At 46.3% G+C, this 461,373-nt stretch carries 418 protein-coding genes, 4 tRNA genes and 4 pseudogenes (1 of these 426 running past the window's edge); 191 read left to right on the top strand and 235 right to left on the bottom strand.

The features are described from left to right. Positions 1–4: 4 nt before the first annotated feature. Together ACT6NV_RS04050 and ACT6NV_RS04055 are read right to left on the bottom strand one after the other, a co-directional pair. Positions 5–382, bottom strand: coding sequence for a response regulator transcription factor (locus ACT6NV_RS04050; RefSeq protein WP_445385984.1), 378 nt, complete (start codon positions 380–382; stop codon positions 5–7). A 33-nt stretch (positions 383–415) separates the two neighbouring features. Then, positions 416–4,780: a response regulator gene (locus tag ACT6NV_RS04055; RefSeq protein WP_445385985.1), complete on the bottom strand. Its 4,365-nt coding sequence runs from the start codon at positions 4,778–4,780 to the stop codon at positions 416–418. Between the two features lie 138 nt (positions 4,781–4,918). Here ACT6NV_RS04055 and ACT6NV_RS04060 point away from each other — a divergent pair, with 138 nt between their 5' ends. The 4 genes from ACT6NV_RS04060 to ACT6NV_RS04075 all read left to right on the top strand — a co-directional run bounded on the left by ACT6NV_RS04060 (position 4,919) and on the right by ACT6NV_RS04075 (position 9,407). Then, positions 4,919–6,310, top strand: a complete 1,392-nt coding sequence (locus ACT6NV_RS04060; protein ID WP_445385986.1) for a dipeptidase — start codon at positions 4,919–4,921, stop codon at positions 6,308–6,310. Positions 6,311–6,395: 85 nt separating this feature from the next. Beyond that, positions 6,396–6,761 (top strand): BlaI/MecI/CopY family transcriptional regulator, encoded by a 366-nt coding sequence (locus tag ACT6NV_RS04065; RefSeq protein WP_445385987.1) that lies wholly within the window; start codon positions 6,396–6,398, stop codon positions 6,759–6,761. A gap of 2 nt (positions 6,762–6,763) precedes the next feature. Continuing rightward, complete coding sequence (locus tag ACT6NV_RS04070; protein ID WP_445385988.1) at positions 6,764–8,206, top strand: M56 family metallopeptidase; 1,443 nt, start codon at positions 6,764–6,766, stop codon at positions 8,204–8,206. A 97-nt stretch (positions 8,207–8,303) separates the two neighbouring features. Then, complete coding sequence (locus ACT6NV_RS04075) at positions 8,304–9,407, top strand: DUF4407 domain-containing protein (protein WP_445385989.1); 1,104 nt, start codon at positions 8,304–8,306, stop codon at positions 9,405–9,407. 114 nt (positions 9,408–9,521) lie between these two features. Here the strand turns inward: ACT6NV_RS04075 and ACT6NV_RS04080 are convergent, their stop codons facing one another. From ACT6NV_RS04080 to ACT6NV_RS04115, 8 genes are all read right to left on the bottom strand, one after another. Then, positions 9,522–11,306, bottom strand: a complete 1,785-nt coding sequence (locus ACT6NV_RS04080; protein ID WP_445385990.1) for a MutS-related protein — start codon at positions 11,304–11,306, stop codon at positions 9,522–9,524. After that, a complete protein-coding gene (locus ACT6NV_RS04085; protein ID WP_445386666.1) occupies positions 11,303–11,662 on the bottom strand; it encodes an MmcQ/YjbR family DNA-binding protein in 360 nt (119 codons plus the stop codon). Before ACT6NV_RS04085 ends, ACT6NV_RS04080 begins: the two co-directional genes overlap by 4 nt. A gap of 1 nt (position 11,663) precedes the next feature. Continuing rightward, entirely contained in the window at positions 11,664–12,083 is a 420-nt protein-coding gene (locus ACT6NV_RS04090) for a Dabb family protein (RefSeq protein WP_445385991.1), read from the bottom strand. After that, positions 12,080–12,724, bottom strand: a complete 645-nt coding sequence (locus ACT6NV_RS04095; RefSeq protein WP_445385992.1) for a DUF4230 domain-containing protein — start codon at positions 12,722–12,724, stop codon at positions 12,080–12,082. Before ACT6NV_RS04095 ends, ACT6NV_RS04090 begins: the two co-directional genes overlap by 4 nt. Before the next feature lie 115 nt (positions 12,725–12,839). Next, the gene (locus ACT6NV_RS04100; protein ID WP_445385993.1) at positions 12,840–13,601 is read right to left on the bottom strand and encodes a cyclase family protein; all 762 of its coding nucleotides are present in this window, start codon (positions 13,599–13,601) and stop codon (positions 12,840–12,842) included. Positions 13,602–13,604: 3 nt separating this feature from the next. Beyond that, positions 13,605–14,738, bottom strand: a complete 1,134-nt coding sequence (gene hemW / locus ACT6NV_RS04105) for a radical SAM family heme chaperone HemW (protein WP_445385994.1) — start codon at positions 14,736–14,738, stop codon at positions 13,605–13,607. A gap of 56 nt (positions 14,739–14,794) precedes the next feature. Then, positions 14,795–15,361, bottom strand: coding sequence for a crossover junction endodeoxyribonuclease RuvC (gene ruvC / locus ACT6NV_RS04110; RefSeq protein ID WP_445385995.1), 567 nt, complete (start codon positions 15,359–15,361; stop codon positions 14,795–14,797). After that, positions 15,354–15,842 carry a hypothetical protein gene (locus tag ACT6NV_RS04115; RefSeq protein ID WP_445385996.1) on the bottom strand — a complete coding sequence of 163 codons (489 nt, stop codon included), beginning with the start codon at positions 15,840–15,842 and terminating at the stop codon, positions 15,354–15,356. Before ACT6NV_RS04115 ends, ruvC begins: the two co-directional genes overlap by 8 nt. 218 nt (positions 15,843–16,060) lie before the next feature. On the opposite strand from ACT6NV_RS04115, the gene ACT6NV_RS04120 reads away from it, so the two are divergent. Beyond that, a complete protein-coding gene (locus ACT6NV_RS04120; RefSeq protein ID WP_445385997.1) occupies positions 16,061–16,576 on the top strand; it encodes a DUF456 domain-containing protein in 516 nt (171 codons plus the stop codon). Position 16,577: 1 nt separating this feature from the next. Here ACT6NV_RS04120 and ACT6NV_RS04125 read toward each other — a convergent pair whose 3' ends face one another. Then, positions 16,578–17,129 carry a nitroreductase family protein gene (locus ACT6NV_RS04125; RefSeq protein WP_445385998.1) on the bottom strand — a complete coding sequence of 184 codons (552 nt, stop codon included), beginning with the start codon at positions 17,127–17,129 and terminating at the stop codon, positions 16,578–16,580. Positions 17,130–17,158: 29 nt separating this feature from the next. Continuing rightward, the gene (locus ACT6NV_RS04130) at positions 17,159–18,058 is read right to left on the bottom strand and encodes a LysR substrate-binding domain-containing protein (protein WP_445385999.1); all 900 of its coding nucleotides are present in this window, start codon (positions 18,056–18,058) and stop codon (positions 17,159–17,161) included. A gap of 80 nt (positions 18,059–18,138) precedes the next feature. Between ACT6NV_RS04130 and hutH the strand changes: the two genes are divergently transcribed. The 4 genes from hutH to hutG are packed head-to-tail and all read left to right on the top strand — an operon-like array spanning position 18,139 to position 24,001. After that, a complete protein-coding gene (hutH, locus tag ACT6NV_RS04135) occupies positions 18,139–19,719 on the top strand; it encodes a histidine ammonia-lyase (RefSeq protein WP_445386000.1) in 1,581 nt (526 codons plus the stop codon). Between the two features lie 8 nt (positions 19,720–19,727). Beyond that, a complete protein-coding gene (gene hutI / locus ACT6NV_RS04140; RefSeq protein WP_445386001.1) occupies positions 19,728–21,005 on the top strand; it encodes an imidazolonepropionase in 1,278 nt (425 codons plus the stop codon). A 4-nt stretch (positions 21,006–21,009) separates the two neighbouring features. Next, positions 21,010–23,031 carry a urocanate hydratase gene (locus ACT6NV_RS04145; RefSeq protein WP_445386002.1) on the top strand — a complete coding sequence of 674 codons (2,022 nt, stop codon included), beginning with the start codon at positions 21,010–21,012 and terminating at the stop codon, positions 23,029–23,031. 10 nt (positions 23,032–23,041) lie between these two features. Next, on the top strand, positions 23,042–24,001 hold the full coding sequence (hutG, locus tag ACT6NV_RS04150; protein WP_445386003.1) for a formimidoylglutamase: 960 nt from the start codon (positions 23,042–23,044) through the stop codon (positions 23,999–24,001). Between the two features lie 4 nt (positions 24,002–24,005). Here hutG and ACT6NV_RS04155 read toward each other — a convergent pair whose 3' ends face one another. Both ACT6NV_RS04155 and ACT6NV_RS04160 read right to left on the bottom strand, forming a co-directional pair. Then, a complete protein-coding gene (locus tag ACT6NV_RS04155) occupies positions 24,006–25,163 on the bottom strand; it encodes a homogentisate 1,2-dioxygenase (RefSeq protein WP_445386004.1) in 1,158 nt (385 codons plus the stop codon). Between the two features lie 238 nt (positions 25,164–25,401). Beyond that, positions 25,402–26,703 carry an NAD(P)/FAD-dependent oxidoreductase gene (locus ACT6NV_RS04160; RefSeq protein ID WP_445386005.1) on the bottom strand — a complete coding sequence of 434 codons (1,302 nt, stop codon included), beginning with the start codon at positions 26,701–26,703 and terminating at the stop codon, positions 25,402–25,404. Between the two features lie 210 nt (positions 26,704–26,913). Here ACT6NV_RS04160 and ACT6NV_RS04165 point away from each other — a divergent pair, with 210 nt between their 5' ends. After that, on the top strand, positions 26,914–28,080 hold the full coding sequence (locus ACT6NV_RS04165; RefSeq protein WP_445386006.1) for a hypothetical protein: 1,167 nt from the start codon (positions 26,914–26,916) through the stop codon (positions 28,078–28,080). A gap of 69 nt (positions 28,081–28,149) precedes the next feature. After that, the gene (locus ACT6NV_RS04170; RefSeq protein ID WP_445386007.1) at positions 28,150–28,380 is read left to right on the top strand and encodes a hypothetical protein; all 231 of its coding nucleotides are present in this window, start codon (positions 28,150–28,152) and stop codon (positions 28,378–28,380) included. A gap of 6 nt (positions 28,381–28,386) precedes the next feature. Here the strand turns inward: ACT6NV_RS04170 and ACT6NV_RS04175 are convergent, their stop codons facing one another. Both ACT6NV_RS04175 and ACT6NV_RS04180 read right to left on the bottom strand, forming a co-directional pair. After that, the gene (locus tag ACT6NV_RS04175; RefSeq protein WP_445386008.1) at positions 28,387–29,238 is read right to left on the bottom strand and encodes a universal stress protein; all 852 of its coding nucleotides are present in this window, start codon (positions 29,236–29,238) and stop codon (positions 28,387–28,389) included. Positions 29,239–29,352: 114 nt separating this feature from the next. Beyond that, positions 29,353–30,042, bottom strand: coding sequence for a Crp/Fnr family transcriptional regulator (locus ACT6NV_RS04180; RefSeq protein WP_445386009.1), 690 nt, complete (start codon positions 30,040–30,042; stop codon positions 29,353–29,355). A gap of 136 nt (positions 30,043–30,178) precedes the next feature. Between ACT6NV_RS04180 and ACT6NV_RS04185 the strand changes: the two genes are divergently transcribed. The 10 genes from ACT6NV_RS04185 (at position 30,179) to ACT6NV_RS04230 (ending at position 41,695) form a co-directional block, all read left to right on the top strand. Next, positions 30,179–32,560 (top strand): heavy metal translocating P-type ATPase, encoded by a 2,382-nt coding sequence (locus ACT6NV_RS04185; RefSeq protein WP_445386010.1) that lies wholly within the window; start codon positions 30,179–30,181, stop codon positions 32,558–32,560. Between the two features lie 74 nt (positions 32,561–32,634). After that, positions 32,635–32,829: a cbb3-type cytochrome oxidase assembly protein CcoS gene (gene ccoS / locus ACT6NV_RS04190; protein WP_445386011.1), complete on the top strand. Its 195-nt coding sequence runs from the start codon at positions 32,635–32,637 to the stop codon at positions 32,827–32,829. 11 nt (positions 32,830–32,840) lie between these two features. Further along, on the top strand, positions 32,841–35,039 hold the full coding sequence (gene ccoN / locus ACT6NV_RS04195; RefSeq protein ID WP_445386012.1) for a cytochrome-c oxidase, cbb3-type subunit I: 2,199 nt from the start codon (positions 32,841–32,843) through the stop codon (positions 35,037–35,039). Between the two features lie 6 nt (positions 35,040–35,045). After that, positions 35,046–35,237 carry a CcoQ/FixQ family Cbb3-type cytochrome c oxidase assembly chaperone gene (locus ACT6NV_RS04200; protein ID WP_445386013.1) on the top strand — a complete coding sequence of 64 codons (192 nt, stop codon included), beginning with the start codon at positions 35,046–35,048 and terminating at the stop codon, positions 35,235–35,237. Further along, the gene (locus tag ACT6NV_RS04205; RefSeq protein ID WP_445386014.1) at positions 35,234–36,205 is read left to right on the top strand and encodes a cbb3-type cytochrome c oxidase N-terminal domain-containing protein; all 972 of its coding nucleotides are present in this window, start codon (positions 35,234–35,236) and stop codon (positions 36,203–36,205) included. Before ACT6NV_RS04200 ends, ACT6NV_RS04205 begins: the two co-directional genes overlap by 4 nt. Before the next feature lie 31 nt (positions 36,206–36,236). Next, on the top strand, positions 36,237–37,655 hold the full coding sequence (ccoG, locus tag ACT6NV_RS04210) for a cytochrome c oxidase accessory protein CcoG (protein WP_445386015.1): 1,419 nt from the start codon (positions 36,237–36,239) through the stop codon (positions 37,653–37,655). A gap of 5 nt (positions 37,656–37,660) precedes the next feature. After that, the gene (locus tag ACT6NV_RS04215) at positions 37,661–38,107 is read left to right on the top strand and encodes a FixH family protein (RefSeq protein WP_445386016.1); all 447 of its coding nucleotides are present in this window, start codon (positions 37,661–37,663) and stop codon (positions 38,105–38,107) included. A 39-nt stretch (positions 38,108–38,146) separates the two neighbouring features. Further along, positions 38,147–38,851 carry a sulfite exporter TauE/SafE family protein gene (locus ACT6NV_RS04220; RefSeq protein ID WP_445386017.1) on the top strand — a complete coding sequence of 235 codons (705 nt, stop codon included), beginning with the start codon at positions 38,147–38,149 and terminating at the stop codon, positions 38,849–38,851. Between the two features lie 39 nt (positions 38,852–38,890). After that, positions 38,891–40,363: a vanadium-dependent haloperoxidase gene (locus ACT6NV_RS04225; RefSeq protein ID WP_445386018.1), complete on the top strand. Its 1,473-nt coding sequence runs from the start codon at positions 38,891–38,893 to the stop codon at positions 40,361–40,363. 60 nt (positions 40,364–40,423) lie between these two features. Next, complete coding sequence (locus tag ACT6NV_RS04230; RefSeq protein WP_445386019.1) at positions 40,424–41,695, top strand: acetyl-CoA hydrolase/transferase family protein; 1,272 nt, start codon at positions 40,424–40,426, stop codon at positions 41,693–41,695. Between the two features lie 93 nt (positions 41,696–41,788). Here the strand turns inward: ACT6NV_RS04230 and ACT6NV_RS04235 are convergent, their stop codons facing one another. From ACT6NV_RS04235 to ACT6NV_RS04245, 3 genes are all read right to left on the bottom strand, one after another. Next, positions 41,789–42,610 (bottom strand): universal stress protein, encoded by an 822-nt coding sequence (locus ACT6NV_RS04235; protein WP_445386020.1) that lies wholly within the window; start codon positions 42,608–42,610, stop codon positions 41,789–41,791. Between the two features lie 15 nt (positions 42,611–42,625). Continuing rightward, positions 42,626–43,984 carry an oxygen-independent coproporphyrinogen III oxidase gene (gene hemN, locus ACT6NV_RS04240; RefSeq protein WP_445386021.1) on the bottom strand — a complete coding sequence of 453 codons (1,359 nt, stop codon included), beginning with the start codon at positions 43,982–43,984 and terminating at the stop codon, positions 42,626–42,628. Positions 43,985–44,071: 87 nt separating this feature from the next. Next, complete coding sequence (locus ACT6NV_RS04245; protein WP_445386022.1) at positions 44,072–45,430, bottom strand: Gfo/Idh/MocA family protein; 1,359 nt, start codon at positions 45,428–45,430, stop codon at positions 44,072–44,074. A 102-nt stretch (positions 45,431–45,532) separates the two neighbouring features. On the opposite strand from ACT6NV_RS04245, the gene ACT6NV_RS04250 reads away from it, so the two are divergent. Further along, positions 45,533–46,414: a nucleotidyltransferase family protein gene (locus tag ACT6NV_RS04250; protein ID WP_445386023.1), complete on the top strand. Its 882-nt coding sequence runs from the start codon at positions 45,533–45,535 to the stop codon at positions 46,412–46,414. A gap of 9 nt (positions 46,415–46,423) precedes the next feature. Then, positions 46,424–47,470, top strand: coding sequence for a phosphotransferase enzyme family protein (locus ACT6NV_RS04255; protein WP_445386024.1), 1,047 nt, complete (start codon positions 46,424–46,426; stop codon positions 47,468–47,470). A gap of 5 nt (positions 47,471–47,475) precedes the next feature. On the opposite strand, the gene ACT6NV_RS04260 is transcribed toward ACT6NV_RS04255, so the two are convergent. Next, entirely contained in the window at positions 47,476–48,654 is a 1,179-nt protein-coding gene (locus tag ACT6NV_RS04260) for an acyl-CoA dehydrogenase family protein (protein WP_445386025.1), read from the bottom strand. Between the two features lie 104 nt (positions 48,655–48,758). Continuing rightward, complete coding sequence (locus ACT6NV_RS04265) at positions 48,759–49,847, bottom strand: aromatic ring-hydroxylating oxygenase subunit alpha (protein WP_445386026.1); 1,089 nt, start codon at positions 49,845–49,847, stop codon at positions 48,759–48,761. A gap of 60 nt (positions 49,848–49,907) precedes the next feature. On the opposite strand from ACT6NV_RS04265, the gene ACT6NV_RS04270 reads away from it, so the two are divergent. Both ACT6NV_RS04270 and ACT6NV_RS04275 read left to right on the top strand, forming a co-directional pair. Next, a complete protein-coding gene (locus tag ACT6NV_RS04270; protein ID WP_445386027.1) occupies positions 49,908–51,227 on the top strand; it encodes an amino acid permease in 1,320 nt (439 codons plus the stop codon). After that, the gene (locus ACT6NV_RS04275; RefSeq protein ID WP_445386028.1) at positions 51,224–52,111 is read left to right on the top strand and encodes a dimethylarginine dimethylaminohydrolase family protein; all 888 of its coding nucleotides are present in this window, start codon (positions 51,224–51,226) and stop codon (positions 52,109–52,111) included. The genes ACT6NV_RS04270 and ACT6NV_RS04275 overlap by 4 nt, the downstream gene beginning before the upstream one ends. A gap of 2 nt (positions 52,112–52,113) precedes the next feature. On the opposite strand, the gene ACT6NV_RS04280 is transcribed toward ACT6NV_RS04275, so the two are convergent. Genes ACT6NV_RS04280 through ACT6NV_RS04290 form a run of 3 tightly spaced genes read right to left on the bottom strand, consistent with a single transcriptional unit; the run spans position 52,114 to position 54,024 of the window. Beyond that, on the bottom strand, positions 52,114–52,827 hold the full coding sequence (locus ACT6NV_RS04280; RefSeq protein ID WP_445386029.1) for a tRNA1(Val) (adenine(37)-N6)-methyltransferase: 714 nt from the start codon (positions 52,825–52,827) through the stop codon (positions 52,114–52,116). Positions 52,828–52,865: 38 nt separating this feature from the next. Beyond that, on the bottom strand, positions 52,866–53,390 hold the full coding sequence (rimM, locus tag ACT6NV_RS04285) for a ribosome maturation factor RimM (RefSeq protein ID WP_445386030.1): 525 nt from the start codon (positions 53,388–53,390) through the stop codon (positions 52,866–52,868). A gap of 4 nt (positions 53,391–53,394) precedes the next feature. Further along, positions 53,395–54,024, bottom strand: coding sequence for a 30S ribosomal protein S16 (locus tag ACT6NV_RS04290; RefSeq protein ID WP_445386031.1), 630 nt, complete (start codon positions 54,022–54,024; stop codon positions 53,395–53,397). Positions 54,025–54,393: 369 nt separating this feature from the next. Between ACT6NV_RS04290 and ACT6NV_RS04295 the strand changes: the two genes are divergently transcribed. The 5 genes from ACT6NV_RS04295 to ACT6NV_RS04315 all read left to right on the top strand — a co-directional run bounded on the left by ACT6NV_RS04295 (position 54,394) and on the right by ACT6NV_RS04315 (position 61,050). Further along, positions 54,394–54,849: a ferritin-like domain-containing protein gene (locus tag ACT6NV_RS04295; protein ID WP_445386032.1), complete on the top strand. Its 456-nt coding sequence runs from the start codon at positions 54,394–54,396 to the stop codon at positions 54,847–54,849. 132 nt (positions 54,850–54,981) lie between these two features. Further along, positions 54,982–59,340, top strand: coding sequence for a DNA polymerase III subunit alpha (gene dnaE / locus ACT6NV_RS04300; protein ID WP_445386033.1), 4,359 nt, complete (start codon positions 54,982–54,984; stop codon positions 59,338–59,340). Between the two features lie 172 nt (positions 59,341–59,512). Further along, on the top strand, positions 59,513–59,830 hold the full coding sequence (trxA, locus tag ACT6NV_RS04305) for a thioredoxin (RefSeq protein ID WP_445383246.1): 318 nt from the start codon (positions 59,513–59,515) through the stop codon (positions 59,828–59,830). Between the two features lie 83 nt (positions 59,831–59,913). After that, on the top strand, positions 59,914–60,843 hold the full coding sequence (locus ACT6NV_RS04310; RefSeq protein ID WP_445386034.1) for a DUF58 domain-containing protein: 930 nt from the start codon (positions 59,914–59,916) through the stop codon (positions 60,841–60,843). 133 nt (positions 60,844–60,976) lie between these two features. Next, positions 60,977–61,050 (top strand) — tRNA-Asp (locus tag ACT6NV_RS04315). A gap of 448 nt (positions 61,051–61,498) precedes the next feature. On the opposite strand, the gene ACT6NV_RS04320 is transcribed toward ACT6NV_RS04315, so the two are convergent. Together ACT6NV_RS04320 and ACT6NV_RS04325 are read right to left on the bottom strand one after the other, a co-directional pair. Continuing rightward, entirely contained in the window at positions 61,499–64,756 is a 3,258-nt protein-coding gene (locus ACT6NV_RS04320; RefSeq protein ID WP_445386035.1) for a VPS10 domain-containing protein, read from the bottom strand. 417 nt (positions 64,757–65,173) lie between these two features. Continuing rightward, complete coding sequence (locus tag ACT6NV_RS04325; RefSeq protein WP_445386036.1) at positions 65,174–65,545, bottom strand: hypothetical protein; 372 nt, start codon at positions 65,543–65,545, stop codon at positions 65,174–65,176. A gap of 330 nt (positions 65,546–65,875) precedes the next feature. Between ACT6NV_RS04325 and ACT6NV_RS04330 the strand changes: the two genes are divergently transcribed. Further along, on the top strand, positions 65,876–66,268 hold the full coding sequence (locus ACT6NV_RS04330; RefSeq protein WP_445386037.1) for a hypothetical protein: 393 nt from the start codon (positions 65,876–65,878) through the stop codon (positions 66,266–66,268). Between the two features lie 207 nt (positions 66,269–66,475). Then, on the top strand, positions 66,476–67,096 hold the full coding sequence (locus ACT6NV_RS04335; RefSeq protein WP_445386038.1) for a hypothetical protein: 621 nt from the start codon (positions 66,476–66,478) through the stop codon (positions 67,094–67,096). A 72-nt stretch (positions 67,097–67,168) separates the two neighbouring features. Here ACT6NV_RS04335 and ACT6NV_RS04340 read toward each other — a convergent pair whose 3' ends face one another. The 7 genes from ACT6NV_RS04340 to ggt (ACT6NV_RS04370) form a co-directional block, all read right to left on the bottom strand. Next, positions 67,169–67,690, bottom strand: a complete 522-nt coding sequence (locus ACT6NV_RS04340; RefSeq protein WP_445386039.1) for a hypothetical protein — start codon at positions 67,688–67,690, stop codon at positions 67,169–67,171. 181 nt (positions 67,691–67,871) lie between these two features. Then, complete coding sequence (locus tag ACT6NV_RS04345; RefSeq protein ID WP_445386040.1) at positions 67,872–68,711, bottom strand: TlpA family protein disulfide reductase; 840 nt, start codon at positions 68,709–68,711, stop codon at positions 67,872–67,874. 76 nt (positions 68,712–68,787) lie between these two features. Next, a complete protein-coding gene (locus ACT6NV_RS04350; RefSeq protein WP_445386041.1) occupies positions 68,788–69,840 on the bottom strand; it encodes a helix-turn-helix domain-containing protein in 1,053 nt (350 codons plus the stop codon). Between the two features lie 60 nt (positions 69,841–69,900). After that, entirely contained in the window at positions 69,901–70,437 is a 537-nt protein-coding gene (locus ACT6NV_RS04355) for a hypothetical protein (RefSeq protein ID WP_445386042.1), read from the bottom strand. Between the two features lie 83 nt (positions 70,438–70,520). Next, the gene (locus tag ACT6NV_RS04360; RefSeq protein WP_445386043.1) at positions 70,521–72,341 is read right to left on the bottom strand and encodes a hypothetical protein; all 1,821 of its coding nucleotides are present in this window, start codon (positions 72,339–72,341) and stop codon (positions 70,521–70,523) included. Positions 72,342–72,399: 58 nt separating this feature from the next. Further along, positions 72,400–74,223 (bottom strand): hypothetical protein, encoded by a 1,824-nt coding sequence (locus tag ACT6NV_RS04365; protein WP_445386044.1) that lies wholly within the window; start codon positions 74,221–74,223, stop codon positions 72,400–72,402. Positions 74,224–74,313: 90 nt separating this feature from the next. Next, positions 74,314–76,011 (bottom strand): gamma-glutamyltransferase, encoded by a 1,698-nt coding sequence (gene ggt, locus ACT6NV_RS04370; protein WP_445386045.1) that lies wholly within the window; start codon positions 76,009–76,011, stop codon positions 74,314–74,316. Positions 76,012–76,124: 113 nt separating this feature from the next. Between ggt (ACT6NV_RS04370) and ACT6NV_RS04375 the strand changes: the two genes are divergently transcribed. After that, entirely contained in the window at positions 76,125–76,871 is a 747-nt protein-coding gene (locus ACT6NV_RS04375) for an NIPSNAP family protein (protein ID WP_445386046.1), read from the top strand. 1 nt (position 76,872) lies between these two features. Here the strand turns inward: ACT6NV_RS04375 and ACT6NV_RS04380 are convergent, their stop codons facing one another. Both ACT6NV_RS04380 and ACT6NV_RS04385 read right to left on the bottom strand, forming a co-directional pair. Beyond that, positions 76,873–77,199 carry a TerB family tellurite resistance protein gene (locus tag ACT6NV_RS04380; RefSeq protein WP_445386047.1) on the bottom strand — a complete coding sequence of 109 codons (327 nt, stop codon included), beginning with the start codon at positions 77,197–77,199 and terminating at the stop codon, positions 76,873–76,875. A gap of 38 nt (positions 77,200–77,237) precedes the next feature. Continuing rightward, positions 77,238–77,615, bottom strand: coding sequence for a DoxX family protein (locus tag ACT6NV_RS04385; protein WP_445386048.1), 378 nt, complete (start codon positions 77,613–77,615; stop codon positions 77,238–77,240). 127 nt (positions 77,616–77,742) lie between these two features. Between ACT6NV_RS04385 and ACT6NV_RS04390 the strand changes: the two genes are divergently transcribed. Then, positions 77,743–78,114 (top strand): DUF2237 family protein, encoded by a 372-nt coding sequence (locus tag ACT6NV_RS04390; RefSeq protein WP_445386049.1) that lies wholly within the window; start codon positions 77,743–77,745, stop codon positions 78,112–78,114. Positions 78,115–78,122: 8 nt separating this feature from the next. On the opposite strand, the gene upp is transcribed toward ACT6NV_RS04390, so the two are convergent. The 7 genes from upp to ACT6NV_RS04425 all read right to left on the bottom strand — a co-directional run bounded on the left by upp (position 78,123) and on the right by ACT6NV_RS04425 (position 85,399). Further along, positions 78,123–78,776, bottom strand: coding sequence for a uracil phosphoribosyltransferase (gene upp / locus ACT6NV_RS04395; protein ID WP_445386050.1), 654 nt, complete (start codon positions 78,774–78,776; stop codon positions 78,123–78,125). Positions 78,777–78,840: 64 nt separating this feature from the next. Then, a complete protein-coding gene (locus ACT6NV_RS04400; protein WP_445386051.1) occupies positions 78,841–79,170 on the bottom strand; it encodes a TerB family tellurite resistance protein in 330 nt (109 codons plus the stop codon). A gap of 94 nt (positions 79,171–79,264) precedes the next feature. After that, positions 79,265–82,327, bottom strand: coding sequence for a DNA polymerase III subunit alpha (locus ACT6NV_RS04405; protein WP_445386052.1), 3,063 nt, complete (start codon positions 82,325–82,327; stop codon positions 79,265–79,267). A 61-nt stretch (positions 82,328–82,388) separates the two neighbouring features. Next, positions 82,389–83,603 (bottom strand): DNA polymerase IV, encoded by a 1,215-nt coding sequence (gene dinB, locus ACT6NV_RS04410; protein ID WP_445386053.1) that lies wholly within the window; start codon positions 83,601–83,603, stop codon positions 82,389–82,391. A gap of 271 nt (positions 83,604–83,874) precedes the next feature. After that, entirely contained in the window at positions 83,875–84,045 is a 171-nt protein-coding gene (locus ACT6NV_RS04415; RefSeq protein ID WP_445386054.1) for a DUF6747 family protein, read from the bottom strand. A gap of 172 nt (positions 84,046–84,217) precedes the next feature. Beyond that, positions 84,218–84,838 (bottom strand): class I SAM-dependent methyltransferase, encoded by a 621-nt coding sequence (locus ACT6NV_RS04420; protein WP_445386055.1) that lies wholly within the window; start codon positions 84,836–84,838, stop codon positions 84,218–84,220. Between the two features lie 30 nt (positions 84,839–84,868). Then, entirely contained in the window at positions 84,869–85,399 is a 531-nt protein-coding gene (locus ACT6NV_RS04425) for a YybH family protein (protein WP_445386056.1), read from the bottom strand. 728 nt (positions 85,400–86,127) lie between these two features. Between ACT6NV_RS04425 and ACT6NV_RS04430 the strand changes: the two genes are divergently transcribed. Further along, the gene (locus ACT6NV_RS04430; RefSeq protein WP_445386057.1) at positions 86,128–86,517 is read left to right on the top strand and encodes a hypothetical protein; all 390 of its coding nucleotides are present in this window, start codon (positions 86,128–86,130) and stop codon (positions 86,515–86,517) included. Positions 86,518–86,567: 50 nt separating this feature from the next. Here ACT6NV_RS04430 and ACT6NV_RS04435 read toward each other — a convergent pair whose 3' ends face one another. After that, entirely contained in the window at positions 86,568–86,939 is a 372-nt protein-coding gene (locus ACT6NV_RS04435; RefSeq protein WP_445386058.1) for a hypothetical protein, read from the bottom strand. A gap of 178 nt (positions 86,940–87,117) precedes the next feature. Between ACT6NV_RS04435 and ACT6NV_RS04440 the strand changes: the two genes are divergently transcribed. Next, the gene (locus tag ACT6NV_RS04440; protein ID WP_445386059.1) at positions 87,118–87,378 is read left to right on the top strand and encodes a hypothetical protein; all 261 of its coding nucleotides are present in this window, start codon (positions 87,118–87,120) and stop codon (positions 87,376–87,378) included. Between the two features lie 37 nt (positions 87,379–87,415). On the opposite strand, the gene ACT6NV_RS04445 is transcribed toward ACT6NV_RS04440, so the two are convergent. Further along, a tRNA-Leu gene (locus tag ACT6NV_RS04445) sits at positions 87,416–87,499 on the bottom strand. 198 nt (positions 87,500–87,697) lie between these two features. On the opposite strand from ACT6NV_RS04445, the gene ACT6NV_RS04450 reads away from it, so the two are divergent. The 3 genes from ACT6NV_RS04450 (at position 87,698) to pth (ending at position 90,031) form a co-directional block, all read left to right on the top strand. Continuing rightward, a complete protein-coding gene (locus tag ACT6NV_RS04450; RefSeq protein WP_445383273.1) occupies positions 87,698–88,639 on the top strand; it encodes a ribose-phosphate pyrophosphokinase in 942 nt (313 codons plus the stop codon). A gap of 21 nt (positions 88,640–88,660) precedes the next feature. After that, positions 88,661–89,320 (top strand): 50S ribosomal protein L25/general stress protein Ctc, encoded by a 660-nt coding sequence (locus tag ACT6NV_RS04455; RefSeq protein ID WP_445386060.1) that lies wholly within the window; start codon positions 88,661–88,663, stop codon positions 89,318–89,320. Positions 89,321–89,401: 81 nt separating this feature from the next. Next, the gene (pth, locus tag ACT6NV_RS04460) at positions 89,402–90,031 is read left to right on the top strand and encodes an aminoacyl-tRNA hydrolase (protein WP_445386061.1); all 630 of its coding nucleotides are present in this window, start codon (positions 89,402–89,404) and stop codon (positions 90,029–90,031) included. A gap of 8 nt (positions 90,032–90,039) precedes the next feature. Here pth and ACT6NV_RS04465 read toward each other — a convergent pair whose 3' ends face one another. Continuing rightward, complete coding sequence (locus tag ACT6NV_RS04465) at positions 90,040–93,822, bottom strand: reprolysin-like metallopeptidase (RefSeq protein WP_445386062.1); 3,783 nt, start codon at positions 93,820–93,822, stop codon at positions 90,040–90,042. Positions 93,823–93,873: 51 nt separating this feature from the next. Between ACT6NV_RS04465 and ACT6NV_RS04470 the strand changes: the two genes are divergently transcribed. From ACT6NV_RS04470 to ACT6NV_RS04550, 17 genes are all read left to right on the top strand, one after another. Next, positions 93,874–94,803, top strand: a complete 930-nt coding sequence (locus ACT6NV_RS04470; protein ID WP_445386063.1) for a bifunctional riboflavin kinase/FAD synthetase — start codon at positions 93,874–93,876, stop codon at positions 94,801–94,803. Next, on the top strand, positions 94,803–96,125 hold the full coding sequence (locus tag ACT6NV_RS04475) for an HTTM domain-containing protein (protein WP_445386064.1): 1,323 nt from the start codon (positions 94,803–94,805) through the stop codon (positions 96,123–96,125). The genes ACT6NV_RS04470 and ACT6NV_RS04475 overlap by 1 nt, the downstream gene beginning before the upstream one ends. A 92-nt stretch (positions 96,126–96,217) precedes the next feature. After that, on the top strand, positions 96,218–97,489 hold the full coding sequence (gene serS, locus ACT6NV_RS04480) for a serine--tRNA ligase (RefSeq protein WP_445386065.1): 1,272 nt from the start codon (positions 96,218–96,220) through the stop codon (positions 97,487–97,489). A gap of 66 nt (positions 97,490–97,555) precedes the next feature. After that, positions 97,556–99,340: a tetratricopeptide repeat protein gene (locus tag ACT6NV_RS04485; protein ID WP_445386066.1), complete on the top strand. Its 1,785-nt coding sequence runs from the start codon at positions 97,556–97,558 to the stop codon at positions 99,338–99,340. Between the two features lie 21 nt (positions 99,341–99,361). Beyond that, complete coding sequence (locus ACT6NV_RS04490; protein ID WP_445386067.1) at positions 99,362–99,673, top strand: DUF4286 family protein; 312 nt, start codon at positions 99,362–99,364, stop codon at positions 99,671–99,673. Continuing rightward, on the top strand, positions 99,670–99,993 hold the full coding sequence (locus ACT6NV_RS04495) for a gamma-glutamylcyclotransferase family protein (RefSeq protein WP_445386068.1): 324 nt from the start codon (positions 99,670–99,672) through the stop codon (positions 99,991–99,993). Before ACT6NV_RS04490 ends, ACT6NV_RS04495 begins: the two co-directional genes overlap by 4 nt. A 6-nt stretch (positions 99,994–99,999) precedes the next feature. Beyond that, positions 100,000–100,863 carry a 16S rRNA (adenine(1518)-N(6)/adenine(1519)-N(6))-dimethyltransferase RsmA gene (gene rsmA / locus ACT6NV_RS04500; protein WP_445386069.1) on the top strand — a complete coding sequence of 288 codons (864 nt, stop codon included), beginning with the start codon at positions 100,000–100,002 and terminating at the stop codon, positions 100,861–100,863. Continuing rightward, positions 100,850–102,202, top strand: a complete 1,353-nt coding sequence (gene mgtE / locus ACT6NV_RS04505; RefSeq protein WP_445386070.1) for a magnesium transporter — start codon at positions 100,850–100,852, stop codon at positions 102,200–102,202. The genes rsmA and mgtE overlap by 14 nt, the downstream gene beginning before the upstream one ends. Before the next feature lie 110 nt (positions 102,203–102,312). Continuing rightward, positions 102,313–102,678 (top strand): cupin domain-containing protein, encoded by a 366-nt coding sequence (locus tag ACT6NV_RS04510; RefSeq protein WP_445386071.1) that lies wholly within the window; start codon positions 102,313–102,315, stop codon positions 102,676–102,678. Positions 102,679–102,684: 6 nt separating this feature from the next. After that, positions 102,685–103,623, top strand: a complete 939-nt coding sequence (locus ACT6NV_RS04515; RefSeq protein WP_445386072.1) for a 2-hydroxyacid dehydrogenase — start codon at positions 102,685–102,687, stop codon at positions 103,621–103,623. Positions 103,624–103,691: 68 nt separating this feature from the next. Then, positions 103,692–104,162, top strand: coding sequence for a DUF1801 domain-containing protein (locus ACT6NV_RS04520; RefSeq protein WP_445386073.1), 471 nt, complete (start codon positions 103,692–103,694; stop codon positions 104,160–104,162). Further along, positions 104,147–104,536, top strand: coding sequence for a VOC family protein (locus tag ACT6NV_RS04525; protein ID WP_445386667.1), 390 nt, complete (start codon positions 104,147–104,149; stop codon positions 104,534–104,536). Before ACT6NV_RS04520 ends, ACT6NV_RS04525 begins: the two co-directional genes overlap by 16 nt. A 48-nt stretch (positions 104,537–104,584) precedes the next feature. After that, positions 104,585–105,019 carry an NINE protein gene (locus ACT6NV_RS04530; RefSeq protein WP_445386074.1) on the top strand — a complete coding sequence of 145 codons (435 nt, stop codon included), beginning with the start codon at positions 104,585–104,587 and terminating at the stop codon, positions 105,017–105,019. A gap of 77 nt (positions 105,020–105,096) precedes the next feature. Then, positions 105,097–105,423, top strand: a complete 327-nt coding sequence (locus ACT6NV_RS04535; protein WP_445386075.1) for an ArsR/SmtB family transcription factor — start codon at positions 105,097–105,099, stop codon at positions 105,421–105,423. A gap of 10 nt (positions 105,424–105,433) precedes the next feature. Beyond that, positions 105,434–105,919, top strand: a complete 486-nt coding sequence (locus tag ACT6NV_RS04540) for a DUF6428 family protein (protein ID WP_445386076.1) — start codon at positions 105,434–105,436, stop codon at positions 105,917–105,919. A 10-nt stretch (positions 105,920–105,929) separates the two neighbouring features. Then, positions 105,930–106,421, top strand: coding sequence for a GNAT family N-acetyltransferase (locus tag ACT6NV_RS04545; RefSeq protein ID WP_445386077.1), 492 nt, complete (start codon positions 105,930–105,932; stop codon positions 106,419–106,421). A gap of 14 nt (positions 106,422–106,435) precedes the next feature. Further along, positions 106,436–106,861 carry an arsenate reductase ArsC gene (locus ACT6NV_RS04550; RefSeq protein ID WP_445386078.1) on the top strand — a complete coding sequence of 142 codons (426 nt, stop codon included), beginning with the start codon at positions 106,436–106,438 and terminating at the stop codon, positions 106,859–106,861. Here ACT6NV_RS04550 and ACT6NV_RS04555 read toward each other — a convergent pair. The 3 genes from ACT6NV_RS04555 to ACT6NV_RS04565 all read right to left on the bottom strand — a co-directional run bounded on the left by ACT6NV_RS04555 (position 106,850) and on the right by ACT6NV_RS04565 (position 110,481). After that, a complete protein-coding gene (locus tag ACT6NV_RS04555) occupies positions 106,850–108,667 on the bottom strand; it encodes a GNAT family N-acyltransferase (RefSeq protein WP_445386079.1) in 1,818 nt (605 codons plus the stop codon). The genes ACT6NV_RS04550 and ACT6NV_RS04555 overlap by 12 nt on opposite strands. An 88-nt stretch (positions 108,668–108,755) precedes the next feature. Then, positions 108,756–110,006, bottom strand: a complete 1,251-nt coding sequence (locus ACT6NV_RS04560; protein ID WP_445386080.1) for an aspartate kinase — start codon at positions 110,004–110,006, stop codon at positions 108,756–108,758. Further along, entirely contained in the window at positions 109,993–110,481 is a 489-nt protein-coding gene (locus ACT6NV_RS04565; RefSeq protein WP_445386081.1) for a GNAT family N-acetyltransferase, read from the bottom strand. The genes ACT6NV_RS04560 and ACT6NV_RS04565 overlap by 14 nt, the downstream gene beginning before the upstream one ends. 114 nt (positions 110,482–110,595) lie before the next feature. Here ACT6NV_RS04565 and fbp point away from each other — a divergent pair, with 114 nt between their 5' ends. Next, complete coding sequence (gene fbp / locus ACT6NV_RS04570) at positions 110,596–111,603, top strand: class 1 fructose-bisphosphatase (RefSeq protein WP_445386082.1); 1,008 nt, start codon at positions 110,596–110,598, stop codon at positions 111,601–111,603. A gap of 1 nt (position 111,604) precedes the next feature. Here fbp and ACT6NV_RS04575 read toward each other — a convergent pair whose 3' ends face one another. After that, positions 111,605–112,033, bottom strand: a complete 429-nt coding sequence (locus ACT6NV_RS04575; RefSeq protein ID WP_445386083.1) for a TerB family tellurite resistance protein — start codon at positions 112,031–112,033, stop codon at positions 111,605–111,607. Between the two features lie 155 nt (positions 112,034–112,188). Between ACT6NV_RS04575 and ACT6NV_RS04580 the strand changes: the two genes are divergently transcribed. The 5 genes from ACT6NV_RS04580 (at position 112,189) to mfd (ending at position 121,458) form a co-directional block, all read left to right on the top strand. Then, complete coding sequence (locus tag ACT6NV_RS04580; protein ID WP_445386084.1) at positions 112,189–113,214, top strand: ligase-associated DNA damage response exonuclease; 1,026 nt, start codon at positions 112,189–112,191, stop codon at positions 113,212–113,214. Then, positions 113,211–114,824, top strand: coding sequence for an ATP-dependent DNA ligase (locus ACT6NV_RS04585; RefSeq protein WP_445386085.1), 1,614 nt, complete (start codon positions 113,211–113,213; stop codon positions 114,822–114,824). Before ACT6NV_RS04580 ends, ACT6NV_RS04585 begins: the two co-directional genes overlap by 4 nt. Beyond that, complete coding sequence (locus ACT6NV_RS04590; protein ID WP_445386086.1) at positions 114,824–117,319, top strand: ligase-associated DNA damage response DEXH box helicase; 2,496 nt, start codon at positions 114,824–114,826, stop codon at positions 117,317–117,319. Before ACT6NV_RS04585 ends, ACT6NV_RS04590 begins: the two co-directional genes overlap by 1 nt. 50 nt (positions 117,320–117,369) lie before the next feature. Beyond that, complete coding sequence (gene pdeM, locus ACT6NV_RS04595; protein WP_445386087.1) at positions 117,370–118,008, top strand: ligase-associated DNA damage response endonuclease PdeM; 639 nt, start codon at positions 117,370–117,372, stop codon at positions 118,006–118,008. 72 nt (positions 118,009–118,080) lie between these two features. Then, entirely contained in the window at positions 118,081–121,458 is a 3,378-nt protein-coding gene (gene mfd / locus ACT6NV_RS04600) for a transcription-repair coupling factor (protein WP_445386088.1), read from the top strand. A gap of 18 nt (positions 121,459–121,476) precedes the next feature. On the opposite strand, the gene ACT6NV_RS04605 is transcribed toward mfd, so the two are convergent. Continuing rightward, positions 121,477–122,136: an aspartate kinase gene (locus ACT6NV_RS04605; protein ID WP_445386089.1), complete on the bottom strand. Its 660-nt coding sequence runs from the start codon at positions 122,134–122,136 to the stop codon at positions 121,477–121,479. A 50-nt stretch (positions 122,137–122,186) separates the two neighbouring features. Then, complete coding sequence (locus ACT6NV_RS04610; protein ID WP_445386090.1) at positions 122,187–122,552, bottom strand: YraN family protein; 366 nt, start codon at positions 122,550–122,552, stop codon at positions 122,187–122,189. A 189-nt stretch (positions 122,553–122,741) separates the two neighbouring features. On the opposite strand from ACT6NV_RS04610, the gene ACT6NV_RS04615 reads away from it, so the two are divergent. The 5 genes from ACT6NV_RS04615 (at position 122,742) to ACT6NV_RS04635 (ending at position 129,742) form a co-directional block, all read left to right on the top strand. Beyond that, the gene (locus ACT6NV_RS04615) at positions 122,742–124,250 is read left to right on the top strand and encodes a DUF1800 domain-containing protein (RefSeq protein ID WP_445386091.1); all 1,509 of its coding nucleotides are present in this window, start codon (positions 122,742–122,744) and stop codon (positions 124,248–124,250) included. Positions 124,251–124,260: 10 nt separating this feature from the next. Further along, positions 124,261–125,958, top strand: coding sequence for a DUF1501 domain-containing protein (locus tag ACT6NV_RS04620; protein ID WP_445386092.1), 1,698 nt, complete (start codon positions 124,261–124,263; stop codon positions 125,956–125,958). Between the two features lie 145 nt (positions 125,959–126,103). After that, positions 126,104–128,182 carry a methionine--tRNA ligase gene (gene metG / locus ACT6NV_RS04625; protein WP_445386093.1) on the top strand — a complete coding sequence of 693 codons (2,079 nt, stop codon included), beginning with the start codon at positions 126,104–126,106 and terminating at the stop codon, positions 128,180–128,182. Positions 128,183–128,238: 56 nt separating this feature from the next. After that, on the top strand, positions 128,239–129,141 hold the full coding sequence (locus ACT6NV_RS04630; protein WP_445386094.1) for a histone deacetylase family protein: 903 nt from the start codon (positions 128,239–128,241) through the stop codon (positions 129,139–129,141). Between the two features lie 82 nt (positions 129,142–129,223). Further along, positions 129,224–129,742 (top strand): ferritin, encoded by a 519-nt coding sequence (locus ACT6NV_RS04635; RefSeq protein ID WP_445386095.1) that lies wholly within the window; start codon positions 129,224–129,226, stop codon positions 129,740–129,742. 333 nt (positions 129,743–130,075) lie between these two features. Here the strand turns inward: ACT6NV_RS04635 and ACT6NV_RS04640 are convergent, their stop codons facing one another. Further along, complete coding sequence (locus tag ACT6NV_RS04640; protein WP_445386096.1) at positions 130,076–130,513, bottom strand: hypothetical protein; 438 nt, start codon at positions 130,511–130,513, stop codon at positions 130,076–130,078. A 116-nt stretch (positions 130,514–130,629) separates the two neighbouring features. Then, positions 130,630–130,962 carry a single-stranded DNA-binding protein gene (locus tag ACT6NV_RS04645; RefSeq protein WP_445386097.1) on the bottom strand — a complete coding sequence of 111 codons (333 nt, stop codon included), beginning with the start codon at positions 130,960–130,962 and terminating at the stop codon, positions 130,630–130,632. Between the two features lie 200 nt (positions 130,963–131,162). Between ACT6NV_RS04645 and ACT6NV_RS04650 the strand changes: the two genes are divergently transcribed. Then, a complete protein-coding gene (locus ACT6NV_RS04650) occupies positions 131,163–134,303 on the top strand; it encodes a VPS10 domain-containing protein (protein WP_445386098.1) in 3,141 nt (1,046 codons plus the stop codon). Positions 134,304–134,434: 131 nt separating this feature from the next. Next, complete coding sequence (locus ACT6NV_RS04655) at positions 134,435–134,836, top strand: hypothetical protein (protein ID WP_445386099.1); 402 nt, start codon at positions 134,435–134,437, stop codon at positions 134,834–134,836. Here ACT6NV_RS04655 and ACT6NV_RS04660 read toward each other — a convergent pair. Next, positions 134,814–135,284, bottom strand: a complete 471-nt coding sequence (locus tag ACT6NV_RS04660; protein WP_445386100.1) for a CBS domain-containing protein — start codon at positions 135,282–135,284, stop codon at positions 134,814–134,816. The genes ACT6NV_RS04655 and ACT6NV_RS04660 overlap by 23 nt on opposite strands. A 123-nt stretch (positions 135,285–135,407) precedes the next feature. Between ACT6NV_RS04660 and ACT6NV_RS04665 the strand changes: the two genes are divergently transcribed. From ACT6NV_RS04665 to ACT6NV_RS04675, 3 genes are all read left to right on the top strand, one after another. Then, positions 135,408–137,693, top strand: a complete 2,286-nt coding sequence (locus ACT6NV_RS04665; RefSeq protein ID WP_445386101.1) for a M28 family peptidase — start codon at positions 135,408–135,410, stop codon at positions 137,691–137,693. After that, positions 137,686–138,507 (top strand): SDR family NAD(P)-dependent oxidoreductase, encoded by an 822-nt coding sequence (locus ACT6NV_RS04670; protein WP_445386102.1) that lies wholly within the window; start codon positions 137,686–137,688, stop codon positions 138,505–138,507. Before ACT6NV_RS04665 ends, ACT6NV_RS04670 begins: the two co-directional genes overlap by 8 nt. 127 nt (positions 138,508–138,634) lie before the next feature. Further along, positions 138,635–139,339, top strand: coding sequence for a hypothetical protein (locus ACT6NV_RS04675; protein ID WP_445386103.1), 705 nt, complete (start codon positions 138,635–138,637; stop codon positions 139,337–139,339). 14 nt (positions 139,340–139,353) lie between these two features. Here ACT6NV_RS04675 and ACT6NV_RS04680 read toward each other — a convergent pair whose 3' ends face one another. From ACT6NV_RS04680 to ACT6NV_RS04690, 3 genes are read right to left on the bottom strand one after another with little or no spacing between them, the layout of a single operon-like run. Continuing rightward, entirely contained in the window at positions 139,354–140,940 is a 1,587-nt protein-coding gene (locus ACT6NV_RS04680; RefSeq protein WP_445386104.1) for a trehalase family glycosidase, read from the bottom strand. A 19-nt stretch (positions 140,941–140,959) separates the two neighbouring features. Next, positions 140,960–141,463 (bottom strand): nuclear transport factor 2 family protein, encoded by a 504-nt coding sequence (locus ACT6NV_RS04685; protein ID WP_445386105.1) that lies wholly within the window; start codon positions 141,461–141,463, stop codon positions 140,960–140,962. Next, entirely contained in the window at positions 141,456–141,947 is a 492-nt protein-coding gene (locus tag ACT6NV_RS04690) for a hypothetical protein (RefSeq protein WP_445386106.1), read from the bottom strand. Before ACT6NV_RS04690 ends, ACT6NV_RS04685 begins: the two co-directional genes overlap by 8 nt. Before the next feature lie 65 nt (positions 141,948–142,012). On the opposite strand from ACT6NV_RS04690, the gene ACT6NV_RS04695 reads away from it, so the two are divergent. Beyond that, positions 142,013–142,966: an NAD-dependent epimerase/dehydratase family protein gene (locus ACT6NV_RS04695; protein WP_445386107.1), complete on the top strand. Its 954-nt coding sequence runs from the start codon at positions 142,013–142,015 to the stop codon at positions 142,964–142,966. A 12-nt stretch (positions 142,967–142,978) separates the two neighbouring features. Here the strand turns inward: ACT6NV_RS04695 and rimK are convergent, their stop codons facing one another. Genes rimK through ACT6NV_RS04725 form a run of 6 tightly spaced genes read right to left on the bottom strand, consistent with a single transcriptional unit; the run spans position 142,979 to position 148,527 of the window. Then, positions 142,979–144,352 carry a 30S ribosomal protein S6--L-glutamate ligase gene (gene rimK, locus ACT6NV_RS04700; RefSeq protein WP_445386108.1) on the bottom strand — a complete coding sequence of 458 codons (1,374 nt, stop codon included), beginning with the start codon at positions 144,350–144,352 and terminating at the stop codon, positions 142,979–142,981. A gap of 55 nt (positions 144,353–144,407) precedes the next feature. Continuing rightward, positions 144,408–144,827, bottom strand: coding sequence for a VOC family protein (locus tag ACT6NV_RS04705; RefSeq protein WP_445386109.1), 420 nt, complete (start codon positions 144,825–144,827; stop codon positions 144,408–144,410). 15 nt (positions 144,828–144,842) lie between these two features. Continuing rightward, positions 144,843–145,151, bottom strand: coding sequence for a hypothetical protein (locus ACT6NV_RS04710; protein WP_445386110.1), 309 nt, complete (start codon positions 145,149–145,151; stop codon positions 144,843–144,845). Between the two features lie 2 nt (positions 145,152–145,153). Beyond that, a complete protein-coding gene (locus ACT6NV_RS04715) occupies positions 145,154–146,128 on the bottom strand; it encodes a deoxyhypusine synthase family protein (protein ID WP_445386111.1) in 975 nt (324 codons plus the stop codon). Next, the gene (gene speB / locus ACT6NV_RS04720) at positions 146,118–147,062 is read right to left on the bottom strand and encodes an agmatinase (RefSeq protein ID WP_445386112.1); all 945 of its coding nucleotides are present in this window, start codon (positions 147,060–147,062) and stop codon (positions 146,118–146,120) included. Before speB ends, ACT6NV_RS04715 begins: the two co-directional genes overlap by 11 nt. A 49-nt stretch (positions 147,063–147,111) precedes the next feature. Next, a complete protein-coding gene (locus ACT6NV_RS04725) occupies positions 147,112–148,527 on the bottom strand; it encodes an arginine decarboxylase (protein WP_445386113.1) in 1,416 nt (471 codons plus the stop codon). Positions 148,528–148,938: 411 nt separating this feature from the next. Here ACT6NV_RS04725 and ACT6NV_RS04730 point away from each other — a divergent pair, with 411 nt between their 5' ends. Then, positions 148,939–149,649 (top strand): hypothetical protein, encoded by a 711-nt coding sequence (locus ACT6NV_RS04730; RefSeq protein ID WP_445386114.1) that lies wholly within the window; start codon positions 148,939–148,941, stop codon positions 149,647–149,649. 24 nt (positions 149,650–149,673) lie between these two features. Here the strand turns inward: ACT6NV_RS04730 and moaC are convergent, their stop codons facing one another. Beyond that, the gene (gene moaC / locus ACT6NV_RS04735; RefSeq protein WP_445386115.1) at positions 149,674–150,111 is read right to left on the bottom strand and encodes a cyclic pyranopterin monophosphate synthase MoaC; all 438 of its coding nucleotides are present in this window, start codon (positions 150,109–150,111) and stop codon (positions 149,674–149,676) included. A gap of 2 nt (positions 150,112–150,113) precedes the next feature. Further along, positions 150,114–150,554, bottom strand: a complete 441-nt coding sequence (locus ACT6NV_RS04740; protein WP_445386116.1) for a molybdenum cofactor biosynthesis protein MoaE — start codon at positions 150,552–150,554, stop codon at positions 150,114–150,116. A gap of 134 nt (positions 150,555–150,688) precedes the next feature. On the opposite strand from ACT6NV_RS04740, the gene ACT6NV_RS04745 reads away from it, so the two are divergent. The 6 genes from ACT6NV_RS04745 to ACT6NV_RS04770 all read left to right on the top strand — a co-directional run bounded on the left by ACT6NV_RS04745 (position 150,689) and on the right by ACT6NV_RS04770 (position 152,924). Next, positions 150,689–150,973 (top strand): GIY-YIG nuclease family protein, encoded by a 285-nt coding sequence (locus ACT6NV_RS04745; protein WP_445386117.1) that lies wholly within the window; start codon positions 150,689–150,691, stop codon positions 150,971–150,973. Positions 150,974–151,134: 161 nt separating this feature from the next. Further along, entirely contained in the window at positions 151,135–151,419 is a 285-nt protein-coding gene (locus ACT6NV_RS04750) for a GIY-YIG nuclease family protein (RefSeq protein WP_445386117.1), read from the top strand. Between the two features lie 161 nt (positions 151,420–151,580). Beyond that, on the top strand, positions 151,581–151,865 hold the full coding sequence (locus ACT6NV_RS04755) for a GIY-YIG nuclease family protein (RefSeq protein ID WP_445386118.1): 285 nt from the start codon (positions 151,581–151,583) through the stop codon (positions 151,863–151,865). A gap of 161 nt (positions 151,866–152,026) precedes the next feature. Continuing rightward, positions 152,027–152,218: a GIY-YIG nuclease family protein gene (locus ACT6NV_RS04760; protein WP_445386119.1), complete on the top strand. Its 192-nt coding sequence runs from the start codon at positions 152,027–152,029 to the stop codon at positions 152,216–152,218. Between the two features lie 254 nt (positions 152,219–152,472). Further along, positions 152,473–152,757 carry a GIY-YIG nuclease family protein gene (locus tag ACT6NV_RS04765; RefSeq protein ID WP_445386118.1) on the top strand — a complete coding sequence of 95 codons (285 nt, stop codon included), beginning with the start codon at positions 152,473–152,475 and terminating at the stop codon, positions 152,755–152,757. A 95-nt stretch (positions 152,758–152,852) separates the two neighbouring features. Beyond that, positions 152,853–152,924, top strand: a tRNA-Arg gene (locus ACT6NV_RS04770). 525 nt (positions 152,925–153,449) lie between these two features. Here the strand turns inward: ACT6NV_RS04770 and ACT6NV_RS04775 are convergent. The 9 genes from ACT6NV_RS04775 to ACT6NV_RS04815 all read right to left on the bottom strand — a co-directional run bounded on the left by ACT6NV_RS04775 (position 153,450) and on the right by ACT6NV_RS04815 (position 160,048). Then, entirely contained in the window at positions 153,450–155,711 is a 2,262-nt protein-coding gene (locus tag ACT6NV_RS04775; protein WP_445386120.1) for a molybdopterin cofactor-binding domain-containing protein, read from the bottom strand. A gap of 21 nt (positions 155,712–155,732) precedes the next feature. Further along, a complete protein-coding gene (locus ACT6NV_RS04780; protein ID WP_445386121.1) occupies positions 155,733–156,194 on the bottom strand; it encodes a (2Fe-2S)-binding protein in 462 nt (153 codons plus the stop codon). Between the two features lie 74 nt (positions 156,195–156,268). Continuing rightward, positions 156,269–156,736: a cupin domain-containing protein gene (locus ACT6NV_RS04785; RefSeq protein ID WP_445386122.1), complete on the bottom strand. Its 468-nt coding sequence runs from the start codon at positions 156,734–156,736 to the stop codon at positions 156,269–156,271. Between the two features lie 22 nt (positions 156,737–156,758). Further along, entirely contained in the window at positions 156,759–157,508 is a 750-nt protein-coding gene (locus ACT6NV_RS04790; RefSeq protein WP_445386123.1) for a carboxymuconolactone decarboxylase family protein, read from the bottom strand. A 9-nt stretch (positions 157,509–157,517) separates the two neighbouring features. Next, entirely contained in the window at positions 157,518–157,964 is a 447-nt protein-coding gene (locus ACT6NV_RS04795; protein ID WP_445386124.1) for a nuclear transport factor 2 family protein, read from the bottom strand. A gap of 10 nt (positions 157,965–157,974) precedes the next feature. Further along, positions 157,975–158,427, bottom strand: a complete 453-nt coding sequence (locus ACT6NV_RS04800; protein ID WP_445386125.1) for a nuclear transport factor 2 family protein — start codon at positions 158,425–158,427, stop codon at positions 157,975–157,977. Positions 158,428–158,758: 331 nt separating this feature from the next. Next, complete coding sequence (locus ACT6NV_RS04805) at positions 158,759–159,331, bottom strand: RidA family protein (protein ID WP_445386126.1); 573 nt, start codon at positions 159,329–159,331, stop codon at positions 158,759–158,761. Between the two features lie 102 nt (positions 159,332–159,433). Further along, the gene (locus ACT6NV_RS04810) at positions 159,434–159,637 is read right to left on the bottom strand and encodes a helix-turn-helix transcriptional regulator (RefSeq protein ID WP_445386127.1); all 204 of its coding nucleotides are present in this window, start codon (positions 159,635–159,637) and stop codon (positions 159,434–159,436) included. A 12-nt stretch (positions 159,638–159,649) separates the two neighbouring features. Continuing rightward, positions 159,650–160,048, bottom strand: coding sequence for a hypothetical protein (locus tag ACT6NV_RS04815; RefSeq protein WP_445386128.1), 399 nt, complete (start codon positions 160,046–160,048; stop codon positions 159,650–159,652). Between the two features lie 315 nt (positions 160,049–160,363). On the opposite strand from ACT6NV_RS04815, the gene ACT6NV_RS04820 reads away from it, so the two are divergent. The 4 genes from ACT6NV_RS04820 to ACT6NV_RS04835 are packed head-to-tail and all read left to right on the top strand — an operon-like array spanning position 160,364 to position 163,324. Continuing rightward, positions 160,364–160,813, top strand: a complete 450-nt coding sequence (locus ACT6NV_RS04820) for a thioredoxin family protein (RefSeq protein WP_445386129.1) — start codon at positions 160,364–160,366, stop codon at positions 160,811–160,813. Further along, a complete protein-coding gene (locus ACT6NV_RS04825; RefSeq protein ID WP_445386130.1) occupies positions 160,810–161,790 on the top strand; it encodes an FAD:protein FMN transferase in 981 nt (326 codons plus the stop codon). The genes ACT6NV_RS04820 and ACT6NV_RS04825 overlap by 4 nt, the downstream gene beginning before the upstream one ends. Next, entirely contained in the window at positions 161,787–162,002 is a 216-nt protein-coding gene (locus ACT6NV_RS04830) for a DUF4266 domain-containing protein (protein WP_445386131.1), read from the top strand. The genes ACT6NV_RS04825 and ACT6NV_RS04830 overlap by 4 nt, the downstream gene beginning before the upstream one ends. Then, on the top strand, positions 161,987–163,324 hold the full coding sequence (locus tag ACT6NV_RS04835) for a DUF3570 domain-containing protein (protein WP_445386132.1): 1,338 nt from the start codon (positions 161,987–161,989) through the stop codon (positions 163,322–163,324). Before ACT6NV_RS04830 ends, ACT6NV_RS04835 begins: the two co-directional genes overlap by 16 nt. 57 nt (positions 163,325–163,381) lie before the next feature. On the opposite strand, the gene ACT6NV_RS04840 is transcribed toward ACT6NV_RS04835, so the two are convergent. Beyond that, entirely contained in the window at positions 163,382–164,017 is a 636-nt protein-coding gene (locus tag ACT6NV_RS04840) for a hypothetical protein (RefSeq protein WP_445386133.1), read from the bottom strand. A 96-nt stretch (positions 164,018–164,113) separates the two neighbouring features. Beyond that, positions 164,114–167,242 carry a VPS10 domain-containing protein gene (locus ACT6NV_RS04845; protein WP_445386134.1) on the bottom strand — a complete coding sequence of 1,043 codons (3,129 nt, stop codon included), beginning with the start codon at positions 167,240–167,242 and terminating at the stop codon, positions 164,114–164,116. Positions 167,243–167,315: 73 nt separating this feature from the next. On the opposite strand from ACT6NV_RS04845, the gene ACT6NV_RS04850 reads away from it, so the two are divergent. After that, a complete protein-coding gene (locus ACT6NV_RS04850; RefSeq protein WP_445386135.1) occupies positions 167,316–168,821 on the top strand; it encodes a serine hydrolase in 1,506 nt (501 codons plus the stop codon). A 16-nt stretch (positions 168,822–168,837) separates the two neighbouring features. Here the strand turns inward: ACT6NV_RS04850 and ACT6NV_RS04855 are convergent, their stop codons facing one another. Together ACT6NV_RS04855 and ACT6NV_RS04860 are read right to left on the bottom strand one after the other, a co-directional pair. Further along, positions 168,838–169,776: a 3-keto-disaccharide hydrolase gene (locus ACT6NV_RS04855; protein WP_445386136.1), complete on the bottom strand. Its 939-nt coding sequence runs from the start codon at positions 169,774–169,776 to the stop codon at positions 168,838–168,840. A gap of 57 nt (positions 169,777–169,833) precedes the next feature. Beyond that, positions 169,834–170,529, bottom strand: a complete 696-nt coding sequence (locus ACT6NV_RS04860) for a hypothetical protein (RefSeq protein ID WP_445386137.1) — start codon at positions 170,527–170,529, stop codon at positions 169,834–169,836. A gap of 87 nt (positions 170,530–170,616) precedes the next feature. Here ACT6NV_RS04860 and ACT6NV_RS04865 point away from each other — a divergent pair, with 87 nt between their 5' ends. Then, a complete protein-coding gene (locus ACT6NV_RS04865) occupies positions 170,617–171,681 on the top strand; it encodes a hypothetical protein (protein WP_445386138.1) in 1,065 nt (354 codons plus the stop codon). A 12-nt stretch (positions 171,682–171,693) separates the two neighbouring features. On the opposite strand, the gene pafA is transcribed toward ACT6NV_RS04865, so the two are convergent. Next, the gene (pafA, locus tag ACT6NV_RS04870) at positions 171,694–173,373 is read right to left on the bottom strand and encodes an alkaline phosphatase PafA (protein WP_445386139.1); all 1,680 of its coding nucleotides are present in this window, start codon (positions 173,371–173,373) and stop codon (positions 171,694–171,696) included. 179 nt (positions 173,374–173,552) lie between these two features. Between pafA and ACT6NV_RS04875 the strand changes: the two genes are divergently transcribed. The 3 genes from ACT6NV_RS04875 (at position 173,553) to ACT6NV_RS04885 (ending at position 175,107) form a co-directional block, all read left to right on the top strand. Further along, positions 173,553–174,050, top strand: a complete 498-nt coding sequence (locus tag ACT6NV_RS04875; RefSeq protein ID WP_445386140.1) for a GNAT family N-acetyltransferase — start codon at positions 173,553–173,555, stop codon at positions 174,048–174,050. 106 nt (positions 174,051–174,156) lie between these two features. Continuing rightward, a complete protein-coding gene (locus ACT6NV_RS04880; protein WP_445386141.1) occupies positions 174,157–174,336 on the top strand; it encodes a hypothetical protein in 180 nt (59 codons plus the stop codon). A 57-nt stretch (positions 174,337–174,393) separates the two neighbouring features. Then, the gene (locus tag ACT6NV_RS04885; protein ID WP_445386142.1) at positions 174,394–175,107 is read left to right on the top strand and encodes a DUF6090 family protein; all 714 of its coding nucleotides are present in this window, start codon (positions 174,394–174,396) and stop codon (positions 175,105–175,107) included. Between the two features lie 9 nt (positions 175,108–175,116). Here ACT6NV_RS04885 and ACT6NV_RS04890 read toward each other — a convergent pair whose 3' ends face one another. From ACT6NV_RS04890 to ACT6NV_RS04905, 4 genes are all read right to left on the bottom strand, one after another. Next, positions 175,117–176,754 (bottom strand): amidohydrolase, encoded by a 1,638-nt coding sequence (locus ACT6NV_RS04890; RefSeq protein ID WP_445386143.1) that lies wholly within the window; start codon positions 176,752–176,754, stop codon positions 175,117–175,119. A gap of 212 nt (positions 176,755–176,966) precedes the next feature. Then, entirely contained in the window at positions 176,967–179,354 is a 2,388-nt protein-coding gene (locus ACT6NV_RS04895) for a penicillin acylase family protein (RefSeq protein ID WP_445386144.1), read from the bottom strand. A gap of 61 nt (positions 179,355–179,415) precedes the next feature. Then, on the bottom strand, positions 179,416–180,249 hold the full coding sequence (locus ACT6NV_RS04900; RefSeq protein WP_445386145.1) for an MBL fold metallo-hydrolase: 834 nt from the start codon (positions 180,247–180,249) through the stop codon (positions 179,416–179,418). After that, the gene (locus tag ACT6NV_RS04905) at positions 180,246–180,644 is read right to left on the bottom strand and encodes a PAS domain-containing protein (protein ID WP_445386146.1); all 399 of its coding nucleotides are present in this window, start codon (positions 180,642–180,644) and stop codon (positions 180,246–180,248) included. Before ACT6NV_RS04905 ends, ACT6NV_RS04900 begins: the two co-directional genes overlap by 4 nt. Before the next feature lie 283 nt (positions 180,645–180,927). On the opposite strand from ACT6NV_RS04905, the gene ACT6NV_RS04910 reads away from it, so the two are divergent. Beyond that, positions 180,928–181,275 carry a hypothetical protein gene (locus ACT6NV_RS04910; protein ID WP_445386147.1) on the top strand — a complete coding sequence of 116 codons (348 nt, stop codon included), beginning with the start codon at positions 180,928–180,930 and terminating at the stop codon, positions 181,273–181,275. 21 nt (positions 181,276–181,296) lie between these two features. On the opposite strand, the gene ACT6NV_RS04915 is transcribed toward ACT6NV_RS04910, so the two are convergent. Then, entirely contained in the window at positions 181,297–182,154 is an 858-nt protein-coding gene (locus tag ACT6NV_RS04915; protein ID WP_445386148.1) for an aminotransferase class IV, read from the bottom strand. A gap of 532 nt (positions 182,155–182,686) precedes the next feature. On the opposite strand from ACT6NV_RS04915, the gene ACT6NV_RS04920 reads away from it, so the two are divergent. From ACT6NV_RS04920 to ACT6NV_RS04940, 5 genes are all read left to right on the top strand, one after another. After that, on the top strand, positions 182,687–182,998 hold the full coding sequence (locus ACT6NV_RS04920) for a hypothetical protein (protein ID WP_445386149.1): 312 nt from the start codon (positions 182,687–182,689) through the stop codon (positions 182,996–182,998). Between the two features lie 98 nt (positions 182,999–183,096). Beyond that, a complete protein-coding gene (locus ACT6NV_RS04925) occupies positions 183,097–183,306 on the top strand; it encodes a hypothetical protein (RefSeq protein WP_445386150.1) in 210 nt (69 codons plus the stop codon). After that, positions 183,303–183,584 (top strand): hypothetical protein, encoded by a 282-nt coding sequence (locus tag ACT6NV_RS04930; RefSeq protein WP_445386151.1) that lies wholly within the window; start codon positions 183,303–183,305, stop codon positions 183,582–183,584. Before ACT6NV_RS04925 ends, ACT6NV_RS04930 begins: the two co-directional genes overlap by 4 nt. A gap of 21 nt (positions 183,585–183,605) precedes the next feature. Further along, a complete protein-coding gene (locus ACT6NV_RS04935) occupies positions 183,606–185,093 on the top strand; it encodes a proton-conducting transporter transmembrane domain-containing protein (protein ID WP_445386152.1) in 1,488 nt (495 codons plus the stop codon). Then, positions 185,090–187,486: a DUF2309 domain-containing protein gene (locus ACT6NV_RS04940; RefSeq protein ID WP_445386153.1), complete on the top strand. Its 2,397-nt coding sequence runs from the start codon at positions 185,090–185,092 to the stop codon at positions 187,484–187,486. Before ACT6NV_RS04935 ends, ACT6NV_RS04940 begins: the two co-directional genes overlap by 4 nt. Before the next feature lie 149 nt (positions 187,487–187,635). Here the strand turns inward: ACT6NV_RS04940 and ACT6NV_RS04945 are convergent, their stop codons facing one another. Together ACT6NV_RS04945 and ACT6NV_RS04950 are read right to left on the bottom strand one after the other, a co-directional pair. After that, on the bottom strand, positions 187,636–188,526 hold the full coding sequence (locus tag ACT6NV_RS04945) for a glycoside hydrolase family 16 protein (RefSeq protein ID WP_445386154.1): 891 nt from the start codon (positions 188,524–188,526) through the stop codon (positions 187,636–187,638). 148 nt (positions 188,527–188,674) lie between these two features. Beyond that, positions 188,675–191,926 carry a WD40/YVTN/BNR-like repeat-containing protein gene (locus tag ACT6NV_RS04950; protein WP_445386155.1) on the bottom strand — a complete coding sequence of 1,084 codons (3,252 nt, stop codon included), beginning with the start codon at positions 191,924–191,926 and terminating at the stop codon, positions 188,675–188,677. A 137-nt stretch (positions 191,927–192,063) separates the two neighbouring features. Between ACT6NV_RS04950 and ACT6NV_RS04955 the strand changes: the two genes are divergently transcribed. Then, on the top strand, positions 192,064–194,295 hold the full coding sequence (locus ACT6NV_RS04955; RefSeq protein ID WP_445386156.1) for a hypothetical protein: 2,232 nt from the start codon (positions 192,064–192,066) through the stop codon (positions 194,293–194,295). Between the two features lie 204 nt (positions 194,296–194,499). Here ACT6NV_RS04955 and ACT6NV_RS04960 read toward each other — a convergent pair whose 3' ends face one another. The 5 genes from ACT6NV_RS04960 to ACT6NV_RS04980 form a co-directional block, all read right to left on the bottom strand. After that, on the bottom strand, positions 194,500–195,210 hold the full coding sequence (locus tag ACT6NV_RS04960) for a 6-phosphogluconolactonase (protein ID WP_445386157.1): 711 nt from the start codon (positions 195,208–195,210) through the stop codon (positions 194,500–194,502). Next, positions 195,207–195,758 (bottom strand): gluconate 2-dehydrogenase subunit 3 family protein, encoded by a 552-nt coding sequence (locus tag ACT6NV_RS04965; RefSeq protein WP_445386158.1) that lies wholly within the window; start codon positions 195,756–195,758, stop codon positions 195,207–195,209. Before ACT6NV_RS04965 ends, ACT6NV_RS04960 begins: the two co-directional genes overlap by 4 nt. A 4-nt stretch (positions 195,759–195,762) precedes the next feature. Continuing rightward, positions 195,763–196,839, bottom strand: a complete 1,077-nt coding sequence (locus tag ACT6NV_RS04970; protein ID WP_445386159.1) for a Gfo/Idh/MocA family protein — start codon at positions 196,837–196,839, stop codon at positions 195,763–195,765. Positions 196,840–196,850: 11 nt separating this feature from the next. Further along, the gene (locus tag ACT6NV_RS04975; protein WP_445386160.1) at positions 196,851–198,545 is read right to left on the bottom strand and encodes a GMC oxidoreductase; all 1,695 of its coding nucleotides are present in this window, start codon (positions 198,543–198,545) and stop codon (positions 196,851–196,853) included. A 64-nt stretch (positions 198,546–198,609) separates the two neighbouring features. Then, on the bottom strand, positions 198,610–199,083 hold the full coding sequence (locus ACT6NV_RS04980; RefSeq protein WP_445386161.1) for a cupin domain-containing protein: 474 nt from the start codon (positions 199,081–199,083) through the stop codon (positions 198,610–198,612). Positions 199,084–199,322: 239 nt separating this feature from the next. Here ACT6NV_RS04980 and ACT6NV_RS04985 point away from each other — a divergent pair, with 239 nt between their 5' ends. The 4 genes from ACT6NV_RS04985 (at position 199,323) to ACT6NV_RS05000 (ending at position 203,678) form a co-directional block, all read left to right on the top strand. Next, positions 199,323–199,736: a hypothetical protein gene (locus ACT6NV_RS04985; RefSeq protein WP_445386162.1), complete on the top strand. Its 414-nt coding sequence runs from the start codon at positions 199,323–199,325 to the stop codon at positions 199,734–199,736. 124 nt (positions 199,737–199,860) lie between these two features. Continuing rightward, a complete protein-coding gene (locus ACT6NV_RS04990) occupies positions 199,861–200,988 on the top strand; it encodes a hypothetical protein (protein ID WP_445386163.1) in 1,128 nt (375 codons plus the stop codon). Positions 200,989–201,370: 382 nt separating this feature from the next. Continuing rightward, positions 201,371–202,072 (top strand): hypothetical protein, encoded by a 702-nt coding sequence (locus ACT6NV_RS04995; protein WP_445386164.1) that lies wholly within the window; start codon positions 201,371–201,373, stop codon positions 202,070–202,072. A 160-nt stretch (positions 202,073–202,232) separates the two neighbouring features. Then, positions 202,233–203,678 (top strand): S41 family peptidase, encoded by a 1,446-nt coding sequence (locus tag ACT6NV_RS05000; RefSeq protein WP_445386165.1) that lies wholly within the window; start codon positions 202,233–202,235, stop codon positions 203,676–203,678. Between the two features lie 348 nt (positions 203,679–204,026). Here ACT6NV_RS05000 and ACT6NV_RS05005 read toward each other — a convergent pair whose 3' ends face one another. The 4 genes from ACT6NV_RS05005 to rseP form a co-directional block, all read right to left on the bottom strand. Continuing rightward, a complete protein-coding gene (locus ACT6NV_RS05005) occupies positions 204,027–204,308 on the bottom strand; it encodes a GIY-YIG nuclease family protein (RefSeq protein ID WP_445386668.1) in 282 nt (93 codons plus the stop codon). A 138-nt stretch (positions 204,309–204,446) separates the two neighbouring features. Then, positions 204,447–204,523 (bottom strand) — tRNA-Asn (locus ACT6NV_RS05010). 150 nt (positions 204,524–204,673) lie between these two features. Further along, positions 204,674–205,534: a DUF4382 domain-containing protein gene (locus ACT6NV_RS05015; protein WP_445386166.1), complete on the bottom strand. Its 861-nt coding sequence runs from the start codon at positions 205,532–205,534 to the stop codon at positions 204,674–204,676. Positions 205,535–205,703: 169 nt separating this feature from the next. Next, positions 205,704–207,047: an RIP metalloprotease RseP gene (gene rseP, locus ACT6NV_RS05020; protein WP_445386167.1), complete on the bottom strand. Its 1,344-nt coding sequence runs from the start codon at positions 207,045–207,047 to the stop codon at positions 205,704–205,706. Between the two features lie 167 nt (positions 207,048–207,214). On the opposite strand from rseP, the gene ACT6NV_RS05025 reads away from it, so the two are divergent. The 3 genes from ACT6NV_RS05025 (at position 207,215) to feoB (ending at position 210,426) form a co-directional block, all read left to right on the top strand. After that, a complete protein-coding gene (locus tag ACT6NV_RS05025) occupies positions 207,215–207,889 on the top strand; it encodes an SCO family protein (protein WP_445386168.1) in 675 nt (224 codons plus the stop codon). A 96-nt stretch (positions 207,890–207,985) separates the two neighbouring features. Next, on the top strand, positions 207,986–208,219 hold the full coding sequence (locus ACT6NV_RS05030; RefSeq protein WP_445386169.1) for a FeoA family protein: 234 nt from the start codon (positions 207,986–207,988) through the stop codon (positions 208,217–208,219). Then, entirely contained in the window at positions 208,216–210,426 is a 2,211-nt protein-coding gene (gene feoB / locus ACT6NV_RS05035) for a ferrous iron transport protein B (protein WP_445386170.1), read from the top strand. Before ACT6NV_RS05030 ends, feoB begins: the two co-directional genes overlap by 4 nt. A gap of 149 nt (positions 210,427–210,575) precedes the next feature. Here the strand turns inward: feoB and ACT6NV_RS05040 are convergent, their stop codons facing one another. Then, complete coding sequence (locus ACT6NV_RS05040; protein ID WP_445386171.1) at positions 210,576–210,968, bottom strand: DUF423 domain-containing protein; 393 nt, start codon at positions 210,966–210,968, stop codon at positions 210,576–210,578. Positions 210,969–211,076: 108 nt separating this feature from the next. On the opposite strand from ACT6NV_RS05040, the gene ACT6NV_RS05045 reads away from it, so the two are divergent. Together ACT6NV_RS05045 and ACT6NV_RS05050 are read left to right on the top strand one after the other, a co-directional pair. Then, positions 211,077–211,490, top strand: a complete 414-nt coding sequence (locus tag ACT6NV_RS05045) for a hypothetical protein (protein ID WP_445386172.1) — start codon at positions 211,077–211,079, stop codon at positions 211,488–211,490. A gap of 92 nt (positions 211,491–211,582) precedes the next feature. Continuing rightward, entirely contained in the window at positions 211,583–214,846 is a 3,264-nt protein-coding gene (locus tag ACT6NV_RS05050) for a S41 family peptidase (protein WP_445386173.1), read from the top strand. 9 nt (positions 214,847–214,855) lie between these two features. Here the strand turns inward: ACT6NV_RS05050 and ACT6NV_RS05055 are convergent, their stop codons facing one another. From ACT6NV_RS05055 to ACT6NV_RS05065, 3 genes and pseudogenes are all read right to left on the bottom strand, one after another. Continuing rightward, a complete protein-coding gene (locus tag ACT6NV_RS05055) occupies positions 214,856–215,269 on the bottom strand; it encodes a DUF2141 domain-containing protein (RefSeq protein WP_445386174.1) in 414 nt (137 codons plus the stop codon). A gap of 84 nt (positions 215,270–215,353) precedes the next feature. Continuing rightward, complete coding sequence (locus tag ACT6NV_RS05060) at positions 215,354–215,782, bottom strand: hypothetical protein (RefSeq protein WP_445386175.1); 429 nt, start codon at positions 215,780–215,782, stop codon at positions 215,354–215,356. Beyond that, positions 215,779–216,024: pseudogene (locus ACT6NV_RS05065) on the bottom strand (alpha/beta hydrolase family protein); the annotation flags it as partial. The gene ACT6NV_RS05060 and the pseudogene ACT6NV_RS05065, both read right to left, overlap by 4 nt. A gap of 176 nt (positions 216,025–216,200) precedes the next feature. Between ACT6NV_RS05065 and ACT6NV_RS05070 the strand changes: the two are divergent. Then, positions 216,201–216,713 carry a DinB family protein gene (locus ACT6NV_RS05070; RefSeq protein ID WP_445386176.1) on the top strand — a complete coding sequence of 171 codons (513 nt, stop codon included), beginning with the start codon at positions 216,201–216,203 and terminating at the stop codon, positions 216,711–216,713. Between the two features lie 42 nt (positions 216,714–216,755). Here ACT6NV_RS05070 and ACT6NV_RS05075 read toward each other — a convergent pair whose 3' ends face one another. Then, positions 216,756–217,577, bottom strand: coding sequence for a ZIP family metal transporter (locus ACT6NV_RS05075; RefSeq protein ID WP_445386177.1), 822 nt, complete (start codon positions 217,575–217,577; stop codon positions 216,756–216,758). Further along, positions 217,574–218,236: a metal-dependent transcriptional regulator gene (locus ACT6NV_RS05080; protein WP_445386178.1), complete on the bottom strand. Its 663-nt coding sequence runs from the start codon at positions 218,234–218,236 to the stop codon at positions 217,574–217,576. The genes ACT6NV_RS05075 and ACT6NV_RS05080 overlap by 4 nt, the downstream gene beginning before the upstream one ends. A 163-nt stretch (positions 218,237–218,399) precedes the next feature. Between ACT6NV_RS05080 and ACT6NV_RS05085 the strand changes: the two genes are divergently transcribed. After that, positions 218,400–220,607, top strand: coding sequence for a TonB-dependent receptor (locus ACT6NV_RS05085; RefSeq protein ID WP_445386179.1), 2,208 nt, complete (start codon positions 218,400–218,402; stop codon positions 220,605–220,607). 52 nt (positions 220,608–220,659) lie between these two features. Beyond that, positions 220,660–221,811 carry a lycopene cyclase family protein gene (locus ACT6NV_RS05090; protein ID WP_445386180.1) on the top strand — a complete coding sequence of 384 codons (1,152 nt, stop codon included), beginning with the start codon at positions 220,660–220,662 and terminating at the stop codon, positions 221,809–221,811. Here the strand turns inward: ACT6NV_RS05090 and ACT6NV_RS05095 are convergent. Beyond that, entirely contained in the window at positions 221,795–222,787 is a 993-nt protein-coding gene (locus ACT6NV_RS05095) for a polyprenyl synthetase family protein (protein WP_445386181.1), read from the bottom strand. The two genes, ACT6NV_RS05090 and ACT6NV_RS05095, sit on opposite strands and share 17 nt — an antisense overlap. 126 nt (positions 222,788–222,913) lie before the next feature. On the opposite strand from ACT6NV_RS05095, the gene ACT6NV_RS05100 reads away from it, so the two are divergent. From ACT6NV_RS05100 to ACT6NV_RS05135, 8 genes are all read left to right on the top strand, one after another. Continuing rightward, entirely contained in the window at positions 222,914–223,519 is a 606-nt protein-coding gene (locus ACT6NV_RS05100; RefSeq protein ID WP_445386182.1) for a TetR/AcrR family transcriptional regulator, read from the top strand. Next, the gene (locus ACT6NV_RS05105) at positions 223,520–224,875 is read left to right on the top strand and encodes a TolC family protein (RefSeq protein WP_445386183.1); all 1,356 of its coding nucleotides are present in this window, start codon (positions 223,520–223,522) and stop codon (positions 224,873–224,875) included. It begins immediately after the preceding gene. Positions 224,876–224,897: 22 nt separating this feature from the next. Continuing rightward, positions 224,898–226,076: an efflux RND transporter periplasmic adaptor subunit gene (locus tag ACT6NV_RS05110; RefSeq protein WP_445386184.1), complete on the top strand. Its 1,179-nt coding sequence runs from the start codon at positions 224,898–224,900 to the stop codon at positions 226,074–226,076. Next, positions 226,073–229,579 carry an efflux RND transporter permease subunit gene (locus ACT6NV_RS05115; RefSeq protein ID WP_445386185.1) on the top strand — a complete coding sequence of 1,169 codons (3,507 nt, stop codon included), beginning with the start codon at positions 226,073–226,075 and terminating at the stop codon, positions 229,577–229,579. The genes ACT6NV_RS05110 and ACT6NV_RS05115 overlap by 4 nt, the downstream gene beginning before the upstream one ends. Before the next feature lie 100 nt (positions 229,580–229,679). Further along, positions 229,680–231,431: an aspartate--tRNA ligase gene (gene aspS, locus ACT6NV_RS05120; RefSeq protein ID WP_445386186.1), complete on the top strand. Its 1,752-nt coding sequence runs from the start codon at positions 229,680–229,682 to the stop codon at positions 231,429–231,431. Between the two features lie 59 nt (positions 231,432–231,490). Then, entirely contained in the window at positions 231,491–233,275 is a 1,785-nt protein-coding gene (locus tag ACT6NV_RS05125; RefSeq protein ID WP_445386187.1) for a chloride channel protein, read from the top strand. Between the two features lies 1 nt (position 233,276). Then, positions 233,277–233,537 carry a hypothetical protein gene (locus ACT6NV_RS05130; protein WP_445386188.1) on the top strand — a complete coding sequence of 87 codons (261 nt, stop codon included), beginning with the start codon at positions 233,277–233,279 and terminating at the stop codon, positions 233,535–233,537. Between the two features lie 91 nt (positions 233,538–233,628). Further along, the gene (locus ACT6NV_RS05135) at positions 233,629–233,823 is read left to right on the top strand and encodes a cold-shock protein (RefSeq protein ID WP_445383395.1); all 195 of its coding nucleotides are present in this window, start codon (positions 233,629–233,631) and stop codon (positions 233,821–233,823) included. 53 nt (positions 233,824–233,876) lie between these two features. On the opposite strand, the gene ACT6NV_RS05140 is transcribed toward ACT6NV_RS05135, so the two are convergent. After that, a complete protein-coding gene (locus tag ACT6NV_RS05140; RefSeq protein WP_445386189.1) occupies positions 233,877–234,326 on the bottom strand; it encodes a nucleoside deaminase in 450 nt (149 codons plus the stop codon). Positions 234,327–234,401: 75 nt separating this feature from the next. Between ACT6NV_RS05140 and ACT6NV_RS05145 the strand changes: the two genes are divergently transcribed. Next, entirely contained in the window at positions 234,402–236,186 is a 1,785-nt protein-coding gene (locus ACT6NV_RS05145; protein ID WP_445386190.1) for a 1-deoxy-D-xylulose-5-phosphate synthase, read from the top strand. After that, positions 236,167–237,273 carry a DUF3078 domain-containing protein gene (locus ACT6NV_RS05150; RefSeq protein WP_445386191.1) on the top strand — a complete coding sequence of 369 codons (1,107 nt, stop codon included), beginning with the start codon at positions 236,167–236,169 and terminating at the stop codon, positions 237,271–237,273. The genes ACT6NV_RS05145 and ACT6NV_RS05150 overlap by 20 nt, the downstream gene beginning before the upstream one ends. Here ACT6NV_RS05150 and dgt read toward each other — a convergent pair whose 3' ends face one another. Then, complete coding sequence (dgt, locus tag ACT6NV_RS05155) at positions 237,274–238,620, bottom strand: dGTP triphosphohydrolase (RefSeq protein ID WP_445386669.1); 1,347 nt, start codon at positions 238,618–238,620, stop codon at positions 237,274–237,276. 190 nt (positions 238,621–238,810) lie between these two features. Here dgt and ACT6NV_RS05160 point away from each other — a divergent pair, with 190 nt between their 5' ends. After that, on the top strand, positions 238,811–240,016 hold the full coding sequence (locus ACT6NV_RS05160; protein WP_445386192.1) for a porin: 1,206 nt from the start codon (positions 238,811–238,813) through the stop codon (positions 240,014–240,016). 78 nt (positions 240,017–240,094) lie between these two features. After that, positions 240,095–242,389, top strand: a complete 2,295-nt coding sequence (locus ACT6NV_RS05165; protein ID WP_445386193.1) for an anion permease — start codon at positions 240,095–240,097, stop codon at positions 242,387–242,389. A 14-nt stretch (positions 242,390–242,403) separates the two neighbouring features. Here the strand turns inward: ACT6NV_RS05165 and ACT6NV_RS05170 are convergent, their stop codons facing one another. Next, positions 242,404–244,188: a Na/Pi cotransporter family protein gene (locus ACT6NV_RS05170; protein ID WP_445386194.1), complete on the bottom strand. Its 1,785-nt coding sequence runs from the start codon at positions 244,186–244,188 to the stop codon at positions 242,404–242,406. 222 nt (positions 244,189–244,410) lie between these two features. Between ACT6NV_RS05170 and ACT6NV_RS05175 the strand changes: the two genes are divergently transcribed. Then, complete coding sequence (locus ACT6NV_RS05175; protein WP_445386195.1) at positions 244,411–244,692, top strand: hypothetical protein; 282 nt, start codon at positions 244,411–244,413, stop codon at positions 244,690–244,692. 50 nt (positions 244,693–244,742) lie between these two features. Here ACT6NV_RS05175 and ACT6NV_RS05180 read toward each other — a convergent pair whose 3' ends face one another. Then, a complete protein-coding gene (locus ACT6NV_RS05180) occupies positions 244,743–246,098 on the bottom strand; it encodes a transglutaminase-like domain-containing protein (protein WP_445386196.1) in 1,356 nt (451 codons plus the stop codon). Positions 246,099–246,198: 100 nt separating this feature from the next. On the opposite strand from ACT6NV_RS05180, the gene ACT6NV_RS05185 reads away from it, so the two are divergent. Beyond that, complete coding sequence (locus ACT6NV_RS05185; protein ID WP_445386197.1) at positions 246,199–246,933, top strand: DUF6503 family protein; 735 nt, start codon at positions 246,199–246,201, stop codon at positions 246,931–246,933. A 3-nt stretch (positions 246,934–246,936) separates the two neighbouring features. On the opposite strand, the gene ACT6NV_RS05190 is transcribed toward ACT6NV_RS05185, so the two are convergent. Further along, a complete protein-coding gene (locus ACT6NV_RS05190) occupies positions 246,937–249,414 on the bottom strand; it encodes a zinc-dependent metalloprotease (RefSeq protein WP_445386198.1) in 2,478 nt (825 codons plus the stop codon). 298 nt (positions 249,415–249,712) lie between these two features. Between ACT6NV_RS05190 and ACT6NV_RS05195 the strand changes: the two genes are divergently transcribed. Continuing rightward, positions 249,713–250,123: a hypothetical protein gene (locus ACT6NV_RS05195; RefSeq protein WP_445386199.1), complete on the top strand. Its 411-nt coding sequence runs from the start codon at positions 249,713–249,715 to the stop codon at positions 250,121–250,123. A gap of 2 nt (positions 250,124–250,125) precedes the next feature. Here the strand turns inward: ACT6NV_RS05195 and nadD are convergent, their stop codons facing one another. From nadD to ACT6NV_RS05225, 6 genes are all read right to left on the bottom strand, one after another. After that, positions 250,126–250,710 (bottom strand): nicotinate (nicotinamide) nucleotide adenylyltransferase, encoded by a 585-nt coding sequence (gene nadD, locus ACT6NV_RS05200; RefSeq protein ID WP_445386200.1) that lies wholly within the window; start codon positions 250,708–250,710, stop codon positions 250,126–250,128. Positions 250,711–250,737: 27 nt separating this feature from the next. Then, a complete protein-coding gene (gene gmk / locus ACT6NV_RS05205) occupies positions 250,738–251,340 on the bottom strand; it encodes a guanylate kinase (protein WP_445386201.1) in 603 nt (200 codons plus the stop codon). After that, positions 251,341–252,198, bottom strand: a complete 858-nt coding sequence (locus tag ACT6NV_RS05210; protein ID WP_445386202.1) for a YicC/YloC family endoribonuclease — start codon at positions 252,196–252,198, stop codon at positions 251,341–251,343. A 118-nt stretch (positions 252,199–252,316) separates the two neighbouring features. Next, positions 252,317–253,123, bottom strand: coding sequence for a 3-keto-disaccharide hydrolase (locus ACT6NV_RS05215; protein ID WP_445386203.1), 807 nt, complete (start codon positions 253,121–253,123; stop codon positions 252,317–252,319). A gap of 1 nt (position 253,124) precedes the next feature. Next, positions 253,125–253,883 (bottom strand): 3-keto-disaccharide hydrolase, encoded by a 759-nt coding sequence (locus ACT6NV_RS05220; RefSeq protein WP_445386204.1) that lies wholly within the window; start codon positions 253,881–253,883, stop codon positions 253,125–253,127. 4 nt (positions 253,884–253,887) lie between these two features. Further along, the gene (locus tag ACT6NV_RS05225; protein ID WP_445386205.1) at positions 253,888–254,940 is read right to left on the bottom strand and encodes a sugar phosphate isomerase/epimerase family protein; all 1,053 of its coding nucleotides are present in this window, start codon (positions 254,938–254,940) and stop codon (positions 253,888–253,890) included. A 228-nt stretch (positions 254,941–255,168) separates the two neighbouring features. Here ACT6NV_RS05225 and ACT6NV_RS05230 point away from each other — a divergent pair, with 228 nt between their 5' ends. Together ACT6NV_RS05230 and ACT6NV_RS05235 are read left to right on the top strand one after the other, a co-directional pair. Beyond that, positions 255,169–256,869: a GMC oxidoreductase gene (locus ACT6NV_RS05230; protein ID WP_445386670.1), complete on the top strand. Its 1,701-nt coding sequence runs from the start codon at positions 255,169–255,171 to the stop codon at positions 256,867–256,869. A 14-nt stretch (positions 256,870–256,883) separates the two neighbouring features. Then, positions 256,884–257,348 carry an ASCH domain-containing protein gene (locus ACT6NV_RS05235; RefSeq protein WP_445386206.1) on the top strand — a complete coding sequence of 155 codons (465 nt, stop codon included), beginning with the start codon at positions 256,884–256,886 and terminating at the stop codon, positions 257,346–257,348. A gap of 3 nt (positions 257,349–257,351) precedes the next feature. Here ACT6NV_RS05235 and ACT6NV_RS05240 read toward each other — a convergent pair whose 3' ends face one another. The 4 genes from ACT6NV_RS05240 to ACT6NV_RS05255 form a co-directional block, all read right to left on the bottom strand. Continuing rightward, positions 257,352–258,488, bottom strand: coding sequence for a Gfo/Idh/MocA family protein (locus ACT6NV_RS05240; protein WP_445386207.1), 1,137 nt, complete (start codon positions 258,486–258,488; stop codon positions 257,352–257,354). An 11-nt stretch (positions 258,489–258,499) separates the two neighbouring features. Then, positions 258,500–259,729 (bottom strand): nucleoside permease, encoded by a 1,230-nt coding sequence (locus tag ACT6NV_RS05245; RefSeq protein WP_445386208.1) that lies wholly within the window; start codon positions 259,727–259,729, stop codon positions 258,500–258,502. 13 nt (positions 259,730–259,742) lie between these two features. Then, the gene (locus ACT6NV_RS05250) at positions 259,743–260,111 is read right to left on the bottom strand and encodes a DinB family protein (RefSeq protein ID WP_445386209.1); all 369 of its coding nucleotides are present in this window, start codon (positions 260,109–260,111) and stop codon (positions 259,743–259,745) included. A gap of 90 nt (positions 260,112–260,201) precedes the next feature. Further along, the gene (locus tag ACT6NV_RS05255; protein ID WP_445386210.1) at positions 260,202–261,200 is read right to left on the bottom strand and encodes a sugar phosphate isomerase/epimerase family protein; all 999 of its coding nucleotides are present in this window, start codon (positions 261,198–261,200) and stop codon (positions 260,202–260,204) included. A gap of 203 nt (positions 261,201–261,403) precedes the next feature. Between ACT6NV_RS05255 and ACT6NV_RS05260 the strand changes: the two genes are divergently transcribed. Genes ACT6NV_RS05260 through ACT6NV_RS05270 form a run of 3 tightly spaced genes read left to right on the top strand, consistent with a single transcriptional unit; the run spans position 261,404 to position 264,691 of the window. Then, positions 261,404–263,116 carry a GMC oxidoreductase gene (locus ACT6NV_RS05260; protein WP_445386211.1) on the top strand — a complete coding sequence of 571 codons (1,713 nt, stop codon included), beginning with the start codon at positions 261,404–261,406 and terminating at the stop codon, positions 263,114–263,116. Further along, the gene (locus ACT6NV_RS05265) at positions 263,116–263,772 is read left to right on the top strand and encodes a gluconate 2-dehydrogenase subunit 3 family protein (protein WP_445386212.1); all 657 of its coding nucleotides are present in this window, start codon (positions 263,116–263,118) and stop codon (positions 263,770–263,772) included. The genes ACT6NV_RS05260 and ACT6NV_RS05265 overlap by 1 nt, the downstream gene beginning before the upstream one ends. A 10-nt stretch (positions 263,773–263,782) precedes the next feature. Then, positions 263,783–264,691 carry a hydroxypyruvate isomerase family protein gene (locus ACT6NV_RS05270; protein WP_445386213.1) on the top strand — a complete coding sequence of 303 codons (909 nt, stop codon included), beginning with the start codon at positions 263,783–263,785 and terminating at the stop codon, positions 264,689–264,691. 321 nt (positions 264,692–265,012) lie between these two features. Here the strand turns inward: ACT6NV_RS05270 and ACT6NV_RS05275 are convergent, their stop codons facing one another. The 4 genes from ACT6NV_RS05275 to ACT6NV_RS05290 all read right to left on the bottom strand — a co-directional run bounded on the left by ACT6NV_RS05275 (position 265,013) and on the right by ACT6NV_RS05290 (position 269,862). Next, positions 265,013–267,487: a ribonucleoside-diphosphate reductase subunit alpha gene (locus ACT6NV_RS05275; RefSeq protein ID WP_445386214.1), complete on the bottom strand. Its 2,475-nt coding sequence runs from the start codon at positions 267,485–267,487 to the stop codon at positions 265,013–265,015. 115 nt (positions 267,488–267,602) lie between these two features. Then, positions 267,603–268,589: a ribonucleotide-diphosphate reductase subunit beta gene (locus tag ACT6NV_RS05280; RefSeq protein ID WP_445386215.1), complete on the bottom strand. Its 987-nt coding sequence runs from the start codon at positions 268,587–268,589 to the stop codon at positions 267,603–267,605. A gap of 500 nt (positions 268,590–269,089) precedes the next feature. Next, positions 269,090–269,665, bottom strand: a complete 576-nt coding sequence (locus ACT6NV_RS05285) for a hypothetical protein (protein WP_445386216.1) — start codon at positions 269,663–269,665, stop codon at positions 269,090–269,092. After that, complete coding sequence (locus ACT6NV_RS05290; RefSeq protein ID WP_445386217.1) at positions 269,662–269,862, bottom strand: hypothetical protein; 201 nt, start codon at positions 269,860–269,862, stop codon at positions 269,662–269,664. The genes ACT6NV_RS05285 and ACT6NV_RS05290 overlap by 4 nt, the downstream gene beginning before the upstream one ends. Before the next feature lie 264 nt (positions 269,863–270,126). Here ACT6NV_RS05290 and ACT6NV_RS05295 point away from each other — a divergent pair, with 264 nt between their 5' ends. Together ACT6NV_RS05295 and ACT6NV_RS05300 are read left to right on the top strand one after the other, a co-directional pair. Continuing rightward, entirely contained in the window at positions 270,127–270,861 is a 735-nt protein-coding gene (locus ACT6NV_RS05295) for a LytR/AlgR family response regulator transcription factor (protein ID WP_445386218.1), read from the top strand. A gap of 12 nt (positions 270,862–270,873) precedes the next feature. Further along, positions 270,874–272,802, top strand: a complete 1,929-nt coding sequence (locus tag ACT6NV_RS05300; protein WP_445386219.1) for a tetratricopeptide repeat-containing sensor histidine kinase — start codon at positions 270,874–270,876, stop codon at positions 272,800–272,802. Here ACT6NV_RS05300 and ACT6NV_RS05305 read toward each other — a convergent pair. After that, the gene (locus ACT6NV_RS05305) at positions 272,799–273,371 is read right to left on the bottom strand and encodes a DUF3109 family protein (protein WP_445386220.1); all 573 of its coding nucleotides are present in this window, start codon (positions 273,369–273,371) and stop codon (positions 272,799–272,801) included. The two genes, ACT6NV_RS05300 and ACT6NV_RS05305, sit on opposite strands and share 4 nt — an antisense overlap. 120 nt (positions 273,372–273,491) lie before the next feature. Between ACT6NV_RS05305 and ACT6NV_RS05310 the strand changes: the two genes are divergently transcribed. Together ACT6NV_RS05310 and ACT6NV_RS05315 are read left to right on the top strand one after the other, a co-directional pair. Beyond that, complete coding sequence (locus tag ACT6NV_RS05310; RefSeq protein ID WP_445386221.1) at positions 273,492–274,064, top strand: MarC family protein; 573 nt, start codon at positions 273,492–273,494, stop codon at positions 274,062–274,064. A 34-nt stretch (positions 274,065–274,098) separates the two neighbouring features. After that, positions 274,099–274,302 carry a hypothetical protein gene (locus ACT6NV_RS05315; protein ID WP_445386222.1) on the top strand — a complete coding sequence of 68 codons (204 nt, stop codon included), beginning with the start codon at positions 274,099–274,101 and terminating at the stop codon, positions 274,300–274,302. Positions 274,303–274,316: 14 nt separating this feature from the next. On the opposite strand, the gene ACT6NV_RS05320 is transcribed toward ACT6NV_RS05315, so the two are convergent. The 4 genes from ACT6NV_RS05320 to ACT6NV_RS05335 form a co-directional block, all read right to left on the bottom strand. Further along, on the bottom strand, positions 274,317–275,924 hold the full coding sequence (locus tag ACT6NV_RS05320; protein ID WP_445386223.1) for a S41 family peptidase: 1,608 nt from the start codon (positions 275,922–275,924) through the stop codon (positions 274,317–274,319). Between the two features lies 1 nt (position 275,925). Then, positions 275,926–276,378: a deoxycytidylate deaminase gene (locus ACT6NV_RS05325; protein WP_445386224.1), complete on the bottom strand. Its 453-nt coding sequence runs from the start codon at positions 276,376–276,378 to the stop codon at positions 275,926–275,928. A gap of 105 nt (positions 276,379–276,483) precedes the next feature. Then, entirely contained in the window at positions 276,484–277,068 is a 585-nt protein-coding gene (locus ACT6NV_RS05330; protein WP_445386225.1) for a HupE/UreJ family protein, read from the bottom strand. A 10-nt stretch (positions 277,069–277,078) separates the two neighbouring features. After that, positions 277,079–277,804 carry a TerB family tellurite resistance protein gene (locus ACT6NV_RS05335; RefSeq protein WP_445386226.1) on the bottom strand — a complete coding sequence of 242 codons (726 nt, stop codon included), beginning with the start codon at positions 277,802–277,804 and terminating at the stop codon, positions 277,079–277,081. A 124-nt stretch (positions 277,805–277,928) separates the two neighbouring features. Between ACT6NV_RS05335 and ACT6NV_RS05340 the strand changes: the two genes are divergently transcribed. The 4 genes from ACT6NV_RS05340 (at position 277,929) to ACT6NV_RS05355 (ending at position 281,301) form a co-directional block, all read left to right on the top strand. Beyond that, complete coding sequence (locus ACT6NV_RS05340) at positions 277,929–278,342, top strand: BrxA/BrxB family bacilliredoxin (protein WP_445386227.1); 414 nt, start codon at positions 277,929–277,931, stop codon at positions 278,340–278,342. Between the two features lie 62 nt (positions 278,343–278,404). Continuing rightward, a complete protein-coding gene (locus ACT6NV_RS05345) occupies positions 278,405–279,145 on the top strand; it encodes a lysophospholipid acyltransferase family protein (protein ID WP_445386228.1) in 741 nt (246 codons plus the stop codon). Next, positions 279,142–279,801 carry an HD domain-containing protein gene (locus ACT6NV_RS05350; protein ID WP_445386229.1) on the top strand — a complete coding sequence of 220 codons (660 nt, stop codon included), beginning with the start codon at positions 279,142–279,144 and terminating at the stop codon, positions 279,799–279,801. Before ACT6NV_RS05345 ends, ACT6NV_RS05350 begins: the two co-directional genes overlap by 4 nt. A gap of 81 nt (positions 279,802–279,882) precedes the next feature. Then, positions 279,883–281,301: a Gfo/Idh/MocA family protein gene (locus ACT6NV_RS05355; protein ID WP_445386230.1), complete on the top strand. Its 1,419-nt coding sequence runs from the start codon at positions 279,883–279,885 to the stop codon at positions 281,299–281,301. Here the strand turns inward: ACT6NV_RS05355 and ACT6NV_RS05360 are convergent. The 6 genes from ACT6NV_RS05360 to brnQ all read right to left on the bottom strand — a co-directional run bounded on the left by ACT6NV_RS05360 (position 281,294) and on the right by brnQ (position 288,206). Then, positions 281,294–282,370 (bottom strand): PA0069 family radical SAM protein, encoded by a 1,077-nt coding sequence (locus ACT6NV_RS05360; RefSeq protein WP_445386231.1) that lies wholly within the window; start codon positions 282,368–282,370, stop codon positions 281,294–281,296. The two genes, ACT6NV_RS05355 and ACT6NV_RS05360, sit on opposite strands and share 8 nt — an antisense overlap. Positions 282,371–282,420: 50 nt before the next feature. Next, positions 282,421–283,971, bottom strand: coding sequence for a hypothetical protein (locus ACT6NV_RS05365; protein WP_445386232.1), 1,551 nt, complete (start codon positions 283,969–283,971; stop codon positions 282,421–282,423). 18 nt (positions 283,972–283,989) lie between these two features. Continuing rightward, positions 283,990–284,772, bottom strand: a complete 783-nt coding sequence (locus ACT6NV_RS05370; RefSeq protein ID WP_445386233.1) for an enoyl-CoA hydratase/isomerase family protein — start codon at positions 284,770–284,772, stop codon at positions 283,990–283,992. Between the two features lie 6 nt (positions 284,773–284,778). After that, a complete protein-coding gene (locus tag ACT6NV_RS05375; protein ID WP_445386671.1) occupies positions 284,779–286,194 on the bottom strand; it encodes a sensor histidine kinase in 1,416 nt (471 codons plus the stop codon). A gap of 132 nt (positions 286,195–286,326) precedes the next feature. After that, positions 286,327–286,866 (bottom strand): CopD family protein, encoded by a 540-nt coding sequence (locus ACT6NV_RS05380; protein WP_445386234.1) that lies wholly within the window; start codon positions 286,864–286,866, stop codon positions 286,327–286,329. A 56-nt stretch (positions 286,867–286,922) separates the two neighbouring features. Continuing rightward, entirely contained in the window at positions 286,923–288,206 is a 1,284-nt protein-coding gene (gene brnQ, locus ACT6NV_RS05385) for a branched-chain amino acid transport system II carrier protein (RefSeq protein WP_445386235.1), read from the bottom strand. 235 nt (positions 288,207–288,441) lie between these two features. Between brnQ and ACT6NV_RS05390 the strand changes: the two genes are divergently transcribed. Continuing rightward, positions 288,442–288,663 carry a hypothetical protein gene (locus ACT6NV_RS05390; protein WP_445383446.1) on the top strand — a complete coding sequence of 74 codons (222 nt, stop codon included), beginning with the start codon at positions 288,442–288,444 and terminating at the stop codon, positions 288,661–288,663. Here the strand turns inward: ACT6NV_RS05390 and thiL are convergent, their stop codons facing one another. Next, complete coding sequence (gene thiL / locus ACT6NV_RS05395; protein ID WP_445386236.1) at positions 288,664–289,713, bottom strand: thiamine-phosphate kinase; 1,050 nt, start codon at positions 289,711–289,713, stop codon at positions 288,664–288,666. 57 nt (positions 289,714–289,770) lie between these two features. On the opposite strand from thiL, the gene ACT6NV_RS05400 reads away from it, so the two are divergent. The 10 genes from ACT6NV_RS05400 to ACT6NV_RS05445 all read left to right on the top strand — a co-directional run bounded on the left by ACT6NV_RS05400 (position 289,771) and on the right by ACT6NV_RS05445 (position 298,856). Beyond that, positions 289,771–291,033, top strand: coding sequence for a choice-of-anchor B family protein (locus tag ACT6NV_RS05400; RefSeq protein WP_445386237.1), 1,263 nt, complete (start codon positions 289,771–289,773; stop codon positions 291,031–291,033). Positions 291,034–291,166: 133 nt separating this feature from the next. Beyond that, a complete protein-coding gene (locus ACT6NV_RS05405; RefSeq protein WP_445386238.1) occupies positions 291,167–291,496 on the top strand; it encodes a HesB/IscA family protein in 330 nt (109 codons plus the stop codon). A gap of 64 nt (positions 291,497–291,560) precedes the next feature. Continuing rightward, positions 291,561–293,006, top strand: coding sequence for a Fe-S cluster assembly protein SufB (gene sufB, locus ACT6NV_RS05410; RefSeq protein WP_445386239.1), 1,446 nt, complete (start codon positions 291,561–291,563; stop codon positions 293,004–293,006). Between the two features lie 51 nt (positions 293,007–293,057). Then, a complete protein-coding gene (gene sufC / locus ACT6NV_RS05415; protein ID WP_445386240.1) occupies positions 293,058–293,810 on the top strand; it encodes a Fe-S cluster assembly ATPase SufC in 753 nt (250 codons plus the stop codon). A 35-nt stretch (positions 293,811–293,845) separates the two neighbouring features. Beyond that, positions 293,846–295,162, top strand: a complete 1,317-nt coding sequence (sufD, locus tag ACT6NV_RS05420) for a Fe-S cluster assembly protein SufD (RefSeq protein WP_445386241.1) — start codon at positions 293,846–293,848, stop codon at positions 295,160–295,162. Between the two features lie 77 nt (positions 295,163–295,239). Beyond that, positions 295,240–296,466 (top strand): aminotransferase class V-fold PLP-dependent enzyme, encoded by a 1,227-nt coding sequence (locus tag ACT6NV_RS05425; protein ID WP_445386242.1) that lies wholly within the window; start codon positions 295,240–295,242, stop codon positions 296,464–296,466. A gap of 113 nt (positions 296,467–296,579) precedes the next feature. Further along, positions 296,580–297,005 (top strand): SufE family protein, encoded by a 426-nt coding sequence (locus ACT6NV_RS05430; protein ID WP_445386243.1) that lies wholly within the window; start codon positions 296,580–296,582, stop codon positions 297,003–297,005. A 10-nt stretch (positions 297,006–297,015) separates the two neighbouring features. After that, the gene (locus ACT6NV_RS05435) at positions 297,016–297,345 is read left to right on the top strand and encodes an iron-sulfur cluster assembly protein (RefSeq protein WP_445386244.1); all 330 of its coding nucleotides are present in this window, start codon (positions 297,016–297,018) and stop codon (positions 297,343–297,345) included. 11 nt (positions 297,346–297,356) lie between these two features. Beyond that, positions 297,357–297,860 (top strand): DUF2480 family protein, encoded by a 504-nt coding sequence (locus ACT6NV_RS05440; RefSeq protein ID WP_445386245.1) that lies wholly within the window; start codon positions 297,357–297,359, stop codon positions 297,858–297,860. A gap of 69 nt (positions 297,861–297,929) precedes the next feature. Further along, entirely contained in the window at positions 297,930–298,856 is a 927-nt protein-coding gene (locus ACT6NV_RS05445) for a DUF3078 domain-containing protein (RefSeq protein ID WP_445386246.1), read from the top strand. 239 nt (positions 298,857–299,095) lie between these two features. On the opposite strand, the gene hflX is transcribed toward ACT6NV_RS05445, so the two are convergent. The 9 genes and pseudogenes from hflX to ACT6NV_RS05490 form a co-directional block, all read right to left on the bottom strand. After that, positions 299,096–300,319, bottom strand: a complete 1,224-nt coding sequence (hflX, locus tag ACT6NV_RS05450) for a GTPase HflX (RefSeq protein WP_445386247.1) — start codon at positions 300,317–300,319, stop codon at positions 299,096–299,098. A 282-nt stretch (positions 300,320–300,601) separates the two neighbouring features. Then, positions 300,602–302,122 (bottom strand): toxin-antitoxin system YwqK family antitoxin, encoded by a 1,521-nt coding sequence (locus ACT6NV_RS05455; protein ID WP_445386248.1) that lies wholly within the window; start codon positions 302,120–302,122, stop codon positions 300,602–300,604. A gap of 374 nt (positions 302,123–302,496) precedes the next feature. Next, positions 302,497–303,432, bottom strand: coding sequence for a hypothetical protein (locus ACT6NV_RS05460; protein ID WP_445386249.1), 936 nt, complete (start codon positions 303,430–303,432; stop codon positions 302,497–302,499). Positions 303,433–303,553: 121 nt separating this feature from the next. Continuing rightward, positions 303,554–304,750 carry a hypothetical protein gene (locus ACT6NV_RS05465; protein ID WP_445386250.1) on the bottom strand — a complete coding sequence of 399 codons (1,197 nt, stop codon included), beginning with the start codon at positions 304,748–304,750 and terminating at the stop codon, positions 303,554–303,556. A 239-nt stretch (positions 304,751–304,989) separates the two neighbouring features. Continuing rightward, positions 304,990–306,189 carry a M23 family metallopeptidase gene (locus tag ACT6NV_RS05470; protein WP_445386251.1) on the bottom strand — a complete coding sequence of 400 codons (1,200 nt, stop codon included), beginning with the start codon at positions 306,187–306,189 and terminating at the stop codon, positions 304,990–304,992. 101 nt (positions 306,190–306,290) lie between these two features. After that, positions 306,291–306,496: pseudogene (locus ACT6NV_RS05475) on the bottom strand (3'-5' exonuclease); the annotation flags it as partial. 23 nt (positions 306,497–306,519) lie between these two features. Next, a complete protein-coding gene (locus ACT6NV_RS05480; protein ID WP_445386252.1) occupies positions 306,520–307,977 on the bottom strand; it encodes a serine hydrolase domain-containing protein in 1,458 nt (485 codons plus the stop codon). 13 nt (positions 307,978–307,990) lie between these two features. Next, a complete protein-coding gene (locus ACT6NV_RS05485) occupies positions 307,991–309,715 on the bottom strand; it encodes a hypothetical protein (protein WP_445386253.1) in 1,725 nt (574 codons plus the stop codon). A gap of 94 nt (positions 309,716–309,809) precedes the next feature. Beyond that, the gene (locus ACT6NV_RS05490; protein WP_445386254.1) at positions 309,810–310,910 is read right to left on the bottom strand and encodes a S41 family peptidase; all 1,101 of its coding nucleotides are present in this window, start codon (positions 310,908–310,910) and stop codon (positions 309,810–309,812) included. Between the two features lie 248 nt (positions 310,911–311,158). On the opposite strand from ACT6NV_RS05490, the gene ACT6NV_RS05495 reads away from it, so the two are divergent. After that, positions 311,159–311,374: a hypothetical protein gene (locus ACT6NV_RS05495; RefSeq protein WP_445386255.1), complete on the top strand. Its 216-nt coding sequence runs from the start codon at positions 311,159–311,161 to the stop codon at positions 311,372–311,374. A gap of 123 nt (positions 311,375–311,497) precedes the next feature. On the opposite strand, the pseudogene ACT6NV_RS05500 reads toward ACT6NV_RS05495, so the two are convergent. The 13 genes and pseudogenes from ACT6NV_RS05500 to hemA form a co-directional block, all read right to left on the bottom strand. After that, positions 311,498–311,704: pseudogene (locus tag ACT6NV_RS05500) on the bottom strand (3'-5' exonuclease); the annotation flags it as partial. A 129-nt stretch (positions 311,705–311,833) separates the two neighbouring features. Next, the gene (locus ACT6NV_RS05505; RefSeq protein ID WP_445386256.1) at positions 311,834–312,901 is read right to left on the bottom strand and encodes a hypothetical protein; all 1,068 of its coding nucleotides are present in this window, start codon (positions 312,899–312,901) and stop codon (positions 311,834–311,836) included. A gap of 80 nt (positions 312,902–312,981) precedes the next feature. Next, positions 312,982–313,695, bottom strand: coding sequence for a 3'-5' exonuclease (locus tag ACT6NV_RS05510; protein ID WP_445386257.1), 714 nt, complete (start codon positions 313,693–313,695; stop codon positions 312,982–312,984). A gap of 254 nt (positions 313,696–313,949) precedes the next feature. Continuing rightward, positions 313,950–314,420 carry a methylated-DNA--[protein]-cysteine S-methyltransferase gene (locus ACT6NV_RS05515; protein ID WP_445386672.1) on the bottom strand — a complete coding sequence of 157 codons (471 nt, stop codon included), beginning with the start codon at positions 314,418–314,420 and terminating at the stop codon, positions 313,950–313,952. A gap of 1 nt (position 314,421) precedes the next feature. Next, positions 314,422–315,522 (bottom strand): CNNM domain-containing protein, encoded by a 1,101-nt coding sequence (locus ACT6NV_RS05520; protein ID WP_445386258.1) that lies wholly within the window; start codon positions 315,520–315,522, stop codon positions 314,422–314,424. Positions 315,523–315,569: 47 nt separating this feature from the next. After that, on the bottom strand, positions 315,570–316,559 hold the full coding sequence (hemB, locus tag ACT6NV_RS05525) for a porphobilinogen synthase (RefSeq protein WP_445386259.1): 990 nt from the start codon (positions 316,557–316,559) through the stop codon (positions 315,570–315,572). Between the two features lie 10 nt (positions 316,560–316,569). Next, positions 316,570–317,364 carry a PhzF family phenazine biosynthesis protein gene (locus tag ACT6NV_RS05530; RefSeq protein ID WP_445386260.1) on the bottom strand — a complete coding sequence of 265 codons (795 nt, stop codon included), beginning with the start codon at positions 317,362–317,364 and terminating at the stop codon, positions 316,570–316,572. A 6-nt stretch (positions 317,365–317,370) separates the two neighbouring features. After that, entirely contained in the window at positions 317,371–318,333 is a 963-nt protein-coding gene (locus ACT6NV_RS05535; RefSeq protein ID WP_445386261.1) for a DUF4421 family protein, read from the bottom strand. Further along, a complete protein-coding gene (hemF, locus tag ACT6NV_RS05540) occupies positions 318,324–319,226 on the bottom strand; it encodes an oxygen-dependent coproporphyrinogen oxidase (RefSeq protein WP_445386262.1) in 903 nt (300 codons plus the stop codon). The genes ACT6NV_RS05535 and hemF overlap by 10 nt, the downstream gene beginning before the upstream one ends. Continuing rightward, positions 319,216–320,253, bottom strand: a complete 1,038-nt coding sequence (gene hemE / locus ACT6NV_RS05545; RefSeq protein ID WP_445386263.1) for a uroporphyrinogen decarboxylase — start codon at positions 320,251–320,253, stop codon at positions 319,216–319,218. Before hemE ends, hemF begins: the two co-directional genes overlap by 11 nt. Beyond that, positions 320,246–320,923 (bottom strand): uroporphyrinogen-III synthase, encoded by a 678-nt coding sequence (locus ACT6NV_RS05550; protein WP_445386264.1) that lies wholly within the window; start codon positions 320,921–320,923, stop codon positions 320,246–320,248. Before ACT6NV_RS05550 ends, hemE begins: the two co-directional genes overlap by 8 nt. After that, positions 320,920–321,834, bottom strand: a complete 915-nt coding sequence (hemC, locus tag ACT6NV_RS05555; protein ID WP_445386265.1) for a hydroxymethylbilane synthase — start codon at positions 321,832–321,834, stop codon at positions 320,920–320,922. The genes ACT6NV_RS05550 and hemC overlap by 4 nt, the downstream gene beginning before the upstream one ends. Next, the gene (hemA, locus tag ACT6NV_RS05560; RefSeq protein WP_445386266.1) at positions 321,831–323,087 is read right to left on the bottom strand and encodes a glutamyl-tRNA reductase; all 1,257 of its coding nucleotides are present in this window, start codon (positions 323,085–323,087) and stop codon (positions 321,831–321,833) included. The genes hemC and hemA overlap by 4 nt, the downstream gene beginning before the upstream one ends. A gap of 202 nt (positions 323,088–323,289) precedes the next feature. Here hemA and ACT6NV_RS05565 point away from each other — a divergent pair, with 202 nt between their 5' ends. Both ACT6NV_RS05565 and ACT6NV_RS05570 read left to right on the top strand, forming a co-directional pair. Continuing rightward, on the top strand, positions 323,290–324,183 hold the full coding sequence (locus ACT6NV_RS05565) for a helix-turn-helix transcriptional regulator (protein WP_445386267.1): 894 nt from the start codon (positions 323,290–323,292) through the stop codon (positions 324,181–324,183). Positions 324,184–324,219: 36 nt separating this feature from the next. Further along, on the top strand, positions 324,220–324,975 hold the full coding sequence (locus tag ACT6NV_RS05570) for a ThuA domain-containing protein (protein ID WP_445386268.1): 756 nt from the start codon (positions 324,220–324,222) through the stop codon (positions 324,973–324,975). 18 nt (positions 324,976–324,993) lie between these two features. Here the strand turns inward: ACT6NV_RS05570 and ACT6NV_RS05575 are convergent, their stop codons facing one another. After that, positions 324,994–325,857, bottom strand: a complete 864-nt coding sequence (locus ACT6NV_RS05575; RefSeq protein WP_445386269.1) for an N-acetylmuramoyl-L-alanine amidase-like domain-containing protein — start codon at positions 325,855–325,857, stop codon at positions 324,994–324,996. After that, the gene (locus tag ACT6NV_RS05580) at positions 325,854–326,942 is read right to left on the bottom strand and encodes a mechanosensitive ion channel family protein (protein WP_445386270.1); all 1,089 of its coding nucleotides are present in this window, start codon (positions 326,940–326,942) and stop codon (positions 325,854–325,856) included. Before ACT6NV_RS05580 ends, ACT6NV_RS05575 begins: the two co-directional genes overlap by 4 nt. A gap of 181 nt (positions 326,943–327,123) precedes the next feature. Between ACT6NV_RS05580 and hemH the strand changes: the two genes are divergently transcribed. The 3 genes from hemH to ACT6NV_RS05595 all read left to right on the top strand — a co-directional run bounded on the left by hemH (position 327,124) and on the right by ACT6NV_RS05595 (position 331,373). Further along, entirely contained in the window at positions 327,124–328,167 is a 1,044-nt protein-coding gene (hemH, locus tag ACT6NV_RS05585) for a ferrochelatase (protein WP_445386271.1), read from the top strand. Between the two features lie 38 nt (positions 328,168–328,205). Continuing rightward, positions 328,206–329,897, top strand: coding sequence for a gamma-glutamyltransferase (gene ggt, locus ACT6NV_RS05590; protein ID WP_445386272.1), 1,692 nt, complete (start codon positions 328,206–328,208; stop codon positions 329,895–329,897). Positions 329,898–329,987: 90 nt separating this feature from the next. Then, positions 329,988–331,373 (top strand): MATE family efflux transporter, encoded by a 1,386-nt coding sequence (locus ACT6NV_RS05595; RefSeq protein ID WP_445386273.1) that lies wholly within the window; start codon positions 329,988–329,990, stop codon positions 331,371–331,373. A gap of 62 nt (positions 331,374–331,435) precedes the next feature. On the opposite strand, the gene ACT6NV_RS05600 is transcribed toward ACT6NV_RS05595, so the two are convergent. Continuing rightward, positions 331,436–332,104, bottom strand: coding sequence for a carboxypeptidase-like regulatory domain-containing protein (locus ACT6NV_RS05600; protein WP_445386274.1), 669 nt, complete (start codon positions 332,102–332,104; stop codon positions 331,436–331,438). A gap of 155 nt (positions 332,105–332,259) precedes the next feature. On the opposite strand from ACT6NV_RS05600, the gene ACT6NV_RS05605 reads away from it, so the two are divergent. Then, entirely contained in the window at positions 332,260–332,823 is a 564-nt protein-coding gene (locus ACT6NV_RS05605; RefSeq protein WP_445386275.1) for a TlpA family protein disulfide reductase, read from the top strand. Between the two features lie 27 nt (positions 332,824–332,850). Here the strand turns inward: ACT6NV_RS05605 and ACT6NV_RS05610 are convergent, their stop codons facing one another. The 5 genes from ACT6NV_RS05610 to ACT6NV_RS05630 form a co-directional block, all read right to left on the bottom strand. After that, complete coding sequence (locus tag ACT6NV_RS05610; protein WP_445386276.1) at positions 332,851–333,597, bottom strand: ion transporter; 747 nt, start codon at positions 333,595–333,597, stop codon at positions 332,851–332,853. 66 nt (positions 333,598–333,663) lie between these two features. After that, entirely contained in the window at positions 333,664–335,088 is a 1,425-nt protein-coding gene (locus ACT6NV_RS05615) for a Gfo/Idh/MocA family protein (protein ID WP_445386277.1), read from the bottom strand. 7 nt (positions 335,089–335,095) lie between these two features. Then, positions 335,096–336,217 (bottom strand): DmpA family aminopeptidase, encoded by a 1,122-nt coding sequence (locus tag ACT6NV_RS05620; RefSeq protein WP_445386278.1) that lies wholly within the window; start codon positions 336,215–336,217, stop codon positions 335,096–335,098. Positions 336,218–336,356: 139 nt separating this feature from the next. After that, on the bottom strand, positions 336,357–336,728 hold the full coding sequence (locus ACT6NV_RS05625) for a hypothetical protein (RefSeq protein ID WP_445386279.1): 372 nt from the start codon (positions 336,726–336,728) through the stop codon (positions 336,357–336,359). 8 nt (positions 336,729–336,736) lie between these two features. After that, positions 336,737–337,165 (bottom strand): RidA family protein, encoded by a 429-nt coding sequence (locus ACT6NV_RS05630; protein ID WP_445386280.1) that lies wholly within the window; start codon positions 337,163–337,165, stop codon positions 336,737–336,739. Between the two features lie 437 nt (positions 337,166–337,602). Between ACT6NV_RS05630 and ACT6NV_RS05635 the strand changes: the two genes are divergently transcribed. Continuing rightward, entirely contained in the window at positions 337,603–340,737 is a 3,135-nt protein-coding gene (locus tag ACT6NV_RS05635; RefSeq protein WP_445386281.1) for a WD40/YVTN/BNR-like repeat-containing protein, read from the top strand. Positions 340,738–340,827: 90 nt separating this feature from the next. On the opposite strand, the gene ACT6NV_RS05640 is transcribed toward ACT6NV_RS05635, so the two are convergent. Further along, positions 340,828–342,120, bottom strand: coding sequence for an aminopeptidase P family protein (locus ACT6NV_RS05640; RefSeq protein WP_445386282.1), 1,293 nt, complete (start codon positions 342,118–342,120; stop codon positions 340,828–340,830). A gap of 293 nt (positions 342,121–342,413) precedes the next feature. Here ACT6NV_RS05640 and ACT6NV_RS05645 point away from each other — a divergent pair, with 293 nt between their 5' ends. The 7 genes from ACT6NV_RS05645 to ACT6NV_RS05675 all read left to right on the top strand — a co-directional run bounded on the left by ACT6NV_RS05645 (position 342,414) and on the right by ACT6NV_RS05675 (position 351,214). Next, positions 342,414–345,260 (top strand): VPS10 domain-containing protein, encoded by a 2,847-nt coding sequence (locus ACT6NV_RS05645; RefSeq protein WP_445386283.1) that lies wholly within the window; start codon positions 342,414–342,416, stop codon positions 345,258–345,260. Between the two features lie 2 nt (positions 345,261–345,262). Then, positions 345,263–345,655, top strand: a complete 393-nt coding sequence (locus ACT6NV_RS05650) for a DUF2721 domain-containing protein (protein WP_445383490.1) — start codon at positions 345,263–345,265, stop codon at positions 345,653–345,655. A gap of 143 nt (positions 345,656–345,798) precedes the next feature. Then, positions 345,799–346,467 (top strand): succinate dehydrogenase cytochrome b subunit, encoded by a 669-nt coding sequence (locus ACT6NV_RS05655; RefSeq protein ID WP_445386284.1) that lies wholly within the window; start codon positions 345,799–345,801, stop codon positions 346,465–346,467. Between the two features lie 2 nt (positions 346,468–346,469). Next, on the top strand, positions 346,470–348,473 hold the full coding sequence (locus ACT6NV_RS05660; RefSeq protein WP_445386285.1) for a fumarate reductase/succinate dehydrogenase flavoprotein subunit: 2,004 nt from the start codon (positions 346,470–346,472) through the stop codon (positions 348,471–348,473). 57 nt (positions 348,474–348,530) lie between these two features. Further along, entirely contained in the window at positions 348,531–349,277 is a 747-nt protein-coding gene (locus ACT6NV_RS05665; RefSeq protein WP_445386286.1) for a succinate dehydrogenase/fumarate reductase iron-sulfur subunit, read from the top strand. Positions 349,278–349,438: 161 nt separating this feature from the next. Continuing rightward, entirely contained in the window at positions 349,439–349,984 is a 546-nt protein-coding gene (locus ACT6NV_RS05670) for a type 1 glutamine amidotransferase domain-containing protein (RefSeq protein ID WP_445386287.1), read from the top strand. Positions 349,985–349,999: 15 nt separating this feature from the next. Beyond that, positions 350,000–351,214: a methionine aminotransferase gene (locus tag ACT6NV_RS05675; protein ID WP_445386288.1), complete on the top strand. Its 1,215-nt coding sequence runs from the start codon at positions 350,000–350,002 to the stop codon at positions 351,212–351,214. Here ACT6NV_RS05675 and ACT6NV_RS05680 read toward each other — a convergent pair. From ACT6NV_RS05680 to trhO, 8 genes are all read right to left on the bottom strand, one after another. Beyond that, a complete protein-coding gene (locus ACT6NV_RS05680) occupies positions 351,211–352,368 on the bottom strand; it encodes a serine hydrolase domain-containing protein (protein WP_445386289.1) in 1,158 nt (385 codons plus the stop codon). The genes ACT6NV_RS05675 and ACT6NV_RS05680 overlap by 4 nt on opposite strands. A gap of 10 nt (positions 352,369–352,378) precedes the next feature. Continuing rightward, entirely contained in the window at positions 352,379–352,924 is a 546-nt protein-coding gene (locus tag ACT6NV_RS05685; RefSeq protein WP_445386290.1) for a GNAT family N-acetyltransferase, read from the bottom strand. 347 nt (positions 352,925–353,271) lie between these two features. Then, a complete protein-coding gene (locus ACT6NV_RS05690) occupies positions 353,272–353,925 on the bottom strand; it encodes a CoA transferase subunit B (protein WP_445386291.1) in 654 nt (217 codons plus the stop codon). A gap of 2 nt (positions 353,926–353,927) precedes the next feature. Then, positions 353,928–354,626, bottom strand: coding sequence for a CoA transferase subunit A (locus ACT6NV_RS05695; protein ID WP_445386292.1), 699 nt, complete (start codon positions 354,624–354,626; stop codon positions 353,928–353,930). A gap of 42 nt (positions 354,627–354,668) precedes the next feature. Then, a complete protein-coding gene (locus tag ACT6NV_RS05700) occupies positions 354,669–357,011 on the bottom strand; it encodes a penicillin-binding protein 1A (protein ID WP_445386293.1) in 2,343 nt (780 codons plus the stop codon). A gap of 7 nt (positions 357,012–357,018) precedes the next feature. Beyond that, positions 357,019–357,501: a gliding motility lipoprotein GldH gene (locus tag ACT6NV_RS05705; protein WP_445386294.1), complete on the bottom strand. Its 483-nt coding sequence runs from the start codon at positions 357,499–357,501 to the stop codon at positions 357,019–357,021. Then, positions 357,494–358,651: a PSP1 domain-containing protein gene (locus tag ACT6NV_RS05710; protein WP_445386295.1), complete on the bottom strand. Its 1,158-nt coding sequence runs from the start codon at positions 358,649–358,651 to the stop codon at positions 357,494–357,496. The genes ACT6NV_RS05705 and ACT6NV_RS05710 overlap by 8 nt, the downstream gene beginning before the upstream one ends. A 153-nt stretch (positions 358,652–358,804) precedes the next feature. Continuing rightward, the gene (trhO, locus tag ACT6NV_RS05715; RefSeq protein WP_445386296.1) at positions 358,805–359,857 is read right to left on the bottom strand and encodes an oxygen-dependent tRNA uridine(34) hydroxylase TrhO; all 1,053 of its coding nucleotides are present in this window, start codon (positions 359,855–359,857) and stop codon (positions 358,805–358,807) included. 292 nt (positions 359,858–360,149) lie between these two features. Between trhO and recA the strand changes: the two genes are divergently transcribed. The 4 genes from recA (at position 360,150) to ACT6NV_RS05735 (ending at position 363,690) form a co-directional block, all read left to right on the top strand. After that, positions 360,150–361,154 carry a recombinase RecA gene (gene recA, locus ACT6NV_RS05720; RefSeq protein ID WP_445386297.1) on the top strand — a complete coding sequence of 335 codons (1,005 nt, stop codon included), beginning with the start codon at positions 360,150–360,152 and terminating at the stop codon, positions 361,152–361,154. A gap of 90 nt (positions 361,155–361,244) precedes the next feature. Next, positions 361,245–361,667, top strand: a complete 423-nt coding sequence (locus ACT6NV_RS05725) for a hypothetical protein (protein ID WP_445386298.1) — start codon at positions 361,245–361,247, stop codon at positions 361,665–361,667. Between the two features lie 36 nt (positions 361,668–361,703). Continuing rightward, positions 361,704–362,237, top strand: a complete 534-nt coding sequence (locus ACT6NV_RS05730) for an RNA polymerase sigma factor (RefSeq protein ID WP_445386299.1) — start codon at positions 361,704–361,706, stop codon at positions 362,235–362,237. A gap of 10 nt (positions 362,238–362,247) precedes the next feature. Next, on the top strand, positions 362,248–363,690 hold the full coding sequence (locus ACT6NV_RS05735; RefSeq protein ID WP_445386300.1) for an outer membrane beta-barrel protein: 1,443 nt from the start codon (positions 362,248–362,250) through the stop codon (positions 363,688–363,690). A gap of 26 nt (positions 363,691–363,716) precedes the next feature. On the opposite strand, the gene ACT6NV_RS05740 is transcribed toward ACT6NV_RS05735, so the two are convergent. Next, positions 363,717–364,463, bottom strand: a complete 747-nt coding sequence (locus ACT6NV_RS05740; protein ID WP_445386301.1) for a lysophospholipid acyltransferase family protein — start codon at positions 364,461–364,463, stop codon at positions 363,717–363,719. 77 nt (positions 364,464–364,540) lie between these two features. Here ACT6NV_RS05740 and trpS point away from each other — a divergent pair, with 77 nt between their 5' ends. Then, on the top strand, positions 364,541–365,509 hold the full coding sequence (gene trpS, locus ACT6NV_RS05745) for a tryptophan--tRNA ligase (RefSeq protein ID WP_445386302.1): 969 nt from the start codon (positions 364,541–364,543) through the stop codon (positions 365,507–365,509). A 19-nt stretch (positions 365,510–365,528) separates the two neighbouring features. On the opposite strand, the gene dprA is transcribed toward trpS, so the two are convergent. Continuing rightward, positions 365,529–366,635 (bottom strand): DNA-processing protein DprA, encoded by a 1,107-nt coding sequence (gene dprA, locus ACT6NV_RS05750; protein ID WP_445386303.1) that lies wholly within the window; start codon positions 366,633–366,635, stop codon positions 365,529–365,531. Positions 366,636–366,729: 94 nt separating this feature from the next. On the opposite strand from dprA, the gene ACT6NV_RS05755 reads away from it, so the two are divergent. Next, a complete protein-coding gene (locus ACT6NV_RS05755; RefSeq protein WP_445386304.1) occupies positions 366,730–367,674 on the top strand; it encodes an HU domain-containing protein in 945 nt (314 codons plus the stop codon). 70 nt (positions 367,675–367,744) lie between these two features. Beyond that, entirely contained in the window at positions 367,745–368,263 is a 519-nt protein-coding gene (locus ACT6NV_RS05760; protein ID WP_445386305.1) for an acyl-CoA thioesterase, read from the top strand. Between the two features lie 62 nt (positions 368,264–368,325). Here the strand turns inward: ACT6NV_RS05760 and ACT6NV_RS05765 are convergent, their stop codons facing one another. The 18 genes from ACT6NV_RS05765 to ACT6NV_RS05850 all read right to left on the bottom strand — a co-directional run bounded on the left by ACT6NV_RS05765 (position 368,326) and on the right by ACT6NV_RS05850 (position 385,025). After that, complete coding sequence (locus tag ACT6NV_RS05765; RefSeq protein ID WP_445386306.1) at positions 368,326–369,549, bottom strand: murein hydrolase activator EnvC family protein; 1,224 nt, start codon at positions 369,547–369,549, stop codon at positions 368,326–368,328. Positions 369,550–369,557: 8 nt separating this feature from the next. Next, positions 369,558–370,337, bottom strand: a complete 780-nt coding sequence (locus ACT6NV_RS05770; protein ID WP_445386307.1) for a DUF4292 domain-containing protein — start codon at positions 370,335–370,337, stop codon at positions 369,558–369,560. Continuing rightward, entirely contained in the window at positions 370,334–371,260 is a 927-nt protein-coding gene (locus ACT6NV_RS05775) for a tetratricopeptide repeat protein (protein WP_445386308.1), read from the bottom strand. Before ACT6NV_RS05775 ends, ACT6NV_RS05770 begins: the two co-directional genes overlap by 4 nt. A 16-nt stretch (positions 371,261–371,276) precedes the next feature. Further along, positions 371,277–371,711, bottom strand: a complete 435-nt coding sequence (gene dut, locus ACT6NV_RS05780) for a dUTP diphosphatase (RefSeq protein WP_445386309.1) — start codon at positions 371,709–371,711, stop codon at positions 371,277–371,279. After that, positions 371,708–373,168: a lipopolysaccharide biosynthesis protein gene (locus ACT6NV_RS05785; protein WP_445386310.1), complete on the bottom strand. Its 1,461-nt coding sequence runs from the start codon at positions 373,166–373,168 to the stop codon at positions 371,708–371,710. Before ACT6NV_RS05785 ends, dut begins: the two co-directional genes overlap by 4 nt. Positions 373,169–373,224: 56 nt before the next feature. Further along, positions 373,225–373,740, bottom strand: a complete 516-nt coding sequence (locus ACT6NV_RS05790) for a hypothetical protein (protein WP_445386311.1) — start codon at positions 373,738–373,740, stop codon at positions 373,225–373,227. Between the two features lie 167 nt (positions 373,741–373,907). After that, entirely contained in the window at positions 373,908–374,768 is an 861-nt protein-coding gene (gene atpG / locus ACT6NV_RS05795) for an ATP synthase F1 subunit gamma (protein WP_445386312.1), read from the bottom strand. A 62-nt stretch (positions 374,769–374,830) separates the two neighbouring features. Next, complete coding sequence (gene atpA, locus ACT6NV_RS05800) at positions 374,831–376,411, bottom strand: F0F1 ATP synthase subunit alpha (protein ID WP_445386313.1); 1,581 nt, start codon at positions 376,409–376,411, stop codon at positions 374,831–374,833. A gap of 47 nt (positions 376,412–376,458) precedes the next feature. Next, positions 376,459–376,995 carry an ATP synthase F1 subunit delta gene (gene atpH, locus ACT6NV_RS05805; protein WP_445386314.1) on the bottom strand — a complete coding sequence of 179 codons (537 nt, stop codon included), beginning with the start codon at positions 376,993–376,995 and terminating at the stop codon, positions 376,459–376,461. Positions 376,996–376,999: 4 nt separating this feature from the next. Beyond that, the gene (locus ACT6NV_RS05810) at positions 377,000–377,500 is read right to left on the bottom strand and encodes a F0F1 ATP synthase subunit B (protein ID WP_445386315.1); all 501 of its coding nucleotides are present in this window, start codon (positions 377,498–377,500) and stop codon (positions 377,000–377,002) included. A gap of 83 nt (positions 377,501–377,583) precedes the next feature. Then, a complete protein-coding gene (atpE, locus tag ACT6NV_RS05815; protein WP_015753297.1) occupies positions 377,584–377,775 on the bottom strand; it encodes an ATP synthase F0 subunit C in 192 nt (63 codons plus the stop codon). Between the two features lie 31 nt (positions 377,776–377,806). Then, complete coding sequence (atpB, locus tag ACT6NV_RS05820; protein ID WP_445386316.1) at positions 377,807–378,937, bottom strand: F0F1 ATP synthase subunit A; 1,131 nt, start codon at positions 378,935–378,937, stop codon at positions 377,807–377,809. 106 nt (positions 378,938–379,043) lie between these two features. Next, positions 379,044–379,448: a DUF6168 family protein gene (locus ACT6NV_RS05825; protein ID WP_445386317.1), complete on the bottom strand. Its 405-nt coding sequence runs from the start codon at positions 379,446–379,448 to the stop codon at positions 379,044–379,046. After that, entirely contained in the window at positions 379,448–379,678 is a 231-nt protein-coding gene (locus ACT6NV_RS05830) for an AtpZ/AtpI family protein (RefSeq protein ID WP_445386318.1), read from the bottom strand. The genes ACT6NV_RS05825 and ACT6NV_RS05830 overlap by 1 nt, the downstream gene beginning before the upstream one ends. Further along, positions 379,662–380,123, bottom strand: a complete 462-nt coding sequence (locus ACT6NV_RS05835; RefSeq protein ID WP_445386319.1) for a bactofilin family protein — start codon at positions 380,121–380,123, stop codon at positions 379,662–379,664. The genes ACT6NV_RS05830 and ACT6NV_RS05835 overlap by 17 nt, the downstream gene beginning before the upstream one ends. Before the next feature lie 5 nt (positions 380,124–380,128). Beyond that, on the bottom strand, positions 380,129–382,684 hold the full coding sequence (gene porW / locus ACT6NV_RS05840) for a type IX secretion system periplasmic lipoprotein PorW/SprE (RefSeq protein WP_445386320.1): 2,556 nt from the start codon (positions 382,682–382,684) through the stop codon (positions 380,129–380,131). 158 nt (positions 382,685–382,842) lie between these two features. After that, complete coding sequence (locus ACT6NV_RS05845; protein ID WP_445386321.1) at positions 382,843–383,538, bottom strand: ABC transporter ATP-binding protein; 696 nt, start codon at positions 383,536–383,538, stop codon at positions 382,843–382,845. A gap of 14 nt (positions 383,539–383,552) precedes the next feature. After that, a complete protein-coding gene (locus ACT6NV_RS05850; protein ID WP_445386322.1) occupies positions 383,553–385,025 on the bottom strand; it encodes a DUF5687 family protein in 1,473 nt (490 codons plus the stop codon). Positions 385,026–385,155: 130 nt separating this feature from the next. Here ACT6NV_RS05850 and ACT6NV_RS05855 point away from each other — a divergent pair, with 130 nt between their 5' ends. Next, positions 385,156–386,205 carry a 2Fe-2S iron-sulfur cluster-binding protein gene (locus ACT6NV_RS05855; protein WP_445386323.1) on the top strand — a complete coding sequence of 350 codons (1,050 nt, stop codon included), beginning with the start codon at positions 385,156–385,158 and terminating at the stop codon, positions 386,203–386,205. A gap of 9 nt (positions 386,206–386,214) precedes the next feature. Here ACT6NV_RS05855 and ACT6NV_RS05860 read toward each other — a convergent pair whose 3' ends face one another. Further along, positions 386,215–386,988: a patatin-like phospholipase family protein gene (locus ACT6NV_RS05860; protein ID WP_445386324.1), complete on the bottom strand. Its 774-nt coding sequence runs from the start codon at positions 386,986–386,988 to the stop codon at positions 386,215–386,217. Positions 386,989–387,384: 396 nt separating this feature from the next. On the opposite strand from ACT6NV_RS05860, the gene ACT6NV_RS05865 reads away from it, so the two are divergent. From ACT6NV_RS05865 to ACT6NV_RS05900, 8 genes and pseudogenes are all read left to right on the top strand, one after another. Then, positions 387,385–388,080 (top strand): TIGR04282 family arsenosugar biosynthesis glycosyltransferase, encoded by a 696-nt coding sequence (locus ACT6NV_RS05865; protein WP_445386325.1) that lies wholly within the window; start codon positions 387,385–387,387, stop codon positions 388,078–388,080. Between the two features lie 48 nt (positions 388,081–388,128). Next, on the top strand, positions 388,129–391,332 hold the full coding sequence (locus ACT6NV_RS05870) for a SusC/RagA family TonB-linked outer membrane protein (protein ID WP_445386326.1): 3,204 nt from the start codon (positions 388,129–388,131) through the stop codon (positions 391,330–391,332). A gap of 10 nt (positions 391,333–391,342) precedes the next feature. Then, complete coding sequence (locus ACT6NV_RS05875) at positions 391,343–392,827, top strand: SusD/RagB family nutrient-binding outer membrane lipoprotein (RefSeq protein ID WP_445386327.1); 1,485 nt, start codon at positions 391,343–391,345, stop codon at positions 392,825–392,827. 3 nt (positions 392,828–392,830) lie between these two features. Further along, on the top strand, positions 392,831–394,171 hold the full coding sequence (locus ACT6NV_RS05880) for a sodium:solute symporter (RefSeq protein WP_445386328.1): 1,341 nt from the start codon (positions 392,831–392,833) through the stop codon (positions 394,169–394,171). Next, positions 394,153–394,785 (top strand): annotated as a pseudogene (locus ACT6NV_RS05885) (metallophosphoesterase family protein); the annotation flags it as partial. The gene ACT6NV_RS05880 and the pseudogene ACT6NV_RS05885, both read left to right, overlap by 19 nt. 243 nt (positions 394,786–395,028) lie before the next feature. Further along, positions 395,029–395,364, top strand: coding sequence for an arsenosugar biosynthesis-associated peroxidase-like protein (locus tag ACT6NV_RS05890; RefSeq protein WP_445386673.1), 336 nt, complete (start codon positions 395,029–395,031; stop codon positions 395,362–395,364). Positions 395,365–395,414: 50 nt separating this feature from the next. Then, positions 395,415–396,470, top strand: a complete 1,056-nt coding sequence (gene arsS / locus ACT6NV_RS05895) for an arsenosugar biosynthesis radical SAM (seleno)protein ArsS (protein WP_445386329.1) — start codon at positions 395,415–395,417, stop codon at positions 396,468–396,470. Positions 396,471–396,696: 226 nt separating this feature from the next. Beyond that, positions 396,697–397,311, top strand: a complete 615-nt coding sequence (locus tag ACT6NV_RS05900) for a TetR/AcrR family transcriptional regulator (protein WP_445386330.1) — start codon at positions 396,697–396,699, stop codon at positions 397,309–397,311. Between the two features lie 2 nt (positions 397,312–397,313). Here the strand turns inward: ACT6NV_RS05900 and ACT6NV_RS05905 are convergent, their stop codons facing one another. The 3 genes from ACT6NV_RS05905 to ACT6NV_RS05915 are packed head-to-tail and all read right to left on the bottom strand — an operon-like array spanning position 397,314 to position 399,919. After that, positions 397,314–398,363 (bottom strand): glycosyltransferase family 9 protein, encoded by a 1,050-nt coding sequence (locus ACT6NV_RS05905; RefSeq protein ID WP_445386331.1) that lies wholly within the window; start codon positions 398,361–398,363, stop codon positions 397,314–397,316. Continuing rightward, positions 398,347–398,952: a DUF4254 domain-containing protein gene (locus tag ACT6NV_RS05910; RefSeq protein ID WP_445386332.1), complete on the bottom strand. Its 606-nt coding sequence runs from the start codon at positions 398,950–398,952 to the stop codon at positions 398,347–398,349. The genes ACT6NV_RS05905 and ACT6NV_RS05910 overlap by 17 nt, the downstream gene beginning before the upstream one ends. A gap of 28 nt (positions 398,953–398,980) precedes the next feature. Beyond that, the gene (locus ACT6NV_RS05915; protein ID WP_445386333.1) at positions 398,981–399,919 is read right to left on the bottom strand and encodes a DUF6427 family protein; all 939 of its coding nucleotides are present in this window, start codon (positions 399,917–399,919) and stop codon (positions 398,981–398,983) included. A 39-nt stretch (positions 399,920–399,958) separates the two neighbouring features. Here ACT6NV_RS05915 and ACT6NV_RS05920 point away from each other — a divergent pair, with 39 nt between their 5' ends. After that, entirely contained in the window at positions 399,959–400,180 is a 222-nt protein-coding gene (locus tag ACT6NV_RS05920; RefSeq protein WP_445386334.1) for a DUF6341 family protein, read from the top strand. Positions 400,181–400,217: 37 nt separating this feature from the next. Here ACT6NV_RS05920 and purD read toward each other — a convergent pair whose 3' ends face one another. The 27 genes from purD to ACT6NV_RS06055 form a co-directional block, all read right to left on the bottom strand. Further along, positions 400,218–401,492 carry a phosphoribosylamine--glycine ligase gene (purD, locus tag ACT6NV_RS05925; RefSeq protein WP_445386335.1) on the bottom strand — a complete coding sequence of 425 codons (1,275 nt, stop codon included), beginning with the start codon at positions 401,490–401,492 and terminating at the stop codon, positions 400,218–400,220. Positions 401,493–401,557: 65 nt separating this feature from the next. After that, complete coding sequence (locus tag ACT6NV_RS05930; protein WP_445386336.1) at positions 401,558–402,547, bottom strand: UDP-glucuronic acid decarboxylase family protein; 990 nt, start codon at positions 402,545–402,547, stop codon at positions 401,558–401,560. Positions 402,548–402,554: 7 nt separating this feature from the next. After that, a complete protein-coding gene (locus ACT6NV_RS05935) occupies positions 402,555–403,871 on the bottom strand; it encodes a UDP-glucose dehydrogenase family protein (protein WP_445386337.1) in 1,317 nt (438 codons plus the stop codon). A 114-nt stretch (positions 403,872–403,985) separates the two neighbouring features. Continuing rightward, positions 403,986–405,338, bottom strand: a complete 1,353-nt coding sequence (locus tag ACT6NV_RS05940) for an exopolysaccharide biosynthesis polyprenyl glycosylphosphotransferase (protein ID WP_445386338.1) — start codon at positions 405,336–405,338, stop codon at positions 403,986–403,988. A gap of 52 nt (positions 405,339–405,390) precedes the next feature. After that, a complete protein-coding gene (locus tag ACT6NV_RS05945) occupies positions 405,391–406,503 on the bottom strand; it encodes a glycosyltransferase (protein ID WP_445386339.1) in 1,113 nt (370 codons plus the stop codon). 53 nt (positions 406,504–406,556) lie between these two features. Next, positions 406,557–407,825 carry a lipopolysaccharide biosynthesis protein gene (locus ACT6NV_RS05950; protein ID WP_445386340.1) on the bottom strand — a complete coding sequence of 423 codons (1,269 nt, stop codon included), beginning with the start codon at positions 407,823–407,825 and terminating at the stop codon, positions 406,557–406,559. A 71-nt stretch (positions 407,826–407,896) separates the two neighbouring features. Then, the gene (locus tag ACT6NV_RS05955; RefSeq protein ID WP_445386341.1) at positions 407,897–408,676 is read right to left on the bottom strand and encodes an O-antigen ligase family protein; all 780 of its coding nucleotides are present in this window, start codon (positions 408,674–408,676) and stop codon (positions 407,897–407,899) included. Positions 408,677–409,103: 427 nt separating this feature from the next. Further along, entirely contained in the window at positions 409,104–410,135 is a 1,032-nt protein-coding gene (locus tag ACT6NV_RS05960) for a hypothetical protein (RefSeq protein WP_445386342.1), read from the bottom strand. Further along, positions 410,132–411,463, bottom strand: a complete 1,332-nt coding sequence (locus ACT6NV_RS05965) for a hypothetical protein (RefSeq protein WP_445386343.1) — start codon at positions 411,461–411,463, stop codon at positions 410,132–410,134. The genes ACT6NV_RS05960 and ACT6NV_RS05965 overlap by 4 nt, the downstream gene beginning before the upstream one ends. Continuing rightward, positions 411,463–412,140, bottom strand: a complete 678-nt coding sequence (locus ACT6NV_RS05970) for an acyltransferase (protein ID WP_445386344.1) — start codon at positions 412,138–412,140, stop codon at positions 411,463–411,465. Before ACT6NV_RS05970 ends, ACT6NV_RS05965 begins: the two co-directional genes overlap by 1 nt. Before the next feature lie 62 nt (positions 412,141–412,202). Further along, complete coding sequence (locus tag ACT6NV_RS05975; protein ID WP_445386345.1) at positions 412,203–413,390, bottom strand: capsular polysaccharide export protein, LipB/KpsS family; 1,188 nt, start codon at positions 413,388–413,390, stop codon at positions 412,203–412,205. Between the two features lie 139 nt (positions 413,391–413,529). Continuing rightward, complete coding sequence (gene pseI, locus ACT6NV_RS05980) at positions 413,530–414,570, bottom strand: pseudaminic acid synthase (RefSeq protein WP_445386346.1); 1,041 nt, start codon at positions 414,568–414,570, stop codon at positions 413,530–413,532. Beyond that, positions 414,571–415,569, bottom strand: coding sequence for a GNAT family N-acetyltransferase (locus tag ACT6NV_RS05985; protein ID WP_445386347.1), 999 nt, complete (start codon positions 415,567–415,569; stop codon positions 414,571–414,573). It lies immediately after the preceding gene. 6 nt (positions 415,570–415,575) lie between these two features. Next, a complete protein-coding gene (locus ACT6NV_RS05990) occupies positions 415,576–416,886 on the bottom strand; it encodes an aminotransferase class III-fold pyridoxal phosphate-dependent enzyme (RefSeq protein WP_445386348.1) in 1,311 nt (436 codons plus the stop codon). Further along, positions 416,876–417,640 (bottom strand): cytidylyltransferase domain-containing protein, encoded by a 765-nt coding sequence (locus ACT6NV_RS05995; protein WP_445386674.1) that lies wholly within the window; start codon positions 417,638–417,640, stop codon positions 416,876–416,878. The genes ACT6NV_RS05990 and ACT6NV_RS05995 overlap by 11 nt, the downstream gene beginning before the upstream one ends. Further along, complete coding sequence (locus tag ACT6NV_RS06000; RefSeq protein ID WP_445386349.1) at positions 417,637–418,524, bottom strand: aldo/keto reductase; 888 nt, start codon at positions 418,522–418,524, stop codon at positions 417,637–417,639. Before ACT6NV_RS06000 ends, ACT6NV_RS05995 begins: the two co-directional genes overlap by 4 nt. Beyond that, entirely contained in the window at positions 418,517–419,038 is a 522-nt protein-coding gene (locus ACT6NV_RS06005; RefSeq protein WP_445386350.1) for a GNAT family N-acetyltransferase, read from the bottom strand. Before ACT6NV_RS06005 ends, ACT6NV_RS06000 begins: the two co-directional genes overlap by 8 nt. Continuing rightward, positions 419,016–420,212, bottom strand: coding sequence for a UDP-4-amino-4,6-dideoxy-N-acetyl-beta-L-altrosamine transaminase (pseC, locus tag ACT6NV_RS06010; protein ID WP_445386351.1), 1,197 nt, complete (start codon positions 420,210–420,212; stop codon positions 419,016–419,018). The genes ACT6NV_RS06005 and pseC overlap by 23 nt, the downstream gene beginning before the upstream one ends. Beyond that, positions 420,209–421,228, bottom strand: a complete 1,020-nt coding sequence (gene pseB, locus ACT6NV_RS06015; protein ID WP_445386352.1) for a UDP-N-acetylglucosamine 4,6-dehydratase (inverting) — start codon at positions 421,226–421,228, stop codon at positions 420,209–420,211. Before pseB ends, pseC begins: the two co-directional genes overlap by 4 nt. After that, entirely contained in the window at positions 421,229–422,011 is a 783-nt protein-coding gene (gene rfbD / locus ACT6NV_RS06020; protein ID WP_445386353.1) for a dTDP-4-dehydrorhamnose reductase, read from the bottom strand. After that, positions 422,008–422,514: a dTDP-4-dehydrorhamnose 3,5-epimerase gene (gene rfbC / locus ACT6NV_RS06025; RefSeq protein ID WP_445386675.1), complete on the bottom strand. Its 507-nt coding sequence runs from the start codon at positions 422,512–422,514 to the stop codon at positions 422,008–422,010. Before rfbC ends, rfbD begins: the two co-directional genes overlap by 4 nt. Before the next feature lie 49 nt (positions 422,515–422,563). Next, complete coding sequence (rfbA, locus tag ACT6NV_RS06030; protein ID WP_445386354.1) at positions 422,564–423,430, bottom strand: glucose-1-phosphate thymidylyltransferase RfbA; 867 nt, start codon at positions 423,428–423,430, stop codon at positions 422,564–422,566. Next, on the bottom strand, positions 423,430–424,437 hold the full coding sequence (rfbB, locus tag ACT6NV_RS06035; RefSeq protein ID WP_445386355.1) for a dTDP-glucose 4,6-dehydratase: 1,008 nt from the start codon (positions 424,435–424,437) through the stop codon (positions 423,430–423,432). Before rfbB ends, rfbA begins: the two co-directional genes overlap by 1 nt. After that, a complete protein-coding gene (locus ACT6NV_RS06040) occupies positions 424,434–425,435 on the bottom strand; it encodes a hypothetical protein (RefSeq protein WP_445386356.1) in 1,002 nt (333 codons plus the stop codon). Before ACT6NV_RS06040 ends, rfbB begins: the two co-directional genes overlap by 4 nt. A gap of 4 nt (positions 425,436–425,439) precedes the next feature. Next, positions 425,440–427,107 (bottom strand): DUF6909 family protein, encoded by a 1,668-nt coding sequence (locus ACT6NV_RS06045; RefSeq protein WP_445386357.1) that lies wholly within the window; start codon positions 427,105–427,107, stop codon positions 425,440–425,442. A gap of 96 nt (positions 427,108–427,203) precedes the next feature. Further along, the gene (locus ACT6NV_RS06050) at positions 427,204–428,700 is read right to left on the bottom strand and encodes a GH3 auxin-responsive promoter family protein (RefSeq protein WP_445386358.1); all 1,497 of its coding nucleotides are present in this window, start codon (positions 428,698–428,700) and stop codon (positions 427,204–427,206) included. A 5-nt stretch (positions 428,701–428,705) separates the two neighbouring features. Then, a complete protein-coding gene (locus ACT6NV_RS06055) occupies positions 428,706–429,575 on the bottom strand; it encodes a M23 family metallopeptidase (protein WP_445386359.1) in 870 nt (289 codons plus the stop codon). A gap of 196 nt (positions 429,576–429,771) precedes the next feature. Here ACT6NV_RS06055 and ACT6NV_RS06060 point away from each other — a divergent pair, with 196 nt between their 5' ends. The 4 genes from ACT6NV_RS06060 (at position 429,772) to ACT6NV_RS06075 (ending at position 433,413) form a co-directional block, all read left to right on the top strand. Continuing rightward, positions 429,772–429,954 carry a twin-arginine translocase TatA/TatE family subunit gene (locus ACT6NV_RS06060; protein ID WP_445383564.1) on the top strand — a complete coding sequence of 61 codons (183 nt, stop codon included), beginning with the start codon at positions 429,772–429,774 and terminating at the stop codon, positions 429,952–429,954. A 265-nt stretch (positions 429,955–430,219) separates the two neighbouring features. Beyond that, positions 430,220–432,727: an OmpA family protein gene (locus ACT6NV_RS06065; RefSeq protein WP_445386360.1), complete on the top strand. Its 2,508-nt coding sequence runs from the start codon at positions 430,220–430,222 to the stop codon at positions 432,725–432,727. 158 nt (positions 432,728–432,885) lie between these two features. Beyond that, positions 432,886–433,056, top strand: coding sequence for a DUF6747 family protein (locus ACT6NV_RS06070; protein ID WP_445386361.1), 171 nt, complete (start codon positions 432,886–432,888; stop codon positions 433,054–433,056). 186 nt (positions 433,057–433,242) lie between these two features. Continuing rightward, entirely contained in the window at positions 433,243–433,413 is a 171-nt protein-coding gene (locus ACT6NV_RS06075) for a DUF6747 family protein (protein WP_445383567.1), read from the top strand. 74 nt (positions 433,414–433,487) lie between these two features. Here the strand turns inward: ACT6NV_RS06075 and ACT6NV_RS06080 are convergent, their stop codons facing one another. The 3 genes from ACT6NV_RS06080 to ACT6NV_RS06090 all read right to left on the bottom strand — a co-directional run bounded on the left by ACT6NV_RS06080 (position 433,488) and on the right by ACT6NV_RS06090 (position 437,354). Next, the gene (locus ACT6NV_RS06080; RefSeq protein WP_445386362.1) at positions 433,488–434,468 is read right to left on the bottom strand and encodes a DUF4837 family protein; all 981 of its coding nucleotides are present in this window, start codon (positions 434,466–434,468) and stop codon (positions 433,488–433,490) included. A 10-nt stretch (positions 434,469–434,478) separates the two neighbouring features. Continuing rightward, entirely contained in the window at positions 434,479–436,050 is a 1,572-nt protein-coding gene (locus ACT6NV_RS06085) for a LysM peptidoglycan-binding domain-containing protein (RefSeq protein WP_445386363.1), read from the bottom strand. A gap of 110 nt (positions 436,051–436,160) precedes the next feature. Next, entirely contained in the window at positions 436,161–437,354 is a 1,194-nt protein-coding gene (locus tag ACT6NV_RS06090) for a phosphoglycerate kinase (protein WP_445386364.1), read from the bottom strand. A gap of 111 nt (positions 437,355–437,465) precedes the next feature. Here ACT6NV_RS06090 and ACT6NV_RS06095 point away from each other — a divergent pair, with 111 nt between their 5' ends. Beyond that, positions 437,466–438,617: a DNA polymerase III subunit gene (locus tag ACT6NV_RS06095; protein WP_445386365.1), complete on the top strand. Its 1,152-nt coding sequence runs from the start codon at positions 437,466–437,468 to the stop codon at positions 438,615–438,617. A gap of 13 nt (positions 438,618–438,630) precedes the next feature. Beyond that, entirely contained in the window at positions 438,631–439,029 is a 399-nt protein-coding gene (locus ACT6NV_RS06100) for a DoxX family protein (RefSeq protein WP_445386366.1), read from the top strand. A gap of 53 nt (positions 439,030–439,082) precedes the next feature. Here ACT6NV_RS06100 and ACT6NV_RS06105 read toward each other — a convergent pair whose 3' ends face one another. The 5 genes from ACT6NV_RS06105 to ACT6NV_RS06125 form a co-directional block, all read right to left on the bottom strand. Continuing rightward, entirely contained in the window at positions 439,083–439,589 is a 507-nt protein-coding gene (locus tag ACT6NV_RS06105) for an OmpH family outer membrane protein (protein WP_445386367.1), read from the bottom strand. A gap of 234 nt (positions 439,590–439,823) precedes the next feature. Further along, positions 439,824–440,666 (bottom strand): class I SAM-dependent methyltransferase, encoded by an 843-nt coding sequence (locus tag ACT6NV_RS06110; RefSeq protein ID WP_445386368.1) that lies wholly within the window; start codon positions 440,664–440,666, stop codon positions 439,824–439,826. Positions 440,667–440,722: 56 nt separating this feature from the next. Beyond that, entirely contained in the window at positions 440,723–442,591 is a 1,869-nt protein-coding gene (gene mnmG, locus ACT6NV_RS06115) for a tRNA uridine-5-carboxymethylaminomethyl(34) synthesis enzyme MnmG (protein WP_445386369.1), read from the bottom strand. 2 nt (positions 442,592–442,593) lie between these two features. Further along, positions 442,594–443,010 carry an rRNA maturation RNase YbeY gene (ybeY, locus tag ACT6NV_RS06120; protein WP_445386370.1) on the bottom strand — a complete coding sequence of 139 codons (417 nt, stop codon included), beginning with the start codon at positions 443,008–443,010 and terminating at the stop codon, positions 442,594–442,596. Next, positions 443,003–446,416 carry a hypothetical protein gene (locus ACT6NV_RS06125; RefSeq protein ID WP_445386371.1) on the bottom strand — a complete coding sequence of 1,138 codons (3,414 nt, stop codon included), beginning with the start codon at positions 446,414–446,416 and terminating at the stop codon, positions 443,003–443,005. Before ACT6NV_RS06125 ends, ybeY begins: the two co-directional genes overlap by 8 nt. A gap of 72 nt (positions 446,417–446,488) precedes the next feature. On the opposite strand from ACT6NV_RS06125, the gene ACT6NV_RS06130 reads away from it, so the two are divergent. The 3 genes from ACT6NV_RS06130 (at position 446,489) to ACT6NV_RS06140 (ending at position 450,121) form a co-directional block, all read left to right on the top strand. Further along, positions 446,489–447,532: an alkane 1-monooxygenase gene (locus tag ACT6NV_RS06130; protein ID WP_445386372.1), complete on the top strand. Its 1,044-nt coding sequence runs from the start codon at positions 446,489–446,491 to the stop codon at positions 447,530–447,532. 55 nt (positions 447,533–447,587) lie between these two features. Next, positions 447,588–449,099, top strand: a complete 1,512-nt coding sequence (gene gltX, locus ACT6NV_RS06135; RefSeq protein WP_445386373.1) for a glutamate--tRNA ligase — start codon at positions 447,588–447,590, stop codon at positions 449,097–449,099. A gap of 89 nt (positions 449,100–449,188) precedes the next feature. Next, positions 449,189–450,121 (top strand): SPFH domain-containing protein, encoded by a 933-nt coding sequence (locus ACT6NV_RS06140; protein ID WP_445386374.1) that lies wholly within the window; start codon positions 449,189–449,191, stop codon positions 450,119–450,121. A gap of 46 nt (positions 450,122–450,167) precedes the next feature. On the opposite strand, the gene ACT6NV_RS06145 is transcribed toward ACT6NV_RS06140, so the two are convergent. The 4 genes from ACT6NV_RS06145 to ACT6NV_RS06160 all read right to left on the bottom strand — a co-directional run bounded on the left by ACT6NV_RS06145 (position 450,168) and on the right by ACT6NV_RS06160 (position 453,088). Further along, positions 450,168–450,389: a hypothetical protein gene (locus ACT6NV_RS06145; RefSeq protein WP_445386375.1), complete on the bottom strand. Its 222-nt coding sequence runs from the start codon at positions 450,387–450,389 to the stop codon at positions 450,168–450,170. Then, a complete protein-coding gene (locus tag ACT6NV_RS06150) occupies positions 450,389–450,736 on the bottom strand; it encodes a hypothetical protein (protein WP_445386376.1) in 348 nt (115 codons plus the stop codon). The genes ACT6NV_RS06145 and ACT6NV_RS06150 overlap by 1 nt, the downstream gene beginning before the upstream one ends. Before the next feature lie 3 nt (positions 450,737–450,739). Continuing rightward, positions 450,740–451,069, bottom strand: coding sequence for a YtxH domain-containing protein (locus ACT6NV_RS06155; RefSeq protein WP_445386377.1), 330 nt, complete (start codon positions 451,067–451,069; stop codon positions 450,740–450,742). Between the two features lie 330 nt (positions 451,070–451,399). Continuing rightward, entirely contained in the window at positions 451,400–453,088 is a 1,689-nt protein-coding gene (locus ACT6NV_RS06160) for a glutamine--tRNA ligase/YqeY domain fusion protein (protein ID WP_445386378.1), read from the bottom strand. A gap of 278 nt (positions 453,089–453,366) precedes the next feature. Between ACT6NV_RS06160 and ACT6NV_RS06165 the strand changes: the two genes are divergently transcribed. The 3 genes in view from ACT6NV_RS06165 to ACT6NV_RS06175 are tightly spaced (at most 8 nt apart) and all read left to right on the top strand, a layout consistent with a single transcriptional unit that may run on beyond the window. Beyond that, entirely contained in the window at positions 453,367–455,619 is a 2,253-nt protein-coding gene (locus tag ACT6NV_RS06165) for a T9SS type B sorting domain-containing protein (protein ID WP_445386379.1), read from the top strand. Between the two features lie 8 nt (positions 455,620–455,627). Further along, the gene (locus ACT6NV_RS06170; protein WP_445386380.1) at positions 455,628–457,862 is read left to right on the top strand and encodes a PorP/SprF family type IX secretion system membrane protein; all 2,235 of its coding nucleotides are present in this window, start codon (positions 455,628–455,630) and stop codon (positions 457,860–457,862) included. Beyond that, positions 457,863–461,373, top strand: the 5' end (the start) of a protein-coding gene (locus ACT6NV_RS06175) for a T9SS type B sorting domain-containing protein (RefSeq protein WP_445386381.1). 9,965 nt of this gene lie beyond the right edge of the window; only the first 3,511 of its 13,476 coding nucleotides appear in the window; the start codon lies at positions 457,863–457,865; its stop codon lies beyond the right edge, outside the window. It abuts the gene before it with no gap.

The following is a 461,373-nucleotide window of genomic DNA, read 5'->3' on the forward strand; positions in this document are numbered from 1 at the left end:
GGTCTTATCCTCTTAAAACAGATTCAGCAACGGATAACATTTCATCCGGGTCAAAGGGTTTGGTCATGTATTTGTCCGCCCCCATCTCAAGACCTTTTTGCCGATCTACCTCTTGTCCCTTGGCAGTTAATAAAACAATATAAATATCAGACAGGTTCAGCTCCTTTTTTACCTTCTGGCAAACCTGCATCCCGTTCATTTTTGGCATCATTACATCCAGGAATACGAGGTTGGGCCGCTCCTTCTGGATCAGGTTGAGGGCATCTTCCCCATTTTCAGCAAAGAGCAGTTCAACCCCTTCGTCTTCCAGGTCTTCCAGGGTTTGTTCGATCAGCATCCTGATATGGGCTTCATCATCTACAATTAGCAATTTTTTATCCATGTTATTTTCTAAGGTTTTTAAATGAATACAAGGCTACTGATAAACAAAAAACATCACATTTTCCATCCCCTTCTGGAATTTGAGTTCCTTGATGGATTTGTCTCCGTTTTCGTGCAGGGAGTTGAGCATAATAATATCCGGTTTGATTTCAGATGCAGTTTCCAGCAATTTGTCCGGATTGGCTTCAACCACCTTGTATCCCCGTGCTGTAAGCACGTCTGTTAGCGATTTAACCGTTGAGGCGTCTTCGTCCACTACCAATACCCTTTTTTTGGATACTCCCTGCTCCAATAGTTCGTCAACTTCGTGAAAGAGCTTTTCTGTATCGATGGGCTTGGTCAGGTAGCGGTCTACCCCTATCTTCAGTCCCCGTTCCTTGTCCTGAACAATGGAGAGGATTATGATGGGAATATCCATGGTAGCCGGGTCGTTTTTCAATACGGCTGCTACGTCAAAACCATTGATTTCGGGCATCATCACATCCAGGATAATGAGGTCGGGTTTGCTCACCCGAACCATGTCAAGGGCGGCCTTCCCGTCCGCTGCCTCCTTCACGTTGTATCCTGCATCCGATAGTTCCTGCCGCAGCAGGGAACGGATAGGCGTATCATCATCAACCACCAGGATAGTCGGGACATCCTCCAGGGTTTTTTTCGAACTGTGCTTGATCTGTTTTTTAAGGCTCTTCAGGATGCGTTCCAATTGAATGGGTTGCTCATTGCTTTCACCCAGTGTCGGCACAGAGAAAAAGAAGGTGCTGCCAACATTCAATTCACTGTTCATCCAGATAATCCCACCGTGATGCTCTATAATTTCCCTGCAAATGGGAAGTCCCAGACCTGTACCCTGAGGCTTGTCGGTTAAGGTATCCCCGGCCTGCCGGAACCGTTCGAATACCTTGTGCTTGTCTGCTTCGGAGATACCTATCCCTGTATCCTGAACCTCCACGATGATTTGCCCCTTATCCTGGTATGCCTCAATGGTAACTGTCCCCTTCTCCGTGAACTTGACGGCATTGGAGAGGAGGTTGATAACCACCTGAATCAGTTTATCCTCATCCCCGCTGATCAGGGGCAGGTCTTTCGGTATTTTTTTCTTTAATGCCAGCTTCTTATTCTCAAACAGGGAAGAGGTGGCCGAAATAGCCCTGCTCAGGACATCCTGTATAAAAATGGGTTTCATGTTCCAGTCCATCCGTCCGGATTCGATCTTGGCCAGATCCAGAACATCATTTATCAGGCTGGTGAGCCGCTCCCCTTCAGAGACCACTACCTCCAGGTTTTCGCTTACCTGTTTCATGGTCTTCTTGATCTTCTGATCGTCAACGCTAACTGCCGGGAAAATTTTGTCTTCCAACCGTTTGCGGATAATTTTGGCAAAGCCCAGCACAGAAGTTAGAGGGGTTCGCAACTCATGGCTTACCGTTGACAAGAATGCACTTTTTGCCTCGTTGGCATCTTCTGCCCTGGCCTTGGCTTCTTTGGCTTCTTCATAGAGCTCCGCATTGTGCAGAGCAACCCCCACATTTATGGCGATAGTGCCCAGCAAGTTCTTATCCTCTTCATTGAAGCGTCCTTCTTGGGTCATACTCTGTACACTTAGGACGCCAATAATATCATCCTCAACAGAAATGGGAACCCCCAGGTAGGAAACTGCCTGTTTACCGGTTTGTTTTAAGCCGTATTTATCATATTCTGCTACAATATCCTTGTCTTTATTAATCAGTAACGGTTCCCCTGTCTGGATAATACGGGAAGTAAGCCCTTCCCCTAATTTCATGGGGGGCATATTATCCCCGTCCTGATAGGGAAAATTGATAATATTTGTTTCCTTGTCCAGAATGGCCAGGTAGGTAATGTCTGATTTGAATACTTCCTTCATCTTGTCTCCCACCAACTCTATTAGTTTGTTGAGCTCCAGCTTGTCGTTCAGTGCCTGGCTGACGGAATTCACCGTAGCCAGTTCGTTCAATCTCTGTTGTACTTCACTTGTACGGAGCTCCACTTTATCTTCCAGCATCTTGCGCTGGGCGATCAGCAGCCCGGTCCGGACTTTAACCACAAAATAGACGATGGCCATAAACAACAACAGGTAGAGCATATAGGCCCACCAGGTGCGGTACCAGGGGTAACTGATGGAAAAGGGAACGGAAACCGCTTCAGACACTTCCCCGTAAATGTTTCTCGCTTTTACGCTGAATGTATAGGATCCGGGAGGGAGGTTAATGTATTCACGTGAAGTTTGCAGAGTCCAATCAGACCAATCAGAATCAAAACCAGAGAGCCTTGTGCTGTACTGTATATTCTTCTGTCCTATAAATAGTGGAGCTGCGTATCCAAAGTTGACGGAATTCAAATCATAGTGGAAATCCAGGTTTTCAGGAACACCAATATTACCCCCGTAAACAAGAGAATCCCCGGCTATGGCGATACTTCTGATATCTGTATGGAAGGCTGGGATGGTCGGAGTTTCCAGATTCCCTTCGTATCGGATAGCTCCATCTGGCCCTGAGAACCAAATTACGCGAGAACCATCCGGTTTCGGGTCTTCTGGATAGATTGTAAAGATTTGGAAGTTCTGTAATTCCTTAAAAGTATCCGTATTGGTAACCTGCCACTCCCCATCGATTTTCTCGGCTACCAAGATTCCGGTGCCTGCATTGAATAGCATTTTTCCGTCTGAGGTGATTATAGGACGTGAACCAGGCCGGTCCCAGTCCTGATAGGCATCAAAAAAGACCTTCTTTTTCTCAAATCGATCGGTTTCCGCATTGTAGGTGTAATTTTCTTCTACATCTCCTGCAAAAACATATAGCTCGTTGTCCAGATAATTAAATCCAATCCCAGAATCTGGCAAGCCTTGTTCTTTACTGTAAACCTTATATTCTGAAGCGTCTAGATCTAGTTTACCATCAATATAGGCCGGTATCAACTTAACAATTGTACCTTTTTCCGGCGAGTTTATCCAGAAATATCCTTCAGGAGTCTCTTCTATCAGACTATTGTTGGAAGTAAATTTGGTAGTAGACGATTCCTCTACGAACTGATTGACCTTTTCATTAAAGTAAAAGCTTCGAATCCCCTGTTGGTGCTCCACTATGATGCGATTGGGGTCTGCTTTGGATTGACTTATGAACCGGGCCCTGAAATCATAGTTGATGTTCGGGCGAACCATCTCTACAGTAGTCCCTTTTATTTCAAATAATCCTACCCCATTGGTGCTGGCATAGAGCCGGTCCCTGAACTCAAAGAAATTCCCTACCTGCCCGAGGGTACCAGCGATAAACTTAACCCGTTGTTCTGTTTCGTCCAGGTAGGCCAGGCCATTATTAGTAGCAAAATAGACCCTTCCCTGAAAGCGATAGGTGCCAAAAACGACGGTGTTTAAGCCCATATTCGCATCTATGGAAGTAAAGGTAGAATTCAGGTTTACACTGGAAATACCATTAAAAAGGCACATCCAGAGGACCCCTCTGGAATCTACATAGGTGTAGTCCACACTACCGTCCTGCAAGCCGTTTTCAGGGGTATACTTTTGAATGAGCTTCCCATTCCTGTCGATAAGAAATGCTCCCCTGCTAAAGGTATTTATCACGTATCTCCCATCATCCAGGGCCACCCCGGGAAGGTAAATAACCCCTTCAATAACCTCGTCTATTTCTGTTTTAAAAGGGGTGTAGGTTTCTCCATCAAAGATGAAGAACCCCTGGGTACGCGTTCCTATCATGATCTTATCATCATAGGGGAGAAGGGTGTAGATGCGTTCGCCTGCAAAATTCTCACCCCCTGGCACCAACTCAAAGGTGTCTTCCTCTGTTAAATAGCACAGGCCTTTGTTCCATATCCTTAAATAATATACACCGTGAACGATAGCGCCCACGTGGTACCCTTCTTCTGAAGGGATGACTTTCATGGTTTCCCCGTCCCAGCAATATAATTTAAACTCAGTTCGAAAAATGACCCGCCCATTGTAAAAATCGATTTCCCATACGTCGGCAAAAGATCTGTGCTCTTCCGGGATTTTGTCCACCAGGGAAATAAATTGTATTTCTCCTATTTCATTTGGAGTAAAATATCCGATTTCCCCCTGACCACCTACGTAGATTGTCCCTTTATCATCCCTGACCATACTCCTGCTGGGGCCATTTATATCTATGTTCCTCCAGTTTACCCCGTCAAATTGCATAGGACCATTCTGGTTGGCAAAGTACATGATCCCATTATCGTCTTCCAGCGCCCACCAATTTACAGGAGCTGCCTGATAATCCTGGTATTTGTAATTCGTGATAAGGGGCCTTCCAACCTGCTCCTGAGCATGTAAGGTGTAAAAGGAAAATATGAAGGCAAAAGTCAGGGTATAGAGAACCCCTGAAGGAATTCGAGTTACTTTGGTTTGCATGTTGGTTGGCATTAAGGGGCCTGGGGAGTCAGCCGGATGCTTCTAAAATACAAAAAAAGCAACACACCCGGCGGATTTGTTTTAATACCCGCTGAAATAGTTCTTTTTTGTATGTTTGATTTCTGCAAAACTTTATTCATGGACGACATACAGGCGTATCTATCTGAACACAAAGACCGGTTAATCAATGAGCTTATAAATCTTCTTAAAATTCCCTCCGTAAGTGCAGACCCGGCTTTTTCCCAGGATGTGCTGGATACCGCAGACGCCGTTTACAAGGCATTGGCAGACGCCGGTTGCGATAAGGTTGAGATATGTGAAACCGAAGGGTACCCTATAGTCTATGGTGAAAAAATAAAAGACCCCTCTCTCCCGACCGTATTGGTCTATGGACATTACGACGTGCAGCCACCGGACCCGCTGGACCTTTGGAACTCCCCTCCTTTTGAGCCTGTTATTCAGCAGACGGAAATCCATCCGGAAGGAGCAATTTTTGCCAGGGGTGCCTCTGATGATAAAGGCCAGATGTACATGCATATAAAAGCCTTTGAGTTTATGGTGCGCCAGGACCAGCTTCCCTGCAACGTTAAATTTATGATAGAAGGAGAGGAAGAAGTGGGAAGCAACAGCCTGGTTGAGTTCGTCAAGTCCAATCGGGAAAAGTTATCCAACGATATAATCCTTATTTCGGATACGGGAATGATTTCAAACGAGATCCCGTCTATTACTACAGGGTTGCGTGGGCTGAGTTATGTGGAGGTTACGGTTACAGGGCCTAATAGGGATTTGCATTCGGGATTATACGGTGGGGCGGTAGCCAACCCCATAAATATTCTGGCCAAAATGATTGCCTCCCTGCACGATGAAAACAACCACATTACCATCCCTGGTTTTTACGATAAAGTCATTGAACTCAGCGACAAAGAAAGAAAGCTGATGGCTGAAGCCCCTTTTGATCTGGAGGCCTACAAGAAATCTTTGGATATAGATGCCGTACATGGCGAAAAAGGCTACGTTACCAACGAGCGAAACGCCATCCGCCCTACCCTGGATGTAAATGGAATCTGGGGAGGATATACCGGGGAAGGAGCAAAAACAGTGATCCCTTCCCAGGCACATGCCAAGATTTCCATGCGACTGGTCCCCAACCAGGACTGGAAGGAAATAACAGAGTTATTCTGCAAACATTTTGAACAGATCGCCCCGGAAGGCGTTCGGGTAAGCGTAAGGCCGCACCATGGCGGGCAGGGGTACGTCACCCCCATTGACCATATCGGTTATAAGGCAGCCAGTGAAGCCTACGAAAAAACTTTCGGAAAAACCCCTGTACCCCAGCGCAGTGGAGGCAGTATTCCTATAGTATCCCTTTTTGAGAATGAACTGAACAGCAAAACCATTCTGATGGGCTTTGGTCTGGATAGTGACGCCATCCATTCACCCAATGAACATTTCGGGGTATGGAATTACCTCAAGGGCATAGAAACCATCCCTTATTTCTATAAATACTTTACGGCCCTGAAAAAATCCTGAGGCTGAGAAGTTATAATTTTCATTCTACACTTGTAGTTTTTAAAATTTTATTCTATGTTTGTAGAATATATTCTAATTCTGTAGAATGAAACTATCCAAAGCAGAAGAGGCACTTATGAACTTGTTGTGGGACCAAAAAAAAGCCTTCCTCAAGGATCTTATTGATGCTCATCCGGAACCCAAACCAGCCAGCACTACAGTGGCCACACTGTTAAAGCGTATGACGGACAAGGGATATGTGGCCTACAAAACTTTTGGGAGATCCCGGCAGTATTATCCGCTGGTCCCCAAAAAGGACTACTTTTCGCGCCAACTGAACCGGCTCATTAAAAATTTTTTTAATGACAGCAGCACACAGTTTGCCTCTTTCTTTACCCGGGAGACCAATTTGAATAAACAGCAACTGGAAGAGTTAAAGGCCCTGATTGAGGAAGAAATACAAAAGAAATAAGTATGTGGGAGTATCTTTTTAAAAGCACAGCCTGCCTGTTGGCCTTCTACCTGTTCTTTCAGTATATACTGGAACAGCAACAATGCCATACTTTTAAGAGGTTCTATTTGCTCGGCACTTTGGTCTTTTCTTTGCTGATTCCGCTGCTCACCCTGCCGGAGATTGTTTCCCTATCCGAAATTACCCCCACAGGCTTGGGGCAGGTGACCGTTTATGCATCGGAAGCTAATGTAGAATCTGAATCAGGCTACCTGCAGCTTACACAATGGAAGATGCCGCTTTACCTGGCTGGTTTTTTAATATTCCTTTTTCTTTTCATCTATAACCTCTTCAGACTTCTGCAAAACATTTGGCTCCACCCGAAGGAGGTGCAAAAGAACCACACCAAAGTATTGCTTTCCGAACCCCTGATCCCACACAGTTTCTTCAGGTATATCTTTCTGGATCGCAACGAAGTCAGGGAAAACAAAATACCCGATGAAGTAATCCTGCACGAAGAACAGCACATCCTTCAATATCACAGTATCGACATTTTAGTACTGGAACTATTCAAAACCATCCTTTGGTTCAACCCGCTTCTTTGGTTATACCTGCGAAAAATTAGGCTCAATCACGAATTCCTGGCAGACCGGGCCGTTATTCAGAAAGGCACTCCCGTCGGCCGTTATCAACAAAGCCTCCTGCATTTTTCAAGTCCAAAAAACCAACCGGCATTTGCACATGCCATCAATTATTCATCAATCAAAAAACGAATGGAAATCATGAAAACAACAAAAACAAAAAAACCGTACTCCTGGCGAACTTTTCTTTTGCTGCCCCTGTCTCTCCTGTTATTGTACAGTTTTAGCGGGAGAAATACCCGAATTGAACAGACAGCTGGAACCGATGAACTGAAAAGCGCTTTGGAAATTACTTCAGGGCATCAGGTTAAGCCCGGGAATACCCTGCAGGATGGAGCCAGCAAAGCCCAAATTCAGGAATACAACAAACTGGCCCGCAAATACAATGAGATGCCGGAGGACGAAATGGTAATTGATAAACGCGAAGTGGAACGGATGTATGAACTGTACAATATTATGAGCCAGCCGCAGCGAAAAAAGGCAGAACCCTTCCCAACGCTACCTCCTCCTCCACCTGCGCCAGAACGAGCTTTAAAACCCTCACGAACGCCAGCTCCACCCGCGCCCCCTGCGGGAATTGCACCTCCCAGGCCCCCTAAACCGGAACACCCGGATGTGGAAAGCAAACACAGGCGCACTCCTCCCCCGCCGCCACCGAACCCGGTTGAGCATATCAAAGAGCTAATTGAAGCCGGTGCCGTTTTCTATTACCAGGGGGAGGAGATATCTGACAAGGCCGCTTTAAAATTAGTACAGTCCGATAAATTGCAATCCATAAAGGTTGATCAAAAGGGATTGGGTGCACCCAAAGTAGTACTTGAGTAAATGCAAACACTCCCCTAAACTTAAAATTCTTTCGAAATTTAAGTAACAAAAACCACAAGGCTGCGTTCTAATAGGTACATCATCAAAGAACACTATTATGATACGCAGCTTTTTTATCCTCTGTTCCGGGGCGGACAGGGCGATCCTGGATTCCTGCTCTGAAGGGGAAAAAAATAAATATGCCGGGATTGGCGCCACAGTCTTTTTTACCGCAGTAATGGCCTTTATCGCCAGTGGTTATGCCCTTTACACCGTTTTTGACAATGTTTGGCTGGCTTTGCTTTTTGGCCTGGTCTGGGGCTTGTTGATCTTTAATCTTGACCGCTTTATTGTCTCGACCATGCGAAAACGGGACAATTTCTGGAAAGAGCTTTTACAGGCCAGCCCCAGGATTGTTCTGGCCCTGATCATTGCAGTAGTAATCTCAAAACCCCTGGAACTCAAAATCTTTGAAAAGGAAATCAATCAGGTCCTGCTGGAACAAAAAAATGAAATGACCCTGGCGAACCAGGATCAAATTGCTTTACAATTCACACCTGAAATTGCGGAAAAGCAGGCCGAAATAGACGGCCTGAAAAGAGAGATTACAGAGAAAGAGGCAGAAACCAATGCTTTGTATAGTACCTACATTGCTGAGGCCGAAGGGCGTGAGGGAACCTTGCTGATTGGAAAGGGGCCCGTTTATAAGGAAAAGAGGGAGAAACACGATGCTTCTTTATCCGAACTACAAGCTTTGCGCGAACAGAATATTGCGAAAATTGCCGCTGTAGAGACTGAAATAGCTGCCCTGGAAAGGGGCTATGAAGATGCTGTAAAGAATTCACAACCCATTATAGATGGTTTTGACGGGCTAATGGCCCGCATCAATGCACTGGGGGAACTGGCCTGGTTTCCCAGCTTTTTTATCTTTCTTTTGTTCCTGGCCATTGAAACCGCGCCTATCCTGGTAAAACTCATGAGCCCGAAAGGCCCTTATGATTTGAAACTACAGGATGAAGAGACCACTATTGCCGAATGGGTCACTCAAAAGGTAGATCAGCGAAAGCGCATTACGGAAACAGATCGCATCCTGAACGAAAAAATATATGGGGAAATAGCCGAAGAGGAAGCGGTATATGCCTACAAAAAACAAAAGGCAGAAGAATTGTTGCGCTTACAGGCAGATCGTTTTCAGCAAGCTCAGATAAAGGGTATTTCATAAAACCGTATTTTCTATGGGGCGCCCCCTAAACCCACTATTACTAAAATACCGTTCCAAACTGCAACAAGCAAGCACAGACCCTTGCCACCTTGCGGGAAAACCGGCTTAAACCATTCAGGTTTTATCGTCGGAAATAATCCCCATTTTCTGCAAGAGATAGGAGGCGTTCATATTGGTACAAATTCCCTGTTGCAAACGGTAATCAAAAAAGAGTTCGCCCTCCCGGATCTGCACATCAAAGAAGTAGTTTTCCACCTGCGGCATTTCATCAGCCAACTCGCATAAGCTAAGGTCATGCGTTGCAATTACCCCAACAGCCTTCAGTTTGAGAAGGCGTTTGACAAATTGCCTGGAACCAGCAGCTTTATCCTTGCTGTTGGTGCCCTTGAGGATTTCGTCCAGGATCACAAAATAAGGCCTGCCTTCCAGAGCCTGCACTATTTGCTTCAACCTTTTGAGTTCAGCAAAAAAGTAGGACTCACTTCTGCTGAGTGAGTCGGTTGTCCGCATGGAACTGAGTAGCGGGATTGGCTTGTAAGCCATAGAAGCAGCACATACCGGAAGCCCGGTATTCGCCATTACCAGGGCCAGCCCCAGGGTCCTTAAAAAAGTACTTTTCCCGGCCATGTTTGCCCCGGTGATGATATAAAATGTCTCCTGCCCGATATTGAGATCATTGGCTACCCTGGAAGCCTCAGGCAGCAATGGATGGGCCAATCCTTCAACCTTCAGAGCCAACCCGTTTTCGTTTGGAACCGGAAAAGAAAAGCCGGGATGGTTGTAGGCAAAATTTGCCAGACTGTTCCAGGCATCAAAAGAGGAGAGACTGCTTAACCAGACAGGCACTTGTTTTCCATAATTCCCGATCCATTTCTCGATGGCACCTACCTGCCGTAAATCCCAAAGGAAAAAGCCATTGCCAATAACCGCAACCAGGAGGTTGTTTCGTTGGTCAAGGGCCGTAAGGAGCCGGTCAAATTCTCTTAAGATTTGTGAAACCTTATTTTTATCATACAGCATCTTTTGCTGTTCTTCTACAAGGAGTGCAGACTTGTATTCCATAGATTCCACAAGGGCAACCAGCCGCTTTAGCTGCAGGAAGGTATTCTGGATTTTTGCCGTTTGATCGGAGAGCCGTTGAATCCTTTTCAAATAGGGAAGATTTAGCAGTAGTCCGCCAAAAAAAAGCAGCACAAGCCACCAATACGAGATGAACCCAAACAGGAGCAGTATTGAAACCAGGATGGATGCGCTACTGTATATCAGAGGAAGCCAGCGGATCCTGCGCGGGATAAAGGCCTCATATCCTTCAAACCATTCGGTTATGGCGGTAAAGGGTATTTCAGATTTGAGCAACCGGGAAGTAACCGTGTATTCCTGCCGCCATTCCATTTGCCCTGCGAGTTCCTGTATGGCAGCCTGTTTCCGGGATATTTGTGTGATATCATTCGATGTAAGGCGCCGGGCTAATTCTTTCCTACCCGATTCCAGGCCCGTCCGGTTGATGTATTGAAAAAAGGAACCCTTCCCGAAAAGATCGAGGTCATCACTATATCCATGGGTAATATCCCGAAATTCCTTTCCCTCGGGCAAGTGGTAGAAATTGCCTTGCAGGACCTGCAGTTCTGTTTCATTCAGGTCTATCAAATGCCTGGTTTTATCCCATTCGTATTTTAATTCCTGATGCCGGGAGACCAGGAACAGAAAGAGGGCGAAAAGGACAACCGCTCCCAACAGAAATACCTGTGACTCAGCAAAGGCATAATACAGGCATCCGGCCATAAACCCAAATACCAGCAGCCGCATCAGGGAAGAGAGTTGTAATCGCCTTTTTTGAAGGCTTAAGGACAGCCCCAGGTTCGATATCCTTTTTTGGTAGGTAGCTTCGGGGGAATTCACTGGAGTTCACTGAGGGTTTGCTGTACCTTCTTGGGCAGGGAAGCCACAATCAATTCGTAGGAATGGTCGGTCAGTTCCAGCAAAAGTTTTGCCGGGATTTGTTCCATAAAAATGGTGTTCCAGTGTTGCTTGTTTAAATGATAGCCCGGAATGACCCGGCCGTCAAACTGCTCACGCAGCTCAATAGCCCTTTCCGGATCGCATTTTAAACTGACCTTTGGGGGAATGGCATCCAGGGAGGCCAGGGCAAACATCTTGTTCATGACTTTAAAAACCAAAGTGACCTCATCAAAAGGAAAGCTCTCCGTAACGCCCTTTTTTGATAAACAATACCCCCTGAATTCATCAATATGCATACTATTCGGGTGATTTTTCCAGTCCTGTGGCATCATAGACCACTACTTTTTTCCATAGCGGACCGGCTTCTTTTATAAATTTTAAATGTACTTCCTCCTGCTGATAGGCCTCCTGGTCTTCTGCCGATTCAAAACTCAGGATAAGGGCATAGGTAAAAGAATCATCCACCACCTCACGGCTTGCCTTTGGAGGGGTTCCTATAAATCGGGTGCGGGCATATCTGGATTCGGACAGAAAATCCCACAGGGCTTTCTCAAACCTGGCCCGGTCATCCGGCTTATCCGGGTGATGCAGCCAGAAATAAACAGTGTGCGAAAAAGCAGGGTTGAACTCCAGAAGCGCTTTATTTTCCTGTGCCGTTAACCCCTGGGCAGCAACCATAAGGAATACTAGCAGGATGGTAGTGAAAAGTCTTTTCATTCCGGTTTTTCTTTGGATTTTGTTTTATCGATTTTCAGCTGATGCTGCTCAAGAGTAAGCGCATCGTAATTCAATTTCCAGCCGATGGTTTCGACTATTTTTTCAATGAGCAATACCGCTTCCATGGCTTCCTTGCGCGCACTTTCCATCAGTCCGCTTTCCGGGATTTTATCCCGTATATGGGATTTCGCCTCCTTGTTGAGGCTGGTCATATCCTCAGGGGTAAAGGCATTAAAGAGGCCGTTTTTAATATCGTAGAATTCCAGCTCTGGCTCTATAGAGAGTATTTCGGGTTCCGGAAAATGGGTAAGGAAAATCGTCTTGCGTTCCGTGTCCGAACTGATTTGAAGTTTTTTAAAATCATAGCCGATATGTGCCCGGGCATTGATCACAATCAGGGCTTTCTTTTTGCTGCTGAATAATTTCATGAAGTGATCCCGCCTGTTCTCGTAGCGGTAGATTTCGGCAAAATCCCCCTCAACAGAAATCAGCTTGCAAACTGCACGGATTTTCTCGAGCAAAACGGTAGATTGGTGGGTAGTGATCTCACGAGACCGTTTACGGGTAAAAAAGCTATAGATCCAGTACATAAGTACAGCCCCGGCCAGCAACCCCAGAAAAAGTTCCAATATATCCATCATTACAGGTCCTCTCTTATTGTTTCAACTTATATTTTTTATTTCACCATTAAACCGACCATAAGACTAGCTTAACCCCTGCTTATCTACCCCTTAATTCTTTATGCCCCTAAATTCGTCATTTTTGCCTGATTGGGAACAAAACAGGCCTGCTGGGGCAGGCGTCGTTCTCAAAGGCCGCCATTTGCAGGTTTAGCAAATACAGTCCATCCTCAACTGAGTCGGGCACAAATACCAATTCGGTTATGGTTGCCTGTAGCCTCGGGGTATCGGGAAGTCCCCAAAATGCCTTGTGTGCCGCAAGGGCACCCCCATCCTGCTCCCGGTCAACAGAAGGAAGGTCTATCAGTAAATGTTCAACCCCGCGTTCCCGGATCCAGGCAGCGGCGTCCGCTTCCAGATAAGGGGGGTTACTCCCGGAATAATTAAGGGATTTCTTTGCAGGGCTGTTGGGAAGCGTCCTTATAATCAGTGCCACCACACCTTCATATTTTGCAAACGACTCCAGCTGTTTGCGACTGACCAGGCGGTCGGCCTCCCGTTCTTCTGGTTCCACACTTATCAGTGCGGCCACCATCAGGGGGGGAGGTGGAACGGCATAAACAGATTCCGATGTTTCCCGTATATGCCCCAGACATTCTGTATGCGTGGTATGCGCATGCGGGTTAAAGGCAATATCGTTAAAATTTACCGCTGCCCCCTGGCGGATGCTGCCTGTAAAATCACCTTCGCTGTGGGGTTCAATCCGCGGCGGACCAGCCCCCCAGGCATTCAGGCCCTCCCTCCCATTCCGAACGGGGATTGAAAGGTCAACCCCAGAAGACAGATCTGCCAGGTATTCAGTCTTCTGATACGTAAAAGAAAGGATCTCCGGGCTCATTTTTTATTTTAAATTAACCATAAATAAATCACTTGCAATGCCATCAGCCAGGAATTTACCTTTACGGGTGGTGTAAAGGCTTTTCCCGTCCATAAACAACAGGTGTTCATCCAGATATTGCTGTGCCTGTTTCATCATGTAGGCTTTATAGGTAGGGCCAAATGAATCCTGTATCTGCTGCAGGGAGACGCCCCACTGCGTACGCAACCCCATCATAACCAGCTCATTGTAACGGTCTCTTTGGCTGAGGGTTTCAATTTCACGAAGCGGCTTGCCCACAGCGATCGCCTTGGTATACCGGATATTGTTCGAAATATTCCACATCCTTCTCTGCCCGTCAAAGGAATGGGCCGACGGGCCTATCCCCAGATACGGCTTGCCTTTCCAGTATGCCGTATTGTTTCTCGAGAAAAATCCCGGTTTTCCAAAATTACTGATCTCATAATGCTGGAACCCTTCTGATTCGAGGGCAGACACTAACATTTGAAAAGACGCCTCGCAAAAAGCTTCATCCACATCAGGGCTAATCCCTTTGTCGATAAAGGACTTTAGGGCCGTACCCGGTTCCACGGTCAGGGCATAGGAGGAAATATGTGGCGGATTAAATTCCAGGGCCTGCTTCAGGTTTGCCTCCCAAATATCCAAATTACTGCCCGGGACACCATAGATCAAATCCAGGGAATAATTGGGGAAATGCTGCTGTATCCCTTCCAGGGATTCCAGAGCCTCTTTGGCTGTATGGGCCCGGTTCATCCAGCGGAGCTCCTTTTCATCAAAGCTTTGCACTCCAATACTGAGCCGGTTAATCGGGCTGGCTGCCAATTGTTTTATAATATCGGGTTTGAGGTCGTCCGGATTGGCTTCCAGGGTAATTTCCGGCTCCGGAACTACCTTAAAAATTCTGGATATCAGCTCAATAAAATCTTCTATTTCCCGAACTGACAAAAGAGAGGGGGTACCCCCGCCAAAATAGATGGTTTCAACCGTTTGCTGCCATCCGGCCTCTTTTTGCATTTGCAATTCCTGTTTCATGGCCCCGAGAAGCGGCCCGCGATGTTTCAGGGAGGTCGAAAAATGAAAGTCGCAATAATGACAGGCCTGCCTGCAAAATGGAATATGGAGATAAATGCCGCTCATATGGTTTCATCCTGAAGTGGGGTCCGTTGGACTAAGAGGATGATGGAATTTACAAATTACTTTTTCATCCGCTCCTCATTCTGCCGGACAAAGGCCTCCCAGCCCGTATATTTTTTTCCGATAGTGGGATTCCCCTGATTGTAAAAATGGCATACGGCTGCGGCCAGGCCGTCTGTGCTGTCCAGGTTTTTTGGCAGTGTTTTTAAGCCCAAAACCGACTGCAGCATCCGGGCAACCTGTTCTTTGCTGGCGTTGCCATTACCCGTAATGGCCATCTTTATCTTTTTCGGCAAATATTCCGTGATGGGAACCTGCCGTGACAGGCCTGCAGCCATGGCTACCCCCTGTGCCCTCCCCAGCTTGAGCATAGACTGAACATTTTTTCCATAAAAGGGAGCTTCAATAGCTATTTCATCGGGGTGATAGGTGTCTATCAGCTCCAGGGTGCGGTCAAAAATGAGTTTTAATTTTGTGAATGGGTCTTCGTATTTGCGCAGCAGCAATTCGTTCATCTGAACAAATTCCATCTGCTTGCCACAAACGCTGATAATACCAAATCCCATAATGGTTGTACCGGGATCGATTCCTAAAATAATCTGCTCATTGGGCTGTTGCTTATTCATCTGTTCGTATCACTAAAGGAATTCTGAATTGGGTAGCTACCGGAATCCCCCTCTTGAGTGCCGGTTGTAATCTGGGAAGACTTTTCAGGCTCCTTGATACGATCCCCTCAAACTCCGGATTTTCATTTCGGATGGCTGCATTTTCTTCCATTTCGAGAATCGTAATAGTCCCCTGGTTGTCGATAAGAAAATCAATAAACAGGGTGTCTTTGAGTGACTGCTCGGTTTGGAATTCAAAATCTTGCAGGGTCATGGAAAAATGCATGAGCAGTGTCCTTTCAAAACATTGCCGTTGCTCTTCTTTTGAAACGCTTTCATCACAGGCTTCGAATAAAGGAAACTGATCTACCTCATTCCAGTTGATGGAAGCCAGTTCTTCATCGACCAGTTTCTGGGTCCGCTTCTCACGGGAAGGCAACCACTGGCATCCGCAGAGCAAAAATATCAATGCTAGTATAAGGGTCCCGGACCTGCTGTACATGTTTAAAGCTAATCGGCGGGAAATTACAATTTTTTTGAGGAACAACAGCGGATACCCAAAGTCAAAAAGTCATCGCGATCTGCTGTATTCTGTTGTGATTCCCGTATTGTAGGAAAGGATCAAATCAGTACGATTTAATTTGATTTTCAACAACCTTATATGGTTAGCAGCAATGTAACATTTTAACTACCTTTCTGACCAATTTGTAAAAACAATCCATGGATATTCTTTTGTTGCTGATAGGACTGGCCTGCATGCTGGTAGGGATCCTCGGAAGTTTTCTCCCCGTCCTGCCCGGCCCACCAATCAGCTGGCTGGGCCTGCTTTTCCTTTTCCTTACCAGGGGCGTTCCAAATGACTGGTGGCTGCTCGGTATCACCGCGGTGGTCGCCGTAGTGGTCGTAGCCCTGGATTATTGGATCCCGGCCCTGGGCACCCGAAAATTCGGGGGAAGCCGGGCAGGGATGCTGGGTACCATAATTGGGCTGCTCGTGGCCATTGTCTTTCCCGTTTTGGGTCTTGTTGGGGTCATTATCTGGCCTTTCATTGGGGCACTGGCAGGCGAAATCATCAATAAGTCTGACCGAAAAACGGCACTGAAGGCAGCTTTCGGTTCATTTTTGGGCTTCCTTACCGGAACCTTCCTGAAGTTTATGGTCAGTATTGTCTATTTCGGGATTTTTATACTAAAGGTATGGGACCACAAAGCCACCCTCTTTCCCTATTTTGAATAATCTAAACCCAGCTGATTTTTTCTGAAACAGCACCCCTTTCCCGCGGGGTTAATGCTCCGTCGTAATACCCCATATAAAAGAACCCCAGGCAACGCTCTCCTTCCGCCATTTCAAAAAACTCATCCATATAACGGATCAGTCCGGGAGAACTCCAGTACGCTCCTATTCCAAGGGAATGGGATGTGAGCCACATGTTCTGTACCGCCATAGCCGTTGCCGCTATTTCTTCCCATTCCGGGATCCGCTCTTCTGGGTCCCGCTGCATGCAGATGGCTATGATGGCCCCGGCTTTAGTCGGGTTTTTCTCCAGTTTCCTGATTTTGATATTTTTCGGACGCTGCTCCGTTTGCAGATATTTTTCCTTGAGGAACTGCCCCAGGCGATGTTGGGATTCTCCCTGCAGTACCTTAAAACGCCAGGGTTCCGTTTTTCGGTGGGTAGGTGCCCAGTTGGCCGCTTCAAGCACCTCCAGAAGGATTTCCCTCGGGATGGGTTTTGGAATATATTGATCGGGATAGACCGATCGCCGGGTTTTGATAATATCTGAAATCATATTGCTTATTTTTTTTTCAAAACTACAATTTAAGGTGCCTGCTGTGAAACTTTTAACTGCTCAATGCAATGGTCCAGCACAGGGCTGGAGTGTTCTTTTTTCCAGACCGCAGAAAGTACGGCCCGCTGCGGAATATTACAGAGTTCCAGACAGCGTACGGCCAGCCTAAAGCCCTGGCTGAGAGAGGTAGGGACAATGGCAATACCCAGTTTATTCGCCACCAGTTTAAAGATGGTATGGGCATGAACCGATTTATGGGACACCTCCGGTTGAAAACCGGCATCCTCGCAGATGCTCAATACCGTCTGGTAGTAATCAGGACTATAGGCCGGGCTGAAAAAAATAAAGGGCTCCTCGCGGAACTGCCCGATAGATTTAAAATTTTCTTCCCGGACCGGATGGTCTTCAGGCACCACAATAGAAAAGGTTTCACGAACCACCGGATACAGTTCCAAAGCAGGCGGTACACCCGAAAGGCGCACAAAACCAAGATCCAGTCGTTCTTCAAGAAGCCCCCTTATCTGTGCTCGATTGGACAATTCCTCCAGGCTTGTATGTATTTCCGGATACCGATCCCGTAACTCCAGCAACAAATCCGGGATCACTTTTTGCATGGCCGACCCCAGGAAACCGATTCGGATCTCCCCTGCCAGGCCCTGTCCAATCCGGCCGGTCTGACGGAAAATATATTCCAGGCGGTTCATGTGCGGGCCCAGTTGTTCATAAAAGTACTTGCCGGCAGGTGTGAGCTGTACTTTTCTTCTATCCCGGTCAAAAAGCGAGGTCTCCAATTCACCCTCCAGTTGCTGGATTTGCCGGCTCAGGCCCGGCTGAGAAATATAAAGCGATTCCGCAGCCCGGTGAAAATTGAGTTCCCGGGCCACTGCCATAAAATACCGGAGGTGCCGGAGTTCGATTTGATAATTCATAGTTATCAGTTTATGATATAAATAATATCAATACTTATCAAACATAATATGTATTTTTAATTCTGACAAGCGCCTTTTCAATGACAACCAAAACCAACGTTTTTGCCTTTGGGGAAGACAGGCTTACGGCCGGTATTGCACTGGGCCTGGCCCGGAAAAAAATACAGGGGGTCCTCACCGAACAAACCCGGAAAAAAGTGGCTAAAAGTGAGGCCATTGTACACAACATCGTTCGGGAACGAAAACCCGTGTACGGGATCAATACCGGCTTTGGCCCCTTGTGCACCACCCGAATAAGTACAGCCGATACGAACCTATTACAGCTTAATATTCTAAAAAGCCACAGCGTGGGAGTGGGTGATCCGATTCCTGAGGAAATCGCCAAATTGATGCTTATCCTGAAATTACAGTCGCTGGCCAAAGGATATTCCGGCATAGCTGAAAAAACACTGGACCGTATTTTATGGCATATAGAGGAGGATGCCATTCCCTGTGTACCCGAAAAAGGATCTGTAGGAGCCTCGGGAGACCTGGCTCCCCTGGCGCATTTATTCCTTCCGCTGATTGGTGAAGGGCAGGTGTTTGTAAAGGGAAAACGCATCCCCGCCTCCCTGCTTCTGGAAGAACACGGGCTAAAACCCCTTCCGCTTGGCCCTAAGGAAGGCCTCGCCCTGATAAACGGTACGCAATTCATAGCAGCACATGCAGTTGCAGTATTGGAAAAAATGCACTCCTGCCTGGCACAGGCAGATATTATCGGGGCCATGATGATAGAGGGTCTTCAGGGTTCGGTAAAACCTTTTCAGGAAGAATTACATAACCTCCGGCCCTTTAAAGGATGCCTGCACGTGGCGGAGCGCGTTCGACGATTGCTCAGGGGGTCCGAAATCCTGGAAGACCATATAGACTGCGAGCGGGTTCAGGACCCGTATTCCCTACGCTGTATTCCACAGGTACACGGGGCCTCGCGAAATGCCTGGCTACACCTCAAGGAATTGCTGGAGATAGAATTGAACGCCGTCACGGACAATCCGGTCATTATTGATGATGAGCTTACGATCAGTGGCGGAAATTTCCACGGACAACCCCTTGCCATGGCCCTGGATTACGCCTGCCTGGCCAGCTCGGAGATCGGGAATATATCAGACCGCAGGATCTACCTGGCCCTGGAAGGAAACAACACCGGCCTTCCCAAATTATTGATGAAAGATACGGGGCTCAATTCGGGCTATATGATGCTGCAATACACCTCGGCTGCCCTGGCCAGCGAAAATAAAAGTCTCTGCTTTCCCGCCAGTGCAGACAGTATTCCCACTTCCATGGGGCAGGAAGACCATGTAAGCATGGGTTCCATCAGTGGCCGCAAGGCGTTACAGGTACTTGAAAATATCGAAAAAATCCTGGCAATAGAGCTGCTGACCGCTGCCCAGGCCTTTGAATTCAGGAAACCCCTCAAATCGGGTTGGTTCCTGGAAGAAGCCCATCAACTGGTTCGGTCCAGGGTTTCCTTTGCCGCTGCAGACCGAGTCTTCTCTGAAGATATAGAAAAGGGGATTGAACTGATTCGTTCCCGGATGCTTATCCATATGCTGAACGATCTGTCCGAACAGGAAAAACTAAGCCTGCAAACCCCTTATAACCAAATTTTTGAACAATTCTGAGCCCTAAAATGCAGACACAACCGGATACATCAGAGAACAATTATTCCCTTCTGGGCCCTTTTAGTCAGTTGCTTCCCATGAGCGGCCTGGAACTAAGGGGGCCGGTTGCTGACCAGTCTTTGCAACCCATCTCAGATGCAGGAATTCTTATTAAAGGCAACAGAATTGAAGCAGTAGCAAATTTCAGCAGCCTTCAAATTAAGGCAAAGGACGCAAAGGCCCGTATATACAGCATACAGCAACCGGCCGTGTGCCTTCCAGGTTTTATAGACTCCCATACCCATAGCTGTTTTGCAGGGAGCCGGGCTTCGGACTACGCCCTTCGCAATAGCGGGAGCAGTTATCAGGAAATAGCAGCGGCGGGCGGCGGGATATGGGATACTGTTACCCAAACCCGGAAGGTGTCGGAAATGTTTCTGGCGAACCGGCTGGCATCCCAATGCGATCGCTTTCTCCACAGGGGCATCACCACCTTAGAAGTAAAAAGCGGATATGGGTTATCTACGGCGGAGGAATTGAAAATGCTTCGGGCAATCAACAGCATAGATAAAACCCATGCCGCAGACCTTATACCTACCTGCCTGGCTGCGCATACGCTGCCACGGGATTTTAAGGGAAACAGCACGGCCTATCTCCGGAATATCCTGGAGGAACTGCTCCCCCAAATCCTGGATGAAAAGTTAAGTACCCGGCTGGATGCCTTTGTGGAAGCAGGTGCTTTTGGGCCGGAGGATATTATCCCCTACTTCAAAAAGGCGAAATCCATGGGGTTTTCGCTAACGGTTCATGCAGATCAATTCACGGTTGGGGGAAGCCGGGTTGCCATTGAATGTGGTGCCCTCAGTGCTGACCACCTGGAAGCGAGCGGGCCGGATGAAATTAAGGCCCTGGCACGATCGAATGTTATCGCTACCGCCCTGCCCGGGGCCACCCTTGGCCTGGGTTGCGGCTTTACCCCTGCAAGGGCGCTACTGGACGCAGGGGCCTGCCTGGCTATTGCCAGCGATTTTAATCCCGGATCGGCTCCTATGGGGGATCTGCTTACTCAGGCTTCCCTGCTGGGTGCTTTTGAAAAAATCACCAATGCAGAAGTCTTGTCAGGGATTACCTTCAGAGCAGCGGCAGCCCTCAATTTAAAGGACCGGGGCAAAATCATGCCGGGCCTGCTTGCAGATCTGGTAATCTTCCCCACAGAAAACTTCAATGAAATCCTGTACCAACAGGGCCAAATGCAACCGATAGCGGTTTGGAAAAGCGGACAGCTGGTATTTTCAAAAGACAATTAACGGTATGAAAACTAAGACAAGTACAAAAGCATTCAAAGAGGCTATCCTGCAAGGGATACCTTCCGAATTACCCCCTTTCCGGGAACGAAATCCTGAATACTCGCATGCCCCAAACCGAAAGGATATCCTGAGCCCGGCAGAAAAGAGACTGGCCGTACGCAATGCCCTGCGATATTTCCCCCCTGCATGGCATCCCGAACTGGCCCTGGAATTTAAAGCTGAGTTGGAACAATATGGCAGGATTTATATGTATCGGTTTAAGCCCTCTTATGGGATATACGCCAGGAAAATTTCAGATTACCCTGCTAAAAATACGACTGCTGCTGCCATTATGCTGATGATACAGAATAACCTGGACCCCAAGGTTGCGCAGCACCCGGAGGAACTCATCACCTACGGCGGGAATGGGGCCGTTTTTCAGAATTGGGCTCAGTACCTGCTTACCATGAAGTACCTTTCTGAGATGAGCGAATCCCAGACGCTTCATGTGTATTCCGGGCACCCTATGGGACTCTTCCCCTCTTCTGCTGCTGCCCCGCGGGTGGTGGTTACCAATGGGATGATGATCCCCAACTACTCCAAACCGGACGACTGGGAAAAATTCAATGCCCTGGGAGTAACCCAGTACGGGCAAATGACCGCTGGTTCGTACATGTACATCGGGCCTCAGGGTATCGTCCACGGAACAACCATAACCGTGCTGAATGCCTTTCGAAAAGTGCTGGGACCGGATCAATCCCCGGAAGGAAAAGTATTTGTTACCTCCGGCCTTGGTGGGATGAGTGGTGCCCAGCCCAAGGCCGGAAATATTGCAGGCTGTATCACCCTCTGCGCAGAGGTTAACCCTATGGCTGCCCGAAAAAGGCACGAACAGGGATGGGTAGATGAATTGTACGACTCTCTGGATGCGCTTGTAGAACGGACCCGATCGGCCATTGCAGACAAAGAAATTGTTTCCCTTGCCTATATTGGGAACGTGGTGGAGCTGTGGGAGCGATTGGATCTGGAAGCGATACAGGTAAGCCTGGGAAGTGACCAGACTTCGCTTCACAATCCGTGGGCAGGTGGGTATTACCCTGCTGGCCTGACCTATGATGAAGCTAACGAATTAATGCGGGAAGACCCCAAAGCGTTCAGGGAAGCCGTCAGGGTTTCTCTCAAAAGACAGGTTGCAGCTATAAACCGGCATGCAGCAAAAGGCATGTACTTCTTTGACTACGGGAATGCCTTTTTACTGGAAGCCTCCCGGGCCGGGGCTGCAGTAATGGCAGCTGACGGGATAGCGTTTCGTTACCCCTCATATGTGCAGGACATATTGGGGCCATTATGTTTTGATTATGGCTTTGGCCCTTTTCGCTGGGTCTGTTCTTCAGGGAAAAAGGAAGACCTCGATATCACAGACCAACTGGCCTTACAGGTAATGCAGGAGCAGTTGCGGGAAGCTCCTGCCTGGATTCGGCAACAGCTCATGGATAATATCAAATGGATTTCGGAAGCTGCAGACAACGAATTGGTTGTGGGCTCCCAGGCGCGCATCCTATATGCCGATGCCTTTGGACGTATTGCCATTGCAAAGGCATTTAACAGGGCAATAGCTAGCGGGAAAATCTCCGAACCTGTAATCCTGGGCCGTGACCATCACGATGTTAGCGGAACAGACAGTCCTTTCCGGGAGACCAGTAATATATTTGACGGGAGTCGTTTTACAGCAGACATGGCTATCCACAATGTCATTGGCGACAGCTTCCGTGGTGCCAGCTGGGTTTCCATTCACAATGGGGGCGGTGTTGGTTGGGGGGAAGTAATCAACGGAGGGTTCGGACTGGTCCTCGATGGCTCAGATCAGGCCGAAGCCCGACTGCAAAACATGCTGTTTTACGATGTAAACAACGGTATTGCCCGCAGGAGCTGGGCAAGGAATGCTGAGGCCATGCAGGCTCTTAAAACAGAAATGCAAAGAAGTCCGGGATTAAAAGTTTCTCTCCCGGAATTGGTAGACGAAGCGGTCTTAAAAGATTTGTTTTAGCCAGTAGCTTATGAAAAAATATTATCAGAAACCGGACCCTGGGGCCTGGCAGGGCCGCCCCTCCGATAACCGGGCGTACTTACATGAAAGGATAGGGCTGTTAGACCTGTCGGAACCAGCAGTGCCAAAAGCAGCTTCCCGGGAAACAGCTTTGATCGGCTATGCCTGCGAGGCGGGCATCAAAAGGAACATGGGTCGTATTGGGGCCGCTAAAGGACCACTGGCCTTGCGAACCGCCCTGGGGAAAATGCCCTGGCCCGGAAAGGAAGAAGGACAATTATGGGATGCCGGAAATATTCACTGTCCGGATGCCAATATGGAGGGGGCTCAGGAATGCTTTAGCATGTATGTAACACAACTGTTGCAGAATGGATATTTCCCGCTTGGGATAGGAGGAGGACATGATATTGCCTATGCGCACTACAGGGGCATACGGGACTTTTTGGGAAAGGATATAAAATTGGGGGTGGTCAATTTTGATGCGCACCTGGACCTTCGCCTGCCCACAGAACGGGGGCATTCCGGCAGCCCTTTTTATCAGATCGCGGAATTGTGCAGGGAACAGGATACGGCATTCCATTATGCCTGTGTAGGCCTGAGGGATGATGCAAACCCCGAAGAGTTGTGGGATCGCGCAAAAGCTTATGGTGTGCTTTGCCTTAAGCGAGAATTGATGGAAGAAACACACAAAGCAGAGAGCCTGCAGCACCTAATGGCCTTTGCAGACAAAGTGGATAAAATATATCTGAGTATCGATCTGGATGGCTTTTCGTCGGCATTCGCCCCGGGGGTCAGTGCGGCCTCCCCTATGGGATTCAGTCCGGCAAACTTCCTTCCATTTTATGAGATGCTGCTACGTTCCGGCAAGGTAATCAGTATGGACCTGGCCGAGCTCAGCCCAAGGCTGGACAGGGATGCCCAGACGGCTACCCTTGCTGCCAGTTTATGCCACAGGGCCCTTCAGTATTAAGGACTTATTCCAACCAGGATTGATAGTATTTGCCGTCGTCCAGCTTTAAGGCAGCCTGAGTAAGCTGCAGGGGCTTGAAGGTATCCACCATCACAGCCAGTTCTTCAGTGCCTTTTTTACCGATACTGGCCTCATAGGTGCCCGGATGCGGGCCGTGGGGAATACCTGCCGGGTGCAGGGAAATGTATCCCTGGTCGATATTTTTCCGACTCATAAAATCCCCGTCCACATAATACAGGACCTCATCGGAATCTATATTTGAGTGGTTATAGGGAGCGGGAATGGCCTCCGGGTGGTAGTCGTAAAGACGCGGACAGAAAGAACAAACCACAAAGGCCGAAGTTTCAAAGGTCTGATGCACAGGTGGTGGTTGATGGACCCTTCCGGTAATGGGTTCAAAATCGTGTATGGAAAACCCATACGGGTAATTATATCCGTCCCATCCGACCACATCAAAGGGATGTGTGGCATATATCAACTGGTGTAACTGCCCTTGTTTCTTGACCTTGATCAGAAATTCTCCTTTTTCATCATGGGTCTGGAGGTTTTGCGGCAATTTGAAATCCCGCTCGCAGAAAGGGGAATGCTCCAGGTGCTGTCCAAACCAGTTGCGATAACGCTTGGGGGTATAGATGGGATGATAGGATTCCGTAATAAAGAGGCGATTGTCCTCGCCGTCAAAGTGTATCTGATAGATCATACCCCTCGGGATCAGCAAATAATCCCCGTATTCAAATGGGATTTCGCCCATAAAGGTTTTCAAAACGCCGGATCCCTTATGAATGAACAACAACTCATCGGCATCGGCATTCTTATAGAAATAATCGGTTTGTGAAGCCGAGGGAGCCGCCAGGGCCAGGTGCACATCCGAATTGAACAGGATAACCGTCCGGCTTTCCAGAAAGTCCTTTTTTGAAGGAAGTTCAAGGCCCTTTAGCAGGCGGGATTTAATGTTGTATTCCACTGCTGCCCGGGGGGCAATATCCAGTGTTTTTTCGATTTGCTTTACCTGAGTGGGTCTGTGCAAATGGTACATAAGCGAAGACATTCCGTCAAAGCCAATAGTCCCGAACAGTTGTTCATAATGCAGGCTTCCGTCCTCTTTTCGGAAAGTTGTATGTCGTTTGTGGGGGATTTTACCGAGCCGGTGATATAGTGGCATAATTTAATTCCTTTTATGGGCCTTAAATTTACGATTTTTTAAGGCTTAAAAGAAATTCTAAAAGAGGGTTAAAGTGCAATTTGAAAATTGATCAGGAGAAGCGAAAGGGGCCTTAACAAAAAAAGCCTTCCTTAACGGAAAGCCTTTCATTGGAAGCGGCAAACTTGCTGCCGCCGACCGATATCCCCTGTAATCAGGGAATACAACACAACACGACAAAGATAAGAAAGCTTTTGAATTATTCCGTGATTTCCCCTTCCTTTTCAACTTTCGAGGGAAACGGCCTGACGATCAGCCGGGTCGCCTTGTCGTAATTGATATAATTATATGCCCAGTTAAAAAACACCACTACCCGGTTGCGGAAACCGACCAGCGACATCAGATGGACAAACATCCAGATAAACCAGGCCATGGCCCCTCCGAAACTCAGCCAGGGCAGGTCTACTACGGCCTTATTCCTCCCAATGGTGGCCATATTCCCCTTGTTTTTGTACTCAAAGGGCTGAAGTTGCTTTCCGGCGAGAAGCCGTTTAAAATTCTTTGCCAGCAATTCCCCCTGCTGAATGGCAGGTTGCGCCATTTGCGGGTGTCCGTCAGGATACTTTTCCGTACGCATCAGTGCAATATCCCCGATTGCAAAAATATGATCAAAACCCTGCACACGGTTATATCGATCTACCTCAAGGCGTCCCGTTCGTTTATCCGTAACCTCCTTCGCAAAGCCATCAACAAGTGCCCCGGTCACTCCGGCCGCCCAGATACAATTGGCTGTTCTGAGCACCATCCCGTCTTCGGTTTCTAAAAACTCCCCGTCATAGCTGCGTACCATGCTGTTCAAAATAATTTTAACCCCCAGTTTTTCAAGAAAAGAATGGGCCTTTTCAGAAGCGTTATCACTCATGGGAGGCAATACCTGATGGGAACCTTCAAAGAGGTATATCTCCATGCCAGAAACATCCAGGTGCCGGTAATCCCTCGGAAAAACATGCCGCTTTAGTTCTGCAAAGGCACCCGCCAGTTCCACCCCGGTTGGTCCGGCCCCGATAATGCAGAAAGTCATCAGGCCCTTTCTGAGCTCAGGATCGTCCACATAGTCCGCTTTTTCAAGATTTTGTAGCACCAGACTCCGGATATTGAGTGCCTGCGGAATAGTCTTCATAGGCATGGCATTTTTTTGTATCTCGGCGTTACCGAAGAAATTTGTCCTGGTCCCGGTAGCGAGGATCAGGTAATCAAAAGTGAAATCCCCTTTGTCGGTATGGATTTTCCGGGACGCAGTATCCACAGAAGAGACCTCTGCCCATCGGAAATAAAACTGAGGCAGCCGTTTTAAAATTTTCCTGATGGGATAGGCTATGCTGTCAGGCTCCAGGCCTCCGGTGGATACCTGGTAAAGCAAAGGTTGAAAATTATGGTAGTTGTGTCGGTCTACCATTACTATTTGTGCCCTTAGCCCGCTGAGCCTTTTTGCCAGGGAGATTCCGGCAAAACCCCCTCCAATAATTACAATTCTGGGTTCCTGGGTCTTGGGTAAATTCATAAAGCTGCTTTATTCCAAAAATAAGCATAGTATAACCGTTTATCGAGAAAAGCCGCAGTTATCAGCTTTTGGATCACTTCTGTGAATAGCCAAAAATGCCGATAAGTGGAAAATGAACTGTTCGTTGTCCTTCAAAGAGGTATTTGATCCTTAGTATTTGAAGACTTTGCGGATGCAGTCTAATTTGTAATCCCAAATCGACCTTAAATTATGCGAATTAAACACTTGTGTTATGCCCTGACTGTATTGTTGGTACTCTCCTGTAACGAAGAGCCTACTTCAGAAGAGCTTTATTCAGACAAAACCGTGCCTGAAGTTTCCCTTTTTGAAGAATCCATTGATCTGGATCCGGGGACACAGGCTTACAACTGGTTAAAAAGCATGCAGCATTCCAATGGACTTGTGGAAAGTGCCTATAATACCAATTTTGTTTCCCTTTACGATAACGCACTGGCCGCCCTTGCGTTCATGGAAATGGGGGACTTATCAAGGGCGAAAAATATTCTGGACTATTTCAAGGCCGTACAGCCTTCAGAATTTGCTTCCAGTGGAGGAGGGTTCTACCAGTTCAGGGACACTGAGGGCAACAATGCTTCCAGAGTTTGGCTGGGAGACAATGCCTGGTTGCTCATTGCCCTGCGGCATTATAAGCAGGTAAGCGGTAGCCAGGAATACAACGATATGATTACTACGCTGGATAGCTGGATTAGAACCCTGCAAACAGAAGATGGTGCACTGTCGGGGGGTATAAACGAAGACGGTTCTGAAATTCCTAAAGTAACCGAAGGTATACTGACGGCATTTACAGCAGTAGAAGGCTTTGACGCTTTTCACCAGGGTATTTTGACATTTCTGCAGACCCATCGCTGGGATACACAACAGGCCATTCTGAAAACCCATAGCTATGAGGCCCCTTATGCTCATGCCATGGACCTGCATTCCCTGCCTGCAATGATATTTAAGGCCGATGCCAGCCTGTTTCTGGATTCGGCCGACCGTTTCTTTACCGTGCAACAGCATACGGTAAACCAACTTACCCTGGGCGGATTCTGTTTTGATGAAGACCTGGATGTGGTTTGGCTGGAAGGAACGGCTCAAATGGCACTGGCCTATAAATATTCCGGAAAGACTGATGCTTACGAAATGGCTATAGGGGAATTGGAAAAGTCCTTTGTCTCCAAACAGGATGGTTCCGGTTTGCAAGGGCTTCCCTATACCGCAAACCATGGTACAAACTTTGGAGCTACCCCTCTATGGGACCATGCAGACGAAAAAGGGGCCGTTTCCTCAACTGCCTGGTACCTGTTTGCAAAATCGGGATTCAACCCGCTGCAACTTTCAAACCCGGGAGCTCCGGATTCATTCCTTGTGCAATAAGCGGGAGTTTATTATTCCTTTAACAATACTTCAGGGCACATCTTTTTATATTCAGTCAAAAAGATGCTTATGAAAATCTCTGCAATGGCATGGATTGGTATTACAACCAGCCTGCTTGTACTGCTTGCCATGGGAGCAGCGCTAAACCTCAGATTCAGCTGGATCTTCTTTGGAACCCTTATTGGCCAGGCCCTGATATTGGTAATGGTTTATAAGGTATTAAAGGACAATTACACTACCGATAAAACTTTTGAGGATTTCTATGAAGACCGGCCTGTCCCCAGAGAAAATTATCGGTAATAAGGCTTAGTCTTTTGAAGGTTGCATTACCAGGAAGGGTATCTCAACGTGAAAAGCCATCCTTTTCACAACCGGTTCCCGGACCCAGTCACTGATAAGGCTGTGTTCGTTACGGATCATCATCAGAAAACCGATATCCAGCTCCTTTATATAATCTGCAATAGTACTGGCTTTTCCTTCTGAAAAGGTAACCCAATCCGAACAGGGTTGCAGTGATTCTGCCTCCATCAGCAACTGTCTTCTGTTATAATGTTGTTTTCCGCTGAGCGCACTGAGTTCCCCGATGTGCATTATGTGCAATTCTGCGCTGAGTTGTTCTGTAAAAAACCGGAGTGTTTTCAGTTGTATATCGGAATACGAACTGGAATAATCAGTAATGAGACCAAGCCTGATCCCTTTCCTGAACTTCGCCTCTCTGGGAATAATCAGTACCGGGATGTCCGATGCCGTTCTGAGGATACGAATAGTATTGCTACCCAGAAACAATTCCCTGAGGCCACTTGCACCGGTAGTACCGCTAATCAGCAAATCAATATTTTTCAGACAGATCTGCTCTCTTACTTCTTCCGTTAAAAGGTTAAAGGACGAAATACTTGAAAACTCATGCTTGCTTTCAGGGTATCTCATGCGGATATCCTGAACCAAATTGGCAAGTCCCTTTTCTGATTCGAGCTGAGCCCTGTCTGCATCCTGGTCGCTGCCCTGGGCAAGTGCCATCACCCGGCTGTGAATAAAATCCGGGGTATATGTATTTAGAAAATAAAATAACGCCGGTTGCTTATCAAAAATATTCAGGCCGTATTCCACAGCGTTTGTGGCGGTCTCTGAAAAATCAGTGGGTATCAGTATCCGATTCATGCCAAACCTGTTCTTTAAAGTGTTAAAGGTAGAAGCGGGAACCGGCCTAAAGTATGATATCGATCAGGTTTTAAATTGAATTGGGAAGATTGTTGCGGAAAGAAAATTTACAGTTCAAAAACCGTCTACAAGGTCCTGAAGTTTACGCTCTTCCAGAAGCAACATGCGTTTGCCGGAAGTTTTTATAAGCCCCTTTTTACGGAACTCCGAGAGTATTCGGATACAGGACTCGGTAGCCGTCCCCACCACATTAGCGATATCTTCCCTGGACAACACCAGGGCGAGGTACCCTTCCGAATCCGTGCCGAAATTGTGTTTTAAATACAGCAGCGCTTCGGCGATGCGCTGCTTAACGTTTTTCTGGGACATGTTTACAATAACATCGTCTGCCTCCCTGAGGTCATGGGCCATATGCCGCAAAACTTCATAGGTAAAGTCCGGGTTTTTGTGCAGTGTAGTTACTATGGCCTCTTTTGGAATAAAACAAACTTCCATGTCGTTCACGGCAATGGCACTGAGATTGGAGGACTCTTCTGCCACCACCGATCGCTGGCCCAGTACTTCTCCTTTTGAGGCCAATTTTACGATCTGATCTTTGCCCGTAGCGCTTAGTTTTGAGAGTTTGGAAACCCCTCCCCTTACGCAATAAACACCTCCGAGTTTCTCCCCTTCTTCGAAGATTACCTCGCCCTTTTTGACTATTTTGCTTGTTTTGGAATCGGAAACAGATTTGAGTTCTTCCTTGCTCATTGCCCTTAGGGCATTGAATTTCCGAACGATACAGTTCTCACAGCGATTGTCCATAAACCTTGTAATCTATACCCTAAATGTAGCTAAAATCCGGCTCTTTTGAAAACTGATATTAATCATCTTTTGCCTACCTTGATTATTTCATCTTTGAACCAATTTTAAATCTACCTGACTGAACAGCCCTCAGCCTATGCCAGAAAAGGAACATTCCTGTTTTCATTGCGGAGATCCCTGCAGAGACACCCACCTGATCTTTGAAGAGAAAAACTTCTGTTGCCGGGGGTGTAAAACGGTTTATCAGCTCTTTCAGCAGAATGACCTGGGGTATTATTACGAAATGGAGGCAGCAGCCGGGAACAGTCCTAAGGGGGCCGGAAGAAAATACGATTTCCTGGAAGACAGCCAGATTTCTGAACGATTGCTGGATTTTCACGATGGAAGCCACAAGGTGGTAAATCTTTCTATTCCGGGGATTCACTGTAGTTCCTGTATTTGGATATTGGAAAATCTACAAAAACTGAACCCGGGTATAATCAGCAGTCAGGTAGATTTCCCGCAAAAAAAAGCCCGCATCCACTTTGACGGAGACTGTATCAGCTTAAAAGAACTGGTAAACCTGCTTGTCGCCATCGGATATGAACCTTCCATAACCCTGGAAGACTACGGCGGCAAAAAACCGACCTCTAACCGCAGACTGATCTATCAGCTGGGTATTGCCGGATTTGCCTTCGGGAATATAATGTTCCTGTCCTTTCCCGAGTATTTTGAAAGCGGGGAATATTGGCTGGAACAGTACAAAGGGCTTTTTCGCTGGATCATGTTTGCCTTTTCCCTGCCGGTAGTGTTTTACTCCGCCTCGGGATATTTTACAGCGGCCTTTAAAGGGTTGCGCTCCGGTATTCTGAATATTGATGTCCCCATAGCGCTGGGGATCATAACACTTTTTCTGCGCTCTACCCTGGAAATCGCCTTCGATTGGGGAAGTGGATTTTTTGACAGCCTGAGCGGGCTGGTATTCTTTCTATTGCTCGGGAGGTTTTTTCAGCAAAAAACATACTCCTATCTCTCCTTTGAACGGGACTATACCTCTTACTTCCCCATCGCTGTGACACGCCTGAACGGTGATGGAACAGAGCAAAGCAACCCGGTTCATGAAGTTGTTAAGGGAGATAGGCTTCTAATTCGAAACGGCGACCTTATTCCTGTAGATTCCGTCCTGCTTAAAGGAAAAGGTGAAATTGATTACAGCTTTGTTAGCGGGGAAGCGCGTCCTGTTTTTAAAGCTACCGGAGACAAACTCTTTGCGGGGGGAAAACAACTCGGGGCTACCCTGGAAATTGAAGTGTTAAAGCCCGTATCTCAAAGTTATCTGACAGAACTGTGGAGTGATTCGGCCTTTTCCAAAAACACAGACACCCCTTTCCGGAACCTTACAGATCGCATCGGCAAACGGTTTACCTGGGTAGTGCTCAGTATCGCATTTACCTCCGGGGCCTTCTGGCTGTGGTATGATCCTTCCCTGGCAATGAACGTCTTTACAGCTGTATTGATTATTGCCTGCCCCTGCGCCATTGCCCTGGCAGCCCCTTTTACTTTGGGGAACCTGCTGCGGATTTTTGGTAAAAAAGGGTTCTATGTCAAAGACACGGAAACCCTTGAAAGAATGGCCCAAATCAACACCATAATTTTTGACAAAACAGGAACCCTTACCACCCGAAGCGAAAACAGCATCCGATACAATGGGGTAGAACTCACCCAAAAAGAAGCAGCTCTTCTGAAGAATACTTTGCGCGCATCGGGTCATCCCCTGAGCCAGATGTTGTATAAGCAACTGGCAGTATACAATATAGTACCCCTGGACCGTTTTGAGGAACACCTAGGCGAAGGCCTGGAAGGCCGCATCGCGGAAGACAGTATCCGAATTGGTTCCAGGGATTTTGTGGGGGCTGAAACCACCTCAGAAGCCTTGGGCACGGAGGTACATATAAGTACCAACGACTCTTATAAAGGTTGTTTCAGTATCCAGAATAAATATCGCAAAGGGATGGGAGCCTTGTTGTCTGAACTCGCTGATGACTATTCCCTGGCCTTGCTATCAGGGGATAATACCGCGGAAAAAGAAGCCCTGGAAGAGGTTTTGCCTCCGCTTACTCCCATGTATTTCAACCAGCGGCCCAAAGAAAAATTACAATTCGTCAAATCCCTGCAACAGGAAGGCAAAGAAGTCCTGATGGTAGGGGACGGTCTGAACGATGCGGGGGCCCTGGCTCAAAGCCAGGTGGGAATCGCCGTTACAGAAGAATCGAACTTATTTACACCTGCCTGCGATGCCATCCTGGACAGCAGAAGCTTTGCTGATCTTGGAAGTTTCCTGAAAATAAGCAACCGGGCCATGGGGGTCATCCGCCTGAGCTTTGCGCTTTCCCTGCTGTATAATCTCGTAGGGCTTTACTTTGCCATTACCGGACAACTGGAGCCCGTAATTGCTGCCATTTTAATGCCCCTCAGTTCCATCAGTATTGTAGCCTTCACCACCCTTGCCAGCACCTGGATTGGCAGGAAGTTAAAATAAACGCCAAAGCATGATAATTATCATGTTTTCGGCGCTAGCCGGCCATTAGTTTTACACCTAAATTCTGCTTGGGTATGAGCGTGATTTATATGTTGCTGGCTATTAGCATCTTAGTAGCCCTTATTTTTTTTGCAGCCTTTATTTTTTCGGTCAGGAATGGTCAGTATGACGATTCCTACACTCCTTCCGTCCGCATGCTTTTTGAGGACGAAGTAAAATCCCCTGCCTCACAGCAAGAAGAAAATAACCCGCAAAAACCATCCAATTAAATACGCTTTTTATGGAAGTTCAACAATTTCACTACGACAATAAAATCGTTCAGAAATTCCTCTATGCGACCATGCTATGGGGGATTGTTGGCATGCTGGTAGGGCTACTGCTGGCATTTATGTTTTTATTTCCCAACCTGACAGACGGAATCTCCTGGCTGAGTTTCGGTCGCCTCAGGCCGCTGCATACCAACGCGGTGATTTTTGCCTTTGTGGGAAATGCCATGTTTGCAGGGGTCTACTACTCCACCCAAAGGTTACTCAAAGCACGCATGTTCAGCGATGCGCTGAGCAATTTTAACTTCTGGGGCTGGCAGGCCATAATTGTTGCTGCAGCCATTACGCTGCCACTGGGGTACACTACCTCAAAAGAATACGCGGAACTCGAATGGCCCATTGACCTTGCTATTGCGGTGGTTTGGGTAGCCTTCGGTTGGAATTTTATAGGAACCCTGCTCAGGCGGAGGCAACGCCATCTTTATGTGGCGATCTGGTTTTATCTGGCTACCATCATTACGGTGGCCGTCCTGCATATATTCAACAGCCTGGAACTTCCGGTGGGGGCCCTAAAGAGTTATTCGGTCTATGCCGGGGTACAGGATGCCCTGGTACAATGGTGGTACGGCCACAACGCGGTAGCCTTTTTCCTGACTACTCCTTTCCTGGGGCTGATGTATTATTACGTCCCCAAGGCAGCCAACCGGCCTATTTATTCCTACCGACTGTCTATTGTGCATTTCTGGTCGCTCATCTTTATTTACATCTGGGCAGGGCCTCACCACCTGTTGTATTCCGCACTTCCGGACTGGGCCCAGAACCTTGGAGTGGCCTTCTCTGTAATGTTGATTGCGCCTTCCTGGGGAGGGATGATAAACGGATTGTTGACGCTGAGGGGTGCCTGGGATAAAGTGCGCACCAGTCCCGTATTGAAATTCATGGTAGTTGCCATTACGGGCTACGGGATGGCCACTTTTGAAGGCCCCATGTTATCCCTTAAAAATATTAACGCCATTGCGCATTTCAGTGACTGGATCATTGCCCACGTACATGTGGGGGCACTGGCCTGGAACGGCTTCCTGACCTTTGGTATGATTTACTGGCTGGTTCCAAAAATGTTCAAAACCCGCCTGCATTCTACCCCACTGGCAAATTTCCACTTCTGGATCGGGACCCTCGGGATTGTGCTTTATGCGCTGCCCATGTATGTGGCCGGGTTTACACAGGCGCTAATGTGGAAAGACTTCAATCCGGATGGAACCCTGGTATATGGGAATTTCCTTGAAACCGTGAACGAAATCATGCCGATGTACTGGATGCGGGCCATTGGCGGAAGTTTGTACCTGATCGGGATGTTTGTGATGCTTTACAACATTGTTGCAACCATCCGCTCGGGTAGCCGTGTGGAGGATGATCTGGCGGAAGCCCCTGCCCTAACCCGTGTATCGCGCCACAGAACGGCCGGGGAAACCTATCACACCTGGTTGGAAAGAAAGCCGATTCAACTGACCCTTCTGGCTACCGTTGCCATATTAATCGGAGGGATCATTCAAATTGTCCCTACCATCCTGGTAAAATCCAACATCCCCACCATAACCAGTGTAAAACCCTATACCCCGCTTGAACTGGAAGGAAGAGACCTCTATATACGGGAAGGCTGCGTTAGTTGCCATTCCCAGATGGTTCGCCCATTCCGCTCGGAAGTAGAGCGATACGGTGAGTATGCCAAGGCAGGGGAATTTGTTTACGACCACCCCTTCCTCTGGGGAAGCAAGCGGACAGGGCCTGACCTGTTGCGCGTAGGTGGTAAGTATTCTGACAACTGGCACCTCAACCATATGTACGACCCTCAAAGTACTTCTTCCGGTTCCATCATGCCGGCCTATCAGTGGCTCATCCGCGATGAACACGACAGAAGCAAGACGGAAGCAAAAATGCGGGCTATGGTGAGCCTTGGGGTTCCCTACACTGAAGAAGACATTGCAGGGGCCGCAGCTTCTATGGATGCCCAGGCCACACAAATAGAAGAGAATCTCTACAGCGATCCAGATTTTGCAAAATCTTACGAAGCCGATAAGCAATACGCCTCGGAAAACGGACTCCCTTTTGTTGAGATGCGCGACCGGGAAATTGTAGCGCTCATTGCCTACCTGCAAAGGCTGGGAACAGATATTAAAATTGAACAACCTGAAACGGCTGCAACTCAAAACTGACAGACCATGCTAAAATTTGTAAAAAGCCATATGGAGACTATAGACGGGATAGCGACCTATCCTATGATCTCCCTGCTGATCTTCTTTTTGTTTTTTAGTGCCCTTTTCTGGTGGGTTTTTACCACCTCAAAAGAGCGTATCCGGGAGATGAGCGAAATGCCCTTAGATGACCAACAACCAAAAGCTTCAGAAAAATGAGAAATTCAACACCTTGGTGGATTCGGGTTCCGCTGCTTTTCTTTACAATATTCGCCCTGATGGAATACTTTATTGATTCCGGGGAGAAACCCGCATTTATAGAATACCCCATGACAGGCTATTTCCTGTTACTCATTTTGCTGTTGCTCATTGCCATAGAATTGATCCTGAAATCAATAGAGCAGGTAATGTTCCAGACACTCTCCAAGGAAGCCCAGGAACGTTATCTCAACGCTTCCGAAGAAGGCAGGGGATGGGTCTGGGGAAAAAGGATGTATCAAAAACTCCTGGGGTCCAAACCAGTGGAAGAAGAATCGGAAATTATCCTGGACCACAATTACGATGGGATCCGGGAGCTGGACAACAAATTACCCCCCTGGTGGGTCTACCTGTTTTATGTCACCATAATCTTTGGAGTAGTTTACCTGGCCCGTTTCCACGTGTTCGGGGATTACACCCAGGATGAGGAATTTGAAATGGAAATTGCCGAGGCCCGCCTGGCCATTGAAGAGTATAAGAAAAATGCCAAAGACCTGGTTGATGTCAATACGGTTACATTACTGACGGAAGCGGCCGACCTACAGGCAGGCGAGAACCTCTTCGTCACCAATTGTGCTGTTTGCCACAAAGTTGACGGCGGAGGCGGAATTGGTCCCAACCTGACGGATGACTACTGGATCCTGGGCGGGGGAATCCGCAACGTATTCAATACCATCTCGGAAGGCGGTCGCGCCGGGAAGGGGATGGTAGCCTGGAAAACGAATCTGAAACCGGCAGAGATGGCCCAGGTGGCAAGTTATGTGCTAACCCTGCACGGCACCAATCCTGTGGATGCCAAGGATCCGGAAGGAGAAATCTGGATGGACCCCAATGCCCCTGTAGATTCGGTGTCTGTGGAAATACGGGATTCGACTGCCGTAGAAATCATTATGGAGACCGATACTCCTGACCCTTTGCAGGAAGAATAGGGTACGGCTGACAGGCATTTAAATGAAGAGGATGGAAGAGGAACAAGAAAATTTCAGGGATTCCATTGGTACCATTGATGAAGAAGGTAAAAGGGCCTGGGTTTTTCCCAAAAAGCCCAGTGGTCCTTTTTACAAGTACCGAAAATGGGTGAGCTATTTCTTGTTGCTATTCCTGTTTAGTGCTCCTTTTATTAAGATTGATGGCAACCAGTTCCTGATGTTCAATGTCCTGGAGCGCCGGTTTAATATTTTCGGCCAACCCTTCTGGCCGCAGGATTTTCACCTGTTTGTGATTTCCATGATCATAGGGGTAATTTTTGTAGCCCTTTTTACCGTTGCCTTCGGACGGATTTTCTGTGGCTGGATGTGCCCGCAGACCATTTTTATGGAAATGGTTTTTCGCAGGATAGAATACTGGATAGATGGAGACAGGGGCGCACAGATGCGACTTGCCCGGCAAGCCTGGGATGGAGAAAAAATACGAAAAAGGGTTTTGAAATGGGTGATTTTCTTCCTGATCTCTTTTGTGATCGCCAATATTTTTCTGGCATACCTCATCGGGAGCGATCAGTTACTGGAATACGTAAAAGAAGGGCCTGGCAGCCATGGGGGAACCCTTACCGCCCTGCTCATATTTACTGCTGTCTTTTACTTTGTCTTTGCCTGGTTCCGGGAACAGGTTTGTATCATTGCCTGTCCGTATGGCCGCATGCAGGGGGTCTTGCTAGACAATAAATCCGTTGTGGTGGCTTACGACCATAAAAGGGGTGAAAGTGAAAACGGTCGCAAGAAATTTCGCAAGAATGAAGACAGAGCAGCCCTTGGATATGGGGATTGTATCGATTGTTTCCAGTGTGTACACGTCTGCCCCACAGGAATTGACATTCGGAACGGGACACAACTGGAATGTGTGAATTGTACGGCCTGTATAGATGAATGCAATACCATTATGGAAAAAGTAGGCCTTCCCAAAGGCCTTATCCGCTATGCAAGCGAAGATAACATTGTAAAAAAGGCAAAATTTTCATTTACCCCCCGCCTGAAAGGATATTCAGCGGTACTGGGCATCCTTGTATGTGTTTTAGTGGGAATGCTGTTTTTAAGAAATGACCTGGAAGCGAATGTGCTGCGCCTGCCCGGGCAACTTTATGAACATAAGGAAAACAACATTATCAGCAACGTTTACACTTATAAGCTGATCAATAAAACCACCCATCCGGTTACGGACATACACTTTAAATTATTATCGCATCCCGGGACCATCATCTTTGTAAAAGGCGATGGTTTTACGGTACCAGCACAGGAATTAAACGAGGGAACACTCTTTATTGAAATTAACAATGCTGCCCTGAACGGGGATAAGGACCAACTTAAAATTGGGGTCTACAGCGGGGAAGAACTAATAGAAACAACCCGGGCACGTTTTCTGGCGCCCCGGAATTATAACTGATAACGATGAAAATAAACTGGGGAACTGCAATTGTTTTAGTATTTATAGGATTTATAGGGTTTATAGGCTATTTCGTGGTTATTGCAAATACTACTGAAAGGACCAATCACGACCTTGTTACTGAAGATTACTATCAAAAAGAGCTGGGCTATCAGACCGATCTCGATGCCTCCCGTAATCTGAATGAGCTCAATAGCAATATGCGGGTCCAAATACGTCCGGAAGGGCTATTAATTGAGTTTCCGGAATCTATGCTAGAAGAAAAAATAAAAGGAACAGTGTCCCTATACAGGCCATCCAGTAAACAGTTGGATTTTGACGAGCCCATTCGTCTGTCCGACTCTCAAATGCTCATACCCAGGAGTCGTTTGGTGGATGGCCGCTGGGACATTAGAATATTCTGGGAATATGAGGAAGTTCCCTACCTGTACAGAAAGCGTATGGTACTTTGAAATAAGTTTATTTAAAATGAACCAAATACGTAAATAGCTGTGATAAGCACCGCCCTGATACTCGGATTGATGGGTAGCCTGCACTGCATTGGAATGTGCGGCCCTATTGCCTTTATGTTGCCGCTGGACCGGAGTAATTCCTGGAAACAATGGGGGCAGCTGGGTCTCTACCATGTGGGGAGGTTGCTGGCTTATGGCCTGATAGGCCTCATTTTCGGCCTTATCGGCAGAGGCCTGTACCTTTTTGGGTTTCAGCAAAAAATTTCCATTGCAATGGGGGTCATCATGATTGTAGCAGTTTTGTTCCCTGCCCGGATCAGCCGAAAATGGCGGGTGCTGCAGCCACTGTACAGGGTCCTGGGAAAATTGCAGGCAGCCCTGGGGAAACGTTTGAAAGAAAACAGTGCAGATGCTTTCCTGAGTATTGGATTCTTAAACGGATTTTTGCCCTGTGGTCTGGTTTATATTGCCTTGATTGGCGCAATGGCTATGGCTACCGCCGGCTCAGGTACTTTCTATATGATGGCCTTTGGCCTGGGGACTATACCCCTGATGAGTGCCATGGCATTGCTGGGGAAAATGGCCAAAGGCAAATGGCTGGGGCGCATCCGGAATTGGATACCCGTTTTTGTGGTAATTCTGGGAATTCTATTTATCCTGAGGGGTATGGGCCTTGGAATTCCATATATTTCCCCAAGGGATCCCTCAATGATGACCGCTACGCAGATAGAATGTCATCCATAATTTTTAAATTTGGCCGTTTTACAAACAACCTATAACAAGATGAAGAAGATAGTATGCCTGTCCATTAGTATCCTGGTACTGATAACTGCCTGCAAATCAGAAAAAGGGAATGCCGACGCGGCTCCTGAACCCACCGGGACTGAAAATATAGCCTATAAATGGGGGGAGATGGCCCTGGAAGCCACTGCCCTGGACACCGAACGTTTTAAACCCAGACCCACCATAACCTCCCGTTATCTGGGACTTATCTTTACAGCGGTTTTTGATGCCTGGTCGCGCTACGATGAAAATGCCATTCCCGTGTATCTCAAGGGTGTAGACCGCCGTCCGAGTGAGGAACACAATCTGAAAAACAAAGAAATCGCCATTAGCTATGCGGCTCTGAGGGCTATGAATGAATATTACTATACAGACCAGGCCCTGTTTGAAGAATTTATGCGATCCCTTGGCCTGGATCCAGATGATAAAAGCCTGGACCCCACTACCCCGGCCGGAATTGGAAACCTGGCCGCGCAAGCGGTTATTGAAGCCCGGAAAAACGACGGTGCCAACCAGTATGGTGAGGAGGCCGGTTCAAATGGGGAAGCGTATTTTGATTATACAGGGTACACCCCTGTTAATAACCCGGATGAAAACGTAGACATCAATCGTTGGCAACCCAAATACTTCTCTGACGGCAAAGGGGGAAAATACGCCCCCGGCTGCCTTACCCCTTACTGGCAACTGGTAACCCCCATCAGTCTGGATTCTGCCAGCCAGTTCCGTCCGGGGCCACCGCCAATGGTAGGTTCCGAGCAATTGGAAAAAGAAGTCCGGGAGGTTATAGAAATTCAGGCCAATCTGACGGATAAAGAGAAAGCCCTTGTGGAATTCATGCGGGATGGGCCAAAATCTGTTCAGCAGGCCGGGCACTGGCTGAAATTTGCACAGGATGTTTCCCGAAGAGATGAGCATACCCTGGACCAGGACGTCAAAATGTATTTTCTGAACCAGGTAACCGCCATGGATGCTTTTATCGCCTCCTGGGAATCCAAGATGTATTACGATTTTGCACGGCCCTATGCCCTGGTCCATGATTATTTTCAGGGTGAACTGATCAAAGCCTGGGGAGGCCCCGGGAAAGGTGTAATTGAAATGCAGGGAGAACAATGGAGGCCCTATTCCCCTGAAGAATTCCTCTGTCCGCCCTTCCCTTCATATGTCTCCGGCCATAGTACCATTAGCGGGGCCTGTTCGGAGGCCCTGAGGCTATTTACCGGGGATGACCATTTCGGGGAAACGGTTAAACTAGTGCCCGGAAGCCTTACTGAAACGGATCCGGCCAATTACGGGGACACTGTAGTACTGGAATTTCCAACCTTTACCCAGACAGCCGAAATGGCGGGAATTTCCCGGGTGATGGGAGGCTATCATATTCAGGCCGATAACGTGGCAGGGCTTCAACTGGGCAGGGATGTTGCCCAAAAGGCCTGGGAATTTTACCAGAAACACCTGGGAACAAGCGAACTTTAAAGCTCTAAAAGGCTGCAGGACAGTCTCCGCCCTTATGCTTAACTTCTAATTAAAAACCGGATGAAACTCGTTTCTCTAGAACAAGCTGCTTCTGTTGTAAAAAGTGGTGACCGTGTATTCGTACAGGGTGCAGCGATGACCCCCAATACGCTTATCAACGCCATTTGCGAAAATTACAGGGAGTTGAGCAATGTGGAAATCATTTCCATTCATACGGATGGCCCGGTCAATTTTGCAATCCCCCCCTATAACAAAGCCTTTAAAATCAATTCCTGTTTTGTGGGCTCCAATGTGCGTAAAGCAGTCAACACCAATCAGGGGGATTATATCCCGATTTTCCTTTCTGAGATCCATCAGTTGTTCAGGCGTAAATTGCTGCCCCTGGACGTGGCGGTTGTGCAGGTTTCCCCACCGGATAAACACGGATATTGCTCCCTTGGAGTATCTGTAGATATAACCCTGCCGGCTGTACAGCACGCTAAAAAAGTGATTGCCCAGCTCAATCCACTAGTACCCAGGACCCACGGGGATGGCATCATCCACATGAGCCACATTGATTCTTTCGTGGAAATCTCAGAACCTATTCACAGCTATCCCGAAGGTAAGATTTCTGAAGTAGAACACAGTATCGGGAAAAACGTTGCCGGGCTCATAGAAGACGGGGCGACCCTGCAAATGGGGATTGGCAATATCCCCAATGCCGTATTGAAAAATCTGGGGAATCATAGGCGATTGGGGGTTCATACCGAGATGTTTTCAGATGGAATCCTGCCACTAGTCAAATCAGGGGTGATAACCGGTGAAAACAAGGCTATTGATGCTTATAAAATTGTGAGTTGTTTTGCAGCCGGATCACAAAAGCTATATGATTTTATTGACGAAAACCCCCAGCTGAGTTTCAAAGATGCCAGTTACACAAACGATACGGCCAATATCCGTAAAAACCCGAAAGTTACGGCCATCAACAGTGCCATCGAGATAGATCTTACCGGGCAGGTTTGTGCAGATACCATTGGGAGCTACCAGTATTCTGGGGTTGGAGGGCAGATGGATTTTATCCGGGGGGCCTCCCTGTCTGAAGGCGGGAAACCTATAATTGCATTGAGTTCCGTAACCAATAAGGGAATATCCAAAATTTCCCCTTTCCTGAAGAACGGAGCCGGGGTTACCACTACCCGGGCACACGTGCACCACGTCGTTACCGAGTACGGGGTGGTTAACCTGTTTGGGAAAAACTTGCAGCAACGCGCCAAAGCCCTAATCTCCATTTCGCATCCGGATCATCGGGAAAGTCTCGAAAGGGCCGCCTTTGATCGCTTTGGCAGGGTATGAAAATACCGCTAACCTTACTACATTGTCCCTTATAGCTCAAAAAGAAAAGGGGCCCCGAACACGAGTACCCCCTTTACTAAACAGCAACTTTGTCTATATTTTAAAAGTCATCACAGGGATAGGCGAATGATTTGTGATATCCTCTCCTATGCTCCCCATAAAGAAATGTGAAATTCCCTTACGGCCATGGGTGGGAATCCCAATCAGGTCTGCCCCTATTTTTTCACTGTAATTCAGGACACCGCGTTCTACACTGTAATCATTGTAAATATCCACTTCCATTCCCGACACAGTCTGATTCAGGAAATTCGAGATTTTCTGATAGGCATCGGAAGTGCTCATAAAGTGATCCCCGGGAGTATTGATGTAAACTGCTTTGAAGCTGGCTCCCAGCTTTTCTGCAAATGCTTTGGCCCTCTGGAAAGCAGGAACATTCTCATCCTTGAAATCGCAGGCGAATACAAAAGTATTCACTTTAAAATCTGGTAATTCCTTTTTTACAACCAGTACAGGAATATCCGAGTTCCGCACTACTTTTTCGGCATTGGAGCCGATAAATATCTCCTGCAACCCGTCCGTTCCGTGCGAGCCCATTACAATTAAATCTGCCTTGTGCTTTTCAGCTACCTCATTCACTTCGGCAAATACCTTGTAGTGTTTTATTACAGGGGTTATTGAAATCCCCTTGAGGTATTTTTTATCAAGGAAGTCTCCAAGCCGCTTTTCTGCAGCTTTCAGCAAAAATACGGTCTGTTCAGGATGATAGGCCTCAGAAGAAGAAATCATGGCATAATTCAGTTCCAGCATATGCAGAACAATGATATCAGACTTGTGTTTGGCAGCAAGGGATGCCGCGGTTTTGAGAGCGTATTCAGATTGCTCGGAAAAATCGACAGGAACGATAATAGTTTTCATGGGTTCGGGATTAAGTTAAACGGTCATTGAAAATAACCTATTTTCCGGGGCTTTATTGTGTAACCGCAGGTCAAAAGCCATACAAATATTACGGATATACAAGCGTCCGGTATCCGTTACGGTCAGGCGATCTGCCTTTAACTCAACAAGGCCATCCCTCTCGGGTTCTTTAAGTCTTTCCTTTATTTCTGTTTCCCTGAAGGCTGGCAAGCCTTTCCCCCACCGGGTTTCAAAACCACACATCAGTTCCAGCACGTGTTTACGCACTACAAGGTCTTCTTCCGTAAGCAAATGACCCTTGTGTAAAGGGAAGATTCCACAGGAAATCAGGTGCTCGTATTCTTCTATACTCTTAACATTCTGTGCAAAGCCATACCAGCTATCACTGATACTGGAAACCCCCAGACCAATCATCAGGCGGGTATTGGAAACGGTATAACCCATAAAATTGCGGTGAAGTGTCCCAGCGGTTCGGGCCCTGGACAACCCGTCGGATGGCAGGGCATAATGGTCCATGCCTATAGCGGCGTATCCTGCACGGGTAAGGGTTCGTTTCCCAAGCTCAAATTGCTTTTGTTTTGTTGCCGGATCCGGAAGGTCGCTTTTCTTATACCCCCTCTGACCATTTCCTTTTAGCCAGGGTACATGTGCATAACTGTAAAAGGCGATACGGTCTGGCATTATATCCATAGTCTTCCGGAGGGTTTCTCCTATATGGGCTGTTGTTTGCAAGGGCAACCCGTAAATGATGTCATGGCCCACAGAGGTAAATCCCACTTCGCGTGCCATACGGGTCACCTCGCTGACTTGTTTGAAGGTCTGAACCCGATTGATGGCTCGTTGCACGGCCTCATTGTAATCCTGTATCCCAAAAGACACTCTTCGGAAACCCTCTTCATATAGTACCTGCAGGTGTTCCAGTGTGGTATTACCCGGATGGCCTTCAAAGCTGAATTCCCAGTCCTGACTTCTGTCTGCATAACGGAAGATCCCCCTGATCAGCATCCGGAGGTTTTCCGGGGAAAAGAAAGTTGGCGTTCCGCCGCCCAGATGCAATTCCCTGATTACCGGACGGGAACCAAATAACTCCCGGTAGAGTTCCCATTCCTTCAGGAGAGCCTTGATATAAGGACGCTCCACGCTGTGCCTTTTAGTAATCCGCTTGTGACAACCGCAAAAAGTACACATGCTTTCACAAAAGGGCAGGTGGATATAAAGGCTGATTCCCTTATCAGAATTGGTTTCCGTAAAAATTCTCCGAACCGTTTTCTTCCAGGTTTTCCCGGAAAATCCGGTTTTGTCCCAGTAGGGAACCGTAGGATAACTGGTATACCTGGGGCCTGGAACATTGTACTTCTGCACCAAATCACACATAGCTGTTGCTGTTTTTAACAAAGCTATTGTAATGACCTGTGACAGAATATGATAAAAATCAGCTTCGAGCGAGGGTCCGAAGAGGGATCAAAAGCTGTCCTTCATCCAATCATAGGGTTTTCGGTTAATCCAGGAACCTTTGGTAAAATCCGGGAAGGGCTGGGGTGCTCCTTTGGCGGCTATAGATCGCTCTGATAATGGAGTAACCGCACTCCATGCTGCCGCATCATAAACATCTATAGGGGGTGCAAGGTTCCCCTTGGCCGATTCCACAAAGGCATTAAGCACGAAAAAGTCCATTCCCCCGTGCCCGGAACCCGAAGCATAATTGCCGAATTTCTTCCAAAGGGGGTGATCGTATCGATCCAGCCAGGCAGAAGCCTCGTCCCACTGATGCGGCTGGGAAGCCCCCTCAATATATATGCGGTTTCCGTCTACCTCCCATAAGCCGTTAGCACCCTGTACCCGGAACCCGAGGGAATATGGCCGGGGCAAGTTGCAGTCATGGGTTATAATAATGGTTTCACCACGAGCTGTTTCCAGGGTAGTGGTGATCACGTCTCCCTGTTTGAACTTGAGGGAGGCATTGGGGTGATCTTCACCCCCGACCTTGACGATATGGTTGTGCAGGCCTATCCCCTTGCTGGCATGGGAAGTAAGGCTCATAAAACGATTCCCGCGATTGATGTCTGCCATAACGGCCACGGGTCCCAGGCCGTGGGTAGGATAAACATCCGCATTTCTTTTCAGGGAGTGCTGGGTTCGCCATCGGGCCTCTGAAATGGCCTTTTCCCCGAATTCCACCCCGCCGCCGTAAGCTTGTTTTCCATTGTTGAATTTGACCTCCCTGAGGTCGTGCTGATAGCCGCATCTGAAGTGAACCAATTCTCCGAAAATCCCTTTACGGACCATATGCAAAACGGCCAGGATGTCCCTCCTGTAATTAACGTTTTCGAGCAGCATCAGATGGGTCCCCGTAGCCTCGTGTGTCTGCACCAGGTCCCAGCACTCCTGAAGGGTGGTTGCAGCAGATACCTCCAGCCCTGCATACTTGCCGGCCTTCATCGCATCTACCGCCATTGGGGTGTGCCAGAGCCAGGGGGTGGATATTACCACTGCCTGCAGAGATTCCATACTAAGCAAATCCCTGTAAGAATGGGAATGCTCGCCAAAAGTAACCGGACGTTCCCTGCCGGCTTCAGCGACCATCTTCAGGCAAAGATCGAGGCGATCCGGGTCAATATCGCAAAGTGCGTGTATTTCCACATCTTCCCGTTGCAGGAGGTTTTTCAAATGATTGGTTCCCCTGAGCCCCAGGCCGACAAGGCCTATCTTGAGTTTACCTTCCTCTCCGGGCCTGGTAAGTGAATAGGCACCGGAGGGAACTAATCCCAGGGCGGTTGCAGCAAGGGTTGATTTTGTAATAAAAGACCTTCTGGTTTCCATTTTAAAGTACTGTATGTTCTTCCCGGAAAGGTATGAAATATTGGCATTTAGCCTTTATTTCAAACCGAAAACCTTATTTTAGCGAGCCAAAAACAGTAGCGTATGACCTTACTATTAATGGCGGCGGGAAGAGGAAGCCGTTATGGAAAACTGAAACAATTTGACGATCTGGGACCCAATGGAGAGTTCCTGATGGAATTCTCAATATATGATGCTATCAAAAATGGTTTCAACCATATAGTTGTAATTACCCAAAAAGACAATGTGGCCTTCCTGAGGGACTATCTCCGGGAGCGGCTGCCTGAGAGTGTTTCCCTGGATGTACTTGCCCAGGAACTCACAGACCTGCCTGCCGGAACACAGTTTGCCGGAGAACGGCCCAAGCCCTGGGGTACAGCCCATGCGGTCTGGACTGCCCGCAAGGTGATCACCAATCCATTTGCAGTAATCAATGCAGATGATTACTACGGACAAAATGCCTACGAACGGGCAGGAAAGTTTATAAAAAAGAATGAGGAAGGAAATTTCGGATTGGTTGCCTATACGCTCCAAGATACACTTTCCCCATATGGTTCGGTTTCCCGAGGGGTTTGCAGCCAGGATGGGAAACAGTTGAAATCAGTAGACGAACGCCTGGAAATAGCTGCCGGAGAGGATGGCATCCGCGATGCAGACAGCGGCATGGAATTCAGCGGGAAAGAACTGGTAAGCATGAATTTCTGGGTGTGCAGCCCTGATATCTTCCCTCAGATCGAAAAGGATTTCAGGGAATTCCTGACAACGGCTGAAGACGCTTCCAAAGGGGAAATATACCTGCCTTTTGTGATACAGGATATGCTGCAAAGCGGAAAGACTTCTGTGGAGGTAATCCCTTCGAATAGTCAATGGTTTGGGGTGACCTATGCCGAGGATAAGGATACAGCCATGCAGGCTTTAAAAGACCTTAGTGCAGCCGGAAAATACCCGGCTCCACTGTGGAAATAAGAATGACCCATGGCAATATCGGGCCCGGAGCCGGCGCTTAAAGCTTTTGGAATTTCCTCCACAAAGTTTCATGTACAGTTGCTGGAACAGGGGCTTATCAACGACACTTACAAGGTGCTCCTGCCGGAAGGAAACGGGCTTATAGTGCAGCGAATAAACCCCGGGGTATTCAGTAATGCCCTCCCCCTGATGCAAAATATCGCAAGGGTACTCCCAAAACTGACTGGGCCTGATTATACTGAATTAAAATTGCTTAGCGGGACAGATGGAAATCCATGGTTTGTGGATACAGGGGGCAGCTATTGGCGGGCTTTTAACTACATCCCGGGCAGCAGTACTTTCCAACAGTCCTCAGATAAGGCAATTGCGAGGGAAAGTGGCCGAATTATCGGACAATTCCACCAGTTGGTTTCAGATATCCCTTTAAAAGACATACACATTACCCTGCCAGACTTCCACAATTTAAACACCCGGATGGAACAGCTGCAAGCTTCCCTTTCTGCAGCCAAGCCGGAAAGACTCGCAGATTCGCTTAAATGGCGCGAACTGGCAGGAAGACTTTCCCGTTCCTGTGAGGCCATCCCCTTTGACGAATTGCCGTTAAGGCTTTGCCATAACGACACCAAACTCTCGAATATCCTTTTCGATTCAGCATCCGGAAAAGCGCTTTGCCTGATCGATCTGGATACGCTGATGCCCGGTTACCTGCTCTACGATTTCGGGGATGCCGGCAGGTGCCTGGTACTTGGGCCTGAAACAACCCCTATGGGCCAAAACGAGGCGTCTTTTGATCTGGGTTTATTCGAGGCTTTTTATAAGGGATTAATCCAATCAGGATTGGAGTTGAGTACTGTAGAGCGCCAAACCCTGCCCTGGGGCCTCGTACTGATGCCCCTGCTTCACGGGGTGCGGGCCTTAACAGATTATCTGCAGAATGACCAGTATTATAAAACCGATTTACCCGGCGAAAACCTCAGGCGTGCTGCACGGCTTTTACAGCATTCCGAAGCCTCCCGAAAAAAACTGCCGCAACTGTGGGCAATCTGCGAAAAATAAAGTTATTATTTAAAAGCGCTAAAGCCGGTGATATCGTGTCCGGTGATCAATAAATGAATATCGTGGGTTCCTTCATAGGTAATGACGGATTCCAGGTTCATCATATGGCGCATGATACTGTATTCACCAGTAATCCCCATGCCTCCCAAAACCTGACGGGCCTCCCTGGCAATTTTGATAGCCATTTCCACATTGTTGCGCTTGGCCATGGAAATCTGGGCTGTGGTTGCCCTGCCCTCATTTTTTAGCTGCCCCAGTCTGAATGCAAGCAACTGGGCCTTGGTGATTTCCGTGATCATCTCCGCCAGCTTTTTCTGTTGCAGCTGGGTAGCTGCAATAGGCTTATCGAACTGGATTCGCTCCTTGGCATAGCGAAGGGCCGTATCATAACAGTCCATTGCCGCTCCAATAGCGCCCCAGGCAATCCCGTAACGGGCCGAATCCAGGCACCCCAGTGGGGCTCCCAGCCCCGTTTTGCCCTCCAGCAGGTTTTCCTTGGGCACTTTTACATTGTCAAAGATCAGTTCCCCAGTGGCAGATGCCCGCAAAGACCATTTGTTGTGCGTTTCGGGTGTACTGAAGCCTTCCATTCCCCTTTCTACTATCAACCCGTGTATCCGTCCGGCTTCATTTTTGGCCCAGACAACGGCTATGTCCGCAAAAGGGGCATTGGATATCCAGAGTTTTGCTCCGTTAAGCAGGTAATGGTCTCCTTTGTCCTTAAAGTTTGTCACCATGCCTCCGGGGTTGGAGCCGTAATCCGGCTCAGTAAGTCCGAAACAGCCCATCATTTCCCCTGTAGCCAGCTTTGGCAGGTATTTTTGACGTTGTGCTTCATTCCCGTAAGTATAAATCGGATACATCACCAGGGAAGACTGTACAGATGCAGTAGAGCGCACCCCGCTGTCTCCCCTTTCAATTTCCTGCATGATAAGCCCATAGCTGATCTGATCCAGTCCGGCACCTCCGTATTCTGCCGGGATATAAGGCCCAAAGGCACCTATTTCTGCCAGGCCCGAGAGGATTTGCTCCGGGAACTCGGCTTTCTGGGCATATTCCTCAATAATGGGAGAAACATCGCGCTTTACCCAGGAGCGGGCAGCGTCCCGAACCAGTTTATGTTCATCGCTTAAAAGATCGTCTAAAAGGTAGTAATCGGGTGCTTCAAAAAGATCGGGTTTCATGCCTGAGAATTTTGTCCAAAGGTACTTAAAGCAGTATAACAAACCAATACGGGCAGACTACTTTCTAGGGATAAAAAAAGGCAATAACACCTCATCCATGGCCATCAATCCCGGCTCATAAAAGCTGCCAGGAGGGAGTGGAAATGATGCACCCCGGCTTCCCGGCTCGGGGAGAAGCGCCCGCGCTTATAGTAACGGGACAACAAGCCTTTTTGAACGCCTTCCACCACTGCTTCATCTTCCATTTCAACTGTATGTAAACCGTGGCCGGCACCTTTCCCCAATTTCGAGGCGTCGTAAACGTAACTCCTGAAACTGACCTTTGTTTTCTGTGGCCCCAATGGCTGTACCCAGTTAAAGGAAAGCCCCCAGGGGTAAAAATTAAACATCATATTGGGGAACACCCAGAAATAATAGGCTGCAACATCTTTACCTGAATCGATATGCCCGGCAGGCAAATTAAATACAGCTTCATTTCCCTCGGCGTATCCAATTTGCAGGTTGTGGTGTTTTCCGATTACGGTTTCGTAATTGCCATAATCCAGTACAGCGTTCAAGTCGTTGTGCACAAACGGGATATGGAAGCCCTCAAGGAAATTATCGCAATAAAGTGCCCAGTGAGCCTCAATAAAATAGTCCTTGTTAAGCGTTTTATCGAGTTTGAATTCTTCCTGCTTTAAAAAGCCTACGCGTTGGTCAAACGCATCCAGGATTTCATTAAAATCAAAGGCGGGTTCCAGGCCTGCAAAACTCAGGGGCCCCCAGCTGGCAATGGGAAATTTATACAAGTCATCACAAGGGGATGGAAAATCCCGGGCCTCCTTAAACTCCGGCATAAATTCAAAGGCTCCGTTCAGCGAAAAGCGCCTGCCGTGGTAGCCGCAAGTCAATTTTTTTGTTTTTTTAGCCTGGGTGAGCAGCAGGTTGCCCCTGTGCGTACATACATTGCTAAGGCAATTCAGGCTTCCTTTTTCATCCCGTGTCAATAAAAAGGGTTCATCCAGGAACCCGGGAAGCATTACCAGGGGAATGGCATTTGGACCCTCCAGCGGCAGTTCGGAATCGATCCACTGCCATGATTTATAGAAGACCTTGTCCTTCAGGGATTCAAAAAGAGACGGATCCCGGTAAAAGGAAGCCGGAAGGGTGGATGCCCGTTCAATTTTAGGATCGATATGAAATTTATGGGCCAAGCGTGCAGCTTATTTGTATTTTTAAAAATATGGATTTCTTTTTGATAACCGATGCGGAATATGAAAAGCACTAACCACAGTTCCAAAATGGGCTTGTGGATGAGTACTTCCCTGGTGGTGGGGAATATGATCGGAGCCGGTATTTTTTTGATGCCTTCTGCCCTGGCGGCCTTTGGAGGCATAAGTGTTGTAGGATGGTTGGTTTCTTCTGCCGGAGCCCTGCTGCTGGCAAAAGTGTTCAGCAGGCTCAGCAGGATGGTGGCCGGTTCAAAAGGGGGACCCTATGCCTTCGCCAGAAAAGGTTTTGGAGATTATATCGGGTTTATGGTTGCATGGGGATACTGGATTTCCATTTGGGTGGCCCTTGCCACTATCGCCGTAACTTTTGTAAGTGCCATCAGTGTCTTCTTTCCTGGCCTGAAGGAAAACGCATTACTGGCTGCGGGAACCGCGCTTGCTGCCATATGGCTGCTTACCTGGGTTAATTCCAGGGGCGTACGGGCATCAGGGAAAATGCAGGTGGTCACCACCGCCCTCAAAATACTTCCCGTCCTGGCGATCATATTAGGAGGTATTTTCTTTTTTCAACCGGAAAACTTCATCCCTTTTAATGCCAGCGGAGACTCTTCCATTATGGCCATTGCCGCAACGGGTACCATGACGCTCTACGCATTCCTGGGTTTGGAAAGTGCGACGGTACCTGCCAATAAAGTACAGAATCCCGAAAAGACGATCCCGAAAGCCACCATGACCGGGACCCTTGTCACTACCCTGTTGTATGTGCTGAGCACAGTGGCCATTATGGGAATGATCCCCATGGCCGAGTTATCGGAGTCTACCGCCCCCTTCTCGGATGCCATGAAAATAATGAGTGGGGAAATCGGAGAAGAAATCATCGCCGCAGGGGTAGCGGTTGCAACCTTTGGGGCGCTCAACGGATGGATACTGATTATTAGCCAGGTATCAGAGGCTACGGCTAATGACGGGCTATTCCCCGGAATTTTTAAAAAAGAAAATAAATACGGGGTGCCGGTTTGGGGTCTGATTGTGGGAAGTGGCCTGGCCTCCCTTCTATTGCTGATGAATTATTCGGAAAGCCTGGTGGAGCAGTTTAAGTTTACCATCCTGCTCTCAACCACCTGCTGCCTGGTTCCCTATCTGTTTTCCGCAGCTGCCTATGTGATCCTCTCCCTACAGAAATCGTTGAAATTAAAGGAGCAGGTTTCCGTAGTTATATTGGGCAGCCTGACTTTTGGTTTTGCCTTATGGGCAATTTTCGGGGCGGGAGAACAATCCGTTTTCTGGGGCTTTTTCTTTTTGATGCTTGGCACCCCCGTTTTTGTCTGGATGAAATGGAAAAACAAAAACCCTGAATTGTGAAAGAGAATAACATAACGGCCCACTCTGAATATCTGCCGCTGGAATCAGTATTTATAACACCTGTGTCCGGGGCCTTTGAAGGCAAGGCCAAAATTACTTCCGAATGGAGAAGCCTGAATTATATTTCAGAGCCGGACCTGCAGGAGGCCACTCAAGAATATAAAACATTTGAAGATCTCCTGGCCCAATGGGTGCCGAATATACATTATTTCCCCCCGGGCGCAGGTCTCAGCATGGATGCCATCTACTGCAGGGATGCCTCCATAGCCACCGATGCCGGGATGATTTTATGTAATATGGGTAAAGCTGCCCGGCAGAAAGAGCCAGACATGCAGGCCCGCATGTTTCAAACGGAAGGGATTCCCATTCTTGGGAAAATTGAGGCACCAGGCACCCTTGAAGGAGGAGATGTGGCCTGGCTGGACCAGCATACCCTTGCCGTGGGAAGGAGTTACCGTACCAATGCAGAAGGGATTAAGCAGCTCAGGACACTGCTGGCGCCTCTGGGAGTACAGGTAGTTGTTGCTGAGCTACCCCACTTCAGGGGACCATCGGATGTTTTTCACCTGATGTCCATCTTAAGCCCTCTGGACAAAGACCTCGCCCTGGTCTATTCCCCGCTAATGCCCATTTCATTCCGGGAAGGCCTTATAAAAAGGGGGTATACATTAATTGAAGTCCCGGAAAGCGAATTCGACAGCCTGGGTTGCAATGTACTGGCCGTGGCCCCTCGGGTTTGTATTATGGCTAAGGGAAACCCCCTTACGGAAGCGGCCCTGAAAAAAGCCGGTTGTCAGGTCCACACCTATAAGGGAACTGAAATCAGCCTGAAAGGAGGTGGCGGGCCTACCTGCCTGACACGACCCCTTAAAAGGCAGGTTTAAACTTACATATTCAGGTAAAACTCCGAGGTCAGCCGGATGTATTCAGCACTGTACTGATGCCTGCTGATTTCAATGGTCAGTTCCGTTTCCACCAGAGGCTGCTGCCGGAAAGAAAGGCAGATCAAAGATCGTTTCAAGGGTGCAGCTGCATGACCCCTGACCCGGGTAATCCGGTTTGCAAAAAGACCTGCTTGCTTTCCCAGCTCCAGAAATTTTTCCTCCTCCCGAAAAGGAATTATTACCGAAAACAGCCCCGCTGGGGCCAGTAAAACCTTTATTCCCTCCAGGAGGTTCTCAAATGGCAAGGAACTGCTCCGGCGGGCCAGGTCACGTGAAGGGTCTCCGGTAGAGGTATCTTCGCTAAAGAAAGGGGGGTTGGATACAATGAGGTCATATTTCTGGTCCGGTTCCGATACCAGTTCATCCAGGGAGGCATGAAAGCAGAAAAGCCGGTCGCTCCAGGGAGAGGCTTCAAAATTCTCCACACATTGCTCAAAAGCCTGTTCCTGGATTTCAATGGCATCGATTATTTCCGCTTCAGATCGCTGGGCAAGCATCAGGGCAATCACGCCTGTTCCCGCCCCGATGTCCAGGATACTTCCGGGACCTGATTCCAGTGGGGTCCAGGCGCCTAAAAGCACTCCGTCGGAACCAATTTTCATGGCGGTACGGTCCTGGGCTACCGAGAACTGTTTAAAATGAAAAGGCTTGTCCAAACCTTGGATAATTAAGAGTGTTTCTTCTTTAGATAATGCTAAAGGTAAAGGTCAATCAGGCCTTCGGGTGTTTGGATATAAATGATGCGGGCTTCCCGGTCTACTTTGCTGATAAAATCATCCGTGATAGGGATCAATAACTCCTTCCCCTTTTTTTCAGCGATAAAGAGGGCCTGCGCTCCCTGATCATTCACTCCTTTGATAACACCCACATCACCGTGTTGTTTATCACTCAGGGTAAAACCAATCACCTCGTGATAATAGAATTTATTTCCACTGAGTTTCGGCAAAAATTTCAGAGGCAGATATAGCTCAGACCCCATTAAACGGTCGGCAGCTGCTTCATCACTGACGTCTTCGAGGGAAACCCTGAGGAGGTTAGATTTGTGAAGGGCAGACCTGAGAATAAAAAAAGGAACCAGTGTATTTCCCATTGAAATAAACACTGATTCCAGTTTTTCGTATAATTCGGGTTGATCCGTATCCAGCTTGATAAGCAGATCCCCTTTAAAACCATGCTTTGAGACGATCTTACCGAGGTAAAAACAGTCCTCCTTTCGCACGGGCTTATTCTTTTTTGTCGCCTTCTGCTGCAGGCTCTTCAGTTGCCTCGGCTTCAGGTGCTTCAGCTTCAGGAGTTGCTTCTTCAGCTGCTACTTCTTCTGTCGCTTCCGGAGCTGCTTCAGCTGCTGCTTCCCCTTCAGCAGGTTCTACCGCGGCTTCGGTTTCTTCTTCAGCCGGGGCAGCTGCTTCGGCTGCAGCCTGAGCACGTTTCTCATTAGCTTCTTTTTCAGCTTCAAGGGCTTTGGCCTTTGCTTCTGCTTTTGCTTTTTCAAGACTTTCAGCCTTGGTCATTACTTTTTGCTCCTTGGCATCCACCCACTCGGCAAATTTCTTTTCTGCCTGCTCTTCGGTAAGGGCGCCTTTGCGGACTCCTGCTTTAAGGTGATGTTTCAGCAATACGCCTTTGTAGGATAAAATCCTGCGGGCAGTCTCGGTAGGTTGTGCTCCGTTATCCAGCCATTGAACTGACCCATCTATATTCAGGTCTATGGTAGCAGGGTTTGTGTTTGGGTTGTAGGTTCCCAGTTTTTCAAGGTAACGCCCGTCCCTTTTTGAACGCACATCTGCTGCTACAATCCAATAGAATGGCTTCCCCTTTTTTCCGTGTCTCTGTAATCTGATTTTTACTGGCATTTCACATTAATTTAAGTGGGGTGCCCGACCCCGGTTATTAATTCTTGTTACAGCAATCAAAAGCTGTTTTGCCCTAGCGTTCTGCCTAAAGCGGGTGCAAATATAAGATGTTTTTCATTAAGCCTTATCGTTTTAGGTAAAAATTCATGTAATTTTTGCTTTCTGATCTGTCTGTAAAAAAATGAAGCGGTACGCCTTAATCCATTATGGTTTTTTCCCGCCGGGCATGACCTTTTAACATTATCAGCTCTATTCGTTAAGATTGAGTTAAAGGCGTCTAATTATTTGATTTTCAATATTTTAATAGTTATATTATAGTTGCGTTATCGAAGGACGATAAGCGAATAATCTTAAAATGAAGACTGAACAATGAGATACACGGAAAAGATTTCAAACAAATTAAACGAATTACTCGAACTAACATACGATGCAGAGAAGGGATATAAATTGGCTGCCGCAAAGGTAGACTCCCCAACAGTACGTAACTTCCTCAACGATAGAGTAAAACAGCGATACACCTTTGGACACGAACTGAAGGCAGAAATTCAGGAATTTGGACAACTGCCGGACAAAGGCGGAAGTGTTAAAGGAGACCTGCACAGAATCTGGATGAATTTAACCGAGACGCTGAGCAGCAATGGAACAGAAAAAATGCTGAAAGAAGTTGAGCGGGGCGAAAAAGCCAGTCTCGAAGCCTATAATGAGATATTGAACGATTCAGACATGGTATTACCACCGTCTACCGAACAAATCCTCATCAGACAGCGAGACGCCATTCAGGCAGCCCTGAACACATCCATTATGTATGAAGAATTAGTATCCTAATTCAGATGCATTTTGAAGAAAATCCGGACTTTGCGTCCGGATTTTTTTTTGGTTAATAACTCCTAAAAACTCCCTTTTTATAGTCGCAGGCTATACTGTATTTTTAACCCTGCTTTAGACCGATCGGATACTATGTACTTTATTTTTGATACTGAAACCACAGGATTACCCAAAAGGTGGGATGCCCCCGTAAGCGATACGGATAATTGGCCGAGATGCGTACAAATTGCCTGGCAGCTCCATGACGAAATGGGGCAGCTCATTGAACAGTTTGATGCGCTGGTACAGCCTGAAGGTTTCAATATCCCTTACGATGCCGAGCAAATCCACGGAATTTCCACAGAGCTTGCCAGCGAGCGTGGTTTACCCTTATCGGAGGTTCTGGAAAAATTCAGCCTTGCGCTGGAAAAGACTAAATTCCTGGTCGGGCAGAATGTTGGTTTCGACATCAATATAATGGGTGCCGAGTTCCTTAGAGCAGGCCTGGAAAACCCACTGGAAGCCTTCCCGGTTCTCGATACCTGTACCGAAACGACTGCTGAACTCTGCCAACTTCCCGGAGGGCGGGGTGGAAAGTTCAAACTCCCAACGCTTACAGAACTGCACCAGCACCTCTTCGGGGAGGCTTTTAAGGAAGCACACAACGCTACAGCCGATGTGGAATCTACTGCCCGTTGCTTCCTGGAGCTGATTCGTCAAAAGCAATTTTCTGCAGCTGAACTGCAGACAACCGCCGATTATTTTAACCGTTTTAAGGAAGCCAACCCGCAGGTCATCCAACCCGTGGGCCTGAAGCATACCAACCTCAAGAAATTATCGGGCAAGCTGGCCTCGGAGAACCAGGACACAGATGCCGGCCTGAGCAAGGCGGAGATTATAGAAAATGAGAAAACCCTGGAGAGAGCCGTTTTCGTCCACCTGCACAATCATTCACAGTTCTCCGTTTTGCAGTCTACCATCAAGGTAAAAGACCTGGTCGCTGCAGCTGCCAAATACAGTATGCCAGCCGTTGCGCTTACCGATCACGCGAATATGATGGGCGCCTTTCATTTCGTGCGCGAGATTAAGGCCCATAACCAAAAAGTCAGGGAGTCTGAACAGCCGGAAGGGCAGGAAATCATCCCCATCCTGGGGTGCGAATTCTTCGTTTGCGAAGACCGGCACAATAAATCCGTTAAGGATTACGGCTATCAGGTGGTGATGCTGGCCAAAAACAAGAACGGCTACCACAATCTGGCCAAGATGTCCTCAATTGCCTACACGGAAGGGTTTTATTATGTGCCGCGTATAGACCGGGAAGTAGTGGAAAAATACAAGGATGATATCATTGTCCTCAGCGGGAACCTGTATGGGGAAATCCCTTCAAAAATCTTAAACGTAGGAGAACGGCAGGCCGAAGAAGCCCTGCTGTGGTGGAAGGAGGTCTTCGGACCGGACTTCTATATCGAAATCATGCGCCATGGGCAGGAAGATGAAGACCGAGCAAACCAGGTGCTGGTAGCCCTGGCTCAAAAGCATGGGGTTTCACTTGTGGCCACCAATAATACCTACTACTGCGAGAAGGAAGATGCCGAAGCGCATGACATCCTGCTTTGCGTGAAAGACGGGGAAAAACAAGCCACCCCCATAGGCAGGGGAAGGGGTTATCGCTATGGTCTTCCCAATGAAGAGTATTACTTCAAATCGCCTGAGGCCATGAAGGAGCAATTCCGGGACCTGCCGGAAAGCATCCTCTCGATTCAGGAAATTATTGACAAGATTACCCCCTTTGACCTGGCACGGGAAGTATTGCTACCCAAATTTGAGATCCCGGATACCTTCAAACAACAGGAAGATCTGGCAGACGGTGGAAAACGAGGGGAAAATGCCTACCTGCGGCATATCACCTATCAGGGTGCTGAAAAACGCTATGGGGAACTCACTGATGCCATCCGCGAACGTATCGATTTTGAGCTGGAGACCATCGAAAATTCCGGATATCCCGGTTATTTCCTGATCGTGGAAGACTTTATACGGGAAGCCCGCAATATGGGGGTATCCGTAGGCCCCGGCAGGGGTTCGGCAGCCGGTTCGGTGGTGGCCTATTGCCTGGGGATTACCAATATTGACCCGCTGAAGTACGATTTGCTTTTTGAGCGCTTCCTGAATCCGGACAGGGTATCCATGCCGGATATCGACATAGACTTTGACGATGAAGGGCGGTCCAAGGTAATGGATTACGTCATACAGAAATACGGGGCCAACCAGGTGGCACAGATTATCACCTACGGGACCATGGCGGCCAAGTCTTCCATCCGTGATACGGCCCGGGTACTGGACCTGCCGCTGAATGATGCGGACCGCATCGCCAAGCTGATCCCCAATATGTCCAAACTGGGCAAAATCTTCGGAGTCCCGGAGGCTGATCTGAAAAAGAAGTTTCGCTCCGACGAACTGGAAAAGGTCAACAACCTGCTCAATATTTCTGAAGGGGATGACCTGGAAGCCCAGACCGTCAATATGGCAAGGGTTCTGGAAGGTTCCCTGAGGAATACCGGAATACATGCCTGTGGGGTCATCATAACCCCGGACGATATTACCAACTTCGTCCCGGTAGCCACCGCCAAGGATTCCGAACTGTATGTTACCCAGTTCGACAACTCTGTGGTTGAGAGTGCCGGCCTGCTTAAAATGGACTTCCTGGGCCTCAAAACCCTGACCCTGATCAAGGATACCGTTAAAATCGTCAAAGCCCGGCAGGGGATTGAATTGATCCCGGATGAATTTCCGCTGGACGATGAAAAAACCTATGAATTGTTCCAGAGGGGAGACACTGTGGGGATTTTCCAGTACGAATCCCCCGGAATGCAAAAACACCTCAAGGACTTAAAACCCACAGTCTTTGACGACCTCATCGCCATGAACGCCCTCTACCGCCCGGGCCCAATGGAGTACATCCCCAGCTTTATTGCCCGAAAACACGGGCAGGAAGAGATTACCTATGACCTGCCTGAAATGGAGGAAAACCTGCAGGAGACCTACGGAATTACCGTATATCAGGAGCAGGTGATGTTGCTATCCCAGAAGCTGGCAGGTTTCTCCAAAGGTGAGGCAGATGTCCTTAGAAAGGCCATGGGGAAAAAGATTTTTGCCCTGCTGGAGAAATTAAAACCGAAATTCCTGAACGGGGGCGAAGAAAAAGGCCATCCCCGGGAAGTGCTGGAGAAAATCTGGAAAGACTGGGAAGCCTTTGCCTCTTATGCTTTTAATAAGAGTCACTCTACCTGCTATGCCTACATCGCCTACCAAACCGCTTTCTTAAAAGCACACTATCCGGCAGAATATATGGCAGCCGTCCTTTCCAATAATATGAACGACATTAAGCAGGTAACCTTCTTTATGGAAGAATGCCGCAGGATGGGGCTGGATGTGCTGGGCCCGGATGTCAATGAATCCTATTACAAGTTTGCCGTCAACAAAGAGAACCAGATCCGCTTTGGAATGGGCGCTATCAAGGGTGTTGGAAAATCTGCAGTGGAAACTATTGTTGAGAACCGGAAAGCCGACGGCCCCTACTCCTCTATCTTTGAACTGGCCAAGCGGATTGATTTGCGGGCTGCCAACAAGAAAGCCTTTGAAAACCTGGCCCTGGCCGGGGGTTTCGATTCGCTGTGTGAAGCGCACCGGGCCCAGTTTTTCGATGCCGGCAATGATAGTATTACCTTCCTGGAAAAAGTAATCCGCTTCGGAGCCCGCTTCCAGGAGAGTGAAAACTCCTCTCAGGTAAGTCTGTTCGGGGCCAATAGTGAAGTACAGATCGCAGAACCGGAAATTCCGCCTTGTGAACCCTGGGGCACCATGGAAACCCTAAAAAGGGAAAAGGAAGTAGTGGGCATCTATATCTCAGGCCATCCGCTGGATGATTTCAAAACAGAAATCAAATCCTTCTGCAATGCCGAGGTACACGCCTTTAACGAATTGGAAAGTTACCTGAACCGGGAACTTGCGGTAGCGGGGGTTATCACTGACGTTCAGCATCGGATCTCCAAAAACGGCAAGGGCTGGGCAGCTTTTACGGTTGAAGATTATTCAGACAGCTTTGAATTCAGGATCTTCGGGGAAGAATACCTGAAATACCGTCATTTCCTGACCATTAACGCCTTTGTTTATATGAAGGTATTTATCCGGGAAGGCTGGGTTAACCGGGAAAGCGGCAAAAAAGGAGATCCCAGGATGCAATTCAACCAGGTGATGCTGTTGCAGGATGTAATGGAGGCCTTTGCCAAAAAACTGACCATTCAGCTGGATATTTCACAGTTGCATGAAAAACGCATTACAGCCCTGAAAGACACCCTTCGTTCCTTTAAAGGCAAACAACCCCTTAATTTTATCGTATATGAGATGGAGGAGGCTATAAAGGTAAACCTGAGCAGCCGCAAACAGAAAGTACACATCAGCTCAGAGCTGCTGGATATCCTGAAAAAACAGGAAATCCATTACAAGCTGAACTAATGGCTGAAAAGCGGCTCATCATTTGGCTAAGACAAGCGGCTCATCATTTAGCTAAGACACTGAATTACATATAAATTATACTGATACATACATAGGGAAAACGAATCTTTGTCCCGTAAGGAATCCGGCAAATAATTGACTAACTTTGCACTAATTATAATCAATAATAATCATGGCACTAGAAATAACAGATGCTACTTTTGACGAGGTAGTCTTAAAAAGCGATAAACCAGTAGTTGTTGACTTTTGGGCGGCCTGGTGTGGCCCCTGCCGTATGGTAGGCCCAATCATTGACGAATTGAGCCAGGAATACGACGGGAAAGCCGTTGTAGGAAAGGTTGATGTGGATTCCAATCAGGAATACGCAGCCAAATACGGAGTGCGAAACATTCCTACGGTTCTCGTCTTTAAAGGAGGAGAAATCGTAAACCGACAGGTTGGCGTTAGCCCAAAACAAGTTTATTCTGAAGCTATAGAAGCTGCCCTCTAAGCGCACTATTAAATATTTATTAAAACCCGGTCACATGGCCGGGTTTTTGTTTTCAGGGAAGCTCACTTTTGTATCTTTAGAAAATGGATCTGCAATCAGAACTGTATAAGGCCCCCTTATTTGAAAACCTCTCCCTTTTAGCGGCGCAGGTTGTTGAGGGGTATATCAGTGGGATTCACAAAAGTCCTTTTCACGGCTACTCGGCCGAATTTGCAGAACATAAGATTTACAATACCGGTGAAAGCACCAAGCATATAGACTGGAAGCTGTTTGCCAAAACCGATAAATTGTACACCAAACGCTACGAGGAGGAAACCAACCTCAGATGCCACCTCATCCTGGACAGTTCCTCTTCCATGTATTACCCACCCCAAAAAAATCTGGACCTCAACCACCTGCATAAAATGGGCTTTGCGGTCCTGGCTTCGGCCGCACTTATGCAGCTGCTTAAAAAGCAACGGGATGCCATTGGGCTCAGTGTTTTTTCGGACAGCTATAAATATTACGCCCCCGAAAAAGGAAGTGAACGGCATTACCAGATGCTACTGGCAGCCCTCAGCGAGTTGGGCAGCCAGCAACCGCTTAAACAGCAAACGGAATTGCACGCCCACCTGCACCTGATTGCCGAGAAACTGAAAAGGCGCAGCCTGGTGGTCCTGTTTACAGACATGTTTCAGGAGGCCGTGGATGAGGAGCGGCTATTTGAGGCCCTGCGCCACCTGAAATACAACAAGCATGAAGTGGTACTCTTCCACCTGAGCGACAAGGCCACCGAACTGGACTTTGATTTCGAGAACAGTCCCCGCCGTTTTATGGATGTGGAAACCGGCAAACATATAGACCTGTACCCGGAAAGTGTGCGGGAAAAGTACCAAAGTACCCTGGAGGATTACCTGCAGTCTATCCGACTGGTTTGCGCCAAATACAATATTAAATACCAGGCTGTGGACATTGCCCAACCCTTTGCCCGCGTGTTCAACACCTTTCTGGTAGAACGGCAGCGCTTTGCCTGATCCCTCCAGCTATTTTTATTTTTTTTGTTTGCCGGATTCAAATAGTGGCTTATATTTGCACACGCTTTACAAAAGGCGTTGAACAAGATTTGAATCTGACTGTTGTCAGAGTCTTCTAAAAGATAAAATCATTGGTCTGGTAGTTCAGTTGGTTAGAATACCTGCCTGTCACGCAGGGGGTCGCGGGTTCGAGTCCCGTCCAGACCGCAGAGAAGCAGAGCCCTTCACACGTTAGTGTGAGGGGCTTTTTCATTTCGGAGCACTTGAGCTTGCTCAAAAGTGCGGAGAAATGGAAAAGTACCACCGGCTGCGAAGCAGGCGGAAGGGCTCGGGCACCAGGGTCAAATTCCAAGCACCAAATTTCAAATTCCAAAAAAGACTGAAAGATTCTACTTCTCTGCAGGACCACCCCTTGGGCCCTTTTCGAGGCGAAGCCGAGAAAAGAATCCCGTCTATTTCAGTATTCAGTTCGCAGTGGCAATTGGCAGTACTACTATTGTCTTATGTTCTAGGACAGCTACCGGCTGCGAAGCAGGCGGAAGGGCTCGGGCATGCTTCCCTGCAGGGCCCCACCTTGGGCCGATTTCCGAACAGCGTGAGGAAATCAATCCCATCCTCATTTCCTACCAGATGTACTAATATGAAGGTCTACATTTTAATGTACAATTATTCGGTTAGGCGTGTAGGGAGCCCCGGCATTTTCCAATTCCTTTTGAAAACCGCTAAGGTCATCAGTTACTAAACTTCTGAGTTGTATTCTCAAAGGCTCAAATAATTCCCGGACTATCTTTAGGCTCTCCAGATTGGTTGTGGTTATTTCTGAAGTGGAGAAAAACATAGCGTATTGAATATTAGCTAAACGAGCAGCCACCGACATAGGCCGATCTATATCTAATTGTGCGGCAACCTTATCTCCGTTAATACCTTCGTTGATACTATTCAGTTTTTCTTGAATGGTCAAATATTTCAATATAAGCCCTTTTTGGTCCATAGGGGTGCGATCTATAGCCTTTTTGATATACCTCATCTCGTCATATACATCTTTGAGAATATTTTGGGCCCCATTTACCAATCTGGCCATTTCTAACACTTCTTGCTGAATGGTTGCAAGCTTATCGCGATCTGCAGCTGGCAGGACCGTATTTCTGAGCGATTTTACATCAAATGAAATGGGATCAGATAGTTCCGTGAATACTCCATCTACAAATTTTGACATACTCACTGTATAAGCCCCGGGCGGCACCAAAGTTCCAGTATCAGGTCCTGAGAACGGATTATAGAATGAAGGAGGTGTAAGCCTTATTGGATCGGTAGATGGTGTTCGTAAATCCCATTTCAGCCTGCTAACACCTTTCTTTGGTTCTGTAGTGAGTTTTCGTACAACCTCCCCTTTGCTGTTTTTTATAGTGAATAGCAAATACGGATCTTCTTCACTTTGTTCGTCTTTTAACTCCGCATATGATGGGTAAGGATCATCATTTGTTTTCTTTTCACGTTCCAATCGTTGATCCCTTTTTGATTTGATCTCCTCTTTCAGGAAATATGTTATTATTGCCTCCGATCCAAGATTTTCGCCCAGATAATAATCATCCCCCTGAAAAGACTTACCCGGTAGTCCAAGGGGATATCTGTACTCAAACAATAAGGCATCCCGTATTGGCAGAAGTTCAGCATCTTTGTTTTCCAGGGTCCTTAACTGCCTCAAACTCGTGTAGTCATCAAGGATATAAAAACCTCTTCCAAAAGTACCCAGTACCAGGTCTTCTTCCCTTTCCTGAATAGCTATATCTCGTACTGCAATAGTTGGAAGACCAGCTTTAATTTGGATCCAACTTCCCCCACCATTTAATGAAAAATAAAAACCAAACTCTGTGCCGGCAAAAATTAGATTGGGATCAACATGATCTTCTTCCAGAGCATACACTGATCCCCGGAGGGGTAAATTACTGCTAATATTAGTCCAGGTCCTGCCTTTATCGGTGCTCTTGTAGATATATGGTTTGAAGTCGCCATACTTGTGATGGTTAAAAGAAGCGTAAACTACATTTTCGCTATGTCTGGAAGCTAAAACCTCGTTCACGTAGGTAAAAGCTGGAACACCTTTTACTTCTTGAGCTTTCCTCCAGTTTTTGCCGCCGTCTTCCGTAACCTGAATTAAACCGTCATCTGTACCAACGTATAATAAATCCTGATTCACTGGTGATTCTGAAAAAGCTACAATTGTACCATAGGGTGATGTAGAACTGTTCTTGGCTACGGCATCTGTACTCCACAATCGACCCATGACTTTTAGTTCATTGCGGTTTATCTGTGCGGTCAAATCATCACTGATCACTTCCCAGCTATTCCCACGGTCGTCACTTCTGAAAACTTTGTTGGCGGCAAAATAAATCCTTCCGGATTTATGGGCACTGACTTGCAATGGGGCATCCCAATTCCACCTATAGGCATTCTCATTTTTTCCGGGCTGGGGTTGAATACCCAATTCCTCACCACTGAGTTTGTCATAGCGAACCAGGTACCCATATTGTGATTGAGCATAGACAATATTAGGATTATTCGGATCAATTGCAGACTCGAAACCATCACCGCCATGGGTAATGAACCATTCAGAATTAGCAATACCATTCCCACTGGTTGTCCTGGAGGGCCCGCCCATACTAAAGTTATCCTGGGTTCCCCCATAAATAAAATAAAAGGGTTCCGCATTATCGACAGCTACCTTATAAAACTGGGTGATGGGCAGGTTGGCCTTGAATTGCCAGGTAGCGGCCGAGTCAAAAGTTTCATAAATTCCGCCATCGCAACCTGCAAGCAAATGATCAGTGTCTAAAGGGTCTATCCATAGGCAATGATTGTCGACATGTTTGAAATCTTCACCCAGATTTTTAAATGTTTTTCCCCCATCCCTGGAAACCTGCATCCAGGTATCCATTGCATAAATCACTTTTTCATCCTGGGGATCCACTACAATTTCCTGGTAGTAATTACCGGAAGAATTGTAATCCCCTTGTTTTACCCATGATGCGCCACCATTGGTAGAACGGTAAAAACCACCTTTATTGCGGGCTGCCTCTACGATGGCGTATAACGTTTCAGAATTCGATGGAGCAATTGCCAAACCTATCCGGCCAAGATCTACATCCGGCAAGCCCTTATTAACTTTAGTCCAACTATCCCCTCCATCTGTTGATTTGTAAATTCCAGACTGAGGACCACCACCCAAATAAGTAAAAACATGTCGCCTCCTTTGAAAGGCAGATGCATAGAGGATATCTGGATTACTCGGATCCATCACTACCTCATTAATACCGGTATTCTCGTCTATCGTGAGTACCGCCTTCCAAGTCTTGCCGCTATCGGTAGATTTATATAAGCCCCGATCGCCTCCACTACTCCATAGCGGACCAATTGCAGCAACGTAAATAATATCCGAATTTTCCGGATGAACAATGATATTTCCAATATGTTCGCTTTCGTTTAAGCCCATGTTTTGCCAACTCAACCCTCCGTCAATTGACTTGTAAACACCATCTCCATAAGCAACACTGCGTTGATTGTTATTTTCGCCAGAACCTACCCAGATAGTATTGCTATTGTTAGGGTCCATAGTAACACATCCAATTGAATAACTTTTTTGGCTGTCGAATATCGGTAAATAGGTGGTTCCCGAATTACTTGTTTTCCATACGCCACCCGAGGATGTCGCCACATAATACTCCTTTGGATTATTTGGATTTACAGCAAAATCAGAGATCCTTCCTGAAGTAATCGCCGGACCTACGCTCCGGAACTTAAGCCCACTTAAATCAAGACCCCCTTTTTCCACATCCGGCTGCACAGCTATGCTTCGTTGAGAATGTAATGAGAGGCTAACAAGTAATGATAAGGCTAGTATTAATAAGTTTTTCATAATGAGCAGGTTTCTCAAGTTTAGTTTAACCAACCTACTAATTATTCACAAGTAATAGAAATCAATCCCATGAAATATTTTACTCAAAAAAAATGGAAAAAGATCCATGATTATAATAGTTAGCCAGGCCTTGTCATTTGCAGGACCACCCCTTTGGCCCTTTTCGAGGCGAAGCCGAGAAAAGAATCCCGTCTATTTCAGTATTCAGTTCGCAGTGGCAATTGGCAGTACTACTATTGTCTTATGTTCTAGGACAGCTACCGGCTGCGAAGCAGACGGAAGGGCTCGGGCACGCTTCTCTGCAGGCCCCAACTTAGGCAGATACAGGCCGCATTAAAAAGATTATCCTTTTACGGGACTGTTAGTGTTGCTTATAACTTTCAGGGATAACTATTCATTTTGGATGTAATAGAAACATTAGTATGTCCTCAGTCGAATTACAATTTCTTTGGATAAATCCAGTCCCTCTAAAAATGATGTGCTGTTCATATAATTATCCCTGAATACCGTAAAACTTTGAGCGATTGACATATCTGATTCGGATAAGGATAACCTTATTTTTCCTGCTGCATCAGTAGTCCCCGAGGTCAGTACATTAGTACAGAAATAAGGATTATTGCAGACCTGGACCAATGCATTTGCTAAGGGATCATTGGAATCAGCGTCTATCACCAGAATATTAAGTTCGGTTCTTTGCGTATCGGAATCATCAGAAGAGCATGCCGTAATACTATAAAGTATCAGGGCAGGTAGTGCAAAGAGTATCAAATAATGACGGATCGATTTCATATTTGCGAGGTTTTAGTTGTTAGAAGGGTCTGAATTCGGATCAATTCCGCTTCACCCCTTAAAACAAATTTGTGCAACATTAAATACACAGGAGTCCGAAAAGATGCTTTGAGCAATAATCCGGATAGAATCCATTCTTTAATATCGCAGAAAAATCAGGCACAAGCGGGGAATTCCAGAAAACAATAAATAGGTCCGAAGATGTTTCCCAGGCTGTAAAACCATCCGAAGGTTAAATTCCTAAACCTGTCCCAATTCCCACTCCACGCAAGATTCCGGATATTCATAAAAGCCCCTGGGTTTAAATTGTCTTCAGATAAATCCAGCACTATGAAAAATAAACGAACCTACCACACCTCCCTCACCTTCTTACTGACCTTTTTAATCCTGTTTCAAAGCTGTACCGTATACAAAAAACAACCTGTTACCCTGGAAGAGGCCTCACAGGCAAAGACAAAAGCCAAAGTTAAAATGGCAGACGGGAGCGTCTCAAAATATTACTACATCGGACAAAGTCAGGGAGCTTATCATGGGGTCAAACCAAAAGAGATAGGTTCTAAAAAAATGATCAAAGAGGAATTGGCTCCAAATGAAGTCCTATCAGTGAGAATAAAAAACAAAAAAGCTTCAAACTGGTTTTCTCTGGGTGCTGCTGGCTTGCTTTCTGCCGGGGCACTGACTTTGCTGTATTCTTGGGCAAACACATTAGACTACACAGATTGACTTTATTATCATTAATTGGCCTATAGATATAGAAAGCCAAAAAAATAGGTGTCCAAAAGTAGATTTCACAAGCCGCTAAAACCTGTATGACATACATCATTGACAGTACACTATAATGGCAGTATATTTTCCCGCCTTAAGCACAGGCGTGGAATCCATATTCCCGAACAGCTACCTTCCTCCTTTATAATCATTTAAACTAAAAACATGAAAACCCTTTTAAAACTGATCCTTGGGATGGGGGTACTTGCCTTATTTGCGGACTGCCAGACTCCCGATGATAACGAAGCCTATGATGCCGTTTACCTAAAAAACAAAACAAATAATATTAGACATTCGGGTGAAATGCGAACCCTTGGATTCAACGTAACCCTTTATGGAACCTATGAGTACCAGGGACCTGATGAATCCGGCGACAAATGCGGCCTTTTTGAAGACACCGGTTTAATACTGGTCCGAAACACAGGGGTGGGCAACGGCACCCATTTTAAAAAGGTGAGCTCCTATTTTGAGTTTTGCGTCCGTCCTGTAGCAGGCGGTGGGGGAACCTACCCCGAAGGTTATATGGAAGCATATTTTGAAGATGAGGACGGGGACCTGCTTTACCTGGAGGTTGCCGGACAGGTTTTCCCGGGACGTTTGCCGGGAATGCCCAGCTTTGCGCTCTCATACTTTAAAGACCCTTTTACCATTACAGGCGGAACAGGAAAATTCGAAGGAGCCAGCGGAGGCGGTTTTACCAATGATTACAATTATATAGCAAAAGACGGAATGGTTCACACCAGCCACCATTGGCAGGGGAAGATAACTATGAGAAAAGGAAAATAAACTGAACCTCCGAAAAGCGAAAAAGCCTTCTGATAAACAGAAGGCTTTTTTGATTTATCCGGTCCGGAGTCTTCAGTAACTCAACCATCCGTTTCCAGTATTGGTGTAAACAGCTGTAAAAGGTCCGGTAAAGGTGGTGGTAATACGCTCGTAGAGTTCCCCCCTCAGGTTTTCAAATCGGCCGGTGCCGCCTTCGTATGAATACAAGGCCCATTCCCCGTTTTCATCTACACCATTATCGACCAGGTAGAAGTACAGTTCATCCCCGTTGGCTGCAATTTGCTTTCCGCTGGCATAGTTTGTGTCCGTAAAATTGGTACACCACACCAGGCTTACCTGGAAGTTGCCCAAATGCGAGGCCTGTCCGCTGCCATTAACCGTAAGCTGCATCAGGCCGGGACAATCATCCGTGTCCTGGGAAAGGCTCAATATCCCCTCCCCTCTTAATTTAAAGGGCCGCTGAACATCATTGGTGGATTTTTCATTTACCCCGGCTTTCAAGGTAGTGGATTCCAGGGTAGAATCCAGTTCTTCCGGGCTGCACCCGATCAGCAGGCCAGCCATTGCTAGCAATAGAAAAATCAAACGTTTCATATCGATATATTTTTTAAATGGTTATTCGAAAATGAAATCGGGGGCTTTCGGTAAGTGTAGGGCAAATACTACTGCGTGGCAATGATTTGGGTCAGACAGTGATTACTTAAATCATATAAAACCGGAATTAGATGCAAAATACTGAATTACGCATACCATTAAAGGGATAATGGCGATCCCATTACTTCAATTCATTAATCGTTCGGGTAAGGCTTTCAACAAAGCGCGTTTCCGCCGGATTGTACCCTACGTGCTGCAATCGGATGCGTTGCTCTTTATCTATAACCAGCAGGGTAGGCAGGCCCAGGTGGGCCATTTCCAGGGTTTTAAAGATTTCGCTGTCGTGGTCATAGGCAAAGTTGAAGGTATACTCATTCTTGTCTATAAAGGCCTGGAATTTCTCCGGGGTATCGCCTCCCTGGTCGGCATTTATTACAAAAAATTCAACCTCTTCCCCAAACTCCTTCTGAATCTTGTCCAGCTCCCTGAGTTCCAAAATACAGGGCTTGCACCAGGTGCCAAAAAAATCCAGGATAACTACCTTTCCCTCCAGGCTGCTGATAGCTGTCTGCGCCCCGTCCATATGCCGGATAGTAAACTCCGGCAAGGCCTCATAACGCTCTTTTACCAGCATATCCTCCAGGTTTCGGGGGATTAATTCCAGCGCCAGTACCAGCATCATGATAAGCAATGCCGCCAGCCCGGCAAGAGCCTTACGTTTGTATGGAGCAAACAGCAACCCAATCCATGTTGCCGCCATATAAATGGGGATAAAATACCAGAGTTGCGGTAGCTGCTCCAATACGAGGAGCACAAAAAACAGTCCGTAAAAAACAGTTATGATGAGTACTTTAAGCCCATTGTAAAGCGTTCCGGAGGTATTGAAATATCCGGCTGCAAAAAACAGGGCGGCTCCTATAAAGAGCAGTAGCTGAAAATTCATGGTGAGCTGCCACATCACCAGGACCAGCAGCAGTGCAACCACAATTCCCGAGGCAATAGGTTTCCAAAACTTTTTCATATCTGTACGGTATTGATTATACACTGCAAATATGTGATCTCATAAATTGGAAACGGTATGGCTACCGGTAGTAAGACTACATTTTTTTGCCCTTTCGATACTGCACAGGGGTAAGTCCGGTGTCTTTTTTAAAAAGGGAATAAAAGGTAGCTTTATTGGAAAAACCGGAATCGTACATGATTTCCTTGATGGAATGGTCTGTTGTATTCAGGTAGTTTTTGGCCAGCTCCAGGCGGTAACCATTTATAAAAGCGTAGTAATTCTTATTAAAATGCCTGTTGATTACATGCGAAAGGTTCCGGTTGGAAATCCCCAGCTTATCGGATATTTCCTGAAGGGTGATATCGTAGTCCAGATAGGGTTTTTCCGTATCCATAAAGCGGGTTAGTTGCCCCAGGTATTCCTCAAACTGCTCCTCGGGTATGTTGTATTCCCCAACAGCAGAAGGCTCTGTATGCTCCTCCCCGAACCCTTTAAATTGCCGGACCTGTTGCAAGCCGAGGTAGTAGAAACAGTGGATCAGGATCAGGGTAAACCCAAAGATGATAAGGATAATTATGTCGGTATTCATAAAGGCCTGGATATAACTTTCCAGCAAGGTGATACCCAGGATCCCCAGCTGCAGGTACAGGATGCCTTCCAGCCAGAACAGGCTGATCCGGTAAAAAGAGGATACGTTGTTGAGCAGCCGCTTTCGATAACCGTAAATATGTTTCAGGGACAGCAAGAGGTACCCGATAAAATGCAGGGATATGACGAGCCCGGTCAGGGCCACCGACCCGGACAGCAGGCGGGATCCTGCAAGGATCAGCACCAATACCACCAAAGAGGGGATAAAATGCAGGCTCATCTTTTGAAACCCCAGGGTACGGTATATGAGGCTTTTGGTATAGGCCAGATACAAGGGCCCGTACACCAGCCCGAAAAAAGGGCCCAGGAATACCGTATCCAGATATCCGTATTGCTGCAAGAGCATATATCCGAAATGCAGGATGATGACCCCGCAAATACCCATAAGGATCTTCAGGAAGAGCGGCTTGGCGTTTTTATTGAACAGCAGGGAAAGGATAAATACCACAGACTGGTAGATAATCAGCAGGCCCAGGATTTCATTGATCTCAAAAGACATATTCCTTATTTAATAATGGCAGCAACACTAAAGAACCAAATTCAATAGTCGTATTGCTGGCTATTCCCCTTTGGCATCCAACGTATTGTCAATCATCCACCCCATGATCCACCAGCGGCTCCCATCGTAAAATAATGTGATGTTATTCACCCCCCTTTCAAAAGCTTCTCCCTCCGGGGTCCTGGAGATCTCTTTATGGCTCCAGACCTGGGCCATGTTGCCTTTGCGCTTTACCTCTCTGCTGGTTTCGCGCTCCCAGAACCCCTCGGTACGGGGTTTGTTATCCCCGTGGAATTCTTCAAGGTTCATTACTTTTACCCTTGGATGGCCTTCTTTATCCATATAGGAGATGGCTACCCAGGCGTCCGGGTGGTGCAGGCTCTTGTCCTTGGCGGTATTCACCACCGTACCGGCAGGTCCTGATACAACCTCATAATACGCCTTCATGATCCCGTCAATGGTGGCCACGTCTTCCGGTTGCTGGGCTGTAATGGCAAGGACATTAATAAGCGAGATTATCCCAAACAGCAAGCTGTTTCTTTGGATGCGAGTAAGCCGTCTGAAAGGGCAGCGAAAGAAAGTCAAAATATAGTTCATATAATAAGTTGCAGATAACATAGACTTAAATTGCTGATATATACAGGTTATTCTAAAGATATGTTTTTACGGTGTAAATGTGTTCAATTCAACAACTGCGAAATCAGGGCAACACTGAATATAGTCAGCATAAACCACCCGATAAACCCCTGTATAATGGCCAGATACCGGGGGATGCCTTTGATGGGGATCTCCCCGAAACCAAGGGTGGTAAAAGCGTTTACTGAGAGCATAAGAGCGTTAAGCGCCTTGATGAATAGGTCATAGATAATAGCCACAATAAACGCCCCTGTAATCAGGATGGATTTCCAGATTCGTTTAGAGGGCGGCAGGTCCTTCCAGCGACCTTTCACCACATCAAACTGCCGGAGAAATTTGGCCGAAAGCTTGGTCCCTGAAATACCCCACTTATAAATTGTTAGTGCTGTGCTTGTAAAGAACTTGGGTACTTCCTGATTTGAATCGGCTATTAGATTTTTGAACTCCTCATACTGCATTAATTCCTCCTGCTTGTTCTCCATATATACCTCGTGCATACCCGCTTCTTTTCGAAGGTATTTAAAGAAAAAGGTATATCTGTTTATAAGGCGCTTACGGCCCTGTGTGTCCCACGAATTGGGGAAGAAAACATAGAAAAGGGCGAAAATTAGGATGACGTAAATGGAGTAGATGATGGCTTTTGCTGGCCTTGTCCCGTAATCTGAGAATAATTTTAAAAATTGGTTGGTTTTTAGAGCAAAATAGGTGTCAAACCCCGGGTTCTCAGAATAAAGGTTTTCTAATCGTCTTGTCTCTAAATCCTTCAGGTCCACATAAACCCCATTTGCATTTTCAAAATCTGAAATTTCCCTGTAATGGTTGCGTAGCTTGCTCCTTAAGGCTAATTCCTTCTTATACAAAAAGTCTTCAGTGTACCTCAGGGAATCAAGATATTTGTCAAGAGTTATCCCACTTTGTATATCTACTGTTGGTCTGGCTGCGCTCCAAGCTGCCCCACTTATTAGCCTGTCCTGAAATTGATTCCAACCGATAAAATGTTCTTCATTTAGTTCCCCTATAAATATTCGAACGGGTAATCCAAAGTTATTCTCCGCAAAGGAAAGCCTATTGGATCCAATAGTCTCTGTGAGTATTAGTTGGCAAAAAGCTCTTGGAATATCATTACTTGAAAAAAAGCTTGCTTGGTTTTCGTTCGAAAAAAAATAAAAGGGGTATGCCCCGTCAATTTTATTGCCAACAAATTCAACGGCGTATATTCTCCTGCCGACAACGGTAAGCCCATATTCAGTACCATAGATGTTTAACGCTTCATTTTTATAGTTGAATTGACAGTCATTTATCAAAAGCCAAATTCTCGAGAATTCCTGTAAATTAACCGAAAATGTGCTCTTTCCGTTAAAAACACTTTTTTGGAAAAAGACCCATTTCATCTTGTTTGCATCAATCTCATCCGGTTGCTGAGATATACTGTTTGTTTGCAAATCAAAGTTTTTCCAGAAAGTGCAATTCCAAAAAACAGCATTTGTACACTCCTTTAGTTCAACCTCATTATAGAAATCAATGTTTCTTAGAATCCCCTCAAAGGTATCTCCATTATTAGATTGAGATTTTTTAAACTGAACATTGTTAAGCAGAATCCTTTTATTGATGGAAATTCTATTTGAATTTCGAGCTTTATCCTCATCAAGGCCCCAAAAAACACTTTGAGGAATAGAGTGCAGTGAATCCGTTTCCGGATTGTATATAATAGAGGCATTCTCCAAGACAAAAACCGAATCAGTCTCCGCCTCAATCATCTCAAATAGTTCGCTATAGGAGTATTCCTTAAGGGTGGTTTCTTTTTCTTGGGCAAATGCCAGGCCTAAAGCAAAAAGGAAAGCAAGTATGAAAGCCCAGGTTTTCAATTTAAGAAGGTTAGTTGCCTCTTAAAGATATGAAATCCTGAATTTTAGGGGATGACAATCAATTCAACAACTGAGAAATCAGGGCAACACTGAATATAGTCAGCATAAACCACCCGATAAACCCCTGTATAATGGCCAGATACCGGGGGATGCCTTTGATGGGGATCTCACCAAAGCCAAGGGTGGTAAAAGCGTTTACTGAGAGCATAAGAGCGTTAAGCGCCTTGATGAATAGGTCATAGATAATAGCCACAATAAACGCCCCTGTAATCAGGATAGATTTCCAGATTCGTTTTGATGGAGGCAGGTCAGACCAACGGCCTTTTACTACATCAAACTGCCGGAGAAATTTGGCTGAAAGGTTCGTTCCTGAAATTCCCCACTTGTATATTGTTAGTGCTGTTCGTGTAAAGAACTTGGGTACTTCCTGATTTGAATCGGCAATGATATTTTTAAACTCCTCATACTGCTTTAAATCCTGTTTCTTGTTCTCTAAATACACCTCGTGAATACCTGCGTCTTTTCTTAGGTACTTGAAGAAGAATGTATAACGGTCAATGAGTCGTTTCCGGCCCTGTGTGTCCCAGGAATTGGGGAAGAACACATAGAACAAGGCAAATATGAGAATGACGTAAATTGAATAGATTATGGCCTTGGCAGGTCTTGTGCCGTAATCAGAAAAGAGTTTTAGAAATTGATTGGTCTTATGCGTAAAGAAGGTATCAAAATTTGGGTTTTGTCGATATAGATAGCCAAGACGTTTGGTCTCCAAATCTTTTAATTCAACATACACCGCATTAGAGAGGGGGATATTCAGACTATTCCTATAATACCTATAAAGCATACTACGGGTTTTGACCTCATCAGCAAAAATGGTCTCATCAATAATTCTTACTGAGTGTGCATATTCATCAAGGTTGAATTTGAATTGGGAATAGTCATAAATTCCATCGAAAAATTCAGGTCGAAAGGAAAGCAGCTTACCTTCGAATTGTGTCCAATTTATGATAAAGTTATCCCGGATTTCCTCGATACGAAGATTGACATAATTACCAAATACATTATCTTTTATTAACAAGGTCCGGGCTTCCTCTAAATCCCCAAACTCCATTTGAACATAGGAATCAGTTAATACCCGGTTCTCTCCAAAGGCAACAAAACTATTACCTGTTGAAAGAAATTTCAGCCACGTTTTACCAACTATTTTATTTGCTATGAAAGCCAATCTCTGTATATCTAATCCAGATAAGGATACTCCATATTGATCGATATACCGATCCCCCAGATTGAATACATTAAAGAAAGAATTGAAGTATATGGACGAAAAATTGGAGGGATTGAGTTCAATTAGTGTCTTGTCATTGAAATTATTAAAAAACAAATCAATATAGCTAGGGCGACCAGCCTCTTTTGTTTGCCGTACATCCAACACAAAATCATCATTGAATACGCATTTTTGGAAGGATACATCTTTGATGTCGATTAACCAGACTTTATTATTGAACTTGACGTTCCTGATTATACCTCCCATAAATCTGCCGGCCCCATTTCCTTGTCTCCGGCTTTGAAAGTCAACATTTTTAAAGAACAATGCCACATCGATGACTCGAGTGATTTCTGAGGAGTCATTTCCATAAGTAATAACCTCACCTTTACTGTCTAAATTCTTCGGTACTGGATCACCTAACTCTCCTCGAAAAAGGGTGTCTAATTCAATATCTGGGCTGATTATTGCATTTTCTAACTTAAAGACAGAATCAGTCTCCGCCTCAATCATTTCAAACAGTTCCGTGTAGGAGTATTCCTTGTAGGTGGTTTCTTCCTGAGCGAATGTCAGGCCAATGGCAAACAGGAAAGCAAGTATGAAAGCCCGGGTTTTCAATGGCAACAGGTTGGTTGTCCTTTTAAAGATAGGAAATCTGGTGGTTTGGGGCCATATAAAACCAAGTGGATCGTCCTTTAGGTCGCTGACCTAATACCCTGCCGCCTGCCCATCCTTACGGGATTCAGAAGCCCCGGTATACACCCTGTTCTCAAGGTCTACTCCAATGGCCTGATAGCCGCCGTAGATCCCTACCCGGGTTCCGATACGATGGCCTTTCTTTCGCAATTCACGGACCGTTTTATAATCAAAGCCACTTTCCAGGTTGAGGGTCCCCCCATTGGTCATTACAGAACCCGTAGGCTGGGAGCTGCCGCTGTGCCGCATCCGGGGGGCATCCCCCGCTTCCTGCAGGTTCATCCCGAAGTCGACAATATTCACTACAATCTGCGCATGCCCCTGGGGTTGCACGGCTCCCCCCATCAGCCCGAAGCTTGTATGGGGTTTCCCGTCTTTGGTAATAAAAGCTGGAATAATGGTATGGAAAGGACGCTTGCCCGGCTGCAGGGCGTTGGCGTGGTTCCGATCCTGTACATTGAACATCTGCCCGCGGTTTTGTAGCACAAAGCCCAGGCCGTCGGGCACCATCCCGGAGGCGAATTCCGAATAGATACTCTGGATCAGGGAGACCATATTCCCATCCTTATCGGCAACCGTAAGGTAAGTGGTGTTGCCCGTTTCAATTTCCAGGTCCCCGGCTGGGTAGGTGTCTGCGGCCTTGCTCATATCAATCAATTTTCTCCGTTCGGAAGCGTACCCATCCGAGAGCAGGTCCGAAATAGGGATCTTATTAAAAGCAGGGTCGGCATAGAATTTTGCCCGGTCTTCATAGGCCAGTTTTTTGGCCTCGGTAAGCACATGCAGGTACTCTGCGCTCCCAAAACCCATGGATGCTATATCATAACCCTCCAGGATATTGAGTATCTGCAGGGCCGCGGTCCCCTGCCCGTTAGGGGGCAGCTCCCAGATATCATAGCCTCGATAGTTTATACTCAATGGCTCTACCCAGTTGGAGGTATGGCCGGCCATATCTTCATAGGAAAGAAACCCTCCATGGGCTTTCATATAGGAATCAATGGTTTTTGCGATATCACCCTTATAAAAGGCATCCCGGCCTCCTTTTGCGATTTTATCATAAGTGTTTGCCAGGTCCGGGTTTTTAAAGACCTCCCCTTTTCGCGGAATATAGCCTTCTGGCATATAGGTCTTTTTAAATCCGGGCTGGTCCTGAACATACTCATAATTACTCACCATTTCGTAGGCGATAACCTCCGAGACCGGAAAACCTTCCCGTCCGTATTGGATGGCCGGCTGTAACAGCTCTTTCATGGGTAATTTCCCAAATTTTTCATGAAGGGCAAACCAGCCGTCCACGCAACCGGGAACCGTTACGGGCAGTGGGCCCGTAAAGGGCACGTATTTCATCCCCTGCTCCATAAAATAATCGATGTTCAGGGACTGGGGTGCCCTTCCGCTTCCGTTGAAACCGTATAGTTTCCCCTCTTTTGCATCCCAGACAATCGCAAAGATATCCCCGCCAATTCCGCAGCTGGCCGGTTCCACCAGGCCCAGTACGGCATTAGCCGCTATTGCCGCATCCATGGCGCTGCCCCCTTTTTTAAGGATGTCCAGAGCAGCCTGGGTAGCCAGCGGTTGGCTGGTGGCAGCCATCCCTTTACGGGCCAGGATTTCCGAACGGGTGGTGAAGGTTTCTCCCGTTAGCCGGTCTTGGGCAATCGAAGAGAATGTAAAGAATAAAAGGCTTGCTAGGAATACTAATTTTTTCATTTGGGTACGGATTAGACCATTAAATCTAGCTAAAAAAATACAGATGCATGATTGCTGAAATGCGTAATCAAAAATCCGTATCTTATTACTGATAACCAATCCATAGAGACCAGATGAAAAAGCTGCAAATCCTGATACTATTTTTTTGTTGTTTCATTTCCCAGGCCTATACACAGGCTGAAATTTATGAGTTACGCGAATATGAATTTGAATTTTTTCGGCCCACAGAAGTGTTTTACAACTATTTGGAAAAGGCACTCATTCCGGCCCTGAACCGGCAGGGAAGCGCACATATTGGCGTATTTGAGGAAACAGGAGAAGCCCTTCCTAAAAAAATATATGTCCTCATCCCCTATGCTGATATGCAGGCCTTTGAACAGGCGCCATTAAAATTAGCAAATGATGCCACCTTTCAGGAGGCTGCCGAAAGCTACTGGACTGCCCCTCCGGAAAGCATCCCCTATAAAAGCATTACCACTTCTCTGATGCGGGCGGCTAGTGGTTTCCCCAGGCTTATGAAACCGGCAGAAGATTCCGAATTATTTGAACTGCGCATTTATGAAAGCCATAATGAAGATGCACTGAGGCGGAAGGTAAAAATGTTCAATGACCACGAGTTTGACATCTTTGAAGAAGTTGGGTTAAACACCGTCTTTTTTGGGGAAAATATCGCCGGGCCCAGGATGCCCTGCCTCACCTATTTACTGGCCTTTAAAGATAAGGCAGCCCATGCGCAGGCCTGGTCCAGGTTTGGCCCCCACCCGGAATGGCAACGGATTACCAAGCTGGCAGAATACCAGGATGCAATGAATGATATTACACGCGTTTTCCTGAAGCCGATGGCCTTTTCCCAGTTATGATTTAAATCCGGATATCAATTCCCGCTGCGGTGAACAGCCGATAGATAAATTGAATTTCAACCTCATCTACCTTGCCATCTGCATTGGCCGCCTCGTTTAGTAAGCGGGCCAGGGTTTGCTTCTGAGGGTCCGGCATGGTTTTCAAAACCGCAATAGCCTCTGCCGGTTCACAGTCCCTTGCTGCCTGCAGGAGCTCTTCATCAAAACCCATTACCTTGGCCAGTTTATCCATGTATTTGACCTCACCTGAGGTAACCTTATTGTCGATCCGAAAAACTTCATCTACAGCTTTGATGACAGCGAGTTTTTCTATGAGATTAAATTCCATTAAGACTTTCCTTTAAATCTGTTCAGACTACAAAAATACTAAATAGTACCGGTCGCTTCAAGCCAAATAAGGGCAGAAAGCAATAGAAAAATAAAAGCTGGAAGCGATTTTTTAAGGGGGTCTTTGACCCGGAAATGCATCCAAACGGCGCCAAACATCAAAAACCCCATCCCGGCTGAAGCCGGGATGGTCAGGAAAGGGACATAAATTGATACCATCAGGGAGATGGCGCAAATCAGTTTCAGGGCTCCAACCATATACATCATGGCTTCAGAAAGGCCATAGGCGGCAAATTCTTCCTTCATGGAGGTGGCATTGCCCCCACGCCATGCGGTGGGCCGGTTAAAGCGGATCAGCCAAACATTGACAATACTTATAAATATGATGATTTTTGCTGCCAGTATTAAATATTCCATAACACACTTTTTTTCTTAATATAGGATTCTCCCTTCGGGATTGCAAATGAGGGTTGTGCCCTGCTATTCTTGATCCGTTACTGAATCTGCAGAGCAGTCGGGAAGGATTAATTTGTATTTTCACACTATGAAACCTGAGAAAAACGTGCTGGGCGGTACCTTGCAGTCCTGTTGCACAGATCCGCTAACCGGCTTTTACAGGGATGGCTTCTGCAGGACAGGGCCTGCTGATACGGGCACCCACGTGGTCTGCGCAATCATGACGGAAAGCTTTCTGAAATTTACCCGCTCCCGCGGAAATGACCTGAGCAGCCCGATGCCCTATTTTAATTTTCCGGGGCTCAAACCGGGAGATAAATGGTGCCTCTGTGCTTCCCGTTGGAAAGAAGCGTATTTGCAGGGAGTTGCACCGGCCGTTGTGCTGGAGGCAACCCACAAAAATGTGCTGGATTTCGTGGAATTCGAATGGCTGCTGGAACACAAGCACAGCGAAGATTAAGAACCAGGTCAGAGTTTTAATCCGTATGCCAAATCTCCGGCATCGCCCAATCCCGGAATTATATAACCCCGCGCATCCAGTATTTCATCAATGGCTGCAATCCAGAGTTGGGTTTGTTCCGGGAAAACACGGCTTACCCGTTCTACCCCGGCTTGTGAACCTATAACTGAAATAATATGGATCTGGGCTGGCTCCCCGTGGGCACTAAGTGCCTTCAAAACGTTTTCAAGCGTTTTCCCGGTTGCCAGCATGGGGTCGGTCAGGACCAATGTTTTCCCATCTAATGCGGGAGCTGCAAAATATTTAACGATCACTTCAAAATCATCAGAGCCTTCTTCATGCCTGCGATAGGCAGAGATAAAAGCATTTTCAGCCCCGTCAAAATAATTAAGCATCCCCTGGTGTAAGGGGAGGCCTGCCCGAAGCACCGAACATAGTACCAGAGGGTTATCGGGTACTGCCATAGCTTTGGTTCCAAAAGGCGTTTTTACTTCACGAATGCTGTAGTGGAGCGTCTTGCTGAGTTCATAAGAAAGGATTTCCCCTATACGTTCAATATTTCGCCTGAACCGCATGGAATCTTTCTGAATCCCGACATCCCTCAATTCATAAATGAACTGGTTTAAAACGGATTGCTGTTTGCCTATATGGTGAATTTGCATAAACCTTTGTAGTAGTCCTGCCCCTTTCCCAAAGGATATTGGGCAGAAATGGGGTAATAATTAATCAGAGGTAATCCAGTTCAACCCCAATATCTGAGAGGATCCTGTATATGAGCTTGATTTCCTGCTCTGCTACTTTCCCATCTGCATTGGCCGCCTCATTGAGAAGACGGGCCAGGGCATGTTTCTTAGGCTCCGGCATGGCCCGCAGTATGGCCATGGCTTCAGCAGCATCCGTTTCACGGGCTTCCGGGATCATGTCCATCTTAAATTTCAGGACACTGGACAATTGTTGAATAAAAAAGACCTCCCCCTCATAAACACGGTTGTCAATTGTGAGTACTTCATCTATGGCCTTGATGATGGCCAGCTTTTCTGCCAAATTGTAATCCACCTTGTAATTCTTTTAATGTTTCGATTCAATCTCTGAATGGGGAACGCAAGTTAAATTTACGAAATAAGTCCTAGCCACGGCCATGGATTGTTTCTTAAATCTTATCATCGGGATCCTTGGCATCTTTCTTTGCTTCGTTGTATCCAACCGGGTCGGAAGCCATTTTGCGCTGCTGCAACAAGCGGGTGCCTGTTTTCATATCTGCATAACGCGGATCCGGGATGTAATCCTGCTTTTCCATTTTCAAAACCTCAATACTCAGGAACCCGAATTCACTCACCACCTTCCCGTAGAAACGGTAAATCCCCTTTCCGCGGAAGCGGTACTTTGCGGCCACCGGAGGAAAATGGACCGTATCAAACACCTCTCCGTAGCGGTCTATAAGCGTGGCAAAATGCATGCGGTCCCCTTTATGCGTTTTGGTGTTTTTGACAGTAACGAGGTAACCATAAATATCGATGCAACGGCCCAGAAACTCCCGGAGGTGTTTGCTTCCATGGGTGTTGGCTGCCGGGCGGGCAAGTAATTCAAAAGGACTGCAAAGGCAGAACCCCAGCAGTTCCAATTGGGTAAATGCCGTTTCCAGGCGCGTGGCATGCAAGCGGGGAATACTGTATTTGCGGTGCTGCGGCGGGAACAACCTGGGGTGTTCCGGCAATTTCTCCCCGGAAAGCAGCATATGTGCCTGCCAGAGCAGGTTGTGTTTCTCCTTCCCGGTACTGCGGAAAGCATCAATACGGATCAGGATACTGATCTGTTCGATGGAAATAGGAACCCGGTCCAGGAAATCCTCCAGGCTGTGATATCTCCCGTGGGCATCCCGCTCTTTTACAATACGGTCCATGACCCGGGCCTCCAGTTCCTTCAGGTACATAAACCCCAGATATATATCCCTGCCTTCTATACGGGTCTGCACCACAGAATGGTTGATACAGGGTTCGTGAATTACGGCCCCCAGCATCCGGGCCTCATGCACATAGGTTTCGGGGCGGTAAAACCCGCCCCCGTTATTGAGTACGGCCACCATATATTCCAGGGGGTAATAGGCCCTTAAAAAAAGGCTCTGATAGCTTTCCACTGCATAAGAAGCAGAATGCCCCTTGGCAAAGGCATAGCCCGCAAAACTCGCTACCTGTTTCCATATATCCGAAATCAGAGATTCTGCGTACCCCTTCTTGCGGCAGTTATCCACAAAGGCCTTCTTTACCCTTTCAAATTCGTCCCGGGAACGGTATTTCCCGCTCATCCCCCGCCTGAGTACATCGGCTTCCCCCAGGCTGAGGCCTGCAAAATAATGTGCCACCTTTATCACGTCTTCCTGGTAGACCATCACTCCGTAGGTATCCGGCATAATATCCAGCAAGACCGGATGGGCCATGGCAGCCCGCTCCGGGTCGCGGTGCCTGAGAATGTATTCGCGCATCATCCCGCTTTGGGCTACCCCCGGTCGGATAATGGAACTGGCAGCAACCAGGCCCAGATAATTGTCTACCTCCAGCTTGCGCAACAGCATCCGCATGGCAGGGGATTCCACATAGAAACACCCCATGCACTGGGCGGTTTTGATAAGGTTGTTGATCACAGGGTCTTCCTTGATCCGGCGGATATCGTGTATATCGATCCCTTCAAAGGCCTCCGGCTGATTGAAGCGCACGATTTCCAGGGCTTCCTTGATCTTTGCCAGACCGCGCTGGCCCAGGATGTCGAATTTAAAAAGCCCCACATCCTCGGCGATCACCATATCAAACTGGGTGGTGGCAAACCCTTTTGGGGGGAGGTGGGTAGCTGAAAAATAATGCAGGGGCTTTTCGCTGATCAGGATACCCCCGGCATGTACGCTCAGGTAATTGGGCATACCCCGGATCAGTTCCCCGTAGCGGAGCACCAGGCGGGCTACCTCATCCAGGCGGGAAGACTCGTATTGCCCTTCGCATAACTGGTCTATTTCAGCCTTGGGCAAACCGAAAACCTTCCCCAGTTCCCGGATAATGCCCCTGTCTTTAAAGGTCACGTAGGTGCCCAGCAGGGCCACGTTTTCAAAGCGCTCAAAAATATAACGGGTAACCGCTTCCCGGTCCCTCCAGGAAAAGTCGATATCAAAATCCGGGGGGTTTGCACGAAAAAGGTTGATAAAGCGCTCAAAATACAGGTCGAGTTCTATAGGATCCACGTCCGTAATACGAAGCAGGTAGGCCACAATGCTGTTCGCCCCGCTACCGCGCCCCACATAGAAAAACCCCCTGCGGCGTGCCTCGCTTACAATGTCCCAGTTAATCAGGAAGTAGGCCACAAACTCTTTTTTCCTGATCAGGTCCAGCTCTTTTTCCAGGCGCTTGTATATCTCGGGGCCGGGCTTGGCGTAACGATAGGGCAGCCCTTCCCGGCAAAGTTGTTCCAGCAGTTGTTCATCCTCCTCGCGGCTCCCGGTATAGGTGCTCAGGTTCTGCGGTTTCCGGTCTTCTGAAAAATCAAAAAAAATATGGCAGCCATCCATCAGGGCCTGGGTATTTTCCAGGATAAAAGAGAATTCGGAAAAGGCCTTTGCCAGGTTTTCGATGGGGTACATCATCTCATCGGGCGGGGCCTGTTCGGACTCCGGCAGCTTGCTGAGCAGCACATTCTTATCGATGGCCCGAAGCAGGCGATGAGCGTTAAAATCGCGCTTGTTGCGAAAACTCACCGGCTGCAGCACCACCAGCCGGTCTTTGTACTCCCTGAGACGGGAAAAGGGCAGCCGCCGCAAATCGCGCAGGGAAACCCCTATGAATTCCCCCGGCCTGAAATCCTTCAGTTCATTCAGCAGCACCTTCTCAAAGGGATATATTACAAAGGCATTCTGAAAAGCAGGGGCCCGTTCGGGAATAGGAAGCTTCTGGTGCAAATGTTCCGAGAGGAAGCGGTTCAGTTCATAATAGCCTTCATTGTTGCGGGCGATCCCCACAAAGCAGGGATCTATCCCGTTGCGGAAATCAATCCCCAGGATGGGACTGATATCAAACTCCTTTGCCCTGCGCACAAAATTCAGGGCAGCCGAAGTATTGTTGATATCGGTGAGGGCCAGGCACCGCAGCCCGTTTTCCCGTGCCAGGGAAAGCAGGTCGGCCTCGGAAAAGGTCCCGTAGCGGAGGCTGTAGTATGTGTGACAATTTATGTACATAAATAAATTCCAAGCACCAAATTCCATCCCGATAATTATCGGGATGGAATTTGGGATTTGATTACTGTTTACGATGAGCCAGCACCGTGGGGGGCTGGCCGTTAAAAGGGTTTTGCATGCGCCCGATGGTCCGGGCGCCCATGCCGGAAGCCCGGATCACGCTCTTGTCTCCATAGCGTTCCCGGATCCGGTCCATGGCCGCGTAGAGGTTGAGGGCTTCCTCGGTATCCTCGAAAAGGTTGATCTGGTAATTCCCGGGGACCAGGTGGCTGAACCGTACCCCGATCAGCCGTACCAGCAGCCGCCTGTCGTATAATTTTTTAAACAATTCCAGCACCTGCGGGATCAGTTTGTGATCTGCACTGGTATAGGGGATGCGAAGCTGTTTGGAATAGGTGTTGAAATCGGAATAGCGGATTTTGACCGTTACACAGGCCGTGAGCTTGCCCCCGCGCCTGAGCTGGAAGGCCAGGTTTTCGGTCATCGCAATGAGGATGCCCTTAAGGCGGTGCACATCTATGGTATCCCGGTCAAAAGTGCGCTCGGTAGAGATCGATTTACGCTCGCAAAAGGGCACCACCGGACTGTTGTCTATGCCATTGGCCCGTTTCCAGATAAGCGCCCCATTAGCCCCCAGTACCCGTTGGAGCAGGTCTATCGGCATTTCCTGCAGGGTGCGTATCTGCCGCAGCCCCAGGTTGCGCAAGGTCTGGTAGGTCTTATCCCCCACCATGGGGATTTTCTTTATCGACAGCGGGGCCAGAAACTCTTTTTCGTACCCAAAATCAATTTTGAGCTGGCTGTTGGGCTTGGCTTCCCCCGTAGCTACTTTGGAAACCACCTTGTTTACCGAAAGCCCGAAGGAAATAGGCAGCCCTGCCTCCCGGATAATTCGCTGCCGCAGCTCCGAGGCATAGCGATAACAGCCAAAAAAGCGGTCCATCCCGGAGAGGTCTGCATAAAATTCATCTATACTGGATTTTTCAAACAGCGGCACCTGCTCTTTGATGATTTCCGTAACCTCGTCGGAATGCTTGCTGTAAGTCCCTGCATTGCCGCGGATAACCACTGCTTCAGGGCAAAGTTCCCGGGCCATTTTCATCGGCATCCCGGAATGCACCCCATACCCCCGGGTTTCATAACTGCAGGCAGCTACCACCCCGCGGTCACTGAGGCCACCTACCAGTATGGGTTTTCGGTACAGCCGGCTGTCCAGCTTGCGTTCCACCGAAACGAAGAAGGTATCCAGATCGAGATGGAGTATGGTTTTTTGCATCTGTTACATCAAAAAGAGGGAAGCTAATTTATGGATTATTTCCTATTTTATGGAATTTTTCCCAATAGAAAATTTGTTAATTTAATTGGTGGGAAAAAACAATCCATATCACCAAAAATTTTAAGCTTCGAATCCTTTTAAGATGTAACTATGCCAGGTTAAAACAATTGAAGTTTATGCTAACCCTATGCATCCTCACTCCTGCGGATTTTTTGTTAAAAATCAATTCCCTTGATTCAATTGAAGATCTCAGGACTACGGTTTTATGGACTTAATCAAATACAAAGCCTGTGGCCATTCGATATACCAGTGCATACAAGGCTATAAAGAAGAGCGCAAAACAAAACCAGCTGAATACCTTTAATGAGTTCTTAACAAGGTAGTTTCCAAGATTCCGGAAAGCTTCGAAATAAATTTCCTTAAGTAGTAATGTAGTTTTCATAACGGTAACTTTTACTACTTGGAATGCAGAAGCTGTGCCAGGTTTAGAATAAGGTGTGAAATTCAGACGAAATGCAGGTTTTTTCCGACAAAAAGGATATTTTTTAAGGCTTAACCTGATAAATTACCTGTGCTGATTAATAAAAACGTATCCTGGAAAACCGGATTTTTGGTTAATCGCCAACCCTGCTGAAACAGCAAAAAGTAAAATCCTGCTTCCCGCCAGAGGGGGTCTGATGTGCGATATTTCTGCAATCTATGGGCTCAAAGGTTGCTTTAAATCGCATTTTCATGGCTTCTATGGAATACTGGGTTATGGGCAGCCCGCTGCACTTTTCAGGTCCCTTTTCAGAAAAGGTCCCTAAAATAAAGTATCCATCTTCAGAAACTGTCCGGCTAACCAAGGCAACATACTGCTCAATTTCAGGCGGGGCCGTAAGAAAGTGGAAAGCTGCCCGGTCGTGCCAGAGTCCATAGCTGCGTTCTGGTTTAAAATCCCGGATATCCGATTCAATCCAATGTACAGCTGAAGCACTTTCGCCCAGGCGGGATTTAGCCCGTTTGATGGCCTGTGCGGACACATCCAAAACGGTTATGTCCAAATACCCCAAATCCAGTAAATGGTCGGCCAGCAGGCTGTCTCCCCCACCTATATCAATTACAGGCGTATCTTTTGGGAGCTCCAAAGTGGCGATCAGGTCCAGGGAATGCCGGGGTACCGGCTGGTACCAGCTTACCGAATCCAGGGGTTTGGTCTGGTAAATATGTTCCCAGTGTTCCTTGGTGGCATCCATATTAAGCGGCTCTATTAGAGGGGTATCTTCCTATTCTGAAGGGGCTTCCATCCCTTCCTGCGGAACCAGGGCAACGTAATCCCACTGAATTACCCAGGTAGAATCCTTCCGTTTCCAATAGACCATATAGTCTCCCGTAAGCTGGAATGAAGGCATAGGGCTGGTTTCGTTAGCGGTAAAGGTCTGCACACCACGGCCCCGCTCAACGGCCATGTGGCCATCCAGGGCAAGGTCCAGCACTTCCAGTTGCAAATCCCACTCCCCCATGGCAGCGGCTGCCTTCTGGCTTTCAACCCAGGCTTGCCTGCCTAAAACAGGAGGTTGTCCCGAAATATACTGTACCAGGTCTTCAGCAAAGTATTGGCCAGCTTCCTCATACGCTCCGGCTTTCATCAGGGCCGTAACCTTGTTATTAATTTCCTCTATTTCACTTCGGACTGCCTGTACCTTTTCTTCCGGGGAAGGCGAGGCTGCTTCCATTGTGGTATCGGAAGCGGAATTGTCTTTACAGGCCTGCAGAACCATTAAAGCCAAAAATAAACTGAAGATAATCCTGTTCATAACGATATTGTTTAGGTTATAACAGAAAGATACGATTTTCCCGCAATGTATTTACAGGTACAGTTTTAAAGAGATGCGAGGCATACAGTACCGGAATCCCTGAGCTTTCGATCAAAAAAGTAAAGAGACGAGAGTCTTCTGATTATGATCTGAAGAAAAGCAACAGCCCCATTGTGAGCAAATAGGCTATCAAAATAAGCACAACAATAATTTCAATCCTGCCATGAAATTTTTCAAAAAAGTCACTTACTTTTTTCTTTATGGAACTCATGTGTTTATTCGATTTGGGTATGCAGCCCCCTCCGATACTATTTTATTTCCATTTCCGGTATATCCTGGATACCTCCAAAAAGGTGCATGTTGCACGGTCTTACTATTTTGAATAGCATCAACAAGAAGTTGCGACATAGGGGACATTTACAACCCTAAAATTAGGCTGAAGGTTTTTCCTACATTTTAAATATCGATGAGCGACTTTTCTTACCCTATCAAATGAAGCAGTCGTGCATTTAGTCGATGAAGTCCTTTGTTTAGTGGAATTGGAGAAGATTCATCTTATTCGGTAAAACGATCGTAATGATCGACTTGAGTAATCCATAAGTTCTATTGAACTCCAATTATTCATTTTCCTGACACTTTAAAGATTTCGTCCCAAATCTTGCCCATAGCACAATACGGGACAGCATATTTTACAAAAAAGAGGAATTTAGGTTCAAAACCTATCAGATATGAAATCTTTATTCAGATTAGTTCTGTTAATCTTATTACTCTGCAACTGCTCCAAAGAAGATGTGGAACCCGTCAGTTCCTTTAGCGGCATCCTGCTGAACAGCTCCAATAACCAGCCTATTGCCGATGGGGTGGTTACAATTATTGGCTATGAAGACACCAGTTTCTTTGACGGGGACCGGCAGCGCTTCAGCACGGCCTCCATTACCAATGCCTCCGGTGCTTTTGACTTTGACGCAACAATCCCCAATACGGTTGATTATCTTGTCATTCGGGTTAAAATTCCGGGGGATTTTTTTACAACTACGGAGTGTAGCCCGGTGAGCTGCTCCGGATTGAAGCCCGGTAAGAATTATAAGGGGTTGACACTGAGGGTTAGTATTAATTAGGAAAAACCACAAAAAGAAATGCTGAGGTAGAAGGTGGACAATTATGTGGGTCAGGGCATAGCGTTCGGAAGGACTACAATTGCCAATATTGTTCCAACCGCCAAGACACCAATCAACACATATAAAACCCAATCTGGCATAGTTTTACCCTTTATTAGTACATCTGTAACCTCCTCTGAATTGATAGGAAATTTTACATCCTCTCCCGGATTGTCTTTTACTCCATAGAATTGTCCATTTTCATAGACTATGTATTTGTATTTGTAGGTATCATCATTAGTTGTGATGATCTTGACCGCTTTTTCTTGCTGTTCGGCTTGTTGAAGGGTAACAGGAGTTTTGTAAGTAGAACAACCTTGCATTAGGATTAGTCCTGACAGGAACAAGGCGATAATCTTTAGACTTTTCTTTAGCTTTCTCATGACCTAAAGATTTTCAATAAAGGTATTGTTGAGATGCAAAGTGGGCAATGATACAGGTCAGCACTTTTTAAAGCTACGGACAATAGATGATCTATTCATTCAACATAATACGGATGGTAAATATCCGAGTAGCTTATGTTGCTTTTTGCAGACTTAAATTTTGTTGAAAAGAAGGAGATTGAAGGTGAAAGTAATAATCAAAACTTGCCGGGAATGCTTTCCTGTCGGCAAGCTTCCCTTCAAGCTCGCGCAAGAAAACCGAAAAAAAACACGCTTCGGTCGCTCTACAAAAGAAAGCGAGCTCAATATGGGGGAGAGTCTTCTCAAAACTCGCCGGGAATGCTTTCCTGACGGCAAGCTTCCCTTCGAGCTCGCGCAAGAAAACCACAAAAGGAAGCACTTCGTTCGCTTCAAAAAAAGAAGCGAGCTTCCTTTTTGAAGCTCGCTCATACTTCCACTCTTTTGTGGTTTATCCGTACCTCGGGTGGGAATCGAACCCACACGGTATTGCTACCACTGGATTTTGAATCCAGCGCGTCTACCAATTCCGCCACCGAGGCGTACGCCTTCTCGGTCTGCGTCTACCTCCCGATAACTATCGGGACCGCCACCGAGGCAAAAGGGTTCGCAAAACTATAAAATATTTTTGATCGGGCATTCAAATTCCATTTAAATATACTTTAGCAACTCAAATAAATGTGTAAATTTGCACCTCCTTTTAAAAGAGGGACTTAGCCCAATTATTTAAAGTTGCTGTAATGTCGTATACGGTACCGGAACCCAAGATTTTTGCCTGCACTCAGAGTAAGGCGCTAGGCGAGCGAATTGCCAAGGCCTATGGGGCAGATTTGGGGAAGGTTATTTTTTCCCGCTACAGTGACGGGGAATTTCAGCCCTCTTACGAAGAATCTATTCGCGGGGCCCGTATTTTCGTAATTGGGTCCACACATCCCGGCCCGGAAAACCTGATGGAAATGCTGTTGATGCTGGATGCTGCGAAAAGGGCCTCGGCCCGGCACATCACCGCAGTGATGCCCTATTTCGGATGGGCTCGCCAGGACCGCAAAGACAAACCCAGGGTGCCTATCGCTGCCAAATTGGTAGCCAAGATGCTGGAGGCTGCAGGAGCTACCCGAATTGTGACGATGGACCTGCACGCAGACCAGATACAGGGCTTCTTTGAAAAACCGGTAGACCATTTATTTGCCTCTACCCTTTTCCTGCCCTACCTCAAAAGCCTTGGGCTGGATAATTTAACGATTGCCTCTCCCGACATGGGGGGCTCTAAAAGGGCTTATGCTTATTCCAAAGCCCTGGAAAGCGATGTGGTGATTTGCTATAAGCAGCGGGCTAAGGCCAATGTTATTTCCCATATGGAACTCATCGGGGACGTTCAGGACAAGAATGTTGTACTGGTAGACGATATGGTGGATACGGCAGGAACGCTTACCAAAGCGGCAGACCTGATGATGGAGCGCGGCGCCAAGAGCGTGAGGGCGATCACCACCCATGGGCTGCTTTCGGGTAATGCCTATGAACGCATAGAGAAATCAAAGCTGGAGGAGCTGATCATTACAGACTCCATCCCAATCGAAATAAAAAGCGAGAAGGTAAAGGTATTGAGCTGTGCCGATTTATTCGCAGATGTAATGCACCGGGTACATCACAATACTTCCATCTCTTCAAAATTTTTAATGTAGCATATTAATTAAACTCAGATAATGAAATCAATTACAATCCAAGGATCACAAAGAGAAAGCGTGGGCAAGGCATCGACCAAGGCCCTACGTAATGCTGGAAAGGTCCCTTGCGTGGTATACGGGGGGGAGAAACCATTGCACTTTTCAGCCGATGAAATCTCATTCAAAGATTTAGTGTACACTCCCAATGCCCACACCGTGGTAATTGAGATGGACAAGGGCGAGAAGATCAGCGCCATCATGCAGGATATTCAATTTCATCCGGTTACGGATGCCATCCTGCACGTAGACTTCTACCAGCTCTTCCCAGACAAGGAAGTGACCCTGAAAATTCCGGTTCGCCTGCTCGGGAATTCCCCGGGGGTTCGAAACGGGGGACGTCTGTTGTTCAGAAAACGCAAACTGGTTATCCGCGCTTTGCCGGACAACCTGCCCGACTTCTTCAATGTGGATATTTCCAAATTGAAAATCGGCGATAACATTTCTGTTGGGACTTTAAAAAGCGATAAATTCGCCATCCTTCACCCAGACTCCACTGTAGTGGTTCAGGTTAAGACTGCTCGTACGGCTATTCTGGTTGAGGAAGATGAAGACGCAGAAGGTGTTGAAGGAGAAGAAGGAGCTGCTGAAGGAGCTGAAGCCGCTGCTTCTGAAGAACCAGCCTCTGAAGCTGCAGAATAAGCAATAGATAAGTATTCATTAAGGCACCCTTATCTCCCAAAGGCGATAAGGGTGCTTTTTGTATTTTAGAATAGTCGTAGCATGTGGTCGTGGTTTCAAAGACTTTTTAAGCAAACAGATTCTGAAGCAGAAGCAATACCCCCTATGAAAAAATATTTGATCGCAGGCCTGGGAAATATCGGGCCCGAATACGCCAAAACCCGCCATAACATTGGTTTTAAGGTCCTGGATGCCTTTGCAGAGAGCAGGGTGTTTACTTTTGAAAGCAAACGCCTGGGCGATCTCGGAAATGTCAGGATCAAAGGTCGCAGCATCTATTGTTTAAAGCCTTCCACCTATATGAACCGCAGCGGTAAAGCGGTGCAGTACTGGATGGAGAAAGAAAACATCCCGCTGGAAAACCTGTTGATCATAACCGATGACCTCAACCTCCCATTTGGTACGCTGCGCCTGAAAACCAAAGGAAGTGACGGGGGGCACAACGGGCTTAAAGACATTCAACAGGTCCTTGGGACCACAGCTTATGCCCGCTTTCGTTTTGGTATCGGTGACGAATTCAGCAAGGGAAGGCAGGTAGATTATGTCCTGGGGGAGTGGGATGAAACAGAATCGGAAAAACTGCCCGAACGGCTAGACCGGTCGGTTGCACTTCTGGAATCCTTTGTACTTGCAGGACCCAAAATAACTATGAATCAGTATAACGGCACCTGATTAGGCAATTATCTTTTTAGGATTTTCAGCACCCGTTTTTGGTTCCCGTTTTCCACCTGTACAAAATAGAGGCCGGTAGGTAGTCCCCCGAGGGAAATTTGCACCGTATTTCCGGAAGGCTGTAAATCCCGCATCAGCAGCAGGGCCCCGGCCGTATCAAAGACTTTGATATCCACCTGGGTATCTGCCCGGGTAATGAATATTCCCAGCACATCCGTTACCGGGTTTTCAAGGGCAGAAATTTTGCTTCCGGTCAGGAAGGTAGCCTGGAATGTCCCCCGGCAGACGGGGATGCCTTCTACTTCCAGGGTATTGATCCCGTCGGGCAGCTGCAGGGTTACAGCCGGCCCACTGACGATTTGTTCCTGACCGTTCAAACGGATCAGATAGCTGTCCGAGCCACTCAGGGACAGCTCTACCGTTTTACTGTCAGGGCTTTGTAAGGCCGTTACCTCAAAAAATGCAGGCGGCTGTATCACTACATCCACACAGTACTCCTCGTAAACAATGCTGCCATCCGTTCCATCAATACACAGCTGATAAGTGCCAGGGGCCAGGGCCAGTTGTTCGAAAACAGAGGTAAAGGTTTCATCAACATTTGTTCCCGGACCCAGGATGCGAATGTTGTAATCCAGCGGTTCACTGGCCTGCACCAAAATAGTCCCGTCATTAGCCCCCGTACAGGTTTCCGCCGTAGTACTAATCTCAAACTGATCGGGGGCAAAGCGATAGACCGGGCAACCATCGGCATCCACTTCCGTGCCCGGAGGGGTTCCGAGGCACAGATCATCTCCATCGTCAAAAACCCCGTCCCCGTCCGCATCCGGGCGGAAGGCGCCTTCAACGCATAATTGCAGCGAGAAACCATTTAACTGCCCTCCGTCTGCCGGAATCGTATCATCTATGCGCAGCGTCCAGGTTCCCAGGCTGGATTCTCCTCTAAAAGAATCAAGGGAGCCCAGGGGCCTTACGGTTCCGGATATAGCCGGGTTGTTTGCACATACAAATGGGGCAGCCCCCTGCTCAAAGGTGGCATTAATGTCGTTAGCCTGTCCGCAGGAATTGGCTATAAGGGTCACCTCGGTTCCGGATGGGGAAATAAGTGTAATGACCAGATCTGAAAGGAAACTGTGTGCCAGGTCCATGTCCAGGCTTACCGATGTTACAGGCAGGTCATCTATAAAGGTGACGGTGGATTCAACAGTAGGGGTCCCACTGGCGGATATCGTAAGGGGTAACCCCTGGGCTGCAAGGGTCCGGCATTCCGTACTGATCGTCCTGAAGGTAAAGGCACTGCCAAAGGCGCCCTCCCCGCAGGAATTGATGGCCTTAAGCCTCCAGAAATAGTCAGTATCGGGTTGGAGGGTTTGCGGACTATAGGAGGTACCATACACCACCTGATCCGCCACTATATTGGAAAAGGCCGCATCCGTTGCCAATTGCAGCTCATATGCATCCGCATTATCACTGGCCTGCCAGCTGAATGCCGGGCGCAGCCCTACATCCAGGGAATTGTCGGCCGGAGCGGTCAGGACCACATCCGAAAAACTTCCGGAGCTGATCTGCAGTTCCAGCGGAATATCTGCCGAAATACTACCATTTGTACCGTTCACAGTAAACGGATAGAGCCCGGGCGGTAATGCTGCCGTATTGGAAATAGTAAGACTTATCACGGTTCCGTTGGCCTGTACCGTATTGTTAGAAAAAGTGGCAGAGAGTCCTGCAGGAAGCCCTTCAGTACTAAGGGTTACTTCCTCATTGAAACCCCCAAAAGTATTAAACGTAAGGCTGTACTGCGCATTGTCGGGTTGGCATACCGATTGGCCTAACTCCTGAAAATCCAACACAAAGGCTTGCTCTTCAATTGTAAAGTTGGTGGCATTCACGGCAAAAAATATCTGGTCCCTCGCCTTTACCATAAAGCGGCCCTGAGTGCTTGCACCCGCCGGCACCTGAACCGTTGCCGTCCCATTGTTCGGAAGCCCTGCGGCCCGGAGGGTTGAAAAATCAAGACCCCCGTCATCCGAATAGTATATATCAACCTGTTGCGCATTTACAGGGGCATCTGTGGTTCCGGCAACATCCCAGCTGATCGTTTGTACGCTCCCTGCCGCATAGGTTTGCGGGCTGGCCTGTGAGAGGACTGTGAAGGGTCCCCGGTCTGCCTCCACACTTACCCGCACCAAATCAGAGACTACCTGACCGCCACCTACGGCATTATCCCTTACTGTAAGAGCAAAGTTCAGGTCCCGGGCAATGGTTGAAACGGTTTCCCAGGCCGAATTAATAGGGGGGTCTTCCTGGGTCAGGTTCCCGCCGGCAACCCTTTCCAGCCTGGGAAAATATCTGCCGGGTGTCAACTCGGGTGGCAGTGACCTGAAATTAGCACCACTGGGGTTTTCCGGCCCGAAGGAGGCGGTGGTTACCAGGCCGTCGTCTACCTGTTCCCATGCATAGGTCAGCACATCTGAAGGATCGGGGTCAGAAACCAGCCCTTCCAGGACAAATGCCGTTCCCTGCGGGATATGGTAGTCGGGTAAAGGAGTGATTTGTGGGGGTGAATTGGAAAGGGGAACCTCCGTTGCACAGCTCGTGCCCGCTATATACTGGAAAATTTGCGAAATGCTGTAATAGTGGAAATAATCATCTCCTGCGGGCTGTACATTGTTCCCCTGGGCAATCCCGGCATATCCCATAATGGTTGTGCCGCTTGCAGGTTCAGCCTGTACCCCTGTTCCTTCCGAATCAAAAGACCAGGTGTGGTTTGCCCCGAATTGATGCCCCATTTCGTGGGCCACAAAATCCAGGTCAAAACGGTCTCCCTGAGGAGACGGGGTTGCCGCAAAAGCGGAGCCTTTACGGTTATCCTGGCACACCGCCCCCACAAATCCGGCATTCCCGGCTTCGCTTCCCTGATGGAATAGGTGGCCAATATCGTATTGGGCGCTACCGATAACGGTGTTCAGAGTAGTCTGTACCTCGGCACTGAAATTCCCCCCAAAGGGGTCGCTGGCCGGATCGGTATAGATAACCTGGTCGTTATTGGCAACTAATTCCAGGTTTATGGCCAAATCCCTTTCAAATACTTCATTAATGCGGGTCAGGGTGGCTGCGATGGCCGCCAGGGCATCCGGAACCGTACCTCCGTGGAATTGAGTGTATTCGCCTGTGGTGGCAACTGCCAGTCGGTACCGGCGCAGGGTTTGGTCATCAGCTAATTTGGCGGTAAAGAAGTCAGGGGAAGATTTTTCCAGTAAAGGCAAGGTCTCGCATTTCCAGCTTTCCATCTGCATTTCGAGATCTTCCCTTTTGAAAAGTATATACTTGTCAGGTTGCGTACCGGACTTTTCTATAAAAGCGGCACTGTTGCTTCCCACCTTGTGTATGATCCCCTGAAATCCTTTATGGGTCAGGCTGAAACGTATCCGGTGCTCAGAACCTTCTATCTCCCTTCCGACATATGATCGGATGCCCGGGTATTTCTCCTGCAGCGCCGGGGCCAGGACGGAACGTTCCTCAATTTGGTAGCGCTTCAGGGTCCCGGAGGCGTCCGGGAAGGATAATACAATACTGGCCTGCCCCTGTTGCAATGGTTTCAGGGCAGCCTCCAGCCGCTCAGCTCGCATCATAAAGGCCTGCCCGCCCGTATTCCTGACTTTTTCGCCGGAAAGGGTCAGTTCTCCTGAAGCCCGGTCTGCCCGTTGCCAGATCCCCTGCAAATCCTGTGACGTTCCATAAAAGCAGGCAAAGAATAGGGGAATTGATAAAACAAGACGTAATTTTGTCTTCATCAAAGGAGATTTCCTTGGCTAAAAGTAAGCCTTTTTTATTATTTTGAGTCTGTGATAACCATCAAGGGCCTGCCCAATTACGACATAAAAACCCCTGCCGTGGTGACCATTGGCACCTTTGACGGGGTGCACATCGGGCACCGCATTATCCTGAATCGCCTGATTGCAGATGCGCGCTCCCATGGAATGCAGGCTACCTTACTTACCTTTTTCCCGCATCCACGGATGGTGCTTCAAAAAGACAGCAACCTCAAACTACTCAACTCTATTGAGGAAAAATCAGATATCCTCAGGGAAATAGGATTGGACTGCCTGGTGATCCACCCCTTTACCCGTTCCTTTTCCAGGCTTACGGCCACCCAGTTCGTGAGAGACAAGCTGGTAGGGGTGCTGCATGCAAAAAAAGTAATTATCGGCTATGACCATCGCTTTGGGAGAAACCGTAATGCCAACATACAGGACTTGCAGGCCTTTGGCAACCTGCTCGACTTTTCAGTAGAAGAGATCCCCGTCCAGGAAATCGATGAAGTTTCGGTAAGTTCCACCAAAATAAGAAAGGCGCTGGAAACCGGCGACCTGCAAACGGCTAACGAGTACCTTGGGTATTCCTATATGCTCTCAGGCACGGTAATCCGGGGAAAGGGGCTTGGAAAACAGCTCGGTTTTCCCACTGCCAACCTGCAGATAGCAGCAGATTATAAGCTGATTCCGGCTGGGGGCGTTTATCTTGTTTCAACAAGTGTTGATGGAAAAACCGTATACGGGATGATGAATATTGGCAGCAACCCTACAGTTGACGGGACCGGACAACATATAGAAATCCATTTTTTTGATTTTGATAAAAACCTCTACGGCCAAGCCCTTCGGGTATCCCTCCTGGACCGCCTGAGGGATGAGCAAAAATTTGAATCTGTAGAAGCCCTCAAGGCCCAATTGGAGAAGGACAGGCTGCAGTCTTTGGAATTAATTGCAAAACGCTGATGTCCGGGCCGCTCTTCAAACGAGTGGATAACAGCCCTCTTGTTCTCTTCAGGGTTTTTTTTGGAATCTTACTCTCCATTGAGTGTTTCGGGGCCATCTTAACGGGCTGGGTTAGCAGGACCCTGGTATTACCCGATTTTACTTTTACTTTTATCGGCTTTGAATGGCTGCAGCCCCTGGTAGGGCCGCAAATGTTTATGTACTATGCGCTTATGGGGCTATTAGGGGTATTTATTGCCCTTGGTTTCCGGTACCGCCTGAGCATCATCCTCTTTACCTTGCTCTGGACCGGCTCGTATTTGCTACAAAAAACCGCTTATAACAACCATTATTACCTGCTGGTACTCCTTTGCGCCTTTATGTGTTTTTTACCTGCTGAACGCGCTTTTTCCCTGGACAGTAAATATAAACCTTCCCTTAAATCCAACAGTATGTACGCCTGGGTACGATGGGTCTTTATCGCACAGTTATTCATTGTATACACCTACGCAGCCATTGCAAAGATGTACACAGACTGGATGGACCTTAGCTTTATATCGCTGCTGATGGAATCCAAGGCAGGATATCCCCTGATCGGCGCATTTTTACAGCGCCCGGATGTGCACCTGGGCATCGCCTGGTTTGGCCTGGGTTTTGACCTGTTCATCGTACCCCTTTTGCTCTGGAAACCCAGCAGGGGAATAGCCCTGGGGCTATCCTTTTTCTTCCACCTGTTTAACTCCATAGTCTTTCAGATCGGGATTTTCCCATACCTTTCGCTTGTCCTGATCGTCTTTTTCTATCCGCCCGAAACTATCCGCAGCAGGTTTTTCCCCAAGCGAAATCCCGAAGTAGCTACTGAGGTTGCCAAAAACCCTCACAGGCAGTGGCTGCTCATCGGCCTGGGCTGCTATTTCCTGATACAGCTTGCGCTTCCGCTCCGCCACCATTTTATAGCGGGGGATGTGCTTTGGACAGAGGAAGGACATAGGATGAGCTGGAGAATGATGCTGCGCAGCCGGACCGGCAGGATTCAGTTCCGGGTTGTAAACAAGCAAAACGGCCGTCAGCAAAGGGTTAATTTGCGGGAATACCTCAGTGAAAAACAGATCGGCAAGGTAGCGGCCTATCCGGATTTTATCTGGCAATTTGCCCAACACCTGAAAAAAGAATACAGCAATAAGGGTGAGGATATTGCCGTTTATGCCGAAAGCCAGGTTCGGATAAACCGCAGGCCATATGCCCCCTTTATCGACCCCACTACCGACCTGGCAGCCGAGCCCTGGGACCCCTTCAGGCATCATAGCTGGATCCTTCCGGAGGCCAACCGTAAAAAAGAGTAAGCGCCTGCCCATAAAAGGCTATAGGGATCGTTTGCAGACTATGGCAGGTTCAACAAATTAACATTAAATTTGCGCTTCAATTCGAGACCGATATGTTGCCACTACAATTCCTTCGTGAAAAGACGGATATAATCGCTTCAGCGATGAAGAAAAGAGGAATAGATGCAGATTCCATGATTCAGGAAATCCTGGATCTGGATGCGGAAAGAAGGAGCTTGCAGGCGCGGCTGGACAGTGCCCTTGCGGAATCCAACAGCCTGTCAAAGGAAATAGGGGCCCTGTATAAATCAGGCAAGGCTGAAGAGGCCAATCTTCTGAAACAGCAGTCTGCAGATCTGAAAGAAGCTTCCAAAGGCCTGTCTGATTCACTGAACCAGGCAGCGGAAGCCCTGCAACAGGCACTGTATCAACTCCCCAATGTCCCTCATGAATCGGTTCCTGCCGGACAAACAGAGGAGGATAACGAAGTGATTCTTGAAGCAGGTGACGTTCCTGAGCTCTCCGGCGAAGCGCTACCACACTGGGAACTGGCCGGGAAATTTGACCTGATCGATTTTGAGTTGGGCGTAAAAATTACGGGTGCAGGATTTCCGGTTTATAAAGGAAAAGGCGCCCGGTTGCAACGCGCATTGATCAGCTATTTTCTGGATTACAATACGCAGGCGGGATACACCGAAGTGCAGGTACCTCACATGGTCAATGAAGCCTCCGGTCTGGGTACCGGACAACTACCGGACAAAGAAGGGCAAATGTACCATGTAGGAGAAGATAACCTGTATCTTATTCCCACGGCTGAGGTACCCGTTACCAACCTCTTCAGGGATGTAATCCTGAATAATGCCGATCTCCCCCTTAAGTATACGGCTTACACCCCTTGTTTCAGAAGAGAGGCGGGGAGTTACGGAGCTCATGTGCGCGGCCTCAATCGGCTGCACCAGTTTGACAAAGTGGAAATTGTGCGGGTAGAGCAACCACAAAATTCATATAAGGCCCTGGAAGGAATGGTAGCCCATGTAAAAAGGTTGCTGGAATCACTGAAACTGCCTTTTCGCATCCTCAGGCTCTGCGGGGGAGACCTTGGCTTTACTTCGGCCCTTACTTACGATTTTGAAGTTTATTCCACTGCTCAGCAGCGCTGGTTGGAGGTAAGTTCCGTTTCAAACTTTGAAGCCTTTCAGGCCAACCGCCTGAAACTGCGCTACAGGGATGCAGACAACAAACCACAATTGGCACATACGCTCAATGGCAGTGCCCTGGCACTTCCCCGGATTCTGGCTGCCATCCTGGAAAACTATCAGGATACCGATGGGATTGGCATCCCGGAAGTATTGGTTCCTTATACCGGTTTTGACCGCATTTCCTGAGCAGGCTTATCATCTCCTTAACGCCGGGGTGTATTTCTAGTTTGTATCTTTGGAAAAAGTGCCGATATGAAAAAAATCCTGATCCTCCTCCTGTGCCTTTCCATGGGTGGCCTTTTTGGTCAGGAAGATTTCCTGGCTAAGCGTTATTATGAAGACGGCGAATTTGAAAAAGCCGTTGTCTTCTACGAGAAACTGGTCAGCGAAGATCCGCGCCGTACGGATTATTCCGAAAAACTCATCAGCTGTTACCAACAACTGCAAGAGTACGATAAAGCCATTTCCTACCTGAAGGCCCGTATTGAATCGGGAATGGCTTACCCCACGCTGCTTATAGACATGGGTTACACCTACCGCCTGCAGCAGCAGCCGGAGACGGCGGAAATATGGTACGAGGAAGCCTTGGGCACCATCGAACAGAATCCTAATTTCGGCTATGGTATCGGATTTAAGTTTCAGAGGTATACCCTGCTCGAATATGCCCTGAAGGCATATAAGCGGGCCATGGAACTGAATCCCGACCTGGACTTTAATTTCCAGATTGCGCGGATATACGGCGAGCAGGGACGTATTGAAGAAATGTTCGAGGCTTATATGGTGCAACTGGAGCAACGTCCGGCTGCCAAATCCAATATCTACCGGGTACTGGAAGGGTTCGTTTCAACAGATGCCCTGGCTGAAAACAATCAGTTGCTGCGAAAGATTTTACTGACTCGCGCCCAGCGCAAACCCGACCCCGTATGGAATGAATTGTTAAGCTGGCTCTTTATCCAACAAGAACAGTACGCAAGTGCCCTTAATCAGGAAAAAGCTATTTACAGGCGCTCTGAAGGCAAAGGCCTGGAGCGGATCATAAACCTGGGGCGGCTTGCTGAAGATGCCAGAGACCTGGCAGCCGCCCGTGCCGCTTTCGAATACATCCGAAAAGAAAGTTCGGACCCGGTAAGCCGGCTCAATGCGGAGCTGCACCTTATTGACATAGGCCTGTTGGAAGATCCGTCCGGCTTTCTGCCATCAGCAGAAAAAGCCTATGAAGACCTGATGGAAAACTACGGCTACCAGGGAAATACCCTGCAATTGCAGGTAAGCTTCGCCAACTTCCTGACCTTCCGCCTGGGGGAAGCTGAGCGCGCTGTGGCCATTTTAAAAAAGAGCCTGGAACTTCCGGTTTCCAATTATACGGAAGGGTACCTTAAATTAAACCTGGGCGATATCCTTGTCTTCAGCCGGCGTTTTAATGAAGCACTGATCTTATTTTCACAGGTTCAGAAACTCCTGAAAAATGATGTGATGGGGCAGCAGGCCCGATATAAGGTAGCCCAGACCAGTTTTTACAAAGGAGATTTTGACTGGGCCCTTACCCAATTAAAGGTGCTTCGCAATTCTACTTCCCAGTTAATCGCCAATGACGCCATGCAATTGAGCCTGTTGATTTCCGATAACTCGGTGGAAGACTCTACGCGCACGGCCCTGAAAAAATTCGCCTGGGCAGACCTGCTGGCCTATCAGCAGAAAAACGAGGAAGCCCTGGAATCCCTGGAGGAGCTTTTACAACAACACAAAGGAGAAAAAATTGAAGATGATGCCCTTTTAATGCAGGCCGAACTGCTCACCGCAAAAGGGGAATTTTCCAAAGCGGCGCTCAGTTACCGTAAGATCATTGAGTTCTACGGGCAGGGTATTCTGGCAGACGATGCTCATTTTGGGCTGGCTGAATTATACCGGACAAAACTGGAGGAACCTGCAAAAGCAATGGAACATTACCAGCAAATCATTTTTCAGTACCAGGACAGTTATTTTTTCCCGGATGCACGGAAAAAATTCCGGCAGTTGCGGGGCGATCCGGTTAATTAGACCCCTAAAGACAAATACCGAATGTACATTTATAACGTAACCATCAACATTGATCCTTCCATTCAGCATAGCTGGCTGGAATGGATGCAAAACACCCATATCCCGGATATGCTGGCAACCGGAAAATTCAGCCAGGCGAAAATTTGCAGGGTACTGGTGGAAGAAGAAACCGGGGGCATTACCTATGCCGTTCAGTACCAGGCCCCGGACAGGGATACCCTCCAACGCTATTATCAGGAAGACGCGGCCCGTCTGCGCAAGGATTCAATGGAACGTTTTGGGGATAAGTGCGTAGCTTTCCGAACCGAACTGGAAATCATCAGCCAGCATTGAAAAAAGAAGACCGGGAGCACTTATTCGCCTATGGAACGCTGTGCGATCCGCATGTACAAGTATACGTATTCGGGCGTACCCTTAGCGGGAATACCGATACCCTGACAGGATATTCTTTAAGGGAAAAGGCTGTTTTGAATCGGTACCCGGCCATTTGGGAAGGACAGGCCGGATCAGAAGTCCCCGGAATGCGCTACAGCCTCTCGGCCATCGAATTGAAAAAAGCAGATGCCTACGAAACCAGTTTGTATTTCCGAAGAGAAATAGAGCTGGCTTCCGGTAAAAAAGCATGGGTATATTTACCCACTAACAACCAATAAGTGCGTATGAGTTCCCGTAAAAAGTCGCGATCGAAATCTTTCCATAAGGGGACAACCCACTCTCAGACGGGGGTAGCCGCCAAAAAACACCTGGGTCAGCATTTTTTAAAGGACCCGCAAGTGGCTTATAAGATTGCCAATACCTTAAAAAAACCTGAGATCAGCAGGGTCCTTGAAATAGGACCGGGTACAGGGGTACTTACCCGCTTCCTGATGGAGCGGCCCTTTGAGATTATCGCCGTGGAACTGGACAGGGAATCGGTCCGGTACCTGCGGGAGGTATTTCCACTGGAAGTGCAGGAACAAAAACACCCGCAAGCCCGCTTGGAAATACTGGAGGCCGATTTTTTATCTCTTGACCTCAGGGCCTTATTCCAGGGGCAGGAATTCGCGATCACCGGGAACTTTCCCTATAATATCTCTACCCAAATTGTTTTCCGCCTCCTGGAATTTCGCGATCGTATTCCGGAATTCAGCGGGATGTTCCAAAAAGAGGTAGCCGAAAGGATCTGTTCAAGTGGCGGCAGTAAGGTATACGGTATCCTTTCCGTCTTGGTACAGGCGTATTATGAGGCCGAATATCTCTTTACGGTTCCCCCTGAGGTCTTTGACCCCCCGCCTAAAGTTGAATCCGGGGTGATCCGGCTGCTTAGAAAGCAGCAAACCATTGCGGGCTGCGATGAACAACTATTTTTTAAGGTGGTTAAGGCCGCATTCAACCAAAGGCGCAAAACCTTGCGCAACAGTCTAAAAAGCTTGCAGCTTTCTGATAATCTCCGAGAAGATACTATCTTTGAGCGGCGCCCCGAACAGCTTACGGTTTCGGACTTTATAGCGCTTACAAAGAAAATCCAGGATGACACCCTTTAAACTTACAGAGGAACTTCTTGCCGAGATAGAACATCTGATAGAAAACCGTCAGAATGCCTCCTTACGGGAAATGATGGAGGACGTCCATTACGCGGATGTAGCCGAAATCATCAATGAACTTAATGAAGATGAGGCAACCTTTCTGATCAAGTTACTGGACAGCGAGAAAACCTCCGATGTATTGACGGAACTGGATGAGGATGTTCGGGAAGCTATCCTGGGCAATCTCTCCTCAAAGGAAATAGCCGGGGAGCTTGAAGAACTGGATACAGATGATGCGGCCGACATTGTTGCGGAATTGCCCAAGGAAATTATACAGGAAGTCATCTCGGAAATCTCCGACCGGGATCACGCCCGGGATATTGTAGACCTGCTCCGCTATGACGAGAATTCTGCCGGGGGGTTAATGGCTAAAGAACTCGTAAAAGTTAACGAAAACTGGACGGTACTGACCTGTGTAAAGGAAATGCGGCAGCAGGCCGAAAATGTTACCCGGGTGCATTCTATCTATGTGGTGGATGACGCGGGTTTGCTGAAAGGAAGGCTGTCCCTGAAAGATTTACTGACCGCCTCCACCAAATCCCCTATTAAAGATGTGTATATCGCAAAAGTGGATGCGGTTAACGTCAATGAGAAACCGGAGGAGGTGGCTAAAATTATGTCTAAGTATGACCTGGAGGCGATTCCCGTTGTAGACGAGATCGGGCGCCTGGTGGGCAGGATTACCATTGACGATATTGTGGATGTGATCCGTGAAGAAGCGGACAAGGATTATCAGCTGGCGGCCGGTATTTCGCAGGATGTTGAAGCAGACGACAGTATCTGGGATCTAACCCGTGCCCGCTTGCCCTGGTTGTTCCTGGGGCTGATAGGCGGAGTTGGGGCTGCAGGAATCATGGGAGGTTTTGAATCCATGATCAGCCAGCACGCCATCTTATTCTTTTTTACGCCCCTGATTGCGGCCATGGCCGGGAACGTAGGGGTGCAATCAAGCGCGATAATAGTACAGGGGCTTGCCAACGACGACCTGAAAGGCAGCATCGGAAACCGCCTGTTTAAAGAAATGTTGCTGGCAGCGCTGAACGGCTTTATCCTTTCTGTGGTTTTGCTATTTTTCACCTGGAGTTGGAAAGGTAGCCTGTCTACGGCCCTTGCTATTTCAATATCCCTGATAACCGTTATAATCGTTGCCGGAATTATAGGCACCTTTATCCCATTATTCCTGCATAAGCGCGGCATAGACCCGGCCATTGCCACAGGACCTTTTATAACCACCAGCAACGATATCTTTGGAATCCTGATCTACTTCTGGATTGCCAAATTGATTCTGGGTATCTGAGATAGCAATTACTGAAAAGTCCTGTAAACTTCCTTATCTTGTTCTTTCAGAATGTTCTATAGAACAGGAGATTTTCTCTTCTATCCTGGTATAACGAAAACGACCAAATCATGAAGCCGATCAATCTTAGCGAAAAACTATCCCGGTTTAAGGACCATTGGCACCCCCGGCAAATTGCAGTGGTTGATCAAATGCAGGTATTGCTGGCAAAGCTCAGCGGTTCCTTTGTGTGGCATCAGCACCAGGACCAGGATGAATTATTCCAGGTAATCAGGGGAACCCTCTATATGGAATTCAGGGACCGCACGGAAACGGTACGGGAAGGGGAGATCATTGTGGTGCCAAAAGGGGTCGAGCACCGGCCCCGAACCGAGGAGGGGAAGGAAGTGCATGTTTTGCTCTTTGAACATCAACAAACGGAACATACCGGAGGGGTTTCCCACCCTGTAACACAAACTCATTATCCAAAAATATAAAGCAGTATGAAGGTGCTCCATCTGGATCCCAATCACCCTTTGCTCCTTGAAGGCCTGGAAGCTTTGGGCTATGAAAACCATACGGATTATAGCAGTCCTGCCGACGCAGTTCTCGCTAAAATCGATCAGTACGATGGGCTTATACTAAGAAGTCGCATCCCAGTAGACAAGACCTTCCTGGAGAAAGCCACCCGATTGAAATTTATCGGGCGGGTAGGAGCCGGCCTGGAAAATATAGATGTATCCTACGCAAAAAGTAAGGGAGTGTTCCTGGCAGCAGCCCCGGAAGGTAACCGAAATGCTGTGGGCGAACACAGCCTTGGGATGCTATTATGCCTTTTCAACAAGTTGCATACGGCAGACCGGGAAGTTAGACAGGGCATCTGGCAACGGGAGGCCAACCGTGGAGTAGAACTGGACGGGAAGACAGTGGGGATTATCGGGTATGGAAATATGGGGAAGGCCTTTGCCCGAAAACTGCGCGGGTTTGAGGTTGAGGTAATATGTTATGATATTGTTGGAGGTGTGGGAGATGAAAACGCAAGGCAGGTGGGTATTATGGAATTCCAGCAACGTTCAGACGTGGTGAGCCTGCACGTTCCAGAGACCCCGCTTACTATCGGAATGGTCAATACCGGCTTTTTGGAGGCCTTTCATAAACCCATCTGGATACTGAATACTGCCAGGGGGAAATGCATTAAAACAGCAGACCTGGTCCAGGCACTCAAGGGTGGCAAAGTCCTGGGGGCCGGATTGGATGTCCTGGAATATGAAAAATCATCATTTGAGTCCCTGTTTAAGGAAGCTTCACTACCCGAGGCCTTTAGGTATCTGACGGAAGCCCCCAATGTTTTGCTCAGCCCGCATGTTGCCGGCTGGACCATTGAGAGTAAGGAAAAACTGGCACAAACAATTTTAGACAAAATAAAGCGGCATTTTTCGTAAATTTAAGGTACGTCCGTTCCTAGGGAATAAAGGCAACCCAAATGGGTATCAAATAAAAGCCGTTTGCCATGCAGTACAAAGCCAATACTCCTGAAGAATATATAGACCAGATTCCTGAAGAACGTAAAACTCCGATACAGGAGCTGCGAAAAAGAATCCGGAAAAACCTTCCAGAGGGTTTTGAGGAAACAATCAGTTACGGAATGATCGGATATGTGGTCCCGCACGCTACCTTCCCTGAGGGCTATCACTGCGACCCTAGCCTTCCCCTGCCCTTTATGCACCTGGCTTCTCAAAAGAATTATATCAGTCTGTACCATTCCGGGGTTTACGCAAGTAAGGAGCTGCTGGAGTGGTTTACAAAGGCGTATAAAGAACAAACGGGCCGAAAACCGGATATGGGGAAAAGCTGTATCCGTTTTAAAAGGCCTGATCAAATCCCTTACGAGCTAATAGGGGAACTTTGTACCAAAATCAGTGTGCAGGAATATATCGATATGTATAAGAATAACACAGGGAAATCATTAAAAAGCGCGTAACCGGATTAGGCGGATTCTTCTTTAAGTGCCAGGATCCCGATAGAGTAAAGAAATGGTATAAGACCCATTTGGGTATTCCCACGGATGCCTATGGCTGGACCTTCAGGTGGAAGGATGCACAGGGGAACGATTGTAGTACCCAATGGAGCCCCTTTAAGGAGGACACGACCTATTTCAATCCGAGTTCCAAGCCCTTTATGATGAATTTCAGAGTAGAGAACCTGGAAGAACTGCTGCAGGTGTTAAAAAAAGAAGGGGTACAGGTTATTGGTGAAATGGAGAGCTATGATTATGGCAAATTCGGATGGATTCTGGACCCGGAAGGCAATAAAATTGAGCTTTGGGAACCCATTGATGCTGCATTTCAGGAATAGGGATTATTTTTCTAAATTGTAAAATACAAACAACCATATTTAACAGTCATGTCGGAAGAAACGGGTAATAGCGAAAAAAAGGAGGGCAAGGGCTTCGAAAAAGCCAAAGAAAAGGCCCGGGAAATGGGAGAAGAAGCCAAGGAAGCTGCCGGAGAGTTCCGGGAGGAAGCCAAGAAAACTGCCGAAGAATTTAAAGAGGGTTTTAAACAGGCCAGTGGGGAAAATAAAAAAATTCTGGCTGGGATACTGGCCATTGTCGTTGGCTGGGCCGGCATTCACAAGTTTGTGCTGGGTTATCAGAAAGAAGGAATTATTATGCTTGTGATTTCTGTAATTGGTTTTGTGCTCAGTTGTATCGGTATAGGCATATTTTTGGTATGGGCCACCGGACTGATAGGGCTTATAGAAGGTATAATATACCTTACTAAATCGGACGAGGATTTCTACAACACCTATCAGGTGGGCCGTAAGCCCTGGTTTTAGAGCAAAAGCCGGAAATTTTTGTTCCCGGCTTTTTTAATTCCCTTTATTATCGTAATATTGCGATATATAATTAAACAATGGGCGTATCCAAAACACAATTATTCAATACCCAGCAGAACGAACTGGCTGTGGTAGCGAAGGTACTGGCACATCCGGCAAGGGTGGCCATCCTGCAATATATAAGCCAGCAGGATGCCTGTATCTGCAGTGACCTGGTTGAGGAAACCGGCCTGGCACAGGCCACTATTTCCCAACATCTGGCCGAAATAAAGAAAATTGGTCTTTTAAAAGGCAACTTCCAGGGAAAAAACCTCTGTTATTGCATTGATAAAGACCGATGGATAGCCCTTCAGAACCTTTTTACCAATTTTTTTACCCGTATAGGGAAACAGTGTTATACCTAATTATTTTTATATGCAAACAGCAGATTTTATTCAATTACTCGAAACGTACCCAAAAAGAAACTTAAGCTTTGAATATGCCCCCGGTAAATATGTACGGGCAGACTACCATGTCACCGAAGTCAAGAACGTCCTTATAGAAGCCACGGATTGCGGAGGCCGACAGGATTCCTGGAAAGAAACCGTAGTGCAGTTGTGGGCGAACCCTGAAGGGGAAGAACCAAACCACCGCCTTACCTCGTCCAAGGTCCTGGATATTCTGAAGCGCGTAAGCAGCCTGCAGCCGCTGATGAAAAACACCCCGGTCAAAATCGAATATGGAGACAGAGATTTCCATACAGCACAGCTCAACATTACCGGGCACAGGCTGGAGAATAATCACCTGATAGTTAGTCTGGGTGTTGAGCACACCACCTGCAAGGCTAAGGACCGCTGTGGCATTCCTGAGGTAGTCGGAAACAATGCCCAGGAATGTGCCCCTGGATCGGGTTGTTGTTAAGATTGTCCCCATGGAAATTCGCAGCATGACTTCTGAGGACTGGCCGGCAGTCAGGCGTATTTATGCAGAAGGCCTCAGCACGGGCATGGCCACTTTTGAAACGGAGGTTCCCGAATACGACAACTGGGACAGAAGCCACCTGCAACTGTGCCGCCTTGTAGCCCTGAAGGGAAATGAGGTGTGCGGATGGGCCGCCCTGTCGCCTGTATCAGGTCGTTGCGTTTATGGTGGGGTAGCCGAAGTCAGTATTTATATCGGGCAGAAGTTCCGCGGGCAGGGTGTGGGACAAAAATTGCTGCACCACCTGATACAGGAAAGCGAGGCAGCCGGGTTCTGGACCCTTCAATCCGGTATATTTCCCGAAAACCTCCCCAGCATCCGCCTGCATGAAAAGGCCGGATTCAGGTTACTGGGCACGCGCGAAAAAGTTGGGCGATACAAAGGGGCCTGGAAGGATAACGTGGTATATGAGAGACGCAGTAAAGTGGTTGGTATTAACTAAATATAGCATAGAAAATGAAAAACGTACTCGTACTTTGCACGGGGAATTCCTGCCGTAGTCAGATGGCACACGGCTACCTGCAGGCACTTCAACCGAAACCCCTGGCCAAAATATACAGCGCCGGGATAGAAACGCATGGCCTGAATCCGGAAGCAGTGGCCATCATGAAGGAAGACGGGATTGATATCTCGGGCCATACTTCCAACCATGTGGATGAATACGCCGGCATCCCCTGGGATTTTATCATTACCGTCTGCGATCACGCAAAGGAAAACTGTCCCTTTATCCCCGCCGATGGAGCTGAAAGACTACATCATAACTTTTCGGATCCTTCAAAATTGAAAGGCAGCCCCGAAGCGCGGCATACGGCTTTTGAAAATACCCGTAATGAGATACGTGATTATTGCAGGAAGTTTATCGCTGAGAAATTAGCGGGATAGGTTGCTGTTACCTTCGCTGAGTTTGCGTTCCAGTTCCGCCTGAAATTCTTCCATCACCGGCTTAACAGTGCTTTCCGGCAGGTCTGCAATTTTAATATACATCAGACCGTCTACAGAATTATTGAAAAGCGGGTCTACATTAAAAGCAACCACCTTGGCGTTCTGCTTAATGTATTTCTTAATAAGTACCGGTAAGCGCAGACTTCCTGGCTCTACCTCTTCTATGAGTTTGTCAAACTTGTTGAGGTCTGCCTCGGTTTCGTCAAAGACAAATTCCTTATCCGCATCTTTAAGCTTTACCTTAAATTCCTTTTTCGGCCTTATGTATTGGGCCACATAAGGGTCCCAGTAATTGGATTTCATGAATTCAATCATCAGGGATTTGGAGAAATTGGAAAACTGATTGCTGATACTCACCCCCCCGATCAGATATTTATGTTCCGGGTAACGAAGGGTGGTGTGTACGATTCCCTTCCACAACAAAAACAAAGGCATGGGCTTCTGCTGGTATTCTTTGATGATGTACGCCCGGCCCATTTCAATAGACTTTTTCATCATCCCGTACAGTTCCGGTTCAAAGCGAAACAGGTCCTGCAAATAGAACCCGTCAATACCGTATTCCGAAAATATTTCAGATCCCATCCCCATACGGTAGGCCCCCACTATTTGTTTATCCTGGTCATCCCAAAGAAAGAGATGATGGTAGTACTCGTCAAAACGATCCAGATCTATGGCATTATTGGTTCCTTCTCCAATCGCCCTGAAGGTGGTCTCGCGTTGCCTCCCGATCTCTTGCAGGATAAAGGGCATGTCCTTTTTCTGGGCGAGAAATACCTCATAATTTTTACTTTGCAATAAGCGACAATCCTTTTCCCGTAATTTCTCAATCTCGCCTTCAATTACCTCGGTTCGCACTGCCGTCGCAATTCGTTTAGGGGGCTTGGGAATTTTCAGGGTTCCCGGAAGCTGGTCAATTAACCGTTCTTTTTCATAGGCGTTCGCCAGGATATACGTCTTCCTTCTGAGCAGATCTGTAAAATCTTCCAGAGATTCATGTTCTTTCTGTACCTGTACACTAATGGGTTGCCCAATGCGTACCTTAATGCTCCTGTTACGCTGGCTGGTAAGCTCCGAGGGTAGTTTAGCGGTCCGGAATACCTCATTCATACGGGAGAGATAGTAGAACATCCGGCTGTTGCGTGCGTGAAAATAAATGGGGACTACCGGTACCTCTGCCTTTCGGATCAGTTTAAGTGCCGCTTCTTCCCAGGGCTTATCTACTATCAGTTTTCCGTCTTTGTAAGTAGAAACCTCCCCGGCTGGAAATATCCCAAGGGGGCGACCCTCCCGGAGGTGTTCCATCGCCCGCTTGAATCCGGCAACCGAACTTTTGGCGTCCTTGTGGTTTTCAAATGGGTTTACAGGCATTATAAATGGAGCCAGCGGGGCAATCCGCTGTAGCAGGAAATTTGCAATGATCTTGTAATCGGGTCGCTCCTTCAACAAAAGCTTAAGCAGCAGCACCCCGTCGATACCACCCAGCGGATGGTTGCTTATCGTAATATAAGCCCCCTCCTTTGGCAGGCGCTTAAAATCCTCTTCGGGAATTTCAAAATCAATTTCGTAATGGTCTATGATCTCATCGAGGAAGGCTGTTCCGGAAAGCCCTTTGTGTTTGCGGTAAAATCGGTTGATACTGCTGATACGGGTAAGATGCATCAAAAGCCAGCCAAAAAAAGTGCCCATGAACCCATATTTGTCCAGATGAATTGCTTTGGCTACTTCTTTGGCAGTAACTAATCCCATTTAAATCAGTTTTGGTTAGGGTGCGGGTAAAGATAAAAAATTGACCTGTGGCAGGGTTGGTTTTTTGATTTTTCAACGAAAATTCGCCCTATTTCACCACCAGCTGCACTGTTTCCCGCCCTCTTTGCTCCAGAATAACCTGCTTCCCTTCAAGCAGGGATTCGATGGCCTCTGTGTTGAAGTGCCTGATAGTATAAAGGGAGACCCCTTCCTGATAAACCACTTTGAACCGTCCTTTTAATTGTTGCAATAAATCGTGCAGCCGGCCAAAACGATTGTCCACGCAAACCGAAAAACTAATGGCGGAGTTCTGAATCAGGTCTACCTTCATTTTATGGTCGTGCAATAATTTGAAGAGGTCACTGATATTGTCTTCCACTATAAAGGAAAAATCCAGGGAAGAGAGTTTCATCAGTACCTGGTCCTTTTTTACAATAAAACAGGGCACTTCCGGTTCAATCCCTTTTCCTTTGCCTACAACGGTCCCGGCATCCCCCGGCCTGATAAAAGACTTTACATGCAATGGGATTTCCTTGCGTTGCAAGGGTTGAAGGGTTTTAGGGTGAATAACAGAGGCCCCGTAAAAAGCCAGCTCTATGGCTTCGCGATAAGAAATGCGATTCAGGAGACTTGCCTGTCCGAAATAACGGGGGTCCGCATTAAGGACCCCGGGAACATCTTTCCAGATGGTTACCGATTTTGCATTCATACAATAGGCTACAATGGCAGCCGTGTAATCCGAACCCTCCCGGCCCAGGGTAGTGGAAAAGTTATTGTCGTCACTCCCTATAAAGCCCTGGGTAATGAATAATTCATCCCTTCCGTCAATGGCAGCAATAGCTTCCTGTGTCTTTTCCCATAAAACCTTTACATCCCTGTAATTGGAATCCGTTTTGATGTAATGACGGATATCCAGCCAGGTGTTTTTAAAACCATTTTCATTTAAAAAGGCACTCACTATTACGCTGGAGAGTAATTCCCCATAGCAGACCACCTGATCGTATACAAAATTGTATTTAGGAGATTTATTCCAGGCCAAAAAACCCCTGACTTCTTCAAAAAGTTCCTTTACCCGGCTATAAACCGGATGGGTTTGCGCAGGAAATATTTTATGCAGAATCTCCATATGGAAGCTTTCAACAGCCGCCAGGGCTGCAGACAGGGATTTCTTATCCTTAAAATAAGCATCCACTACCTCTTCCATGGCATTGGTGGTCTTTCCCATGGCAGAGACGACCAGAAAGGTGCGCTCGGTACCTGTTTCCTGCAAAACCTTAAGGACATTCTTTACCCCCTCTGCATCCTTTACGGAGGCCCCTCCAAATTTATATACTCTCATAAGTGTCCAAATACGTATTAATCCCCTTTTGATCCAATTGCACTACATCCCAGTCCCTCATCACACGGGCTCCACGTGCCTTGTAAAATTCGATTGCTGGTTCATTCCAATCCAGGACCTCCCAGCTAACCCTCCGGGCCCCTTGCTCCCTTGCATACCGAACCACCCGGGTCAGCAATCTGCCCCCCAAACCTTTGCCGCGAGCCTCCGCTGTTACGATCAGGTCTTCCAGGTGGATAACAAGGCCTTTCCAGGTAGAGTAGCGAGGGTAACACAGGGCCATCCCAAGAACTTCTTCATCTTTGCAGGCCACAAAGCATTGAAATTTTGGGTTTTTCCCAAAACCGTCTGCTTTTAGATCTGCCACCTTAATTTCAACGGCCTGAGGTTCTTTTTCATAGACAGCCAATTCACAGATGAGCTGATGCACCTGGTCCATGTCTGTTTCACGAGCGGGTCGAATGATATATTCCATAATTGTTACAAATAAAACACAAAGTTAAATATCTTCAAAAGAAGCCTGGAACGAAAACGATGTAGTTTCACAAAATAAGCGATATTTGTGCTCTGTAACGCAACCTAAGCTTTAATGCAGAGAAAAAATAAAACCCTGGGGGAGTTTATCATTGAGAACCAGGCCGAGTTCCAGTACTCTTCAGGGGAATTATCAAAACTGATCAACGCCATTCGTCTGGCTGCAAAGGTAGTCAACCACGAGGTAAACAAGGCCGGACTCATCGACATACTTGGCGCTGCCGGAGATGTGAATATACAGGGTGAAAACCAGCAGAAACTGGATGTTCTGGCCAATGAAAAATTTATACAAACCCTAAAGAACAGGGAAATTGTCTGCGGAATTGCCTCTGAGGAGGAGGAAGACTTTATCAGTATCAACAGCCAGGACGAAAAACATCAGAACAAGTATGTTGTCCTGATTGATCCGCTGGATGGCTCATCCAATATTGATGTAAATGTATCTGTTGGAACCATTTTTTCGATTTACCGAAGGATAACTCCTATCGGCAGCCCGGTTACCCTGGATGATTTCCTGCAGCCAGGGGTAAACCAGGTGGCGGCCGGCTACATTATCTACGGCACCTCCACCATGCTGGTATACACAACCGGACACGGTGTAAACGGGTTTACCCTGAACCCCGCCATTGGTACTTTTTACCTCTCCCATCCCGAAATGCAATTTCCCCCGATGGGTAAAATCTATTCCGTAAATGAAGGAAATTACATCCACTTCCCTCAGGGGGTGAAAGACTATATAAAATATTGTCAGATGGAAGAAGGAGACCGTCCCTACACCTCCCGCTACATCGGCTCCCTGGTATCGGATTTTCACCGAAATATGATCAAAGGCGGGATTTACATTTATCCCAAAAGCAGTGTTGCTTCCAATGGAAAACTCCGGTTGTTATATGAATGCAACCCCATGGCGTTTCTTGCGGAGCAGGCAGGTGGAAAGGCCTCCAATGGCTATGAAAGAATTCTGGAGATACAACCAACCGAACTGCACCAGCGGGTTCCCTTTTTCTGTGGCAGCAGGCTAATGGTTGAAAAGGCAGAATCGTTTATGGAGCAGTACCGTTAGGCTATTTTCGATTGTCCATCAGGTACATATACTCCTCAAAGGCAATATTGCCGGTGAATATGGCAATGGAACTTTTAATTACCTTTTTGGCTACAGCAGGTGAAAAACCGATTGCCAGCGCATATTTCATGACCAGGTCAATTTCCTCCTGATCGATACTGTGGTCCGCAAAAATAATTCGGAAGAAATCGTATAATCGCTCATAACGCTTCTCAACTTCAAAGGGAGCTTCTATAGGATATTTGTTATCCTTTTTCATCACTTCCTTGTACTCTGCATCCGAAATATCTAGTTTGGAGCGAAAACGGGCGATAACTTCACTTTCCGGGGGGTTGATTTCCCCATCAACCGCAGCCAGGGATGCCAGGGCGGCAAAATGCGCCAGATTACGTCGCTTCTCAGAGTGATTATAAAGATCTAAAATGGGCATGATTTGGTTTTATTTTACACTACAAAGATACCGTTTTGGATAATTTTTAAACCAAGAAGAATAAGAATATTTTGTAGTTGCTTTCCAGCTGCGCAAACCTTAACAAGCGTTAAAAACAACTGGTAAAAACGAATATTCCGTAAATTCACGCTGCTATGAAAAACCCGCTTCTGGAATTTACAAAAAAAGGTATTTATTGTGCAGCGGCAGATGTGTACCTGGACCCCTGGAAACCTGTTGATAAGGCTCTTATATCTCACGGTCATGCAGACCACAGCCGCTGGGGTCACAAAAAATATATTACCCACAGGCTAAATGTTCCCATAGTAAAGCACCGGCTGGGAGCCATTGAGATCGATGGCAGGGAATGGGGAGAGTCCTTCAGGATCAACGGAGTGGAATTCAGTTTTCATCCGGCCGGTCATATTGTGGGCTCGTCACAGATACGTGTGGCCCATAAAGGCGAGGTATGGGTATTCTCAGGAGATTATAAAACCGAAAATGATGGTATAGCAACACCTTACGAAGCGGTAAAATGCCATACGTTTATTACGGAATGCACCTTTGGGCTGCCTGCCTTTAAATGGAAGCCGCAGAATGAAGTGATGCGGGAAATCAATAACTGGTGGGCTGAAAACCGACAGGCAGGCATAACCTCAGTCTTATTTGCCTATTCCCTTGGGAAAGCCCAGCGACTGCTTTCCATGCTGGACACCGATATCGGGACCATTTATACACATGGGGCCATTGAAAAAATGACTTCGGTTATCCGGGATTTGCTCCCTCTGCCGCCCACCGAGCAAATCCTTCCGGAAACGGACCGAAAGGCTATCCGGGGAAATCTGGTTTTGGCGCCCCCCAGTGCCCACGGCAGTCCCTGGATCCGAAAACTGGTCCCCTACCAAACGGCTTCCGCCAGCGGGTGGATGACCTTCCGGGGTGCCCGGAGGAGAAGGGCTATAGACAAGGGCTTTGTACTGAGCGACCACTGTGACTGGAGCGGTCTGCTGGAAAGCATCCGGGCAACAGTGGCAGAGAAAGTGATTTGTACCCATGGGTATTCGGATATTTTTGCCCGCTATTTGCGGGAAGAGGGATATGATGCCCGTACAGAAGAGACTCAATACGAGGGCGAACTGGCCGAATTAAACTCAAAAGAAGGAAAGGAGGAAGACACTTGAAAGCATTTGCCGAACTGATCAAAACCCTGGATGCCACCAATAGGACCAACACAAAAGTTGCCGCCCTGAGTAATTATTTTAAAGATGCCCCGGATCCTGATAAGGTCTGGACCATCGCCATCCTGTCACACAGGCGACCTTCACGAGCGGTAAATACCACCTTATTGCGGCAGTGGGCCTCTGAGCTGGCCGCAATCCCGCTGTGGTTGTTTGAAGAAAGTTATCACATTGTGGGAGACCTTGCAGAGACCATAGCCCTGGTCATCCCTGAGCAGCATAATAAACCTTCCTTCGAAAAGCCCCTGAGCGTTGTGATGGAAGAACTCATTGCGCTGAAACCGCTGAAGGAACAGCAAAAAAAAGACTATTTATTGGAGCTGTGGCCGCAGTTGGATTATTATGAACGCTTTGTTTTTACAAAATTCATAACCGGTGGGTTCCGTATCGGGATCAGTCAGAAACTGATGACCCGGGCCCTTGCCCAGGCCACAGGCCTGGATGAGGATGTGCTGGCGTATAAGCTGATGGGGAACTGGAATCCGGCCGAGATCAGCTTCGAGGATCTGGTTCTGAAGCAAAAACAGGCAGATTTCCTCTCCAAGCCTTACCCTTTCTACCTGGCCTATGCCCTGGAAGAAGAAGCAACAGCACTTGGCAGTCCGGAAGACTGGTTTATGGAACACAAATGGGATGGCATCCGGGCCCAGCTCATCATTCGCAACAACACCCTTTTTGTCTGGAGCCGGGGGGAAGAACTGGTAACGGATTCCTATCCGGAATTTCAGGCTTTAACAGAAATTCTCCCTGACGGAACCGTCCTGGACGGGGAAATTCTCCCTTATCCGGATGGCCGGATCGGAAGTTTTAACGACCTCCAAAAAAGGCTGGGGCGCAAAACCATCTCTAAAACCCTGCTCCAAAAAATCCCGGTAATCTTAAAGGCATATGACCTGCTGGAATGGCAGGGGGATGATATCAGGACCCGCCCTTTCCAATGGAGACGAAAGCAATTAGATACGCTGGTCGGACCCTGCGCAGAGATTCCTGACATCCCTTTGCAGTTATCCCCCGTACTTGAGATTGAATCCTGGGAGCAGGCCGCAAAAGAAAGGGACCGTTCCAGGGAAGTCCGCTCCGAAGGACTAATGCTTAAACAGCGGTCTTCGCCCTATCGGGTTGGTCGAAAAAAAGGAGATTGGTGGAAGTGGAAAGTGGATCCCTTTACCATTGATGCCGTCCTGACCTATGCCATGAGGGGGCATGGCCGCCGCAGCAACCTCTTTACAGATTACACTTTCGCCCTATGGGACCGAAATGAAGCAGGAAGCCCTGAGCTGGTGACCTTTGCCAAGGCGTATTCCGGCCTAAGCGATGCGGAATTCCGCAAACTGGATGCGTGGATCCGGAAAAATACCCTGGAACGATTCGGGCCGGTGCGCTCGGTTACCCCCTACCATGTTTTTGAAATTGCTTTTGAGGGGATTGCCCGTTCCAAAAGGCATAAAAGCGGTGTCGCCACCCGCTTCCCGCGTATCTTGCGCTGGAGGACAGACAAGAAAATTGAAGATGCCAACAGCCTGGAAGAACTGAAAATGCTGATCCCTGACTGATGAAAGCCAAATCACAAACTAACGAAGCCCTTATCGGCCTTGCACAGGATTGGTTTGCCAGGCAAGGCTGGGCGCCCTTCCCTTTTCAGGAAAAAACCTGGAAAGCCTTTTTGGCAGGACAGCACGGCCTGCTGAATGCACCTACAGGCAGTGGAAAAACATATGCCCTTTGGTTCCCCATCCTCTTACAATACATAAAGGATAACCCGGAATATAAACAACGGCACAAAAAAGGCCTTAAGGCGGTTTGGATTACCCCGCTCAGGGCACTTTCACAGGAAATCTATCAATCCGCAGAGCGCATCACCCGCGATCTGGAAATACCTTTTTCCGTGGGAATCCGCACCGGGGATACCTCAACAGCTGAGAGGAGCCGGCAGCGGAAAACCATGCCAGACCTGCTGATCACCACTCCGGAAAGCCTTCAATTATTGCTGGCCACAAAGGGCTACAAAGACATCTTCAAGGGTTGTTATGCCATCGTAGTGGATGAGTGGCATGAACTTTTAGGCAGCAAACGGGGCGTGCAGATGGAACTGGCCCTGTCCCGGCTTAAATCTATCAGTGAAGGCTTGCGGATCTGGGGTATCTCCGCCACCATCGGTAACCTGGAACAGGCACGGCAGGTTCTGCTGGGCCCGGAATCAGCTGCGCTTGAAAACTCCACCCTGATCAGGGCAAGCATTAAAAAAAAGCTCACCGTTCGGAGTATCATCCCTGAAAAAATGGAAACCTTTCCCTGGCGGGGACATCTGGGACTCCACCTGCTCGATGCGGTTATCCCGATCATCCGGGAAAGCAAGACCACTTTGCTCTTTACCAATACGCGCAGCCAATGTGAAATCTGGTTCCAAAAAATTTTGGAACGCTATCCCGAATTTGCCGGGGAAATAGCGATGCACCATGGCAGTATCGAAAAGGAAACCCGCTTGTGGGTAGAACAGGCCATCCGCAACGAGAGCCTCAAGGCAGTGGTCTGTACCTCCAGTTTAGACCTGGGTGTAGATTTTGCTCCGGTGGAAACAGTGGTACAGATCGGAGGCCCCAAGGGCGTGGCCCGATTTATGCAGCGGGCCGGGCGAAGCGGTCACCGGCCGGGGAAAGAAAGCCTGATTTATTTTTTACCAACCCACGCCATAGAACTGATCGAAGCAGCAGCACTGCAGAATGCGGTTCGCAATGAGGCAGTTGAAGACCGTATCCCCTACCTCAACAGTTTTGATGTTCTGGTGCAGTATCTTACTACCCTTGCCGTATCGGATGGTTTTTATCCGGATGAGATTTTCAGGGAAGTTCAGCAAACTTTTTGCTATCAGGCGCTCTACAAAGAACAGTGGGAATGGCTGTTGAAATTTCTGGTGCTGGGGAGCCAGAGCCTTAGTAGTTACGACGAATACAAAAAGGTTGAGGTTCTGGATAACGGGCTGTTTAAGGTCACCAACCGGGGGGTCGCCATGCGGCACCGGTTTCAGATTGGCACCATTGTAGGGGATGCAAACCTGAGTGTCCGCTACCAGAAGGGTGGTTATATAGGGTCTATTGAAGAGTGGTTTATTTCAAAATTGCAGCAGGGGGATGTTTTTACCTTTGCGGGGCGAAACCTGGAATTTATCCGGATCCGGGACATGCAGGTGCTGGTTCGCAAATCCAGTAAAAAAACCTCCAAGGTTCCCAGCTGGATGGGCGGACGGCTTACCTTATCTGCACAGATGTCTCAATTGCTGCGGGAAGAATTGTACTCCGCCAGCCTGCCGGATACCCAACAGGCCATTGAGATCCGTTCCCTTGCCCCACTATTTAAAAGGCAGCGGCTGGAGAGCATTGTTCCTCAGCCCGGGGAATTCCTTATTGAAACCTTTAAAACACGGGAAGGATATCACACTATTTTTTATCCTTTTGAAGGCCGGTTTGTACACGAAGCCATGGCCAGCTTGCTGAGCTATCGGATTAGTCTTTTGTCTCCCATTACTTTTTCCCTGGCCTATAACGATTATGGTTTTGAGCTGCTTTCGGATCAGCAACCGGACATGCAGATGATTCTGGATAACAATTTATTCACCACTGATTACCTGGTAGAAGACCTGGAAAAAAGCTTGAATGCCACCGAGATGGCCAGACGCAAGTTCCGGGATATTGCCGTGATCAGCGGCCTTGTTTTTACGGGATATCCCAAGAAGGGAATAAAGATGAAGCACCTGCAGAGTAACTCACAATTGTTATTCGAAGTTTTCAGGGATTACGAACCAGACCACCTGCTCTTCCAGCAGGCCTTTACCGAGACCTTTGAGCATCAACTGGAGGAGGGACGCCTGCGGCAGGCCGTGGAGCGGATAGACCATCAGCAAATTCGCTGGATGCAATGTGAAAAGCCAACCCCTTTCTCCTTTCCCATCATAACGGACCGGCTCCGGGAAAAACTCTCCAGCGAGAAACTGGCCGACCGGATCCGGAAAATGACCCAGGTACTCACCCGGGGGCGAAGGCGGAAAAAATAAGACTGTTAGAGTCTTTTATTCAATTCGTTTGAATTGGTACTTTTACATCTATGGTATACCCGGTAAACATAAACGGAGAAGCCATGGAATTGCATCCATGGGGAGCTTTGTTTTGGAAAGACCAAAACCTGCTGGTGATCAGTGACGTACATCTCGGAAAAATAATGCACTTCAGAAAATATGGAGCGGCGGTTCCACAGGCGGCCATATATGAGAATTTTAAACGCCTGGATGCGTTGTATGAGTCCTTCCAGCCCGGGACTATTTGTTTTCTGGGGGACCTCTTTCACTCCCACATCAATAAAGAATGGGAACTGTTTGAACAGTGGGTACACAATTGCCCTGCCGCATTAGAACTGATAGTGGGCAACCACGACATTATTTCCCCGCTCAGGTATGAGGCCCTGGGTGTGCGTCTGTACGAAGAATTGCAAAGAGGACCTTTTACCTTTACCCATCATCCCACAGACTCCCCCGCTGGTTTTAATATTTCAGGGCATATCCATCCGGCAGTCAGACTGGGGGGCAATGGAAGGCAACGTCTCAGGCTTTCCTGCTTTTTCCTGCGTCAAAACCAGCTCATCCTGCCCGCCTTCGGAAATTTTACAGGTTCACATGTGCTGGAACTCACTGCTACAGATCGCGCTTTTGCCCTTGCCGAAGAAGAAGTGATCCCCGTCAGCTATTAGAAAAAGTCATTAAATACCATTGAAAATTGCTCGGGCGCTCGCTGAGCCCTATTTTTGCACAAAAATTTTGCCTTGAGTATTGCACTCATCCGGGAGACTATTTCACAGGTTCCAAAGTTTGGAAATCTGCAGGAAGTTATTGCCCAAAAAGGAACAGTGGCAGCATTAAACGGACTCTCCGGATCCTCCCTTTCCTTTGTGATTTCCGAAAGTTTTAAAAGGGCTGAACGCCCCTTTTTGTTATTGCTTGAAGACAAAGAAGAAGCTGCCTATTACCTGAACGACCTGGAAGAATTGCTCGGGGACAAGGATGTGCTTTTTTACCCCGGAAGCTACCGCCGCCCTTATGAAATAGAAGAAACCGACAATGCCAATGTACTGCTGCGGGCAGAAGTGCTGAACCGTATCAACTCCCGAAAAAAACCGGCCTTAATCGTTAGCTATCCGGATGCGGTATTTGAAAAGGTGGTTACCCGCAAGGAACTGGAAAAAAACACCCTGAAACTCAAAACCGGGGATGCCATATCCCTTGATTTCCTTAATGAAGTCCTTTTTGAATATCATTTCAGACGGGTAGATTTTGTGACCGAACCAGGAGAGTTTTCAGTGCGGGGCGGGATAGTGGATGTCTTCTCCTTCTCCCACGATGAACCGTATCGCATTGAATTTTTCGGGGATGAGGTTGACAGTATACGAACCTTTGATGTAGAGACACAGCTGTCTCTGGAAAAGGGAAAGAAAATTTCCATTATCCCGAATGTGGCCAATAAAGTGGTTCACGAATCGCGGGAGAGCTTTCTGAAATACATCTCAGAAAACACCGTGGTCTTTCTGAAGCATCCGGACCTTAGTTATCGCCTTCTGGATCAGCTTTTCCAAAAGGCAGAAGAGGCCTTTGCCAAACTACCGAAGGAGCTCTCACATGCCACCCCGGAAAAACTCTTCATGAATGCTGCACAGTTCCAGGCAGATTTAGCTCCCTTTACAAGGGTAATGCTGGAAAACCGTTCAGAGGATGCGCTTATCGAGGCACATTTGCAATTTGAGGTCAAACCCCAGCCGGCTTTTAACAAACGCTTTGAATACCTGCTGGAGACACTGGCAGAAAACCACAAAAAAGGCCTTCGTAACTTCTTGTTTTGTTCCTCACAGCAACAGGCACAACGGTTTCACGACATCTTTGACGAAATAGGTAAAAGCGTCCCTTACACCACCATTGTGATGCCCCTGTATCAGGGATTCCAGTCAGAAGAACTGGGCCTTTGCTGCTATACCGACCACCAGATCTTTGAACGCTACCACCGCTTCCACCTGAAGAATGGATATGCCAAAAAGCAGGCGATCACCCTGAAAGAGCTCAATAAACTGGAGATAGGGGATTATGTGACCCATATTGACCACGGCATCGGCAAATTCGGGGGGCTGCAGAAAATTGAAGTGGAAGGAAAAAAGCAGGAGGCTATCAAGCTGATTTACGGGGACCGTGACATCCTCTATGTCAGTATCCATTCCCTTCATAAAATTGCCAAGTATAACGGAAAGGACGGGGCCGTTCCAAAAATTTACAAGCTGGGGTCCGCAGCCTGGAAGAAACTCAAGCAGAAAACCAAGTCACGTGTCAAGAAAATTGCCTTTGACCTGATTCAGGTCTATGCCAAAAGGCGACTGCAAAAAGGATTTCAATACGCACCGGACAGTTACCTGCAACACGAACTGGAAGCCTCTTTCCTCTACGAAGATACCCCGGACCAGAGCGCTTCCACGGAGGCCGTTAAGACAGATATGGAAAGTGAGCGCCCCATGGACCGGCTCATTTGCGGCGATGTGGGCTTTGGAAAAACAGAAGTAGCGATACGTGCAGCATTCAAAGCTGTGGACAACGGCAAACAGGTTGCCATACTGGTACCTACCACCATCCTGGCCTTCCAGCATTTCCGGACCTTTACCGAACGTCTGAAGGAAATGCCGGTTAACGTAGACTACCTGAACCGCTTTCGTACAGCTAAGGAGCGTAAAACGGTACTCGAAGGCCTGGCCAGCGGAACACTTGATATCGTTATCGGCACCCATCAGCTGGTAAATAAACAAGTCGTATTTAAAGACCTGGGACTGCTGGTTGTGGACGAAGAACAAAAATTCGGGGTGGGGGTAAAAGATAAACTCAAAGCCCTGAAAGAAAATGTGGATGTGCTGACCCTTACGGCCACCCCTATCCCCAGGACGCTGCAATTCAGCCTGATGGCGGCCCGGGATTTATCTGTGATCAATACCCCTCCTCCCAATCGGTACCCTATTGAAAGTGAAGTTATCCGGTTTAACGAAGCCAGTATACGAGATGCCATCCATTATGAAATCCAAAGGGGCGGGCAGGTGTTTTTTGTACACAACCGCATCGAAAATATCAAAGAGGTAGCAGGGATGCTGCAACGACTGGTCCCGGATGCCCGGATCGGCATCGGGCACGGGCAGATGGAAGGCCGCAAGCTGGAGCAGCTAATGCTGGCCTTTATGAAAGGAGAATTTGATGTTTTGGTGTCTACCACTATCATTGAAAGCGGCCTGGATGTGCCCAATGCGAATACCATCCTGATTAACAATGCAAATAATTTCGGCCTGAGCGACCTGCACCAAATGCGGGGGCGGGTAGGACGCAGCAATAAAAAAGCCTTTTGCTATTTTATCACCCCACCCTATGATGTAATGACACCAGAGGCGCGCAAAAGGATTCAGGCCCTGGAGCAATTTACCGAACTGGGCAGCGGGTTTAATATTGCCATGAAAGACCTTGAGATTCGGGGTGCTGGAGACCTCCTGGGCGGCGAGCAGAGTGGCTTCATCAATGAAATAGGCTTTGAAACCTACCAGAAAATACTGGCGGAGGCCATAGAGGAATTGAAGGATAACGAATTCAGGGACCTCTATAAGGATCAGGAAGCTGAGGATAAGAAATACGTAAAAGATACCCAGATAGACACTGATTTTGAGCTGCTTTTCCCGGATACCTATATCAATAGTATTTCCGAACGCCTGTCTTTGTATACACAGTTGAATGAACTGAAGTCTGAGGATGAACTGGAAGAATTCGAGCGGCAGTTAAAGGACCGTTTCGGGCCACTCCCGGAGCCGGCTGAAGACCTGCTGAAGTCCGTTCAGCTCAAGTGGATGGCTGCAGCCATAGGGCTGGAAAAAGTGGTGATGAAACAGGGCAAATTTATAGGTTACTTTATTTCGGATCAGCAATCCCCCTTCTACCAGTCGGCACGATTTAAAAAGGTCCTGCAGTTTGTCCAGCTGCATCCCGGGAAGCTGCGGCTGAAAGAAAAACAAACCCGGAACGGGCTCAGGCTTTTGCTCACCTTAGAAGGTGTGACCACTATAGAAAAAGCACAAAGGGCTGTAACTCCATTATACGGGGAACTGATTCCCGTAACTGAGCCTACCGAAACTTAAAGAGGCTTTAAAACATACTTAAAGGGACTTTAAGTCCTTGATAACTGTAAAAGCCGTATCTACCTGTGATTCATCCACCAGGATAGTAAACTCATTTGTAGTGGAGATAACTTCATATAGTACAATACCCTCCCAGGCCAGTCGCTGAAAAATAAAATAGTAGATTCCGGGTACAGAGACATTCTCAGCCGGGAGTTTAACGGTTATAGAAGCCAGGTTCTCGGCTTTCTGCGTTAGCCGTTCCCCGCTAAATTGTTTTTCAATAAGTGAATCCAGACTGTTGCTGACCACAATATTCAATTCATTCACCCCCCTGGAGGAAGTATAAAAAATGTCCGTATGCCTGTTGATTTCTTCCAGTAAACGGGTTTGCTTTTCCAGGATGCTATCGGAAACCAGGAAGGTGAAATCGGTAAGGGAGGACCTTACCGTAATCTCACCTATGTTTTTCAACACCTTAACTATCCTGTGGGTAGCGCGAAATTCAAGGTCATCCGAAAGCCTTTTGAGCGCCATTACGATGGCGCCGTTACGAACTTCCTTCCCCAAATGCGATTCAATCTCAGGTTTGATCCGGCGCGACAGGGAAGTCAGGTTGATAATCCCCTGAGCCAAAGCTGTTTGCAAGAAAGGTTTCTTTTTTATGTAGCCTTCCACTACGGAAGATATAGTCTTCATCTTTTTAATTTGAGTCAAAATTAACAAGTTGTTATATATAAAACAAATTATTAAAAAAAGTAGAAGGCATCCTTTATATGATGGATCTGATGGCCCGTAGCCCTCAAAACCACCTGTACAATATCGAAACGGATTTCAATATCGTAGTTGTTTTCCAATGCGAAATGATCAGCCGCTGCAATGAGCCGTCTGATTTTGTTTGCTGTAATGCTACCGGAAAGGTCTTCGTAAAACCCTCCGGTACGGGTTTTTACTTCCAAAATGACCAAAAATCCTTCCCCAAGGGCAATAACATCAATCTCGGCCTTTCTGTAACGATAATTCCGGACCAGGATAGCATATCCCTTTTTTTGGAGATATGCCACTGCCAGCGCTTCTCCTTTGTTGCCCAACGCAGTTGTGGAATCGGCAGTCATGGTATGGGTAATTGTGAAAATTTTAGGTAATTCATCGAAAAAAAGGGGCGTTCCCCGCAAATTTTAATCAAAGACTGTAATTTAATCTGCAGTACGACGAAAAATCTTTCAATACCATACTAAGTGGTTTGTTAGTGCGTTAAGAATTTGCCCCTAAACACATGAACGTTCTTAAAGCCTACAACAACTATGGAGTACTTCGTGAATTGTAATACGGCGCCATTGTCGCTGTATACCACCCCCTTAGATCGAACGAGGGTGGAACATCTATACCGGCGCCTGGGGTTCAGCGCATCAGTAGCCACTGTTAATCAGGGAATCGGACAGAGTGCCAATGCCCTGGTAGACAGTATTATTAACCAGGCCTTAGCCCTTCCACCCCTGGCAGCACCTGCCTGGGCAGACTGGAACCGCGACAATTACCCTGCAGACGATGATGCCGCAAGGCAACTGGCACGGACCCAAAGGGACACCTGGAGACTAGACTATACCCGGGAAATGCTTTCCAATAACCTCAGGGACCGCCTGAGTTTTTTCTGGAGCAACCACTTTGTAACTGAACTGGATGTATATGAAAGCCCCGGCTTCCTTTATTATTATATCAATTGTCTGCAACGCAACGCCCTGGGTAATTTCCGGACGTTTGTAAGCGAAATAGGCCTTACAAACGCCATGTTATTTTATCTGGACGGGGCCTACAACAACGGAAATAATCCAAACGAGAATTATGCCCGCGAACTCTATGAGCTCTTTACCCTCGGCGAAGGAAACGGTTATACCGAAGAGGATATCATTGAAACGGCAAAGGCCCTGAGCGGCTACACAGAACGCGGGGATGTCCGGTGGACCCCGGTAACTTTTGACGCTACGACCTTCGATGCCGGACCCAAGACCATCCTGGGGCAAACCGGGAACTGGGGATACAACGATGTCCACAATATTCTCTTCCAGCAGCGGCCCAATGAGATAGCACAATTTATTTGCAAGAAACTCTACCAGTTTTTTGTCCACCCGGATGCAGATGACGATGCAGGGAACGCTCAGACAATCATTTCGGGAATGGCCAGCACCTTCATTGCGAATAATTTTGAAATCGCACCGGTTTTATCCCAGCTCTTCAAGAGCCAGCACTTTTTTGACGATGACGCCATAGGGGTGATCATCAAGAGTCCATTTGATATCTACCTAAATTTTATTAATGAAACGAACTTTACTTTTGACGATACAAACTTATCATTTGCCATAGAGTCGTCCCGACTGCTGGGTCAGGAATTATTCGACCCGGTAGATGTGGCAGGTTGGCAACGAGACCGCAGCTGGATCAATACGAATTTTATGATTGGCCGCTGGCTTACCAGCGAGGTGATGATACAGGGATCCTTTGCCGATAACGCGGAACAATTCCGAACCCTGGCCATGGATGCTGTTGGGCCTGCAGAAAGCAGCACCAGCAATCCGGAGACTGTTGTTCGGGCCCTGGTGGACAAATTTTTGCCTAAAGGATTGCTTACAGCCCAGGATTTCGAAAATGCCATGGATGTATTCAAAATTGAGGATATACCCGAGAATTATTACGGCTCTGATTATATAGCCGGTGGTTTGGGGTTATGGATCCTATCCATCAGCCCGGAAGTACCACAGCAGGTATTCCTCCTCTTAATGCATCTCTCCCGTCAACCTGAGTTTCAATTAAAATAAACCTACGACTATGTGCAACAATCATATACACTTCCCCAAAAATACTTCTGAGGCTCACGACCAGGAACATAAGTTCTGGAGCCGGCGCTCTTTTTTACAGGCCCTTGGTATAGCAGGGTCCGGTTCCATGATGCTGGGCAGCAATATGCTTACAGCCTCTGCCCCATCACCGCTTACGGCGGCAATTGCAAATGCCCCCAGCGATGGTATCCTTATCCTGATCCGCCTCTCGGGTGGAAACGACGGGCTCAGTACTGTTATCCCAATTGAACAATACGATACCTATGCCAATGCCAGGCCCAACATTTATATTCCGGAGAGTAAGGTTTTGAAACTTACGGATGAGTTCGGGATTCCATCTTACATGCAGTCCCTTGAGGAAATGTGGGGGGAAGGCGCCTTTAAGGCCGTCCATGGGGTCGGATACGAAAACCAAAGCCTTTCCCATTTTACAGGCTCTGACATCTATGCCAATACCGATTTAACCACTACCGGTTTCAGCGGTTTGAATACCGGATGGATGGGCCGATATTTTGAAAATATTTATCCGGATTACCTGGTCAACCCGCCGGCAGCCCCGGCAGCCATCCAGATCGGTAACTTCGGGAACCTGATATTCCAGGGAGAAGAAACCAATTACGCCTTTGTAACCTCCAATATCAACCAGCTGGAAGAAATAGCTGAAACAGGGCAGCAATACAGTCTGGACCCTCTGCTTTTTGATGGTTGTATGTATGGAGACCAGGTGAAATTCCTCAGAGGCGTTGCCAATACAACTTACGAATACTCCGGGCTGATTCATGAAGCATATGAGCGCGGGCAGAACCAGGTTGAGTACCAGGATAATGGCTTCGCCAGGCAACTGGCGTTGCTGGCAAGACTCATCAAGGGAAATCTGGGCACCAAGGTATACATGATCTCCATGGGAGGTTTTGATACCCATGGAAACCAGCCCCTGGCACACGAAAGGCTGATGACCAACCTTTCTGTGGCCGTAAAGGATTTCTACGATGACCTGAACTTTACCCAGCAGGACAATAAAGTACTGAGCATGACCTTCTCCGAGTTCGGAAGGCGAATCTTTGAAAACGGTTCAAACGGAACAGATCACGGAAAGGCCGCACCCACCCTGTTCTTCGGATCCGGACTGGAAGGCAGTGCCTTTGTGGGGGAACATCCTTCTCTGGAAGACCCCAACAGCCGCGGAAACCTGGAATATACCATGGATTTCAGGGACCTTTATGCAACTGTTCTGGCGGAATGGCTTTGTGTCCCTATCCCCCTGGTAGAACAACACCTGCTCGGTCACCCATATAATCCGGTAAACCTCGGGTTTAATTGTAGCGGAGCCGATTTCCCTGATATTGCCTACAGTGATGATCCGCCTACCCCACCGACCTATCCGGACGATCCGAACGCGGCTCCTCCAACTCAGGAAGAACTGGACGCCATTGTACACAGGCCTTTTTACCCCACTGAGGAAAATCCGTTTATACATGTGGAGCTTCCTTTCAGCGGTCATGTGGATATAACCCTTTTCAATATTCTGGGACAAAAGGTTGCTACCCTTTATAACGAAATGATGTTTGAAGGTAGCCTGGATCTGGATGTACGTGCACGCGTACCCAGACATCTTGCAACCGGAAAATACATCTACAGGATTGATGTACAGGACCGAAGGCTGGCCAAGTCTATCATGGTTTCCTGACCCCAATACCTTAAGATTAATGCCCTCGGACGCTGGACGCCCCGGATATTCTTATCTGTCCAGTGTCCCGAGGGCTTTTCTTTTTTAAACCTGCTTGTAGGCCACCTGTAAAATTGGTTATTTTTGTGGCTTAATAAAGCAACTTATGTCTGCAGCCCGGCGCCCTTACCAGAGAACCACTATTACAGCAGCCCTGCCCTACACCAATGGCCCTATCCATATAGGGCATCTGGCGGGGGTTTATGTTCCAGCGGATATATACAGCCGGTACCTTAGGCTTAAGGGAGAAGAAGTTTTGTTTATCTGCGGGAGTGATGAGCACGGAGTGGCCATCCCCATGAAGGCGAAGAAGGAAGGGGTCAGCCCAAAAGAACTGATCGACAAGTACCACGGGATCATCAAAAAGTCTTTTGAGCAATTCGGGATCGCTTTTGACAATTACTCCAGGACTTCTGCGCAGATTCACCACCAAACAGCGGCTGAATTTTTTACCAAACTCTACAAGCAGGGAGATTTTATAGAAGAAGTAACCGAACAGTTGTTCGATCCTGAGGCCGGGCAATTCCTGGCCGACCGTTTTGTTGTGGGGACCTGCCCGAGATGCAGCCATGAAGAAGCCTACGGTGACCAGTGTGAGAATTGCGGGTCTTCCCTGAACGCTACCGATCTGATCGGGCCGCGCTCAGTCATTAGCGGGGCAACGCCGGTTTTGAAAAAAACAAAACACTGGTTCCTGCCACTGGATCGCTATGAAGATTTTCTGCGGAAATGGATACTGGAAGGCCATAAAGAAGATTGGAAACCCAATGTTTACGGGCAATGTAAATCATGGATTGATGAGGGACTGAAACCGAGGGCGGTAACCCGTGACCTGGACTGGGGGATTCCGGTCCCGCTGGAAGATGCCGAAGGCAAAGTCCTTTATGTTTGGTTTGATGCACCCATTGGGTATATCTCCTCTACCAAAGAATGGGCAGCCCGGGAAGGAAAGGACTGGGAGCCTTACTGGAAGGATAAAGACACTCGCCTGTTGCATTTTATTGGGAAGGACAATATTGTTTTTCATTGTATTATTTTCCCTTCCATGCTCAAGGCCCACGGGGATTTTGTCCTGCCCGAAAACGTCCCTGCCAATGAATTCCTCAACCTGGAAGGCCAGAAACTATCCACCTCCAAAAACTGGGCGGTATGGCTACACGAATACCTGGAAGATTTTCCCGATATGCAGGATGTGCTGCGCTATACTTTAACGGCCAACGCCCCGGAAACCAAAGACAACGACTTTACCTGGAAAGACTTTCAGGCCCGCAACAACAATGAGCTGGTTGCTATATTCGGGAATTTTATAAACCGTGTGGGCGTGCTTTCACAAAAATATCTCAAAGGAGAAATCCCAAGTGTTAGTGTGTTGACAGAATCTGACCAAAATACACTTAAAGAACTAAGGGAGTATCCCGCCCGTATATCTGATTGTCTGGACCGTTTTCGATTTCGGGAGGGATCACAGGAGCTGATGAACCTGGCCCGCCTGGGGAACAAATACCTGGCAGAAGAAGAACCCTGGAAAGTCATCAAAGAAGATGCGGAGCGCGCCGGCATTATTTTACGTGTTGCCCTGGAGGTCGCAACTGGCCTGGCCATACTTTGCGATCCCTTTCTACCATTTACGGCCACAAAGCTCAAATCACTCCTGAACTTCGAACAACTCGGGAGCGTACCCGACTGGGCAGCGGTGGCAAAAGATGAATATTTACTTCCGGAAGGCCACCTCCTGGGAGAAACCAGCCTGCTTTTCCGTAAGATAGAAGATGCCGAGATTCAGAAGCAGCTAGAGAAACTGGAAGCGACCAAAAAACAAAACGAAATGGAAAATACAACTGTAGCACCCCAAAAGGAAACGATCAGTTACGAGGATTTTTCCAAGATGGACCTGAGGGTAGGAACCATCCTGGAAGCCGAAAAAATGCCCAAAACCAAAAAATTGATGGTGATGAAAGTAGCCACCGGCCTGGATGAGCGCACCATCGTTTCTGGTATAGCAGAGCACTTCAGCCCCGAAGAACTGATTGGGAAGCAAGTCACCGTGCTTGTAAACCTCGCCCCCCGGCCACTCAGGGGTGTAGAAAGCCAGGGGATGATCCTTTTGGCAGAAAATGCCGAAGGAAAACTGATTTTTGTAGGCCCGGAGCAGGCGGGAACAGAAAATGGAGCCATCATTTCCTGATAAACCCTAAATTCTAAAAACCCGGTGTCCAAACAGAAAAACAGATTCGGGATCACATGTTAAAAATAGCCTACCACCCTATTTATAAACACCCCCTTCCGGAAGGACACCGCTTTCCCATGCAAAAGTACGAGCTGCTGCCCCAACAACTTTTATATGAAGGCAGCTGTAAGGAGGACAATTTTTTTGAACCGGGCCTGCCGGAGGATGCGGATATCCTGAGAGCACATACCGCGGCTTATTACTCGGACCTCAGGGCGGGAAGCATCCCGGCGCGGGCTATGCGAAAGGTAGGGTTTCCATGGAGTGAAGCTTTGGTACTGCGCGAACGTATCATTGCCGCGGGCACCATACGGGCGTGCCATTTTGCTCTGGATTACGGCGTATCTATGAATATAGCCGGGGGTACCCACCACGCCTATTCTGACCGGGGGGAGGCTTTTTGCATGCTGAATGACCAGGCCATTGCCGCACATTACCTTCTTGCAAAGGGTCTGGCTCGTAGAATCCTGATTTTGGATCTGGATGTGCACCAGGGTAACGGTACCGCAGAGATTTTCAAAAATATTCCGGAAGTATTTACATTTTCCATGCACGGGAAGGCCAATTACCCATTTAAAAAGGAAATTTCGGATCGCGATATTCCTTTGGAAAAGGGCACAACAGATGGTCCTTATTTGAAAATACTGCAGGAACAGCTGCGTGAATTGCTGGAATTACAGCAACCTGATTTTGTTTTTTTCCTCTCCGGGGTCGATGTTTTGCAAACCGATAAGCTGGGTACGCTTGGTTTAACCCCTGAAGGCTGCCGGCAGCGGGATATTATGGTTTTTGAATGGTGCTACAATCACGGTTTACCCGTAGTTTGCAGTATGGGGGGCGGCTACTCCCCTCAATTAAGCACCATTGTTGATGCCCATGCAAACACTTTCAGGATCGCAGGACAGGTCTTTTTCTAATTTTATCATGTCTGACAAAAAAGCCTTAGGTTTCAGCTTGAAATTCAGAAGCCTTATTTGTAACTTTATTTGAAAATATTATATGCTTACCAAAAAAGTTGAAAAAGCCCTTAACGACCAAATTCGTGTGGAAGCAGAATCTTCCCAGGTATATCTTTCCATGGCTTCCTGGGCGGAAGTAAAAGGACTGGAAGGTATTGCCCAATTTATGTACAAGCATTCCGATGAGGAGCGCATGCATATGCTAAAATTGATAAAGTATGTGAATGAACGGGGCGGGCATGCCATTGTTACGGACCTCAGTGCTCCAAAGACGGAATACGGCAGCTTTCAAAAACTCTTCCAGGAATTATACGAACATGAAATATTTGTTTCCAACCAGATAAATGAACTGGTACATGTAACCCTGCAGGAGAAAGATTACGCCACCCATAATTTCCTGCAATGGTACGTAGCAGAACAAATAGAGGAAGAAGCCCTGGCCCGCACCATTCTGGATAAGATAAAGCTGATTGGAAATGACAAGGGGGGATTATACCTCTTTGACAGGGACGTGCAACAGATTACGGTTGACAGTGCCGCTTCTGATACCGGGGCTTAAAATGTTAAATCTTATTTAGATTAATTAAAAATTAATTTTGTTGCTTATTTTTGTTTTGGAGATAAGCAGCCATGGGAAAGAAAAAACCAAAAAAACCTTCCAAACAACTCAAGATCCGGAACAAGAGGATTGAAAAACTCCTTGAAAAGGATTGCAACCTGCAGAATTGCAAATCCAAATGTTGCAAAAAATTCAAGAAGTGTGAGAGTCGTCGTTGTAAAAAGTGCCCCTGTACAGACCTTTTACAACTCCTCGAAAAAAACGCAACGCTTCAAAAAGTGGCCTGAACCTCCAAGTCCGTATTCTTCATTTTATAATTTCTGTCCCTGAGCTTTAATTCGGCAGATTGCTCCCCAATGCCAGCAATCTGAATTCGGCCGAAGAATTTTCAAATCCCTGCCCTAATTTATCGGCATCAGTACCAAACTGAAGATAGAAGGATGCCTGCAAATAATAATAGTCTCCATGTTCACAGGCAGCATTGCACCGGAGTTGGTGAGCTGAATAGGCTTTCCCTTTAGCCGAGAGGTATATCTTGTAAGCTGCAGGTCGTTTGGCATAGAGTTCGCTCTCATAGCTTCGCTGATCTCTCCAGAAATCCAGTTCTTCGGTTTCCCCGCCAAACTTAATTTGCTGTTCGTAAAGCGCATCGTTCTGACCCTGATTATCAAAGAAGTAGAAATCGTTCCGTTGTGAAAGCAATTGTTGGCCATAAGCCTGATTCAAGCCTAACCCGAAAACCAACAGCCAAAGTAAACAGCGGCTCAACATCGCTAAGGAACTTTTCAATTCTGGGAGAAAATACTCATCTATAAGGTACAAACTCCCGTACCAATGGCATAAAAAAAGGGGCTATCCGCCCCTTTTATCGATAAATGGCCGTGCCGTTATTTTCCAAGCATCAGCAATTCGGTACATTTAACCTCCGTAACGTATTTACGCTGCCCTTCGGCAGTATCATAACTCCGGTGTATCAGTTTGCCTTCAATAGCCACTTCTTTGCCTTTTCCGAGATAATTCTCTACAATTTCGGCTGTTTTACCCCAGGCTACCACCTGATGCCACTGGGTATCTGTCACCTTCTCCCCTTTCGCATTTCTGTACGTTTCATTGGTTGCAATTGAAAATTTTGCCATTTTATTCCCTCCATCCAGATTCAATACCTCCGGGTCCTGACCTAAATTTCCAATTAGTTGTACTTTGTTTCTGAGTGCATTCATTTTTCGTTTATTTGATGTTAACTGTTCTTTTATGCGGTTTTCATCCGTCCTCCAAACTTATTGGGTTGTCAGGTAAATACCCGGTTCATAAATGTTTAGTTTCGGATCTAATTAATTAGAAACGGATAATCCTTATTTTTTTCGAATGCTTATCTTTAGTAACTCCCTTGTAAACACAAACCAACACTAAAAACTTAAAAATGAAATACTGGATATTATTCGCTCTTGCCTGCCTTACAGCAGCCCCAGCTTCAAATGCTCAGAGAAGAAAACAAAAACAAAACCCTGAGAGGATAAGCGATTCGCTTTATAATTCCCTTCAATGGCGTAATATAGGTCCTTTCCGTGGCGGAAGGAGTGTGGCCGTTACCGGAGTAGTATCCCAACCAGGCACTTACTATATGGGGAGTACCGGCGGGGGTATCTGGAAGACAACAGATGACGGGATCCAATGGAAAAATGTATCCGATGGTTTTCTTAAAACAGGCACAGTAGGAGCCCTGGATGTTTCTGAAAGCAATCCGAACATTGTACTGGCCGGAATGGGCGAACACGCGGCCCGTGGGGTGATGACTTCCATGGGAGACGGGGTATACGTTTCCAGGGATGCCGGAAAAAGCTGGGAGCACCTTGGCCTTGAAGAGAGCCGGCACATTTCAGACGTAATCATTCACCCTTCGGATACTGAAACCTTTTTTGTGGCCGTACAGGGTGCCCAATACGGACCCAGTGCAGAAAGGGGTGTCTATAAAAGCACGGATGGTGGCAAGAGCTGGGAGAAGGTACTTTTCGTCAATAATACCACAGGGGCGTCCTCCCTGAGTATTGACCCAACCAACCCCCTGGTTTTGTACGCAGCCATGTGGGAGCATCAGCGTTATCCCTGGACCATGAAATCTGGAGGAGAACATTCCGGTTTATATCGGTCAGCGGATGGAGGAAACAGCTGGACCAAACTAAAATCGGGCCTCCCGGAAGCCTTTGGAAAAGCGGGGATCTCTGCCTCTGCAGCCCGACCCGATCTGGTTTATGCCGTATTGGAAGCCGAAGGCGAGAAAGCCGGGGTATACCGATCGGATGATGGGGGTAAAAACTGGCGGCAGGTTAATAAGGACCGCATCAACGTTGCCCGCTCCTGGTATTACATGGAAATCTTTGCAGATCCAGTAGATCCGGAACGGGTATATGTGCTGAATGCCCCGGTTACCCGATCAATTGACGGAGGGAAAACCTTTCAGCCTGTTCCCACCCCCCACGGGGACAACCACGATCTTTGGATAAACCCGAAGGACAACCAAAAAATGATCAATGCCAACGACGGGGGAGCCAATATTTCAAATAATGCAGGGGCAAGCTGGAGCAGCCAGCAAAATCAGCCAACCGCACAATTTTACAGGGTTATTACCGATAATCAGTTTCCTTACATGGTATATGGCGGACAGCAGGATAATTCGGCCATCGCCATAGCTAGCCGTACCAATGATATGGGAATAGACTGGAAAGACTGGTATTCCGTTGCGGGATGCGAAAGTGCCTATCTGGCCTTTGACCCGGATAATCCTGAAGTGGTTTACGGGGGTTGTTACCAGGGGATAATCGAAAAATGGGTGCGTGCATCCAGGGAAGGCAAGCCCATTAAAGAATACCCGGAATTATCTTTGGGCAACGCCCCTGAAGATTTCAAATTCCGTTACAACTGGAATGCCCCTATTATTTCCGACCCCCATGACCGCTCGGTAATTTATCACGCCGGAAACGTCGTTTTTAAATCGGCTGACGGCGGCCAGAGCTGGGATATCATCAGCCCGGACCTCACGCGAAACGAAACGGAGAAGCAAGGCCCGGGCGGGCAACCTTTTACCAATGAAGCCGCAGGGGGCGAAAACTACAATACCCTCATGTATCTGGTAGCCTCGCCACATGAAAAAGGCGTTTTGTGGGCGGGGTCAGATGACGGGCTGCTTCACCTGACACGCAATGGCGGAGCTAATTGGGAGGATGTAACCCCCTCTGGAATGCCACAGGGAATTGTTAACAGCATAGAAGTTTCACCCCATGATCCGGGAACAGCCTATATTACCCTGATGCGCTATAAATTCATGGACCTTAATTCCTATGTATACAAAACAACGGATTACGGAAAGTCCTGGACCCGCATTGTAAACGGTCTGAATGATCCGCATGGCTTTGCACGGGTAGTGAGGGAGGATCCGGTTCGAAAAGGCCTGCTGTATGCAGGAACGGAAACCGGCCTCTATATTTCACTTGACGGGGGAGGTTTCTGGCAACGCTTCCAGCGCAATTTGCCTGTTGTGCCTATAAACGACCTTACATTCCGCAATAATGACCTGGTTGCGGCAACCGCAGGGCGGTCTTTCTGGATTCTGGATGACCTGGCCCCTTTACAGCAAACTCCTGCGAATTTCACTGAAGTCAGGTTACTGAAACCTTCGGACACCTATCTCTTCGAAGGAGGGTATTCAGACAAACCCTTACCTTCCCTTGGGACCAACCCAAAATCAGGGGTTATCCTGGATTACTATCTGCCGGAGGCATCAGATTCAACAGAAATAACCCTGGAAATTTCAGATGGCACTAAAATCATCAGGAGCCTGAGCAGTAAAGGCCCGGAAACATTTAAATCCTGGCCGGGAGGACCGTCTAAACCCGAGGTTTTACCAGCGAAAAGGGGGTTCAACAGGTTTACCTGGGATTTCAGGAGAAATAGCCTTCCGGCAGTGGATGGGGTATTCGTTTACGGAGACTACAGTGGTTCCAGGGTTGCCCCGGGGAACTATACGGCAAAGCTGAAAATAGACAGCCTGGAGAGTAGTGTCTCTTTTACTATCCTTCCGAATCCAAAAATCAAGGCAGAAGCTGCTGCGTACAGGGAACAGCAACAGGCCCTGGACCAGATCGGGGATGCTATCAGGGATATGCACCTGGCGGTTAACCAACTCCGTTCCGTTAAAAAACAGCTGCAGGCATATGAATCCCTGCTGAAGGATAATGACAAGGCCACTCCCCTGATTGAACAAGGAAAAGAATTGCTGGACCGCATTACCAAATGGGAAGAGCAGCTGATCCAGCCCAAGCAGAAAACATTCCAGGATGTCATAAATTTCAACAACCAACTCAACGCCGAATTGATGTACCTGAAAGGTTTTATTGATGTGGCAGAGCCGGAACTGACACAGGGAGCAAAAGACCGCCTGAAGGACCTAACCGAAGCCTGGGGCCGATTTGCCAGGGAAAGGGATGCCATTGTCAATGAGGGAATGCAGGCTTATAATACGCTATACCAGGAGCTCGGCCTTCCGGCCCTTATCATTAAAGATTAGGGGGTAGGCAACTGAAATGATTTTTCGGGCCGGCAGGTTTACTTTGAACAAAAGCGCTGCCGGCCTTTTTATATTCCATTCTTTGGCTTATATATTCCGGTAGCCAATGTACTGTACAAAATCATTTGAGCATGCACAAAGCCTGTCTGGAATGCGCTGAAAAGCTGGTAGGAAGATCAGACAAGAAATTCTGCTGTGATTCTTGCAGAAATACATTTAACAATCGAAGGAACCGTGAGAAAAACCGCGTACTTCTCAAAACCAACAACCGCCTGAGAAGGAACTACCGCCTCCTAAAAAAGCTGCTAAAGCATCGGGAGGATGGGTTGATATCCAGAGAAGTCCTGCTCGATATTGGTTTTGAATTCGGCTCGGTTACCCGGCTGTACACCAATGCGAAAGGAATTAAAACGTACTTCCTGTACGACATAGGTTATTACCCCGTAGACGAATGCCATATCCGGCTTATACCTCCTGTTAAGAGCCCAAAAAAAGAAACAGAAATAGTTTTTACTTCCAGTTATGTGAATTGAGTTTAAGGGCAGCTATTACAATATCCTTGCGGCTTATCTGCCCGATAAGCAAACCGTCTTTCATAACCGGTAAGCGACGTCGGTGGCTTTTATGAAAAACCCCGGCTGCATCGAAAATACTCATATCGTGTGGAATGGTCTCCACTTTTTTGGTCATGAAACGCTCAACACTTTTATCGAGAATAGGCTGGTTAAAATACCGGCTTTCCGAGATCTGTTTCATACAATCCGCCTCTGAGACGATTCCAACCAGAAAACCGTTGTCGTCAAGAACCGGACCTCCTGAGATGCGATTCTTTGCAAAGGATTCCATAACCTCCAGGATGGATTGTTCAGGACTGAATGTAATCAGCTTCTTGGTCATATAATCGCTAACCAGAATAGGGGCATCGTATTCTTTTTTGGATGCTTCTTTGGCCCTCCGGCCCATAAAGCTTTTAATACCCATAATGTTGTTGTTTTTAGAAAGGTTAATCTTAAATATAGCACTTTTTTAAGAACTTTTTAAATTAATAACCGCCTCCCGGCCGGATGGTTATATTTTCATACTTTTAAAAAAGACTTAAAGCCAATGAAACCAATCACTGCAGCCACCTGCCTGTTACTTTTATGCCTGATTACTTTCTGGGCCTTTGAGGGTGCTATGCCCGGATATCAGGCCGATTTTGATTCTAATCCGGAAAACTTCTCAACAGACCGGGCCCTGAAACAGGTGGAGACCCTCTCAGAACAGCCGCATGCCGTAGGCTTTCCCGAGCACCGTACCGTTCGCGAATATCTTGTTAAAACGCTGGAAAGCTTGGGCCTGGAGGTAAGGCTTCAGACGGGCTATACTGCCGGGGACTGGGGTAATTTTAGCCGGGCAACCAATATTATGGCCCGTATTCCGGGCAGTGAAGGGGGTGATGCCCTTGTGTTATTATCGCATTATGACAGCAACCCGCATTCCTCCTTTGGAGCAAGTGATGCAGGGAGTGGAGTGGCAACCATACTCGAGGGGTTACGGGCATTCCTGCAGCGACAGGAAACCCATAAAAATGATCTGATTATTCTCTTTACCGATGCGGAAGAATTAGGGCTGAACGGGGCCGATATCTTTGTAAACCAGCATCCCTGGATAGAAGATGTAAGGCTCGTATTGAATTTTGAAGCCAGGGGAAGCGGTGGGCCGGCCTATATGCTTATTGAGACCAACCGCGGAAACGAGAACCTGATCAAAGGCTTTGAGGCAGCAATGCCAGATTACCCCGTTGCGAATTCCCTTGCTTACAGCATTTATAAAATGCTGCCTAATGACACAGACCTTACCGTTTTCAGGGAAGATGCGGACATTGAGGGTTTCAATTTTGCTTTTATAGACGATCACTTTGACTACCATACAGCGCTGGACATTGCTGACCGGTTGGACCGCAATACCCTGGCCCATCAGGGAAGTTATCTGATGCCCTTGCTCACCTATTTTGCCGACGCCGAACTGGGTGGACTTAAAAGCCTGAATGACAGGGTTTATTTTAACGTACCCTTTTTCAAACTGCTTTCCTATCCTTATGAATGGATCTGGCCGATGTTTTTGCTGGCTCTTGTATTTTTTGCAGTCCTCCTGATCACTGGTTTCAGAGGTGGGCAACTGAGAATTAAAGGTGTACTGACGGGCTTTCTTCCGGCCCTGTTCTGCCTGTTGCTAAATACCTTGGCTGTATACTATGCCTGGCCGATCCTGAAATATCTCTATCCTGGATATGCAGATATGCTCCATGGATTTACCTATAATGGATATCTGTATATCGCAGCCATAAGCAGTCTGGCTGTGGGGAGTTGCTTCTGGGTCTACTCCTATTATAAACATGTCCGGACAACTGACCTTTTAATTGCCCCTGCCCTGCTTTGGCTTGTTTTGTGCGGACTTCTCAATGCCTATCTCCCCGGAGCGGCCTTTTTCCTGATTCCGGTTTACGCCTTGTTGATATCCTTGTTTATCCACTTAAGACAGGACTCCCCAAACCCATTTATACTTGCTGCGCTTTCGGTCCCGGCCCTCTGGATCTTTGCTCCTTTTGTAAAAATGTTCCCGGTAGGCCTTGGCCTGAAAATGATTCTTGCCAGCGGTGTCCTGTGCGTACTTATTTTCCTGTTATTGCTTCCTATTCTCCTTGAATTCCCGAAAAAGAAACAACTGGCTGGCCTGGGTATCAGCTTATTCCTTATTTGCATGCTGGGAGCCCATTTCAGCAGTGATTATACGAAAGAACAACCGAAGCCCAGCAGTTTATTGTACGTTCTGGATGCCGATAAACAGGAAGCCCTTTGGGCAACCTATGAAAAGAAACCCGCCTCCTGGACGCAGGCTTTTCTGGGTTCGGACCCTGTTGTACCCGAAAAGCTGAAAGAGCAAACATTGAGCAGTAAGTACAGCACCGGCTTTTCCTTTGTCCGCAAGGCTTCGGTAAAAGAAGTACCTCCTCCGGAAGTTACAGTTTTGCTGGATACCATCTCGGAGAAGCAACGGCAGCTTCTGTTGCGCATCAGCCCGCAACGAGATGTAAACCGACTGGAGATATTTACCAATGAGATAAAATTTAACAAGGCGGTGGTCAACGGGATACCGCTCTCGGAATATTACCTGAAAAACCGGCGCAGATCCAAGCTTTTGACCCATTATATAAGTGATAACGACTCTACGGAACTCCAGTTATTTTTTCCTGCTGACGAACCTTTGGAACTGACCTTATACGAAGCCTCAAATGACTTACTATCCAACCCCCTGTTCACGGTTCCCCCGAGGCCGGAAACAGAAATCCCTATGCCCTTTGTACTGAACGATGCGGTATTGGTCACCAAAAAAATTCGCTTTGAATAAGACCATAGGTGTGATGGGATGTGGTTGGTTGGGACTCCCGCTGGCCGAAGGATTGCTGGATAAGGGTTTCCTGGTCAAAGGCAGTACCACCTCAGAGGAAAAATTACAGATCCTAGGGGAAGCCGGTATTCAGCCATTCTACCTGAAGGCTGATACCTCAGGGACAGAAGGTGACCTAACAGGGTTTCTCAAAGGGCTGTATTGCCTTATTCTAAACTTCCCTCCCGGACTGCGGAGCGGTCCTTCCGGAAGCTACCTCAGCAAACTCAGTTATTTAATAAAAGCGTTTGAGCATGCAGAGCTGCCAAGGCTTATTTATGTAAGCAGTACAGCAGTTTATGGAAATGCACAGGGGCTTATATCTGAAAAGGATCCCGCCATCCCGGAGGACGCTAAAGGCAGAGAGCTTCTGGAAGCAGAAAAGCTGTTGCTCAAACTCAAAAGCACCCATACTCAGGTTGTGCGTTTGGGCGGGCTTATTGGTGGTGAGCGGCATCCTGCAAACCAACTATCCGGGAAAAAGATGCCGTCAGGGGGGAATGATGCTATTAACCTGATCCACAGGAGCGATGCCATCCTTGCCATACTGTCCTTAATGGAACAACCCTTTGAAGCATCCCTTTTTAACGTGGTTAGCCCGGAGCATCCGCGCAAACGGGATTACTACGCATCAGAAGCCATTAAAAGAGGTCTGAAACCACCCGTGTATCAGGATACGCCAGGGCCCGTCAGTGGAAAAATCATCAACAGCGCAATCTTCCAGGCCGCCGGGATACATTTTACCAAAAGCCTGTATTCAGACAAATCCTTGTAAAAACAAAACCCTCAACTTCTTTACTAAAGCCCCTCCCACGGGCCTGCTCGCCCCATCTTTTAAGAAAAGGAATGCCCTGAGAACCAAAAAAATAATGTAGTTTTGCGCACTAAAATATTTTGGGGAAATGAAAAAAATATTGATTTTGATGCTAGGGCTGGCCACTTTATCCCTTCAGGGACAAAGCGGTGATGAGACCTTAAAAAAACATTACGAATCTTACTACAGACAAATGCGTTTACAAGGGGATATGCGCGGGGTCATCAATGCGCTCACCCATCTGAACGTCCTGGACCCTTCAGTGCAGCGAAGGGATACCCTGGCTTATGTCTACGCAAACAATAATATGCATATGCAGGCCCTCAATACCATTGGGATTGAGAAAAATACAAATGATTCGGATTTGGCTGTTCAGGTAAAGGCGATTTCCCTTAAATCGCTAAATCAGCCGAAAAGGGCCCTGGAACAATTTATGGCTTTATACGAGCGAAATCGCAACCCTTACCTGGCCTACGAAGTAGCAGACCTGAAAATTCAGGTAGGCGATAATGAAGGAGCCATGGCCGAAATCGAATACGGAATTGCCAATGCCACCGAGGAAATGAAACACGCCTTCTATGAGCGGCAACAACCCTATGAGGTGTCACTGAAGGCTGCTTTTATCCATTTAAGGGGCCTGGTACAGTACAATATAGACAAGAATAATATTGATCAGGCTATTGCAAGCTTTGATGAAGCTTTGGCCCTGGACCCCAATTTCAACCTGGCAAGCCTGAGCAAACAAGCCCTGGAGTCCCGAAAGGAGAAAGAAGTTACGGAAGATAAAAATTAAACAGGGTCTGGCTCCTATTCAGTTGCTTTCAGCAAATCTCTGAACCCAAGGGCTACCCCATTGCTCCACCCGAAACCATCCTGAGTGGGATACTCTCCCCCTCCCGAGGGAAGCGTTATATCCTGAACGTTGTATTTCTCCATCATTTTTCCCGTTTCCTTATATACGCGTTCATTCAGGGCCAGCCAGCGTTGCATGATCTCCCTGGCTTCCTCCGTATATCCATAATTCAGAAGCCCTTTAACAGCAACCCACTGCAGCGGTGCCCATCCGTTTGGAGCGTCCCATTGCTGCCCGGTAAACCTCAGGGTAGATACCAGCCCCCCCGGTTTCAGGAAATCAGTCATGATTTTGTCTTTTACAGCCTCAGCCTGTTCCGGACTGGCTATATTAAAATACAGGGGGAATACCCCTGCAAGGGTAAGTTCCCTGCAACGGTCGTTGCTCACGAAATTGTAGTCCACATAAAATCCTTCCGTTCGGTTCCACAGCATTTTGTTGATCATTTCCCAGCGTAAATTGGCCCGCACCTGCATCTGCAAAGAAGCTTCGGCATTTCCTTTTTTCGCATAATGTTCAGACATAAGGCGTTCGGTAAAATACATCAGGCTATTGAGGTCAACAGGAATCAGTTCATTGGTCTGGGTGGAGGCAAATTCCCCTTCCCTGGCATACCACCTGCTGCTGAAATCCCAACCGGAGGCAGCCGCAGCGCGTAAGTTGGAATACAGATTGGCCTTGCCTTCTTCTGTTGGAATATTTTCTGCAAGCAAAATGTCTTCCCTGTACGACTCAGGTCTCGGACGCTCTGAACTGTCCCAGTACCGATTCATAAATGATTTTTCGCCTATGCGGATAGCACGCATGCCGCCTTCACTCAACTCTAAATCTGCCGCTCCCTCCATCCAGTAGGCGTACTCTTTTTCTATCTGGGGGAAATACTGATCCATTATCGTACTGTCTTCCTGTACGAGCAGGTTAACCATACTCGAAAAAAACGGGGGTTGCGATCGTGTCAGGTAATAGTCACGGGTACCATTGGGGATAAATCCGAGGGAATCAATAAGGTGGCCAAAATTGGCAAGCATGGCTTTTGCCAGGTCCATCCGGTTATCAGACACCAGCCCGATCATTGTAAAATAACTGTCCCAGTAGTAAATCTCCTTAAAACGCCCCCCTGGAACAATATATTCCTCGGGAAGCGGGATCCTCGAAGAAAAGGCATTTACCGAATCGGGCCCACGACGTAATATCTCCCACATTCCACTAATGTGTTCATACATATTGCGGGTTGTATCCGTTTTAAAGCCGCTGGGCTTACGGCTGGCATCTTTAAAATGTTCTTCTACGAATGCCTGCAGGTCAAAACCACTCTTGTCCCGCGCTTCAAGATATAAGCGCTCCAGATCCTGAAAGGACCGATCCCTGCGTAAATCCACAAATGTCTTCGAATCCTCAAAAATACCGCGCATCTGCACATCTTTGAACAATTCGGTCTGATAGAACGATTCTGCCGCAATTTCTGTTTGCTGTGCTTCCCTGCATTGCGTAAGCAATAGCCCGCCCAAAACCAGGGGCAGAAAAAACCTGAATTTCCTCATAGGTAATCCGATTGTTATTTTAATTTGTTTTTATTCCGGCCAGCTGCTGCATTAACAGGCTGTCCGATTCCTTTTTCAGGGCAATAGCGCCCTCTATTTTTTCATTTGGAACGGTTAGTGAAAGTACGTAGTGAGCAATTTTCCACTCCCCGTTTTGCCTTACGGCTACCCCGGAACCCCTGCAAAGTTGCATCCAGGTATCCAATAGTTCGTCAAACCAGGCAACCTCTGCTGAGGCTCCAATATAAATATTTCTTTCCAGAGCACTAAAGGACCAGGCTTTCCCCTGGTCAAAATACGGCTTGGAGAAGGCCATAAATTCTTTTTTATCCCAATTTTCCGTCGCGTCTGTCCCTATAAAATTCGCCCCCTCAGCCATGGCGTTAAAGTACCCTTCAAAATCTGCTTGTGCGGCTGCTTTATGCCATTGGTCCAGGAGTTGTGAAACTTCCTGTTCTGCAGTTTGTTGCGCATTCATGCCCATAGAAACCCAAAGGGTGAATACGATCAAATATCTAATCATCCTCAAATAATTTAGGGTCCAGCGTACTGGATTTAATTACATTAAACTGCTCCCGCAAGGCATTATAGGCACCCATTAATTCCTGAAGAGCCTCATTTATATCCTGCCTGTAAATAATTGCAGCCTGCACTTTGTATAAGTAGGTATCTACTACCTTGTGGCGACTCCTTACAGAGAGTACGTTAAAGTCTTTGGGAAATACTGACGCCTGCAGCTCTTTACTCAGTTCAATAAGCTCTTCCAGCAGCAACCGCAGTTCTTCTTCCCCCCTGACTTCACGCAAGCGTTCAAATCGATTTTCAAAAGTTTTGAACTCAGGCCAGGAATTCAAAATAGCGTCCGCCTGCGGATTGATCTGTACTGCCCGGGGCCAATCTGTTAACTGAAAGGAGGGTTCCGTGACTGCAACCGTTTCCTGCCCGGGGGTCTCCCGGCAGGCTCCACTCAGCATCAAAAAGAGCATCGCGCAAAAGAATTTCCACATATAGCGAATGTACAAATTTTAAGAACAGTTATATTTATACCCAATAACATTTGAAGCGTTTTAAAATGGCAAAAACTATTCTCATCCTGGGAGCCTGTGGTCAAATCGGGACCGAACTTACTCTGGCCCTCCGGCAGATGCACGGCAATGAGAAAGTAGTTGCCAGTGATATCCGGGAGGGAGGATCCGAATTAATGGAGTCCGGTCCATTTGAATTACTGGATGCTACCGATTACAATGCCCTGGAGGAAGCCGTTATGCATTATGAAGTAGAGGAAATATACCTGATGGCCGCCATGCTGAGTGCCACCTCCGAAAAATTTCCTTCACGGGCCTGGAATCTGAATATGAATACGCTCTTCAATGTACTGAACCTGGCCAAGGAAGGTAAGATCGAGAAATTGTTCTGGCCTTCAAGTATCGCTGTTTTCGGACCCAATACTCCCAAGGAACAAACCCCTCAGTCTACCGTAATGGAGCCCAGTACCGTTTACGGGATCAGTAAACAGTCAGGCGAACGCTGGTGTTGGTATTATAACCGGAAGTACGGAGTGGATGTCAGAAGTATCCGCTATCCCGGACTGATCAGTTGGAAAACCCAACCCGGGGGCGGCACTACCGATTACGCTGTTGAAATTTACCACGAAGCCCTGGCCCACAACCGTTATACTTGTTTTTTAAAGGCAGATTCCCGCCTGCCCATGATGTATATGGACGATGCTATCCGTGCTACCATTGACTTGATGAAAAGCGACGGAGAACAGCTCAGTATACGCTCATCCTATAACCTGGGGGCCATGAGTTTCAGCCCGGCAGACATTGCAAAGAGTATACAGAAACACCTGCCCGATTTTCAGATGAACTACGAACCGGATTTCCGTCAGGAAATTGCAGATTCCTGGCCCAGCAGTATAGATGATTCCCAGGCGAGAGAAGATTGGGGCTGGGAGCCGGAGTTTGACCTGGATAAAACCACAGAAACCATGCTCGCGCACCTGCGCGAACAAATGGCTAAATAGCGTTCAGGCCTTCTAGTCTGCGTGGAATTTCAGCTTTTTCTCAATGGCCATTATCATGCTGCCGGCAATATCTTTACCGGTTGCATTTTCAATCCCTTCCAGTCCCGGGGAGGAATTGACCTCCAGCAGTAAGGGTCCTCGATTAGACCGGATGATATCCACCCCGGCTACCGCCAGGTTCAGTACACGGGCCGCCTTGAGGGCGAGCTTGCGTTCTTCAGCGGTAATTTTGATTATAGAAGCTTTACCCCCCTGATGCAGGTTCGCCCTGAACTCGCCTTTCTCGGCCTGCCGCTGCATAGATGCCACAACTTTTCCATTAACCACAAAACAACGGATGTCCTGCCCATTGGCTTCTTTTATAAATTCCTGGACCAGTATGTTGGTCTGAACACTTTTAAAGGCATTAATTACGCTTTCTGCAGCCTTATTTGTTTCAGCCAGCACCACTCCTTTCCCCTGGGTGCTTTCCAGCAGTTTAATGATCAGGGGAGCTCCATTGACCATCTTGATAAGGTCTTTGGTGTCGTTGGGGGATTTGGCAAAGCCGGTAATCGGGATGTGGATGTCATGCCGGGCGAACAGCTGGGAAGCAAATAGTTTATCCCGGGACTGGGTAATGGCCTCTGCAGAATTCAGGCAATAAACCCCCAGGTTGTCAAATTGCCGGATGAGCGCACAGCCATAAAAGGTTACCGACGGTTTGATCCTGGGAATAATGGCATCGAATTCATTGAGGATGTTTCCACCCCTGTATCGGATCTGAGGCGAATTGGCATCGAGTTTCATGTAGGCTAATTCCACATTGAGAAAAACAATCTCATGGCCACGGGCCTGGGCCGCTTCCATTAAGCGCTTGTTGCTGTACAACTGTGGATTACTGGCCAGCAGGGCAATCTTAAGCCCGGTTTTTTTCTTCTGGTAGGCTGCATACTTGCGGTTCAATTCCTCATCAGAAATATCCATCTGGGTACAGCTTTCAGCAGGGTTGACAAGGTACCTTTCTGTAAGGGCCTCCCTTCCCAAAAGCATCCGGTACTCCATGGTATCCCGGTTGGCAAGGGTTAGCTCAATCTCAAATTTTTCAGCTCCCAGTTTCACCGGAGTGCGTATCACAAAACGCTCCTCTGAAATCCCAGATGAACTTTTGACCGTCCTTCGGTCTACCATCCGGGCTTCACAGGTAAGGGCAATGCTGCGGTTATCCTGCAAAGGATGCACTTCAAATCGGACCCATTCCTCGGCATGCTTCATAAAGACCTTAAAATTGGTCGCCTGTATGGAGGACGTTTTGGCTCCCGAATCTACACGTGCTTTAATGGCGGGAATTCCGAGTTCCTCAAAAATGCACCATTCCTCACTCCCGAGGATCTTTAATTCTTTCATCAATAAGCTTTAGATAAGCTTGCTTTAAGCTGTAGTTAAGGTTTAAGGCTTGCTACTAGTCTGCAAGAAAGGTTTGCTGCGGGTCCAGAAAGTGTTTGAACTCCACCATATAACCATTGGGGTCTTCCACAAAAAAAGAGCGGTGTGCCCCGGTCCTGCCTTGAAGGAACAGTGTGTTTACGGGTAATTCAAGGGACATCCCCTTCAGTTTTTCCAATAAACCATTCCACTGGGTATCGCTTACCAGGACACCGAAATGAAAGGCGGGCAATACCGCTTCTTCAAACTTATAGGATTTATAATGAAAACTGAAATCCCCGGATTTCGTAAAAGTGATCTGGTTGCCGAACAGGTTGATATCCACCCACTGTGTGGACATCCTGCCCAGGCTGGCACCCAGGGTCTCTGTATAAAAAGCCTTGGTAGCCGATACGCTTACACAGGGAAGCGACAAATGAAAAGGGGTCTGTTGCATGTTTCGCAGTTGAAGTTAATCTTCGTCATCCTCCTCATCCTCTAATGGGATGTCCGGAATGGCTTCAGGGTCGTCCGAGTCATAATCCTCATAATCTTCCTCATCGTAATTCGCCATCGTTTTTTCGAGGCGGGCACTGATCTTAACAAGGTATTTGGTGTCCTCGGTGGTTACCTCCACCGCTTCAATTCGTTCTCCCTGGGCGTTACGAAAACTGATAATATGGTCGTCATCGTATCCATCAGGATACTTTTCCACCAGAAGTTTGAGTACCTCAGGGGTCAATTTTTTAAAATCTACTATTACTCTTTTAAGATTATCCATAATTACATGTTCAAAAGATACGCAAAAATAAGTGGGGCAACAATAGTGGCATCGCTTTCTATAATGTATTTCGGGGTCTCAATTCCCAGCTTTCCCCAGGTTATTTTTTCGTTGGGAACCGCCCCGGAATAAGAGCCAAAGCTGGTGGTACTATCACTGATCTGACAGAAATAACTCCAGAAAGGAGTATCTGTCCGTTCCATATCCTGGTACAGCATGGGCACTACGCAAATAGGAAAATCTCCTGCGATACCGCCCCCTATCTGAAAAAACCCTATCCCCTTTCCGGAATTCGCCGTATACCAGTCTGCCAGGTAGGTCATATATTCAATTCCTGACTTGACTGTGCTGGCTGAAAGCTCTCCTTTCAGGACATAGGAGGCAAAAATATTCCCCATGGTACTGTCTTCCCATCCCGGGCAAACCAGTGGCAGGTTTTTCTCGGCTGCAGCGTACATCCACGAATCCTTCAAGTCTATTTCATAGTACTCTTCAAGGACCCCGGACAAGAGCATTTTGTACATATATTCATGAGGCAGGTATCGCTCCCCTGCTTCTTCCGCTTCCTTCCAGAGTTTGAATATATGCTCCTGCAGCCTTCTGAAGGCCTCCTCTTCGGGGATACATGTATCGGTTACCCGGTTCAGGCCCTTTTCGAGCAAATCCCACTCATCCTGCGGAGTAAGGTCCCTGTAGTTAGGCACCCGCTTGTAATGGCTATGGGCTACCAGATTCATAATATCCTCTTCCAGGTTGGCACCTGTACAGGAGATGATGTGCACCTTATCCTGACGGATCATTTCGGCAAAAATCCTCCCGAGCTCTGCAGTACTCATGGCACCCGCCAGGGAAACCAGCATCTTGGCCCCCTGATTGAGCTGTTCTTCATACCCTTTGGCTGCATCCACCAATGCTGCCGCATTGAAGTGCTTGTAATAGTGTGTAATAAAATCAGAAATCGGTCCCTTAGTAGTCATCGTCATCGAATTTAGGGAAGGCAGAACCCAATTTGTTATCCATCAGGTCAGCATCGTCGTCCAGCAACTCGTCTTTGCCTTCCTCCATAAATTTATAACTTAACATTTTATAATAGAGTTTTGCAGCCAGAAAATCGGAAGAGCGTTCGGCCGGGTTCGGGCAAAGTTCCACAATATCGAATCCTACCACATTCTTTTCATTAAATACCTGCTTTAGAAATTCAAGGGTCTCATACCAAAGCAGACCGCCAGGTTCCGGAGTACCGGTTGAAGGCATTATGGACGGGTCCAGCGCATCCAGGTCAAAGGTTATAAAGACATTCTCAGTCATCAGATCAACTACTTTGTCCATCCAGAATTCATCGGCCACCATTTCGTGTGCAAAAAAGGTTTTTTCGGGATCCATATAGGTCTTTTCCAAAACGTCCATGCTTCGGATCCCCACCTGTATCAGGTTGGTTGTCTGGGCTGCTTCATGTACGGCACAGGCATGGTTGTACTTGCTGCCATCGTAAGACTTGCGCAAATCGGCATGGGCATCGATCTGTAATACGGTAAGGTTGTCAAAACACTCGTTAAAGGCCCGGATAGAACCTATAGAAATGGAGTGTTCTCCCCCGAAAAGGGTAACAAACTTATTCCGTTTGATGTAGTCTTTGGTTATTTTATGAACCTCATTTACAACCTCTTCAGGGCTATCATTAACGGTTATGGGCTCTGTCAGGTAAATGCCCTCACGATAGACCTCGGATTCCGTTTCAATATCGTAGAGTTCCATATTGGCAGAAGCTTCCAGGAATGCTTCCGGTCCCTTATCTGCACCTTTCCCCCAGGTACTGGTACCGTCGTAGGGCACGGGCACAAGTACTATTTTTGCTTTCTCCAGTTGCGCAAATTCATCCGGGATTCCCGCATAATTTTCCGATACCTTCATTTTATCTTCTTTATTGGTTTATAATTTTTTAGTTGTAATTAATTTGTATTTACGTTTTTGATTTCCGGGTCGGATCATACCCCAGGATTTCAAGGTGTTCCTCCGCCGTTTGCTGCTCCCGGAAAACGGAAACAGTTAATTTTCCTTTGGCATCCCTGTTGATCAGCAGGTGCTTCGGATGTGGGATCAGGCAATGCTGTAAGCCCCCGAATCCACCTATGCTTTCCTGATAGGCCCCCGTATTGAAGAACCCAATATAGAGGGGTTTCTCCGAATGGAATTTCGGCAGGTAAATGGCATTCATATCCTGCAGACTGTTATAATAATCATCGCTATCGCAGGTAAGTCCGCCCAGCAACACCCTCTCATAGGCTTCATTCCATCTGTTGACCGGAAGCATAATGAACCGTTTGTTGATTGCCCATGAATCCGGAAGGGTTGTAATAAAAGAGGAATCAATCATATTCCACTTCTCCCGGTCATTTTGCTGTTTCTGATAGAGAACCTGATAAATGGCCCCACCGCTTTCTCCGACGGTAAAGCTCCCGAATTCTGTAAAAATATTGGGTACAGGGATGTCTTCTTCTTTACAGGTAAGATTGATCTGATTAATGATCTCATCAATCATATACTCGTAATCGTAATCAAAGGCCAGGGAATTTTTAGTCGGAAATCCTCCTCCAATATTCAGGCAGTCCAGGGATGGACAAATCTTTTTTAACCGAACATATACCTTGAGGCACTTATTGAGTTCATTCCAGTAATAGGCGTTATCCCGAATTCCGGTATTGATAAAAAAGTGGAGCATCTTAAGCTCTACCTGTTCATTTTCTTTGATCTGACTCTCATAAAAGGGTACAATATCCTTATAGCCAATCCCCAGCCGAGAGGTGTAAAACTCAAATTTGGGCTCCTCTTCGGATGCGATTCGGATTCCTACCTTAAACGGATCATCAATCGCTTCGGAGAGCAGGGATATTTCCTCATAATTATCAATTATTGGGATGCAATTCCGGTGGCCGCCATTGATCAGCCGGGCGATGTTTTCAATATAAGCGGCTCTTTTAAACCCATTGCAGATCACATAGGTGTTGTTCCTGATCCGCCCCTCGGCCTTGAGATTTTCAACAATATTTATGTCGAAGGCAGATGAGGTTTCAATATGGATATCATTTTTCAGGGCTTCGTGCAACACATACTGAAAGTGGGAACTCTTGGTGCAATAACAATAGTAATACTTCCCGGCGTAATTGTGCTTTTCTATTGCATTTGCGAACCATTGCTTTGCTCTTCCGATGTTTTCAGAAATTTTTGGCAGATAGGTAAATTTCAGCGGACTGCCATATTTGGCGACCAGGTCCATCAGTGGAATGCCGTGAAACAAAAGGTTGGCATCCTTCAGGTCAAATTCCTCGGTGGGAAAATAATAAGTCTGATCGATCAGATCTTTATAGGTGATATTCATTTAAATTTTTGTTGTAAGTGTTTCCGGGTTGCAGGGTACGTCCCATTTTCCCATATGAAGGTTTAATTTACAATAGAAATTGCAAGTTAAAAGGCGATTTCAAAAAAGATAGAAAATCTGCAGGAAATATATTGCAAGAACCACTCAATAATACTGAGGAAAATTGAGTTCCGGAAACCGGCCCGACAGCTTGCTGCTGGCCGCGGCTTTCCGCCCATTTTAAAGTAAAGAGGCTCACGCTTCTGATACGCTGTTAGAATTATAAAGCTTTGCGTTTTACGGGTGTAAATGAAATCAATTTTTTTTAATAATAGTCTTTTTTGCACTTTTTTTTTACCACCTCATTTCAAGCCCTGTTTTAACCCGGTAATTGTTGTAATTTAGATTATTGAGAAATACAATCTAACCCAGATGAGAACTGCTATTTATCTGATTCTGAATTTGATGCTGCTCGGGCCACTGGTTATGAATGCTCAATTGGAAACGGGAGTGTACCGGGCCACTGAGCGCCTGGATAATGGAAAACGGAATTACGTGTTATTGGTGTCCGAAGATTACTTAATCCACAGTATTTACGATTCAGACCCGGCTCATTTTGTTTCAACCATGGGAGGGTTTTATGAGGTTTTGGACGATAGCCTCAAAGTAGCCCTGGAATTCAATTCAGATTTCAGCGAAACCGGCAAAAGAGAGTATCTCACTACTTTGGGATATACAGACGGGAAACTGATCCTGAACGGGAATGATAACAGGCCCTACCAAAAAGAACCGGGTTTGGAGCAAACCCTGGATGGAAACTGGTTGTTCGGAACCCGCGGGCCGGACACAGGACAAGAGCGAAGGGGGGATTCAGGCCCGCGAAAAACGCTGAAATTCCTCAAAGACGGTTATTTCCAGTGGATTGCCTATAATACGGAAACGATGGACTTCAGAGGCTGCGGCGGCGGGCGTTATGCTGCCGATAACGGGAAATATACCGAAGTGATACAGTTTTTTTCAAGGGATGATTCCAGGGTTGGCGCCGAATTGGAATTCAATTTTGAGCGAAAAGGGTCAGACTGGCACCACACCGGAAAGAACAGCCGGGGGGAACCCATGTACGAAATCTGGCAACTGCGGTAATGGGCCTTAGCCGACCTGAACAGCTTATCCTCCATTCGTATTGTCGATATCGGACTTTCCACCACTTTTGCTGAGCAGCCGGATGGAGCGTATTTCGATCTTCTTATCCAGGGGTTTCAACATATCATACATATTGAGTGCCACTACGCTGGCTCCATGCATGGCCTCTACCTCAACCCCGGTTTTATAATTTGTTTTGACGGTAATTCTGATATATATTCTTAGATCCCTGATCTCATACTCAATCTGGGTGCCTTCAATGGGCAACGGGTGGCAATCCGGCAGGAGGTCCGGAGTCTTCTTAACTGCCAGCAGCCCGGCCGCCTTGCTCATCTCAAAAACGTCTCCTTTGGGAACCCTCCCCTGCTGAATGGCCTCCAGTGTTTCATTACTTCCCAATAGGACCACTGCCTCTGCAGTTGCAATCCGAAGGGTCACCTTTTTATTCGTAATATCAACCATACTCAGGTATTGACCTTCCAGCTGTATGAACTGTCTTCCAACAGCTCTTTCCCAAAAACAGGAAGTTCCTTTTTTATACGTTCAACCAAATGATGCAGCGCTTCAAATACTTCTTTCCTATGGGGAGAGGAAACAAAGACGAAAAGGCAAATTTCCCCCACCTTCACCTCGCCCAGGCTGTGGTAGACATGCATGCAACTCAGCTCGTATTTTTCAAAACAAGCTTCCCGGATTTCATGCATTTTTTGTTCTGCCATCTCCTCATAGGCTGTATATTCTATCGCCCGTACCCTTTTACCCTCCAATTCATCCGCCCGCACCTGCCCCAGGAAGATATCGTGCGCCCCGATATCGGTTTTGGACTGATGTTTGGCTATCGAATTAGCGATAAATTCCGGGCTTATGGCCCCGGAAACAAAAAGGGTTTTCTTCTTTGCTTTCATAACAGCTGCCTTTGTTGACTAAGGTACCAAAGTTTTCAAAAAGTATTCATAAATTCGCAGACCCATTTGGCCCCGTAGTTCAATGGATAGCCCCGATAGCTATCGGGGGAAGTTTCCAACTATTCTTCCTCTAAGTGCATTTTGTATACATATTACAATCCAAAAAAGACCAGTCTTTTTATATAGGACATACTTCCAATTTAACCGAGCGATTGGAATATCATAATTCAAAAGAACTCAATATTGGAAGAACCAACAGGAGAATTCCCTGGGAATATTTTCTCTACTTTGAAGTTCCAAATAAAACTGCTGCAATTAAAATAGAAAGGCATATCAAAAGAATGAAGAGCATTCAGTATTTGGTCAATCTGAAAAAATATCCAGAAATGCGAGAATCACTAATAAATAGATTTTTATGATTCCAAGTGAATTAGAAAAATGCTTTTTGAATGTTTTCAAAAAGTATTCATAAATTCGCAGACCCATTTGGGACAACAGCCCCACAGATACATTTGGCCCCGTAGTTCAATGGATAGCCCCGATAGCTATCGGGGGAAGTTTCCAACTATTCTTCCTCGAAGTGCATTTTGTATACATATTACAATCCAAAAAAGATCAGTCTTTTTATATAGGACATACTTCCAATTTAACCGAGCGATTGGAATATCATAATTCAAAAGAACTCAATATTGGAAGAACCAACAGGAGAATTCCCTGGGAATATTTTCTCTACTTTGAAGTTCCAAATAAAACTGCTGCAATTAAAATAGAAAGACATATCAAAAGAATGAAGAGCATTCAGTATTTGGTCAATCTGAAAAAATATCCAGAAATGCGAGAATCACTAATAAATAGATTTTTATGATTCCAAGTGAATTAGAAAAATGCTTTTTGAATGTTTTCAAAAAGTATTCATAAATTCGCAGACCCATTTGGGACAACAGCCCCACAGATACATTTGGCCCCGTAGTTCAATGGATAGCCCCGATAGCTATCGGGGGAAGTTTCCAACTATTCTTCCTCGAAGTGCATTTTGTATACATATTACAATCCAAAAAAGATCAGTCTTTTTATATAGGACATACTTCCAATTTAACCGAGCGATTGGAATATCATAATTCAAAAGAACTCAATATTGGAAGAACCAAGAGGAAAATTCCCTGGGAATATTTTCTCTACTTAGAAGTTCCAAATAAAACTGCCGCAATTAAAATAGAAAGACATATCAAAAGAATGAAGAGCATTCAGTATTTGGTCAATCTGAAAAAATATCCAGAAATGCGAGAATCACTAATAAATAGATTTTTATGATTCCAAGTGAATTAGAAAAATGCTTTTTGAATGTTTTCAAAAAGTATTCATAAATTCGCAGACCCATTTGGGTCTATAGCCCCATAGAAACATTTGGCCCCGTAGTTCAATGGATAGCCCCGATAGCTATCGGGGGAAGTTTCCAACAATTTCTCCTCTAAGTGTATTTTGTTTACATCTTACAATCCATAAAAGACCAGTCTTTTTATATAGGACATACTTCCAATTTAACCGAGCGATTGGAATATCATAATTCAAAAGAACTCAATATTGGAAGAACCAACAGGAAAATTCCCTGGGAATATTTTCTCTACTTTGAAGTTCCAAATAAAACTGTAGCAATTAAAATATAAAGGCATATCAAAAGAATGAAGAGCATTCAATATGTGGTCAATCTAAAAAAATATGCGGAAATGCGAGAATCACTAATAAATAGATTTTCATGAGGACAAGCGAATTAGAAAAATGCTTTTTGAATGTTTTCAAAAAGTATTCATAAAATCGCAGACCCATTTGGGTCTATGGCCCCATAGAAACATTTGGCCCCGTAGTTCATTGGATAGCCCCGATAGCTATCGGGGGAAGTTTCCAACTATTCTTCCTCGAAGTGCATTTTGTATACATATTACAATCCAAAAAAGATCAGTCTTTTTATATAGGACATACTTCCAATTTAACCGAGCGATTGGAATATCATAATTCAAAAGAACTCAATATTGGAAGAACCAAGAGGAAAATTCCCTGGGAATATTTTCTCTACTTAGAAGTTCCAAATAAAACTGCCGCAATTAAAATAGAAAGACATATCAAAAGAATGAAGAGCATTCAGTATTTGGTCAATCTGAAAAAATATCCAGAAATGCGAGAATCACTAATAAATAGATTTTTATGATTCCAAGTGAATTAGAAAAATGCTTTTTGAATGTTTTCAAAAAGTATTCATAAATTCGCAGACCCATTTGGGACAACAGCCCCACAGATACATTTGGCCCCGTAGTTCAATGGATAGAATAGAAGTTTCCTAAACTTTAGATGCAAGTTCGATTCTTGCCGGGGCTACGAATAAGCACAAAAGGCCTTTGCGAAAGCAAAGGCTTCTATATTTGAGGACTGTCCTCACCAAGCTCGCTTGAGTGGGGACAGGACGAAAAAAAAGAACCAGCCTGCGCCAGCAGGATGGGCTTTTGTATTTTCAGCACGAGACCCAAAAGAACAGCGAAGCTATCTCTTGCCAGAATCCCCAACCAAACACTTCAGTAAAAAGAGAACCAGCCTGCGCCAGCAGGATGGACTTTTGTATTTTCAACACGAGGTCCAAAAGAACAGCGAAGCTATCTCTTGCCATTATCGCCAACCAAACACTTGAGTAAAAAAGAGAACCAGCCTGCGCCAGCAGGATGGGCTTTTGTGTTTTCGCCAGCGAGGTCCAAAAGAACAGCGAAGCTATCTCTTGCTACAAAGCAGAACCAATGACCAAACGAAACAGAACCAGCCTGCGCCAGCAGGATGGACCTTTGTATTTTCGCCAGCGAGGCCCAAAAGAACAGCGATAGCTATCTCTTGCCCCACACGCTTAAAATAAATCTACCCTACTAATTCCGGTTTGTCAGAAATAAAAGGTTGCCGGGTATATCTCCTCCCTGTAGCCTTATACAGAGCATTGGCAAGGGCCCCGAAAACTGGTGGAAATGGAGGCTCTCCCAAACCTGTTGGATCGATCTCGTTTTGAACAAAATGTACTTCTATCTCCCGGGGGATTTCGCTATGACGGATTATGCGGTAGCGGTCAAAGTTGGTTTGCTGGGTTCTTCCTTCCTTAAAAGTCAGTTCGCCATACATCGCATTGCCAATCCCGTCAATTATAGCGCCTTCAGCCATATTGGCGGCAGCATCCGGATTAATGACTATCCCGCAGTCTACCGCACAAATTACCTTGTCAACCCGTGGCTGATCCCCATCCATAACAACATCCACCACATGGGCAGCATAACTGTTGTGACAGAAATAGGCAGATACCCCCCGGTGAACACCGGAAGGGGGATCTCCCCAATTGGATTTTTCCCGAACGAGTTTCAAAACCCCGGCAAGCCTTTCAGGGTCGTAATCGTTATTTTCGCCAACCGGATTATTTTTCGCCCTTTCCAGAAGCTCCAGTCTGAATTCTATAGGGTCCTTCCCGGCCGCTTCGGCTACCTCATCCAGGAAAGCCTGCTCCACCCCGGCCATAAAGTTCGATCGGGGTGCCCTGAATGCTCCTATGGTAATATTGGAATTGATTTCCCACTGCTGGGCCAGGTAATTGTCTACCGCTCCGGCAGGAAAACGATCTGCAAATAAAGGCGTTTCCGGAACCCCGCCAGCTTTAACATGGAATGCGGTCAGGCGGTTGTCTTCATCCAGGGCAGCCCTGTAGGTGGCCTGATAGGAAGGCCTGTAGATCCCAAAGGTCATATCGTCCTCCCGGGTGTACATCAACTTTACCGGCGCCTGCACCTGCTTTGAGATCAGGGCGGCCTCTACCGCGTAATGGCCATAGGCCCTTCTGCCGAACCCCCCGCCCATTCGGGTCAGTTCAATTTCGACCTTCTCAGCTGGGATTCCCAGGCGGGCTGCAACGGTTGCCTCCGTAAGTGCCGGGGCCTGTAAGGGGCCCGCCAGCCTTGCCCCTTCCTCAGTAACATTTGCGAAGAAGTTCATGGGTTCCATACAATTGTGGGCCAAAAAAGGGCAGGTATAGGACCGCTCGATAACTTTTGAAGCATTTTTAAAGGCAGTTTCAGGATCCCCATCCTTTCGAGCCGTAGTGCCGGAACGAGTAGCCATCTCATTCATCTTTTCGTAATGGGCCTCTGTGCTTTCCAGGCCTTTTGGCACGGCTACCTCCATTTCGGTTCCAAAGCGATCCAGGGTAAAGGTAGAATTCGCTATGGGTTCCCATTCTACGGACAGTTGTTTTTTGGCGTTCATAACTTCCCAGGTGCTTTTACCAACTATAGCGACCAGGTCAGTGAAGGCATTGGTGTCAAAAAAACTCCTCTTAAAGCCATCTTCTAATGTTTTTATGGAAAAAACATCTACTATGCCGGGCATATTTTTTATCGCTTCAGCATCAAATGATTTCAATTTGAGACCAAAGGCAGGAGGGTGTTCCACCATGGCAACCAGGGTACCTTCGTAATCATAGTCCAGCCCGAAAAGCGGTTTGCCCGTCACAATTTTATGGTTCTCAACACTCTTTTTCGAATTTCCGATAATGGTAAAATCGGCAACCTCTTTAAGGCTAACTTCTTCGGGTACTTCCAGTTTGGCAGCGGCAGCGGCCATTTCGCCATAATGTGCGGAATTTCCTGAGGCTGTATGGCTCAGCACCCCTTCAGATACCGTGATTTCAGCAACCGAGACCTGCCATTGGTCTGCAGCAGCCTGCTTCAGCATTTGTTTGGCCGTTGCCCCTGCCATACGCAGGCCTTCCCATCGTCTTCTGATCCCCTGGCTTCCCCCGGTAAACTGCCAGCCGTATTCCTCTGCGTCGAAATTGGCCTGTTCTACCAAAACATCTTTCCATGCCACATCCAGTTCGTCCGCAACAATCATAGGCATGGCCGTGATAACCCCCTGCCCAAATTCCGGGTTTGGGGACATAATGGTTACCACCCCATTGTCGCCTATTTTCAGATAGGAATTAATCTCAAACCATTCCTCCGGCATTTCCAGTGCGGCCATTTCCGCGGTATCCTTCGGTTTACAGGCATTGAACATGCTGAAACCCAATATAAGGCCGCCTCCTGCCAAGCTGGTGTTTTTAATAAAAGCCCTTCTTCCTATTTGTGTTTTAATGAGTGTCATCTTCGATATTTTTTTCTTTGACTAGGCGTTTCCTTTGGCGGCCATCTTAACCGCTTTCTTTATTCGGATATATGTTCCACATCTGCAGATGTTGCCATTCATGGCCATTTCTATCTCCTCGTCCGAGGGGTTGGGGTTCTTTTCCAGGAAGGCCGCTGCCGTCATGATCTGCCCGGCCTGGCAATAGCCGCACTGGGGTACGTCTACTTCCATCCAGGCCTTTTGGACCGGGTGGTCCCCGTTCTCGGACAGGCCTTCAATGGTTGTTATTTCCTGGTTGCCTACAGAGGCAACAGTAAGCATGCAGGCCCTCACTGCAGTTCCGTCCAGGTGGACGGTGCAGGCCCCGCATTGGGCAATCCCGCAACCGTATTTGGTGCCGACCAGTTTCAGGTGGTCTCGCAGCACCCATAGCACCGGGGTGTTCGGGTCAACGTCTACTTCCTGAGCGTTTCCATTGATCTTTAAATTGAATTTTGCCATAATTTTTAGATTGTCTAAAAGTTACAATTAATTGACGAAGGATTTTCTCAAGATCCTTAATTTAACTATACGGATTACCTGTTATAATCTGCATCACTTACAGGTTCAAACCATTGGGTTGCCCCCTTTTCGTTGCTGGAAACTGCAATATGGGTGAATTCCATTTCAGGGGTTGCACCGTGCCAATGCCGTACATCCGGAGGGCATTTAATGGTTTCCCCCTTACGCAACACACGTTTTGGCCGTCCTTCCTCCTGATAGTAGCCTTCTCCGCTGATTACGATAAGCAACTGCCCTGCCGGGTGTAAATGCCAATTCGTACGGGCAGCAGGTTCAAACCGGACATTACCGGCATACACCCCACTTAAACTATCTGGCGAAGCCAGCATGGTTAACCAGGCAGTACCATTGAAATTATCATTCTCTATTTTTTCACCCTTTGGAAAAATTGAATCTGCTTTTGTATCATATCCCTTTCTTTCCGAACATCCTTGTATGAACAGGACGAAGTATAGTAAGAAAAAATAAATTGTCGTTTTCATTTGTGAAATATTTTCATGGTAGTCATTCACTCCTGCCTTCAAGGATGGGACGTAAAACTACAAGAGCCGATTTTGATTTTTCCTTACCTGCAGTAGCTTCGATAAGCTTTGTAAATTCCATTAATTGATCAGGATTCCAACCCACATTTAAGGAGAGGCCAAAATGGCTCCGGAGCATGGGTTCCAAAGTACCCAGGCTGGCAATTACCGAAATGGTAACCAACTCACGTTGTTTGTAGTTGAGCACATCCCGCTCAAAAATATCTGCAAATAGGTGCTCTTTCAGGAAAGCATCCATTTCAGGGGAAAATTCCTGATAGGCCGGCTTTCCATCCAAAGGGGCCCCAATCAGTTCCTCCAAAATAGCCTTTCCGCGTTCGTACTTTGTTCCGGAGTTGATGATGGGAGAGGCCTCTTTTCCCAGAGTATCTGTAATTCCCTTAGCTTTTCTGGTATCCAAAACTTCCAGAAAAGTCTGTAGCCCCCTGATACTCCTCGGAAATCCGGTATAGGCATACAAATGCACCAGGGCTTCCTTGGTTTCATTTACGGTTAGCCCGTTATCCAATCCTTCATTAAGGGCGTCCTTCAAATTTGTTAAGTTGCCCTGAGCGGTATAACTGGCAATTTTGATAAGGCTTTTTTCCTGGTCGGATAACCCTGTTGCCTGTCCAATACCGGATTGAGCATTCGATTGAAACGCCAGGACCACGGCCAGGAACAAAGCAAGGCATGTTTTCACTGCATATTCTTTGGCTTCTGCAAATTTCATGGTTACCTTCTAATCCCTTTCCAAAAGCTTGCTAAAGGTCAAATCAGCCAGTTTCCAGGCATTATCCTGCTTTACATAAACTTCCGTGACCATAAAAGGATTGGTTACCTCATTTTCCCCAACAACCGCCAAAAGGGTAATTTGGTTCCAAAGTATCACCGTAGATTCATTTAGGACTTCAACCATGACCTCATGTACATCGGCCTTTTTATAGTGTATAAAGCCTTGTCTAATGATATCCACTTCACGGTCCTTGCCCCAGGTACCGCCCATGTGCACAAACTTGGCCTTGTCATGAAAGAGTTCTGCCAGCCTGTCCGCATTTTTATCCGCCATCCATTCCCATTTTTGCTGGGATAGCTCCCTGATTTCCTGTTCAATGGCTGTGTCCTGCGCTTCAGTCATCGATATGCTTAACAAAGCAATCAATACCCCTATAATTAGTTTTTTGTTCATCCTTGTGTTTTTAGTGCTCAATTTTATGGGTATCCCTTACACTGCTAAAGGTCAGGTCAAGCAATTCCCATTTGTCACCATTTTTTTGATAAAACTCCGTCACGGTAAATTCGTTGGAAACGTCATTTCCCCTTACATGGGCTGTGAGCGTAATACGATTCCAAAGCACAGCTGTATCGTCACCAAAAACCTCTACCGCCACGTCATGAACATCGGCATTCTTATACCAAATGCTTCCGGTTTCAATAATTTCCAATTCCCTGTCCTTTTTCCAGGAACCACTCATATGGACAAATTTTGATTTGTCATGGAATAGGGCAGCTAGTTTTTCTACGTTCTTGTCAGCCATCCATTGCCATTTTTGCCTGGAAAGATCTTTTATTTCCTGTTCAATGGTTGCATCCTGTGCGTATAATCCTGCACCGATGGACATCATTACTAATCCAATCAATAGTTTTCTCATTACTTTATTATTTATGTTTTACTGATTGTACTAAAATTATTTTTACGAATCGACCTTTTGTTACCTCCAAAAATATAATTCAGCGAGACGTTCCAGGTAAAATCATCTTCCGGCACTATCTCTGTCTCGATAGCATTGTTCAGAATGGCGGAAACCGATAGCGGAAAATCCTTTTTTTGCAAGGGTGATAAAGCCAACTATAAAATATCCTTTTGAATCATCCAGGATTAAAAATAAGGCCTGTGAAGAAATATATAAAAGTACTTTTTAGCAAAATACAGGTAGGACACTCCCCTCAAAACTTCAGAAATCCGGATTAGATCAGAGATTGTTACTCAACCTCCACAACCACCTCAACTTCCACGGCAATCCCCCTGGGCAGGGATCCCATGCCGACGGCTGCCCGGGCGTGCTTGCCACGTTCCCCGAATACTTCCACCATCAGGTCGGAAAATCCGTTGATCACCTCGGGCTGGTTGGTGAAATCGGGGGTAGCATTCACCATCCCGTGGACTTTGACGATCCTTTTTACTTTTGAAAGGTCTCCCAGCTCTGCCTTTAAAACGGCCAGCTGGCTGAGGGCCACCAGGCGGGCCGCTTCATATCCTTCTTCGATGCTGAGGTCTGCCCCCAGTTTTCCGGTGACATAGGTCCCGTCTTCCTTACCAGGACCTTTTCCTGCCAGGAACATCAGGTTGCCGCTGCGGACTGCGTTGACATAATTGGCTACCGGGGTGGCGGCCTTCGGCAGGCGGATCCCCAGCTCCTGGAGTTTTGCTTCCGGGTCAAAATCGGCATTTACCAGTTCATTACTTTCAGGAAGGGGTCTACTTAATTGCTCTTCTCTACATGCAGTTGTAATTAAAAGCAGAAAGGCGAAGCAAAATGCAAAAGATGTTTTCATAGGTCACAGGTTTGGTATGAGCCTTAAATATACAAAGGAATTGAGCTTAAAACCCCAATGACCTTAATAACATGATTGGCCCGGGTTTCCCCTGCCACTCCCTCAGAGTTCCTCCTCCTCATATTCAAATAGCTGCTCAATGGGGAGGTCGAACAACCTGGAAATCTTAAAGGCAGTGGGCAGGCTGGGATCAAATTTCCCTTTTTCAATGGCGTTGATCGTTTGCCTGGAAACCCCGACAGAATCAGCCAATTCTTCCTGTGTCCATTGCCTTTCGGCCCGCAACACGCGAATTTTATTCTTCATTTCAATTCGGGATTAGCGGTAACGACTGTTGTTCACTGCAATAGCAGTCATATAACAGATGCCCATAAAAATGACCAGGAAACTGATTTCGGCATCCCAGGGAATGACATTGGTGGTATCCAGGAGGGAATACGCCAGGCCCACTACCAGGGTAAGGCCAAGGGTTAGCCCCATGGATTCCAGTTGTATCTTTTTTTCCAGTTCATCGGACTGCTCTATAAACCTCCGGTTGGCCAGGATCATCCCTATGCCGAGCAGCAGGCTTAAAATAATAGCCGCAATGGTCAGGGCTTTGTTTCCATCCCAAAGGAACTTATTGCCGAAGGTTGCCAGAGCAATAGATAAAGTCCAGGCCAAAGTCCATCCGGCCAGATTTCCCGTTATCCGTTTACGTTGATTTTTTTTATTCATATCCATTGTTTTCATGTCAATACTATTTGTCTTTATGTAAAGTTTATTTGACAAATATAGATAATATTTTTAAAATGTCAAGTCTTATTTACATTTAAGATTTAAACCAGTGTTATATCCATTTTAATATTCCCATAAGCCATTCATATCTGAAGCTTATCTTTTAAATGCCCTTCTCTTTGAAATAAAACAGGTTCCTTAACTTTATTGTAGAAGGTTTTAAAATAAATTCTGGTATAAAATCCCTTTACATATTTGTCCTCAACAAATTATAAGCAGGCATACTTATATCCCTGAAAAATCGTTTAAGTACATATGAAAACCATGCTTTTCTCTTGTTTCTGCCTATTGTTTTTCTCTTACGCTACGCAAGCACAGCAATGGTATACCGATTTTCCAAAGGCACAGGCGCTTGCCGCTAAGGAGAACAAACCCCTTATCCTGGTTTTTCAGGGTTCCGACTGGTGCGCTCCCTGTATAAAACTGGACCGGGAGGTTTGGGACACCCCCGCTTTTAAAGAATACGCGGCTTCTCACTTTGTGATGGTAAAAGCCGATTTCCCAAGAAAAAAGAAAAATGCCCTCCCCGAGCAGCAGGCAAAAGCCAATGCTGCCCTGGCCGAACGCTATAACCCCAATGGCATTTTCCCTTTAGTGGTTGTCATGGATGCCGAAGGCAGGGTAAAAGGACGAGCCACCTACGAAAAAATAGGCCCGAAGGCCTATATTGCAAAACTACAAGCCTTTAACCAGTCCGACCCATGAAAAAACTGCTCCTGCTGGTATTTTTGGTTACAATTTCTGCAGTAGGACAGCAAACCTACCGGGAGTCCATGTTGCTGATGGGCAGTAATTTTGAGATTACAGTGGTTGCCGATAGCCCCCGCCAAGCCAATCAGTGGATTGAATTGGCCGTTACTGAAATCCGCCGGATTGAAGCCCTTATTTCTTCCTGGGACCCGGCTTCCCAAACCTCCGAGATCAACCGACAGGCCGGGATAAAACCTGTAAAGGTATCCCGGGAGTTATACCAGCTCATTAAACGGGCCATCGGTATTTCTACACTTACTGACGGGGCATTTGATATTAGTTATGCCGCCATGGACCGCATCTGGAGGTTCGACGGGAGCATGAGGGAACTGCCCGAACCGGAAGCTATTGAACAATCCGTAAGGCTTGTAGGCCATAAAAACATCCTCCTGGATGAAAAGGAAGGGAGTGTATACCTGGCCAAAAAGGGAATGAAAATCGGATTTGGCGGTATTGGAAAAGGTTACGCTGCGGACCGGGCAAAGGAGGTCCTGATCAGGGCCGGGGTGCCGGCAGGAATTATCAATGCCTCAGGCGACATGAACAGCTGGGGGGAACAAAGCAATGGCCGTCCATGGCAAGTGGCTATTACCAACCCCATGGACAAAAAAAAATCATACGGTCTGCTACCGCTTCAGGGCAGGGCTGTGGTCACTTCAGGGGATTATGAAAAACACGTCACCTTTGAAGGGGTTCGCTATGCTCATATTATCGACCCCCGTAGCGGATATCCGAGTACCGGGATTATCAGCACAACGGTTTTTGCACCCAAAGCCGAATTGGCAGACGCACTGTCAACCGCAGTTTTCGTTATGGGAATTGAAGCCGGGCTGGACCGTATAAACCAGATCCCGGAGGTAGATTGTATTATCGTGGATTCCTCCGGAGGATTGCATACTTCCAGAGGTATAGAGTTAAATTATTCGAGATGAGAAAAATTATCTTTTTTGGGCTGCTGGCAGGTTTGCTGCAACTGCAATCTTGCGTAGTTATCAAGGAATACGAAATGGTAAACCTCAATGACCCGGATATGTCCCTTACGGATCAGAAGTGCGATCGGAACCTTATTGTAATGCATTCCTACAGGGAAGGGGCAGCCGGGGCAAACGGCGGTAAAACTGGAGGCGGATGCGGCTGCAATTAACAAAATACATGCTGCGGGAGGTCCTGTTCATATGTATGTTGCTTACGCTGTCTGCTGGATTTGCCCAACAACAGGATCCTCAGGAACCCTATCAGAAACGGGTGCTGGAAAGTATCGAGATTGATTTTCTGAGCAGTTACTACCAACAAGATGGGGAAAATGCAGCGGTTACAGGGGGGATAGGGACGGAAGAACTCACTGATGTTACAGGAAATGTAATCATTACCATTCCGCTTAACGCCAATGATATTTTAAGTATAGATGCCGGGGTTTCTGCCTATACCTCGGCTTCCTCCAGTAATGTCAATCCCTTTGACGGACCCGCCGACCCCTTTGTGGCCAGTAGCGGGGCCTCGGGTAACGATGTGTGGTCGAGCGCGGTTTTTAACTACTCTCATAGTTCTGATGACAGGAACCAAATCTGGGGTGCCCGCTTTTCCGTTGCCACGGAATACGACTATTTTTCTATGGGCGCAGGGGGGAGTTATACCCGACTTTTCAACCAGAAAAATACAGAGCTGAGCATTCGGGCCAACGCCTACTTTGACCGCTGGACCACAATTTACCCCATAGAGCTTAGGCCTTTTGATACAGGGGGCAGCGGATTGAACGACCCACTCTTTGCCCTTTTTCCCATCACGGGTGAATCCAACTACAACCCTGATTTTACGGGGTTTTCAGATAAGGGTCGGAATTCGTATACCCTGGGCTTTGGTTTTTCACAAATCCTCTCCAAAAATATACAGGGAAGCCTCGCCCTGGACCTGATCAGCCAGCAGGGCCTGCTCTCTACCCCTTTTCAAAGGGTTTATTTCCAGGATGTGCCCGATAGTTTTATGGATGGTTTCCATCTTGCCGAAGACATTGAACGCCTGCCGAACAACCGGTTTAAAATTGCCGTTGGCGGCCGCTTGAATTATTTCCTGAATGCTTCTTTGAGTATCCGCACCTATTATCGCTACTATACGGATGACTGGGGACTATCTGCACATACGGCCCAATTGGAAATCCCCTGGAAGCTTACGGACCGCTTTACCCTTTATCCGTCATACCGCTATTACAGTCAGGGAGCCGCAGATTATTTTAACTCCTATAATGAGCATCTCTCAACAGCAGCTTTTTACACTTCGGATTTTGACCTGTCAGGATATAACGCCAATCAATACGGTTTGGGCCTGGGGTATACCGATATTTTTACAGGGCTGCGCCTTTTCCATTTCGGGCTTAAAAGCATTCAGGTCAAATATTACTATTACGACCGGAACTCCCCTTTCTCTTCTCATATTGTAACCGCCGGCTTTAATTTTGTACTGGATAAATGAAACGGGGAAAAGGTATATTAATTACACCCAGCCCGGATAAAATGAGATCCTTTCAGCTCAGAACTTCAGCCGGGGTGCATCCTGGTTTTGTTCGTGATACAAGTCTGCCAGTTCGTTCATAAGCAATTCCACTATTCGCTCCTCGGAGGCTCCTTTTTGGTAAAGTTTATAGGCGTCGGGAAACTGCTCTTTCAGGAAAAAATCCAGGTCATCTGAACCGTAATCGTGGAAGGCATTCCAGGACCGCAGCCCTTCGAGCATCTTGCGATGGGCCACAAACCGCCTTCGGGCCGTTTCAAAATCGCGCTGAACCCTTCGCTTGTCTTTGTTTTCTTCTTTCCTGGATTCTGCATACAACTCCTGAAAAGCATTAGTAACGCGGCGGTCCGCCTCAATCGCTTCTGCGATCAAACGAAAATAGGCCCGGCTAACCAGCTTGGGGTAACGATCTAAAAATACAGGGGACGCTTCCGGCCTTTCTTCCTCCATTTTTACGGAGGAGAGGGCGTAGAACTGAGGGGGACCCCCCTGTTCTGCCATATCGGTAGCTACACTGGCCTGTTCCCATTTCCTGGAGCTGACGACCTCCTCCCACGCCTCAGCGTATGGGTCTTCAGGTGGCTTCAGGCTCGAACAACCGAGCATTGCCACAGACCCTGCACATATCAGGAAAATCCGAAAGGAGCTAGCCATATGGGTAAGCCGTGTATTTTCCTTAAAAGATAGCATTTTATACCGTTTATAATTCAAAAGCAGTCCATACGGGGCTATTTTTCGTTAAAACCCCTTTCAATCTACATTTATGGCACCTATCCCTGCTTCGTAAAGCGCCCTGTTCAGTGCCGGCAGGTCCTTATTCAGGATCTCTTCGGCCTCCGACCGGTAGGTCAGCCATCGCTGGTCCAGACGGCCAATCAATTCAACCGTACCCTTATTGACTTTTGGAATACTGCTGTCTGCATGGTTAAAGGCCGTGATATATTCGGCAGTAAAACCATTTACATAATTCTCTACATCGTCATAAGCCTTGGAAAGCCTCTGCACCATAATGGAGTCCCAGTTTTTCATTCGTTCCTGCAAAGCCACTGCTTGTGCATGTAATTCTTTTTGACTTCCTACATCCAGCTTTCCTAATACTTCTGCCAGGCGTTTTTTTGACCGGTAGAGCTTGTTGGTCATATTGGTCATCTCTGAATAGGTGGCCTCAGCCTTACTCATAAAACTGTGATATTCCGCATAATCCTGAGCAGAGACAGGCAGCATTGGGTTAGGCAACAAACGGGCCTTGGTAGTAAGGCGCTCTCCTTCGAAACTAAGCTGAAGGGTATACTCCCCGGGTTGTGCCTGATGCCCCCGAAAACTTCCTTCAATATACACTTCAGGAGCCCCCGGGAGGATGGGATAGCGCAAATCCCAGACCATGCGATTTAAGCCGGCCTTTTTGGGCAGCAGGGGTGCTTTGGGTGGAGCCCCTTCATATGCCTTGTAATCCGGATCGGGATGGGAGCTGTAGGTACGCACCAGTGCACCTGTGGCATCCATTATTTCCAACTTCAGGGGTACAGAGTCTGCAAGAGCGGGCAGGTTGCAATAAATGACCATTCCGCTGGCAGGGTTTACTCCTTCGAACGCCCCGGTTCCGCTGGGGTCATTCCCGTTCATGGAACTGCCCCAATTGGGAATAGTGGTGGGTTCGGGCGTGTACAAATGTGCTTTAGGGACCGTGCCCTTATGCTCCCTTAATACATGCATGTCGTCAAAAATCCAGAAGGACCTGCCCTGAGTGGCCAGGACCATATCCCCGTGCCGGATTTGCAAATCGGTAATTGGAACCACTGGCAGGTTCGATTGGAAGAGTTGCCATCCGGATCCCCCGTCAAAAGAAATATAGAGGCCGGTCTCCGTCCCGGCGGCAAGCAGGTCCTTACGGACCGGATCTTCCCGTACAACCCGGGTATACGCTCCAACGGGGATATTAGCGGTGATATTTTTCCAGCTCTTCCCGTAATCCGTGCTTTTATAAAGGGCAGGGGTATGGTCATTAAACTTATAACGGGTAGTGGCAATATAAACTGTTGCCGGATCGTGTGGCGACACTTCAATGGCATTAACCAGCGTTTCCTGCATTCCCTTTGGGGTGATATTTTGCCAGGAGCCCCCGTTGTCTCTGCTTATATGCACCAGGCCGTCATCACTGGCTGTATAGAATACACCCTTTTGGTGAGGCGACTCCGCTATATAACTGATGGTTCCGTAGTTCTCTGCACCCACGGCCTCATTGGTATACGGCCCACCACCATTGCCCTGTTTATCGTCCTGATTACGGGTCAGGTCTGGCGAAATCACTTCCCAGGAATAGCCTTCATCACGAGTGCGCAACACATATTGGGCACAGTGATAGTAGGTGTTCGGTTCATGCATGGATTTTATGATAGGGGCATTCCAGTTGAACAGGTATTTCATTTCCCGGGCCGGCAATCCCAGATACAGGTTTGGTTCAATCATTACCTTGGTGCTGGCTTTTGAATTTACATCCAGCAGGTTGACAGTTCCCAGATAACTCCCTCCCATGACTTTTTCGGGATTATTGGGGTCAAAGGCGAGAAAGGCACTTTCTCCCCCGGCCGACGCCTCCCAGTGTTCCTCTCCGATACTCCAGCTCCCGATGCCTATACTGGCAATCTTAACCGAGCTGTTATCTTGTTGCCCTCCATATAAATTGTATGGAAAAAGGCTGTCCGTAGCCACGCGGTAGAATTGAGCCGTTGGCATATTATCCTGCCGCGACCAGTTCTTCCCTCCGTCAAAGGTTATTTCCGCCCCTCCGTCGTCCGAAATAACCATATTCTTCGAATTATCAGGATTGATCCATAAATCGTGGTAATCTCCATGGTGCGTGCGGATCTCTTCCCAGCTCTTTCCGCCATCTATGGATCGGTAGGTGTCGGCACTGAGCACATATACGGTATGTTCATCGTTAGGATCCGGAAATACCTCAATATAATACCACGCTCGTTGCAAGAGGCGGTGGTCCCCGCTTACCCGACTCCACTTTTTCCCGGCATCCGAAGAAGTGAATAACCCTCCTTTTTCCTCATAGGTATCGCTTTCCAGCAGGGCGTACAAGCGGTCAGGGTTTGCCCGGGAAACGGCCACTGCAACTTTCCCTTTTTCTTCCGGCAAGCCTTCGTGGATCTTTTTCCAGTTTTCACCCCCGTCTGTAGACTTGTATATTCCACTTCCTGCACCCCCACTGATAACTTTCCAGGGCGTCCTGAGGTGTTCCCACATCCCCGCGTACAAAACCTGTGGATTCTGGTAATCTATAGAAAGGTCGCTACATCCGGTAAGGTCGTTTACAAACAGTACCTGTTTCCAGCTTTTACCCCCGTCTGTGGATTTATAAACGCCGCGCTCTGGATTGGGGCCATGAAGGGCCCCCTGGGCAGCTACCCAGACAATATCCGGGTTAAGAGGATGAATTATGATCCTTGAAATATGACGGGTTTGTTCCAGCCCCATATGTTCCCAGGTTTTCCCGGCGTCCAGGGATTTGTAAACCCCATCCCCGTAAGAGGTCATAACCCCCCGGGGAGCGTGTTCGCCCATGCCCACATAAACGACATTTGGATGGCTTTCAGAAACGCTCACCGTTCCTACCGAGCCCGTCTTAAAATACCCGTCAGAAATATTCTCCCATTTCTGTCCGGCATCGCTTGTCTTCCACAATCCGCCTCCGGTGGTGCCCATATAATAGGTGAGCGGGTCCCCGACCACCCCGGATGATCCGGTAGACCGACCGCCGCGGAAAGGGCCTATGTTCCGGAATTTGGCAGGCTTAAGAAAGGTATTGAGTTCTTGTGAAAAGCTCAGAATGCCGGTAAATAAGAAAATAAGAGCAAGGGTAATTTTTTTCATTTTAGTTGGTTTTTGAAGAGGCTTATAAATGTAGGAATAGTTTCGTACATTTTAATTCTGAATTTATAGCCCAATGAAAAACTACAGATTTCTCTTAATTACAATGTTTGGTCTGCTTTATTTAAGCAGCATTCATGCACAGGATAAGGTTGCACTTTTGGATGACATGATACGGCAAGGGATTCAGGATTGGCATATACCGGGGATGACCGCCGTAGTTGTTCAGGAGGGGGAAGTCGTTTTTAGTAAGGTGTACGGGGTCAAAAACATAGAGAGCCAGAAGGTCGTGAACCGGGAAACCCTCTTCAATATGGGATCGACTACCAAGGCTGTGGTTTGCATGGCCCTGGGGAAATTAGTAGATCAGCAAAAACTAAAGTGGGATGATAAGGTTCGTTCCCACTTACCCGAATTCAGGCTTTCGGATCCTTATATAACGGAAGAGGCCAGGGTTCAGGACTTGCTTACCCATAATCTGGGAATTGCACCGGCCGACCTGCTTTGGGTGATAGACAGTGTTTCTACGGAGCAGACAGTGGCGCGTTTTGCCCTCTCGGAAAAGTCATATCCACTCAGGGGAGGCTTCGCTTACAACAATATGATGTACGCCGTAGCAGGTGAAGTAATAGAGGCCGTTTCAGGAATGCACTGGACAAAATTTGTTGAAGAGCATATCTTCAAGCCGCTGGAAATGGAGCGGACCGTTGCCCGGGTATCGGATATTTTCAGTTCGGGCAACTATGTTACCCCTTACCAGTACGATACAGCTGAAGGCCTGTATCCGGCGCCTTTCAACCGCTCCGACCAGATTGGGGCCGCCGGGATGATCTGGACCTGTACGGCTGATATGGAGCACTATTTGCAGATGCTGTCCCGGGGAGGCGTTTATAAAGGAAAGCGTCTGCTAAGTCCGGAAACCTTCTCCTATTTATTTGAGCCGCATGCTTTTGTGGGAGCGACAAATTTTTATCCGACCCAGGAACTTACCAAACCGGATTGGATGACTTATGGGTTGGGATGGTTCCAGCATAACTACCGCGGGCATAAACTGGATTTTCACACCGGCAGTATAGCAGGCCTGGCGGCTATTGCAGGGATCATTCACGATACCAGGACGGCTGTCTATGTACTGGCAAACCGGGACCACGCCGAACTGCGGCATGCAATTCTATATAAAGCAATGGACCTCTGGGCCTTTAATGACCCTGAGCGGCCCTGGCACCGGGAAATTTTTGAGCTGTACGAGAAAAGCAGGGAGCGGCAGGAAACAGCCCTGAAAAAGTTCAATGAGAGTCAAATACCCGGCACTTCAACTAGCCTGCCATTACCGGCATTTAGGGGCAGATATACTCATCCTATGTTGGGAGAGGCAAAGGTTAATGTTTCTGAATCAGTGCTGGAGATAAATTTCAATGGATTTGTAAACTTTCATACGGAACATTGGCACTATAACTCCTTTATCTCCGATAAGGATAACAAGCTGCAAAGCCGCCTGCTCTTTACCTTTGAGATTGGGGCAGACGGGACCGTTTCAAAACTGGGCGCCTTCGGGGAATATTTTAAAAAAGTTTCCGAATAGTAGCGGCCTTAGCCTGTTATTCAGGAACCGAAATTGTGATGTTGCGGTACTCGATGGGGCCGTGGTCTCCCTGCAGGTAAATAGGGCCGGGTGCCGCTTCGTTACTGTCCAGAGCCCCACCCGTTATACCAGGAATGATCTGGTTGCCGATAATGGTCTTTCCGTTAGCTACAACCGTAACCCTCCTGCCCACCAGGGTAATATCATAAGACTGCCATTCACCCGCTTTTTTTGCAACATTTTCATTGGGTGTGAGAAATCCATAAACCCCGCCAAGATATACTGATGAGGGCTGCTTGCCAAAGCTGTCTTCCACCTGTACCTCATAGCGGCCCCTCAGGTAAACCCCGGAATTGGAATGCTCCGGATAGCGAAATTCTATATGCAATTTAAAGTCTTCGAATGTTTCCTCCGTCCTGAGGTTTACACCGGATGCCGGGCTGGTAAGGACTCCGTCTTTTACAAACCACTGGTTGACTGTATTTTCTGAAACCGGAATCCAGCCACTGAGGCTGTTCTTATCCAGTAAAGGGCGTGGTTTAGACCAGGAAGCCGGGGGCTCCCGCAACAAAACAGGGGCTCTTTCCCCTGTGAAGGATAGCGCGTTCCCCATGTGGTCCAGAATATTTCCCTCCATCCGGTCTGCATTTACCGTGCCTGTTAAGTGCATATAGTGGGTTCCTATCCACTGAGGGGGAATACTAAAGGAAAACAAACCGTCTTTCCACATTACCTCAGCAATGGGCCGGGCACTTCCGGCATAACTAACGTAATAACCTACCAGGGCCTTATTGCCCGATTGTTTTACCTCCAGCCAGGAAGGCATGGACCGTTCCCCATTGGAAACGTTTAAATCCCAGCGACCGATTATTTCTTCCTGGGCTCTCAAAATACTGCTGCTAAATAGGCAAAGGAGCGATAGCAGGCCTGCCTGCCGTAAAATAATTTGCTTCATTTGTTTGGCTGATTAATTCCTCCGTTTGAAATCTCTTTGCGTTACGGATTATTGATATTATCGATTAATTTTAAAACTGTCCAGTTTTACATCATCCGGGCCGTCATTATCAAAAGGGTATTCCATCTGGTCCTGTATGTTGTAGAGAGAGATCAGGATAAACTCCGTTAGCAGGATAATAAAATATACCACCCAGGCATTTTGTTCCGCTCCGATATTATAAATAATAGTAGGTGCATATACAAGCGGGAACAAATAGATGAATACCAGGCAATAAGCCTTTAGGGACTGGGGGGTACGATGCGTATTGATCGCATAGGCATTTTCAAACCCTTCCTGCAGGGCATTCATATATCTAAAAATCCTATCCTTTACCTTACTGGGAATAAATTCAGTTAGTTCCAGCGTAAAATCATGGAGTTTTTTAATTTTCCCATCTACTTCCTGCGGTTTGGTGCCATTATTTTCCAGCTGGCTGATTACCGCATCGCTGATTTCTTCTAAAATTCCCTCCAGTTTGTCCTTGTCTTCCTTTTTCAGGTTGAAACTCATCTGTATATAAAAATATACTGTTTTCATTGCCGATCGGAATTGGCTCATGTGCTCCAGAGCCTTTTCTCTCCTCCTAAAGGCACCCCTGATATTAAAGACAAGCGGAAAAACAATGGCGATACTCAACAGGGTGAGATCCACATTGAAATCCAGATTAAAATGAATAGAAAGGTATGTGACAATTACAGAAATAATCGCCACCCAGAGGGTTTTTAAATTTATTATGACAGTATATAGACTAATATTCTAATTTTTAGTACCTTATGAAAATAACCTATCACCAAGATAATGAAAAATCGGCTTACACCTCTGTTTTACTTATTATTTTTAGGACTCTTCACGGGCCTTTCCGCTCAGGAAACCCAAGGTGTCACAGAAAAAGAGACCACTCCACTTTTCGCGGATGAAGGGGCGCTGCCCGTTCGCCTGAATTATTCCAACATGGAAATGAAGCGAAAGACCAATGATAGCACTTACCTGAATTCAGTATTGCAGTATCAAAATGAAGACGGGAACTGGGATTCTTTGGAAATTCGTTTGAGGGCCAGGGGAAACTGGCGGATGAAAAACTGTTTTCTGACACCGGTTAAAATCAGGATCCGCAAAGCGGCAGCCAAGGGCACCCTATTTGAAGGCAATAAGGAATTGAAAGTGGTCCTGCCCTGCTCCAACTCCGATGTAGGACAAGACTGGGTCCTGAAAGAATTGCTGGCTTATAAAATGTATGAGATCATAACCCCCTTTCATTTTAAGACCAGACGCCTGGCCATTAACTACACGGATCAGCGGGGTAGAAAAGGAAAAGATTACCAATTGGAAGGTTTTTTAATCGAAGACATCAGCCGGGTGGCTGACAGGGTGGGTGGCAAAAAACTCAAAAGGTCTGTTCACCCCCTGCAACAAGACGATATGTGCTCCATACAAAACGACCTTTTTCAATTCCTGATTGGAAATACGGATTATTCAGCGGCGTATCAGCATAATGGGAAATTGATTTTTGTAGAAGGCATGAAGGCCGTTCCGGTTCCATATGACTTCGATATGTCCGGGTTGGTGAACACCAATTATGCTGTCGTATCCGAAATACAGAATAAAAAATTACCAATAACCAGGGTAACCCAGCGATTATTCCGGGGGTGGCAACGGGATCCTGCTCTTTATGAGGAGGCCCGCCAACATTATTTAACCAAAAAGCCGGAAATAATGGCTCTCTTGAGTAGCTATAAATCTGAATTCAAAAGTTCCAGGCAGTATGAAGAGATGTATGACTTTGTTTCGGATTTCTTTAAGGTACTGGAAGACCAGACAGAATACAGGGAAAAAATCATCAGCCTGGCCCAGACACCGGAATAAGCCTGAAAAACTTTATCGGAAAAGTTCCTCGAGAGGTTCTCCACTGACCCCATTCGGCATTTGCAGATTGAGCATCATGGAGAGTGTAGGGGCGATATCCGTTACGGAAACCGGTCTTACCGAACTCCCTCTTGAAATCCCTTTACCAAACCACAACAGCGGAACATGTCGGTCGTAAGCATAACCTGAGCCGTGGGTTGTGCCCTTCACACCGGGGATTTTCAATCGTATATCCGAAGACTGTATAAAGCCGGGCTCGAAAGCCAGCAGCACATCTCCGGAACGTTTAGGGTGAAATCCATTCTGAATCAGGGCCGGTATCCCCTGAATAAACTCCTGGTTTTTAAGGTCCGTTGCAGTCAGGGCATGACGAACCCCATTTTGTTTTCCCATAAATTCAGCAACGGCACGCTGTATCTCCTCCAGTGACTGTTTTTTTTCGGCAATCAGCTTATGGTCCAGGTAAATGTTTTCGTATTCAAAGCGTTCCACCCAGGGAAAGGCCCCGAACTTCAGGTTCAGGTAGAATTCAAGATCCACTTTAAATTTACTGATCAGGGCAATGCCGGCTTGCAGGCGGTTGTCATCCAGGAATGAGGCTACCTGCATAACTCCGTGATCAGAGGTCAGGAATAGCGTATAATTCCCTTTCCCCACTTCCAGGTCAAGGGTTTCCAACAGGTTTTCGATTTCTTTGTCCAGGCGGATGTAAATATCTTCTACCTCCACCGATTGGGGGCCAAAGGCGTGCCCGGCAATATCAGGGGCCGAAAAACTGATACACAGCATGTCTGTAATATTGTCCTTGCCCAAGGACTCCTGTTTCAGGGCTTCCAGGGCAAAATCTTTCACAATGGTATTCCCAGCCGGACTGCCCCACAGCAATTGGTGATAGCCGGGACGCCCTTCAAAAGCCATCTCCATTTCTTTAAAATTATATGGGAAGGTAGGACTGCTCTTGCCACCAATACTTCTTTCGTAGTTATTGTCATCCGGGGTACTTTCTGTATAAGCATCCAGATCATATGCTGTTTGCCAGCTTTCTGAGAGGTATGCCTCTGTTTTTCCCAGCTTGTTAAACTTCTCGACCCACTTGGGAACCTCTTTCATATAGTAAGTACTGCTTACAAAATTCCCCGGGCTGTTTTCCCAATCATGCCAGTAAGCAGCATTTGCCGTGCGTCCTCCGGGCAAAATTGCCCCTCTGTCCTTCAAAGAAACACTGATCACCTTAGACCTGAAATTAGACCCGATGCGCAATTGGTCGGTGATGGTCGTACTGATCAAATTCGTTGGCGAGTACCCGCTGCTGCTTTCGGTTTCGGCACCCACAAGGCTTACATTGGGGTCCCCGACATTGCTGATGACCTGCTTTTGGTTGCGGTCATACCAGCTGTTCCCAATTATCCCATGCACCGCAGGGGTAGTCCCGGTATAAATGGAAGAGTGTCCGGCTGCCGTAACGGTTGGGACGTAGTTGAACATCGTATTTTTAAAATTGTAGCCTTCGCGCATTAGCCGGTTAAAGCCACCCTGTCCGAATTTTTCCTGATAGCGGTAAAGCATATCGAACCGCATCTGGTCCACAATTATCCCGACAACCAGTTTTGGATTTCCTTCCTGGGAAGATAGCTCGTAAACCGGATTACACATTACAATTAGCAGGGTCGCGTAAAAAAATAATTTCTTCATTGTATCAATTATCAAGTAAATCTCTATTTATTTTGACGTTAATCGCCGTTGGGCATTACAATACATACTGATGTCCACCCGATTTTATAAATTTAGAAATTAAATTCAAAGAATAACCCTAAACAGATCATTTTGGGTATTCCGGATCGATTGGAACCCAATTAATCTCTGCAGAAATCATGCCGGCAATTGAAGCTGTCCGGGTACGCGAGCCAATGCAGTTCGAAACTGTCTCAGAACTGGCCGAGCAAATCTGGAAACAACATTACACTCCTATAATAGGGCCAGAACAAGTAGGCTATATGCTGCAGAAATATCAGTCTGCAGAGGCCATAAAAGACCAGATCAGCAAGGGGATGCGCTATTACCTTCTAAAAACAGCCCACACTACGGTAGGGTACCTGGCCTTCATTTTAGAAGAAACCCACCTCTTTCTCAGCAAGATTTACCTGAAGCAGGAATTCCGGGGAATGGGCTATGGCAGCAGCGCAATGGACTTTGTAAAGCAATGCGCCATAACAGAAAACTGTCAGGAGATCAGGCTTACTGTCAACAAAAACAACACCCGAACCATTCAAGCCTATGAAGGTATGGGTTTTAGGAATGAAAAAGCAGTGGTGCAGGACATCGGGCAGGGGTTTGTGATGGATGATTACCTCATGGTCCTGACCTTATAATAGGCTCCTCCCCCCTACCCTGGAAGACGCTTGGGGAGCCTGATAATTATCATGAAGTGATGCCTGTATTCTCCTTACTTTTAGTACCATCTAGAAGACTACTTAAATGGAAAACAGGAAACAGGACAAAAGTTCGTGGGCTATTGGAGGAGGCCTGCTAATCGGGCTTGGGGCAGGATTCTTTTTTATTCAAACGGCTCCGTTATGGTTTGTTGGCTGCATGTTGATAGGCCTGGGCGTTGGGCTCACGGCAAGTGCTGTACTTTCCGCAGTTCCGAAAAAATAGTCCGGAACAAAAACTTCCTTCCTTAAAGAATCTTACTGTCTTTATAGTTGTGCTGATATGCTTTTATTCTGGAAAAAGACACGTTTTAAATTTATTACGGGAAAGCAGATATCGAGGTATCTCCTATATGCCCTGGGCGAAATTTTACTGGTGGTACTGGGGATTCTTATAGCCCTACAAATAGACAACTGGAACAACAAGCGCCTGGACCGGGAGACCGAAATAACCCTATATCAAACCCTAAACCAAAGGATTTCTCAGGACAGCAAAGAACTAAACAAGCAACGGGAGCTCAATACAGCTTACCTTAAAACCTATAAAAAGGCAAATACTTTTATAGAATCGAAGGATGTTTCAAAAACAGACTCCCTCGCGGTCATGGCCATGTTGCTGTCTCAGTATTCAGACTTTCGCAGAAATTCAGAAATTTATCAGAACCTTGCTGTAAGCGGACAATTAAACCTCCTTAAAAACAATGAAATAATCACTGCACTCCAACAACTTGAGCAAACCTATAACCTTACCAACGACCTGGAACGGATGCACTGGGACATTATCATCAATGAATTATCACCTGAACTAAGATCGGTGGTAAATTACAATACCTGGAAAGCCGCTGATCCCGATCGCCTCTTCAGTGTGGAAATTCAGAACATCTTTGTTGAAAGCATCTACCTGACAGCCATAAAAGATTCCATATACAGGCAGGCACTGTACGAAATTGAAGGAATTCATTCATTACTTAACTCAGAACTGACAGGCATCGATTAATTCCATTGTTTAATTCTTCCCGGATCCGGCTGCCGTTGTATTCTTGGCCGGCAGGGTTGGATAGGAAATCCCCAGTTGCTCCAGATAGGTGTCGTATTTGGTTTCGTCAAAATAATAGGGTTCCATTTCCGGCCTGAATTTTTGCATAATTGCCGTGTTTAACTCAACAGGTGGTGGATCCTGATCCGTAATCATGGGCCTGTACTGAGTCTCCTTAGACTGTACTTCATTGAAATATACTTTTGCATCGGCCAGCAGCTGGGGTTGCATAAGGAAATCCAGTACGGTCATGGCCACTACCTTGGCCCCGGCTGTAGCCCCTTTATGAGCTATAGGGGTAGCCATTGCTATCGCATTAGACCAGTGGTGTCCCTGTAGCCCTGGGATATTGGAAGGGAACCTGAGTGTAACGGTCGGAACGGTCCATGAAATGTCCCCGATATCATCAGAACCTCCGCTGATGGGCCGCTCTGCAGGTTTCCCGAGTTCCGACAATTCTGTTGCCAGGCCCGTGGTGTCCCTGGAACTCACTTCCTTTTGGACTGCCACAGCCAATTGCTGGTCCGCTTCAGACCACTGTGGTAAGCCTACCTGCTTTATGTTTTCATACATGGTTTCGGCTATTACCTTATTAAAATGCCTGGGCCAGGCGGCACCCACAACCCGCGAACTGACTTCCGTGTCCGTCATCAGGGCTGCCCCTTTCGCAATATTATTGGCATCTTCATACATTTCCATAATGCCCTCGTAGGTAATATCCCTCAGGTAAAACCAGATTGAGGCTTTGGAAGGCACCACGTTAGGCTGGTCTCCGGCATCTGTAAAGATGGAATGTGAGCGCTTCAGCGGATGCAGGTGTTCCCTTTTATAATTCCAGCCGATGTTCATCAGTTCGGCTGCATCCAGGGCCGACCGTCCCCTCCAGGGAGAGCCCGCAGAATGCGCAGCTTCCCCTTCAAAACTGTACTCTACTGAAATCAGGCCGGTCCCCCGGGCCTGTCCGTAAGATACCGAGAGGTTGCTGCTAACATGGGTAAAAATACACATGTCTATTCCCTCGAAGAGCCCGTCGCGTACGAACCAGGCTTTTGAAGCTACCAGTTCCTCAGCTATTCCGGGCCAGATGACCAATTTCCCGCCTATATTATTTTCTTTCATAAGCTTTTGAACTGCAAGGGCAGCAGTGATATTGAGTGGAATTCCGGAATTATGGCCTTCTCCGTGGCCAGGAGCTCCTTCAACTATAGGTTTATGGTACGCTACTCCAGGGTATTGGGAAGCCTTGGGAATACAATCCACATCGCTCCCCAGCGCGATAACCGGGCCTTCTCCCTGAGACCAGCTGGCAAACCAGGCAGTAGGAATGCCTGAAACTCCATAAGTGATTTCAAAACCGGCATCTTCCAGTATGTCGGTGAGGTATTTGCTTGACTCGGTTTCGTGGAAACCCAATTCAGCAAAACTGAAAATTTTATCCACCATCACCTGTGTTTGTTTTGCGTCATTCTGAACCAGTTCGGCAGCCGCTTCTTTTTGTTTTTTAATTGCAGATTTGGAGTAATTCTTCTGGGCGTTTGCAGTAATACAAATCAGCATTATTAACCCAAGCCTGAGTGCTTTTCCGGAGGAGCGTTTATTCAATATCATTTGGAATGTGTTTAGGCTGTAAAATACAAATAATTCGATAATCATTTCGTTACCCGAATATTGAAATTGAAACCTTCAAAGGCTTATGTACCATTCAAACAAAGACACGAGATATCCCCTGATAGCATAATATAAATATCTATCCTTCACTATAAAGCTAATGGCTAATTACATAAACGGTAATTATCTACTCCTTAATATCCACATAAAGTTTATTTATGATTCTCCGGGAGAAGCAGGTAGCGCGAATCTGCATATTTAGCTATGGAATCTTTGGAATAGAGCAAGGGGAAATACCGGTCCTGTGCCCACATTTCAAAAAGGTTGCCATAGTAAGGGCTGTCCGGATCTCCGGATTGACCCGGGCTATTTATCCCCAGGGCATTGTCCCAGTCGCCAACAGGTATGAGCACCCGAAAGGTAGCGCCGCTGCTCTGCCGGTAACCATTTCCTGTAGAACCGGGAGTATACCCATTTCCTCCTCTCGGGAGGGGGCCTAAGTCCAGCCCTTTCCTTTTATCCGGAGACAGGGAGGCGCTGAGCGGGTGTCGTATCAGGATATGTTTCAGGTTTTCCTGGCCGTAGTTCCACTTTTCCATCTCAGGACCCAGACGCTCCGATAATGCATCTACCGCCCCTCTGAAGGTTTCCTGCAAAAAGGTGTTCCGATTTGCCTCGTTCCCAAAGAAATTTTCAGGAGCCCTTATCCATTCTATAATTTTTTCCAATTGCAGGCTTTGGATATACGCCTGTCCTTCCTCCGGGACGAATTGGCGGAATGCCTGTTTTTTTATTTCATTTTCCCAGGCAACATAAATGGCAGCCGCTCTGGAATCCGGAGACAGTATATAATCCCAGGTTTCCAGATATTTACGTGCCTCCAATGCATCTCCCTCCAGGCTCAGATCAAAAAGGAAAGGAAGAAGCTCCCGCGCCGGTAGGGAAAGGTAATCCGTTTGCAGGGCAGCCATCTCATCCATGGTGTGTGTCTTACTCGCGCTGAGTACTTCTTCAATACGGTTTCCTCTGAAGGAATCTGCCCAGGTAAAACCGATAGCATCCCAATTGGAATAGCTCTCCGGGGTAACGTTCTGATTCGCCGTTTCGATAAACCCCTTTTCCGGGTTTAATAAGTGGGGTTTCTCTACAATGGGCAGGTAGCCCTCCCATTCAAAATTACCATTTCCCGGAACGGGTACCAGTCCGGAGAAATTCCTGCGGACGGGCGCTATCCCAACGGCCTGCCAGCCAATATTCCCATCCACATCTGCCCACACCATATTCTCTCCGGGGATATTGCTGTAATTACACGCAGCCCGGAATTCATCCCAGTTCTTTGCCTGATCCATCCTTAGAGAAGCCAGATAAGGCGAACCCCCGGGTTCCATCCAGGCACAACGCACTGCATAAGCCTTTTTGCGCTTTGAATCTTCAAATACTACCGGCCCATGCCTGGTATATTTTAACTGAACCCCTACTTTTCTGCCATCCTTTAGAGGGATACTGTCCTGAATAATCTCCATGTTGACCCATTCACCCTTGTATTTATACTGGTTTGGATCTGCCGGATTGGTTTCATACACATACAAATCTTCCCCGTCTGTCCTGAAAACGGTCAGTCCCCAGGCTCCGTATGGGTTGTGTCCGATAGAAATACCCGGGATCTCGGGCTCACCCCCACCTATTACATCCCAGCCAGGGGCTACCAGATGTGCCATATATCGCAGCGAAGGTACTTTAATACTCCTGTGCGGGTCATTGGCCATAAAGGGTTTTCCATTAGCCATCAGTGCCCCGCTAACAACCCAGTTATTGCTCCCAATAGAGAGGCTGTCGGGAGCTGGGTTATCCTTTGTTGGCAAGATTTCAGCCACCTCCGAATTGCGATACTCAGGTAAGAGGTCTGCGGGCTCGAAGGTCACCGGCGTCCGATAGGCTTCATACAATTCGAGGATGTTCTCGGAAAGGGCATCAGAATCAATTCCGGGCTGCAGGCTAAGATCCGGTTCTTTGGGGTGAAACCACAAGAGGGATTTTACCTTTTCGGCTCCCAGGGCCGCCACAGCCCTGCCGATTGCCAATTCATCTTCAATGTTTCCCAGCAGGCCCTGATGTCTTGAAATCACAACTTCCGGAGTCCACTTCCCGGGTAGTATCCCCAGGGCCCTGAATTCAACCGGAAGGCTGTCCGGCTCCTGCAGTGCTTCATCTATGTAGGCATTTACCCCTTCCGTATAGGCATTAATTATAGCTACTCCATTTTCATGGTATTGACTAAACTCTGTATTCAGGTCACCCCTGTATTTAAATAATCGGGTTCCTATATCCCTTTTTAAGGCCCTTTCCCCTAAAATTTCGGATACGGTCCCCGTTGCCTGCCGCCTCCAGATCTCAAACTGAAATAATCGGTCACGTGCCGCAAGGTACCCCTGGGTATAAAATAGATCGTATTCGTTTTCCGCATAGATATGATTGATTCCGTATGGATCCCTGAAGACTTCTACTCCTTCCTGCAGGCCCGGTAATTTATATTCATTCTCAGATTTCTCCTTACAGGAAAACAGTAGCAGAAAAACGATTGCCAGAAGAACTTTCTTCATTTTTAAGTGGTTTATGGGTTGATTTAAGAAAGGAATGGTTTTGCCATATGCCGCAGCTCTGTTATATTTCAATTTCCTGTCCCTGCACGGCCAGTTCAATTGGAAAGTCGTATTCAGACCGCTTCATGAATTTCCGGAACATTTCTGTGCGCTGCTCATCAGTATGACCGGGATCGTGATGGAAAAGGACAAGGCGGCGGGCTTCCGTCCGGGAACAGAATTCAGCAGCCATTGCAATTGAACTATGCCCCCATCCCGCCTTGTTTTCATACTCCTTTCTGCTGTATTGGGAATCGTGAATCAATAAATCAGACCCGTATGCCAGAGAAAATCCTGAAATCCAATTATCCTCAGGAAATAAGTGATTTTTTCCGATCACCGGTTCATGGTCGGGGAGGTAAGCTATTGATTTGTTGCCGCAGCTAATGCGGTAGCCCAGAGTGGGCCCGGGGTGGCTTATGAATTCTCCCTTAATTTTAAAAGGCCCAATATCCATCTCCTTATCGGGTATTTCCTGAATGACTATCCTGGAAGGAATATCCCGAATTGGGATTGGGAAAAGCGGAGGGGACATAAAACGGTTAAGCCGGGTTTGCAAGGGTTCGTTACTACCTCCGGGCCCCCAAATGTTAACTTCCATCTGCGGATTGAAAAGGGGCTTACAAAAAGCCAGCCCCTGGATGTGGTCCATATGTAAATGGGTCAGGAGAATATCCATCCTTTTGGCCTTGTAGATAGGATCGAAATCCAATCCAACTATTCCTGTTCCGGCATCCACAATAAGACGGTCTTTCCCATCTATCACCTCAATACAGGGGGTGTTTCCGCCATAGGTTTGGTTTTCTATTCTCGAACTTGGATAGGCTCCGCGGGTTCCGTGTAAAATAACTTTCATAATTCCCCCTCCTTGTCCCAAAATATTGCCATGGCACCGGAAAACTTTTTAGACCTGCCAATAATGGGGATTGCCGTTACCGATATTTCAGTAGAATTACCATTGAGACTTTTAATCCAAAAGGTTTTGTGTGCGGGCTTATGACTGTGTATGGTCTGAACCAACGGGAGTTCCTCCGGGGGTATAGAGTTCCCCTTTTCATCGTGGGGAAGAAATGAAGTCCCCCAATCCCCAACGGGCATTGGGCCCGTGTCCTGAAATTTTTTCCCCAGAATTTCTTCAGCCGGAGGATTGTAAAAAAGTAAATTGCCTTCAGGATCGACAATAAATACAGGAACAGACAGGCAATCTGCCAGCTGCCTGCTCAGTATGACTTCAATAGCATGCCCGGACATTTGAAGAAGAGGTTAGGAGTATTCTATTTTTAAATATATTAAATTATAGGACAGGAATTGTGAGATCTGGCAGTTTATTGCAACTTAAGCTTAAATAATGTTATTAAAAACGTTTCTGAAATGTATTAAAGAAGCTCACTTCCTGAGCTTTGAAATGCTAGGAAATACCCATTCTAAACCCTTGTTTGCGGCACCTCACAATTATATTTGCCCCAGAATTATTAAGGTCAAAAAATATTCTTTAACTTATGAACCTGAATAACTTATTCTAACCTAAAAATTTATGAAGTTTATAGACAGTGAAATAGACCAGTACTGGATACATTTCCAGGCGGGCGGAGATAAGGGTAAAAAGGTGTATCCCATTGCCCTGGTAAAGTGTTATTACGGTGATGATTTTTTACTGCAAATGACCTTTTATCAGGACGGCAAAAGCCTTCCGGCCAATCACTACGATAAAAGAAACAAGCTGGTTTATCTAAGGTATCCCATGTCCATGTATGCCCACGTAATTGATATCCTCAGAAATGAAAAGCCTATTTTCTTTCGGTATAATAGTGAACTGAATCAGGGCTTTTTAAGAACTGGAAAAGAACCCGTAGGCGAAGGCGAATACGATGCGGATTTCTGATTAGGGGAAAATTTTCAATTTTTACAGACTGTTCTTTAAGCCTGAAAATGCCAGCTGCAATTTTTGGGTGACGGGACCTTGTTGATATGTGTGCAACTCCCTGCCATCAATTCTATTAATTGGGGTGATCTGCGTGCTGGTGCCTGTAAGAAAAGCTTCATCCATATCAAAAATATCTCCTGCCGGAATTCCCTGCAGACGTACTTTGATTTCTAGCCTTTCACAAAGTTCCAGAACCACCTGCCGGGTGATCCCGTCCAAAATGTGATGATCGGCCGGGTGGGTGTATACTACCCCCTCTTTTACAAAGAAAACGTTGGAATGGGAGGCTTCCGTTATTATACCCCCTCTTTCAAAAAGCGTTTCATAACAATCATGCTCCGCGGCGTACTGATTGGCCATTACATTTCCCAGTAGGGAAGTCATCTTAATATCGCAACGACTCCATCGAAAGTCTTCCCGAAGAACAACAGGAACGGGGTCTGGGTTATGGTCTGGCAGGACTTTTGGCCAGGCATACATCATCACCGTTGGCCGGGTCCCATCGGGATAGGAATGCTGCCGGGGGGCCACCCCCCGGGTAACTTGTATATAGAGCAGACAATCTTTCCCTTTTAGACCCGATTCTTGCAGCAGCCCGGGGATCGCGGCCTCCAGTTCCTGTACATCTGCCTGTATTCCGATGGCTGCCATACTGCGTTTAAGACGGTCCATGTGTGCCTGTTTGTAAAAAAAATGCCCATTGATACATGCCATCACTTCGTAAACCCCGTCACCAAAAATAAAACCCCGGTCAAAAACGGATATTTTAGCCGCATCGGCGTTGAAGATCTCTCCATTGAGGAAGACTTTGGAAGGATATGAAGACTTCTTTTTCATTTGATCTTTGTTTTAAGTCTATAATATGAGTCTGGCGTATAAAAACTTACAAGGCATTCTGGGCTGTAATCCGGCTAACTAACGTGCCCCCTTGTAAATTAGACAAATTTATGATTCCTGCTGCTCAACTGATTGCCCGGAGCTAAAAAGTCCAATACAAAAGGAGGACTTTCCCCATTTCTTGAGAGATAATTATACCAAAATACACTTTAGTGGCTTAAGTTTTCTATTAACGCCACCGTCTCCCAATAATCTAAATATCATACCAAATCCTTGTATTCCGGCCTTTGCAGAAATAAATATCGTTCTTTTTTTATGCCGGTATTTTAGTGAAATGTATATAATATCCCCACCCCAGATGGTTCCCACATAAGGTTATAAACACTTGTTTTTGTGGTATTTAAGCACCTTTTGAATGCAGATTTACTTTCTCTTATATTAATTTTTTTTATGTATTTAATTATTAATATAAATAATAATTTATGGTTTATATGTGTAATCTTTGCAGCGGAATTTTAAACAGTTAATTCAAATGCAAACACAAGTACTGCAGAAAACCGAGACTAAAGTTCAAAAAATTCAACTGGTAAAAGGAGCGTTTACTCCCTCCGAAGCCTTTGATGTCGTTTCAGCTTTGATCGATGAAAAAATCAACTTTCACAAAATCCAAAGGCTGCAACGCTGGGAAGGGGACCACAACTGCTCTACCAATCAACTGGATGGTCGGATTGAAGAACTGGCCTCTGAAAAGCAAACTGCCAGAGAGTTTATAAACAGCTTGCGGGCGCAGGGGAAGAAATTATCCATTAATGGTGTACTGGAAATCACTGTTTCAGAAGAATAACTGCAAAGCCCGGCCATCGATCCATTAAACCCGGATCCACGCGCTACTTGCAGGGAAACAGAAAAACAGACTAAACAAAACCGCAAAAACAAAATTAAATGACACTCTCTAAACCGAGCATATTATCACTTGCAGGCTTGCTGATACTTAATCTCTGGTCTTTTATGACAGATTTTGTCCTTATGAACCAGCTCCTGGTAGCCAGCCTCATAATAGGTATGGTACTCTTTTGTAAATCCAAAATGGAGGTAACAGGCGGTATCCGAAAAAGCCGTCAGCAACAAAGCGACAGGAGATCCGCAGCATGAGGGAAGAAATAGTCTTCATTAAGGGTAGCTTCAATCCGGCAGAAGCCGCAGATGTACTCTTATCCCTGTTAAACGACAAAATTAAATTTCACACCGTAAAATCGCTTAAACTCAATCCGGGAAGTTCCCAATCGGAGGAGCACTCAGCTGCCCGAATAGGAGCGCTCAAGGAGGCCAAAAAAACAGTGGAAGAATTGGTGCTCACGGCACATAAAAAGGGCCTGGACCTGGAAATTAACAGCACTTTGGCCATACGGCTGATAGACAAACAAATCTAACTGCGATAAATAGAAAAAACAATGCAAAAGCAAAAAAACATAAAGGAAAAAGCAGCTAAACAGCAATTGCAAAAAGAGCAGGAGCTGACAGCGCATCCGCTCTCTAAAATTGTTTCGGCAATATTGTGGGCACTATTCCTGGGCAGTAGTGGGTATTTAATATATCATTACCCTACAATTCCCGCCCTGAAGCTGGGACCCGCCTTTAAGATTTATGGATTTACCATTCTGATCTGGACAGTGGTTTCCTTTTTCGGGGCCCTGGTCAGCACTTACGCCAGCAGATACTTACTCGGATTCAGGTATCAGGGTCAATTTATGCTTCGTTGCCTCGGATTTACACTTTCGGTAATGCTTCTGGTCATGTCTGATCACCTCTTCCCCTTACTCCTGAGCTGGCTGCTGATGGGGTTCTTTATGTCTCGCCTGATCGGTGTGAATTCAGACTGGAAGGAAGCGCGCGAGGCTTCTAAACTGGCCCTGCGTTACTTTCTGTTCGGTACTGCCCTGTTAAGCATCGGGCTGCTGCTACCGGCCTTCTTAAGCGATCAGTATCTGGTAAGCGAATTGGTACAGTCATTTGATGACCTACATCCAGTTATCCTGCTGGTTGCTGCCCTGTGTATCATCACAGCCTCTATTATCCAATCGGCAATTTATCCTTTCCATCGCTGGTTGTTGTCGGCCATGACTGCACCTACACCAGCATCGGCGCTAATGCATGCTGGATTTGTAAACGGGGCCGGGATTATCCTGGCCATTTTTTCGAGCCTGATTTTTGCATCCAACACCCTGGACCTGCTTCTGATCATTGGTGGGTTAACCGCAATTATCGCACAGTTTACCAAATTGCTGCAGGTCAATGTAAAGCAAAAACTGGCCTGTTCCACAATAGCACAAATGGGTTTTATGATCATGCAATGTGGATTAGGGTTTTTCAATGCGGCAGTGGCTCACCTTATCTTACATGGGTTTTATAAGGCCTACCTCTTTCTCTCATCCGGAGAGGAAATTGCACATTCCCTACCACAGAAACCCCCCCATATTCACATCAAACCTTTACAGGCCCTGGCGGTACTCATATTCGGAGTTCTGGGAGCCTTTCTTTTTATAAACCTTACCGGAAAGGAACTGGTTGCAGACAGCAGTATCTTCCTGACCCTTATTGTCTCCATCACCGTAGGGCAGGTAACCTACAATATTGTGAAACAGAAAAGCCTGAATCCGGTGCAGAAGATAATCTTGCCGGCCCTGCTTTTCACAGCCGGGATCGGGGCCTACGCCCTCCTCTATAACGGGATAACCGCACTGATGTCCGACATGCCCCTAATTGCCGGACCTGTGCCCCTTTCAGCAACTCAAATCATTTTTGGGGTGATATTCCTCATCGGGTTTTTCATCATGAAACTGGGGATATACCGAAAAGCTCCCTGGCTGTATGTAAAACTGATGAACATATCTCAACCCTTTAAAACAACAGTATTCACAGAAAACTCAAAAACGGCATGATGCAACAGGAAATTTCTAAAAGTATCCGCGAAGCCTCGAAGGTGGTCGGCAAAACATGGCCTCTCTATTCCTTCGTAACTTCGAATCCGTTAACCGGATATGAAAAACTGCCCTTCGAAGAGGCTGTTAAAACTGCCCGGGAACTTATGGATGCCCGAGTATTCCCGGAAACTTCCCTCTATCGGAAAGCCTGGGATACAGGAGCCATACAAAAAGAAGAACTCCTGCGCGCCCTTAAGGAAAAAGGCATGACCCAATCCCCTGAATTTTATTTGCAGGAGATGGAAACTCTGAAAAGCACAGAGAAGGGGGCCGAAAACCAGCAGCTGAATCGTATCATGTCCAAGTGGCTGGCCGCCTTTATGGATGAAGGTCTGGCTGAATGGGAAATGCCCGGCAAGGAAAAAGGCTTTTACAATGCCTGGCGCCAACTGGCACCATATGATGGGGAGTTGGGGATAAAATCCCTTCGGGAAATACCCGGCAGCTCATCGGAGGCCCTTGAAATTGCCTTGTCAGGCCATTCTGCAGATGAATTCACTAAAATCTTCAGCTATCAGTTGGCAGCCCTTCCCGGATGGACGGGCTATATTAATTATCGCACTGAAACCAGTACCCCCTGGCAACAGGAATACCCCATAAGTCTGGAAGACTACCTGGCGGTTCGCCTGTGGATTGCCAGGCAGTTCAACATTGAATTACTCCCGATCACGAAAGACAATGAACGTGAGACCCAGCTTGCCGAGATACAGTACATCTGGTTAAAAGCCTGGGAAAAAAGCTGGCAAAACCAGCTGGAACAAACCCTGAGCCAATTTACAACTGCTCCTTCGTCAGATATGGCAGATGCGGAAATAGCAGATGCCCAATTTGCTTTCTGTATAGACACCCGCTCAGAGCTGATCCGCAGGCATGTGGAAGCAGCCGGAAATTACGAGACCTTCGGGTACGCCGGATTTTTTGGAATTGCCATGGATTATAAGAGTCCGGAGGATGGGTTTACGCGAAAATCCTGCCCGCCCATTGTTTCCTCGGCTTACACTGTTGCAGAGCAGGCCCAACCGAACAAGGCTGAAATGCAAAAGTCCTTCCAGCGGAAATTCGAGCGCAAGAAATTCAGGGAATACTTCCTGAAAAGGATGAAAAATATGCTGCCTTCCTCCTTTGGTTTTGTGGAAGGCGCTGGGTTCTTTTACGGCCTGTCGCTTATGGGTCGGACCCTTATCCCCGGTTTCCTCTCCACGGTTAGGAGCAAAAACGCCTCCTCTTTTGAGGAAGCCTGCGAACCGGAAATCAACCCTGCTAACTGTAACCAGGACGCTACCCTGCAGATTTCGCTTGAAGAAAAAACAGCCATTGTAAAATCAGCATTCGACCTCACCGGCTGGCGAAAATTTGCCCCGCTGGTAGTCTTCGCGGGCCACGGAAGCCATTCGGCCAACAATCCATTTGGTTCCAGCCTTGATTGTGGCGCCTGCGCCGCCAGCCCTGGCCGGCACAATGCCCGAATGCTGGCCAAACTGGCAAACCTTCCTGAGGTTAGAAAATCCCTGGCTACCAAACACCAGTTGGTTATCCCGGAAAGCACTCTCTTTATAGGAGCCGAACACAATACAACCACAGATGAGATTGTTCTGTTCGACTCCGACATCCCGGATTCCTTCCGCTCTGAAGTAGAAAAGCTGAAAGCAAATCTTGCTCTCGCCCAACAAACGGCTACCAGGGAGCGACTGGGAGGAAATGCAAATAGTGTTGCCGCAGCTGTAAAGAAAGCTAATGACTGGGCTGAGACACGGCCTGAGTGGGGTCTGGCAAAGAACGCCGGATTTATAGTCGGTCCCAGGGAGCTCACAAAAAACACCAAGCTGGATGGCCGCTGTTTCCTACATTCCTACAACTGGGAAGAAGATAAGACAGGCAAGGCCCTGGAAGGAATCATGCAAGGCCCCATGGTGGTTACCCAATGGATTAACAACCACTACTACTTCTCTACCGTTGACAATGACACCTTCGGGGGAGGTTCTAAGATCACCCATAACATTACAGGTAAATTCGCGGTGGTACAGGGGAACGGAGGCGACCTGAAATCAGGACTGCCCTTGCAATCACTGCTGCAGACGGATGACGAATACTACCACCAGCCACTGCGTCTCTCGGTGGTTATTCAGAGCCCGTTCTCCAGGATCAATGAGATCCTCAGCAGAAACGAGAACCTCAAAACCCTGCTGGACAACGAATGGATTTATTTAATGGTGATGGATCCGCTTCAGGATAATCGCATTCTGAAATACAATAAAAACCTGGAATGGGCCTCTTCAGAAACCGAAAAGGAAGGTCCAAAATCACCAGCTCACAAAAAGAAAAGCCAGCAACTGGAGGAAGTTCTAAGTTAACGGATATTCTGAGCTGATAGGCAGATTATTAATGGGTAACATCCCAATTAATGCAGACACTAAAAAGGGAAGCAAAGACTAAACCTTGCTTCCCTTTGTTTTTTGGACTAGTTACGACCAGGTCAAAACGCAAAGTCTGGTTACAGGCCTTATTTCAGAGACTCGTGCCTGACCCAATCCACCTCCATCACCCATTCCCCTTCCATGGGGGCATCGGTTATTTTTGCAAAATTCAGGATAGCGAACATAGGTTCAGGATAATTATCCCCTTCCCCGGGGTTACGGTAGACCTCTTCCCCGTCCAGCAGGTACACCAGGTCGCTTCCCACCCATTCCACGGCGTATTCACGATATTCCCCAAGGGTTGTCTCCACGTTGGTCCGATAATGCTCCCAATCTCCTTTATCACACTCTCCCAAACTTTTTATGGCGCCGGTGGTGTAATGATCTCCGGCGTAATCGCCATGGTGTTCAAAAATGTCTATCTCCCCTGAACCGGTAAGCGGCCAGCACACATTTTCATCTGCTTCCTGCACCGGGGCCTCGTTGTTCTGCGCGCCCAAAAGCCACCAGGCCGGGAACATGCTGGCCTGGCTTTCCCCTCTGATACGTAGTTTTGCAGTCCAGCGGCCCTTTATAAACTCCTTTTTGTTCTTGGAAGCGATGCGCCCGGCCACGTATTTTGTCTTTGGATGCTGGTTTCCGTGCTTATCCAGGTTATCACATTCTATCTCCTCCCCAATATTGATTACTTTAATCTTCAGGGTACCATCGCTTACTTCCCTTGTGCCGTATGCATTATCAGGCACATAACATTGCTTTTCATTATTGACCCAAATCCGCTGGTCCTGCCAGTTATCCGCATTAAAACTGTCAAAGTCGTCAAAAAAGTCTGTTTCCCATACCGGGGTGGTAGCCACTTCCGCTCCTTCCATTATAGGTTTTTCCTTCGTTTTATCTTCCTTACACCCCCAGGAGAGTATCAGGGCAAACGCTGCCAGGGATAATAACCCCCTGAATTTAAATGTGCCGTATTTCATTACCGTTTGTTTTTATCGTCTAATTTAAAAATAAAAAACGCTTACTGTTTTAAGTGTGCCAGAGACCAGTACCCAAAGCGCTTTTGCTGGTAATGGCAAAAAAACCAGCCCAAATGAGCTGGTTTTTAAAGGTGATCTTTATGCAAATCTATTCCTGCCCTTTTATATAAGGCGCTCCGGCATTTTTAAATTTCTGTGCCAGTGCAGGCACCATCTGTTCTGAGATCTTATTGATTTCAGGGGCGACCTCCGCCAGCATTTCCCTGGCAATTTCAAGGCTCTTACGGTGCAGGGCAGTAGGGCCATAGGTGGTAGTCATGCCGCGATAAGCCGTGCTGAAATGTGACTGTATAGACGGCGGGTTGCGTTCCCCTATCTCATCCCTGGCAGGGCTTCCTTCCGTTTGGATTTTGAGTTCACGGATGGCTTCTTCCAGTTCAAAAACGTTAGCAGCCAAATTGGCTGGCGAAGCCGGGGTTAGCTCCAGGGCCTTCTTGAAACCTTTAAGAGCTGTTTCGGCCTCATCAAAGCGGTCACTAAGCATTTCCAATTGCCGTTGCACGGATTCCAGTTCCTGACGGTACTGGCTGTAGCTGTCGTAATCCATACCGCCGAGAACCCCTTCCCGGATGGGTTTTACTTCAAAGGAGACCGGATCTCCCAGTTGTGTTACTTTTCCCTCTTTCTCCAGGGCAAGGGTTGCCGAATAGGTTCCAGGGACGGCCAGTGGGCCGCGGCTAAACCAGCCACCACCCCCGCTTCTTTCCGGATCAATAGCGCCTGTACTGGCGTGTCGTAAATCCCACGCCAGGCGGTGGGTTCCCTTTTGGGCTTTTTCCTGCAAGTGACGGATTATATTGCCTGCCTGGTCCTTTATGGTAATCCAAACCCTTGTGGGTTGTTCGCTGTTTTCATCATCAAGGGCCTCATAGCCGGGGAATGGAATATCCTCCTGCTTCTTATTGGCTTCTTTCTCAGCTTTCTGCCGGGCCTCTTTGGCAGTGGTAAATTCATCGGCCAAATGATAGGTAAATACCGCACCGAATTCAGGGTTTTTGGCCAGATAGAAATCGGCTCCTGTATTACCCAAATTGCTTCTGGGAACATACCATTTTGCAGTCCTTGGCGCAAACAGCTTTCCGCTGGCCTTCAGGTTCTCCGGCGTAAATTCACGAAGGGCACTATAGTCATCCAGAACAAAAAACCCGCGTCCGAAAGAGGCAGCCACCAGGTCATTCTCGCGTTTTTGGATCACCAGATCGCGAAAGCCCATATTAGGCGTACCGGGGAGTTTTTGCCAGTTTACACCTCCGTTTAATGAAGCATACACACCAAATTCGGTGGCAGCGAACAAGAGGTTTTTATCAACATGGTCCTGAACAATACGCCAAACCAGGGTTCGCTCCGGCAAATCACCGGAAAGGGACCTCCAGGTCTGCCCGCGGTCTGTACTTTTAAAGAGGTAAGGGCTGAAATCGCCTTCCTTATGATTGTCCAGGGCCACATATACTGTATTTACATCGTGCAAATCTGCCTTGATATCATTTACAAAGCTGCGTCCGGGCAGCCCAAGCCGGGTTACCGGGATTCGGGTCCACTCCCCGCCGCCATTACTGCTAACCTGTATAAATCCATCATCCGTTCCTGCGTAGAGTAAGCCCTCCTGCAGCGGGGATTCACTCAGGGAGGTAATCGTATTGTAATTAGACATGGCATTTACGTCCCAGGCATTGTCCCAGGATTGCTGGCGCCCCATAATAGGAAGCGAGAGTCTTTCCTCATTTCGGGTCAGATCTCCGGAAATAGGGGTCCAATCATCCCCGCGGTTCTCAGACTTCCAGACCCTGTAAGAGGCAAAATACAGCCGGGCCGGGTTGTGGGGGGACACCAGGATGGGAGCATCCCAGTTAAAGCGCTCATGCGGATCGCCTTTTCGGGCCTGGGGCTGGATAAACACCTGTTCTCCTGTGCTGAGGTCTACCCGGTGCAGGCCTCCCTGCTGGGTTTCCGCATAGATAATATCATTGTAAACCGGATCAGTTGCAGACTGGTGCCCGTCCGCAAAAAGGGTCTTGTACCAGTGCTTGTTGGCAATTCCCTCCCTTTCATCCGTAGCCGAAGGGCCACCGGCAGAACCATTGTCCTGTGTCCCCCCGAAAATATGATAAAACGGCTCTGCGTTATTTACAGCTACCTTATAAAACTGAGTCAGCGGGAGGTTTTTGTGATACTTCCAGGTTTCCGCCAGGTCAAAGCTTTCATAAATTCCGGCATCCGTTCCCAGCATCAGGTAATCCGGATCATCCTTTTTAAATGCCAGGGCATGGTTGTCTGAGTGCTTGTCCTCTTCCTTAAGCTGCACAAAGGTCTTCCCGCCGTCATCTGAGGTCAGCACCCGTACATTCATCAGGTAAAGCCGGTCAAATTTATGCGGGCTTGCATACAATTCCTGATAGTAATGCGGCCCGGTGGCCCCGGAAACCGTGTTGGACATTTTCTTCCAGGAAGCCCCACCGTCGGCAGAGCGAAAAACACCCCCCGTTTTACGGTCCAGTTCTATAGCTGCATAAAGAACATCCGGTTGCTGAGGGGAAATGGCAAGGCCAATTTTTCCCATATTGGATTTGGGTATCCCATTGGTCAGCTCCACCCAGGTCTCTCCACCATCTGTGGATTTGTGGATCCCTGATCCGGGCCCGCCTCCCATAAGGGCAGCAACAGTCCTGTGCCGGTCCCATGTGGCCGCGTAAAGTACCATAGGGTTCCTTGGATCCATAATCAGATCGGTGGCCCCGGTCCATTCGGAATTTCCCAGAACACGGTTCCAGTTTTTTCCACCATCAATTGTCTTGTATACCCCACGTTCTCCCCCTTTATTCCAGAGGGGTCCCTGAGCGGCAACCCAAACCACGTCGCTGTTCTCAGGATGTACGATAATCCGGGCGATATGCTGGGTACCTTTCAGCCCGAGGTTTTCCCAGCTCTTGCCGCCATCCTTTGAGCGGTAGACTCCATCCCCGTAGGCAACGTGCCGGCCACCCACGTCTTCCCCGGATCCTACCCAAATGGTGGAAGGGTTATTCGGGTCAATGGTGACACAACCTGTGGAATAGGAACTTTGCTGGTCAAATAAGGGAGTCCACGTGGTCCCAGCGTTTTCGGTTTTCCAGACACCGCCGGAACCCACGGCAACATACCATACATTATCGTCTTCCGGGTGGATCGCAATATCTGCAATCCTTCCCGAAAGGAAGGCGGGTCCGATGTTCCGGAAGGAGAAGGCCTGCAGCGGCAACTCATCCTTTTTATCCGGAGTGTTACTTTTTTTTCGTTGTGCGTGAAGTGGGGCGCAAAGGAAGATCATCAGGGCGCCCAGCAATAGCAAAGTGTTGCGTTTCATAGTGCTTATAATTTATAGGGTCCTAAATGTAGCAAATAAATCATGGATTATGGAATCTTAAAAACAAAACAGAAAGGGCTATAAAATTAAATCATTCCTTTGTTTTTAATCCGTTGCAGGTTAACTTCATTACAGGTATGAGCGAAGCACTTAAAATACAAAAGGCAAAATTCGGAACCCTGCCTGTTTTCCTTACGGCAATTTCAACCATACTGGGTGCTATAATGTTCCTGCGGTTTGGGTTTGCCGTGGGTTCCGTAGGGTTTATGGGAACCTTGCTTATTGTTTTCGTGGGCCATATGGTTACCATACCAACTGCTATGGCCTTGGCTGAAATCGCCACCAATCAAAAGGTGGAAGGAGGTGGTGAATACTTTATTATCTCCCGATCCTTTGGTCTCAACATAGGTGCGGCCATTGGAATCACGCTATACCTTTCGCAGGCCGTTAGTGTGGCCTTTTATATCATTGCTTTCGCAGAAGCCTTCGAATCCATTAAGCCCTGGGTGCTGGCCGAATTTGGTTATGAACTGTACGACAATCGATTGTTCAGTATCCCGGCCCTGGTCCTTATGATTTGGCTCATGATATCCAAAGGAGCCAATCTGGGGATGAAGGCCTTATATGTAGTAGTGAGTATTCTTATAATATCCCTGATATTCTTCTTTTTAGGTTCAACGCCCTATTCCGAAGTTTTTGATAATTCCAGACTATTCGAAAGCCTGTCCGAGGAGAATGGGTTTTTCTATGTTTTTGCCATAATATTCCCTGCCTTTACGGGTATGACAGCAGGGGTGGGGTTATCCGGCGATCTTAAGGACCCTAAGAAATCAATCCCATTGGGGACCCTGACTGCCACAATTGTTGGTATGGTAGTTTACGTATTTATAGCTTATAAACTAGCTTCTTCCGCAAGCCCCGAAGCACTGGTAAGCGACCAGTTAATTATGAGTAAGATTGCTATATGGGGGCCGATAATCCCCATCGGGTTGGCAGCAGCGACCCTCTCATCGGCTTTGGGTTCTTTTATGGTCGCCCCCAGGACGCTGCAGGCAATCGGGAAGGATAAGGTATTCCCAAACAGGTATGTCAATTACTGGGTGGGAAAGGGAACCAAAACCAATGAGCCCAGGAATGCAACAATCATTACCAGTTTTATCGCCATCCTTTTTGTCCTGATGGGCGATGTAAATGCCGTCGCCGAAATCATTACGATGTTCTTTATGGTAACCTATGGTTCGCTTTGTCTGATTTCCTTTTTACAGCACTTTGCGGCGGACCCCTCTTACAGGCCTTCCTTCAAGTCCAAATGGTACCTGTCGTTATTCGGAGCCATTATTTGTATTTATCTGATGTTTAAAATAAATACAGTGTACGCAGTTACTGCACTTTTTGTAATGGTTTTGCTGTATTTGTACATCACCTACAAGAGGGATAACCAAAAGGGAATGGCTAAAATATTCCAGGGGGTAATCTACCAATTCAGCAGGAGTGTACAGGTATTTCTTCAAAAGTCAGAAAAAGAGAGCTCGGAAGAGTACTGGCGCCCGGCTATCCTCTGCCTTTCCAAAGATAGTTTTAAACGATACGGTGCCCTGGAAGTCATGAAATGGATTTCCTACCGGTATGGTTTTGGCACCTATATCCATTTTGAACAGGGGTATTTATCGAGAAAATCACGGGCCAAATCACAAAAAAACTTACGCAAGCTAATTGATGTGGCTTCTTCCAGTAAATCCAACCTTTTTATTGAAACCATTGTTTCCCCCTCCAGTACCGGAGCCATTGCACAGGCCATCCAGCAGCCCGGAATATCAGGGCAGCCCAATAATACCATGCTTTTTGAATTTAAAAAAGGAGAGCGTGAATGGTTGGCTGAGATCATTGAGAATTACAGTATTTTCAAAGTAGTTGAATACGACCTGTGTATTCTGGCGAGTTCAGACAAAGGCTTTGGCTACAAAAAAAACATACATATCTGGATTCGGAGGGAGGATTACGAGAATGCCAACCTGATGATATTGCTGTCTTACATCATTCTTGGTCATCCTGACTGGAATAAAGGGGAGATAAAGATTTTTGCGACCTTCCCTGAAAAAGACCTGAAAGAAGAACAGGACCACCTCACCGAGCTGACCTCCAGTGGCAGATTACCCATCTCTTCTCATAATATCAAGGTTCTCCCCATAGAACTGGGCGTAAACCGCAAAGACATCATCAATGAAATTTCAAGTGATGCCGACCTTACCCTGATTGGTTTTCACGGCAGTATGATGAAATCTGAAAACAGCATTGAGCTTTTTGAAGGCTATGACCGTATTGGCAATATACTCTTTGTAAATACTCTTACTTCCAAGTATATCAAATAAGGTTCCTGCAGCAAGAGTATGCCCATTACAAAAAAATCAGACAGGCTCCGGCTACCTGCTCGGAAATCTGCATGCCTATCAGGGGTATCATTAGTAATAAAAGAGGATAAAATACCCTGACGGAGATATTATTAAACATATCTTATGTTTATTTGAGTCTTAAAAGAAATATAAAAAGTTTTAATCTATAATATCAATAGCCCACTACTGAACAGTAAGATGTTCCCGGTCCACCAATACATCAACATTTGGATGCAGCCAGAGAAATGAAGCCGGCAGGAAGGAAGATATTTGTCCTTTCTTTAATTCTGCAAAAACTCTTTCCTTACCTTTTCCGCTGACAAGTAATATGATTTTTTTTGCCCTGAATATCTCTGAAATTCCAAGAGTCATCCCCTCGGTTACCTTCCCTTTGGTTTGGTTTAACATTGCATGCTCTGCGGTGGATTTTTGTAGTCTGACCACATGGCATTCAGGGTAAAGTGCTCTATTGGGTTCGTTCAACCCAAGATGACCATTTTTCCCCAGGCCAAGGATGCACAACTCTATACTCGGCAAAGCCTTTACCCGGTCTGAAATTCTTTTACATTCCTTTTGGGGATCTGCAGGCTGAGAAGAGAAGGATATATATTTATCCGACGGTATTTGCAGCGGTCTTATAACCTCCTGCTGCAGAAAAAACTCGCAGGTGGCTGGATGATCCATAGGCAAACCCAGCCATTCGTCCAGCTTTATGACAGAAAGATGTTGATAGTTGTTTTGAGAGGAAACCAGTTTTCGATAAAGTCCCAATGGAGAATTTCCGGTTGCGAGGATAAGCCACGGAGCTTCACAGGGCCTTATTTCCTGATCAAAGATGGCTTTAGCGGCCTGGCTCATTTCGTCATACGTATCCAGATACTGAAAATTCATCATGCCCAGGCAGGTTGACCTTTTTGATACGGTATACAACCCTCAAACCGACCAGGAATCGGGTTGTATCTCAAAGCTTTGGTTGCGCCCGGCTCAGATATAAAGTAGCCCCAAATAACCAATTGAAGCAACATGGTATAATAATGAGGGTTCCCGTTTTTTTCATATTCCAAAGCTTCTTTATCAGAATTGCTCAATATTTGAGTTTGTTCTTCCCTGGAAAGCTCTAAAAAGGATTTGTCAAAGGTTATTTCAGATGTTGTTTCCAATTTGCGGATGCCCTTTTCAAAAACCCGGGCCTCTTCCTCAGTATAACAATCCTCAACAATTGAAAATATAAATTTTCCAACCTCAGCTTCACCTGCACCGGGAGAATTACTTGTGGATGGCAAAATAACATCTGCCAATGCATTGAGTAATGGTATGTCAGCCTCGTTCAGGTAACCTTTGGGCTTGCCGGGAGAAAAGCAACCGGATAGCAATAGCTGGCTTCCAAAAATTGAGGTGCCAAAAAAACCAGTTGTAAGTTTCAGGGCTTCTCTTCTATCCATGAATCTATTTTTTCCAGAGTTTATAAGGTTTCTTTACAGAAGGCTTAAAGGGCAGTTCAACCTTTTTACCGGACCCGGCAGAAGCATAAGCTGCGTATATGATTTCTAACACGGCTCTTCCGTCCTCTCCAGTTACCAGAGGATCCTTGTCATTTAAGACACAATCCACAAAGTGTTCAAATTCTTGGGGAAAACCATAATTCCAGATTTCTTCGTACATGGTAAAGCTCCACCCAATGGTATTACCCGCTTTTTCAACCGCATAGCCCACGCCTTTCGTGCTATAGGTTTGTATTGAGTTTCCCTGCAGTACGTCCGCATAGGCGACGCCTTCCGATCCGTGAATTTCCGCACGATCATCCATTCCCCCTAACTTCGTCCAGCTCTCCTCGGCTATACCCGTTACCCCATTTTCGAATTCAACAATGATAATAGCATTATCATCACCGATGGTTTTATCACCATGAACACTGGTTTGCATGTGCGCATAAACAGATTTAACAGGATTGTTTTTATTGAGCCATCGAAAAAATTGAAAAGCATGGCAGCCCATATCCATGGTTACACCTCCGCCTGAACGTTCTACATCCCAAAAGTGCGCGGCATGAGGTCCATCGTGTTTTTCTGACTGTTTGAGAATGATAGGACGGCCCAGAGCTCCTTCATCAAGTAACCCCTTCAATCTAACATATTTGGGGGTAAAGCATAGTTCTTCAGCATACATTAATTTGACCCCGGCTTTTTTACATGTATCAATCATCAGATCTGCCTCCTCCAGATTCATGGCAAGCGGCTTCTCCACTACAACATGTTTGCCGGCAGCAGCTGCTTTACAGGTGATCTCGCAATGTAAATAATTGGGGGCGCCGATGACAATCATTTGGATTTCATCCATGGCCAGCATTACTTCAAGTTTAGTAAAATGGTGGGGGATTTGATGCTTTTCGGCAAAAGCACTGGCATGCCCCGGAGTTGGTGACATTACTGCCAGGATTTCAGCGTTTGCCACTTTCTTGATTGATTCAGCATGTATGGTTGAAATAAACTGTGAACCAATAAGTCCAATTCCTACCTTCTCCATAATTTATAAAGTTATAGCTTTTTGTTTCTTATTTGTTCAGCGGCGAAAGCAGCAGCTCTGGCAGTCAGAGCCATGTAGAGCAATGAAGGGCTCTGGTTACCGGTGCTGGTCATACAGGCCCCGTCGGTTACAAATACGTTTGGACATGAGTGCAACTGGTTATTTTTGTTTAACAAAGAAGACTCAGGGTCAACTCCCATTCTTACGCCCCCCATCTCATGAATATCAAGACCAGGCGCCTGGTGGTTATCGATAGTTTCTATTTCGGTACAGCCCGCTGCTTCCAGCATTAACCTGCTTTCTGTAAGGAAGTCCCGAATCATTTTTTCATCATTCTCATCATATCCAACATCAGTGACAAGCTGGGGGATACCAAAAGGGTCTTTCTCAGTTTCGCTTAGGTATATTCTGTTTGTTTCCTTGGGGAGCGTTTCTCCCTGCATATACATATAAATGTACCACTGGCCCGCCTCACTCAGCTGGTCTTTAAAAGATCCGCCCAATCTGGGGCCTGCAATCGTTTCAGGCTCTCTTCTAACCCGATAGCCACCAGAAAAAATAGTATAACCACCAAAAAAGTCAGTATCCAGTTTGCCGAGGTTTCGATAATTGGCGATGATGCATTCTGTTGGATTTTTGCCGTAAACATATTTATCTTCAAATCCGTTTATCTTACCGTTGGCCCAGCCTCTGTAGAGATGAAAACCGATATATTTCCCCAACAATCCGTTGTCATTCCCCAACCCATTAGGAAACCGATTGGATTTTGAATTAAGTAAAATGAGGTTCGTATTCAGGGCAGATGCATTCACGAAAATCACTCTGGAGTTGTAGATGATTTCTTCTTTGGATTCAGCATCTATGACTCTTACTCCTGTGGCCTTTCCCTTATCTTCATCGTAGATTATAGAATGAACCACCGAATACGGTCGAATCGTTAATCTCCCCGTTTTATTTGCCCAGGGCAAGGTTGAAGTTACAGAACTAAAGTAGCCCCCATACGGACAACCCCGCATACATAAGTTACGACATTGACATTTCCCCCTGCCTTGCTGTAGATGTATCTCCTGTGGCTGTGTAACCTGAGCCCATCTTCCCTGCACCAGGTGCCTGCCAGGAAACTTATCCGAAAGCACCTTTTGTAAGTGCCGTTCAACACAATTGAGTTCAAAAGGTGGTAAAAATTCCCCGTCGGGCATGGCTTCAATTCCATCCGTATTTCCGCAGACGCCAATAAACCGCTCCACATGCGAATACCAAGGGGCAATGTCTTTATACCCTATAGGCCACCCCTCTCCGTATCCCAAATTGGATGGTGCCTTGAACTCATAATCACTCCATCGCTGACACGCACGTCCCCAGATTAAAGATTTCCCGCCTACCTGATAACCTCTTATCCAGTCAAAGGGTTTTTTCTGTACATATGGCTGTATGGCGTCTTCTATGAAAAAATGAAGTGTGTCTTCTCCAAATCCAGCCGCTTTTGAGGTGATTGGATTTTTATCTATATACTCTTTGGGCACCCTGCCTCCGTGGGGGAATTCCCATGGGTTTTTCGACCAGGTGGGATAGTCCTTAAGGTGTTCAATATTTCTGCCGCGTTCCAGTACGAGGGTTTTCATGCCCTGTTCACAAAGCTCTTTTGCAGCCCAGCCACCCGAAATACCAGATCCGATAACTATGGCATCATATTGGATTTCATTCATAACTTAGGTTAGCGATTTTTTCTTTATCGTAATTTTCAAAGTGTTCAGAAGATTGAACCTTAAATTACTCCTTCAACTTTTCAGCTACCTGATCATATGCTTCCTGAGAAAGTACCTCCGTCCATGTGGTAGGCTCCGTTCCCCCGTAAATGGCCAGATAGGTGACATCGCTTTCTTTACTTGAAGCATGCCAGTGCTCTGTTTCCTTCTCACATTTTATAACATCTCCTTCCTTCATGGTAATTGGCTCTTTTCCCCTTTCCTGATAATACCCCCTGCCTTCTACAATGATCAGGACTTGAGGAGTTGCGTGTTTATGCCAGTCCAGGGTTGAGTTAGCCCTGAAAGTTGCCTTCGTAATGTTGTAGTTCAAATCTCCCTTCGAGCGCAACAAACTATTTAACCAGGCTTCACCAATATAGTGGGTATTGGGCGCTTTCATGCCTTCCTCTAAATAGGAGGTAACCTGATATTCCGGGTTTTGGGTAAATCCGAAAAGGGGTAGTAAACATAGTAGACTGAGGGCTGTTTTTTTCATTTCAATAGTTTTGAAGTTAAGGTAATAAAATACTGGTATCACAAATGTAAATCCATCATAACTTTTTATCCAATTCAGAACCTTTAGTATAGAATTTATAGCCGCTAATATCCTCTTAAGATAAAGAAGCAGGTCCTGCATAGTGCGAATAAGAAGTATTAATTAACACTTCATTGGTCTGATAAAGATCATTGCCCAAATAGCCTCTGCGCGATACTTTTAATACAAAACCTATTACCATGAAAAAACTAAAGAAAAGGCTTAAGGCCATCGCAGTGTTTCTTTCTGGTCTAATTCTGTTACAAAGTTGTAGCAGCTATAAAACACCTGTAACTTTAGAACAAGCTGTGCAAAATGAAAAAGCTGTTAAGGTTACCACCGTTGACGAAGATTCTCAAGAGTATAAATATATCATGTACTCAGATGGCCAGTTCTACGGGGTAAAAGAAAACCCCGGAGATGATGTGAAATTTCCAATTAGTACAGATGAAGTGAAGACTGTACTGATGAAAAAAGGTTTGCCGTGGTGGGCCTGGACCTTAATTATTGTGGGAGGCATTTTCGTGATTGGCTTAATCATTTGTGCCACTGGCGGCTGCGGAGGACTGGGCGGAGGACTGGACTGGGGCGGCAGTTATGCGGAATTGAAATAAACAATGCCAGTTCTTTCCAACTTTAAAGGTGCTATGGAATTAAATGTATGTCGATGATCTTCATCATTGTCTAAAAACCTCATAGCCAATACTTTTGGTATTGAACTTATAACCCTTAGCACAGATGAAAACCAAGATTTTTTTACTTGCTGCTTTCTACGCTATGGCCTGCCTGGGCCAAACGGAAAATAGCAGTGAGATTCGGATTAATGAAACACAACAAGATGATACCTATAAAGCCGGAGAAACCATTATGGTTGATGCCGTGGTACAGGGCGATCTCGTCATCGCCGGAGGAAAGCTTACTGTGAATGACAGTGTAATTGGTGACTTTACCGCTGCCGGAGGTGAACTTTATCTGCGCGGATACGTGGCCGATGACGCCAGACTGGCTTTTGGCAGGGCTACCATCGATTCCGAAATTGGAGATGATCTGATCATCTTCGGAGGGGAGGTAACCCTAACCGAAAATGCCGTAATACATGGAAACCTCCAGTGCACAGGCGGGAAAATCAACATGAAGGGGAAGGTCCTTGGAGACATGACTGTCAAAGGGGGTGAGGTTCTGATAGACGGAAGCATTAGCGGAACTTCAAAAATAATAGTAGAGGAATTAAGCCTCGGCCCAAAGGCCGAATTTTACAAGGAAGTTCAATACTACTCTGAGGACGGGGAAATAGACTTCAATACGGCACTGGTCCGCACTGAAGCGCAATTCAATGAAGATCTGGCAGATGATGCCTCAGATCTATCCATGACCACCTTAGGCACCAAGTCCTTAAAAATGTGGCTATTTTATATTCTGTCCTCATTTCTCGTTATCCTGGTATTGCACGCACTCTTCAAAGATGCCTTTTCAAACGCAGTCGGAGACCTGGACCACCACTGGTTGAAACACTTTGGCGTAGGCTTGATCTATCTGATAGGAATTCCCATAGCCATTTTAATTGCCTTCCTGTTGATAATAGGTATCCCGTTAGGGCTCTTTACCGCCGCGGTCTTTATATTCAGCCTGTTGTTAGGCCATATGGTCGCCGCCTTGTTGCTGGCGTATTATTTACGGAACAAGAAAGACAAAGCATGGGGTTTCTGGATGGTTACCCTTATAGCATTGCTCTTTGTAATTGTATTGCGTGCGCTCACTATGATCCCTTATGCAGGCATCCTCCTTTCCATTGTAGTATTGGCCATTACCTATGGCGCCCTGACCATGAAGGTCATAAATACTAAAAGACAATTGGCTCCTGAATAATACCGATTTGAAGATCCTGCAACTTTGAATTGAGTTCAATTTTACAAATAAAAAAGCCCTGAAAAGTTCAGGGCTTTTTAATTAAGATGACCGCTGGGTGCGTTCTCTGCCCCAAGGTTCCCTAATCAAATCGCGTATAATTATTTGCTGTTTCTTTAAACCACAAAAAACACCTATGGCTTATTGGTCAAATAGTTATATTGAACATGAAATAAGAAGTAAGGCATAAATGACTACTTGTTTTAGCAAAGTATTCCAATTCTCGAGTGTTTTTATAATGATTCTCGTACTTAATGGATGCGGCTACTTCGCGGAACCGATTGAGGCATCAAGTGAGCACTTTCGGTTTATCGGGACTACATATACCAGTTCAAAGGAGGAAATGCAAGATGGTATTCTTAAGGCAGAGGAGTTATACAACGCTCTGGATCAAATAATTCCCCCGGACTTTCCTTTGGATTCTGTGATAATCGTGCAGCTAAACGGAAACATCCGGTCGCAAACACCCTATGTAGATGGTGAAGGCACTATACAGTTATGGCGTTACCCTGCAGAAGAAGGTGGTTATTGGGCCCTCTTTGCCCATGAGCTTGTGCACGCAATCGCCTTTGATGCCGCGGTCAAGGCAGGGGCACTGGAATGGGAGTCGCTGGGCTTTTACAATGAGGGCTGGGCGGAATACGCTTCACGACTCATCGATCCAGCAAAGACAGGCTTCCCGTTTTATGGTTTCGACGAAACCGTCGTTGCGGGATACTGGGCATCACAGGAGGGGCCAACGCTTGCCGAACTCCGAAATTCTCATGAGGAACTAAACCTGGCCTGTGCCTGCCAGACGTATCCCCTGAGGGCATCGTGGTTCCGCTACGTCGACGAGACCTATGGTCGTGAGGCGGTACTGGAGATTATGTATGGCGGACGGGAAATGACACCTGAAGTAGTGGCCGAAATCCTTGGAGATTCCCTGTCAGAAGTTGATAGAGCATGGCGTGCATGGGTTCTCAAGGGCTATGCTTTGCATCCAAAGGCGGATGCCCGTGCAGACGCCTACCTCAATAAGATAGGGTGCGAGCCTTGTTTGTAGTTCAGCCAGAGATAAAGTCTTTTCTCCCAAGGGAATTTTCGGGATATCCTGCCCTTAAAAGCTTTACCATGAAAAAAGCCACTCCCCTTTTCGGATGGCTTTGGGTTTGAAAATACGGTAACAAATTTGTATCATTCTCATCTACTCAAAAACCAATCAGATGAAACCATTCAGTATCCTTACCTGTCTCCTGCTTCCACTTTTTATATTCTCCCAGCAATGCGATTGCAAATCTAATTTCAATTGGCTGAAAAAGACTTTTGAAGAAAATGACGCGGGATACGCATACGCCTTACAGAAAAAGGGTGTGGATCTTTATGAGGCGCACAACAGGGACATTTCCAAAAAAGTTAGTGATGTTGAATCGCTGCAAGAATGCCAGGCCATCCTGTATGAATGGTTGACATTCTTTCGCCCGGGCCATATCGGGATCAGACTCCTTGAATCGGCCACCCAAACGAGCGGGAACGAAAGCCCGGTAAATTCATATCCGGATTGGGAAACCTATAGTTTCGTAAGTGAGGACTTCAAAGCGTACCTAGATCAAAAAGAAGATCCTGGCCTTGAAGGGATCTGGGAAACCAGTTCGTACACCATTGGCATTAAAAAGGAGGGGGAATCATATATTGGTTTCATCGTGGAATCGGGCGCGCCAACCTGGTCTGAAGGACAGGTGAAATTAAAGTTACAGGTTTCCGGGGATGAGGGTTCCGGCGTTTTCTACATGTATGACCATTCCCCAGTGGAGTTTGATAAAGTGGGTCTGCTTGGAAAGAACTATTTGGAACTGGGAGGTTTCAGCCTCAACAGGAGATATCCTGAATTACCTAAAGACCCCAGGATAGAGGAGTATTTTAAATCCATGTATGCCTCTTTACCCTACCTGGAACAAACAGGCGAAAGCACCCTTTACCTGAGGATACCTTCCTTTCAGGGTACACAAAAAAAGGCTATTGACAGCGTTATTTCCGCTAACAGGGAAAAAATCCTCTCTACGGAGAACCTGATCATAGATATCCGGAATGGGACTGGGGGAAGCGATTCAAGCTATGAGGAGCTTTTACCGTTTCTGTATACCAACCCTATTCGGGAAGTAGGTGTGGAATTTCTTTCTACCAAACTCAACAATCAACGCATGCTGGATTTTATAAACAAACCGGAGTACGGCTTCGACGAAACAGTTAAAAAATGGGCACAGGAATCCTTCGAAAAGCTAACTAGAAGGGAGGGTGAATTTGTATCCCTGAAGGACAATCCGGTGTCTGTTATTGAGCACGACACCGTATACCCCTATCCAAAAAATGTAGGTATAATTATGAACGAAGGAAATGGAAGTACGGACGAACAATTTCTTCTGGCTGCCAAACAGAGTAAGAAAGTGAAGCTATTTGGCACCTCTACCATCGGTGTCCTGGATGTTTCCAACATGTACATGGTCCCTTCGCCCTGTGGACAATTTGAATTGGGCTACTCCCTGTCCAGGAGCATGCGAATCCCGGATTTCACTATTGACGAACACGGAATACAACCAGATTTCTATATGGACAGCGGCATTGCCGAATACGAATGGGTCAGTTATGCGGAAAGCATCCTTAAGGGTGAATAGAATATCCTAAAAGAAAAAAGAGCAACTCTAATACCAATACAAGGATATTGACTGGGAGCGGCGCCGCTACAATAAGGATTTGAAGGAAATTGCATAAAAAAAGCCCTGAGAATAACAGGGCTTCTGAAGTGTTCTGGCAATGAAGTAGAACGGATGTTCACTTCATCTCCATGAAGCGAGCGCTGCTCTGCTTCATGGCTCCCCCTCTTCGGCTCGAACCGGACCAAACGTCTTCGAAGAAGTTTAAAGATCCGGTGGATCTTTAAAAGTGAGGGGCCAGATGGTGCGCTGGCGAGAGCCGAGCCTAAATTCGTTTAAAAGACTTTTTCATTTTCCATACAGGTTCTTTTATTTATTAGGATATTCTACATATTCCAAGGTGTTTCGCAGCATTGTTTTCAACATTCTTTTCCCTTGTGTAGTTTTAAAATACTTTTCCCTGCGTAAAGCATCACTTTTCAGAAGATAAAATTCGCAAAAGATCAATCGGAGTGGTATTCTGCCTGAAGTACTTGGGGTTCTACCTTTATTATGGTTCTTTAATCTTTCCTGCAGATTCGTAGTGAACCCATGATAAAGTAGCAGGTCTTTTTCACTTTGAAGAACATAAACGCAAAATGGAAGTATCATAGTCCAATATACTTCCAGCTTCAGCAAGCTAATTGCATAAAAAAAGCCCTGAAAATAACAGGGCTTTTGAAGTGTTCTGGCGATGAAGTAGAACGGATGTTCACTTCATCGCCATGAAGCGAGCGCTGCTCTGCTTCATGGCTCCCCCTCTTGGGCTCGAACCAAGGACCCTCTGATTAACAGTCAGATGCTCTAACCAACTGAGCTAAGGAGGAATATGGTATTGCTATTAAAAGCGGATGCAAATATAATTGTTTTTTAAAATTATACAATCAAGAAAACAAAGAATCTTGGGGTTTTTTGCTCTTATAAAAAACAAAAAAACCGGGCCTGGGCCCGGTCTGTTTATATTATTCTGTCAACTACTATGGTTGCAGGCTAATCTCAAAGTCCTGGGTGGTTAGGTTTGCTACTGCAATACTTACCTCGGCTTCAGCTTCAGCATAACCGGTTTTATTTACAGTTACCGTGTAGGTACCCGGATCAAGCCCCGGGACTGTGTAGCCACCTGAGGCATCCGTAGATGTGGTTGTGTAAACTTCTCCATCGACCAAAATACTTACTTCTGCTCCTTCAACCGCAGTTGGAACGGTTTCAACCAACTCTGTAACGGTTCCGGAAAGGGATCCGGTACTACTCATATTTTTGGCGCGAAGAACCGGCTTGAAATTAAACCCAGTGACCCCGGCAGGGGTTTCCAGGTTTCCTTGCAGTACAAAAGACTGGCTGAGGTCCACGTCCAGCATCAGGTCTTCACTCAATTCACTTACTACTACCAATTCCGGCTTGATAAACACTTTGATACCTGTCTGGCTGCCGCTGGGTACTTTAACCTCATAGACGGTTTCGTCGGTTAGCTTGATACTGGCATCCGTAACATATACGCGAACCAGGTCATAGGTCCCGACAGGAACTTCGGTCTCGCCCATATTGAGCATTACGCCATTGGTTAACTCCATCATATTAACGGTTTCAGAGCCTTCGAACAAAGTTTCAAAACTTGTACCGCCTTCCTCAGTTTCCGTTCCCTCCTCCTTGAGACGAACTTCTACTTTGGTGATTGTTATGTTTGCTTCGGTGATCAGCTCGTACGGGAAAGGGGCATCGGTCAGTTGTAGTTTGACAGTACCAAACTGTGCATATTGCAGTTCATTTCCGTATCTGGAACATCCAAAAAAGAAAAGGAGGGCCACAGAGGCCAATAGAAAATTCTTGAGCATTTTCATAGGTCGTTACTTTTAAGATTAGGGCTAATTGTTTGGTTTTTAACCCAAAACAACAGTTAAAACTATAAAAGCTTAATGGTTTTCTAAAGAAATTTCGATGAAATGCAACTTAGCAATCCCTAAAAGCTTGTTTTACAGTCTTTTCTCACTGAAAAACCTGGGGCATAACCTAGTTAAAGATGGCTTTGTAGATATCGTTCCCGTTGGCAAAAAGAATAAGGGCCAGCAGCAGGAAAAACCCAACCATCTGGGCATACTCCATAAATTTATCACTGGGTTTGCGTCCGGATATCATTTCGTAAAGTAAAAACATTACATGCCCACCGTCCAGGGCCGGGATCGGCAGCAAGTTGAGCACAGCCAGCATAATGGAAAGAAAAGCGGTAATGCCCCAAAAAGCCTGCCAGCTCCAGGTATCGGGAAAAATATCGAATATCGCCTTGAAGCCTCCAACACCCTTGTAGGCCCCTGTGCTTGGGGTAAATATTTTTTTCAGTTGCAGCCAGTAGCCCGAAAGCTGGTTGACAAATTTTTGCCCGCCAACTGCGAAACTTTCCCAAAAACCGTATTTCTTCTGCTGAATGCTGAAGTAGCCCAAGTCTTCAAACTGCTTGTAGGTGCCACCCGGTAAAATTCCCAACTTCCCTTCTTCGTTAACCTTTAAAGGAAGAGATACTTCATTTCCATCCCTGAGCACAACAGCCTCAACCGTTTGCCCTCTATAGCCCTGAAGTACCGGGGAAATCTGATCAAAATACTTTACCTGCTGGGTATCAATCCTTTTAAAAAGATCACCTTTCTCAAGGCCGGCGGCCTTATTATGGGAGCTGTCGGGGACCATACCAACCATAAAGGGGATACGCAATTCAAAGAAAGAGACATCTTCCCCGGTGCTCAATTTTCCCAGGAAGTCTTCGGGAAGATCTATCTGGATAGGCTGTCCATCCCGCTCTATGGTAAACTGCTCGGCTGTAATCAGGTTTCTTCTCAGGTCTGAATAGTTTTCATATTTCTGCCCGTCTATGGCCACCAGCTTGTCCCCGGTCTGAACCCCAAGGTCTGTAAATACCGGATTGGTTACCCAATAGCCGTCTTTGATGCTATCGGTGGAAATATCAGAATCTCCATAATAATAAGAAGCGAAGATGTAGATGACCAGCGCGATCAGGAAATTCACCGTAACCCCTCCCAGCATAATGATAAGCCTTTGCCAGGCCGGTTTGGAGCGGAACTCCCAGGGCTCTGGGGGTGCCGACATCTGTTCCGTATCCATGCTTTCGTCAATCATCCCGGCTATCTTTACATAGCCTCCCAGTGGCAACCACCCAATACCATACACAGTTTCGCCTATCTTCTTTTTAAAAAGCGAAAATTTTACATCAAAAAAGAGGTAAAACTTCTCAACTCTTGTTTTAAAGGCTTTGGCGGGAATAAAATGCCCCATTTCGTGTAAGACGATCAACAGCGACAGGCTTAACAGGAATTGAAGGGCTTGTATGAGGATGGGTGACATTTCTTGCTCCGATTTTTATGAAAACGCACAAAAGTACACTTTTATAAGGGCTTACAAAAGTAAAATCCGGACCTCCTCCCCACTTTAAGAAACATTTAGCAGCACTCATGGCCTCTGCGGGTTGACCGTAAATTTCCGGAATCGTACCTTTGTAAAAAATTATTCTGTTGCGCTCTTTTTTCTCAAAATTTAAATGGTTTGCGCTGGTAATGCTGGGGATATCTGCAGTTATTATCTATCTCTTTTACAATGCCTTACAACCTAACAAAACGCTACCCGTGTACCAACCGGCAGATTTCAACCCGGAACTGGTAGATACGGGTATGAACCATATCAAAAAATACCATCGCATTGCAGACTTTTCTTTAATCAATCAGAACGGGGATACTGTAACCCAGGATAATTACAGGGATAAAATCTACATTGCCGACTTCTTTTTTACCACCTGCCCGACCATTTGCCCAATCATGACAGAAAATATGGGCTACCTGCAGGAGCAGTTCCGGGAAGATGATGAAATATTGCTGCTCTCCCATTCGGTGACCCCGGTCAGGGATTCGGTTGCCCAGCTCAAAAGATACGCAGAGGAAAAAGGGGTTATTGATTCTAAATGGAATCTGGTTACCGGAGATAAAAAACAAATCTACCGCCTCGCGCGTCAATCCTATCTGGCTGTTAAAACAGATGGGGATGGCGGACCCTATGACATGATACACACCGAGAATTTTATCCTTATCGATAAAGAAAAACGGATCCGTGGAACCTATGACGGCACCAAGCGGGAAGATATGGATCGACTGCTTGAAGACGTTGCCCTGTTAAAGCGCTCGTATCGGCAATAAACCCTTTTCCTGTCCTTTATTTTTTCCCGGAATGGCATGCCGGGTTGGGTAATTTCCCTTATTTTTGTGCTTACTTAAAATCAATCTAAATAAGAATTGAGCCTTACTATTGCACACTTAAAGCGCGGACAGAAGGGAATTATCAAACAGTTTTCAGAAGACTTGCTGCCAATTAAGCTTTTGGAACTGGGTTGCCTCCCCGGTAATGAAGTAGAAATGATACAGATAGCTCCCTTACAGGACCCTATCTATATCAATGTGAACGGATCCCACATCGCTATAAGACGCACGGTGGCCTTGCAAATTGAACTGGAACCGATAGAATCATGAGCAAGGACATTAAGGTAGCCTTGATTGGAAATCCAAATACAGGTAAAACATCTGTTTTTAATGCGCTTACCGGCCTCAAACAAAAGGTTGGCAATTACCCGGGAATCACAGTCGAAAAAAAACAGGGTATCTGTAAACTTTCCAGAGGGATTAAGGCCCATATCCTGGACCTTCCGGGGACCTACAGTCTCAATACAACCTCCCTGGATGAGAGTGTTGTAGTTGAGTTACTTTTAAACAAGAATGCCCCGGATTTCCCGGATGTGGCCGTGGTGATCACCGATGTTGAAAACCTGAAGCGCAACCTGTTGCTTTTTACCCAGATTAAAGATTTGCGCATCCCCGCTTTGTTGGTTATCAATATGTCAGACAGGATGTCCCGCAAGGGTATAAGCCTGGATGTAGCGGCTCTGGAAAAGAAACTCAACACCAAAATTTCTCTGGTGAGCACCCGTAAAAATCAGGGGCTGGACCAACTAAAACGGCAGATAGAATCCTACAGGGACATTCCGGCCACCCCTTGTGTAGATGTTTCCGTGATTGCTCCGGATTATTTTGAACGCCTTAAAAAAGCATTTCCAAAGGAAGACCTCTACAAACTTTGGGTTGTCATTACCCAGGACGTCAATTTTACGCCCATCGAAAAGCATGGGGCCGTTTCCACCGCAAGTTTCAGTATCAAATCCAAAAGCGAGCTGAAGCGGCTGCAGCACAAAGAAACCATCTTGCGCTATCAATTTATAAATGGTATCCTCAAAGAAACCTATAAGGTAGATCTGGCGGCAGCAAAAGGGCTCAGGGCGAGTTTTGATAAGGTCTTAACCCACAAGGTATTCGGGTACCTGATCTTTTTTATAATCCTGCTTACCATTTTCCAGGCTATTTACGACTGGAGCAGTATTCCGATGGATTTTATAGATGCCCTGTTTGCCACAGCCAGTGAATGGGTAAAGAATACACTCCCTTCGGGGGTTCTGACCAATTTGATTGCAGAAGGAATCATTGCCGGAATCGGTGGAATTGTGATCTTTATTCCTCAGATCGCCTTCCTGTTTTTCTTTATATCCATCCTGGAAGAATCCGGCTATATGAGCCGGGTCGTTTTTCTTATGGACCGGCTTATGCGGCCTTTCGGCCTTAGCGGTAAAAGCGTGGTGCCCCTTATTTCCGGAACTGCCTGTGCCATCCCGGCGGTGATGGCTACCCGAAATATAGAAAATTGGAAAGAGCGACTGATCACCATACTGGTGACTCCTTTTACAACCTGTTCCGCCAGGCTCCCGGTCTACCTCATCATCATTGCCCTGGTGATCCCTGAGGGTCGATTTCTGGGCTTGAGCTACCAGGCACTTACCCTGATGCTATTATATCTGATCGGTTTCGGGGCGGCAATTCTTTCAGCAGCTGTTTTGAACAAGTTGCTAAAGATCAGAAGCCGGACCTTTTTTGTTGTGGAGATGCCCAATTACAAATTACCGTTATGGAAAAACGTATTCTATACGGTGGTGGAGAAGACCAAGAGCTTCGTATACGGTGCAGGAAAAATAATCCTGGCTATCTCTATTGTACTCTGGTTTTTAGGTTCCAACGGCTTCTCTGAAGATTTCCAGAATGCAGAAGAAATTGTAAAAGAACGGGTAGAAAGGCAGGGGTTAAATGCCAACAGTGAGGTCTACATTCAGGATAAAATTGAGCAGTACAAAGCCGCTCTGCCGCAGTCAGTTCAGATACAAGCCGATTCCCTGCAGATACTCAAGTCTGAACTGGAAAACAGGGCGGTACGCCAGGAAATATCGAGCTATCGCCTGGAACACTCCCTGATCGGGCAAATGGGGAAGAGCATCGAGCCGCTTGTACAACCCTTAGGCTACGACTGGAAAATAGGTATTGCCGTGCTCACTTCCTTTGCGGCAAGAGAGGTCTTTGTAGGTACACTGGCCACTATATACAGTGTGGGAAGCGATGAAGAAGAAACGATCAAGAACCGTATGGCAGCGGAAATAAATGAACAAAACGGAAAACCCTTGTTTAACCTGGCCTCCGGGATTTCTCTTTTATTGTTCTATGCCTTTGCCATGCAGTGTATGAGTACACTGGCCGTAGTTAAACGCGAGACCAACAGCTGGAAGTGGCCTATTTTGCAATTAGCGCTGATGAGTTCCTTTGCCTATCTTGTTGCTTTTGCAGCTTATCAAATACTGAGCTGAGATGTGGACCTTTCAGCACATTCTGGTTTATTTAATTGTAATCCTGGCGGTAGGCTATTTGCTGCGGAAGTATGTATGGTCGGGTTTGAATAAAAAGAAGGGAGCCAAAAAATCAGGCGATTGTGGCCCGGATTGCGGTTGCCACTGAATTACAGCAGGTTTGCAATAAAGGAATACCCCAGCAGGGCCCATCCAAGTAGCAACATTAACCCTCCGGCAGGGGTCACTGGCCCTAAAAAACGCCATTTTTTTCCCTTAGCATTGCTCCAGACCAGGGCATATATGCTGAAAGAAAAAAAGAAGGTCCCTAAAATGAAGGCCCGGCTGATGTAAACATCCAGATCTGTAGTAAAGCTAAGGTTAAAGCTGAGTACGAGCAGGACAACCGCATGAATTAGCTGATACCGTACCGCTGTTTCGAAACTCTGCAATTGCGCCGCTTCCAGTTTATTTCGCAGCACATGGGCTCCGAAAGCCCCAAGTAAGACCCCTGTAAACCCATACAGTGCTGCAAAAAGCTGGCTGATTAATATTTGTTCCATAGTGTGTGTGTTTTAATAGAAATACTGTGCACAGAGTGTCTAAAGATATCCGATTATTAATTTGATTCTTCCTCCTGAAATAAATATCTTGAAATAAATTCATAAAGGATGCGTATTATACCTTATTTACTCTGCCTGGCCCTAGTTTTTAGCGTCAGTTGTGGCAGTTCTACAAAAAGTGCTTCTACCGCTGATGGTGAAAATGTACAGGCGCGCCTGGACCGCAAGAACAGTGCGGTCATTCCGCTGATAACCCGGATCAGGAGAATCCCGGGCATTGCAGTGGAAAACGGGGTACCCGTTTTTGTTAAAAACAATAATTCCTTTCAGGCTGGGGTTACCCAGGAGCCGCTATATGTAGTTGACGGTTTAATCATCGGGAATTCCTATAGTCGGGTCAGGGACATTGTCCAGCCCGTAGATGTCGATAAAATCGTAGGCTTGTCCGGTGCGGATGCCGCATTTTATGGATCCAGAGGGTCTAATGGGGTAATTGTTATCACAACCCGCAAAGGAGAATAGGCACTTGATCACTGCTCACTCATTTATTTGTCAAAACTCCTGCTCATTTTGACAGTTGTAATGTTTTATCTGTTGTAACCGCTAAAATTATTATGAGAAAACTTTTTGTTTGCCTCCTGTTCACTATTGTTACAGGTGGATACTCCCAGGGAACACAACTGCTGCGGCAACCCACCATTTCTTCAGAATCGGTGGTATTTGTATATGCCAACGACCTCTGGAAAACCTCCTTTGAAGGAGGCAAGGCCATAAGGCTTACTTCTGATGAAGGGAGTGAGTCCTACCCGCATTTTTCTCCCGATGGAAAAAGCATTGCTTTCTCAGGCCAATATGACGGAAACACGGATGTCTTTATCATTCCTTCATCAGGCGGAGAGCCCAAAAGATTAACCTTCCACCCCGGGGCAGACATTGTGCAGGGGTGGACGCCCGATGGTAAAGTTGTTTTCCGTTCCGGTCGGGAATCCCATCCCACCCAAACCAATAACCTCTATTCCATAGGGGTTGAGGGAGGCTGGCCGCAAGCTGTTGGCGTTCCCAGGGCAGCCTATGGTGAAATTTCGGAAGACGGGAAGCATATCGCCTACACGCCCATTAACCCCTGGGATCCTGAATGGCGGAACTACCGCGGGGGACAGGCTTTGCCGGTTTGGATCGTAAATTTGGAAACCAAGGAACTTCAGCGTACCCCCCAAAAAGACCGGGAAAGGCACCTGGACCCCGTATGGTATCAGGGAAGCGTATTCTATATTTCCGAGAGGGATTACACAGCCAATATCTGGTCTTTTGATCCCGGGTCTGGCGAAGAGAAACAACACACTTTTCACAAACAATTTGATGTAAAAAGCCTGGATGCCGGTCCGTCTGGAATTATTTACGAACAGGGGGGCTACCTGCATTTACTTAACCCTTCTACGGATGAGAGCCGCCAACTGCAGGTTGAGGTACAGGGGGACATGAATTTCGCAAGAGCGCGCTGGGAGTCTTTAAAAGGGAATCAACTTTCCAACCCGCAATTGTCCCCAAACGGAAAAAGAGCCCTTTTTGAACACAGGGGTGAAATTTTCAGTGTTCCGGTTGAAAAAGGAAGCTGGAGAAACCTGTCTAATAGTTCAGGAGTGGCAGACCGTTTTCCGGTATGGTCCCCGAAAGGAAACAAAATTGCCTGGTTCAGCGATGCTTCCGGGGAGTATGAACTGCTGGTTTCTGACCAGAAGGGTCTCAAGGAAAGGACCTATTCCCTGCCGCAACCTACATTCTTCTTTCGCCCTGCCTGGTCCCCGGACGAAAAAAACATCGCATTTACGGATACGGATTACAACATCTGGATAGTGAACCTGGAGAAAGGCAGCAGTACCAAGGTGGCATCAGACCAATATGCCCACCCCAACCGCGACATGAACCCGGTATGGTCTCCGGATGGAAAATGGATTGCCTACAGCAGGCAGCTGAATAGTCATTTCAAAGCTCTGTTTGCCTATAATATTCAAAGTGGAAAAACACTTCAGCTAACCGATGGGATGGCAGATGCCAGCAGCCCTGCCTGGGATGCGTCTGGAAATTACCTGTATTTTCTGGCCAGTACCGACTACGGCCTGCAATCAGGATGGCTGGATATGAGTTCCGTTGATGTCCCCTATTCCAGAAGCCTTTATGCTTTGGTACTTGCTGCAGATGGGAAAGCCCCTAACCTTCCGGAGAGCGACGAGGAAGGTGTCACTGAAAATGCCAAACCGATCCCGGATACCAAAGAAGGTTCCGGTTCGTCCGAAAAGAAGGTAACCGTTACAATAGATGCCAGCGGGCTAGGCAAACGTATCATTCCGCTGGATATTCCGGAACGGGTCTATACCAGCTTGCAGGCAGGACCGGAGAAAATCATATTTATTAGTGAGCAGCTTCCCAATTCAGCCGGAACCCGCCTCCATAGATACAAGGTTGAGGACGAAAAGCCTGAAACCTTTGCAGAGGGAATTTCCGATTTTGTGGTCTCTGCATCCGGAGAACAAATCCTGGTCCAACAGGGTAGTGATTGGAAAGTTGGGAAAACTGCCGATAAAGACCTTTCAGGTGCTGAATCCCTGAAAACTGACATCCGGTTAAAAGTAGTGCCTACCGAAGAATACCAACAAATATTCCGGGAAGGCTGGCGTTTTATGCGAGACTTCCTCTATGTGAACAATGTTCACGGGGCACCCTGGGATGCTGTTTATTCATGGTATTCGCCATGGATTAAGCACGTAAGGCATCGCACTGACCTCAACTATGTAGTAGATATTCTAAGCGGTGAAGTGGCCATAGGACATTCGTTTGTTTCGGGAGGGGACCAGCCAGACCTGGACCGTGTTCCCGTAGGATTACTTGGTTGTGATTTTACATTGGAAAACGGACGTTATCGCATTGAAAGGATATACGATGGAGAGCAGTGGAACCCTGAGGTATATGCCCCATTGGGACTTCCCGGACTGGGGGTCAGTGAGGGAGATTATCTGCTGGCGGTTAATGGAAGGGAGTTACGCGAGGGAATGAACCCTTTTGAACTACTGGAGCAAACGGCCGGGCGGGAAATTTACCTGACCATTGGCAAGGATGCCCGTGGGAACACTTCCAAAGATGTGCTTGTAAAGCCGGTCAATAATGAAAACAGCCTGCGTACCTTTTCCTGGATTGAAGAGAATCGCAGGAAGGTAGACAGCCTCTCCGGCGGAAAGCTGGCCTATGTATATGTCCCGAACACGTCCGGAAGGGGATTTGAATACTTTAACCGTTATTATTTTGCCCAGCAGGACCGTAAAGGGGTAATTATTGATGAGCGTAACAACGGGGGTGGCTATGCTGCCGATTATATGATCGATATTATGGACAGAGAACTCTTTGGCTACTTCAATAGCAAGACCGAAAGCAACCGCCCCTGGACTACTCCTATGGCAGGGATCTGGGGCCCCAAGGTTATGCTTATCAACGAAAGCTCGGGCTCAGGTGGGGATTTATTGCCCTATATGTTCCACGCCAAAGAACTGGGTCCGCTCATAGGCACCCGGACCTGGGGTGGTCTGGTGGGTACCTGGGATACCCCCCGCTTTATCGATGGGGGGCGAATGGTCGCTCCCAGGGGTGGCTTCTTTGACCTGAACGGGGAATGGGCTGTTGAAGGAGAAGGGGTTAGCCCGGATATTGAAGTTATTCAGGACCCTGCTGCCGTGTCTGAGGGGAAAGACCCTCAATTGGAAAAAGCCATTGAGGTCGCTCTTGATCTTCTGAAAAAAGGTGAAATTACACTACCAAAAGAACCGGCTGCACCTGTGCGCTGGAAACGCCCGGATGGGTTTCAGGTAAAGCCGCAGGGAGAACGTTAATACTGCTCCCTACTCTATCTGAACAGAAATGCTTGATACGGACGGGATCTGAAGCTTGCAGTCTTCAAAACTGGGAGGGCCGAATGCCTTCATCCGGGAGTTTGAAAAGCCCATGGGTTCCCTTGGGATCCCAATCCAGTTGGTGTCCAGCTTTTCGTTGCCGTTTTCATCGTGAAAAATGGCCAGGGCGTATTCTCCTTCGGGCAAATCCTCAAATTTCAATTGGGTAATTCCTTTTTTTGCTTTTGTACTGTCTGAACGAAAAACCCCTTCTATTTTAAGGAAACCTTCTTTCTGGTTATAAAGAGCCACCTGTATAAGGCCTTCGGAAGTTTGCACCCCCTCCACCCTTACTTCCAGGGTGTTCTGACCAAAAATACCCAGGGGGGTCATCAAAATAAGCAACAAAAAGGTAAATTTCATCAGCGCTTTAATTGCAGCAAAGATAATCCTGTGGAATTATAAAAATTCTTATCCCTTTCATAAAATTCTGAACGGTAACCGGATTTAGTTTTCCCCGGCTTTTATTTTTTCCCGCAGTAAATGATACATGGATACGGTCTCGAGGGAATCAGTAAAATTCATGTAGATATAAATAGAATCACTATATGTGAGCTTAATCTTTTGCTGTCTCAGATCATCTACATAAACATAAACCTTGCGCTCCGGGTAAAGGGAGTCCTTAAATACTCCTTTTTCCCTGCTTCCTGCCGAAAAACCATGCTCCCGTTCCATCTGCGGCAACTTTTGACTCCACTCCACTGCAGTGATATCCTTATAAGGCAGTTCCCTATAATAAAAGCCGGAGATGATTTGCATCCGATCTGGTTCCAGGCGGGTCCAGTTATGGTAGTGCAGCATAAAAGCCAATAAAGAGAGTAGTACACTCAGGCCAAGTACAACATTCCAAAACCATTTTCTGTTTTTCCTTTTCATTCGGCCTTTTTGTCTGTACGGTATTTATCCATCCAGGCGAGGGTATGGGCAATCTTGCTGATCAGATTACTGGGGCGATTAGCTATCCCGTGGCTGGCCTCCGGTATTTCAACCAATACGGTTTCGATCTTCCGGAGTTTCAGGGCGTGATAAAGCTGTTTGGCCTCGCTGGGAGGAGTGCGTAAATCATTCATCCCTACCATTACCATGGTAGGCGTTTCAATATTTCCAACCAGGGAGAGTAGACAATTGCGCTTCATAGCAGAGTGTATTTCATATTTGATCCTAAAAATACTACTTCCATAGCAAAGAGAATGTTTGAAGAGAAAAAATAGGTCGCGATCAATTCCAATCTCTTCAATCTTATCGCTATCTTTAATAGCTTACATCAACTTTAACCCAATTAAATTCAAACCCTATGAAAAAATTACTATGCCTTTGTCTGGGAATACTGGCGTATTCCGGTTTTGCCCAGGGCGACATGACAACGGCCAGCATCAATGGAATGCTGGATCGGGTACAGGGCCAAACGCTGCAACTCGCCCAGGCTTTTGACGAGGAACAGATGGACTGGCGCCCGGCAGATGGTATCCGATCTGTTGGGGAGACCATCCTGCACACCGCGGCGACCAATTACTATATTGCCATGAAAATGGGATACGCGCCGCCTGAGGATGTGAATATGATGACTATGGAAACCATAAAAGGCAAAGATGCCATCATAGAAGCTTATACAAAGTCATCTGATTTTATAAAAGATAAAATCAATATGGAAGATTCCGGGAACCTGGGAGAAGAGGTAGATCTTGGTTTTGCAAAACTCAGCCGGCTCTCTGCCCTTTTAATTGTATTGGAACACAGCGGGGAACACAAGGGGCAGCTTATTGCTTATGCCCGTTCCAACGGAGTGGTACCTCCCTGGAGCAACTGATCTGACAAATTTGTTAGACCCGGCCCGCGAGGCCGGGTTTTTTTAGCTGAGGCCCACATCCAGGGCCATCATGATAATAAACCCTCCAATAAATCCCATGGTAGCTATATCAGTGTATTTGTCCTGCTGGGTTTCGGGGATCACTTCTTCGACCACTACAAAAATCATGGCCCCGGCCGCAAAAGACAGTGCATAAGGAAGGATGGGTTGAAAGGTCATAACGGCCCAGGCCCCCAGAACAGCGGCAATCGGCTCCACAACCGCAGAGGCCTGCCCATACAACCAGCTTTTGTAGCGGCTTAAACCATGCCTTCTCAGGGGCATGGCAACTGCAAAACCTTCCGGAAAATTCTGAAGCCCAATACCCAGAGCCAGGGCAACGGCCCCGCCAATGGAAGCCCCTTCAAAACCAGCAGCTACCCCCCCAAAAAGGACCCCTACCGCCAGCCCTTCCGGGATATTGTGCAGGGTAATGGCAAGGGTAAGCAGGGTAGTTCTCCTCCACGGAGTTTTAATCCCTTCCTTTTCACTTTCTTTAAAATTGATATGGATATGCGGCAGGACCTTATCCAGCCCAAAGATAAATACCGCACCAAGCAGGAAACCCACAGCGGCGGGGATCACCTTGATAAATCCTTCCCCCGGGCTCATTTCAATCCCCGGGGCCAGAAGGCTCCAGAAACTCGCGGCAACCATAACACCCCCGGTGAAGCCCAGCATTCCGTCCAGGACGGCCCGGTTCATTGTTTTAAACAAAAAGACAAGAGCAGCACCCAAAGCGGTGAGCCCCCAGGTAAACAGGGTGGCGTAAAACGCCGCCAGCACGGGGTTAATACTTTCAAAGTACTGGATTACTTCATTCATGGTTGTTGTATTGGTTTTACGTAAAGGTTGGAAGCAATCAGATGCGAAATCTGTAAGGTTTGTTCCCCTATGGCTATCAGCATGGATTGGTCAAAAGCCTCTTTTTCGAGAATTTTTATGGATTGCCCCAGGGCGATATGGTTTTTATCAAGGAATTTTAAAAAGGGGGCTGAAGAATCTTTGACCCCCACGCAGATACCCGATTGGTTTACAGGCATGGCACTTAAAAGCGTTTTTTCCCGAGACTTAAACTGTCCGTTTTTATCCGGAATGGGGTCGCCGTGCGGATCAAAATCCGGATACTCCAGCAGGGCATCGAGGCGGTCTATCAGCTTTTCACTCTCAATGTGTTCCAATTGCTCGGCTACCTCATGGACCTCATCCCAGGTGAAATCCAGTTTTTCGACCAGGAACACCTCCCACAGGCGGTGTTTTCGAATGATTCTAAGAGCCTGCCGACTCCCTTTTTCTGTAAGGGATACCCCCTGGTATTTCCGGTAGTTCAGCAGGTCTTTTTCGGCAAGCTTTTTAACCATGTCGGTAACCGAAGACGGCTTGGTTTCCATCTTGGTTGCAATGGCATTAGTAGAAACCACTTCTTTCCCGGCCCGGCTGATATGGTAGATCTCCTTGATGTAATTTTCTTCCGAATGTGTCACTTCCAGAATTTAATTTCCAAAGTTACATTTTTATTTATAAAAACATATTTTTAGATTTGTCTAAATTTTAATTTACAAATAGGTAAAACTTGTGGCCAACACCCTTAAAATAGCAGTTATATTGATCCTGTTTCCATTTCTTGCAAATGCTCAGGATTTAACAATGTCCGGGTATATAACAGGTTCCGATGGACCGGTCCCTCTGGCCAATGTATACCTGAAAGAACTAAAAAGGGGTACAGCCACAGATGATTCGGGATGGTTTGAAATGGAAAATGTCCCGGAGGGCAAATACACGCTTATTGTTTCTGCACTTGGTTATCAAACCATCCGAAAACCCATCAGCCTGGGCAGCGAAACAGCTTCCCCCCTAACAATTGTGCTGGAGGATCAGTCGGAAAGCCTGGATGAAACGGTAGTTACAGGAACGCTGAAAGCCGTAAGGCGATCCGAAAGCCCGGTTCCCGTAGAGGTGTATTCTCCCACTTTTATCAAGAAGAACCCAACCCCAAACATCTTTGAAGCCCTGCAACTCGTTAATGGGGTCCGTCCACAGATCAATTGTAATGTTTGCAATACGGGAGACATCCATATCAACGGCCTTGAGGGTCCATACACACTTGTTCTCATCGATGGGATGCCCATAGTAAGCGGCCTGGGTACCGTTTATGGGCTTTCTGGTATTCCCAATGCAATCATTGAGCAGATTGAAATTGTGAAAGGCCCTGCCTCCAGCTTATATGGCAGTGAGGCGGTGGGTGGCCTGATCAACGTCATCACCAAAAACACACTGAGCGCTCCTGAAGTGTTTGCAGACGGCTTCGCAACCGGTTGGGGTGAATACAATATTGATGCGGGCGGAAAGGCCAGCCTGGGCAATAAAACCGATCTGCTGCTCGGATTAAATTATTTCAAATACGACACGCCCATTGACCAGAATGGTGATAATTTTACAGACCTCACCCTGCAGGATCGTATTTCCATTTTTCAGAAACTGAATGTCAGAAGGCCCAACAGCCGGATTCTTAGTCTGGCAGGGCGATTTTTTTACGAAGACCGCTGGGGAGGCGAAATGCAATGGACCCCTGAATTTCGGGGAGGAGACGAAATTTATGGTGAAAGCATTTACACCCGCAGGTGGGAAGTGCTTGGCAAGTACCAACTCCCCTTTTCCGAAAAGATGATGCTGTCCGTCTCCTTCAATGACCACCGGCAGAATTCGGTTTACGGGGATGTACCCTATCTGGCCGACCAGCGCATTGGGTTCAGCCAGCTAACCTGGGATAAAGAGGCTGGCAAGCACGACCTGCTGTTTGGATCGGCCCTCCGCTATAATTACTATGACGACAATACCCCGGCCACAGCTTCCGGTGGCTTGAATGATCCGGATGAAATCTGGATCCCCAGCTTGTTTGTACAGGACGAATACAGCTTTAACCCATCGCATTCCCTGCTGCTGGGCCTCCGTTACGATTACGACCGCAGGCATGGAAATATTGTGACCCCCCGCCTGGCCTATAAATGGAAACTTTCAGATTTTGATATCCTCAGGCTGAATGCCGGCACCGGCTTTCGGGTGGTAAACCTCTTTACGGAAGAACACGCAGCCCTTACCGGTGCCAGGGAGGTGGTTATAGCAGAGGAACTCCAACCGGAACGCACCTGGAACGTCAACCTGAATTATATGAAAAAGGTATACGCCAGCAGTGGCGTGTTCCTTGGGCTGGACGCTTCCCTTTTCTATACCTATTTTACCAATCAGATCCTCCCGGATTACGACACCAATCCCAACCAGATCTTATACGATAACCTGGATGGTACTTCTGTGTCCAGGGGAATAAGTGCAAACCTGGATGCCGTATTCCCAAACGGCCTGAAATTTCTCTTGGGGGCAACCCTGCAGGATGTGAGCAATAAGGAAAATGGAGTGAGGCGGCGGCAGATACTTACAGAAAGTTTTATGGCTACCTGGAATGTTTCCTATGATATCCGGTCCCTTAAACTGAGCCTGGACTATACCGGGAACCTGTATGGCCCCATGAGGCTTCCACTCCTTGGTGAGCTGGATCCCAGAGAGGAATATTCCCCTTACTGGAGTATACAGAATATTCAGCTCACATATAAAGGTATCCCGAATTTCGAAATATACGGCGGTATCAAAAACCTGCTAGACTGGACCCCGAACCGGGGGAATCCGTTTATAATTGCTCGGGCCAACGATCCCTTCGACCGGAATGTCACCTTCGATGCTCAGGGAAATGCCGTTCCCACAGCAAATAATCCATACGGGTTAACCTTTGACCCTTCATACGTATATGGGCCCAACCAGGGTATCCGGGGGTTTGTAGGAATGCGGTACCGGATAAATTAAAGAGCAAAGCCTGAATCAGAATTCGTATTTTAGCCAGGCTTGTCCGGGATTCATGGAAAGATTTGACTATATAATTGTAGGTGGCGGGGCTTCGGGCCTGCTGCTGGCAGATGCACTGGGTTCCGATCCCTATTTCCGGGAAAAACGGATTGCCCTCATTGAAAGGGAATCCAAAACTAGCAATGACCGCACCTGGTGTTTTTGGGAACAAGGGCCCGGGCCCTTCGATGATATCCTCTTCCGCCAATGGGATAACCTTCGCTTTAAAGGTCCTGATTTTGAAAAAAAACTTCCCTTGGGGGATTTCAGCTATAAAATGCTGCGGGCAGATGCCTTTTACAAGGCATATTATGCACGAATCGCCTCCTATCCCAATATAGAATTCATTAAGGATGCTGTGCTGGAGATACAGGAAAGCGGGGACGGAGCAGAAGTTATTACGCAAGCCAACCAATACAGGGCAAATTTGGTGTTCAGCAGTGTCCTTTTCCAACCGCTGGAACCCCTTATGAAACCCTATCCCGTACTCAAACAGCATTTTCTGGGGTGGCATATAAAAACCAAAAGGCCTGCTTTTGATGCACAGGCGGCCACCTTTATGGATTTTAGCATTCCACAGAGCGGGAATACCCGATTTATGTATATCCTGCCTTTTAGCGATTCGGAGGCGATTGTGGAATACACCCTGTTTTCCGAAGACCTCTTGGAAACTTCAGAATACGAAAAAGCCCTTAAGGATTACATAAAGAACGACCTGCATTGCGAAGCCTATGAAATAATAGACACGGAGCGCGGTAGTATCCCGATGACCTCCAACCATTTTACGGCTGCAGACAGCGACCATATAATCCATATCGGGATTGCAGGGGGCTGGGCCAAAGCTAGTACCGGCTATACCTTCTGGAGCAGTACCCAAAAAGCTCAAAAACTGGTGAAGGCCCTGAAAACCGGATCGAAATTGCAGATGGCTTCCAAAAATAAGTTCTGGTATTACGATATGTTGCTTTTAAGCGTGCTGGCCAGGCACAATAATAGGGGAAGTGAAGTTTTTTCGGCTCTTTTTAAAACCTTAGAACCGGAAATTATCCTGCGCTTTCTGCATGAACAGACCTCCCTGGCTGAAGATTTCAGGATTATCAATTCTTCGCCTAAAAAAATGTTTATCGGGGCCTTCTGGCATGCCCTGGTTAATAATCTCTTTTAAGCAGCCAATTTCCGAATTCGTGCAGTTGTTCCCGTTTGGCCTGGGGAATATTGAGCAATTCGAGCTGTTTAAAGGCCTGCTGGGTATACTCCTCAATTTTGTTGCGGGTGTCCCCTTTGGCCCCCGTGGTATCAAACAGTTCGGATACCCTTTTAATTTTTGATGCCGGGTCCCGTGGCTGAATGGAGTACAGGTCCAGTAATTCCCTGGCAACTTCCTGTGATCCCAATTCGCGTGCCCTCAAATAGAGGTAGGTCTTTTTATTTTCGATAATGTCCCCGCCCACCTGTTTTCCAAAGTTCTCCGGATTCCCGAAAACATCCAGGTAGTCATCCTGGAGCTGGAAAGCCAGCCCCAGATAAAGCCCGTAGGCATAAAGGGCCTCCTGGTCCGTTGTCCCGGCTCCGGCAACCATGGCTCCCATTTTAAGGGCACACCCGACCAAAACGGCTGTCTTGTACTCAATCATGTGCAGGTATTCCGGAATGGTTACATCTTCCCGGCTTTCAAAATCCATATCGTATTGCTGACCTTCGCATACTTCCAGGGCCGTTTTGGAAAAGATCTCCACCAGGGGTTTAAAGAGGGAAGGTTCAAAGGCCTGTAGTTGTTGATAAGCTTTTACGAGCATGGCATCACCCGATAAGATCGCGGTGTTCGTATTCCATTTTTTGTGTACAGTTGGTTGCCCCCTGCGGATGGGAGCCTGGTCCATGATATCGTCGTGAATCAGCGAAAAATTATGAAATACCTCAACTGCTGCAGCTGCCGGCAAGGCTTTCCCGGAGTGGTTTCCATATAAGTCCGCAGCAAGTAGGACCAGTAACGGCCGTATCCGTTTTCCGCCAAGATCAAGAATATAAGATATGGGGTTGTACAATTCTCTGGGTTCCCCAAACTGCATGGCACTATCCATATAGGCATCGAAAGCCTGTCTATAGGTTTTCAGCGATTCTGTCATGGGGTAAATGTACATATAAGCTCCGGCGATTTACAAGGACTGCGATAAATTTTATGAAATCAAAAAGTATTTGTTAAAAAATCGTAAAACTTAGGAAACTTTTTTTGTATCAAAAGTTTCCTGCTGTATTTTTGCACACTGATGAAAGACCAGATACTAGACAAAGCCACGGAAATGTTCCTCAGCCTGGGGTTCAAAAGCGTCACCATGGATGACCTCGCGCACGAAATGGGGATTTCCAAAAAGACGATTTATACCCATTTCAGCAACAAGACCGATCTGGTTGAACATTGTACGCTTAATCTTTTCAATACTATTTCGGAAGGGATTGATTGCATTTGCAACCTGCAGAAAAACCCCATCGAAGAACTCTACGATATCAAAAAATTTGTGATGCTCCGGCTAAAGGATGAAAAATCCTCCCCGCAGTACCAATTGCAGAAGTACTATCCCATCATTCATAAGTCCCTCAGGAAAAAACAATTTGAAATAATGCAGGATTGTGTTGTTTCCAACCTCAAAAGAGGTGTAGCGCAGGGAATATACCGGCAGAACCTGAATGTGGACTTTGTTGCCCGAATCTATTTTACGGGGGTCAGCAGCATAAAGGACCATACCCTTTTTCCACCGGAAGCCTTTCCTTCTGCTGCATTGATGGATGACTATCTGGAATACCACCTGAGGGGAATTGTAACACCGGAGGGAAGAAAAATACTAAATAATATCATCAACTCTAATCAAGAATAAATGCGAATCCTAAGATTGGGTATAATACTGTTGGCTGGTTTGCAAATAGGAACCGCACAGGACATCCCCACACAATTCAGCCTTGAGGAGGCGGTCAAATACGCCCTGGAGCACAACTACAGCTCCATAAATGCAAGCCGGGACCTGGTTGATGCCCAAAAACAGAAATGGGAAACCATTGCTTCCGGTTTACCTCAGATTAGCGGCCTGGTCAGTTACCAGGACCAGATCAAACAACCCGTTTCCCTGATCCCGGGGGAATTTTTTCCGGACGGGGAACCAGGCACTTTTGTTCCGGTGGTTTTCGGTCCTCCCCGTCAAACCTCGGCTACCGCTACCCTGAAGCAACAGATATTTGACGGGTCTTATATTGTAGGGGTACAGGCCACCAAAGCCTTCCTGAGCTACAGTAAAAACAACAAGGAAAAAACGGATCAGATGGTGTTGAGAGAGGTCGTTGAATCCTATGGTAATGTGTTACTCGCAAAGGAAAGTGTTGCAATCCTGAAAAAGAATATCGAAGCCGTTGAAAAAAACCTTTTTGAAACCCGGAAGTTATACGAAAACGGCCTTGGGGAGGAAGAGAATGTAGAGCAACTGGAAATAACCCTGGGGAACCTGCAAAATGTCTTGCGCAGTAACGAACGCCTTGAAGAGATTACCCTTCAGATGCTCAATATCGTTATGGGCCTGCCCCTGGAGCACCCCACGGAGCTCAGCCAGGACCTGGATGAACTGGTAGCCCAGGAATCCAGGCCCGATTTACTGGATACATCTTTTGAAATTGAAAACAACGTAGATTTCAAGCTCGTTCAAAACCTGAATGAGCAACGCTATTACGAATGGAAACTCGCGCGGAGCCGTGCCTTGCCTACCTTAAATGCCTTTATCAATTACGGCAGGACTGGTTTTGACGATCCGTTCAGTTATTTTGACAGCAGTACCCAGAGTTTTGAATCTTCCATCCTTGGGTTTGACCTGTCCATTCCCATTTTCAGTTCCTTAGGAAGGAGCGCCAGTACCCAAAGGGCCAAAATTGCTATGGAGAAAGCCAAAACGCAGTTGGAAGAGACGCGCCAGAAAATCAATCTGCAGCTGGAACAGGCCAAAAGTGAATTTACCTTAGCCATTGACAGCTATCAAACCAGCAAGAAAAACCTCAGCCTGGCCGAGCGCATAGAAACCAAAAACGAAATCAAATATTCCGAAGGGATTGCCAGCAGTTTTGAACTCAGGCAGGCACAAACCCAGCTATATACGGCCCAACAGGAATACCTGCAAGCCATGATAGATGTAATCAACAAAAAAACAGCTCTTGAGACCATCCTAAATCCGGAAGGCCTTATCCAATACTAAAAAAACACCTATTAGCACAACCATGAAGAAATCATTCTATTCTATCACAATAAGCTTAATACTCCTTACCGCTTGTGGCGGGGGTGGCAATCAGTCGGTAGACGACCTGATCAGTTCAGGCAATCTGGAACAGATCAAGCAAAGACGAAATGAGCTTAATGAACAACAAAAAGAAATCCTGGCTTCCATCCGCAAGATGGATTCTGTGATCGATTCCCGTGAAAGCAATGACAATATCACGCTGGTAACCACTTTGGAGGTACAGCCCAGGCCTTTTAATCATTACCTCGAACTACAGGGAGACGTACAGACCAAGCAGAATATCCTGCTTTTCCCGGAAATGCCCGGTACGCTGGAGAAGGTTTATGTGAAGGAAGGCGATGCTGTTAAAAAGGGTCAACTCCTGGGGCGCATAGACGATGGTGGTTTGGCCAGTGGCCTGGAACAACTTCGTACTCAGGCTGCCCTTGCGGAAACCACCTATGAGCGTCAAAAAAGGCTGTGGGAACAGAATATTGGTTCTGAAATCCAGTACCTGCAGGCTAAAACGAATTATGAGGCTACCCTCAATGCTGTAAACCAGGCTCAGGCTCAGCTTGCAAAATCAGCTATACGCGCCCCTTTCAGTGGCATTGTAGACGATATCATGCAGGAGGAGGGCAGTACTGTGAACCCGGCGGCAGGCATGCCTGTTTTCCGGATTGTAAACCTTACAGAAATGTACGTGGAAGTAGCGGTTCCGGAAAGCCATCTGGCAGGGGTCCGTCCCGGAAAGGAAGTGATAATTTTCCTGCCGGTCCTGGGAGACAGTATTACAACCAAAGTACGCCAAACCGGGAACTACATCAACCCGGCCAACCGATCTTTCAGCGTTGAAGTGCCGGTCCCCAATGCAGAAGGAAAGATAAAACCGAACCTGACAGCCCGTGTCAATATAAACGATTACAGCAATCCGGAGGCCCTGCTGATCCCACCTTCAGTGATCTCAGAAAACGCAGAGGGGCAACAATACGTTTATGTCGCAACCATGATGGAATCAAACTCAATGGCTACTGCGGAAAAAAGAATCATCACTACCGGGCTGATACAGGGAGACTGGGTAGAGGTCCTCAGTGGATTACGGGCAGGAGACCAAATTATTGATGAAGGGGCCCGAAGAGTCCGCGAAGGCCAGGAAATCCAAATAATAGAAAAGCAATGAGCAGACAGCAAAAAAATGCCGATAAGGAATTCCGGCTTTCATCCTGGGCAATAGATAACCCTTCGGTGATTTATGTAATGATAGGCATCTTCTTGTTTATAGGCCTGTCTTCTTATTTCTCCATGCCCAGGGAAGACTTTCCGGAAGTGGAAGAAACCAAGATTTACATCAGCACGGTTTATCCGGGGAACACCGCCGAGGATATTGAACGACTGATTACCGATCCGCTGGAAGACCGCTTAAAAAATGTGAGCAATCTGGTGGAACTGACCTCCACCTCCCAGGAAGATTATTCCATGATTGTAGTGGAGTTTGACGAGGATATTTCCGTCCAGGATGCCAAAACAAAGGTGAAAGACGAGGTGGACGGGGAAAAAGCCGGGGAAGACTGGCCCATTTTTAACGGGGCCAAGGTAGAACCCAACGTTTTTGACCTGAAGCTATCGGAGTCATTCCCAATAATGAATGTAAACTTAACCGGGGATTATCCGGTAGATAAGTTGAAAGAATTCGGGGAGTACCTTGAAGACGCCATTGAGGACCTGGACGAAATTAAAGAGGTAGACATTCGCGGCGCTCAGGAAAAAGAAGTGGAAGTGGCTGTGGACGTCTACAAAATGATGGCGGCCCGGGTTAGTTTTGAGGACGTATTGGGAGCCATACAGAATGGCAACATGACTATGTCTGCCGGGAACCTCATCAATAGTGGCCAAAGGCGGACGGTCCGAATACTGGGCGAGATCCAGCAGCCTTCGGAGCTTGAAAATTTCGTGGTAAAATCAGAGAATGGCGATGCGGTCTATCTGAAGGATATTGCAACGGTTTCCTTTGAAGAAGAAGACAAAACCACCTATGCCCGGGAAATGGGGGAAAGCGTAGTAATGCTGGATGTGAAAAAACGTTCCGGAAAAAATGCCATTACCGCCGCAGAAAAGATCCGGGAAATCATTGCCGATGCGAAGGCAAATTACTTCCCGGCAGACCTGAACATTTCCATTTCCAACGATTCGTCCAGTAAAACACTGAACCAGGTAGACGACCTGGTAAACAACATTATTTTCGGGATTATCCTGGTGGTAACCGTACTGATGTTTTTCCTTGGTTTCCGCAACGCCCTCTTTGTTGGGTTCGCGATCCCCATGTCCATGTTTATGTCCTTTATGATCCTTTCTGCTCTGGGATATACCCTGAATACCATGATCCTCTTCGGGCTGATCATGGGACTGGGGATGCTGGTGGATAATGGGGTGGTGGTTGTCGAAAACGTATATCGCCTGATGGAAGAGGAAGGCATGAGCCGGATAGAGGCTGCCAAAAAAGGAATAGGTGAAATTGCAGTACCTATCATTATATCAACCGCCACTACCGTAGCGGCCTTTGTCCCGCTGGGATTGTGGCCAGGTATTATGGGGGAATTCATGATTTTTTTCCCCATAACGCTTTCGGTTGTACTGGGATCTTCACTGTTTGTGGCCATTTTTATGAATTCCATGCTGGTCTCTTCTCTGATGGAAACCGAGGAGAAAGAACTTACACGAAGGCAATTAATCAGATTGACCCTGGTCCTGGGAGGACTGGGGACCTTTATCCTGATCTTTGGAGGAACCGTTCGTGGTTTGGGCTCCCTGATGATTGTAACGGCAGGACTGTTCTGGATCTACAAATACACCATAAAAAAGGTTGCCAGGAACTTCCAGAGGGGAACCCTTCGAAAACTTGAAAATTTCTACGAGCGTCGCCTGAAGCACGCCCTTAAGGGGAAAAATGTCTACTGGTTCTTCGGAATTACCGTGCTGATGCTGATAGCAGCGTTTATCAGTTTCGGGGCTTCACTTGGCAGCGGCCGGACTAAGGTGGAGTTCTTCCCGGACAATACCCCCAACCAGATTATTGTTTATATAGAGTACCCTCAGGGAACCGCCATTGAAAAAACCAATGAGATTACCAGGGCCATTGAAAAAAGGGTCTACGATATAGCCAGGAGCCCGGAATACATAAAGGATGGCGAGAACTTGCTGGTGGAATCGGCTGTATCCCAGGTAGGGAAAGGCGCTGAAAACCCTTTTACGGAGGGTGGTTCGGCTGCAGAAATGCCCCATCGCGGGAAGATTACCATTTCCATGCCGGAATTCAAATACCGGGACGGGAAAGACAGCGAGCAGCTCCGCAAGGAAATACAGGACGGCCTTACAGGTATTTATCCGGGCGTAGCCATCTCCGTTGAAAAAGATGCGGTAGGCCCTCCGGCCGGGTACCCGATCAATATAGAACTGGAAGGGCAGAATTACGATACGCTGATCAATGTTGCCGAGCGGATGCGGGCTTTTATCAACAGCAAGAATATTGCCGGGATAGAGGAACTGAAGATAGACGTAAACAAAGGCAAGCCTTCCATGGAGGTGGTTGTAGACCGCAAAAAAGCAGGAGAATTGGGAGTAGGTGTTGGTCAGGTGGGGCAACAGCTGCGTCGCTCCCTTTTTGGGGACAAGGCCGGGATATACAAAAAAGACGGGGAAGACTACGATATCAATGTGCGCTTTAATGAAGACCTCCGCTACAATACCTCGGCCCTTTTCAACCAGAATATAATCTTCAGGGACCCCTCCAATGGCCGTATCAAAGAAGTACCGGTATCGGCCGTAGCCTATAAAAGGAACACCTCTTCCTTCAGCGCCATCAAGCATCGTGATGCGAAAAGGGTGGTAACGGTTTATTCCGGGCTGGAACCCGGGTTTACGGATGCGGGTGCCATCGTTTCTCAGATCCAGGAGGAGATGGATACGTTTACTGGTATGCCTTCCGGGGTTTCCATTGATTTTACCGGGCAAATAGAAGAGCAAAACAAACAGATGCAATTCCTGATGGGAGCCTTTTTCTCCGGTCTGGGGCTGATCATGCTCATACTGGTCTTTCAGTTCGGGGGTATTTCCAAGCCGACCATTATCATGACTGCCATCTTCCTGAGTTTTATAGGGGTATTTGGCGGGCTGATGCTTACCGGATGGCCCTTCGTGATCATGATGACCATGATGGGAATCATTGCCCTGGCGGGGATAGTTGTAAACAATGGGGTGGTTCTGTTAGACTATACCCAGATCCTGATAGACCGCAAGAAGGTTGCCCTGGGCATCCCGGATAATGAATTACTGACCCTCCCCGAGGTTACTGAAGCCATCATAAAAGGCGGAAAGGCGAGGTTGCGGCCCGTATTACTTACGGCTATTACCACAGTGCTGGGCTTAATCCCCCTGGCAATTGGTCTGAACATCGACTTCTTTTCCCTTTTTACCAATTTTGACCCCAATATCTATATTGGAGGGGATAACGTAATTTTCTGGGGACCCCTGGCCTGGACCGTTATTTTCGGACTGCTGGTATCCACCTTCCTTACACTTATCATCGTTCCGGTGTTGTTCAACATTACCTACCGCATCAAAATTGCGATTAAGGGGAAACGAAAAAACAGGGAAGAAAAGCGGCCTGCCCTGGAAAAGGCAGCCTGATTGTTTTAGCAGGGCCACGCACCTAAAAAGGGGGAAGTTTAGAACAAATGTTGTGAGCTTCCCCCTTTCCATTGTACCTTTACGGCCTTAATTTGAAGTTATGTACAGATCGCATACCTGTGGGGAACTCAACGAAGCGAATATTGGACAAAACGTTACCCTGGCCGGATGGGTACAAAAGGTACGGGACAAGGGTTTTGTTATATGGATTGATTTAAGGGACCGGTACGGGATCACCCAGCTGGTATTTGATCAGGAGCGGAGTCCGGCAGCCCTGCTGGACCAGGCACGGGAATGCGGCCGTGAATTTGTTTTGGAAGTTAAGGGAAGCGTAATTGAACGGGCTTCCAAGAACCCCAAAATGCCCACAGGGAATATAGAAGTCCTTGTAGAAGAACTCAAAGTCCTGAACCCTTCCCTGACCCCTCCCTTTACAATTGAGGACCAAACCGACGGCGGAGAGGAATTACGCATGAAATACCGCTATCTGGATATCCGGAGAAACCCGGTAAAGGATAAGCTCATTTTCAGGTCCAGAGTGAGTATGGAGGTACGCAAGTATTTGTCCTCTGAAGGGTTTATTGAAGTGGAGACTCCTTATCTGATCAAGTCTACCCCTGAAGGGGCCCGCGATTTTGTAGTCCCCAGCCGTATGAATGAGGGCGAATTTTACGCCCTGCCGCAATCCCCCCAAACCTTTAAGCAGCTTTTGATGGTTGGTGGCCTGGACAAGTATTTCCAGATAGTAAAATGTTTCAGGGATGAGGACCTCAGGGCCGACCGCCAGCCGGAATTCACGCAGATAGACTGCGAAATGGCTTTTGTGGAGCAGGAAGACATCCTCAGTACCTTCGAAGGGCTTACCCGTCACCTCATTAAAGAAATCAACGGGGTAGAAGTGGAGCAATTTCCACGTATGACCTACGATGAGGCCATGAAGACCTATGGTTCTGATAAGCCGGATATCCGCTTTGGAATGGCTTTTGGCGAGCTCAATGCACTGAGCCAGCACCGGGATTTCCAGGTGTTCAATACTGCCGAACTGGTAGTGGGTATTGCCGTTCCCGGAGCGGCATCCTATAGCCGAAAAGAAATTGATGCCCTTATTGACTGGGTGAAGCGGCCACAGGTTGGTGCCAAGGGGATGGTTTATGTTAAATGCAATGAAGACGGGACTTTTAAGTCTTCTGTAGATAAATTTTATACGCCAGAAGACCTGGAAAAATGGGCAGAGGCTACCGGGGCCCAAAAAGGAGACCTGATCTGTATCCTCTCCGGGGAAACCCATGCCACGCGAACCCAGCTCAGCATGCTGCGGATGGAACTGGCACAGCGTCTGGGATTGCGAAATCCCAAAGAATTTGCCCCTTTATGGGTAGTAGATTTTCCATTGCTGGAGTTCGATGAGGAAAGCGGGCGCTACCACGCCATGCACCATCCCTTCACCTCCCCAAAACCCGGCCAGCTAAAATTGTTGGATACGGATCCGGCTGCCGTTCGGGCCAATGCCTATGACCTGGTATTAAACGGAAACGAAATTGGAGGTGGTTCTATCCGAATTTACGACAGACCCACGCAGGAAGTCATGTTCCGCCACCTGGGTTTCAGCCCTGAGGAAGCCCGGGAACAATTTGGTTTTTTGATGGATGCTTTTCAATACGGTGCCCCTCCGCATGGCGGGATTGCCTTTGGGCTTGACCGCTTAGTGGCCATTTTGGGAGGGCAGGAATCCATACGGGATTTTATAGCCTTTCCTAAAAATAACAGTGGGCGGGACATAATGATAGATGCCCCATCCCCTATAGACCCGGCCCAGCTAGATGAGTTACATCTCCGCTTAAAGGAGAAATAGGCAGAAGGTTTCCTTACATCCGATCCAATTTTCTACCTTTAGGTTGATCATAACGGGACATGGCTATACAAGCACAGACCTTGCTTACGAAATTCCTCAAGTGGCGCTATAAGCATATTTCCCATAAGAGCTTTACGCAATTAATGAGCGTGGCCGTAGGTTTTCTGGCAGGCCTGGCTTCGGTTACCTTAAAGAACAGTACGTATTTTATAGAATCCCTGCTGGATAAAGGTGTATTGTTTCTTAGTAATGAGCTCTATTTTATCCTTCCGGTGGTGGGCCTTACCCTGGTCTACCTCTATGTAAAATACGTGCACAGGGAAAAACTGGAACACGCAATCTCATCCATACTCTACTCCCTCTCCAGAAAAAAGGGGATCATTGAGGCTAAAAAAATCATTACCCCATTGATAACTGCTCCGCTTACCGTGGGTTTTGGGGGATCTGTGGGGTTACTTGGGCCTGCGGTTGCCACCGGGGCCGCCATCAGTTCCAATGTTTCGAGGATTTTGCATATCGGCTCGAAAAACCGGACGCTTTTGATTGCCTGTGCCTCGGCAGGAGCGATTGCGTCCATCTTTCAGGCCCCCATTGCCGCTATTATCTTTGCGGTGGAGGTCTTTAGCCTGGACCTGACCATGCTGTCTATGCTCCCGCTTTTACTGGCTTCCATTTCAGGGGTACTTACCTCCTATTTTTTTCTGGGGGATGAGAAGCTTTTTACCTTTGCACTTACAGACTCCTTTCAGGTAACTGACAGTTTCTTCTATATCCTGCTGGGGATGGGAACAGCCGTGGCCTCCATCTACTTTACCAAAATGTACTTTGGGATAATGTCTGTTTTTAAAAAGCTGCGCAGCCCCAAATACAAATTGCTGGTAGGGGGGCTGGCCATAGGGATCATGCTTTATTTTATCCCCCCGTTATACGGTGAAGGATTTGGTTTTATCAATAACCTGCTGGAAGGGGATCACCTGAAAGCACTGGGGGCAACTCCGTTTGATGCGTATATCGATAACATCTGGGTGGTGATTGGCCTGTTATTTGGTATTACGCTATTTAAAGCCATAGCCATGACCACCACCTTTGCCGCCGGAGGGGCCGGGGGGATTTTTATCCCAACCATGGTTATGGGCAGTGCCCTGGGCAACGTCTTCGCCAAGGTATTGAACAACCTTGGCCTGGGTATTTCCGTTAGTGAATCCAACTTTACCTTAATTGGCATGGCAGGACTGATTGCAGGGGTGTTACACGCCCCGCTGACGGCCATCTTCCTGATTGCCGAGATCACTGGCGGGTACGAACTGTTTGTACCCCTGATGATAACCGCCGCCATGTCCTATCTGATCACCAAAAACACCATGGCCCATACCATATATACACGTGAACTGGCCGCAATTGGCGCCCTTATTACGCATAACAAAGACCAGACGGTCCTCACCCTGATGGAACTGGACCAGGTGCTGGAAACCGATTTTAAACAACTGCGTCAAGAGATGACCCTGGGGGAAATGTTGCACCAGGCCGTAGCCAAATCGGCCCGCAATATCTTTCCGGTGGTTTCTGAAGAAGGGCGGCTTGAGGGGATTGTCTTGTTAGACGATATCCGGGAGTTTATGTTTGACATCAGTATGTACGATAAAATCAAAGTGGCTTCTTTTATGCAGAATCCGCCCGAATACATCTTCTACGAACAGGATAATATGCAACGGGTAATGAAAAAATTTCAGGATAGCGGGGCATGGAACCTGCCGGTGATCCATAATGGCAAATACCTGGGGTTTGTTTCCAAGTCCAAACTGCTCACGGCCTACCGCAGAAAGTTGATTAACTTTACGCGATAAGATGCGCAAAACAATACGATATCTGGTTTTATTGATGGTACTGGCTTCCCTGGGCAGTATCGCTTATGGTTTTTCTCTGGATTCAGACAGTGTAATGGCCAATAAATTTATTGGCTTCGGGGTAATTGGCCTGTTTTTGGTTGCCATGCCCATCTTCCTCTGGAGTGAAAGCCGGGGCAAAAAAATGAAAGACTATATGCTTACGGATGAAAACCTTAAAAAAATGCGCAACCGTAATGGCAAAACATCTCAAAATCAATAATTTTTAAGGATTTTTATACCACTGCCATCCCGCTTCTGAAAAATTTCGGTTAAATTAGTAAGAGTATTTATTTCATTAATTTTTTACCTAAATGACCGGAACAGTTAAATTTTACAATGAGTCCAAAGGTTATGGATTCATTACCAATGACGACACAGGAAGAGACATCTTTGTTCATGCCACTGCCCTAAACGGCTTGCAATTGAACCAGGGTGACAAAGTAGAATATTCAGAAACGGAAGGGCGCAAGGGAATGGTTGCTGCCGATGTGCAGGTGATCGGATAAACTTATTTTATTTTGAAGGATTTTGGACACCGTACAACTGTACGGTGTTTTTTTTAATTCAAATTCCGCTTCTGTATAAAGAAACGTTTAAGTATATCGGAAGCTTCCACCTCCAGAACCCCTCCCTTTAATTCCGTTTTGGGGTGGATTTTACCCCCCATTGTGGAGAAACCGCGCTGCGGGTCATAGGCGGCAAAGACTATCCTTGAAATCTGACTCCAGTACAAAGCCCCGGCACACATCTGGCAGGGTTCAAGGGTTACATATAAACTGCAATTGTGCAGGTACTTTCCACCCAGAAAATTAGCAGCTGCCGTTATGGCCTGCATTTCAGCATGGGCGGTTACATCGTGCAGTTGTTCGGTGAGGTTATGCGCCCTTGCTATGATACGGTCGTTTACGGTGATGACCGCACCCACAGGAACTTCTCCCTTTTCAAAGGCTACTTCGGCCTCCTGCAGGGCCTTTTGCATGAAATAACGATCGTCTAATATAAATTCCATGGCTTCAAAAATACAATTTCTCCCGTATCCGAAAGCGTTCCCGAAAATGGGAATTTACAGTACCTTTGCCCGGAAATGAAACTGCTCCAAAAGATCAATAGCCCGGAAGACCTCAGGAAATGTCCGGAAAGTGAATTGCCGCAGCTGGCTTCCGAACTGCGGGAGTTTATTATTGATGTCGTTTCCGTTAAAGAAGGACATTTGGGAGCCAGCCTCGGAGTAGTTGAGCTCACCCTCGCCCTTCACTATGTCTTCAATACCCCGGAAGATCGTTTGATTTGGGATGTTGGCCACCAGGCGTATGGACATAAAATCCTGACCGGGCGAAGGCAGCATTTCCATACCAATCGGCAAAAGGACGGGCTAAGCGGTTTCCCCTCACGTTCGGAAAGTCCTTACGATGCCTTCGGAACCGGCCATTCTTCCACCTCCATTTCCGCCCTGCTGGGGATGGCGATCGCAGCCCGTCTTCAAGGGCTCTCAGACCGGCAGCATATCGCCGTGATCGGCGACGCCTCCATTGCGAGCGGGATGGCTTTTGAAGCCCTGAACCATGCAGGGGTCAGCGATACGGATATCCTGGTCATCCTCAATGACAACGCCATTGGGATAGACCCCAGCGTGGGTGCACTAAAAAAATATCTTACGAATGTAAAAACCGGAACGGCCAAAGAGGAAAACCTCTTCGAATGTCTCAATTTTAAGTACGAAGGGCCGCTTGACGGCCACGACCTTCCCCTCTTAATTCAAAAATTGTCGGAACTTAAAAAGGTAAAGGGCCCTAAATTACTGCACCTGATTACCACCAAGGGAAAAGGACTGAAGAAGGCAGAAGAAGAACAGGTTACCTACCATGCCCCGGGCAGGTTTGACAAACTGAGCGGAGACCTCCTGCAAAGGGAAAAAGACCCGGCATTGGGCCCAAAGTTTCAGGATGTATTTGGCTTGACCCTGAGGGACCTGGCCACCAAAAACGAAAAAATTGTTGGTATAACCCCTGCAATGCCCACCGGCAGTTCCCTGAAGTATTTTATGGAGGCTTTCCCGGACCGGGCTTTTGATGTGGGAATAGCGGAACAACACGCCGTAACGCTGGCAGCCGGGTTGGCCGCTGAAGGGATGGTTCCGTACCTGGCCATCTATTCCACCTTCCTCCAGAGGGGATATGACCAGTTAATTCACGACGTTGCCCTTCAAAACCTCCCGGTTATATTTTGTCTGGACCGCGCCGGCCTGGTAGGCAGGGATGGGGCCACACATCACGGTGTTTTTGATATCGCCTTCCTGAGCTGTATTCCGAATATGACGCTCATGTCTCCTATGGACGCCAGAACGCTCAGAAATATGCTGTACACGGTTCAAAACAGGACGGAAGGCCCGGTGGCCATCCGATACCCAAGGGGGTACAGCCAGGATCCCGAATGGGAACAAGCTTTTGAAGAAATTAAATGGGGCAAGGCACGGGAGTTAAAAAAAGGGACTAAAATAGCCGTGCTCAGCACAGGTATCCCCGGAACAACCATTGCCTCCCTTATTCCAAGAACAAAGGATCCTGAAGCAATAAGCCATTACGATTTCCCCTTTATTAAACCCCTGGATCAAAAGATGCTGGAAACCATAATTGCCGGACACAGCCAAATCCTGACTGTGGAAGACGGCGTACTCAGGGGCGGCTTCGGGAGTTTGATTGCTGGTGTTATCGGAAAAATGGATAAACAGGTTAAACTACACAGGATTGGCATTCCCGATGAATTTATTTCGCATGGGACTACAGAAGAATTAAATAACGAAATTGGGGCAGATCCTGATTCCCTGCTCCGATTGTTAAATGAACTCCTCAGTGAAAATCAGTCGTTTTAAAAAAATCGCGCTCGTTTCATTCCATTTGCTGCTGGGGTGGGTTTGCAGCGGACAGGATTCCATCCCTGTTATGGAAGCTGACACTACCCGGATTGACACCCTGGTCATCCGGGCCATGCAAGACCCCATAAAAATTATCCCCAGGGGCGTCTCCCTGACAAACCCGGTAATCTCCTTCAAGGGTACGCGCCCGATTACCAAACGCAAGAAAAAATTCAGGGTCCCCTCTTTCTGGGAAAGGATAAACGAACTGGATATACAGCTCAGTGAAGTAGCCTTTGTAAACTGGAATGCCGGGGGAGACAACGCCGTATCGGCCCTGGCCAAACTTTACTTTGTGCGGAATTACAAATTCCGTTATTTCCAGTGGGACAACGACCTGGAATTTCGCTTTGGCTGGAATGCCCAGGAAGGCAGGAAATGGCGGAAAACGGATGACGCCATCCGCTTCAGTAGTACGGTAGGGTATCGAAGGGATACCATCAGCAACTGGTATTACTCCGTTAAGGCTAACTTCAACACACAGTTTGCAGACGGTTTTAAATATCCCAACCGGGAAAACCCGATTTCTCGGTTTATGTCTCCGGGATATTTATTCCTGGGGGCTGGTACTTCCTATATCCCGGAGGGTAAAAAATTCAACTTGTATTTATCCCCCTTTACCTTTAAGGGCACTTTTGTACTCGACCAGGAACTGGCCAACCGGGGAGCCTTCGGTGTGGAAAAAGCAACGCTTGACGCAGATGGAAATGTAATTACCCCCGGGAAGAACCTGTATGCAGAACTGGGGATGCTGGTTACCCACAAATGGGAATTTGAACTGGCCAAAAACGTGCTGGTGAACCACAACATCAGTTTATATGGTGATTACCTGCGTTCTTTCGGGAACATCGATATTGACTGGCAGCTCAAGTTTACTTTCAAGGTAAATGAGTTTATGACTGCTACCGTGGTTACCCAGACTATTTACGACGACGATATCCTTTTCGACAGGGAAGAAGGCCCTAACGGGGAAGTGATCAACCCGGGGGAGCCCCGTATTCAGTTTCGCCAGCAGCTGGGGATAGGAATTAACTACAAATTTTGATCAGAGTTGCTTTCCGCTGATCTTGTTATGGATGTGCACTGCTGCCCCATCTGAGAGTCTGGCAACAAAGGAACTGGCCTGTAATAATCCCTTATAAACGGCATCCGGCCCGGCTTCAACCGGGTGCAGTGGCAACATCTGCAGTATAAGTTTGTCAAAAGCCGAGGCTTTTCCCTGTAAATCATTGACTATGGCAGTAGTACTCACCTCCAGGATATCCGACAATATCCGGTATCCGGCCACTTCCTTTTCCACCACCTCTGAAGAACGGTATATCCGGTCTACACTGACATTGAGAATGTCTTCTATCTGTGCCTTATACCGGCTGTGATCCAACAGGGATTTTGAAAAATCCCCTTTGAGGATGGCCTCCTCCTGCTCCATAAAAATACGAATCGCATCCTGCACCAGGGTGTTGATTGCGATAGCCCGCAAATACCCCAGACGATCCTGCATCTGGGAGATTCCACGGTATTTTTCTGTATTAATATTGTCTTTGACCAGCTTGATCAGGTATTCCAGGGCAAAATCCTCGGGAATCAGGCCCAGATTGATCCCGTCTTCAAAATCGATAATGGTATAGCATATGTCATCCGCAGCTTCCACCAGATAGGTCAGCGGGTGCCGGCAAAACGCCATTCCGTCTACGCCTTCCATGGGCCTTAGGCCCAGATCTTCAGCTATCTCGGTAAAATCCTGAATGTCACTTTGAAATAATCCGAACTTTTTGGTTGCAATATGGTCCAGGGGTCTATGTGGCAGGGATTCTTTGGGGTATTTCATAAAGGCCCCCAGGGTGGCATAGCTCAGGCGCAAACCACCGGGCACGCCTTCCCGCGAAGCCGTAAGTAAGTGAAACCCATGTGCATTACCTTCAAAACGCAATAAATCTTCATACTGCTTCTCGCTTAGGAATTCCCTGTAACGATTACCGGCACCATGTGAAAAAAAAGTCCCGATGGCCTTTTCCCCGCTGTGCCCGAAAGGTGGGTTTCCAATATCGTGGGCAAGGGCAGCCGCAGCCACAATCGCCCCAAAATCATTAAATCCATAGCCGTGAATTTCAGCTAACTGGGGGTGTTGTTTCAGGATACGGGTGCCTGCTAACCTGCCCAGGCTGCGCCCCACAACGGAAACTTCCAGGCTGTGGGTCAGGCGGGTATGTACAAAGTCCGTTTTTGAGAGCGGAATTACCTGGGTCTTATCCTGCAAACTCCTGAAAAATGGGGAAAAGATAATCCGGTCATAATCCACCTCAAACCCCAGGCGGGTGGGGTCCTGTTCCTTGCGTAAACGTTTGTGATTATCTCCCTGTCTTTTAAGGGAGAGCAATTGTTCCCAGTGCATCATGCCTAATCAAAATAAAGCGCAAGATAGTACTTTTTCCAGGGGAGGCCGTACAGGCTTTTCCCACAATTTAACATTGCGATAACCTCCTAACATTTCCCTAACAATAAAACAATAAAGGTTTAAAACAGAGCTAACCCCAAACTTACAACTGCCTGCGTTCTTTGCAGCGACAAAAAACTAAACTTTGATGAAAAATTACCTTTTGGCGCTTGCGGCTTTTCTCGCTTGTGCCGCTACACTTCACTCACAGGAAGCCAATGCCCCGGATTTTGGTAAAGGCCTATTTAATTTAGTTGGCAAGGATTCGTCCTGGACTATGAAGATTGGCCTGCGCATGCAGTTTCTCACGGTAACTGACTGGTCCGAAAATCAAAATGGGGGGTGGGCAGATCCACAGAGTAATTTCCTGATCAGAAGGTCCAGGCTTAAATTTGACGGTTTTGCCTTTACCCCAAAACTGGAATATAAAATCGAGCTGGGACTCTCCAACAGGGATATGTCTGGCCTCTCTCCGTTTACCCGTAATAGTCCGAGATATATAATGGACGCAGTTGTAAAGTGGAATTTTTATGAAAATTTTGTTTTATGGGCAGGACAAACCAAGTTGCCGGGTAATATTGAGCGGGTAATTTCTTCGGGGAATCTGCAGCAGGTAGACCGCTCATTGGTTAATGCCAGATTTAATATCGACCGGGATATCGGATTTCAATTAAGGCACCACACATGGCTTTCAGACACTTTCCTCATGCGTGAAATACTGGCTTTTTCACAAGGTGAAGGGCGAAACGTAACTGAAGGAAACCTTGGTGGATATCAATACACCGCCCGTCTTGAATTATTGCCATTTGGCGAGTTTACCAAGGGGGGAGACTACAGCGGAAGCGATCTGAAGAGGGAAGCCTCACCAAAACTGCTGCTGGCCTCTACTTATGACTATAATCAGGATGCTGTTCGTACCCGAAGTAACCTGGGTTCCTATATGTTTACAGAAGAAGGTCTGTATGAAACTTCCATAAAGACCCTGTTTGTAGATGCCATGTTTAAATACCAGGGGCTTTCAGTCATGGTGGAATACGCTTCCCGAAGTGCAGATGACCCCATTGCGAAAAATGCAGATGGTTCGCTTACGGGAGACATTGTGCAGGTCGGGGATGGTATTAATGTGCAGTCAGGCTATCTTTTTAAGAATAACTGGGAGGTTTCCGGGCGCTACACTCAGATCAATCTGGATGAAGCAATTACCGGACGAGGACAGGAGACTCAGTATACCCTGGGCTTGTCCAGATTCATAGTTGGCCACAAGCTAAAAATTCAAACAGATGTCAGCTATCTGAATATAGGTAATGCCGCTGACGAACTGATGTACCGCCTGCAATTTGACCTGCATTTTTAATCTAAAAAATAACTTTTAGGTAACCTGCTCATCATACTTTGAATTGATATTTGTAAATTGATTTTTTAAATAATTTTTATGGATAATATTTACCTTTTAATGATTATTGCGCTAGCCGTACTAGCCGTTGCCGACCTGGTGGTAGGCGTTAGCAATGATGCGGTAAATTTCCTGAATTCAGCTATTGGTTCCAAGGCTATTTCATTCAGGACAATAATGATTGTAGCCAGCCTTGGGATTGCCTTTGGGGCTATTTTTTCCAGCGGAATGATGGAGGTGGCCCGAAAGGGTATTTTCAATCCGGGAGAATTCTATTTCGATGAGATAATGTTCATTTTCATGGCGGTGATGATCACCGACATTCTCTTATTGGACTTCTTTAATACACTGGGGATGCCCACCTCTACCACGGTTTCCATCGTATTTGAATTGTTGGGTGCAGCGGTTGCCATGGCCATGATTAAAATTGCATCTGCCGGAGGAAGCTTTCTCGATACTTTAAACTATATCAATACTTCAAAGGCTACTGAGATCATTCTGGGTATTTTATTGTCCGTGGTTGTAGCGTTTTCCATTGGGGCTCTGGTCCAATGGGTAAGCCGTTTGCTGCTATCTTATGATTTCGAGAAAAAGGCAAAATGGGTGGGTGCCCTGTTCGGAGGGATCGCCTTGTCGGCAATTACCTATTTCATCTTCATGAAAGGGATAAAAGGCACTCCTTTTGCAGGAGAGACTTATGCTTTTATCGGGGGCATGAAAATATCTGACTTCCTGGAAGCCCAGGTAATCCCTATTATTGGATTGAGTGTTGTTTTTTGGTCTGTTCTGTCATATGCTCTGATAATCCTGGTCAAAACCAATATTTACAAACTGATTATCGGGGTGGGAACTTTTGCCCTTGCCCTTGCATTTGCAGGAAATGACCTGGTGAACTTTATAGGTGTTCCAATAGCTGCGTACCAGTCCTATGAGGCATGGGTAGCTTCAGGGGTGGAAGCCGGAAGTTTTAGTATGAATGTGCTTTCTTCCAAAGTACCAACCCCCACAATTTTATTGTTCCTTTCCGGAATGGTCATGGTGGTCACACTTTGGTTATCCAAAAAAGCCCGTTATGTGGCAGATACTGAAATAAACCTCGCAAGGGAGGGGGAAACCAAAGAGCGGTTTGAGCCCCATTTCTTTTCCAGGTTTTTGGTTCGCTTTGCCATACTTATCAATACGTATACCAGAACGGTTATTCCGGATTCCGTGATGAAAAAAATAGATGGTCGCTTTAAAAAACCAGTTATCAAACTAAGTAAAGGTAAGGTTCATGAATTACCGGCCTTTGATATGGTAAGGGCTGCTGTAAACCTGATGGTGGCCGGAATCCTGATTTCTGTTGCGACTTCATATAAACTACCCCTTTCTACCACCTACGTAACTTTTATGGTAGCTATGGGAACCTCCCTGGCCGATAAAGCCTGGGGAAGTGAAAGCGCTGTTTACAGGGTTGCCGGTGTGCTGAACGTTATCGGCGGCTGGTTTATGACTGCTTTAATAGCATTTTTTGCTGCTGGTATTATCCTTACCATTATCAGCTTTGGGAAAGGTACTGCTATTGGGGTTCTGCTCTTTGCAGCCATCCTGCTACTTGCCAGAAATTATATTTCCCATAGAAAGAAAAGCAGTGAGCTAAAGGCTGAAGACGGTCTTCGCAGGGCAGAGGCGAGTTCTTTGCATGGGGTAATCCTGGAAAGTGCTAATAACATCTCCAGCGTACTGAAGCGCAGCAATAAGATTTATACCAATTCCATTAACGGACTGGCCAAACAGGATCTTGACTTACTGAATAAGAATAAAAAACAAGGCGCCAAACTCTCTGCTGAAATTGATGATTTACGTGACAGTATATTCTACTTCATTAAAAATCTGGATGAAACCAGTGTAGGTGCGAGTAATTTTTACATCAATATTCTGGGAGACCTTCAGGACATGGCTCAATCCCTTGAATATATAGGTAAAGTAAGTCATAAGCACGTAAACAATAATCACAAAAAGCTGAAATACAATCAGATTAAAGAGCTGAAAGAGATTGACCTAAGGCTTGATCAAATCCTCACCCAATCCATGGAGATATTCAATAAGAAGACTTTTGACAAAATCGGCGAAGTCTTAGGGGCGAAGCAGGAGATTTTTGATATGGTTACCGAGAAGATTGAAAAACAAGTGTCCCGTACCCGTACAGAGGAATCCAGCCCTAAAAACACGACCCTGTACTTCTCTTTGCTTTTGGAAACCAAGGATTTTGTTACCGCTACGATGAACCTGCTTGAACAGTATAGCGAAGCACATCAAGGGACCTTAAATACCCTTCCTGCTCCTTCAGAGTAGGTAACTTAAAGAAGTTATCCTTCCTCAAAGACAGAGGTTTGAAAATTGGAAGAAGAGGGTGTGATGGATTCCATCACATCCTTTTCCCCATATAAGAGTTCTGCCACAATAATCAGGTTTTGGATCATTTCATTCAGATGGTCGTGGTCATTTAAAAGGGAAGAGGCCATCTCCGGACTCACCTTATTATTTCGAATCAGCCTATCTATATGCAGATTACCCAGATGGATATTGGCCTCTGCTTCTTCTGACAATCTTTGCAAGACCTCGTAGGCTGCCTCTTTATTGGTCCCCGCCCGATACACCTGTATTGCCCTTAGAACCTTTATCATCTTTTTTCGAAATTTATCGTATTCTGCCTTCATTACGGGATGGCCTTCTTCCTTATAAAGTGAAATATTCCGGTTCAGTTCGCTTACGTCCCTGATGATCTCCACCATTTTTCTATTGGCAAACTTGATCTGCATAATCCGCCTGTGCTGTTTTTCTGTAAGGTCCAGGTCGCTTTGAGCATGAATGGCATAGGCAATAATCTGGCTGTAGATTCGCTTCACCTTTAAAAGGTATAAGGCCCGGACGTCTGTCTGCAGGTTTTCCTTTGACATCCGGATCACATGCTTGGCTTTCAGATCAGATAATATATCCGTTCGATGGAGATTCAGGGCATGTGCTACGATCTCAAAAACCGCATGTTCATAGAGATAACGGGATTCCTGTTCAAGGGAAGCTATAGCTGTCTGTGGAAACAACAAGACCTTTTCATTGAGGAACTTGGGTTCTTCTATGGCCTTTTCAGGGGCTTCCTTTTCCCGGATCACCCGGCTAACCAGACGGGCGATAGGGTTTATCAGCCAAACCAGCAACAGGCTGTTGCATATATTAAAACTCGTATGGAAAAGCGAAATGGCCACTGGGATTGCGGCTGCGGTTAAATAGGGAGAGGCAGACCCCATCTTTTGGCTCAGCCATGAAATCCCGTTCAGAAAAGGATAAAATAATAGCAGCATCCATATCACTCCAAGCACATTAAATATGAAATGAGCAAAAGCAGTTTGCCGCGCTTTGAAATTCCCCACAAAGGCTGCAATATTGGCTGTAATGGTTGTGCCGATATTTTCTCCAAGCACCATGGCGGCTGCCAGTTCAAAGGGTATCCACCCCTCGGCAGTCATCACCAGGGTAAGGGCCATGGTGGCAGAAGAAGATTGAATGATTACCGTTAGCAGGGTCCCGATAAGCAGGAAAAGCAATACAGAACCAAATCCGAGGTCCGTATAGCGCTGCAAAAAGGCAAGGATTTCGGGGTTCTGGTGAATATCCGGCATGGCATCTTTTAAAAACTGCAGGCCCACAAAAAGCAAACCAAAACCAATAATAAACCCGCCCCAGTACTGCCATTGTTTCTTTTTGGAAAACGTAAACAGAAATCCAAATCCAACCAGGGGAAGGGCCAGGGCGCTCATGCTTACCTTAAACCCAAGCAGGGTAATGAGCCATGCGGTAATGGTGGTTCCGATATTCGCACCCATGATCACCCCAAGCGCTTCTGTAAGGGTCAGCAGGGAGGCATTGGAAAAACTGACCACCATCAGGGTGGTGGCAGAGGAGGATTGTATTACCGAAGTGATTAAAAAACCCGTAAAAATCCCCATAAACCGGTTAGAAGTCATGGTTTGCAGGATGGCCCGCATACGGTTCCCGGCCAGGTCCGTCAGGGCCTCGCTCATCACTTTCATCCCAAAGAGGAACAAGCCAAGGGCTCCAATCAACTGCAATATGTCGGACAAGCCGTATTCCATGTGGTTAAGCTATTCTTATCATTACCATCAAAATTCCAATGATTAATTTAATGGAAAATTTTGAGCTATGGCATATTCGTGCAGATTAGGGCGCTCATAAAGCATTTCGCTTCCTTAGGTTTACCCCTTGCATACCATCCCGCTGAAATATTTAGTACCTTTAAGAGATATTTATTGCGCACCCGAAGTGCACAGACCACCTAAAATCCAAGAATAAATCAAATGAAACGGTTAAAAGAATTCAAACTACTTACCCTTGTCCTGCTACTGGCAGGTTTTGTGGGAGCAACTGCGGTAACTTCCTGCAGGGATCAAAAGAAAAAAGAGAGCACAGAACAGCAGAAGGCGGCTGAAGCTGAAGAGGAACATCCAGCCGGGGACGAACATCCGTCTGCAGATGAACACCCGACGAGCGAATCGGATTCCACCGCAGGGGAGCACCCTTCGCAAGAGGAACATCCTACCGGGAATGACTCTACTTCAATGGAACATCCCAACAATTAGGTAAAGGTTTAGGACGGACGTTCTTCATAAATCCGGCTATCGGATTTCGTTTACTCTGGACCGCCCTTGCGCCTAAAAGAGAAAAAAGTATCTGCAATAGCAGGAGAACCTCCTATTTCCATTACCGGATAGGCCAGGAAATTAATTGGCCCTGTCTGCGGGCCTGGCTCTAATACAATATCCCTGCCCCGGGTAAATTCAATGCGGTTGGCCGGATGCCTTCCGAAATAATAGGTAGACAGGGCCTTATACTTATTTGCTTCGCTTATGTCCACAGGCCACCACTTGCCTTCTGCATAAAATTCGGCCCAGCAATGATACCCGTCTATGCCCCCTTCATTCCGATCCGAGGGAATGGCAGCTCCCACTGCAAAGCGTGCAGGGATGCCTGCAGAACGGGCCAGGGAAATAAAGAGGGAGTGGAATTCCGTACAATTTCCGGTGAGGGCATCGCAGGCGAATACGGCATCCCCGGTTCCATAATCCTTCCATTTTGCGTAACGCATATTATCCGAAACATAGTCGTACAGGGCCCGGGCCTGCATGAGCGTCCCGTTGCTTCGCTTGTCCCCTATAATGGAATCTGCCAGGGTTTCAAACCGGTCTCCAACCGGCATGAGCAAATTGGGTGCCAGGTATTCCTCAGGGGTGGCTTCTCCCCGATAGGGCATTTTTTCGAGTCTCCGGACACGATACCTGAATGTTATTTTTGTTCCGCTGTCTTCAGGGGCCAATTCCATAAATAAGACAGAATTCCCAAAACCCTCATCCGTTAAAATATCAGGATCGGCCGGAACCGTCCTGGAAATCATCTCCACTGTCTGGAAACGATCGGTTTGGGGGATAGGGATCCAGATTCTTGCTGCCTCCTCCATCTCGGGAAGGGTTACTTCATAAGTGAATTCAAACTGGTCCTGCCCCTCGATCACTCCCAGGAGCTGGTTATCGGCTGTTTCAATGGGAACCCGGGTCCAGGTTTTATCAGCCTGCTGCTTCCAGGAGTAATATGGTTTTCCATTTAGCTTGTGCAGGGTTGTTTCCGTAACCGTCATGTCACCGGGATCGCCGGACAGGAAGAAATCCACATCGTAAACATCCCCGTTTACATCGGCCAGGTCCACGCAGGCAAAATGGCGTTGCGGGCCAAGATTGGAAAGGTATTCAGTATGCACCCGGACCAGTTCCAGCCTTAGCTCCTTATCATCGGAGGTCATATGGAAATATCCATTCCCCTTTTCCACCTCACGCGCTACATGAGCTTCTATCCCCTTCTCTATGTCTGCAATCAGCACCCTGGGGATAGGTTCGGCCCGAACCATCTCGGATCCGGGTTCCTTTTTTTCTTTGGATTGGCAGGCTGCCAGTATCGCCATCAGGAAGATAGAGCAGTATCGGAAAGACTTCATATGGAAAAACGTTATGGAATCCTGAAATTACAACTATTCGGCCTGTTCTCCCAATCCCGTAAACAGCGATGTTGTACATTTACCATAAAGACTTGCAAATATGGTTTCCAAAACTTCCCTGTGCTTCCTGGGCATTGTCCTTTTATCCCCATTTATTATTAATGCTCAGGCAGATCAATTACCGGCCGCCGGCACTCTGCTTGACAAAGCTATTGCCTACCACGATCCCAGTGGGGTCTGGGGCAAGTTTAATGGCCAGTTCACTGTGGTAATGCAAAGTAAGGGAGAGGCAGACAGGGTAAGTAATATCCACCTCAACCAGCCCGAATCCTATTTCCTGTTGGAGGTCAGCCGTGGGGATAGCCGAAAAAGTTACGAGCTTAATAATGATAGCTGCTCCCTTACTTATAAAGGAAGTCCGAAATTCTCCGGGGCAATTGCCGAAAGTGAAAGGTTAAGCTGTGAGCGCGCCCGTATGTACCGCAACTACTACTCTTATCTATACGGCCTTCCAATGAAGTTGAAAGATGAGGGTACGAACCTGGACCCACTAGTTACCTCCAGGATTTTCAAAGGGAAAAAGTATTTGGTTTTAAAGGCCACCTATGACAATGAGGTAGGTGAAGACACCTGGTATTTTTATTTTAACCCCAAAACTTACGCCATGGAGGCATATCAATTCTTCCATGATGAATCCAAAAACGACGGGGAATATATTCTGCTCAGCGGGGAAGAAACTATTCAGGGGATTCGTATGCCCAAAACCCGGGTGTGGTACACCAATAAAGAAGCGAAATTACTGGGTACCGATATACTGATGCCTCCCGGAAATTGAAGCTTAGTCCCCCTCGAACAAATGGTCTATACGCGCCATAATATCCTCATAGTGATAACGGGTTTCCTGGCTTATCCGGCTGTTTGACGCTTTCGCCAAATCCGAACGGAGCCGTTTAAGTTCCCCCCGCACCAGCGCCCAGAGATCTGAAGTAGCCGTATTGTATTCCAAACGGCCTTCAAAGCCCGGCCTGCTCCTGCCCGATTCTGATTCTGCAGACATCAGAAAGGCCATTCGTTCCAGGTAGGTCCTTTGAAGGTTTCTACGGAACAGATCAGTACTTTCCCCTTTGTACGCCTCTTTCCATATGCCTTTGCGAAGGTCTGTAAGAAATTCAAGAGCGCTGTAGTGATCGTTATTGAAGGTTGTTCCATCAAAGAGTCGCCCCAGGCGGTCTACACTCAGCAAAGCGTTGAGCTGCCGGGCCTGCAACCTGCGGATGTCCTCAAAATATCCGGCGTGGTCAATGTTTTGCAAAATGTTTTCCTGCAGTAACCAGTCAGGGGTATCAAAAAGGTTTTTATGCAACCACTCCACAGCATCTTTCTGAGCCCCGGCATCAAAATGGGTATAAACATATCCGGGCTGTTCAGGAGTTCTGATATTTTCGAAAACACCCCCAACAGTATTGGTAACGTGCCCGGAATAGCGGCTGAAAACACCCAGCAATTCCCCGTAAAGTTCTTCTAAATCCGCATAGTCATTGGTGATCTCTGAGGTCCATTCCGGTAAGCGAGCCGCCACGAACTTCAGGTTTTTCAGCCCATAAGTGCTTGCCAGGATCGGATTATCTCCTATACATTCTGTCTGGGACTGTGGATCAAAACGACTGGATTGCCTGCCAAATTTATATCTGGGGTTATCCGCCTTTTCGAGGATCCACTGGTTTAAAGTAGCCCGCTCTTCTTCGGGGTTGGATTCTCCCAGCCATCGGTACCCCCAGTTGACCGCGTAGTGGTCATAAGGGCCCATCTGGCGTATAAAACGGATGTTTTCGTCCCCGGGCTGGGCAACATAATTGTAACGGGCGTAATCCATAATGCTGGCTGCAATACCGTTTTTTTGGGTGAATGCCCCGTTCCTCAGCGAATCTACCGGGTAGGCATAACTAGCTGCCATATTATGCGGGAAGCCCAGGGCATGCCCTACTTCATGTGCAATCACCATCCGCATCATCTCCCCAATCTCTTCATCAGGGGTCTTTAAGGTACGTGCCGAAGGGTTTGCCGCTGCGGTCTCCAATAAATAACGATTTCTGTAAGACCGCAGGTGGTTATGATACCAGATGATGTCGCTTTCGATGATTTCCCCACTCCTGGGGTCTGAAACGCTGGGGCCAACTGCATTTCGTGTTGTACTTGCCACATAGCGCACCACAGAATAACGGACATCTTCAGGGCTGAATTCCGGGTCTTCTTCTTTTGTTGGGGCGTCCCGGGCAATTATTGCATTTTTAAAACCCGCTGTTTCAAAAGGTTTTTGCCAGTCTTCTATTCCCTGTTTGATGTATTTCTGCAGGTTTTCGGGAGTACCGGGGTCCAGGTAGTAGATAATGGGCTTGACGGGCTCCACCAACTCCCCCCGGGCATAGGCTTCGGGGTCCTTGGGTTCCAGTCGCCACCTTCGAATGTATTCCTTGCGGTCTGCTTTGAGCGCATCGCTGCCATAATCGTATTGAGAAACCGTGAAGAACCCGACCCTGGGGTCGTAAATGCGCGGTGCCATAGGCTTTTCCGGCAACAGTATCATAGACTGGTTCATCTGCAGGCTGATGGATTCCGTCCGGCTCAGGCTTGGCGGCTCGGAAGCCTCATAGGTAAAATCCTGCCGCACCTCTATATTCTCAGGGTAGCTGCGGATGCTCGATATAAAACTTCTGGAGGCGTCCAGTTTTTTAACCTTGTATTCTTTCCGCAATCTGGAAGAGAGCCCGCTGATGGCCGGCACATCTGAACTGAAAAATTTGGTTACATCTATGACTACGGCAGTAGAATCCGGATTAAAGGCGGCTATGTCAAAGGCATAGAGGGTAGGCTCGTAATTATTTACCCGCACGGAGCGGTTGATAGCCTTGGTGCTGTCTGCAACATTGACGTAAGATTTTGATTTTAAGAGGATTTTGTTCCGGAACCGGGTCCAGTGCACTACCTGCTCATTGGTCTTGGAGCCGGCATTTACATAGCCGCCCCCAAGTCCGTTGGGTAGCTGGGCAATCCGGCTAACCCAGAGTAAATCCCGGTCGAGATATGAAAAAGGTATCTCGTAAAAGAAGTCTTCCCCTACCTGATGTACTTTAAAAATCCCCGGATCGGAGAGGGCTGCTTTGGTAATAACCTCTGTATATCCTTTAATCCCATTCTTGGATTTACCGGGGGTTGTTTTTTCCGTTGCTGATTCCTTTTTTTTCCTGGATCGTTGTGCCTGTAAGGGGATTGAAATGATCATGCAAAACAGGCTTAATAAACAGAGGCTCTTTTTCATTTTTCAAAATTTTTCGCCCTAAGATAACCATATTCAGGAAGGCTGAGAAGCCCAAATCCCGGAAAAGAAAATAAGCTATTAACTCGCGGGTCTTCAGGAAACGTAATGGGGTCAAAAAAAGGTAAGCCCATTCCCCAAATTTCGTTCGCCCTTTGGCCAAAACCCTGAAAACCGCTCCAAATTGGTCAAAACCTCGATAAAAGGCCCAAAATAATTGTTGAACTACACAAAAGTTTGTAGCAGCGGACGGTCCCTGCTTGGGGGTTAATTCGTAATTTAATGGATAGAATTATTCCCCATGGTAGCACACAGCTTCGATATCAGCTATATTACAGAACACAAACTTGAAATCGGAGTTTTTAAGTTTTACAATAATCTGGTGATCGGGGAGGTAAAGGAGGGTGTTCAGATCACCCTGGATAATGCCCTCCCGCTACTTGCCCTTGGGATTGAATATTACAACAAGGACAAACCTGTTGTTTACCTGTCAAACCGTAAATATTCCTATTCATTTGATCCCACCATGCATTTTGAAGTCAGCAAACTCTTTCCATATTTGAAGGGTTACGGGGTAGTTACCTACGACGAGCTGAACTTCAGGGTGGCCGGGCTGGAGCAGCGTTTCCTGAGTTGCCCGTCAGGAGTCTTCCACTCTATGGATGAGGCCATGAACTGGGCCTGGGAACTATTGCATACCGAGAAAGCGTAGTTTCAGCGATAAAAATTCATTTCATCCATATATTTCCACACCGCTTCCGGGAGTAGTGGTCGGATATTCTTGCCAGCCTTGTGTTCCCTGCGGATAAAGGTTGCCGAAATCTCCATTACAGGTGCTTTTACGAACTGTATCCCGGGATGTCCCTGTAGTCGTTCAGGTATCGGATTCTCAGAAATCCTCGGATAGACATAAATGGGGTAGTATTCCAAAATTGCCTCGTAATTTTTCCATTTATGGAAACTCTTCAGATTGTCTTCGCCCATTATCAGCGAAAATGCCCTTTCCCCTCCGTATTTGTCCTGCAGAATTGCGAGTGTGTCAACCGTGTAATTGGGTTCAGAAAGGCCGAATTCAATATCGCTTACACCCAGTTTTGGATAGTCCTTTACCGCCTCGTAAACCATCTGGTAGCGGTGATGGTTCTCCAACAGGCTCTTTTTTTGTTTAAAGGGGCTCTTTGGCGTCACTACAAACCAAACCTCATCCAGGGCCGTAAATTCCACTATATGATTTGCGATAACCAGGTGGCCAATATGGATAGGGTTAAAGGTGCCAAAAAATAAACCGGTTTTTTTCATGTGCGGGGCTTTAACCTCCAAATCCCGTTATTTATCCTTATCCGTTTTTCGGTCTTTCTCCAGGCCTATAAAATTTGCGACCAGTTCTTCTGACTCCTTTAAGGCTGTATCGAGGTCGTAGTTTTTAATGATATGATCAAACTGCGGGGCGGTTGCCAGTTCCACAGAGGCCTTTGCAATACGCATGTTTATTTTATCATCGCTTTCTGTACTCCTCTTCTTCAGCCTGATCTTTAACTCATCCACACTGGGAGGTTTTACAAAAACGGCCAGGGTTTGTTCGGGAAACTTCTTCTTGATTCGCAGACCGCCGGAAACATCTATGTCAAAAATGACATTCTTGCCTTCTTTCCACAAGCGCTCCACTTCGGATTTTAAGGTGCCGTAAAAGTTATCGCGATACACCTCTTCCCATTCCAGGAAATCTCCATCCCGAATATGTTTTTTAAATTCGGAAATAGTCATAAAGTAATAATGCTCGCCATGCTTTTCCCGGGGCCTTCTGGGACGGGAGGTTGCCGAAACTGAGAATGCCAGGTTCAATTCCGGTTGTGCAAGCAAATGCCTCACAATAGTCGTTTTCCCACTACCGGACGGGGCTGAGAATACGATAAGTTTCCCTTCCTTCATCTAGAGCACGTTCAAGATTTGTTCTTTAATTTTTTCCAGTTCATCCTTCATCTGAACTACTACCCTTTGCATGGGTGCATCATTGGCCTTGGACCCAATGGTGTTGATTTCCCTCCCTATTTCCTGACAGATAAAGCCGAGTTTTTTACCATTGGAGTCTGCCGAAAGCAAGGTCTGGCTAAAATATTCAAGGTGTTTGGCCAGGCGTACTTTCTCCTCTGTAATATCGTATTTTTCCAGATAATAGGTCAACTCCTGTTCAAAACGGTTGGCGTCTACAGTTTCCCTGAGATCCTTTACAGCCCTTTCGAGTCTTTCGCGCACCGCAGAGAGCCGATCCTTGTCAAGCACCCTGACCTCCTCGAGATATTGCTCAATTGCCAGAATACGGGCTTTGAAGTCTTTCTCCAGCGCTTTCCCTTCTTCCAGACGGAACTGATCCAGCTCTGCAAGGGCTTCCCTTAAAACGTCTTCTATTGCCTTGAATTCCTCCGGGTCGATTTCCTCCCGTTCAGAGCGCAGGGCATCGGGAAGCCTTAGTGCCATTTCCAATAACTGAATATCCGCTCCGGGTGCTATGGCCTTTAACTGCTGCATATAGTTTCGTACGACATCCTCATTAACCGAAGTGCTCGTCTCTTCCCCGTTCTTTTCCACATACAGGTTAAAATCGATCTTACCCCGCTGCAGGGCCTGGGCAATCGTGTTTCGGAAAACCAGCTCTTTTTCCCGGTACGCCTGGGGAACCCTTGCGTTGATATCCAGGCTTTTGCTGTTAAGGGATTTTAATTCTACCGTAATCTTTTTTCCGGGCAATTGCACAACGTGCTTCCCGAAACCGGTCATTGAGTGGATCATAGCTCTTTTCGCTGATTTGGGCCAAAGGTAACAAATTTTAATATGGAATCAGGGGTAACTCCCGCCACTAAAGGCCTGAGGAGAACAGAACCTTTCTTTTCCAACAAAGTAGATTACGCTATAATTCCCGCAACCAGATGTTCCGATAACTTACCCTGCTGTTATCGCCATGGTCCTGAAGGCGGATAGGGCCGTCGCCATGTGCCGGATTTTTGGGCCAGCCAATATAAGGGGTAGTCCCTTTTATCTCTGCATGATCCTGAACCAGTACCCCATTGTGGATTACGGTTAGGGTACCGGATTTGATTTTGTTACCCGCCTCGTTGAATTCAGGCTGATGATAAATGATGTCATAGGTATTCCAATCGCCGGAAGCCACGGAGGCCATGGCCAGCGGGACGTGTTGCTTGTAGATTGAAGCTACCTGCCCATTCACATAGGTGGCATTGTCATTGTTGTCCAGCACCTGAACCTCGTATAAATTGTTAAGGAAAACGCCGCTGTTTCCACGGTTCTGCCCATCCCGCTCCACTTCTGCCGGGGATCGCCATTCCAGGTGTAATTGAACAGAGCCGAAGTTCCGTTTGGTTTGTATGTCGCCCGTTTTATCATTCACGGTCATACTCCCATCATCATTCAGATGCCATACTACTTCTGTACTGTCTTTGCTCATCACCCACTCATCAAATCCAGAACCGTCAAAGAGTACAATTGCATCAGAGGGAACGCCGTTCTGACCATAAGGTTCAACTTTTGGGGGTTTGGGTTCATATACCTCTGTTTGCTCGGGCCTTGTGGGCTCTTCGCCCTGATATTCCTGGTATACGATCCCCGGTTCTGCAGTAGTTTCTTCTGCCTTTGGAGGCTGCTGTTTACAACTGCCCAATACGAGCATCCCCATAAGCAGGGCGAGATAATTTTTCATATTAAAGAGGTTTGATTTTTATATTGCGGAAGGCTACCGGATCACCGTGGTCCTGCAAACCAATTTTCCCAGTCCTGAATTTTGAAAAGCCTTCCCAGCCGGCAAATTTGGATTTGGCAACCATTGCGTCCCAATCGGCCTTAGTCAGGGGAAATTCCACTATCGTTTTTCCATTCAGTTGTACGCTTCCCTTACCCGCTTTATGGTTTACGGTTATTAATGTGTGATTCCATTTACCTACAGGCAGGGTCATGTCTTCTGAAGGGGCCACCATATCGTAAAGGGCGCCTGCCTGATGGGTTGTCCCGTTCTTGGCATCCGGGTGCCCGGAATTGTCCAGCACCTGTATCTCCGGACCGGTCTCATAGGGTTGCCCGTATTTTGGGTCTTCGTAAACCCCCCAGAAAATACCGCTGTTGCCCCCCCTGGAAATCTGCCATTCAATGGCAAGCTCAAAATCGGTAAAGCTATCCCGACTCACCAGATTGTAATTTACGCCTTCCTTTCGCTTTTCAGGGGGATCAAAAAACAAGGCTCCATCCCGGATATTCCAACCTTCTGGCACCTCATCCTGTAAATAACCCTTCCATGCCTGCAGATCCGTGCCGTCAAAAAGGATAATCCATCCGCTGTCCTGGTCGCTTTCCGTCATTTTAGCCTGTAGTTTAACATCTTTCTCCTGCTCTGCTTTGGTATTGCCTTTGCAGCCGGCAAAAAACAATACTATAAGCGCTACTATACTTGTAAGTCCTTTTCTCATCGCTTTATAATCCCAGTATTTTTCGCAACATATCCTGATCAATCTCACCCCCGGCAAAATCATCGAAAGTCTTCTGTGTTGCCTCTATTATATGATCCCGTATAAACCTGGCTCCTTCCCGTGCTCCCTGCTCAGGGCTTTTTATGCAACACTCCCATTCCATCACTGCCCATACATCGCAGCCGTACTGGGTTAATTTGGAAAAGATGGTTTTGAAATCTATTTGTCCGTCACCAAGGGAGCGATAGCGTCCTGCCCGCTGGCCCCAGTCATTATAACCGCCGAAAGCCCCTTTCTTGCCTGTTGGATTAAACTCCGAATCCTTTACATGGAAGGATTTTATAAATTCGTGATAATGATCAATATAGGTAATGTAATCCAGTTGCTGTAAAACGAAATGGCTGGGATCATAGAGGATGTTAACCCTGGGGTGTTTCCCGGTGGCTTCCAGAAAACGCTCAAAGGTATCCCCGTCATGAAGGTCTTCCCCGGGGTGTATTTCGTAACAAACATCTACCCCTTCTTCATCATAATGGTCCAGGATGGGTTTCCAGCGCCTGGCGAGTTCCTCAAAGCCCATTTCAACAAGACCGGTCGGACGTTGCGGCCAGGGATGCCAGGTATGCCAGAGAAGGGCCCCGGAAAAAGTGGCATGAGCTTTCAGTCCTAAACGCCTGCTGGCGGTACCCGCTTTTTTAACTACATCTACCGCCCACTCCGTACGCGCTTTGGGATTGTTTTTAACCGCCTGCGGGGCAAAATTGTCGAACATCAGGTCATAGGCCGGATGTACAGCAACCAGCTGTCCCTGCAGGTGCGTAGATAATTCAGTGATTTCCAAACCATAGGAATTGATTTTTCCCTTGAGTTCATCGCAATAAGTCTGGCTTTCCGCGGCCTTATCCAGGTCTATCAGAAAAGATTCCCAGGTGGGTATCTGTATTCCTTTATACCCCAGGTCGGCTGCCCACTTGCACATCCCGTCCAGAGTATTAAATGGCGGCTTGCTGTCTACAAATTGAGCAAGGAATACCGCAGGGCCTTTTATTGTTTTCATCTTTATTGATTTTTCTGCTGCCCGGATGTGATTTGTCCGGGAGGTGATTAAACTGAAGTCCCAGAATGTTCCGGGTCAACTTTTTTCAAATGGCTTTACAACAGGCAAAAAAGCGGTCGCGATTTACGATTTATGCCCTATATTTAGAGAACTGTATCCGCGTTGTGCCTGAGTGCGCAGCCGTTATAAATATAGAAAAACCCCAACAATAAAAGAACCCGTATTTTGATACATCCATCTGAAGAATTCGATGCAATTGTTGTAGGGACAGGTATAACAGGAGGCTGGGCTGCAAAAGAACTATGCGAGAACGGCCTTAAAACCCTGGTTCTTGAAAGGGGCAGAATGGTTACCCATATAAAAGATTACCCGACCATGAACCTGGACAACTGGGATCTTCCCAACGGGAACAGAATGAGCCGGGAAGAACTGAAAAAATACCCTAAACAAAGCCGGGTGGGATGGGCCCCGAATCCTGCTATTGCTCACTTTTTTGTTAATGATTTGGAGCATCCCTATCAGGAAACCAAAAGATTTGACTGGATTCGCGGATATCAGGTTGGCGGGCGCTCCCTTACCTGGGGCCGGCAAAGTTACCGGTGGAGCGATCTGGATTTTGAAGCGAATAAAAAAGAAGGTATTGCCGTAGACTGGCCCGTGCGTTATAAAGACCTTTCTCCCTGGTATGATAAAGTGGAAGAATACATTGGCGTAAGTGGTCAGAAATTGGGGCTGGCGCATTTACCAGACGGTAAATTCGAGCCTCCCATGGACCTGATGTGTCCGGAGGAAGATTTGCAAAAGGCCCTGGAGGATCAGTTTGACGACGGACGCCTGCTCACAATTGGGAGAGTTGCCAATTCCACCGATACCACTGCCCCACATGAAGGCCGTAATCCCTGCCAGTTCAGAAACCGCTGCTGGAGGGGTTGTCCTTTTGGCGGGTATTTCAGCAGCAATTCCAGTACCCTCCCTGCAGCCGAAAGAACCGGAAACATGAGCCTGAGGCCTAACTCCATTGTTTATGAAATTGTCTATGACGATCAGCAGAAGCGTGCGACCGGCGTAAAGATCATCGATGCCGAAACCCGGGAAACACTCACATTTAATGCTAAAATCATTTTTTTATGTGCCTCCGCCATGGCCTCTGTTGGCATTTTATTGCAATCAAAAAGCGAGCGGTTTACGGATGGGATAGGAAATACGTATGACCAGCTGGGCAGAAATATCATGGACCACCACTATCAGCTGGGAGCATCGGCTAAAGTGCCCGGACATCTGGATAAGTATTATAAAGGGAGAAGGCCCAACGGCTTTTATATTCCCAGATTCGTTAACATGGGTGGGAAGCCGGCTAAAAATTATCTTCGGGGCTTTGGCTATCAGGGAGGAGCGAGCCGGGATGACTGGACCCAATCCATCGCAGAATTGGGTTACGGCAAAGGACTGAAGGAGGCCATATTGAAACCCGGCGGCTGGCAGATCGGGGCAACCGGCTTCGGGGAAATGCTACCCTATCACGAAAACCGTGTCCAGCTGAGTACAACCAAAAAAGATCAATGGGGACTTCCTCAATTAGATTTCGATGTGGAATTCAGGGAAAATGAATACAATATGCGGGAGGATATAATCCGCCAGATTACTTCCATGTTTGAGGCTGCGGGCTTTACGGATATCCGGCCCTATGAAAATGAAACCGGACCCGGCCTGGGTATACATGAAATGGGCGGGGCACGCATGGGTTGGGATGTTAAGACTTCTGTGGTAAACAGGCATAACCAGGTTCATGAAGTTCCCAATATCTACATAACGGACGGCGCCTTTATGACCTCTGCGAGTTGCGTTAACCCATCCCTGACCTATATGGCCTTTACCGCCCGGGCTGCCAATCATGCCGCCAACTTATTCCGGCAGGGTAAATTTTCTTAAATTGAATAAGTAATATGAAAAATGCTTCTGCTAAACAGCTTTGGGGAGATTATCTCGATAAACATCTGGAGTACGCCTTTGTGCCGGAGCCACGGGTAGATCACTTTGGAGATACCGAAGCAATAGCCAATGATTGTTTAAAACTGGTACTGAAAGGCAAGAAAAGGGCAACTACCCACAGCCTTCTGGGTTTGCAGTACAGGAAAAATCCACTTCCCAAAATAGGCGACTTTACCATTATAACTAACTGGCAGGGGGAAGCGCGCTGTATTATCCGCACGGTTGCCGTTCGCCTCAAACCCTTTTTCAGTATCTCAGCTTCCTATGCAAAACTGGAAGGAGAGGGAGATGGCTCCCTGGAGTACTGGAAAAAGTCGCACTGGGAATATTACAGCCGGGAACTAGAGCCTTATGGACGTGTTCCCAATGAAAGCATGATCGTAGTCTGTGAAGTCTTTGAAAAGGTCTTCGAGCGCTAGGAATTAATCCAGCGTAACCCAGTTATTTCCTCCTTTATGCGAAGCTACTGTAGCTTCAATAAAATTCAGCCCGCGTACCCCGTCCATCATGGTTGGGAATTCTCCTTCGTCATAGGCCTCGCCACGAATGGCTTTTGCCACTCCTTTATAAATGTTCCCCATCGAATCAAATATCCCTTCAGGGTGTCCCGGCGGAAGCTTTGTCCCATCCAGGGATAATTTGGAATTGTATTCATGCCCTGGGGTGTAGATCTGCAGCGGCTCGGTATCGCTGAGTTTGTAGAGCGTATTGGGGTGCTCCTGTTCCCATACCAGCCCGGCCTTCTCGCCGTAAATACGAATGGCAAGCCCATTTTCCTCCCCGGTGGCCACCTGGCTGCCCCGAATCACTCCCTTTACGTGCTCACCCATCCGGATCAGAACAGTCCCGTCTACATCCATCTGGTTATCCGAATAGAGGTAGTTAAAATCACAGAGGAGTGATTTTACTTTCAGGCCGGTGGTGTATTCAACCATATTGAAGGCGTGAACACCAATATCGCCCATACAGGAACTGATTCCTGCCTTCTTTGGATCCAGGCGCCAGACCGTACTGCGCTTTTCCTTATCATGTATGATGGTATTGATCCAGCCCTGGTAATAGCGGGCATCTACTTTGTGAATTTTCCCCAGTTCCCCGGCTTTGATCATTTCGCGCATCTGCCGCACCATCGGATACCCGGTGTAGGTATGGGTTACCGCGAAAACGGTCCCCGCTTTTTTATGGGCCGCCTGCAGGATTTTTGCCTCCTCGTAGGTGGTGGTCATGGGTTTTTCACAGATTACATGAAACCCATTGTCCAGCAACTTTTTGGCCATGGGAAAATGCAAGAAATTCGGAGTCTGTATGGAACAGACCTGTATGCGTTCCGATTCCGGCAATTTCATCTCTTCGGCCACCAGGGTATCGAAGTCCTTGTAAATCCGGTTGAGCGGAATATCGATCTCTTTGGCAAAATCCAGGCTTTCCTGATGTTCCGGGCTGAAAACCGCCCCAACGATTTCGTAACTGTCATACATATGGGCTGCAACCCGGTGCAGTACCCCAATCAGGGAATCGCCTCCCCCTCCTAAAATTCCTAATCGTATTTTCTTTGGCATCTTCCTGGTTTTTATTTTTTGTATTCGATTACTTCATTTTTAAAGAAAATAGCAAAAAGCACGGAAACCACAAGTGCAAAAATGGCCGGGAAAGTCCAGATTCCAGTCCAGTCGTGAGTATTCTCACCCAGGAGGTTCATATCGTAAATTTTACCGGCTACCCAAAACCCTATCAGCATCCCGAAGCCATAAGTTGCCAGGGTGATAAGGCCCTGTGCCGCACTTTTATATTTTTCCCCGGCCTTTGAATCAGTATAAATCTGCCCGGAAACAAAAAAGAAGTCGTAGCAGATGCCGTGCAGCGCAATCCCGATGATAAGCATAAATGCAAGGTCTCCCGCATTGCCGTATGCAAAAAGCAGGTAGCGGATGGTCCAGGCCAGCATGCCCGCCATAATGGTCTTTTTAAATCCGAAACGCTTAAAGAAAAATGGCAATAAAAGCATGAATAACACCTCTGAGGCCTGGCCAATAGTCATTTTTCCGGTAGGGTTATCCACTCCAATTTCAGCAAGGAAAGGATTGGCGTTCTGGTAGTAGAAAGCCAGCGGGATACATATCAATACCGAGGAGATAAAGAAGATCAGGAAATTGCGGTCTTTCAGAAGCTTCAGAGCATCCAGCCCCAGCATGGTAGAAATGCCCACTTTCTCACCGGTATTGGCAGTTGGGGGGGTCTTGGGCAGCGTAAAGCTGAATATCCCCAAAACCGCAGAGGCGATGGCCACCATCAAAAAGGTATTTTTCAACATCCCTTCTGCCCGTGCCTCAGGAGAATCCCACAGAAAAACATAAGAGATAATCAGCCCTGCTACAATCCAGCCAATGGTCCCAAAGACCCTGACTAAGGAAAATTCTTTGGCCGGGTCCTTCATTTGATTAAAGGAGATGGAGTTTACCAGTGCCAGGGTAGGCATATAAATGATCATATAACCCAGAACATAAGGATAAAAGCCTGCAAAATCTACAGAAGAATACATTTGGTACATCAGGATGGCTCCAAGCAAATGCAAGATCGCAAGGATGCGCTCGGCATTAAAATACCGGTCTGCGATAAGCCCGATGATAAATGGTGCAATAATGGCTCCCCAGGACTGGGTTGAAAAAGCCATGGCAATTTCCCCGCCACTGGCCTTGAGGTTGTCTCCCAAAAAAGTACCCAGGGTTACAAACCAGCCACCCCAGATAAAAAATTCCAGGAACATCATCAGGGATAACTGAACTTTTATGCTTGTTTTCATTTGTTTTGGTTAATTATCGTTTGTAAATGATATAGTCCAGAGCGAGCGGTTGCAGCCCCGCTGCCCGAATATCGTTTGCTATTTGTGCTCTGTGGTGGGTTGAGTGATTGATGATGTGAAAAAGGATGTCCTGAAGGCTGCTGGTGTGGTTCTCCCCTTCCGTGGTCTGATAGCTGATGCGCTTCTCAAAGGAGGTTGCATTGGATATTATTTCAAATGAGGTCCGCTGGTTCTCGTAATGCAATTCCTCCCATTTTTCCGAAGGATGTAAATCCCAGACGCCAAATTGCGGATCCGTTTCCTGCAATCTGGAATTCCAGATATGGTGTGCATTCAGGATATGGCTGAAAAGCTGCAGGGTCCTTTCCGGAACCTTTTCCATTTTGGAACAGCTTTCAATCAGTTTTTTATTGCAAAAAAAGTTATAATCAAACAGTTGGTGAAAAAAGGGCTCCATCAATTTCAGATACAGTTATGATATTTTTTGAGCAACCTCCAGAAGCAGGTCCCGGGTAGCGAGGATTCCGGCTTCTTCGCCAAGCTCGTTCCCTTCGTATTCTACCCCTACAAATCCGGAGTAGCCCGCATCCTTGACCAATTGCATCATTTTGAGAAAGTCGGTTTCCGTTTCATTCCCCTGCCCGTCAAAATTATGGGACTTGGCACTTACCGCTTTCGCATAGGGCATAAGTTGCTCCACACCAAGATAGCGATCGTACATTTCTGCACAGCCAGAGCCGTAGTCCGAAGGATCATTCCGGCGGATACAGAAGTTTCCGAAATCGGGAAGCGTCCCGCAATTATCCATCCCTACCTGCTCCATTACTGTAGCGAGCATTTCCGCGTTCGAAGACAGGCCTCCGTGATTTTCAACAAGGATATTGATCTGCTTCTCTCTCGCATAGGTTGCCAGTTGGGTGAGTCCATCTACAGAATTCGGGATCCACTCCTGCGGATCGGTACTACCGGAAAGGTTTACCCGTATGGAATGGCATCCCATAGCTGCAGCCGCATCTACCCATTTGTGATGATTTTTGACAGCTGCCTCGCGATCAGCAGCATCTGTGGTGGCCAGATCACCCTGGCCGTCAATCATGATCAGAACATTTTCCATTCCGTGCTTAGAGGCTTCCTCATTGCACCGGTCTACAAATTTTTTCATGGCCTCGGGCGAAAATTCAGCCGCCTCCAGCTCTTTATAATAGAGGGCACTTACATATTCCAGACCGCTGAAACCCCAGTTCTTGGATCGCTCTGCGAAGCTGTACGGATCCACTCCCTCATTCCAGATCATTCTGTGCATGGACCATTGGGCCAGGGATAATTTAAAAAAGGGAGCGGTGCTGGAAGCATCACCTTCGTTATTTTCCATTACTGCCGTTTTCTTTTGTTCCTTGCAGGCGGCCAGACCCAGTATAGACATAGCCACTCCTGCCTTAGAACTCCGTTCTATAAATTTCCTGCGTTTCATTTAGGTATTGATTCTTGTTTGGTTCAGCCTTAATCAGGGAGTTCGGGATGTGGAATTTTCATCCGGTATCATCCGGAATTAGGCCGGTTGCAGTATTGCTAACAAACAGCCCTTTTAATTGCGAACCCTCTGGATTTATTGGTGTTTAAATGTAGAAAATTAATTTAATATTTAATACATTTAGCTTCTAAACAATTTCTTAGATGAGTAAATTCTATTACAACGAGGAGCAGGAATCCTATGATGCCATTGTAGTGGGCACCGGAATCAGTGGCGGATGGGCCGCCAAGGAGCTCTGTGAACAAGGACTGAAAACACTGGTCCTCGAAAGAGGTAGGATGGTTAATCATATTGAAGATTACCCTACCGCAAATATGGATCTCTGGGATTTTCCCAACAATGGCGAATTGACCAGGGAACAAAAGGCCCGGCAGGAAAAACAGGCGCGTACCGGATATACGGTCAGGGCTCCTCACAATTTCTGGTTTGTGGACGATATTGATCACCCCTATAACGAAACCAAAAGATTTGACTGGATGCGGGGGTATCATGTGGGCGGGCGCTCCATCATGTGGGGACGGCACAGTTATCGCTGGAGCGATATAGATTTCGAGGCAAATAAAAAAGACCGCATTGCCGTAGACTGGCCCGTACGCTATAAGGATATTGCGCCCTGGTATGACAAGGTGGAATCATTTATTGGTGTTAGTGGCGAGATGTTGGGCCTGCCACAACTGCCAGACGGGGTTTTTGAACCCATGATGGAACTGAATTGTGTGGAACAGCATATACGGGAAAAAGTTGCCGAAAATTTTGACGGCAGGGTCATTACCGCCGGACGGGTAGCCCATATCAATAGCGATAAGGAATACGAGGGGCGTATCCGGTGCCAGTTCCGCAACCGATGCATCCGGGGCTGTCCTTTCGGGGCGTATTTCAGCAGTAATTCCTCTACATTGCCTGCGGCCGAACGCACCGGGAACATGACGCTGCGACCAGATTCCATTGTACATGAAGTGATCTATGACCCGGACACTAAAAAAGCAACCGGTGTAAAAGTTATAGACCGGATTACCAAGGAGGCTTATGAGTTTAAGGCAAAAGTGATTTTCCTTTGCGCTTCCTCCATGGCTTCCACTGCGATCCTGATGCAATCCAGATCAGACCGCTTTCCGGATGGTTTGGGGAACGATTCGGACCAACTGGGACGCAACATAATGGACCACCATCTGGGCATTGGAGCCCAGGGGAAATTTGACGGCTTCCAGGATAAATTTTACAAGGGCCGCAAACCCAATGGAATTTATGTCCCGCGTTTCCGAAACCTGGGAGGGGACTCTAACCGCAATGACTTTATCCGTGGATACGGTTATCAGGGAGGGGCTTCCCGAAGTAACTGGGACGAGACCGTGGCGGAACTCTCCCATGGAGCAGCCCTTAAGGATGCAATCCTTAAACCTGGAGGCTGGACATTTGGAATGTCCGGATTCGGGGAGATGCTGCCCTATGAAGACAACCGCATGACCCTTGATTACGACAAGACTGATCAATGGGGGCTGCCCACCATTACCTTCGATGCCGAGTTTAAAGAGAACGAATTAAAAATGAGGGAAGACATCAAGGAACAGGCAGTGGAAATGCTTACAAAATCAGGACTGAAGGATATCCAACCCTTCGATCGTCCCGGGGCACCCGGTTTGGGCATACACGAAATGGGAACGGCCAGGATGGGAAGGGACCCTAAAACATCCGTGCTGAATGCATATAACCAGGTTCACGCAGTTAAAAATGTCTATGTGACAGACGGGGCCTTTATGACCTCTGCTTCCTGTGTTAATCCATCTCTCACCTATATGGCCTTTACGGCCCGGGCTGCAAATCACGCAGCCGAAGAACTTAAAAAAGGAAATATATAATGGACAGAAGACTCGCACTTAAAAATATGGGAATGGCAATGGGTTATACCGTTGCCGCTCCAACCTTGCTCAGCATACTACAGAGTTGCCAGAGCGAACCAAAAGAGGTTTGGAACCCTGTTTATTTTAACGCCGATGAGGCCCATGTAACAAAAGAGCTGGTGGATATCATTCTTCCCAAAACAGATCTCCCTTCAGCCTCCGAGTTACAGCTTCACAAATTTCTGGATCAGTTTATGGACCAGGTAGTGGAATTGGAGGAAAGAGATTTTATGCGGATGGCCATGGGCAAATTTATGGAGAAAGCCCGTACCGAATCCGGAAAAGAAACGGTACTTGAGCTGAATGCTGAAGACCTTGAACCTGTTTTAGCTGCAGCCCTTGTAAAAAGGAGCCCTGAAGATGAAATGGCTATCTATGAAACCCTGGGGTCGTATCAGGAGTCAGTTGAAGCAGGCACCCCTGCAGAGCTGGATACGGATATAGCCTGTTATATGTTTGCAAATAACTTGCGTGGCAGCCTGATCTGGGCGTACAAAAACACGGAATATATCGGGGAAGAAGTACTGGCATATTTACCGGTACCGGGCGAATACATCGGTTGTGCTCCTGTAGAAGAGCTCACCGGGGGGAAGGATTGGTCCATAACCCGATAGTAAAACCCTTTTGAATCGGAGGAAATTTATACGTGATTCAGGGCTTGTTGCAGGAGCAATTACTGCAACAGGCCCTTTTGCTTTGTCACAGGCAGCTGCAAAACAACCTGCTTTTAAAATGCATTATGCCCCCCACCTCGGGATGTTCCGCGAACATGCCGGGGAAGATCCATTGGCACAGTTGCACTTTATGGCAGACCAGGGTTTTACTGCTTTTGAAGACAACGAGATGAAAAAGCGAGCTGTTGCCGAACAAGAGGCAATGGCTGCCGTAATGCGTGAACGCAAACTGACAATGGGTGTTTTTGTGGCCCATACCATATACTGGAAGGAACCAAACCTGGCGTCCGGGGATGCCGGGAAGCGAAGCGAATTCCTGGGTGAAATAAAAGCTTCTGTGGAGGTTGCCCAAAGGGTGGGGGCGAAATGGATGACAGTAGTTCCCGGGCATCTGGACCTCTCCTTATCCATGGGTTACCAGAGGGCAAATGTGATTGAAAGCCTCAGGCAGGCCGCAGCCATACTGGAGCCACATAATCTGGTGATGGTGCTGGAGCCCCTGAATTTCAGGAATCATCCCGGATTGTTCCTGAGTGAATCTCCCCAAGCATATGAAATCTGCAAAGCCGTAGATTCCCCATCCTGCAAAATACTTTTTGATATCTATCACCAGCAGATACAGGAAGGCAATCTGATTCCGAATATTACCCACTGCTGGGATGAGATTGCATATTTTCAGATAGGGGATAATCCGGGTCGTAAAGAACCCACTACGGGAGAAATAAACTATCAAAATATTTTCCGCTTTCTCAAATCAAAGAATTACCATGGGGTCCTTGGGATGGAACACGGAAATTCCATTCCCGGTAAAGAAGGGGAAAAAGCTGTTATAACAGCCTATCGCGAAGTAGATAGTTAGACCTGGCGTAAGAGCATTTTAGCTGGAATCCTGCGAAACCTGAGCATTCCTTTTTTTTTATAACCGTAATCCGGGGTTCCGGTTTAACGCGTATATAATTATAACCAGAAACCTGGGACATGGATTTTTCAATTGTATTTCTGCTTTTTTATCTGGCACTGTTTCTAATTGGCAGAAACATTTATAATGTGCTCGAAAATTTACACGAATAAGTATCCTGATTTATTCCATTACAAAAAAACACCTCAGCCAAGACCAGAATTTGACTTGTGCCGAGGTATTTTCAAATAATAAACACTCAATTTACAGGCTGTACTCCATTTAAGAGCCGCACATCAGGCAGTCATCATCTGCCTGACCCTGCTTAGCCTGTTCAATTAGCGCCTTCATCTCTTCCGGGGTCAATGGTTCCACATCCGCATCTTCCCCTTTAACAGGGGTAGTTTTTACAGCGAGGTTCTCAGCTTTCTTTGTAGCAGTTACCGGAGCGGCTACTACTGCTTCTTCTGCAACCGGTTCCTTCTTCTTGGTATTATCCAGTGTAAATTTAATAGCGTCCACAGCCGCTTTGGTCCTCAAGTAATACATCCCCGTTTTAAGACCGCTTTTCCAGGCATAGAAATGCATGGAGGTGAGTTTGGAATAATTAGCATTTTCCATAAAGAGGTTCAGTGACTGGCTCTGGTCGATAAAATATCCCCGTTGACGGCTCATATCAATGATGTCCTTCATGCTCAATTCCCAAACGGTCTTGTAGAGCTCCTTGATCTCATCCGGAATACCTTCAATATGCTGTACAGAGCCATTAGCCCTCATCAGTTCCTGCTTAAGCCCTTCATTCCACAGGCCAAGGCTTACCAGGTCTTCCAGCAGGTGTTTGTTTACAACAATGAATTCCCCGCTGAGTACCCGTCGGGTATAAATATTTGACGTATACGGTTCAAAACACTCGTTGTTACCGAGGATCTGTGAGGTGGATGCAGTCGGCATGGGCGCAACCAGGAGGGAATTCCGAACCCCGTGCTTCTTGATGGATTTGCGCAATTTATCCCAATCCCACCTGCCGGAAAGTTCTTCATCCTTGATTCCCCATAAGTTGTGCTGGAAGAGTCCCTCGGAAATTGGGGACCCCTTGTAGGTAGAATAGGGCCCCTCATCTTTAGCCAGTTCCATAGAAGCGGTAGCGGCAGCATAGTACAGGGTTTCAAATATTTCCTGGTTGAGCTTCTTGGCCTCATCACAGGTAAAGGGTAGTCGCAAGGCAATAAAGGTATCTGCCAGCCCCTGTACCCCAAGACCTACCGGCCTGTGGCGCATATTTGAATTTTCAGCTTCCTTTACCGGGTAGTAATTGCGATCGATAACCCGGTTGAGGTTTTTGGTGACCCTTTTTGTAACCTTAAACAATTCCTTGTGGTCAAATTCGCCATTCTTTATAAACATGGGCAAGGCAATAGACGCCAGATTACAAACCGCGATTTCATCCGGGGAGGTATACTCCAGGATTTCCGTACAGAGGTTGGAAGACCTGATCGTTCCCAGGTTTTTCTGGTTACTCTTTCTGTTGGCTGCGTCTTTATAGAGCATATAGGGGGTTCCTGTCTCTATCTGAGACTCCAGAATTTTCTCCCAAAGCTCCCTGGCGCGAATGGTTTTCCTTCCCTTGCCTTCTGCCTCATAGCGCATGTAGCGTTCCTCGAATTCCTCACTATGGCTGGTAAAAAGGCCGGGGCATTCATTGGGGCACATCAGTGTCCACTCCCCGTCCGATTCTACACGCTTCATAAAAAGGTCCGGAATCCACATGGCGTAAAAGAGGTCTCGGGCCCTCATTTCTTCTTTCCCATGGTTCTTTTTCAGTTCCAGGAAATCAAAAATATCGGCATGCCAGGGTTCCACGTAAATGGCAAAACTTCCCTTTCGTTTTCCCCCGCCCTGATCTACATACCGGGCCGTGTCGTTAAATACCCGCAGCATGGGAACAATTCCATTGGAAGTTCCGTTTGTACCGGCTATATAGGAGCCCGTTGCCCGGATGTTATGGATAGAAAGTCCGATTCCCCCTGCAGATTGGGATATTTTGGCGGTATGCTTCAGGGTGTCATAAATACCGTCAATGCTGTCATCTTTCATCGCAAGGAGGAAACAGGAAGACATCTGCGGTTTTGGGGTGCCCGAATTGAAGAGCGTCGGGGTGGCATGTGTAAAATATTTCTTGGACATCAGCTCGTATGTCTCCTTAACAGCTTCGAGATCATTCAGATGTATCCCAACTGCTACCCGCATCAGCATATGTTGCGGCCGTTCGGCAATCTTCCCGTTTATCTTCAGCAAATAAGAGCGTTCCAGCGTTTTAAACCCAAAATAATCATAACCAAAATCCCTGTTGTAGATGATGGTGGAATCCAGCATGTCTGCATTTTCGCTGACCACCTTGTACACTTCATCAGAAAGCAGCGGTGCCTTCTTGCCCGTTCGCGGATTGACGTATTCATAGAGATCGGTCATGGTCTCCGAAAAGGACTTCTTGGTGTTTTTATGCAGGTTTGAGACAGAAATCCTTGCAGCCAGTTTAGCGTAATCCGGATGGGAAGTAGTCAGGGTTGCAGCAATTTCTGCTGCCAGGTTATCGAGCTCAGATGTAGTGACCCCATCATACAGTCCTTCAATGACCCTCATGGCAACCTTTACAGGGTCTACCAGGTCGTTCAGACCATAGCATAATTTACGAACTCGGGCGGTAATCTTGTCGAACATTACCGGCTCCTTTCTTCCATCTCTTTTTACTACAAACATTTGCTTAGGATTATAAAGTTGTTATGTGGGTTTGGTTTGATATGTGTTAAAAAACTTAACATTTTAAGTTTTAGTCACAAAAAACCCGTAAAACGGGTTTTTGTGTTTGGCCTGCTTAAAAATCTGCGTCGAAGCTAATTTTCTGAGCATCTGTGTCTTTCTCCTTATTCAACACCCCGGCTTTCTGGTATTCGGACACCCTTTTCTCAAAGAAGTTCGTTTTACCCTGCAGGGAAATCATATCCATGAAATCGAATGGATTGGTTGAATTATATACTTTTTCACATTCCAGTTCAACCAGCAGTCGGTCGGTCACAAACTCCAGATACTGTGTCATCAGCTTGGCATTCATCCCGATAAGGCTCACTGGAAGTGATTCGGTAATAAATTCCCGCTCGATGTTCAGGGCATCTGTAATAATTTCTGTAATGCGCTTTTTGGACACCTTGTTGACCAAATGTTTGTTATGCAGGTGTACGGCATAATCGCAATGCATCCCTTCGTCCCTTGAGATCAATTCGTTGGAAAAGGTCAGTCCTGGCATCAGACCCCTTTTCTTCAGCCAGAAGATGGAACAAAATGCACCGGAAAAGAAAATCCCTTCCACTGCGGCAAAAGCGATCAGCCTTTCGGCAAAGCTTGGAGATTCTATCCACTTTAAAGCCCAGTCGGCTTTTTTCTTAATGGCTGGAAAGTTCTCGATGGCCTTGAAAAGTAAGTTCTTCTCTTTTTCGTCTTTTACATAGGTGTCGATGAGCAGGGAATAGGTTTCGGAATGGATATTCTCCATCATAATCTGAAATCCATAGAAGAATTTCGCTTCGGAATACTGCACTTCATTGACGAAATTTTCTGCCAGGTTTTCATTTACAATCCCATCTGAAGCAGCGAAGAAAGCCAATATATGCTTGATAAAATATTTCTCATCATCGTTGAGCTTACCGTTCCAGTCAGCCAAATCCTGATGCAGGTCAATTTCCTCAGCTGTCCAGAAACAAGCCTCGCATTTCTTATACCATTCCCATAAATCGTGGTGTTTGATGGGAAAAATTACGAAACGGTCTTTGTTTTCTTGCAATATGGGTTCTTCAGCTACGGACATTGTGTGCTTTTTAAGGTTAAAAAAAAATGAGTGAATTAACTTCCTGTTGGGACTAACAAATATTGGAAATTGAGAACGATTTGGAAAGGGTGTTCGGCCTTTTCAGTCCCAAAGTTTTTAACACAAGTTGTTGAAATCTAGCTTAGACAGCCTTAATATGGCACTTCCGGGATTTAAAAAAATTTCCATAGGAAATAGGAAGGTTTAAACAAAAAAAATAAACCAAACAGTAGCTTTTAAGACATACCTCTTGGTTTAATTTTTAAAAGTATAGAAACTATCAAACGTACGGCCCCTCAGCGTGTCAAAATTAAATAACACCGGATGTTGATTTAGGTAGTTCCCCCGAAACCTAAAAATCCAACACTCGCCTATTTCCCGTTAAGGTTTCGGCTTGTTTTCCGGTGGATTAACGCCTTTACGTAGCTGTTAAATACATAACAGACCGGAGCCGTACTTACCGTTTGACAGTATTTCAATTTATGTGTTGTCCGTCCCTTTTAAAAATTGCGCTGTGTCTTCAGCGGCAAGGCATTAAAAAAGCCAGATAAATGCATTTCTTTACCATCCACATCCTTCAAGAACACGTTCAGGTTGCCTGAAACAGCGTCCTCTGCAATGGTTTTTATAGAAATCATCCCGGATTCCGTAAAATACAGAGATGAATTCTTATCGAACAGGTCTGCATATCCAAAAACGGACTCATCCCTGCCCAGAATGTTCTTTTTTTCTTCGTTCACACGAAACTCCTCCGGTTGCAGTACCATTTCCTTTCCGGTAATGGGAATCAAAAAACCAAAACTATAACCCCGGGTTATTTCAGAGCTTAAAAAATGTAGCTTCAAAACCCTGGTGTTTTTCAAACCGGATTGCTGCCTGTCAAATTCAAAATAGACCGAGCCCTGATACTTAATGGTTTTCCCCTGCAGTTCGGAGCGAAGTATATAGTCGCCTTTGCTCACTATTGCCTCAAGATCATCAGAGCCAGGAGCAACATATGAGATGCTGCCAATAAGCAGGAAAGGGATCATTCCCCCCAGCATCCATCTCAGAATCAAATTTTTTTTAATGCTCATTTATCCAGGTTTGTAGGAAACAAAGATCTGGCTGTGTCGCTTTGAGAAGAATCTGATGACTGCTTATTCATCTTTCCTTCCTGTGCTATTTCGGCCTGAATGGCTCTCGTATCTTCTGCGGCACTATCCGATGCAGAAAGGATATACAAGACCATTGTACCTATCAGGGCTAAAAAAATGAACAAACATTTTTTCATGGTTCATTTCGTTTGCAGGTATTTCTGCATCCAATTTAGACGTGAAAATAAAAAGGGGTGCCGCAGCTATGGGAGTCAGATGTGTGAATGGAGCCAAAAACTGTATAATCCGCTATTCTGGCTGTTTTCAATCTATGATTTTTGGCCAAAATCAGTCAAAATCTGTTCATTTACGGCCCATTTATGGCTGTTTGCACATCTTTGGGGCTTCCCTTGTTCCGGCTCATAAATTTTAAGTAATTTTCATTATCGTAAATTGAATGTATGCTGCAAGCGGTAATAGTAGATGATGAAGAAAAGGCCATTCAGGGTTTAAAATGGGAGCTTACGAATTTCTCAAATGAAATTGAGGTCGTGGCATCATTTACGGATCCGTATGACGGGCTTGATTTTCTGGAGAAAAACTCGCCGGATTGTGTTTTTCTGGATATCGAAATGCCCGCTATGGACGGTTTCCAGTTCATTCAAAAACTCCAGAATGAATTTGTAGCAATAGTAATTACAACGGCTTACAACCAATATGCCATCAAGGCCCTGAAAAACGAAGCCATCGATTACCTTTTAAAACCTGTGGATACTGATGATCTGAAACAAACCATTTCAAAGATCAGGAAACACCGGTCCCGCAGGTTAAATGCCGAAAAACTGGAACGACTACTAATCAGCCGTAATAGTCCGGCCTCAGGGAAAAAAATAACTTTGAACACAGACGGAAAATTGGTATTCCTTGAAAATAAAGACATCCTTTTTGCGGAGTCTGATGGGAACTACAGTACCATTTTCCTTGAAGACGGACAAAAATTGGTGCTGACTAAAAAATTGAAGGAAATAAATGAGATCCTTCCGGAGGATGCTTTTTTCAGAATTCACAATTCCTATATCGTCAATTTGAATAAAATCAAGGAATTTCTGAAAACCGATGGTTATGTAATTCTGGAATCCAATCACAAAATCCCGGTTTCGAGGACTAAGAAATCCGATTTCCTGGATCTGATTTAAGTTCTACTGTTCATGCTGCGCCTTCCAAAAATCCTTTTCCTGCTACTCATTTACCTCTCCGCTGCTCACGGTGTTTCCGGACAACAAGACCCCAGGGATTTTAATGCGCTATCAGACAGTATTATTGAAGAGAACCCCACCTACGAAGCATTTGAAAAAACCTTCAGGGATTATCGGGATACCTTACTCTTCAGGGAACTAATCGAAAAAAGCAAAAAGGATAGTCTGCTTTCTGGCCTCACTTATGGTTATAACCGCATGGCAGCGCTTAGTTCAGATATTACGGAATACAACCAGGCTATTTTATACAACACAAAAGCCCTGCAGGCTGCTACAGGAGAGGAAGCGTATGGAGTACGACTGATCACCCTGAACAGCCTTGGGAGCCTGTCCTTAAGAATAGATTCTATAAAAAATGCCCTGGACTACCATCAGGAGGTCATCAACCTGACAGCATCGGAATCCGAGCCATCCAGGCAGGTCATTCTGGAGATGGGCAAGGCCAACTACGGGATAGGAAATATTTACAGCAGTATTGGCCAATACGAGCTGGCCATCAATTATTACCAGTCCGCCCTGGAGTATTATGAGGAAATCGAATTTTACGAAGGTCTGGGATTTACCAACAATAAAATTGGGGAAAACCTCGAAGCCCTGAGTAAACTTGATGAGGCCCTTGAGTACTATGACATATCCGCAGAAATAAATAAAAATCTCAACTCCAAAAGGCTTCAGGTACTGAATAATACCGGAATAGCTCATGTACTGGTCCACAAAGGGGAGGCTGCGAAGTCCAAAAACTTACTTTTACCGCTTCTGGATAAGATAGAGGGGTTTTCAGATGATGAACTCATTCCACTGATCTATATTCAATACGGCTGGGTAGAACTTAACCTTAAGAACTACCAAACTGCTGAATTCTATCTGAGCAAAGGCCTGGAACTTGCCGAAAACGGGAATCTGACCGCATATGTATATGATGCCAATACCTGGCTTCACGACCTCTGGGAGGAGCGTGGAAACCTGGAAAGGTCCTTATTACACTATAAAGAGGCCCAACAGGCCCGAAACAAAATCTCCAATAACAGGACACTGCGTTATGTTTACGATGCGGTATCGCGTTCCGAAAAGGAGAAAAGGAATATCCAAATGGAAATACTGGCAAAACAAAATGAGATCTTTGGTATGCAATTAAGGCGAAACCGCACTACCCTGCTCATTGGAGTATTATTCCTTATCCTTTTTTCACTGATCCTTCATGTTGTGTACCGGCAGAACAAACTGACCAATGAGAAAAAGGTAATGGCCCTGGAACAAAGCAGACTCAGGAGTCAGATGAATCCGCATTTTTTGTTCAACTCCCTGAACTCCATTAAGTTGTATATCATTAATAATGAGAAGAAAAAGGCCGTTTACTACCTGAACAAATTTTCCAAGCTCGTCCGCAAAATACTGGAGGCTTCCACTCAGAAGGAAATCTTCCTGGATGAAGAACTGGATACCGCTACTCTGTATATGAACATAGAAAACATAAGGTTTAACAATGAAATAGAATACAATGTCAGCATTTCGGAAGAGGTAGACCCGGCTCATATTAAAATTCCTTCGCTGCTATTACAGCCTTTTTTGGAAAATGCAATCTGGCATGGTCTCTCCTCAAAAGTAGGAGATAAAAAAATCGAAATACACATAAACAAACTCAAAAAGGGGAGTATAGCATTGACTATTCGCGATAATGGTGTTGGGAGAAATGCCTCCCAGCGCTTAAAAAACGAAAGGGTGGTTAAGAGAAAATCCGTTGGGATCGATATTACGGAAGAAAGGCTGGCTAATTTCGCAAAGGACTACCAGAATTCATATGAAATCGCAATAAACGACCTCTATGGTGCGGACGGAGCGCCGGCCGGCACTGAAGTCAATCTCCAAATCCCATTGATCTAGGGAGACTCCTGATATTCCCTGGCTACTTCTTCCAGTTCCGCATACCATTCAGGTCCAAATTTTCGTATCAGGGCCTCTTTTACAAACTTATAAATCGGGACCTTCAGTTCCGCCCCCAGGGAACAGGCAGGATCGCAAATATGCCACTGATGGTAATTAACAGCGGTAAGTGAAGAATATTCCTGTACCCTCACAGGGTAAAGATGGCAGGAAACCGGTTTTTTCCATGAAATTGCCCCTGCATTATAAGCGGCTTCTATCCCGCATTTGGCAGTTTTGCCCTCAAAGACCACATAGGCGCATTCCTGCTCGTTTACCAAAGGCGTTTCCCATTCGCCGTCTTCTCCCTTTACAAATGGCCCCTGTTCCTCGATCGCCGCTATGCCGGCCGGTCGCAAATATTGCCTGAGGTCCTGGAATATATCCGTGAGGATTTTGGTCTCCTCCTCTTCCAGCGGAGCGCCTGCATTCCCATCTACGCAACAGGCCCCCTTACATGCCTGGAGATTACAGACAAAATCTGAGTTGATTATTTCTTCCGAAACGATGGTTTTCCCAAGTTGAAACATCCTGCCGGTTTAGGGCTCCAAAGATATTCCTTTTGACCGCATAAAAAGAAGAAAAATTCAAGGACTATCCTTTAACACTAACCGCTTTCCGCTTACATTTGCACCACTTTATCCCTTGATATGAATTTTAGTCTCAGAGAAATCGCCACGGCCACTATGGTCCTTTTTGCGGTAATCGATATCGTAGGCAGTATTCCCATTATCATTGATCTTCGGTCAAAGGTGGGGCATATTCAATCTGAAAAGGCTTCTATAGTAGCAGCCTGCATAATGGTTGCTTTTCTGTTTATTGGAGAAGAAATCCTCAAGCTTATTGGCATTGATGTAAATTCCTTTGCGGTGGCCGGGGCACTGGTCCTGTTTTTCCTGGCCATTGAGATGATTCTTGGAATAACCCTCTACAAAGACGATGCGCCACAAACCGCATCGGTTGTACCCATTGCTTTCCCGTTGATAGCCGGAGCCGGCACCATGACTTCCCTGCTTTCATTACGGGCTGAATTTGAGGTGGTCAATATTATAGTGGCCATTATCATCAACATAATCTTTGTTTATCTGGTACTTAAGTCCTCGGTAAAGATTGAAAAGGTCCTGGGCCCTAATGGTCTGGGGGTAATCCGAAAAGTATTCGGGGTTATTTTACTGGCTATTGCGGTAAAGCTATTTGCTACCAACGTAAACGGACTCTTCTGACTAAACCCCGGAAGAGGTCACTGAATTCTATCTTATGAATAAAATTTTGCTTAGTGTCCTGATAATAGTGGCCCTGGCCCTTCTGGTCTACAATGCCACCCTGATTGATTTTAACGCTCCATTTGAGGGAGATAGTCTAATTGCATTGATCGGCATTTTTGCATCACTTAGTGCAATTGTGCTGTTGCTGATCTACAACACCTCAAAAAAAATTCAGAAAAAACTGGACGAAGACTAATTGGTCCAAATGGTTTACGCATCGGGGGAAGCCGGCCGTATATCCGGGGTGTCCAGTTGTTTGACCGTTTCGAGCATGGCGTCAGAAGGAGCCAGTATCTTCGCCTTAAAATCTGGGGAAAACAACTGTTCCGCAATAGCTGCTTTAATATACAGTTTCAGCCGTTCCTCGTAATCGTAAAAGTTGATCTTAAAATTGTAACGGGTCAGAAATTCTATGAGCTCGTCAAACAAAATATCATCCACCCTGAATTCCCTGTAATAGGAATCCGGATCATAGTCCTCATAGCGCCTGCGATCCTTTTCCAGATGCAGAAAGGCAAAACGGGAAAAATAGCCCCTTCCGTCCAAAGCGGATATCGCTTCCTCCTCATTGGTTCCAATGGGCACAAATACATCCGGGATTATTCCTCCACCCCCATAGACGGTTTTTCCTTTTGGAGTGGTAAACTTCAGGGAGTCTGCCACCTTAATGCTGTCTACAGAAAGCAATTCCCCGTTGTGGTAACGCTGTGTGAACTTTTCGTAATAATCCTCAGTCCCGTTCTCGTACGTACGCTGTATAGACCTTCCCGTGGGCGTATAATAACGCGATACCGTCAGGCGAACAGCTGAGCCATCCCCTAATTCCATTTCACGCTGTACCAGGCCTTTACCAAAGGAACGCCTGCCCACTATGGTGCCTATATCATTATCCTGCAGGGCGCCCGCAATAATTTCGGAAGCAGAGGCAGATCTTTCATTGATCAGGACATATACGGGACGATTTTCAAAACCTCCTTTGGAAGACGCATAGATTTCATCAATCTGCCCTTTCTTATTTTTGGTAAACAAAATAAGCTTGCCTTTAGGGAGAAAGGCATCCGCTATCTGCTCGGCTATATTGAGGTAGCCTCCTGGATTATCCCTCAGGTCCAGGGTCAGTTTTTCAGCCCCCTGTTTTTTGAGGTCTGATAAGGCATCCTTAAATTCTTCAAAAGTGGATTCCGCAAAACGATTCATACGGATGTACCCCATTTCCGGGGTGAGCATATAATAGGCATCTATGCTCCTTAAGGGAACCCTGTCCCTTTTCAGTCTGACCGAAAACATGCGGTCTTCAGATTTTCGGTATACCGTTAAGCTTACATAACTTCCCTCCCTGCCTTTAAGGCGATTCACAATGAAGTCATCGGCAAGGCCCTTCCCGAAAAGCGTATCCTGGTCTGCTATAAGAATCTTATCTCCGGGCCGGATACCTATCTTTGAGCTGGGCCCTCCCTTAATGGTCCGGGCAACCGTTATGGTATCCCTTGAGGTGTAAAAGTTAATTCCTATCCCCACAAAATCCCCCTTCATGTTTTCCGCTACCCGCTTCATTTCCGATTTGGGGATGTAAACCGAATGAGGGTCCAGTTTGTCCAGTATATTGTTGACGGTTACATCCACGATGCTATCCGTGTTCACTTCGTCCACGTATTCATAGTCGATATAATCGATAAGCCGGTTGAGCTTGTCTTTTTTGGAATTGGTGCTGAAGAGCTTCTCGGGGGTATCGTTAAAGTTCAGTTTTCCCCCTACCAATATTCCCAAAGCGAGAGAAATGGCTACAACAAGGGGCCCCAAGTAATAATTCTTTTTCAATTCAATCTTTATTTACTGCCATAGAGGCATCATCCACCGGCAGGTGTTTCAAAGCAACTCCGGCCCGCTCCAGAAATCGCAAGCCAGATCCGTCCTTATAGGCCTTCTGATAAACCACCCTTTTGATTCCGGACTGGTGGATCAGTTTACTGCATTCCCTGCAGGGCGAAAGGGTAATATATAAAGTCGCCCCTTCACAAGACTGGGTTGATGATGCTACCTTTGATATGGCATTTGCCTCGGCATGCAAAACATACCATTTAGTGTATCCGGCATCATCCTCACAGAAATTTTCAAAGCCAGTGGGTGTCCCGTTGTAGCCGTCAGAAATTATCATCCGGTCTTTAACGATTATTGCCCCCACCTGTTTTCTTTTACAATAAGAGAGCTTTCCCCATTCGTGGGCCATTCTCAAATAGGCCCGGTCGTATTTTGCTTGTTTTTTCGGATTCACGCTTATCTAATTAACGGAGTATGGGATATTTTGGTACACGGGTTTACTAAGATACCGGCTTTCTTTGGCCCAGACAACCACATTGAGGTTAATTTTAAGTGAAAATCAGGCGGGCCAGGCCTGGTAGGCCAGCATGGCAGAAATACCTAAAATGAGAATGCTGATCCCCCATAAGTAGGCTTTTTTTCGTACTCCCAAAAGGTCCAGAGCCAGCAAAGATACAGACAGGACCAGGCATAATACCAGTAGCTGGGCCAGTTCAATTCCTGCCGCAAAACCCAGCAGGGGTATTGCTTTCTCAGTACTTCCGGAGATCAGCATACGGAAGTAATTTGAAAATCCCAGCCCATGAATGAGCCCGAAAAGGCCCGTACTGAACAGGTGCACCCGGAATGCGAGTTCAACTTGTTCCCCAAGGTTTCGAAACAGATTGAAAAGGGCAGTGAGGAAGATGGTTACCGGGATTAAAAACTCCACAATTGCTGCGTCTACAGCTATTATCCCAAAAGCCGCCAGCCCCAGCGAAAGACAGTGGGCAATTGTAAAAAGGGTGGCAAGGCCCAGTAATTTTTTCCATTGCCTGAATCCAAAGGGAAGTGCCAGTGCAATGAGGAACAGCACATGATCATACCCCTGTAGGTCCAGTACGTGAAACAACCCCAACTCCCCGTAAAACCAGAAATCCTGCATATTCATTTATTTAAAGACCGCGCTCTTTTTGAATTTGCTCATAGGCTTTTTGTACCTGCTTGAATTTCTCCTCCGCCCCCTTTTTAATAGCTTCATCCTGGGTATTTACGCGGTCCGGGTGATATTTTTTTGCCATATTCCGGTAAGCGCGTTTCAGCTCAGCATCGCTAGCAGACCTGTCTATTTCAAGGATCTTGTAGGCATTATCTGCCGCTTCCACGAACATGGCCTGTATGCTCTCAAAATCATTTCCACTTATTCTTAAGTAGCCCGCAATTTCACGGAGCTTTGCTACCTCTGCCGCACTTACCTGCCCATCCGCATTGGCGATCCCAAAAAGGAAATGCACCAGTTGCAGCCGCACTTCATAGCGGGTTCGCTGGTTCAGATACAGGCATATCCGCTGGGCGGATATTTCTCTTTTTTTGATGACCTCATTGAAGGTGCGGAATATGGCATTGGCTTTTTCTTTCCCATAAGTGCTCAGGAAATATTGCCGAACATAATCGAGTTCCTGCTGGCTGACCCTGCCATCTGCTTTTATAATAAGGGAACAGAGTGAAAGAAGGTTTAACTCAAAATCCGCAGGGGATACCTGGGTGCGGGTGAAATCCTGAAATACCTGCCGGCCCCGGCCCCCGACGCCATCCACGAGGCTTCCTAAGATAAAGCCCAGCAGAGCCCCGGGCAATCTGAAAAACATATATCCCAAAATGGCTGCAAACCATTTGATCATTTGAAAAAATTTTTGCCAAAGATAGTTTTTTGAGAATGATTATCCCCTGCAGGCAGGTTTCAATATCTTATGGTATACTGCCGTTTGTTTTATACCTTTGCTACCGCCAATAAAAAATTTTACTATGTACCCAGCAGAATTAATAAAACCCATGCGGGAAGATCTGGCTTCGGCAGGTTTCGAGGAGCTATATACCGCAGAGGCAGTAAAAGAAGCCATAACCCAACCGGGAACCATCCTGGTTGTTGTAAATTCAGTATGCGGATGTGCCGCCGCCAACGCAAGGCCGGCAGCCAAAATTAGCCTGCAGCACTCTAAAACCCCGGACCGTTTGGTAACCGTTTTTGCAGGGGTAGACACGGAAGCGGTAGATGCTGCCCGCAATATGATGGTACCATTTCCTCCTTCTTCCCCCAGTATGGGCCTTTTTAAAGACGGAGAGCTGGTACATATGATTGAACGCCACCATATAGAAGGGCGTCCGGCAGAAATGATCGCCGATAACCTGACGCAGGCTTACGACGAATTCTGCAACTGAAAATTGCAACCTTATTAAAATAAAAAACCGCCACTTTTGTGCGGTTTTTTAGTTTTGTAGTAATGTTTCTAAAGATTCTCGCATATCCGCTCACTGTGATTTATCTGATTTGCTTCGGATGCTGCCTGGTGGTGTTCCATCCGATACAGTGGATATGCCTGAATGTATTCGGATATCAGGCGCATACAAACAGTGTTTGCCTTTTAAACTGGTGCCTGATGCGCTGCACCCATCTTTTGGGGACTACCTATAATTTTCACTGGCCCGATAAACTCCCCGAACAGGGGCCCCTTATTATTGTGGCGAATCACCAGAGCATGTACGATATCCCTCCCATTATCTGGCACCTGCGGAAATACCATCCGAAATTCGTCAGTAAAAAGGAGCTTGGAAAAGGGATCCCAAGTGTATCCTTCAACCTGCGCCATGGCGGATCCGTGTTGATTGATCGAAAGGACCGCAAACAGGCCCTGGGCGAACTTCGCAAAATGGGAGAATACATTGAAGCCACAGGGCGCTCCGCTGTTATTTTTCCGGAAGGCACCAGAAGCCGTGATGGGGCTCCCAAGCCTTTCCGCACTTTTGGATTGAGCATGTTAATCAAATACGCTCCCTCTGCCCAGATCCTTCCCATAACCATCAACAATTCCTGGAAAATGCTCCGATATGGGAAATTCCCACACGGTCTCGGGGCCCGGATTCATTTTTATATGCATCCGCCCATTTCTGTTTCCAGCCTGAATCCGGAATCCATCAATGAGATTGAAGCCCTGATCACCTCCAAAATAACCCCATCCAAATGACCGATCCCCAGCGCGTAGAAAAAACAATTGCCTATGTTAAAAAACAGCTGAAAGGAGCTGAAGGGGGGCATGACTGGTTCCATATACAGCGGGTATTCAGAAATACGCTGCTGATCGCTAAAGACGAAAAGGTCAATTTGCGTATTGTGAGCCTGGCAGCCCTTTTGCATGATATTGCCGACTCAAAATTCCACGATGGGAATGAAAAAATAGGGCCAAAGAAAGCCAATAAATTCCTTAAGAAACTTAAACTCTCCCGGGAGGAACGAAAAGAAATCGTGCGGATTATCAGGCATATTTCCTTTAAAAACAGCCTTGGAAAGAAAAAGAAATCCTACAATTCCAAAGAATTGCAGGTAGTGCGCGATGCAGACCGGCTGGATGCCATAGGGGCTATTGGTATTGCCAGGGCATTCAATTATGGCGGACATGCGGGCAGAACGCTTTACGACCCCGAAATTGCCCCGAATTTAAAAATGGATAAAGCTGCATACAAAGCCGCCAAGGGACCAACCATAAATCACTTTTACGAAAAATTATTGCTGCTCCGCGACCGTATGCACACCGCCACAGGCAAACGCCTGGCCGAAGAACGGCATCAGTTTATGCTCCAGTACCTGGAGCAGTTTTACAAAGAATGGAACGGGGCCGGCTAAACCCTCAGGGGGCTATAAGATTGCTTCCGAGAAAATTTTCAGATTTTGTATCTTCCCTCCTGATCTTAAATTTAAACCTCCATGGACAGAAGAAAATTCATAAAGAATACGGCAGCCTCATCTGCAGCTTTTACCATCGTTCCCAGTTTCGTTTTGGGGAAAACACATATCCCTCCCAGTGATACTTTATATATGGCAGCTTTTGGTGTGGGTGGCCGGGGTGCCGGTGTAATGGAAGGACTGGATCAAACCAAAAAAGTGAAATATGTGGCCCTCTGCGATGTAGATGAACGCAGAGCAGCACGTACCTTCAAAAAACATAAGAACGTTGCCCGTTACAAGGATTTCAGACAGGTTTATGATAAGCACCTGAAAGATATAGATGCTATAATGGTGGCCACTCCGGACCACACCCATGCAACCATCGCCTTGCCCTTTATGCGCGAGAAAAAACATGCATATGTTGAAAAGCCGCTTACCCACAATATAGCAGAAGCCCGTTTGATGACACAGGTTGCAAGGGAACAGGGTATAGTAACCCAAATGGGAAATCAGGGTGCCTCGAGCGATGGGAGCCGTGAAGCCAGGGAATGGCTGGATTCAGGAATTATCGGGAAGGTGAAGAAAGTAGACTGCTGGACGAACCGGCCGGTTTGGCCACAGGGTGTGCCTTTACCACAGGGCAAAGACCCAATCCCCGAAGAGCTTGATTGGAACTTGTGGCTCGGCCCCGCCTCCATGAGGGACTACAACGAGTCATACCTCCCCTTTAAGTGGCGAGGTTGGTGGGATTTTGGAACAGGTGCGCTGGGCGACATGGGATGCCATATAATGGAAACCCCATTCAGCGTTCTGGAGTTAGGCTACCCGACAGAGGCTGAAGCAAGCTGTACCACCAACTGGGTCGGAGATTTTGTAGAAGCAGATTACAGCGCTTCCTGCCCCTCTTCCTCTATTGTCAGGCTCAAGTTCGATACAGAATCCCATGGCCAAATTGAACTTAACTGGTACGATGGGGGTCTCAAACCCGACCTCCCGGACGAACTGAAAGACGGGGAAACCATAGGGGATAATGGTGGCGGCTCCATTTTCTACGGCACTAAAGGTATTCTCGTATGTGACACCTATTCGCGCAATGCACGTCTATTGCCTTCTGACCTGATGGACATGGTTAACAAGCCGGCACCCAGGTTGCCCAGAGTAGCCGGAGGTACCGGGGGGCACCAGCAGAATTTTGTGGATGGGTGCCTCAGCGGCACGCCCACTTCCTCAGATTTCGAAAAAGCCGGGAAGCTGACCGAATCCGTATTGATGGGTAATCTGGCCATCCGCGCATACCAGTACAAAAACCGCGTTACAAACGAAAACGGCCGTTCCTTTTTTGAATATCCCGGTCGGAAAAAAATCCATTGGGATGGGGCCAATATGCGGGTTACGAATTTTGAAAAAGCCAATGAATGGGTAAAGGGCAGCTACCGTAAAGGTTGGGAAATCAGTTAAAGAGCTTATACTGCCCGCTGCGATACCTTTCAAATAAACTGCAATTCAGACTGGGAAAACTACGGTCGGAAAAGTAGCGTTTGCGCGCTACCGTGGCAAGCTGGCGTATTTGATCGGCCAATTCGCCTTCCCCTTTATTTCGCAGACCAAACCGGCTATCGTTAAGGCTACCTCCGTGACAGGCGCGAATTTGACCCAAAACCTTTTCTGCTTTTAAGGGCATGGCCTTTTGAATCCAGTCCGTGAATATTTGGCCGATTGCGCCATTTAAACGAACCACGGTAAAGCCAAAAGACAGCGCCCCCTGCTCTGAAACGGCTTTAGCCAGGGGCATGATTTCATGGATGTTAATTCCCGGGATAATCGGGGCCAGCATGGCATTAACCGGGATACCCGCAGAAGAAAGCACCTTTATAGTCTTAAGCCTTTTTGCGATACTGGCCGTACGGGGTTCCAGCAGCCTTCTGGTATTTTCGGAAAGGGTTGTAACCGATACATGAACGCCAACCAAGCCCTGCTCGTTAAGTTTTTTAAGGAGGTCCAGGTCCCTCAGTATGAGTGCATTCTTGGTTATGATACCAACCGGGTGTCTGTATTTGAGAAATACTTCAAGGCAGGCCCGGGTAATCTTATAGTGTTTTTCTGCCGGCTGATAACAGTCCGTATTGCCTGAAAGGACCACCGGGGCAGCCTTCCATGATTTTCGCCTGAGTTCTCTTTCGAGGAGTTCAGGGGCATTTTCCTTTACGAGGATACGCGTTTCAAAATCGAGCCCGGCCGTATAACCCCAATACTCATGAGAATTGCGGGCATAACAGTAAATGCAGCCGTGTTCGCAACCCTGATAGGGATTGGCACTGAACTCCATGCCCACATCCGGGCTGCTGACCTTGTTGATAAATGATTTTGGAAAAACCCTTGTGTATTGGGTTTGATTGTTCCGTGGCTCTTCCCCTTCCTGTCTGCAGTATTCCAGAAAGGAATCCAGTTCTTCTTCGCTGAAGGCCTCAAATTTATTATCCCCCTTTAATTGGGCACCCCTGCCCCTGATCCGTTTTTTTGATTGCATTCATTATATGGTATATTTCCAAATTTATGGATTATTACCAAATAATTGAATTATTTAACAGCAACGGCAACCAATTGTTTTTTACTCCCGCGTTTAGCGTAAAAATAAAGGGTCTCTTCAGCGGTATCCACCAGGGGTTTGGAAACCATTAAGGGCAGCCTGGCTTCCTGCTGGTCAATTATTTTCTCATAGCTCATTTTACCCTGAGGGTCCAGCTCTATGGCAAAGACGTTCCGGTTCCGGCTAAGTCCCTGCTTGAAAATCAGTCGTTCCTTATTGAGCAATTGCGGATTTTCAGCTGCGGTACAAATAAAGAAGTAGGTATGGCCATTTTTGGTATAAGCGCTGTAGGATGCATATGCCCCGTCTCCCTGGGTTACCTCTGTTTTGTTGATGTTTCGGGCCCATTCCAGCCTCCCCTGGCTATTGAGCTTTACACTTACAATGTCATTGTGGTGGAAACGCTCAATCTTCACCCGGCCACCACTGGCATTTGTTTGCATACTTTCGGTCACAAAATATTCTTCGGCATTAAAGAGCAGGTCTCCAGTATCCGTAAAACGGACATCCTTAAAGACCAGATTCTTTATAACCTTATCGTCCGACTTGCCAAACTTGTCAAACATAAATTGTTCCGTGAACGGATTAAAGGTGCTTTTTTCAATGTTCAGCGATCCCGGATCCAACTCAAAATATTCCAGGCCATTATAACGATTGTCTTTCCGGTCAGCATAAAACCCAACACAGATTAATTTATTCTTATGCCACAGGGGCTTAAGGGCTTCTGAAAATTTTCCCGGCTGGTCAAAGGTCTGGGTTTGCGTGCCCCCGGCAGAAAGGGCCAGCAGTTCATACTGGAATTTGCGCTCGTCTGCCTTAAATCGCCTTTTCTTGAAATAGGCTTTCCCCATCAGATAGACCCGTGAAAGGTCCGGGGAGGTCTCCATTTCCTCGAATGCGTAATTCTTCTCTTCAACCTCAGCGGAAAAATCGATATCAAACAACTTATCCAGGTTATTGTTGTATACCAGGATACGGTGCATGTTATCTTTGCCCTTTTTGTGATGCAGGCTGATAGCGAAAGCTGTTCTGGACTTATTAAAATGAACCGTTGTGGAAAAACCCGATCGAAATTTTCGATTGTAATAGTTCTTATCCAGTGGGCTCTCTACGTAATCTGAGGGAATGCTCAAAAGCGTTTTTTCGCGAAAATTATAATTCCCTACCGGGCTTTGATGAATGGTATAATCGTATTGGAATTTCTCGGGGTCATAAGACAAGAACAATAGGTATATTTGGCCGTTAGCCACAAACCCATCTACAAAATCCTTTCCTTTCAGTTTATAATTGAATTCATCTAAAAGTTCAAGTTCCGGGCTGTAACGCTCAATCAGATAGCCTTTGGGCCGCAGGATCAAACCTTGATAATAGGCCCTGACCAGTAACTTATCTCCTGAATGGGTCTCTGCAAAGGTAAGCAGGTTGGAATATCTGTACCGATCGTTATATTTTTCTCCGAAACGGTATTCCAGCGGCATTTCCTGGGCGCCTAACACCAAAAGATTCAGGATCCCCAGAAAGAGCAGTAGCGCATTTCTCATAAGTCAGAAATTAATGATTCAGGAGCCGGGGAAATCAGGTTTGCGCTTTTCCAGAAAGGCAGTAGTCCCTTCCCTGAAATCCGCAGTACCAAAACATTTGCCAAAGGCGTCTATTTCCGCCTGATAGCCGGACTCGCTACTCCTTAAACCTGCATTTACAGCTTTTATTGCATATGACAGGGCCACAGGTGAGTTTTTCACGATCTTCTGCGCGAGCTCAAAGCAAAAATCTTCTAATTCCTCAGGGGTACACAGATGGTTGACCAGCCCGTATTCCAAAGCCTTTTCCGCAGGTATCATTCCGGCAGTCATGATCATTTCCATAGCCCTCCCCTTTCCTACCAGCTGGGGCAGGCGCTGGGTTCCTCCATAGCCCGGGATAACCCCCAGGGAAACTTCCGGCAAGCCCATTTTGGCATTGGTGCTGGCCACCCTGAAATGACAGGCCATAGCCAGCTCCAGGCCACCGCCAAGTGCAAAACCATTTACGGCTGCAATTACCGGGGTACCAAGGTTTTCTATATAATCAAAAAGTTCTTCCTGCCCGAGACGGGCCAGCTCGCGTCCTTCCCGCTCTCCATAAGCAGCAAATTCAGCTATATCCGCTCCCGCAACAAAAGCCTTGGGGCCACTCCCCCTGAGGATTATGGCCCTGATCCCTTTATCTGAATCAAGATCCTCCAGTGCCATGCGCAGTTCCTGTATGGTTAAACGGTTTAAGGCATTTAATTTATCCGGGCGATGGACTGACAGCAGTGCAACTGCACCTTCCTCTTCAACTAGGACATTCTGTAATTTCATAGTATATCATTTGGATTTAACTTTTGGCAGACGAACCGTAAAGACAGAACCTTTGCCGGTTTGTGAAGTAACATCAATTCGGCCCTGATAATTTTCCACAATAGTTTTAACCATCCCCAGGCCGAGGCCCATCCCGCTTGATTTGGTGGTGAATTTAGGTTCAAAAATTTTATCCCTGAAAGCATCGTCAATCCCGATCCCGTTATCCGCAACAGAGATTTTGGCCAGCTCCCCTTCGGTTGAAACCGAAACGAGAATTCGCGGATTACTCACCTCCGGAATGGCCTGTATGGCGTTTTTTACCAAATTCGTAATGACGCGGATGAGCTGGGTGCGGTCCATCTTTACAATAATCTGCTCTTCTTCCGACATAAAGTGGATATAAGGCTCGTTGAATATTTCCAGTGCCAGTTTGACAATCTTCACCACATTGAGGGTCTCATTCTGCTGGGCTGGCATTTCTGCAAAATTTGAAAAAGCAGATGCGATGCTGCTGAGGGTATCGATTTGCTGTATCAGCGTTTTTGAAAATTCTTCGATCTTGGTAGCTGCCATCGGGTCCGCAGGGTCAAATTTTCGCTGGAAACTCTGTACGCTCAGGCGCATGGGGGTCAGGGGGTTTTTAATCTCGTGAGCCACCTGTTTGGCCATTTCCCTCCAGGCCTGCTCCCGTTCGCTTCTGGCCAACTTAGCCGCACTCATCTCCAGTTCATCTATCATTCCATTATAGGATTCCACCAGTTTCGAGATTTCTTCGCTGGTGTCTTCAATAAAAATCCTTTCGTTGGTTTTGGCAAGCCGGGTTTGGTTCAGTTTATCCGAAATAGTCTGCAGGGAGCGCGTAATGTATTTTGAAATGAAATAAGCAAGTGAAATTGCAATCATAAACATGATCAGATATACCCCGCCCAGGCGCATCAGGAATTCCTTCAGTTCCATATCGTTAAAGGAATTGTCCTGGAAGTATGGGATATTTAGTATCCCGATTGGCTTAAAACGATTATCGGTTATATAAATATAGGAGGCCTGGTATTTATCCCCGGCAGCTACATTATCCTCCACATATCGTTTATCCGGACTGTTTTTGAGCCGGTCCAGAATATGGTAATCCAGGCATTTGGAGATGGAGTCGTTATTGAATTTGGGACGGGAACTTTTAACAAGCTGGCCTTCCAGGTCGTATATATTGAAATTGACATTTTCAATGTCTGCGATCCGGTATATTTCGTCCTTGAAGATAAGGCCCAGGTTGGCTGTGGTAACCGGATAGGTTGTGCGCTGCAGGGTATAGATTATGGCCTGTTTGATCTGATCCTCTTTCCGCTCCAGGCGGACCTCATGGTAGTCTTTTGATTGTTCTTTGTATTGATAAACCGTTACCCCGGCTATCAGAATGGATGCAATCAGCACCAGAAGGATCATGGAGAAGAAAATCCGGGACCGAAGAGATAGTTTGGAGAACAATATTGACGGTTTTACCCGTAAAGATAGCAATAATCACACCAAAGTATTTTGAGGATTGGCCGCCTCAAACAACCCTCTGCGGGAAGATTATTATTGCTTACGCATCCGCTTGTATAAGCGTATTCCGAGCATCAGGATAAGTGCGAGTAAAATCAGGCCTAGCAGGCCGTACACCCATTGAAGCTGGTGTTTGAGAACCGCCAGGAATACTACGGCAAAAAGAACCAGTGTAGCCCCTTCATTCCAAATGCGCATAAAGTTGGAAGTATAACTGAAAGTATCTTTCTGAAATTGCCGGTACATCTGATGTGTTTTCAGGTGGTAGGCAATCAGCAGCAAAATAAACCCAAGTTTTATCTGCATCCAGGTCTGACTAAGCCAATCCGGCATGATCCATAACAGGAGCAGGGCACTTAAAGTACAGAGTATGGCCGATGGCCAGGTAATGATTTGCCACAAGCGCTTCTCCATAATTCGAAATTGCGCTGTGAGCAAGCCGGCTTGTGGTTCAGTTTTTTCGGCTGCCTCAATATGATAGATAAACAGGCGGGGCATATAAAAAAGACCTGCAAACCAGGTTACGACGAAGATGAGGTGAAGAGACTTTATATAGTTGTAATACTCTGCCATGGGTTCTTTTAAACGCAGTAAAATTACAGTTTACAGATGAGCTCTGAAAATACCTTTTAAGGTTTCACCTGGCTGGTTTTAGCAAATACTAAATGAAATACTGCAAAAACCAGCATTGCCGGCAAGACCCAGCTCAATTGATATTGCATCAGCGGTATACTATCCCCTAAAGACTCCCTGAGAGAATCGAAGCCTATGGTGGCCAAAAAATCGGGCACGCTAAACAGCAGGGTCGTAAAAACCACTGCTCTGAAAACAGGGGCCGGAGTCCAGGAATTCGGTAAAACATTTAAGAGAATCAATACGATTGTAAGGGGATAGATAAACATAAGAGCAGGCAAGGCCACCAGGATAATGTAGTCTACCGGCAGCTGCCCCATAATTACACCTAATAAGGACGCTATAAGGGCCGTAAGTTTGTAGGCCAGCCCGGAATTCCCAAAACGGGAACTTACAAAATCGGCAGTTCCCGTTACAATCCCAACCGCAGTGGTAAAGCAGGCTAAACTTATTAAAATACTCAGGAAAAGGTTTCCATTGCCTCCCAGGGCCAGTTCGCTGAGCATTCTTAGGATTTCCGTTCGGGATTCTGTCCCGTTTAAATCAGAATGAATCAGAGCTCCCGACAGAACCAGGCCGGTATAAAGAATAAGCAAGCCTGCCCCCGCCAGCCAGCCTGCACCAGAAATCTGCCGGAAACGCTGCTTTGCGTCCAGCTCAGGTGCTTCAAGGTTCAGGGATATCAGAATAACCCCTCCAACCACCACTGCCCCAATTGCATCGAAGGTCTGATACCCTTCCAGGATCCCTTCGGAGAAGGGGGCCTCAAGCACCCCTCTTTCAAGGCCTCCTGTAAAATCAAAGACAATATTTCCAATCAGGGCGAGTAACACCAACAATATTATAGGCGTAAGCCATTTCCCGATTAGCGAGCTGATCCGGGATCGATTCAACACAAATACAAATACCAGACCGAAATAGAACAGGCTGGTCCAGAGCGGGCTGCTCCCCAGATAAGGCCCTATGGCCATTTCGTGTGTAACCGAAGCTGTCCTGGGTGCCGGCAGCGCAATGGATATGCCGTAAACCAGGAAACAATAGCCCAGGCTAAAACGGCTGGAAACCTTTTTGGCAAAAGCAAACATCCCACCCTGTAGTCTTGCATGGGCCAGGATGCCAAGCATGGGAATCAAAACTGCTGATAGACAAAACCCCAGAACCACCAGCCACCAGGAGTCTCCTGCCCGGTAACCGAGCTGTGGCGGAAGGATCAGGTTTCCGGCTCCAAAAAAAAGTGAGAACAGGGCCAGGGCCAGAATAAGCTGAGATCTTTTTCCCATTTGGAATTTACAAATCTGTTTTTTATGTTACCGTAGAAGGGTCAAAAGATACTCAACCCGAGAAAAAAAGAAGTTGTTTGTCGAAAATATTTAAAAAAACATCTGAGTTGCTCAATAAATGCGTAAGTCCTTTCGTTGAGTTCTTTATAGAAGCGTAAAACAACAATTAATATAACCCCATGGTCTTCCGGTATCCTCAAAGCCGGAGTCCCCATGAACCCTAAAACCTACTGTTATGAAGAAACTGTTTTGCTCCATCTTCGGCCACCACTACTCGGTCTCGAGAAAGGTTACTTCACACATCAAAGAATACTCCTGCGTTCACTGCGGGAAACAAGTTACTACGGATGTTAGCGGAAACCTCTCCATTCTCACTCCTGAATTGAAAGAGATCAACGAAACCCTGGAACATATTTATCAGAAAAGACATCCGGAAGCGCATCATCAGGTAGCCTGATCACTGCTGTCCGAAAGCATTCCATCCCTGAGCAGTTAAAGGGATGCTAGAGCCATTCCTGGAAATGAGGTGTGCCCCTGAAGCCTGATCCGTTATATGCCCCACTACGGTCAGGTTTGGATTACCCTTAATTTTCGGGAATTCTTTTTGATCTATAGTAAAGAGTAATTCATAGTCTTCCCCACCGCTTAAAGCCACCAGGCTGCCGTCCAGTTTAAATTCCTCACAGGCCGAAATGACCATGGGGTCCAACGGTATTTTCTCCTCGTATACATTGCAGCCAACGGCGCCGGATTTACAGAGGTGCAGTATTTCAGACGACAGGCCATCGCTGATATCGATCATGGAAGTGGGGTGTACATCCAGTGCAGCGAGCAATTCGACAATATCTTTCCGGGCTTCCGGTTTCAATTGCCGCTCCACCAAATAACTATAGGGTTCCAGGTCTGGCTGATGCTGGGGATTCACTTTAAAAACTTCCTGTTCGCGTTTGAGTACCTGCAGGCCCATATAGGCCCCTCCCAGATCCCCGCTGAGTACCAGCAGGTCGTTTTCCTTTGCGCCCTTGCGGTAAACAACATTTTCTTTTTGCCCCTGTCCGATGGCCGTTACGCTGATAATGAGGCCTTTATTGGAAGAGGTGGTGTCTCCTCCAACCACGTCCACCCCGTAGATCTGGCTGGCCAGGGTAATTCCTTCGTACAGTTCTTCCAGCGCCTCCAGGGGAAACCGATTGGATACCGCCAGGGATATGGTAAGCTGGGTAGGCTGCATATTCATTGCGTAGATATCGCTTAAGTTTACCACAACAGCCTTATAGCCTAGATGTTTTAAAGGGGTATACCCCAGGTCAAAATGAACCCCTTCTACCAACATATCTGTACTGACACCTACCTGCTCTTTTTTAAATTCAAGTATGGCTGCATCATCCCCAATACCTTTTATGGTCCCCTGCTGCAGGGGCTTCAGGTTTCGGGTAAGGTGATCGATCAGGCCAAACTCTCCGAGCTGTTCGAGATTGGTTCGTTCGGAATCTTTGTTTTCAAACATACCGCAAAAGTAAGAAGGATCGTTATTATAGTATATCTTTAGGTAAAAAATCAGCAGATGAGAAGAATTAAGCCCTTGGCAGGGAGCTTTTTTGCGGCTATACTGACCATGCTCCTGTTCGCCTGTTCAAAAGAGGACAACTCTTTTGAGCCGGATAATAACTTCCCGGATCCTCCTGTGGATGTGGTTGGAAACCTCACCCCCTGTGAAAACGGCATGGCCGGAAACTATCCCTGTGACGGTTACGACCTGGTATCTCATATAAGCCTCAGCAGTCTGAATGCACAGTCTGGAAATGATATCTGGGGCTGGACCGATCCGGCTGACGGCACGGAATACGCTCTCGTAGGTTTGGACAATGGTACTGCCTTTATCTCGCTGGCAGATCCGGAAAACCCTTCTTATCTGGGCAAACTGCCGACTAACACTGGAGGTCCTAGAAGAATCTGGAGAGACATAAAGATATATCAAAATTTTGCCTATATAGTGTCTGAAGCTGATGATCATGGGATGCAGGTTTTTGACCTTACCCAGCTACGGGGTCTCAGCGGCCCGCCTCAAAGCTTTTCGGCAACCAACATCTATACCGGCTTTGGCAGTGCTCACAATATTGTTATCAATGAAGAAACAGGCCTGGCCGCAGCAGTAGGCACCAGCACTTTTTCGGGAGGGCCCCATTTTATAGACCTCAGCGACCCGGCCAACCCTCAGGCTGCCGGTGGGTTTTCCGCCAATGGTTATACCCACGATGCCCAGATAGTTACATATTCCGGACCGGATCCGGATTATACCGGGCGTGAGATCCTGATCGGCGCCAATGAAACCCGGGTGGTAATTGCAGATATTACAGACCCTGCCCAACCTGTGACTATAGCCACTATAGCCTATCCCAACATGGGATATCCACACCAGGGATGGTTTACGGAAGACCAGCAGTACTTTATCCTTGGGGACGAGTCGGATGAAAGGTCGTTGGGCTTTAATTCCAGGACCCTGGTTTTCGATTTTACAGATCTGGATAATCCTCAGCTTTTCTTTAGTTATTCAGGCCCCACGAGGGCCGTAGACCATAACCTCTATGTCCGTGGAAATCTTCTTTACTTGTCAAACTATACGGCCGGGCTTCGGGTAATTGATATCAGCGGTATTGGCGGACAAAGCATCGCAGAAGAAGGATTTTTTGATACCTATCCGGCTAATGACGGGCCCAGCTTTGACGGGGTTTGGAGTGTTTATCCTTACTTCAACAGTGGAAACATCCCGGTTAATGATATCAATAGTGGCTTCTTTCTTATTCGTAAGGCTTCCGGAATCCCATAAAATCCAAAGCGGAAACCCCCCGAACCCATAGAGAAATATAATACTCCCATACGTTATAATAATGTTAGGAATAGTGTTAAAATGCGCTGTACTTACTATATTTGTAAACTATTTAGAATAAATCCAATTAAAGATGATCAAAGTATCGGAAACGGCTAAGCAGAGGGTCATCACGCTGATGCAGGAAGAGGGCTACGACGCCAAAACGGATTACGTTCGCGTTGGGGTTAAAAGCGGGGGATGCAGTGGCCTTTCTTACGAACTGCGCTTTGACAAGCAGCTTGACGAATCGGACAAGGTATTTGAAGACAATTCCGTAAGGATAATTGTAGACAAAAAAAGTTTTCTGTACCTGATAGGCACTACCCTGGAATATTCAGGAGGGCTGAACGGGAAGGGTTTTGTTTTTAATAATCCAAATGCGCAGCGCACCTGTGGCTGCGGTGAGAGTTTCTCACTATAAAAAGCCCTGAGAGATAGCCTCTCAGACGGTCTTAGAGCGGGTAAAAGAAAAAAGAAAAGTTAGGATGGCATATACAGAAGAAGAATTAAAAAAAGAACTCGAAACCAAAGAGTACGAGTACGGCTTCTATACAGATATTGAATCGGACACCTTTCCAAAGGGGTTGAACGAGGAGATCGTTATTGCAATTTCCAAGAAAAAAGAGGAACCGGACTGGATGACCAAGTGGCGGCTGGAATCCTTTCGCTACTGGAAGGAAATGACAGAACCGGAATGGGCCAACATCCACTACACCAAACCGGATTTTCAAAATATTTCATATTACTCCGCCCCCAACAAAAAACCGAAATACGAAAGCCTGGACGAAGTAGACCCGGAATTGCTGGACACCTTTAAAAGGCTGGGGATTTCGATTGAAGAGCAGAAAAAACTGGCCGGGGTAGCCGTAGATATCGTAATGGACTCCGTTTCCGTTGCCACTACTTTTAAGAAAACACTTGCCGAAAAGGGCATTATCTTTTGTTCGATCTCGGAGGCTATAAAAGAGCATCCGGAACTTGTAAAAAAATATATCGGCTCAGTAGTTCCCCAACGGGATAACTTCTATGCCGCCCTTAACTCAGCAGTATTTTCAGACGGGTCTTTCTGTTACATCCCGAAAGGGGTCCGTTGCCCCATGGAGCTATCTACTTATTTCCGGATCAACCAGGCCGGAACAGGGCAGTTTGAACGCACATTAGTAATTGCAGACGAAGGAAGTTATGTGAGCTATCTTGAGGGCTGTACTGCACCTTCCCGGGATGAAAACCAGTTGCACGCCGCAGTGGTAGAACTCATTGCCCTTGACAATGCCGAAATCAAATATTCCACTGTACAAAACTGGTATCCCGGAGATAACCAGGGAAAAGGAGGGGTTTACAATTTTGTAACCAAAAGAGGGCTATGCGAGCGCAATGCCAAAATTTCCTGGACTCAGGTGGAAACCGGTTCGGCCATCACCTGGAAATATCCATCCTGTATCCTGAAGGGGGATAATTCCATAGGGGAATTTTATTCCATAGCGGTCACCAACAATTTTCAACAGGCAGATACAGGTACCAAGATGATACATTTGGGAAAAAATACCCGAAGTACCATTATTTCGAAGGGGATTTCGGCCGGAAAATCACAGAATTCCTACAGGGGGCTGGTTCAGATTGGCAGCAGGGCAGAAAATGCCCGGAACTTTTCGCAGTGCGATTCCCTGCTGATGGGGAATGAATGCGGAGCTCATACCTTCCCCTACATAGAGGCCAAAAACAAAACAGCACAGGTAGAGCACGAAGCCACTACCAGTAAGATAGGCGAAGACCAGATCTTTTACTGTAACCAGCGTGGAATTGACACCGAAAAAGCCATCGCGCTTATCGTTAATGGATTCAGCAAGGAAGTGCTGAACAAGCTGCCCATGGAATTTGCAGTGGAAGCCCAGAAACTGCTTGAGATCAGTTTAGAAGGTTCTGTTGGATAAGCCAAATAATTTAAAAAAAGTACAAGTCTCCAGATTATTAAAATAAAGAATATGTTAAAGATCAAAAACCTGCACGCAGGAGTTGAAGACAAAAAAATCCTAAGAGGTATCAACCTGGAAGTGAATCCAGGTGAAGTACATGCCATTATGGGCCCGAACGGCTCTGGTAAAAGCACCCTGGCCTCGGTTATTGCAGGGAAGGAAGAGTTTGAAGTTACCAAAGGCAAAATACTGCTTGAAGGAGAGGACCTGGAAGAAGTGGCTCCTGAAGAAAGGGCACATAAGGGGATTTTCCTCTCATTCCAGTACCCTGTGGAAATTCCCGGGGTTACGGTAACCAACTTTATGAAAACAGCCATCAACGAGACCCGCAAAGCTCAGGGGCTTCCGGAGATGCCCGCCAACCAGATGCTGAAACGTATCAGGGAAAAGGCAGAAATGCTGGAGATTGACCGAAAATTCCTCTCGCGTTCTCTCAACGAAGGTTTTTCCGGAGGAGAGAAAAAGCGAAATGAGATTTTCCAGATGGCCATGCTCGAGCCCAAACTGGCCATTTTGGACGAAACGGATTCCGGACTGGATATTGATGCACTTCGCATTGTAGCCAATGGAGTCAACAAGCTCAAGAGCAAAGACAACGCCGTTATCGTTATTACGCATTACCAGCGATTACTGGAATATATCGTACCCGATTTTGTACATGTACTGCACAACGGGAAAATAGTCAAATCCGGCAGCAAGGAACTTGCAGTAGAACTGGAGGAAAAAGGCTATGACTGGATCAAGCAGGAAGCTGTCCTGTAAACCTGTAGTAACAGAAGAAGCATAAGCACGAGAAAATGGATTTAAAAGAAAAATTACTGGCTTCTTTTATGGCTTTCGAAAACGAGGTGGACATAGACAACCCCGTTCATGACATTCGCTCAGAAGCCATTAAGAATTTTGAAGTAAAAGGCTTTCCACATAAAAAAATGGAAGCCTGGAAATATACTTCCCTTGCTCCTATTCAGAAAGTAGACTTCAGTATTTTCCCAAAAGAGGAAAACACTATTGAATACAAGGACGTAAAGAAATATTTCCTGCACGAGATAGATACTTATAAAATCGTATTTATTGACGGTATCTACAGTTCCTATCTTTCCGAAACAACACATGACGGGGTGGATATATGCCTGATGAGTTCAGCCATCTCCAAACCGATGTACAAGCCCATTATCGATGTGTATTTCAATAAGGCCGCCAGAGGAGAAGATTCGCTAACTTCCTTAAATACCGCATTTACACGGGAAGGCGCCTATATCTACATCCCTAAGAATAAGGCCCCGAGGAAACCTGTGGAAATCCTGCATTTTTCAACAGGGAATGAGGCTTCTCTTTTATTACAGCCCAGAAACCTCATTATTGCGGAGGAGAACGCAGAACTACAGGTATTGGAGAGGCACCAGAGCTTAACGTCCAATGAAGTGCTTACCAATTCGGTGACGGAAATCTTTGCCGCCAAGAATGCCATCGTGGATTATTACAAGGTTCAGAATGACCGCAAGACCGCTACCCTGATCGACAATACCTACATTGACCAGAAACACGGTAGTAATGTAAGCGTACACACCTTTTCCTTCGGAGGGAAACTGAGTCGCAACAACCTCAACTTCTATCAGGATGGGGAACGCATTGAATCCACCCTGAAAGGGGTAACCATCCTGGGTGAAAAACAACATGTAGACCATCATACCCTTGTCCATCACCAGAAACCCAACTGTGAAAGCCACCAGGATTACAAAGGCATCTTCGGGGAAAAGTCTACCGGTGTATTCAACGGCAAGATCATAGTGGACAAGATAGCGCAGAAGACCAATGCTTTCCAGCAGAACAACAACCTGCTGATCAGCGACAAAGCAACAGTCAATACCAAGCCACAGCTTGAGATTTTTGCCGATGATGTCCGTTGTTCCCACGGTTGCACCATAGGTCAGTTGGATGAAGACGCCTTATTTTACCTGCAGTCCAGAGGAATCCCAAAGAAGGAGGCGGCGGCACTGCTTATGTATGCATTTGCCAATAACGTACTGGAAAGTGTCCGGATCCCGGAAGTAAAGGCCCGCATCAATAAGCTGATTGCCCAGAAGCTGGGGGTTCACCTGGGCTTTGACCTTTAACCTGTTTCAGGATTAACTTTCTTAACCTCATTTTCCGATGCCCTGCATTTCGCCTGGCAAAGGTATCTTTGTAGCCTATGAAAAAAATTGCCTTGGACATCCAAAAAATTCGAAAGGATTTTCCCATTCTCAACAGGAAGGTCAATGGCTATCCATTGATCTATCTGGATAATGCGGCAACCTCTCAAACCCCGCAACAGGTTATTGATGCGATAGTGGATTATTATTCCCGTTACAATGCCAATATCCACCGTGGGGTCCATACCTTGTCCCAGGAAGCTACTGATGCCTATGAACAGGCACGGATCAAGATCCAAAAGCACTTCAATGCAGCCCATGCGCATGAAATCCTCTTTACCTCCGGAACCACGCACGGGATCAACCTGGTCGCCCAGGGGTTTACGTCTTTTATAAAAAAGGGGGACGAAATCTGGGTGTCTGCCATGGAGCATCATTCCAATATTGTACCCTGGCAAATGCTTTGCGAACGAACAGGGGCCAAATTACGCGTTATCCCCATGAATCAAAATGGGGAACTCCTGCTGGATATCTTTGAAGAGGGCCTCTCTGACAAGACCAAACTCGTTTTCTGTAACCATGTTTCCAACGCACTGGGTACCGTTAACCCCATCCAAAAAATTATTCAGCTCACCCACAGTGTCGGGGCTGCCATTTTAATTGACGGGGCCCAGGCCGCACCCCATATTCAGGCCGATCTGCAAGAGCTGGATGTGGATTTCTATACCGTTTCTGCCCATAAGCTTTGCGGGCCCACCGGAGTAGGGATATTATACGGCAAGGAACACTGGCTGAAGAAATTACCTCCCTACCAGGGTGGCGGCGAGATGATCGCTGAAGTAACTTTTGAAAAAACGACCTATGCCGGCCTGCCCCATAAATTTGAAGCAGGCACTCCCAATATTTGTGGAGGCATTGCCTTTGGGGCAGCCCTGGATTATGTTAACGGCATAGGAATGGATGCCATCGCGGAATACGAAGAAGGTCTGCTGGAGTACGCGACCAAAAAACTGAAGGAAATCCCGGGATTGAAAATCTATGGGGAAGCCGCACATAAAACCGCGGTGGTTTCCTTTAACCTCAAAGGCATACACCCATACGATGTTGGCACCCTCCTGGACCAGATGGGAATAGCCGTGCGTACCGGGCACCATTGTGCCCAGCCCATCATGGATTTTTATGAAATTCCAGGGACGGTTCGTGCCAGTTTCAGCTTTTACAATACCCTGGATGAAGTGGACCGTTTGGCGGAAGGGGTTGAGAAGGCCCGCCAAATGTTGGTTTGATTTACAGATTTCTCCAGGATCCCCGGAAACATTGGTAGAACCAATACTGCAATTGGCTAAGACTGTTGAATGAGCAGATATCTTATCGTACTTTTGTACAAATTTCAAGATTAATGGAGATAGCAGAGATACAACAGGAGATCATTGATGAATTCTCAATGTTCGATGATTGGATGCAGCGCTACGAGTATATGATCGAATTGGGGAAATCCCTCCCGCAAATCGATGAGCAATACAAGAGGGAAGACCACCTGATCAAAGGCTGCCAGAGCAAGGTTTGGGTACACGCAGATATGGAGGACGGCAAACTGCGATTTACAGCCGATAGCGAAGCCATTATTACCAAAGGGATAATCGCTATCTTGATACGGGCGTTCAACAATCAGAGCCCATCGGACATCCTGGCCGCCAACACAGATTTTATAGACGAAATCGGGTTAAAGGAGCATTTGTCCCCCACCCGTGCCAACGGACTGGTGAGTATGATCAAGCAATTGAAATTATATGCCGTGGCCTACCAGTCCCAATTAGAAAAATAGAAAAAACACTATGGAAGAGCAAACACAGATAGATACACAGGAATTGGGTGAGAAGATCGTTCGGGTCCTGAAGACCATTTACGACCCGGAGATCCCCGTGGATATTTATGAACTGGGGCTCATTTACGATGTATTTGTGAATGAAGTTTCGGAGGTAAAGATCCTGATGACCTTAACCTCCCCCAATTGTCCTGTTGCCGAGACCCTTCCTGTGGAAGTGGAGGAAAAGGTAAAATCCCTGGACATGGTAAAAGACGCTGAGGTCGAAATCACCTTTGACCCCCCCTGGACACAGGAACTCATGAGTGAAGAAGCCAAACTGGAACTGGGGCTTTTATAAACCAAGATGATATGGAAGGTGAAATTATCAACCGGGTTGCCAATAGCGTGCTTAAAACCTTTGACCTTGAGGAGTATTACCCCAAAGGGGTTCGTAAAGGGATCGATATAAGCCAGTGGCTGGAATCAGGTTTTTTGTTAAGGGAGAAGCCGTTCAGGGAATCTTTAAAAGAGCACGATTGGGATGCCCATAAAGACACCTTTGTGTATTTATTCTGCTCCACGGATGCAATAGTGCCCGCCTGGGCCTACATGCTTATCACCACCTACCTCAGTCCCATTGCGCGCAAAATAGTGGTTGGGGATGCCATACAACTGGAAACAGCTATTTTCCAGGAAGAACTGGAAAAAGCTGACCTGGAAGCATACCGGGACAAGCCGGTTATCATCAAAGGGTGCAGCAAATTGCCGGTACCCCCTTCTGCCTATATCTGGATCTTGCAGAAATTACAGGGCGTAGCTTCCAAGCTCCTCTATGGGGAGGCCTGTTCCTCCGTCCCTTTGTATAAGCGCTAAGCAATATAAATACCTTTCAATAAAAGAACATTTTATACATTTGCGGCTAAATCATAACACTAACACGCTATGAAAAAAATTATTACTATCCTTTTGTGCCTTTTGGGCACTTCTGTTTTTTACGGGCAGACGGAGGAAGAATTGAAAGCTTCCCTGGCCGAAAAAAAAGATTCCATTAGTGCCATCCAGGGAAGGGCCGATGCCATTAAAAAACAAATCGATGCCCTGCCCGGCTGGAAAGTTGGGGCTTTCGGGACCATTGGAGGGAGCATATCCAATTTCAGCAATTGGTATGCCCAGGGAATCCCTAATAACTCCTCCGGGAATATCGGGTTTACCGTAAATGCGTATGCCAACCTGAAAGAGGAAAAATTCTTCTGGAGGAATGCAGCTAATATCAACCTCAGCTGGGTTAAGCTGGATGACGAGGATGACCCCAACGATGATGACGGGTTCCGGGAAACAGTGGATGTATTCAATATCACTTCCCTCTACGGATACAAAGTGACCAAGTCCCTTGCCGCATCGGCTTTAGGGGAATACCGAACCACTATCCTGAGCAACTTTAACGACCCGGGTTACCTGGATTTAGGTATAGGAGCCACCTGGACACCGATCGACAATCTGGTGGTGGTAATCCATCCGCTTAACTACAACTTTGTATTCAGCAGTGAAGATACCATCTTCGAATCTTCGGCTGGTGCCAAAATAGTAGCGGATTATACAAGGGAAATTGGAGCCATAAATTTCAAGACCAACCTTTCCATGTTCCAGAGCTATGAAGATTCAAACCTCAGCAACCTTACCTGGATCAATTCCTTTAGCTATACGCTTTGGAAAATGATTGGGGTTGGGTTCGATTTCGGTTTGAGGAGCAACAAGCAGGAGGCGCTTAACTACGCAATCAATACCCTGGGCGATACCGGGGCTACCTTTGACAATGTAGACAATGACCTGCAAACCTACTGGACCCTTGGTTTGAGCTATAAGTTCTGAGGCAAACCTATTTAAACTAAAAAAGCCCCGACTAGTCGGGGCTTTTTCATTGGGGTAGGTTAAATATCTGGTTAGATAATGTGCAAGCTCAGGTTTTGATTTGGGGTTCAACACTATCACTTAAACACATGGTAAACTTAGGACACAAATCTCAAAGGCCATAAATTTTGTTGCCAACTACAGGGAAGTTGTTGTGTGTCCGACAAGGGGTGCAGAAATATCGTTGAAATTTTACCCGCTCAGGATTCGGTACTGTACTCATCCAGGTTTTCCGGGTATAAGAAATTGTTATACGGGAAGCGGCTGATGTGTATTTTTCGAACTTCCTGATAAACCTTATACCGGAATTCATCCAGGTTATCTTTTTCGAGGGCCGAGATAAATACCGAATTCCCGTCCATTCGCTGCATCCAGGTGTCCCGCCATTCCTGCAGACTGTAATGGCTGGTCGTTCGTTCGGTGACCAGATCATCCTCCTCCAGTTCTTCGGGCTTATACAGGTCTATTTTATTAAAGACCATAAGAGTTTTTTTGTCTGCACAGTCAATCTCCCCCAAAATACGGTTTACCGAGTCTATGTGGTCTTCAAAACTGGGGTGTGAAATATCCACTACGTGCAGGAGCAAATCTGCTTCCCGCACCTCATCCAGGGTACTTTTAAAGCTCTCTACTAATTGTGTCGGCAGTTTCCGTATAAATCCTACCGTATCGCTGAGCAAAAAGGGCAGGTTCCCTAAAACAACTTTGCGGACCGTGGTGTCCAGGGTAGCAAAGAGTTTGTTCTCGGCAAAAACTTCACTTTTACTGATGGCGTTCATCAGCGTAGACTTTCCGACGTTTGTGTATCCCACGAGGGCCACCCGAACCAAAGAGCCGCGGTTTCCCCTTTGGGTTTCCATCTGCTTATCGATCTTAGCCAGCTTCTTTTTGAGCAGGGAGATCCGATCCCGAACAATCCTTCGGTCTGTCTCAATTTCCGTTTCCCCGGGCCCGCGCATCCCGATACCCCCCCTTTGGCGCTCCAGGTGGGTCCACAGCCCGGTCAACCGGGGCAGCAGGTATTCGTACTGGGCCAGCTCCACCTGGGTCCGGGCATAACTGGTGGCGGCCCGCTGTGCGAATATATCCAGGATCAGGCCGGTACGGTCCAGGATTTTACAGCGCAACTGTTTCTCAATATTGCGTTGCTGAACGGGGCTCAGCTCATCGTCAAAAATAACGGCCCCTATATCATTTTCCTTTACAAACTTTTCCACCGTTTGAAGCTTCCCGCTTCCGATAAAGGTTTTGGGGTTGGGGACATCAATGCGCTGTACAAATCGTTTTACCACTTCCCCTCCGGCAGTATAGGTAAGGAATTCCAGTTCGTCCAGGTATTCCTTAACCTTCTCCTCGGGTTGTTCCCTGTTGATGATCCCGATTAATACGGCCCTTTCAAATGTTATGGTTTTCTTTTCCAGCATAGTTCACTTCTCTTTTGCAAAGCTACGGAATTGGATGCAAGTCTTTACGTTTTGTGGATGTCCCTTTTTCTATGGTCACCTTTTAAATAACAATCGGTACATTTTAAAATAATATACCGATCGATTTCTATTTTACCATGTCCGGAACGGCCCGGGAATACCCCTGTTTATAAGACAACAGGCATTGGGAGGTGGAATACCTGTCGGCACCGAATCCGTTTAAATTTGATTCTTAAAATCCAAAGGAACTCAATTCCAGAATCCTCATGAAAAGGATCCCATTTAATCTCCAAAAGGGGTAAAATACCAGGTATTGTTTATATAAAGAAGGGGGAATTCAATGGTGTATTGCTTCTCATCAGTTCCTATGGATACTTTGACCTCAGCATTGGCATAAAGTGCGCTTGTTAAGTCGTAATTTATTGTTTCGGGCCATTTTACTTTTAAAGATTCGTCATTATCCATTACAACTTCATAATCATACAAAAAGCTTTTAATTGTCGACTTCTTTAAAAATTCATTATAAAAAACATCGTCCTCTGAAGCCTGGAAATAGTCAAATCTTTTTTTGTAGTACTCCATAAATTCAGACCAGTTTTCATTGATCTGAATGTAGTCCTTATCAGTAGTAGGCACCTTCATCTTTTGCATTAAGTCCAAAAATGCTTCCTTGCTAATGAAGAGCTCATCCCTTCCATTGTAATCTCTCGATTGTAATACAGACATATACCGATCTAAAAACAATTTCAAGCCAAATTTGTCTTTATCTGATTCCGGCCATTTCTCAATAATTTTTCCTTTTGGATCCCATAAGGAACTGCTCACAACCTCATCATCCAAATAAATTATTTCGGCTTTTTTCTGACCATTTTCGTGCCAGCTTAAAAGCATTCCAATTGGTTTACCCCTGTTGTAAAATGCTTTACTCTCCGTCTGACCATTTTCATGCCATGAAGTATGGGGCCCGTGTAAGTCTCCAAGGTAATAGGTTCCCTCGGATTTCAATTGACCATTCTGATACCATTCTTTATAAGGGCCATCCAATTTTATTCCACCAACCATCTGATCCTCCAAAAGTGATTTTTCAGATAGTTTCTGACCTCCCTTTTGATACCAGGTTGTATAAACACCTTTAGGTCGTCCAAAGACAAAGTTTACTGCCGAATAGAACTCATTCTCATGTATTCGGGAATTCCTGTGATTGAACGTCCCATTTATGGTAATAACTCCCGTAAAGGGTTTACTGTTTCCTTTTCTATGCGGGAGATAATTCGGCCATTCTATTTCAGCAAGGTCCGCCGTGTCTTTAGGCGCAGTGCTTCCCGGAATAAATTTATCCCCATTATGATCCCAGATTATATTGTAATCCTCATTGTTTAACGTTCCCTTTTCCTCCTTCAATGACCCGTCTTCGTACCAATATTGATATTTTCCTGCCTCATAGTCTATGTACATCAGTTTTTGGCCGGCGCTATTATAATTGGTCTGACTAATCTGTTTCCAGGTATCCCCATTCAGGCTATATGTTTGTTCAATTTTCAGATTGTCAACAAAATCCCATGCAGTATAACGCGAAGTGGAACCTTTAACATAGTTGTTGGCTGCCCTGAGAACACCGTTGCTATATCTGCCCACTAATATGCCTGTGAATGGCTCGCCCGAATCCACCCTGTACATTAATTCCCCTTTTAATTCCACCTGTCCTACTTCCAATGTATCTGCAACTGGATCGCGTTGACCTGCTAACAGTAGCGGTAAGATTAGAACTATTGGCAGGATTCTTTTGATCAGTGTGTTTGTCACTCTTTTAAAATTTAGATTGCCTAAATGAATATTTAGTTAAAATAGATAAATCCATTGGATAGCCCGGCTTTTTAAAACTAATAAAATAAGGAATTAAAAATGACTATATAAGGAGCACTACCAAACAATATTAGATGGCATAATTTTTAAAATAGACATTGAAAACAGGAACTCTTTCAATGAGATTCACTTAAAATCGAGCAAAATGATGTTTTGCTAAAGTTTTAGCTAAGTGCCAATCAAAAGAAGCCTTTATGATCAGTTTTATCAAAACAAATGATGGGTTGCATATATAGACTTAAAACAACCCGTAATTAAATTATAAATGCTTGCGGTCAAAAGGGATTTAGCCCTTTATTCCCTGTTCAATAGTCTTATTTTATCGCTATTTTTTTAGTCTTATAATCAATAATAAGCGTGCTATTAGAAAAATAGGCATTGCCCGTTATGCCCCAGATTTTATTTTGTTTGAAAAATCCGGCGATCCTTGGGTCATCAATGTAATAAACCAGCGTAGAGGGCAATGTTTTGTCACCGAACATCACCTTGGTTGTAACTTCGCTACCAAAAACTGATAAATATTCCCCCCAACTATTGACACTCAAAGAATCAGTTATTGCCCCGTCAGATATTTTATCTGCATTATCCTTTGTTGTAAGAAGTGAAAACATGCTTGAGCCGGTGTCAAACATGAGCATTTCTGTGCTGTCATTTATTCTAAGAGGAATATTAATACGGCCATCCTCTAATATAAAGTCCTGGAAGTTCAGGTTTTTATATTCACCCGGAAGCTCATCTGAGAGGCAAATTTGATTTTCAGGATAATTAATTATCAATATTCTGCCCTGAAATAAATCCGGCGCAATGGTTCCAATATGCTTTATTGTACTCGTTTTTACAGAATCCACAGTTAAAGAATCTCCATATCCGGCAAACAGGCCAATGTCTATATTCTCATATTTTACATCTCCCATTTTGAGATGCATGCCTCCCAGCATAACATTTTTCTGGTTTTGTATAGTGAAAGTCTTGGAAGAATCCACTTTCTCTTTTAATGAGGGATAGGTGTCCAAATAGGGTTGAATAGTGTTGCCATAAAATTCTGTCGTCACGGCACCAAGATCCAATTGCATTGTAAACTCATGAGGCAGGCTATCAACTTTTACAGGAATGTTCATGACAATTTTGGGGATATACCGGCCTGATACAGTACCTCCTTCCCAGACAAAATCAAAGCATCTGCGTTGTTGACCAATGGCAAGACCTGAAAGTAACAGGCTTAGAATTATGGATGTAGTAACTTTTCTCATTTTTTATGTATCAGATGCTATATAACAGTGAAATATAGTTAAAACGAAATGTCTAATTTATATCGCTTAATTAAGTAGACCAGTCGATGCCGGGATGGAATATACCGCCAAAGGGGTATAATTACTCTACCTCCTTTTTAAATTTGAATGATTGCTTTTTATTGGTCACAACAATGGTATACAGCCCTTTCGGTAAGGCTAAATAAGCTTTGTTATTCTCGCCTTTCACTTCTAAAATATCAACCGGAACGGCCTGGTTAATATCTTCTCCTTCCTTAAAGGCCATAACCATTAGGGGAAACATTGATTTGAATTCAGTCAAATCAACTTCCGTTTTCAAATTGCCTCCATGAAATAGCCAGCCTGGTCTGTTATCTTCATATTCGGTATTTGGGTGTAATAGGGTCAAATCCGTAAATGCCTCTCCACTTTTAGCCTGAACAGGTTTGTTTTCTGCATCTAACAGTACGATAGATTCTTTAGGATCAAGCGCTTTGACCAAAGGATGCCTGAATTTTGGATCTCCTTTCTCATCATATGAGGTCTGATTAATTGTTAAGGGGTCTATGTTCGTGTATTCTTTAAGTTGCTCTGCCATGGCCTTTCCCCACCATCCGTGTTTTCCTTCATATGCGTGGTCATAACCGCAATGAATTAAAAATTTTTCACCCGGTTTCGACCTTATTACTTCCTCAATATATCTTGCTTGTTCAATTTCACGCTCTGTATTATTTACATCGGATGTCTGTTCATAGGGGAATACATTATATCCTATCTCCAAGGCGTCCCTGACGAGGTTTCCAAATTGTGGTTCACTAATGTACATCCCTGTGGAAGTAATTGGATATTCCCTTTCAGACAGCAGTGAATCTTTATCGGTACCGTTAAGCAAAGCTTCGAGCCCTATATTCTTATATCCTAACTCGAATAAATCTTTTAGCAACGACTTTGTAAAGAACCGATGAAATGAATTATGGTGTGCTTCATTTATAATGATTATTTGCTCATTTTTTGCTCTTTCAAGGATATAATCATGTGCCGGAACTTTCCTGTATAACTTATTGATAGAGTCAATCTCCGATTCTGTGTAATTGAGTTCTCTGCCCCCCATGGCCATATCCCATTGCATTAAGGCATTTTTATGATCGCCTTTAGTGGCATAATCAACGGCGCTAACCTGATACTTCCACCCAGTAGTATCATTTTTAACCCATTCTTCAATCTCAGATGATAATTTATAATTGGTGGTAAAATCAATTTCCTCCGGCTCTCTTTTTTCTTCCCCACAAGAGCTTAGAAAAATGATAATGGACAGCAAACAAATCGGTTTCAAGTGTAAAGTCATAGATTTTATTTGAATTTTATAAAAAGCTCCTGCAATAATAATGATTAAATAAAATTCAGGGGTATACCAGCTACCTCAATCATGGGGAAACAAGAAAAAACATGCTTTATAGAAAACAAATCATAGACTGGCCAGCAGGCAGGGGGAGGTGAAGTGTTTGTAGTCGCCTAATTTCTAGAAGTCTAGTATTTAATATTCAGGTAAACAAACAGCTATTGGTCCCTGGTAATGATAATTTGACCCGAATGAATATGGCGAATCTTCTCGTTGTCATCTGGAAATAACGAAATATTATGAAACGAGACGGGTATGCTGCGTGAATAGGACATGTCCGGTCCATCTGTCAGGTGAAAATGCAAATGGGGTTCCGTACTATTACCGCTATGGCCCAATTCAGCTATTTGTTCTCCTCTGCTGACCAAGTCTCCTGGCTGAACTTTCAAACTGCCTTTCTTCAAGTGCAGATAATAGGAATATTCGCCTCCCTCATGCTCAATAATGATGTGGTTGCCCAGCACATTTTCAAAACCTTTGGAGAGTAATTCCTGTTGATATATTGCTAATCGGGTCAGATATTCCTCGTTGGTTTCATCGGGCTGCTTCAGGTTTTGGTCAGATTCGCCTGCGTCGTCTTTTACGGATACTACTTTCCCATCACCAATGGAATAAATCGGGGCTCCATAGGCGTAATAATCCGAAAGTTTACTTCCTTCTCCTTTATATGTTTTTCCATTTGCTCCAATTTGCACAAAATCAAAAGCAAACTCCTGAATACCAGCCCATCTATGATGGCTTATCAAGGATGGGGCCGCCGCAGCAACCCATGTCCCTTTAAGTGGAAGATGGTATTCGTTCTTTGATGTATGATTAACCACCAACAAAGATTCTTCCTGGGTAACCGTTTTTCCGTTATTGTCATTGGCCCTTACCACAACTTGTATCGAATCTGGGAGGGTTTGAAACAGAAGGGAACGATGGGTGATAACCAAAGCCTCATTCACCGATAAGGTGGTGCCACCGGAAAACTTAACACCATTCAAATATTTACTGGTCTGGAATTGGAAATCATATAACCGAAAAATCCCTTGATCCTGATAGACCTTAAATTTCGCTGCCGATTGGGCCATATGGCTTTTGGGAACCACTACTTTTTGTATATCAATCCCATCCTTCAGCGCTGATATTTCTACGTCCTTAATGGTCAGACTGTCTGAACCCGCGTTAATAAGGGCAATATTTTGAATAACGGCACTATATAATTCTCCCGGTGTTCCTATGCCCTGGGTTTCATAGACGTATACTTGGTCGCCGGGCTGAAACTTGATCTGGATCAATTCCTGAGAATTGGCCAGAGTAGTCACAAGTATTAGGAAGCCAACAACCAGTATTGTTTTCGTTGTTGAATGTATCATTTCTATTTATTGACGTTATTAGCTCTTGGCTATGGTTTGTATGCATGTTTCCTTTTATAAATATAAGGCTATATACGAACGAATTCGTCTTCAGTCAACAGCTACTCATTTCTTAGATTCAAAAATACCTGGGCCGTTGTAATTACGTCTAGCTCACAGTATTTTATTATGCGGTCCATATCCTTCTCACCATAATATACCGATCGGATTTACTTCCGCCCAGATCCTGTTTAGGCAAGGGGATGTCCAGTATATGGGCCAGGAGGCGGCGGGAAGTAAAATGCTTGTAGTCCCCGAATTTCCAGAGGTTTGATATTTAGTATTGAAATGTTAGAATTCCAATTTAACGGCACTTTGATCATAAAGTATAAAGGATTGAAATTCATCCTTTTCTGAAAACGTGACCTCCACTCCTGTATTTTGATGAATAAAGTTCAGTTCATCCCCGCGAATTGGCGTAAGCTCATATTCATCTCCATTCGGGAAAATAAGAGAAATGAATTTGTATTCTTCATCGAACCTGATGGACAGCGGAATTTGATTGTTCCACATGTATTTACCAGCTAATCCCTTCAGAATATCAGAGCTTACCTTATCACGATAAACATTTACTTGTTTAAAATGTTGCCATCCGTATATCTGAGAGGCAGACAAAAGGAGTTCGCTGCCCAGTAATCCTCCATTATCTGAATTGGTCAAATAAACTAAACCATTTCCTCTCGTAAGGCTTATTGTCATTCCTGTCCTGTAGCCTACATTGCCCCCGTAGTGGGTGATAGAAATATCTTCTTCAGATCGGTTCACGATAAATCCATATATATGACCATCTCGTTCGTGGCTAAGTATTGACTTTATATCGTCCTGTGAAAAGATTGAGCTTTTTCCCTGATATGCTTTATAAATCTCAATTAGAAATTTCGCCATGTCTGTAGCGTTGCTCCATAGGCCTGCTGCAGCTTGTTCAGGATGATTTCGCCAGCCCCCTTCTACAACTTCACCTGAGAATGTATACCCTTTAGCCACCCGATTGGAATCCGAAGCAGGGAAAGGTTGTGTAAACTCAGAATAGTTCATTCCGGCAGGTTCAAGAATCCATTTTTGCATGATGTTCGCGAACTCATCATTATATATATTCTGAAGTGCCAGTTCGGCTAATGTGTAAGCACCACCCGAATATGCCAGAGCTTCATTAGGCCTTGTCACTATTGCTATAGCTGGTGTATTTACGCTATCATGACCGAGTAAAATATCGAGGTCTGACGGCATTGGAAGGCCTCTATCGTACCCCTGATATCCTCCGGGATTTATTCCTGAAGTGTGTGAGAAGATGTTTCGAAATGTTACTGGATTTTCGGCTGTTTGTTTCCCTTCAGGTAGTTTAAAGTCATTCAGGTATTCCTGGATATTTTTATCCAGTTCAATTTGACCGGCAGCATACATGCGTAATGCTGCCAGAAAAGTGACGGGTTTAGACAGAGATGCTGCCTGAAAAACACTTGTGCTGTCCAGTTTTTGTTCTTCTGAAAAATTCGAGTTTTGATAAGTTTCTGACCATTCAATTTCACCCTGACTTATAACAGCAAGAGATAGAGCAGGGATTTTATAGGTTACCATTTTGTCAGTTATTGAACTATAAGGTTCCGACTCTTCCAAAAATTTGACCTTCCCACGAATTCCGTTCTCCAGTAGTATTCTTCTATTCTCTTTTTCATTGGAGACTGAACTGCAGGCTGCAATGAAGGCAAATATCAAAAAGTGAAGAATTAATTTGTTCGCCAGTAACTTCATATAGTTTAATTCTTTAATCAGGTTTTATGAGTTCCAATATTATATTTAGGGCTTTGTCAGTTCCATTAAAATAATCTGTTGATGACATATTTACAGGAATATGTGGCGCAATCCATTTGCGATTATCCTCTGCTTTAGAAGTCTGATGAAATTGGGTAGAAATTAAACCCATTAATCCGGAATATGGTAGCCGAAACCATCCCGCTTCTCCAATATGATTGGGCTTTGAACCACTGGGTTCACCAACCAGAATTGGGCTGGTGTTTTTTGTAATATCTGTCAATAGATTTTGTCCGGCCGAAAAGGTTTCGCGTCCCATCAACACAAAAATTCTCCCATCCGGGTTCATTACTTCAAAATTTATAATGGTTTTAAGCATTGGAGGTAATATAGAACCGTTGCCACCGTGATTGTGTCTCAGATCTAAAATAAAGTTTTGAATCTTATTCTGAGTTATTTGACCGCGAACCTCTGTATTGAGTTCTTTTAATGACTGCCCTTCTTTTTGTGTGACCACGTTAAACTGAAGGTAGATAGTATTGTGCTCTGGTAGTAATTGATACCAATAAGGGTCATCAATTTTAGATAAGAACAAGGGTTGCTCAATGTCTTTTAGCGTTGGCATTTTTGGAAACCCTGTAAAATTCCACTTAACAGTGTTCAAAGTTACTTTTTGACTTTTTCCTATGTCTTTACTCAAAGTGAGTGTAACGTCATCGCTGTTTTCAGTAATTCCTAATTCTTTTAGAACATCAGGTAAGGTCAAATAATATGGGCCTAACCATAATGTTTGCATACTGTTGTCTCTGGCATTAACTGCATTTGTCAATTGAAGCGCTACTTCAACAGGGGTACTATCAAAGGATTCTACTTTATAGCCAATCCATTGTTCAAAGCCTTCTTCAGCATCAACAATAAAAAGACCGTCATAAAATTGATAAAACTGAACAGGAAGTTTTTTTAGGGCGGCATTGATTGGAGATGTTGGAATGATCAAGTTATGTCCATTGCCTAAACTGCCAATGATCCTCATTATTTTTACTATAATCTGAGTGTCAGATAGTGAGGCTAAATGCGATCTTAGTTTTACAAATTCATCAGTTAATCTCTTTTTGCTTAGGACATGATTTGGATTATAATGTAGCTCATTGATTCGTTTTTCTAAATAAGTGATATCTCTGGTCCAGGCTTCCTCTCTTGTGATGTTTTCTTGAGTATCAATCCCAAATAATTCTTTAAAATCCTTATCCTCACTAAAGCTTTTGAAAGCATCATCACCTATTAGAAATGGTTTTTCGTCATAGCGCGATGCAAATCCTTTTTGCAGCCATAAAAGGGCGTTACTCTTGTCGCCATCTTCGGCATATGCTTTGGCAATTTTTATCATTATGTCGTTTGAAGGTGCAGAACCCGTTGGAATTCCGGTTAAAATGGTTCCCCCCAGGTCAAGGGCTTTCTTCAGAGCATTGATAGCATTTTGATATTGTTCGATCTGGTAATAAGAAAGTCCTAATAGGTAAAACAGATCACCATCATTTTGATAAACTTTTGTAAGATGCTCCAAAATGGGTAATGATTCCTGCCATTTTTCATTTTTGACTAAACCGATCGCTTCGTTTCTCTGATGGAAATACCTAATAGCATTTTCTGTTTGAGTTTCTTTTGTTTGAGAAGAGACATTGGAAGAATTAACAAAGACCAAAAGGAAGACACTTAAGGTTGTAATTGATTTTTTCAACTTGAAATTTTTAAAATTGATTATGTTATAGTAGACGAAAAAAAATCAATAAAGGTTGCCTGTCCATTTAATTGTGTTTTACACGCTTAAAAACTTAATTTTTTGACATATTTTTCAGATCGTCTTTAGCTTTTGTTACGGCATCTTCCAGATTCACTCCGTTTGTTAAAGATATCGCGAGATCCTTTGCCACCCGAGGATCTATTTCTATATCGGGACTCACTCCCTGGCCTTCGATTCTGCCTATTCGAAAAGAATAATAATCGGCAATAGGAATTGATAATTGCATATCCATTGGCAGATCGTACATCTTTTGTGAAAGTACTTCCCCGCCAGTGGTTTCTCCTATAAGCGATACATTCTCTATATTGGCCAAGCCATCGGATGTTAACTCGGCCGCGCTAAAGGCGTTATCACTGATCAAAACATACACCTGCCCATCGAAACGTGGAGACATCGGCTGGATTTGGAGCCGGGTAAGCGGATTCTCTTGTGCGTCATTCCAGAAAGTTTGAATAGACCATCCCTGCCATGGTGTGAGGCCTAGGGTATTCTCCTTAATTGGAGGGTTTGAGTTGCTGTTCCACCATTTCTGTGAAACAAATACTCCTATTTCCAGTGGATCCGAGATCAGATGGGCTATAAGTGGGATCCCGGCAAAAGTTCCCCCATCGTTATTTCTCAGGTCTACAATGAGATATTCAATGTCCCTCTTGTCAATCTCTTTATAGGCGTCTTCCACCCTTTCTTTCGTATCCACACCCATCATCGTATTTACCGTCAAAATAGCCGTATTCTCCATCCATTCCAACGAAACGCTTTGATCGCCCACTCTTAGGGTATCGATGTATTTTGCTATTTCCTGAGCTGGCTGATTCATTTTATCCAGACGCACATGCGAGAAAGGACCATTTTGCCATAGCAAATTATACTCCCTGATAAACTCTTCTTTAGTTTGAGCAGTTTCTGCAAGGTTTTTCACCTCTTTTTCTAATTGCAGGTATTTATCTGTGGTTAACTCTTTGGGGTTATAATGAAAAGTGTTCATTAAAACAGAAATACTATCCGTTACTTTTATTAAGTCTGCGTTTAGAGGCTTAAGTGGTTTTTCCGGAGATTTGTCCTTACAGGCATTAACTGCTGCAAAAATGAAAACTACAAGGAGTAGTTTAATCTTTGTGTAATTGGCACTCATAATCTTATGTTTTTATTTTATCCAGCATTTGTTTGGCATTGGTGTGATAACAATCTTATTATAAGAATGGCTTGACATCTTTTTATGGCTTCGATCTTATTTTCATTCGCAAGAAACCCATCGGCAAGGCTATACCAAAAAAAACAAAGCTTAAGCTAAAAGGTTTCTCATTTAAGGTTTATAGAGCCCTTTAGTTCTAATGCTGACTATCCAACCATTGTTTGTAGGGACCCTTTAATCGTTCTAAAATGGAATCACATAGGGGGCCTAATGTTTGCTTGATTTCCGCCATCGATTTGCCAAACTCCATCACCTCAGGTTTCGATATATCAGTAGAGGGAATTGAAATCAGGAAAACCAGTATTAAGGATGCCGATAATTTTATAATGTTCATTGTTTTATGGGAATTGAGATGTTTAGGATTAAATGTTATACCTGACGATATTACGATTAAAGAAGTTTGAAACGGGCTTTGACATTCATGCCCTTCCTATGATAAAAGACGAGGAGTTGTACGATGTGTTACACCGTATTTCCTGCACTCTCTACAGGGTGAAAGATGGATAACACCGGCTGGCTGAGTGCCTCTAAACATAGACGATATCGCCTTCCCCCAACAACCCCTCATTCCGCAGCCGTAAAAAAATATGTGCAACCGTAATCACATACTGATCACAGTATTTGATGATGCGTTCCAGGTCTTTCTCCTCATAATATACCGATCGTATTTTGCTGCCGTCCAGGTCTTGTTTAGGCGAGGGAATGTCCAGTATATGGGCGAGTAGGCATAAGGAAGTGAAGTGCTTATAGTCCCCGAATTTCCAGAAGTATAATTTTTAAACACTAACTATGAAGCGTATCCTTTCTATACTGCTCTTGATTCAGCAACAGTCAAAATAAACGCTCGTTATAATGCCGATTATTTATTGTTGTGAGCTTTTTAATTCCTCCAATAAATCACGAAGGGTTACCTTTTCAGTATAAATTTTATTCTTAAAATCGGGATCGTATTTTTCCAGTATCATTGACATGTTAAAGCCAAGAGGATACCAGTATCTATCCTTGGTTATGTTATAATTTAAGCTGTCTGTTGAAACCTTATAGCCCTTAAACCTGTCTATAATATTCTTTTTATCTTTTTCAGTCAAAAAAGAGGTTTCTGGTTTGTTTTCCGCTAAGTATCGTCTGGTGAACGAGTCAAAATAGCGTGCGTTTCCTTCAATGGTGTTTTCATAATCTTCAGCTGCTCGAATATTTACATCGTATTCTCGTTTAATTCTTTCAATCCGTATGTCACGTAAAGAGTCAAATTGCTTTAGATTCTGATTTAAGTCTGCTCCGTCAATCCAAATTGCTTTTAGTACATCATTTTCCTTTTTCACACTTTCTTTGTACCATTCGAGATCTCCACGGTATGAACCAAGAAATTCATCTGGTCCACCAGGTATAGAAGTAGCTCTGGCAAGTGCAAACATTTTTGGTTTTGACCATTGGTAGCCGTGGAACAGCTCATGAATCACCATCAAAGACCAATCCTCCAGGTCATTCACGCTTGCTTCAGGGAACTTTTTAGAGAGTTCATAACTTTGAAAATATAAAATCGGCTGCTTGTAGTGAAGCTTAGTACTGTCCATCGCTACACTTGTCTCAAATTTGAAAGAAGTGGTTTCATTATAGCTATCGGGTAGTTGGATGACTTTTACCTCGTTGAAATTTCCAACCTCTTGATAATCGAAATTATTAAGAATATGTTCGTTCGGGTTAAGTACGAAGGTGTTTTCCCTAGTATAATATACAATGGGTTGATGAAAATCCTGCTTCGCGAAATCAGGCCAATATTTTTGAGCAGTTTCATTTTTGATGTTTATTAAATAGCTTAAATGTCTGAAATAGCTTTGGTCCATTAAGGATTTATCCTCCTCTATATTTTTTTTAGTGTCTGCACAAGACAGCGTAGCGAGTAAGATGGTTGTAAATAGAATTTTCTTCATAATGTATTATTGCACCCGACAAAGGGATATAATTATTGACTACTTTATCCCTCAATGTTAAAGGAAGTATTTAAACACCTCTAAATATAAACAATTTGCTCCTCCGTCAATAACTCCTCATTCCGAAACCGCAGTAAAACCTGGGCCGTGGTGAGCACATCCAGCTCACAATACTTAATAATGCGGTCCAGGTCCTTCTCTTCATAATATACCGATCGGATTTTACTCCCATCTAAATCCTGTTTGGGGGAGGGAACGCCCAATATATGGGCCAGCAGGCGCAGGGAGGTAAAGTGTTTGTAGTCCCCAAATTTCCAAAGTTCCATGGTATCCAGGTGGGGGACCTCCCATGGTTTTTTACCAAATAAAGCCAATTTGGAAGGGACGGTAATCCCATTGATGATCATCCGCCGGGCCAGGTAAGGAAAATCGAATTCCTTCCCATTATGCGCACACAATAAATTAGAAGGATGGCTGAAATGAGATTCCAGCAATTCTATAAAATCGCGGAGCAGGCCTTCTTCCGATCCGGAAAACGTCCGGATCCTGAATTCCCTTTTCCCTTTTCGATTGGCAAAAAAGCCCACCGAGATGCAGATAATTTTTCCAAATTCCGCGAAGATTCCGGCCCGTTCATAAAATTCTTCCGGGCTGTATTCGTCTTTGCGCTGAAATTGAGTTTTCAGTGCCCATAACGCCCTGGCCTCATCAGAAAGCTCATCGAAGGCAGCAGCCTGAGGCACCGTTTCGATGTCCAGAAACAGAATGTTTTCCAGGCGTATTTTGTGGAGCATATTCCTCATTTAGTTTAAAAATGAATATTCGAAGTGCAACTTCAAAGCAGGCACCTTTTGCGCCTTTTCTTCATTTAACTGGTTTTATAAACCAATCATCCCGGCACAGACCACCCGGTCTGCCAGCCATTTGGTATGGGGCATACAGAATTTTGATTAATCCCGATAAGCCGTCACTTGTTCGGATAAAATACGTAAAAAAGTGTTTATGCAGGTACTTTGCAAGCGGTAACAAACCACCCGGTCGGTGGTGACTAAAAAAGGCTTTGCTGTGGATTGGCGCTTTCGTGGTTCAACAGCCATTTTTTTCGATAAATGCCCCCGGCATAGCCTGTTAATTCCCCGTCAGAACCAATTACCCTATGACAGGGAATTACTACCCATAAGGGGTTTTTAGCATTGGCGCCGGCCACTGCCCGGATAGCCTTCGGGTCTCCCAGTTGCTTTGAGAGTTCCATGTAGGAAAGTGTTTTACCGTAGGGAATATCCAGCAGGGCAGCCCATACTTTTTGCTGAAAGGGAGTTCCCTCCGGATCCAGTTTTAGCTGAAATTCGGTTCGTTTCCCTTCGAAATATTCCTGTAACTGCGTATATGCCACTTTCAGAGTATCGGGAACACTTTGTTGGGCTATGCTGCGGTCTGTTACGGTGATCGACTTCAGGCCATTAGGGCCACCTTTCAAAATAGCGGTTCCCAGTGGCGTTTCAAGACAGGCCTCTTCCATCTTATTCAATAATCCCGGTTCTTTTGGCACGGTCTTCCCATTTTTTGCGGGCCAGCAACTGCAGGTCTTCAACATTATCGCTCTCGTCCATGATCTCCAGGCCCAACAGTGTTTCAATAACATCTTCCATGGTTACCAGGCCACTTACCGAGCCGTATTCATCTACTACCAGGGCAATGTGTTCCCGTTTCTGGATCAGGGTATCAAAAAGCTGTGGGATGGGCGTAGTCCTCCGGGTCACCAGGATATCCCGTTTGATCTCGGAGAGCGGGAGGCTCCCATTTTCGTTGATCAGTTCCTCCAGCACGTTGTCTTTGAGCACAAATCCGGTGATAATATCCACCCGTTCCCCATAGACCGGTATCCGTGAAAAGCGCAACTTTGGGTTTAATTCAAAAAATTTGGAAATAGTCTGGCTTTCCGGGGCTATTTTCATGACTGCCCGGGGGGTCATAATATCCTTTACGCGGATATTGTCAAACTGCAACAGGTTTTTTATGACCTTGGATTCCGATTCTTCAAAAACACCTTCTTCATGCGCAATATCGGCCATGGCCGTAAAATCTTCCCGGCTCAGTACACTTCCCTGATGAGACTTTCCAATCAGGCGGGTAAAAAGCTGTAATACCCATAACAGGCCGGTTACCCGTAAACTCCAAACTAAAATATTCAGTACTACCGTGGATATTCCAGCCAATTGTTTCCAATAGGTCGCCCCAATGGTTTTTGGAATGATCTCTGAGGCCACGAGTATCAGGATGGTCATCAGGGTGGAGACCACTCCTACCATAAGGTCTTCCGTAAAAGGGATCCCCAACAGGCTCCTTTGGGTCTGACCGTAAATCTCGGCATAGGCAACCTTCGCCTGTACCCCCACAAGGATAGCCCCTACGGTATGTGCTATGGTATTCAGGGTAAGGATGGCAATGAGCGGTTTATCCACATCCTTCTTTAGTTCCTCCAGGGTAACGGCAAAACCTTTGCCCTCTTTCTTGTTTACATTGATAAAGGTTGGGGTAACACTAAGCAAGACCGCTTCCAGAATGGAACACAAAAAAGAAAAAAAGATGGAAAGTATGGCGTAGAAAACTAACAGCCCCATAATACGATAATATGGTGTCTAAGATACAATAAAATCAAAGTATTCCTTTAGCCCAGTAACTTTGCCGCTTCCCTGGCAAAGTATGTGGCAATAAGATCAGCTCCTGCCCTTTTGATAGACAACAGTTGCTCCATCATTACGGCTTCTTCATCCAGCCAACCCTTTGCAGCAGCCGCTTTCAGCATGGCGTATTCCCCGGAAACCTGGTATACTGCAATAGGTACATCAAAAGCCTCACGTAAATCCCTGACTATGTCCAGGTAGCAGAGGCCAGGCTTAACCATTACGATATCGGCCCCTTCTTCTATATCCAAAGTGGTTTCCCTTATCGCTTCCAAACGGTTGCCGGGATCCATCTGATAGGTCTTTTTGTCATTCGGGATATCTTTTTCTGCCACCGGTGCGGAATCCAGCGCACTTCTGAAAGGGCCGTAAAAGCTGCTGGCGTATTTGGCACTATAGCTCATAATCCCCGTATCGGTGAATCCCCCTGTATCCAGAGCTTGCCTGATCACACCTACTCTTCCATCCATCATATCGCTGGGGGCTACCAGATCAGCCCCTGCCTGAGCATGGGAAAGGCTCATTTCCCCCAAAACTGCTGTAGTTGCATCATTCAGGATTTTGCCATTCGCCACAATGCCATCATGGCCATAGCTGGAATAGGGGTCTAATGCCACATCAGTCATGACCAGCATTTGAGGACAAGCTTCCTTTACGGTTTTTATGGCCCTTTGCATTAAGCCATCCGGGTTCAGGGCTTCTTTGCCGGAATTATCCTTAAGGGAATCTTCCACTTTTACAAATAGCAAAACCGCCTTTAACCCCATGCCCCACAATTGCTTTACCTCGCCTTTTAAAACGTCCAGGCTCATGCGGAAATATCCCGGCATGGCTCCAATTTCTTCCTTTATTCCGGTACCCTCTACAATAAATAGGGGCACTATAAAATCATTCGGGCTCAAAGCAGTCTCCCGCACTAAATCCCTGATGGCCGGGTTATTGCGAAGTCTGCGATTTCGGATAGATGGATACATAATTGTAAATTTAATGGGGCAGATAAATCTCTGCGGTCATATAAGTAATAGCCTGGCCTGCGATTCGCACGCGATCTCCATGGAACTCACACTTGAGTTCCCCTCCGCGGGCAGAAAGCTGCCTGGCGCTGAGTTTATTTTTTTGGAGCTTTTTGGCCCAATACGGGATCAGCAGGGTATGGGCAGAACCGGTTACCGGGTCTTCCGGAATACCGCATTGAGGGGCAAAGAAACGAGACACAAAGTCATCTGTGTCCCCGGGGGCGGTGGCGATAACCCCCCGGGCCGGAATCTGATTGAGCTTTGTAAAATCTACCTGCAGGCTTCGGATCTGCTGCTCGCTTTCATAAATAAGCATATAATCTGTCAGGCCCTTATACAATTCTAACGGTGGTAAGCCCATGGTTTTAAACAGTCCGCTGGGTTCTGAAACAGGGGTTGGCGTGTCCGTGGGGAAATCGAGTATCAGCCAGGATCCCTGCTTATGTGCTTCGAGGGTTCCACTTTCCCGGCTTTCGAATATAATAGGGGAAACCGTATCGGGCCTTGTGGTGTAAATAACATGGGCTGTAGCCAGGGTAGCATGCCCGCAAAGGGCAACCTCGGTCTCAGGGGTGAACCACCGGATGGCAAATCCATCCCCGGAGGGAATAGCAAAGGCCGTTTCCGCCAGATTGTTCTCAGCCGCAATGTCCTGCATCAACTCTTCCGGCAACCATTCGTCCAAAAGGCATACTGCTGCCGGGTTTCCGTGGAAGAGTTCTGAAGTGAAAGCGTCTACCTGGAATAGTTTCTGTGTCCTCATATAAGTTCAGTCAATTCCCAATTTACGATTTATTCTGTCGGCTTCTTTTACCCACTTTTTCGGAGCCTCAATACGATAACCCAAATAAAATTCAATAAAATGAATCCGGTCATCTTCTCGAATTCCAGCATTATCCCTTTGCTCTATAAAATTATAACTAAGATTAACACCGCTAAAAAAACGCTCAGAATTATATCCTGTCGAGAAACGAAACTGACTGTTGAAAATAAAACTTGAGGAGTATTCTGATGCGTCTTTGCCAAACTCAATACCAAACCCTGTTGTGTTTCCTACTCCAATAATAAAGTGTCGTCCTATAACCCAATTGTAATAGTATCCCGGGCCCGCTGAAATATCCCATTTGTTTTCTTCACTTTCCGCAATTTCATCTCTCAGAAGAAAGCGAGTATAGTAAATCTGCAGGCTGGGAATAAAACTTCCTGCACTTTGCTTTTGCCACTCATTCTGGAATCCCACGGCACGGAAAGAAAAATTTGGATTTAAAATATAGGAAGTATTTCCGCCGATCTTCAAGCTTTTAATGCCCGGCAAATAGGTGCGAAAATCAGGAGCATCAAAAAAAAATCCCTCCTGTTTGTAAAAATCAATGGTTTGCATCCATTGTCCCAGAAACATTCGGAAATTCAAATTAAATAGTTTGGGATCTGCAACTTCATATCGCTCATTCAGAAATCCGGGGGCAAATCCATAATCGATTTCCAGGGATCGAAATAAAATAGTGAACCCAAGGTAATTTCTAATTCCCGGGTTGAGCTTTAATGTTAAATCCTGATTTGGGTCTCTGTAAAAAAAGCTATTCCCTGTGTTGACTATACTGGTCCGGAAAGTAATCTTATTGGGAAATGATTGAATATAGTCACCACTAGTTATCGGCAAGCTGTCCCACTGACCGTAAACTGTTGCAAGAGGAATAGTGAGGCCCATTTTAAAAAGTGCTTTCAAGCCCATTCCCTTGGGTTTTTCAAAACATCTACCAATTCAGCCTCCGGGCTTCCCGCTTCGGGCGTATGGTTGTATTTCCACTGTACCTGCGGGGGCAGGCTCATCAGGATACTCTCAATACGGCCCCCGGTCTTCAAGCCAAATAGTGTCCCTTTATCATGTACCAGGTTGAACTCCACATAACGCCCCCGGCGAATCTGCTGCCAGTCTAATTGTTGCTCAGTGTAGGGAAGTTCTTTTCGTCGATTTACAATAGGAAGGTAGGCATTAAGGAATGAATCTCCCACCTCTGTTACGAAATCATACCAGTTATCCATACTGAAGGAATCTGTTGCCCGGCAATAGTCAAAAAACAGGCCTCCTACTCCCCGAGCTTCTGCCCGGTGATGGTTCCAGAAATATTCATCGCACTTTTTCTTGTATTCCGGGTAGAATTCTGGATGGTGCTTATCGCAGGCCTGCTTGCAAACCTGGTGAAAGTGAAGGGCGTCCTCCTCAAAGAGGTAATAAGGGGTCAGGTCCTGTCCGCCCCCGAACCATTGGTCCACAACCTTGCCTTCGGCATCGTACATCTCAAAGTACCGCCAATTGGCATGTACGGTAGGTGCCATCGGGCTCCTGGGATGCAATACCAGGCTCAGACCACAGGCGTAAAAGTCTACCTTTCCAACCTTAAAGTAGGCCTGCATACTTTCGGGCAAAGGGCCGTGTACTGCGGAAATATTTACCCCTCCTTTTTCGAAAACGGCTCCGTCCTCAATTACCCGGGTACGTCCCCCGCCACCTGCCTCGCGTTGCCACAGATCTTCTTTAAAACGGGCTTTCCCGTCTGCCGCTTCCAGGGCAGAACAGATCTGATCCTGTAACTGTTGTATGTACTGATAGAACTTATCCTTCATGATATTCCTTTACAGCCCGGATAAAAGCTCCTGCATTTTCAACTGGGATATTCGGGAGAATTCCATGGCCCAGGTTAACAATATAACGATCGGTACCAAATTCTTCAATCATCTTATGCACCATTCTGCGAATGGTTGCAGGGGGCGAAAGCAATCGAGCCGGGTCAAAATTGCCCTGCAGCGTAATCTTCCCTCCGCTCAATTTTCGGGCAACCTGCGGGCTGCAGGTCCAGTCTACCCCGAGGGCAGACGCCCCACTGGCGGCCATTTTGTCCAGGGCAAACCAACAGCCCTTACCAAAGACAATAACCGGGGCCATCGTCTTTAACGCATCTATGATTTGCTGTATATACTGCCAGGAAAATTCCTGATAATCCTCAGGAGAGAGCATCCCTCCCCAGGAATCAAATATTTGTACCGCATGTACCCCAGTAGCCACTTTAGCTTTTAAATAGGCGATTGTGGTATCGGTAATTTTTTGAAGCAATTGGTGGGCAGCTTCAGGTTGTGTAAAGCAGAATGCCTTGGCCTGGTCAAAGGTCTTGCTGCCTTGCCCCTGTACGCAATAGCATAAAATGGTCCAGGGAGATCCGGCAAACCCGATCAGGGGAACCTGCCCCTGCAGTTTTTCCCTGGTCATTTTAATGGCCTCCATTACATATCCCAGGGTAGAATCGATATCGGGGACAATCACGCTGTCAAGGTCGGATGCCTTGCGAATAGGATTAGGTAACCAGGGGCCTACCCCGGCTTTCATTTCAACCTCAATATTCATTGCCTGTGGAATAACGAGGATGTCACTGAAGAGGATGGCGGCATCCGGCTGAAACCTCCTGATGGGCTGAACCGTTATTTCAGAGGCCAGTTCCGGGGTCCTGCAACGGGTGAAAAAGTCGTATTTCTGCTTTATTTCCATAAACTCAGGAAGGTATCGCCCAGCCTGTCGCATCATCCAGACAGGTGGCCGGGCCACAGATTCCCCCTTTAGGGCACGTAAAAACAAATCATTCTGAAGATTTTCACTCATGGATGTCAGTTGTATTTTTCGAAAAAAACTGTATTGCCAGTTCCACCAAAGCCATTGCTTCGGGTTGTTTAGCAATTTTAATCTTATCGGTATATTTCTTGGCCTCCCCGGCAGTAGTTGACCCTATACAAAGGGCCCAGGCATCGCCAAGCTCATTTCCTTCCAGAAAACTTTGCACCCCGCTTGGGCTGAAAAACAGAATCCCGTCGAATGGATTTTCAAAGCTCTGTTTTCTGAAATTGGTTTTATAAACGATACGTTCCTCCAGAGGGATGCCGGCTGCCTTTAATTCACTTGGCAAGGTGTCCAGTCTGCGATCACTGCAATAATAAATAAAAGACTCTTCGGTATATTTTTCTATGATCAGCTTGGCAAGTCGGCCTGCATCCGCCTCTTGCGCAACCACCCGCTGCCCGTGCTTTTTTAATAATCCTGCTGTTTTCTTCCCCACGCAAAAACAATCGAGTACTATTTCAGCTGGTTTATTTGTTGGATTACCAAAGCAAGCCTTTACGGCATTGCGACTGGTAAAAATAGCCGGAAGGCTTTCCGTGCGAACCGGAATATATTCAAACTCCAGGGCTTCGTATTGCTGCAGGTAAAATCCTGCCTTCTTCAGGAGCGCTTCCATCTTCGGATCCAGGATTTTGGTTGACAGGATTCGTTTCACCGGACCATATCTTTTCGGATAGCTTTCATCAATGCTTCCCCGCCATTGTGCAATATTTCCTGTGCGCAGCTCTTTCCAAAGCCCTCAGCAGTATTTCTGTCAGTCTCCTTGTCAATCAAAATAGCCTCGCTGCCATCCAGTGCAAACAGGCCCGCACGCAAACGGAGCTGATCATTGGAAATACTGGCCAGCGCCCCAATTGGAGCCGTACACCCGCCTTCCAGTTCACGCAAAAACTCCCGCTCCACAGAAGTGCAAAGTGCACTATCAGTATGATTTAGAGGTAAAACAGCCTTCTTGCAAAGCGTATCGTCGGAGCGAACCACTACCACCATGGCTCCTTGCGCCGGTGCGGGTAGCATCCAATGCAGGGAGTGGTGGTTCCGCGGCAAAAGATTAATGCGCTCCAGACCAGCAGCTGCAAAAATGGCCGCATTCCAGTTTTCGTCCTGCAATTTCTGTAAACGGGTATTGACATTTCCCCTCAGGTCTACTATTTCATGCTGTGGATACCTCCGCAACCATTGGGCTTTCCTTCTGAGGCTGCCGGTTGCCACAACCCCTTCTGAATTTAAAAAGTCGGTTCCTTTATGCACCAGAATGTCCATTGGATTTGCTCTGACTAAGACAGCGGCTTGTTCCAACCCTTCCGGAAGCATGGTGGGCACATCTTTCAAAGAATGCACTGCAAGGTCTATTTCACCTTTTAGAAGGGCCACATCCAGGGTTTTGGTGAAAATTCCGGTAACCCCCAGCTCGTATAACGGTTTGTCCAGCACCAGGTCCCCGGTTGCCTTAACCGGAACCAGTTCACAGGTATACCCCAGGGATTCCAGCCCTTTGCGAACGGTTATCGCCTGCCATAGTGCAAGTTCACTATCGCGAGTACCTATCCTTAAAAGCTTTTTCATGGGGTTTTAATTTCGAGGCTGAATACCCGCTGTATAAGCTCCAGGCACTCATCGGTGTCGTTGTCAGGGTCTTTCAGATGACTGGCAACCTGCCGCGTAATTTTTTGGATGATCCGGTCCGAAACCACATCTGCATGGCTGTGGTCGAAGCCATTGTGTTTCTTTGACTGAAAATCCAGTTCCTCTTCTTTGAGTGTTTGCAGTTTTTCCTTCAGGGCACGAATGGTGGGGGCAAATCTTCTGCTTTCCAACCATTGATTGAAATCATCCTGCACCTCAGCCAGTATCCTCTCGGCCTCAGGTATATGTTTTTTTCGCTCCTCCAAAGTGTTATCTGTTATTCTGGAAAGCTGGTCCAAATGCACCAGGGTCAGTTCAGGCCTTTCGCTTAGTGTCGAAACCACATTCATGGGAATTGACAAGTCCAGGATCCACATCTTTCTGCCTTTAGGGATCAAATCCGGGGTGATGGTTGGATTATTAGCCCCCGTTGCTACGATCAGTACATCCGTCCGGGAAATTTCCTCCCCGAGTTGCTCGTACGGCCGAACATTCAGCTTAAATTTTCCGGCAACAGATTCTGCCTTGGCCTGGCTCCGATTAACCAGGGTAATATGTGGGTTTCGGGTATGCTTGATCAGGTTTTCACAGGTATTCCTGCCTATTTTCCCCGTTCCGAATAACAGAATGTTCTTTTCTTCTATGTTGGGAACACGGGCAAGTAAGTATTGAACGGAAGCGAAAGCCACAGAGGTGGCGCCTGAAGATATACCCGTTTCATTTTTAATCCGTTTGCTGGCTTGTATTATCGCATTGGTTAGCCTTTCCAGAAAGGGGTTTGCAATTCCTTTATCCCTGGAAAGGGCGAATGCTTTTTTAAGCTGGCTGATGATTTCAAAATCTCCTAAAATCTGGCTGTCCAGCCCGGCTCCAACCCGGAACAAGTGGGATATCGCATCATGATTCTGGAAAACGTAGCCGACCTTTTCAAAATCTTCCTCCGTCCCTCTGGAATGTTTGCAAAGCAGGCGGATAAGGTGTTGAGGGGCAGCCGCAAAACCGTGAAGTTCTGTTCGGTTGCAGGTGCTGCAAACCAGCAATCCATCTATGCCTTCCTCCAGGGCCTGCTCCAGAAGCCTCTCAGTACTCTGAGGATCCAGCGCAAAGGTCCCGCGAATTTCGGCATCAGCTTTCTGGTAGGAAAGCCCAACTGTAATAAACCGATGGTGTCTGGAAATATGGTACTTCTTCATATATCGCTTAAGCCGCACAAAAATAACGGGAATAGATTTTTAAATATAACGCCAGAAGTTCTATAAATGCCGTTCGGCGTATAAAATAGTCATAAAGGGTCTCATTTGAACAAATTCCTTACTTTTACCCAAAATCAAAGGGCTGAATGTCGCTCTATTTAGAAAGATTCTAAATAGATTATTGCAAAATCCTCATTATTACATGGAAAAAAATATCGCTGGCGGGTCATTGTTTGAGATTGAAATTGAGGAGTCCTTTCTGTTCCTGCAGGCGCGAAATGAATCTGCCGAAAAGGCAATTTTCAAACGGGACATAGACCGCCGTTTCGTTCAATTCCACTTTTGTATTAAAGGCACAGGACAGTTCCATTTTAATGACAATCGCTATTCTCTGGAAGTCCCTCAGGATCAGTCATTACTACTGTATAACCCCCAGGCGGACCTGCCGTTACAATTGGAGCTCATGCCCAACAGTGAGGTCCTGAGCCTGCTGATGACCATTCGGAAATTTCACGGCTTGTTTACCAGTGAGGCAGGGTACATCCCCTTTTTGAGTGAGGAATACAGGGACAAAAAATACTATCAGCAGGAACCCATTAATCCCTCTATTTCCCTGGTCTTAAGCCAGCTGTCTAACCAGCATATGCATCCTTCGGTAAGTAAGTTATACTGCAAAGCCAAGGCGTATGAACTGCTTTCCCTCTTTTTTAACCGCAATGCGGACAACCTGCCCGCCCAATGCCCCTTTTTGGTGGATGAGGAAAACCTCAGCAAAATCAGGAAGGCCAAGGATATCATTATTGAACACATGGCCGAGCCTCCAGGGCTTGGTGAACTGGCCCGTCAGGTAGGATTGAGCCTTAAAAAACTCAAGGAGGGGTTCAAACAGGTTTACGGGGATTCCGTTTTCAGCTTTTTGTTCGATTACAAAATGGAGTTTGCGCGGAAGTTGCTTGAAAGCGGAAAGTATAATGTAAATGAGGTAGGCCTTAAAATAGGATATAGTACCGCCAGCCATTTTATTGCTGCCTTTAAAAAGAAATACCATACCACTCCCAAAAAATACCTGATGTCCCTGGCACAACAGGGGGCCTAGTACCACTGAAATATAAAACCCATAACTTTCTATAAAATGGTAAAGCTGCTCACTTCCCATCGCCTGATGTTTATCCCGGCCCTGTTTATTTTTCTGGTTTGTTGTAAATCCAGCGCACAGGAACCTCCGATCCAAAATGATATCCGAATGCTGGTGTTCACTAAAACTAACGGCTACAGGCATCAGTCTATAGAGCAGGGTGTGAGAGCACTGGGAAAATTAGCTGAAGCAGAGGGGATTTTTATGGAGCATACCGAAGATTCATTGCAATTTAATCCTGAAAAACTGGCACAGTTCCAACTCGTGGTCTTTCTGAGTACCACACAGGATGTGTTGGGAACTGAACAGGAGCAGGCCTTTGAAGGATTTATCCGAAACGGAGGGAGTTTTATGGGGATACACGCCGCTACGGATACGGAGTACAACTGGCCCTGGTATGGGGAATTGGTAGGCGCCTATTTCAAATCCCACCCCAGTCAGCAGCAGGCAAAGCTGCAGGTAGTAAAGAAGGATCACCCATCTACCAGACACCTTGAGGACACCTGGGAGCATTTTGATGAGTGGTATAATTTTAAAGAGATACAACCCGGAATTCAGGTGCTTCTGAACCTGGATGAAGGCAGCTACGAGGGTGGCGAAAACGGTACCGAACACCCTATAGCCTGGTTCAGAGAATTCGACGGGGGAAGGATGTTCTACACCGGCCTGGGGCATACCAGCGAAGCCTTCGACAATCCCTTATTCCTGGAACATCTCAAAGGCGGGATCCTTTACTGTCTCGGTGTAAATTAAACGGGTTTTTGCGTTCTGTCATAAATTGGGAAGCGGCCGGGCCACTATAATCCCAATATTGTTTCGGATGCCCTTCAGGTAGTCTGAGAGCGGCTGTTCGCTGATCATAACGGCTCCTTTGGTAGAGGCGTGTAAAAGGTGTATCCGGCCATCATCCATCCGAATCGCTATTCCCGTATGGGTAACATCCAGGCCTTTGATATCCGTAGCCAGTGCAATGATATCCCCCTGCTGTATTTTTTTTTCTGCAGTTGCCACCTCCTTTGCCGGCAGCACACAAATTGGGGCTGCTGAAACTTCGGCTTCGAGCATTCGGATCTGCCTGAAATTCTCCTCAGAGGCCAGGTAAGGATAGAGATCCCTGTGCGTCCCCATAAAATTTATGGGTTTGTAAAGTGTTACCCCGCCTATGGCTTCGGTAACGTCCATCACCAATCCCTTGCGCTCGTTCTCCCGGATCCAGTCTGTAAAGTAATGCAGGCGGGAAGGGTATCCCTTAATTTTGCCGTTGCGGTAACGAACATTTTGAAGTTCCTTTAAATAGTAACTCCAGCGCTTTTCGCCTTTTTGCAGCATACGGCCCAAAACCAAAACGTTCTCAACGTAGGTAGTACAATCCATTCCCCTGAGGTTCACCACCAAATGCTCCTTTTTTCCCACTTCCAGGGTTTTTTCCTTATAGGGTGTCCCAATCAGCGCTTTTCCCACCCGGATCATTGTAGCATCCAGGGTTTCAGGCTTATCCGTAGTCAGACTTTCCTGCAGGCTTTGAAAAATAGCCTGATCCAATGGGGTCACTGTTACTTTCTGTGCAAACCCAGGTTTGGCCGCTAAAAAGAAAGCGGCAAAAATTATCAGTACTTTGTAGAAACGGGCTCTCAATTCGTTTTCGGTTTGTCCGGTTGTCCCGCGACGGATTCATCCTTCAGCAGGATACGGGTATGCGCCAGGCTTTCGGGGTATTCCCGCTGCAGAAAGCTGATCAGTTTTTCCCTGACATCAACCCGGAGCTCCCAGGCCGTACCGGCATCCGCGGCGCTCACCAGGGCACGGATCTCCACGTGGCCCGGTTTGGAGTCAGTTACCTGAATGTTCGCTACCTCCCCATCCCAAAGGGGGTTGTCTTTCAAGATTCGCTTTAGTTCTTTCCGAAGTGCCTCAAAGGAAACCCTGTAATCGGTATACAGAAATACCGCCCCTAGTATATCGGAAGAGGTTTTGGTCCAGTTTTGAAAAGGGGATTCTATAAAATAGGTGGTGGGAAGTACCAGTCGCCTTTTGTCCCAGATGCGAACCACCACAAAAGTCAGGGTAATCTCCTCAATTTTGCCCCATTCCCCTTCAACGATTACAACATCGTCCATACGGATCGGCTGGGTGAGGGCTATTTGCACGCCTGCCAGGATAGTGGCTATAAGCTTCTGGGCGGAAAAACCAATGATGATCCCGGCTACCCCTGCCGAAGCAAAAACGCTGACCCCGATCTCCCGAATTTCCTCAAAACTCATAAGGGCCAGGCCCATGGCCAAAACCACTACAATAAAAATGATAATCCGCTCAAGAATAGTAAATTGAGTATATACTTTCCGGGCCTTTAAATTGTTAGTTTCCTCTATATCATACCGTTCAATTATGAGCCTTTTAACAAGCCTTAATACTCTGATAATTAGCCATGTAAAAGCAAATATAAAGAGGAGGGTGCTGCTTTTTCTAAAAAAGTAAGCATAGTCTTCAAGGCCCAGTATGGTGCGAAGGGACTGCAGGCGAATCAGCAATGAGGTCATTATGAGGAAGAGCGGCCATGCTACCTTTTTGACCGTTCCGGAGGGTAAGAGGTATTTAGGGTTCTTACCGTAATGTCTTAGCAACCGGGCCGCTATCAAATAAAGCACCACCAATGCGAGAAGGGTAAAAATCAAAACGAACAGCGATTGCTGTGATTGATCCTGAAAAATTCCTTTAAGCATATCTGAATTATAAGCTCTGAATCTATGAAAATTCGGGGGTTTAAACCAGAACGGGCAGGTTAAATTAGTTTTAATTATACCTCTATCGACAATTGGGAGGTGCCTATGCCCAATCTTCCGGGATGAAGCCTTATTTTTGTATCACTTTCAAACAACCCTGCCCAAAAACAACTCAACCCTTATGAAAGGTGTTTTACTGGTAAACCTAGGTTCCCCGGACAGTCCAACCGCCAGGGATGTGAAACCGTATCTGGACGAATTCCTGATGGATGAGCGCGTTATTGATGCGCCCAAATGGTTGCGAACCCTCCTGGTCAGGGGGATCATTCTGCAAACCCGTCCTAAAAAATCTGCCAAGGCATATAAGAAAATCTGGTGGGAGGAAGGCTCTCCCCTCATTATAATTTCTGAACGCTTTAAAGAGAAAGTGAAAAAAGAGGTATCTATTCCGGTTGCACTTGGGATGCGCTACGGAAGCGGCAGCATTGAGCAGGGCTTACAGGAATTGCAGGATAAGGGCGTATCTCAAGTGCTTCTGGTACCCCTCTACCCGCATTACGCCATGAGTTCCTATGAGACCGTTGTGGTGAAAGCCATGGAGGTACAGGCCTCCAAATTTCCCGAAATAAATCTCACTACCCTGCCTGCATTCTACAGCAACCCGGATTATATAAAAGTCCTTTCAGACTCTATAGCTGAGGGCCTGCAAGGCTTCGATTATGACCATGTACTGTTTTCCTACCACGGAATTCCGGAGCGGCATATCCGAAAGTCTGACCCTACCCGCTATCATTGTAAAATTGACGGGCAGTGTTGTAAAACGAATTCGGTAGCCCATCATACCTGTTATCGCCATCAGTGCTATGATACCACCGAGAAAGTTAAAAAAGCGCTGAACCTGGAAGAAGATAAAGTAAGCACTTCCTTCCAAAGCCGTCTCGCCGGAGACCCATGGCTTAAACCGTATACAGATTACGAATTTGAACGCCTTGCGAAGGAAGGGAAAACCCGGCTGGCGGTAATTACCCCGGCTTTTGTAAGTGATTGCCTGGAAACCCTGGAGGAAATTGCCATGGAAGGAGAAGAAGAATTCATGGAAGCCGGTGGGACTGCGTACAAGCATATTTCCTGCCTCAACGACCGGGACGACTGGGTGGGCCTGATGGCAAAATGGATTGACCAATGGAGCCAAAAGGAGTCCCTGCCGGAATTAACAGTGCGATAAGTATCACATAAGGTGACCTTAATCTTAAATTAAACAGGATGAAATACAGATTGATCATACTACTGCTTTGCGGCCTGCAGGCCATTGGAATGGCACAGGACCGTATTACCGGTGCGCTGCATGCGACCCGTTCGGATGTGCTTGCCCAAAATGGAATGGTAGCGACAAGCCATCCGCTGGCCACGCAAATTGGCCTGGAAGTTTTGAAAAACGGTGGAAACGCAATTGATGCGGCCATAGCGGCCAATGCTACCTTAGGACTGATGGAACCAACTGGCTGCGGAATCGGTGGCGACTTATTCGCCATCGTATGGGATGCCAAAACACAAAAACTGTACGGCCTGAACGCCTCCGGTCGCTCCCCTGAAGCCCTTACCCTGGAATACTTCAGGAAAGAGGGAATGACTGAAATTCCTTCGCATGGCCCACTGCCTGTAAGTGTTCCGGGAGCGGTAGACGGATGGTTTTCCCTGCATGATAAATTCGGGAGCAAACCCATGTCGGAACTACTGGCACCGGCCATTGACTACGCTGAAAAGGGGTTTCCACTAACCCAGCTGATCGCATGGTACATGCAGCGATCTATTCCGTTCTACCAATCCAAGGGCTTTCCCAATGTCGAGGAAACCTATATTGCCCAGAATGGGGGGGAGCTTAAAGATGCAGGGGAAATCTACAGGAACCCTTTTCTGGCAAATACCTACAGAGCCATAGCCAAAGGAGGGCGGGATGCTTTCTACAAAGGGAAAATTGCCAAAACCATTGCAGACTTTATTCAGTCTCAGGGAGGGTTCCTCTCCACGGAAGACCTGGCAAAGCACCGTTCGGAATGGGTCACCCCCGTATCGGTAAACTACAGGGGTTACGACGTATGGGAGTTGCCTCCCAACGGACAGGGGATTGCTGCCCTGCAGATGTTGCAAATCCTGGAAGGATATGATTTCTCGAAAATTGAATTTGGCAGCGCGGAACACCTGCATCTTTTTACAGAAGCCAAAAAGCTGGCCTTTGAAGACCGGGCAAAATATTACGCAGATATGGACTTTGCCAATGTTCCGGTTGAGAAGCTTCTGTCAGACAGTTATGCGGATACACGCCGCGAGCTGATCTCCGATACAGCCGGGGAATACTCGGCGGGAGAAATCAGTGCCGGGGAAACCATTTATATGACAACTGCCGACAGCGAAGGGAATATGGTCTCCCTAATCCAAAGTAATTACCGGGGAATGGGATCGGGAATGGTGCCCCCCGGACTTGGTTTTATGTTACAGGACCGCGGAGAACTATTCAGTCTTACCGAAGGACAGGCCAATACCTATGAGCCCGGGAAAAGACCTTTCCATACCATAATCCCGGCGTTTATTACCAAAGACGGCAAGCCCTGGGTCAGTTTTGGGGTCATGGGCGGGGATTTCCAGCCACAGGGGCATTCCCAAATTGTGATGAACCTTATAGACTTTGGCATGGGCCTGCAGGAAGCCGGAGATGCACCCAGATGGGACCATACCGGCGGGTCAGCCCCAACAGGAGAGCGGGGCGGCAGGGGTGCCGTACGGATCGAGTCCGATATTTCTTATGAAACCATCAGGGGGCTCATGGATCGGGGCCACCAGGTGCGCTTTGCCAGAGGGGTTTATGGAGGTTACCAGGCAATTATGTGGGACGCCGAAAACCGGGTGTACCGCGGTGCTTCGGAAAGCCGTAAGGACGGACAGGCGGCAGGTTATTAAGAAAACCACACTTCAGGTTCTTCCTATTACAGCTGCAATACTAAGGAATGAATATAATCTAATTTTGGTCAGTCAGGAGCTGCGAAGCCTATGGCAAAAGTCTCTTCAGAACAACTAGGAACCGAGCCCATTGGCAAGCTACTGATTCGCCAGGCTGTACCAGCATCCATCGGGATTCTGGTAATGAGCCTGAATATTCTGGTAGATACCATTTTCGTAGGTAACTGGATCGGTTCCATTGCCATTGCGGCCATTAATGTGGTATTACCCGTCTCCTTTTTTATAGCAGCCCTTGGGATGGCCATCGGGATTGGGGGGAGCAGTATTATTTCGCGTGCCCTGGGTGCAGAAAATAAAGAGAAAGCCCTAAGGACTTTTGGCAACCAAATAACCCTGACCCTGTTGGTAACCATTTCTATGGTAGGGCTTGGGCTTTATTTCGTAGATACCCTTATCCCGGCCTTCGGGGGGAAAGGCGCCATTTTTGACCCGGCTAAAATCTACTACATCATCGTTTTATACGGAGTGCCCTTCCTGGCCTTGTGCATGATGGGGAATACGGTCATCAGGGCCGAAGGCAAACCCAAATTCGCGATGATTGCCATGATCATCCCCTCTGTAGGCAACCTGGTTTTGGACTATGTGTTTATCTACGTTTTTGACTGGGGTATGGAAGGGGCGGCATGGGCCACTACGGCCGGCTACCTGCTTTGTTTTGGATATATCCTGTACTTTTTCCTTTCCAAAAACTCGGAGCTCAAAATCCAATTCCATCACTTTGGGCTGCAGCTGCCGATACTCAAAGAAATCGGAAGCCTCGGGTTTGTTACGCTTTCGAGACAGGCAGTTACCTCCATCACCTACCTGCTGATGAATAATATTTTATTTGACCTGGGGGGAGAACCCATGGTAGCGGTATATGCGATTATCGGCCGAATGCTCATGTTCGCCCTCTTTCCTGTCTTTGGTGTTACCCAGGGGTTTTTGCCCATTGCCGGGTTTAACTATGGCGCCCACAAATACGCCAGGGTAAAAGAGAGTATTTACACCGCCATAAAATACGCCGCCCTGGTTGCCAGCCTGGTGTTTATAGTCCTGATGGTCTTCCCGGCGGAGATTGCAGGGCTTTTCCTCTCAGACCGCCCGGATATGTCCGTTACCGAACTGCAAACCAACGCCTTTGTATTACAGCATACCCCTGCTGCCATGCGCTGGGTGTTTGCTGCTACTCCAATAATCGCCTTGCAGCTTATTGGCGCTGCCTATTTCCAGGCCATCGGGAAAGCGGTTCCTGCCTTATTGCTCACTCTCACCCGACAGGGCTTTTTCTTCATTCCTTTGATCCTGATACTGCCCCGATTTCTTGGGGAACTGGGCGTCTGGATCAGTTTTATGATCGCCGATGTACTGTCTACCGCCGTGACGGGGTTTTTTCTGAAAAGGGAAATCGACCGGGATTTGGTGGAAGTTGCATAGAATGGGAATGCACTTCTGCAGAAAGGAGGTTAAACTGTAGAAAAATTGAAAGTTAACTGCTCTTAATTAACCCGCGTAAGGATTACTTCCCCTAACGGGGATTCATCCGGCTCAAGGACAATAACCAATTCAATTATCCCTTCCTTAATTTTATGGGAATAGGTTTCAAATCCGATATAAGCTACGATCAATTCAGTGGCATTTTGCGCTTGCTCAGGGGGGATTTCCAGTTCAAAAAAACCTTCAAAGTCTGCCTGCATCCCTAATCGGGTTCCTTTTAAGACAACGGAGGCTCCGGGTAAAGGCATTTCCCCATCTGTTATGATTCCGGATACAATAATGGAAGATGTTACCACTAAGGGTTTACCAACTTTTATATAAAGGGGTTTGGCTGAAAGACCATCCTGCCGGGTTTCAATCTCCTGGTTGGGAATTATGGTCTCCTTACTGCAGGAGGCCGAAAGCAGGACCGAGAAACCCAGGGCAGCTGCTTTTTGCTTCCAGCTGTTTCTGGATAAAACAGGGAGGGGCCTGTCCAATTGATCCCTTCTGAAACGGCCGCATAATACTTCACCTTTAGCAAGCCTTCGGCTGAGCTCCAATTGCGAAACCTGTGTAAAGTCGATCACCTCTTTGCTGCATTTTTTACAATATGCTCCCTTTTCCGTGGGGCTCATTTCCTGCCATTTTTCGGTGCAGGGTTCCGGGATACTGATTTGATATTGTCTCATGGTTTGTGTTTTATCCTAAACTTAGCGTACCCAACAGGTGCTAAAAAGTATGAATGAGGGAAGGCGGCCTTTTAGTGAGGTAAGTGTTTAACTTTGTATATCCCATTGCAACGATAGAAAATAGCGAAGCCTAATTGAATTGGAATTTTTATTACATGAAGAAGTACCTCAGCCTAAGTAATATTGTGTTTGCAGTATTTCTGGCCTTACTAATCATCCCGCAGACCAGAAAGCCCATACAGGTAGGCCTCAATAAGGTAAGGATGCTGCTGCTTTCGCCATCCAAACTTGACCCTGGAGAGCAAATTCAGGTTATTCCTTTTGCATACAAATTGTATGACCTGAATGCCAATGCGCTGGAGGTGGGCATTGGAAAGGGAAAGGTTGCCTTTTTAAGTTATTGGGCAACCTGGTGCCCGCCTTGCCTTGCAGAATTACCCAGTATTCAGGTATTATATAGTCGCTATGGAGACCGTATTGAGTTTGTATTGATAACCAATGAAGACCCGGAAGTTGTAAGTCGTTTTCTGGATAAGAAAAATTACGATCTGCCTGTTTACCTACCCCGAATGAATCCGCCTGAAGTGCTTTCTGAGAGGAGTATCCCAACCAATTACATTATAGATGCCAAGGGGAAAATTTTGGTAAAAGAACAGGGTGCTGTGGATTGGAATAGTGAAAAGGTCCGGGAAATCCTGGAGAAGAATATCCCCAGGTAGGGCCTGCCAGATATAGCCTTAAAATACTTAATCCCTTGCTACCCGCTCCTTTTCCAATTCACTCAACTCTTTGTCCTGTATCTTCCGGGCCTTGGATAAGGCGGAAGCCATTAGCCCGGCAGGAACGGTTACGATCCCGATTCCCACTAAAAGCACAAAAAAGGTAAAAATCCTTCCACCCATCGTTATGGGATAGACGTCTCCGTAACCTACTGTTGTTAGCGTAACTATTGCCCACCAAATTGAATGGAAGATGGAGGAAAAGACCTCGGGCTGGGCCTCATTTTCAAAAAAGTAAATCCCGGCAGCCGCTAAAAAAATAGTGATAAGGGTGATCATCAGAAAGAGTACCATTTCTTCCTTGATCAGGCCTGCCGCTATATGCATTCGTTGCAGGGCCTTATTATAACGCACCAGCTTAAAGGCCCTGAAGAGCCTGAATACCCGAAAGGCCCTGAGGGAACGCAGGTCAATTACCAGATTCAGGTAAAAGGGCAAAACTGCCAGCAAGTCAATGATCCCATAAAAGCTTGTGATATAGCGTAAGGGTTTGGGAGCCGTGAAGATTCGCAGTAAGTATTCCAGGCTGAATACCGCAACGCAGAAATATTCAAAAGCATTAAGCCCCCAGACCAGCTGTTCCGGTAAATCCGGTATGGTTTCAATAGCGAAGGCAGCCAGTGATAAGAAAATCAAGACTTGGATAATGGTGTCGAATACCCGACCGTACCTGGAGGCCGGATCCTGTACCAGTGTTTTCAGGGAAATACGCATAGCCTGAATTCTTTTTTGTTATGCGATTTACATAATTTTCGCTTAAGGTGCAAGGAGTATTGTTAATCAGAATTCCCGATAATTCCCTTCCAGATAGGCATTTGCCTCGGTCTCTGCGAAACGCGCTTTCCCGGCATCCCAGTGCAGGGTTTTTCCCGGAAAACGCCCGGCGATTACCCCTAGTAAGATGGTCTCGGTCAGACGGGCAGCATATTCAAAAGGAGCTGAACACTCTGCCCTGCCCAAACAGGCGTCCACAAATTGGTGATAGTGTTTGGGCCCTTCTGTTTCATAATTGCGTATGGGCATGCCCAGGTTATGCTTTTCAGACAAGGCTTTGATTTCTTTACTGATATCCACGTACTTCCCCCGAACGATCTTTTTGGGAAGTTGCATAAAGTGTGGGAGTAATAATCTCCCCTTAGACCCGATAAACATGGCTCCCTGTTCGGGCAACTCATTTTCTGCAGCAACTTTGGCATCCAGCGAAATTTTATCTTTCAGGTCTTTCTTGTCCTGTTTTGCTTCCATGCGCTTTTTGGCTCCAGGCAACATCAGGTCTTCATGCATCTCGGGGGCACCCGGGCCATCATACCAGACCCATTTGAGGGTTTTATCCGTATAGGGTGTGCCCGGAAATTCATAGGTAACCTTATTCTGCTCCGGATACCCAAACCCGTTTGGCGGCCTGCAATCATTGCGGACCGTTTGCGGTACGTCCAGGGCCAGGGCATTGTAAGGTGTATCGAAAATATGTACCCCCATATCACCCAGGGTTCCACATCCGTAGTCGATAAGTTTTCGCCAGTTTCCCGGATGGTAATACCCTTTTTTATAAGGTCGTTCCGGGGCTGTACCCTGCCACAGGTTCCAGTCCAGCTCTGCAGGAACCGGGTCTGATCCCTCGGGCTGCGACCCGTCGTATCCCCAGTTTTTTGGAGACCAGGCCCTGACAGTATGTACTTTTCCTATAATTCCGGATTGAATAAGCAAGGTAGCCAATTTGTAATCGTAAAAGGAATGTACCTGTATCCCCATCTGGGTTACCAGGTTTTTCTCTGCTGCGAGCTTTTTCATGGCACGAGCTTCGCTCACGTGATGGGTAAGGGGCTTTTGGCAATATACCGGTTTCCCCATGTCCATCGCCAGAAGCGAGGCCGGGGCATGTGTATGATCCGGAGTTGAAACGATCACAGCATCTATTTCGTCACCCATTTCCCTGAGCATGGCCCGGTAATCAAAATAAACCCGGGCTCCCGGATGCAATTTATGGGCTGCTGATAAGTATTTTCCGTCCACATCGCAAAGCGCAACCACCTTAACCGCCTCATGGGAGGAAATAGCTTTCAGGTCTTCGAATCCCATATTGCCAACCCCTATGTGTGCGGTGCGCAGTTGCCTCTGAAAATGCCTTGCATTAATTACAGACGGCAGGAGGGCCACCCCTAAGGCCCCAAGGCCACTTTTCTTAAGAAATTCCCTTTTCTTCATATACTTACTATTTACGAACCAGATTGATTATTTTTTCAACAGGCAAAGCCCCTGCTTTCCTGCCCTTATATCCTGTCATCTCCTCAGCCATAAACAAGGCGTTCCAGATGGCTTCTTCTGTAGCCTCAACAGCGGCAAGAAATAAAGGAGACATATGGTCATTATGAACTGATTTAATCTCCGCTGATACTCCAGCCGACATATACGGAATTCGATTTTCAACAGCTGTAGAAACTGCAATAACATAATCCCCGCTACCGTTGGAGGCAATCCCGCCTGTGCGGGCAAGGCCCAGCATAGCCCGTTTGGCCAGGCGTTTCAGGTTACGGGCATCCAGGGGAGCGTCGGTAAGAACCACCATCATACAGGAACCATCCGTGTCCTCCTTAAAGGAAGAGGGTACCTTGTCCAGTAGTTTGGCCAGGTTCTGCCCATTCAGGGTAAGTATTCCGCCAAAATTTGCCTGTACCAAAACGCCCACCGTATATCCTCCTGCTTTTTCCGGGATTACTCTCGAAGCGGTTCCTATCCCGCCCTTATATCCGAATGCCATGGTACCGGTTCCGGCCCCTACATTCCCCTCGGACACAGGGCCGCTGCCTGCCTTTACAATAGCCTCTAAAATATGCTCTTCGGTTATATGACGCCCGCGGATATCATTGAGCCTTCCATCATTGGTCTCCCCCACTACAGCATTAACCGAAAAAACCTGTTCATTCCCGGGCTGTTCCAATGTATAAGTGATCAGGGCATTCATGGCCACAGGCACGCTCAGGGTGTTGGTAAGCACTATTGGGGTTTCCAGATTCCCGAGTTCGTCAACCTGGCTGTATCCGGCCAGTTTGCCAAATCCGTTTCCAATGTAAATAGCCGCAGGGACTTTTTGCTGAAAAACATTGCCGCCATGAGGGACAATTGCGGTTACCCCTGTCCGAACAGAGTCCCCCGAAATCAATGTGGAATGGCCAACCCGCACCCCGGGAACATCTGTAATTGCATTCAGAGGGCCGGTGGACAAAACCCCTAATTCTATGCCATAATCGCGTATTCGTTTTTGCTGGCTTTGCATTTGAGAAAAAGGTCCGATTGTCATTACCAATAAAAGAAAGAAATATACGGGTTTATGCATAATGGTAACAAGGTACTGAAATTGGCCAAATCCTCTAAAGAACAATTAAAAGATTGAAATGGGATTGCAGGGTATTGGTTTAATTTGAAAACAGGGGGTGGGGGCGGGCCCCCATAAACCTATTTAAATTTTAAATATGCTACTGCGATCTGCCTCCCCAACTTCCCTTAAATAAACGAATCAGGAATAAAAACAGAGTTAGGATCCACCCCAGTGGATAGGGTAAAATAAACAACCCCCACCAATACGGGTTTCCGGAATCGCCCCCAAAACCACCCATAGATGAAAGGATCCATAAACTCAAAAACCCGAAAAGGATTAATACGGCTGCGACTCTGAAATACGGATGTTGGGGATCATTGAAAAGATACGTGGTAATAGCTAAAATTATACTACTTGCAGCAATCAGGATGCTTCCTTCCATGGGGTCCAAAGTCCCCAGGAGGAATAATACTATGGCTGAGATAAAGGCAATCCGCAACCATTTTTCAGGGATATCTCTGAGCTTCATCCCTCTCCTTATTGCTGTACCACTGCAATGGCTTCAATTTCAATCATCCAGTCCGGCAGGGCCAGGGCCTCTACTCCTACCAGGGTGCTGGCCGGCATCTTCAATTCCCCCATGAGCTCCTTACGCACCCTGCGGAAAACTTCCAAAGTTTCAGGCGTATAAGCAACAATATAGGTGTTCATTTTAACAACATCGTTCATGGTTGCCCCGGCCGCTTCAAGGCTGGCCTCCAGGTTTGAGAGGGCGGAACGCATCTGGGCTTCAAAAGTATCTCCGTCACCTACCTGTCCTGAAATGTATACCGTTTTCACCCTATTGTGTTCGGTTGTAACGGCTTCCGAATATCCATCATGGGTGTTAATATGACTCACCTGAAGGACTGCGCCATCACCTGAATTGCCGTTTTGCATATCGCGGCAACCAAAAGATACGAGCATAACAAATAGACTAGTTGCTATAAATGTAATTTTCTGATGAACAGTTTGGTTTAAATTCATAATAATCTCCTTTATTTAGTTTGGTTTCCATTGTATACAGATCCAGAGGTATCCTGAAAAAAAAATGTCCTGAAGGTTCGTTTCCAAATCGGGAATCTGTGACCATTCAGGGGATTGTTTTTAATATTTTGTATGAATTAAAAACAACATTTGTAAGGTATTTAAGTCAAATAATAATTCTTATAAGGATCTGATTATCAGATTGTTTAGTGGTAAAAAAGGTACAATTAAAAATTGAATGCAGCCTATCTCACACTCTTAAAATTGTACACGGTATTGCGCATCTTGGTTATCCTTTACCTCTGTAACTTTTCAAGCCGCATGCCTATCCCTTTTTTTTGGTACATTTAAAGCAACTAATTCGAAGACTACAGATCATGAAAAATGCTTGCCTTAAAATGGGCCTGCTACTGCTGGCCCTTTGCCTGTTGCCACATTCCAATCAGGCACAAAGACGAAAAAATTCTACAGCTACAGAATCCTTCCCGGAATCCTTGTATTCATCCATGGAATACCGCCTTGTGGGTCCTTTCCGCGGGGGGCGTTCGGCAGCTGTAACAGGGGTGCCGGGAAAACCCAATCTCTTTTATTTTGGTGCCACAGGAGGCGGTGTCTGGAAAACAACCAATGGCGGGCGCAGCTGGGAAAATATTTCCGATGGATTCTTCGGCGGTAGTATAGGTGCTGTTGAGGTATCCCAGAGCGATCCGAATGTAATATACGCCGGAGGGGGTGAGAAAACCGTTCGCGGAAATGTATCCAGTGGTTACGGGGTTTGGAAGACTGAAGATGCCGGAAAAACCTGGACCCAGGCAGGCCTTGCCAAGAGCAGGCATATTCCACGCCTTAAGGTGCATCCAAAAAATTCGGATATTGTTTTCGCAGCTGTCCTGGGTAATATTTATAAGCCCACTGCAGAAAGGGGAATCTACAAAAGTACTGACGGTGGAAAAACCTGGAATCAGGTCCTCTTTGTAAATGAGCAGGCAGGAGCTGTGGACCTTACCTTTGACCCCAACAATCCGCGTATTTTATACGCCAGTACCTGGAGGGTTCAGCGAACTCCTTACAGCCTGAGTAGTGGCGGACCGGGTTCTGCTTTATGGAAGTCTACCGATAGCGGGGAGACCTGGACTGAAATTTCCAAAAACGAAGGTTTTCCGGAGGGGACTCTGGGGATTATCGGTGTTACCGTATCGCCGGTGAATTCGCAGCGGGTCTGGGCCATAGTAGAAAACAAAGACAAAGGCGGGCTTTACAGGTCAGAAGACGGAGGCAAAAAATGGAGTCAGGTTAACAGCGAGCGGAAACTTCGGCAACGCGCCTGGTATTACACTCGGGTCTATGCAGATACGCAGGACGAAGATGTGGTCTATGTAATGAATGTCCGTTATCATAAATCTACGGACGGAGGAAAAACCTTTAATACCTTCAATGCCCCCCACGGAGACCATCACGATCTCTGGATAGCTCCCGAAGATCCCAATCGGATGATTATCGGAGATGACGGCGGGGCCCAGGTAAGCTATGATGGCGGAACTACCTGGAGCACCTATTACAACCAGCCTACTGCACAGTTCTACAGGGTGACTACAGACAATTCCTTCCCTTATCGTATCTATGCGGCCCAACAGGACAATTCCACTATCCGTATCAAACACCGCTCAGACGGACGGGCCATAGATGAGGATGACTGGGAAGAAACGGCCGGGGGAGAATCTGCCCACATTGCCGTAGACCCCAATAATAATGATATTGTTTACGGCGGCAGCTATGGCGGTTTCCTCACCCGGGTAAACCACGAGGCCAATACGGTACGGGGAATCAATGTCTGGCCGGACAACCCTATGGGTTATGGTGCGGAAGGGATGAAATATCGTTTTCAATGGAACTTCCCCATCATTTTCAGCAAGCACGATCCCAAAAAACTGTACACCTTTTCGAACCATGTTCATATGAGCACCAATGAAGGGCAAAGCTGGGAGCTGTTAAGTGGGGACCTTACCCGCAACGACCCTGACAAACTCGTGTCCAGCGGAGGGCCTATCACCCAGGACAATACCGGGGTCGAATACTACTGTACCATTTTTGCAGCCAACGAAAGCCCTTTAAAAGAAGGCTTGCTGTGGGTAGGGAGTGATGACGGCCTGATCCACGTATCGCGAAACGGCGGGGAAAGCTGGGAAAATGTGACTCCCCCCAACCTCCCGGAATGGAGTATGGTAAACAGTATTGAGCCCTCGGCTTTTGATGAGGGTACCTGCTACGTGGCAGCCACCCGCTATAAACTGGGAGATTTTCAGCCTTATTTATATAAAACCACCGATTATGGCAAAAGCTGGAAAAAAATCACTACCGGCATAGACAGTGAACATTTCACCAGGGTCCTTAGGGAAGACCCCAAAAGAAAAGGTCTGCTTTATGCAGGGACTGAAACCGGGATGTATATCTCCTTTGACGACGGAGTATCCTGGAAGCCTTTCCAGCTAAACCTTCCAGTTGTCCCCATTACGGATTTGGCCGTTAAGGACAACAACCTGGTTGTAGCTACGCAGGGGCGAAGCCTTTGGATTCTGGATGACCTGACCGTATTACATCAATTAGACGAGTCAGACCGTTCGGCAGCGGCTATCCTTTATAAACCCAAAGATTCCTACCGAACTAAAGGCAGGGCTTCCAGTACGCCTTCATTAACTGCTGGTCAAAATCATCCGGCCGGGGTTGTGACCCACTACTACCTTAAGGAGCATGCTGAAAAGGACAGCGTTGCGCTTACCTATACCACTATGGCCGGGGACACCCTTGCAAAATTCAGCACCTATTCCAAAGAAAAATCCGAAAAACTGGAAGCTGTGAAAGGCGGCAATACACATGTATGGGATACCCGAGGGGAGGGAGCTGAACGCCTGCAAGGCATGATCCTTTGGGCAGCTAATCTGGACGGGGCCAAGGCCGTTCCCGGAACATATATGGTGCATCTGAATGTTAACGGCGAGTCGCAAAGCGAATCCTTTACCATCCTTCCGGACCCCCGAGCCGAAGCCAGTGTGTCGGATATGCAGGCACAGTATGACTTTATTACAGACATCAATAAAACGGTAGACCGGGCCCACCAGTCCATCAAGAAAATTAGGAAGGTGACCGAACAACTGGATGCCTTTATGAAACAGTACAAAGGAAATGAAGCCACCGCTGACTTGGTTGAAAAGGCCAAAAAGATGAAGGAAGGCTTCGGGGAAATCGAAAAGGCACTTTATCAAACTCAGAACCAAAGTAATCAGGACCCCCTGAATTTCCCGATCCGCCTGACAAACAAACTGGCCCATCTGAACAGCCTTACTGGTTTTGATGATTTCCGGCCCACAGACCAGGCCATTGCCGTAAAAAATGAACTTACAGCTAAAATCAATACACAGCTGCAGGCATTTGACCAGTTGGTGGATGACGAGATCTCGGCCTTTAACAAGTCATTTAATGAATTGAGCCTGAATTATCTCTTTATCGAAGAATGATCCGGGAGTACTCAAAAGAAAACCCCAGCCTTTTGGCCGGGGTTTTTTGCTTTAATAGTACTTGTAATTACAGGGTTTTTATATGGAAGCTTAAGAGTTCATGAGCTCTTCAATGGCTTCCGCTTCAATAGGTATGTTTTTCATCAGGTTCTTGGGCTCCCCTTTAGGCTGTATCACTACGTCATCTTCCAGGCGAATCCCGAACCCCTCTTCAGGGATATAAATCCCGGGCTCAACGGTAAATACCATATTGGCTGTCATCGGGGTCTTAAGGGCGCCGTAATCATGGGTGTCCAAACCGATGTGGTGACTGGTCCCGTGCATAAAATACTTTTTATAGGCCGGCCATTCCGGGTTTTCGTTGGCTATATCTGCCTTATCCAGCAGGCCCAGGCTCTGCAATTCGGCTGTCATTATTTTCCCAACCTCCTTATGGTACTCAGCCCAAAGGGTGCCCGGCACCAGCATTTTTGTAGCCTCGTCTTTTACGCGCAAAACAGCATTGTAAACCTGCTTCTGCCTTTTACTGAAACTCCCGCTCACAGGGATAGTACGTGTCATATCACTTGAATAATTTGCATATTCCGCTCCTACATCCATCAGGATCAGGTCTCCGGCTTTACACTGCTGGTTGTTTTCCACATAATGGAGGACATTGGCATTATTCCCGCTGGCGATTATAGGGGTATAGGCAAATCCTCTGGACCGGTTCCGGATAAATTCATGGAGGTATTCCGCCTCAATTTCATACTCCCAGACCCCTGGTTTTACAAAGTCCAGTACCCTCCTGAATCCCTTTTCGGTAATCCCGCAGGCCGTTTGCATCAATTCCAGTTCTTCAGGCTCCTTAACTCCGCGGATCTCCTGTAAAATTGGATTGCTTTTGGCCACTGCATGTGCTGGGAATTTTTCCTTTGAAGCCTTTATAAAACGCGCCTCGCGAGTCTCTGTTTCCACTGCCTGCCGGTAGTGCTCATTGGTGTTGTAATAAATAGTTTCCGCTTCCGTCATAAGGTCAAAGAAAACCTTATCGAACTCGGATAACCAGTAAACCGTTTTTATCCCGGATACGGCAAATGCGCGTTCTTTGGTCAGTTTTTCGCCTTCCCATACCGCAATATGCGCATTGGTTTCACGCACAAAAAGAACCTCCCTGTGTTTCGGGTTGAGGGCGTCCGGGAAAAGCAATAAAATCGATTCTTCCTGATCCACGCCGCTGAGGTAAAATAGGTCCGGTGCCTGATGAAAGGGCATAGTACTGTCTGCCCCAATGGGATAGATATCATTCGAATTAAAAACCGCCAGGCTCCCGGGTTTCATCTGAGCCATAAATTTCTGGCGATTCTTTACAAATAACTTAAAGTTGATTGGATGGTATTTCATAAAGTAAACCTTTTCTCAAAGGTACATAACCGAATCCTGATGCTAAAAAAAAAGGGGGCTGCAAAAGCCCCCTTAAATTAGGTTGGTTAGTTTAATTGATTCAAGTTCGTCCGGATTGCTCAATTACGGTAAAGTCATCGATCTATTCAGGTATTGCATCCTTCTTCTGACAATCCATTGGATTTCTACTAAGACTTATCAAATCCGCAATAAATTAACAAAATTTTAAGTTCCTGTGCAATAGTTTTGTTACTTTTCTCCCTTCAACGAAGCTAATCCATAAAACACCATCTATGAAATGGAATTCTACCCTCCTGATGATTTTCACAACGGCATCCTTGCTGGCTCAAACCCCGCCAACGGAAGCTTCCAAAGTGCAGGCGGCGCTCGAGGCCAAGGCTAAAATGGCTGAAACCTCTAAGGTAAAAAACCTCTCACTGGTCAATATAGGTCCAAGTATAATGAGTGGCCGGGTAGTAGACCTGGCGGTAAATCCCGATAAACCCACAGAGTTCTTCGTTGCTTATGCTTCGGGTGGCCTGTGGTACACAAACAATAATGGCATCCGCTTCAGCCCGGTAATGGACCAGACCCCAACACAAAATCTGGGAGCCGTTGCTGTACACTGGCCGTCAGGAACGGTCTGGGCAGGTACCGGGGAGAACAATTCCTCCCGATCATCCTACGCGGGAATTGGCCTTTTAAAATCAAACGATATGGGAAAGACCTGGAGCTATAGTGGCCTGCCGGATTCTCATCATATCGGAAGGATTTCGATACATCCCCAGCAGCCGGATGAAGTAGTGGTGGCTGTAGCGGGGCACTTGTATTCAGATAATCCTGAGCGTGGCCTTTACAAAACGACGGATGGAGGGCAAAGCTGGAAACGGGTATTATATATAGACGAGGGTACCGGGGCTATAGACCTGGTACGGGCTCCCGACAATCCTGACGTTTTGTACGCGTCAACCTGGGAGCGGGAACGCAAGGCCTGGAATTTTACAGAGGCTGGCCCGGGCTCGGGAATATATAAGTCTGAAGACGGGGGTAACAACTGGAGCCTTGTCAGCGGGCCCGGTTCAGGGTTTCCGTCAGGGGATGGTACTGGCAGAATAGGGCTGACTGCCTTTGACCAGCAAACCATTTATGCTGTTTTGGACAACCAGAACCGCAGAGCTGCAGAGGATACTGACAATGACCAGACCGGGTTGGATAAAGATGCCTTTAAGAAAATGAGTGTTTCAGTCTTTCTGGGCCTTGACGATTCAAAATTGAATGATTTTCTGCAGGAGAACGGATTTCCCAGAAAATACCGGGCAGAAAATGTTAAGGATATGGTGCGCAAGGGTTCGGTAAAACCAGAAGACCTGGCGCTGTATCTGGAAGATGCCAATTCCCTTTTGTTTGATACCCCTGTAATAGGAGCTGAGGTGTATCTCTCAGAAGATGGCGGGAAAAGCTGGAAAAAGACCCATGAGGGTTATATAGATGGCTTGTATTACAGTTATGGTTATTATTTCGGGCAGATTTCCGTTGCCCCCTACGATAAAAATCAAATTTATATCTCCGGGGTACCCCTGCTGCGTTCCGATGATGGGGGCAAAAACTTTCATTCCATCGATGGGGAAAATGTGCATTCAGACCATCATATTGTATGGGTTGACCCTAACCTCGCCGGCCACCTGATCAATGGGAATGACGGAGGTGTTAATATTTCCTATGATTACGGGGCCAGCTGGATTAAAAACAACAACCCGCAGGTAGGACAATTTTACGCCATTCAGGTAGACCAGCGACAGCCTTACCGGGTTTACGGTGGCTTGCAGGACAACGGGGTCTGGATGGGAGCCCACAATGCTTCGGAATCCGACCGCTGGCAGCAAAGCGGGGAATATCCCTGGAAGTCCATAATGGGCGGAGACGGGATGCAGGTTCAGGTAGATAAGCGAAACGCCAATGTTGTCTATACCGGGTATCAGTTTGGAAATTACTTCCGCCTGGATTTGGAAAACGAAGAAAGAAGCAGGATACAACCCCAGCATGAACTGGGGGAAGCCCCTTACCGCTTTAACTGGCAAAGTCCCATTTTACTCTCCCCCCATAATCAGGATATCCTGTACTTTGGGAGCAATAAACTGCACCGGTCCATGAACCAGGGTTCAGACTGGACCACCCTGTCGCCGGATCTTACCACCGGTGGAAAGAAAGGAGATGTTTCCTACGGCACCCTCGCTACTATTTCAGAATCGCCTTTGCAATTTGGTTTGTTATATACCGGAAGTGACGACGGCCTGGTTCACGTAAGCAAGGACGCCGGTGCATCCTGGAAACGCATCTCAGACAATTTTCCTCAATCGCTCTGGGTAAGCCGCGTAGCTGCTTCAAAACACAGCAAGGGAAGGGTTTACGTAGCTTTGAATGGCTACCGCTGGGATGACTTCACCCCCTACATTTTCCTCAGCGAAGATTTTGGAAACAGCTGGAAATCCATTTCCGAAGGTATCCCGGCATCCCCGGTTAATGTGGTTCTGGAAGATCCTGTAAATGAAAACTTGCTTTTTGCAGGTACGGACAACGGCCTGTATGTGAGCTTTAACAAAGGTGAGAGCTGGGAACTGATGCAAAACGGCATGCCCAACGTAGCTGTTCACGACCTGGTAATTCAGGAAAGGGAAAAACACTTGCTGGTTGGAACCCATGGCCGCAGTATCTTCAGGGCAGACATTGCCGCGCTTCAGAAGTTAACCCCTGAGGCCCTTCAAAAAGAATTATTGGTATTTGAATTGGAAGATATTCGGCATTCCGGTCGCTGGGGCAATAGCTTTTCCCCCTGGAGAGAGCCGTCAACTCCCGGAATAGACGCTGTTTTTTACAGCCGTAATGGCGGAAAAGTTTCGGCCAGCATTCAAACCGCAGATGGAATCACCCTCTCTGAAACAGAGATGCAGGCAGACCCGGGGCTGAATGTGCTGTCGTACGACCTTGCGTTTACGAAAACAGGAAAAAGCGATTACCTCAAGAAGTATAAAGTCCCCCTGAAAGAAGCCTCCAATGGCAAAACGTACCTGCCCAAGGGAAGTTATAAGATGGTAGTAAAACTAGGCAACAACAGTATGGATCAATCATTCAAGGTGAAATAAGCATGGAACTAAACCTGAGCATCCCGGCCCTGTTGTTTCCGGCTATTTCCCTGAGTATGCTCGCCTATAACGCGAGGTACCTAGCCATCGCCGCACTAATCAGGCAGTTGCACAAGGCATATCAGCAACAGGCGAGTCCCACCCTCAGCCAGCAGGTACGCCAGCTCCAGCAACGCCTGGGTATCATCAAACAAATGCAGGCAATTGCCATTCTGAGCTTTTTGTTCAGCGCCATCAGTATGTTTTTAATATACATCGAATGGCGCTTCTGGGCCAATCTGGTATTTGGAATCAGCCTGCTGGCCCTGATGGTTTCTTTGGTGCTGAGTTTTATAGAAGTACAACTCTCCACGCGTTCTCTGGAGGTCCAGCTTTCAGATATGGAGGGCAAGTAAAGCGATAATTTTCCGGGTTAAGGAGTCATTTCCCCGAAATCTGCTTAAAACGATTCTAAATGAAGGCGAGAATGCGGCTTTACGTTTGTTATTCAGTTGCCTGTGAAGTATTTTTGTAACTGCTTTAAAAAAACCAACTCCCTATGAGCGGAATCGCTAAAACATCTATTGCCCGGAAGGTTATCATGGCCCTGTCCGGACTATTTTTGGTACTCTTTCTCGCCCTGCACGTAACGATCAATCTGAGTTCCGTGATCAGCCCGGAAACTTTTAATACCTGGTCGCATTTTATGGGGTACAACCCGGTGGTTCAATTCCTGATGCAGCCCATCCTTATTGCAGGGGTAATTGTGCATTTTGTGATGGGTATTGTGCTGGAATACCAGAACAACAAGGCAAGGAACATCAAGTATGTAAAATATAAAGGAGGGGCGAATGCTCCATGGGTTTCGAGGAATATGATCGTTACCGGTTTAGTTGTGCTCGCTTTTCTGGGGCTTCATTTTTACGATTTCTGGGTTCATGAAATGGCCTATAAATATGTTGAGGCAAACCCGGAAGACCCAACCCGCTATTACGCTGAAACCGTTGAGAAGTTTGCGCCTTTCTGGAGGACAGCAATTTATGTGGTTTCTTTTGTACTGCTTTCACTTCACCTTTGGCACGGCTTTGCATCCTCCTTCCAGAGCATGGGGATTAACAACAAATACAGCCCGGCGATACGAAACTTTACGCGCCTGTACGCGATCGTAGTTCCATTATTATTCGTCTTTATCGCCTTGTATCATCACCTTAACCCAATAACGCATTAATTATGGCAATTTTGGATTCAAAAGTTCCTTCCGGCCCGCTGGCTGAGAAATGGACTAAACATAAGAACGATATTAACCTGGTTAACCCGGCCAACAAACGAAACATTGATGTCATTGTGGTGGGTACAGGCCTGGCAGGCGGTGCCGCTGCTGCTACCCTGGCGGAGCTGGGATACAATGTAAAGACCTTTTGTTACCAGGATTCCCCCAGGCGTGCGCATAGTATTGCTGCCCAGGGCGGGATCAATGCCGCAAAGAATTACCAGGGTGACGGTGACAGCCCGTACCGGCTTTTTTACGATACCATTAAAGGTGGGGACTACCGTTCCAGGGAAGCCAATGTTTACAGGCTTGCAGAAGAATCTGTAAATATTATTGACCAGTGTGTAGCCCAGGGGGTTCCCTTTGCCCGTGAATACGGAGGCCTGCTGGACAACCGCTCTTTTGGAGGGGTTCTGGTTTCCCGTACTTTCTACGCTAAAGGACAGACAGGGCAACAACTGCTTTTAGGAGCATATGCTGCAATGAACCGGCAAATCAACCGCGGTAAAATAAAGGCCTATAACCGGCATGAAATGCTGGATCTGGTCCTGATAGACGGCAAGGCCCGAGGCATTATTGCCAGGGACCTTGTTAGCGGGCAGATTGAAAGGCACTCTGCGCATGCTGTGGTTTTGGCATCCGGAGGCTATGGGAATGTTTTCTATCTTTCTACCAATGCCATGGGAAGCAACGTAACGGCTGCCTGGAGGGCACACCGTCGCGGGGCATTTTTTGCGAATCCCTGTTATACTCAAATACACCCTACCTGTATCCCGGTTTCCGGAGACCACCAGTCAAAACTTACGTTGATGTCTGAGTCTCTAAGAAATGACGGCCGTATATGGGTCCCTAAAAAACTGGAAGATGCGCAAGCCATACGGGAGGGCAAATTGAAACCCACTGAGCTCGCAGAAGAAAACCGGGATTACTACCTGGAACGCAGGTACCCTGCTTTTGGAAACCTGGTTCCGCGAGATGTGGCCTCACGTGCCGCAAAAGAGCGTTGCGATGCCGGGTTTGGCGTCAATAAGACAGGTGAAGCTGTTTATCTGGATTTCTCATCAGCCATTCAGCGATACGGAAAGGAAAAAGCGCTTACCTCAGGGATAAAAGACCCGGATGCGGAAACCATTACCCAATTGGGTGAAGAGGTCATTGCTGCCAAATACGGAAACCTTTTCCAGATGTACGAGAAGATCGTAGATCAAAACCCTTATAAGACCCCCATGATGATCTATCCCGCAGTACACTATACAATGGGTGGGTTATGGGTCGATTACAACCTGCAAACGACCATTCCGGGCTGTTACAGCGCCGGGGAGGCGAATTTCAGTGATCACGGAGCCAACAGGCTTGGCGCCTCTGCCCTGATGCAAGGCCTGGCCGATGGCTATTTTGTGCTGCCCTATACGATAGGTGATTATCTGTCTGACGACATCAGAACGGGCCCAATCTCCACGGAAAGTGAGGCCTTCGATAAAGCGGAAGCAGATGTTCGAGAGCGTCTGCAGCGACTCATGTCTGCGAAAGGGAAACATCCCGTGGATTACTACCATAAAAAACTGGGTAAGATCATGTGGAATAAATGCGGGATGTCCCGTAACGAGAAAGAACTCAAAGAAGCCATAAAAGAGATTGCTGAATTGCGCAATGACTTTTATGAAAATGTACGTGTCCCAGGGAATATGGAAGAGCCTAACCAGGAACTGGAAAAGGCAGGAAGAGTGGCAGATTTCCTTGAATTGGGAGAGCTTTTTGCCAAAGATGCCTTGCATAGGAACGAATCCTGCGGGGGGCACTTCAGGGAGGAATATCAAACGCCTGAGGGGGAAGCCCTGAGAGACGATAAGAATTTCCGTTATGTGGCCGCCTGGGAATACAAAGGCGAGCCCAAGGATGCCAAACTTCACATGGAAGAGCTGGTATTTGAAAATGTAGAATTAAAAACTAGAAGTTATAAATAGGACAGGAACTTCAAAAAGGCCTTAAAGGTCTTTTTGAAACGTGCTAAAATAAATGCTATGAAATTACTCTTAAAAATTTGGAGACAGAAAGATACCCAATCCAAAGGGAAACTGGTGGAGTATCCTATCAGCGGAATTGAAGGGGATATGTCCTTCCTGGAAATGCTGGATGTGCTCAACCAGGAGCTGATCGAAAAAGGAGAGGAACCGGTCGTATTTGATCACGACTGCCGGGAGGGGATTTGCGGAAGCTGCTCCCTACAGATCAACGGTGAGCCGCATGGCCCGGATCGGATGGTTACCACCTGCCAGTTGCACATGAGGAGGTTCAAGGATGGGGACACCATTGTAATCGAACCTTTCCGCGCTACTGCTTTTCCTGTGATCAAGGATTTAATGATAGACCGCTCTGCATTTGACCGCATTCAGCAGGCAGGAGGTTATATTTCTGTAAATACTTCCGGCCATACTGTAGATGCCAATGCCATCCCGATCGAAAAGGACCATGCAGACGACGCCTTTGCAGCAGCCGCCTGTATCGGGTGCGGTGCCTGTGTAGCGGCCTGCAAAAACGCAAGTGCGATGCTCTTTACCTCTGCCAAAGTTTCTCAGTTCGCTCTTTTGCCACAGGGGAGAGTTGAAGCAACGGATCGCGTACAGAATATGGTTCGTCAGATGGACCTGGAAGGATTTGGGAATTGCACGAATACCGGAGCTTGTGAGGTGGAGTGCCCGAAAGGTATTTCCCTTGAAAACATTGCCCGCATGAACCGGGAATACCTGATGGCTACAACCAAAGGGTAAGAATACAGCTTACAAGGTAAAAACCCGGAAGCGCTCGCTTCCGGGTTTTTTTATGTTCTTTTTAATCGTAACATGTTGTTTTTAAGTGTTTTAACTTGTTTTTCTGGTTTTATTTTGTTATATTATAGATAGTCAAATTAATAACCCTAAAATAAATACGAATGAAGAAGATAGCAGTATTAGCTACAAATGGATTTGAAGAAAGTGAATTAAAATCGCCAAAAGAAGCGATGGAAAAAGAAGGGTTTCAAGTAGAGATTGTTAGTTCGCAAAAAGGTGAAATAAAAGGGTGGTCTGACGGAAACTGGTCTAATTCCTATTCCGTAGACAAAACCCTCATGGAAGTAAATGCGAAGGATTACGATGCCTTAGTGCTACCCGGAGGGGTTATCAACCCAGATCAACTGCGGGTCAATGAGGACGCCCTGCTCTTTGTAAGGGACTTTTTCTCTATGAAAAAACCAGTAGCGGCCATTTGCCACGGGCCACAAATCCTGATTAGTGCAGGAGTGGTCAAAGGCCGCAAGCTTACCTCCTATAAATCCATTAAGGATGACCTGATAAATGCAGGCGCCAATTGGATAGACAAGGAAGTTGTGGTAGACGAAGGCTTTGTAACCAGCAGGAATCCGAAAGACCTGCCTGCCTTTAATAAAAAACTCATCGAGGAAATCCGTGAAGGCAAACACAGTGCCCAACACGCGTAACCCTATTTGAGAAAAATGAACCCGGCCAGAGGCCGGGTTTTTTTATGGCATACCACCCAATATCATTACATTTATGCCTGTATGAAACTCAGTCCAAAATCTAAATTACCCAATCTCGAAACATCCATCTTCACAGTCATGAGTCAGATGGCCGTGAAGGAAAAGGCCATTAACCTTTCCCAGGGGTTTCCGGATTTCGGGGCAGACCCTGAATTACTCGATCTGTACAGAGAAGCTATTGCGGATGGATACAACCAATACGCCCCAATGGGCGGTATTTTCTCCCTAAGGGAAGCTATATCCGAAAAAACCGCAGCCCTGTACGGGGCAGTATACCATCCGGAAAAAGAAATAACGGTTACCGCCGGCGCTACCCAGGCAATCTATACAGCAATTGCGTCGGTTGTCTATCCTGGAGACGAAGTGATCGTATTTAAACCAGCCTACGATTGCTACGAACCTTCGGTCGTTGCCCAGGGGGGAATCCCTGTTGTGCTACAACTTAAAGGACCGGATTTCAGAATTGACTGGGATGCCCTCAGGCATGCCATAAACCCAAAAACAAGGATGATCATGCTTAACAGCCCGCACAATCCCAGCGGCACGCTGTTAAAGGCCAAGGACCTCTTACGGCTTCAGGAGATACTCAGGGATACCGATATTCTAGTCCTGAGCGACGAAGTATACGAGCACCTGGTGTTTGATCATAATACTCATGAAAGTGTTTGTAAATACCAAGATCTGAAGGAGCGTTCCTTTATTTGTGCCTCTTTTGGAAAGACCTTTCATGTAACCGGCTGGAAAATGGGGTATTGCCTGGCACCTGAAGTACTCATGCGGGAGTTCCGGAAACTACACGAATTTGTGGTATTTGCAGTAAACCATCCGGCCCAAAGGGCGATTGCCAGCTATCTGAAGAATCCTGCCCACTACCAGTCCTTAGGGAGCTTCTTCCAGAGAAAACGCGACCTGTTTCTACACGGAATAAAAGGTTCACGATTCCGGTTTACCCCTTCCGAAGGGACTTATTTTCAATTGCTGGATTATTCTGAAATATCAAAAAGCCCTGACCTGGAATACGCAAAAACCCTGACTGTAAATCACGGGGTGGCCAGTATCCCCATTTCCGTCTTCAACGTTAACCGGGCAGACCACCACCAGTTGCGCTTCTGCTTTGCCAAAACGGATGAAACCCTTAAACGGGCCACCGAAATCCTTGCTGCCCTTTAGGGTATGGCCCGGTAGACCTTAGCCACAAATTCACCCACTTGGGAGGGTTCCAGCCATCGCAGTACGATTACAAGTTCTTCCTTTTGGTCCACGATAATAAAATTGCCCCCAAAGCCCGCCGCATAAAAAACATGTTCCGGGACTCCTTCCCACTGTCGTGGCCCTTTTCGGTTCAGCCACCACATATAGCCGTAATTTGGATTCGGTGCAGAAGGATTCATAGCTTCCTGAATCCATCCCTCTGAAATGACAGATTGCCCCTTCCATTTGCCGCCTCCCATAAAAAGCAACCCAAAACGGGCCATATCTTCAGCACTTATAAAAATTCCGCCTCCGGAATGGCCGCCACCTGTAACCGACTGCATTTTCAGTCCATCTATTACCGTCCAGGCATGGTCATATCCAAACCACCTCCAGGATGAGGAGGCTCCAATAGGGTCCATCAGTTCCTCTTTCAGGACCTGTGGCAGCGGTTTTCTCCAAACATGCGTTAGCGAATAGGCAAGTACATTGACGCGAACATCATTGTACTCCATCACCGTACCGGGTTCCCGCAGTTCCCTGTTCTTCCACTGATCTATTCCCCCCTCTGCTGGCGGGCGGTCTGCCCAGTCATGCAATCCCCACAGGGATCCCGACCAGTCTGAATTCTGCTGTAATAGATGGGCCCAGCTTATTTGCTTATTGTGCTCCCCTTCAAAAGTGCCGTCCCAGATATGATCTGCCACCTTATCATCCATGGAGGGTATAAGGCCCTTTTGCTTTGCCAGGCCCGCTACTGTAGACAGGAAGCTCTTGGTAACACTGAAGGTCATATCAACCCTCCTGGTATCTCCCCAGGATGCCAGCAGGTATCCATTCTTTAGAATCATTCCGGCAGGTCCGCCCCTTTTCTTTACAGGCCCCAAAAGCTCGTGGTAGGGTTCCCTTGCAAAGCCTTTGAGGATGGCTCGCCGTAAATCCCGATCTCCTGAGTATTCATTAGCCAGGGCGAATTTAACGGCATCCTGCAGGCTGCTGTTGGATAACCCAAATGATTCAGCGGAACGCTCTTCCCACTGCTGCCCGCGATCAGGATAAAATGTGGTTTCCTGCCCCTGAAGCAAAATGAGATTCAGGCTGAGAAAAACAACTAGCATTACATTTCTTTTCATCTTACAAAAATTAGTGTTCTGTATTATTCGAATTCCCGCTTACCTCCATTTTCATCATCCAGTCCATCTGCCGATCAGTACCGATATAATAGGGGTGTTTGTCAAATGTAGTGAATCCGTATTCCTTATAAAATCGGATGGCCCTCTGGTTATGCTCCCACACCCCCAACCAAACGTATTTTTTGCCTTTCTCCAGCCCCAGATACAGTATTTGATTCAGCATACTCCTGCCGTAACCCTTCCCCTGATATCCTTTGAAAATGTAGATCCGCTCCAGTTCCAGGGCAGCGGGGTCCTGAGGTTCGCTTTGAGCGGATCCTTCATTGATTTTGCAATAGCCCACCCGCTCATTCCCCGCAAAAGCCCAGTAAAATGTTGTTTCAGGATTTAGAAGCTCCTCTTTCAGCTGATCTGTATTGAAGGCTTTCTGAAGATATAATTTAAAATCGTCAGGGTTATTCTGCTTTTCAAAGGCATCCCTGAACGTTTTGATAGATACCTCCCGGAGTTGGGCAAGGTCGGCTATGGTACATCTTTGCAGGCGAATGAGGATCACCTTTTAAATGTAACTAAAAGACATAAAAAAAGCCCCTTGAAGGGGCTCTTTTTCTGCCTTAACTAAACACTTAAAGCATAAACAATTTTTTTGCCAACAGCAGCATCCCGCTTAAAAAATCGTTGCGGTAGATGTTTACTTCATCTTTTTGTGGCATCTGATTGATTTGGGCTTCCATAGTTACTTTTAGGTTTGTGAGTCTTGCTTTGGGGAAAAAGGCTCAAATACAGGTTAAACTTAAAACTTAGGAACGGAATATCCGATAATTTGTTGTAAACGCCCGTTAAATTGTTGTGAAAATTAAATACGGCAATAGTTAAAGTAAAAGGCTGTGCAAATAAGTGGATTTAAAGTGCCATCTCAGGAACCTTTTCAGGTACTATTAGCCTGCCTTCTGTGGCCTCCCGGATTGTTTCCACCGAAACCCCAGGTGCTCTTTCAAGCAAGAGGAAACCATCGCCGGTTACTTCCAAAACAGCCAGGTTAGTGACTATCTTTTTTACGCAACGAACTCCTGTTAACGGAAGGCTGCATTTTTTAAGTAGTTTGGACTGTCCTGCCTTATTGGTATGCATCATGGCCACAATAATATTTTCCGCAGAGGCTACCAAATCCATTGCGCCACCCATTCCCTTAACCATTTTCCCGGGAATTTTCCAATTGGCGATGTCTCCGTTATCGGCTACCTCCATGGCTCCGAGTATCGTAAGGTCTACATGTTGCCCGCGGATCATGGCAAAGCTGAGGGAAGAATCAAAAAAGGAGGCGCCAGGCAGGGTCGTAATAGTCTGTTTTCCGGCATTGATAATATCTGCATCTTCCTCTCCTTCCCAGGGAAAAGGCCCCATCCCGAGAACACCGTTTTCACTCTGAAATTCAACCTGTATATCATCCCTTACAAAATTGGCTACCAGAGTAGGAATACCAATTCCCAGGTTTACATAATAACCATCCTTTACTTCCTTTGCAATCCGCTTTGCGATGCCGTTCTTGTCTAGCATAACTATCTTTTTCGTACGGTCCGTTGTTCAATCCTTTTCTCGTAATGCGCTCCCTGAAAAATACGCTGAACAAAGATTCCGGGGATGTGAATCTGATTCGGGTCCAGACTACCCACCGGAAGCAGTTCCTCCACCTCTGCCACTGTTACTTTGGCGGCTCCGCACATACAGGGGTTAAAATTACGAGCCGTCCCTTTAAAAATAAGGTTCCCCGCTTCATCTCCCTTCCATGCCTTTACAAAAGCAAAATCCGCTTCATAGGCCTTTTCCATCACGTACATCTTCCCATGGAATTCGCGGGTCTCTTTGCCTTCGGCCACTTCGGTGCCAAAGCCCGCCGGTGTATAAAAGGCAGGGATCCCAGCCTGGGCAGCCCGGCACTTTTCCGCCAGGGTCCCTTGTGGGGTCAGCTCCACTTCCAGTTCTCCGCTGAGCATCTGCCGTTCAAACTCGTCATTCTCCCCAACATAGGAAGAAATCATTTTCTTTATCTGCTTCTTTTGCAAAAGCAGGCCCAGCCCAAAATCATCCACCCCGGCATTATTGCTGATACAGGTGATATCCTTGATCCCAAGGCTGACCAGCTCCGAAATGGCATTTTCCGGGATTCCGCACAGGCCAAACCCTCCAAGCATAAAAGTCATCCCGTCGGAAACCCCTTTAAGGGCCTCTTTAACAGTGTTTACTTTCTTTAATATCATCTTGTTCTCAAATAATACAGGAGCTAAAGCCGCTGTAGTCCGTTAAAAATCCAGATCATCCAGATCGTCTTCCAATTCTTTATTCTCCTCAGCCTCCTCCTCACTTATATCACAATCAATGCGGATGGACATTTCTTCAGGCTTCACAAAATCTTCTTTGGAAATATTCAGATCGCTGTTCGCGTAGTTTTCTTTCATATAGAGGGCCCATATAGGCAGGGCCATGGATGCTCCCTGGCCATAGAGGATGCTCTTAAAATGGGTGGCCCGGTCTTCCCCTCCAACCCAGACCCCTGTAACCAGGTTGGGAACCATCCCCATAAACCAACCGTCACTCTGGTTTTGGGTGGTACCTGTCTTTCCGGCTATGGGGTTTGTAAATTGATACGGATATCCGGTCATGATTTCCTTATACACCCCATTGTCTTTATTCATACTGTGGCGCAAACGGGTACCTGATCCCCCCTCGGTGACTCCTTTCATCAGATCAATCATTGCATAGGCAACTTCCTTGCTCAGTACATCCTTGGTTTCCGGAGTATATTCATAAAGGACGGTCCCATTTTTATCTTCAATACGGGTAACCATTACAGGTTTAACATAAACTCCCTGATTGGCGAAAGCCCCGTAAGCGCCCACCATTTCGTAAACATTGAAATCCGGCGTTCCGAGTGCTATTGAGGGTACTTCCGGAATATCCCGGGTAAGTCCCAGGCTTTTCACAATTGAAACTACCGGTCTGGGCCCAACCTCATCTATCAATTGGGCGGTTACGGTATTGACTGAATTTGCCAGCGCATCTTTCAGGGTATAAGTCCTTCCTGAATATTTCCCATCCGAATTTTTAGGGCACCAGGGTTCCGGATTACCGTGCTTCCCGGCTTCAATACAATATTGTGTGTCGGGGAGTGTATCGCAGGGCGATCGTCTGAGTTGGTCAATGGCCGCAGCGTAAACAAAAGGCTTGAATGTAGACCCTGCCTGCCGTGCCCCCTGTATAACATTGTCGTATTGAAAATGCCTGTAATTCAATCCTCCAACCCAGGCTTTCACATGCCCGGTCTGGGGCTCCATAGACATCATGGCAGCCCTGAGGAAAGTCTTGTAATACCGAATGGAATCCAATGGGGTCAATACGGTATCTTTTTCCTTAGTGGGCGCATTCCAGTCAAAAACGGTCATTTCTGTTGGCACATTGAAGGATTCCCTGATTTCCTTCTCAGATTTCCCCGCGTCTTTCATTCCTCGCCAGCGGGCTGAATTCTTCATAGCCCGTTCCATAATTCCTCTAATCTCCTCCGAGTTGAGGTCTAAAAAGGGGGTAGTCGGGTTTCTCTGTCGCGTGTTCTGTACAAAAAATTCCTTCTGGAGTTTGTTCATATGTGCCTGTACGGCTGCTTCGGCATTTGCCTGCATCCTGGAATCTATGGTTGTGTAAACCTTTAACCCATCCAGGTAGATATTCCAGGTATCCCTTTCGCCTTTCAGAGCCGGCTTGGGGTTTTCGGCAATCCACTCTTTCAGCCAGCGTTGCAGGTACATTCGAAAGTAGGCTGCAGGCCCCTGACTATGGCTTTCCGGATTGTAATTAATGTCCATTTTGGATGCGATCAGGGAATCCCTAACGTCCTCGGTTATATAATCGTATTTCGCCATCTGGGCCAGCACCGTATTGCGACGGTCCCTGGTCATTTCCTCCCGTCTGAGCGGGTTAAAAAGGGATGAATTCTTCAACATCCCTACCAGCATAGCAGATTCCTCTGTCTTCAGTTCCGGTGGTTCTTTCCCAAAGTAGATGCGGGCGGCCGAACGTATCCCGTCTGCATTATTCCCGAAATCATAGATGTTCAGGTACATCGAAATAATTTCTTCTTTGGTATAATTGCGTTCCAGACGGGTGGCAATCACCCATTCCTTGATTTTCTGAGTTACGGCTTCGAAGACGTTACGGCTTCTGACCCCTACGAATAATTGTCTGGCCAATTGCTGGGAAATGGTACTTGCGCCCCCGCGGGTACCTAAAAAGAATAACGCTCTGAGGAAGCCCCTCGCATCGATACCGGAGTGTTCGTAGAATCGGGCGTCTTCTGTAGCCACCAAAGCGTTCACCAGGTTTTCTGGCAAGTCCTTATACGCAATTGGGGTGCGGTTGTCATCCAGGTAATATTTTCCAAGGGTCTTGCCATCACTGGAAATAATTTCCGTAGCCAGATTGGTCTGTGGGTTTTCCAAACGTTCAAAAGTGGGCATTTCACCAAAAGCCCCCCAGGATGCCAGGAGAAATATCAGGACCACTGCCAGAATCCCGCTTGCGAAAAGTATCCAGAACCATTTTATAAAAGGCCAGAAACCTTTAGTGTTCTTCTTTTGCGTTTTTTTGGACATATCCGAGTTATTCTATCTTTTCTATCTGAAGACCTACATCTACAATACCGGGAAGGGATTGAATCCCTTCTACCTGCCCGTTTTTGCGCATCGCATGAGACAGGTTTACGGTATATACGCCAGATGTGGGAAAAACGACGTCTTCCTTATACCATAATTTATTTTCCCGTACACTTCCATAGCCGGAACCCAGCCACTGGCCGGAAGCATCTGCCATTTCGTATTCAAGGGTGTCCCTCTGGGTTTTTCCATCGGGGAATTCCATTTCAGCAATTATAAAAAGGTTGCTGTACGGATAGTTATTGTCGTTCCTCAAATTGATAAACAACCGATGTGCACGCGTTGTATCCGGGTCTGAAAAACTAAATTCAAAAACTTCGTCCCGGTCCCATGAAGTATCCGAGGTACTTTGAAAAGAAGCGTAGTACAACTGGTCTTTACATCCCGAAAAAACAAACAGGAAAACCATTGCAATCAGAACTCTATGCATTTTTACTATTTCTTTTTTTTCGGTTCCTTCCTTTTTTTCGTTTCCCTCTGTGTTTTCCTTTGGGCTGGTCAAATCGTGTCAGGCTATCCTGCCCCACTGCATTTTCAAAAGTAACTTTTTCTTCCCTTGTGTGTTCCTGGGCATATTCCTCCAGGCTGGTTACCTTAGCTTTCTTTTTATTGAGCTCCAGAATTTCCTGTACCTGGTCCCTGGAAAGAGTATGCCAGGTTCCGGGATCATCCTTGTAGGAAAACCATAGAATCCCTTTAAAAATATCTGTTTTCTGACAAAAGGCAACCCCCTTTTCCGTAAAAAGTTTGCTGTCTGCAGGCGGGAAGTCCTTCAGGGCATCCATGTAAGTATCCAGTTCATAATTCAGGCAGCATTTAAGCTTGCCGCATTGTCCTGCAAGTTTCTGAGGGTTCAGGGATAATTGCTGGTAGCGGGCCGCAGCCGTGCTTACTGACCTGAAGTCTGATAGCCAGGTAGAACAACAGAGTTCCCTGCCACAGGAACCGATTCCCCCCAGGCGCTGTGCTTCTTGCCGATAGCCGATCTGTCGCATTTCAATGCGAATACCAAAGGCCTTGGCCATGTCCTTAATAAGCTGCCTGAAATCGACCCGGTCCTCTGCGGTATAGTAAAAAGTAGCCTTGGACCCGTCACCCTGAAATTCCACATCTGAAATTTTCATTTCCAGCCTGAGGATAATAGCCATTTCCCGGGACCTTTTTTTAATTTCCTCTTCTTTGCCCCGGCATTTTTGCCATTTATCGATGTCCTTTTGAGTAGCCTTTCGATAGATTTTGGGAAGTTCGGAATCCGGACTTACATTTTTCTTCCTCATCTGGACTTTAACCAGCTCCCCGGTGAGGGTTACGATCCCGACATCGTGTCCGGATTTTGCCTGAGTGGCAACCACATCTCCTATGGAAAGGGTTAGATCCTCTGTATTCCTGAAAAATTCTTTTCTGCTGTTTTTAAAGCGAACTTCCACCCCATCGAATGCCTCCTGCCCGCCGGGCAAAGACATGTTGGAAAGCCAGTCAAACACAGTAAGTTTATTACAGCCATCCGTACCGCAGGTACCATTGTTCCTACATCCGCGCGGCTGTCCTCCCGAACCGGTTGAACAACTGCTACACCCCATATATTATATCTTGATTTGGCTCCCTCAAACACTGTGGGGGCCAAAAAAGGTTCATAATTAATTTTCAATCGTAAAGATAGGATAAATATTGAAGGCAGGCGAAACCTCCGAATCATAAAGACGTCTAAAAAAAGCTGAAGGAATCAGATTGTGCTAACTTGAAAAAGCTTCCGGACTTTTTTTGAATTTCAGAACCTCAGACCGGCCTTTCTTAAAAATCTTATTGCTTACCTCTTTGCCCTTGCGCAGCTTTTTCTGTTCTTCATAGGGCAGGGCGTGGATTTCCTTGCAGTTATCCGAGCAGCAATTGTCCATTTCACGGGCACATTCCTCACACTGTATAAAAAGCAGGTGACAGGCCTCGTTTGCACAGTTTACGTGGGTGTCACAGGGTTTCCCGCATTGGTGGCAACTGGCAATGACCTCATCGGAGATACGCTCTCCCCTGCGATGGTCAAAAACAAAGTTTTTCCCCCTGAATTTATTTTCAAGCTTCTTTTCCCTAACCTGCCGGGTATATTCGATAATCCCCCCCTCCAGCTGGTAAACCTGTTTAAAGCCTTTGTGTTTGTAGTAGGCGCTGGCCTTCTCGCAGCGGATCCCACCGGTACAATACATAACCAGTTTTTTATCTTCCTTGTGATCCCTTAATTGCTCCTCTATCAGGTCAAGAGAATCCCTGAAGGTATCTACGTCCGGAGTGATTGCATTCTGAAAATGGCCAATTTCACTTTCGTAGTGGTTTCGCATATCCACTACTATGGCATTTGGATCTTCTATCAATTCATTGAACCTAAGGGCATCGACGTGTACCCCTTTCTTAGTCACGTCAAAAGAGCCGTCATCCAGGCCATCCGCGACAATTTTATGACGCACCTTAACCTTTAATTTCAGGAAGGACTTGTTGTCCTGTTCAATGGCAATGTTCAGTCTTACTCCCTTCAGAAAGGAAATGCTGTCCAGGTGGCGCTTAAAGGCTTTAAAGTTATCCGCGGGCACCGATAATTGGGCATTCACCCCTTCTTTTGCGACATATATCCTCCCGAGCACTTCCAGCTCGTCCCAATGAATAAACAAGTGATTGCGGAAAATTTGTGGATTCCCGATATGGGCGTACTTATAGAAAGAGATGGTCAGCCGATCCTTACCGGCCTGGTCGATAAGCGCTTCTCTTTCCTTTGCACTTAACGTATTGTACAGTTGCATGCTATACCAATTTGAAAAGTTAAAAGAAAACTCCCGGCAAAGGTAACTAATCTGCAGAAGGACTCAAAAAAAGAAACCCTGTAGCGTTTACAGGGTTATAAGGGATCTCGGCAATTTTTCTTTTTCACAGTATTCCGATGAAACCAAATTGCGGTTTCAGGTATTTACTTGCCGGTCCGAAACGGACAGTCAACCTTTAGATACGCAGATCAGGAAAAGGTTGCTTTTCCGATTGTGATACTAGTAAAAGAAGTGGTAATTTAGCCTTCCGAATAAAAAAAGATCGAGATATATGAGCAGTGAAAAAGACGCCAAGTTAAAAGCCCTGAAACTCACCCTTGACAAATTGGATAAAACCTATGGGAAGGGAGCCGTTATGAAGATGGGAGACAGTGTGGTGCAGGACGTGGAGGTAATACCCTCCGGTTCCCTGGGCCTGGATATTGCCCTCGGGGTAGGAGGTTATCCCAGGGGTCGCGTTATTGAAATATACGGGCCGGAGTCTTCCGGAAAGACCACCCTTACCCTCCATGCTATTGCAGAAGCGCAACGGGCTGGAGGTATCGCTGCCTTTATTGATGCCGAGCACGCTTTTGACCGTTTCTATGCAGAAAAATTAGGGGTAGATATAGACAACCTGATCATTTCACAGCCTGACCACGGAGAGCAGGCCCTGGAAATAGCAGATAACCTGATTCGCTCCGGCGCCATAGATATAGTTATCATCGATTCGGTAGCCGCTTTAACGCCCAAAAGTGAAATTGAGGGCGAAATGGGGGATTCTAAAATGGGATTGCATGCCCGACTGATGTCACAGGCCCTTCGAAAACTAACCGGGTCTATCAGCAAAACACACTGTACCGTTATTTTCATCAACCAGTTGCGGGAAAAAATCGGAGTAATGTTCGGTAACCCTGAAACAACAACAGGTGGAAATGCCCTGAAGTTTTATGCATCTGTTCGCCTGGATATTCGCAGGTCCACCCAGATAAAGGATAACGACGGTTCGGTTCAGGGGAACAAGACCCGCGTAAAAGTTGTTAAAAACAAGGTTGCACCCCCTTTTAAAACTGCCGAGTTCGACATCATGTACGGGGAAGGCATATCCAAAATCGGTGAAATACTGGACCTGGGAGTAGCCTATGAAATCATTAAGAAAAGTGGTTCGTGGTTTAGCTACGGAGATACAAAACTTGGACAGGGAAGGGATGCTGTCAAAACACTCTTGCAGGACAACCCTGAACTTTTGGAGGAATTGGAGGCAAAAATCAAGGAGGCTATTTCGATCCTCAAATAAAGGCACCCCAGTTCATTCCCTTAGTACTTATAAGCAACCTTTGGCCGGCTTTCCCATCTGTCTTTATGGAGTTTAAAGGAGATGTTGCATATGAAGACCTTTCTTTGGAAAACAGTACCGGCCTTGGTGCTGCTACTGCTGTTTTCATCCTGTGATATCAGCGATGATGACGCGAGCTATCACTTTGTTACGGTTCCTGTCCAGACGGTGGATATGCCGGAATCATTTACCCTCAATGAAACCTACACTATAGAAGTAACCCTTTTGATCCCGAACGGGTGTACTTCCTTTGAAGGTTTTGATGTAACTTCAGAAGGGGAAACCGTCCGCCGGGTCGTAGGAATCGGAACAGAGCGGGACAATGTTGCCTGCACCCAGGCCATTGAAGTTGTAAACAGTAGTTTCGAATTTCTGTGCCTGTATTCCGGGACCTACCTGTTTAAATTCTGGACAGGAGAGAATGAAGCGGGAGAACCGCAATTCCTTGAAATAGAAGTTCCGGTAACCCCCTGAAATGCAGGCGAATTTTCCGCTAATGCAACCAACATTTTGAAGCAGAAAGACCTCATACTTAAATGCAAAAAAGGGAATAGGGCTGCCCAGGAAAAACTGTACCGGGCCTACTCCGCAGTTCTGTATGGCCTTTGCCTGAAATACTCCAGGAACAAAACGGAAGCAGAAGACAATTTACACGACAGTTTTATGACCATTTTTGAGAAAATACATCAATATCGATTCAAAGGGTCATTTGAGGGCTGGATGAAACGTATTACTGTGAATACGGTTTTGCAGAAGTACCGTCGTGAGGAACCCCTCACACTAATTACGGAGGCAGAAGATTCTGCAGAGCATCACGAGAGCAGTGACATGCAGGATATCCCACTTGCGACCCTTTTGAAATACGTACAGGAGCTTCCCACCAAATACAGGATCACCTTCAATATGTATGTGCTGGATGGCTATACTCACAAGGAAATAAGCGAGGCCCTGGGAACCTCAGTAGGAACCTCCAAGTCCAATTTATCGAGGGCCAGGATGATCCTACAGGAAAAAATAAAAAATACAAATATTCATATAGCTTAATACCAGAGATATGAAGTCAAAAAATACAGACCGGATATTCCGCGAGCAACTCGAAGATTTCCAACAGGAACCGGAAGCAGCCGTTTGGCATCGCATTAATGAATCCCTGGACCTAAAAAAGAAACGCAGGAAAATCATTCCATTTTGGTGGAAGTTAGGGGGTGCTGCAGCTGTCCTGCTTCTGGCAGTATATCTGCTATCCCCGGATATCGGGCAACAACAGGATGTTCCGTCCATCACCAATTCTGAAAAAACCACTCCTGATTCCCCTATGGATTCCCAAACGGATAATGAACTTTCTCCTCCAGGACAGGAAGTGGTTGCTACTGATAAAACCCAGGAGCAAGAGAGTACTGATACCGGAAATGCCGGGGGTTCTGTACGGGATGAAAATACTAATGAAGTTTTGCAGGAGCACCAGAATACCGCTACACCCTTAAGGGAGCTGCCCTCGCCTGCTCAGCAATCAGGGATTGCCAGTAACCGGGAAATTACTCCTGACAAGGAGAGAATGGGGAACAAAGAAAGAACCGACAATGGAGTACCGGCCAAAACACTTGCCGAAACAAAATCCGAAAGCGGCAGGGATATTTCAAACAAAGCCATTGCGGAATTAATTGAAGAGGAGTCCCAAAAGGAAAGTGCCCTGGTGGAATCTCAGGCCAAAGAAGAACTGTTGGGCAATGCTGATGAGGAAGATGAGATTGTTGAACCGGATGCTTCAAATAAGCGCTGGTCAGTAGGCCCCAGCCTGGCACCCGTATTTTTTAATTCCTTTGGGAATGGCTCGCCTATTTCTCAAAATTTTGTGGCTAATTCAAAATCAGGGACCGTAAATATGAGTTACGGCCTAAATCTGTCTTATGAGGTCTCTAAAAAACTGAGCCTCCGTACCGGTATTCACCGCGTAGACTACGGTTATAATACAGGGGAAGTCGCCTTTACCTCTTCACCGAGTGCGGGCCCCAGTTCCCTGATTCGAACCATTAGTTACTCTGAAAATTCCAAAACTTTGGTGGTACAGAGTGCTGCAAATAACAATCCGCAATTAGATGCAGCCGCTGCCGATGTGGCTGCGCCCAGCCCTGCCAGGGAGGGGAATATGCTACAGGAATTCGGTTACTTGGAGCTGCCCCTCGAAATGCAGTACAACCTGGTCGATAAAAAATGGGGGCTGAACCTGATCGGGGGAATGAGTTCCCTTTTCCTGATCAATAATAGCGTAAGCCTGCAATCTGAAGGAGCGGCAACGGAAATTGGAGAGGCCACCAATATGAACGATGTGAATTTCAGCACAAACCTCGGCCTGGGGATTTATTACAATCTGAGCCCGACCATGCGGCTAAATATGCAACCCATATTCAAATATCAGCTCAATACTTTTTCGGAGACGGCTGGGAATTTCAACCCGTATTCTATAGGTATCTACAGCGGGCTGAATTTTAAATTTTAATCCCTTTGGCCCTGGCAAGTTTTTATCTAAAACCCGGGACCTTGCAGCAGGCTATTGCGAATCAGTTCGTAGGCGTGGTTCTTTAATGGTGCCGTATCTGCAGGGACCAGTTGTTTTGTTTGAATAAATGGATACACCCGGACTCTGAGCTCGCCTGGGGAGCCTTTAAAAATTGAAAATGGGAACCGCTTTTTTGCATCGAAAAAAACAATGGGAACAACGGGAATCTTATGGGCTATAGCCATTTTAAAGGCCCCGTCTTTAAAATCATCCAGCAACACATGCTCCTCAGGCACTCCTCCTTCGGGAAAAATACAGATGCTCAGGCCGCTTTCCAGCCTTTTTTGAGCCCGCCTGTACACCCCCGAACGACTACGGCTGTCTTCCCGGTCTACCATTATACAGACCCTCTTGTAGAAAAACCCAAAGATGGGGATCTTCACCAATTCTTTCTTCCCCACAAATACAAATGGGTTTCGGCTCACCCGCAGCATCAGCATTATATCCAGCATACTGGTGTGATTGGCGATAAGCATATAGCTTTTCCCCTTTACGAGTAGCTCCTCCCGCCGTATCCTGGGAAAACATCCCATTCCGTATAATATTACTGAGGCCCAGATATTGCGGGCAAGCCAGAAAAACTGCGGATAGGTTTTTTCAGATAGTGTAAAAAGGATCAGAAAGGGGGCGAATACAATTATGGGAAGGGTAACCAATATGTAAAACCAGCATCTGTAAAGTACCCGAGCTGTATTCTTTAGAACCCCTAACATGTTTTCAAAAGTAAGAATTTTGGGAGGGTTTTGGTATTTCTTTTACTTTTGTGCTTCCATTTTAAATCAGATATCAAATGCCGCGGATACTCACCGGAATACAAAGTACAGGAAGGCCACATCTGGGAAATATTCTGGGTGCCATACAACCGGCGATCTCCATGGCGGCAGCTCCCGAAAACGACTCTTTCCTTTTTATTGCAGACATGCATTCGCTCACGCAGATAAAAGACGGGGAACAGCTCCGCAGCAACACGTATGCAACTGCTGCAACCTGGCTCGCTTTCGGGCTTAATATTGAAAAGACTGTTTTTTACCGGCAAAGCGACGTTCCGGAGGTGAGTGAGCTGGCCTGGTATCTGAGTTGTTTTTTTCCGTATCAACGTCTGACCCTGGCGCATTCTTTTAAAGACAAGGCCGATCGGCTGGAAGATGTGAACGCCGGTCTTTTTACCTATCCGATGCTTATGGCAGCGGATATTTTATTGTACGACGCGGAATATGTGCCTGTTGGAAAAGATCAGTTGCAGCATCTTGAAATGACCCGTGATGTTGCCTCCAGGTTTCATGTTCAAATGGGGGAAACTTTTGTGATTCCGGAAGCCAGGGTTCAGGAAAGCACTATGTATGTGCCCGGTACCGATGGGCAGAAAATGAGTAAAAGCAAAGGTAATCTTATAGATATTTTCCTTCCCGATAAACAGCTACGAAAGCAAATCATGGGGATTGTTACCGACAGTACGCCCCTGGAAGAACCAAAAAACCCGGATACGGATACGGTATTTGCACTGTATAAAATTTTAGCTACCCCCGCCGAACAAGCAGAAATGCGGGCGAACTACCTGAAAGGAAATTACGGTTATGGCCATGCCAAACAAGCCCTTTACGAATGTATCCTCCAAAATTTTGGAGAAGCCAGGGAGAAATTTCATTATTATATGAGCAATACGGATGAAATTGACCAGGCACTTTCCACCGGAGCAGATAGAGCCCGAAAAGTGGCAAAGGACGTGCTGGGCCGTGTTCGGGAAAAATTGGGCTACTAACCCCTCTCAGGTACAATTTTTAATTCCTGGTTTCAAACCGCTTTCCAGGCAAGGAACGCAGCAGCCCTTTCAATTCCATTTGTAACAGCCTTGATGCCGTTTCGGCTATGGATAACCTTACATTAAAGGCGATATCATCCAGAAAAGCCTCTTTATTACCAGCCATAAACTCCATAATCTGAGCTTCCGTGGTGTCCAGCCCGGAAAGGTCCGGCAAGGTGCCGGTTTTAATGTCCGGTCCGGGGCCTTCCCAGTTCATGGACTCCAAAAATTTTTCAGTACTGTAAAAAAGCTGCGCTTTGTTCTCAAAAATAATTCGGTTGCATCCTTCGCTTTTTTTGTCCCCTACCCGACCCGGTACTGCGAATACCTCCCTTTGATAATTGAACGCCAGGTCTGCAGTCACCAGGCTCCCCCCGCTAACCGCTGATTCGACTACTACAGTGACCTGGCTTAAACCGGCAATGATCCTGTTGCGTTGTAAAAAATGATGTCTTTCCGGGCGCGTGCCTGTCCAGAATTCCGTGAAAAATCCACCCCTTACCACTACATCTTCAACATATTTATAGTGTTCCCTGGGGTATATTCGATCCAGCCCATGTGCCAGGCAAGCTATGGTGGTAAGGCCTAAATCCACAGCCAGCCGTTGGGCATAAATATCCACTCCGTAGGCAAACCCGCTGATAATTACAGGGTTTATATGTGCGATTCCGGGGAGGAAGTCATTGCAAAAGTCCCTGCCGTAAGTTGTCATACTCCGGGTACCAACTATGCTGATACAGGGTCGTTTGTTTAAAGCGAAATTGCCTTTTTGAAATAGTAATAAAGGGGCATCCTGGCATTGGGTCAGATAAAACGGATAGTTTTCATCCCAATAGGCCAAACAATGAACGCCCATAGCCGTCATTTTACGATACTGCGCTTCTGCAGCACGCAAATAAGATGTATCGCTTAGTTTCTGCCTGAGCTGGAAACCCCCTTTCCTTTTTTGAAAGCTGCTTTCGGAGCCCGGGGAAAAAATGGCCGACGGACTTCCGAAATATCGGATGAGTTTTCGTGCCCGAACAGGACCCAGGCCGGGAATTCGCTGTAACCGTATTAGTGAAATCAATTCATCTTCAGCCATTTGGTTCGTATTTCAATTCTGGCATTTTCCGATGTTGATAAAAAGCTGATAATCTGAATTGGTGAAACTGTTAAAAATTGTCATATTTGTCAAAATGGGAATCGAGAATCACATATCGTCACTGCTTTACAGGTATCAGTGCGTAGTTATGCCCACTTTCGGTGCATTCCTGACCCAAATAAAGCCTGCCTTCCTGCAAAAGGATAGCAACAGCTTTTTTCCCCCCAGAAAACAGCTGTCCTTTAACATACAGCTCAATTCCAACGACGGCCTCCTGGCATCCCATATCGCAGAAATTGAAAAATTATCCTATGAGGAAGCCCTTACTGCAATTGAGGAGCAGGCGAAGTCATGGATGAAAACAATAAGAGCAGAAGGAAAACTGGAGCTGGCAGACCTCGGCACCTTCAAATTGAACCATGAAGGGAAAATACTCTTCATCCCGGAAGAAAAAATAAACTACCTGACGGCTGCATTCGGTCTGAGTCCGGTTATTGCCAGTCCGGTAAGCAGGGAAGTAATGAAGGAGGAAGTAGAAGCCCTTGAATCCGAAATCCCATTTATTATTACCCCGGAAAGAAGGGCCAGCTCAGGTATACGCCCATTACTAAAGTACGCGGCCGTGGTTTTCCTGTCTGTGGCAGCTGGTATTAGCGGCTATATGTTTTATCAGCAAAAAGGATATTCGGATGCCATGGTTCGGGCAAACGCTCAGGAAGAGGTCTCCAGGAATATTCAGGAAGCCACCTTTTTTAAATCCCATCCCCTGGAGTTGCCTTCCATTACCGTGGAAATAGCTCACAAGCAAAAGGGAAATCACCACATTATTGCAGGGGCATTCCGTTTTAGGGAGAATGCAGATAAAAAGATCGCACAGCTAAAGGCCAAAGGATACAATGCCCGCTACCTCGGGGCTAATGCTTATGGTTTACACCAGGTAACTTATGGCAGTTATTCAAACCCAGCAGAAGCCCTCCAACAACTGCGGGAAATCAAACGTACGGAATCACCGGACGCCTGGTTACTTTCAGAAAGATAGATCCCTTCCCCCTTTTTTCACTTCTTGATTGCCAGGGTGTATCTTTGCAGCAGCAATTTTTAATGATAATATGAAGGTTAAAACACCCAGCGATTCCCGAACGATAATGACTGATCTGGTTTTACCCAGCGAAACGAATCCTCTGAATAACCTTTTCGGAGGTGAATTACTGGCCCGGATGGACCGTGCGGCCAGTATTGCAGCCCGCCGGCACAGCAGGCGGATTACCGTAACGGCCTCAGTAAACCATGTAGCCTTTAACCGTTCCATACCCCTGGGCAGCGTGGTAACCGTGGAAGCAGCTATCTCGAGGACCTTCAGAACATCTATGGAGGTATTTATTGACGTTTGGATAGAGGATCGCTTTAGCGGGGAACGAACCAAGGCCAATGAAGCCATTTATACTTTTGTTGCGGTAGATGATACGGGAATCCCAACTGAGGTTCCACCCATACAGCCGGAAACTGAATTGGAAAAACAGCGCTTTGAAGCTGCACTGAGGCGGAAACAACTCAGCCTGGTACTGGCCGGGAAAATGAAGCCGAATGAGGCCACGGAATTAAAAGCCCTGTTTATGGGTGACCAATAGGCATCCTGATAATTCCTGTAAATACTTAAGGGGAATATTTAAAATATACCTATCGTATTATTTTATAATCGATAGATCCACTCTTCCGGATTCAGGCGGGTCACGTCGCGATACAAATAGAATTTCAGCTGGGTCAATCCGTTGGACCGATTGGTATATATCTCGCCCAGTGCCTCTTTAGCTTCAACTTTGTCTCCCTTTTTTACATACAGTTCCGATAGATTGTAGTACGTACTGATATAATTCCCGTGCTTAACCTGTACCCCTTTATTTCCTCCGGGAACGGCCAGAATCGCAATTACCTCTCCTTCAAAAACCGCCCTTGCTTTAGCGCCCTCGTCCGTAGCGATAATCACCCCATTACTCTGATGCTTGATCCCCGGATAGACCGCATCCTGATAAACTCCGAATCCCTGTTTTTTTACCCCCTTTTCAACAGGCCAGATCAAATTTCCCTTATTGGCCGAAAAGTTACTGGCGATAAGGGTCGCCTCCGGAGTGAGTGCAAAACGCGACGCAGTTCTGTCCGACCCGCGCTTTTCACGGTTTGAAGCCGCTATAGCCTCCCGGATCAGACGATCGATTTGCCGGTCTATGGCACGGGCTTCTTTTTGCTTGGCATCTATCTCCTTAGCATATGCGCTTTCGTTCTGGCGAATACTCTGCAAAAGATCTTTTTGTGCCTTAACTTCTACCATTAACTGATCCCTGACCCTGCGGTTCTGCGCAATCAGCAGATCTTTTTCCTTGCGCTGCTGGGTGAGGTCCTGGTTCAGAGCGCTCAGGGCCTCCGTTTTCTCAATTATTTCCTCTCCCTGTCGTTTGCGAAATTGGGTGTATTGTTTAATGTACTGCAATCGCTTAAAAGCCTGGAAAAAACTTTGGGAAGATAGCAGGAACAACAATCGGTTTTGTTGGGACCTGTTCTGATAAGACTTACGGATCATCCGGGCATAATCAGTCTTCAGGGATTCGAGCTCCTCCCTCAGTTTGGAAATGTTTCGGATGTTGGCGTTAATCTGGCGATTGAGCAGGTTAGATTGCTGATTGGTTACCCGTATCAGTTCCTGCTGACGATTGATCTTTTGGTCGAGTGCCTCCATTTGATCCAGCACACTCCCCTTTTGCTTGCGCTCCGCGAAAAGCAGGCGGTTGATTTCCCTGATCTCATTTTCGAGTTGCTCCTTTTTTGATTCCAGGGCTTTTTGTTCCCCGGTCTGAGAAAATGAGTTCAGGCCCGTTAAAAACAGGAGTCCGAACAATATTCCCAGGAAAGAGTTCTTCATGTAGGGCCTCACTTAAAAGCAATGGGATTATAACCGCTTGGTATTCTGTAAGGGAACCGCAGGTCTTTGTTCAACTCTACCTGCTTGTAGGTTATCCCTATCGTAATTCTTTCGTCCTGATCAATGGCCGCTATATGCACTTGGTCCGGCAGTATTTCACCCTGAATTTTCTGGTAACTGGTATACCGAACTTCCATAAGTCGTTTTTGCTCTGGCCGGGCCAACTGCTGAGAGGCCATTTTAAAATAGGTGGGTTCAAAGGTCAGGAATAATTTATAGAGTTCCAGCGGCATCCTTGGCTTTAGCTCATAAGCCGTTGCCGTATATCCAATTTCGTATCGCCTTTCTTTTAAATCGATAATCGCCTGCCCCAATAACAGGTTCTGAAGCTTTTTAAAGTCTATTTCAGAGCCTAACAAATTACTCAGATAGCTGAAATCGCCTTCAAAGAATTCGTTGTTTAATTTGTTGTAGAAAGATACCCGCTCAGGGGTTATATAAACCTTTATAACGCCCAAAGGAGCGCTCAACCAGATTACCTCATCCCGTTTCATACGCAGGCTTACATTCACGCTTTGTTCACTGCTTCCATCAGAATACTCGATTCCCAGCCGGCTGTTTAGCGTTTTAAAGTTGACATCTGCCGCCAGATGGTTCCGGATGATCTTACCAGCGGTCAGTTTCTGATCTATCTTTCCCTCGGCCAGTATCCTGGTGCTGCTGCAGGAAACCAATAGTCCTGCCGCTAACACTCCTGTCATGATCTGTTTCCAAACAGCAATCTTCATAAGCCTTCTTTCAATTTGTTTGAATAATATGTTGCTTTTTCCATATTGCCTTTAAGGGAGTAAGCCTTGGACAATGCCTGGTATATCAGGGCATTTAAATCCGATGGGGCAATGAGCAGTTCTTCCCCCATCAGCAAGCTGGAGATGGAACTATCGATATCCTTTTGCTCCAGATAGGCCCTTCCCTGCTGATAGTAAAAGTAAGGCTGTAATGGAAATAATTCAATAGCCTCGGTGCTTAAATCCAGTAACTTAGCCCAATTCTGTTCCCTTTCAATGATTTCCAGACGCAGACGATAATCTTCCACTGATCCTTCCGGGATTTCTGCCTCTTTATCTTCAGTTGTTGCTGCTGCATTTTTATCCGTATTGGCGGCTTTAGACAATTGATTTAGTCTGGCCTTAAGCAGCCGCGTTCTGGGACTCCCCGGAAGACCATTCAGGGCTGTTTCTGCCTTTTGAATCTGCCCATGATCCAGATACCAGCTGGCCAGGTTCATTTTTAGTTTTGGCGAATCGGATGGAATAACGGCTCTGATTAATTCAAAATCCCGGTATTCCCTGGATAAAATTTCCATGAGTGTATTGAGGTACCAGTATTCTTCAGGGGCAGCTTTCAGGGCTGTAATGGCATAGGCTTCGGCCGCAGCTAATTCCCCGGAAAGCAGCATGACTTTTGCAAGCTCATGATCGATTACCGGGTTGTCTTCCTCCAGTTGTTTGCATTGCAGTAGTAATGCTCGGGCACGGTCGTAATTTTCAATTCCCTTTTCCTTAAGGGCTTCAAAAAACAATTCCTGGAAACGATCTGTGTACGCTTCCGTATATATTTCAGAACTGGCAGGCTCCTGTGCGTTTACCCGTGCAAACAAACATAAAATTGCCAAGGTCAATAGCCCATATGTAGGTTTGAATTTGGCCACAATAATGTTGTTTTTCTTAGATTTTTCCTGTGCTTCCAAAGCCCCCGCTCCCCCGCTGCGAATCCGTTAAAGCTGAAACTTCTTCCCATTCTGCCCTTTCATGCCTTGCAATCACCATTTGGGCAATGCGGTCCCCCTTGCTGATTATCACCGGTTCTTTGGATAAATTCACAAGAATCACGCCAATCTCACCCCGGTAATCTGCATCTATGGTTCCCGGGCTGTTGAGCACCGTAACCCCCTGTTTGGCCGCAAAGCCGCTTCTGGGCCTGATCTGGGCTTCATATCCGTCTGGCAATTCAATAAATAAGCCGGTTTTAACTACTGCCCGCTCCAGAGAATTCAGGGTTACGGGTTCAGCTATTTCAGCCCTTAGGTCCATGCCAGCAGCACCTGAAGTCTGATATTGTGGCAGCACATTCCCTGATTTGTTTACGATTTTTACCTTCATTTGCCCAGTAGTAATTTCAATAAGACTTCTTTCTCCATTCTGTAAAGAATACCCAAAAATACTAAAAGTAAACCCAGGCCCAGATAAAGGTTATTGTTAAATCCGTAATAAGAGATCGCGGAAAAGGCAATGGACAGGCCCATATAAAAACTGATTTTCCGCAGGTTATAAGGAATTGGATAATATTTCCGCCCCAGTGCATAAGATAACAGCATCATCGTGCCATAGGCTGCCAGGGTGGCCCAGGCAGATGCCTGATACCCGTACAGCGGGATAAACATAAAGTTTATTGCAATTGTAAGGGCTGCCCCCACAGCTGAAATGATCGCCCCAAAGCGGGTGCGGTCGGTAACCTTATACCATACGGACAGATTGTGGTAGATGCCCAGGCAAAAATTTGCCAGCAATACAATGGGCACAATCGCCATGGCCTCCCAATAAGCTTCATCCCTTATAAAGAGTACTTTTAGCACATCCGCAAATACCACCACCATTAGCAGGATAACACTTCCCAGGACAACGAAGTAATTCGTTATCTGCGCGTAGGCCTTTTTGGGGTTGTCTGACTGGGAATGACTGAAAAAAAAGGGCTCGATCCCCAGCCGGAATGCGGTAGCAAACAAGGTCATAAACATGGTCAGCCGATAACAGGCAGCATAAGTCCCCATTTCACTTTTGGCGATTTCGGGAGGAAGCAATTCCGTAAGCAGGTATTTGTCAAAAACTTCGTTGATGGTAAAGGCAATCCCGGCTATCATCACCGGAAGGCTGTAACGCAGCATCCGCTTAAAAAGAGCTGTATCAAAACCGCGTTTCAGACGAAAGTAATTGGGGCTTAGGATCAGCAGGGTTATGGCACTCGCTGTAAGGTTGGAAATCAGTATATAGGATACTTCATAATCGGGAACATAAAGGGCATTCCAGATTCCTTCCGTATCGGACAAGGCCAATTTGGGTAAAACAAGCAGAAAGAATAGGTTAAAACCGATATTGGTACAAACATTGGCGATTTTTATAATCGCGTAAACTCCCGGCTGTTCCTCCGCCCTGAGTTTGGCGAAAGGAATTATCACAAAGGCATCCAGGCAGAGGATCAGAATAAAATAGCCTATATACCGAAGTTCGATATTGAGAAGGTTTGCCAGGCTTTCCCGCATTGCAAAAGCAGCTATCAGAAAAATCAGTGTACTGCTCCCTACCGATAAAAGCGAGGTAGAAAGTACACTTTCCTTGTTAGCCTCCTTGCTGTAGAACCTGAAAAATGCCGTTTCCATTCCAAATGCAAGGATTACATTAAAGATGGCAAACCAAACAAAAATCAGCGATACTTCCCCGTATAGACCCGGAGCCATTACTGCAGTATACAGCGGCACCAGCAGGAAGGACAGCATCCTTGGCAATACCGTTGCCAGGCCGTAGATAAATGTTTGCTTGAATAATTTCTGGAAAAGCTTCAACTAGGGACGCATTAGACGCAAGTCCTAAATTAGGCAATTAGGCAGAACCCGCAAAGTCAGTTTTTTTGACGTCCCGGATATAGGGTGGTGGGTTTTTCCTTTACCCCCCTTATTTTGTAGTAATATTTCTTCCCGTCCGATTTTACCAAATAACTCATAACAGCCTCATCCGGGTTGAGTTTAAAGGGGAATTTACGGGTATCCGGAAGCGGCCTTGGAAGTTGATTGCCAACCTCTTTTGTGGAATCTGCATGCATGATGATATCTGTAGGCCCGGTCTGGGCATCTTTATAGGAAGCCTCAAGCTTAAAGCCGGTCTCCGTTTCCACAACCTCCAACTTCATGATCCTGCCCCTTACAAAAAGGGAGTCTACCACTATAGCCTCCGGGTCAAAAGGGTTCCAGCGTGCTGCAAAGTTCATCCCCCTTCCACTGCGCTCCATTCCTCCGCTCCAATATTGAAGGCTGGGGCTGTCCACTGTAAAGGGTGGTTCGGAAACCAGAGACTTTTGGGACGTACAGGCCGCAATCCCCAAAAGGCCTATAAAAAGGATATATATTGTTTTTTTCATCTTTTTGACTTCTTCACAATGTAAAGATAGCTATCCAAATTTGATGCCAGAATCAAAAATGGTCCGGAAAGCAGCTTCTGCCCGAAAATAGGAGTGATCATTACCGGGATTCAATAAAAAAGCCCTGAATTTAAATCCAGGGCCTTGTTTTGGTTTGTTTGACAGGGCTATTTGTTCAAAGCCTCAGCTCCACCAACAATTTCAAGTATCTCGTTAGTAATAGCCGCCTGCCTGGCTTTGTTATAAGTAAGGGTTAACTGCTCCTTAAGCTCCCCGGCATTATCTGTGGCCTTGTGCATAGCTGTCATCCGGGCTCCGTGCTCACTGGCAAAAGAATCCCTGATGGCTTTGAACAATTGTGTTTTTAAAGACTTTGGGATCAATTGCTCCACAATTTCCGCTTCGGAAGGTTCAAAAATATAATCCGATTTTTCATTTACCGAATCACTTGGCGGTTGAATAGGCAGGAACTGCTCCGACATCACAATCTGGGTAGCCGCATTTTTGAATTTGTTGTAAACCAGATCAATGCGGTCATAGGTTCCGCTATTAAACAATTCCATGAGCTCTTCGGCTATCTTTTCAGAAGCCTCAAAAGTTAGGTCATCGTATATCTCACTGTGATTGGCGGCAATTGTATATCGCTTCTTAAGGATATCAAGGGCTTTCTTTCCAATACAGAAGAAGTCTACCTCTTTGCCGGCATAGGTTTCCTCATGCAGGGAAACGCTCTGTTTTACGATATTGGAATTAAATGCCCCGCAAAGACCCCGGTTGGAACTGATTGCTACAACCAAAACCTTATTTACATCCCGAATCTCGGCAAACTTACTGCCACTGTCCCCATCCAGGTTTGCACTCAGATTCTGCAACAGTTCGGTAAGCTTGTCTGCATAAGGACGCATAGCGGTAATCGCATCCTGGGCCTTCTTCAGCTTTGCAGCAGACACCATCTTCATAGCAGAGGTGATCTGCATTGTAGAAGATACCGATGTGATCCGGTTTCGTATTTCCTTTAAGTTTGCCATAGTGTTGTATGCTATTTAAGCTGCCCCTCCCCAAAAATTATAGGCTGGGAAGGGAATTAACTTCAGGCCTTGTATTTACTTGATAGCTCTTTACACACCTGTGTGAGGGTGTCGGTGACCTCATCGGTCAGTTTCCCTGCTTTCAGGCTGTCCAGAACATCCCGGTGCTTCGCATTGAGGAATTCCAGGTAATCGCGCTCAAATTCTTTTACTTTTTCCACTGGAACATCCCTGAGCAGGTTCTTGGAACCGGCATAGATAATTGCTACCTGATCTTCAACTGTGAAAGGGTCATTCTGGGCCTGTTTCAGGATTTCCACGTTTCTTCTTCCCTTTTCAATCACGTTCAGGGTGGCCGCATCCAGGTCAGAACCAAACTTCGCAAATGCTTCCAGTTCGCGGAACTGGGCCTGGTCCAGCTTAAGGGTTCCAGCTACCTTTTTCATCGATTTGATCTGGGCCGATCCTCCCACACGGGATACGGAGATCCCCACGTTAATTGCGGGCCGGACTCCCTGGTTAAACAGGTCCTGCTCCAGGAATATCTGTCCGTCCGTAATGGAAATCACGTTGGTTGGAATGTAGGCGGAAACGTCTCCTGCCTGGGTTTCGATGATCGGAAGGGCCGTAAGGGATCCTCCTCCTTTAACAACCTTCTTGAGGGTATCCGGAAGATCATTCATGTTTTTGGCAATCTTGTCGTCATCAATCACCTTGGCCGAGCGCTCCAACAAACGGGAGTGCAGGTAGAATACGTCTCCGGGATACGCCTCACGCCCTGGTGGACGTCTCAGTAGCAGGGATACCTCCCGGTAAGCAACTGCCTGTTTGGAAAGGTCATCGTAAATGATCAGAGCCGGGCGACCGGTATCTCTGAAATACTCACCGATAGCCGCTCCGGCAAAGGGGGCATATACCTGCATAGGTGCAGGATCGGATGCGTTTGCTGCAACAATAGTGGTGTAAGCAAGGGCGCCTTTATCTTCAAGGGTCTTGGCAATAGCCGCTACGGTAGAAGCTTTTTGTCCGATAGCTACATAAATACAGTAAACCGGGTTTCCTGCATCGTAAAATTCTTTTTGGTTGATGATGGTGTCAATACAAACGGTGGTTTTACCAGTCTGCCGGTCACCAATTACCAGCTCTCGCTGTCCGCGGCCAATCGGGATCATGGCATCAATCGCCTTTACACCTGTTTGCAAGGGTTCATTTACAGGCTGACGGAAGATTACTCCGGGTGCTTTGCGTTCCAGAGGCATTTCAAACAGCTCTCCTTCTATAGCACCTTTCCCATCGATAGGGGTTCCAAGGGTATCCACCACACGGCCCACGATGCCTTCCCCAACATTGATAGAGGCGATTCGCTGGGTACGCTTTACGGTATCTCCTTCCCCTACTTGCCTGGAGGGTCCCAAAAGTACTACCCCCACATTGTCTTCTTCCAGGTTCAGAACAATTCCTTCCAAACCTCCATCGAATTCCACCAACTCCCCGTACTGGGCGTTGGATAATCCATAAACTCGGGCAATACCATCCCCAACCTGAAGTACGGTACCCACTTCATCAAGGGTAGCCGTTGCCTCAAATCCTGACAATTGCTTCTTTAAGATCGCTGTTACTTCAGCTGCTTTAATTCCGGCCATTTTATTATTTATAAAGGCGATCCGGCGATCCGGATCGGGTTATACAATTAATTCTGTATTAATTCTCTTTTCAAGTTTCCGAGCTTGCTGGCAATGCTGGCATTGTACTCCAGGTCTCCCACACGCAGAATAAATCCGCCGATCAGGCTCTCATCAACAGTATTTTCGATACTTACCTCTCCTCCGGTAATGGATTCGATTTGTTTTAACAATTTCTTTTCCAGCTCTGCTGTCAATGGCACGGCAGTCACCACTTTAGCGATATCCTGTCCTTTTGCCTTTTCGCACAGCGCAATAAATTCGGAGGCTACTACATCCAGTATTCCTATCCGCTTATTTCTGGAAAGCAGCTTAAACAATTTAAAGCTTAGCGGCTGGGAGCCTTTGAATAAAACTTCCATTGCCTTTTCCTTATCTGCAGAGTTCAGTACCGGGCTGTTCAGCACATCATTAAGGGATTCATTCCCCTCAATGGTTTCTGCCACCAGACGCATGTCCTTTTCAACCGTCTTGACTGCCTTCTGTTCTATGGATAATTCCATAAGCGCCTTGGCATAACGATAAGCTACTCTCCTCTCGCTCATACTACTAGCGTAATTTGATGTCTTCGACCAGCTTGTTTACCAACTTTAGCTGCTTGTCTGTATTATCCAGTTGCCCCCCGAGGACTTTTTCCGCTATTTCCAGTGAAAGGCTTGCAACCTCGTTCTTTATGTCTGCGATGGCTGCCCTCTTTTCACCCTCAATGCTTTGCTGGGCTTTTTTGATCATTTTATCTCCTTCTGTCTCAGCCTGTGCCTTTGCCTCGGCAATCATCTTTTCTTTTATTTCCCGGGCTTCTTTAAGCATGGCCTCGCGTTCGGCACGAGCTTCCTGCAACAGTTTTTCACTATCGGCGGTTACATTCTGCATCTCTTTTTTGGCATCTTCAGCAGCCGCCAATGCATTTTTTATCCCTTCTTCGCGTTCATTAACAGCCTTCAGGATGGGTTTCCACGCAAATTTCCGCAATAAGAGCAGAAGCAGGATAAATAAAATGGTCTGCCAGAAAAAGAGGCCTATCGAAAACTCGTTAATTAATTTTTCCATTGCTTTGTCTTTACCTTATGAATTTTCCTTTAAACCCCGCCCGTTTGTACCAACCGTATAAACAGGCGGAGTATGATGCTGGTTTAGCCTGCGAAAATCGCAGCAAAACCAATACCTTCAATAAGCGCCGCTGCAATCAGCATCGCTGTCTGAATTTTACCATAGGCCTCAGGCTGACGGGCAATTGCTTCCATTGCACGTCCACCAATCATACCGATACCGATACCGGCACCGATCACGGCTAACCCTGCTCCTACTACACTTGGAATTTCCATAAAATAATTATTAAAAAATTAAACAATTCAACTATAAATGTGCGAGCTCCGCATCGTCGTGATCGTGCTCGTGTTCTTCTGCGGCAAAACCAAAATACAAGGCTGCCAGCATGGTGAAAATATACGCCTGTAAGAGTGCTACAAGCACCTCTATAAGGGAAATAGCGAAACTCAGTCCAAAAGACAAGGGCCCGCCAACCCAACTTTTAAAGATAAAGATCAGCCCGATCAGACTCATCAATACCACGTGGCCTGCCGTCATGTTTGCATACAAACGGATCAGCAGTGCAAAAGGCTTGATAAACATCCCCAGGACCTCAATGGGAACAAGAATGATATAGATAACCATTTTGCCGTACCAGGGCATTCCATCCCCCAGCGGGTCAAAAATATGTTTCCAGTAATCTTTGGTCCCTGTGAAATTGGTAATAAAGAATACAATTACCGCCAGGGCCGTAGTTACGGCAATGTTACCGGTAACGTTGATCCCCAGTGGAGTGAGCCCGAACATATTCAAAAACCAGATGAAGAAAAATACTGTGAGCAGGAACGGCATGTAACGCTTGTATTTCTTCTCTCCGATATTAGCAATGGCGATGTCATCTCGTATGTACAGAACGATAGGCTCAAAAAAGCGTCCAATCCCTCTGGGAACACTTCCGTTTCGGGCGTAACTCTTTGCCAGGCTACTGAATAACCAGATCAATAAGAGGCCGGTAACCAGCATCATCACCACGTTTTTGGTAATAGAAAAATCAAGTGGCTTTACATTGGTGGGATGGTGCTCCTCATCATAGGTGATGGTCCCTTCAGCATCTGTACGGTATATTTTGCCGTGCTCCAGTGCGTAATAAGCTCCCCCGGCTTCCGCAACGGTTTCCCCGTGATGCAGTTCTGAGGAAGAAAATACTTTCAATCCGTCATCCCAGAGAATAACCGGTAATGGAAAACCAAAATGTTCTTCCTCTCCGGCATCATTAGTATAAGAAAAGATGGTAAAATCGTGAGAGTCCTGCAGGTGGTGCTCGATAAACTCCTTGATTTCAGCTTTGCGGCTTTGAGGAGTGTCTTCCGTATCAGTGCTGCTTTCTTTGGCGATCGCATTTGGACCCGATAAAAGGATTACAAAGGCAATAAGGTACTTCACCAGGGTTTTATGCATGTCTCTAGGATCTAAGGGTCTCTAAAAATCGGTGCAAATGTACGGCATTCCTTTAAAAAGAAAAAAGCATTTAAATTTTATTTTAAAGCTTTGGAAGCTAGCGGAATCAGGGGAAGTTTTTTTCCATATTCCGCAACAGGAGGGAGGCAAAAAGTGTTTCCAGGATCAGGGCTACTGCGTAGGGTACGAAAAAGGCCGCAAACTCGGAACGACCGAGGCTGCCATCAGTGGCATACCCCGGATAGAAGAAAATAAAGAAACCCAGGAATTTGAGGAGGCTGCCGGCAATAAATAAAAAGCCAATCTGGTTTTTGAGTTTCTGGCGAAAAACATAGAGCAACAATACAATTCCAAAGGCCAGGATAAAGTTGAAGAGATAAGTCCCCGGCAGGGCCTCACCGAAAGCGTCCAGCCCGTTGCTGATGCGCAGCCAGCAGTGTATCCCAAAGGCTATGCAAAGGCTAAATAAGAGGATTGCAGCATAACGCCATAGAAAACCTGAATCCTTCATCAGTATTTGACCTGTTTGATTTGTCTGAGAACGACCCATAGGGATATCCCGACACCCAAAAGGGTCGCAATGGCTGTAAAAATTCGTTTTTCAGTTGCGTAGTAGCTATCCAGCCACATTCCTCCCCGGGCAAACAAATAGATAATGACCCCCATTTCAATGGCAATGCCTGAGAGGATTGCGAGGTTTTTTATAGGGTTCCTGTCTTTTTTATCAGGAGGCTTTGGCACGCTCGGATGTATTGGCAGAGCCTCCATCGGATGGTTTCATCCCGGAAGCAGCAGAAGTGGGTGTACTGGCAGTCCCAACGGCGCCTTTCCCTTTCATGGTGCAGGACGCATTAAAAGTAGCCCCGGGTTCCACGGCCAGTTTGGAAACGCTAACGGTACCTTCAATAACCGCTGAATCCTTCAGGGAAAGCAGTTCAGAAACGAATAATTCTCCATTAAAGCTGCCTTCAATATCGGCATTCACGCATTCTACTTTTCCATGGATATAGCCACCCTTTCCAATGACTACCTTCCCGGAAGTTTTTACATTTCCATCCAGTTTTCCGTCAATACGGAAATCGGCTTCGGAAATAATATCTCCTTTTATTTTGGTGTTCTTTTCGATTCGGTTGGGTTGTCCTCCAATTTCGTTCATAGCTCTGGGTTTTTTGTTATCTGAAAACATGGTAATTAGGGTTTTGGGGATTGTATTGTGTTTCTGTAATCGTCTATATTCTTATGAACCTGGATAATTTTATAGTTAGAGGATAAAATTACAAAATTCTCACGCTCAATAAGATAATCCTTATTGTTTTTTAGCAGTTCCAGATATCCCAGGGCAAAGTCACGTGAAGGGAAACCATGTACCACCACGTATGCGTCTTCCAGATCATAGATGTCTCTGGATACCCTGTTTTTATAATTGAGATCCTTAAGGGATTTCTCGAGTTTTCCTGCAAGCTTTTCAGCTTCCTCAACCTGGTAACGCTTAAAGGGAAATACAACTTTCCAGTTTTCCCGTCCTTTGGAGTCATTTGCCCTTGAAAATTCCTTGTTTTCCAACTGCGGAATCTGTTCGTCTATCATGGTTTGGGCCTGCTTGCCTTCCGGGCTGTTGGGGTAATTGAGCGCCACGTAATTCAGGGCTTCCTTAAATGCAATAAAGCCCTGTAAACGGCCGATTGCATTAGCCTTAAGCAGTTCCAGCTTCGGAACAATCGGATCTCCTGTAAATTGATTGATGCTCTTCTCCGCCCCGGTTATCACTTCCAAAAAGCGTTGCTCGCGGAAGGCCCTGAACAATTCCCCATATCTGCTGTCCGGACTGTTTTCAAGGGCGGAAAGTTCTATTTCGGGATTGGTCAGGATGGCCGCATACCGGCTATCCGGGTGGTTTTGGATGATGTCGGAGCGCATGTTTTCCCAAAGCGGGCTGTCTACCGCCTCATAAATCTTCAGCAGGTTATATTTGGAAGGGAGTATCAGACGCTCCTCCGGATTGGAGGCAAGTACTTTCTCGAGTTTGCCGGCTGCCAGCATCAGTTCTTTGAATTTCTCCTTGTAAATAAGCCCCAGTTGATAATTCGCAAAATTTCGCTCGTGCTGAAGACTGTCAATTAGTAGCGGGTCTTTTGGTATGCGATCCAGATAAAAATCCAGGGAATAGCGCTGCTCCTCCGAAAGGACGTCTGCCTCATCTGCAATGTCTGAATCGGCGGTGAGGGCTTCCTGTTCTGTTAAAATACGAGCCTTACTGCTCCATCTCCAGTTATCCTCCAGTTCCCGGTTACCCCACTTATTGGTAAATGCTGTTTTCCCGTATCCCAGGCTGGTGATATTATAGAAATAAAATTTTCCCTTGTTCTGTTTACCCCCTTTGGTTTCCGCAAAAGCCGCAAACCCGGTACTGGCCTGCTGCTCCTTCTTCAGGGCTTCTGCTTCGGCAACGGCCTTTAAGGAGTCAATGTGGTTCTGAAAATAAATTTCCCGCTCAACCGGGCTCATATTGTAAATGCGAATAACACTGTCAGTATACTGAACTACTTCCTCATAGGTAATTACATCATCCAGGTTGTCCCTTTTTTTGCGGATGGCCCGGAAAGTAAGGGTGTTTTCATCCAGGTTCATCAAAACACTGTCATAATAGGCCCCGGCTGTCCGGTAGCTGTTTTCGTCAAAATAGTGATCTGCAAGGTCCTGATAATTCAGGGCATTCAGCTGTGGTTTTTGCTGCGTCTTCCTGAGGGATTGGTTGTAATAGGATAAGGCCAGGCTGTCCGATCCGGTTTGCTGATGGTGTTCGGCCAGTTGCCGGTATATAATATCAAGAAAGGGACGGTTCTCCCGGTCTTCTTCCAGTTCAGTCAGGTATTCCAGCAAATCCTCTTCATTTTCGGGATCTATTGGCGTATTCTGTATTTTTCTCAAATGGGCATTGATAAGGTACACCCTGGGAATCCTCCTGTTTAGCGCAATAATTTTATCAAAGGCAATGTTGGCACTGTCTTTATAGCCCAGCTGGTTAAACAGCTGTCCGATGATGAACAAATACCTCCCTTCTTCAGCCGGTTTGCGCGTATAGGCAACAGCAGTTTTCAATTCCTGTATGGCTGTGTCCGGGGCATTCAGGTTAATATAGGCCTGTCCCATAATGGCTCTCGCATCGGCATATTCCTGATCTTTTAGCCGTTCAAATTTAAAAAGGCGTTTCAGGTTTTTAATGGCCAGCTCCTCATACCCCAGGCGGATGTTGGTTTTTTCCCTCCAGATCGTCGCTTCGTTCAGCTTGTCACTTTCCTCGTATTTCCGCAGTACATAATTAAATGCTTCCAGGGCGGGGATATAGCGCTCGTCAAAGTATCTCGATTTTCCGAGCAACAAGAAGGCCTCATCGGTTTGAGGGTTGCGCTCCTGATCGGAAATATCCATGCTGTGTTTCTGGATGGCCTTTGCAGCTTTTTCTTCGGCTTTAAGGAAATTGGGGTTGTTATCCTCCGAATCCAGCTTGATCTCTCCCGATACTTCCAGGCGCTCTACCGGAAGGATTTCCCAGTAGTTATCTCTGTAAGATTCATTGAGTTGTTCACGGCCCTCTTCAAAGGCCAGGTTCCCGTTATAAAGGACATTATACTTCGTATTCAGGGCATGCCAATTCCTATTGACAAAAGAGTCTTTCTTGGTGGAACATCCCACCAGCAAAACTCCCGCGCCCAACAGGTAAAACAAAAAATTGAAACGAAGCTTCAAAATTCCCGGTATTCTTATGTATCCTTAACTACAAAAGGCAGTTTTTAGTATGCCGGCACACCGCAAATCAGAAGATATTGACGTCTTATTCGGGAAATAACCTATCACTAACCCTTTAGCAGTAGTTTTTACCGACGGCAGGACTATTCCGCCAGGGGTTAATTGTCAAAGAAGGCTTCCAGCTCTTTTAGAGTCTCTGGAGAGGTCTCAATATCCTTAACAACTACTCCTTTATCAAGCACCACAATACGCTCGCAAACTTCGGTTACATGAATCAGGTCATGACTGGAAACCAGAACCGTTACTTCACGGTTGGCGGCCAGGTCTTTCAGTATTTTTTTTAAACGGATTTGAGTGGTAGGGTCCAGGTTGGCAAAGGGCTCATCCAGGATGATTACCTCCGGGTTTCCGATGAGCGATGCCACGATCCCCACTTTTTTCTGATTCCCTTTTGAAAGGTCTCTGAGGTATTTCTTCTGATTGAGGATTTCCCCGTGAAAGAAATCTTCAAATCCTCCAATGAGCGCATCTACATCCTTTTTACTTTGCCCTCTCAATTCCCCGATAAAATAAAAGTACTCCTCAGGAGTCAGATAACCGATCAGAAAGCTTTCATCTATAAAAGCCGAGGTAAAGGGTTTCCAGGCCTCGCTTTTGCGCACTTCAATCCCATTATTGGTAATCCCTCCTGAACTGGGCTGAATAAGATCCAGCAAAAGGCTGAAGAAAGTTGTTTTTCCGGCGCCATTATTCCCAACCAAGCCGAAGCACTGTCCCTTTGGGATTTCCAGCTTTTCAATATTGAGCACGGTTTGGGCACCGTACTTTTTTGTTAAGTCTTCTGCGACAATCATAATTTTCTTTTTGATCAGGCCTTTTGTTTATAGGCCAGCAGGGTTTTGTATTTTTCTTTTTTATAAATTTTTTCAATCAGGGAGAACACCTTGTTTTTAAAGGCATAGCCAATAACCCCGGCCAAAGCAACCAGGATAAAGCCTGTGGTCTGGTCCCATAAAAAATCTCCCAGCCAGTAAACCAGCAGGGGGAGCATCAGCTTGGGAATGGTCAGCAGCAGGGTTTTGGCATTAAAGGATTGGCTGTCCCCAAAAGCCTTTTTGTTAGACGTAAGGTCAATTGGGGTTTTGATATAAGCCCCGCCCCATAAGACCAGGTAGGAGTTTACCCCGATATTGTATATGGCACCCACTACCACTGCCAGATAGGCCTTCCAGCCGAAATAGAGATAGAAAACAGATACCAGCGTACTCAGTGCAGTGGCAATAACGATCAGATACCATTTGGAACTCAGATATTCGCGATACTGTATATTCTGGCTCATCATTAAAGGGTAGTAGGCACTGTCCCAGCTGGGGACAAATTGCCCGAAACTAAAGAGAAAGCCACCAGAAACGAAGATACCTGCGAATATTTGCCAGACTGGTGACTCGTAAACCTCCAGGCCTCCCGAGAAAAATAACAATCCGTAAAAAAGGAATAACACACTCATCAGGACTGTGGTCTTGGAGCGCTTGTTCCGGCGGATGAGTTTAATGTCGTTCTTAAGGAAAGTTCCAAGGTTCCCAAACCGGTTGAGCCAAACGTAATCCTCGGTTTTGCCCTCGGCTGTTTTACTGGCCAATCCGCCATCCAGGAACATGTGTTGCTTAAAATACCTAAAGGAATACCAGGTAATGGCTACCAGCAGCCCCCATGCCAGCAAAGCGGTAAGCGGGATGTCAAAAAACAAATCGAATATCGGGGCGGTGTAGAGGGTAATATCGAACCATCCATAATACTGGCTGATCCCCAGAAAGGCAAGGATAATAATGATTGGGTAAAAAATCCGGTCCTGATTATTCATGGTGATATTCAGGAAATTGTTGGAATAAAACAGTGCAAACATGGCCAGGTGCCATCCAACAACGGATACCGGATCATAGCCTTTATACAGCAATACTACCGAAAAAGGTATAAAGAAGAAGGCGTGCATAATATTAAAAAAAGATAGCACGGTCTTCCCCAGGGAGTACTGTACCACCTGGGCCTTCTTAAATGGAAGATACAGCAGCGGTTTTATATTCATCACCGGCATTTTCTGCAGCATATACCGCAGGTAGAGATCAAAAACCAGGTAATATATCATGTAACGGTTTACCACCCGTAATGGATCGCCAAGGCCCGCATCTTCAATAATGAAAAAAGCCCCAATTCCCAGGGATAAAAAGACCAGGATAAAATAAAGGGCTCCCAGGGCCATTAGTATTTTAAACCAAATATTGGTTGCGAAAGACGCAGACCGAAAAAACGCCTTCCACTGAAGACGGATAAAGTGTTTGAACATAGGGTTGGTGCTAATCGTTCAGCAAGTTAGTATTAGGGTTGAAATTTTTGTTACAAAAGACTTAAAATTAATATCAAAATTAGAAGAAAGCGCTGCAATGCTTAGTTTTGCAGCAAAATTCGCAGAAATAATGAGCAACTTTTATCCCTTGGAAGTTTCTAAAATCGATCACCTTACTCCCAATTCGGTAGCGGTAAGCCTGCAAATACCTGCTGAACAAAGAGAAGCATTCCGGTTTGATGCCGGGCAATATATAACCATACGCCATAAAGGCGGAGATAGTGAAATCCGAAGAGCGTATTCTATTTCCTCGGCTCCGCTTTCAGAAGAAATAACCATAGGGATAAAAAAAGTAAATGGAGGGACTTTTTCAGTCTATGCAAATGACAAGCTCAAAGTGGGAGATACCCTTGAAGTAATGCCTCCTGAAGGGCGTTTTGTCCTGAAGCCAGAAACCGGATACAAAAACGTAGTGGCCTTTGCTGCAGGCAGTGGAATCACTCCTATTATGAGCATTTTGAGAACAGCGCTTCAGGACAAACAGGACCTGAATTTTGTGCTTGTTTTCGGAAATCAAAGCAGGGAAGAAACCATGTTCTATAATGATCTTCAGGATTTGAAGGAAAAATATAACGATCGGTTTCATTTATACCATCTCTTTAGCCGTAACCAGGAATCCGACAGTTTATTCGGGCGGATTGAGAACAGCACTGTCAATTATATTTTACGCAATAAACACAAGGGAGTGGATTTTGACGCCGCCTATCTCTGTGGCCCATTGCCAATGATCGATACCGTAAGGGATTCTCTGAAAGCCAATGGGATGCCGGAAGACCGTATTTTTCACGAACTCTTTACGGAACCCGAAGCAGAAGCCTCTTCAGATGCACCTATGGAAGGAACAACACACCTGGAAGTTACGCTGGATGATGAAATCCATCAACTGGAAATGGACCAGAAATCTTTGGTGCTGGATGTGGTTTTAAATGCCAAGATCGATGCCCCCTATAGCTGTCAGGGCGGGGTGTGCAGTACCTGTATTGCAAGGGTCACGGAAGGATCTGCACATATGGAGAAAAATCAGATCCTCACCGATAGCGAGCTGCAGGAAGGTTTTATACTGACCTGTCAGGCCCATCCGACCTCAGCAGTTCTGAAAATAGACTATGATGACGTTTAATCGGCTGTATCAGGCTCTATGCTTCTTTAATACCTGCTGGGCATTATCATATCCAATAGTAAAGGCTTTTTCGATTCCGTTCTTATCAAGAACTCCTATTTTTTCAAGGTCACGGGGTTGAAACACCAGATCGCATTTCCCAATTTTATCCCGGGTATTCACAAAATGCATTAAGGAGGTGGTCCGGTTTACCAGACGATAAGCAGAACTCATATCTTCCCGGGTAACATTTTTAACCACAGAAACATTGCTGCCTATGAGAAACGCTGCCTGTTCCTTAATGGGTTCAAGGGGAAAATTATTCATTATCCCTCCGTCTGCATACAATTCACCCTCTATGGAAACCGGACTGAAGATTGGGGGCAGAGCTGCCGATGCCAGGAGCGGACGGATCAGTTCCCCTTCCGAAAAGTAGACTTCTTTGCCCTTTAATAGGTTTGTAGCCGCAACATACAATGGTTTTTCAAGCGATTCGAAAGAATTCTCAGGAAATATTTTTTGGAATAAATCAACATATCTTTCCGTGTCCAGAAACCCCGGCTTACTGAAGCTGAAAACATTATACCGAAAAAGTGGGGTTTCTTTAAAAAAAGACAGCATTTCTTCAATTCCCATCCCTTTAGCGTATAAGGCCCCTACCAGAGCCCCGGAACTGCTCCCCGAAATCCAATGCGGGTGTATTTCGTGCTCCCTTAGAGCCTTTAAAGCCCCTATATGTGCCATGCCGCGTACGCCACCACCTGAAAAGACTACGCCAATTTGTTTTGCTTCCGGGAACTTCATCCTTATTTGCTTATTAGGTATCCAAAACTATCACTATTTAAGTAGATTTTACACATCCATGCCAACAAGGCCTTCATATTGGCCAAAACGACCCGTTTTTGAGCCTGCTGGCAGTTGGTTATAACTACAAAAAAACAAACCGGGCGGTCGGTAATTGGATTTTAGAATCAAAAAAAGATGAATCTGGCTGCAATTGAGCAGCTCCAATACACCTTTTGACTATATTTTCTAGTGACAGCAGTGCTTCCAAATACCATTGACAAACCAGGTAGTCGGTTTAGGATATCTGATGCATGCTGTTAAAATTACATCCTGATGTAATGTAAAAAAGCTCTTCCCGACCATATAGGTGTTCATTTTATCGTAAGTTTAAGCACAACAATAAGGCAGGCCATTTTGAGACCCCCGGACACAGCTATTCTAGTCTTCGCCCAATCCGCGAAAAAAGATTCCCTTGACAAAGGAGTCTTGAAAGGAGAGCTGCTTTTTGACCAGCTAACACAGGAAGCGATCCAAAAAGCAAAAAGGAGCGGTCTCCCCTATTTCCACATAGGTGAACAACAACAGTTAGGAACCCATTTCGGGATACGTTTGGCCAATGCCATGCAGGGCATTTATGAAAAGGGCTATAAAAAAATTATTGTCATTGGGAATGACAGCCCGGATCTGAAAACGGCAACCCTGGTTCAGGCTGCGAATATATTGGGTGAAGGAAGCCCGGTCCTGGGTCCTTCAAAAGACGGAGGGGTCTACCTGATCGGGTTAGATCAATCCGATTTTCATTTTGAAGCGTTTATCAGTTTACCCTGGAATCAGGGAAACCTAAGAACAGCCATGATATCATGGCTAAAAGAATTAAGCGCTCAGCCTTATAGCCTGAATCCTTTAATGGAACTGGATTCAGAATGGGACTTTAAGGTATGGCTAAAATTAAACACTCAGTCGGGAAGAAGGCTGCTTAAGCTGTTATTGCTGATTCTGACTCGTTTTTCCACAGCTGTCTCCGCGGTAAACCTATATCTGCAAGAAATCTACTTCAGAATATTCAGAAACAAAGGGTCTCCAAACCTGCTTAGGTTAACCTTTGTTTAATTAGGGTAGTTGCTACTACTGCCATTTCCTTTATTCTGAACTTATTTTATGAAAATCTTAGTTTGCCTGATGGTCTTTGGCCTGGGCGCCGGTTTATACGCACAGCAAACTGTAAGCGGTACGGTAAGAGATTCCAATGGGAGTCCCATTCCCTATGTGAATGTGCTTTTAGCCGGAACCTCTACGGGTACCAGCTCAGATGAAAATGGGGGATACCGATTGGAGCTTCCCAATCTTTCAGGGGAATTGATTTTTTCAACCCTGGGATATACTTCTTTCCGGGCATCTATTTCAGGCAGAAATCGTATCGATGTCGTTTTGCAGGAAGATAGCCAGGTCTTGCAGGAGGTGGTGTTAACGGCGCTGGGGGAGCGAAGGGAGGTCAAAAAGCTCGGATATTCTGTTCAAAGCCTGGATCCGAAAGGGGTCAGTGAGGTAAAATCGGTCAATTTCCTTGATAACCTCAGCGGAAAGGTGGCGGGGCTTTCCATTAGCCAGGGAGCTACCGGAGTGGGATCTTCTTCAAAAATCAGCATACGGGGTGAAGCGTCTTTTTCCAATAACAACCCCCTCTTTGTGATAGACGGTGTTCCCATTAACAACAACACCATAATCAATTTTACAAATGAGGCCGCGGCAGGTTTTCAGGAGATAGACTTTGGCAACGGGGCAATGGAGGTAAACCCTGATGACATAGCAGAGGTTTCTGTATTAAAAGGGCCGGGGGCAGCAGCCCTGTATGGGACCAGGGCCTCCAATGGGGTTATCCTGATTGAAACAAAATCAGGAACTGAGTCACCAGGAATGGGAATCAGCTATTCCAGCAGTTTTTTTGTAGACCGGGCCTTTCGCCTGCCTGATTTTCAGAACACCTACGGCCAGGGGAATTCCGGACAATTTGAGTTTGTAGATGGCCTGGGAGGAGGTGTAAATGATAATATAACCTATAGCTGGGGTCCCAGACTGGACCAGGGCAGCCTGATCTCTCAATTTGACAGCCCCGTTGTACTGGCCGATGGCAGGATTGTTCGGGGAGGGGACACTTCCCTTTACAACGGACTCCCTATCACCCCCACCCCTTTTGTCTCCCATCCGGACAACCTGAAGGACTTTTACGAGACAGGAACGACTTTTATTAACAACCTTTCCGTTTCCAATGCGTTTGACAGGGGGAATTACAGGCTTTCCTTTACGGATTTGCGATCGGAATCCATTATTCCGGGAGTAAATCTGGACAGACAAACACTGCATGCAAAGTTAGGTTTCAAACCAGATAAACGGTTGAATATCAATGCCTCGGTAATGTATGTAAATTCCCAGTCAGACAATCGCCCGGCCAACGGATATGGTTCTGAAAATGTAAACTATTCCCTGGTGGCCTGGGGCCCGAGATCGTTAAACATACGTAGTTTAGAGGATTACTGGCAACCTGGTCTGGATGATATACAGCAGTTTTCCTATAATTATACTTTTTTTGACAATCCCTACTTCATTCTGTTTGAGAATCGGAATTCTTTCCGCAGAGACCGGGTTTTTGGCAACCTTTCCGCTAAATATAAAATCACAGAGCAACTGGAAGTTTCCATACGAAGCGGGATGGATTATTCTTCAGAAGCCAGGCAATTGAGGCGTGCCTACAGTTCCAATCGCTTTCGCAACGGGGCCTATGCTGAACACGATGTCTTTTACAGGGAAGTCAATACGGATTTTCTTTTCATTTATCGGAACAACTTCGGAGATCTTTCCGTTGATCTTTCATTTGGTGGCAACCGTTTGGATCAGAAGGCCGTAAACAAACAATCTCAAACCACCAGCCTCGCACAGCCCGGAATATTCAGATTGTCTAACGCTGCTTCCCCCATAGAAGTGTTTGATTTTGAAGCCAGAAAACGGATTAACAGCCTATATGGTATTGCCCGACTCGGATATCGGGATTTGTTATATCTGGATATTACCGGAAGAAATGACTGGTCCAGTGCACTGGCTACCCCAGCATCCGTTGCAAACACTGATTTCTTTTACCCCTCTTTTTCTTCCAGTCTTATCCTTTCCGAATTACTGGAATTTCCAGAGGTGTTATCCTTCGTGAAACTCCGTGCCAGCTGGGCACAGGTTGGAAACGACACCAATCCCTATCAGACAAATAGCACCTTTATTGCTCAAACCCCTTTTAACGGGCAGCCAACATTCAGCGATCAGGCCAGCATCCCGAATTCGGCATTGCTACCGGAACAAACCAGTGCGCTGGAACTCGGGGCCGACATACGATTTTACGGGGGAAAACTTGGAATAGACATAGGCTACTACAACAATATTACACGCAACCAGATTATTTCCCTACCGATTGGTATTTCTTCCGGCTATACCCAGCAAGTGGTGAACGGCGGACGGGTTCGCTCCAGGGGACTTGAAATAATCCTGAGTGCCAATCCCATCTTCAGCGATCGATTTTCCTGGTACACCCAGTTAAATTTCAGCACCAACAGGGCGATAGTTACAGATCTTCCGCAAGAAGAAGGCCGGCTGACATTAGCGTATTCCAGGATATACGATTCACAAAACCAAACGGTATTTTTACAAGCAGAAGAAGGTGGCCGCGTTGGAGACCTATATGGGACTGGTTATTTAAAAAATGATTCGGGACAGTTCGTGCTTACTCCCGAGGGGCGCTTTATACCGGACAATACCCTGAAAAAGCTTGGAAATTACAATCCTGACTTTACCCTTGGCTTTTCCAATGACTTCAACCTGGGAAACTGGAACCTCAACTTTTTGCTGGACTGGCAGCAGGGAGGTATCCTGGTTTCACGGACCAGGGCCCTTGGGAATGTAGGTGGCCAATTGGCTGAAACCTCCTTCCGCCCGGAATCTGGTATTATCGCCGATGGGGTCGTGAATGTCGGATCCGCGGAAAATCCGGTTTACCAGCCCAACACCGTAGCCGTGAGCGCAGAAAGTTACTACCGCCAATTCTATGACCGCAACCATGAGGAAAATAATATATACGACGCTTCCTTCCTGAAATTACGGCAATTTTCGCTGGGGTATACTTTCAGGAATTTTGAACTCTTCCGAAAGGATGCCTTGTTACAAATAGCCTTAATAGGGAGGAATTTATTTGCCATAACCGAAAACCCCCACTTTGATCCCGAACAATTCGCAGTACAGGGACAGGGCTTTATCAGCGGGGTGGAAGATATGTCTTATGCCACCACACGAAGTATAGGAATGAAAGCCAGCGTAAAATTTTAAACGGATCAGGATGCAAAAAACAAGCTTGCTAAATATAGTCTCCCTAAAAAAACTGTTCTTCTGTGCAGTCTTGCTGGGATCAATTATATCCGTAATAAGTTGTACACAGGATTTTGAAGGGATCAATACAAACCCAAATGCCCCTTTGCAGGTACAGCCCGCACTATTATTGCGTCAGGTCATTTACGATTATGGGGAACAAATGTCTTACGAAGGATTCACTGCCGGAAATTTGCTGGGACAGTACAGCACAGCGCTCGACTTTAACCTTTTTGATCGCCACGACCTGAAATCACCTCAGTTGGGGGGAAACCCCTGGCCGATCCTATATCAGAATCTCCGTGACAATGAAATACTACTGCAACAGGCCCTGGAGAACCCCGCTGCTGCCATCTATGAAGGACCGGCACGGATTCTGAAAGCGTATATGGCAGCTGCACTTACCGATTTATACGGGGATGTACCTTATTCGGAAGCCTTTCAGGGGAAAACACTCACCGTAACCCCTGCATACGACACGCAGGAGTCCATTTATACCGGCCCGGACGGTATCCTCCAGAATCTGGACCTGGGCCTTGCCGCAATTTCCGCATACAATGGTTCCATGGCTCTGGAAGGGGACATACTCTTCAACGGGGATTTAGAAGGGTGGAGGCGTTTCGGGAATTCCCTTAAGATTAAATCGCTGGTACGAATTTCCGCTGTTTCGGATGTTACCCAAGCCTTACAGGCCCTTTATGATGAAGGTTCCTTTATACTGCAAAACAGTCAGAATGCCACTTTTGATTTTACGGATGGGGAGCCCAATAACTTCAGGTTAGCCAGATTACGGATTGGAGATTTCAACAATTTCGTCCTCTCGGAAACCATGGAGGAAGTCCTGACCGGCCTGCAGGATCCCCGGCTGGAAATCCTGTATCGTCCTTTCGCCAATAGTACAGACGGGAGTTTTAATGGCCTGCTCAATGGTATTGACGCCTCCCAGACCTCCATTGCCCTGGCTGATTATTCCCTTACCGGAACCATATTCAGGGAAGAAAGCGGCCGGCTTGACGCCAATTTTATGACGGCCTGGGAAACGAACTTCCTGCTGGCAGAGGCCGCTCACAAATCGCTTATTAATGCCAATGCGCAGACACTTTATGAACTGGCTGTGGCACAGGCCTTCGAATACTGGGGTGCTGCTTTGCCTGCGGGCTATCTGAGCGGTGCAGCATCATTTAGCAACCCGGATAGCAGTCCGCTCCAACAAATAATAACACAAAAATGGATTGGGAATACCATTAACGGGTATGAGGGTTGGATTGAATACAGAAGGACTGGGTTTCCGCTGTTAAAAACCATTTCGGCCAGTTTGAATAATGACCTGATACCCGTCCGGATGCCGTATCCGGCGGAAGAGGAGGCATTAAACAACAGCAACTATCAGCAGGCTTTTGAAAATACGGAAGGCAATAGTATAAACGTCCCGGTGTGGTGGGATGTAAACCAGTAGGCAATGAGTGCAAATGAATGGCAATGGATCATACTAATCGGGCTAAGCCTGGCATTGTTTTTCTTTGCTCCATATGCAAAAAATACCAATCAGTTTTTTAAGGCCCGGATTGCAGAAAGATCTCCGGGCGTCCTGGCCCTGACCGGTAGCCTGGTCATTTCCTGGATCTTTGCAAAAAGCATTACCAATGCCGCCAACCTGGGGATGGAATTCGGTATTGTGGGAGGAGTGGCCTACGCAGGCTATTATCTCTCCTTCCTGGTCGCCGGCTGGATTATATACCGATTGCGCACAATTGGTGGTTTCTCCAGTATCCACCAGTTTCTCAATACCCGTTTTGGAAAGCAGGCCTGCTGGGTATTTTCCTTGCTTATTGCTATAAGGCTCTTTAACGAGGTTTGGAGCAACACCATGGTCATAGGATCTTATTTTGGTGCGGTTGGGGATACGGACTACTATCTGGCGATAATTCTCTTTACGGTCCTAACACTGGCCTATGCCCTCAAAGGCGGCTTAAGCAGCTCCATTTTTACAGACCTCATACAGATGGTGCTGTTTGCAGTGCTTTTACTCGTACTGTTAGCTGCTATTTTTGGTCCGGACACTTCTTATGGTATGGGTGAGGCATTGCAGTCCGGGAGCTGGACGATGAGTACCGGAATAAACCTGATGCTGGCTGCCATTTTACAATCGCTGAGCTATCCTTTTCACGATCCGGTATTAACCGACAGAGGATTTATATCCTCGCCAAGGGTAACCCTTAAAGCATTTTTGTGGGCAACCGTAATTGGGTTTATCTGCATCGTTTTATTCAGCCTGGTAGGTGTTTATGCCCGTTTTGAGGGAATGCAGGGACAGGCTGCAGTTCAGGTTGGTCAGGCCTTTGGAGTTGTGGTTTTGTTGATTGTAAATATCATTATGATTACCTCAGCAGCCTCCACCCTGGATTCCACCTTTGCCTCCTTTTCCAAGCTTATTGCACTGGACCTGGGTCTGGGAAACCGTGTGAGCCTGGGTCGGGCAAGCATGATCGCCCTTGCAATACTGGGATCCATTCCGGTATTCCTGGATGCATCTATACTTTCAGCAACCACCATTAGTGGGACCATGGTAATTGGCCTTTGCCCGGTATTTGTCTGCTGGCGCGCCAAGCCCCCCAAATCCAGCTTTTATCTCAGTATTGGCTGCGGTTTGCTTTTTGGGTTTGCCCTTGTACTGAACTGGTTTCCGGAAAGACTGATCTTATCCAAGGGGGCATATGCTCCCCTTCTGTGGATCAATCTGTGGGGGTTGTTGAGTTGTTTTATTGTTTATTTGATACCATTATGGCTAAAAAGAATATAGATACTATTGGCGCTTTAAAGGGTAAGGTCCTGCTTTTTGGCGGAGTCTACAGCAATCTGCATGCCCTCGAAGCCCTTATCCGAATTGCGGAAGAAGCAGGTATACCTCCTGAAAATTGCCTCTCAACCGGCGACCTGCTGGGGTATTGCGCCTTTCCGGAAGAGACGGTACAGCGCTTCAGGAGCTGGGGGGGCAGGAGTATTGCCGGCAATGTAGAATTACAACTGGCCGAAGGCTCAGATGACTGTGGCTGCAATTTTGAAGAAGGCGGGCGGTGCGACTTATTTTCAAAACAATGGTTCCCGTATACACATGAGCATTTATCAATGGATTCCCTGAACTGGATAGCCGCCCTCCCGGAGCAAATTCGCTTTACCTATGGTAATCGTCAAGTAACAATAGTGCACGGATCTTCGCGGGAAGTTTCGGAATATATTTTTGCTTCCTCTCCTGAAAACCGTTTTCGTGAGGAATTTGAAAACACACAGTCAGAGGTAATCGTGGCCGGGCACAGCGGGCTGCCTTTTGCCAAAACAATAGGTGTAGCTTACTGGCTGAATCCCGGAGTAATCGGGTTGCCCGCCAATGATGGTACAAGCCGTGTGTGGTATATGGTTCTCGATTCTGAAACAGCGGAGGGACCTCTGCAATTTCACCATCATTCGTTGGAGTATGACGCAGAAGCTGCTTCCAGGGCTATGTTACAGGCCCGGCTTCCTGAAGCCTATGCCGATACTTTGATTTCCGGAATTTGGGATAATATGGAAATCCTGCCCCCTCAGGAGCAGGCGCAACAGGGAATCCCACTACAACTGGATAATAGGAAACAAGACAATAATCATAAATCAAATAAAGAAATGGCAGCAAATTATTACGATCCGGCAGATTTGAGAAAATTTGGCAAGATCACCGAATGGAGTGAAGAATTGGGAACGAAGTTCTTTGATTACTATGGAAAGGTTTTTGAAGAAGGGGCCTTGACAGCCCGGGAGAAATCCCTTATTGCCCTGGCGGTGTCTCATGTTGTTAAGTGCCCCTACTGTATAGATGCTTATACCAAAGATGGGCTGCAACGCGGAATCACCAAAGAGGAAATGATGGAAGCCGTACATGTGGGCGCCGCAATAGAAAGCGGTGCTACCCTGGTACACGGAGTACAGATGATGAATAAATACAATAAACTTTCGATGTAGGACAGAATTTGTATTCTGAAAGGAGTCCTGTATCATTGTAATAATAGACTATGGCAACGAAATCACTGAAAGCCAGGAATGAAGCCCTGGGAACAGTCAACAAGCAAATGGAAATTCTAAATGGCGGCATTTTTGCCTCCGGGGAATTGCCCTACTTCCGGGATAAAATCGCGGAAAGTGGACAGGCCCCGCTGAGGCCCGGGAAACTGGAAATACTGCAAATCAATGTCGGATATATGTGTAACCAGGTCTGCGAACACTGCCATGTGGATGCAGGACCGGACCGCAAGGAAATCATGACCAGAGAAACCATGAAACAATGTCTGGAAGTGATACGCAATACCGGGGCTCATACCCTTGACCTTACAGGTGGGGCACCGGAAATGAACCCGGACTTCAGGTGGTTTGTAGAGGAAGCTTCCAAAGCGGGCATACAGGATTTTATAGTCCGCTCCAACCTGACAATCATCCGGGCGAATAAGAAATATTACGACCTGCCCGAGTTTTTTGCAAAATACAACGTGCACGTAGTCTCCTCAATGCCCCACTGGACCCGTGGCAAAACAGATAAGCAAAGGGGGGACGGGGTTTTTGATAAGTCTATCAGGGCCTTGCAGGAATTAAACCGGGTTGGATATGGGATGCCGGACAGCCCTTTAAAGCTGGATTTGGTTTACAACCCATCCGGGGCATATCTCCCCGGAGACCAGGCAGCGATGGAACGGGACTTTAAGAAAGCCCTGATGGAAGACTTCGGGATATCCTTTCATTCGCTCTTTGCCATAACCAATCTTCCCATTGCCCGCTTTCTGGATTATCTGATCGCGTCTGAAAACTATGAAGACTATATGACGGCCCTTGTGGATGCCTATAATCCTGAGGCCGTGAAAAGTGTTATGTGTACCAATACCATTTCGGTAAGCTGGGATGGCTGGTTGTATGATTGTGATTTTAACCAGATGCTGGGGCTGAAAGTGGCCAGTAAGGTCAAGCATATTAAAGATTATAATGAAGCGGTACTCCAGGATCGGAATATAATTATCTCACAACACTGCTATGGGTGCACGGCAGGAGCCGGAAGTAGTTGCCAGGGCACCGTTACTTAAGAATCCATGGGTATTCACTACCAAACGGTCTGCCTTTTATCCGAAATTTACATCGGTTTAACCGACCGGGCGGTCGGTTGAACTTTTGTATCGGAACGTCATTGATCGGATATTTGACCGCTCATCGATTTTTTGCCCGGCTTTGTCTTAATATCCTGACCCAAAACGCAATCTGCAGGTTCTTTGTTTGAGACCACATGGTCTGTAAACCCCAAATGTTACCCAAATGGAAAAGAACCTAAAAAGCATGGCTACCATGCACAAAATGCAAATGACCGGGCTGGAGTTATTTTATGCAAATGGCTACTATAATACCAGCGTCGGAGATATACTTAAAAGCCTTGATTTGTCGAAAGGCGCTTTTTACCATCACTTCCAGTCAAAAGAGGAATTTTTTATCAGTATTATTCAAAATCTCGTATTCCGAAAGGTCTACAGTATGCTCATAGAGCCTCTCGAAGAGCAGCAGGATCCTTTTCAGGCCATAGAAAAATGTCTGGACAATGCCCTTGAAACAGCTGAGCATAATGAAATGGATTTTGGATTTATCCTGAACAATTTTATCAACGAATTCAACGGGAGAAATGAGGCCATAATGAAAAATCTGACGGATATCTGCAAAGTATGGGAGGTAAACCTGGTTACTTTATTGCAAAAAGGCAAAACCAACGGATACGTGGAAAGACATGTAGACAGTGAGGCCCTGGCCACCTATATCATGGCATCTTACTTTGGAATCCGAACGCTCATGGTCAGTGGCAACGCAAAAACGTTGCGGTACCGGTATCTGCAGCAGCTGCGCGGCTATTTCAGGTCCTTAAGTCAGAAAGTTACGGCCTAATATCATGAGGCGTTGAGGATTTGCCTGACCCGATTATAAATTGTTTGTGGAGCAATGGTCTCCATCACCCTTTCATATCCCGGAGGCACCTTATTACCATATATCGAAGTTGGGATATCTGGAAATTGCTGCAGGTCTGGCAGGATCCAGTTCTCCTCAGGCTGCTTAAAGGGTGCGAATCCGGCATAAGGATGGGTTACCCCCCAGACGGTGATAACTGCCACACCGAAAAGAGCTGCCAAATGCCCATTCCCGCTATCCATGGATATCATCAGGTCCAGATTTGAAATCAGCGCAAGTTCGTCTGAAAAACTCAGCTCCCCTGCCACAGATTTACAGTTGCTGAATTCGGATTCCCAGGATTTTAATCGCATTATCTCTTCTTTCCCCCCTCCAAACAGCAATACTTTATAATCTGAAGATGCTTCCAGCAACCCAATCAATTCTTTAGTGCGGTCTTCCGGATAGCATTTCCCGCTATGCGCGGCAAAGGGCGCCAGGCCTATACATTTTACACCGGTAAGGGGTTGGTGGTCTTTAAATGAAAGGGGCCAGGGCTCTGTGGGCAGGAGCGCTTCTGAAGTTAATGTTACAGGAAATCCAAGGGAGGCAAAGACCTCGGCATAACGCTGATGTGTGGTACGTAATTGTCTGAAAGCTTTATTCCTGGTTCGGGTTAATGACCTTTTTTCCGCCCTGCCTTTGTTCAATGCCGCTACTCGAAGCCTGGTAGCCCGGAAATAAAGCCTGATAATCTTTGTTCGCAGTACATTGTGCAGGTCGGCCAGGTATTCTGGCTGCAAGGCATTTAATTCGCGGAATAGCCGCCACAATCCCAAAAGGCCTTTGTGTCTATCTTTTAATTCAGCAGCATAAAATGAAATCCCGGGGATTCGCTCAAAAAGGGCGGTAAAAGCTTTTCGGCTAACTACAGTAATTTGGAGCTGCGGGTACTGGGCAATAAGGGAAAGGATAACAGGGATTGTCATAGCCACATCCCCCATTGCAGAAAACCGAAGGATCAGAACCTTTTTTTCATTGCTTTTTTTCACGAAGGACCGGGTTTAACTCCTCGTCATTGTACATTTTCATTTGTTTGTACACCTTCATATACTTATCCCCATTGGCAATGTCTTCCAAAAGCTGGTCTATTGCCTGAGACAAATCCTTTCGTTGTTCCAGTAAAATATCCAATTTGGCCTGACAGGCAGATCGGTGTGCCTCAGAAGCATCTTCGCGTTCGACCTCTTCCCGCATATGGTATATCTTGAGTGCAAGAATTGACAATCGGTCAATGGCCCAGGCCGGGCTCTCTGTATTGATAACGGCTGTTTCCTTAACAGATACCTCTTGGTATTTTTTTAAAAAGTAACTGTCGATATATTCCACAAGATCCGTTCGCTCCTGGTTACTCGCATCAATCTTCCGCTTGAGTTCCAGTGCCGCTTTCGGTTCTATTTGCGGGTCCCGGATTAAGTCTTCGTAATGCCATTGCACGGTGTCGATCCAGTTCTTCTTATAGAGCAGGTGACCCACCTCGTCCTTTGGGTAAGGATTGGTAAAAGTCTGATCTACCCTGTCTTTTATGTGATAGGTTTCAATGCTTTTTTCAAAGATGTCGAAGGCAAAGTCACTGAACATATTATATGCTTTTTGGCAAAGATACCGCTTATTTGGCAACCCACTCCCCCGCAAATACCAAAATACCCACAAGAAGGAGCCCGGTCAGCATGGCTTCCTTTACGGCTTCCTTCTTAAGGGTTTCGATATACTTGGAAATAAATACGGCCGCCGGGAAGAATAAAAGGATTACAGCTCCACCCCTTTCATTACTCATTAGTAGTACCACTGCAAAGGCTATAATCAAGGCTAAAGCGATAAGCCTCATACTGATTATTTTTCCATGACCGGATTTGCCGAGTTTTAAAAATGACACCAAACCTGAAAGGAGGACCAGCAACAGGAATAACCCTAATTTAAAACTGTTCCCCCAATCCCGCCAGTAAGATAACAGTCCATCCCATAGGAAGCGATAATGTTCGCTTAGGTAGTCAGGATTACCCACTATGATGGAGAAACTCCAGGAAATAATCCCCACTACTATCACGGCAGCCAGCGGGATCAGCCAATTCCTGAAATTTTCAGGTTCATAGAAATAGACAAACAGCCAAACCAAAACCAAAAATAACAGTGCCCAATCGATGAACAGGCTTGCGGTAACTATCCATAAAGCCCCATCAAAGATCTTGAATTTACTGTTGCGCAGCGATTTTAAGCTGATAAGCCTGCGCATTGCCAGCAATAGAAATAAACTGGCATAAATAGAATCTCCATCCAGCAAAATATCCGGGAAAATCAGGAAAAAAAGGCTGTAGATATAAAGGCTATAGGAGTGTGTCCCGGTTAATTGATTCCTTTGAACCACAAAGTTTATGATCAGGACAGTAAACAGCAGGCAGGCGGCCCGCAGCAAATGCCCGGGCAGGTTATCCACGTCTATGGGTTGCCCGAACCGTATCGCATTTACAAACCAGTATAAGGCAAAAAGAAAAGATAATACCAGCACATAATTGATGGGTTTTGTTTTGCCAAAAACACTTGAAATCATCACTGGTTTTCGTATGTTTGTATCGTAAATATAGGTACAATGAAATCTTTTTTTGAAGGCATTGAGGATTTATTTGTCAACGGACTGTTCGCTCCTTTTGATTTATTACGCGAAATGCAGAACTGGTGGACGGCCAATTCGGTGAACTGGGTATTCGTCCTGATAGGTTTTGTGGCCATGGTCTATTGGCTGCGCCAGTTGCGTATTTTTGACGCCAGCGGAGAAGAAGATACCAGTATTACGGCTCACTCCTATATGTAAGCCTGCGGGCTGTAGCCCCTGCCTGAATAACCCGAGGCTACAAATCAAATCCTATATCTTTTCGGAAGTAAGCATCCGTAAAATCTATTTTTTCCAGGTTGCTGTAAGACCGGCCAAGGGCCTGCTTGAAATCTTTTCCAAAAGAAGTTACTGCCAGTACACGTCCTCCGTTACTTAAAGTCCCCTTCTCCCTATCATGCGCAGTTCCGGCGTGAAAGACGACAGATCCTTCAATGTTTTCCAGGCCACTGATAGGATATCCTTTTTTATAGCCTTCCGGATAGCCCCCGGAAACCATTACAACTGTGGTGCAAGCCTCCTTTTTAATTTTTAATTCTGCCTGATCCAAATTCCCACGGGCCGCCGCCACCAACAGGTCCAACAGGTCACTTTCTAGTCTGGGAATTACTACTTCTGTCTCCGGATCTCCCATACGCACATTGTATTCAATAACAAAAGGGTCGTCTCCAACCTTTATCAGGCCTATAAAGATAAATCCCACATAGGGTATGCCTTCTTCTTTTAAGCCGTTTACAGTCGGGATAATAATCCTGTCTTCAACCTTCTTCATAAAGGCTTCACTGGCAAAAGGCACCGGGGATACAGCCCCCATGCCACCCGTATTCAGCCCGGTGTCTCCTTCTCCTATCCGCTTGTAGTCCTTGGCAGTAGGAAGTATTTTATAATGCTCCCCGTCGGTCAGAACAAAGCAGCTCAGTTCAATTCCGCTGAGAAATTCCTCGATCACTACCCGAGCACTGGCCTTGCCAAACTTAGCATCCACCAACATCTCCCGTAACGCTTCCCGGGCCTCCTGTAGGTCTTGCAGGATTAGTACGCCCTTTCCGGCTGCCAGCCCGTCTGCCTTCAAAACATAAGGCGGGCTGAGTGTTTCCAGGAAGTTATAGGCCTCCTGTAGTTCCGAAGCGCCAAAACTTTGGTAGGCTGCAGTGGGAATGCCATGGCGTTTCATAAACTCCTTGGCGTACTCCTTGCTGCCCTCCAGCATAGCCCCTTCTGCAGCAGGCCCTATGACCATCACTTCGGAAAGTTCGGCGTCTTTCTCAAAAAAATCGTGTATCCCCTTCACTAAAGGGACTTCCGGCCCAACCAGCAACATATTGATGGAATGTTCCAATACGGCCTTTTTAATTCCATCAAAGTCTTCAACGCTTACCGCAATATTTCGGGCTATCTCAGCCGTCCCCGCATTTCCCGGGGCGACAAATAATTGATTGAGTTTGCTGCTTTGCTTGAGTTTCCAGGCCAGGGCGTGTTCGCGACCCCCAGAGCCCAATATGAGAATATTCATCTGCTGGCTTTTCAGCAAAAATAGCTTTTGAAAGGGAAAGTGGCCCGTGAATGGGGAGATTTTTATCAGCGCCTGTTGCGGGTCGAAAAATCGCGGTGTTCCTTTTTCTTGAGCTCCTCTTCAGACAGGGTCTTGAAATAGTCAAAGGTTTTCCGCATCCCCTCTGCCCGCCCCACCCTGGGCTCCCAGCCCAGAATTTCTCTGGCCTTAGTGATATCCGGCTGTCGCTGCAATGGATCGTCTTCCGGCAGTGGTTTGTAAACGATTTTCTGCTCCGCCCCGGTAAGTCCAAGAATCTCTTCTGCAAATTCCTTAATCGTTATCTCATCCGGGTTACCAATATTTACCGGCAAACTGTAATCCGAGAGCAACAAGCGGTAGATTCCTTCAATCTGATCGTCAACATAGCAAAAAGAACGCGTTTGCGTGCCGTCTCCGAATACGGTCAGGTTCTCACCCCTGAGGGCCTGCCCCATAAAGGCAGGGATGACCCGCCCGTCGTTCAAACGCATCCGGGGGCCGTAGGTATTAAATATCCTGGCGATACGCGTTTCCAGGCCATGAAAGCGATGATAGGCCATGGTCATTGATTCCTGGAAGCGTTTGGCTTCGTCATAAACCCCTCTGGGGCTTATCGTATTTACATTCCCAAAGTAGGACTCAGATTGTGGGTGGACCAGGGGGTCCCCATATACTTCTGAAGTGGAAGCAATCAGGATTCGGGCATTCTTTTCCTTGGCCAATCCCAGGAGGTTGTGAACTCCAAGTGCCCCAACTTTTAAGGTTTGAATGGGAATTTTAAGATAGTCTATCGGGCTGGCGGGAGATGCAAAATGAAGAATATAATCCAATTTGCCGGGCACGTGAACGAACCTGGTGACATCGTGATGGTAAAAATCGAAATGCTCCAGGCGAAAAAGATGCTCAATATTTTTAAGATCGCCGGTGATGAGATTATCCATCCCGATAACCTCGTAACCTTCCGTTATAAAACGATCACATAAATGCGAGCCTAAAAATCCTGCCGCTCCGGTTATTAATACGCGTTTTCCCACAAAAGATTTAATTATTTTGAACCAACTCCCTGCCTATAGACTCATAATGAAATCCCTCCTGCCTCATTTCCTGAGTATCATAGAGGTTTCTGCCATCAAAGATTACGGGATTTTTTAAAAGCTGCTTCACTTTTCCAAAACTAGGATTTCTAAAGACTCCCCATTCGGTGCAGATTACCAGGGCATCCGCGCCCGTAACCGCCTCGTACATGCTGTTGGCATATTTTATTTTATCCCCTAGTTTTCGCTTTACATTTTCCATGGCCTCGGGGTCAAATGCTGTAATGGAAGCCCCGGATTTTAGCAGCTCCGCAATCACGTCAAGAGAAGGAGCTTCCCGAATATCATCTGTTTCCGGTTTAAAGGCCAGCCCCCAGATTCCAATTCGTTTGCCTTTCAAATCGTCCTGAAAATATTTCCTGATCTTGGGAATCAGAGCGAGTTTCTGACTTTTATTTACGCTGATAACCGAATCCAGTATCTGAAAATTGTATTCATGGTCCTTTCCGGACTTATGCAGGGCCTTTACATCCTTTGGAAAACAGGAACCCCCGTAACCAATCCCGGGAAACAGGAAACGCTTCCCAATTCGGGAATCCGTTCCCATCCCAATACGCACTTTGTCCACATCGGCCCCCACCCTTTCGCAAAAATTCGCGATTTCATTCATAAAGGTAATTTTGGTGGCCAGATAAGCGTTTGCCGCATATTTGGTTAGCTCTGCTGATTTTTCATCCATTATGATGACCGGGTTTCCGGAACGCACAAAAGGCTTAAACAACTTCTGCATCATGGAAATGGCGCGTTCTGAACTCGACCCTACAACAATGCGCTCGGGTTTTAAAAAATCATCTACCGCAAATCCTTCCCGTAAAAACTCCGGATTAGAGACCACATCAAATTCGCATTTGGCATGTTTGGCAATAGCCGCATGCACCTTTTCGGATGTCCCCACAGGAACAGTGCTTTTATCGACAATTACCTTGTAATCGGTTATTAGCTTTCCTATCTCGTCAGCCACCCCGAGGACATATTTCAGGTCGGCAGAGCCATCCTCATCCTCCGGTGTTGGCAGCGCCAGAAAGATGATATTGCCGTGATCCAGACCTTCTTTGAGGGCAGTTGTAAAGGTCAGTCTGCCCGCATTTATGTTCCTTTCGAATAATACATCCAGATGGGGTTCATAAATAGGCACCTCCCCGGACTGCATCTTCCTGACCTTGTTTTCATCTATGTCCACACAGACTACCTCATTACCGGTTTCGGCCAGGCAGGTGCCTGTAACCAGGCCAACGTATCCGGTTCCAATGACAGCAATTTTCATCTGAAATACAACTTACTAATAGATTTATACCGAGAAGTCACAAATGTAAGCACATTCTAACAATATATGTCCTTACCACCTAGTAGCCCTACCTATAAAGCAATTTTGCGCTCCTTAATAGGCTTTCTCCTCTCCTTTGAAAGCATTCAGCACCGTTTGTACAATGATCTTTAGGTCGAGTAAAAATGACCAGTTTTCAATATAGAAGATGTCAAATTTAATACGGTTCTGAATGTCTGCCTGGTTTTCGATCTCCCCCCTGTAGCCCCTGACCTGTGCCAGTCCCGTAATTCCGGGTTTCACCAGGTGTCTTACCATAAACTTGTCTACCCGGTCTGCATATTCATCTGTGTGCTTCAGCATATGAGGTCTCGGCCCCACCACAGACATATTGCCAAAAAGTACATTGTAAAACTGTGGCAGCTCGTCTATGCTGGTTTTCCGGATAAACTTCCCGATTCGGGTCACCCGCATGTCATTTTTGCCAGCCTGCCTGTTGTCCGCATCTTTATTCATTGCCATAGAACGGAATTTAAAACAGTGAAATTCCCGGTTGTCCAGCCCACTGCGCTTCTGTACAAAAAAAATGGGGCCTTTGGATTCCAATACAATCAGTACGGCGAGGATAGGGGTTATCCAGATTAGGATCCCAAAGATAATTACGAGGCTAAAAAGGATATCGAAAAGTCTCTTGATGGCCGCATTTATTGGATTATGAAGAGGTATATCGCGAAGCGAAAGTATGGGCAGGTAATCGTAATACTCGAATTTTAGTTTTTTGGAATATATATTCTTATTGTCCGGGAGGAATTTGAGGGTTTTCAGGTTATTGTCTGCAAAGTTGATGAAATCGATAAGTTCGGTGTTTTTCAGCTCGGAAACAGAGCAGTAGATTTCATCAATGTTTTCCCGAACTATATACTGAAAGCAATCAAAAGTGGAAAAATTTTCTTTTTCGGGATAAAACTGCCTCATAAATTGATACCCAAATTCGGTACGGTCATTGAAGACACCAATCAGTTGTTTGGTTTTTTTGTTGTTGCCCACAACCACAACCTTTCGCACATTACCCTTAAACGATTCCCGAAACCGCATCATCAGGAAGTACGTGATCAGCTTTAAAACGGAAATGATCAGGAAAACTATTACGACATACTGGGCGAGTGCCAAACGGCTCATATTCGGCTGTTTAAAAAAGCCAATAAAGGCATAGATAATCAGGAAGTAAAAGAAAAATTGCCTTACCAGTAAGCGGAGCACGTGAACCACTTTCGTGTAACGATAGATCACATAAAATTGAGTAGAAAAAGCAATAACAGTCCATGAAGTTGAAATATAGATGTGAAAAAGTGCGGTCTCTACGAGGTTGATCGGAAGCAGATAGGCAAATAGATTAATCACGAGAAGATCAGCTAAATAAAAGAGCAGCGTTAATAGGTCTACTACACTTTTTGGTCTAAATATCATCGTTTATTCGTGATTGCGGTTTTCATTCCCCGGTTGTAAAGGTAGAATGAATTCAATTATTCTTGAATTCCCTGTACTTTTCCATTACAAAAGTTTTGTATTCCGATTCAAAGCGTGTTCTGCTAAAGCCTTCCGCGTGCTTTCGGATGACCCGTGCATCGAAAGTCTGTTGCTCAAACCGTTGGATCCCTTGACGCAGGCTCTCTTCTGATTGTTCCATAAAATGGATGCCGGTTCGCCCGTCAATTACGGTTTCTAAAACCCCTCCTTTACCATACCCAATAACGGGGGTTCCGCATGCCTGGGCTTCAACAGGAATAATCCCGAAATCCTCTTCTGCCATAAAAAGGAAGGCCCGGGCCTCCTGCATGTATTTTTTTAATTCTTGTTTTCCTACATAACCCAGGAATTGAACATTATCAGAAGCTTCTTTTTTAATTTTGTGAAAATCCGGCCCATCACCGGCAACAATTAACTTCCTTTCTGGCATTTTATTAAATGCCCTTACAATCTCATCAATCCGTTTATAAGGAACCATCCGCGAAGCGGTAAAATAATAGTCTCCTTTTTGTTCTTTACATTGGTAGAATTCCGTGTCAACTGGCGGATAAATTACTTCAGCCTCTCTTCGATAAACCTTATAGATCCTCCGGGCGATATAATGGGAATTGGCAATAAAATGATCAACCCGTGGATGAGACAGATAATCCCAGTTCCTGAAATTCCTAAGTACACGGCGCGCGTAGGCTCCTTTAAGCCCTTTATTTAATCCTGACTCCTCCAGATATTGAAAATAGAGGTCCCAGGCATATCGGGCGGGGGAATGACAATAACAAATATGCAATTGGTTTTGATGTGTCAGAACCCCTTTTGCCACAGAGGATGAGGAACTCAGCAACAAGTCATATTTTCTAAGGTCAAATTGTTCGATAGCTTTTGGAAACCACTGCAGGAATTTGCGATGGTTGCTCCTTGCTGTAGGAATGTTTTGTAAAAAACTGGTGCAGACTTCCTTACCCCCGAGTATTTCATTCCGGTCTGTTTCTCCCAAAAAATCAACTAAGGCGTAATGCTCAGTTTCAGGCCAAAGGTTATTGATTGATTTTACTACCTGTTCGGCTCCGCCGTAGGTATAATACCAGTCGTGTATAAGGGCGATATTCATGCGAATGTTTCTAAGCAATTCATTTGTAAACGGCCTTCAAGGACAGCATCCGCCTAAAGTACCGAAAAAAACCAGATTGCCGCAATGGCGTATAAAGTGGTTAAGGCTAAAATAGATTTTTTAAATAAAATCCCTTTGGTTTTCAAGGTCCTGTATTGGATGAGGGCGGCCAGGAAAATGACGCTCATGTGTACAAAAACCAGGAGGAAGGTGGTAAGCGAGCCTTTAAGGAAAAACAAAACAATAAGGCCTGCAATAATCAATAGCAGGAACCACAAATTGTTTTTCTTTGCCAGGTTCTCCCTGTCTATAATACTGGAGTTAAGCGCCGTAGCAATCCACATAACCATTTGGAAGCATAACAGGAAGTATACATCTTTGTAATCCTGATAAGTATTCGAAAAGAATACCGAAAATTCATTAAGGATATAGGGTGCAATATAAAAGACTGAAAGGGAAAGGACCCCCATCATTATGAAAAACCAACTGTAATACCGGTCCAGGAGTTTTGGAGGAAACGTATAAAGTTTTCTGAAATATAGAATAGCTACCATCTGGTACACCATTACGGAAACCGCAGAAATCCGAAAATAATAGGCGTAAACTCCTACTTCCTCATACGAAAAGAAATACTCGACCAGGATTCTGCCCGAGGCGGTCAATAAAAAGATCAGGAAAGTACCGAGCATGACATTTAAACTGTATTTGAGAATGCGCCTGTACTGTGAGAAAATAGCTTGCTTGTTGGTGTAAATAAAACTTCGTAATCCTGCCACCATATACACCGATGCATATCCCAGCAAAACATAGTTGATTGTTTCCAGGGAAACTGGTAGGAGCTGAAAATAAAACAACAAGAACAGCACTAACAGCAACAAATAAATACCTGAATCAAAATAAATTGCCATTGTGGACCTCTCGTGGCTTTTTAAACGGGTTGAATAAAATACCTGGTTGGCGATGATAAAAGCCACATTGAAAGACATATACCATTCAGCCTGAAGGCCAAAGACGAAAAATGCCAACTGGTTGCAAAAAAAAAGGGAAGCCAGCCAAACAAGGTGAAGAGCAAAGCCCTTCCGGACCTCAACTCCTTTTTCTCTGAGAAGAAAGTACGGATACCCTCCCGGGACACCCAAATTAATAAAAGCATTCAATACAAAACCCAATCCTGCAAGCGCGTATTCGAGTTTGCCAAAGACCTCCTGGTCCAGAAGGTCTGCCAGGAGTAATGGGGTAAAAAACACAATGCCTTTGGTAAAAAGAAAGCTTAGAATGAATGGAATCCTGGATGCAATATGTTTGTTCTGTATGCTCATCATTATCCCTATTTCAAATTTCCTGAAATTGCTTGTTCATACTTAACTGTTCGATTTTAAACAAAGAACTGCCTTTATTTTTGCGGTGTTTCGGAATTTAAAAAATAAGGGATAATAAAACCTAGTATAAACACCCCATGCTGTCTGTTTAAATAAGATTCAAAAAAACATCCGGCAATAAAAAATAAGAGAATATAAGGATAATAGTAATCTGACCAATTAATTCTTCCACACAGACAGCCCAACAGGATTAAAAAGGCTACTCCTCCCAGCAGACCTGTTTTCAGGAACTCTTCCAGGTACTGGTTATGCGTATTGTATTTAAGCTTTATACCCGATTTAAAACCAACAGTTGCGTATTCCTTATTAAGCCGGTCCTGAACATCACCTGTGCCCAATCCAAAGGGCAAGGATTCCTGGACTATATTTATCGCCAAATAGTCAATTAACATTCTATGTTCAAGGGTGTTCTTTGTGTAAGTATAACGGTTTTTGGTAATTATGGTTTCAATATCAAAATCTGTGGTTTTTTGTATAAACTGCATCCGGTCCTGGATCATGGGCACCTGGCTGCTCAATGACAAAATTATTCCTCCAAACATGATCGCCAAAAAGGCCTTATTATAATCGTTAGCTATAATCAAGCGAACAATTAATACCGCCCAAACAATACAGATAAACAGTAAGGAGGTAAGATTTCTTAAAAGGACAAGAAATCCAAAAGACATTAATACTATCAGAACGTTAATTATTTGGTCTTTTTTCTTCAGCAAGCCTTGAACAGCTGCCAACAAAGGAATGGTAATGATAAATGCCAGGTAAAATTGACTAGCCCCCAGACTCTCGACCAGCATAAAATGCACAAAATTATCCAGGGTCCTACCTGTTATAAATAGATGAAACGCTAACAATCCCAGGAAAATGGCCGGTATCGAAAATTTCAAAATACTCAATATGATATTTCGGTCCTTTTCAGCAAGTGGCTCCGAAAGCAGGACAACAGGGAGAAAAGCCAGGGGAAACATGGACAGGACACGGTCCCAAGCTTGCAGGGAGTTTGAAGAATACATCACTCCTGCCGCCTGGCATAGAAAAAACAAAAGAAATATTTGTATCAACCGATTACAAGATGCCTTTTTTAATTTGGATATTACATTTTGCCTTCTATCTGCCAGGTAAAAGAGTAGTAGGCCCCATACCACCATATTATTCACTGCAAATGAGACAATAAAAGAGATGAACCCCACCAGTAATAAAAATACGTAGATGTTTCTGCGAATATTAATGGTCTGCGTCATCCCGGATTACATTTTTGATAATCACATTGGTTAGCTCACTGTCCTCAATATTGGGTTCAGATAGTTCATGCTTTATCAGCAGGTTATGGATTATTACCGGTTTGAAGGCTTCCCCTGGGTCCAGTCGCAGTTCGGAAAATCCTTCCGAATCCCCGTTTAAAATCCTGACTGAGTCCAACTCACAGTTATCGCATTTGTTCAGCCACAGCCCGGTAAAAGAACGGGCGCTGCCCGCTGGGGCGTCATCCAGACCAGCCATTTGCTGGTTTGATCCACTACCAAAACCTGATATTTCCAACTTGCCAATTCTATGGCCATTACCGGTAAGGTAAATTCCACTGCGCCCGGCGTTACGAATTTTTAGTTCTCCTATGCGAACATTTTTTGGATTGTTATTCCAGCCATGCAACTGTACAGCAGCAGCAGAATACTGATAGTATTTGGTTGGTTCGCCTCCTGCATCAAACACCTCAAGATATTGGATAAGAATATTTCGGGAGCCGGCATAAATGCTCAAGCCGCGATTTTTCTTTCCGTTTATATTCTTTTTTTGATCTGAATGGATCAACAGCGTATCCATTGATATATCTCCTGAATGTCGCACAAAAACCCGGTCCATGACCCTGAGGTTTCCTTTTAGGGATATCCGGGAACTATTGCGGTTCTCAGCTTCGATAATAAACAACTCTCCTCCCAATTCGACCTTTTCAAAATGAATACTAATATCTTCGCCCCCCTCAATTCTGAGGCTTATGGGATAATAACCGGCAGGAAAAAACAAAGGAACTCCCTGATGAGCCAATTGAAATAGTTTTTGAAGTTCATTCTGAGGTACTGTTTGTTCCGGGAAAATGCCATACCTGCGAATATCCCCGTATGGAAAGCTATCATTTGAGACGAAGGCACTGTCGTTAAAATTATCCAAAACCCTTGGAGGCAAAATAGTCTTGCTCTCAGTTTCTGATTTACAGGAAATGGCTAAGAACAAAAGCAGAATGAGGCCAGTCCCTTTCATGCTTCACGATTCTTTAATTCAGGACCATCAATCCGGATTTTAAACAATAATATCGCAACTATAAATCCAAACAGATAATAGGAAGAGGAGCCCAGCAGGAAATTCAGAAAAAAAGAAGCCAGGATAATTGTCGCCAGGTAACCGTAAAAAATGACGTAAGCAGGATGTCCGATCAGCGCCCTTGCATATACTTTTCTAACATATCGTCCCCAAATGAAAATTACCGCTATGCCAAAAAGACCAAAATCTATATAAAAAGGCCCCCAGAATGTAGTGTAAACTGCCGGTTTATAGGATATTTTATTTATTTCTGAAAAAGAGGGTACCGAAAGGCCAAAAGGTCTGAAAAACTTAAAAAAGACATGGAACTCATACATCCCGTAATAATACCCGCTGGTTTTTTCAAGATGGTTTACCAGGCGGATGTATTCGAATATGCCATGGGCAAAATAATGTTTAAGACTGTACAAGCCAATTTCTAAATCCCGATCCTTCTTAGGCAGACTTTCCACGTGTTCCTGAAAATCATCATCTATCTGAACTTCATGCAACTCTTCCCAAACCAGCAGAGTATTGTCGTAATTAAATTCAGCCAAACGCCCCGAGATAACCTTAACGGAATAACTTACAAAAAGGACAAGCAAAAGCAATATAGGGATCCACATGCGCTTACGGTTCAGAAATTTCGGATAGGCCAGAAAGGTTATATTCCTGAAAGTGATCCGGGACAAGCGATAGTTTGTATGGTGCTTCAAGCCAAAAAGGACAGTAACGAAAATGGTTCCTCCAAGCAAAACCATGGTTGTTCTCCCGCCAAGGAAAAAGGTGTCTATGATCGGATATATTCCAATCAAGGTGGCAAATGCCAGATATATTTTGTTATAATTTTTAAAATTATACCAGGCCAGTAACATACAGATTACAGCAAATGGGAATAAAAGTGCTCCAATAACCCCAAAAGCACCACTGCTGAATTCCTGTCCGAAGAGTTCTTCCCTTAATAGAGCCGTATTTCGTGCTGCGTAAATACGGGTCACAAAAAATCCGGCATACAATTTTACCAAAACCCCAATCCCTCCCAGCACAAAAAAAAGAAAAGAGAGTTTTTTTGATTTAAGATTTAGATTTCCGATGTAATCAGCAGAAAACTGCTTCGGTTGCCTCAGAGAGTAAAAACCGACTACAAAGGAAGCCGTATAGAAAATCAGGGTGGTTAAAGGATAAAAAGCGGATCCTGAATACAGGTACTCAGTCGGGATAACTAAAAAAAAAGCAAGCCAAAGCAGAAAAGAAAGAAGCAAAAGACGTATGGGGTGCAGAAATGCCATTATTTTTTTCTGTATACATTTTCAATAAGGTGTTCCTCCTTAACCGGAATCAGACGGGTTTTTACTTTTTCCAAATTGTTGTCCAGATACCGCAGGGATTGGTTCACATACATTCCCGGTTCCTTAAGGTCTTTTGAAATGACAGCTCCTGCTCCTATATGGATGCGCGAACCGACCTTAACCCCAGGATTAAAAATAACTGAGGACCCTATATATACATTATCACCGACCTGTATGCTTCCGTCAATACGGATACGGTCCAACCCCTCATCGGCGTGATAATATCCATGGGTCCAGAGCTGGCTGCCCAGTCCTGCCAATATTGAATAATTACCGAAGCGAACAGACCGGGTAAGGTCCAGATGATGTCCGACGGTTATTTTCGTCCACTCCCCTAAAAAAAGTGTTGATTTCCCGTAACTGACTCCCAGGGGAGCCCTCGTAAAATAGTTCTTATTCCCAATAGCTGCATTTTTTTTCATCCGCACCTCAAATGGGCCCTTCAGAATATTCAGATAGCCAATTTTACATTTCTCATCTAATTCCAGGCTTTTATTTAAGACCAGGTTGAGGTGTCCGATTTGGACCCTGTCTCCCAGGCATAGCTCAGAGACATACAGCCAGCTAAATCCTATGCGGACCCTCTTTCCGATCCTATGCCCCAGTAATCGAAGCATTGGTGTTGCCAGAAATCCTGGCAACAAAACAGAACATAGCGCTGTTAGAAATTTTTTCATGCTTATGACGAAGGAGCTGTTGCTAAGATAGCCCGAAATGCACTAAGAATTTTCTCCCTGTTCTTCTTTTCGATACTATGGGGAGCCGTAAAGGGATCATTGACCTCCCCTTCAAAGCTCGTGCTGTTAAGCTTGTTGATAAAGGCTATCTTCTCGCTGTCGCTAATCCTTGGGAACGTATTTTGCCTGATCCTGTCCAATTCAGGAAGTATCGCCTGAAGGTCATCTACATAAATGCAATTCGGTTGTGAATTGTTAAGTGTCTCTGTTAAGGTAAGCACCGGTTTATTCGAAAGAATACATTCAATAGCAATAGTCCCTGTTACGGTAATTACCAGATCTATTTTTGGAAAAACCAATTCCATATCAAGCCCATGAGAGATGTGAATGATCTTGGGATGATTTTGACACAATGTTACCAGGGCGTCTGATAACTCATACTTGGATTTTGGGTTGGGCTTTACATAAAGTATGGTGTCCTCTGGAAGCAGATCGGCCAACCCTTTGATAAGGGCCGTCTGATCGCGCCATTTTCGGCCCCATACATCCAAATTGGCCTCTGGTTGTATTTGCAAAGGGTAAAGTACAGCCATTCTGCTGCTATCCGGAATATTGCTGATAGCACCAATTTCCCATTGAGCTATATTGGCCTTTTTGTTCTTTTCAAGCTTATATTTCACCAGAGGGTTCGGAGTATTGTACTTTTCGCCCATAAAATAAGATCCTGTTTTGAGGAGTTTATCTTTCCATTCTTTAGACTTGGAAGAGGATGTTTTTTTCATATAGTCTGGCCTGGACTCCTTCTTAACGATTCTCTGAATTATTTGCCACGCTTCTTCATCGGGTAAGATATCCCCTGATCCCATATACGGACTGAGGCTATCATACATATAAAAGGAAAAACGGCCCGTGGGATACCTGCAAGTGGACGGGTTGAGATATAGAATATTTAATGTCTTGGATAGCTCAACGGTTATAAGTTCATGAAAGGCGGTTGATTCCCCGAACACAAAGTCCGGCTTTACTTCCTTGAGGATTTTCTCAATCTTCAGGGAATAGTAGGTGAAATAATCATTATTCTTATTGTCAAAAAAGTTTTGCTGCCGGTCAGATTGGATAATGCTTTCAAGATTTATAATCGTCTCCCCCTTCTTGGAACGTCTTTCTGATGGGAATGGGATGTTCCTCACATCTCCGACTTTAGGGGTGAAAGATGGATTTTGGACAAGCCAGAACACTTCGTGCCCCTCCTTTAAGAGATAAGGGACTAAGGCTTCATAAAATCTGGTTTTATACCTGTTTTCAATAAATAGTATCCGCATTCATCTTTTATTCAAACATATGAAAGTCCAGAGGCTCGCCCCTTTCCACGTCTTTTGTAAATTTTTTTCCCAGTATTTCCTCATAATATTTAGGATGCAAACCATATCCTGGCCTAACTGAACGTATAGTCTGCTCACTGACTAAGTCCCCGGCCTTTACATTAGCAATTACGAATAATGATCTGGAGAACTCACGACTAATTCTTTTCTTTTCGGTCATTTCATAATCCACTTTCCCAAGCATTTTTTCTGCTTTTCGAATGGCTTCAACCATCTTTTTAAATTCCCCTTCATCAAGTGAAAAATGTGCATCAGGGCCACCTACTGATTTGTCGAGCATAAAATGCTTTTCTATTACCTTAGCCCCTAAGGCAACGGCCACAACAGGTGCTTCAATGCCAAGGGTGTGATCAGAAAGGCCTGGCGTAACGTTAAATCGATCTGCAATGTCCGGAATTGTGAGAAGGTTAGTATCAGCAGGGTCGGCCGGGTAAGCCGAAGTACATTTAAGAATTGTAATGTCCTCATTCCCCTCATCCTTACAGGTATTTACAGCCAACTCAATATCTTCAATTCCAGCAATCCCGGTAGAAATAATAATCGGCTTTTTCTTTGAGGCTATATATCTGATCAATGGAATATCAGTAATTTCAAAGGATGCTACTTTATAGATAGGGGTATTCAACTTTTCTAAAAAGTCAACGGCAGTTTTATCAAAAGGAGATGAAAAACAAATAAGTCCTTCTTTTCTGGCAACCTCAAAAAGCTCTTCGTGCCAATCCCAGGGGAGTGAAGCTTCTTTATATAAATCATAAAAATACTTTCCGTCCCAACTGGTGCCCTGATCAATTTTGAAATGCTGGTTTCTAACATCCAAAGTAATAGTGTCAGCCGTATATGTCTGTAATTTGATGGCATCTGCCCCAGCTCGTTTTGCAGCCTTGACAGTTTCTATCGCCGTCTTTAAACTGCCTCCATGATTTGCTGAAAGCTCCGCAATGATAAAAACAGATTGTTCTTTTTTTGAATGATTAAATATTCTCATCATTTATAGTTCAAGCTTAAATCTCATTACCTCATCTCCCTTATTTGTAGATCGAAAGCCCAATTTCTCAAATATTCTACGTGAAGCCTTGTTTTTTTCCATTACATCACCTGTCAGAAATTTTATATCATCTTCTTTAATGGCTATTTCAATTCCTGCCTTTAGTATTTCATAACCCAACCCTAAACCATGATATTCAGGGCTTAAGAGAAAGCTTATTAAAGCCTCTTTTTCATCGTTTATATCCAGTCTGAATGATCCAACTGCCAAATTATTATACTCTGCAATATAGAACCTGCAGCCATCGTCATGTAATTTACCACTAAACCAGGTCAAGTGGTTTTCACGAGTAATAGGATTCTGATTAAACGAATACTTTCTAATCCTTTTATCACTTGCCCATTCAAAAGTGATTTCCTTGTCCCTTTCTTCTGCAGGTCTAAGTTTTATTGAACGATTAATTTTAGAGTGATAAATCACGTCTATGTATTTATTATCAAAGAAACAATGCTCTTTAAGTGTTGCTTCTCTTTTGAAATTACATTTTTCTAAAACGTCATATAATCTTGGTCTCAAATCATATGCATAAGTATATATCTTATGAAGTTCTAATTCGTTGAATGCTAACTGTTCTATAAGCCCCAAAAAGATACTCCAATGAATTTCAAAGTAATCTTCTTCAAGGTCGGTATTTATCAGAAAAGAGATTTCCGCATTTTTATCAACCCAATTGATATGTACCAGCCCTCCATAACCAATACACTGATCCCCTTCCAAATAAGAAAATAACAATTGTTCTGGTTGTGGGTCAGAAAAAAGCTTGCTTACTTTATCTCTGAAATAAGCATCCTGATCCGCAGGTGTCAGAGGACTAGCCTGTCTGAGATGGTATAACTGCTCGTTCCTCCATTTCATAATGGAGTATCTATCCTCATTTCGGATCGGGATAATGGCATATTGACCGTCCCTAATGAATTGCTTTTTTAAGGCTCTATACTCCACTTCCGACTAATTTAGTCGTTTAAATCCTCCGTGACAAATTGGATTTTTCAAAACCTCATCTAAGGAAATATCATGTCGCTCCAATTTAGCTATGGTATTAAAAAGCCCGTCTAATTCGGAGAGATAATCCTCCAGGATCTGATCAGTATGCGCAGTACTCAAGTACACACAATTTGAAGCAAGGAATCCCTTTTTCAGCATCTCCTGCGTAATAAGCGTTTTATAGGCCAGGGCGTTTTCGCTTTGAAAACTAAATACGGATAGGGCAGGCAATCCGGTGACGTTAATATCAAGTCCATGTGTGCTCGCAAGCCGCTTCCAGGACTGCTGCAAAAATTTTCCTTTTTGTGTGATGATCTCCCATGATCTTTGTCGCTCCATAACCTCCAAGGTTTTGAGTGCTGCTGTGGGGCCTATTCGTTCAGTCCAAAATGTACTGCTTATAAAGGTCTTTTGTGCACTTTCCATAATGGCCCTTTTCCCGATCACTGCGGTTAAAGCGTATCCATTTCCCAGGGCCTTACCAAACATAGCCATATCAGGTTCCACCTCATATATCTTGTGAATTCCTCCGAAACTTTGACGGAATCCAGAAGTGCATTCATCAAAAATCAGAATTATACCTTTCTCAGTGGCCAAATCACGAACTTTTTGCAGAAAATTGTTTTCAGGTCCATAATTTCTTGACACTTCCATCTTAATAACGCCAATATCCTGTTCCTGAACAATTTTTAAGAGTGTATCAAAGTCATTGTAGGAGAAGGGGACAGTGGATCCCTCAAGCCCTTTGGGAACTCCAGCCGGCTCCAATCCGGGCAGAAGATGGTTCCCTAAACCGTCTCCTGTGCCCAAATTTGTAGCGAGATACCAATCATGCCAACCATGATAACCGCATATAGCTACTTTTTCTTTACCCGAAGCAGCACGCGCTATTCTAATTGCAATTGCGTTAGCTTCCCCTCCACTTCTGGCAAATCTGGCCATATCGGCCCAAGGATGTAATTCGATTAGCCTTTCGGCTAACCAAACCTCTTCAGGACAGTTGAAAGTAGACATGTTGCTCTTTGATATAGCATTGTGTACTGCTTCATCAATCTCCTCATGTGCATATCCCAATATATTTGTTCCGATACCCATAATTGATACGTCCTTGTATCGGTTTCCATCCAGGTCCCATACCTCGCAACCCTTGGCACGATCATAATAACTGGGCCATGCCTCAGGCAAAAACATTTCCGGACGCTTTGAAAGAAGCATTGTACCTCCGGGGATTAGGTTTTTCGCTTTTCTATATAATTCTTGACCCTTACCCATCATTTTTATCCTTTTTTAGTGATTTAATATATCCTTCGTTTCGGAAAATATTTGTATTGAGTTTTCTAATCTCCGAAGAAAGATAAAACTCTGCATATTCCTGCCAGGTAGCTTCTAAACCGAGCGCATTAGAAAGTGCTTTTATAACTTTAAGGTCCGAAGGTTCGTCAACCGTTAGCCTCACGTGGTTATAGCTTATTGGGGTTAAGAAAGCATCAGCAATAAACGAACTGCCTCCAAAATAATTGGAGTTCTTATACAAGTATGGAGTTACGTGTTCCCTTTCTGAGGGTAGTTTGGCTTCCTTCCAAGCGCGCTCCAGGGCTTCAAACTTAAATACCTCCACATCCTGACCATCCGGAAAAACCTCTTTAAGAGTGTTAGAGCAATAATCGAGATTTTGTTCGATTGCAAATTGTATAACCTCATCGATCAAATTGGGATCTATTAGTGGGCAGTCTGAAGTTAATCGGACAACGTAGTCCGGGCGTTCATTTTTAACAGCTTGATAAAATCTGTCAAGGACATTTTCCAGACTTCCCTGATGGCACTCAACCCCATAAATATCAGCAACTTTCAAAATTCGCTCTACCCCTTGTTCATGAGTAGTTGCCACAATTAATTTGGAAAGCCGTTTTGATTTTAATATTCGTTGCAGGTGAATTCCCAATAAAGTATGTCCCTTTATCCTTTTCAGGATTTTTTCAGGAAACCTTGAGCTTCCAATTCGCGCTTGAGTGACTGCAATTATCTTCATTTCCAATTAGTAGGGTTTAATAAATGAGTAGCTTTTACGTCAAATGCATGGATTCGTTCCATTACCTGGTTTGGAATTACTGTATTTAGATCACGGATGTTCTGTTCTATTTGCTGTGCACTGTCCACTCCGATAACTATATAATCCACATATGGCATGGACAAAATATATTTTAAAGAAAGCTCCCCAATACTATATCCAAACTCCTTGGAAATACGGTGCAATTCCATAAGATCAGTCCGCAATGGAGCCAAGACTTTGGGCAATTCATTTACATTCTTGAAAAACAGTCCTTGCAAAAATGCTGACCGAACATGAATTTCTATACCTCTATCATGAGCTCTTTTCATTTGAGGGCCTTTTCGTTTATGATTGTCAAAAACGTTAAAAGGGAGTTGTATTAAATCAAAATCATAACCATCCAGAACTTCTTGTAATTGTTCATTGGAATATACGGAGATACCGATTTTCTTAATTAGCCCTTTTTCTTTTAATTCCCTGAGTTCATCATAGCTATTTGGAAATTCCTTAAGCATTTCAAATCGGTGGTACATATATGCATGGAGGTTACTCGTGCTGAGCATTGCCAAAGTATCCTTTACTCTTTGTTCTAGGGAGATACTTTGCTTATAGATCAACTCGTTAAATTTAGAGATAACCTGAAATTTTCGGTTTGGAAAAGCCCTGTGATAATCGCCAATAAGTTCAAGTGAATTGCCATATGCCTCTGCAGAATCCAAAAGGCCAATCCCGAGAGAATGAGAAGTATTTAAGATTTCAAATACCCTTTCCTTCGTGGGCCTACCTTCTTTGTTATTTATACCGTAGTTCAATCCAAACTGGACAGTGCCTAATACAACTTGGGGGGTCTCTCGGTTATTCATTGAGAAGAATCATTCTTATGGCATCACAATGCTTTTTATTGTAAATACCCTTATTCGGAATTCTTTTATAAGTCTGGAAACCAAGGTTTTGGTAAAGATATAGTGCGCTTTCGTTCACCTCAATAACCCCTAACGTAATTGACTTTAGGTTTAATTCCTGAAAACAGAACTTTATTACTCTTTGACTTGCCTCACGGGCAAACCCTTTACCCCAGGCACTGCGATCCCCAATTATAATACCATATTCTCCAGTTCTTTTCTCCATATCTAGCGGATCAATTTTAATATTTCCAATATGGATATTGTTCTCTTTAAGGTGGATTCCCCAAAATAAAGTCTCCTTTTTTAGGTGTTCTTGAACGTATTCCTTTAGCATTGTAAATGTATAATTCCCGCCGCTTTCCAAATATTTATAAACCTCGGTGTCATTGAGCCAACTTAAATATTTCTCCGTTATATGTTTCTCGGAAATTGGCCGAAGGACCAACCTTTCAGTTATCAGTTCCTTTGGCATGCTTGAGAATTTTTCCAATTACGTACTCTTGGTCCTCGTCAGATAATGTAGGGTACATCGGTAGGCTTATGCAATGTCTATAGTAGTTCTCCGAATATGGCAAATCTCCTTCTTTCCATCCAAATGCCCGGTAATAGGGCATCAAATGGCAGGGAATATAATGGATCTGAGCAAAAACCCCCTGTTCCCTTAAATACTCGTACAGCCCGAGCCGATCATGCACTTCTATTACGTATAAATGGTAAGCATGCCCGTCCACAACTCCGGATTGCCCTTTAATAAAAGGAAGCCCCTCAAATGCTGTGAAGTATTTTTTCGCAATATCCTTTCTTTTTTCCAGTCCCTGGGCCGCACGCTTAAGTTGTGAAAGCCCCAAGGCACATTGAAAATCCGTGATTCGGTAATTGAAACCCAATTGTTGCATCTCCATATACCAGGATGGATATTTATCTATTCCTCCAGCAAATTCAATTGAATTGACATACCGATTTTCATCTTTCAGGATACCATGCGTCCTCAGCTGCATCAAATTTTCATAAAGCTCAGGGTTATTCGTGGTAATCATCCCTCCCTCCCCTGAAGCAATGTGTTTTACGGGGTGGAATGAAAAAATGGCAAGGTCGGCAAACGCTCCGTTCCCACAATTCTGTGGCATCCCTTTGGAGTCCATAAAATAGCCTCCCGGTGCATGACAGGAGTCTTCGATGATCCATAATCCATGGGCATCCGCCAGTTCCCTGAAAGCTTCCATATTAACGGCACGGCCTGCAAAATCTACTGGGACAATCCCTTTATAGGTGCCTTTAGGCGCCTTTTTCAAAAGGTCTTCCACTGAGTTGATATCCAGCAAATAAGTGTCAGGTTCAATATCCGCAAAAACAACTTCCCCCCCACAATAGCGGATGCAGTTGGCAGAGGCCGCAAAAGTTATGGGGCTTGTAATTACCTTATCCCCGGGTTGTACACCAAGTGCTAGTGCGCATAGGTGAAGGGCTGCTGTCCCATTGGATACGGCTATGGCATAGTCGGCTCCCACATAAGCGGCGAACGCTTTTTCAAATTCGGCTATTTTAGGACCCTGAGTCAGGTAATCTTCGGTAAGTGCTTTGGATACTGCTTCAATATCCTCTTCTGTGATGTGCTGCCGACCGTAAGGGATTACTTTTGTCTTCATGAGAATGCGAATGAGGCGTCTACATGTTCTTTTATAAGACTGCGTAAGGTCTCTACCGTTTCCCATTCATCATTATCCCCTGAATTATAACTAAAACCGGCAGGGACCTTTTTGGCGTTAAAAGTCTTCTTAAATTCATCAAGGCTCCATTTATGGGTGGCAGGTAAGATAGCAAAGTAGGTGCCCAAATCATAAGTATAAAATGAATCAGAAGGGGTGATCATTTCCTCGTGAATTTTCTCTCCAGGCCGGATTCCTACCACCGGTTTATCCCGATCCGGTCCGATGGCTTCAGCTACATCCAAAATTTTGTAAGAAGGGAGTTTGGGTACAAACAATTCCCCTCCCCATGCATGTTTCAGGGCGTGCATTACCATATCTACCCCTCCCTGCAGGGAAATATTAAATCGGGTCATGTTCTCATCTGTAATAGGAAGGTCCTGACCTGCCTTTTTCCGCTTGATAAAAAAGGGTATTACCGAACCATTGGAGCCCATTACATTGCCGTATCGAACTACCGAGAACCGGATTGGGTTATCCCCTTTGATGTTATTGGCCGCAATAAAAAGTTTGTCTGAGGTCAGTTTAGTTGCCCCATAAAGATTAATCGGTGCACAGGCCTTGTCAGTTGAGAGGGCCACCACCCGCTCCACATTGGTCTCGAAGCAGGCATCCACAACATTTTGGGCTCCCCCTATATTTGTTTTAATACACTCTTCCGGATTGTACTCTGCCAAGTGGACGTGTTTCATGGCTGCCGCATGGATAACATAATCAACACCTTTAAAAGCGCGCACCAATCTGGGTTTGTCCCTTACATCTCCAATAAAAAAACGGATTTGCGGATAGGATTCTACAGGATATTCCTGGGCCATCTGAAACTGCTTTTGTTCATCTCTGGAAAAAATAATAAGCCTTCGAATATCAGAGTGTTCGCGCAAAATATGGCTGGTTAAGGCCTTCCCCAGGGACCCTGTGCCTCCGGTTATGAGTAGTGATTTTCCTTTAAATTCCATTTACCCCTTTTTTAAAATACTATTAGCAGGTCTCCGCGCAAAAGTACGATAATTCTTAACCTTTTCAAGGGTTGCCTGATCTGTCAAATGTTCTGCTTCCAATATGCTGGAAGCGAATTCATACCAACTCATAGCCTCGCCATCCGTGAAATGATGAATCCCGTAATCCGCATTCTTTGAGAGTATCAGCTCAATGATATACCTGGAGAGATTCTGAGTATCTGTCGGACATCCTGTTTGTTGATCGGTAATTTGCAAATGTTCCCCTCTCCGTGCTTTTTCCAGGACCGTTTTGTAAAAATTCCGTCCATATTTTTTAGAATACAACCAGGAAGTCCGGATAATAAAATATCGGTCTAAAATATCCTGGATTGCCTGTTCTCCTGCCAGTTTTGATTTCCCGTATTCATTTATGGGATTGGGGGTATCCGAAGGGAGATAGCCCTCCTTTTTTTCACCGTCAAAAACGTAATCCGTGGAAATGTGGATCAGGGTGGTGCCATTTTCTTTACAAGCTTCGGCCAGGTTTTTTACCCCTTTGGAATTTATTTTAAAGGCCTGTTCAGGGTCTTTTTCTGCTGCTTCCACATCGGTAAAGGCAGCACAGTTGATACAGTAATCAGGAGTTACATCCCCAAAGTTTTCTTGAATGCTCTCAGGTAGCGTAATATCGAGTTCTTCACGCGTGCAAAAACGGGCCCTAATCTGTGGGATTCCTGCTAGGGCTTCCTTTAAACTGAGTCCCAACTGCCCTCCAGCCCCTGTTACCAGCACTTGAATCATCCTCTTATGTCTTTAAAAAGAGGTAATTCCCGGTCTTTATCTGATAAAATGAGTTTGTCTTCCGATTTACCCCAGTCTATTGAAAGCTCAGGGTCGTTATAAATAATCCCCCCTTCCGAACCGGGGTGATAATAGGCATCGCATTTATAAGAAAACAGGGTGCCCTCTTCCAGACTCAAAAAGCCATGGGCCATCCCTTTAGGGATAAATACCATTTTATGGTCTCTCTCACTCAATTCGGTGCTGTAATGCCGGCCATAGGTAGGGCTTTCAGGTCGCAGATCAACCACCACGTCCAGTACGGCCCCGCGCAGTACCTGCACAAGTTTGGCCTGAGCGTGCTCTCCTTGCTGAAAGTGCAGCCCTCTTAAAACATTTTTGGCAGATGACGACAGATTGTCCTGTACAAAATGGACTCTTTGACCCAGACATTTCTCCAATTCAGCCGCATTGTATTTTTCCATAAAATACCCTCTTGAGTCTTTGATAATCCTGGGATACACTAAAAAACAACCAGGAATTGGAGTGGATTCTATTTTCAAATTGATTTGTTTAAGACTTCGAAATTAAACTCAATAAATAATCTCCATATCCGCTATTGCGCAATGGGAGCGCCAGGGATTCCAATTGGGCGGCGTCAATAAAGCCCATTTGATAGGCCACTTCTTCAATAGCCCCTATTTTTAAGCCCTGCCGGTTTTCAATAACTTCAACGAATTGTGAAGCCTGCATCAGGGACTGGAAGGTTCCGGTATCCAGCCAGGCCGTTCCGCGATCCAGAATGCTGACCTTGAGTTTTCCCATGGACAAATAGGCCTTGTTGACATCCGTTATTTCCAATTCCCCCCTATGGCTGGGCTTGATTCGGGCAGCAATGTCTACCACCTCATTATCGTAAAAATAGATACCGGGAATAGCGTAATTGGATTTAGGCTTATCCGGTTTTTCTTCGATAGTCTCAACATTTCCCTGCTTATCGAAAGTGACTACCCCATATCGCCTTGGGTTTTGAACGTGATAACCGTATATAATCCCGCCATCGGGGTCGCTATTCTGCTGGAGTTGCTCGGATAAACCAGTCCCGTAAAATATATTATCCCCCAGGATCAAAGCAACCTTCTCAGAGCCGATAAACGCTTTTCCAATAAGAAAGGCTTCGGCAATCCCTCCAGGGTGCTCCTGTACGGCATATTGAAACGCACATCCCAGCTGTGAACCATCCCCCAATAGCTTTTGAAAGAGGTGCAGGTCCGATGGGGTGGTTATGATCAGTATTTCCCGTATCCCGGCACTCATCAGTGTTGCCAGGGGGTAGTAGATCATGGGCTTGTCGTAAATAGGCATCAGTTGCTTGCTGATCGCAAGGGTCAGTGGGTATAAGCGCGTTCCGGTACCTCCGGCCAGAATAATTCCCTTCATTAGTTTACAAGCTTGTATTTATTAAGATACCATTCTACTGTTTTATTCAAGCCATCCTCGAAGGAGGTTTCAGGAGTCCAACCCAACTCCTTTTCCAGCTTTGCTGCATTTACTGCATAGCGCTGGTCATGACCGGGACGGTCTGAAACAAACTTTATAAGGTCCCCGTATGGTTTACCTGAGCTGGGGTGTGCCTTATCCAGAATACTGCAAATTTTCCGGGCTATTTCCAGGTTTGAACATTCATTCCCGCCACCAATAACGTACTGGCTGCCGGCCCTGGCCTTTTCGAAAATACTTTGTAAGGCCACACAATGATCCTTTACAAATAACCAGTCCCGAACATTGGAACCATCCCCATAAATAGGGATTGATTCATTGGCAAGGGCTTTACGAATGATCGTGGGAATCAGTTTTTCAAAATGTTGGCGGGGCCCGTAATTATTGGAACAGTTAGTAATTACAGTATCCAGCCCATAGGTTTTGTGGTAACTGCGCACCAAATGATCTGCAGCAGCCTTGGAAGCGCTGTATGGACTATTTGGGGCATAAGCCGTTTCTTCAGTAAAGAAACCATCTGATACAGAGCCGTACACCTCGTCAGTTGATATGTGCAAAAAGCGTCCCGTTCCTGAAACCGCCCAATGTGTTCGGGCGACTTCCAGTAAATTAAAAGTGCCCTCGATATTGGTCCGGATAAAGTTGTCCGGAGCTGCAATACTATTATCTACATGGGATTCAGCTGCAAAATGGATAATGCCCTCTATTGGATAGTTTTTAAACAAATCCAACAGTGATTGCCGGTCACAGATGTCTCCCTTTACAAAAGTGTAATTGGGTAAATCGCTTACTTCCTCCAGGTTTTTCAAGTCCCCGGCATAGGTAAGCTTATCCAGGTTGATAATGTGATACTGATTGGTATTTTTTAATAACTGCAAAATGAAATTGCTCCCGATAAAGCCTGCGCCACCGGTAATCAAAATAGTTTTATGCAGTTTTTGGCTCATTCCACTTGCATCTCTTTAGACTTCCGGTTCAGGTATTTTAAAAGTGTGATCAGCAAAAAGAAGCCTATAAAAATTAGTGGGAAGAGCACTATGTTTTTTTGGAATAAAGGCTTCATCACCCTGTACGGCTTCCCAAAATTCACAATGGTTATGGCTTCTTGTTTTTGTTTGAGTTCCAGTTTCTTCCTTTCGGTATCCTTAATCAGTTCATTTTTCAGGTCGAATAATGACGGAATATTAAGAGGTTCCTCGTTTTCCAGTACCAGGCGCCCCTCGGTACTCCTCTCCTCCATCATCATCTTCTGGGTATAATTGTTTATCAGGAGGTCTATTTGCTTTATAAGGGAATCGTTCTGCCGGATCCGCTGTTTGGCATTTTCGGTATTAAGGTTTATCAATTCCTTATAATAATCATTGGAATTGATATAGGCCATAATTTTACGGGCCTCTTCCAGAACGGTGCCGGATTCCTTAAAGGTAAAGCTGATCCGCTGATCCAGTGACCCCTTATCCATCAGCTGGGCTCTCACTATATCTTCCATGGCATCGCTGTTTTCAAATTTCTGCAGCAATTCGAGGAACTCCAGTTCTTCTTCAAAGTTTTCGGACTGATCTTCAACTATCGGCGTGATCTGAATATCGAAACCTTTAAGCTTATCAATATCTATAGACAGCTGTCTGAAAAAAGCGGTGTCCTTCGCTTTCGCATTGGCCTGTATTTCTTCGATAACATCGTGAAGGTATTCCTTACTGTCGAGGTTGGGGGTCACTATAACATCAATTTGCTGTTCCACCCCAACCAATTTATTTAAACCAAAGCCCAGGATTGCTCCTGCTACAGCCAGGCCGCCCAGCCAGAAGACATTTTTCTTTACATAAACAAAGATTTTCAGGAAACCGCGAAACAAACGGTTTAACCCATTACCGATCATTTTAAAGAGTTGCCCCAGATCGATCTCGTCGCTGTTGACTGGTTTTTTGGATTGGTCTTCACTCATGGTTTCAGGAGTTAAAAATTTGTTTTAATATTTTATCTGTGATCAAATAGGTTGGCTTAACGCCGGTAGTCCCTAAGCCCCCGGATGCCAGGGTATGGCCTGTTTTTAATGGATTATCAGAGGCGTAATAGGCATAACGCACCTTTACATCCTCCTTGATGCTCTTTCGGATTTTAGAAGCAGATTGAATCGCTTTCTGGTAATGCACCCCTTCCATTTCCAGGCCGATAACATTCCAGGTAGATTGGTGGAAAAAGTTCAGTATATCCTTATTTTGAAGGGAGGTACCTAAAACGGTAACCATAGTGCCTTCGCATACCTGCAGCCCATGGCCTTCAAAATCTGCTTTGCACAATTCATTACTGAAGGGGTAATTATCAGCAGTGCCCTCAAAAATATGGGCAGAAGGAATCATCAGGTCTCCTTTGTCTCCTTCCAGGATTCCGGCCTTTCCCATTATGGAAATAGATTCCACGTCCAGAAATTCCAACGCGCCATTCCCCTTGTACGGCTTTAATAATTCATCTATACTTTCAAAAGCCTGCTCTCCAAACGCATAATCCATCACCAGGATTACCGGCTTCCTGGAATCTTCGATCTCCGGAAGGTCATAACCACAAACATCGTCCGTTAAACGAGCCATATCGAAGATCTGAACATCAATATTGGTGCCCGAGACATCCGGAATACTGATCATCCCATTTTTACGCGCAGTAGCGAGAACCTTTTCCCGCAGGGCCTCGTTGGAGGAAGAACTGAGCGCTTCAAATATCTCAAGGGAGCCGTTTTTAGGAAATTCCTTCTTTAGAGCTTTCCGCGCGAAAAGTGAATTGACCACCGAATGCATATTGGAGCTGATAATATGAAGGGGGCGGCCCAGCAGCTTGTTGCGGTGAAGCTCTTCTTTAATGGTATTCGCCCAGCGTTCTCCATGAATATGGTGGCCCAGGCGTTCTCTTAAAAGCGCACTGAAGGTAATAGTGCGTTTCTCACCGGTAGTTTCTTCTTCAATGGCGAGTTTTCCGAGCCAGTAAATGATCTTTAGAAATCGCTCCGGATCTTTTTTGGTTCCAATCTGTTTGTATACAGCACTGACCTCCGTAAAAGACCTTCCCAATATATTGGCCGTATGGATCAGGGCCACTTCCCTGTCCGCCATCGTGAGCTTTTTCTTGGAAACGGCTGCTTCAAGTTTATTCCAATCCCGGATGGTTTTATTGGTGTCCTCTATAAGCACCCTTTTACCGATCTTATTGGATTCTATAAACAAAAAGGTAAGATGGGTGAGGATGTCATAGATATCAGATCTCCCCCGGGTGATCTCGATATTCATTTGCTCTTCGTCAATCCTGTAGCAATTCCGCCGTCTTTTGGGGGGAACAATCGCCTTAAAATGGGATTTTCCATAGCCTTCATCCGAAGTAAGGTTTATATACCGGCATTGTTCAATTCCTTCAGGCAATCGCTCCAGGACATAAATTAAACCCTCCAGTTCTGCCTTATTTTCGGCTATGGACCCGTAAATTTCAGGTCTCAGCTGCAGCAGTGCATTTCTAAGGGTTTCCCCGGATACCCCCATAGGCTTGTAAAACCCCCTGTTGAAAAGATGGCGCATGGTGATGTACATGCGTTCAATGGCGTTAGTGGATTCCTGGGCACGGGTTGTTTCCATAGAAGATAATCTCAGGCAAAAATACGTTTTATTTCCGTTGCGAAAAGCGGAGTGCCCCGTAAATCAGGATATCCTGAAGCCCGGGCACCACTGCATTTACTTTCGGAATGCAATTAGCCCCTCTGCCAGTTTTCGGTCATTGGACAGGCGTTGAATTTTGTTTTGACCCCCGAGTTTTCCAATTGATTTCATATAATTCTGAAACCCGCCTGTTTGGATTTTAGTGATTTTAAGAGGTTGTAACACCTTACCTTCTATCAGATCAAAATAATAACTGTTCTGCTCTTGCATTTCTGCATCCAGTATTTTAATAAAGCCTGCAAGGTCTTCCGGTTCTTTCTGAAATTCGACCAACCATTCGTGATAGGGGAGCTCTCCTTCTTTCGGACTAATTTGAGGGGCAACAGTAAATTCAGTTACTTCCGCCTTTGATGACGAAAGAGCAGCTTCCATAGCATACTCCACTTCCTTGGCGATTACGTGTTCTCCAAAGGCAGATATAAAGTGTTTGATCCTGCCGGAGACCACTACCCTATATGGATTTAAGGAAATAAACTGAACGGTATCTCCTAGATTATACCCCCATAATCCCGCATTTGTAGACAGTATCATTGCATAATTGACCCCGAGCTCCACTTCCCCTATGGTATGGCGCCTCGGGTTTTGCTCAAAAAATTCATCGGCCTTAATGAATTCATAGAATATTCCTGCATCCAGGAGTAGCAACAGGCCTCTTTTATTCAATTGATCCTGATAGGCAAAAAAACCTTCACTGGCCGGAAAAAGTTCTATACTGTCAATTTTCCGTCCCATAAGGTTTTCAAAACGATTGCGGTAGGGTTCAAAATTGACTCCTCCATAGATGAATAGCTGGAAATTGGGGAAAAGAGCACCAATGGCCTTCCCGGATCGCTCTTTCAATCGTTCAAAATACATCTGTACCCAGGAGGGTATCCCGGCTATAACCGTCATATTTTCCTTGAGCGTCTCCTCAACGATCTTCTCTACCTTGGTTTCCCAGTCTTCAATACAGTTGGTTTCCCAGCTGGGCAGCCTGTTTCGCTGCAGATAGCCCGGAACGTAATGGGCTGAGATCCCGGATAGCCTGCCAACCTTAATTCCATTCTTTTCAGAAAGCACAGGGCTTCCCTGTAAAAAGATCATTTTGCCGTCTACAAATGAAGCATTTCCGCTTTTGTGGATATAATTCAGGATGGCATTGCGGGAGGCTTTTACCTGCTCTTTGATCATTTCCTCTGTAATGGGGATATACTTGGCGCCCGATGTTGTGCCGGAGGTCTTGGCAAAATAGAGCGGTTTGCCGGGCCACAGCACATTCTCCTGGCCCTGGAGTATTTTCTCCACATAAGGTTTCAGGTCTTCATAATCCCGAACAGGTATTCTGCGGGCAAAGTCTGAATGGGTATGGATTTCATCAAAATGATGGTCTTTCCCGAATTGGGTATTCCTTCCCTTTCTCAGAAGGCTCTTAAAGACTTTTTCCTGGGATGCAACCGGGCGGTTGCGCCATTTATTTGTTTTCCAATCTACAATGGCTGCAAATATGCGGGCAGCAAGCGCCTTTAAAGACATAGGTTTTAATTAAAATCTACGTAATTCAATGGGTTTACAGGGCTGCCATTCTTCCATAACTCAAAATGCAGGTGCGGACCAGTGGTAAGTTCCCCCGTATTGCCGACCGTGGCAATTACCTCCCCTGTGTGTACAATGTCACCCTGTTCTTTGGTCAGGGATCCGTTGTGCTTGTAGACCGACAAAAGGCCGTCTTTGTGTTCGATTATAATTACATAGCCAGTGGCAGCGCTCCATTCGGAAAAAATAACCCTTCCATTGGCTACCGCTTTAACCGGGGAATCCGTTGCCGCAACAATATCCACAGCATAATGCTTTTCGTCAGGATTAAAGCCCTGGGAAAGGTTACCGATCAAGGGAGCATATAAGAGAATACTACCATCGAATGCCGTGCGCTCGAAGAGGTTGTATTTATCTTCAAGTGCCACCTGGGCACGAAGTGCACTGTCTTCCCGTATGGGATTCAGATCTATCTGGGAAGGGTCCAGTTTAAAAGGCTCGAAAACAGAATCTCTGTTCATCTTGTTGTTTTCAATGTCCCCGCTTAACACTTTTCTGATATTATCAATATACCGATTAGTATAATTCAATACTGTAACCAGGGAATCTGTTTTATAGGTCAGTTCCGTAGCCTGCCGTTTCAGGGCTGTGGAGGAATAGCCCGGGATATACTCCCGTAAAGGAGTAAAGGCAATCAGCAGGGTCGTAAATGCTATCAGGCCAATAGCTGCCAGTGTTCCGGTCACAAATACATTTAACCTGCTGAGTTTAAAGGAGATTTTTTCCTCAAAAGTGCTTTCATTCAGAATTACCAAACGGTACTTATGCAGTAATTTTCTCTTTATTTCCTTTCTGCGCTTCGTTTTCTTAGCCATAGTCCCTACCTTTTAGCTTAAGTCCGTTCCGGTTCACCAGTCGTTTATCCCAGGAAAAAGCGCTCCTGGTTACATGCTGAAAATTGCATTATTCAACGGAATGAACTTCTTTGGTCTAATTTACATCTTATGAGACAATAAAAATGATTCTATTCTGTTTTTTACTACCTTTACAAACCATTTAAGTTATGTTGGTATGAATGCACAAATGATTTTCCTAGCAATCGGGCCCTGGCAAATAGCCATTATCGTAATGGTGGTTTTACTGCTCTTCGGAGGGAAAAAGATTCCTGAATTGATGCGTGGGCTTGGTAGTGGCATTAAAGAATTCAAAGATGCCTCTAAAGAAGATGAAAAACTTGACGAAAAGAAGGAATAACACCTTTTTGGATTAACAAGATAAGGGCACCTGGATAAGGTGCTTTTTTTATACCTATTAGTATTTTTTATTCTCGGACAACCCTTTTTGATTGATTCCCCTTAAGTGGTAATGTACTCATAACCACAGTCAAAAGGATTTCACGACAGTTTTCCCCTCTTTCACAACAAAAACTTAGCCAAACAGGTTCAAACGACTATTTTCGACGTTATATAAAAATTCAGTGGGGTGATTCCCATTGAACATGTCGCAATTACCGACCTAGATGCCTAATAAAATAAAATTCATTCTGCCCGCAGTTTACCTGCTGCTTATCCAACTGGTTTTTCCGCAAGCTGCCCTGCAGCAGGCGGGAGAGCAGCCTAATGGCCAAAAGGCAGAAGTTTCATCAAATATCTCAAATCAAGAGGCCCTGAATGCCCGGGACGCTGCTGCCTTTATGAATGAGGCCAAACAAAATGAGATTGCCGTCAGAAGCTTCAAACGGCTGAAATCGCTCGACAAAGGGTATTATGTGGTTGTGGGAGTCTTTAAAGAAAGTAAGAATATCGATAGACTTATCCGCCAACTCAATAGAAAAGGCCTTGAGGGCGGTAGTTTTGTAAACCCTGAAAATAATTTGAATTACGTATATGCGGCCCGGTTTGACGAGGCCTCCACAGCCCTTTCCCAAAGTAAATCCGGATTGGAAGGCCGCTATCAGGATGCCCTATGGATTCTTGTTGTTGAAAATGACCCTATTCGCACTGTCCCGGTTACAGAAAATGTAGCTGAGGAGGTTACAGAACCCTCCCAGCCGATTGAGCCGGAAACCGTCGAAGAACCAAAAGAGCCAATACATTCAGATCCTCCGTTTCAAAAGGCCACTGCGAGTGCTGATAAATTACTGCGCAGAGCCAATGACTACTTCGATAAAATGTGGTATGCCGAAGCTGCAGACCTCTATGAGACGGCCCTTAGCCGAAACCCGGGACAAAAATCACCCGAAGCCATTCGAAGAGTTGCCGATGCGCACTATTTCAATACCAATATGAGCCGGGCCTACTACTGGTACAACCAGCTTTACGATCAGCAAAAAGACGATATGGCCGCCGACGATCTGTTTAAATATGCGCATTCACTTAAAGGAATCGGAAAATACTCCAGGGCCAAAAGGCTACTGCGCCTTTATTCGAAAAAACAACAAAACACGAAGAGCGCGTTATCCAACCGCCTCGAAATGGCACAAAAAGAAGCCGTACTGGATAATATCCTAAGCGCTGAAGAAGGCTTTACTATAAGAAACATGGCCATCAATACCCGTTATTCGGAATTTGCTCCCATGTTCCACCAGGATAACGAACTGGTTTTTGCCTCTTCCATGGATTCGGCCTTTTTTAATACCAGAAGGTATAAATGGAACAACCAACCATACCTCGACCTCTACGTTGCCCGTATGAATTCGGAATCGGACGAACTCAGGGATGCCGTAAAGTTTTCTAAAAAAATTAATACCAAATATCACGAAGCGGGGGTCACTTTTTCCCCGGATAACCAAACCATGTATTTCACCCGGAATAACTATGGAAAGAAACTGCGCCGGGATAAAAAAGGTGTGAATCACTTAAAAATATACCGTTCGGTAAAAGTTGACGGGGAGTGGACAGAAGCCACCGAAGTCTCTTTTAACGGCGAGGACTATTCTACCGGACATCCGGCTCTCAGTCCTGATGGCAAACAACTCTATTTTGTCTCGGATATGCCCGGAAGCCTGGGGGAGACCGATATTTTCGTTGTGGACGTCCTGGAAGATGGTAATTTCTCAGAGCCCAGAAACCTCGGGCCTGAAATCAATACGGAGCGAAAGGAAATGTTCCCGTTTATCAACAACAAAAAACTTTATTTTTCCTCTAATGGCCATGTTGGTCTGGGGGGCCTGGACATCTATGAGGTCGCTTTTGAGGCAGAAGAAGGTTTCCTGGAAGTCAGAAACCTGGGAAAACCCATCAACAGCAATAAGGATGATTTCTCCTATATCGTAAATGAAGAAACGCAAAAAGGATACTTTGCTTCCAACCGACGCGGGGGCAAAGGAGACGATGATATTTACTCCTTCCAGCGGTTACTGCCTGAAGAGGCAAATGAAAATGCTATTGCCGGAATTGTTACGGACCTGATCAGCGGAGAAGTAATGCCGGATGCCCTGGTGGAACTGCTTGATGAAAATAATATCAAACTGAAAGAAGTTATTGCAGATGAAGGGGGAAGCTTTGTTTTCGAAGACCTGGAAGGTAACACCAAGTATAACCTGAAAGTAGGATCTTCGGATTATTTTGATGCGATCACCCCGGTTGAAACCAGGGATAACGAACTCGTTTATACAGACGTGCGCATGCGCAAACTACAGGAGCTTATTACAATAGAGGATGGGGTACGCAAGTTGAAAACGGAAATGATCTATTTCGATTTTGATAAATTCAATATCCGCCAGGATGCGGCCACCGAACTGGACAAACTGGTATCTACCATGAAGGAATACCCGGATATGGTGATCAAAATTGAATCACATACAGATTCACGGGGTCCACGCGCCTACAACAAATATCTTTCGGATAAGCGTGCCAAGTCTACCCGGGACTACCTGATCAAAAACGGAATCGACCCGAACCGTATAGCCAGTGCCATCGGTTATGGGGAAGAACGTCTCCTGAACGGTTGTGACGGCAGCATTCGCTGTACTTCTGCGCAACATCAGCAGAACCGTAGGTCAGAGTTTATTATTGTAAAAATGTAATCCCCCCCTTTTAGCCTCTTAATAGCTTTGTAGAAGGCGTTTTAAGGTCCTTTGCTGTTTCAGACAACAATTCTACTGTAGTTCACAACATATACAGGGTAGCGGTATACGGAAGCACTACGAACTGCTGTTTATACGGTATACTTTAATTCCTTTTTATGAAATCACTTCTACTCTTCCGACAATTATACGATGAGGCCTTCAAGGCAATTGGCTCTTTTATCCTGCGTAATGCATATAAGGCCTTTTTCTGGTTCTGCTTCTTTTGCTATGCGATCGTGCTTTATGCTTTCATCTATCGGATTGCCACCGGATTTGCCTTCGATTAGGCCTGTGAAAAACTAACAGGTACGCTTTTGACCCAAGTCATTCATCCTGTTTTTCGTCCTTTCATGGATATTCTAATAACCCCTCAGGGCTTATAGCTAATTTTTCAGTGTTTTAACCGATTAATGCAACATTCCCTATGTTCTCAAGCATCTTTGTAGCGGACATTATAAAGAACTTGAAAGCTTATGGAAAAACTATTACTCGTAAAAGAAATCTACGTGGAAGCCTTTAAAAACTGGACAAACTTATTTCTGCAGAAGTATTTCAAAGCCTTTTCCTGGTTTTGTTTTGCCCTGTGGCTGTTAACGATGTACGCCTTTATTTTCAGGGTTTCTACAGGCTTTGCCTTTGATTAAGCAATATTATACCAAACAACCAATACAAAAGACCCCCCGTTGATCGGGGGTTTTTTTATGGCCGGAATTGCCGGTTACTTGAACTTAACGGTTTTCAGGATGGCTTCCAGCTCAAACATATAATCACGCTTATTGGTGGAAGGTGCAAAGGTGAATCCCTCGAGAACCAATCTGCGATTGTTTACGCTGTCATTGATGATATAGGTAAGAAAGGGGCCGGCCATAGGGTAGTTTACCACCTCCCAGATCCCTCGTACCTCCACGCCCTTTTTCCCTCCGATTTCGGCCGGAAACACATAAGGGGCAAATGCCTTTTCTGTTCCCATATACGTAATTCGGTCTGGAATATCAGGCCCGGGGATATACTTCTTGCCGATTGAATCGCGCATGCTTACGATATCACGGATAAAAGTTGAATCGGATTGAAAACTGTCTGCAGGCATTTCATAGGCGATAATATTCATGCTGCCCTTCTGTATTTCGCGATCGATCCACACAAAATTTTCTTCCTGCTTGCCAACCATATACAGGGAGGGGAGTCTCAGGGAAATCCCGAATTTTTCTTCCAATACAGTTTCCTTACTCAGCGAACGAAAAAATCGTTGCTGGGCCTCCTCGAGCTCCATCTCGCGAATGGCAGCTATAACCTGATGGGCATAGGTGTCAATAGTACTGATCAGGGCTGAATCTGATGGGGCCTTTATGACGCCTACCTTTTGTGGGGCGGCATATAAATCCGTCTGTACCTGCGCTCCGGATAAGCTGTCCCTGTTAATATATAAAACCGCCCGTCGGTGCCGGGTTGTACCTGTAAATACACTGGGGGGCATTTGTTCCAGGTTAAACAAGGGTTCATCCCAGGTGAGCCCCAGTACAGGGGCTGCGAAATGTTCCCGGACCTTATCTCCAACAGCCCCTTCCCACAGGTCGTTATCCATTACAACGGCCAGGGTATTGATTGCCCCCAGAGATGCCGGTTTATACTTCTTTTTAGGTCCTTCTTTACAGGAAACACAAATCAGCAAAGCCAACAACACAATTCTCACTACTTTCATGCTAATATTTTTACGATGAACAATTACATAACTTCAAACGGGTGCCCGGTTGCAGGTTGTTGCCGCGTATCCCGTTCCATTCTCTTAAATTCTCTACAGACACGCCGGGATATTTCTGTGAAATAGTCCAGAGGGAATCCCCTTTCTCCACAACATGAACCTTAGGGCCATCAGGAGTACCTGAGGATGTGGCGGCGGCTTTTTGGGCCTCAGATTGCACACTTGTAACCGGCTTTCTGGGATAAATGGTCAGGCGTTGTCCAATTCTGAGGTCATTGCTTCGCAATCCATTCCACCTTTTGATCTGACTAACCCCCACGCCGTAGCGTTCAGCTATTTTTCCGAGGTAATCCCCACTCCGGACCCGATACCGTATGCGATCATCTGCCTGGACCAACTGGGGCAGGGGGGATTCTCTTTTAGCCAGGTCATCCTTTACCTGCGCATAAATAGCGGTTTCATTGTTTACAAATAACCCAAGGTTTTTCTTGGGCAGTCTGAGGTAGTAGTCCTTTCCTGAAATTTCCGGAATAATGTTCAGTTTATAGGCAGGATTCAGAACTTTAAGCTCTTGCATGCTCACCCCGCTGTACTTTGAAATTTGTTCAAACGTTATGGTGGATTTGACTTTAACCGTATCTGTTTCGAAATAGGGGCGATCCGCTTTGGTATATTCCAGCCCGTGCTCTTTTGCAAACTCAAAAATGTACATGGTGGCAAAAAATGCCGGCACATAACCTGCCGTTTCTCTCGGCAGGTTTCGGCGGATATTCCAGTAGTTCTGATACCCTCCTGACCTTCTGATGGCTTTGTTCACATTTCCAGGACCCGAGTTGTATGCGGCAAGGGCCAGGTCCCAATCTCCGAATATTTCATATAATTTGGAGAGGTATTTACAGGCTGCCTCTGTTGCCTTTATCGGATCACTCCTTTCATCCACATAGCTGCTCACATCCAGGCCGTACATTTTTCCGGTTCCATACATAAACTGCCAGAGCCCGGTGGCACCCACCCGCGATTTAGCACGTGGGTTAAGGGCAGATTCCACTATGGCGAGGTATTTTAATTCCAGCGGCAGGTCGTATTTGTCTAGAGCTTCCTCAAAAAGCGGGAAATAGAACTGACTGGCGGTTAGCATGCGCTGCATTAGGTCCCTTTTCTGGATCAGGAAAGAGTTGATCACGCCCTCAATGGATGGGTTGTATTCAATATTAAAAGGGGTTTTATTATTCAAAAGCGCCAGGCGGGCCTTGAGGGTTTCGGTATCTACCAGCTGTTTTAATCCAGGTATTGTATCGCTTCCAGCCTGCTGAACCCCTGCAAACATTTCCGGAAAGCCCTGCCCGGAAGCAAATAATTCCTCCAGCCACAGGCTGTCGTATCGTGAAGCTGCCTCCAAATCCCTCAGCACCAAAGAATCCCGGGTTTCCAATTCAATTACGGGGGCATCCACAATCAGTTTCTGGTTGCCTTTTGACAATAGCGAATCCTTTTCAGAACCGTCAGATTTACCAGCTCGGACGTCCTGTCCTGAAAGCGTTCCTGCCAGGCACAGTAAACTCAAAAAACACAGAATTCTCATAGGGTCTTGGAATGTAAAGAGTACCGCAATCTAAAATCGGTCATTTTTGGTAAAGAATAAAATTTAGACTCTTAAAGTGCTCTTAAGCCTTAGGGAAAGCCTCCTTTGACTTAGTCTTCCAAAATGGCCGCTATCCCGGGAAGGACTTTCCCCTCCAGACTTTCCAGCATGGCGCCGCCCCCTGTGGAAACATAGCTTACCAGGGATTCAAAACCAAACTGCTTTACTGCAGCTACCGAATCACCTCCCCCAACAAGGGAAAATGCCCCTTTATCTGTGGCTTCCGCAATGTAATTCCCAACTGCAATAGTCCCTTTGGAAAATTGCTCCATTTCAAACACCCCAACCGGGCCATTCCAAAGAATCGTCTTTGATTCCAGGATTACTTTCTTAAAAATTTCCAGGGTTTCCGGACCCGCATCCAGCCCTTGCCAGCCAGCTTCTATTTGGTCTACGGGCATCACTTTGGTTTGGGCGTCATTGCTAAAAGCGTCTGCGGCAATAACATCTACGGGCAAATGTACCCTTACATTTTTCGCTTTGGCTTTTTCGAGAATAGAGAGGGCAAGTTCCGTTTTATCGGGCTCACAGATGGAATCTCCCACCTTACCTCCACGGGCTTTTACAAAAGTGTAGGTCATACCGCCGCCGATGATCAGATGGTCAATTTTATCCAGGATGTTTTCAATTATGGTAATTTTACTCGAGACCTTTGCCCCGCCCAGAATGGCGGTTACTGGTTTTTTCCCCGTCTTCATAACCGTTTCGATAGCCTTGATTTCTTTAGCAAGCAGGTACCCAAAGCATTTTTGATCCCCAAAAAAGGAAGCTGCCACTGTTGTGGATGCATGCGCCCTGTGTGCCGTACCAAAGGCATCGTTCACGTAGATATCTCCCCATTGGGCCAGTTGCTTTGCAAAATCCGGATCTCCCGCTTCTTCTTCCTCATAGAAACGCAGGTTTTCGAGCAGTAATATTTCTCCATCTTCCAATTGAGAGACGGCTTCTTCAACTTCTTTACCAATACAATCAGAAACAAACTTAACTTCAACTCCGATGATATCCGATACAGCATCACAAATATGAGAGAGGGAAAGCTCCGGGCTGGGTTGTCCTTTAGGGCGACCCAGATGACTCATCAGAATGGCACTGCCTCCATCTTCGAGCACCTTAATAATTGTGGGCTTTGCAGCTTCTATCCGATTGGTGTCGGTCACCTCGAAGTCTTCATTTAGGGGTACATTGAAATCTACCCGGATCAGGGCTTTCTTCCCTTCAAAATTAAAATCGTCTATCGTCTTCATGAATTATCTGTTTTATTGAGGAGTACGAAAATAACCAATAATGCCCGTGTATCGGTGCCTTGCATTATAAATTTTTAATCCGGCTATGGCAAAAATAGTATCTTTGAACCAATGCGTTTTTCGGATATTTTAGGGCTTCAGCATCTGAAGCAGCACCTCACCACTTCAGCTGATAACGGCAGGGTTCCTCATGCCCAATTATTCGTGGGCCCTGAAGGATGTGGTACGCTTCCTATAGCCATTGCGTATGCGCAATATTTGCTTTGTGCCAATCGAAATGGAGAAAATACGGGAGGACAGCCAGGCTGTAATGCCAAATGTGACAAGCTGATGCATCCTGATCTGCATTTTGCCTACCCTGTGGCCAACTCCGGCACCGTTAAAAGCCATGCAGTAAGCGACCACTACATAAAGCAATGGCGGGAGTTTATAGATCAACAGCCATACGGAAACCTCTTTGACTGGTACCAGAGCATTGGAGTAGAGAAAAAACAAGGTCAGATTGGAGTGGACGAAGCACATGACATTGTAAAAAAACTCAGTCTGAAACCTTACGAAGGCGGGTATAAAATCATGATTATCTGGATGGCAGAAATGATGAACAATGCCGCCGCCAACAAGCTGCTTAAACTAATTGAGGAGCCTCCGGAAAATACGGTGCTTCTTATGGTAGCAGAAGACGAGGAGCAATTGTTGCAAACCATTAGCAGCCGTTGCCAGGTACTGCATTTCCCGCCCCTGCCAGAACAGGTTATTGCAGAAGGGCTCATCAAAAAAGGGTCATCCCGGGACGAGGCCACACAGGTTGCCCATGAGGCGAATGGCAATTTTAACAAGGCGCTTGATTTACTACTAAACGATTCTGAAGACCTTGTTTTTGAGAAATGGTTTATTCAGTGGACCCGCACCGCTTTTAAGGCCAAAGGTAACAAGGCCGCGGTACACGAACTGATCCTGTGGAGTGAGGAAATCGCGAAAACGGGCAGGGAAACTCAGAAAAAATTCCTGTCGTATTGCCTTACGCTGATTCGTCAGGCGCTTTTGCTGAATTACCGTGTAAATGAATTGGTATACATCAACATCCACCAGGAAGATTTTAACCTCCAGAAATTTGCCCCTTTTGTGCATGAGAATAATGTACAACCCATGGTGCGTGAGCTGGAATCTGCCATCTACCACATCAGCCGAAACGGCAATGCCAAAATCGTTTTTACCGATCTTTCTATAAAGTTAACCAGGCTTTTACATATGAAGGCCGCCTGAGCAAACACCAATAATGAAAACAATTCTGTCTAACATTACCGAAATTTTAATTTTGCTGATGCTGCTGATAACCCTTTTGCAGAGCGGCTGGGATAAATTAACGGACTGGAGCGGAAACCTGTCCTGGCTAAAAGGGCATTTCGCTGAGTCCCCTTTTAAAAATATGGTTCCGGCCTTACTCGGAATCCTATTGGTATTTGAAATTGTTTCAGGGCTGCTGTGTCTGCTGGGAATTTATCAATTAGCCTTTAATGATGACGCGAGCCTGGCGCTTTACGGAGCCGTCCTTTCGGCTATAACCTTGTTGATGCTGTTATTCGGGCAACGCATTGCAAAAGATTATGAAGGGGCCAGGACCATAATCGTGTATTTTATTCCAACCGTTTTTCTGGTCTTCCTTCTGTCTGCATAAAAAACCCCTCACTTATGCGAGGGGTCTATACTTTTATCTGTTACAAAAGCTCGTTATTTCTTGTACCCTTCGTTTAGCAACTGCAGCACTTCTTCTGTTACATCTTTGGCTTCAGCGCCGTAGAGGACCCCTCCTCCATCACCACCTCCTAAAATAAAGGTATATCCGTTTTGCTCTCCGTAAGACTTAATGGCCTCTTTTACGAGTGATACAACGCTGTCCATCTGCACCTGCCCTTGCTGCTGCATCCGCTGTTCTTCCTGCTGCAGCTGCTGCCCAATCATTTGCGCACGTTGTTGCAGGTTTCCATATTCTTCCTGTGCCTTTTGATCAGACATTCCCTTGGATTTACTTTGCATCATCTGAGCTTCCGCCTGGAAAGCCTGGGAAATACTATCCCTCTTTTGAGCAAAGACCTGTGATTTTTGCTGGTAGGCAGCTTCAACATCAATTTTTCGCTGATAGCCATCCATCAACTTTACATTGTCCACAAAAGCAATTTTATCTTGCTGGCAACCCGCCAAGATAAATACAGCTATTAATATTAATACGTTTCTCATGATTCCTGTTTTGTCAATTAGCTCGCAAAAATAGAAAAGCTTTTCAGATCGACCCCGAAAAACTTGTTAATTTCAAATAGCACATTAAGCCCACTATAAGGTTTATCTATATTATACTTAATATATAATTGTTTTTGTCTATTTGTTGTGGCCATTATTTCCGCCCCCTATTCGAGCCAAAAAGATAAGGATATATAATCCGCTATTAGGAATGAGAAGTGGGCTTATAAAGGCTTATTTGGCCTTAGATGCCTTTTTAAGAATGTATATGTGAGAAGAATACTCCTTGCTGCCTAAGCCGCTAAGGTTTGAAAGCAGCCCCAGAAAAAATGCGAACAATGGCGCAAGCCGGTTTCCCCTGTATTTCTCAGACAGCCAGCTCACATAAAAAGCATCAAACCACATTGGTATAATCTGCTCCATTACAAAGCCCATCGGTTCAAATACTTTTTCAACAGAATCCTTTGAAAAGTGCCATAGGTGTCTTGGCACATCGTAAGCGGCCCAATTCTCTTTATAATATTTGGCATCAAAAGAATTGTGATTTGGAAGGGCCAGAATCAAAACACCCTCTGCTTGCAAGCGCTCCTTAAAGAATCGAATATATTTTTCAAGATCCGGAACATGTTCTAAAACATGCCAAAGCGTAATCACTTCAAATTTTACTTCCGATAGATTCTCGATATCTGATACAATCGACAGCTTTTTTTTCTGGGATAAATTCCTGGCCGCTTTATTCGGTTCTACTCCGAAAACGGTCCATCCATCCATTTGCGCGCTTTCAAGAAATGATCCTGTGCCTGAACCAATATCCAGTAGTTTTCCTTTGGATCCTGCAAGCTTGTTGATCAGCCTTATCTTCCTGCGCAGGTTTTGTCCTTTTACTATTTTATATAAAAATCCCATCAGGCCGGACGGGTTATCGCTATGCGAAATGTAGTCGGATGACTGATAATAGGTTTCCAAATCCTTGGGTACGGGCTGGGTTTGTAATACCCCCGTTTCCGGATGAGGCTTTAATCGGAATGATTCTCCGCTCACCAAATGGTCCTTTATTTGCAGGGATTCCTTAGTCAAATGAAGAGTATCAGTTTATTTGAAGTTTATAAATAATGGAATGTTCCACGTGGAACCTAACGCCCCAAATAGACCAGTAACACACTGATATCACTGGGAGACACTCCGCTTATCCGGGACGCCTGAGAAAGCGTAGCCGGACGAATCGCCTCTAATTTTTCCCTTGCCTCATAAGAAAGCGAGGCAAGTTTTCTATAATTAAAATTCTCAGGTATCTTAATATTTTCTAAGCGCTGTAACTTATCAGCATTCGTTTTTTCCTTGGCTATGTAACCCGAATACTTAACTTCAATTTCTGCCTGCTCCAGCACTTCTGCGCCCAGCTTATTACCATTCACATAATCCGCTACGTCCTGCACTTTGAGCATATGGCCTATTCCAATTCTGGGTCTGGCGAATACTTTATAAAGCTTATCCCCCTGGCTCACTTTCTTTGAGCCTACAGATTCAAGAATTGGATTTATTTCGTTTGGATTGAAGCTTGTTTTCTTAAAAAACCCTACCAGGTCCTCAGATTCCTTCTGCTTCTTCTCTACCTTTTTCAACCTGGCTTCACTTGCCAATCCAAGTCTATAGCCTATTTCTGTTAAGCGCAAATCTGCATTATCCTGCCTTAAGAGCGTTCTGTATTCAGCCCTGGATGTAAACATGCGATAAGGCTCTTCTGTTCCTTTGGTTATTAGATCATCAATTAAAACTCCTATATAGGCCTCATCCCTCCTTAAAATAAACGCCTCTTTCTCGTTTAATTTTAAATGAGCATTTACTCCTGCAATCAACCCCTGACAGGCTGCTTCCTCATACCCAGTTGTTCCGTTAATCTGCCCAGCAAAATACAGGTTACTGATAAGCTTCGTTTCCAGGGTGTGCTTTAATTGGGTAGGGGGGAAATAATCATATTCAATAGCGTAACCCGGCCTGAAGAATTTTACTTTTTCAAAACCCGCCACGGATTTCAAAGCTCGGAACTGAATATCTTCTGGCAAAGAAGTAGAAAAACCATTTACGTAAACTTCGACTGTATTCCATCCCTCTGGTTCAACAAATATCTGGTGACGATCCTTGTCCTTAAACCGGTGGATTTTGTCTTCTATGGAAGGACAGTATCTCGGACCTATGCTTTTGATTCGCCCATTAAACATAGGTGACCGATCAAAACCCTCGCGCAACAAATCATGTACCTGTTCGCTGGTATAAGTCATATGACAATCCCGCTGGTTTTTCAGAACCTGTGTGCTTAGATAAGAAAAATTTCCCGGGTCTTCATCACCGGGCTGCACAATCATTTTACTATAATCCAGGCTTCTTCCATCCACCCTGGGGGGTGTTCCAGTCTTCATCCTCCCTGATTGAAAACCAATTTCCTCTAATTGCTCGGTAATTCCTGTAGCCGCCTTTTCGCCAGCCCGGCCACCACCGAATTGTTTATCGCCAATATGAATTAATCCATTTAAAAAGGTTCCATTGGTTAGTACTACTGCCCTAGCAAAAATATCCAGACCCAAAGATGTCCTAACTCCAACTACCCGATCATTTTTAACCAGTAGCCCACGAACCATTTCCTGATAGAAATCCAGGTTATCTGTTCGCTCTAATGCAAGGCGCCACTCTTCGGCGAACCGCATTCGATCATTCTGGGCCCTCGGGCTCCACATTGCAGGCCCCTTGGATTTATTCAGCATTTTAAACTGAATTGCTGACTTATCTGTTATAACGCCACTATATCCCCCAAGGGCATCAATCTCACGTACAATCTGCCCTTTTGCAATACCCCCCATAGCCGGGTTGCAAGACATTTGGCCAATTGTCTGAAGATTCATGGTCACTAACAGCGTCCGTGAACCCATATTAGCAGCTGCAGCTGCGGCTTCACAACCTGCATGACCACCTCCAACTACTATAACGTCATACTCTTCTGAAAACATACTTAATGTTTCACGTGGAACAATATCAGGCAGGCATCCTCTTCCTTCCTCATCTCCTCCCGTTCGTTTTTACTTTTATCTCCAAAGCCCATTAAATGAAGTACTCCGTGTATCATTACCCTTCTCAATTCCTCTTTACTTGAACTGTTGTATAAATTCGAATTCTCCTTCACTCTATCAACCGATATAAAAATATCGCCTGCAATACCTTTTTGGCTCTCGTATGGAAAGGTTAGAATATCTGTGTAATAATCATGACTTAAATACTGCTTATTCTTTTCCAACAGATATTCATCATCACAAAAGATATAATTTAAATAATCTATACTTTTTCCATAAGCTCCTACACACCCAATAATCCAATCGGTATATTTAAGTTCGTCTACCTCGACCGTTGTTTCATAAAAGAATTCAATCATTATCCTTGAAATACTCCTTGACTTTTCTTTTGTAAATGCGCCGCAAAGGTAATACTTGTCTGTTTAACAACTCAACGTCAATCAATTGTTTTCTAAATACTTCCGGTGGGGTTGTTAGTGGTCCTGTAAATGCTTCTTTATTCGTATTGCTTTTTCTTCTGTTCTCCTCCCCCTGTTCCATAGCCGCATTTTCCAGCTTCATTAATTGTTGCTGTATTCTATTCAACCTATTTATGGTTTTATTTGTTATCCCGCTTCGCAGTAATTCATTTTCGAATTGCTCCATTTCGGCCGCAATTTTCTTAGCTAAATCTTTATCAGCCTCTATAATCATGTCTTCTAATTGCTTTTCCAGCTCTCTCCTTATTTCCTGCTGCTTCTTATAGATTTCATATACCTCTTCATATCCCAGTTCATCTGTCCCGCCCTGGTTCCCTTCATTTCCTTCCTGACCACTTCCCTTGCCTAAACCCTCTTCAGACTTCTTTTCTCCCTCTGAGCCTTCGCCTCCTCCATCTCTTTTGCCTCCCTGCGATTCACCGTCTTTACTTTCCCCTTCTCCCTTCTCTTCTCCTGATTCTCCCTGACTCCCACTTTTACCAGATGATGACCCCTGCATTTGCTGTTGTAACTCTTCCTGACTCATAATTATATCCGGCAATTGTTTCCCACCCCCTGAACCCTTACCAGGCTTTAATGATTCCTGCATATTATCCAGCACATCCGCCAAAAAAGCCGCTAATTCATTAGAAGCAGTAAGTACATACTGCTGGTAGGAAGCTCCCCTATACCATTGGTTCTCGCTAAAACTTTTAAGTGCCTTATCCGTATTATAATAAACGTCCGTAATTTCCTTATTCACTTTTTCGGCGATCTCGGCTTTCCGGAGAGATAAAGCAAAAAGACTATCATCCACATGTTCAAACAGCTTTCGCAGTTGCTGTTGTTTTCGCGTATAGCTACTGCCCCTCACCTGGTCACCATTAAAATCTGTAACACTTTCGAACAGGGTTTCCTGTTCCAGGGAATACACCACTAAATTATCCAGGATTTGCCTTAACATTTCCGCATCTTCTGCCATAGTACTCTCTCCGCCGGCTGCCCCTGCAGATTGAAGTGAATCGGAAAGCTCCTTTAACTTCCGGGCGGCAGCTTTCTGCTTTTTATTTGCCTTCTCAGCATCCTTATTGTTTTCATTATCATCTGATCTGGCCTCATTAATTATCTTTTCGGCTCCCTCTTGTTCCGAACTGATCTGCTGTTCCTTATTCTCATCCCTTGACCACGGCAGCGGCTTTCTCAAATCCTGGTTGTCCTTTTCCAGCTCCTTCAGTTCTTCTTTTAAATCTTCGAATTCCTCCTTCAATTTCTTTTGTTCCCCTTTTCTTAATTGCTCCCTTAAATTTTCATTTTCGGATAGCCGCTCCTGACGTTCCGCTTGTTTGTTCAATTCCCGGCTCAACTGTGCTGCCTTCTGTTCTACATAATACCGTTTGGTCAATTCAAGTAACTGTTCGAGGCTGCGTTCCTTCCCTATTTGTTGCTTTGCGATTTCTTCAAGCTTTTCCTGCAAAGCTTCCTTATCGAGCTTATCCAAAACCTTGCGCATCTCCTCCATCATCTCGGCATTTCGTCTGGCCTCTGCCTCCTGCCGCTCAAGACGCTCCTTTAGCAATTCGTCCTTTTCCACCTGGTCCTCCTTTTGCATATTCTCGGAAAGCGCCTTACTGAACTTCTCCATCAGCCGTTCCTGCCTGATCTGCTTTTGCAGGAATTGATCCAATTCCCTTTCATCCTCGAAATTCAATGAAGACTTCTCGCGTTGGTCATCCAGCAGCTGCTCCAACTCTTTCTCGCTTTTCTTAATGGATTCTCTGGTTTTATCGAAATTCTCAATAAGCTCCTTATCCAACTCCAGTCGCACATTTTCAAGAGCCTCTGTGCCCAATAAACGCATATAAAATTCCTCACTGCGACCCCGTTTTCCACCCCTTAATCCGTCATTATCGGTAGCCTCGAAATACAGGACATAATTGCGATCAGCTTCGAGCTCCAATCCGGATGGGAACGTATAATAAAATTGTCTGAAAACACCACCTTCCTTTGCTATCTCAACTTTAACGTGCTCATCTTCCGGCTGACCTTCAGCGTAATAAACCAGCTCTAGCTTTCTCAAGCCATGGTCATCCAGTGCCTCCCCCATAAAATAAGCTGTATTCGGATTGATCGAATCCCTGACCATTTTTACGCGTATTTCCGGCCGAAGATCCGGCACTACCTCGATGGTATATCGCATATGATCATAATCCCTGACATTGCTGTTGGAAGTGGTCATAGAATACTCATTGTCTTTAAACAGCTTTTTAGTTACTACAAACTGATTGTTATCTGCCTCCAGGACAAAGGAAGTATCCCTGTCTGAATACTTTAACGCCTCTGTATGTACCGTTGAAATTTCCCATTCAATTTGGGTGCCCTCAGGTACAGATGCATTTCCAGTACCTTTGATCGTTTTGTTATCCATCCCTAAATATGCAGGGTATTTCAGTTCCATTTCAAATCGATCTACCACAGGCACTTCAAATACCTCTAATGTGTAGGGACCACTCCTCAATCCGTTTGCAAGCAAATAAAAGTTTTGTGTCTTTAACGGAGGCCGAAATGTATATTCAAATTCACTTGCCTTATCTTCCATTATAAAGGGCTTATCCCCTATAATCACCGATACGGATTCTGGCTGAACCTTGCCTTCTGTTCGTACCCTGAGAATAAAAGGTTTGTCTTCCTGTGTCCTTAGGTTTTTATTTAAAATTGCAAACGCAAACGGGGCCGGGGCCTCAAAAGCCATATCGTACTGCACTACACGCTTATACGATTGAAATAGCTCAAGGCCCTTTCCGCTGACCCAGATAAGCACACCTATCCCTGCCAAAACCACAACAAACCGAATATATTTATAACCCTCCTTTAGCGGGATAGCTTTTGTAAATGGGATTTCCCTAAGCCCGGCTGACCGCTGTTCGATACTTGCCAGTAACAAATCGGATTTTTCCTTGTTGCCGGCCAGCTCCAGCAAATTCTGGAGCCTATCTGCCACTTCGGGAAAGTGCCTGCCAATTAACCTGGCGCTCTGCTCATAGCTAAGGCCTTTTTTAATCCGGAATAATTGTAAAATCGGGACGATCAGATACCGATACGCCAATATTGCAAAGAGTAGCAGCATCCCCCAGAAAAGCATGGTCCTGAAGCCGCTGCCCATCCACAATAAATACTCGAGAACGCTGGATACTACTACAGCCATCCCCAGGCTAAAAACAAAAAGGCAACCCCCTTTTATCAATTCCCGGATATAGTATTGATTCAGAAAGGCTTCCAGTTTCCTGATGATATGTTGATAACTTTGCAAAATCAAGTATATTTATTACCAAGATAGTACGATGCCGCCAATTCGGGGGCCAAAAACATGTTAAAAGGCAAGATGAAGGAGTTTAAATACCTTGCTGCATTTAGTATCCCCCTTACCGCCTGGGTAGGAATCAGCCTGGGAGGATATTACGCTTTTCTCACCCCCGTTTATGCTTTTGTATTTATCCCACTCCTGGAAATGCTGCTTCCCGAGGACCCGGCCAATACTTCCCCGGCAGAAAAAGCGGCAGATGGAATCAACCCTGTTTTTGATTGGTTATTATATCTGAACATTCCCATTATAGCGCTACTGCTGGGGTTTGCCTTCAATAACATTGCCAACAGCGTTCATCCAATTTACGAGTACATCGGGATTGCCTTTTCAGTAGGTATCGTACTGGGTACTAATGGAATTAATGTAGGGCACGAGCTCGGGCACCGAAAATCAGGGATCGAACGCCTTCTTGGAAAAATATTGCTATTACCCAGTCTGTATATGCATTTTTACGTGGAACACAATTTTGGCCACCACATGCACGCGGCAACCCCTGAAGATCCCGCAACGGCCCGGTATAACCAGTCAGTATATTCCTTTTGGATCACCTCGGTAATCAGGCAATATGTAAATGCCTGGAAAATTCAAATAAAGCTGCTTCAATCCGGGAATAAGCACTTTCTTTCCTTAGAAAACAATATGTTCTGGTTCAGTCTTTTTCAAACAGGATACCTCTTGCTGCTCTGGGCCGTATTTGGAATTGAGATTGTCGGTTTCGCCATCCTTTGTGCCGTAATCGGTTTCCTGCTGCTGGAAACTGTCAACTATATTGAACATTACGGGCTTCTTCGAAAAAAGCTTCCCTCCGGCAGATACGAAAGGGTAGAGGAGATTCATTCCTGGAACAGCAATCACCTGGTAGGAAGGATTGTCCTGTATGAACTAACGCGCCATAGCGATCATCACTATAAATCCTCCAAAAAATATCAATTGCTGGACTATCACAGCAAATCCCCGGATATGCCTTTCGGATATCCTACCTCCATGGTTCTGGCGCTGATCCCCCCACTTTGGTTTCGGATCATGAACCCCAGGATTCCGGAGGCCATGAAACCCGCCTGAGAAGCCTTGTTTCTTCGGTTTGCAGCCGTATCTTTGCTTTCCAAATTCAATTAAAATGGAGAAGAGAACCCGAGTCCGATTTGCTCCCAGTCCTACGGGGCCCCTACATATTGGAGGGTTGCGCACAGCCCTTTTCAATTATCTTTTTGCAAAGGGCAAGGGTGGCGACTTTATCCTCCGCATTGAAGATACCGATCAGAATCGCTACGTGCCCGGCGCCGAGGAATATATTGTGGAGTCTCTGGAATGGCTTGGGATCCCTTTTGATGAAGGCCCGGGCACCCCATCCGAGTACGGTCCTTACCGCCAAAGTGAAAGACTTGCCCTGTATGCAGAATTTGCGGAAAAACTCATTGCTTCAGGTTGGGCATATTACGCTTTTGACCGGCCGGAAAGTCTTGACAAGCACCGGGCTGCGCATGAAGCCAATGGCAAAACCTTTATCTACAACTGGCACAACCGGGAAAAGCTCAACAACTCCATCCGATTTAGTTCTGAAACCGTAGCAAAGCGAATTGCGGCCGGGGAACCCTACGTGATCCGCTTTAAATGCCCGGTGAATGAAACCATTGAGCTGAACGATTTAATACGCGGACAAATCCGCATAGACAGCAACACCCTGGATGACAAAGTCCTGTTTAAAAGCGATGGGATGCCTACCTACCACCTCGCCAATATAGTAGACGACCACCTCATGCAGATCAGCCATGTGATCAGGGGGGAGGAGTGGCTGCCCTCGCTGGCATTGCACAAGCTGCTCTATCAGGCCTTTGGCTGGGAAGCACCCCAGTTTGCGCATCTGCCCCTGATCATGAAACCGGTGGGGAAAGGAAAACTCAGTAAAAGGGACGGGGAGAAGCTGGGCTTTCCGGTATTTCCGCTTTCATGGAAGGATAGCTTGGGGTATCGGGAAGAAGGGTACTTTCCGGAAACCGTATTGAATTTTTTGGCCTTATTGGGATGGAACCCGGGTACGGAACAGGAGCTCTTCTCAAAAGAAGAATTGATAGCTGCCTTTGATCTTCAGAGGGTTAACAAGTCAGGAGCCCGGTTTGACCCGGAAAAGAACAATTGGTATAATCATCAGTATTTACAGAAAAAATCTGTGGCAGAGCTCTTGCCCGCCTACAAAAAGCTACTCCATACTCATAGGGTAGACACTACTTTATTTACGGAAGCGTTCCTGGCGAAAGTGGTTGGAATGGTACGGGAAAGAGCCTCTTTTGTAAAAGAGCTCTGGCAGCTGTCCCACTACTTCTTTACGGCTCCCAAAAAGTATGATGAAAAGGCCGTAAAAAAACAATGGAAGCCCGAGACTGCCGACCGCATGGAAGGGGTAAAGCAGGTCCTGGTTTCAGTACAGGACTTTAACAGCGCTTCCATAGAATCTGAAATTAAGGAACATATCAGTTCGTCAGGTTTGTCTTTCGGACAAATTATGGCACCGCTCAGGCTGGCCGTAGTAGGTGCGCTGCAGGGCCCACACCTGTTTGATATCATAGAACTGATTGGAAAAGAGCAAACCCTGCAGCGAATAGATAGCGCTATTGAGCAACTGAAGCTTTGAAATATGCGCCCTGTGGTGTAACTTTTTCTATGTTTTTTCGACCTATACTGTACTGCATTTTTTAATTGTTTAACCATTAACGTACGCACATGAGCTCTTTTATTATATGGTTTCCTATTATCCTGATCGGGTTGGTAATCCTGCTCAGTTCCTTTTTTATCGTAAAACAGCAGACCGCTGTTATTGTTGAACGTTTTGGGCGCTTCCAGAGCATCCGCAATTCAGGTCTGCAGATGAAAATCCCGCTGGTAGACCGGATTTCCGGCAGGGTCAGCCTGAAAATTCAACAGCTTGATGTGATCGTTGAAACCAAAACCCTGGACGACGTATTTGTGAAACTTAAAGTCTCCGTTCAATATGTAGTGATCCGGGATAAGGTTTATGACGCTTTTTACAAACTGGAGTATCCGCATGAGCAAATTACTTCCTATGTATTCGACGTTGTGCGAGCCGAGGTGCCCAAAATGAAACTGGACGATGTTTTTGTAAAAAAAGATGACATTGCCATTGCGGTAAAGACAGAACTACAGGATGCCATGCTGGATTACGGTTATGACATTATCAAAACCCTGGTGACGGATATTGATCCGGATGCACAGGTAAAAGCTGCCATGAACCGCATTAATGCCTCTGAACGCGAAAAAATCGCTGCCCAGTTTGAAGGAGATGCAGCGAGGATACTAATTGTTGAAAAAGCCAAGGCCGAGGCGGAAAGTAAAAGGCTGCAAGGCCAGGGAATTGCGGATCAGCGGCGGGAAATTGCCCGCGGGCTGGAAGAGTCGGTTGAAGTCCTGAACAAGGTTGGGATCAACTCACAGGAAGCTTCTGCCCTTATTGTGGTAACACAGCATTACGACACGCTGCAGGCTATTGGGGAAGAAACCAATACAAACCTTATCCTGTTGCCAAACTCCCCACAGGCGGGAAGCGATATGCTAAACAATATGGTGGCCTCATTTACGGCCAGCAACCAAATAGGGGAAGCCATGAAAAAACAGAATAACCGAAAGAAGGATTCCTAAGCTCCTTTTGTAAACTAAAAAAGCCCGGTAAATACCGGGCCTTTTTTTATCCTTTTCGCAATTTTTTTATCCCCCATTGTATTGCCCATGGCAATACAAACTTCCGGAGGATATCTTCCGTTCCATTCTTGAGCGACCGGAACTGAAACTGTTCCCGAATCAAATGTAATCCTCCCCGGAAACGCTCCTCGGCTATGGACTGCTTTAGTCCTGCAATGCGAATATCCCGGTCGAGCTCTTCAAAGGAAGTATAAACTTTATTACTCATCAGTCGTCAAAATAATATTTGGAAAAACTTTTCAATATACTTGAATCTATGCGTGAACGCATCAGGTATACAATAATTCCCACTACAATATACATCAGTCCTACTGCGACGTAACCCATCGTTTCACTCTCCCACATACTGTTTAAAATAAATGCCAGGGCTATTGAAAGGAAAATTAAGGCTATGAATACTATCAGGCCAAATACCATCCCTTTGATAGAATGGGTGATTACTTTCATGGCAAACCTGAACGTTTTAAGCTTCAGGTATTCTGCAGTGGAATCAACGTACTCCTTTACGGCCGTCTCAGATTCGGTCAGGCCGGATTTTAATTCATCCAGGGCCATCTATTACTTCTGTAACTGAGCGTTCTTCTTCTTTAAATCAGCCAATTTCCGCTCCAGGCCGGCGATGATATCGTCAGCCTTATAGCTCATATTGGAGATAGATTCATCCAGCCTGCGCTCAAAATCCTCTTTCTGGGTTTGGGCTGTCTTGGTAAGTTCTTCTGTAGCTTTGCTTACGCGGTCACTGATATCTTCAGAAGCTGCCTTTGCTTTTTTCTTGATTTTCTTTCTTGTCTTGGACCCTTTATCAGGGGCGTAAAGTATTCCTACTCCAGCTCCAATGGCTGCGCCGGTTAAAAGAGCTAATAATACTGAACCACTATCGTTTGACATATATATAATGTTTTTAAGGTTATTAATTTACTTTACTCAGTATAACAAGAATATATTAAAAAGTGCGTTAAAGGCTCGTTAATTCCCCAGGTGTGGGGTTCAGGACTGTTTTTGAAACGAAAAGCGATCCCGGCAGGCAGTGTGTCAGCCCAAAAACTTAAATAAAGCCTGTGGAGCTATTTTTTACTACCCTTTGGTATATTTCCTAAGGTTGCATCCAAAAAAGCCTGCCAACGCGATTTGAGAGCGCGTTAATTAGTTTGATTTGTCTATCAAAGAAAGTCTTACCATAGGCTTTCTTTATAACGTAATAAATCAGCTGTTAAGCTTCTAGGAATCCTTTTGTTCCAGCTTTGCCCAGGTGTCGCGTAAGGTAACGGTTCTGTTAAAAACAAGATTGTCTTCAGAAGTGTCCGGGTCTACACAAAAATATCCCAATCGCTGAAACTGATATCGATCCCCTGCTTTTGCGTTATTCAGGGATGGCTCTAATTGTGCAGTTATAACCTGTAAAGAATCCGGATTGATAAAATCAAGGAAGTCCCTGTCCTTATGTTGGTCAGGAGTAGGATCCGCAAACAAGCGGTCATACAGACGTACTTCAGCTGGGGTACAGTGATTTGCAGAGACCCAATGCAGGGTCCCTTTTACCTTTCTCAAACTTTCAGGGGTACCACTGCCGCTCTTGCTTTTAGGATCATAGGTGCAGTGAATTTCCATAATATTCCCATCGGTATCTTTTACGACTTCCTCTGCCTTAATTATATACGCGCTTTTAAGCCGGACTTCTCCCCCCAATTTTAAACGGAAGAATTTACGGTTCGCTTCTTCCCTGAAATCTTCCCGCTCTATGTACAATTCCCGGCTAAAAGGTACCGTCCTGTTTCCCGCATCCGGATCCTCAGGATTGTTTTCCGTTTCCAGCCATTCTTCCTTATCCCCCGGGTAGTTCGTAATGATGAGTTTTACAGGGTCCAGTACTCCCATCACACGGGGAGCAATACGATTCAGGTGTTCCCGCATGTGAAAATCCAGCAAGGCCACATCTACCACATTCTCCCGTTTGGCTATTCCGATGGTATCCGCAAAATTGCGAATTGCCTCCGGGGTACATCCCCGTCGCCGCAGACCCGAAATAGTGGGCATCCTGGGGTCATCCCAGCCGGAAACATAGCCCCCTGTAACCAATTGGAGTAATTTCCGCTTGCTTACCACGGTATGGCTTAAATTCCTTCTGGCAAATTCCCGCTGCTTGGGCCTTATCTTCTCTGAACTAATTACCTGATCCAGGAACCAGTCATATAATTCCCGATGCGGGGCAAACTCCAGGGTGCAAAGGGAGTGCGAAACCTGCTCAATATAGTCGCTTTCGCCGTGGGTCCAGTCGTACATAGGATAAATACACCAATCGGTATTTGTTCGGTGGTGGGCCTTGTGCAATATCCGGTACATTACCGGATCCCGCATAAGCATATTGGAGGAGGCCATATCAATTTTAGCCCTTAAAACATGGGATCCCTCGGGGAAACCCCCTTCTTTCATCTTTTGAAATAATTCCAGGTTTTCCGCTACCGGCCTGTCCCTGTACGGGCTATGGCTCCCTGCCTGCGTTGGTGTGCCTTTTTGCTCTGCTATCGCTTCCGAACTCTGGCTGTCTACATAGGCTTTTCCGTCCTTGATCAGTGCTGTTGCCCAGTCGTAGAGTTGCTGAAAATAATCAGAGGCAAAGCATTCTTCGGCCCACTCAAAACCCAGCCATTTTACATCTGCCTTGATGGCGTCTACAAATTCCTGTTCCTCTTTGGTGGGGTTGGTATCGTCAAAGCGCAAATTAACCGGGGCGTCATAACGCAATCCAAGGCCAAAATTCAAACAAATGGAACTGGCATGACCTATATGCAGATAGCCATTGGGCTCTGGTGGAAACCGAAACCTGAGATCGCTTTTTGGAAAGCCGTTCTCCAGGTCTGTTTCTATGATGTGTTCTATGAAATTCAGGGACTTTCCTGACTCACTCATTGCTAAAGATTTAAAGCCGTAAAGGTAGGAAAAATGCAAATCCCGCCCTCATATTTAAAGGGCTTCCATACAAATCCCTTCATTTCACAACATAAATAACCCCTACTACAACATTAAATTCAATAAACACGGGCTAAGAACCATATTTGTTATTCAATGTTTGTTTGCAGAAATCCGTCCGGGAGATACCCGAGGAGATAATCACACTGCCAGACAGCATTCAAAATATTAATTGTAGGGCAATTAATTAGTCACTAACACGCAGAAACATGAGAGTCATGAACAGAAAATTACGCAATGCCGCAGCCCTACTGTGCGGAGTCCTGTGGATCCAGTTCGGATCTGCCCAGGTATTAAATGCCCCGGAAGCGGCTCCCAACCAAACACCTCCGGCGGGATCTACCCCCTGGAGCGCCGCCTGTGCTTCTTCCAGCTTTAACGATTATTGGGTAAACTTTACCTGGGGACCACCCCTGGTGAACAGTGACAACGAGTTTATCCTGGAGTTGTCTGACGCCACCGGGGATTTTTCAAGCCCCGTTGAACTGGCAAGAGATGCTTCCCAAAATGTAACTTTCGATTTTTACTTCCAGTTCAGCCTGCCAACCAATATCAGAGGGGAAGGTTACCGTATGCGGGTAAGAAGTACGAGCCCTGCCCAAACTTCTGCGGTTTCTGTAGCCTATCCGATGTATTATCTGGGTGTAAATTCTTCTCTGACTATCCGCCCTCAGGGCCAGGCCGACTTCGGAGACGGAACGGCTGAGGTCTGTGACGGAAATTCAATAACCCTTGAAGTATATGGTTTAGCCAACGCCGGTACCTATCAGTATAATTGGTATAGGAGCGGCAGTCCATTAAGTGATAAAGGTCCTTCTATTACCGTCAACCAGGCAGGAATGTACAATGTTGAAATAGATTACGGGGCCTGTTCCGGATCCGGTAACACCCTTTCCAATCTGATAGACGTAACCACAGGCAGCAGCCTGGGTATTGCTATTAACCCGCCTTCCAAAACCGCATTATGTGCAGGAGAGACTGAAGTACTGACTGCCAATATCGCGGGCATGGGCCTTACCTATACCTGGTTTAAGGACGGGACACCTATTACCTCCCCAACCATAGACGACCACACCTATACTGTAGATGCCAATATCGCCGGCTTTGAAGGGGATTATGAAGTTGAGATCTTTGGTCCCGGAGCATGCGTTGAGCGCTCGGCTGCACAAACCATTACCAATGCGGGCGACTTTACTGTTACCCGGGATAATGCTGGCTCGGTAGTGGTATTGCCATCACAGAATGCCACGTTATCCATTACAACGGATGCCTCGCCTGCCACTTATCAGTGGTATAAAGACGGCAGTCCGGTTGCAGGAGCCACCACCACCAGCCTGAATGTTACCGATACTGATACAGGCACCTATTTTGCAAGGGTGTTCCTCAGTGGAGGCGCTTGTGGCGGAACCTCAAAAGACTCTCCGGCTACTTCTGTAGTAAGCCCAAGCAGCCTTGAGATGGATATCGCATACAATGGCTCTTATACCGCGTGTGCAGACATCTCCACAATACTGGAGGTTACCCAGATAAGGGCCCTGGATGGCAGCGGCGGCAGTACAGATGTAACCGCAGACCTTCTGGGTACTATGAGCTACCAGTGGTTCAAAGACGGAGCTCCCGTTAGTGGGGCTACAGGAGCCACAATAAGCCTCACGGACATTACAGAAAACGGGGTCTACCATGTTGAAGGCAGTATTTCCAGTTACTCCCCTGCTTCCAACGACCTGAGCGTTCAATTACGTGTAAATGAAACCCTGGTATTGAACAGCACTTCCACTACGGTTTGCGGGCCTTCACAGCCAGTAACCCTGAGCACTCCTACTGACCTGAGTAGTGAAAGCTTTGACTGGTTCAGAGATGGTACAAATTTGAATCTCTCTACACCTTCTATAGACGTAGGCACACCAGGTGTATACCAATTGGTATTACAGCGAAATGGATGTCCCCTGCCTTCCAATGAAGTTACTATTTCTCCTCTTGATGAGAATCTGATCAGTCTTGACCTGGGAACCGAACTGAGGTTTCCGGAAGGCAGCTCCCGTACGGTTAACGCCTCAGGAGGTGATACCTATCGCTGGCTGGACAGCAACAACAACCAATTGGGAACCGCTTCTTCCTTCACGTTTACGAGCGAGGGAGGTTATACCCTGGTTGCTACCCTGGGTGGTTGTCAAATTACACGGGCTATTACCGTTACCTACCTGGACACCTTCAGGGTGCCTAATGTGATCTCTGTAAACGGAGACGGTATAAACGATCAGTGGATTATCCCGAACAGCTATTCCGGCCGTCAGGATGTAAATGTGATCATTTATAACGAACGCGGTGAAGAAGTGCTTAACGAAAATAATTACCAGAACAACTGGCCCAGTTCGGCTGCGAGTTTCCCAGCCCAGAACATGGTGTTCTACTATAAAATCAGAAACGCCGAAAAAGTCCTGAAACAGGGGACCATTACTGTTATACGATAACCTAAACGATGAAACACAGATTACTGTTCTTGATGGTATTTCTCCTGGCACTGCCTCTGGCTCGTGCCCAGGAAGACAATCCTTTTATTGCCTATGACGTACCCGCTCAGAACTTGTTGAAATTCAACCGGTTTTTGATCAACCCTACCTTTTCAACTGTACGGGAAGACAAATCCTATATTAATCTGTTACATCGCAACCAGGCCGTTTCTTTTGATGACAACAATCAAACCTATTTCCTGAGCTATAGCGGTAGGATAGGCGACCGCTCAGGATTAGGTCTGAGCCTGTATACCCAGCGGGAAGGTACTCTCAGCAACTATGGGGTGCTGGCCAATTATGCCTACGGGATAAAGCTCAGCGATAAAAGCAATTTCACTTTTGGAGCAAACCTCTCCTATTACAGCAGCGGCTATGATGAAAGCCGGGCAAACCCCCTGGAGGTAGATCCCTTTTTAAATGGCTTTCAGGATATTTCCCTGCTAACGTTCCAACCGGGTTTCAATATCTCTTTCGGGGCTATTGATTTTGGGATGTATGCCGAAAACCTGATTGATTACAACCTGAAAACCAGTGAGTCCATTACTAGTTTCGCAGATAAAACCTTTTCCGGACACCTGCAATATACCCATCAGTTTGAAAATGGAGAGGGTGTATTTGAAGGAGGGCGTCTGATGCCACTCGCCAGGGTTCGTAAAATAGGTAATGAGGAGTTGGTATTAGGCGGAAACCTGATACTGGACCTTCCAAAAATAGGATGGTTGCAGGGAGGCTACGATAGTTTCTACGGGGCATCTGCCGGTATCGGTTTTAACCTGAACCAACGGCTGTCTATAGGATACACCATGGAAAAAGGCCTCACCAACAACTTTGACAATTTCGGGCTAACCCATGAAATCTCTTTTGCTTATTCCTTTACCCCCAACCTTACTGAAGACCGGGTAATGCTGGAAGACGATTACGAGGAGAGTCTGGTTTCCAATGAAGAGGAGCCCGAACCAATCGGAGATCTTAGTGAAAAAGATCAGGAAATCATTGAACTGAAAAGTAAGTTGGCCGAGAATGACGCCATCCTTGCTGAGTTGATGTTCCGACAGGATTCCATCGAAAAGAACCGCCAGCGAAACCTCGAAAAGCGTTTTGAAATGGTAATGCGTATGGTGCGTCAGGAAACCGGAGGCAAGCGCCCAGACCTGGAAGACAAGGCCAAGACCATGTACTTTATCAATAATGATTCCAGCGCCCTGGCCCAAAGGGACAATAAAAATAAAACAATTGGTATAAAAGAAGAGGTTGCCCGCCAGGATCGCACTCCTGAACCAGCGGAAAGACTGGCCCAAACCGATGTGGTTAAAAGGGTAAGCCAGGAACGTCAGCCGGCCATTCAGACCGAAGACCGTGTGGCTGAAACAAAACAAGTCAAAGAAAAAGATGCTGTATCAACGGCTGTAAAACAGCAGAAAGATGCAATTGCCAGGACAGAAAAGCCTTCTGAGGTACCTAAGCCCCCAGTAAAGATCAAAAAATACGAGCCCCGTGAAACTACGGCAGTTACCGATAACACACGGGAGGTCAAGATGCGCAGATTCAAAGACCTGCAGGATGTAACTGACGGGTATTATCTGGTAGCCAATGTTTACAAGGGCACCCATTATATGGATAAGTTCATTGACCAGCTCAAGGGCGAGGGACTGGATGCCAGCTATATTGACAATCCGAATAACGGCCTAAAATACGTTTACATTAACCGCTTTGACAGTTGGGAAGAAGCAGCTCAGGCAGCCCGCAGCGGCATGGGGGGTGCTTTCGATGGCCAATTGTGGGTAATGAATGTAGACAATCGCTATACCAACGAGGCCTATGCCGCCAATAGTGAAAAGATTAAAGATAAAACCGCTCAGTATGAAACTGACGTGCTCCGTAAGAATGTGGTGGTCCAGGATAAAGTGGCCGCTCAGGGTTATGAAGAGCGCGGAGATATCATTGAAGGAGCCGGTTCCGCTTACTACCTAATTGTAAATGTATTTGCCAACCCCAGAAATGCCAACCGCTTTGTAAAGCTGTTGAATTCACAGGGGCTGAGCGCCAGTTACTTTATCAATCCGCAAAACAACTATCGCTATGTATACCTCAAGCGCCATTCCACATGGAACAGCGCCTTGATTTCCTACTACTCAAAAATCAATGACACCTATGATGAGAAAATGTGGATCATGCGTGTCACCCCAAACCTTATTGCATAGATGAAATTACTCTACCAATCAATTAAAAACCTGTTCTTTTTATTGTTCTTCCTGTTTGGGGGCATGCAAATGCTCCTTTCCCAGGAAGCAGTTCCATTTAGCCCAAGACTAAGTGGAGGGAACATTGAAATTCGCGGAGATGTGATTTTTGTTGGGAATAATATTCTCAACCGGGCCTCTGAATCGAACCCATCACAAGCCAATTCTGCCTATAACGGAACTCAGAACAACAATAACCTGTGGATGGAATACATCGATATCGATGGGGATCCAAGCACATTTAGTTCCAGTAGCGCAGACCTGAACGTACCGGATCCTTCATGCTCCATCGTGCGGTATGCAGGATTATACTGGGCTTCCACTTACCCTAATGAACGAAGCACCAATGGGAGCGCCCCTTTTGACGGCACCCCCAGGATTGAAGATTGGAACCAGATAAAATTCCGTTTACCGGGTGGTAGTTATATCGACCTTTCGGCAGATACTGCAGCTGATCCGGCCGGGGACGAAGACGACATTATTTTTGACGGTTATGACCCGTCAAACATCAATAATTCCTTTAAAGATTCCCCTATTGTATGCTATAAAAATGTAACCTCCCTTGTGCAGTCACTGGCAGATCCAAACGGTACCTATACCGTTGCAAATGTGAGGGCAACCAAGGGTGTTCGCCAGGGATCCAGCTCAGCAGGCTGGGTTTTGGTGGTTATATATGAAAACCCCAATGAAACCGGGAAGTTTATCTCAACTTTCGATGGCTATGCCGGTGTACAGGGAAGTGTCCCTGCAGTAAATGTTGCCGTAAACGGTTTCAGGACGCTTCCTTCAGGTTTTCCGGTAAACGCCCGTGTTGGGGTAGGGGCGCTGGAAGGAGATCGTGGAATCAGTGGGGATCGTTTTCGAATTCGGGCCAATTCTCTTCCGGGTTTTACGGATCTGAGCACAACCCTGAACCCGTCCTCAAATTTTTTCAATTCTACCATCACCACAAACGATGCTCAGGTACCTACACGAAATCCTTATGGTACAAATACGCTTGGGCTTGACCTGGACATCTTTGAATTGAGCAACCCCTTTAACAGTGTGCTGCCCAATGATGAAAGCGGCGCTACCCTGCAGTTTACTTCCTCTGGAGATGGGTATGGTGCCTTCCTGACCGCATTCATTGTAGAAATCATTGAGCCCGATATTAACCTGCAGAAAACGGTTGAAGACATAGGGGGCAACGATATTACCGGCCTGGGGGTAAACCTGGGGCAGTACCTGGACTACGTTCTTACCTTCCAGAATGTGGGGAACGACAACGCAACCAACTATACAATAAGGGATGTTCTTCCCATAAATGTTACCCTGGACGAAGCATCAATGAACCTGCCTGCCGGGGTTACCTATACTTACGACGCCCCGAACCGGGAAGTACTCTTCTCTATTCCCAATAACCTGGTTGAAGTTGGAGATCCGGCCTATACCATCCGTATGAGGGTTCAGGTGGCGGAAAATTGCTTTGATTTTATAGATGCCTGTACTGATTTAATACAAAACCAGGCCTATTCCACCTACAATGGAGACCTGAATAGTGCGCAGATTACAGACGACCCCAGTGTGTCGGACTTTGACAACTGTGGTTTTGCGACGCCGGGGGCGACCAACTTTTTGCTGGATGACCTCGAAAATTGTGACTTTACCCGTACCGTTGAATTATGCGGAAATAGTGTTGTGCTGGATGCCGGGGATAATTTTGACTCTTATGTGTGGTATCGCGACATTAATTCGGACGGACAGATTGATGCCGGGGATACTGTGATCACCGATGGGGATCCGGACGGGGATCCAAGCACCATTCGCGTAACAGACGCCGGGCAATATATTGTGGATAAAATAGTAGCCGACCCCTGTAAGGGCTTCCAGGAAATAATCACCGTAGTGCTTCCCGGGGCTACTCAAATCAACCCAATTGTCACCCTGATAAACGACCCTACAAATTCTGTGGAAGGTGAAGTGGTTACCTGTGCAAATGACGGGGATCTGTTGCCAAAGGTTTTCCTCTGTGGTCAAAATGACACAGAGCTGATTCAAATTAACATTCCGGATGCAACCAGCATTATATGGGAGCAATTGGATGAAGCGAGCTGTGCCGATTCCGGAGATGACTGTGCGAACAAGAATTCAGCCTGTACCTGGAACCAGGTCGATACCGGCTTTGATTTCCTTGCATCGGATGCCGGGGAATACCGGGTAGTGATAAACTACCAGAACGGGTGTTTCAGCCGTTTCTATTTTAACGTGTTTAAGAACCCGCTGAACCCTCAATATACTTCAGAAGACATTCTTTGTACTACCCCGGGGAACATTACGGTTACCAATATGCCGGCCGATTACGAATACCAGCTGCTGGATGCCAGTACCGGAAACGTTCTTGTGCCTTACAGCGCGAACAACGGGCCAAGCTTTGACATTGCGACTAATGGCGCATATACCGTTGAAATGCGGCAGGTAGGGGTAAGCGGAGGCTGCCTCTTCTATGTTGAAAATATCGGCATCCTCCAACGCGATTTCACAGTGGATGTTACAACTGTGGAGGCAGACTGCGACGGACTGGGGTCTATTGGCATTGCCGTAAATGATGCCAATCCTCAATATTACTATGAGATTTCCCTAAACGGGAGTGTGGTGGATACCTATGGCCCTAACAATGATAACCGTTACAATTTCTTCAACGTTAATGGTGGTGTTTATGACGTAACAGTAACAACAGATGATGGTTGTAGCTATACCGAGCAGGTAACTGTTGTGGACAATAACACCCTTGAGCTTACGGCTCGGGTTTCACAGCATATTACCTGCCGGGAAGGAAATATCCTGATGGAATCAGAGGGCGGTAAAACCCCTCACACCTATGCTATATGGGAATATATTGATGAGAGTGGGGTTACCCAGATTTCTTATAATTCCCCTGCCGAAATCCCCGCAAATGAATTCCAGACAAGTCAGATTTTTGACATTTTTACCCCTGGGCGCTACACCTTTGTGGTAGTAGACCGCTTCAACTGTTTTGACATCTCAAACTCTACGGTGATCTATTTTGTGCCTCCCGTGGAGTACAACCCAACCACTGTTATAGACGAACAGTGTTATGGGGATGCTACCGGCCGAATACAGTACAATCTGGTTTCAGACAATGGATACCAGATTACCTACTACCTGATAGATGAAAATGGTGTCGAAATTGCGACTAATTCATCCGGAATATTTAATGGCCTGGCTCAGGGAGATTATACCGTACGAGTTAATTACCGAAAGGGAAGTGCTTCTTGTGAGTATTTCGAAAACTATACCATATCAGGCCCATCCTCCCCTCTTGACGCAGATGCTGCGCTTATTCAGGATTATACCTGTCTGCAAGGCGGTATCATTGAAGCGCAGAACGTCAGCGGCGGAACCGCCCCCTATCAATACAGCATTGACGGGGTAAATTTTGTTTCTGGTCCGGGATCCGAAACGTTCACATCTC

This window comes from Robiginitalea insularis, from assembly GCF_052497835.1.

Coding starts and splice junctions, on each gene's coding strand:
- ACT6NV_RS04865 (WP_445386138.1), top strand. CDS start 170,617: ATGAAAAATCGGCTTACACCTCTGTTTTACTTATTATTTTTAGGACTC.
- ACT6NV_RS05480 (WP_445386252.1), bottom strand. CDS start 307,977: ATGAAGTTACTGGCGAACAAATTAATTCTTCACTTTTTGATATTTGCC.
- ACT6NV_RS04850 (WP_445386135.1), top strand. CDS start 167,316: ATGAAAAACTACAGATTTCTCTTAATTACAATGTTTGGTCTGCTTTAT.
- ACT6NV_RS05630 (WP_445386280.1), bottom strand. CDS start 337,165: ATGCTCGTATCTTTTGGTTGCCGCGATATGCAAAACGGCAATTCAGGT.
- ACT6NV_RS04455 (WP_445386060.1), top strand. CDS start 88,661: ATGAAATCAATTACAATCCAAGGATCACAAAGAGAAAGCGTGGGCAAG.
- ACT6NV_RS05860 (WP_445386324.1), bottom strand. CDS start 386,988: ATGAAGTTCCCGGAAGCAAAACAAATTGGCGTAGTCTTTTCAGGTGGT.
- ACT6NV_RS04905 (WP_445386146.1), bottom strand. CDS start 180,644: ATGTCCGGGCATGCTATTGAAGTCATACTGAGCAGGCAGCTGGCAGAT.
- ACT6NV_RS04680 (WP_445386104.1), bottom strand. CDS start 140,940: ATGAGGAAATTCAGGTTTTTTCTGCCCCTGGTTTTGGGCGGGCTATTG.
- ACT6NV_RS05310 (WP_445386221.1), top strand. CDS start 273,492: ATGAATTTTAGTCTCAGAGAAATCGCCACGGCCACTATGGTCCTTTTT.
- ACT6NV_RS04350 (WP_445386041.1), bottom strand. CDS start 69,840: ATGTCTTTTGAGATCAATGAAATCCTGGGCCTGCTGATTATCTACCAG.
- ACT6NV_RS05140 (WP_445386189.1), bottom strand. CDS start 234,326: ATGGAATTTATATTAGACGATCGTTATTTCATGCAAAAGGCCCTGCAG.
- ACT6NV_RS04120 (WP_445385997.1), top strand. CDS start 16,061: ATGGATATTCTTTTGTTGCTGATAGGACTGGCCTGCATGCTGGTAGGG.
- ACT6NV_RS05960 (WP_445386342.1), bottom strand. CDS start 410,135: ATGAAAGGGACTGGCCTCATTCTGCTTTTGTTCTTAGCCATTTCCTGT.
- ACT6NV_RS04675 (WP_445386103.1), top strand. CDS start 138,635: ATGAAAAAAATATTGATTTTGATGCTAGGGCTGGCCACTTTATCCCTT.
- ACT6NV_RS06130 (WP_445386372.1), top strand. CDS start 446,489: ATGAAGGAGTTTAAATACCTTGCTGCATTTAGTATCCCCCTTACCGCC.
- ACT6NV_RS04560 (WP_445386080.1), bottom strand. CDS start 110,006: ATGAGAGTATATAAATTTGGAGGGGCCTCCGTAAAGGATGCAGAGGGG.
- ACT6NV_RS04845 (WP_445386134.1), bottom strand. CDS start 167,242: ATGAAAAAAATTACCCTTGCTCTTATTTTCTTATTTACCGGCATTCTG.
- ACT6NV_RS04610 (WP_445386090.1), bottom strand. CDS start 122,552: ATGACTGCCGATTCCACAACTGCGTTGGGCAACAAAGGAGAAGCGCTG.
- hemA (WP_445386266.1), bottom strand. CDS start 323,087: ATGAAGAAGTACCATATTTCCAGACACCATCGGTTTATTACAGTTGGG.
- ACT6NV_RS05040 (WP_445386171.1), bottom strand. CDS start 210,968: ATGGAACAAATATTAATCAGCCAGCTTTTTGCAGCACTGTATGGGTTT.
- ACT6NV_RS04790 (WP_445386123.1), bottom strand. CDS start 157,508: ATGAAATTTGCAGAAGCCAAAGAATATGCAGTGAAAACATGCCTTGCT.
- ACT6NV_RS04780 (WP_445386121.1), bottom strand. CDS start 156,194: ATGGCAAAATTCAATTTAAAGATCAATGGAAACGCTCAGGAAGTAGAC.
- ACT6NV_RS05290 (WP_445386217.1), bottom strand. CDS start 269,862: ATGAAAAAATGTTTGTTCATTTTTTTAGCCCTGATAGGTACAATGGTC.
- ACT6NV_RS05695 (WP_445386292.1), bottom strand. CDS start 354,626: ATGATATTAAAGAAAGTAAACACTGTTAAAGAGGCCCTTAAAGGGGTT.
- ACT6NV_RS04100 (WP_445385993.1), bottom strand. CDS start 13,601: ATGAGCCCGGAGATCCTTTCTTTTACGTATCAGAAGACTGAATACCTG.
- ACT6NV_RS04795 (WP_445386124.1), bottom strand. CDS start 157,964: ATGAACAAAAAACTAATTATAGGGGTATTGATTGCTTTGTTAAGCATA.
- ACT6NV_RS05435 (WP_445386244.1), top strand. CDS start 297,016: ATGGAAGAGCAAACACAGATAGATACACAGGAATTGGGTGAGAAGATC.
- ACT6NV_RS04205 (WP_445386014.1), top strand. CDS start 35,234: ATGAGAAATTCAACACCTTGGTGGATTCGGGTTCCGCTGCTTTTCTTT.
- ACT6NV_RS06155 (WP_445386377.1), bottom strand. CDS start 451,069: ATGTCAAACGATAGTGGTTCAGTATTATTAGCTCTTTTAACCGGCGCA.
- ACT6NV_RS05915 (WP_445386333.1), bottom strand. CDS start 399,919: ATGATTTCAAGTGTTTTTGGCAAAACAAAACCCATCAATTATGTGCTG.
- ACT6NV_RS05920 (WP_445386334.1), top strand. CDS start 399,959: ATGAAATCTTTTTTTGAAGGCATTGAGGATTTATTTGTCAACGGACTG.
- ACT6NV_RS04890 (WP_445386143.1), bottom strand. CDS start 176,754: ATGATATTGAATAAACGCTCCTCCGGAAAAGCACTCAGGCTTGGGTTA.
- ACT6NV_RS04960 (WP_445386157.1), bottom strand. CDS start 195,210: ATGATGAATTTTCAGTATCTGGATACGTATGACGAAATGAGCCAGGCC.
- feoB (WP_445386170.1), top strand. CDS start 208,216: ATGAGCAAGGACATTAAGGTAGCCTTGATTGGAAATCCAAATACAGGT.
- ACT6NV_RS05760 (WP_445386305.1), top strand. CDS start 367,745: ATGAAGGTTAAAACACCCAGCGATTCCCGAACGATAATGACTGATCTG.
- ACT6NV_RS05145 (WP_445386190.1), top strand. CDS start 234,402: ATGAAACTGCTCCAAAAGATCAATAGCCCGGAAGACCTCAGGAAATGT.
- ACT6NV_RS04935 (WP_445386152.1), top strand. CDS start 183,606: ATGCAAAAGCAAAAAAACATAAAGGAAAAAGCAGCTAAACAGCAATTG.
- ACT6NV_RS04940 (WP_445386153.1), top strand. CDS start 185,090: ATGATGCAACAGGAAATTTCTAAAAGTATCCGCGAAGCCTCGAAGGTG.
- dnaE (WP_445386033.1), top strand. CDS start 54,982: ATGTACTTTATTTTTGATACTGAAACCACAGGATTACCCAAAAGGTGG.
- ACT6NV_RS05655 (WP_445386284.1), top strand. CDS start 345,799: ATGAGCGGAATCGCTAAAACATCTATTGCCCGGAAGGTTATCATGGCC.
- ACT6NV_RS04785 (WP_445386122.1), bottom strand. CDS start 156,736: ATGAAAACGACAATTTATTTTTTCTTACTATACTTCGTCCTGTTCATA.
- ACT6NV_RS04645 (WP_445386097.1), bottom strand. CDS start 130,962: ATGAATGCACTCAGAAACAAAGTACAACTAATTGGAAATTTAGGTCAG.
- ACT6NV_RS04965 (WP_445386158.1), bottom strand. CDS start 195,758: ATGGATAGAAGAGAAGCCCTGAAACTTACAACTGGTTTTTTTGGCACC.
- ACT6NV_RS04115 (WP_445385996.1), bottom strand. CDS start 15,842: ATGTACAGCAGGTCCGGGACCCTTATACTAGCATTGATATTTTTGCTC.
- ACT6NV_RS04985 (WP_445386162.1), top strand. CDS start 199,323: ATGAAAAAACTAAAGAAAAGGCTTAAGGCCATCGCAGTGTTTCTTTCT.
- ACT6NV_RS05900 (WP_445386330.1), top strand. CDS start 396,697: ATGGAAAAGAACCTAAAAAGCATGGCTACCATGCACAAAATGCAAATG.
- ACT6NV_RS06105 (WP_445386367.1), bottom strand. CDS start 439,589: ATGAGAAACGTATTAATATTAATAGCTGTATTTATCTTGGCGGGTTGC.
- ACT6NV_RS05185 (WP_445386197.1), top strand. CDS start 246,199: ATGGTTTCCAAAACTTCCCTGTGCTTCCTGGGCATTGTCCTTTTATCC.
- ACT6NV_RS05125 (WP_445386187.1), top strand. CDS start 231,491: ATGGCTATACAAGCACAGACCTTGCTTACGAAATTCCTCAAGTGGCGC.
- ACT6NV_RS04325 (WP_445386036.1), bottom strand. CDS start 65,545: ATGAAATCGATCCGTCATTATTTGATACTCTTTGCACTACCTGCCCTG.
- ACT6NV_RS05735 (WP_445386300.1), top strand. CDS start 362,248: ATGAAGTCAAAAAATACAGACCGGATATTCCGCGAGCAACTCGAAGAT.
- ACT6NV_RS04335 (WP_445386038.1), top strand. CDS start 66,476: ATGAAAACCCTTTTAAAACTGATCCTTGGGATGGGGGTACTTGCCTTA.
- pseB (WP_445386352.1), bottom strand. CDS start 421,228: ATGGAATTTAAAGGAAAATCACTACTCATAACCGGAGGCACAGGGTCC.
- ACT6NV_RS05580 (WP_445386270.1), bottom strand. CDS start 326,942: ATGCTTAAAGGAATTTTTCAGGATCAATCACAGCAATCGCTGTTCGTT.
- ACT6NV_RS04630 (WP_445386094.1), top strand. CDS start 128,239: ATGTTAAAAATAGCCTACCACCCTATTTATAAACACCCCCTTCCGGAA.
- ACT6NV_RS04740 (WP_445386116.1), bottom strand. CDS start 150,554: ATGAAAGCAAAGAAGAAAACCCTTTTTGTTTCCGGGGCCATAAGCCCG.
- ACT6NV_RS05350 (WP_445386229.1), top strand. CDS start 279,142: ATGACCGATCCCCAGCGCGTAGAAAAAACAATTGCCTATGTTAAAAAA.
- pafA (WP_445386139.1), bottom strand. CDS start 173,373: ATGAAGAAATTATTTTTTTACGCGACCCTGCTAATTGTAATGTGTAAT.
- ACT6NV_RS05215 (WP_445386203.1), bottom strand. CDS start 253,123: ATGAAAAATTATCTCGCCCTGCTTATGGGGATGCTCGTATTGGGCAGT.
- ACT6NV_RS06140 (WP_445386374.1), top strand. CDS start 449,189: ATGAGCTCTTTTATTATATGGTTTCCTATTATCCTGATCGGGTTGGTA.
- ACT6NV_RS04655 (WP_445386099.1), top strand. CDS start 134,435: ATGCACAAAGCCTGTCTGGAATGCGCTGAAAAGCTGGTAGGAAGATCA.
- ACT6NV_RS04160 (WP_445386005.1), bottom strand. CDS start 26,703: ATGAATTTACCCAAGACCCAGGAACCCAGAATTGTAATTATTGGAGGG.
- ACT6NV_RS05100 (WP_445386182.1), top strand. CDS start 222,914: ATGAAAGACCAGATACTAGACAAAGCCACGGAAATGTTCCTCAGCCTG.
- ACT6NV_RS04390 (WP_445386049.1), top strand. CDS start 77,743: ATGAAACCTGAGAAAAACGTGCTGGGCGGTACCTTGCAGTCCTGTTGC.
- ACT6NV_RS06090 (WP_445386364.1), bottom strand. CDS start 437,354: ATGAAGACGATAGACGATTTTAATTTTGAAGGGAAGAAAGCCCTGATC.
- ACT6NV_RS04665 (WP_445386101.1), top strand. CDS start 135,408: ATGAAACCAATCACTGCAGCCACCTGCCTGTTACTTTTATGCCTGATT.
- ACT6NV_RS04825 (WP_445386130.1), top strand. CDS start 160,810: ATGAAAAAACTGCTCCTGCTGGTATTTTTGGTTACAATTTCTGCAGTA.
- ACT6NV_RS05195 (WP_445386199.1), top strand. CDS start 249,713: ATGGTAGCACACAGCTTCGATATCAGCTATATTACAGAACACAAACTT.
- serS (WP_445386065.1), top strand. CDS start 96,218: ATGTTGCCACTACAATTCCTTCGTGAAAAGACGGATATAATCGCTTCA.
- ACT6NV_RS04915 (WP_445386148.1), bottom strand. CDS start 182,154: ATGAAAAAGAAGTCTTCATATCCTTCCAAAGTCTTCCTCAATGGAGAG.
- ACT6NV_RS04565 (WP_445386081.1), bottom strand. CDS start 110,481: ATGGAATATATCATTCGACCCGCTCGTGAAACAGACATGGACCAGGTG.
- trpS (WP_445386302.1), top strand. CDS start 364,541: ATGCCGCGGATACTCACCGGAATACAAAGTACAGGAAGGCCACATCTG.
- ACT6NV_RS04590 (WP_445386086.1), top strand. CDS start 114,824: ATGAAAGCCAAATCACAAACTAACGAAGCCCTTATCGGCCTTGCACAG.
- hflX (WP_445386247.1), bottom strand. CDS start 300,319: ATGCTGGAAAAGAAAACCATAACATTTGAAAGGGCCGTATTAATCGGG.
- ACT6NV_RS06100 (WP_445386366.1), top strand. CDS start 438,631: ATGAAAACAATTCTGTCTAACATTACCGAAATTTTAATTTTGCTGATG.
- ACT6NV_RS04640 (WP_445386096.1), bottom strand. CDS start 130,513: ATGTTGAGCCGCTGTTTACTTTGGCTGTTGGTTTTCGGGTTAGGCTTG.
- ACT6NV_RS04175 (WP_445386008.1), bottom strand. CDS start 29,238: ATGAATCGGATACTGATACCCACTGATTTTTCAGAGACCGCCACAAAC.
- ACT6NV_RS05460 (WP_445386249.1), bottom strand. CDS start 303,432: ATGAGAAAAGTTACTACATCCATAATTCTAAGCCTGTTACTTTCAGGT.
- pseC (WP_445386351.1), bottom strand. CDS start 420,212: ATGAAGACAAAAGTAATCCCTTACGGTCGGCAGCACATCACAGAAGAG.
- ACT6NV_RS04695 (WP_445386107.1), top strand. CDS start 142,013: ATGGCAAAAACTATTCTCATCCTGGGAGCCTGTGGTCAAATCGGGACC.
- ACT6NV_RS04550 (WP_445386078.1), top strand. CDS start 106,436: ATGAAAAACGTACTCGTACTTTGCACGGGGAATTCCTGCCGTAGTCAG.
- ACT6NV_RS05635 (WP_445386281.1), top strand. CDS start 337,603: ATGAAAAATGCTTGCCTTAAAATGGGCCTGCTACTGCTGGCCCTTTGC.
- trxA (WP_445383246.1), top strand. CDS start 59,513: ATGGCACTAGAAATAACAGATGCTACTTTTGACGAGGTAGTCTTAAAA.
- ACT6NV_RS05495 (WP_445386255.1), top strand. CDS start 311,159: ATGGAATCACATAGGGGGCCTAATGTTTGCTTGATTTCCGCCATCGAT.
- ACT6NV_RS05110 (WP_445386184.1), top strand. CDS start 224,898: ATGAAGAAATCATTCTATTCTATCACAATAAGCTTAATACTCCTTACC.
- ACT6NV_RS04065 (WP_445385987.1), top strand. CDS start 6,396: ATGAAACTATCCAAAGCAGAAGAGGCACTTATGAACTTGTTGTGGGAC.
- ACT6NV_RS05220 (WP_445386204.1), bottom strand. CDS start 253,883: ATGAGAAAAGGACTTACAAGTATAGTAGCGCTTATAGTATTGTTTTTT.
- ACT6NV_RS04290 (WP_445386031.1), bottom strand. CDS start 54,024: ATGCCAGTAAAAATCAGATTACAGAGACACGGAAAAAAGGGGAAGCCA.
- rseP (WP_445386167.1), bottom strand. CDS start 207,047: ATGTCACCCATCCTCATACAAGCCCTTCAATTCCTGTTAAGCCTGTCG.
- thiL (WP_445386236.1), bottom strand. CDS start 289,713: ATGTTTGAAAACAAAGATTCCGAACGAACCAATCTCGAACAGCTCGGA.
- ACT6NV_RS06170 (WP_445386380.1), top strand. CDS start 455,628: ATGAAACACAGATTACTGTTCTTGATGGTATTTCTCCTGGCACTGCCT.
- atpB (WP_445386316.1), bottom strand. CDS start 378,937: ATGCATAAAACCCTGGTGAAGTACCTTATTGCCTTTGTAATCCTTTTA.
- brnQ (WP_445386235.1), bottom strand. CDS start 288,206: ATGGGAAAAAGATCTCAGCTTATTCTGGCCCTGGCCCTGTTCTCACTT.
- dgt (WP_445386669.1), bottom strand. CDS start 238,620: ATGCACTGGGAACAATTGCTCTCCCTTAAAAGACAGGGAGATAATCAC.
- ACT6NV_RS05595 (WP_445386273.1), top strand. CDS start 329,988: ATGGCAAAAGTCTCTTCAGAACAACTAGGAACCGAGCCCATTGGCAAG.
- ACT6NV_RS04690 (WP_445386106.1), bottom strand. CDS start 141,947: ATGTGGAAATTCTTTTGCGCGATGCTCTTTTTGATGCTGAGTGGAGCC.
- ACT6NV_RS04955 (WP_445386156.1), top strand. CDS start 192,064: ATGAGCGAAGCACTTAAAATACAAAAGGCAAAATTCGGAACCCTGCCT.
- ACT6NV_RS05425 (WP_445386242.1), top strand. CDS start 295,240: ATGAAAAAAATTGCCTTGGACATCCAAAAAATTCGAAAGGATTTTCCC.
- gltX (WP_445386373.1), top strand. CDS start 447,588: ATGGAGAAGAGAACCCGAGTCCGATTTGCTCCCAGTCCTACGGGGCCC.
- mnmG (WP_445386369.1), bottom strand. CDS start 442,591: ATGTTTTCAGAAGAGTATGACGTTATAGTAGTTGGAGGTGGTCATGCA.
- hutI (WP_445386001.1), top strand. CDS start 19,728: ATGCAGACACAACCGGATACATCAGAGAACAATTATTCCCTTCTGGGC.
- ACT6NV_RS04605 (WP_445386089.1), bottom strand. CDS start 122,136: ATGAAGACTATATCTTCCGTAGTGGAAGGCTACATAAAAAAGAAACCT.
- ACT6NV_RS06080 (WP_445386362.1), bottom strand. CDS start 434,468: ATGAAAGTAGTGAGAATTGTGTTGTTGGCTTTGCTGATTTGTGTTTCC.
- ggt (WP_445386272.1), top strand. CDS start 328,206: ATGAAATACAGATTGATCATACTACTGCTTTGCGGCCTGCAGGCCATT.
- ACT6NV_RS05705 (WP_445386294.1), bottom strand. CDS start 357,501: ATGCATAGAGTTCTGATTGCAATGGTTTTCCTGTTTGTTTTTTCGGGA.
- ACT6NV_RS04085 (WP_445386666.1), bottom strand. CDS start 11,662: ATGCATATTGATGAATTCAGGGGGTATTGTTTATCAAAAAAGGGCGTT.
- atpE (WP_015753297.1), bottom strand. CDS start 377,775: ATGGAAATTCCAAGTGTAGTAGGAGCAGGGTTAGCCGTGATCGGTGCC.
- dut (WP_445386309.1), bottom strand. CDS start 371,711: ATGAAGGTAAAAATCGTAAACAAATCAGGGAATGTGCTGCCACAATAT.
- pdeM (WP_445386087.1), top strand. CDS start 117,370: ATGGTATACCCGGTAAACATAAACGGAGAAGCCATGGAATTGCATCCA.
- ACT6NV_RS04615 (WP_445386091.1), top strand. CDS start 122,742: ATGGAGTACTTCGTGAATTGTAATACGGCGCCATTGTCGCTGTATACC.
- ACT6NV_RS04125 (WP_445385998.1), bottom strand. CDS start 17,129: ATGATTTCAGATATTATCAAAACCCGGCGATCGGTCTATCCCGATCAA.
- ACT6NV_RS05505 (WP_445386256.1), bottom strand. CDS start 312,901: ATGAAGAAAATTCTATTTACAACCATCTTACTCGCTACGCTGTCTTGT.
- gmk (WP_445386201.1), bottom strand. CDS start 251,340: ATGAAGGAAGGGAAACTTATCGTATTCTCAGCCCCGTCCGGTAGTGGG.
- ACT6NV_RS04155 (WP_445386004.1), bottom strand. CDS start 25,163: ATGCCACTATATCACCGGCTCGGTAAAATCCCCCACAAACGACATACA.
- ACT6NV_RS06145 (WP_445386375.1), bottom strand. CDS start 450,389: ATGAGTAATAAAGTTTATACTTCCTTTGAAGAGCTCGACCGGGATATT.
- ACT6NV_RS05315 (WP_445386222.1), top strand. CDS start 274,099: ATGAATAAAATTTTGCTTAGTGTCCTGATAATAGTGGCCCTGGCCCTT.
- ACT6NV_RS05770 (WP_445386307.1), bottom strand. CDS start 370,337: ATGAAGATTGCTGTTTGGAAACAGATCATGACAGGAGTGTTAGCGGCA.
- ACT6NV_RS05090 (WP_445386180.1), top strand. CDS start 220,660: ATGGAAAGATTTGACTATATAATTGTAGGTGGCGGGGCTTCGGGCCTG.
- ACT6NV_RS05330 (WP_445386225.1), bottom strand. CDS start 277,068: ATGCAGGATTTCTGGTTTTACGGGGAGTTGGGGTTGTTTCACGTACTG.
- ruvC (WP_445385995.1), bottom strand. CDS start 15,361: ATGAATAAGCAACAGCCCAATGAGCAGATTATTTTAGGAATCGATCCC.
- ACT6NV_RS05045 (WP_445386172.1), top strand. CDS start 211,077: ATGCGTATTATACCTTATTTACTCTGCCTGGCCCTAGTTTTTAGCGTC.
- ACT6NV_RS05680 (WP_445386289.1), bottom strand. CDS start 352,368: ATGAAAAGAAATGTAATGCTAGTTGTTTTTCTCAGCCTGAATCTCATT.
- ACT6NV_RS06160 (WP_445386378.1), bottom strand. CDS start 453,088: ATGAGTGAGTCAGGAAAGTCCCTGAATTTCATAGAACACATCATAGAA.
- ACT6NV_RS04355 (WP_445386042.1), bottom strand. CDS start 70,437: ATGAACTATATTTTGACTTTCTTTCGCTGCCCTTTCAGACGGCTTACT.
- ACT6NV_RS05095 (WP_445386181.1), bottom strand. CDS start 222,787: ATGTACATTTACCCCATGACAGAATCGCTGAAAACCTATAGACAGGCT.
- ACT6NV_RS04225 (WP_445386018.1), top strand. CDS start 38,891: ATGAAGAAGATAGTATGCCTGTCCATTAGTATCCTGGTACTGATAACT.
- ACT6NV_RS04650 (WP_445386098.1), top strand. CDS start 131,163: ATGAAATACTGGATATTATTCGCTCTTGCCTGCCTTACAGCAGCCCCA.
- ACT6NV_RS04810 (WP_445386127.1), bottom strand. CDS start 159,637: ATGAAGAATAAAATTCGCGTGTTGCGGGCCGAAAGGCAATGGACACAG.
- ACT6NV_RS04510 (WP_445386071.1), top strand. CDS start 102,313: ATGAAGCCGATCAATCTTAGCGAAAAACTATCCCGGTTTAAGGACCAT.
- ACT6NV_RS06045 (WP_445386357.1), bottom strand. CDS start 427,107: ATGGAAACAACCCGTGCCCAGGAATCCACTAACGCCATTGAACGCATG.
- ACT6NV_RS05355 (WP_445386230.1), top strand. CDS start 279,883: ATGGACAGAAGAAAATTCATAAAGAATACGGCAGCCTCATCTGCAGCT.
- ACT6NV_RS05165 (WP_445386193.1), top strand. CDS start 240,095: ATGGATAATATTTACCTTTTAATGATTATTGCGCTAGCCGTACTAGCC.
- ACT6NV_RS04815 (WP_445386128.1), bottom strand. CDS start 160,048: ATGAATAAAAAAAATCAACGTAAACGGATAACGGGAAATCTGGCCGGA.
- ACT6NV_RS05000 (WP_445386165.1), top strand. CDS start 202,233: ATGAAACCATTCAGTATCCTTACCTGTCTCCTGCTTCCACTTTTTATA.
- ACT6NV_RS04895 (WP_445386144.1), bottom strand. CDS start 179,354: ATGAAGAAAGTTCTTCTGGCAATCGTTTTTCTGCTACTGTTTTCCTGT.
- ACT6NV_RS04910 (WP_445386147.1), top strand. CDS start 180,928: ATGAAGTTTATAGACAGTGAAATAGACCAGTACTGGATACATTTCCAG.
- ACT6NV_RS05855 (WP_445386323.1), top strand. CDS start 385,156: ATGAGCAACTTTTATCCCTTGGAAGTTTCTAAAATCGATCACCTTACT.
- ACT6NV_RS04215 (WP_445386016.1), top strand. CDS start 37,661: ATGAAAATAAACTGGGGAACTGCAATTGTTTTAGTATTTATAGGATTT.
- ACT6NV_RS05260 (WP_445386211.1), top strand. CDS start 261,404: ATGAGTAAATTCTATTACAACGAGGAGCAGGAATCCTATGATGCCATT.
- ACT6NV_RS05115 (WP_445386185.1), top strand. CDS start 226,073: ATGAGCAGACAGCAAAAAAATGCCGATAAGGAATTCCGGCTTTCATCC.
- ACT6NV_RS05810 (WP_445386315.1), bottom strand. CDS start 377,500: ATGGAAAAATTAATTAACGAGTTTTCGATAGGCCTCTTTTTCTGGCAG.
- ACT6NV_RS05880 (WP_445386328.1), top strand. CDS start 392,831: ATGAGTGCAAATGAATGGCAATGGATCATACTAATCGGGCTAAGCCTG.
- ACT6NV_RS04920 (WP_445386149.1), top strand. CDS start 182,687: ATGCAAACACAAGTACTGCAGAAAACCGAGACTAAAGTTCAAAAAATT.
- ACT6NV_RS05180 (WP_445386196.1), bottom strand. CDS start 246,098: ATGAAGTCTTTCCGATACTGCTCTATCTTCCTGATGGCGATACTGGCA.
- ACT6NV_RS04430 (WP_445386057.1), top strand. CDS start 86,128: ATGAAATCTTTATTCAGATTAGTTCTGTTAATCTTATTACTCTGCAAC.
- ACT6NV_RS05535 (WP_445386261.1), bottom strand. CDS start 318,333: ATGGGCTTGAAAGCACTTTTTAAAATGGGCCTCACTATTCCTCTTGCA.
- ACT6NV_RS05345 (WP_445386228.1), top strand. CDS start 278,405: ATGTTTCTAAAGATTCTCGCATATCCGCTCACTGTGATTTATCTGATT.
- ACT6NV_RS04545 (WP_445386077.1), top strand. CDS start 105,930: ATGGAAATTCGCAGCATGACTTCTGAGGACTGGCCGGCAGTCAGGCGT.
- ACT6NV_RS05950 (WP_445386340.1), bottom strand. CDS start 407,825: ATGATGAGCATACAGAACAAACATATTGCATCCAGGATTCCATTCATT.
- ACT6NV_RS05710 (WP_445386295.1), bottom strand. CDS start 358,651: ATGGGGTGTAGCAGTTGTTCAACCGGTTCGGGAGGACAGCCGCGCGGA.
- ACT6NV_RS04050 (WP_445385984.1), bottom strand. CDS start 382: ATGGATAAAAAATTGCTAATTGTAGATGATGAAGCCCATATCAGGATG.
- ACT6NV_RS04475 (WP_445386064.1), top strand. CDS start 94,803: ATGTCCGGGCCGCTCTTCAAACGAGTGGATAACAGCCCTCTTGTTCTC.
- ACT6NV_RS05070 (WP_445386176.1), top strand. CDS start 216,201: ATGAAAAAATTACTATGCCTTTGTCTGGGAATACTGGCGTATTCCGGT.
- nadD (WP_445386200.1), bottom strand. CDS start 250,710: ATGAAAAAAACCGGTTTATTTTTTGGCACCTTTAACCCTATCCATATT.
- ACT6NV_RS05700 (WP_445386293.1), bottom strand. CDS start 357,011: ATGTCCAAAAAAACGCAAAAGAAGAACACTAAAGGTTTCTGGCCTTTT.
- ACT6NV_RS04635 (WP_445386095.1), top strand. CDS start 129,224: ATGCTTACCAAAAAAGTTGAAAAAGCCCTTAACGACCAAATTCGTGTG.
- ACT6NV_RS04295 (WP_445386032.1), top strand. CDS start 54,394: ATGAGATACACGGAAAAGATTTCAAACAAATTAAACGAATTACTCGAA.
- arsS (WP_445386329.1), top strand. CDS start 395,415: ATGGCAACGAAATCACTGAAAGCCAGGAATGAAGCCCTGGGAACAGTC.
- ACT6NV_RS05740 (WP_445386301.1), bottom strand. CDS start 364,463: ATGTTAGGGGTTCTAAAGAATACAGCTCGGGTACTTTACAGATGCTGG.
- ACT6NV_RS05240 (WP_445386207.1), bottom strand. CDS start 258,488: ATGCCAAAGAAAATACGATTAGGAATTTTAGGAGGGGGAGGCGATTCC.
- ccoG (WP_445386015.1), top strand. CDS start 36,237: ATGGAAGAGGAACAAGAAAATTTCAGGGATTCCATTGGTACCATTGAT.
- ACT6NV_RS04530 (WP_445386074.1), top strand. CDS start 104,585: ATGTCGGAAGAAACGGGTAATAGCGAAAAAAAGGAGGGCAAGGGCTTC.
- ACT6NV_RS04405 (WP_445386052.1), bottom strand. CDS start 82,327: ATGTACATAAATTGTCACACATACTACAGCCTCCGCTACGGGACCTTT.
- ACT6NV_RS05660 (WP_445386285.1), top strand. CDS start 346,470: ATGGCAATTTTGGATTCAAAAGTTCCTTCCGGCCCGCTGGCTGAGAAA.
- ACT6NV_RS04715 (WP_445386111.1), bottom strand. CDS start 146,128: ATGACTACTAAGGGACCGATTTCTGATTTTATTACACACTATTACAAG.
- ACT6NV_RS05255 (WP_445386210.1), bottom strand. CDS start 261,200: ATGAAACGCAGGAAATTTATAGAACGGAGTTCTAAGGCAGGAGTGGCT.
- ACT6NV_RS04515 (WP_445386072.1), top strand. CDS start 102,685: ATGAAGGTGCTCCATCTGGATCCCAATCACCCTTTGCTCCTTGAAGGC.
- ACT6NV_RS04075 (WP_445385989.1), top strand. CDS start 8,304: ATGATACGCAGCTTTTTTATCCTCTGTTCCGGGGCGGACAGGGCGATC.
- ACT6NV_RS04775 (WP_445386120.1), bottom strand. CDS start 155,711: ATGACACTCATTAAAACACAAATAGGAAGAAGGGCTTTTATTAAAAAC.
- ACT6NV_RS05375 (WP_445386671.1), bottom strand. CDS start 286,194: ATGATCCTTCTGGTGCTGATTGCATCCATTCTGATAGCCGGGGTAACG.
- ACT6NV_RS06075 (WP_445383567.1), top strand. CDS start 433,243: ATGGAAAAACTATTACTCGTAAAAGAAATCTACGTGGAAGCCTTTAAA.
- ACT6NV_RS04345 (WP_445386040.1), bottom strand. CDS start 68,711: ATGAAAAAGTTTTGGAAACCTATTGCCTCGGGAATTGTGGTTGCACTG.
- ACT6NV_RS05005 (WP_445386668.1), bottom strand. CDS start 204,308: ATGATACTTCCATTTTGCGTTTATGTTCTTCAAAGTGAAAAAGACCTG.
- ACT6NV_RS04490 (WP_445386067.1), top strand. CDS start 99,362: ATGTACATTTATAACGTAACCATCAACATTGATCCTTCCATTCAGCAT.
- ACT6NV_RS05245 (WP_445386208.1), bottom strand. CDS start 259,729: ATGAAAACAAGCATAAAAGTTCAGTTATCCCTGATGATGTTCCTGGAA.
- ACT6NV_RS04200 (WP_445386013.1), top strand. CDS start 35,046: ATGCTAAAATTTGTAAAAAGCCATATGGAGACTATAGACGGGATAGCG.
- ACT6NV_RS05135 (WP_445383395.1), top strand. CDS start 233,629: ATGACCGGAACAGTTAAATTTTACAATGAGTCCAAAGGTTATGGATTC.
- ACT6NV_RS05725 (WP_445386298.1), top strand. CDS start 361,245: ATGAAGACCTTTCTTTGGAAAACAGTACCGGCCTTGGTGCTGCTACTG.
- ACT6NV_RS05210 (WP_445386202.1), bottom strand. CDS start 252,198: ATGATCCACTCAATGACCGGTTTCGGGAAGCACGTTGTGCAATTGCCC.
- ACT6NV_RS05530 (WP_445386260.1), bottom strand. CDS start 317,364: ATGAGGACACAGAAACTATTCCAGGTAGACGCTTTCACTTCAGAACTC.
- moaC (WP_445386115.1), bottom strand. CDS start 150,111: ATGGTTGATATTACGAATAAAAAGGTGACCCTTCGGATTGCAACTGCA.
- purD (WP_445386335.1), bottom strand. CDS start 401,492: ATGAATATTCTCATATTGGGCTCTGGGGGTCGCGAACACGCCCTGGCC.
- ACT6NV_RS05965 (WP_445386343.1), bottom strand. CDS start 411,463: ATGGCATTTCTGCACCCCATACGTCTTTTGCTTCTTTCTTTTCTGCTT.
- ACT6NV_RS06055 (WP_445386359.1), bottom strand. CDS start 429,575: ATGGCTAAGAAAACGAAGCGCAGAAAGGAAATAAAGAGAAAATTACTG.
- ACT6NV_RS04130 (WP_445385999.1), bottom strand. CDS start 18,058: ATGAATTATCAAATCGAACTCCGGCACCTCCGGTATTTTATGGCAGTG.
- ACT6NV_RS06095 (WP_445386365.1), top strand. CDS start 437,466: ATGCGTTTTTCGGATATTTTAGGGCTTCAGCATCTGAAGCAGCACCTC.
- sufB (WP_445386239.1), top strand. CDS start 291,561: ATGGCATATACAGAAGAAGAATTAAAAAAAGAACTCGAAACCAAAGAG.
- ACT6NV_RS06000 (WP_445386349.1), bottom strand. CDS start 418,524: ATGAATAACCGAGAGACCCCCCAAGTTGTATTAGGCACTGTCCAGTTT.
- ACT6NV_RS04995 (WP_445386164.1), top strand. CDS start 201,371: ATGCAAGATGGTATTCTTAAGGCAGAGGAGTTATACAACGCTCTGGAT.
- ACT6NV_RS04900 (WP_445386145.1), bottom strand. CDS start 180,249: ATGAAAGTTATTTTACACGGAACCCGCGGAGCCTATCCAAGTTCGAGA.
- ACT6NV_RS04925 (WP_445386150.1), top strand. CDS start 183,097: ATGACACTCTCTAAACCGAGCATATTATCACTTGCAGGCTTGCTGATA.
- ACT6NV_RS04375 (WP_445386046.1), top strand. CDS start 76,125: ATGAAAAAGCTGCAAATCCTGATACTATTTTTTTGTTGTTTCATTTCC.
- ACT6NV_RS05665 (WP_445386286.1), top strand. CDS start 348,531: ATGAAATTACTCTTAAAAATTTGGAGACAGAAAGATACCCAATCCAAA.
- ACT6NV_RS04310 (WP_445386034.1), top strand. CDS start 59,914: ATGGATCTGCAATCAGAACTGTATAAGGCCCCCTTATTTGAAAACCTC.
- ACT6NV_RS04165 (WP_445386006.1), top strand. CDS start 26,914: ATGCGAATTAAACACTTGTGTTATGCCCTGACTGTATTGTTGGTACTC.
- ACT6NV_RS04885 (WP_445386142.1), top strand. CDS start 174,394: ATGCTTTTATTCTGGAAAAAGACACGTTTTAAATTTATTACGGGAAAG.
- ACT6NV_RS05400 (WP_445386237.1), top strand. CDS start 289,771: ATGAGAAGAATTAAGCCCTTGGCAGGGAGCTTTTTTGCGGCTATACTG.
- ACT6NV_RS05850 (WP_445386322.1), bottom strand. CDS start 385,025: ATGTTCAAACACTTTATCCGTCTTCAGTGGAAGGCGTTTTTTCGGTCT.
- ACT6NV_RS06165 (WP_445386379.1), top strand. CDS start 453,367: ATGAACAGAAAATTACGCAATGCCGCAGCCCTACTGTGCGGAGTCCTG.
- ACT6NV_RS05285 (WP_445386216.1), bottom strand. CDS start 269,665: ATGAGCATTAAAAAAAATTTGATTCTGAGATGGATGCTGGGGGGAATG.
- ACT6NV_RS04250 (WP_445386023.1), top strand. CDS start 45,533: ATGACCTTACTATTAATGGCGGCGGGAAGAGGAAGCCGTTATGGAAAA.
- ACT6NV_RS05430 (WP_445386243.1), top strand. CDS start 296,580: ATGGAGATAGCAGAGATACAACAGGAGATCATTGATGAATTCTCAATG.
- ACT6NV_RS05490 (WP_445386254.1), bottom strand. CDS start 310,910: ATGAGTGCCAATTACACAAAGATTAAACTACTCCTTGTAGTTTTCATT.
- fbp (WP_445386082.1), top strand. CDS start 110,596: ATGCAGAGAAAAAATAAAACCCTGGGGGAGTTTATCATTGAGAACCAG.
- ACT6NV_RS05990 (WP_445386348.1), bottom strand. CDS start 416,886: ATGATGGGTAAGGGTCAAGAATTATATAGAAAAGCGAAAAACCTAATC.
- ACT6NV_RS05650 (WP_445383490.1), top strand. CDS start 345,263: ATGGAACTAAACCTGAGCATCCCGGCCCTGTTGTTTCCGGCTATTTCC.
- ACT6NV_RS04055 (WP_445385985.1), bottom strand. CDS start 4,780: ATGCAAACCAAAGTAACTCGAATTCCTTCAGGGGTTCTCTATACCCTG.
- ACT6NV_RS04385 (WP_445386048.1), bottom strand. CDS start 77,615: ATGGAATATTTAATACTGGCAGCAAAAATCATCATATTTATAAGTATT.
- pseI (WP_445386346.1), bottom strand. CDS start 414,570: ATGATGAGAATATTTAATCATTCAAAAAAAGAACAATCTGTTTTTATC.
- ACT6NV_RS05105 (WP_445386183.1), top strand. CDS start 223,520: ATGCGAATCCTAAGATTGGGTATAATACTGTTGGCTGGTTTGCAAATA.
- dinB (WP_445386053.1), bottom strand. CDS start 83,603: ATGCAAAAAACCATACTCCATCTCGATCTGGATACCTTCTTCGTTTCG.
- hemH (WP_445386271.1), top strand. CDS start 327,124: ATGAAAGGTGTTTTACTGGTAAACCTAGGTTCCCCGGACAGTCCAACC.
- ACT6NV_RS04840 (WP_445386133.1), bottom strand. CDS start 164,017: ATGGCTAGCTCCTTTCGGATTTTCCTGATATGTGCAGGGTCTGTGGCA.
- ACT6NV_RS05445 (WP_445386246.1), top strand. CDS start 297,930: ATGAAAAAAATTATTACTATCCTTTTGTGCCTTTTGGGCACTTCTGTT.
- ACT6NV_RS04880 (WP_445386141.1), top strand. CDS start 174,157: ATGGAAAACAGGAAACAGGACAAAAGTTCGTGGGCTATTGGAGGAGGC.
- ACT6NV_RS05570 (WP_445386268.1), top strand. CDS start 324,220: ATGGTAAAGCTGCTCACTTCCCATCGCCTGATGTTTATCCCGGCCCTG.
- atpG (WP_445386312.1), bottom strand. CDS start 374,768: ATGGCAAACTTAAAGGAAATACGAAACCGGATCACATCGGTATCTTCT.
- ACT6NV_RS04540 (WP_445386076.1), top strand. CDS start 105,434: ATGCAAACAGCAGATTTTATTCAATTACTCGAAACGTACCCAAAAAGA.
- ACT6NV_RS06085 (WP_445386363.1), bottom strand. CDS start 436,050: ATGAGAATTCTGTGTTTTTTGAGTTTACTGTGCCTGGCAGGAACGCTT.
- ACT6NV_RS06065 (WP_445386360.1), top strand. CDS start 430,220: ATGCCTAATAAAATAAAATTCATTCTGCCCGCAGTTTACCTGCTGCTT.
- ACT6NV_RS06050 (WP_445386358.1), bottom strand. CDS start 428,700: ATGTCTTTAAAGGCGCTTGCTGCCCGCATATTTGCAGCCATTGTAGAT.
- ACT6NV_RS05405 (WP_445386238.1), top strand. CDS start 291,167: ATGATCAAAGTATCGGAAACGGCTAAGCAGAGGGTCATCACGCTGATG.
- sufD (WP_445386241.1), top strand. CDS start 293,846: ATGGATTTAAAAGAAAAATTACTGGCTTCTTTTATGGCTTTCGAAAAC.
- hemC (WP_445386265.1), bottom strand. CDS start 321,834: ATGAAAAAGCTTTTAAGGATAGGTACTCGCGATAGTGAACTTGCACTA.
- ACT6NV_RS05075 (WP_445386177.1), bottom strand. CDS start 217,577: ATGAATGAAGTAATCCAGTACTTTGAAAGTATTAACCCCGTGCTGGCG.
- hutH (WP_445386000.1), top strand. CDS start 18,139: ATGACAACCAAAACCAACGTTTTTGCCTTTGGGGAAGACAGGCTTACG.
- ACT6NV_RS04725 (WP_445386113.1), bottom strand. CDS start 148,527: ATGAATATCACCTATAAAGATCTGATCGATCAGACTTATTATTTTCCC.
- ACT6NV_RS04420 (WP_445386055.1), bottom strand. CDS start 84,838: ATGGATGCCACCAAGGAACACTGGGAACATATTTACCAGACCAAACCC.
- ACT6NV_RS04620 (WP_445386092.1), top strand. CDS start 124,261: ATGTGCAACAATCATATACACTTCCCCAAAAATACTTCTGAGGCTCAC.
- ACT6NV_RS05610 (WP_445386276.1), bottom strand. CDS start 333,597: ATGCGTATTTCCCTGAAAACACTGGTACAGGATCCGGCCTCCAGGTAC.
- ACT6NV_RS04270 (WP_445386027.1), top strand. CDS start 49,908: ATGAAAAGCACTAACCACAGTTCCAAAATGGGCTTGTGGATGAGTACT.
- ACT6NV_RS05370 (WP_445386233.1), bottom strand. CDS start 284,772: ATGAAATTACAGAATGTCCTAGTTGAAGAGGAAGGTGCAGTTGCACTG.
- ACT6NV_RS05645 (WP_445386283.1), top strand. CDS start 342,414: ATGAAATGGAATTCTACCCTCCTGATGATTTTCACAACGGCATCCTTG.
- hemF (WP_445386262.1), bottom strand. CDS start 319,226: ATGAAGGATAAGTTCTATCAGTACATACAACAGTTACAGGATCAGATC.
- ACT6NV_RS05870 (WP_445386326.1), top strand. CDS start 388,129: ATGAAAATCTTAGTTTGCCTGATGGTCTTTGGCCTGGGCGCCGGTTTA.
- ACT6NV_RS05295 (WP_445386218.1), top strand. CDS start 270,127: ATGCTGCAAGCGGTAATAGTAGATGATGAAGAAAAGGCCATTCAGGGT.
- sufC (WP_445386240.1), top strand. CDS start 293,058: ATGTTAAAGATCAAAAACCTGCACGCAGGAGTTGAAGACAAAAAAATC.
- ACT6NV_RS04970 (WP_445386159.1), bottom strand. CDS start 196,839: ATGGAGAAGGTAGGAATTGGACTTATTGGTTCACAGTTTATTTCAACC.
- ybeY (WP_445386370.1), bottom strand. CDS start 443,010: ATGATTGAATTCTTTTATGAAACAACGGTCGAGGTAGACGAACTTAAA.
- ACT6NV_RS04820 (WP_445386129.1), top strand. CDS start 160,364: ATGAAAACCATGCTTTTCTCTTGTTTCTGCCTATTGTTTTTCTCTTAC.
- hemE (WP_445386263.1), bottom strand. CDS start 320,253: ATGAGTGAAAATCTTCAGAATGATTTGTTTTTACGTGCCCTAAAGGGG.
- ACT6NV_RS05335 (WP_445386226.1), bottom strand. CDS start 277,804: ATGATCAAATGGTTTGCAGCCATTTTGGGATATATGTTTTTCAGATTG.
- ACT6NV_RS06040 (WP_445386356.1), bottom strand. CDS start 425,435: ATGAGTGAAGACCAATCCAAAAAACCAGTCAACAGCGACGAGATCGAT.
- ACT6NV_RS04520 (WP_445386073.1), top strand. CDS start 103,692: ATGCAGTACAAAGCCAATACTCCTGAAGAATATATAGACCAGATTCCT.
- ACT6NV_RS05940 (WP_445386338.1), bottom strand. CDS start 405,338: ATGATATTTAGACCAAAAAGTGTAGTAGACCTATTAACGCTGCTCTTT.
- ACT6NV_RS05845 (WP_445386321.1), bottom strand. CDS start 383,538: ATGATTGTCGCAGAAGACTTAACAAAAAAGTACGGTGCCCAAACCGTG.
- ACT6NV_RS05015 (WP_445386166.1), bottom strand. CDS start 205,534: ATGAAAATGCTCAAGAATTTTCTATTGGCCTCTGTGGCCCTCCTTTTC.
- ccoS (WP_445386011.1), top strand. CDS start 32,635: ATGAGCGTGATTTATATGTTGCTGGCTATTAGCATCTTAGTAGCCCTT.
- ACT6NV_RS05935 (WP_445386337.1), bottom strand. CDS start 403,871: ATGAAAATTGCTGTCATTGGAACCGGATACGTTGGCCTGGTTACAGGC.
- ACT6NV_RS04830 (WP_445386131.1), top strand. CDS start 161,787: ATGAGAAAAATTATCTTTTTTGGGCTGCTGGCAGGTTTGCTGCAACTG.
- ACT6NV_RS04435 (WP_445386058.1), bottom strand. CDS start 86,939: ATGAGAAAGCTAAAGAAAAGTCTAAAGATTATCGCCTTGTTCCTGTCA.
- ACT6NV_RS04575 (WP_445386083.1), bottom strand. CDS start 112,033: ATGCCCATTTTAGATCTTTATAATCACTCTGAGAAGCGACGTAATCTG.
- ACT6NV_RS05520 (WP_445386258.1), bottom strand. CDS start 315,522: ATGGGGCTGTTAGTTTTCTACGCCATACTTTCCATCTTTTTTTCTTTT.
- ACT6NV_RS05390 (WP_445383446.1), top strand. CDS start 288,442: ATGAAGAAACTGTTTTGCTCCATCTTCGGCCACCACTACTCGGTCTCG.
- ACT6NV_RS04070 (WP_445385988.1), top strand. CDS start 6,764: ATGTGGGAGTATCTTTTTAAAAGCACAGCCTGCCTGTTGGCCTTCTAC.
- ACT6NV_RS05305 (WP_445386220.1), bottom strand. CDS start 273,371: ATGTTTCAACTTGGGAAAACCATCGTTTCGGAAGAAATAATCAACTCA.
- ACT6NV_RS05160 (WP_445386192.1), top strand. CDS start 238,811: ATGAAAAATTACCTTTTGGCGCTTGCGGCTTTTCTCGCTTGTGCCGCT.
- mgtE (WP_445386070.1), top strand. CDS start 100,850: ATGACACCCTTTAAACTTACAGAGGAACTTCTTGCCGAGATAGAACAT.
- ACT6NV_RS05280 (WP_445386215.1), bottom strand. CDS start 268,589: ATGTCCGTAGCTGAAGAACCCATATTGCAAGAAAACAAAGACCGTTTC.
- ACT6NV_RS05825 (WP_445386317.1), bottom strand. CDS start 379,448: ATGAAGGATTCAGGTTTTCTATGGCGTTATGCTGCAATCCTCTTATTT.
- ACT6NV_RS05600 (WP_445386274.1), bottom strand. CDS start 332,104: ATGAGACAATATCAAATCAGTATCCCGGAACCCTGCACCGAAAAATGG.
- ACT6NV_RS04805 (WP_445386126.1), bottom strand. CDS start 159,331: ATGAAAACATCTTTTGCATTTTGCTTCGCCTTTCTGCTTTTAATTACA.
- ACT6NV_RS04415 (WP_445386054.1), bottom strand. CDS start 84,045: ATGAAAACTACATTACTACTTAAGGAAATTTATTTCGAAGCTTTCCGG.
- ACT6NV_RS04450 (WP_445383273.1), top strand. CDS start 87,698: ATGTCGTATACGGTACCGGAACCCAAGATTTTTGCCTGCACTCAGAGT.
- speB (WP_445386112.1), bottom strand. CDS start 147,062: ATGAAGGTATCGGAAAATTATGCGGGAATCCCGGATGAATTTGCGCAA.
- ACT6NV_RS05945 (WP_445386339.1), bottom strand. CDS start 406,503: ATGAATATCGCCCTTATACACGACTGGTATTATACCTACGGCGGAGCC.
- ACT6NV_RS04945 (WP_445386154.1), bottom strand. CDS start 188,526: ATGAAATACGGCACATTTAAATTCAGGGGGTTATTATCCCTGGCAGCG.
- rfbD (WP_445386353.1), bottom strand. CDS start 422,011: ATGATTCAAGTGCTGGTAACAGGGGCTGGAGGGCAGTTGGGACTCAGT.
- ACT6NV_RS04855 (WP_445386136.1), bottom strand. CDS start 169,776: ATGAAGCAAATTATTTTACGGCAGGCAGGCCTGCTATCGCTCCTTTGC.
- dprA (WP_445386303.1), bottom strand. CDS start 366,635: ATGGCTGAAGATGAATTGATTTCACTAATACGGTTACAGCGAATTCCC.
- ACT6NV_RS04185 (WP_445386010.1), top strand. CDS start 30,179: ATGCCAGAAAAGGAACATTCCTGTTTTCATTGCGGAGATCCCTGCAGA.
- ACT6NV_RS06070 (WP_445386361.1), top strand. CDS start 432,886: ATGAAATCACTTCTACTCTTCCGACAATTATACGATGAGGCCTTCAAG.
- ACT6NV_RS04235 (WP_445386020.1), bottom strand. CDS start 42,610: ATGAAAACTATTATCGTTCCTGTCGATTTTTCCGAGCAATCTGAATAC.
- ACT6NV_RS05300 (WP_445386219.1), top strand. CDS start 270,874: ATGCTGCGCCTTCCAAAAATCCTTTTCCTGCTACTCATTTACCTCTCC.
- ACT6NV_RS05995 (WP_445386674.1), bottom strand. CDS start 417,640: ATGAAGATAATTGCAGTCACTCAAGCGCGAATTGGAAGCTCAAGGTTT.
- pth (WP_445386061.1), top strand. CDS start 89,402: ATGTGGTCGTGGTTTCAAAGACTTTTTAAGCAAACAGATTCTGAAGCA.
- ACT6NV_RS05625 (WP_445386279.1), bottom strand. CDS start 336,728: ATGAAGCTCAGAGATATCCCTGAAAAATGGTTGCGGATTGCCTTTATC.
- atpH (WP_445386314.1), bottom strand. CDS start 376,995: ATGAGCGAGAGGAGAGTAGCTTATCGTTATGCCAAGGCGCTTATGGAA.
- ACT6NV_RS04260 (WP_445386025.1), bottom strand. CDS start 48,654: ATGAAACCCGATCTTTTTGAAGCACCCGATTACTACCTTTTAGACGAT.
- ACT6NV_RS04685 (WP_445386105.1), bottom strand. CDS start 141,463: ATGATTAGATATTTGATCGTATTCACCCTTTGGGTTTCTATGGGCATG.
- ACT6NV_RS04710 (WP_445386110.1), bottom strand. CDS start 145,151: ATGGATAATCTTAAAAGAGTAATAGTAGATTTTAAAAAATTGACCCCT.
- ACT6NV_RS05765 (WP_445386306.1), bottom strand. CDS start 369,549: ATGAAGAACTCTTTCCTGGGAATATTGTTCGGACTCCTGTTTTTAACG.
- ACT6NV_RS05085 (WP_445386179.1), top strand. CDS start 218,400: ATGTCCGGGTATATAACAGGTTCCGATGGACCGGTCCCTCTGGCCAAT.
- ACT6NV_RS05565 (WP_445386267.1), top strand. CDS start 323,290: ATGGAAAAAAATATCGCTGGCGGGTCATTGTTTGAGATTGAAATTGAG.
- ACT6NV_RS06060 (WP_445383564.1), top strand. CDS start 429,772: ATGAATGCACAAATGATTTTCCTAGCAATCGGGCCCTGGCAAATAGCC.
- ACT6NV_RS04145 (WP_445386002.1), top strand. CDS start 21,010: ATGAAAACTAAGACAAGTACAAAAGCATTCAAAGAGGCTATCCTGCAA.
- ACT6NV_RS04980 (WP_445386161.1), bottom strand. CDS start 199,083: ATGAAAAAAACAGCCCTCAGTCTACTATGTTTACTACCCCTTTTCGGA.
- ACT6NV_RS05470 (WP_445386251.1), bottom strand. CDS start 306,189: ATGATACATTCAACAACGAAAACAATACTGGTTGTTGGCTTCCTAATA.
- ACT6NV_RS05620 (WP_445386278.1), bottom strand. CDS start 336,217: ATGCATAAACCCGTATATTTCTTTCTTTTATTGGTAATGACAATCGGA.
- upp (WP_445386050.1), bottom strand. CDS start 78,776: ATGCAAATTCACCATATAGGCAAACAGCAATCCGTTTTAAACCAGTTC.
- ACT6NV_RS04090 (WP_445385991.1), bottom strand. CDS start 12,083: ATGAAAAGACTTTTCACTACCATCCTGCTAGTATTCCTTATGGTTGCT.
- ACT6NV_RS05515 (WP_445386672.1), bottom strand. CDS start 314,420: ATGGAAGAGGCCTGTCTTGAAACGCCACTGGGAACCGCTATTTTGAAA.
- hutG (WP_445386003.1), top strand. CDS start 23,042: ATGAAAAAATATTATCAGAAACCGGACCCTGGGGCCTGGCAGGGCCGC.
- ACT6NV_RS05510 (WP_445386257.1), bottom strand. CDS start 313,695: ATGCTCCACAAAATACGCCTGGAAAACATTCTGTTTCTGGACATCGAA.
- ACT6NV_RS05675 (WP_445386288.1), top strand. CDS start 350,000: ATGAACCCGGCCAGAGGCCGGGTTTTTTTATGGCATACCACCCAATAT.
- ACT6NV_RS06150 (WP_445386376.1), bottom strand. CDS start 450,736: ATGGCCCTGGATGAATTAAAATCCGGCCTGACCGAATCTGAGACGGCC.
- ACT6NV_RS04660 (WP_445386100.1), bottom strand. CDS start 135,284: ATGGGTATTAAAAGCTTTATGGGCCGGAGGGCCAAAGAAGCATCCAAA.
- aspS (WP_445386186.1), top strand. CDS start 229,680: ATGTACAGATCGCATACCTGTGGGGAACTCAACGAAGCGAATATTGGA.
- ACT6NV_RS04180 (WP_445386009.1), bottom strand. CDS start 30,042: ATGGACAATCGCTGTGAGAACTGTATCGTTCGGAAATTCAATGCCCTA.
- ACT6NV_RS04340 (WP_445386039.1), bottom strand. CDS start 67,690: ATGAAACGTTTGATTTTTCTATTGCTAGCAATGGCTGGCCTGCTGATC.
- ACT6NV_RS04555 (WP_445386079.1), bottom strand. CDS start 108,667: ATGGGATTAGTTACTGCCAAAGAAGTAGCCAAAGCAATTCATCTGGAC.
- ACT6NV_RS05690 (WP_445386291.1), bottom strand. CDS start 353,925: ATGCTAGACAAGAACGGCATCGCAAAGCGGATTGCAAAGGAAGTAAAG.
- rimK (WP_445386108.1), bottom strand. CDS start 144,352: ATGAAAGAATTAAAGATCCTCGGGAGTGAGGAATGGTGCATTTTTGAG.
- ACT6NV_RS04380 (WP_445386047.1), bottom strand. CDS start 77,199: ATGGAATTTAATCTCATAGAAAAACTCGCTGTCATCAAAGCTGTAGAT.
- ACT6NV_RS05265 (WP_445386212.1), top strand. CDS start 263,116: ATGGACAGAAGACTCGCACTTAAAAATATGGGAATGGCAATGGGTTAT.
- ACT6NV_RS04095 (WP_445385992.1), bottom strand. CDS start 12,724: ATGATGGATATATTGGAACTTTTTCTGGGGTTGCTGGCCGGGGCTGTA.
- ACT6NV_RS05605 (WP_445386275.1), top strand. CDS start 332,260: ATGAAGAAGTACCTCAGCCTAAGTAATATTGTGTTTGCAGTATTTCTG.
- ACT6NV_RS04835 (WP_445386132.1), top strand. CDS start 161,987: ATGCGGCTGCAATTAACAAAATACATGCTGCGGGAGGTCCTGTTCATA.
- ACT6NV_RS04255 (WP_445386024.1), top strand. CDS start 46,424: ATGGCAATATCGGGCCCGGAGCCGGCGCTTAAAGCTTTTGGAATTTCC.
- hemW (WP_445385994.1), bottom strand. CDS start 14,738: ATGAGCGGCATTTATCTCCATATTCCATTTTGCAGGCAGGCCTGTCAT.
- ggt (WP_445386045.1), bottom strand. CDS start 76,011: ATGAAAAAATTAGTATTCCTAGCAAGCCTTTTATTCTTTACATTCTCT.
- ACT6NV_RS05250 (WP_445386209.1), bottom strand. CDS start 260,111: ATGGAAAAGGTTCCGGAAAGGACCCTGCAGCTTTTCAGCCATATCCTG.
- rfbB (WP_445386355.1), bottom strand. CDS start 424,437: ATGAGCCAAAAACTGCATAAAACTATTTTGATTACCGGTGGCGCAGGC.
- ACT6NV_RS05340 (WP_445386227.1), top strand. CDS start 277,929: ATGTACCCAGCAGAATTAATAAAACCCATGCGGGAAGATCTGGCTTCG.
- ACT6NV_RS05190 (WP_445386198.1), bottom strand. CDS start 249,414: ATGAAAAAGAGCCTCTGTTTATTAAGCCTGTTTTGCATGATCATTTCA.
- ACT6NV_RS04705 (WP_445386109.1), bottom strand. CDS start 144,827: ATGCAACAGACCCCTTTTCATTTGTCGCTTCCCTGTGTAAGCGTATCG.
- ACT6NV_RS04320 (WP_445386035.1), bottom strand. CDS start 64,756: ATGAAAAACTTATTAATACTAGCCTTATCATTACTTGTTAGCCTCTCA.
- ACT6NV_RS04485 (WP_445386066.1), top strand. CDS start 97,556: ATGAAAAAAATCCTGATCCTCCTCCTGTGCCTTTCCATGGGTGGCCTT.
- ACT6NV_RS05055 (WP_445386174.1), bottom strand. CDS start 215,269: ATGAAATTTACCTTTTTGTTGCTTATTTTGATGACCCCCCTGGGTATT.
- ACT6NV_RS05225 (WP_445386205.1), bottom strand. CDS start 254,940: ATGAAAACAATAAAAGGCCCTGCGGTATTCCTTGCTCAATTTGTAGAC.
- ACT6NV_RS05440 (WP_445386245.1), top strand. CDS start 297,357: ATGGAAGGTGAAATTATCAACCGGGTTGCCAATAGCGTGCTTAAAACC.
- rsmA (WP_445386069.1), top strand. CDS start 100,000: ATGAGTTCCCGTAAAAAGTCGCGATCGAAATCTTTCCATAAGGGGACA.
- ACT6NV_RS05875 (WP_445386327.1), top strand. CDS start 391,343: ATGCAAAAAACAAGCTTGCTAAATATAGTCTCCCTAAAAAAACTGTTC.
- ACT6NV_RS04990 (WP_445386163.1), top strand. CDS start 199,861: ATGAAAACCAAGATTTTTTTACTTGCTGCTTTCTACGCTATGGCCTGC.
- ACT6NV_RS06005 (WP_445386350.1), bottom strand. CDS start 419,038: ATGCCAAAGGAACTGATAACTGAAAGGTTGGTCCTTCGGCCAATTTCC.
- ACT6NV_RS05970 (WP_445386344.1), bottom strand. CDS start 412,140: ATGCTTCGATTACTGGGGCATAGGATCGGAAAGAGGGTCCGCATAGGA.
- ACT6NV_RS04975 (WP_445386160.1), bottom strand. CDS start 198,545: ATGAATGAAATCCAATATGATGCCATAGTTATCGGATCTGGTATTTCG.
- ACT6NV_RS04580 (WP_445386084.1), top strand. CDS start 112,189: ATGAAAAACCCGCTTCTGGAATTTACAAAAAAAGGTATTTATTGTGCA.
- ACT6NV_RS04060 (WP_445385986.1), top strand. CDS start 4,919: ATGGACGACATACAGGCGTATCTATCTGAACACAAAGACCGGTTAATC.
- ACT6NV_RS05235 (WP_445386206.1), top strand. CDS start 256,884: ATGAAAAATGCTTCTGCTAAACAGCTTTGGGGAGATTATCTCGATAAA.
- ACT6NV_RS05130 (WP_445386188.1), top strand. CDS start 233,277: ATGCGCAAAACAATACGATATCTGGTTTTATTGATGGTACTGGCTTCC.
- ACT6NV_RS04425 (WP_445386056.1), bottom strand. CDS start 85,399: ATGAACAGGATTATCTTCAGTTTATTTTTGGCTTTAATGGTTCTGCAG.
- ACT6NV_RS05615 (WP_445386277.1), bottom strand. CDS start 335,088: ATGAAGAAAAGGGAATTTCTTAAGAAAAGTGGCCTTGGGGCCTTAGGG.
- ACT6NV_RS05360 (WP_445386231.1), bottom strand. CDS start 282,370: ATGCAATCAAAAAAACGGATCAGGGGCAGGGGTGCCCAATTAAAGGGG.
- ACT6NV_RS04930 (WP_445386151.1), top strand. CDS start 183,303: ATGAGGGAAGAAATAGTCTTCATTAAGGGTAGCTTCAATCCGGCAGAA.
- rfbA (WP_445386354.1), bottom strand. CDS start 423,430: ATGAAGGGAATTATTCTGGCCGGAGGTACCGGAACGCGCTTATACCCA.
- ACT6NV_RS04950 (WP_445386155.1), bottom strand. CDS start 191,926: ATGAAACGCAACACTTTGCTATTGCTGGGCGCCCTGATGATCTTCCTT.
- ACT6NV_RS05060 (WP_445386175.1), bottom strand. CDS start 215,782: ATGAAAAGGAAAAACAGAAAATGGTTTTGGAATGTTGTACTTGGCCTG.
- ACT6NV_RS05790 (WP_445386311.1), bottom strand. CDS start 373,740: ATGAAAAAAACAATATATATCCTTTTTATAGGCCTTTTGGGGATTGCG.
- ACT6NV_RS04465 (WP_445386062.1), bottom strand. CDS start 93,822: ATGAAGACAAAATTACGTCTTGTTTTATCAATTCCCCTATTCTTTGCC.
- ACT6NV_RS05835 (WP_445386319.1), bottom strand. CDS start 380,123: ATGTTTTCAGATAACAAAAAACCCAGAGCTATGAACGAAATTGGAGGA.
- ACT6NV_RS05955 (WP_445386341.1), bottom strand. CDS start 408,676: ATGCTGGTCGAGAGTCTGGGGGCTAGTCAATTTTACCTGGCATTTATC.
- ACT6NV_RS05380 (WP_445386234.1), bottom strand. CDS start 286,866: ATGGCAGAGTATTACAACTATATAAAGTCTCTTCACCTCATCTTCGTC.
- ccoN (WP_445386012.1), top strand. CDS start 32,841: ATGGAAGTTCAACAATTTCACTACGACAATAAAATCGTTCAGAAATTC.
- ACT6NV_RS05050 (WP_445386173.1), top strand. CDS start 211,583: ATGAGAAAACTTTTTGTTTGCCTCCTGTTCACTATTGTTACAGGTGGA.
- ACT6NV_RS05175 (WP_445386195.1), top strand. CDS start 244,411: ATGAAACGGTTAAAAGAATTCAAACTACTTACCCTTGTCCTGCTACTG.
- ACT6NV_RS04535 (WP_445386075.1), top strand. CDS start 105,097: ATGGGCGTATCCAAAACACAATTATTCAATACCCAGCAGAACGAACTG.
- metG (WP_445386093.1), top strand. CDS start 126,104: ATGTCTGCAGCCCGGCGCCCTTACCAGAGAACCACTATTACAGCAGCC.
- ACT6NV_RS05910 (WP_445386332.1), bottom strand. CDS start 398,952: ATGTTCAGTGACTTTGCCTTCGACATCTTTGAAAAAAGCATTGAAACC.
- ACT6NV_RS05170 (WP_445386194.1), bottom strand. CDS start 244,188: ATGGAATACGGCTTGTCCGACATATTGCAGTTGATTGGAGCCCTTGGC.
- atpA (WP_445386313.1), bottom strand. CDS start 376,411: ATGGCCGGAATTAAAGCAGCTGAAGTAACAGCGATCTTAAAGAAGCAA.
- ACT6NV_RS05640 (WP_445386282.1), bottom strand. CDS start 342,120: ATGAAATACCATCCAATCAACTTTAAGTTATTTGTAAAGAATCGCCAG.
- ACT6NV_RS04245 (WP_445386022.1), bottom strand. CDS start 45,430: ATGGAAACCAGAAGGTCTTTTATTACAAAATCAACCCTTGCTGCAACC.
- ACT6NV_RS05275 (WP_445386214.1), bottom strand. CDS start 267,487: ATGTTTGTAGTAAAAAGAGATGGAAGAAAGGAGCCGGTAATGTTCGAC.
- ACT6NV_RS05365 (WP_445386232.1), bottom strand. CDS start 283,971: ATGAGAAATGCGCTACTGCTCTTTCTGGGGATCCTGAATCTTTTGGTG.
- recA (WP_445386297.1), top strand. CDS start 360,150: ATGAGCAGTGAAAAAGACGCCAAGTTAAAAGCCCTGAAACTCACCCTT.
- hemN (WP_445386021.1), bottom strand. CDS start 43,984: ATGTGTGATTTGGTGCAGAAGTACAATGTTCCAGGCCCCAGGTATACC.
- ACT6NV_RS05755 (WP_445386304.1), top strand. CDS start 366,730: ATGGGAATCGAGAATCACATATCGTCACTGCTTTACAGGTATCAGTGC.
- ACT6NV_RS04730 (WP_445386114.1), top strand. CDS start 148,939: ATGAGAACTGCTATTTATCTGATTCTGAATTTGATGCTGCTCGGGCCA.
- hemB (WP_445386259.1), bottom strand. CDS start 316,559: ATGTATCCATCTATCCGAAATCGCAGACTTCGCAATAACCCGGCCATC.
- ACT6NV_RS04330 (WP_445386037.1), top strand. CDS start 65,876: ATGAAAAATAAACGAACCTACCACACCTCCCTCACCTTCTTACTGACC.
- ACT6NV_RS04800 (WP_445386125.1), bottom strand. CDS start 158,427: ATGAGAAAACTATTGATTGGATTAGTAATGATGTCCATCGGTGCAGGA.
- trhO (WP_445386296.1), bottom strand. CDS start 359,857: ATGCAACTGTACAATACGTTAAGTGCAAAGGAAAGAGAAGCGCTTATC.
- ACT6NV_RS05890 (WP_445386673.1), top strand. CDS start 395,029: ATGGCAGCAAATTATTACGATCCGGCAGATTTGAGAAAATTTGGCAAG.
- ACT6NV_RS04170 (WP_445386007.1), top strand. CDS start 28,150: ATGAAAATCTCTGCAATGGCATGGATTGGTATTACAACCAGCCTGCTT.
- ACT6NV_RS04875 (WP_445386140.1), top strand. CDS start 173,553: ATGCCGGCAATTGAAGCTGTCCGGGTACGCGAGCCAATGCAGTTCGAA.
- ACT6NV_RS05670 (WP_445386287.1), top strand. CDS start 349,439: ATGAAGAAGATAGCAGTATTAGCTACAAATGGATTTGAAGAAAGTGAA.
- ACT6NV_RS04230 (WP_445386019.1), top strand. CDS start 40,424: ATGAAACTCGTTTCTCTAGAACAAGCTGCTTCTGTTGTAAAAAGTGGT.